General features: G+C 70.7%; 440 protein-coding genes, 2 tRNA genes, 3 pseudogenes and 1 riboswitch (1 of these 446 cut by a window edge). Of the genes and pseudogenes, 270 read left to right on the plus strand and 175 right to left on the minus strand.

Going from position 1 to position 449,440, the window contains the following annotated elements:
* The 3 genes from AB0K12_RS00005 to AB0K12_RS00015 all read left to right on the plus strand — a co-directional run.
* Positions 1–937, plus strand: a 937-nt coding sequence (locus AB0K12_RS00005) for an ATP-binding cassette domain-containing protein (RefSeq protein WP_364554446.1), incomplete at its 5' end; no start/stop codon positions are given.
* Positions 930–2,708, plus strand: coding sequence for an ABC transporter ATP-binding protein (locus AB0K12_RS00010; protein WP_364554448.1), 1,779 nt, complete (start codon positions 930–932; stop codon positions 2,706–2,708). The genes AB0K12_RS00005 and AB0K12_RS00010, both read left to right, overlap by 8 nt.
* A 7-nt stretch (positions 2,709–2,715) precedes the next feature.
* A complete protein-coding gene (locus tag AB0K12_RS00015; RefSeq protein ID WP_364554450.1) occupies positions 2,716–3,093 on the plus strand; it encodes a VOC family protein in 378 nt (125 codons plus the stop codon).
* A 20-nt stretch (positions 3,094–3,113) separates the two neighbouring features.
* Here AB0K12_RS00015 and AB0K12_RS00020 read toward each other — a convergent pair whose 3' ends face one another.
* Positions 3,114–4,052, minus strand: coding sequence for an AraC family transcriptional regulator (locus tag AB0K12_RS00020; protein ID WP_364554453.1), 939 nt, complete (start codon positions 4,050–4,052; stop codon positions 3,114–3,116).
* 90 nt (positions 4,053–4,142) lie between these two features.
* Between AB0K12_RS00020 and AB0K12_RS00025 the strand changes: the two genes are divergently transcribed.
* From AB0K12_RS00025 to AB0K12_RS00035, 3 genes are all read left to right on the plus strand, one after another.
* Entirely contained in the window at positions 4,143–5,789 is a 1,647-nt protein-coding gene (locus AB0K12_RS00025) for a zinc-binding dehydrogenase (protein ID WP_364554455.1), read from the plus strand.
* 14 nt (positions 5,790–5,803) lie between these two features.
* Positions 5,804–6,130 carry a hypothetical protein gene (locus AB0K12_RS00030; protein WP_364554457.1) on the plus strand — a complete coding sequence of 109 codons (327 nt, stop codon included), beginning with the start codon at positions 5,804–5,806 and terminating at the stop codon, positions 6,128–6,130.
* 352 nt (positions 6,131–6,482) lie between these two features.
* Positions 6,483–6,824 (plus strand): DUF5713 family protein, encoded by a 342-nt coding sequence (locus AB0K12_RS00035; RefSeq protein ID WP_364555721.1) that lies wholly within the window; start codon positions 6,483–6,485, stop codon positions 6,822–6,824.
* Positions 6,825–6,873: 49 nt separating this feature from the next.
* Here AB0K12_RS00035 and AB0K12_RS00040 read toward each other — a convergent pair whose 3' ends face one another.
* From AB0K12_RS00040 to AB0K12_RS00055, 4 genes are all read right to left on the minus strand, one after another.
* Positions 6,874–7,395: a hypothetical protein gene (locus AB0K12_RS00040; protein ID WP_364554459.1), complete on the minus strand. Its 522-nt coding sequence runs from the start codon at positions 7,393–7,395 to the stop codon at positions 6,874–6,876.
* Positions 7,396–7,440: 45 nt separating this feature from the next.
* A complete protein-coding gene (locus AB0K12_RS00045; RefSeq protein ID WP_364554461.1) occupies positions 7,441–8,106 on the minus strand; it encodes an HAD-IB family phosphatase in 666 nt (221 codons plus the stop codon).
* The gene (locus tag AB0K12_RS00050; protein WP_364554463.1) at positions 8,099–8,710 is read right to left on the minus strand and encodes a TetR/AcrR family transcriptional regulator; all 612 of its coding nucleotides are present in this window, start codon (positions 8,708–8,710) and stop codon (positions 8,099–8,101) included. Before AB0K12_RS00050 ends, AB0K12_RS00045 begins: the two co-directional genes overlap by 8 nt.
* Before the next feature lie 199 nt (positions 8,711–8,909).
* Positions 8,910–9,437 carry a hypothetical protein gene (locus AB0K12_RS00055; protein ID WP_364554465.1) on the minus strand — a complete coding sequence of 176 codons (528 nt, stop codon included), beginning with the start codon at positions 9,435–9,437 and terminating at the stop codon, positions 8,910–8,912.
* Positions 9,438–9,572: 135 nt separating this feature from the next.
* Between AB0K12_RS00055 and AB0K12_RS00060 the strand changes: the two genes are divergently transcribed.
* Positions 9,573–10,028: a GNAT family N-acetyltransferase gene (locus AB0K12_RS00060; RefSeq protein WP_364554467.1), complete on the plus strand. Its 456-nt coding sequence runs from the start codon at positions 9,573–9,575 to the stop codon at positions 10,026–10,028.
* Between the two features lie 6 nt (positions 10,029–10,034).
* Here AB0K12_RS00060 and AB0K12_RS00065 read toward each other — a convergent pair whose 3' ends face one another.
* Both AB0K12_RS00065 and AB0K12_RS00070 read right to left on the minus strand, forming a co-directional pair.
* Positions 10,035–10,844, minus strand: coding sequence for an alpha/beta hydrolase (locus AB0K12_RS00065; protein WP_364554468.1), 810 nt, complete (start codon positions 10,842–10,844; stop codon positions 10,035–10,037).
* The gene (locus AB0K12_RS00070; protein ID WP_364554469.1) at positions 10,841–11,278 is read right to left on the minus strand and encodes a MarR family transcriptional regulator; all 438 of its coding nucleotides are present in this window, start codon (positions 11,276–11,278) and stop codon (positions 10,841–10,843) included. The genes AB0K12_RS00065 and AB0K12_RS00070 overlap by 4 nt, the downstream gene beginning before the upstream one ends.
* Before the next feature lie 55 nt (positions 11,279–11,333).
* Between AB0K12_RS00070 and AB0K12_RS00075 the strand changes: the two genes are divergently transcribed.
* Positions 11,334–11,957, plus strand: a complete 624-nt coding sequence (locus tag AB0K12_RS00075) for a DJ-1/PfpI family protein (RefSeq protein ID WP_364554471.1) — start codon at positions 11,334–11,336, stop codon at positions 11,955–11,957.
* Between the two features lie 29 nt (positions 11,958–11,986).
* Here the strand turns inward: AB0K12_RS00075 and AB0K12_RS00080 are convergent, their stop codons facing one another.
* Positions 11,987–12,283: a hypothetical protein gene (locus AB0K12_RS00080; RefSeq protein ID WP_364554473.1), complete on the minus strand. Its 297-nt coding sequence runs from the start codon at positions 12,281–12,283 to the stop codon at positions 11,987–11,989.
* Positions 12,284–12,336: 53 nt separating this feature from the next.
* Here AB0K12_RS00080 and AB0K12_RS00085 point away from each other — a divergent pair, with 53 nt between their 5' ends.
* Positions 12,337–12,936: a shikimate kinase gene (locus tag AB0K12_RS00085; protein WP_364554475.1), complete on the plus strand. Its 600-nt coding sequence runs from the start codon at positions 12,337–12,339 to the stop codon at positions 12,934–12,936.
* Here the strand turns inward: AB0K12_RS00085 and AB0K12_RS00090 are convergent.
* Positions 12,899–13,399 carry an FBP domain-containing protein gene (locus tag AB0K12_RS00090; protein ID WP_364554477.1) on the minus strand — a complete coding sequence of 167 codons (501 nt, stop codon included), beginning with the start codon at positions 13,397–13,399 and terminating at the stop codon, positions 12,899–12,901. The two genes, AB0K12_RS00085 and AB0K12_RS00090, sit on opposite strands and share 38 nt — an antisense overlap.
* Positions 13,400–13,475: 76 nt before the next feature.
* Between AB0K12_RS00090 and AB0K12_RS00095 the strand changes: the two genes are divergently transcribed.
* A complete protein-coding gene (locus AB0K12_RS00095; RefSeq protein WP_364554479.1) occupies positions 13,476–14,051 on the plus strand; it encodes a WHG domain-containing protein in 576 nt (191 codons plus the stop codon).
* Here AB0K12_RS00095 and AB0K12_RS00100 read toward each other — a convergent pair.
* The gene (locus tag AB0K12_RS00100) at positions 14,037–14,636 is read right to left on the minus strand and encodes a hypothetical protein (RefSeq protein WP_364554481.1); all 600 of its coding nucleotides are present in this window, start codon (positions 14,634–14,636) and stop codon (positions 14,037–14,039) included. The genes AB0K12_RS00095 and AB0K12_RS00100 overlap by 15 nt on opposite strands.
* A complete protein-coding gene (locus tag AB0K12_RS00105; protein ID WP_364554483.1) occupies positions 14,633–15,364 on the minus strand; it encodes a Clp protease N-terminal domain-containing protein in 732 nt (243 codons plus the stop codon). The genes AB0K12_RS00100 and AB0K12_RS00105 overlap by 4 nt, the downstream gene beginning before the upstream one ends.
* A gap of 258 nt (positions 15,365–15,622) precedes the next feature.
* Here AB0K12_RS00105 and AB0K12_RS00110 point away from each other — a divergent pair, with 258 nt between their 5' ends.
* Complete coding sequence (locus AB0K12_RS00110; RefSeq protein ID WP_364554485.1) at positions 15,623–16,285, plus strand: hypothetical protein; 663 nt, start codon at positions 15,623–15,625, stop codon at positions 16,283–16,285.
* A 65-nt stretch (positions 16,286–16,350) separates the two neighbouring features.
* Here AB0K12_RS00110 and AB0K12_RS00115 read toward each other — a convergent pair whose 3' ends face one another.
* Complete coding sequence (locus AB0K12_RS00115; RefSeq protein ID WP_364554487.1) at positions 16,351–18,354, minus strand: GxGYxYP domain-containing protein; 2,004 nt, start codon at positions 18,352–18,354, stop codon at positions 16,351–16,353.
* 236 nt (positions 18,355–18,590) lie between these two features.
* Between AB0K12_RS00115 and AB0K12_RS00120 the strand changes: the two genes are divergently transcribed.
* Together AB0K12_RS00120 and AB0K12_RS00125 are read left to right on the plus strand one after the other, a co-directional pair.
* The gene (locus AB0K12_RS00120) at positions 18,591–18,968 is read left to right on the plus strand and encodes a hypothetical protein (protein ID WP_364554489.1); all 378 of its coding nucleotides are present in this window, start codon (positions 18,591–18,593) and stop codon (positions 18,966–18,968) included.
* A gap of 3 nt (positions 18,969–18,971) precedes the next feature.
* On the plus strand, positions 18,972–21,086 hold the full coding sequence (locus AB0K12_RS00125) for a carbon starvation CstA family protein (RefSeq protein WP_364554491.1): 2,115 nt from the start codon (positions 18,972–18,974) through the stop codon (positions 21,084–21,086).
* Between the two features lie 6 nt (positions 21,087–21,092).
* Here the strand turns inward: AB0K12_RS00125 and AB0K12_RS00130 are convergent, their stop codons facing one another.
* Both AB0K12_RS00130 and thiD read right to left on the minus strand, forming a co-directional pair.
* A complete protein-coding gene (locus tag AB0K12_RS00130) occupies positions 21,093–21,767 on the minus strand; it encodes a TenA family protein (RefSeq protein WP_364554492.1) in 675 nt (224 codons plus the stop codon).
* 28 nt (positions 21,768–21,795) lie between these two features.
* A complete protein-coding gene (gene thiD, locus AB0K12_RS00135) occupies positions 21,796–22,605 on the minus strand; it encodes a bifunctional hydroxymethylpyrimidine kinase/phosphomethylpyrimidine kinase (RefSeq protein WP_364554494.1) in 810 nt (269 codons plus the stop codon).
* Positions 22,593–22,688: riboswitch (TPP riboswitch) on the minus strand. Its footprint overlaps the gene before it by 13 nt.
* A 57-nt stretch (positions 22,689–22,745) precedes the next feature.
* Here thiD and AB0K12_RS00140 point away from each other — a divergent pair.
* The gene (locus AB0K12_RS00140) at positions 22,746–23,690 is read left to right on the plus strand and encodes an ATP-dependent DNA ligase (RefSeq protein ID WP_364554496.1); all 945 of its coding nucleotides are present in this window, start codon (positions 22,746–22,748) and stop codon (positions 23,688–23,690) included.
* A 113-nt stretch (positions 23,691–23,803) separates the two neighbouring features.
* Positions 23,804–24,853: a M20/M25/M40 family metallo-hydrolase gene (locus AB0K12_RS00145; protein WP_364554498.1), complete on the plus strand. Its 1,050-nt coding sequence runs from the start codon at positions 23,804–23,806 to the stop codon at positions 24,851–24,853.
* Between the two features lie 41 nt (positions 24,854–24,894).
* Here the strand turns inward: AB0K12_RS00145 and AB0K12_RS00150 are convergent, their stop codons facing one another.
* Positions 24,895–26,421 (minus strand): M28 family peptidase, encoded by a 1,527-nt coding sequence (locus AB0K12_RS00150; protein ID WP_364554499.1) that lies wholly within the window; start codon positions 26,419–26,421, stop codon positions 24,895–24,897.
* An 81-nt stretch (positions 26,422–26,502) separates the two neighbouring features.
* A complete protein-coding gene (locus AB0K12_RS00155) occupies positions 26,503–27,117 on the minus strand; it encodes a hypothetical protein (protein ID WP_364554500.1) in 615 nt (204 codons plus the stop codon).
* A 206-nt stretch (positions 27,118–27,323) separates the two neighbouring features.
* Between AB0K12_RS00155 and AB0K12_RS00160 the strand changes: the two genes are divergently transcribed.
* Together AB0K12_RS00160 and AB0K12_RS00165 are read left to right on the plus strand one after the other, a co-directional pair.
* Positions 27,324–27,866 carry a hypothetical protein gene (locus tag AB0K12_RS00160; RefSeq protein WP_364554501.1) on the plus strand — a complete coding sequence of 181 codons (543 nt, stop codon included), beginning with the start codon at positions 27,324–27,326 and terminating at the stop codon, positions 27,864–27,866.
* A 186-nt stretch (positions 27,867–28,052) separates the two neighbouring features.
* Positions 28,053–28,205 carry a hypothetical protein gene (locus tag AB0K12_RS00165; RefSeq protein WP_364554503.1) on the plus strand — a complete coding sequence of 51 codons (153 nt, stop codon included), beginning with the start codon at positions 28,053–28,055 and terminating at the stop codon, positions 28,203–28,205.
* Between the two features lie 67 nt (positions 28,206–28,272).
* On the opposite strand, the gene AB0K12_RS00170 is transcribed toward AB0K12_RS00165, so the two are convergent.
* The 4 genes from AB0K12_RS00170 to AB0K12_RS00185 all read right to left on the minus strand — a co-directional run bounded on the left by AB0K12_RS00170 (position 28,273) and on the right by AB0K12_RS00185 (position 30,122).
* A complete protein-coding gene (locus tag AB0K12_RS00170) occupies positions 28,273–28,398 on the minus strand; it encodes a hypothetical protein (protein WP_355417068.1) in 126 nt (41 codons plus the stop codon).
* 65 nt (positions 28,399–28,463) lie between these two features.
* Entirely contained in the window at positions 28,464–29,525 is a 1,062-nt protein-coding gene (locus AB0K12_RS00175; protein WP_364554505.1) for a ThiF family adenylyltransferase, read from the minus strand.
* A gap of 24 nt (positions 29,526–29,549) precedes the next feature.
* Entirely contained in the window at positions 29,550–29,678 is a 129-nt protein-coding gene (locus AB0K12_RS00180) for a hypothetical protein (RefSeq protein WP_364554507.1), read from the minus strand.
* A gap of 243 nt (positions 29,679–29,921) precedes the next feature.
* Positions 29,922–30,122: a hypothetical protein gene (locus tag AB0K12_RS00185; protein WP_364554509.1), complete on the minus strand. Its 201-nt coding sequence runs from the start codon at positions 30,120–30,122 to the stop codon at positions 29,922–29,924.
* Positions 30,123–30,464: 342 nt separating this feature from the next.
* On the opposite strand from AB0K12_RS00185, the gene AB0K12_RS00190 reads away from it, so the two are divergent.
* Together AB0K12_RS00190 and AB0K12_RS00195 are read left to right on the plus strand one after the other, a co-directional pair.
* A complete protein-coding gene (locus AB0K12_RS00190) occupies positions 30,465–30,962 on the plus strand; it encodes a sigma-70 family RNA polymerase sigma factor (protein ID WP_355417230.1) in 498 nt (165 codons plus the stop codon).
* A gap of 34 nt (positions 30,963–30,996) precedes the next feature.
* Entirely contained in the window at positions 30,997–31,692 is a 696-nt protein-coding gene (locus AB0K12_RS00195) for a zf-HC2 domain-containing protein (RefSeq protein WP_364554511.1), read from the plus strand.
* 12 nt (positions 31,693–31,704) lie between these two features.
* Here the strand turns inward: AB0K12_RS00195 and AB0K12_RS00200 are convergent, their stop codons facing one another.
* The 5 genes from AB0K12_RS00200 to AB0K12_RS00220 form a co-directional block, all read right to left on the minus strand.
* Positions 31,705–34,014: a hypothetical protein gene (locus AB0K12_RS00200; protein ID WP_364554512.1), complete on the minus strand. Its 2,310-nt coding sequence runs from the start codon at positions 34,012–34,014 to the stop codon at positions 31,705–31,707.
* Positions 34,011–35,711: an ABC transporter permease subunit gene (locus AB0K12_RS00205; RefSeq protein ID WP_364554514.1), complete on the minus strand. Its 1,701-nt coding sequence runs from the start codon at positions 35,709–35,711 to the stop codon at positions 34,011–34,013. Before AB0K12_RS00205 ends, AB0K12_RS00200 begins: the two co-directional genes overlap by 4 nt.
* A 49-nt stretch (positions 35,712–35,760) precedes the next feature.
* A complete protein-coding gene (locus AB0K12_RS00210) occupies positions 35,761–36,996 on the minus strand; it encodes a hypothetical protein (RefSeq protein WP_364554516.1) in 1,236 nt (411 codons plus the stop codon).
* Complete coding sequence (locus AB0K12_RS00215; protein ID WP_364554518.1) at positions 36,980–37,609, minus strand: ATP-binding cassette domain-containing protein; 630 nt, start codon at positions 37,607–37,609, stop codon at positions 36,980–36,982. Before AB0K12_RS00215 ends, AB0K12_RS00210 begins: the two co-directional genes overlap by 17 nt.
* A 62-nt stretch (positions 37,610–37,671) precedes the next feature.
* Positions 37,672–38,295, minus strand: a complete 624-nt coding sequence (locus AB0K12_RS00220) for an alpha/beta hydrolase (RefSeq protein WP_364554520.1) — start codon at positions 38,293–38,295, stop codon at positions 37,672–37,674.
* A gap of 98 nt (positions 38,296–38,393) precedes the next feature.
* Here AB0K12_RS00220 and AB0K12_RS00225 point away from each other — a divergent pair, with 98 nt between their 5' ends.
* The gene (locus AB0K12_RS00225; RefSeq protein ID WP_364554522.1) at positions 38,394–39,620 is read left to right on the plus strand and encodes an aromatic acid exporter family protein; all 1,227 of its coding nucleotides are present in this window, start codon (positions 38,394–38,396) and stop codon (positions 39,618–39,620) included.
* 84 nt (positions 39,621–39,704) lie between these two features.
* Positions 39,705–40,382, plus strand: coding sequence for a hypothetical protein (locus AB0K12_RS00230; RefSeq protein WP_364554524.1), 678 nt, complete (start codon positions 39,705–39,707; stop codon positions 40,380–40,382).
* On the opposite strand, the gene AB0K12_RS00235 is transcribed toward AB0K12_RS00230, so the two are convergent.
* From AB0K12_RS00235 to AB0K12_RS00245, 3 genes are all read right to left on the minus strand, one after another.
* The gene (locus tag AB0K12_RS00235) at positions 40,360–40,728 is read right to left on the minus strand and encodes a hypothetical protein (RefSeq protein WP_364554526.1); all 369 of its coding nucleotides are present in this window, start codon (positions 40,726–40,728) and stop codon (positions 40,360–40,362) included. The two genes, AB0K12_RS00230 and AB0K12_RS00235, sit on opposite strands and share 23 nt — an antisense overlap.
* A 105-nt stretch (positions 40,729–40,833) precedes the next feature.
* On the minus strand, positions 40,834–44,286 hold the full coding sequence (locus tag AB0K12_RS00240) for a tetratricopeptide repeat protein (RefSeq protein WP_364554528.1): 3,453 nt from the start codon (positions 44,284–44,286) through the stop codon (positions 40,834–40,836).
* Positions 44,287–44,402: 116 nt separating this feature from the next.
* A complete protein-coding gene (locus AB0K12_RS00245) occupies positions 44,403–45,110 on the minus strand; it encodes a response regulator transcription factor (RefSeq protein ID WP_345395235.1) in 708 nt (235 codons plus the stop codon).
* A 176-nt stretch (positions 45,111–45,286) separates the two neighbouring features.
* Here AB0K12_RS00245 and AB0K12_RS00250 point away from each other — a divergent pair, with 176 nt between their 5' ends.
* The 9 genes from AB0K12_RS00250 to AB0K12_RS00290 all read left to right on the plus strand — a co-directional run bounded on the left by AB0K12_RS00250 (position 45,287) and on the right by AB0K12_RS00290 (position 50,037).
* A complete protein-coding gene (locus AB0K12_RS00250) occupies positions 45,287–45,538 on the plus strand; it encodes a MoaD/ThiS family protein (RefSeq protein ID WP_364554531.1) in 252 nt (83 codons plus the stop codon).
* Between the two features lie 84 nt (positions 45,539–45,622).
* Entirely contained in the window at positions 45,623–46,288 is a 666-nt protein-coding gene (locus tag AB0K12_RS00255; protein WP_364554533.1) for a DUF2993 domain-containing protein, read from the plus strand.
* Between the two features lie 37 nt (positions 46,289–46,325).
* The gene (locus tag AB0K12_RS00260; RefSeq protein WP_355417109.1) at positions 46,326–46,838 is read left to right on the plus strand and encodes a sigma-70 family RNA polymerase sigma factor; all 513 of its coding nucleotides are present in this window, start codon (positions 46,326–46,328) and stop codon (positions 46,836–46,838) included.
* Positions 46,838–47,752, plus strand: a complete 915-nt coding sequence (locus AB0K12_RS00265; RefSeq protein ID WP_364554535.1) for a zf-HC2 domain-containing protein — start codon at positions 46,838–46,840, stop codon at positions 47,750–47,752. Before AB0K12_RS00260 ends, AB0K12_RS00265 begins: the two co-directional genes overlap by 1 nt.
* Positions 47,753–47,996: 244 nt before the next feature.
* A complete protein-coding gene (locus tag AB0K12_RS00270; RefSeq protein WP_364554536.1) occupies positions 47,997–48,299 on the plus strand; it encodes a thioredoxin family protein in 303 nt (100 codons plus the stop codon).
* A 79-nt stretch (positions 48,300–48,378) separates the two neighbouring features.
* Positions 48,379–48,462 carry a putative leader peptide gene (locus AB0K12_RS00275; protein WP_350668905.1) on the plus strand — a complete coding sequence of 28 codons (84 nt, stop codon included), beginning with the start codon at positions 48,379–48,381 and terminating at the stop codon, positions 48,460–48,462.
* A gap of 59 nt (positions 48,463–48,521) precedes the next feature.
* Positions 48,522–48,902 (plus strand): DUF4395 family protein, encoded by a 381-nt coding sequence (locus tag AB0K12_RS00280; RefSeq protein WP_364554537.1) that lies wholly within the window; start codon positions 48,522–48,524, stop codon positions 48,900–48,902.
* Positions 48,899–49,738: a sulfurtransferase gene (locus AB0K12_RS00285; protein ID WP_364554539.1), complete on the plus strand. Its 840-nt coding sequence runs from the start codon at positions 48,899–48,901 to the stop codon at positions 49,736–49,738. The genes AB0K12_RS00280 and AB0K12_RS00285 overlap by 4 nt, the downstream gene beginning before the upstream one ends.
* Entirely contained in the window at positions 49,738–50,037 is a 300-nt protein-coding gene (locus AB0K12_RS00290; protein ID WP_355417121.1) for a DUF1416 domain-containing protein, read from the plus strand. Before AB0K12_RS00285 ends, AB0K12_RS00290 begins: the two co-directional genes overlap by 1 nt.
* 52 nt (positions 50,038–50,089) lie before the next feature.
* Here AB0K12_RS00290 and AB0K12_RS00295 read toward each other — a convergent pair whose 3' ends face one another.
* A complete protein-coding gene (locus AB0K12_RS00295; RefSeq protein WP_364554540.1) occupies positions 50,090–50,641 on the minus strand; it encodes an XRE family transcriptional regulator in 552 nt (183 codons plus the stop codon).
* Between the two features lie 160 nt (positions 50,642–50,801).
* Here AB0K12_RS00295 and AB0K12_RS00300 point away from each other — a divergent pair, with 160 nt between their 5' ends.
* Entirely contained in the window at positions 50,802–52,103 is a 1,302-nt protein-coding gene (locus tag AB0K12_RS00300) for a hypothetical protein (RefSeq protein WP_364554541.1), read from the plus strand.
* A 9-nt stretch (positions 52,104–52,112) separates the two neighbouring features.
* Here AB0K12_RS00300 and AB0K12_RS00305 read toward each other — a convergent pair whose 3' ends face one another.
* The 3 genes from AB0K12_RS00305 to AB0K12_RS00315 all read right to left on the minus strand — a co-directional run bounded on the left by AB0K12_RS00305 (position 52,113) and on the right by AB0K12_RS00315 (position 55,025).
* Positions 52,113–52,820: a hypothetical protein gene (locus AB0K12_RS00305; RefSeq protein ID WP_364554542.1), complete on the minus strand. Its 708-nt coding sequence runs from the start codon at positions 52,818–52,820 to the stop codon at positions 52,113–52,115.
* An 895-nt stretch (positions 52,821–53,715) separates the two neighbouring features.
* Complete coding sequence (locus AB0K12_RS00310; protein ID WP_364554544.1) at positions 53,716–54,363, minus strand: hypothetical protein; 648 nt, start codon at positions 54,361–54,363, stop codon at positions 53,716–53,718.
* Positions 54,360–55,025, minus strand: coding sequence for a hypothetical protein (locus AB0K12_RS00315; RefSeq protein ID WP_364554546.1), 666 nt, complete (start codon positions 55,023–55,025; stop codon positions 54,360–54,362). The genes AB0K12_RS00310 and AB0K12_RS00315 overlap by 4 nt, the downstream gene beginning before the upstream one ends.
* A gap of 170 nt (positions 55,026–55,195) precedes the next feature.
* On the opposite strand from AB0K12_RS00315, the gene AB0K12_RS00320 reads away from it, so the two are divergent.
* From AB0K12_RS00320 to AB0K12_RS00340, 5 genes are all read left to right on the plus strand, one after another.
* Positions 55,196–57,142, plus strand: a complete 1,947-nt coding sequence (locus AB0K12_RS00320; protein ID WP_364554547.1) for a hypothetical protein — start codon at positions 55,196–55,198, stop codon at positions 57,140–57,142.
* A gap of 212 nt (positions 57,143–57,354) precedes the next feature.
* Entirely contained in the window at positions 57,355–60,219 is a 2,865-nt protein-coding gene (locus tag AB0K12_RS00325; protein WP_364554548.1) for an ATP-binding protein, read from the plus strand.
* Between the two features lie 118 nt (positions 60,220–60,337).
* Positions 60,338–61,567 carry a MurT ligase domain-containing protein gene (locus tag AB0K12_RS00330; protein ID WP_364554550.1) on the plus strand — a complete coding sequence of 410 codons (1,230 nt, stop codon included), beginning with the start codon at positions 60,338–60,340 and terminating at the stop codon, positions 61,565–61,567.
* Positions 61,557–62,276 (plus strand): glutamine amidotransferase, encoded by a 720-nt coding sequence (locus AB0K12_RS00335; RefSeq protein WP_364554551.1) that lies wholly within the window; start codon positions 61,557–61,559, stop codon positions 62,274–62,276. Before AB0K12_RS00330 ends, AB0K12_RS00335 begins: the two co-directional genes overlap by 11 nt.
* A 375-nt stretch (positions 62,277–62,651) precedes the next feature.
* Complete coding sequence (locus tag AB0K12_RS00340; protein WP_364554552.1) at positions 62,652–63,443, plus strand: metalloregulator ArsR/SmtB family transcription factor; 792 nt, start codon at positions 62,652–62,654, stop codon at positions 63,441–63,443.
* Positions 63,444–63,631: 188 nt separating this feature from the next.
* Here AB0K12_RS00340 and AB0K12_RS00345 read toward each other — a convergent pair.
* Together AB0K12_RS00345 and AB0K12_RS00350 are read right to left on the minus strand one after the other, a co-directional pair.
* Positions 63,632–63,940: pseudogene (locus tag AB0K12_RS00345) on the minus strand (helix-turn-helix domain-containing protein); the annotation flags it as partial.
* 159 nt (positions 63,941–64,099) lie between these two features.
* Entirely contained in the window at positions 64,100–64,462 is a 363-nt protein-coding gene (locus tag AB0K12_RS00350) for a DsrE family protein (RefSeq protein WP_364554554.1), read from the minus strand.
* Between the two features lie 63 nt (positions 64,463–64,525).
* On the opposite strand from AB0K12_RS00350, the gene AB0K12_RS00355 reads away from it, so the two are divergent.
* From AB0K12_RS00355 to AB0K12_RS00370, 4 genes are all read left to right on the plus strand, one after another.
* Complete coding sequence (locus AB0K12_RS00355; protein WP_345395271.1) at positions 64,526–65,014, plus strand: FABP family protein; 489 nt, start codon at positions 64,526–64,528, stop codon at positions 65,012–65,014.
* Entirely contained in the window at positions 65,014–65,310 is a 297-nt protein-coding gene (locus AB0K12_RS00360) for a DUF2470 domain-containing protein (protein ID WP_364554556.1), read from the plus strand. The genes AB0K12_RS00355 and AB0K12_RS00360 overlap by 1 nt, the downstream gene beginning before the upstream one ends.
* Before the next feature lie 305 nt (positions 65,311–65,615).
* Positions 65,616–66,029 carry a Fur family transcriptional regulator gene (locus tag AB0K12_RS00365; protein ID WP_345395277.1) on the plus strand — a complete coding sequence of 138 codons (414 nt, stop codon included), beginning with the start codon at positions 65,616–65,618 and terminating at the stop codon, positions 66,027–66,029.
* Positions 66,030–66,071: 42 nt separating this feature from the next.
* Complete coding sequence (locus AB0K12_RS00370; protein WP_364554559.1) at positions 66,072–67,010, plus strand: glycine cleavage T C-terminal barrel domain-containing protein; 939 nt, start codon at positions 66,072–66,074, stop codon at positions 67,008–67,010.
* Here the strand turns inward: AB0K12_RS00370 and dtd are convergent.
* Positions 67,007–67,432 (minus strand): D-aminoacyl-tRNA deacylase, encoded by a 426-nt coding sequence (gene dtd, locus AB0K12_RS00375; RefSeq protein WP_364554561.1) that lies wholly within the window; start codon positions 67,430–67,432, stop codon positions 67,007–67,009. The genes AB0K12_RS00370 and dtd overlap by 4 nt on opposite strands.
* A 62-nt stretch (positions 67,433–67,494) precedes the next feature.
* On the opposite strand from dtd, the gene AB0K12_RS00380 reads away from it, so the two are divergent.
* Positions 67,495–68,403 carry an asparaginase gene (locus AB0K12_RS00380; RefSeq protein WP_364554563.1) on the plus strand — a complete coding sequence of 303 codons (909 nt, stop codon included), beginning with the start codon at positions 67,495–67,497 and terminating at the stop codon, positions 68,401–68,403.
* On the opposite strand, the gene AB0K12_RS00385 is transcribed toward AB0K12_RS00380, so the two are convergent.
* Both AB0K12_RS00385 and AB0K12_RS00390 read right to left on the minus strand, forming a co-directional pair.
* Positions 68,400–70,019 (minus strand): DUF2207 domain-containing protein, encoded by a 1,620-nt coding sequence (locus AB0K12_RS00385; protein WP_364554565.1) that lies wholly within the window; start codon positions 70,017–70,019, stop codon positions 68,400–68,402. The two genes, AB0K12_RS00380 and AB0K12_RS00385, sit on opposite strands and share 4 nt — an antisense overlap.
* A 27-nt stretch (positions 70,020–70,046) precedes the next feature.
* Positions 70,047–71,123 (minus strand): FAD-dependent monooxygenase, encoded by a 1,077-nt coding sequence (locus tag AB0K12_RS00390; protein WP_364554567.1) that lies wholly within the window; start codon positions 71,121–71,123, stop codon positions 70,047–70,049.
* Positions 71,124–71,233: 110 nt separating this feature from the next.
* On the opposite strand from AB0K12_RS00390, the gene AB0K12_RS00395 reads away from it, so the two are divergent.
* Positions 71,234–72,145 (plus strand): GntR family transcriptional regulator, encoded by a 912-nt coding sequence (locus tag AB0K12_RS00395; protein WP_364554569.1) that lies wholly within the window; start codon positions 71,234–71,236, stop codon positions 72,143–72,145.
* Here AB0K12_RS00395 and AB0K12_RS00400 read toward each other — a convergent pair.
* Positions 72,142–72,876: an alanyl-tRNA editing protein gene (locus AB0K12_RS00400; protein WP_364554571.1), complete on the minus strand. Its 735-nt coding sequence runs from the start codon at positions 72,874–72,876 to the stop codon at positions 72,142–72,144. The genes AB0K12_RS00395 and AB0K12_RS00400 overlap by 4 nt on opposite strands.
* Positions 72,877–72,904: 28 nt before the next feature.
* Between AB0K12_RS00400 and AB0K12_RS00405 the strand changes: the two genes are divergently transcribed.
* Positions 72,905–73,567, plus strand: a complete 663-nt coding sequence (locus AB0K12_RS00405; protein WP_364554573.1) for an SGNH/GDSL hydrolase family protein — start codon at positions 72,905–72,907, stop codon at positions 73,565–73,567.
* On the opposite strand, the gene AB0K12_RS00410 is transcribed toward AB0K12_RS00405, so the two are convergent.
* The 5 genes from AB0K12_RS00410 to AB0K12_RS00430 form a co-directional block, all read right to left on the minus strand.
* The gene (locus AB0K12_RS00410; protein WP_364554575.1) at positions 73,552–73,917 is read right to left on the minus strand and encodes a DUF2516 family protein; all 366 of its coding nucleotides are present in this window, start codon (positions 73,915–73,917) and stop codon (positions 73,552–73,554) included. The genes AB0K12_RS00405 and AB0K12_RS00410 overlap by 16 nt on opposite strands.
* Positions 73,918–74,039: 122 nt before the next feature.
* Positions 74,040–74,477 (minus strand): hypothetical protein, encoded by a 438-nt coding sequence (locus AB0K12_RS00415; RefSeq protein ID WP_364554577.1) that lies wholly within the window; start codon positions 74,475–74,477, stop codon positions 74,040–74,042.
* 3 nt (positions 74,478–74,480) lie between these two features.
* Positions 74,481–74,972 (minus strand): helix-turn-helix transcriptional regulator, encoded by a 492-nt coding sequence (locus AB0K12_RS00420; protein WP_345395298.1) that lies wholly within the window; start codon positions 74,970–74,972, stop codon positions 74,481–74,483.
* 61 nt (positions 74,973–75,033) lie between these two features.
* On the minus strand, positions 75,034–75,939 hold the full coding sequence (locus tag AB0K12_RS00425) for a M56 family metallopeptidase (protein ID WP_364378013.1): 906 nt from the start codon (positions 75,937–75,939) through the stop codon (positions 75,034–75,036).
* Positions 75,936–76,292 (minus strand): BlaI/MecI/CopY family transcriptional regulator, encoded by a 357-nt coding sequence (locus AB0K12_RS00430; protein WP_345395304.1) that lies wholly within the window; start codon positions 76,290–76,292, stop codon positions 75,936–75,938. Before AB0K12_RS00430 ends, AB0K12_RS00425 begins: the two co-directional genes overlap by 4 nt.
* 107 nt (positions 76,293–76,399) lie before the next feature.
* Between AB0K12_RS00430 and AB0K12_RS00435 the strand changes: the two genes are divergently transcribed.
* Genes AB0K12_RS00435 through AB0K12_RS00445 form a run of 3 tightly spaced genes read left to right on the plus strand, consistent with a single transcriptional unit; the run spans position 76,400 to position 78,578 of the window.
* Entirely contained in the window at positions 76,400–77,050 is a 651-nt protein-coding gene (locus tag AB0K12_RS00435; protein ID WP_364554580.1) for a hypothetical protein, read from the plus strand.
* Complete coding sequence (locus AB0K12_RS00440; RefSeq protein WP_364554581.1) at positions 77,043–78,056, plus strand: methyltransferase; 1,014 nt, start codon at positions 77,043–77,045, stop codon at positions 78,054–78,056. The genes AB0K12_RS00435 and AB0K12_RS00440 overlap by 8 nt, the downstream gene beginning before the upstream one ends.
* A gap of 18 nt (positions 78,057–78,074) precedes the next feature.
* Positions 78,075–78,578, plus strand: a complete 504-nt coding sequence (locus tag AB0K12_RS00445) for an O-acetyl-ADP-ribose deacetylase (protein WP_364554583.1) — start codon at positions 78,075–78,077, stop codon at positions 78,576–78,578.
* On the opposite strand, the gene AB0K12_RS00450 is transcribed toward AB0K12_RS00445, so the two are convergent.
* From AB0K12_RS00450 to AB0K12_RS00460, 3 genes are all read right to left on the minus strand, one after another.
* Complete coding sequence (locus tag AB0K12_RS00450; protein ID WP_364554585.1) at positions 78,575–81,319, minus strand: AbfB domain-containing protein; 2,745 nt, start codon at positions 81,317–81,319, stop codon at positions 78,575–78,577. The genes AB0K12_RS00445 and AB0K12_RS00450 overlap by 4 nt on opposite strands.
* A gap of 209 nt (positions 81,320–81,528) precedes the next feature.
* Entirely contained in the window at positions 81,529–82,320 is a 792-nt protein-coding gene (locus tag AB0K12_RS00455) for a class I SAM-dependent methyltransferase (RefSeq protein WP_364554587.1), read from the minus strand.
* Positions 82,313–83,056 (minus strand): SDR family NAD(P)-dependent oxidoreductase, encoded by a 744-nt coding sequence (locus tag AB0K12_RS00460; protein WP_364554589.1) that lies wholly within the window; start codon positions 83,054–83,056, stop codon positions 82,313–82,315. Before AB0K12_RS00460 ends, AB0K12_RS00455 begins: the two co-directional genes overlap by 8 nt.
* A gap of 114 nt (positions 83,057–83,170) precedes the next feature.
* Here AB0K12_RS00460 and mshA point away from each other — a divergent pair, with 114 nt between their 5' ends.
* The 3 genes from mshA to AB0K12_RS00475 are packed head-to-tail and all read left to right on the plus strand — an operon-like array spanning position 83,171 to position 85,746.
* Positions 83,171–84,451, plus strand: a complete 1,281-nt coding sequence (gene mshA, locus AB0K12_RS00465; RefSeq protein WP_364554591.1) for a D-inositol-3-phosphate glycosyltransferase — start codon at positions 83,171–83,173, stop codon at positions 84,449–84,451.
* 36 nt (positions 84,452–84,487) lie between these two features.
* Positions 84,488–84,967 (plus strand): YbjN domain-containing protein, encoded by a 480-nt coding sequence (locus AB0K12_RS00470; protein ID WP_364554593.1) that lies wholly within the window; start codon positions 84,488–84,490, stop codon positions 84,965–84,967.
* 35 nt (positions 84,968–85,002) lie between these two features.
* A complete protein-coding gene (locus AB0K12_RS00475; RefSeq protein WP_364554595.1) occupies positions 85,003–85,746 on the plus strand; it encodes a phosphoglyceromutase in 744 nt (247 codons plus the stop codon).
* A gap of 46 nt (positions 85,747–85,792) precedes the next feature.
* Here the strand turns inward: AB0K12_RS00475 and phoU are convergent, their stop codons facing one another.
* On the minus strand, positions 85,793–86,437 hold the full coding sequence (gene phoU / locus AB0K12_RS00480; RefSeq protein ID WP_345395325.1) for a phosphate signaling complex protein PhoU: 645 nt from the start codon (positions 86,435–86,437) through the stop codon (positions 85,793–85,795).
* A gap of 133 nt (positions 86,438–86,570) precedes the next feature.
* Between phoU and AB0K12_RS00485 the strand changes: the two genes are divergently transcribed.
* Positions 86,571–87,740, plus strand: coding sequence for an ATP-binding protein (locus AB0K12_RS00485; RefSeq protein WP_364555723.1), 1,170 nt, complete (start codon positions 86,571–86,573; stop codon positions 87,738–87,740).
* 64 nt (positions 87,741–87,804) lie between these two features.
* On the plus strand, positions 87,805–88,497 hold the full coding sequence (locus AB0K12_RS00490; RefSeq protein WP_364554597.1) for a response regulator transcription factor: 693 nt from the start codon (positions 87,805–87,807) through the stop codon (positions 88,495–88,497).
* Between the two features lie 56 nt (positions 88,498–88,553).
* On the opposite strand, the gene AB0K12_RS00495 is transcribed toward AB0K12_RS00490, so the two are convergent.
* Positions 88,554–89,144 (minus strand): copper chaperone PCu(A)C, encoded by a 591-nt coding sequence (locus AB0K12_RS00495; RefSeq protein WP_355430441.1) that lies wholly within the window; start codon positions 89,142–89,144, stop codon positions 88,554–88,556.
* Positions 89,145–89,395: 251 nt separating this feature from the next.
* Here AB0K12_RS00495 and AB0K12_RS00500 point away from each other — a divergent pair, with 251 nt between their 5' ends.
* The 4 genes from AB0K12_RS00500 (at position 89,396) to AB0K12_RS00515 (ending at position 91,352) form a co-directional block, all read left to right on the plus strand.
* On the plus strand, positions 89,396–89,878 hold the full coding sequence (locus AB0K12_RS00500) for a CarD family transcriptional regulator (protein ID WP_020544658.1): 483 nt from the start codon (positions 89,396–89,398) through the stop codon (positions 89,876–89,878).
* A 17-nt stretch (positions 89,879–89,895) separates the two neighbouring features.
* Complete coding sequence (ispF, locus tag AB0K12_RS00505; protein ID WP_345395331.1) at positions 89,896–90,363, plus strand: 2-C-methyl-D-erythritol 2,4-cyclodiphosphate synthase; 468 nt, start codon at positions 89,896–89,898, stop codon at positions 90,361–90,363.
* A 328-nt stretch (positions 90,364–90,691) separates the two neighbouring features.
* On the plus strand, positions 90,692–90,979 hold the full coding sequence (locus tag AB0K12_RS00510) for a GlsB/YeaQ/YmgE family stress response membrane protein (RefSeq protein ID WP_364378030.1): 288 nt from the start codon (positions 90,692–90,694) through the stop codon (positions 90,977–90,979).
* Between the two features lie 97 nt (positions 90,980–91,076).
* Positions 91,077–91,352: a GlsB/YeaQ/YmgE family stress response membrane protein gene (locus tag AB0K12_RS00515; protein WP_364554599.1), complete on the plus strand. Its 276-nt coding sequence runs from the start codon at positions 91,077–91,079 to the stop codon at positions 91,350–91,352.
* A gap of 81 nt (positions 91,353–91,433) precedes the next feature.
* On the opposite strand, the gene AB0K12_RS00520 is transcribed toward AB0K12_RS00515, so the two are convergent.
* Positions 91,434–92,591, minus strand: a complete 1,158-nt coding sequence (locus AB0K12_RS00520) for a DUF2637 domain-containing protein (RefSeq protein WP_364554601.1) — start codon at positions 92,589–92,591, stop codon at positions 91,434–91,436.
* Between the two features lie 54 nt (positions 92,592–92,645).
* Here AB0K12_RS00520 and AB0K12_RS00525 point away from each other — a divergent pair, with 54 nt between their 5' ends.
* Positions 92,646–93,032 (plus strand): PPOX class F420-dependent oxidoreductase, encoded by a 387-nt coding sequence (locus AB0K12_RS00525; protein ID WP_345395346.1) that lies wholly within the window; start codon positions 92,646–92,648, stop codon positions 93,030–93,032.
* A 43-nt stretch (positions 93,033–93,075) separates the two neighbouring features.
* Entirely contained in the window at positions 93,076–94,467 is a 1,392-nt protein-coding gene (gene cysS, locus AB0K12_RS00530) for a cysteine--tRNA ligase (protein ID WP_355430453.1), read from the plus strand.
* On the opposite strand, the gene AB0K12_RS00535 is transcribed toward cysS, so the two are convergent.
* Complete coding sequence (locus AB0K12_RS00535; protein ID WP_364554602.1) at positions 94,468–95,448, minus strand: MerR family transcriptional regulator; 981 nt, start codon at positions 95,446–95,448, stop codon at positions 94,468–94,470.
* A 91-nt stretch (positions 95,449–95,539) separates the two neighbouring features.
* Here AB0K12_RS00535 and rlmB point away from each other — a divergent pair, with 91 nt between their 5' ends.
* The 5 genes from rlmB to AB0K12_RS00560 all read left to right on the plus strand — a co-directional run bounded on the left by rlmB (position 95,540) and on the right by AB0K12_RS00560 (position 99,048).
* Positions 95,540–96,505: a 23S rRNA (guanosine(2251)-2'-O)-methyltransferase RlmB gene (gene rlmB, locus AB0K12_RS00540; protein ID WP_364554604.1), complete on the plus strand. Its 966-nt coding sequence runs from the start codon at positions 95,540–95,542 to the stop codon at positions 96,503–96,505.
* Positions 96,506–96,525: 20 nt separating this feature from the next.
* Positions 96,526–96,598 (plus strand) — tRNA-Thr (locus AB0K12_RS00545).
* 102 nt (positions 96,599–96,700) lie between these two features.
* Positions 96,701–96,964 (plus strand): DUF2283 domain-containing protein, encoded by a 264-nt coding sequence (locus tag AB0K12_RS00550; RefSeq protein ID WP_364554605.1) that lies wholly within the window; start codon positions 96,701–96,703, stop codon positions 96,962–96,964.
* A gap of 348 nt (positions 96,965–97,312) precedes the next feature.
* The gene (locus AB0K12_RS00555; RefSeq protein WP_364554607.1) at positions 97,313–98,776 is read left to right on the plus strand and encodes a hypothetical protein; all 1,464 of its coding nucleotides are present in this window, start codon (positions 97,313–97,315) and stop codon (positions 98,774–98,776) included.
* Positions 98,773–99,048, plus strand: a complete 276-nt coding sequence (locus AB0K12_RS00560) for a CPCC family cysteine-rich protein (protein WP_364554609.1) — start codon at positions 98,773–98,775, stop codon at positions 99,046–99,048. Before AB0K12_RS00555 ends, AB0K12_RS00560 begins: the two co-directional genes overlap by 4 nt.
* A 232-nt stretch (positions 99,049–99,280) precedes the next feature.
* Here AB0K12_RS00560 and AB0K12_RS00565 read toward each other — a convergent pair whose 3' ends face one another.
* Together AB0K12_RS00565 and AB0K12_RS00570 are read right to left on the minus strand one after the other, a co-directional pair.
* Entirely contained in the window at positions 99,281–100,186 is a 906-nt protein-coding gene (locus AB0K12_RS00565; RefSeq protein ID WP_364554611.1) for a site-specific integrase, read from the minus strand.
* A gap of 119 nt (positions 100,187–100,305) precedes the next feature.
* The gene (locus tag AB0K12_RS00570) at positions 100,306–101,070 is read right to left on the minus strand and encodes a methyltransferase domain-containing protein (RefSeq protein WP_364554613.1); all 765 of its coding nucleotides are present in this window, start codon (positions 101,068–101,070) and stop codon (positions 100,306–100,308) included.
* Positions 101,071–101,818: 748 nt separating this feature from the next.
* Between AB0K12_RS00570 and AB0K12_RS00575 the strand changes: the two genes are divergently transcribed.
* On the plus strand, positions 101,819–102,127 hold the full coding sequence (locus AB0K12_RS00575) for a hypothetical protein (RefSeq protein WP_364554614.1): 309 nt from the start codon (positions 101,819–101,821) through the stop codon (positions 102,125–102,127).
* A 304-nt stretch (positions 102,128–102,431) separates the two neighbouring features.
* On the opposite strand, the gene AB0K12_RS00580 is transcribed toward AB0K12_RS00575, so the two are convergent.
* On the minus strand, positions 102,432–102,860 hold the full coding sequence (locus AB0K12_RS00580) for a DUF6463 family protein (RefSeq protein WP_364554615.1): 429 nt from the start codon (positions 102,858–102,860) through the stop codon (positions 102,432–102,434).
* A gap of 524 nt (positions 102,861–103,384) precedes the next feature.
* On the opposite strand from AB0K12_RS00580, the gene AB0K12_RS00585 reads away from it, so the two are divergent.
* The 4 genes from AB0K12_RS00585 to AB0K12_RS00600 all read left to right on the plus strand — a co-directional run bounded on the left by AB0K12_RS00585 (position 103,385) and on the right by AB0K12_RS00600 (position 115,990).
* Complete coding sequence (locus AB0K12_RS00585; RefSeq protein WP_364555725.1) at positions 103,385–104,572, plus strand: sensor histidine kinase; 1,188 nt, start codon at positions 103,385–103,387, stop codon at positions 104,570–104,572.
* Complete coding sequence (locus tag AB0K12_RS00590; protein ID WP_364554617.1) at positions 104,569–105,264, plus strand: response regulator transcription factor; 696 nt, start codon at positions 104,569–104,571, stop codon at positions 105,262–105,264. The genes AB0K12_RS00585 and AB0K12_RS00590 overlap by 4 nt, the downstream gene beginning before the upstream one ends.
* Positions 105,265–105,457: 193 nt before the next feature.
* Entirely contained in the window at positions 105,458–109,564 is a 4,107-nt protein-coding gene (locus AB0K12_RS00595; RefSeq protein WP_364554618.1) for a LamG-like jellyroll fold domain-containing protein, read from the plus strand.
* Between the two features lie 81 nt (positions 109,565–109,645).
* Positions 109,646–115,990, plus strand: a complete 6,345-nt coding sequence (locus AB0K12_RS00600; protein ID WP_364554619.1) for an RHS repeat-associated core domain-containing protein — start codon at positions 109,646–109,648, stop codon at positions 115,988–115,990.
* Between the two features lie 46 nt (positions 115,991–116,036).
* Here AB0K12_RS00600 and AB0K12_RS00605 read toward each other — a convergent pair whose 3' ends face one another.
* The 4 genes from AB0K12_RS00605 to AB0K12_RS00620 all read right to left on the minus strand — a co-directional run bounded on the left by AB0K12_RS00605 (position 116,037) and on the right by AB0K12_RS00620 (position 118,882).
* Positions 116,037–116,192: a hypothetical protein gene (locus tag AB0K12_RS00605; RefSeq protein WP_364554621.1), complete on the minus strand. Its 156-nt coding sequence runs from the start codon at positions 116,190–116,192 to the stop codon at positions 116,037–116,039.
* 126 nt (positions 116,193–116,318) lie between these two features.
* Entirely contained in the window at positions 116,319–116,894 is a 576-nt protein-coding gene (locus AB0K12_RS00610; RefSeq protein WP_364554623.1) for a histidine phosphatase family protein, read from the minus strand.
* A 375-nt stretch (positions 116,895–117,269) separates the two neighbouring features.
* Complete coding sequence (locus tag AB0K12_RS00615; RefSeq protein WP_364554624.1) at positions 117,270–118,100, minus strand: aminoglycoside phosphotransferase family protein; 831 nt, start codon at positions 118,098–118,100, stop codon at positions 117,270–117,272.
* A 179-nt stretch (positions 118,101–118,279) separates the two neighbouring features.
* The gene (locus AB0K12_RS00620; protein ID WP_364554626.1) at positions 118,280–118,882 is read right to left on the minus strand and encodes a hypothetical protein; all 603 of its coding nucleotides are present in this window, start codon (positions 118,880–118,882) and stop codon (positions 118,280–118,282) included.
* A 139-nt stretch (positions 118,883–119,021) separates the two neighbouring features.
* Here AB0K12_RS00620 and AB0K12_RS00625 point away from each other — a divergent pair, with 139 nt between their 5' ends.
* Positions 119,022–119,987, plus strand: coding sequence for a class I SAM-dependent methyltransferase (locus AB0K12_RS00625; protein ID WP_364554627.1), 966 nt, complete (start codon positions 119,022–119,024; stop codon positions 119,985–119,987).
* An 8-nt stretch (positions 119,988–119,995) separates the two neighbouring features.
* On the opposite strand, the gene AB0K12_RS00630 is transcribed toward AB0K12_RS00625, so the two are convergent.
* Both AB0K12_RS00630 and AB0K12_RS00635 read right to left on the minus strand, forming a co-directional pair.
* Entirely contained in the window at positions 119,996–120,241 is a 246-nt protein-coding gene (locus AB0K12_RS00630; protein WP_364554629.1) for a hypothetical protein, read from the minus strand.
* A gap of 43 nt (positions 120,242–120,284) precedes the next feature.
* Entirely contained in the window at positions 120,285–121,040 is a 756-nt protein-coding gene (locus AB0K12_RS00635) for a class I SAM-dependent methyltransferase (RefSeq protein ID WP_364554631.1), read from the minus strand.
* 115 nt (positions 121,041–121,155) lie between these two features.
* Here AB0K12_RS00635 and AB0K12_RS00640 point away from each other — a divergent pair, with 115 nt between their 5' ends.
* On the plus strand, positions 121,156–121,680 hold the full coding sequence (locus AB0K12_RS00640) for a CGNR zinc finger domain-containing protein (RefSeq protein ID WP_364555726.1): 525 nt from the start codon (positions 121,156–121,158) through the stop codon (positions 121,678–121,680).
* A 92-nt stretch (positions 121,681–121,772) separates the two neighbouring features.
* Here AB0K12_RS00640 and AB0K12_RS00645 read toward each other — a convergent pair whose 3' ends face one another.
* Positions 121,773–121,922 (minus strand): hypothetical protein, encoded by a 150-nt coding sequence (locus AB0K12_RS00645; RefSeq protein WP_364554633.1) that lies wholly within the window; start codon positions 121,920–121,922, stop codon positions 121,773–121,775.
* Between the two features lie 45 nt (positions 121,923–121,967).
* On the opposite strand from AB0K12_RS00645, the gene AB0K12_RS00650 reads away from it, so the two are divergent.
* Both AB0K12_RS00650 and AB0K12_RS00655 read left to right on the plus strand, forming a co-directional pair.
* Positions 121,968–122,273 carry a hypothetical protein gene (locus tag AB0K12_RS00650; protein ID WP_364555728.1) on the plus strand — a complete coding sequence of 102 codons (306 nt, stop codon included), beginning with the start codon at positions 121,968–121,970 and terminating at the stop codon, positions 122,271–122,273.
* The gene (locus AB0K12_RS00655; RefSeq protein ID WP_364554635.1) at positions 122,249–122,665 is read left to right on the plus strand and encodes a PIN domain-containing protein; all 417 of its coding nucleotides are present in this window, start codon (positions 122,249–122,251) and stop codon (positions 122,663–122,665) included. Before AB0K12_RS00650 ends, AB0K12_RS00655 begins: the two co-directional genes overlap by 25 nt.
* Before the next feature lie 119 nt (positions 122,666–122,784).
* On the opposite strand, the gene AB0K12_RS00660 is transcribed toward AB0K12_RS00655, so the two are convergent.
* The gene (locus tag AB0K12_RS00660; RefSeq protein WP_364554637.1) at positions 122,785–123,729 is read right to left on the minus strand and encodes a D-2-hydroxyacid dehydrogenase family protein; all 945 of its coding nucleotides are present in this window, start codon (positions 123,727–123,729) and stop codon (positions 122,785–122,787) included.
* Between the two features lie 311 nt (positions 123,730–124,040).
* A complete protein-coding gene (locus tag AB0K12_RS00665; protein ID WP_345395476.1) occupies positions 124,041–124,400 on the minus strand; it encodes a hypothetical protein in 360 nt (119 codons plus the stop codon).
* 326 nt (positions 124,401–124,726) lie between these two features.
* On the opposite strand from AB0K12_RS00665, the gene AB0K12_RS00670 reads away from it, so the two are divergent.
* The 8 genes from AB0K12_RS00670 to AB0K12_RS00705 all read left to right on the plus strand — a co-directional run bounded on the left by AB0K12_RS00670 (position 124,727) and on the right by AB0K12_RS00705 (position 132,018).
* The gene (locus AB0K12_RS00670) at positions 124,727–126,541 is read left to right on the plus strand and encodes a glycosyltransferase family 2 protein (RefSeq protein ID WP_364554640.1); all 1,815 of its coding nucleotides are present in this window, start codon (positions 124,727–124,729) and stop codon (positions 126,539–126,541) included.
* 75 nt (positions 126,542–126,616) lie between these two features.
* Positions 126,617–127,636, plus strand: coding sequence for an energy-coupling factor ABC transporter permease (locus AB0K12_RS00675; protein ID WP_364554642.1), 1,020 nt, complete (start codon positions 126,617–126,619; stop codon positions 127,634–127,636).
* Between the two features lie 3 nt (positions 127,637–127,639).
* Positions 127,640–128,395 carry a cobalt ECF transporter T component CbiQ gene (cbiQ, locus tag AB0K12_RS00680; RefSeq protein WP_364554644.1) on the plus strand — a complete coding sequence of 252 codons (756 nt, stop codon included), beginning with the start codon at positions 127,640–127,642 and terminating at the stop codon, positions 128,393–128,395.
* Positions 128,392–129,126: an ABC transporter ATP-binding protein gene (locus tag AB0K12_RS00685; protein WP_364554646.1), complete on the plus strand. Its 735-nt coding sequence runs from the start codon at positions 128,392–128,394 to the stop codon at positions 129,124–129,126. The genes cbiQ and AB0K12_RS00685 overlap by 4 nt, the downstream gene beginning before the upstream one ends.
* A 211-nt stretch (positions 129,127–129,337) precedes the next feature.
* A complete protein-coding gene (locus AB0K12_RS00690) occupies positions 129,338–129,676 on the plus strand; it encodes an STAS domain-containing protein (protein ID WP_043624827.1) in 339 nt (112 codons plus the stop codon).
* Positions 129,677–129,723: 47 nt separating this feature from the next.
* Positions 129,724–130,497: an SDR family NAD(P)-dependent oxidoreductase gene (locus AB0K12_RS00695; RefSeq protein WP_364554649.1), complete on the plus strand. Its 774-nt coding sequence runs from the start codon at positions 129,724–129,726 to the stop codon at positions 130,495–130,497.
* 6 nt (positions 130,498–130,503) lie between these two features.
* Complete coding sequence (locus AB0K12_RS00700) at positions 130,504–131,268, plus strand: crotonase/enoyl-CoA hydratase family protein (RefSeq protein ID WP_364554651.1); 765 nt, start codon at positions 130,504–130,506, stop codon at positions 131,266–131,268.
* Between the two features lie 108 nt (positions 131,269–131,376).
* Positions 131,377–132,018 carry a rhomboid family intramembrane serine protease gene (locus AB0K12_RS00705; protein ID WP_364554652.1) on the plus strand — a complete coding sequence of 214 codons (642 nt, stop codon included), beginning with the start codon at positions 131,377–131,379 and terminating at the stop codon, positions 132,016–132,018.
* On the opposite strand, the gene AB0K12_RS00710 is transcribed toward AB0K12_RS00705, so the two are convergent.
* From AB0K12_RS00710 to AB0K12_RS00720, 3 genes are all read right to left on the minus strand, one after another.
* Complete coding sequence (locus AB0K12_RS00710) at positions 132,015–132,596, minus strand: TIGR00645 family protein (protein ID WP_364554654.1); 582 nt, start codon at positions 132,594–132,596, stop codon at positions 132,015–132,017. The two genes, AB0K12_RS00705 and AB0K12_RS00710, sit on opposite strands and share 4 nt — an antisense overlap.
* Positions 132,597–132,678: 82 nt before the next feature.
* Positions 132,679–133,788 carry a phosphoserine transaminase gene (serC, locus tag AB0K12_RS00715; RefSeq protein WP_364554656.1) on the minus strand — a complete coding sequence of 370 codons (1,110 nt, stop codon included), beginning with the start codon at positions 133,786–133,788 and terminating at the stop codon, positions 132,679–132,681.
* Between the two features lie 150 nt (positions 133,789–133,938).
* On the minus strand, positions 133,939–135,045 hold the full coding sequence (locus tag AB0K12_RS00720) for a citrate synthase 2 (RefSeq protein ID WP_364554658.1): 1,107 nt from the start codon (positions 135,043–135,045) through the stop codon (positions 133,939–133,941).
* 272 nt (positions 135,046–135,317) lie between these two features.
* On the opposite strand from AB0K12_RS00720, the gene pdxH reads away from it, so the two are divergent.
* Together pdxH and AB0K12_RS00730 are read left to right on the plus strand one after the other, a co-directional pair.
* Positions 135,318–135,995 carry a pyridoxamine 5'-phosphate oxidase gene (gene pdxH, locus AB0K12_RS00725; protein ID WP_364554660.1) on the plus strand — a complete coding sequence of 226 codons (678 nt, stop codon included), beginning with the start codon at positions 135,318–135,320 and terminating at the stop codon, positions 135,993–135,995.
* 10 nt (positions 135,996–136,005) lie between these two features.
* A complete protein-coding gene (locus AB0K12_RS00730) occupies positions 136,006–137,241 on the plus strand; it encodes an MFS transporter (protein WP_364554662.1) in 1,236 nt (411 codons plus the stop codon).
* A gap of 71 nt (positions 137,242–137,312) precedes the next feature.
* Here the strand turns inward: AB0K12_RS00730 and AB0K12_RS00735 are convergent, their stop codons facing one another.
* Positions 137,313–137,930, minus strand: a complete 618-nt coding sequence (locus tag AB0K12_RS00735; protein WP_364554664.1) for a UdgX family uracil-DNA binding protein — start codon at positions 137,928–137,930, stop codon at positions 137,313–137,315.
* 100 nt (positions 137,931–138,030) lie between these two features.
* Here AB0K12_RS00735 and AB0K12_RS00740 point away from each other — a divergent pair, with 100 nt between their 5' ends.
* From AB0K12_RS00740 to AB0K12_RS00750, 3 genes are all read left to right on the plus strand, one after another.
* Positions 138,031–138,735: a metal-dependent transcriptional regulator gene (locus tag AB0K12_RS00740; RefSeq protein ID WP_364378185.1), complete on the plus strand. Its 705-nt coding sequence runs from the start codon at positions 138,031–138,033 to the stop codon at positions 138,733–138,735.
* Between the two features lie 123 nt (positions 138,736–138,858).
* Positions 138,859–141,078, plus strand: coding sequence for a SpoIIE family protein phosphatase (locus tag AB0K12_RS00745; protein ID WP_364554665.1), 2,220 nt, complete (start codon positions 138,859–138,861; stop codon positions 141,076–141,078).
* Between the two features lie 16 nt (positions 141,079–141,094).
* On the plus strand, positions 141,095–141,862 hold the full coding sequence (locus AB0K12_RS00750; RefSeq protein WP_364554667.1) for an alpha/beta fold hydrolase: 768 nt from the start codon (positions 141,095–141,097) through the stop codon (positions 141,860–141,862).
* On the opposite strand, the gene atpB is transcribed toward AB0K12_RS00750, so the two are convergent.
* From atpB to AB0K12_RS00765, 3 genes are read right to left on the minus strand one after another with little or no spacing between them, the layout of a single operon-like run.
* Entirely contained in the window at positions 141,859–142,668 is an 810-nt protein-coding gene (atpB, locus tag AB0K12_RS00755) for a F0F1 ATP synthase subunit A (protein WP_364554668.1), read from the minus strand. The genes AB0K12_RS00750 and atpB overlap by 4 nt on opposite strands.
* Positions 142,669–142,712: 44 nt before the next feature.
* On the minus strand, positions 142,713–142,874 hold the full coding sequence (locus AB0K12_RS00760; RefSeq protein ID WP_364378193.1) for a hypothetical protein: 162 nt from the start codon (positions 142,872–142,874) through the stop codon (positions 142,713–142,715).
* Between the two features lie 44 nt (positions 142,875–142,918).
* Positions 142,919–144,064: an acyl-CoA dehydrogenase family protein gene (locus AB0K12_RS00765; RefSeq protein ID WP_364554670.1), complete on the minus strand. Its 1,146-nt coding sequence runs from the start codon at positions 144,062–144,064 to the stop codon at positions 142,919–142,921.
* Positions 144,065–144,284: 220 nt separating this feature from the next.
* Here AB0K12_RS00765 and AB0K12_RS00770 point away from each other — a divergent pair, with 220 nt between their 5' ends.
* The 6 genes from AB0K12_RS00770 (at position 144,285) to AB0K12_RS00795 (ending at position 150,500) form a co-directional block, all read left to right on the plus strand.
* Positions 144,285–145,616: a hypothetical protein gene (locus AB0K12_RS00770; protein WP_364554672.1), complete on the plus strand. Its 1,332-nt coding sequence runs from the start codon at positions 144,285–144,287 to the stop codon at positions 145,614–145,616.
* A 3-nt stretch (positions 145,617–145,619) separates the two neighbouring features.
* Positions 145,620–146,396 carry a class F sortase gene (locus tag AB0K12_RS00775; protein WP_364554674.1) on the plus strand — a complete coding sequence of 259 codons (777 nt, stop codon included), beginning with the start codon at positions 145,620–145,622 and terminating at the stop codon, positions 146,394–146,396.
* Positions 146,397–146,538: 142 nt separating this feature from the next.
* Positions 146,539–147,834 (plus strand): hypothetical protein, encoded by a 1,296-nt coding sequence (locus AB0K12_RS00780; protein WP_364554675.1) that lies wholly within the window; start codon positions 146,539–146,541, stop codon positions 147,832–147,834.
* Positions 147,835–147,840: 6 nt separating this feature from the next.
* Positions 147,841–148,608, plus strand: coding sequence for a class F sortase (locus AB0K12_RS00785; protein ID WP_355429651.1), 768 nt, complete (start codon positions 147,841–147,843; stop codon positions 148,606–148,608).
* A gap of 23 nt (positions 148,609–148,631) precedes the next feature.
* Complete coding sequence (locus AB0K12_RS00790; RefSeq protein WP_364554677.1) at positions 148,632–149,297, plus strand: hypothetical protein; 666 nt, start codon at positions 148,632–148,634, stop codon at positions 149,295–149,297.
* Positions 149,298–149,354: 57 nt separating this feature from the next.
* On the plus strand, positions 149,355–150,500 hold the full coding sequence (locus tag AB0K12_RS00795; protein WP_355429656.1) for an acetyl-CoA C-acetyltransferase: 1,146 nt from the start codon (positions 149,355–149,357) through the stop codon (positions 150,498–150,500).
* Positions 150,501–150,888: 388 nt separating this feature from the next.
* Here the strand turns inward: AB0K12_RS00795 and AB0K12_RS00800 are convergent, their stop codons facing one another.
* Positions 150,889–151,254, minus strand: coding sequence for a MerR family transcriptional regulator (locus AB0K12_RS00800; RefSeq protein WP_364554679.1), 366 nt, complete (start codon positions 151,252–151,254; stop codon positions 150,889–150,891).
* Positions 151,255–151,312: 58 nt separating this feature from the next.
* On the opposite strand from AB0K12_RS00800, the gene AB0K12_RS00805 reads away from it, so the two are divergent.
* Positions 151,313–152,470 (plus strand): MFS transporter, encoded by a 1,158-nt coding sequence (locus tag AB0K12_RS00805; protein ID WP_364554681.1) that lies wholly within the window; start codon positions 151,313–151,315, stop codon positions 152,468–152,470.
* A gap of 70 nt (positions 152,471–152,540) precedes the next feature.
* Here the strand turns inward: AB0K12_RS00805 and AB0K12_RS00810 are convergent, their stop codons facing one another.
* The 6 genes from AB0K12_RS00810 to AB0K12_RS00835 are packed head-to-tail and all read right to left on the minus strand — an operon-like array spanning position 152,541 to position 155,802.
* Complete coding sequence (locus tag AB0K12_RS00810) at positions 152,541–153,215, minus strand: hypothetical protein (protein WP_364554683.1); 675 nt, start codon at positions 153,213–153,215, stop codon at positions 152,541–152,543.
* A gap of 6 nt (positions 153,216–153,221) precedes the next feature.
* Entirely contained in the window at positions 153,222–154,166 is a 945-nt protein-coding gene (locus AB0K12_RS00815; RefSeq protein WP_364554684.1) for a hypothetical protein, read from the minus strand.
* Complete coding sequence (locus AB0K12_RS00820) at positions 154,157–154,462, minus strand: hypothetical protein (protein ID WP_364554685.1); 306 nt, start codon at positions 154,460–154,462, stop codon at positions 154,157–154,159. Before AB0K12_RS00820 ends, AB0K12_RS00815 begins: the two co-directional genes overlap by 10 nt.
* A gap of 36 nt (positions 154,463–154,498) precedes the next feature.
* Positions 154,499–154,882: a YbaB/EbfC family nucleoid-associated protein gene (locus AB0K12_RS00825; RefSeq protein ID WP_364554686.1), complete on the minus strand. Its 384-nt coding sequence runs from the start codon at positions 154,880–154,882 to the stop codon at positions 154,499–154,501.
* Positions 154,882–155,283 carry a YbaB/EbfC family nucleoid-associated protein gene (locus tag AB0K12_RS00830; protein ID WP_364554688.1) on the minus strand — a complete coding sequence of 134 codons (402 nt, stop codon included), beginning with the start codon at positions 155,281–155,283 and terminating at the stop codon, positions 154,882–154,884. The genes AB0K12_RS00825 and AB0K12_RS00830 overlap by 1 nt, the downstream gene beginning before the upstream one ends.
* Positions 155,284–155,340: 57 nt before the next feature.
* The gene (locus tag AB0K12_RS00835) at positions 155,341–155,802 is read right to left on the minus strand and encodes an Lrp/AsnC family transcriptional regulator (protein ID WP_345395563.1); all 462 of its coding nucleotides are present in this window, start codon (positions 155,800–155,802) and stop codon (positions 155,341–155,343) included.
* Positions 155,803–155,894: 92 nt separating this feature from the next.
* On the opposite strand from AB0K12_RS00835, the gene AB0K12_RS00840 reads away from it, so the two are divergent.
* The 5 genes from AB0K12_RS00840 (at position 155,895) to AB0K12_RS00860 (ending at position 162,357) form a co-directional block, all read left to right on the plus strand.
* A complete protein-coding gene (locus AB0K12_RS00840) occupies positions 155,895–157,109 on the plus strand; it encodes an amino acid permease (RefSeq protein ID WP_364554691.1) in 1,215 nt (404 codons plus the stop codon).
* Positions 157,110–157,177: 68 nt separating this feature from the next.
* Positions 157,178–159,049, plus strand: a complete 1,872-nt coding sequence (locus AB0K12_RS00845) for an acyl-CoA dehydrogenase family protein (protein ID WP_364554693.1) — start codon at positions 157,178–157,180, stop codon at positions 159,047–159,049.
* 204 nt (positions 159,050–159,253) lie between these two features.
* Positions 159,254–160,528, plus strand: a complete 1,275-nt coding sequence (locus AB0K12_RS00850; RefSeq protein ID WP_364554694.1) for an extracellular solute-binding protein — start codon at positions 159,254–159,256, stop codon at positions 160,526–160,528.
* A gap of 60 nt (positions 160,529–160,588) precedes the next feature.
* Entirely contained in the window at positions 160,589–161,473 is an 885-nt protein-coding gene (locus AB0K12_RS00855) for a sugar ABC transporter permease (protein ID WP_364554696.1), read from the plus strand.
* Positions 161,452–162,357: a carbohydrate ABC transporter permease gene (locus AB0K12_RS00860; RefSeq protein WP_364554698.1), complete on the plus strand. Its 906-nt coding sequence runs from the start codon at positions 161,452–161,454 to the stop codon at positions 162,355–162,357. The genes AB0K12_RS00855 and AB0K12_RS00860 overlap by 22 nt, the downstream gene beginning before the upstream one ends.
* A 48-nt stretch (positions 162,358–162,405) precedes the next feature.
* Here AB0K12_RS00860 and AB0K12_RS00865 read toward each other — a convergent pair whose 3' ends face one another.
* Positions 162,406–163,125, minus strand: a complete 720-nt coding sequence (locus AB0K12_RS00865) for a methyltransferase domain-containing protein (protein WP_364554700.1) — start codon at positions 163,123–163,125, stop codon at positions 162,406–162,408.
* Positions 163,126–163,273: 148 nt separating this feature from the next.
* On the opposite strand from AB0K12_RS00865, the gene AB0K12_RS00870 reads away from it, so the two are divergent.
* A complete protein-coding gene (locus AB0K12_RS00870; RefSeq protein WP_364554701.1) occupies positions 163,274–163,813 on the plus strand; it encodes an RNA polymerase sigma factor in 540 nt (179 codons plus the stop codon).
* Positions 163,800–164,612, plus strand: coding sequence for a hypothetical protein (locus tag AB0K12_RS00875; protein ID WP_364554703.1), 813 nt, complete (start codon positions 163,800–163,802; stop codon positions 164,610–164,612). Before AB0K12_RS00870 ends, AB0K12_RS00875 begins: the two co-directional genes overlap by 14 nt.
* Here the strand turns inward: AB0K12_RS00875 and AB0K12_RS00880 are convergent.
* Complete coding sequence (locus AB0K12_RS00880; RefSeq protein WP_364554705.1) at positions 164,601–165,623, minus strand: adenosine deaminase; 1,023 nt, start codon at positions 165,621–165,623, stop codon at positions 164,601–164,603. The genes AB0K12_RS00875 and AB0K12_RS00880 overlap by 12 nt on opposite strands.
* A gap of 174 nt (positions 165,624–165,797) precedes the next feature.
* On the opposite strand from AB0K12_RS00880, the gene AB0K12_RS00885 reads away from it, so the two are divergent.
* The gene (locus tag AB0K12_RS00885) at positions 165,798–166,421 is read left to right on the plus strand and encodes a hypothetical protein (RefSeq protein ID WP_364554707.1); all 624 of its coding nucleotides are present in this window, start codon (positions 165,798–165,800) and stop codon (positions 166,419–166,421) included.
* 40 nt (positions 166,422–166,461) lie between these two features.
* Entirely contained in the window at positions 166,462–166,977 is a 516-nt protein-coding gene (locus AB0K12_RS00890; RefSeq protein WP_364554709.1) for a hypothetical protein, read from the plus strand.
* A 12-nt stretch (positions 166,978–166,989) separates the two neighbouring features.
* On the opposite strand, the gene AB0K12_RS00895 is transcribed toward AB0K12_RS00890, so the two are convergent.
* The gene (locus tag AB0K12_RS00895; protein ID WP_364554711.1) at positions 166,990–168,198 is read right to left on the minus strand and encodes a pyridoxal phosphate-dependent aminotransferase; all 1,209 of its coding nucleotides are present in this window, start codon (positions 168,196–168,198) and stop codon (positions 166,990–166,992) included.
* Between the two features lie 168 nt (positions 168,199–168,366).
* On the opposite strand from AB0K12_RS00895, the gene AB0K12_RS00900 reads away from it, so the two are divergent.
* The 8 genes from AB0K12_RS00900 to rplL all read left to right on the plus strand — a co-directional run bounded on the left by AB0K12_RS00900 (position 168,367) and on the right by rplL (position 173,755).
* A tRNA-Trp gene (locus AB0K12_RS00900) sits at positions 168,367–168,439 on the plus strand.
* A 77-nt stretch (positions 168,440–168,516) separates the two neighbouring features.
* Positions 168,517–168,762, plus strand: a complete 246-nt coding sequence (gene secE, locus AB0K12_RS00905; protein WP_187415017.1) for a preprotein translocase subunit SecE — start codon at positions 168,517–168,519, stop codon at positions 168,760–168,762.
* 68 nt (positions 168,763–168,830) lie between these two features.
* Positions 168,831–169,595, plus strand: coding sequence for a transcription termination/antitermination protein NusG (nusG, locus tag AB0K12_RS00910; RefSeq protein WP_355429710.1), 765 nt, complete (start codon positions 168,831–168,833; stop codon positions 169,593–169,595).
* A gap of 118 nt (positions 169,596–169,713) precedes the next feature.
* Complete coding sequence (gene rplK, locus AB0K12_RS00915) at positions 169,714–170,145, plus strand: 50S ribosomal protein L11 (RefSeq protein WP_355429713.1); 432 nt, start codon at positions 169,714–169,716, stop codon at positions 170,143–170,145.
* A gap of 68 nt (positions 170,146–170,213) precedes the next feature.
* Positions 170,214–170,933: a 50S ribosomal protein L1 gene (gene rplA, locus AB0K12_RS00920; protein ID WP_355429716.1), complete on the plus strand. Its 720-nt coding sequence runs from the start codon at positions 170,214–170,216 to the stop codon at positions 170,931–170,933.
* Positions 170,934–171,701: 768 nt separating this feature from the next.
* Positions 171,702–172,526: an LppX_LprAFG lipoprotein gene (locus AB0K12_RS00925; RefSeq protein ID WP_364554714.1), complete on the plus strand. Its 825-nt coding sequence runs from the start codon at positions 171,702–171,704 to the stop codon at positions 172,524–172,526.
* A 236-nt stretch (positions 172,527–172,762) separates the two neighbouring features.
* Positions 172,763–173,287, plus strand: a complete 525-nt coding sequence (rplJ, locus tag AB0K12_RS00930) for a 50S ribosomal protein L10 (RefSeq protein ID WP_345395607.1) — start codon at positions 172,763–172,765, stop codon at positions 173,285–173,287.
* Between the two features lie 72 nt (positions 173,288–173,359).
* On the plus strand, positions 173,360–173,755 hold the full coding sequence (gene rplL, locus AB0K12_RS00935) for a 50S ribosomal protein L7/L12 (RefSeq protein WP_355429723.1): 396 nt from the start codon (positions 173,360–173,362) through the stop codon (positions 173,753–173,755).
* Between the two features lie 91 nt (positions 173,756–173,846).
* On the opposite strand, the gene AB0K12_RS00940 is transcribed toward rplL, so the two are convergent.
* Positions 173,847–174,236 (minus strand): nuclear transport factor 2 family protein, encoded by a 390-nt coding sequence (locus tag AB0K12_RS00940; protein ID WP_364554716.1) that lies wholly within the window; start codon positions 174,234–174,236, stop codon positions 173,847–173,849.
* Between the two features lie 88 nt (positions 174,237–174,324).
* On the opposite strand from AB0K12_RS00940, the gene AB0K12_RS00945 reads away from it, so the two are divergent.
* The 25 genes from AB0K12_RS00945 (at position 174,325) to AB0K12_RS01065 (ending at position 197,287) form a co-directional block, all read left to right on the plus strand.
* Entirely contained in the window at positions 174,325–174,927 is a 603-nt protein-coding gene (locus AB0K12_RS00945; RefSeq protein WP_364554718.1) for a TetR family transcriptional regulator, read from the plus strand.
* 116 nt (positions 174,928–175,043) lie between these two features.
* Positions 175,044–176,045, plus strand: a complete 1,002-nt coding sequence (locus AB0K12_RS00950; protein ID WP_364554719.1) for an ABC transporter ATP-binding protein — start codon at positions 175,044–175,046, stop codon at positions 176,043–176,045.
* Positions 176,046–176,391: 346 nt separating this feature from the next.
* On the plus strand, positions 176,392–176,892 hold the full coding sequence (locus AB0K12_RS00955) for a hypothetical protein (RefSeq protein ID WP_364554721.1): 501 nt from the start codon (positions 176,392–176,394) through the stop codon (positions 176,890–176,892).
* Positions 176,889–177,386 carry a hypothetical protein gene (locus tag AB0K12_RS00960; protein ID WP_364554723.1) on the plus strand — a complete coding sequence of 166 codons (498 nt, stop codon included), beginning with the start codon at positions 176,889–176,891 and terminating at the stop codon, positions 177,384–177,386. Before AB0K12_RS00955 ends, AB0K12_RS00960 begins: the two co-directional genes overlap by 4 nt.
* 445 nt (positions 177,387–177,831) lie before the next feature.
* Positions 177,832–181,299, plus strand: coding sequence for a DNA-directed RNA polymerase subunit beta (rpoB, locus tag AB0K12_RS00965; RefSeq protein WP_364554725.1), 3,468 nt, complete (start codon positions 177,832–177,834; stop codon positions 181,297–181,299).
* A 16-nt stretch (positions 181,300–181,315) separates the two neighbouring features.
* The gene (locus tag AB0K12_RS00970) at positions 181,316–185,191 is read left to right on the plus strand and encodes a DNA-directed RNA polymerase subunit beta' (protein WP_355425627.1); all 3,876 of its coding nucleotides are present in this window, start codon (positions 181,316–181,318) and stop codon (positions 185,189–185,191) included.
* A gap of 509 nt (positions 185,192–185,700) precedes the next feature.
* Positions 185,701–186,075 (plus strand): 30S ribosomal protein S12, encoded by a 375-nt coding sequence (gene rpsL, locus AB0K12_RS00975; protein ID WP_020542315.1) that lies wholly within the window; start codon positions 185,701–185,703, stop codon positions 186,073–186,075.
* Between the two features lie 2 nt (positions 186,076–186,077).
* Positions 186,078–186,548, plus strand: coding sequence for a 30S ribosomal protein S7 (gene rpsG, locus AB0K12_RS00980; protein WP_020542314.1), 471 nt, complete (start codon positions 186,078–186,080; stop codon positions 186,546–186,548).
* A 33-nt stretch (positions 186,549–186,581) separates the two neighbouring features.
* Positions 186,582–188,681 (plus strand): elongation factor G, encoded by a 2,100-nt coding sequence (gene fusA / locus AB0K12_RS00985; RefSeq protein WP_355425624.1) that lies wholly within the window; start codon positions 186,582–186,584, stop codon positions 188,679–188,681.
* Positions 188,682–188,834: 153 nt separating this feature from the next.
* On the plus strand, positions 188,835–190,028 hold the full coding sequence (gene tuf, locus AB0K12_RS00990) for an elongation factor Tu (protein ID WP_355425621.1): 1,194 nt from the start codon (positions 188,835–188,837) through the stop codon (positions 190,026–190,028).
* Positions 190,029–190,332: 304 nt separating this feature from the next.
* Entirely contained in the window at positions 190,333–190,641 is a 309-nt protein-coding gene (rpsJ, locus tag AB0K12_RS00995) for a 30S ribosomal protein S10 (protein WP_012887830.1), read from the plus strand.
* Between the two features lie 14 nt (positions 190,642–190,655).
* Complete coding sequence (gene rplC / locus AB0K12_RS01000) at positions 190,656–191,309, plus strand: 50S ribosomal protein L3 (RefSeq protein ID WP_345395635.1); 654 nt, start codon at positions 190,656–190,658, stop codon at positions 191,307–191,309.
* A complete protein-coding gene (gene rplD, locus AB0K12_RS01005; protein ID WP_364554729.1) occupies positions 191,306–191,953 on the plus strand; it encodes a 50S ribosomal protein L4 in 648 nt (215 codons plus the stop codon). Before rplC ends, rplD begins: the two co-directional genes overlap by 4 nt.
* Positions 191,953–192,255 (plus strand): 50S ribosomal protein L23, encoded by a 303-nt coding sequence (gene rplW / locus AB0K12_RS01010; protein ID WP_080043238.1) that lies wholly within the window; start codon positions 191,953–191,955, stop codon positions 192,253–192,255. Before rplD ends, rplW begins: the two co-directional genes overlap by 1 nt.
* Positions 192,256–192,361: 106 nt before the next feature.
* Positions 192,362–193,198, plus strand: a complete 837-nt coding sequence (gene rplB, locus AB0K12_RS01015) for a 50S ribosomal protein L2 (protein ID WP_080043237.1) — start codon at positions 192,362–192,364, stop codon at positions 193,196–193,198.
* An 11-nt stretch (positions 193,199–193,209) separates the two neighbouring features.
* Positions 193,210–193,488, plus strand: a complete 279-nt coding sequence (gene rpsS / locus AB0K12_RS01020; RefSeq protein ID WP_080043236.1) for a 30S ribosomal protein S19 — start codon at positions 193,210–193,212, stop codon at positions 193,486–193,488.
* A 24-nt stretch (positions 193,489–193,512) separates the two neighbouring features.
* A complete protein-coding gene (rplV, locus tag AB0K12_RS01025; RefSeq protein WP_103960883.1) occupies positions 193,513–193,866 on the plus strand; it encodes a 50S ribosomal protein L22 in 354 nt (117 codons plus the stop codon).
* On the plus strand, positions 193,866–194,708 hold the full coding sequence (gene rpsC / locus AB0K12_RS01030) for a 30S ribosomal protein S3 (RefSeq protein WP_355425609.1): 843 nt from the start codon (positions 193,866–193,868) through the stop codon (positions 194,706–194,708). Before rplV ends, rpsC begins: the two co-directional genes overlap by 1 nt.
* A 2-nt stretch (positions 194,709–194,710) precedes the next feature.
* Entirely contained in the window at positions 194,711–195,130 is a 420-nt protein-coding gene (rplP, locus tag AB0K12_RS01035; protein WP_055506387.1) for a 50S ribosomal protein L16, read from the plus strand.
* Entirely contained in the window at positions 195,130–195,366 is a 237-nt protein-coding gene (rpmC, locus tag AB0K12_RS01040; protein WP_364554733.1) for a 50S ribosomal protein L29, read from the plus strand. Before rplP ends, rpmC begins: the two co-directional genes overlap by 1 nt.
* A complete protein-coding gene (gene rpsQ, locus AB0K12_RS01045) occupies positions 195,359–195,658 on the plus strand; it encodes a 30S ribosomal protein S17 (RefSeq protein ID WP_345395660.1) in 300 nt (99 codons plus the stop codon). The genes rpmC and rpsQ overlap by 8 nt, the downstream gene beginning before the upstream one ends.
* Before the next feature lie 192 nt (positions 195,659–195,850).
* Entirely contained in the window at positions 195,851–196,222 is a 372-nt protein-coding gene (gene rplN, locus AB0K12_RS01050) for a 50S ribosomal protein L14 (protein WP_026214151.1), read from the plus strand.
* Positions 196,223–196,230: 8 nt separating this feature from the next.
* Positions 196,231–196,524, plus strand: coding sequence for a 50S ribosomal protein L24 (rplX, locus tag AB0K12_RS01055; protein WP_345409517.1), 294 nt, complete (start codon positions 196,231–196,233; stop codon positions 196,522–196,524).
* On the plus strand, positions 196,524–197,099 hold the full coding sequence (gene rplE / locus AB0K12_RS01060) for a 50S ribosomal protein L5 (RefSeq protein WP_355425600.1): 576 nt from the start codon (positions 196,524–196,526) through the stop codon (positions 197,097–197,099). Before rplX ends, rplE begins: the two co-directional genes overlap by 1 nt.
* A gap of 2 nt (positions 197,100–197,101) precedes the next feature.
* Positions 197,102–197,287, plus strand: coding sequence for a type Z 30S ribosomal protein S14 (locus AB0K12_RS01065; RefSeq protein ID WP_020542298.1), 186 nt, complete (start codon positions 197,102–197,104; stop codon positions 197,285–197,287).
* A gap of 45 nt (positions 197,288–197,332) precedes the next feature.
* On the opposite strand, the gene AB0K12_RS01070 is transcribed toward AB0K12_RS01065, so the two are convergent.
* Positions 197,333–197,482 (minus strand): hypothetical protein, encoded by a 150-nt coding sequence (locus tag AB0K12_RS01070; protein ID WP_345395668.1) that lies wholly within the window; start codon positions 197,480–197,482, stop codon positions 197,333–197,335.
* Between AB0K12_RS01070 and rpsH the strand changes: the two genes are divergently transcribed.
* The 19 genes from rpsH (at position 197,481) to truA (ending at position 209,275) form a co-directional block, all read left to right on the plus strand.
* The gene (gene rpsH / locus AB0K12_RS01075) at positions 197,481–197,879 is read left to right on the plus strand and encodes a 30S ribosomal protein S8 (protein WP_020542297.1); all 399 of its coding nucleotides are present in this window, start codon (positions 197,481–197,483) and stop codon (positions 197,877–197,879) included. The genes AB0K12_RS01070 and rpsH overlap by 2 nt on opposite strands.
* A gap of 16 nt (positions 197,880–197,895) precedes the next feature.
* On the plus strand, positions 197,896–198,438 hold the full coding sequence (gene rplF, locus AB0K12_RS01080; RefSeq protein WP_345395672.1) for a 50S ribosomal protein L6: 543 nt from the start codon (positions 197,896–197,898) through the stop codon (positions 198,436–198,438).
* Between the two features lie 2 nt (positions 198,439–198,440).
* Positions 198,441–198,824, plus strand: a complete 384-nt coding sequence (gene rplR, locus AB0K12_RS01085; RefSeq protein WP_345395675.1) for a 50S ribosomal protein L18 — start codon at positions 198,441–198,443, stop codon at positions 198,822–198,824.
* A 52-nt stretch (positions 198,825–198,876) separates the two neighbouring features.
* A complete protein-coding gene (rpsE, locus tag AB0K12_RS01090) occupies positions 198,877–199,506 on the plus strand; it encodes a 30S ribosomal protein S5 (protein WP_345395678.1) in 630 nt (209 codons plus the stop codon).
* Between the two features lie 2 nt (positions 199,507–199,508).
* On the plus strand, positions 199,509–199,691 hold the full coding sequence (rpmD, locus tag AB0K12_RS01095; RefSeq protein ID WP_080043226.1) for a 50S ribosomal protein L30: 183 nt from the start codon (positions 199,509–199,511) through the stop codon (positions 199,689–199,691).
* A 2-nt stretch (positions 199,692–199,693) separates the two neighbouring features.
* A complete protein-coding gene (gene rplO, locus AB0K12_RS01100; protein ID WP_345395681.1) occupies positions 199,694–200,149 on the plus strand; it encodes a 50S ribosomal protein L15 in 456 nt (151 codons plus the stop codon).
* Positions 200,150–200,320: 171 nt separating this feature from the next.
* Positions 200,321–201,625 (plus strand): preprotein translocase subunit SecY, encoded by a 1,305-nt coding sequence (gene secY, locus AB0K12_RS01105; protein WP_364554739.1) that lies wholly within the window; start codon positions 200,321–200,323, stop codon positions 201,623–201,625.
* Positions 201,625–202,275 (plus strand): adenylate kinase, encoded by a 651-nt coding sequence (locus tag AB0K12_RS01110; RefSeq protein WP_355425584.1) that lies wholly within the window; start codon positions 201,625–201,627, stop codon positions 202,273–202,275. Before secY ends, AB0K12_RS01110 begins: the two co-directional genes overlap by 1 nt.
* Before the next feature lie 112 nt (positions 202,276–202,387).
* Positions 202,388–203,197 (plus strand): type I methionyl aminopeptidase, encoded by an 810-nt coding sequence (gene map, locus AB0K12_RS01115; protein WP_364554741.1) that lies wholly within the window; start codon positions 202,388–202,390, stop codon positions 203,195–203,197.
* Positions 203,198–203,215: 18 nt separating this feature from the next.
* A complete protein-coding gene (locus AB0K12_RS01120) occupies positions 203,216–203,647 on the plus strand; it encodes a DUF1707 domain-containing protein (protein WP_364554743.1) in 432 nt (143 codons plus the stop codon).
* Positions 203,648–203,748: 101 nt separating this feature from the next.
* Positions 203,749–204,156: a hypothetical protein gene (locus tag AB0K12_RS01125; protein ID WP_364554745.1), complete on the plus strand. Its 408-nt coding sequence runs from the start codon at positions 203,749–203,751 to the stop codon at positions 204,154–204,156.
* Between the two features lie 279 nt (positions 204,157–204,435).
* Positions 204,436–204,657 (plus strand): translation initiation factor IF-1, encoded by a 222-nt coding sequence (gene infA, locus AB0K12_RS01130; RefSeq protein WP_012887858.1) that lies wholly within the window; start codon positions 204,436–204,438, stop codon positions 204,655–204,657.
* Between the two features lie 23 nt (positions 204,658–204,680).
* Positions 204,681–204,794, plus strand: a complete 114-nt coding sequence (rpmJ, locus tag AB0K12_RS01135; RefSeq protein WP_003956441.1) for a 50S ribosomal protein L36 — start codon at positions 204,681–204,683, stop codon at positions 204,792–204,794.
* A 211-nt stretch (positions 204,795–205,005) separates the two neighbouring features.
* A complete protein-coding gene (gene rpsM / locus AB0K12_RS01140) occupies positions 205,006–205,386 on the plus strand; it encodes a 30S ribosomal protein S13 (RefSeq protein ID WP_043623489.1) in 381 nt (126 codons plus the stop codon).
* A gap of 117 nt (positions 205,387–205,503) precedes the next feature.
* On the plus strand, positions 205,504–205,908 hold the full coding sequence (gene rpsK / locus AB0K12_RS01145; protein WP_020542285.1) for a 30S ribosomal protein S11: 405 nt from the start codon (positions 205,504–205,506) through the stop codon (positions 205,906–205,908).
* Positions 205,909–205,931: 23 nt separating this feature from the next.
* Positions 205,932–206,558 carry a 30S ribosomal protein S4 gene (gene rpsD, locus AB0K12_RS01150; protein ID WP_080043218.1) on the plus strand — a complete coding sequence of 209 codons (627 nt, stop codon included), beginning with the start codon at positions 205,932–205,934 and terminating at the stop codon, positions 206,556–206,558.
* 97 nt (positions 206,559–206,655) lie between these two features.
* A complete protein-coding gene (locus AB0K12_RS01155) occupies positions 206,656–207,672 on the plus strand; it encodes a DNA-directed RNA polymerase subunit alpha (RefSeq protein WP_043623495.1) in 1,017 nt (338 codons plus the stop codon).
* Between the two features lie 93 nt (positions 207,673–207,765).
* Positions 207,766–208,326, plus strand: a complete 561-nt coding sequence (gene rplQ / locus AB0K12_RS01160; protein WP_364554749.1) for a 50S ribosomal protein L17 — start codon at positions 207,766–207,768, stop codon at positions 208,324–208,326.
* 88 nt (positions 208,327–208,414) lie between these two features.
* Positions 208,415–209,275 (plus strand): tRNA pseudouridine(38-40) synthase TruA, encoded by an 861-nt coding sequence (gene truA, locus AB0K12_RS01165; RefSeq protein WP_364554751.1) that lies wholly within the window; start codon positions 208,415–208,417, stop codon positions 209,273–209,275.
* Positions 209,276–209,447: 172 nt separating this feature from the next.
* Here truA and AB0K12_RS01170 read toward each other — a convergent pair whose 3' ends face one another.
* Positions 209,448–210,362: a hypothetical protein gene (locus tag AB0K12_RS01170; protein WP_364554753.1), complete on the minus strand. Its 915-nt coding sequence runs from the start codon at positions 210,360–210,362 to the stop codon at positions 209,448–209,450.
* Between the two features lie 1,581 nt (positions 210,363–211,943).
* Between AB0K12_RS01170 and AB0K12_RS01175 the strand changes: the two genes are divergently transcribed.
* Entirely contained in the window at positions 211,944–212,444 is a 501-nt protein-coding gene (locus AB0K12_RS01175) for a hypothetical protein (RefSeq protein WP_364554755.1), read from the plus strand.
* A 748-nt stretch (positions 212,445–213,192) separates the two neighbouring features.
* On the opposite strand, the gene AB0K12_RS01180 is transcribed toward AB0K12_RS01175, so the two are convergent.
* Both AB0K12_RS01180 and AB0K12_RS01185 read right to left on the minus strand, forming a co-directional pair.
* The gene (locus AB0K12_RS01180) at positions 213,193–214,872 is read right to left on the minus strand and encodes a hypothetical protein (RefSeq protein ID WP_364554756.1); all 1,680 of its coding nucleotides are present in this window, start codon (positions 214,870–214,872) and stop codon (positions 213,193–213,195) included.
* A 24-nt stretch (positions 214,873–214,896) separates the two neighbouring features.
* Positions 214,897–215,661, minus strand: coding sequence for a CAP domain-containing protein (locus tag AB0K12_RS01185; RefSeq protein ID WP_364554758.1), 765 nt, complete (start codon positions 215,659–215,661; stop codon positions 214,897–214,899).
* 306 nt (positions 215,662–215,967) lie between these two features.
* On the opposite strand from AB0K12_RS01185, the gene rplM reads away from it, so the two are divergent.
* From rplM to glmM, 3 genes are read left to right on the plus strand one after another with little or no spacing between them, the layout of a single operon-like run.
* Positions 215,968–216,411, plus strand: coding sequence for a 50S ribosomal protein L13 (gene rplM / locus AB0K12_RS01190; RefSeq protein WP_345395704.1), 444 nt, complete (start codon positions 215,968–215,970; stop codon positions 216,409–216,411).
* A 26-nt stretch (positions 216,412–216,437) separates the two neighbouring features.
* Positions 216,438–216,962 (plus strand): 30S ribosomal protein S9, encoded by a 525-nt coding sequence (rpsI, locus tag AB0K12_RS01195; protein ID WP_355425554.1) that lies wholly within the window; start codon positions 216,438–216,440, stop codon positions 216,960–216,962.
* A 1-nt stretch (position 216,963) separates the two neighbouring features.
* Positions 216,964–218,310, plus strand: coding sequence for a phosphoglucosamine mutase (glmM, locus tag AB0K12_RS01200; RefSeq protein ID WP_355425551.1), 1,347 nt, complete (start codon positions 216,964–216,966; stop codon positions 218,308–218,310).
* Positions 218,311–218,398: 88 nt separating this feature from the next.
* On the opposite strand, the gene AB0K12_RS01205 is transcribed toward glmM, so the two are convergent.
* From AB0K12_RS01205 to coaA, 6 genes are all read right to left on the minus strand, one after another.
* Complete coding sequence (locus AB0K12_RS01205; RefSeq protein WP_364554761.1) at positions 218,399–219,115, minus strand: ABC transporter permease subunit; 717 nt, start codon at positions 219,113–219,115, stop codon at positions 218,399–218,401.
* On the minus strand, positions 219,115–220,029 hold the full coding sequence (locus AB0K12_RS01210; RefSeq protein ID WP_345395716.1) for an ABC transporter ATP-binding protein: 915 nt from the start codon (positions 220,027–220,029) through the stop codon (positions 219,115–219,117). Before AB0K12_RS01210 ends, AB0K12_RS01205 begins: the two co-directional genes overlap by 1 nt.
* A complete protein-coding gene (locus AB0K12_RS01215) occupies positions 220,026–220,886 on the minus strand; it encodes an ABC transporter permease (protein ID WP_364554763.1) in 861 nt (286 codons plus the stop codon). Before AB0K12_RS01215 ends, AB0K12_RS01210 begins: the two co-directional genes overlap by 4 nt.
* A complete protein-coding gene (locus AB0K12_RS01220) occupies positions 220,879–221,787 on the minus strand; it encodes an ABC transporter ATP-binding protein (protein WP_364364593.1) in 909 nt (302 codons plus the stop codon). The genes AB0K12_RS01215 and AB0K12_RS01220 overlap by 8 nt, the downstream gene beginning before the upstream one ends.
* 40 nt (positions 221,788–221,827) lie before the next feature.
* Complete coding sequence (locus AB0K12_RS01225) at positions 221,828–222,754, minus strand: DUF389 domain-containing protein (RefSeq protein WP_364554764.1); 927 nt, start codon at positions 222,752–222,754, stop codon at positions 221,828–221,830.
* 163 nt (positions 222,755–222,917) lie between these two features.
* Entirely contained in the window at positions 222,918–223,820 is a 903-nt protein-coding gene (coaA, locus tag AB0K12_RS01230; RefSeq protein ID WP_364555731.1) for a type I pantothenate kinase, read from the minus strand.
* 176 nt (positions 223,821–223,996) lie between these two features.
* Between coaA and AB0K12_RS01235 the strand changes: the two genes are divergently transcribed.
* The 12 genes from AB0K12_RS01235 to tsaD all read left to right on the plus strand — a co-directional run bounded on the left by AB0K12_RS01235 (position 223,997) and on the right by tsaD (position 234,524).
* Positions 223,997–225,403 (plus strand): alkaline phosphatase PhoX, encoded by a 1,407-nt coding sequence (locus AB0K12_RS01235; protein ID WP_364554766.1) that lies wholly within the window; start codon positions 223,997–223,999, stop codon positions 225,401–225,403.
* An 18-nt stretch (positions 225,404–225,421) separates the two neighbouring features.
* The gene (locus AB0K12_RS01240; RefSeq protein WP_364554768.1) at positions 225,422–225,772 is read left to right on the plus strand and encodes a holo-ACP synthase; all 351 of its coding nucleotides are present in this window, start codon (positions 225,422–225,424) and stop codon (positions 225,770–225,772) included.
* A gap of 9 nt (positions 225,773–225,781) precedes the next feature.
* Positions 225,782–227,233, plus strand: coding sequence for an NAD(P)H-hydrate dehydratase (locus tag AB0K12_RS01245; RefSeq protein WP_364554769.1), 1,452 nt, complete (start codon positions 225,782–225,784; stop codon positions 227,231–227,233).
* Between the two features lie 68 nt (positions 227,234–227,301).
* Entirely contained in the window at positions 227,302–228,423 is a 1,122-nt protein-coding gene (alr, locus tag AB0K12_RS01250; RefSeq protein WP_364555733.1) for an alanine racemase, read from the plus strand.
* A gap of 45 nt (positions 228,424–228,468) precedes the next feature.
* On the plus strand, positions 228,469–229,545 hold the full coding sequence (locus tag AB0K12_RS01255) for an alpha/beta hydrolase (RefSeq protein WP_364554771.1): 1,077 nt from the start codon (positions 228,469–228,471) through the stop codon (positions 229,543–229,545).
* On the plus strand, positions 229,546–230,028 hold the full coding sequence (gene tsaE / locus AB0K12_RS01260) for a tRNA (adenosine(37)-N6)-threonylcarbamoyltransferase complex ATPase subunit type 1 TsaE (protein WP_364554773.1): 483 nt from the start codon (positions 229,546–229,548) through the stop codon (positions 230,026–230,028).
* Positions 230,029–230,238: 210 nt separating this feature from the next.
* Positions 230,239–230,880: a hypothetical protein gene (locus tag AB0K12_RS01265; protein WP_364554774.1), complete on the plus strand. Its 642-nt coding sequence runs from the start codon at positions 230,239–230,241 to the stop codon at positions 230,878–230,880.
* A gap of 4 nt (positions 230,881–230,884) precedes the next feature.
* Complete coding sequence (locus AB0K12_RS01270) at positions 230,885–231,427, plus strand: class F sortase (protein ID WP_364554776.1); 543 nt, start codon at positions 230,885–230,887, stop codon at positions 231,425–231,427.
* A gap of 4 nt (positions 231,428–231,431) precedes the next feature.
* Positions 231,432–232,382: a hypothetical protein gene (locus tag AB0K12_RS01275; RefSeq protein WP_364554777.1), complete on the plus strand. Its 951-nt coding sequence runs from the start codon at positions 231,432–231,434 to the stop codon at positions 232,380–232,382.
* 27 nt (positions 232,383–232,409) lie between these two features.
* Positions 232,410–233,057: a tRNA (adenosine(37)-N6)-threonylcarbamoyltransferase complex dimerization subunit type 1 TsaB gene (tsaB, locus tag AB0K12_RS01280; protein WP_364554779.1), complete on the plus strand. Its 648-nt coding sequence runs from the start codon at positions 232,410–232,412 to the stop codon at positions 233,055–233,057.
* Between the two features lie 11 nt (positions 233,058–233,068).
* Complete coding sequence (gene rimI / locus AB0K12_RS01285) at positions 233,069–233,500, plus strand: ribosomal protein S18-alanine N-acetyltransferase (RefSeq protein WP_364555735.1); 432 nt, start codon at positions 233,069–233,071, stop codon at positions 233,498–233,500.
* Positions 233,493–234,524 (plus strand): tRNA (adenosine(37)-N6)-threonylcarbamoyltransferase complex transferase subunit TsaD, encoded by a 1,032-nt coding sequence (tsaD, locus tag AB0K12_RS01290; RefSeq protein WP_364554781.1) that lies wholly within the window; start codon positions 233,493–233,495, stop codon positions 234,522–234,524. The genes rimI and tsaD overlap by 8 nt, the downstream gene beginning before the upstream one ends.
* A gap of 295 nt (positions 234,525–234,819) precedes the next feature.
* Here the strand turns inward: tsaD and AB0K12_RS01295 are convergent, their stop codons facing one another.
* Positions 234,820–236,661, minus strand: a complete 1,842-nt coding sequence (locus AB0K12_RS01295) for a hypothetical protein (protein WP_364554783.1) — start codon at positions 236,659–236,661, stop codon at positions 234,820–234,822.
* 194 nt (positions 236,662–236,855) lie between these two features.
* Positions 236,856–238,115 (minus strand): methyltransferase domain-containing protein, encoded by a 1,260-nt coding sequence (locus AB0K12_RS01300; protein WP_364554785.1) that lies wholly within the window; start codon positions 238,113–238,115, stop codon positions 236,856–236,858.
* 382 nt (positions 238,116–238,497) lie between these two features.
* On the opposite strand from AB0K12_RS01300, the gene groES reads away from it, so the two are divergent.
* The 4 genes from groES to AB0K12_RS01320 all read left to right on the plus strand — a co-directional run bounded on the left by groES (position 238,498) and on the right by AB0K12_RS01320 (position 242,284).
* Entirely contained in the window at positions 238,498–238,812 is a 315-nt protein-coding gene (gene groES / locus AB0K12_RS01305) for a co-chaperone GroES (RefSeq protein WP_219545199.1), read from the plus strand.
* Between the two features lie 73 nt (positions 238,813–238,885).
* On the plus strand, positions 238,886–240,505 hold the full coding sequence (gene groL / locus AB0K12_RS01310) for a chaperonin GroEL (RefSeq protein WP_364554787.1): 1,620 nt from the start codon (positions 238,886–238,888) through the stop codon (positions 240,503–240,505).
* A gap of 241 nt (positions 240,506–240,746) precedes the next feature.
* Entirely contained in the window at positions 240,747–241,346 is a 600-nt protein-coding gene (locus AB0K12_RS01315) for a hypothetical protein (RefSeq protein ID WP_364554789.1), read from the plus strand.
* Positions 241,347–241,648: 302 nt separating this feature from the next.
* Positions 241,649–242,284, plus strand: coding sequence for a sigma-70 family RNA polymerase sigma factor (locus AB0K12_RS01320; RefSeq protein ID WP_132334441.1), 636 nt, complete (start codon positions 241,649–241,651; stop codon positions 242,282–242,284).
* 109 nt (positions 242,285–242,393) lie between these two features.
* Here AB0K12_RS01320 and AB0K12_RS01325 read toward each other — a convergent pair whose 3' ends face one another.
* Together AB0K12_RS01325 and AB0K12_RS01330 are read right to left on the minus strand one after the other, a co-directional pair.
* Positions 242,394–242,771 carry a DUF5319 domain-containing protein gene (locus AB0K12_RS01325; RefSeq protein ID WP_355425493.1) on the minus strand — a complete coding sequence of 126 codons (378 nt, stop codon included), beginning with the start codon at positions 242,769–242,771 and terminating at the stop codon, positions 242,394–242,396.
* Positions 242,772–242,810: 39 nt separating this feature from the next.
* The gene (locus AB0K12_RS01330) at positions 242,811–243,806 is read right to left on the minus strand and encodes a LuxR C-terminal-related transcriptional regulator (RefSeq protein ID WP_364554791.1); all 996 of its coding nucleotides are present in this window, start codon (positions 243,804–243,806) and stop codon (positions 242,811–242,813) included.
* Between the two features lie 524 nt (positions 243,807–244,330).
* Between AB0K12_RS01330 and guaB the strand changes: the two genes are divergently transcribed.
* Genes guaB through AB0K12_RS01345 form a run of 3 tightly spaced genes read left to right on the plus strand, consistent with a single transcriptional unit; the run spans position 244,331 to position 247,230 of the window.
* A complete protein-coding gene (guaB, locus tag AB0K12_RS01335; protein WP_364554793.1) occupies positions 244,331–245,812 on the plus strand; it encodes an IMP dehydrogenase in 1,482 nt (493 codons plus the stop codon).
* A gap of 4 nt (positions 245,813–245,816) precedes the next feature.
* Complete coding sequence (locus AB0K12_RS01340) at positions 245,817–246,938, plus strand: GuaB3 family IMP dehydrogenase-related protein (protein ID WP_364554795.1); 1,122 nt, start codon at positions 245,817–245,819, stop codon at positions 246,936–246,938.
* A gap of 46 nt (positions 246,939–246,984) precedes the next feature.
* Positions 246,985–247,230: a hypothetical protein gene (locus AB0K12_RS01345; protein WP_364554797.1), complete on the plus strand. Its 246-nt coding sequence runs from the start codon at positions 246,985–246,987 to the stop codon at positions 247,228–247,230.
* 55 nt (positions 247,231–247,285) lie between these two features.
* Here the strand turns inward: AB0K12_RS01345 and AB0K12_RS01350 are convergent, their stop codons facing one another.
* Genes AB0K12_RS01350 through AB0K12_RS01365 form a run of 4 tightly spaced genes read right to left on the minus strand, consistent with a single transcriptional unit; the run spans position 247,286 to position 251,032 of the window.
* Entirely contained in the window at positions 247,286–248,113 is an 828-nt protein-coding gene (locus AB0K12_RS01350; protein ID WP_364554799.1) for a class II fructose-bisphosphate aldolase, read from the minus strand.
* Between the two features lie 11 nt (positions 248,114–248,124).
* Positions 248,125–249,030 (minus strand): 1-phosphofructokinase family hexose kinase, encoded by a 906-nt coding sequence (locus AB0K12_RS01355; protein ID WP_364554801.1) that lies wholly within the window; start codon positions 249,028–249,030, stop codon positions 248,125–248,127.
* On the minus strand, positions 249,027–250,163 hold the full coding sequence (gene nagA / locus AB0K12_RS01360) for an N-acetylglucosamine-6-phosphate deacetylase (RefSeq protein WP_364554803.1): 1,137 nt from the start codon (positions 250,161–250,163) through the stop codon (positions 249,027–249,029). Before nagA ends, AB0K12_RS01355 begins: the two co-directional genes overlap by 4 nt.
* Positions 250,160–251,032 (minus strand): sugar isomerase, encoded by an 873-nt coding sequence (locus AB0K12_RS01365; RefSeq protein ID WP_364554804.1) that lies wholly within the window; start codon positions 251,030–251,032, stop codon positions 250,160–250,162. Before AB0K12_RS01365 ends, nagA begins: the two co-directional genes overlap by 4 nt.
* Before the next feature lie 129 nt (positions 251,033–251,161).
* On the opposite strand from AB0K12_RS01365, the gene AB0K12_RS01370 reads away from it, so the two are divergent.
* Positions 251,162–251,932, plus strand: coding sequence for a DeoR/GlpR family DNA-binding transcription regulator (locus AB0K12_RS01370; protein WP_364554806.1), 771 nt, complete (start codon positions 251,162–251,164; stop codon positions 251,930–251,932).
* 86 nt (positions 251,933–252,018) lie between these two features.
* The gene (locus AB0K12_RS01375) at positions 252,019–253,755 is read left to right on the plus strand and encodes a glycerol-3-phosphate dehydrogenase/oxidase (protein WP_364554808.1); all 1,737 of its coding nucleotides are present in this window, start codon (positions 252,019–252,021) and stop codon (positions 253,753–253,755) included.
* 58 nt (positions 253,756–253,813) lie between these two features.
* Here the strand turns inward: AB0K12_RS01375 and AB0K12_RS01380 are convergent, their stop codons facing one another.
* The 3 genes from AB0K12_RS01380 to AB0K12_RS01390 all read right to left on the minus strand — a co-directional run bounded on the left by AB0K12_RS01380 (position 253,814) and on the right by AB0K12_RS01390 (position 259,393).
* Positions 253,814–255,070, minus strand: coding sequence for a S8 family serine peptidase (locus tag AB0K12_RS01380; RefSeq protein ID WP_364554809.1), 1,257 nt, complete (start codon positions 255,068–255,070; stop codon positions 253,814–253,816).
* A 158-nt stretch (positions 255,071–255,228) separates the two neighbouring features.
* Positions 255,229–257,199 carry a beta-propeller domain-containing protein gene (locus AB0K12_RS01385; protein ID WP_364554811.1) on the minus strand — a complete coding sequence of 657 codons (1,971 nt, stop codon included), beginning with the start codon at positions 257,197–257,199 and terminating at the stop codon, positions 255,229–255,231.
* Between the two features lie 31 nt (positions 257,200–257,230).
* Complete coding sequence (locus AB0K12_RS01390; protein ID WP_364554812.1) at positions 257,231–259,393, minus strand: protein kinase; 2,163 nt, start codon at positions 259,391–259,393, stop codon at positions 257,231–257,233.
* Positions 259,394–259,511: 118 nt separating this feature from the next.
* Here AB0K12_RS01390 and AB0K12_RS01395 point away from each other — a divergent pair, with 118 nt between their 5' ends.
* A complete protein-coding gene (locus tag AB0K12_RS01395; RefSeq protein ID WP_364554814.1) occupies positions 259,512–260,495 on the plus strand; it encodes a pyridoxal-phosphate dependent enzyme in 984 nt (327 codons plus the stop codon).
* Between the two features lie 70 nt (positions 260,496–260,565).
* Here the strand turns inward: AB0K12_RS01395 and AB0K12_RS01400 are convergent, their stop codons facing one another.
* On the minus strand, positions 260,566–261,309 hold the full coding sequence (locus tag AB0K12_RS01400) for an N-acetyltransferase (protein WP_364554815.1): 744 nt from the start codon (positions 261,307–261,309) through the stop codon (positions 260,566–260,568).
* A gap of 87 nt (positions 261,310–261,396) precedes the next feature.
* On the opposite strand from AB0K12_RS01400, the gene AB0K12_RS01405 reads away from it, so the two are divergent.
* Complete coding sequence (locus AB0K12_RS01405; RefSeq protein WP_364554817.1) at positions 261,397–262,890, plus strand: DUF885 family protein; 1,494 nt, start codon at positions 261,397–261,399, stop codon at positions 262,888–262,890.
* 56 nt (positions 262,891–262,946) lie between these two features.
* Positions 262,947–263,768 (plus strand): SDR family NAD(P)-dependent oxidoreductase, encoded by an 822-nt coding sequence (locus AB0K12_RS01410; RefSeq protein ID WP_364554818.1) that lies wholly within the window; start codon positions 262,947–262,949, stop codon positions 263,766–263,768.
* On the opposite strand, the gene AB0K12_RS01415 is transcribed toward AB0K12_RS01410, so the two are convergent.
* Positions 263,759–264,700 carry a hypothetical protein gene (locus AB0K12_RS01415; RefSeq protein WP_364554819.1) on the minus strand — a complete coding sequence of 314 codons (942 nt, stop codon included), beginning with the start codon at positions 264,698–264,700 and terminating at the stop codon, positions 263,759–263,761. The genes AB0K12_RS01410 and AB0K12_RS01415 overlap by 10 nt on opposite strands.
* 100 nt (positions 264,701–264,800) lie before the next feature.
* Here AB0K12_RS01415 and guaA point away from each other — a divergent pair, with 100 nt between their 5' ends.
* Positions 264,801–266,348, plus strand: coding sequence for a glutamine-hydrolyzing GMP synthase (guaA, locus tag AB0K12_RS01420; RefSeq protein ID WP_364554821.1), 1,548 nt, complete (start codon positions 264,801–264,803; stop codon positions 266,346–266,348).
* Positions 266,349–266,507: 159 nt separating this feature from the next.
* Here the strand turns inward: guaA and AB0K12_RS01425 are convergent, their stop codons facing one another.
* Entirely contained in the window at positions 266,508–267,929 is a 1,422-nt protein-coding gene (locus tag AB0K12_RS01425) for an MFS transporter (RefSeq protein ID WP_364554823.1), read from the minus strand.
* Positions 267,930–268,008: 79 nt separating this feature from the next.
* On the opposite strand from AB0K12_RS01425, the gene AB0K12_RS01430 reads away from it, so the two are divergent.
* From AB0K12_RS01430 to AB0K12_RS01445, 4 genes are all read left to right on the plus strand, one after another.
* The gene (locus AB0K12_RS01430; RefSeq protein ID WP_364554825.1) at positions 268,009–268,443 is read left to right on the plus strand and encodes a helix-turn-helix domain-containing protein; all 435 of its coding nucleotides are present in this window, start codon (positions 268,009–268,011) and stop codon (positions 268,441–268,443) included.
* Between the two features lie 186 nt (positions 268,444–268,629).
* Entirely contained in the window at positions 268,630–269,817 is a 1,188-nt protein-coding gene (locus AB0K12_RS01435; protein ID WP_364554827.1) for a SpoIIE family protein phosphatase, read from the plus strand.
* Positions 269,817–271,367, plus strand: coding sequence for a CHASE3 domain-containing protein (locus AB0K12_RS01440; protein ID WP_364554829.1), 1,551 nt, complete (start codon positions 269,817–269,819; stop codon positions 271,365–271,367). Before AB0K12_RS01435 ends, AB0K12_RS01440 begins: the two co-directional genes overlap by 1 nt.
* Positions 271,364–271,831 carry a response regulator gene (locus AB0K12_RS01445; RefSeq protein WP_364554831.1) on the plus strand — a complete coding sequence of 156 codons (468 nt, stop codon included), beginning with the start codon at positions 271,364–271,366 and terminating at the stop codon, positions 271,829–271,831. The genes AB0K12_RS01440 and AB0K12_RS01445 overlap by 4 nt, the downstream gene beginning before the upstream one ends.
* Here AB0K12_RS01445 and AB0K12_RS01450 read toward each other — a convergent pair.
* The 10 genes from AB0K12_RS01450 to AB0K12_RS01495 form a co-directional block, all read right to left on the minus strand.
* Positions 271,773–273,224: a hypothetical protein gene (locus tag AB0K12_RS01450; protein ID WP_364554833.1), complete on the minus strand. Its 1,452-nt coding sequence runs from the start codon at positions 273,222–273,224 to the stop codon at positions 271,773–271,775. The genes AB0K12_RS01445 and AB0K12_RS01450 overlap by 59 nt on opposite strands.
* Positions 273,225–273,251: 27 nt before the next feature.
* On the minus strand, positions 273,252–273,926 hold the full coding sequence (locus tag AB0K12_RS01455) for a polysaccharide deacetylase family protein (protein ID WP_364554835.1): 675 nt from the start codon (positions 273,924–273,926) through the stop codon (positions 273,252–273,254).
* Between the two features lie 69 nt (positions 273,927–273,995).
* A complete protein-coding gene (locus AB0K12_RS01460; RefSeq protein ID WP_364554836.1) occupies positions 273,996–274,703 on the minus strand; it encodes a class I SAM-dependent methyltransferase in 708 nt (235 codons plus the stop codon).
* Between the two features lie 3 nt (positions 274,704–274,706).
* A complete protein-coding gene (locus AB0K12_RS01465) occupies positions 274,707–275,912 on the minus strand; it encodes a glycosyltransferase (protein ID WP_364554838.1) in 1,206 nt (401 codons plus the stop codon).
* 107 nt (positions 275,913–276,019) lie between these two features.
* A complete protein-coding gene (locus tag AB0K12_RS01470) occupies positions 276,020–278,113 on the minus strand; it encodes a hypothetical protein (RefSeq protein ID WP_364554839.1) in 2,094 nt (697 codons plus the stop codon).
* Positions 278,110–279,474 carry an acyl-CoA reductase gene (locus AB0K12_RS01475; RefSeq protein ID WP_364554841.1) on the minus strand — a complete coding sequence of 455 codons (1,365 nt, stop codon included), beginning with the start codon at positions 279,472–279,474 and terminating at the stop codon, positions 278,110–278,112. Before AB0K12_RS01475 ends, AB0K12_RS01470 begins: the two co-directional genes overlap by 4 nt.
* A complete protein-coding gene (locus AB0K12_RS01480) occupies positions 279,474–280,550 on the minus strand; it encodes an acyl-protein synthetase (protein WP_364554843.1) in 1,077 nt (358 codons plus the stop codon). The genes AB0K12_RS01475 and AB0K12_RS01480 overlap by 1 nt, the downstream gene beginning before the upstream one ends.
* A 118-nt stretch (positions 280,551–280,668) precedes the next feature.
* Complete coding sequence (locus AB0K12_RS01485) at positions 280,669–282,006, minus strand: AMP-binding protein (protein ID WP_364554845.1); 1,338 nt, start codon at positions 282,004–282,006, stop codon at positions 280,669–280,671.
* Positions 282,006–282,773 (minus strand): glucose 1-dehydrogenase, encoded by a 768-nt coding sequence (locus AB0K12_RS01490; RefSeq protein ID WP_364554847.1) that lies wholly within the window; start codon positions 282,771–282,773, stop codon positions 282,006–282,008. The genes AB0K12_RS01485 and AB0K12_RS01490 overlap by 1 nt, the downstream gene beginning before the upstream one ends.
* 58 nt (positions 282,774–282,831) lie before the next feature.
* Positions 282,832–283,080, minus strand: coding sequence for an acyl carrier protein (locus AB0K12_RS01495; protein WP_345395873.1), 249 nt, complete (start codon positions 283,078–283,080; stop codon positions 282,832–282,834).
* A gap of 161 nt (positions 283,081–283,241) precedes the next feature.
* Here AB0K12_RS01495 and AB0K12_RS01500 point away from each other — a divergent pair, with 161 nt between their 5' ends.
* From AB0K12_RS01500 to AB0K12_RS01510, 3 genes are read left to right on the plus strand one after another with little or no spacing between them, the layout of a single operon-like run.
* A complete protein-coding gene (locus tag AB0K12_RS01500) occupies positions 283,242–284,144 on the plus strand; it encodes a hypothetical protein (RefSeq protein ID WP_364554849.1) in 903 nt (300 codons plus the stop codon).
* A complete protein-coding gene (locus AB0K12_RS01505) occupies positions 284,141–285,757 on the plus strand; it encodes a hypothetical protein (protein WP_364554851.1) in 1,617 nt (538 codons plus the stop codon). The genes AB0K12_RS01500 and AB0K12_RS01505 overlap by 4 nt, the downstream gene beginning before the upstream one ends.
* 19 nt (positions 285,758–285,776) lie before the next feature.
* On the plus strand, positions 285,777–287,663 hold the full coding sequence (locus tag AB0K12_RS01510) for a glycosyltransferase family 2 protein (protein WP_364554853.1): 1,887 nt from the start codon (positions 285,777–285,779) through the stop codon (positions 287,661–287,663).
* Between the two features lie 4 nt (positions 287,664–287,667).
* On the opposite strand, the gene AB0K12_RS01515 is transcribed toward AB0K12_RS01510, so the two are convergent.
* Positions 287,668–288,792 carry an aminotransferase class V-fold PLP-dependent enzyme gene (locus AB0K12_RS01515; protein ID WP_364554855.1) on the minus strand — a complete coding sequence of 375 codons (1,125 nt, stop codon included), beginning with the start codon at positions 288,790–288,792 and terminating at the stop codon, positions 287,668–287,670.
* Entirely contained in the window at positions 288,792–289,769 is a 978-nt protein-coding gene (gene pseB, locus AB0K12_RS01520) for a UDP-N-acetylglucosamine 4,6-dehydratase (inverting) (RefSeq protein ID WP_364554857.1), read from the minus strand. Before pseB ends, AB0K12_RS01515 begins: the two co-directional genes overlap by 1 nt.
* A 113-nt stretch (positions 289,770–289,882) precedes the next feature.
* Here pseB and AB0K12_RS01525 point away from each other — a divergent pair, with 113 nt between their 5' ends.
* Both AB0K12_RS01525 and AB0K12_RS01530 read left to right on the plus strand, forming a co-directional pair.
* Positions 289,883–290,602, plus strand: coding sequence for an NTP transferase domain-containing protein (locus AB0K12_RS01525; protein WP_364554859.1), 720 nt, complete (start codon positions 289,883–289,885; stop codon positions 290,600–290,602).
* 18 nt (positions 290,603–290,620) lie between these two features.
* Entirely contained in the window at positions 290,621–291,646 is a 1,026-nt protein-coding gene (locus AB0K12_RS01530; RefSeq protein ID WP_364554861.1) for a hypothetical protein, read from the plus strand.
* On the opposite strand, the gene pseI is transcribed toward AB0K12_RS01530, so the two are convergent.
* Together pseI and AB0K12_RS01540 are read right to left on the minus strand one after the other, a co-directional pair.
* Complete coding sequence (pseI, locus tag AB0K12_RS01535) at positions 291,639–292,682, minus strand: pseudaminic acid synthase (protein WP_364554862.1); 1,044 nt, start codon at positions 292,680–292,682, stop codon at positions 291,639–291,641. The two genes, AB0K12_RS01530 and pseI, sit on opposite strands and share 8 nt — an antisense overlap.
* Complete coding sequence (locus AB0K12_RS01540; protein ID WP_364554864.1) at positions 292,679–293,170, minus strand: GNAT family N-acetyltransferase; 492 nt, start codon at positions 293,168–293,170, stop codon at positions 292,679–292,681. The genes pseI and AB0K12_RS01540 overlap by 4 nt, the downstream gene beginning before the upstream one ends.
* Positions 293,171–293,327: 157 nt before the next feature.
* Between AB0K12_RS01540 and AB0K12_RS01545 the strand changes: the two genes are divergently transcribed.
* Genes AB0K12_RS01545 through AB0K12_RS01555 form a run of 3 tightly spaced genes read left to right on the plus strand, consistent with a single transcriptional unit; the run spans position 293,328 to position 296,759 of the window.
* Positions 293,328–294,770, plus strand: a complete 1,443-nt coding sequence (locus tag AB0K12_RS01545) for a glycosyltransferase family 2 protein (protein ID WP_364554865.1) — start codon at positions 293,328–293,330, stop codon at positions 294,768–294,770.
* A 48-nt stretch (positions 294,771–294,818) separates the two neighbouring features.
* Positions 294,819–295,700: a CDP-alcohol phosphatidyltransferase family protein gene (locus AB0K12_RS01550; RefSeq protein ID WP_364554867.1), complete on the plus strand. Its 882-nt coding sequence runs from the start codon at positions 294,819–294,821 to the stop codon at positions 295,698–295,700.
* Positions 295,701–295,721: 21 nt separating this feature from the next.
* On the plus strand, positions 295,722–296,759 hold the full coding sequence (locus tag AB0K12_RS01555) for a sulfotransferase (protein ID WP_364554869.1): 1,038 nt from the start codon (positions 295,722–295,724) through the stop codon (positions 296,757–296,759).
* Positions 296,760–296,824: 65 nt separating this feature from the next.
* Here AB0K12_RS01555 and AB0K12_RS01560 read toward each other — a convergent pair whose 3' ends face one another.
* The 8 genes from AB0K12_RS01560 to AB0K12_RS01595 form a co-directional block, all read right to left on the minus strand.
* The gene (locus AB0K12_RS01560; protein WP_364554871.1) at positions 296,825–297,883 is read right to left on the minus strand and encodes a glycosyltransferase; all 1,059 of its coding nucleotides are present in this window, start codon (positions 297,881–297,883) and stop codon (positions 296,825–296,827) included.
* Positions 297,880–300,522, minus strand: a complete 2,643-nt coding sequence (locus tag AB0K12_RS01565; protein WP_364554873.1) for a CDP-glycerol glycerophosphotransferase family protein — start codon at positions 300,520–300,522, stop codon at positions 297,880–297,882. Before AB0K12_RS01565 ends, AB0K12_RS01560 begins: the two co-directional genes overlap by 4 nt.
* A gap of 89 nt (positions 300,523–300,611) precedes the next feature.
* Positions 300,612–301,337 (minus strand): SRPBCC family protein, encoded by a 726-nt coding sequence (locus tag AB0K12_RS01570; protein ID WP_364554875.1) that lies wholly within the window; start codon positions 301,335–301,337, stop codon positions 300,612–300,614.
* An 80-nt stretch (positions 301,338–301,417) separates the two neighbouring features.
* Positions 301,418–302,272, minus strand: coding sequence for a xanthine dehydrogenase family protein subunit M (locus AB0K12_RS01575; RefSeq protein ID WP_345395924.1), 855 nt, complete (start codon positions 302,270–302,272; stop codon positions 301,418–301,420).
* Positions 302,269–304,617, minus strand: a complete 2,349-nt coding sequence (locus AB0K12_RS01580) for a xanthine dehydrogenase family protein molybdopterin-binding subunit (protein ID WP_364554878.1) — start codon at positions 304,615–304,617, stop codon at positions 302,269–302,271. Before AB0K12_RS01580 ends, AB0K12_RS01575 begins: the two co-directional genes overlap by 4 nt.
* Positions 304,614–305,096 (minus strand): (2Fe-2S)-binding protein, encoded by a 483-nt coding sequence (locus tag AB0K12_RS01585; protein ID WP_364554880.1) that lies wholly within the window; start codon positions 305,094–305,096, stop codon positions 304,614–304,616. The genes AB0K12_RS01580 and AB0K12_RS01585 overlap by 4 nt, the downstream gene beginning before the upstream one ends.
* Before the next feature lie 71 nt (positions 305,097–305,167).
* Complete coding sequence (locus AB0K12_RS01590) at positions 305,168–305,374, minus strand: hypothetical protein (protein ID WP_355410955.1); 207 nt, start codon at positions 305,372–305,374, stop codon at positions 305,168–305,170.
* Positions 305,364–307,283, minus strand: coding sequence for a PspC domain-containing protein (locus tag AB0K12_RS01595; RefSeq protein WP_364554882.1), 1,920 nt, complete (start codon positions 307,281–307,283; stop codon positions 305,364–305,366). The genes AB0K12_RS01590 and AB0K12_RS01595 overlap by 11 nt, the downstream gene beginning before the upstream one ends.
* Positions 307,284–307,360: 77 nt before the next feature.
* On the opposite strand from AB0K12_RS01595, the gene AB0K12_RS01600 reads away from it, so the two are divergent.
* The 3 genes from AB0K12_RS01600 (at position 307,361) to AB0K12_RS01610 (ending at position 310,333) form a co-directional block, all read left to right on the plus strand.
* Positions 307,361–308,569, plus strand: a complete 1,209-nt coding sequence (locus AB0K12_RS01600) for a PspC domain-containing protein (protein WP_364554884.1) — start codon at positions 307,361–307,363, stop codon at positions 308,567–308,569.
* Positions 308,566–309,198 (plus strand): response regulator transcription factor, encoded by a 633-nt coding sequence (locus AB0K12_RS01605; RefSeq protein WP_364554886.1) that lies wholly within the window; start codon positions 308,566–308,568, stop codon positions 309,196–309,198. The genes AB0K12_RS01600 and AB0K12_RS01605 overlap by 4 nt, the downstream gene beginning before the upstream one ends.
* 151 nt (positions 309,199–309,349) lie before the next feature.
* Complete coding sequence (locus tag AB0K12_RS01610) at positions 309,350–310,333, plus strand: L,D-transpeptidase (RefSeq protein WP_364554888.1); 984 nt, start codon at positions 309,350–309,352, stop codon at positions 310,331–310,333.
* 68 nt (positions 310,334–310,401) lie between these two features.
* On the opposite strand, the gene pcrA is transcribed toward AB0K12_RS01610, so the two are convergent.
* Entirely contained in the window at positions 310,402–312,630 is a 2,229-nt protein-coding gene (gene pcrA, locus AB0K12_RS01615) for a DNA helicase PcrA (protein WP_364555736.1), read from the minus strand.
* A gap of 125 nt (positions 312,631–312,755) precedes the next feature.
* Here pcrA and AB0K12_RS01620 point away from each other — a divergent pair, with 125 nt between their 5' ends.
* Complete coding sequence (locus tag AB0K12_RS01620) at positions 312,756–313,475, plus strand: PIG-L deacetylase family protein (RefSeq protein ID WP_364554890.1); 720 nt, start codon at positions 312,756–312,758, stop codon at positions 313,473–313,475.
* Between the two features lie 55 nt (positions 313,476–313,530).
* Positions 313,531–314,235 carry a CPBP family intramembrane glutamic endopeptidase gene (locus AB0K12_RS01625; protein WP_364554892.1) on the plus strand — a complete coding sequence of 235 codons (705 nt, stop codon included), beginning with the start codon at positions 313,531–313,533 and terminating at the stop codon, positions 314,233–314,235.
* Between the two features lie 261 nt (positions 314,236–314,496).
* On the opposite strand, the gene AB0K12_RS01630 is transcribed toward AB0K12_RS01625, so the two are convergent.
* From AB0K12_RS01630 to AB0K12_RS01640, 3 genes are all read right to left on the minus strand, one after another.
* On the minus strand, positions 314,497–314,742 hold the full coding sequence (locus AB0K12_RS01630; RefSeq protein ID WP_364554894.1) for a WhiB family transcriptional regulator: 246 nt from the start codon (positions 314,740–314,742) through the stop codon (positions 314,497–314,499).
* A gap of 81 nt (positions 314,743–314,823) precedes the next feature.
* A complete protein-coding gene (locus AB0K12_RS01635; protein ID WP_364554895.1) occupies positions 314,824–315,486 on the minus strand; it encodes a neutral zinc metallopeptidase in 663 nt (220 codons plus the stop codon).
* Between the two features lie 14 nt (positions 315,487–315,500).
* Positions 315,501–316,964, minus strand: a complete 1,464-nt coding sequence (locus tag AB0K12_RS01640) for a glutamate--cysteine ligase (protein ID WP_364554897.1) — start codon at positions 316,962–316,964, stop codon at positions 315,501–315,503.
* 142 nt (positions 316,965–317,106) lie between these two features.
* Here AB0K12_RS01640 and galE (AB0K12_RS01645) point away from each other — a divergent pair, with 142 nt between their 5' ends.
* The gene (gene galE, locus AB0K12_RS01645) at positions 317,107–318,084 is read left to right on the plus strand and encodes a UDP-glucose 4-epimerase GalE (protein WP_364554899.1); all 978 of its coding nucleotides are present in this window, start codon (positions 317,107–317,109) and stop codon (positions 318,082–318,084) included.
* An 82-nt stretch (positions 318,085–318,166) separates the two neighbouring features.
* Here galE (AB0K12_RS01645) and AB0K12_RS01650 read toward each other — a convergent pair whose 3' ends face one another.
* Both AB0K12_RS01650 and AB0K12_RS01655 read right to left on the minus strand, forming a co-directional pair.
* Positions 318,167–319,033 (minus strand): hypothetical protein, encoded by an 867-nt coding sequence (locus AB0K12_RS01650; RefSeq protein WP_364554901.1) that lies wholly within the window; start codon positions 319,031–319,033, stop codon positions 318,167–318,169.
* Between the two features lie 80 nt (positions 319,034–319,113).
* Positions 319,114–319,917, minus strand: a complete 804-nt coding sequence (locus AB0K12_RS01655; protein ID WP_364554903.1) for a hypothetical protein — start codon at positions 319,915–319,917, stop codon at positions 319,114–319,116.
* Between the two features lie 357 nt (positions 319,918–320,274).
* Here AB0K12_RS01655 and sucC point away from each other — a divergent pair, with 357 nt between their 5' ends.
* From sucC to AB0K12_RS01670, 3 genes are all read left to right on the plus strand, one after another.
* The gene (gene sucC / locus AB0K12_RS01660) at positions 320,275–321,456 is read left to right on the plus strand and encodes an ADP-forming succinate--CoA ligase subunit beta (RefSeq protein WP_364554905.1); all 1,182 of its coding nucleotides are present in this window, start codon (positions 320,275–320,277) and stop codon (positions 321,454–321,456) included.
* A gap of 3 nt (positions 321,457–321,459) precedes the next feature.
* The gene (gene sucD, locus AB0K12_RS01665) at positions 321,460–322,335 is read left to right on the plus strand and encodes a succinate--CoA ligase subunit alpha (protein WP_345395968.1); all 876 of its coding nucleotides are present in this window, start codon (positions 321,460–321,462) and stop codon (positions 322,333–322,335) included.
* A 175-nt stretch (positions 322,336–322,510) separates the two neighbouring features.
* On the plus strand, positions 322,511–324,127 hold the full coding sequence (locus AB0K12_RS01670; protein WP_364554907.1) for a DUF6350 family protein: 1,617 nt from the start codon (positions 322,511–322,513) through the stop codon (positions 324,125–324,127).
* Position 324,128: 1 nt separating this feature from the next.
* Here AB0K12_RS01670 and AB0K12_RS01675 read toward each other — a convergent pair whose 3' ends face one another.
* A complete protein-coding gene (locus AB0K12_RS01675) occupies positions 324,129–324,479 on the minus strand; it encodes a hypothetical protein (RefSeq protein ID WP_364554909.1) in 351 nt (116 codons plus the stop codon).
* A gap of 143 nt (positions 324,480–324,622) precedes the next feature.
* Here AB0K12_RS01675 and purN point away from each other — a divergent pair, with 143 nt between their 5' ends.
* From purN to AB0K12_RS01690, 3 genes are all read left to right on the plus strand, one after another.
* Positions 324,623–325,252: a phosphoribosylglycinamide formyltransferase gene (gene purN, locus AB0K12_RS01680; RefSeq protein WP_364554911.1), complete on the plus strand. Its 630-nt coding sequence runs from the start codon at positions 324,623–324,625 to the stop codon at positions 325,250–325,252.
* On the plus strand, positions 325,249–326,790 hold the full coding sequence (gene purH, locus AB0K12_RS01685) for a bifunctional phosphoribosylaminoimidazolecarboxamide formyltransferase/IMP cyclohydrolase (protein ID WP_364554913.1): 1,542 nt from the start codon (positions 325,249–325,251) through the stop codon (positions 326,788–326,790). The genes purN and purH overlap by 4 nt, the downstream gene beginning before the upstream one ends.
* 277 nt (positions 326,791–327,067) lie before the next feature.
* Positions 327,068–327,247 carry a hypothetical protein gene (locus tag AB0K12_RS01690; RefSeq protein ID WP_345395977.1) on the plus strand — a complete coding sequence of 60 codons (180 nt, stop codon included), beginning with the start codon at positions 327,068–327,070 and terminating at the stop codon, positions 327,245–327,247.
* A gap of 329 nt (positions 327,248–327,576) precedes the next feature.
* Here AB0K12_RS01690 and AB0K12_RS01695 read toward each other — a convergent pair whose 3' ends face one another.
* From AB0K12_RS01695 to AB0K12_RS01710, 4 genes are all read right to left on the minus strand, one after another.
* Positions 327,577–327,720 (minus strand): hypothetical protein, encoded by a 144-nt coding sequence (locus AB0K12_RS01695; protein WP_364554916.1) that lies wholly within the window; start codon positions 327,718–327,720, stop codon positions 327,577–327,579.
* A 104-nt stretch (positions 327,721–327,824) separates the two neighbouring features.
* Positions 327,825–329,033: an ROK family protein gene (locus tag AB0K12_RS01700; protein ID WP_364554918.1), complete on the minus strand. Its 1,209-nt coding sequence runs from the start codon at positions 329,031–329,033 to the stop codon at positions 327,825–327,827.
* Positions 329,033–329,728, minus strand: coding sequence for a hypothetical protein (locus AB0K12_RS01705; protein ID WP_364554920.1), 696 nt, complete (start codon positions 329,726–329,728; stop codon positions 329,033–329,035). Before AB0K12_RS01705 ends, AB0K12_RS01700 begins: the two co-directional genes overlap by 1 nt.
* Before the next feature lie 530 nt (positions 329,729–330,258).
* On the minus strand, positions 330,259–334,659 hold the full coding sequence (locus AB0K12_RS01710) for an NEW3 domain-containing protein (RefSeq protein ID WP_364554921.1): 4,401 nt from the start codon (positions 334,657–334,659) through the stop codon (positions 330,259–330,261).
* Positions 334,660–335,138: 479 nt separating this feature from the next.
* Here AB0K12_RS01710 and AB0K12_RS01715 point away from each other — a divergent pair, with 479 nt between their 5' ends.
* Complete coding sequence (locus AB0K12_RS01715) at positions 335,139–335,990, plus strand: bifunctional methylenetetrahydrofolate dehydrogenase/methenyltetrahydrofolate cyclohydrolase (protein ID WP_364554923.1); 852 nt, start codon at positions 335,139–335,141, stop codon at positions 335,988–335,990.
* A gap of 194 nt (positions 335,991–336,184) precedes the next feature.
* Here AB0K12_RS01715 and AB0K12_RS01720 read toward each other — a convergent pair whose 3' ends face one another.
* Positions 336,185–337,216 carry a helix-turn-helix domain-containing protein gene (locus tag AB0K12_RS01720; RefSeq protein ID WP_364554925.1) on the minus strand — a complete coding sequence of 344 codons (1,032 nt, stop codon included), beginning with the start codon at positions 337,214–337,216 and terminating at the stop codon, positions 336,185–336,187.
* A 118-nt stretch (positions 337,217–337,334) separates the two neighbouring features.
* Here AB0K12_RS01720 and AB0K12_RS01725 point away from each other — a divergent pair, with 118 nt between their 5' ends.
* Entirely contained in the window at positions 337,335–338,201 is an 867-nt protein-coding gene (locus AB0K12_RS01725; protein WP_364554927.1) for an NAD(P)-binding domain-containing protein, read from the plus strand.
* 6 nt (positions 338,202–338,207) lie between these two features.
* Here the strand turns inward: AB0K12_RS01725 and AB0K12_RS01730 are convergent, their stop codons facing one another.
* Positions 338,208–338,642 (minus strand): GNAT family N-acetyltransferase, encoded by a 435-nt coding sequence (locus tag AB0K12_RS01730; RefSeq protein WP_364554929.1) that lies wholly within the window; start codon positions 338,640–338,642, stop codon positions 338,208–338,210.
* Positions 338,643–338,760: 118 nt separating this feature from the next.
* On the opposite strand from AB0K12_RS01730, the pseudogene AB0K12_RS01735 reads away from it, so the two are divergent.
* From AB0K12_RS01735 to AB0K12_RS01745, 3 genes and pseudogenes are all read left to right on the plus strand, one after another.
* Positions 338,761–338,871 (plus strand): annotated as a pseudogene (locus tag AB0K12_RS01735) (ABC transporter ATP-binding protein); the annotation flags it as partial.
* A complete protein-coding gene (locus AB0K12_RS01740; RefSeq protein ID WP_364554931.1) occupies positions 338,868–340,454 on the plus strand; it encodes a thiamine pyrophosphate-dependent enzyme in 1,587 nt (528 codons plus the stop codon). The pseudogene AB0K12_RS01735 and the gene AB0K12_RS01740, both read left to right, overlap by 4 nt.
* An 11-nt stretch (positions 340,455–340,465) precedes the next feature.
* Positions 340,466–341,926, plus strand: a complete 1,461-nt coding sequence (locus tag AB0K12_RS01745; protein ID WP_364554933.1) for an aldehyde dehydrogenase family protein — start codon at positions 340,466–340,468, stop codon at positions 341,924–341,926.
* On the opposite strand, the gene AB0K12_RS01750 is transcribed toward AB0K12_RS01745, so the two are convergent.
* Together AB0K12_RS01750 and AB0K12_RS01755 are read right to left on the minus strand one after the other, a co-directional pair.
* Positions 341,923–342,783 (minus strand): MurR/RpiR family transcriptional regulator, encoded by an 861-nt coding sequence (locus AB0K12_RS01750; RefSeq protein WP_364554935.1) that lies wholly within the window; start codon positions 342,781–342,783, stop codon positions 341,923–341,925. The genes AB0K12_RS01745 and AB0K12_RS01750 overlap by 4 nt on opposite strands.
* Positions 342,780–344,210, minus strand: a complete 1,431-nt coding sequence (locus AB0K12_RS01755) for a glycoside hydrolase family 3 N-terminal domain-containing protein (protein ID WP_364554937.1) — start codon at positions 344,208–344,210, stop codon at positions 342,780–342,782. Before AB0K12_RS01755 ends, AB0K12_RS01750 begins: the two co-directional genes overlap by 4 nt.
* 86 nt (positions 344,211–344,296) lie before the next feature.
* Between AB0K12_RS01755 and AB0K12_RS01760 the strand changes: the two genes are divergently transcribed.
* Positions 344,297–345,826 (plus strand): family 10 glycosylhydrolase, encoded by a 1,530-nt coding sequence (locus tag AB0K12_RS01760; protein WP_364554939.1) that lies wholly within the window; start codon positions 344,297–344,299, stop codon positions 345,824–345,826.
* A gap of 162 nt (positions 345,827–345,988) precedes the next feature.
* Here the strand turns inward: AB0K12_RS01760 and AB0K12_RS01765 are convergent, their stop codons facing one another.
* Complete coding sequence (locus tag AB0K12_RS01765) at positions 345,989–346,636, minus strand: FHA domain-containing protein (RefSeq protein WP_345396031.1); 648 nt, start codon at positions 346,634–346,636, stop codon at positions 345,989–345,991.
* Positions 346,637–346,817: 181 nt separating this feature from the next.
* Here AB0K12_RS01765 and AB0K12_RS01770 point away from each other — a divergent pair, with 181 nt between their 5' ends.
* From AB0K12_RS01770 to AB0K12_RS01800, 7 genes are all read left to right on the plus strand, one after another.
* On the plus strand, positions 346,818–347,939 hold the full coding sequence (locus AB0K12_RS01770) for a citrate/2-methylcitrate synthase (RefSeq protein ID WP_364554942.1): 1,122 nt from the start codon (positions 346,818–346,820) through the stop codon (positions 347,937–347,939).
* The gene (locus AB0K12_RS01775) at positions 347,936–348,235 is read left to right on the plus strand and encodes a DUF3017 domain-containing protein (protein ID WP_364364851.1); all 300 of its coding nucleotides are present in this window, start codon (positions 347,936–347,938) and stop codon (positions 348,233–348,235) included. Before AB0K12_RS01770 ends, AB0K12_RS01775 begins: the two co-directional genes overlap by 4 nt.
* A gap of 53 nt (positions 348,236–348,288) precedes the next feature.
* Complete coding sequence (locus AB0K12_RS01780; protein WP_364554944.1) at positions 348,289–349,506, plus strand: NADP-dependent isocitrate dehydrogenase; 1,218 nt, start codon at positions 348,289–348,291, stop codon at positions 349,504–349,506.
* A gap of 107 nt (positions 349,507–349,613) precedes the next feature.
* On the plus strand, positions 349,614–351,077 hold the full coding sequence (locus tag AB0K12_RS01785; protein ID WP_364554945.1) for a tetratricopeptide repeat protein: 1,464 nt from the start codon (positions 349,614–349,616) through the stop codon (positions 351,075–351,077).
* A gap of 173 nt (positions 351,078–351,250) precedes the next feature.
* On the plus strand, positions 351,251–352,279 hold the full coding sequence (locus AB0K12_RS01790; protein WP_364554947.1) for a polysaccharide deacetylase family protein: 1,029 nt from the start codon (positions 351,251–351,253) through the stop codon (positions 352,277–352,279).
* Between the two features lie 161 nt (positions 352,280–352,440).
* Positions 352,441–354,567 carry a transporter substrate-binding domain-containing protein gene (locus AB0K12_RS01795; RefSeq protein ID WP_364554949.1) on the plus strand — a complete coding sequence of 709 codons (2,127 nt, stop codon included), beginning with the start codon at positions 352,441–352,443 and terminating at the stop codon, positions 354,565–354,567.
* A 58-nt stretch (positions 354,568–354,625) separates the two neighbouring features.
* Entirely contained in the window at positions 354,626–355,624 is a 999-nt protein-coding gene (locus tag AB0K12_RS01800) for a malate dehydrogenase (RefSeq protein ID WP_364554951.1), read from the plus strand.
* A 67-nt stretch (positions 355,625–355,691) separates the two neighbouring features.
* Here AB0K12_RS01800 and AB0K12_RS01805 read toward each other — a convergent pair whose 3' ends face one another.
* A complete protein-coding gene (locus tag AB0K12_RS01805) occupies positions 355,692–355,844 on the minus strand; it encodes a hypothetical protein (RefSeq protein ID WP_364554953.1) in 153 nt (50 codons plus the stop codon).
* 37 nt (positions 355,845–355,881) lie between these two features.
* Positions 355,882–356,829 (minus strand): UDP-glucose 4-epimerase GalE, encoded by a 948-nt coding sequence (galE, locus tag AB0K12_RS01810; RefSeq protein WP_364554955.1) that lies wholly within the window; start codon positions 356,827–356,829, stop codon positions 355,882–355,884.
* A gap of 86 nt (positions 356,830–356,915) precedes the next feature.
* Between galE (AB0K12_RS01810) and AB0K12_RS01815 the strand changes: the two genes are divergently transcribed.
* Together AB0K12_RS01815 and trpS are read left to right on the plus strand one after the other, a co-directional pair.
* Positions 356,916–358,229 carry a hemolysin family protein gene (locus tag AB0K12_RS01815; protein WP_364554957.1) on the plus strand — a complete coding sequence of 438 codons (1,314 nt, stop codon included), beginning with the start codon at positions 356,916–356,918 and terminating at the stop codon, positions 358,227–358,229.
* 14 nt (positions 358,230–358,243) lie between these two features.
* Positions 358,244–359,242, plus strand: coding sequence for a tryptophan--tRNA ligase (gene trpS, locus AB0K12_RS01820; RefSeq protein ID WP_364554959.1), 999 nt, complete (start codon positions 358,244–358,246; stop codon positions 359,240–359,242).
* A 15-nt stretch (positions 359,243–359,257) separates the two neighbouring features.
* Here trpS and AB0K12_RS01825 read toward each other — a convergent pair whose 3' ends face one another.
* Both AB0K12_RS01825 and AB0K12_RS01830 read right to left on the minus strand, forming a co-directional pair.
* Positions 359,258–359,470, minus strand: a complete 213-nt coding sequence (locus AB0K12_RS01825; protein ID WP_364554961.1) for a hypothetical protein — start codon at positions 359,468–359,470, stop codon at positions 359,258–359,260.
* A gap of 89 nt (positions 359,471–359,559) precedes the next feature.
* Entirely contained in the window at positions 359,560–360,750 is a 1,191-nt protein-coding gene (locus AB0K12_RS01830; protein WP_364554963.1) for a helix-turn-helix transcriptional regulator, read from the minus strand.
* A gap of 403 nt (positions 360,751–361,153) precedes the next feature.
* Here AB0K12_RS01830 and AB0K12_RS01835 point away from each other — a divergent pair, with 403 nt between their 5' ends.
* On the plus strand, positions 361,154–362,122 hold the full coding sequence (locus tag AB0K12_RS01835) for a YihY/virulence factor BrkB family protein (protein ID WP_364554965.1): 969 nt from the start codon (positions 361,154–361,156) through the stop codon (positions 362,120–362,122).
* On the opposite strand, the gene AB0K12_RS01840 is transcribed toward AB0K12_RS01835, so the two are convergent.
* Positions 362,111–363,250: a D-alanyl-D-alanine carboxypeptidase gene (locus tag AB0K12_RS01840; RefSeq protein ID WP_364554967.1), complete on the minus strand. Its 1,140-nt coding sequence runs from the start codon at positions 363,248–363,250 to the stop codon at positions 362,111–362,113. The two genes, AB0K12_RS01835 and AB0K12_RS01840, sit on opposite strands and share 12 nt — an antisense overlap.
* Before the next feature lie 128 nt (positions 363,251–363,378).
* Between AB0K12_RS01840 and AB0K12_RS01845 the strand changes: the two genes are divergently transcribed.
* Positions 363,379–363,579, plus strand: coding sequence for a hypothetical protein (locus AB0K12_RS01845; protein ID WP_364554969.1), 201 nt, complete (start codon positions 363,379–363,381; stop codon positions 363,577–363,579).
* Here the strand turns inward: AB0K12_RS01845 and AB0K12_RS01850 are convergent.
* Positions 363,551–364,903 carry a peptide ligase PGM1-related protein gene (locus AB0K12_RS01850; protein WP_364554971.1) on the minus strand — a complete coding sequence of 451 codons (1,353 nt, stop codon included), beginning with the start codon at positions 364,901–364,903 and terminating at the stop codon, positions 363,551–363,553. The two genes, AB0K12_RS01845 and AB0K12_RS01850, sit on opposite strands and share 29 nt — an antisense overlap.
* A gap of 544 nt (positions 364,904–365,447) precedes the next feature.
* On the opposite strand from AB0K12_RS01850, the gene AB0K12_RS01855 reads away from it, so the two are divergent.
* Positions 365,448–366,671 (plus strand): M20 family metallopeptidase, encoded by a 1,224-nt coding sequence (locus tag AB0K12_RS01855; protein ID WP_364554973.1) that lies wholly within the window; start codon positions 365,448–365,450, stop codon positions 366,669–366,671.
* A gap of 584 nt (positions 366,672–367,255) precedes the next feature.
* Here the strand turns inward: AB0K12_RS01855 and AB0K12_RS01860 are convergent.
* Positions 367,256–369,145, minus strand: a complete 1,890-nt coding sequence (locus AB0K12_RS01860; protein WP_364554975.1) for a Xaa-Pro dipeptidyl-peptidase — start codon at positions 369,143–369,145, stop codon at positions 367,256–367,258.
* Between the two features lie 298 nt (positions 369,146–369,443).
* On the opposite strand from AB0K12_RS01860, the gene AB0K12_RS01865 reads away from it, so the two are divergent.
* From AB0K12_RS01865 to AB0K12_RS01890, 6 genes are all read left to right on the plus strand, one after another.
* Positions 369,444–370,508 carry a BMP family ABC transporter substrate-binding protein gene (locus AB0K12_RS01865; RefSeq protein ID WP_364554977.1) on the plus strand — a complete coding sequence of 355 codons (1,065 nt, stop codon included), beginning with the start codon at positions 369,444–369,446 and terminating at the stop codon, positions 370,506–370,508.
* Between the two features lie 87 nt (positions 370,509–370,595).
* Entirely contained in the window at positions 370,596–372,203 is a 1,608-nt protein-coding gene (locus tag AB0K12_RS01870; protein WP_364554979.1) for an ABC transporter ATP-binding protein, read from the plus strand.
* The gene (locus AB0K12_RS01875) at positions 372,203–373,345 is read left to right on the plus strand and encodes an ABC transporter permease (protein WP_364554981.1); all 1,143 of its coding nucleotides are present in this window, start codon (positions 372,203–372,205) and stop codon (positions 373,343–373,345) included. Before AB0K12_RS01870 ends, AB0K12_RS01875 begins: the two co-directional genes overlap by 1 nt.
* Positions 373,342–374,622 carry an ABC transporter permease gene (locus AB0K12_RS01880; RefSeq protein WP_364554982.1) on the plus strand — a complete coding sequence of 427 codons (1,281 nt, stop codon included), beginning with the start codon at positions 373,342–373,344 and terminating at the stop codon, positions 374,620–374,622. Before AB0K12_RS01875 ends, AB0K12_RS01880 begins: the two co-directional genes overlap by 4 nt.
* The gene (locus tag AB0K12_RS01885; protein WP_355411064.1) at positions 374,619–375,014 is read left to right on the plus strand and encodes a cytidine deaminase; all 396 of its coding nucleotides are present in this window, start codon (positions 374,619–374,621) and stop codon (positions 375,012–375,014) included. The genes AB0K12_RS01880 and AB0K12_RS01885 overlap by 4 nt, the downstream gene beginning before the upstream one ends.
* A complete protein-coding gene (locus AB0K12_RS01890; protein ID WP_364554983.1) occupies positions 375,014–376,291 on the plus strand; it encodes a thymidine phosphorylase in 1,278 nt (425 codons plus the stop codon). The genes AB0K12_RS01885 and AB0K12_RS01890 overlap by 1 nt, the downstream gene beginning before the upstream one ends.
* 89 nt (positions 376,292–376,380) lie before the next feature.
* On the opposite strand, the gene AB0K12_RS01895 is transcribed toward AB0K12_RS01890, so the two are convergent.
* From AB0K12_RS01895 to AB0K12_RS01905, 3 genes are all read right to left on the minus strand, one after another.
* A complete protein-coding gene (locus AB0K12_RS01895) occupies positions 376,381–378,867 on the minus strand; it encodes an FtsX-like permease family protein (RefSeq protein WP_364554984.1) in 2,487 nt (828 codons plus the stop codon).
* Positions 378,864–379,556, minus strand: coding sequence for an ABC transporter ATP-binding protein (locus tag AB0K12_RS01900; RefSeq protein WP_364554985.1), 693 nt, complete (start codon positions 379,554–379,556; stop codon positions 378,864–378,866). The genes AB0K12_RS01895 and AB0K12_RS01900 overlap by 4 nt, the downstream gene beginning before the upstream one ends.
* A 136-nt stretch (positions 379,557–379,692) precedes the next feature.
* Positions 379,693–380,079 carry a MarR family transcriptional regulator gene (locus tag AB0K12_RS01905; protein WP_364554986.1) on the minus strand — a complete coding sequence of 129 codons (387 nt, stop codon included), beginning with the start codon at positions 380,077–380,079 and terminating at the stop codon, positions 379,693–379,695.
* Between the two features lie 135 nt (positions 380,080–380,214).
* Here AB0K12_RS01905 and AB0K12_RS01910 point away from each other — a divergent pair, with 135 nt between their 5' ends.
* The 9 genes from AB0K12_RS01910 (at position 380,215) to AB0K12_RS01950 (ending at position 391,629) form a co-directional block, all read left to right on the plus strand.
* A complete protein-coding gene (locus AB0K12_RS01910) occupies positions 380,215–381,573 on the plus strand; it encodes an MFS transporter (protein WP_364554987.1) in 1,359 nt (452 codons plus the stop codon).
* Positions 381,574–381,710: 137 nt separating this feature from the next.
* A complete protein-coding gene (locus tag AB0K12_RS01915; protein WP_364554988.1) occupies positions 381,711–382,088 on the plus strand; it encodes a YbaB/EbfC family nucleoid-associated protein in 378 nt (125 codons plus the stop codon).
* Positions 382,085–382,387, plus strand: coding sequence for a type VII secretion target (locus tag AB0K12_RS01920; protein ID WP_364554989.1), 303 nt, complete (start codon positions 382,085–382,087; stop codon positions 382,385–382,387). The genes AB0K12_RS01915 and AB0K12_RS01920 overlap by 4 nt, the downstream gene beginning before the upstream one ends.
* 6 nt (positions 382,388–382,393) lie before the next feature.
* On the plus strand, positions 382,394–388,387 hold the full coding sequence (locus AB0K12_RS01925) for a hypothetical protein (RefSeq protein ID WP_364554990.1): 5,994 nt from the start codon (positions 382,394–382,396) through the stop codon (positions 388,385–388,387).
* A 36-nt stretch (positions 388,388–388,423) separates the two neighbouring features.
* Positions 388,424–388,981 carry a hypothetical protein gene (locus AB0K12_RS01930; protein ID WP_364554991.1) on the plus strand — a complete coding sequence of 186 codons (558 nt, stop codon included), beginning with the start codon at positions 388,424–388,426 and terminating at the stop codon, positions 388,979–388,981.
* Between the two features lie 5 nt (positions 388,982–388,986).
* The gene (locus AB0K12_RS01935; protein WP_364554992.1) at positions 388,987–389,337 is read left to right on the plus strand and encodes a cupin; all 351 of its coding nucleotides are present in this window, start codon (positions 388,987–388,989) and stop codon (positions 389,335–389,337) included.
* A 72-nt stretch (positions 389,338–389,409) separates the two neighbouring features.
* Positions 389,410–390,483 carry an adenosine deaminase gene (locus AB0K12_RS01940; protein ID WP_364554993.1) on the plus strand — a complete coding sequence of 358 codons (1,074 nt, stop codon included), beginning with the start codon at positions 389,410–389,412 and terminating at the stop codon, positions 390,481–390,483.
* A complete protein-coding gene (locus AB0K12_RS01945; protein ID WP_364554994.1) occupies positions 390,480–391,088 on the plus strand; it encodes a PH domain-containing protein in 609 nt (202 codons plus the stop codon). The genes AB0K12_RS01940 and AB0K12_RS01945 overlap by 4 nt, the downstream gene beginning before the upstream one ends.
* Before the next feature lie 55 nt (positions 391,089–391,143).
* Positions 391,144–391,629, plus strand: a complete 486-nt coding sequence (locus AB0K12_RS01950; RefSeq protein ID WP_364554995.1) for a GyrI-like domain-containing protein — start codon at positions 391,144–391,146, stop codon at positions 391,627–391,629.
* A 12-nt stretch (positions 391,630–391,641) separates the two neighbouring features.
* Here AB0K12_RS01950 and AB0K12_RS01955 read toward each other — a convergent pair whose 3' ends face one another.
* Genes AB0K12_RS01955 through AB0K12_RS01975 form a run of 5 tightly spaced genes read right to left on the minus strand, consistent with a single transcriptional unit; the run spans position 391,642 to position 397,151 of the window.
* Positions 391,642–392,367 (minus strand): hypothetical protein, encoded by a 726-nt coding sequence (locus AB0K12_RS01955; RefSeq protein ID WP_364554996.1) that lies wholly within the window; start codon positions 392,365–392,367, stop codon positions 391,642–391,644.
* On the minus strand, positions 392,364–393,986 hold the full coding sequence (locus tag AB0K12_RS01960; protein WP_364554997.1) for a phospho-sugar mutase: 1,623 nt from the start codon (positions 393,984–393,986) through the stop codon (positions 392,364–392,366). Before AB0K12_RS01960 ends, AB0K12_RS01955 begins: the two co-directional genes overlap by 4 nt.
* A 41-nt stretch (positions 393,987–394,027) precedes the next feature.
* Positions 394,028–394,843 (minus strand): purine-nucleoside phosphorylase, encoded by an 816-nt coding sequence (locus tag AB0K12_RS01965; protein WP_364554998.1) that lies wholly within the window; start codon positions 394,841–394,843, stop codon positions 394,028–394,030.
* Positions 394,844–394,845: 2 nt separating this feature from the next.
* Positions 394,846–396,150: a M20/M25/M40 family metallo-hydrolase gene (locus AB0K12_RS01970; RefSeq protein WP_364554999.1), complete on the minus strand. Its 1,305-nt coding sequence runs from the start codon at positions 396,148–396,150 to the stop codon at positions 394,846–394,848.
* On the minus strand, positions 396,147–397,151 hold the full coding sequence (locus AB0K12_RS01975; protein ID WP_364555000.1) for an Lrp/AsnC family transcriptional regulator: 1,005 nt from the start codon (positions 397,149–397,151) through the stop codon (positions 396,147–396,149). The genes AB0K12_RS01970 and AB0K12_RS01975 overlap by 4 nt, the downstream gene beginning before the upstream one ends.
* 110 nt (positions 397,152–397,261) lie before the next feature.
* Here AB0K12_RS01975 and AB0K12_RS01980 point away from each other — a divergent pair, with 110 nt between their 5' ends.
* Positions 397,262–398,566 carry an MFS transporter gene (locus AB0K12_RS01980; protein WP_364364948.1) on the plus strand — a complete coding sequence of 435 codons (1,305 nt, stop codon included), beginning with the start codon at positions 397,262–397,264 and terminating at the stop codon, positions 398,564–398,566.
* On the opposite strand, the gene AB0K12_RS01985 is transcribed toward AB0K12_RS01980, so the two are convergent.
* Positions 398,563–399,015 carry a gamma-glutamylcyclotransferase gene (locus tag AB0K12_RS01985; protein WP_345396149.1) on the minus strand — a complete coding sequence of 151 codons (453 nt, stop codon included), beginning with the start codon at positions 399,013–399,015 and terminating at the stop codon, positions 398,563–398,565. The two genes, AB0K12_RS01980 and AB0K12_RS01985, sit on opposite strands and share 4 nt — an antisense overlap.
* 73 nt (positions 399,016–399,088) lie before the next feature.
* Between AB0K12_RS01985 and AB0K12_RS01990 the strand changes: the two genes are divergently transcribed.
* The 10 genes from AB0K12_RS01990 (at position 399,089) to AB0K12_RS02035 (ending at position 413,754) form a co-directional block, all read left to right on the plus strand.
* Entirely contained in the window at positions 399,089–400,477 is a 1,389-nt protein-coding gene (locus AB0K12_RS01990) for an NAD(P)H-quinone dehydrogenase (protein WP_364555001.1), read from the plus strand.
* A gap of 152 nt (positions 400,478–400,629) precedes the next feature.
* Entirely contained in the window at positions 400,630–402,915 is a 2,286-nt protein-coding gene (locus AB0K12_RS01995) for a TIM-barrel domain-containing protein (protein ID WP_364555002.1), read from the plus strand.
* Positions 402,916–402,932: 17 nt separating this feature from the next.
* Entirely contained in the window at positions 402,933–404,246 is a 1,314-nt protein-coding gene (locus AB0K12_RS02000) for an extracellular solute-binding protein (protein WP_364555003.1), read from the plus strand.
* Positions 404,247–405,128, plus strand: coding sequence for a sugar ABC transporter permease (locus tag AB0K12_RS02005; protein WP_364555004.1), 882 nt, complete (start codon positions 404,247–404,249; stop codon positions 405,126–405,128). It abuts the gene before it with no gap.
* On the plus strand, positions 405,125–405,946 hold the full coding sequence (locus AB0K12_RS02010) for a carbohydrate ABC transporter permease (protein ID WP_364555005.1): 822 nt from the start codon (positions 405,125–405,127) through the stop codon (positions 405,944–405,946). The genes AB0K12_RS02005 and AB0K12_RS02010 overlap by 4 nt, the downstream gene beginning before the upstream one ends.
* A 13-nt stretch (positions 405,947–405,959) precedes the next feature.
* Complete coding sequence (locus AB0K12_RS02015; RefSeq protein WP_364555006.1) at positions 405,960–408,842, plus strand: glycoside hydrolase family 3 C-terminal domain-containing protein; 2,883 nt, start codon at positions 405,960–405,962, stop codon at positions 408,840–408,842.
* Positions 408,843–408,887: 45 nt separating this feature from the next.
* Positions 408,888–409,655, plus strand: coding sequence for a hypothetical protein (locus AB0K12_RS02020; RefSeq protein ID WP_364555007.1), 768 nt, complete (start codon positions 408,888–408,890; stop codon positions 409,653–409,655).
* Positions 409,656–409,725: 70 nt separating this feature from the next.
* Positions 409,726–410,214: a hypothetical protein gene (locus AB0K12_RS02025; protein ID WP_364555008.1), complete on the plus strand. Its 489-nt coding sequence runs from the start codon at positions 409,726–409,728 to the stop codon at positions 410,212–410,214.
* 171 nt (positions 410,215–410,385) lie between these two features.
* On the plus strand, positions 410,386–413,028 hold the full coding sequence (locus AB0K12_RS02030) for a cellulose binding domain-containing protein (RefSeq protein WP_364555009.1): 2,643 nt from the start codon (positions 410,386–410,388) through the stop codon (positions 413,026–413,028).
* A 276-nt stretch (positions 413,029–413,304) separates the two neighbouring features.
* Positions 413,305–413,754 carry a hypothetical protein gene (locus AB0K12_RS02035; RefSeq protein ID WP_364555010.1) on the plus strand — a complete coding sequence of 150 codons (450 nt, stop codon included), beginning with the start codon at positions 413,305–413,307 and terminating at the stop codon, positions 413,752–413,754.
* A gap of 1 nt (position 413,755) precedes the next feature.
* Here AB0K12_RS02035 and AB0K12_RS02040 read toward each other — a convergent pair whose 3' ends face one another.
* The gene (locus tag AB0K12_RS02040) at positions 413,756–414,193 is read right to left on the minus strand and encodes a MarR family transcriptional regulator (RefSeq protein ID WP_364555011.1); all 438 of its coding nucleotides are present in this window, start codon (positions 414,191–414,193) and stop codon (positions 413,756–413,758) included.
* Positions 414,194–414,297: 104 nt separating this feature from the next.
* On the opposite strand from AB0K12_RS02040, the gene AB0K12_RS02045 reads away from it, so the two are divergent.
* Positions 414,298–414,477: a hypothetical protein gene (locus tag AB0K12_RS02045; RefSeq protein WP_345396182.1), complete on the plus strand. Its 180-nt coding sequence runs from the start codon at positions 414,298–414,300 to the stop codon at positions 414,475–414,477.
* Between the two features lie 9 nt (positions 414,478–414,486).
* On the opposite strand, the gene AB0K12_RS02050 is transcribed toward AB0K12_RS02045, so the two are convergent.
* Genes AB0K12_RS02050 through AB0K12_RS02060 form a run of 3 tightly spaced genes read right to left on the minus strand, consistent with a single transcriptional unit; the run spans position 414,487 to position 418,054 of the window.
* The gene (locus tag AB0K12_RS02050) at positions 414,487–415,410 is read right to left on the minus strand and encodes a carbohydrate ABC transporter permease (RefSeq protein ID WP_364364975.1); all 924 of its coding nucleotides are present in this window, start codon (positions 415,408–415,410) and stop codon (positions 414,487–414,489) included.
* A complete protein-coding gene (locus AB0K12_RS02055) occupies positions 415,407–416,414 on the minus strand; it encodes an ABC transporter permease subunit (RefSeq protein WP_364555012.1) in 1,008 nt (335 codons plus the stop codon). Before AB0K12_RS02055 ends, AB0K12_RS02050 begins: the two co-directional genes overlap by 4 nt.
* The gene (locus tag AB0K12_RS02060) at positions 416,411–418,054 is read right to left on the minus strand and encodes an extracellular solute-binding protein (protein ID WP_364555013.1); all 1,644 of its coding nucleotides are present in this window, start codon (positions 418,052–418,054) and stop codon (positions 416,411–416,413) included. The genes AB0K12_RS02055 and AB0K12_RS02060 overlap by 4 nt, the downstream gene beginning before the upstream one ends.
* 276 nt (positions 418,055–418,330) lie before the next feature.
* Here AB0K12_RS02060 and AB0K12_RS02065 point away from each other — a divergent pair, with 276 nt between their 5' ends.
* From AB0K12_RS02065 to AB0K12_RS02115, 11 genes and pseudogenes are all read left to right on the plus strand, one after another.
* A complete protein-coding gene (locus AB0K12_RS02065) occupies positions 418,331–419,536 on the plus strand; it encodes an ROK family transcriptional regulator (RefSeq protein ID WP_364555014.1) in 1,206 nt (401 codons plus the stop codon).
* A 98-nt stretch (positions 419,537–419,634) separates the two neighbouring features.
* Complete coding sequence (locus AB0K12_RS02070; RefSeq protein ID WP_364555015.1) at positions 419,635–422,424, plus strand: glycoside hydrolase family 3 C-terminal domain-containing protein; 2,790 nt, start codon at positions 419,635–419,637, stop codon at positions 422,422–422,424.
* Positions 422,421–423,425, plus strand: a complete 1,005-nt coding sequence (locus AB0K12_RS02075) for a LacI family DNA-binding transcriptional regulator (RefSeq protein WP_364555016.1) — start codon at positions 422,421–422,423, stop codon at positions 423,423–423,425. Before AB0K12_RS02070 ends, AB0K12_RS02075 begins: the two co-directional genes overlap by 4 nt.
* A gap of 144 nt (positions 423,426–423,569) precedes the next feature.
* Positions 423,570–423,776, plus strand: a pseudogene (gvpJ, locus tag AB0K12_RS02080) (gas vesicle protein GvpJ); the annotation flags it as partial.
* Positions 423,777–424,015: 239 nt separating this feature from the next.
* On the plus strand, positions 424,016–424,810 hold the full coding sequence (locus AB0K12_RS02085) for a GvpL/GvpF family gas vesicle protein (RefSeq protein WP_364555017.1): 795 nt from the start codon (positions 424,016–424,018) through the stop codon (positions 424,808–424,810).
* A gap of 14 nt (positions 424,811–424,824) precedes the next feature.
* Complete coding sequence (locus AB0K12_RS02090; RefSeq protein WP_364555018.1) at positions 424,825–425,049, plus strand: gas vesicle protein GvpG; 225 nt, start codon at positions 424,825–424,827, stop codon at positions 425,047–425,049.
* 7 nt (positions 425,050–425,056) lie between these two features.
* Complete coding sequence (gene gvpO / locus AB0K12_RS02095) at positions 425,057–425,377, plus strand: gas vesicle protein GvpO (RefSeq protein WP_364555019.1); 321 nt, start codon at positions 425,057–425,059, stop codon at positions 425,375–425,377.
* Positions 425,377–425,703, plus strand: coding sequence for a gas vesicle protein GvpJ (gene gvpJ / locus AB0K12_RS02100; protein WP_345396206.1), 327 nt, complete (start codon positions 425,377–425,379; stop codon positions 425,701–425,703). The genes gvpO and gvpJ (AB0K12_RS02100) overlap by 1 nt, the downstream gene beginning before the upstream one ends.
* The gene (locus tag AB0K12_RS02105; protein WP_364555020.1) at positions 425,696–426,556 is read left to right on the plus strand and encodes a GvpL/GvpF family gas vesicle protein; all 861 of its coding nucleotides are present in this window, start codon (positions 425,696–425,698) and stop codon (positions 426,554–426,556) included. The genes gvpJ (AB0K12_RS02100) and AB0K12_RS02105 overlap by 8 nt, the downstream gene beginning before the upstream one ends.
* Positions 426,553–426,756, plus strand: coding sequence for a gas vesicle protein (locus AB0K12_RS02110; RefSeq protein WP_364555021.1), 204 nt, complete (start codon positions 426,553–426,555; stop codon positions 426,754–426,756). Before AB0K12_RS02105 ends, AB0K12_RS02110 begins: the two co-directional genes overlap by 4 nt.
* Before the next feature lies 1 nt (position 426,757).
* Positions 426,758–427,048: a gas vesicle protein K gene (locus AB0K12_RS02115; protein WP_364555022.1), complete on the plus strand. Its 291-nt coding sequence runs from the start codon at positions 426,758–426,760 to the stop codon at positions 427,046–427,048.
* A gap of 6 nt (positions 427,049–427,054) precedes the next feature.
* Here the strand turns inward: AB0K12_RS02115 and AB0K12_RS02120 are convergent, their stop codons facing one another.
* On the minus strand, positions 427,055–427,426 hold the full coding sequence (locus AB0K12_RS02120; protein ID WP_364555023.1) for a hypothetical protein: 372 nt from the start codon (positions 427,424–427,426) through the stop codon (positions 427,055–427,057).
* A gap of 649 nt (positions 427,427–428,075) precedes the next feature.
* Here AB0K12_RS02120 and AB0K12_RS02125 point away from each other — a divergent pair.
* From AB0K12_RS02125 to AB0K12_RS02135, 3 genes are all read left to right on the plus strand, one after another.
* Entirely contained in the window at positions 428,076–428,312 is a 237-nt protein-coding gene (locus AB0K12_RS02125; protein WP_364555024.1) for a hypothetical protein, read from the plus strand.
* A gap of 183 nt (positions 428,313–428,495) precedes the next feature.
* Positions 428,496–429,086: a sigma-70 family RNA polymerase sigma factor gene (locus AB0K12_RS02130; RefSeq protein ID WP_364555025.1), complete on the plus strand. Its 591-nt coding sequence runs from the start codon at positions 428,496–428,498 to the stop codon at positions 429,084–429,086.
* Positions 429,083–429,469, plus strand: a complete 387-nt coding sequence (locus tag AB0K12_RS02135; RefSeq protein WP_364555026.1) for a hypothetical protein — start codon at positions 429,083–429,085, stop codon at positions 429,467–429,469. Before AB0K12_RS02130 ends, AB0K12_RS02135 begins: the two co-directional genes overlap by 4 nt.
* 61 nt (positions 429,470–429,530) lie before the next feature.
* Here AB0K12_RS02135 and AB0K12_RS02140 read toward each other — a convergent pair whose 3' ends face one another.
* The 7 genes from AB0K12_RS02140 to AB0K12_RS02170 form a co-directional block, all read right to left on the minus strand.
* Positions 429,531–430,100, minus strand: coding sequence for a putative glycolipid-binding domain-containing protein (locus AB0K12_RS02140; RefSeq protein ID WP_364555027.1), 570 nt, complete (start codon positions 430,098–430,100; stop codon positions 429,531–429,533).
* Between the two features lie 43 nt (positions 430,101–430,143).
* Positions 430,144–430,635 carry an NUDIX domain-containing protein gene (locus AB0K12_RS02145; RefSeq protein WP_364555028.1) on the minus strand — a complete coding sequence of 164 codons (492 nt, stop codon included), beginning with the start codon at positions 430,633–430,635 and terminating at the stop codon, positions 430,144–430,146.
* Positions 430,632–431,162 (minus strand): GNAT family protein, encoded by a 531-nt coding sequence (locus AB0K12_RS02150; protein ID WP_364555029.1) that lies wholly within the window; start codon positions 431,160–431,162, stop codon positions 430,632–430,634. The genes AB0K12_RS02145 and AB0K12_RS02150 overlap by 4 nt, the downstream gene beginning before the upstream one ends.
* Entirely contained in the window at positions 431,159–431,764 is a 606-nt protein-coding gene (locus tag AB0K12_RS02155) for a histidine phosphatase family protein (protein ID WP_364555030.1), read from the minus strand. The genes AB0K12_RS02150 and AB0K12_RS02155 overlap by 4 nt, the downstream gene beginning before the upstream one ends.
* Positions 431,761–432,516, minus strand: coding sequence for a hypothetical protein (locus AB0K12_RS02160; protein ID WP_364555031.1), 756 nt, complete (start codon positions 432,514–432,516; stop codon positions 431,761–431,763). The genes AB0K12_RS02155 and AB0K12_RS02160 overlap by 4 nt, the downstream gene beginning before the upstream one ends.
* Positions 432,513–433,013 (minus strand): SigE family RNA polymerase sigma factor, encoded by a 501-nt coding sequence (locus tag AB0K12_RS02165; RefSeq protein WP_364555032.1) that lies wholly within the window; start codon positions 433,011–433,013, stop codon positions 432,513–432,515. The genes AB0K12_RS02160 and AB0K12_RS02165 overlap by 4 nt, the downstream gene beginning before the upstream one ends.
* 79 nt (positions 433,014–433,092) lie before the next feature.
* On the minus strand, positions 433,093–433,614 hold the full coding sequence (locus AB0K12_RS02170) for an AAA family ATPase (protein ID WP_364555033.1): 522 nt from the start codon (positions 433,612–433,614) through the stop codon (positions 433,093–433,095).
* Between the two features lie 80 nt (positions 433,615–433,694).
* Between AB0K12_RS02170 and AB0K12_RS02175 the strand changes: the two genes are divergently transcribed.
* Entirely contained in the window at positions 433,695–434,105 is a 411-nt protein-coding gene (locus AB0K12_RS02175; RefSeq protein WP_364555034.1) for a VOC family protein, read from the plus strand.
* Between the two features lie 128 nt (positions 434,106–434,233).
* Here the strand turns inward: AB0K12_RS02175 and AB0K12_RS02180 are convergent, their stop codons facing one another.
* Complete coding sequence (locus tag AB0K12_RS02180) at positions 434,234–435,610, minus strand: hypothetical protein (RefSeq protein WP_364555035.1); 1,377 nt, start codon at positions 435,608–435,610, stop codon at positions 434,234–434,236.
* Between the two features lie 167 nt (positions 435,611–435,777).
* A complete protein-coding gene (locus AB0K12_RS02185) occupies positions 435,778–437,550 on the minus strand; it encodes a biotin carboxylase N-terminal domain-containing protein (RefSeq protein ID WP_364555036.1) in 1,773 nt (590 codons plus the stop codon).
* Positions 437,551–437,819: 269 nt separating this feature from the next.
* Here AB0K12_RS02185 and AB0K12_RS02190 point away from each other — a divergent pair, with 269 nt between their 5' ends.
* The 3 genes from AB0K12_RS02190 (at position 437,820) to AB0K12_RS02200 (ending at position 442,138) form a co-directional block, all read left to right on the plus strand.
* Complete coding sequence (locus tag AB0K12_RS02190) at positions 437,820–438,092, plus strand: WXG100 family type VII secretion target (RefSeq protein ID WP_345396257.1); 273 nt, start codon at positions 437,820–437,822, stop codon at positions 438,090–438,092.
* 184 nt (positions 438,093–438,276) lie between these two features.
* Positions 438,277–439,434 (plus strand): S8 family serine peptidase, encoded by a 1,158-nt coding sequence (locus tag AB0K12_RS02195; protein WP_364555037.1) that lies wholly within the window; start codon positions 438,277–438,279, stop codon positions 439,432–439,434.
* A 136-nt stretch (positions 439,435–439,570) separates the two neighbouring features.
* Entirely contained in the window at positions 439,571–442,138 is a 2,568-nt protein-coding gene (locus AB0K12_RS02200; protein ID WP_364555038.1) for a protein kinase, read from the plus strand.
* Positions 442,139–442,194: 56 nt separating this feature from the next.
* Here the strand turns inward: AB0K12_RS02200 and AB0K12_RS02205 are convergent, their stop codons facing one another.
* From AB0K12_RS02205 to eccCa, 3 genes are read right to left on the minus strand one after another with little or no spacing between them, the layout of a single operon-like run.
* Positions 442,195–443,295 carry a WXG100 family type VII secretion target gene (locus AB0K12_RS02205; RefSeq protein WP_364555039.1) on the minus strand — a complete coding sequence of 367 codons (1,101 nt, stop codon included), beginning with the start codon at positions 443,293–443,295 and terminating at the stop codon, positions 442,195–442,197.
* Complete coding sequence (locus AB0K12_RS02210; RefSeq protein ID WP_364555040.1) at positions 443,292–443,624, minus strand: hypothetical protein; 333 nt, start codon at positions 443,622–443,624, stop codon at positions 443,292–443,294. Before AB0K12_RS02210 ends, AB0K12_RS02205 begins: the two co-directional genes overlap by 4 nt.
* A complete protein-coding gene (gene eccCa, locus AB0K12_RS02215) occupies positions 443,611–447,606 on the minus strand; it encodes a type VII secretion protein EccCa (protein ID WP_364555041.1) in 3,996 nt (1,331 codons plus the stop codon). Before eccCa ends, AB0K12_RS02210 begins: the two co-directional genes overlap by 14 nt.
* A 102-nt stretch (positions 447,607–447,708) precedes the next feature.
* Here eccCa and eccD point away from each other — a divergent pair, with 102 nt between their 5' ends.
* Entirely contained in the window at positions 447,709–449,178 is a 1,470-nt protein-coding gene (gene eccD, locus AB0K12_RS02220; RefSeq protein ID WP_364555042.1) for a type VII secretion integral membrane protein EccD, read from the plus strand.
* Between the two features lie 28 nt (positions 449,179–449,206).
* On the plus strand, positions 449,207–449,440 hold the 5' portion of the coding sequence (locus AB0K12_RS02225) for a YbaB/EbfC family nucleoid-associated protein (protein ID WP_364555043.1). The gene runs 210 nt beyond the window's last position; the window shows 234 of its 444 coding nt (coding positions 1–234); its start codon is at positions 449,207–449,209; its stop codon lies off the right edge, out of view.

Below are 449,440 nucleotides of genomic sequence, written 5' to 3' on the forward strand. Positions count from 1 at the left end.
ACGACCCAGCCTTGGCATCCGCCACCGAGGCCGCCTAAGATCCACCCACGGCACCTACCTCGTCGAGCTATTTACACCGCTCCGGGGACGCGACCCCACAGAGGCTCTCCGGACGGAGGCCGGTCCCACGGCCGCCGACATCCCGGCAGGTGACGAACTGCCCGCCATCGAGCTTCATGACGTGTGGTTCCGGTATCCGGGCGCGGAAGAGGATGTGCTGAAGGGGCTAAACCTGCGGATTCGGTCCGGGGAACGACTCGCGCTGGTCGGCGTCAACGGGGCCGGCAAGTCGACGCTGGTCAAACTCATAGCGGGAATCCTGCGGCCCACCGCTGGAAAGGTCATCGTCAATGGCGTCGATCTGGCGGCCAGGAGCGACGAAGAGCTCGCCGGTTGGCAGCGGAGGCTGGCTCCCGTTCCCCAGGATTTCCTCCGCCTGCCCAGCACGGCGATCGACAACGTGGTTCTCGCTTCGCCCCACGATGAGCGGCTCGTCGCCGAGACGGCCGCGCAAAGCGGCGCTGACCGGACCGTCGCCCGCCTTTCTCACGGGTGGAACACGACGTTGCACAAGTCCTTCGACGAGGGCGTCGACCTGTCGGGTGGGGAATGGCAGCGGATGGCACTGGCACGCGCTCTTTACGCCCTGCGATCAGGGGCGTCCTTCCTGATTCTGGACGAGCCGGCCGCTGCCCTGGACGTGCGGGCGGAGGCGGATCTGGTGGAGCGCTATCTCCAGCTGACGTCCTCGGCGACGTCCCTTGTCATCTCGCATCGCTTTTCGGTGGTACGGCCGGCGGATCGCATCTGCCTTCTCCAGGACGGCAGCATCATCGAGACCGGCACGCACGAGGACCTCATGGCTTTGGGAGGCCGGTACAGCGCCATGTTCAACCAGCAGGCGGACCGTTACGTCGAAGGGGCCGCGGATGCGTGAAGTGCTCGGCTCCGTGCCGGCGCTCATCCGGCTCACCCTGCGCGCTGTGCCGTTGCCGGCGACGATCGAGTTCGTGTCGGTCATCGGTATGGCCGTCGCGGCTCCGCTGCTGGCGTATGGGCTCGGCCTCACCGCCGGCGGTCTGACCACTGGAGGCGATTGGCGGGCTGGACTGATCTGGCTGGGCGGTGGCCTCGCCGGCACCATCGTGGCCCGCATCGCCTCCAGCGCGGTCCAGGCCACCATGGAAGACCGGCTCGAAGGGCACCTCGACCGCGAACTCCTCGATCTCACCAGCGGCATTCCCGGCATCGCCCATCATGAACGACCCGACATCGCCGATCGGCTGGCCCACATCCGCGAGGAGTCCAGGGAGTTGAAGTACGGCGCCACGGTGCTGGGCTCCTCTTTCGCCGTTCTCGCCGGGTCAGCGACGATCATGGTGTTACTGGTGACGATCCATCCGGTGCTGATCGCCTTGGTGATCGTGGCCGGCGTGCGGATCTGGACAGCCGGCCGTACCGGCCGCGACCTGCAACGGATCCAACGCGAGACCGTCGCACCCCATCGCAAGATCCGGTTACTGACCGACCTGGCGGCATCCCCCCGGCATGGTCTGGAGATCCGTGCCTACGGCTTGCGCGTCCGGCTCCTGGACGAGTTCGAGCGCCTGCATCGAGACCGGGATGTCCCCCGATGGGCGGCTTTCCACCGTGCCATCTGGCGGGACCTCGTGATGACGATGCTCTTCACCATCGGCTATGGCTGCGCCATCGCCTTCGTTCTGTGGCAGACGCGCATGGGTGCCCTGCACGCGGGCGACGTGGCCATGGTGGTGCTGCTGATCCCGCAACTCGACCGGACCGCCTCCGGGCTTGCGACGTCGACGCGCCAGATGGCGCGCATGCTGGACACCGTCGCCGGCTTGCGATGGCTGCGTCGTTACGCCGAGGAGCACTCATGGTCGTCGGGACGGACGCCGGCACCTACCCGTCTGCGTGACGGCATCAGGCTCCGCAGCGTGAGTTTCGGCTATCCGGGATCGTCCGGACAGGCTGTCAGCGATCTGAACCTGTTCCTGCCGGCGGGAAGCACGGTTGCGATCATCGGTGACAACGGCGCCGGGAAATCGACCCTCGCCAAACTGCTTCTGCGTCTGTACGACCCCACCCACGGCGTCATCGAGATCGACGGAATCGATCTGCACGAGCTCGACCCGCGATCCTGGCATGAGCGAACTTCGGCGGGCTTTCAGGACTTCGTGAAGTACGAGTTCACGGCCCAGGAGACCATCGGAATCGGTGATCTCGCCCGGATGAACGACCCCGAATCCCTCCGGGCAGCGGCACGCCGAGGAGGCGCCACCGACGTTCTGGCGGAACTCCCGGCAGGTTCGGCCACGCAGCTCGGACGCCGTTTCGCCGGCGGCGTCGATCTGTCGGGCGGCCAGTGGCAACGGCTCGCCCTCGCACGCGCGTTCATGCGGCCGCGGCCCCTCCTCCTCGTACTGGACGAGCCGACGGCTGCTCTGGACCCGGAGGCGGAGCACGCTCTCTTCGAACGCTTCGCCGCCGCCTCCTCGCGCACGACCCGCCGCAACGGCGGGATCACCGTCCTGGTTTCCCATCGCATCTCCACCGTGCGAATGGCTGATCTGATCGTGGTGATGGAAGCCGGTCGCGTCATCGAAGTCGGCACTCACGACGAACTCCTCGCTTCTGGCGGCCTGTACCACGAACTTTTCAACCTGCAGGCCAAGGCGTACATGTAGAGGTGGCATGATCAACAGACCACGGATGGCGTTGGCGGCGACGGTGCTCGGTGCGCCTGATGCTCGTGCGCTGGCCGCTTTCTACCAGCGGTTGCTCGGCTGGGTCGTACGGGAAGAGGAACCTGACTGGGTGGTTCTTCGTGCGCCTGATGGAAGGGCGGGGTTGTCGTTCCAGACCGAGGCGGCTCATGTGCGGCCGACGTGGCCGGCCGGGCCCGGGGATCAGCAGATGATGATGCACCTGGACATCGAGGTGGACGATCTGGAGACCGCAGGAGCCCATGCCGTCGAGGCGGGGGCGACGCTTGCGGGCTACCAGCCCCAAGACGATGTGCGGGTCTATCTCGATCCCGCGGGGCATCCGTTCTGCTTGTTCACGCGGTAGAACGGGCGCAGCCGATCACCTCAAGGACGTGGTGCTGGGCAGCCGTGTCGGCGGTATCTGCCGGGGGCCATGGCGTACTGGCGTTTGAAGGCGTTGGCGAAGGCGAACTCCGAGCCGTAGCCGATCGCGCCGGCGATCTCGCTCAGCGCGGCGTCGGAGTCGCGCAGCATGCGCGCGGCCGTGCCCAGCCGCCACCAGGTCAGGTACGCCAGCGGTGGCTGCCCGACGTACTGGGTGAATCGGCGGGAGAACGCCGCGCGGGACAGCCCCGCGCGGCGGCCGAGCGACTCGACCGTCCACGGGTGGGCGGGGTCGCGGTGGATGGCGTCGAGGGCGGCGCTGATGGCCGGGTCGGCCAGCGCGGCGGTCCAGCCGCCGGCCTCGCAGTGCTCCATCGAGACGTCGAACCAGGCGCGCAGGATGTACAGCAGGAGCATGTCGAGCAGCGCCGACACCACCAGGTCGGCGCCCGGTCGCGGGCCGCCGATCTCTTTCCCGAGCAGCTCGACGGCGGCGCGCAGCTCGGTGTCGTGCCCCAGCTCGGCAGGCAGGTGGATCATCGCGGGCAGCTCTCTGAGCAGCGGATGCGCCTGGCTGGAGTTGAGCCGGTAGCCGCCGCAGAGCGTCACGGTGACGGGCCTGGCGCTCTCCAGGGAGGCCGAGGCGAACAGTTCGGCGGGGGTGTCGGGGTCGCAGTACGGCTCCGCGATGGGGCTGGTGGGGGAGTCGGCGAGCGCGTAGCCGTGTCCGTGCGGGAAGAACAGCACGTCGCCCGTTCCGGCCGCGATCGGCTCACCTTCCGGCGGGATCGCCCAGCACGAGCCCTGCAGCACCACGTGGAAACCCGCCGAGCCGGGTGCGGAAGGAAACCGCTGCCCCCAGCGCGCCGGCCACTCGACCCGCGCCGAGCGCGGCACGCCCGCGCGCATGGAGGCGACCACGTCGCTGAGCACATCCATGCAACGGAGTCTAAGGGGGAAGACGATCGCGTATGAATCGCGCACGAACAAGCATTGGGCGGCTCTCCTAACGCTTCTATGGTGGACGCCATGAGGAAAGTCCTGGTCAGCGGGGCGACCGGCACCATCGGCCGCTCGCTGGTGAAGCAAGTCGAGGACGCGGGCGCCGACGTCCGTACGATCACGAGGGAGCTGACCGACCCGGTCGCGCTGGAGGCGGCTCTCGACGGTGTCGACGCGATGTTCTTACTGTGGCCGTTCGCCACGGCCGAGGGCGCCCGCGAGCTGCTGGAGCTGGTCGGGGCGCGGCGGGTGGTCTATCTGTCCTCCGCCGCCGCGCGTCCGTCCGAGATCGGGATCGAGCGGCTGATCGCCGAGAACGCCCGGGAATGGACGGTCTTGCGGCCGCACGCGTTCGCGGCCAACACCCTGCGGTGGGCCGAGCAGGTCCGCGCGGGCGTCGTGCGGCAGCCGTACGGCGATGCGATCTTCTCCCCCATCCACGAGCGGGACGTCGCAGCCGTCGCCGTGCGTGCGCTGCTCGGCGAAGGGCACCACGGAGCGGTCTACACGCTGACCGGACCCCGGCCGATGACCCAGCGGGAACAGGCACGGGCGATCGGCGCGGCGATCGGCCGGCCGGTCCGCTGGGAGGAGGAGCCCCCGGAGGAGGCCAGGACCCGGCTGGTCGGGCTGGGGTGGCCCGAGCAGGCCGTGGACGAAATGCTGCGCGCTCTGGCCGAGCCAGGCCCGGCCACCGGGACCGTGGAGGAGGTCACCGGAGCGCCCGCGAGCACGTTCGAGACGTGGGCGAGCGAGCACGCCGCCGACTTCCTCGGCCGCATGCGGGCCGCCCGCATCCACGAGTACGGCGACGCCTCGGTGATCTCGCTGGACGAGGTGCCGGTGCCGAAGCCAGGGCCGGGCGAGGTGCTCATCAGGGTGGCCGCGACGTCGTTCAACCCGTCGGAGGTCGGGCTGCGGATGGGGCTGCTGCGGGAGGTGTTCGGCGGCACGCCGCCGCATACGCTCGGCTGGGACGTCGCGGGCACCGTGGTCACCGGGGCGGGTGACTTCGCTCCCGGCGATCGGGTGATCGGGCTCATCGACGGGGCGGCGGCCGGTTACGCGGTCGCGAAGGCGAGCCTGCTGACCAGGGCGCCGGAACGGATCCCGCTGGCGGACGCGGCCGCCGTGCCGGTGGCCGGGCTCACCGCCTGGCAGGCGGTCTTCGAGCACGCCCGCATCGGCCGTGGCAGCCGGGTGCTGATCAACGGGGCCGGCGGGGGCGTGGGGATGTTCGCCGTTCAGCTGGCCAAGCATGCGGGCGCGTACGTGGTGGCGACCGCGAGCCCGCGCAGCGCGGCGGCCGTACGGGGGCTGGGCGCCGATGAGATCGTGGACTACACCGCCGCTCCCTTGCCGGGCGGCAACGACGTGCTGATCAACCTGGTTCCCGACGTGCCCGCGTCGGTGACGCGGTTGGCCAGGGCATTCGTCTCCATCACTCAGCCGATCGCGCATCCGCACGCCGTCCAGTTCGTCGCCCGCAACGACGTGGGTCAGCTGTCGGAGCTCGTGGCGCTGATCGACTCGGGCGCCGTTCGCGTCGAGGCGGACGTTCGCCCGCTGGAAGCCCTGGCTGACCTGCACCGGGACGCCGAGCGTGGCCGGGTGCGCGGGAAGGTCGTCGTGACGATCGACCAAACCCCGGTCTCCGGCGAGAACGGGAATTAGGAGAGGTAGGCAGCATGTCCAACGAGTTGGACGGAGAGGTGTCCTTGGCCGAGCACTGTTGTGAGCCGATGGCCCGTCAGACGACTCGGGAATGCGATCAGCATGCGTCGGACTGTCCGGACATCCTCGTCGAGTTCGATGAGCGGTTCGTCGAGTACGGCTTGCGGGTCCATGATGGGGGCAGTTCCTCTGTCCTCATCTCTTTCTGTCCCTGGTGTGGAACGCGCCTGCCCGAATCCCAGCGGGATCGGTGGTTCGATGCGCTGGAGGCGCTGGGGGTCGATCCGGGGGATGACGAGATACCGGCTGAATTCCAGGATGGGCGCTGGCTGCGGTCCTGAACCTCCTGCGGGTAATAGTCGTGGTGCCGCTGTTGCCGGCGTCCGAGGTAGCCCAAGCCTGCGAAAGCGACGCCGATGAAAAGGGCGATGCCGAGGCAAACGAGCGAGAGGCGCACAGGTGAGCCGCTCGCCCGGGATCGCGCACGACGGCCACCACCTGTGCTCGGGCGCGTACGGCCTGGATGGCGAGACGGCCGAGCGCACCGGAAGCGGCTGAAATCGCAATCACAGAAATGCTCCTCCTCAGGAGGATCGCACGAGTGAACTCCCGCCGGGTGACGCTGCGCCCCTCATTTGTCGGTGGCATGGTGCAGCATCGGCACTCCGGACCACGGTGAGACAGGAGATCAGGGTGCCGCCCACCAACCCGCAGACAGCCGGCCACGCCTTTTTCAAGGGCATGTACGAGGACGGCTACTACCCCGACCACGTCGTCGACAAGGGCAGACAGATCCTGCTGCGGCTGTGTGAGCGCATCGAGGACGAGCGGCCGGCGGATTTGGCGGCGCTGTACGTCCTCACCCACGCGGCGACGGAGGAGTTCAACGAACTGGAGGCCGAGTTCGACGCCGCCGGCAGCGAGATCGAGACCGTGGCCCGCGAAGTGATCGCCGAGGACTTCTGGTTCGTGGCGTCGGCCTACGGGTTCGAAGACGCGGACGCGGAGGAGCTGATCGCGACCCGCGAGTGGTGACGTATCAGCCGGGGGTCTTCGGGATGATCCGCGCTATGCGAACTAGAGCTTAAGAATCTCGTTGGGAGTCAAGCCAGTATTGGAAGGATGAGCTCGTTGATTTGAGCACGGTGGGGGCGCGTGGCGGTTCGGGCCAGACCTGCAGGAAGTAGTGGTCGCCTACCTCCATCGCGACTTCTTCGTCCATGCCTCTCATGTGGTAGCGCACACGATATGTGTGAGGGCCGGCGGGTAAGGGAGGAAGAGGATGCGTGTTCGCGCCTCCCCATTCCAGCAGGGAAAGCCGACCGGTCGGGGACTCATAGCTGATCTCGACGATGTCTTCGTATCCGTCGAATTCGGTGCCCGGATCTCGGTCGGCGACGGCCACCGTGAAGTCCACCGGGCCCCACTGCGGTCCCACAGCGAGTGAGGCAATGCCCTTCTCCACGCGGATGACTCCCACAGGGGGATTCGGTGTGTCCTCGAAAGAGCCGGCGACGTATCCCTCGTCCGCGAGATAGACCTGGCTGTAATCCACCTCCACGACCAGCTGCTTGACGTGGATGACAGGGGTCTCGTCTGTGGTCATGGGCTGGAAGCATAGACTCCGCCCCCGACGATCACCGTGGACGGCCTAATCGAGTGGCAGTACGGCGGGGTCCGTGCCCAGGGCCGCCCGGACTCGTTGCCGCGTACGGGGTGAGGGGCCCACGAGGACGGGGTGCTTCGCGGCGCGGAGGAGGGGCAGGTCAACGGCGCTGTCGCTGTACGCATAGTCGATCGGCGGGACGACACCCGCTTGTTCCAGACGGCGGACTTTGTCGGCGCCGAGGCAGCCTTCCGCGACCCGGTGCGCGCGCCGGGAATGTTCGAGGCGGGCGGCGATCACCTCGACCCCCGCCAGGCCGAGGGCCCTGCACACGGCGCCGGCCAGCGGGTCGGCGCAGCCCGTGACGATGATGACGCGGTCGCCGGCGCGCTGGTGGGAGCGGAGGCGGTCGAGGGTGATGGCGATGCGGCGCGGCTCGGCGGCGTGCGCGAGCGCGAACTCCTCCGCCAGCGCTTCGAAACGATGAGGTGGTACGCCGATCGTGGCCAGCCAGAGGAACCCGGCCACTGCTCGGCGGCGCGTCCGCGAGATCAGGAACAGCGGGATCAGGATGACCGCCGACACCAAGGAGACGACCGCACGGATCGGCCGGCGCAGGAGGAGAAGCCGGAGGAAGCGGGCGAAGGAGTCACCTCGTACGAGGGTGCCGTCGAGGTCGAAGACGGCCACCCGCTGGTACGGATCAGGCATCGCCGACACCTCCGACGGCGGGCAGGTCGAAGGCCCGAAGGAGGACCTCTAGGACGGCATCGGGGGTCGCGGCGCCGGTCGCCGTGGGGAGAGCGTTCCAGATCCACAGCTGGGCGAAGCCGTGCAACGCGCTCCACAGGGCGCCCGCCAACCGGCGGCTGTCCGTACGGTGCTGCCAGCCGGTGGACTGGTGGGCTCGTACCAGCTCCACCAGGGTGTCGAAGACCTCCAGGCTGACGCGCGCCAGCTCCGGTTCCCGCGGGTCGACCAGGTCGTGGCGGAACATCAGCGCGAACATCCCCGGCTCGTCGAAGGCGAACGCCACGTAGGCATGGCAGGCGGCCTGCAGCCGTTGCCCGCTGTCGTACGTGGGAGGCAGCCCGGCGAGGACGCGCCGGCCCCTTGCGGCGAGATCGCGGAACCCTTGAGCGGCGACGGCCGACAGCAGGGCTTCCCTTCCGGCGAAGTGGCGGAGCGGAGCGCCATGTGAGACCCCGGCGCTGCGGGCGATCGCGCGCAGGGTGACGTTCTCGGGGCCGCTCTCGGCTACCATGGCGGTCGCGCACGACACCAGACGGTCTTTCAGGCCCGCTTCTGCTTTCATGTAGACAGTGTCTACAGCCGAATGGCCGTCGGTGTCCATGTGATTAGCTCAGTCGTAGGCATGACGGATGGCGGCCGAGACGTCGGCCGGCGGTCCGCGGCCGGCGACCAGGGCTCTCCCTCGTACCAGTCCTCTTCAGCACATGGGTGGCGAGTCCCAATGGAGCCGTAGATGTCAGTGCCCACGGTCGCGACCTCGTTCAGCCAGGCAAGCCGCTCGTGAGGCTTTGGCGTGCGTACTGCTGATCGGGCTCTCCGAAGTCCATGCTGTTCTCATCAAGAGCGTTGTAGATGGTCACTCGGCCCTGCGGAAAAACGAATCCGACAGCCACCGTCCCGTACGCCAGGTCTTCCTCCATCCACGTCAGCAGCTCCACGGCCTGCAGGCTCTGCCCCTGCAGCCGCGCCAATTCAGCCGGTACGCCTTCTCGCCAGGCCAACCGAAATCCCTGGCCGGCCCAATCCAGCGGCTGAGCCGGATCGACCACGTTCCACGTAAGGGAGATGTCATGGAACTTGTGGTGGACGATCTCGACCTGCTCTCCCTCGAAATCCAGAAGGATCAGGCCATCGGAGAACCAGCTGTCCTCGTCGAGATCCCACACCAGGAGAGCGCGCGTCAGCTTCCGGCCTTCGAGCATGGCCAGTCTCGCGCCATGCGCGGCGGCCACGGCCGGGCCGCCGCTCAGCCATGTGGGGCGATATCCACTGATGCCGAAGTCGAACATCTGGCGATTATGCATCGTCAGGCTTGATGCCTCCCCGCGGCAACACAGCTCCGGCAGGCGCCGCAGTGGGGCGATAGCATCGCGTTTGTGGGGGATTGGGCGCTTCGGGCTGCTGTGGTGGGCGATGTTGAGGCTGTGGCTGAGTTGCGGGCCTTGGTGCTCAGGGAGGACCTTGAGCGGCTCGGGCGGTACGACGAGCGTCGGGTGCGGCAGCGGCTGCGGGATGGGTTCGTGCCGGCGCACACGTGGGTGATCGAGGTGGGTGGTGACTTCGCCGGGTGTGTGGCGCTGCGGGTGGCGGAGGATTGCTACTGGCTGGAGCACTTCTATCTGGCGCCGGAGTTGCAGGGCAGGGGCATCGGCACTGCTGTGCTGCGGAGGCTGCTGGAGCGGTGTGATCGGGAAGGGGTCGTGGTCCGGCTGAACGTGCTGCAGGGCAGTTCGGCGCGGCGGTTGTACGACCGGCACGGGTTCACGCGAGAGGCCGAGGATGAGGTGGACGTCTTCATGGTGCGCCACCCCGACCTCATGGTGCGCCACCCCAACCTCATGGTGCGCCACCCCAACCTCATGGAGCGCCACCCCAACTGAGACAGGTCAAAGGAGGAAGGCTCGGGCGTGGTCGGCCACGAGCGGGGCTGTCTTTCCTTCCGGGCCGAAGTGGTTGAGGCCGGGCAGGATTTCGAGGGTGGCGTCGATCAGGGTGTCGCGGAGGGCGGCGTACTCGGCCCGGCCGGGGGTGCGGCTGCCGCACAGGACCAGGACCGCGGCCTTCACGGCCGCGAAGCCGGCGAGCTCGCCCTGCTGGGCGGCGATCTGCTCGTGTTCGGCCACGTTGGCCGCCAGGAGGGGACGCATCCGCTGCCAGCTCGGCCCGCGGAAGCCGATGCGCAGCGCGAAGCGCAGATACCAGTACGGCAGCTTCGCCATGAAGGCCGGCGCACCCCCCGACCCTCGGATGAAGTGCACGAACGCGCCATAAGGATCGTCCGCGGCCAGCCGTTCCCGGTAAGGGGACATCCAGGCGGTCGGGACGGGGGCGACGGGCACTCCGGGCTCGTACGCCACGATGCGCTCGAAGACCGGAGAGGTCCGGGCGGTCTCCAGGATGACGAGGCCGCCGTAGCTGTGGCCGAACGCCAGCCGGGCGCCGGTCTCCGCCTGGACGGCGAGCAGGTCGTCCACTTCACGTGCCAAGGCGTACCCGGGTCCTAAAGGGCCGCTGGCGCCGCGGCCTCGCCGCTCCATCAGGTGCACGGTGAAGGAGCGGGACAGGGCGGTGGCAAGCGGCAGGTAGTCCTCCGAGGTGCGCAGGCTGCCGCCGAGCACGATGAGGCCGGGGCCGGCGCCGGACGTCCGGTAGCAGATCGGGGTGCCGTCGGCGGAGGAGACGGTGCTCTGGCTCATGGGGTTCGCTCCCGTTCTACGCGGTCGAGGGTGGCGAGCAGTTGCGCGGTGTGCCGGGCGTACTCGGCGTACGGCACCCCGCTGTGGGCGACGAGGGCGGCCATGTGTTCCTCGAAGCCCTGCTGGATCGACGCCACGAGCCGCCGTCCTTTGTCCGTGAGGCTCAGGTGGCGGCGGTGGCCGCCGCCCGGGTCGGGCCGGACGTCGAGCAGCCCGTCGGCGGCGAGGACGGACGTCATGCGGCTCACCGACGGCTCGGTGACCCCGAGGGCGTCGGCCAGGGCGCGTTGCGTCGAGGCGCCGAGCTCCCCCACCAGGGTGAGGGCCAGGAAGCGGTTGTAGGAGATGTCGTGCTCGGCCCGCAGGAGCCGGTCGGCGGCGCGGTCCAGGCGGGCGGTGAGGACGTGCAGGGTGAAGCTGAGATTCCTGTTCACAACTTAACATGCTAACTTAGGAAAGCAAGCATTCGCCTCTGCCGAGGGAGTCGCCGTGCGCATCGCCATTCCGTTGTTCGATCGGTTCACGGCGCTCGACGCCGTCGGCCCGTACGAGGTGCTGAAGTTCCTGCCGGACGCCGAGATCGTCTTCGTGGCCGAGCAGGCGGGCCCCGTCCGCGACGTCCCCAAGTGGCTGGCCCTCACCGCCGACGCCGCCTTCGACGACATCGACGCCTGCGACGTGCTGCTGGTCCCGGGAGGGCCGGGGGCCAGGGCGCTGCTGGACGATCGCCCGCTGCTCGACTGGATCCGGCGGATGCACGAGACGAGCGCATGGACGACGTCCGTGTGCACCGGGTCCCTGCTGCTGGGTGCGGCGGGGCTGCTCAAGGGGCTGTCGGCGACCACGCACTGGGGCGCCGTGGACGTGCTGGAGTCGTTCGGCGCGACCTACACGCCGGAGCGGGTGGTCTTCCAGGGCGAGGTCGTGACCGCGGCGGGGGTGTCGTCGGGCATCGACATGGCGCTCGCGCTCGTGGCGCGGCTCAAGGACCGGACGACGGCGGAGGCGATCCAGCTCGCCATCGAGTACGACCCCCAGCCGCCCTTCGACGCCGGCTCACCCGCCAAGGCTCCCCAGGCCGCCAAAGACCTGCTCAAGAGGAAGTTCGCCTAGAGCGGCCGGCACCGGGACGCCGTTGGCGGTCAGCGCCCTGCACAGGAGGGCGGCGTCGCAGCCGTGGGCCGCCAGGTGGCCGAGGATGGGCTCGTACCGGTCGGGGCGGTCTCGGGGAGCCAGGCGGCCGGGTAGGGGAAGGGGGAGAGTGCGGCGGCGAAGGTGTCGACGTCGGCGCGCCGGGCCACCAGGACGTCGATGTCGCCGGCGGGCAACTGCACGCCTTTGAGGAGGGCGGCGCTCGTGCCGCCGACGCGGTAGGGCGGGACGGTGGGCAGCGCGGTGAGGATCGTCTCCATGGTGGAGGTCACGTCCGTGAGTCGCATGGCGGGCACGCTACCGAGGCGCGCCCCCTCACCGTCAGCGGGAAAATGGGGGGATGCGCGCGTGGATGGTGCTCATCGGGCCGGCCGCCGCCGGGAAGAGCACGCTGGGAGAGGCGGTGGCCGCCGCCACCGGGCGGTGGTTCGTGGACGTCGACGCGCTCGGCGCCGGCTACTACGCCGAGGTGGGCTGGAGCATGGACCGGCTGCGCGAGCGCATCCGCGCCGTGGGCAGGGTCGCGGCCGAGCGCGAGTGGGAGCCGGCGCGGGCGCACGCGGTCGAGCGCGTCGTGGCCGGGCATCCTGACGCGGTCATCGCGTTCGGCGCGGGGCACAGCCAGTACACGCGGCCCGACCTGCGCGAGCGGGTAAGGGAGGCGTTGCGGCCGGTGGAGCACGTGGTGTTGGTGCTGCCGTCCCCTGACCCCGAGCAGTCCGTACGGGTGTTGCGGGAGCGGAGCATCGCCACCAAGGGGACGGACTGGATCACCGGCGACGGCCACGACTTCCTGCGCGAGTGGGTCCACGACGCCGGCACCCGCGAGCTGGCCACGACCGTCCTGCACACCGAGGGGGAGTCGCCCGCCGAGAGCGCCGGTCGGCTGCTGGACGAGGTGATCAGGCCGTCACCTTGTCCAGGAACGCCTCCAGGTTGACCCGCACGCGGGCGATCTTGTCCTCCACCGTCAGCGACTCGTCCATGAGCGCGCCGTCGCCGGGCGCCTTCTTCCTGCCCCTGGTGTAGAGGGAGCAGGCGAGGTCGGCGCAGACGTACTGGCCGACGGTGTTGCCCTGGCGGCCGGCCTCGCCGGTGCGGCGGGCGGTCATCAGCGCGACGCCGCCGTTGGTGTGCGTGGTGAGGCAGAGCGAGCACATGCTGCGGGAGGTGAACGCGCGTGCCGCGCCGGACGTCACGCGCAGCGCCACGCCGGTGAGCGCGCCGCCGTGGTCGGCGACGAGGTACGCCCGCTCGGGGGCGCCCGGGTCGCGCCAGCCGAGGAAGTCGAGGTCGTCCCACGGGAGGTCCGCGAGATCCTTGGGGGTGCCGAGCCGCTTGGCCTCACCCTTGGAGCAGTTGATGAAAGATGTACGGATGTCGTGGTCGGTGATGGGACGCATGAGCGGCGACGCTAGTCCTTCTTAAAGGTCGTAAGCAACTGATTAAATAGCGTAGCAAGAGGATGAAAGGCAGCGCATGGCACGTGCGGGAGTGACCGCGGAACGCCTCACCCAGGCGGCGGCGGAGCTGGCCGACGAGATCGGCTTCCAGAACGTCACCGTCTCTGCGCTCGCGCGCGCGTTCGGCGTGAAGCCGGCGGCCCTGTACTCACACGTCAAGGACCTCCAGGACCTTCGGGTCAGGGTGGCCAAGCTGGCCCTGGCCGAGCTCGCCGACCGGGCCGCCGCCGCCCTCGCCGGCCGGTCGGGCAAGGACGCGCTGGTGGCGTTCGCCAACGCGTACCGGGACTATGCGAAGGAACATCCGGGCCGGTACGCCGCCGCGCAGCTGGAGATGGACTACGAGACCGCCGCCGACAGCGCGGCCCCGCGCCACTCCGCGATGACGCGGGCGATCCTGCGCGGCTACGACCTGCCGGACCCCGCCCAGACCGACGCCGTACGCATGCTGGGCGCCACCTTCCACGGATACGTGAGCCTGGAGATGGTCGGCGGGTTCCGGCACACCCCGCGCTCGGTCGAGGAGTCCTGGAACCGCACCCTGGACGCGCTCGACGCCGTCCTGCGCAACTGGCCCTCAGCCGGGGGGTAGCTCGCCGACGGCGGCGACCGTGTGGGCGCCGCCGTACGTGCAGCGCCAGACGACGGCCTCGTCGAGGAGCGCGACCCATAGGCCGCGGTCGTGTTCGGGACAGACGGGCCAGGCCCGCCAGATCATCTCCATGATGACCTCCTGGGCGGCGTCGGCGACGGCGAGCAGCGCCCAGACCCTGTCGCTGCCGGTCGAGGGGGCCATGCTGTTGCCCTGATAGGCGCCGCGGAACTCCACGCGCGCGTACCCGTGCGGATCCCAGTCGGGGACGTTGAGCCGCAGCGTGCCGGTGACGCCGGTGGCGCGGGCGTCGCGCTCCACGACGGCGAGCGCCTCTTCCAGGGTGCGCCACCAGCCGGGTTCGAGCTCGAACGGCGACGTGAACGATGTCTCCCGGAGGACCGCCTCGGCTACCCGGTGAAGGTCGGCAGGGTCGGACTCCAGGAACTCCCTGGTGGCGGGGGTGCTGATGCCGTGGTCGTCCAGCACGATCACGAGGTCGAGGAGCACGTCGTAAGCGAGGTAGCCGCTGCGCAGCCCCTCCTGGACGCGGCGGCTCGCCGCGGTGATCGCGTCTTCGGTCACGTGGGGTTGCGGAGCTCGCCCACCGTACGGCGGATGTGCTGCTCGGCCGGCTCCTTGGTGACGCCGAGGCGGGCGAGCACGCCCACCACCGGGGCGTCGTCGAGGGACAGGACGCCGAGCAGGAGGTGCTCGGTGCCGATCCAGTCGTGGCCGAGGCGCAGCGATTCGCGGGCGGCGAGCTCGAGCGCCTTCCTGCTCTGGGCCGCGAACGGCAGGAACTGCTCCTCGCTCCCCGGGCCCGTGCCGAGCGCCGCCGCCAGCGCGTTCCGCACCGTCTCGACGGGCGCGCCGAGCGCGGCCATCGTGACGGCGCCAAGGGCGTCGGGCTGGTGCAGCTGGCCCAGCACCAGGTGGGCCGGCTCGATCTGCGCGTGCCTGGACGCGCGGGCCTCTTCCTGGGACTTGACCACGACGATGCGGGCGCGATCGGTGTAGCGGGTGAACGTCTGCAGGTCGTCGGTCATGGGCTTGGAGCTGCTGCCTTCCTTGGGGACGAATCGCTTCTGGGCGGCCTGTTTGGTGACGCCCATGCTATGCCCGATCTCCGTCCACGATGCTCCGGAACGCCGGGCCTGGTCGACGAAGTGGCCTATGAGGTGGTCGGCGACTTCGCCGATGTGCTCGGCGAGCGTGACGGCGTCGGCCAGCTCGCCCAGGGGGTCGCCGTCGGGGTGGCGGCTTCTGATCGCGGTGATGAGGTCGTCCAGGCGGACGGGGCTGGTGCTCATGCGTCAACCATAGGTTGACGCTGAGGTAGCGTCAACCTATGGTTGACGGCGATCTGTTCGACCTTCCAGCGGCCAGGTCGGGCACGCCGACCGTCTCGCCCTCGCTGACCTCGCCGGTCGGCCCGGTCGGGACGGACCCGCACGGCGCACGCGGTGCCGAAGCCGGCCGGGGTGACGGGGACGTGCCGCAGGGGTGTGGGGGCGCTCATGCGGCTCAACCTACGGAGGGGTGCGCGGGGGTCGTGAAAGGGTGGAGGGATGGGAGCTGACGAGCTGGCGCACGTACGGTGGATCGCGGGTGGGACGGGGGCCGGCAAGAGCACGGTGACCCGGATTCTGGCCGAGCGGTACGAGCTGCCCGTCTACGACGGTGATCGTGCCGAGGCGCGGTACGCCAGGCGGTGCACGCCGGAGCGGCAGCCGTACATGTGCGCTCTGGTGCGGACACCCAAGGAGGAGCGGTTCGCCGGGCGCGCGCCGGAAGAGGTGTTCCGCGCGATGCCGAGCCTGCACGGCGAGACGTTCGGGTTCGTGGTCGAGGAGCTGCTGGCGCTCCCCGCCGATCGGCCGGTGCTGGTGGACGACTTCCGGCCGCTGCCCCGCGAGCTCGCGCCGCTGCTGGAGCGCCCTGAGCAGGCGGTGTTCCTGCTGCCCGAGCCGGGGTTCCGGCGCAGGAACCTGGCGGCCCGCTACGCCGACCCCGCCGCGGCCCGCGCCACCTACGGCGACGTGGACCCGGCCGCGGCGCTGGCCGTGCGGGTGGCGCGGGACGAGCTGTGGGACGCCGAAGTACGCCGCCAGGCCCGCGAGACCGGCCTGCCCGTCGTGGACGTGGACGGCTCGCGGACCCCGGACGACCTGGCCGCGGACCTCGCCGCCGCCTTCGGCCTCACCCCGCTCCCGGCACCCAAGGGCGGCTGACCCGGCCGGCCCGGCCGGCCCTTCCCGCCCGTGAAGGGGGCGGCCGGCCCGGCCGGCGCGCCGTTCTACTTCTTGGTCAGGTGGCGGTTGAGGAGGTCGAAGAAGGCGTCGCCGCGGACGATCTCGAAGGGGTCTCCCAGCAGCTCGCCCAGCTCGGCGATGTCGGACGGCGTCCAGTTCCATGCGTTCACGGCCCCGGCGATGAACAGCGGCGTGGAGCCGTCCCAGCCCTCGATGTGCCTGAGCAGCCCGTCGCGGTATTCCTGCGCCTTGCCCTGCGGGTAGAGGTTGCCGATGACCGGCAGTCCGCCCACGTGGGTCTGCAGGTCGCCGGTCTCCCACGACTGGATGATGCCGCGGATCGGGGTGTTCCTGCGGTAGGAGGCGGCGATCCGCTCGTCGAAGGCGACCCAGCCGTCGTCGTCGGCGTTGCGGTGGTTGTAGGCGTAGACGAGGTCCATGCCGGTGCGCCGCAGGAACCGCCCGGTGAGCTCGGTGTAGGCGGCCAGGTCGGCCTCGGGCCAGGAGCCCGGGTAGGTGTAACCGGCGCCGGACGGCCCGGCGATGAGCAGGTCGTTCTCGGTGGCGGTGCGCTGGTAGTGGGCGAGCAGCGCGGGCCCGATGTCGGCGAGCAGCGGGCTGACCGTCCAGTTGGTGGGGACGCGGCCGCGCGCGGGGTCGTCCCAGAGCTGCCGCATGCGCCGCTGGCAGTACTGGATGTTGTCGCCCTCGCCGACGGTGAGCGTGAGGTAGACGCGGTTGCGCAGGGTGGCGCGGGGACGCGGGCGTACGCGGCCGGAGACCTTGGCGGCGACGCCGGCGTGCACGGTGCCGTTCATGTAGTAGTCGGCGGGCACGACCTCCACGGCGTGCTGGGAGGCGCGGTCCACGCCGCCCCACTCGCCGGCCACGTCGTTGGAGAACCAGCCGGCGTACGGGGTCGTCGGCTTGACCTTGCTGAGGATCTCGTCGAGCAGCTTGCCGGTCTCGCCGGACGGCGGCAGCCAGAAGACCATGGCCCGGCTGGCCACGGTGTAGTCGCGGAAGTAGGGGAACGGCTCGACCCGGGTGGGCGCGGTGGTGGTGGCGGTGACCAGGTACTGGTTCCACAGGTCCACCTCGACGAGCAGCTCGCGGGTGCCGGCCGGCGGGGTGAAGCGGTAGATGAAGTAGCCGCCGCCGTCGGCGAAGCGGTTGGACTCGGCGCCGACGGCCGAGTTGACGCCGTCGAAGAGGTACGGCGCTTCGGCGTCGGTGCCGGGCGTGAAGGCGGCGATCTGGGCGCCGTCAGCCTTGACGGCCAAGGAGCCGACGGAGGCGCCCCAGCCGTCGTCGCCGAGCGAGTCCTGGAAGCGCAGGAAGACGCCCTCCTCGCCGGACAGTTCCTGGCTGAGGTCGAAGGTGCGCACCTCGCGGTTGGAGGTGTCCCTGATGCGCTCGGTCTCCCTGGCGATCTCGCGCCACTGGACGTTCTCGACGGACACGGTCCTGGTCGGCGGCAGGCCGCTGAGCAGGGTGTGGGTGCAGCGGGGCCAGAGGGTGTCGAGCTGCCAGCGGTAGGTGGCGAGCACGTCGCCGGGGTCGAAGCGGCCGCGCAGGTCCGTGATGACCTTGAGGCGGTGCTCCTCGGCCTGCTCGGCGGTGGCGGCGACGGCGTTCTCCAGGCCGGCCAGGGTGGTGGCGACGTTCACCGAGTCGGGGACGTCGGGGTCGTGCAGGATCGCGCCGCGCACCTCGCCGCGGTAGCGGGCGACGAGGTCGAGCGGGCGGTCGTGGCGGGTGACGGCGGCTCCGGTGCTGGACAGCCAGCGCTCGTCGTAGCCCTCCTCGTTGTAGTTGAAGTACAGGCGGGGACGGCGGCGGTTGACGACTCCCTGGAGGGTGGTCAGGAGGAGCTGGTCGTCGCCGTGCAGGGTGGCGATGTCGGCGTAGTCGAGCCGGGTGGGGCGGCCGAAGCCGGGCAATAAGGGGGCGGAGGCAGCGGCGGGGGCGGCGGGCAGGCTCAGACCCAGCGCGCCGGCCGCGAGGACCGTGCCGTTCGCCAGGAGGAATTCACGTCGGGAGACCATGGCGTTCACTGCTCCTCGTCGGGGGGAGACCAGGAATGACAGCGTTGTCATCGCTTCGCTAGCGAACGTACCTAGGTGACGGATTGTTGTCCATGGTGTAAATGAGACGAAATTTCCGGATAATGCGCGCCGATCGCTCACGTGATCGTTTCGTGAGGCACTGAAGCGTTTCAACGGAGCACCCGCCGGGTACGGCCGACGTTACCTTTGAGCTGCCTGTTCACCAGGAGCCACGGATGTCCCGTGTCACGCTCACCCCCGCCGCCCGTGACGCCCTGCGCGGCGACGAAGTGGTCTTCTTCGACTGGCACGTCACCGGCCTGTGCTGCGCGGACGCGGGCGAGTTCTCGGTCAGGCCGCTGCGGCGCTCGCGGCTGCCGCGCCGGGCGCGCGGGCTCGGCCCGACCGGCCTCGTGTACGCCCACCCGACGGCCTGGGTGCACCTCGCCGAGCTGCCCGTCACCATCGACTGCCGCCCGCTGTGGCGCTGGCGGCGCTTCACCACCGACCTGCTGCCGGACGCCGGGCTGCGCTGCTGCCTGGGCCGTCCCGCACAAAACCCGGCTCACGACCCTGCTCATGATCCTGTCCGTCGCCAGACACATGGGAGGTAACCGGTGAAGCTGCGTTCCATCATCATCTGGACGGCGGTGGCCCTCGTCGGGGCCGTCGGTTGGGCGGTGCTCGCCCTGTCCAGAGGCGAGAACGTCAACGCGGTCTGGCTGCTGTGCGCCGCGCTCGGCTCGTACGCGATCGCCTACCGCTTCTACGCCCGCTTCATCGTCCGCAAGGTGCTGCGGGCCGACGACCGCAGGGCCACCCCCGCCGAGCGGCTCGACAACGGCATCGACTACCACCCGACCGACCGGCGCATCCTGTTCGGCCACCACTTCGCCGCCATCGCGGGGGCGGGGCCGCTGGTCGGTCCCGTGCTGGCCGCGCAGATGGGTTACCTGCCCGGCACGATCTGGATCATCGCGGGGGTGATCTTCGCCGGGGCCGTGCAGGACATGGTGGTGCTGTTCTTCTCCATGCGGCGCAACGGCAGGAGCCTCGGGCAGATGGCCCGCGAGGAGATCGGCCCGGTGGGCGGCGCGGCGGCGCTGATCGCGGTCTTCGCCATCATGATCATCCTGCTCGCGGTGCTGGCGCTGGTCGTGGTGAACGCGCTCGCCCAGTCGCCCTGGGGGGTCTTCTCGATCGCGATGACCATCCCGATCGCCCTGTTCATGGGCTTCTACCTGCGGGTGATGAGGCCGGGCCGGGTCGTCGAGACGACGGTCATCGGGGTCGTGCTGCTGATCCTCGCCATCATGGCGGGCGGCTGGGTGCAGGAGTCGAGCTGGGCGCCGTTCTTCACGCTCAGCCCGTCGGCGCTGGCGCTGTGGCTCATCGCGTACGGGTTCGTCGCCGCCGTGCTGCCCGTCTGGATGCTGCTCGCGCCGCGCGACTACCTGTCGACTTTCATGAAGATCGGCACGATCGTGCTGATCGCGGTCGGCATCGCGGTCACCATGCCGCCGCTGCGGACGACGGCGTTCACCGACTTCGCCTTCAACGGCGAGGGGCCGGTCTTCGCCGGGTCGTTGTTCCCGTTCGTGTTCATCATCATCGCCTGCGGCGCGCTGTCCGGCTTCCACGCGCTGATCTCGTCCGGCACGACGCCGAAGATGATCCAGAAGGAGACGCAGGTCAGGATGATCGGCTACGGCTCCATGCTCATGGAGTCGTTCGTGGCGGTCATGGCGATCACCGCGGCCTGCGTGCTGAGCCCCGGCCTCTACTTCGCGATGAACTCACCGGCCGGCGTCGTCGGCGCGACCGTGCAGAGCGCCGCAGAAGCCGTCACCAACATGGGCTTCGTCATCACCCCCGAGCAGTTGCAGGCCGCGGCGGCGGCCGTGCAGGAGGAGACGCTGATCGCGCGGACGGGCGGCGCGCCCACCCTGGCCGTGGGCATCTCGCAGATCTTCTCCGGCTTCCTCGGCGGCGCGGGACTCCAGGCGTTCTGGTACCACTTCGCGATCATGTTCGAGGCGCTGTTCATCCTCACCACCGTGGACGCGGGCACGCGGGTGGGCCGCTTCATGCTCCAGGACACGATCGGCAACCTGTGGAAGCCGATCTCCCGGGTGAGCTGGTGGCCCGGGCTCGTCGCGACCAGCGCCGTCGTGGTGGCGGCCTGGGGCTACTTCCTCTACCAGGGCGTCAACGACCCGCTCGGCGGCATCAACCAGCTCTTCCCGCTGTTCGGCATCGCGAACCAGCTGCTCGCCGCCGTCGCGCTCACCGTGGCCACCACGCTGCTCATCAAGAGCGGGCGGCTCAAGTGGGCGTGGGTGACGGGCGTCCCGCTGGCCTGGGACGTCGCCGTCACCCTCACCGCGAGCTGGCAGAAGGTGTTCTCCTCCGACCCGACACTCGGCTTCTTCGCCCAGCGCGACCGCTACCAGGCCGCGCTTGACCAGGGCGAGCTGCTCGCGCCCGCCAGGACGGAGGACGCGATGCGGCAGATCGTCATCAACTCGACCGTGGACGGCGTGCTGGCCGCGCTCTTCGCGGTGCTGATCATCGTGGTCATCCTCGACGCGGCGCGCATCTGGCTCAAGGCGATCCGGCTGCGCGAGCCGCTGCCCGACACGGAGGCGCCGTTCCAGGAGTCCACGATCGTGGCGCCGTCGGGGCTCATCGCCACCCGCGAGGAGAAGGAGCTGATGACGAAGTCGCCCTGAGCGGCGTCAGGGGGCCAGCCAGCTCGCCGTCGGCCAGCCCTCGCGCCGCCACGCGCTGTCCCAGAACATCCACTCGTACGCCGCCGCCCGCCCGTACGCCTGCGCCATCGCCTCGCGGGTGTCAGGGAGGGAGGCGACGGCGAGCCGGTCGGTGATGGCCTTGGCCCGCTCGACGGACGCGGCGAACTCGGGATCGGAGTAGGTGGAGATCCACTTCGCGTACGGATGCGCCGGGTCGTCGCCGGCCTTGGCGAGCAGTGCGGTGCCGACGTCCTGGTAGATCCAGAAGCACGGCAGCACCGCCGCCGCGATCACCGGGTAGGGCGCCGACAGGGCCGTGGCCTGCAGGAACGACGAGTACGCCAGGCACGTCGGCGAGGTCACGATGCCCTTGACGGCCGCGCCCAGCTCCTCGATGTAGCCGGAGTGCAGCTCGCGCTCGGCGACCAGCGCGGTGTGCGCGCTCATGGCCCAGAACGCCGCCTCGTCGGAGTCGTCGGCGCGGACGGAGGCCGCCGCCAGCGCCTTCGAGAACGCCTCCAGGTAGCGGGCGTCCTGCACCATGTAGAAGGCGAACGTCTCACGGTCGAGCGAGCCGTCGCCGAGTGCCGTCACGAAGGGGTGCTCGTGGATGGCGCGCATCAGCTCGGACGTGCGCTGCCAGATGTCATCGCAGAACATCGCGTCTCTTTCGCGAGAGGGGGGCCGGTTACCAGGCGTTGTGGAAGTGGTGGACGGGGCCGTGGCCGTGGCCGACCCCCAGCGAGTCGGCGGCGCGCAGCGCCTGCGTCAGGTAGTCCTTCGCGGCGCGCACCGCACCGGGCCAGTTGTCGTGGCGGGGCCGCAGCGCCGCGATCGCCGAGGACAGCGTGCAGCCCGTGCCATGGGTGTTGTGCGTCGGCACCCGCGGCGCGGCCAGCTCGATCGTGCCCTCGGGCGTGGCCAGCACGTCGACGCAGGTGTCGCCGTCGAGGTGGCCGCCCTTGAGCAGCACCTGCCGGGCGCCGAGCGCGCGCAGCCTGGCCGCCTGCGCGTGCATCTCGGGCAGCCCGCTCGCCTGCGGCTCGCCGAGCAGGTCGGCCGCCTCGGGCAGGTTGGGGGTGATGAGGTCGGCGCGCGGCAGCAGCGTGCGGCGCAGCTCGCTCACCGCGTCGGCGGGCAGCAGCCGGTCGCCGCTCTTGGCGACCATGACGGGGTCGAGCACGACGTAAGGCGGCCGGTACGTGTCGAGCGCCGCCGCCACCGCCTTGATCAGGTCGGCGTCGCCCAGCATGCCGATCTTCACGGCGTCGGCGGGCACGTCGGTGAGCAGGGTGTCGAGCTGCTGGGCCACGAACGCGGCGGGCACCTCGTGGATGCCGGTCACGCCCGTCGTGGTCTGCGCCACCAGCGCGGTGACGACCGTCATGCCGTACGCGCCGAGCGCGGAGAAGGTCTTGAGGTCGCCCTGGATGCCGGCCCCGCCACTCGGATCGGTGCCCGCGATGGTCAGGACTTTGGGAACGGCGTTCGCTGACATGACGTCCCTTCGCTAGTGCGAACTAGATCAGGTTCGACGGGTGTGATCTCAGCCCGGCTTTCCGGGCACCCCGCGTCAACGGCTCACTCTAACAGGCCGGGTTGTTGACCACACGTTCGAGTGTGGGCATCGTAGGGCGGGTGGCCGCTGACGAGACGCGCGACGGGGTCTCCCTGACCAATCTCGACCAGCCCCTCTTCGACGGCGCCGACGCCACGAAGCGGGACCTGGTCGACTACCTCGACGCGGTCGCGGGCCGGATGGTGCCCGTGCTGCGCGACCGGCCGCTCTCGGTCATCCGGGTCCGCCCCGGGCAGGAGCCGTTCATGCAGAAGAACCTGCCCAGATACGCTCCCGACTGGGTGCGGTCGGTGACCGTGTGGGCTGACTCCTCGCGGCGGCAGGTCACGTACGCGCTGTGCGACGACCGCAGGACGCTGCTCTGGTTCGCCAACCAGCGGGCCGTCGAATACCACCCGGCGCTCTACGCCGGTGAGCACCCCACGCACATGGTGCTCGACCTCGACCCGCCCGAGCACGACTCCTTCGCGCCGGCCGTCCGGGGCGCGCACCTCGTCAGGCAGGCGCTGGCCGACTGCGGGCTGGCCGGGGCCGTCAAGACCAGCGGGGCCAAGGGGGTGCACGTCTTCGTGCCCGTCGTGCCCGGCACCGCGATGGACGACCTGGCCGCCGCCACCCGGGCGCTGGCCGCCCGCGCCGAGCGGCTGGACCCGGCGCTGGCCACCACCGCGTTCATCAGGGAGGACCGCGAGGGCAAGGTGTTCCTCGACTCCACGCGGGCGGGTGGCGCGACGGTGGCGGCCGCCTACAGCCCGCGGATCCGGCCCGGCGTGCCCGTCTCGTTCCCCGTGGCGTGGGACGAGCTCGACGGCGTCCGGCCTGGCGAGTTCACCATCCGCACCGCTGTCGAGCGGCTGGGTGAGTCCGATCCGTGGGCCGAGCACATGCCGGAGCCGCAGGCGCTGCCCGCCGACCTCGTCGAGGAGGGGCACACGATCCCGGTGGCGCGCGTGCAGGCGATGCACGAGGGCAAGCGCCGCGCCCGCGCCCGCCGCGCCGAATAGCCGCCTGCGGCGCCGGGCTGCCTGCCCACGGCTGGCGGCGGATAAGTCCGGGGGAGGACTTCCACACCTTCCAGCCCTCGCCGCCCGGTGACGTCACCGCGCAGGTGCAGGGCGTGGACCTGACCCTGCCGCCGACCCCCGCGCCCACCTCGACCAGCGGTTGCGAGGAGGCGGACTTCGCCGGGTTCGTGGCCGGAAACATCGCGCTCATCCAGCGCGGCACCTGCCCGTTCGCCCAGAAGGTACGCAACGCGGGCTTCGCGGGCGCGTCCGCGGTCATCGTCTTCAACGAGGGCCAGCCGGGACGTACCGACTCGACCCCGCTCGACCTCGGTGAGTGGCGGGCCGGCATCCCCATGCTCTACACCGACTTCGCGGTCGGCGCCGAGCTGGCCGCGAACCCCGGCACCACGGCCAGGGTCAAGGTGGACGCCACGCTCGTGCTCGGCAAGAACGACAACGTGATCGCCGAGTCCCGCTTCGGCGACCCGCGCAACGTCGTCATGGTCGGCGCGCACCTCGACAGCGTGCCGGAGGGCCCCGGCATCAACGACAACGGCTCAGGCACCGCCGCCGTCCTCGAGGTGGCAGAGGAGATGGCGCTCTACCCGGTCAAGCACAAGGTGCGCTTCGCGTTCTGGGCCGCTGAGGAGATCGGGCTGCTCGGGTCCGACCAGTACGTCGAGTCGCTGCCGGAGGCGCAGCGGGACCGGATCAGGGTGTACCTGAACTTCGACATGGTGGCCTCGCCGAACCACGCGTACAAGCTGTACGACGGCGACGACTCCGACGGCGTCGGCTCGCCCGCGGGCCCGGCCGGATCGGCGTTGATCGAGCGGCAGCTCGCCGACTTCTTCAAGAGCCGCACGCTGCCCACCGTCGGCACCGACTTCGACGGACGCTCCGACTACGGGCCGTTCATCGCGGTCGGCATCCCGGCCGGCGGCATCTTCACCGGCGCGGAGGGCGTCAAGACGCCGGAGGAGGCGGCGAAGTTCGGCGGCACGGCGGGCGCGCCGTACGACCCGTGCTATCACCAGGGGTGCGACACCCTCGCGAACGTCAACGCGAAGGTGTTCGACGTGAACGCCGACGCCATTGCGGACTCGACGGCCCGCTTCGCCTTCGACCTGCGCGGCATCCCGCCACGCACCGCCCCGTAGCCCGCTTCGCCGGGGCGAGAGCACTCTCGCCCCGGTCGCGGTCAGCGGGTGATGGTGACGTCGTCCACGCCGGCCTCCACGAGGGAGGCGCCTGAGGCGTCGGCGGCGTCGATGAGGATGCGGACGGTCTGGCCCGCGTAGGCGTTCAGGCTCGCCGTCGCGGTGGTCCAGGCGCCGTTGCGGTTGGTGGCGGCGCCGGGCTGGTTGAGCACGGTCGTCGTGGTGCCGCAGACGACGCGGACGCGCAGGTAGTCGGCGCTGGAGGCGTTCGAGCCGTGCGCCAAGTAGTACGAGAAGGACAGGTTGAGGGGACCTGCCGAGGGGAGCGTGATCGGCGGTGACTGGATCGAGGTGACGCCGCCGTCGATGTCGTGGTCGCCCGCCGACGAGCCGGCCAGGCGGCCGGTCACCAGGTCGTTCGTGCCGCTGACCGTGGTGCCGAGTTGCTTGGCGCCGTTTGAGGTGGTGGCCTGCGGGGCGCCCCGCTCCCAGAGCCCGGTGGCGGCGGTGTCGGTGCCGTTCGGGTTCGCCGTCCAGCCCGTGGCCGTCTCGAACGTGTCCTGCCAGACCACGACCGGCGGTGCGGCGGTGGCGACGGTCCACACGGCGTAGGCGATGGCGTCGGCGTTCCTGTTCAGCGCGGTGTCGTTGATGTTGGCCGTGGTGTCGCAGGAGCGGTGGTAGCAGACGTCGAACGCCTGCCCCGCGGTGCCGCCCCACAGCGCGGCCTGCGCGCTGGTCTTGACGCCCTCGGCCCCGGTGAACGTGCCACCGGCCGGGATGCCCGCCGCGATGAACGGCCCGTAGTCGGAGCGGCCGTCGAAGTCGGTGCCGCGGGTCTGGACGCCGATGGAGGTGAAGTAGTCCTGGAGGGTGTGCTCCAGGGCCGCGGACCCGGCGGGGCCCGGCCCGGCGCCCGTCCCGTCCGAGTTGTCGCCGTCGTAGACGAAATATCCGGCGTTGGGGGAGCCGACCATGTCGAAGTTCAGGTACCCCTTGATCCGCGCGCGTTCTGCGGCCGGCAGGGTGTTCACGTAGAACCGCGACCCGCGCAGCCCCAGCTCCTCCGCGCCCCACCAGGCGAAGCGCAGGTGCTTGGCCGGCTGCAGCGCCTGGCGGGAGACTTCGAGCGCGGTCTCCAGGACGGCCGCGCTGCCCGAGCCGTTGTCGTTGATGCCGGGCCCCGCGGTGACGCTGTCGAGGTGCGCGCCCACCATGAGCACGTCGTCCGGGTCGCCGCCCGGCCAGTCGGCGATGACGTTGTAGCCGGTCGCGCCGTTGTAGGTGAACGACTGCAGGGTGGTGGTGTAGCCGGCCGCGTCGAGCTGCGACCTGACGTAGCCGGCCGAGGCGAGGTAGCCGGGCCTGCCGTGCGCCCGGTTGCCGCCGTTGGCGGTGGCGATGGACTGGAGCTGCGACAGGTGGGCCTTGACGTTGGTGAGGGAGATGTCCGGCGGCGCGGCGGCCCGCGCCGGCCCGGCCGGCATCACCGTGATGAGGGACAGTGCCGCGATCGCCGCGATGAGGGGTGATCTCGTTTTCCAGGACGTACGCCTAGATAAGAGCAAGGCGGCGCCTCCATCCGAGGTCGAGGGTGGAAGATCCCGAGATGGTGCTGAATGGACGGTAACGCCGCGAAGGTGGTTCGCCTAGCTGTTCGTACGAGTGGTGATGCCGGGTTTGAGCGCCGCCACCGCCGCCTCGGGGTCCTGGGCGAAGAACCTGACCGAGGTCACCTCGGCGCGGCGGCCCAGCGGGCGGACCACGGTGACCGGCTCGGCCAGCTCGACCGTCACGTTCGTCTGCGAGGAGACCGCCACGGTCAGCCGCCCGCCCTCGACCGTGATCATGCCGCCCTGGTGGTACGCCCGCCCGGTCCGTACGCCCGCCACCAGCTCACGGGGCACCCGCAGATCGAGGTAGACGCCGTACCTGACGCGCAGCTCGTCGGCGGTGACGACGTGCGGCCTGGTGGCGCAGCCGGCGGCCAGCATGAGGACGTACAGCAGGCCGTACAGGTCGGCGATCAGCACCCCGTACCGCAGCCAGGCGGGCACGCCGAGCGCGGCCAGCAGCAGGTCCACGACCACGGTCTCGACCGCCATCGCGAAGCTCATCAGGCCCAGCATGAACGCCTGCTCCTGGCCGTACGCGAGCGCCGCCGCCCCGTCCGGCACCCCGTGCCGCCGCCGCACGATCCAGGCCGCGATGGCGGCCAAGCCCTTGACCTCGAACCCCACGATCCGCAGCACCGCTCTGACCATGTGCTTCCTTCCTCCGGCGGTTTCCCGCTCATGGCACACGTTGACGTCGCGTCAAGGTCAAGCCCGCCAGACTCGCTCGGCATGGGTTGAACCCGTCGCGGGGTGCCGGCGTACAACCTGTCGGACCTGCGGCACCCGCCGATGACCTGCCGGAACGCGATCACCGGCGGTGCCGCCCACGCTGACCGGCCACCACGGGGACGGCGATGGAATTTCACGGATGGAGCGACGGCCTGGCTCTTCGGCCGCGCGATTACCTCGGCATGGGCGAGTCTCTGACCGCCGTGCTCAAGACGGCGGGCCCGCTCACGGGCGAGCGGCTCTATCTGTTCGCCCTCGGCACCGCCACCACGATGGCGCGCCTGCACCTGGGCAGCATCGCGGGGCTGCGGCTCAGCCCGGCGAACGTGCTGATCTCACCCCAGGGGCAGGCGTTCTTCGCGCCGGGGCCCAGGGACAGCCTGTTCCCCGGGCACGACGTCGGCGACTGGGCGGACGTCGTGGTGTTCGCGGCGACGGGGCGGCTGCCGGACGACGGCGCCGACCTCGACCGGCTGCCGCCCGCCTTGCGCGCGGTGATCGACGAGTGCCGCCGCCCGGATCCGGGTGCCCGCCCGCCGGCCGTGGACCTGGTCCGCATCCTGCTCGGGCATCCAGGGCGGCGCCGTGGCGGCTCGGTGCACGAGCTGCTGCTGGCGGCCGAGCGGCGGACGATGCCGTACGAGCGGGGAGCGGGTCCGGCGTCCTGAGCCTCCGCCGCCTGAGCCGTTGTGGCGGCGGGCGGGTGCTCGGCGGCTCCGCGCTCGCGCACCGGGTGCGGGCGAGGAGGACGCCGCGTCGTTCGCGGGCGTCGGCGCCTTCAGCGCGAACCGCCAGGAGGCCGCGACGCCTTCGACGTCCGGCGCGCCGGGCGTACCGGCGACCTGGCCCGGCTGGTGGACGCCAAGGTCGAATTCCAGCAGGACTACGATCAGTGGAACAACGGCGCCCGCCAGGTCATGCGGGGCCTGGAGGGCATGAGCCAGTTCCTCAAGACCGCCATCGTCGAGCACCGCCAACTCCACGCGTCACTGAGCGGCGGCGCATAGGACGGTCCCGAGTTTCGAAGAAGAAAATCGTCCTTGCCCAATTACCGGCGGTCACCCCGAAATTCGCTCAGTTGGAGTTGCCGTGGCTGGGGTGGAGCACGCCCGGGGTCTCGGCCTTGGTCAGGCGGCGGATGGTGATCGTGGTGGGGGCCTTCCGCTCCTGCTGATTCTGCGGGGCAGGGGGGTTGCTCATGGCACTCCTTACCGGGCAAGTCAGGAAAACAGTGGGGTGACGGTATGATTCCCTTCGCATCCCCCTTAATAACAGAAATTACACCCGCTGCGGGTGGGATATCGCGCAAAAACATGCGTATCCGGGTCGAGCAATGACAGGCCGTGGAAATAGCCCGGCGGGGTGACCGACAGGCCGGTCAGCAGTTGCACCACGTCGTACGCCACGAGCTGGCCCGACAGCCCGGCCGACATGCCGGTGACGCCGGGCCAGGCGTAGCCGTCGCCGGGCTGCGGCGGGATGCCGGCCCGTACGCACGCGAAACACGGACCGCCAGGCCCGAAGACGCCCACGCTGACCAGCGGCCCGTTGTAGCCGCCCGTCACCCACGGGATGCCCGCCCGCGCGCAGGCCCGGTTGGCCCACGTCCTGATACCGTCCGGCTCGCCGGGCCGGTCGGCGCAGAGGGCCAGCACGTCGAAGCCGTCGATCAGGCGGGCCAGCGCGTCGGGGCCGTCCACCGTGAGCGGTTCGCCGGTGACCGAGATGTCGGAGTTGACCCGGCGCAGCCGCTCCACCGCCGCCTCCGCCTTCGGGCGGCCGACGTCCGGCTCGGTGTAGAGGACCTGCCGGTTGAGGTTCGACAGCTCGACGACGTCGGGGTCCACCAGGTGCAGCCGGCCCACGCCTGAGGCGGCCAGCGACCAGGCGGCGTGGGTGCCCGTACCGCCGAGGCCGATCACCAGCACGCGCGCGGACCTGAGCCTGACCTGCGGCTCCCAGCCGTGGTCGCGCGGGGTGAGGTCCACCCAGCGGAAGTAGTCGCGGCTGCGGCTGTAGCGCTCCTTCTCCCGTTCGCTCAGCTCGTCGCAGGGGCCCGGCGCGGTCTCCTCCACGTGGCCCGAGGCCAGCAGCGCGGCCACCAGCTCGTCGGCCTCCTCCTGGGTGAGCATGGCGAAGCCGGCGCGCAGCTCGGCGGCGATCTCGGCGGGCGCGCGGGTGCCGTCCATGAGCGTCAGGGCCGACCAGGCGCGGCCGTCGGCGTCGTGGATCTCCGTGGCCAGGCCGAACATCGCCCCGCCGAGCCGGATGGTCCCGTCGCCGAGCCGCTGCGGGGCGTGCTCGGGCTTGACGCGGGGAAAGCGCATGCCCCGATCGTGGTCAGCGGCCGGCTACAGGGTCAAGGTCGCGAGCCGCACGAGGTCGAGGCGGCGGGACGCGGCCAGGTAGGCGCGGCCGGGCGGGACGAACTCCGGCCACGGCTCCCCGCCGGACGCGATCGTGGCCGGCTCGTCGGCCACCCCCACGCGCAGCGCGAGCCCGTCGGGGAGTCGGCGTTGCGCGGCCCAGCCCGGGGCCCTCGTGGGTGGCGGCGAACGTCAGGTCCACCTCGTCGGGGGCGGCCACGTGGCGCAGCCACTGCTCGCGTACGACGTGCTGCCTGACGATCTCCGTCGTCGCGCGTCTGCGCTGGTCGAACTCGCGCTCTTTCTTTCTGCGCTGCCGCCCTTCCACCCACTGCGTGGCGAAGAAGGTGACCGGGGTCAGAATTCCGAAGACAGGAAATACGGGCTCTGTACCAGGATGGCCATCGCCACCGAAATCGGCAGCGGCAACAGCGACGAAAGCAGCGCCACCGCCATATTGCGCTGCGGCACCCCGTCGGGCCGCAGCACGACAGGGCCGCTCGCGCCCTGCTCGTCCAGCAGCGTGCCGTTGTGGCTGCCCGGCGTCAGCCAGGCCACCCGGCCGGCGTCGGGGCCGGCGAAGACGCGGATCGCGCCCGCCGCCGCGAGGGCCGCCAGGGTTGCGTACGCTCGGGCTGGCCCACGCTGATCGTGAAGCCCGGCACGAGCGGGGTGCCTGCCGCCGGATCGCGGATGATCATCATCCCCTCTCCAGGGGACTGAAGCACGATTTGGCGGAATAATCTAGTTATGCGGCGAGGTTCGCAAAATGCCCCACCCGCGCGGCGCGCCGTCGCTAGAGTGATATTTCCCAATATCAGCGTACCGAGTGCGGTATTTCATGATATCCGCAGCACGAGGAGCCCGCTCGTGGTGAATCACCGCGTAACGGACGAGGCCATGGTCCGAGCCCTCTATCGCGAATACGGCGCCCCCCTGCTGGCCTTCGCCATCAGGCTGACGGGCGGCGATCGCCGCTGGGCCGAGGACGTCGTCCAGGAGACGCTCGTACGAGCCTGGCGCAACCTCCACGACCTGCGCACGGAATCGGGCTCGCTGATGCCCTGGCTCGCGACCGTCGCGCGGCGCGTCGTCATCGACGACCGGCGCCGCAACAGCGCCCGCCCCCTCGACACCGTCGAAGACCTTTCCGACCGCGCCCAGCCCGTGGCCGCCGAGGACGAACAGCTGCTGCGCGAGATCGTCGTGACCGACGCGATGATGTCGCTCTCCCCGGCGCACCGGCAGGTGCTCACCGAGACGTTCCTCCTGGATCGCACACTCCAGGAGGCGGCGGAGACGATCGGCGTGCCCGTCGGCACGGTGAAGTCCCGCGTGTACTACGCCATGCGCGCCTTACGGGTCGCGCTGGAGGAAAGGGGGGTGACGCTGCCGTGACCAAGGTGCGTCACGATGACAGGGGGGTGGCGCCATGACCGAGGTACATCACGAGGATGTGGCCGCGTACGCGCTGGGCCTGCTCGACGGGGATGAGCGGGCGGCCTTCGAGCGCCATCTGCACGGGTGCAGGACGTGTTCCGCCGAGGTGGGGTCGTTCGCCGCCATGGGAGAGCTGATCAAGGGGGTGCATCCGGACGACCTGCTGCCGCAGCCGCCGGATCCGCAGGTCGAATCGCTCCTCGTCCGCCGCGCCGCCACCGAGCGGCGCCGCCGCAGCCTGCACCGCGCGTTCATGACCGCGGCGGCCTGCGTGCTCGTCGCGGCCGGCGCCTATCTCGGTGTCAGCGCCACGACCGCAGGTCCCAATCCCGACAGTATCCACAGCCCGGCCCGCGCCCTGCTCATGACCGGCCGCACCTACTCGGTGACGGACCCGGCCACCGGCGTGACCGGGCTCGTCGGCGTGGAGGACAAGGGCTGGGGCACGCACGTCGCGCTGGAGCTCAAGGGGGTCAAGGGCCCGCTGCAGTGCCGGCTCATGGCGGTCGGCGACGACGGCCGCTCCGAGGTGGTGGCGAGCTGGGGCGTGCCGGACAAGGGGTACGGCGTGCCGGGCTCACCCGACCCGCTCCTCCTGCACGGCGGCACCAGCCTCCCGCAGGACGAGCTCAACCACTTCACCATCCAGACCTTCGACGGCAGAACCCTCGCCACGGTGGCGGTCTGAGAAGCGGGCGGGTCAGGGGGCTTGCAGGCGTTTGCGTAGCTCCTCGACCTGGTGTGGCTCGGCGATGCCGTCCCATGGGTGAAGGGCCCTCAAGCCCTTCTTGCGGTGGTCGGCGGCCCGGTCCGGGCGGAGCCTGCTCAGGTGCAGGTGGGCGAGCGCGGTGCTGATGCCGGCGGCGGGCAGGCGGGAGGTGGCCTGGTCGAGCAGGCCCGCCACCGTGCCGGGCTCGTGCGCCGGGTCCTCCAGCAGGATCCCGGCCCGGTGCACGAGGCAGCGCCCGCGGCCGAACTCGTCGGCGGTCCCGGCGTAGAGGCGTTCGGCCTCGTCCAGGTGCAGGCCGACGTCGTGGCTCTGGCCCAGGTAGTGGTGGGCGAGCGCGAGGAGCTCGCGCGCGTGCGCCTCCGTCGCCTGGTCGCCGGCCTTCCGCGCCAGGTCGAGCGCCTCGAACAGCACCACCCGGGCGTTGGTGTGCAGGCCGCGGGCCTTGCCGGCGGCGCCCTCGTGGTCGTGCGCCTGGGCCTTGCGCATGAGCAGCGCGGCCACGTTCGCCAGCCTGACGGCCTGCCCGGCCACGTGCCCGCCGGTCAGCGCCTGCCCGTACCTGACCAGCGCGGACTCCACGGCCTCGTACTCGTCGCCGGCCGACAGCAGGATGGCCGCGTGCGCCAGGTGCAGGTCGGCGGGCCACGACTCGACCCTGACGCGCACCGCCGCCGCCCGGTCGAAGTGCCTGCGCGCCTCGCGCGGGTCGCCCGTGGTGAGCAGGATCGCGCACTGCCGCAGCTCGGCCGTGGCCTGCACCTGCTCGTCCCCGAGCGACTCGGCGGCCCGCGCCAGCTCGGCCGCCGCCCGCAGCCGGTCCTCGTGCCGTTGTTCGAGCCGGAACCAGGTCTCCAGCGCGTCGCCGATCTCGGCCAGCGCCCGGCCGGTACGCGGCGCGGGCTCCTCGCGGGCGAGCACCTGCAGCAGCACCCGGTCCTCCATCGCGAACCAGGTCCGCGCCTCCTCGGCGGGCAGCCGCCCGGCGTATCCGGTGGCCTGCTCGGCGAAGTGCTCGACCAGCCGCCGCCAGGCCGCCACCTCCCTCGGCGGGCGCGCCGCCGTGCCGGTGCCGGGGTCCGCCGCGCCGCTGCCGCGAAAGGTCCCCGACACCCGGACCCGCGTCATCCGTACGTTCTCCACCAGCCCCAGCTTGGCCAGCTCCGTGATCGCGTCGGCCGCGGACGGCACGCCGAGCAGCGCGGCGGCGGCCTGGTGGTCGACCTCGGCGATCGGCAGCCCGGCCAGCAGCACGAACAGTCGCTTGGCGGTCGGCCGCAGCTGCCTGACGCTGCGTTCGAGCACGAAGTCGAGGGTGTCGGGGATGGACAGGTTGCGCAGGTCGTCCACCAGGGACTGGAGGGAGACGCCGGGGTTGCCGGCCAGCCAGCGGCCGACCCTGACCAGTTCGAGCGGGCTGCCCAGGCAGGCGTCGGCGAGCAGCTCCAGCGCCTTCGGCTCGCGGGTGACCCGGTCGTCGCCGATGTGCCGGGCCAGCAGCTCCTGCCGCGCGTCGGGGGCGAGCGGGCCGAGCCGGACGAGCTCGATGTGCTGCGGCGGCTGGTCGGCGAGCGTGCCCGCGATCACGATGTGCGCGCCGGGCACCCGGGTCGGCAGCCACTCGACCTGGCTCCACGAGCTGACGTTGTCCAGCAGCAGCACCTGGCCGGTGCCGTTGAGCGCCTCGATGACCTCCTCGGTGGCGTCCTCCGGCTCCTGGATGCCGCCGGGCGGGCGGTTGAGCGTGCGCAGCACCCGCTGGGCCACGCTCAGCGGCGTCTCGGGGCGGTCCCGGTCGGCGCCGCGCAGGTCGGCGTAGCGCTGCTTGCGCGCCTCGCCCGCCAGCTCCCACACCGCCTGGACGGCGACCGTGGACGTGCCCATGCCGATGGCGCCGTGCACGACGACGACGCCGCGTTCGAGCGCCTCCGCCTTGATCCGCCGCAGCTCGTCCTCGCGGCCGATCAGTTCGTCGATCCGGTCGGGGAACGGCATCGTGGCCGGCACCGGCCGCGGCGGGCGGGCGCGGTGACGCCGGATCCGGTACGTGACCAGCCCGGCCACCACCGGCACCACCACCACGAACACCGCGAGCAGCCCGACCACCGCCCAGATCGGCAGCAGCTCGACGAGCTTCTTGGCCAGCTCCTCCTGGAGGATCAGGATCGCGCCGCCCACCGTCAGCGCCCCGCCGACCCCCAGCTCCGCCCAGTGCGCCGCGGCCAGCCGGTAGAGCCGCGACAGCCGGAAGCCGAGCCGCTCCCTGCGCGAGATGTCCGTCACCGGCGCACCCCCCGCGTCAGCCCCCGGTACAGCAGCCGCGCGGTCACGGCCAGCACCAGCACGGGCACCGCCGTCGCGAGCACCGCCTGGGCCGCGAGCGGGCTCGCCGCGCTCATGAAGTGGCGGGCCTGCTCCAGCAGGATCAGCGGCAGGTGGTCGCCGGACGGCCAGTTGAGCAGCAGCCCGACGATCGCATCGTTCCAGACCAGGACGAACGTCAGCACTCCTGCCAGCACCACCGCGGGCCGCGCCTCGCGTACGAAGTGGACCAGCTCCCACCGGTCGCGCGCGAGCATGGGCGCGGGCACCCGGACGAACGCGTTGTGCAGCACCAGCACCGCCAGCGGCAGCACCAGCGCCGCGTGCACGATGGTCAGCGCGGGTGCCGTGCCGATCGGGCTCAGCGTCTGCTGCAACGGCACCGCGAACGCCTGCGGCGGCAGCACCGCCAGGGCCACCGAGACCAGCAGGACAGGCCGCCAGGTGCGGCGCGGCAGCAGGTGCTCGTGGGCCAGCACGTACGCGGCCGGCACCGCGGCCAGCAGCACCACGCACACGACCGTCACCGCCCGCAGGAACGTGGTGCCGAGGGCCCCGGTGAACGCGCTGTCGGACAGCGCCTCCGCGTACGAGCCGAGCGTCCACGGCTCGCCGTTCCACCACCCGCTCCGCGCGGCGGCGACCGGGTCGCGCAGCGAGGTGATGAGCAGTGCCGCGAACGGCAGCAGCCACAGCACCGACACCGCGCCGCCGAGCGGCCAGAGCCGCCGGCCACTCGTGGCGGGCGGCCGCGCGGACGGCGTGGAGCCGGCCCAGGTGACCCGCCCGCGCAGGCCGAGCAGGGCGGGCGCGGCCAGCCCCGCCACCAGCAGGGACATCAGGACGGCCAGCGCGGCGGCCCTGGAGTATCCCAGGTCGTCGTTGTGCCGCCACCAGTACAGCCCGCCGCCCTCGACCAGCGCCTGCATCGACCCAGGCACGCCCATGAGCACCAGGTCGAACACGCGGGCCGCCGCCACCAGCGCGAACAGGTACGCCAGCGCGGCCGGCCCCGCCAGCGCGGGCAGGACGACGGACCACAGCCGGCGCCCGCGGCCCGCGCCGAACGCCCTGGCCACGCGCAGCAGGTGCGCGGGCAGCCTGGCGAGTGCCTCGTGGAAGACCAGGAAGGCGACGCCCGCGTACTGCCAGACGAAGGCCAGGCCGAGCACCAGCCAGATCCAGCCGGGGCCGAGGAAGGCGGTGTCGCGGCCGAGCACGGCGGCGGCCATGCCGCGCTCGCTGCTGGTGTCGAACAGCAGCCGGAAGATCGCCCCCGTCGTCAGCGGCGACACCACGGCGGGCAGCACCAGGATGACCCGCATGACCAGGCCGAGCGCGGGGCCCGCATTCCTGACCAGCCAGGCCAGGCCCAGCCCCACCGCGCACACCACGACGACCAGCACCCACCAGATGAGCGTGTTGCCGATCGCCTGCCACGCCTGCGGGTCGGTCAGCACCTCCGACCACGCGCCGGGCCGCGAGAAGCTGATCAGCACGGTCCCGAGCAGCGGCGCCAGGATCACGCCCGCCGACAGCACCACCGCGAGCAGCAGATAGAGCGCCGCCCGCCACCGGCTGATCCCCCGCGCACTGACCGGCCCCCCGGCATCGTGGTGCGGCGCCACCTCGAACAGGAACGCGTCACGCCCGCTCACGGCCCGCTCACCCCGGGCAGGAGGGCGTGACGTCCGCTCGTTCGCCCGCTCATCGGCCGGTGCCCTTCGCGAGGCTGGTGACGATCTTCTCGCGGGCGGCCTGGGCGGCGCCGGCGGGGGCGGTGGTGCCGGCGGCGACGTCGCCGAACAGCTCCGTGAGGACGCGCCACAGGCCGCGGCCGTCGCCGCCCTCCAGACGGCCGATCAGGCGGTCGGACAGGTCGTAGCGGCGGCCCTCGCGCCCGCGCAGCGCCAGCGCGGGCTCGCGCAGCAGCGGGTGAGAGGGCTCGCGGTCGAGGGTGAGGAAGCCGCCCTCGTCCACCCAGTCGGTCAGCGCGTCGTGCTCGTCGCTCCCGCGCGGCCTGGTCAGCCACTCCACGAAGTCGAGGGCGTCCTGCCCGCCGCCCCGCATCGCCACCGCCACGTCGCCGCCGGCCACCAGGGGCGGGGGCCCGCCCGCGTGGCCGGGGAAGGAGAAGTGGCGGGCGACGTCCTTGCCGGCGTAGCGCTCGATGACGGGCAGCGCGAAGTCGGGCGCGGCCACCACGTCGGCGCCGCGATAGCGGAAGACGTCGAGTATCGAGTCGTGGAACTGCAGGGTCAGCGCCCGCCTGCCCTGGTCGGGGGTGAACGCCTCGCGCCAGATCAGCGCCAGCACCGTGAGCGCCTCGGCCACCTCGTTCCTGGCCCACCACTCCGGGTCGCCGCGCGTGGCCGCGGCGAAGAGGCCGTCGTAGACCTCGGGCGCGTAGGCGAGCAGCACGTTCTCGAACCAGTCGCTGAGCACCCACCCGTCGGCCGCGCCGATGGCCACCGTGCCGGGGCGGGGCATCCATGAGGTCAGGTTCGGGGGCGCGTGCCGCTCGTCCTTGCGGTGCCAGACGAGCGACTTGTTGGCGAGCTTGAACCAGGTGCCGAGCTCGGGCCCGCCCTCGTACGGCGTCACGAGCCCCCGCCAGAACGCGTCCTGCACGTGCCCGCCCACCCTGGGCTGGATGCGCGGGCTCACCAGCGGGTCGAACAGCAGCCCCAGCCTGGGGATGACGGCCACGTCGGGGATGACGTTCTCGGCGGGGCCGCGCAGCAGCGCGCTGATGTTGTCGCCCGCCGAGTAGACGCTGACCGGCCGCCGGGAGCCGGCCGCGTACGCGTCCACCACCCGCAGGAAGCGCTGTAACTCCGCGCCGCTCCACACCACGGCGACCCGCAGCGGCGGCTGACCCGCGCAGGCCGTGGCGGCCAGTGCGGGCGCCCCCAGCAGGAACGCCCTACGGCTGATCGGCATCGGTGATCTCCCAGACGCGCGCGGACGAGGCGAGGCTGGTCACCCTGGTGCCGTCGTCGGTGACGATGAGCACGGCCAGCTTGGTGTGCAGCGCCCGGCTCACCGCCGCGTGGCACGGCTCGCAGCCCGTACGGTCCTCGACCACCACCACCTTCGGCGGCATCGGCCGGCACATGACCCGCGCGAGCGCGACGGTCAGCCGCTCGTCGTGGGCCAGCTCGTGCGGTTTGGCGCGCATGAAGCCCTGGATGTCCATCCACCCCGACATGTATGCGACCTGCCCGTGCGACACCAGGGCCAGGTCCTTGCGGGCGGCCAGTTCGAGGTTGCGTTTGACGGTCAGGTGCGGCAGCAGCCCGCCGCCCGCGGGCACCAGCCCGATCGCGCGGTCCGCGGTGGACAGCGCGGTGATGTCGCGGTCGTCCAGGCGGAGCCGGCCTTCGTGCGGCGCCTCCAGGCCGAGCAGGACGTCGGCGAACGCCTCGCCCGCCGCCGGGCCGCCGGCCACCACGACCGCGGCCTGCTCGGCGTCGAGGGTGAGCGGGCCGGGTGACAGCCGCTGCCGGACGCCGTGCGTGAGCCAGGTGAGACCGTCGATCTCCAGCAAGGGCACGTGTGCAACCATCCGTCACGTCGGGATGTCGTCCGCCACCTGACGTTCGCACAAACGACGATCTACTTCAACGTGGCCGGGCGACTCCCACGCGTGTTCATGAAGTGGGTGACGAACCAGCCGCGGGCATGCTCCGCCACGGCGTCCAGCGCGCCCGGCTCCTCGAACAGGTGCGTGGCCCCCGGCACCACGGTGATCCTGGTCTCGGCGCGCAGCCGCCGCGCGGCCTCCTCGTTCAGCTCCATCACCACCGGGTCCCTGCCGCCCACGATGAGCAGGGTGGGGGCGCGTACCGCGGCGAGCCGGTCGCCGGCCAGGTCGGGCCGCCCGCCGCGCGAGACGATCGCGGCGACCGGATTGTCCGGCTCGGCCGCCGCCCACAGCGCCGCCGCCGCTCCCGTGCTCGCGCCGAAGTAGCCGACCGGCAGCCCGGCCGCGCCGGGGTGCTCGCGCACCTGCGCCGTACGCTCCAGCAGCCGCCCGGCCAGCAGCTCGATGTCGAACACGTTCGCCCGGTCGGCCTCCTCCTGCGGCGTCAGCAGGTCGAACAGCAGCGTGCCGAGACCCGCCTCGTTGAGCGCCCCGGCCACGTACCGGTTGCGCGGGCTGAACCGGCTGCTGCCGCTGCCGTGCACGAACACCACCACGCCCAGCGCGCCGTCAGGAACGACCAGATCTCCCGGCATGTCCACCCACTCCCCTCACCGCAGCCTGCCGCTACCCGGTCACGCCCGGCTCTATCCGCCTCTGAGCTGGGCAGTGGCCTGGGAAGGGGGACGGGGACATGAAGACGGAACCGGGGCGCAGGTCCGAGTCGGCCGGTGACCCGCTCGAACGCATCTTCGCGGGCGGGTCGTCGGCGCTGACGCTCGTCCGCACCATGGGCATCGGCCGCTGGCTGCGCATGGAACGCGAGGCGCTGGCCCAGACGGTCAAGGTGACGGCGGCGTGCGCGCTGGCCTGGTGGCTGGCCGCGTACGTGCTCAAGGTCGACCTGCCCGTGCTCGCGCCCATCGGGGTGCTGCTGACCGTGTCGGCGACCGCGTACAGCACGGTCGTGCGCGGCGCCCAGCAGATCCTGGCGGTGATCGTGGGCGTGGCGGCGGCCACCGCCTTCATCTGGCTCATCGGCCCGAACGTGGCCACGCTCGCCGTCCTCGTCGTGGCCGGGCTGGTGCTGACCAGGCTGCTCAACCTGCCGGCCCAGAACGTGCAGATCCCCATCACGGCGCTGCTGGTGTTCGCGCTCGGCAGCACGTACGGCTTCGCCCGCCTCGCCGACGTGCTGCTCGGCGCCGCCATCGGCATCGCGGCGAACCTGCTCGTGCTGCCGCCCCGCTTCGTCGACCACGCGGGCAAGGAGCTGTGCGGCCTGTCGGGGGAGCTGTCGAACCTGGCCGAGGACATGGCCGAGGGGCTGCGCGGGGAGTGGGACCACGAGCAGGCGGCCGAGTGGCTGGACCGGGCGCGTACGTTGTCGCAGCGACTTGAGGACACCGAGGAGGCCGCCGAGCAGGCCGCCGAGTCCGTACGCCTGTCGCTGCGCCGCCGCCGCTACGACCGCCGCCTGCGCCAGGTCGCCGAGGCGGCCACCTGCCTCGACCACGCCTGCCACCAGCTCAGGGGAGTCGCCAGGGGATTGGTGGACCTGGTCGCGGGGGTGCGCGGGCTGCCCGGCGAGCGGGGCGCCGACCTGCCGGAACCGCTCGCCGACGAGCTGTCGGCGCTGTCGCGCGTCTTCCGCCACTTCGGGCTGCTCCAGGTGAGCCCGGGCAGCCGCGAGGACATGGAGGACCTGCGCGCCGCGCTCGACGACGGCGAGCGCCAGCACCGGCGCATGGCGGGCACCTTCCACCGCACGAGCCACCCTGAGCTGCGCTTCCTCCAGGGCGCGCTGCTGGACGACTGCGCCAGGATCCGCCACGAGTTCGACCCCGACGACGGCCCCCACCGCGCCGCCTTCCCGAAACCCGACCGCCCGGCGCATCCCGCCGCGACCACCTCCGACTGACCCCCCAGAAACCGGCCGCGCGGCCTCCGGCCGATTCCCGCGATCACTCCGCCGACCTCGGAGAAGGTTTGGCATACTGCTCGGATGTCCGATTTCTCCGAGTTCCGCGAGCAGGGGCGGGCGGCCCTGCTGGCGGGTGAGGCCACCCACGACGTGCCCATGGTGGAGGGCGGCACCCGCTGGGGCGCGGCGGTGGTGCTGCGGCCGGCCGGGGAGGTCGTCGGGCGGCTGACGGACCTGGCGGCCACCGTGCACGCCCCCGGTCACTGGGTGCACGGCGGCCCGGCCCTGCACGTCACGCTCAGGTCGCTGGAGCCGTACCGGAGCGTGATCCCCGAGGACGACCCGCTGCGCCGCGCGTACGCCGCGGCGCTGGCCGAGGCCGCGGACGGCCTGCCGCCCGCCTGGGTCTACCTGGCGGGCGTCGCCCCGCACAGAGGCGGCGTCCTGGTGGGGGCGCATCCCGTGGACGAGACGCTGGAGACGCTGCGCAAGCGCTTCGCCAGGGGCCTGGAGTCGAGGGGCGTGCGCGACCTGGAGTACGGCAGGGTCCGCGACCGCTGGTACGTCAGCCTCGTCCACTTCGCCGGCCCCCTGACGGACGCCGAGGAGATCGTGGCCTGGTGCGACGCCCACGCGGACACCGACTTCGGCCTGGCCGAGCTGCCGGTGGCGGAGCTCGTCCAGTTCGTCCACACCGGCGCGGCGATCAGGGTGGACGAACTGGACCGCGTCCCGCTCAGCTCATCACCAGCGCGGTGAGGAACTGCAGCAGGTGCCAGGCCACGTACGCGCTGAGCGAGCAGAACGCCCACTCCTTGCCCAGCCCGATCCGCGCGACCCAGCGCAGTTCCTCGGTCGGCTCGCGGCGCACCCGCAGGCTCCTGCTGACGAAGAACGCCGAGACGAGCCACGCGGCCCCCGACACCAGGACGAGCGCGGCCGAGAGCGCGAGCAGCACCGGCGAGGGGTTCCCGCCCTGCACGTCGGAGAGCTGGCGGGCCCAGGCCGCGAGCAGCCCGCCGAGCACGGCGAGTGTGATCCGCCGGTCCTTGCGCGCCTGTCGCTTGAGCCATTGAAGGTCTTGCCGCAGATGGTTCTTGAGCATCCGGATCACCTCCGCTTGTGAATCGGCCGGTGAGTCCAGGAAACGGGAACCCGCGCGAAAGATCTGCGACCTCAGAACCGAGATTTCACGACTTTTATCGGTGTTTCACGAGAAAAGCCGGAGCTCCTCCGCGGCTCGCCGCGACTCCACCAGATCGCCCACCTCTTCGAGCGTCCGCACGGCCTCCCGCAGATGCGCGACCGCCGCCTCCTGCCGCCCCAGCCGGGCCGAGACGAGGCCGAGCGCCCGCGAGGCGCAGCCGAGGTCGCGCCGCGTCCCGCACTCCTGGTGCACGTCCCTGGCCTGCCGGGCGTACGGCAGCGCCTCCTCTGCCCTGTCGAGGTCGAGCAGGATCATGGCGAGCGTGGTCAGCGCCGCCGCCCAGCGGTCGCGCGTACCGCTCTCGTGCTGCAGCTCGACCGTCTCCCTCGCCGGCTCCAGCGCCGCCGCCGGCCGCCCGGCCGCGTGCAGCGCCTGCGCCACCGACAGCAGCGCGCTCGCCCGGTTGTCGCGCAGCTCCTCCCTGATCGCCAGCGCCGCCTTGGCCGCGCGCAGCGCGGGCCGGTGCTGCCCCAGCGACAGGTACGTGTACGCGAGCGTCTCCTGCACGTCCGCCTCGGCCCGCCTGATGCCCTTGCCCTGCACGATGTCCAGGGCCTCCAGCGCGTACGTGAACGCCACCTGCGGCCTGCCCTGCCGCCGCCGCACCCGCGCCAGCCGGTTGAGCATGCGCGCCTCGACCGGCTCGTCGTTGATCACCCGGCTGATGGCCAGGGCCTGGTTGAGATAGTCGTCGGCGCGCCGGTAGTCGGCCAGCCGCCAGTAGACCAGCCCGATGTCGCCGAGCGTCTCCGCCCTGCCCTGCTCGTGGTGCAGCTCGACCTGGACGGCCAGGGCCTGCTCGTAGCAGGACAGCGCCTCGTCGTAGCGGGAGCCGTTGCGGGCGATGCGGCCGAGCGCGCACAGGGCCCGGCCGCAGCCGTACTGGTCGCCGGTCGCCGTGTAGCCGGCGAGGGCACGCTCCGCGTCGCGCCGCGCGTCGTGCGGCAGCCGCAGCAGGTCGTAGATCTCGGCCAGGCAGAGCAGCGTCTCCGCCTCGGCGTGCTCGTCGCCCAGCTCGTGGCAGATCGACAGCGCCTCCAGGCCCTCCGACAGCGCGGCGTTCGGCTCGCCCAGGTTGCGCTGCACGGTCGCCAGGATGATCAGGCTCTGGGCGGTGCCGCGCCGGTCGCCGAGCTGCTCGCGTACGTCGAGTGCCTGGCCGGCGTACCGCAAGGCCGGCTCGTGGCGCTCCTGCGACAGGTGCAGCCGGGAGAGCGTGTGCAGGCAGCTCGCGACGCCCGCCTGGTCGCCGATCTCCTCGTACAGGGCGAGCGCCTCGGAGGCGTGGCGCAGCGCCTGCTCGCTGTTGCCGGCGATGCCGTGCACCTCGGCCAGGTCGTTGAGCGCCCGCGCCTGGCCCTCGCGGTCGCCCAGCGAGACGTGGTCGGCCAGCGCCTCCCCGATGAACCTGGCCGCCAGCGTGGACGGCCCGATGTCGCGGTGGATCGAGCCCAGGTTGCCGCGCATGAGCGCGATGGCCCTGCGGTTGCTCACCTGCATGGCCGAGGCCAGCCCGCCCTGCTGCACCTCCAGGTCGTTCTCGTAGTAGCGCAGCCGCCTGAACGGCTCGAACACCGCCGCCGCCAGCCGCCACGCCATGCCGTGCGCGCCGCTCTCCCCGGCCATCCGCACGGCCGAGACCAGTGAGCGCCGCTCCGCCTCGAACCACTCGCCGGGCGTCGCCGGGTCCGCGGCCACCGCCAGGTAGTGGTCGAGCAGCCGCGCCCTGGCCTCGCGCACCCCGGCCTCCGCGTGCCTGCCCAGCTCCCTGGCCAGCCGCTTGACCAGGTCGTGCACCCGGTAGCGCGACCCCGGCAGCGGCTCGACCAGGTACGCCCTGTGCAGTCCCGCGAGTGCGGCCACCGCGTCCTCGACCGGCGCGCCGAGCGCCGCCGCCAGCACCTCGGGCGTGAAGTCCCGTCCTGGCAGCAGCCCCACGTGACGGAACGCCCGCCGCTGCACCGGGCTCAGCGACTCGTACGCGAGGTCGAGCGCCGACCTGAACGCCTCCTCAGGGTCGCCCACCAGCAGCCGATCGGGCTTGCGCAGCTCCTCCACCCGCCCCTGCACGCTGAGTCCGGGGTCCTCGGCGAGCTTGGCGGCCGAGATCCGCAGCGCGAACGGATGGTACGAGCACACCCGCGCCAGCTCGGCCAGCGCGTCCCTGTCGGCCGACCTGGGCGAGTCCTTGCCCAGCACCGCGATGAGCAGCGCCACCGCGTTGCCCGGGTCGAGCACGCCCAGGTCCATGAGGTCGGCGTGCCCGGTGGCGCGCAGCGGGCCCATCCGCGTCCTGCTGGTCACCAGCGCCACGCAGTCCTTGCCGCCGGGCAGCAGCGCGCGTACCTGGGTGGCGTCGGCGGCGTTGTCGAGGACGAGCAGCAGCCGCCGCCCGGCGATCCTGCTGCGGTAGAGCAGCATCAGCTCGGCCTCGTCCGAGGCCGGCATGTGCTCGCCGACCCCGAGCGAGCGCAGGATCTGCCCGAGCGCCTCCGCCACCGTCATCGGCGGCTGGCTGGGCGACTGCCCGCGCAGGTCGATGACGATCTGCCCGTCGGGGAACCGGTCGGCGTGCTGGTGCGCCCAGCGGGTGACCAGCGCGGTCTTGCCGACGCCCGGCAGGCCCTGCACGACCATGGTGTTGGTGCGCCGCGGCCGGTCGAGCCAGTCGGTCAGCAGGTCGAGGCTCTGCTGCCGGCCGGTGAAGTCGGAGACGTCGGCGGGCAGCTGGCGCGGCTTGGGCATCTCGCGTACGGGCACCGCGCTGTTCGGAGTGGGCCCGCCCGGCCGGGTCAGGAACGGCGTCACCCGCCCCTTCCACGGCGCCGACAGGTGCTCCCAGCTCCCCGCGGCGGCCCGCAGCGCGACCGGGTCGGCGATGCGCAGCCGCCGGTAGCCCGGCCTGACCAGCCAGCCCCGCTGCGTCCACTGGGTGAGCTGGCGCTGCACCACGTCGGGCGAGCTGCCCACCAGGTCGGCCAGCGTCTCCATGGACAGCGGCGGCGCCGACTCAGAGGCCAGCCCGTAGCGCTCGTCGAGATGCAGCAGCCAGACGGCCAGCCGGGCCGCGACCGGTGCGCGGGCCAGCGCCTCGTGCCTGCGGGCGGCGAGGTTGCGCGCGAACAGCTCCTGCACCAGCGCGGTCGCCACGGCCGGCGCCGCCGCGGCCTGCTCGCGCAGCCGCCGCAGGTCGATGGGCCAGGCGCGGACCTCGGTGAGCGCGTCGACCTTGACGCGGTCGGCCGGGCTCCAGAAGGCCAGCTCGCCGACGATGTCGCCGTCGCCCCGCAGGTCGTGGACGGCCTCGCGGTCGCCGGCCGGGGTGTACTCGCGGGCGTAGCCGTAGTCGATGAGATAAACGCTGTGGGCCGGCCGCAACGGCGAGCAGATCGTCTCGTTACGGTGAAAGACGTGCGGGCGGGCGCCCTCGTCGACCAGCGCTTCGAACAGACCCACCGTGCACACCACCCCTTGGTGGGACGGCGGTGTCCCTGACATGACAGGCATCAACGGCCTGTGCGACGACCTGTCACATCAGTTGACGACAGCGGGCTGCCGCTGTCAATCGGGGATCAGACGCTCGCGGTGTCGGCCTTGTCGGTGTCGGCGCGGTCGGGGACGAAGCGGTAGCCGACGTTGCGGACCGTTCCGATCAGCGACTCGTACTCGGTGCCGAGCTTGGCGCGCAGCCGCCGGACGTGCACGTCGACCGTCCTGGTGCCGCCGAAGTAGTCGTAGCCCCAGACCTCCTGCAGCAGCTGGGCCCTGGTGAAGACCCTGCCGGGGTGCTGGGCGAGGTATTTCAGCAGCTCGAACTCCTTGAACGTGAGGTCGAGCACGCGCCCGCGCAGCCGCGCGGTGTAGGTGGCCTCGTCGATCGACAGGTCACCGCTGCGGATCTCGTCGGGCACCTCCTCGGCCGCCGCCTGCGAGATGCGGCCGGTGGCCATGCGCAGCCGCGCCTCCACCTCGGCCGGGCCCGCGCTGTCGAGCAGGACGTCGTCGACGCCCCACTCGGCGGTCATGGCGGCGAGCCCGCCCTCGGTGACGATGACGAGGAGCGGGCAGTCGATGCCGGTGGTCCTGATGAGCCGGCACAGGCTCTTGGCCTGCACGAGCTCCTTGCGCGCGTCGACGAGGACCGCGTCGGCGGGCGGGGTGTCGATGAGCGCGGACGCCTCCGCGGGCGAGACCCGGACCGAGTGGAGCAGCAACCCCAGCGCAGGCAGCACCTCGGAGGACGGCTCGAGGGCGTTGGTCAGCAGCAGCAGGTTGCTCATTACGGCCTCCTCAAACACGCAAGGACCCGGGGGCTACGTCGCCCGAGTCCATGTGAGTGAGGATATCCCACGAGTTAGTCGCGTCCATTGCGCGTCCAGCAGGTGAACAGCGCGTCTCCTGAAACAAGCTTGTTAAGGAGAACGCACAATAGAGCTGAAACGATTGTGAGGCAGGCATGGCCACGGGAAAGATACGTTATTGGGCGGCGGCGAAGGATGCCGCCGGAGTCGCGGAAGAGTCGTTCGACGCGGTTACTCTTGGTGAACTCATGACCAAAATCACACGCGATCGTGACGAACTGGCCAGGGTGGTCCTGCGCTGCTCGTTCCTGGTGGACGGCTCACCTGTGGGAAAGCGCGCGCACGATCAGGTGATGCTCCCCGACGGCTCGGTCGTCGAGGTGCTGCCGCCCTTCGCCGGCGGCTGATCCGCTGGTGAGCAACCGCTTTCCGGGGGAATGAGTCATGGCGGATCGATAGGCTCTTGACCCCCGCCCAAGACAGGGAGCCCCATGCGCAAGCTGATCGTTTCGCTGATCGTGCTCGTCATTCTCCTTGTCGCCGCCGACCGGGTCGCCGTCGCGGGCGTCGAGCGCGATCTCGCCAATCGCATCGCCGCCTCCGCCGACCTGTCCGGCACCCCGACCGTCACCATTACGGGCATCCCCTTTCTGACCCAGGCCATCTCCGGCCACTATCCGGAGGTGCGGTTCGACCTCGGCACGTTCACCTACGGCGGCGTGCCCGTGCGCAACCTGCACGGCGCCGCCTACGACGTGACCGCGCCGCTCGACGGCATCCTGCAGAACCGCCCCGACGTCAGGGCCCGCCGCGTCACCGTCGCCGGCACCCTCAGCAGGGCCACCATCGACAAATACGCGCCCCAGGGGGTCAAGATCGGCGGCAACGGCGACAGGCTCACCGCGTCGGGCGAGGTGACGGTGGGCGCCCAGAAGGTGAAGTTCGACGCCGAGATGCGGGTCGAGCTCATCGACGGCGGCATCAGGGTCCAGGCAGAGAAGATCGAGGGCGTGCCCGACCAGGTCGCCAGGCTGGTCTCCTACACCATCCCGTTCAAGGGCAAGCTGCCCTTCGACGTGAAGGTGACCGGGGTCAGGAGCGTGCCGGGCGGGCTCGAGTTCTCGGCAGAAGCGTCTGACGTGCCGATCCGTGGATGAGCGTGAACCGTCGCGTCGCCGCGTACGTGATGAGGACGTGACAGCAGCGGACACCGCCGACGAGGAACTCGTGAGGACCCTCTTCGACGAGCACGCTGGGCCACTCTACGGTTACGTGCTTCGCATGACCGGCGACTCGGGCCGGGCCGAGGACGTCGTCCAGGAGACCCTCTTGCGGGCCTGGCGGCATCCCGAGGCCATGTCCGGGCGGCCGATCCGCGCGTGGTTGTTCACGGTGGCCCGTAATCTCGTCGTGGACCAGCATCGCGCCAGGAAGGCCAGGCCGCCGGAGACCGGCGACGAGGCGCTGGCGGTCCTGCCGGCCGACGACGAGCTCGAGCGCGCGGTCGAGTCGTGGGCGGTGGCCGAGGCGCTCGCCGCGCTGCGGCCCGAGCACCGCGACGTGCTGCTGGAGGTCTACTACCGGGGGCGATCGGTGAAGGAGGCGTCGGCGACGCTGGGCATACCGCCGGGAACGGTCAAGTCCCGTACGTACTACGCGTTGCGCGCCCTGAAGCTGGCGCTCGAAGAACGGGGGCTGGCGCCGTGATGACGTGTGAGGAGGTCCGGATCGCGCTCGGCGCGCACGCCCTGGGCGCACTCGACCCGGAAGAAGCACTGGAGATCGACCACCACCTGGCCACCTGCGAGGCGTGCGGCGCCGAGCTGGAGGAGCTGGCCGGCCTCACGTCGTTCCTCGGGAAGGTGTCCGAGCGCGACGTCGAGGTGGTGACCAGCCCGCCGCGGCAGGTGCTCGACCGGCTGCTCAACGACCGCGCCAGACGGTCGCGGCGCGGCCGGATCCTGACCGCGGTCGCGGCGTGCGCGGCGGTGCTGGTGGTGGGCGGCACGGTCTGGACGTCCATCCAGGTCACGTCGAGCCACGAGGCGACGACCGCCCAGGCGCCCGCGGTCGCGCGGTCCCAGGAGTCGGGTCCGCGGGTCATGTCCGACCAGGGCGCGTCGGAGGAGAGCGCCGGCGACCGTCCCATGGTCGAGCCGCGCCGCTCCGACCAGTCCGACGCCGCCGAGCAGGCCCCCACCGGCCAGCCCTACGGCACGGCCGCCACCCCGAGCCCCAGCCGAGCTCGGAAAACGCCGGCCCCGTCCGACGCGGAACCACGCGCTTCTTCCGCGCCCCGCAAGGCTCAGGAAGGACGCGAGTTCACCGGCACGAACCGCGCGGACGGCTACCGCGCCACAGTCCAGGCCCTCCCTGCCGAAACCGGCACCGAGCTGGGCGTCCGCGTCACGGGCATCCCCGTCGGCACCACCTGCGGCCTCGTCGTGGTCGCCGCCGACGGCCGCCGCGAGACCACGGAGACCTGGCAGATCGCCCCCGACACCTACCGCGAGAGAACGGTCTTCTCCCGCCGCACCTCACTGGCGCTGCCGGAGATCACCCACTTCGAGGTGGTGGACGAGTCAGGCAAGCCCCTGATCGAGATCCCCGTCCACAAGTGACCTGACGGATCTCGGCCCGCTCACCGCGAGGCCCTGCGGCTGGGCGAGTCTCCCGGCGGGGCTTGCCCCGCCGGCGCTCCTCTCCCTGCTCCCGCCACCGACGGTGGGAAGGAAACGTGGGCGCGGGAGGTTGCACGGGGGGATGGAGCGGAGGGCGTCGGCCGCGGCGCTCGGCTTGTTGATCGGGGTGAGTCACCTGCGTCGGGACGATCGCGCACATGAGGCCGCCCCCGAGCGTCTTTCCGTGGAGGAGCTCGGGGAAGGGCTGGGGGAGCGGGCGACGCTCGTGCAGTTCTCGACGGCGTTCTGTCAGCCGTGCCGGGCGACCCGCAGGATTCTGGCGGATGTGAGCGCGCTGGTGCCGGGGGTGCGGCACGTCGAGGTGGACGCCGAGTCGCGGCTGGAGCTCGTCCGCAGGCTGGGGATCACCGGCACGCCGACCGTGCTGGTGCTCGATCCGGCGGGGACGGTGGTGAAAAGGGCTTCTGGGCTGCCCAGAAAGACCGAGGTGCTGGCGGCGCTGGCGCTGGCCGTACCGGAAGGGTGAGAGGCGATGCGTCTCACATGTCGTCTCACCAACCGGACGAGATGTGACAGATGACGAGACGCCGAGTAGTGTCTTGTTCATGAACCCATCGACAGAGCTGCTGACGAAGCGGCGCGCGGTTGATTTCTGCCGCGTCGCCACCGCGCTCTGTCGCGCTGCCTGAGGACGATCTCGCGCGGATTCGCCATCCGCCTCAAATCGACCCTTCAGGAGCATCCCGCGATGCGTGCCGATCCCAGAATGCTGCGCTTCGGCGCGGCCGTCACCACCCAGATCCTCGCCTCCGCCCTGATCTCCGAGAGCCTCCGGCTGCTCGCCGTCAGGGGGCTGAGTCGCGCACTGGGTGCGTTCCGTCGCTCACCGCACACGATGCTCCGCCCGGCGCCCGGCGCCGGGAAGGACCCCGGACTCTTCCGGCCGGTCCTCGCGGTCGTGGGGCCGGCCGAATTCGCCGCCGTAATCACGCCGCAGGCCCTTTCGGCCTCGGTCGCGGCCACCCTCGCCGCCTTCCTCATCGCAGCCTGCGGATTCTGCCTTGGCTGCGCGATGTACCTGCTCATTCGCCGACTACTGCCCGCCGCCAACATGGAGGTATCCCAATGAGCCGCTCCGCCGCCCTGGTGGACGCCGACTGGGTCGAGGCCAACCTCGACACGCCCGGAGTCGTCCTCGTCGAGGTCGACGAGGACGTCAGCGCCTACGACAAGGGCCACATCCGTGGCGCCGTGAAGGTCGACTGGCGTCAGGACCTGCAGGACCCGGTGCGACGCGACTTCGTCGACAAGACCGGTTTCGAGGCCCTGCTGTCCGACCGCGGCATTTCCAACGACGACACCGTCGTGCTCTACGGCGGCAACAACAACTGGTTCGCCGCCTACGCCTACTGGTACTTCAAGCTCTACGGCCACGCGAACGTCAAGCTGCTCGACGGCGGCCGCAAGAAGTGGGAGCTCGACTCCCGCGAGCTGGTGCGCGACGTGCCGCAGCGGCCCAAGACGCAGTACGTCGCCAAGGACCAGGACACCGCGATCCGCGCCTTCCGCGACGACGTGGTGTCGGCGATCGGCAAGCTCAACCTGGTCGACGTGCGCTCGCCCGACGAGTTCACCGGCAAGCTGCTGGCCCCCGCCCACCTGCCGCAGGAGCAGGCGCAGCGCGGCGGCCACGTGCCGACGGCCCGCAACATCCCGTGGTCCAAGGCGGCCAACGACGACGGCACCTTCAAGTCCGACGACGACCTGCGCACCCTCTACCAGGAGGCCGGGGTCGACTTCGGCAAGGACACCATCGCCTACTGCCGCATCGGCGAGCGGTCGGCGCACACCTGGTTCGTGCTCCACGAGATCCTGGAGCAGTCCAACGTGAAGAACTACGACGGTTCGTGGACCGAATACGGCTCGCTCGTGGGCGTGCCGATCGAGCTGGGGGAGGCCCGCTGATGAGTGCACAAGGGTGCGGGGCGCCGGAGCAGACCGTGGCGCTGCCCGCCGGCATCGATCTGTCCAACCAGGCCGTCATCCAGGGCGTCGTGACCGGCGCCGGCACCGCCTACGCGCGGCTGCTCGACCACTCCGGTGAGTTCACCGGCGAGGTCGTGGTCTCCGACGACGGCGTCTTCCGGTTCTTCGCCGCCCCCGGCGACTGGACCGTCCGCATCATCGCGGGCGGCGGCGTCACCCGTGACGTCCAGGTCCAGGCCAAGCTGGGTGAGGTCGCCCAGCTCGCGGTGGCCGTCTGACACATGACGAAGGGCCCGTGTCCGGCTGACGGACGCGGGCCCTTCGCATGCCTCACGGCGGTTGGGTGGGGTAACGCATGAGGAGCGTGGCGCGTACGACGTCGGGACCGTGCGCGCGGTAGCCGTGCGGCACGTCGGACCGCCACGAGATGTGGTCGCCCGGGCCGGCCGTGAGCGGCGCGTCGACGGGGCCGGCGCTCAGGGTGCCGGTGAAGACCGTGACGTGCTCGCTCACCCCCTCGTGATGGGCGGGTGAGGTCTGGGTGAGGCCGGGCGGGACGCGTACGCGGTAGAGCTCGTACGTGACCCGGTCGTCCTCGAAGACCTCGAGCAGCTCGGCCTCGATGGCCGTGCCCCGCATGACCTGCGGCTCCGGCGGCGCGTCGAGGATGGCCCCGATGGGCACGCCCAGCTGCGCGGTGATCGCCCACAGGGTCTCGAGCGTGGGGTTGCGGGTGCCGGTCTCCACGCCCGACAGCGTGGCCTTGCCGATGCCCGCCCGCTTGGCCAGCTCGGAGAGCGAGACGCCGCGCGCCTGTCGCAGCCGCCGCAATCGATCGCCCACCACGCGGGGATCGGTGTCGATCGCGGGTTGCGGTTTCATACCGCAATGGTGCCGTACGGGAGGCGGGTCGTGACCCCGTTCGCCGGGGGGAAACCTTCGTCACCACCGGGGGAAGGCGCCGCTCACCTGGCTCTTGATCGCGCAGCGTCTTCAAGGGTTGCGGCTGCGTCACATGGGACAGAACGCTACGATTCCACAGATGTCCGGTTCGACAGGTGTGACGGCGCCGCCGCAACCAGGGCCCACACCGGCTCAGCAGATGCCGTCGCCGTACTCACTGCCCCTGCACGCCCTCCGCCTGGCGGGCAAGTGCGCCGCGCCGCTGATCCTCTGGTACGCCGCGGGCGAGCTCGTCCGCTTCGTGCTGCTCTATGCCGCCTCCGAGGTCGCGTACGGGGACTACCGGCAGGTCCGCCTCGTCGCCGTCATGACCCTGCTGACGCTCATCGTGCTCGCCGCGATGACCGTCACCGCCGGCATGCTGCACAGCCTGCGCGGCGCGCTGTGGGAGGTGCGCGCACGAGCCGGGGACGGCGTCAGGGAGGAGAAGTTCTTCCGCACCCTCGACCGGATCGCGCCCGCGTTCGCCGTGCTCTATCTGGCCTGGGGCTTCCAGAAGGAGGACGCCAGGGACGTCTTCCAGATGGACATCTTCCACCACCTCTACGATCAGCAGGAGGCGTCCTTCTTCGGTGAGCAGAGCGACGTCGGCCGCGGCCTGGTCGACCTGGACTGGCGGGTGTCGCTCGGCGCCATGGCCGTCGCCTTCGGGCTCAAGTGGCTGTTCTCCAAGTTCGTCGAGCAGAACAAGGGGAGATTCTTCGGCTTCCTCGCCGCCTTCTCCGAGTTCGCCTTCGTCTTCTACGGCCTGAACGCCACCGTCGCCTTCAGCGACGCCCGCTCGGAGTGGGTGCAGCACCGCAAGGCCATCGCCGGCACCGAGGAACTGCTCACCCAGGCCAAGGAGAACGTACCGCTCTGGGACACCGTCACCGGCTGGTGGGGCGAGGTGTGGCCGCTGTTCCTCGACGGCGTGGCCGTGCCGCTCGCCTGGCTCACCGTGGCCATGCTGGTCTTCGGCGCGTTCTCCGACGAGGCCCGCACCCTGCTCAGGGGCACCCGCCTTGAGCGCGGCATCGACCGGCTGGAGAGCAGCCACGACCTCACGCAGAAGTCGTTCGACCAGCTCACCGGCGGGTTCAAGGACCGCTGGGTGCCGCTCGCCAACTCGCTGCGGATGATCTTCAACGGCGGGATGCCGCTGTTCGGCATGATGTGCCTGTGCTACGCCGCCCTCGAGATCGGCGGCCAGTACGCGCAGCGCGGCATCATGATGCTCATCGGCGCCCGGGACGAGTGGGTCGGCGTCTACCAGGCGGTGCCCGTGTCGTTCGTCCGGGACATGGTGGTGACCGTGCTCACCATGGCGCTGCTGGCGGCCACGTACGATCTCGCGGCCACCCGCGCCCGCCTGGCCGGCCGCCCGCTCGAGGACGGGTGACCGGCCGGCTCAGCGGCGCCTGAAGCGCAGCACCTCCACGTCCGGCACCAGCTTCTCCGCGCCCTCGCGGGTGAACAGCTCATCCGTCGGGGTGTCGGAACGGTAGTTGCTGGGCCGGAACGACAGCTCCACCTCGTTCGCCACCGGCGTCGGCACGATCGCCAGCCCCTGGATCTTGTACTCCCTGCCCACCACGAGCCGGTCCGTCGGCCGGTCGCCCACCGCCTCGATGGGCGCCGTCCAGATCCGTCCCGCGCGGTCCTGCACCTGGACGTCGGTGGGCTCCGCCACCATCGTGGCGCTGCCCTTGTCGACGACCTTCCTGGAGATGTCCACCCTGAGCCAGGTCACCTCGGGGCCGTGCGTGCTGTCCGGGGGCGCGTCGGTGCGGGACAGGGCGGCCTTCCACTCGACGCCGTTCACCTTGCCCGCCTGGCCCGCCGCGACGACGATCTCCTTCGTCTCCTTCTCGGTGGTCTTCTCGTAGAAGACGTGGCCGTCGTAGGTCTGTGCGGCGGTCGTCAGCAGGCACGCCAGCACGGCCGCCGCGGCCACCAGCGCCGTACGCCGCTTCGACCTGCCCCCGGCCTGGGCCCCGGTGCTTTCCGCAGGCCCCTGGCCGGTCGTTTCGGGGCCGGGGAACGGCTCGGCGCCTGGGGCGCCCTGCGCGAAGGACTGCCCCTCTCCGGCCGCGAGCCCCGGCGCTCCCGCCGCCATGGGCGGGGCGATGGGCGGTTGAGCCGGGGCGCCCGGCCGGTACTGCGGCGGTGGACCGGCTGTCCTGACGGCGGGAATGGGCTGCGTCGCACCGCCGACCGGCTCCCGGGGAGCGGGCGGCCACACCTGCTGATCACTGGTGGCCCGCCGCCCCCGCACATCGCCGGCCTGCGGCCCGGCCCCCGGCCCAAACCGCCGCCCACGCCCGGGCCCCTGACCGGGCCCTCGCTGGTCGCCGGGCCCCTGGCCGGGCCCGAACGCAGGACCACCCGCCGGTGCCTGGGCATGCCTGGGCGCTTCGGCCGGAGCGCCGCCCCAGCCCTGCTCTGGGGCGGAGGAGGGGCCGCTGGGTTGTGGGGCGCGGGGGGCTTGTGCGGGCGCTTGTGCGGGGTCGTAGGCGCCTCTGGGAGCCCGGCCGGCGGGTTCGGCCGGGTGGCCGTGGGGCGCCGAGGGGTCAGGGGCGGCGTGGCGGCGGCGGGGCTGGGGTGCGGGCGCGTTCCCGGGGGCCCAGTCGTGTTCGGACGGGGACCAGTCGTAGGCGGACGGGGCGCCCTGACCGGAAGCGCGGCCGGACACACGGCCGGGGAGGCCGCCGCGCATGCCGGGACCCGGCGGAAGGCCCTTGCCAGGGGCCTGCTCATGGGCGGACCGCGGCGGGGCATCGGACTCGGGCCCGATGCCGGGCCCAGCGCCAGGTCCCATGCCAGGTCCCATGCCAGGTCCCATGCCAGGTCCCATGCCAGGTCCCATGCCAGGTCGGGTGCCAGGCCCAGTGCCGAGCCCGGCGTCGGGCCCGGCGGTGGGCCCAGCGTCGGGGCTTGCGGCGGGTTCTGTGTCGGGGCCGGGCTTGGGGTCTCTGCGGGGCGAGAACCAGTCGTTCGTGCTCATCCTGAGATCACTTCTTAACGATCGAGTAGACGTCCTGCGGCGAGTCGGCGAGCTTGCGCGCCGCCGCCTCGTCCAGGCCGAGATCGATCTCGACCTCAGGCCGGTACGGCTCCTGAGCCCCCGCCTGGGGCGGCAGCTTGAACACCACGCGCGCCCCCGGCAGCGCACCGGCAGGGACCTCGAAGAAGAACGGCCCGCTGACCCAGATGTCCGGCTGCACCCACACGTTGGCCAGCGTCTTCTGCCTGTCCACCCGGTCGGTGGCGGCGAACCGCACACCGTCGGGGGTGAGCAGGTCGGGCTGCCCCAGGTGGTACGGCTTCATGCTGGACTTGGCCGACGCCCGGACGATGAGGAAGACGTTCCCCGTCTCGATGGTCTCGGTGTCGGAGAGCTGGATCTTCCTGGCGGTGGTGAACGAGTCGAGCCGTACGGAGAACCGCTGGGCGTCCACGACCTCGCCCTTGCCGCCCGTGTAGCTGAGCGGGTCGTTGACGGTTCCCCCGAGCGCCTTGGTCTGCAGCCCGACGGCGGCGAGCAGCATCACGAGCCCGGCGGCGACGCCGGCGACCCCGGAGCCGCGGCCACGACGCCGGCCGCCCCGCCTGGACCGGCGGCCGGGGACGGCCTCCGAGCGCTGATCCGTGAGGGTCATGCCGTGCCGCCCTTCTTCACCGGCAGGGTCACGCGGGCCTTGACGACGGGCCGCAGGGACCGCTCGCCGGCCTCCTCGGTGACCATGGTCCACTCGAGCCGAGCGTTGTTGAAGCTTTCGCGCTCCTCGAAGGAGGCCACGTCGAGGGTGACCTTGTCGGGCACCTGCTCGCCGTCCTGCAGGCGGTACCTGACGACGACTTCGCTGGTCACGCCGGGGTGCAGCTGCCGGGTCTCGCCGCCCTTGCTGAGCGCGAACACGGACGGCCCCCACTCCTCCTTGAACGCCGGCGTGATCTTCACGAGCGACCCGGCGAAGGTCGTGGACGTGAACGCCTGCTCGAGCTTGGCGGGCGGCGAGCCCACCGGGAGGGTCTCGTCGCCCTTGTTGGTGACGGCGAAGACGAGCTCAAGGAAGCGCTTGTCCTCGTCCCACGTGTTCTGGGCCCGCTCGACCCTGAAGCGTGACTCGACGAACTTGGTGTCGTACAGGCCCTGGTCGAGCACGGCGCCCGGGCTCAGCGGCTCGACCTCCTCGGGAGCCTCGCCGAGGCCGCCCAGCAGGGCGGTGATGCCGATGACGGTCAGAGCCGTCAGGGCGATGGCGGGCACCACTACCGGGCGTCTGGGCTTGTCAGTGCGGTCGCCGGAGGGTTCCGTCATGGGTAAGGATGGTAATAGCTCCCGTTCGTCTCATCTGCCGCAATGCTCCCATCGGACTGGTCAAATTGCCGAGAACCCTGCCGCTACGGTGGTTCTAGCTCATACGCTGTCACGGAGCGGGAATGGGCTGAGCCCTACACCTAATGACATATCGGCGGCCGGAGGGTCACGTGGCGGACGTGCATCCCGAGCATGCCCAGCTCCAGGCGGACCGCATCTACCTGGGCTGGCAGTACATCCTGCTCCATCCCGATCCGGGGCCGCCGCCCAAACGCCCCTCGCCGGGCGAGGAGGCGGCCGCGCAGGAGCCGCCTGACCCCGCCGCGTCCGAGCTGCTGCGCCGCGAGCGGCAGCTGGAGGACATGCTCAACCGGCCGGTACGCCACGTCCGCCTGTTCATGCTCGTCCTCACCGTGCTCATCCTGGGCGCCGCGCTGTCCGGCTACCTCGCCTGGCCCTTCGCCCTGCTCGGGCTGGTCGCTGCCGGCGGTGTGGCGGGCATCTGCAGCTACGCGCTGCTGCAGGGCGACCGCGCGGTCAGGTACCGGGTCCTCGAACAGCAGGCCAAGGACGAACGGCGACGTCAGGAACGTGACAAGGAGCTGTTCCGCGCGCAGGAGGAGCACGCCCAGCGCTACCGCGAGTGGCAGGAGTCGAAGGAGCGCCACGACAGGCAGCTGACCTGGTACGCCGTCTCGGTGCCCGACGAGATCGACCGCATCGACGTCGCCGGCGGCACCTTACCCGGCTGGTCGGCGCTGGTGACGCTGATCGGCGCGACCCGGCTCTACAGCGGCGGCCACCTCACGGTGCTCGACCTGTCGGAGGGCGCGATCGCCAAGGACCTGATCGAGCTGGCCCGCAAGGGCGGCGACGACCCGCTGGTGTGGGTGCTGCCGGTGGACCTGCCGCGGCTCGACCTCGGAGCCACGCTCAAGCCCGAGGCGTTCGCCGACGTCCTCGCCCATGTGGTGAGCGTCAGCGAGGAGCACCGCACCACCCGCGACCTCAGCTTCGACAACGCGATCCTGGAGCGGGTGCTTGAGGTGCTCGGCGAGAACGCCACCATCAGCCAGGTCACCGCCGCGCTGCGGGCCCTGGCGCAGGTGGGCGACCCGCGCGACGACCTGAGGTTCGGGCTGATCACCGCCACCCAGCTCGAACGCATCGGCACGCTGTTCGGGCGCGGGGTCAGCGACCGGGTGGTGATCGAGCGGGCCTGGGCGCTGGAGTCGCAGCTGCGCAAGCTGGAGTCGCTCGGCACGCAGGCCGTGCGCCTGCCGCCGGCCCGGCTGCGGGTGGTGAGCATGGACCGGCAGGCGGGCGTGTTCGGCAACCGGGTGCTCGGCACGTACGTCGCGACGGCCCTGACTCACATCCTGCGCCAGTCGCCCGCCTCCGACCGGCCCTGGTACCACACGATCATCGTGGCGGGCGCGGACAAGCTCAGGGGCGACGTGCTCGACCGGCTCATGGACGCCTGCGAGACCTCGCGTACGGGACTCGTCCTCACCTACCGGTCGCTCACCCCCACGGTCAGGGAGCGGCTCGGCAGGGGCCACGCGGCGGTGGCGTTCATGCGGCTCGGCAACGCCGAGGACGCCCGGGTGGCCAGCGAGCACGTCGGCACCGAGCACCGGCTCGAGCTGGCCCAGCTCACCGAGGCGATCAGTGACTCGCTGCCGGGGCTCGACGGCGGCTACACCTCCACGATCGCCCAGGTCGACGACGAGCACGAGGACCGCGACGAGCACGCGCCCGACCTCGCGGGCGACATCACCGAGTCCACCGAGTGGGGGCGCACCGCCGACAAGATCTCCGAGAAGGAGCGGGTGCTGCAGCGCTCGCGCGAGTTCCTCGTCGAGCCGCACCAGCTCCAGCAACTCCCCACCACGTCCGTGATCGTCACGGACGCCACCGCGGAGGGACGCCGGGTCCGCCTGGCCGACGCGAACCCGGCCATCCTCACCTTCCCCAAGACGACGCTCGGCGAGCTGGAGGAGGTCCGGGAGGCGGTGCTGGCGCTCGACCCCAGGGCCGGCGACGGCGACGGAGAGCCGCCGCCGAACCTCGGGCCACCACCGCCGCGCCTGGACTGGCGCAAGGGCAGGCAATGACATGGTCAATGTCAAGGTGACGAGCTGACGGTTGGCGGAATTTAACTACGAACCGTCTGTGGGGGATTGAAATGCAGCCGAGCGTCGCGTTGAGCGGGCCCTGGTATCGAATTCAGTCGATCGCAGCACCCTCGCGAAGCTCGTCGGCGGAATGGGATTTCGTCACCGTGCTTCCCGCGGTGTTGTCGGCGGCGCAGCGTGACCGGCCTTTCGTGATCGGGTGGTTGTCGCGCGGATCGGGGGCGCCGCTTGAGCTGATCACGAACGCGGGGCCGCTGTCGCCGCCGCGCCAGCCGCGCAGGTCCACCGACCTGCCCGACCATCCGAGCGGGCCGCAGCCGCTGCTGTTCCCAGGGGGAGCGCGCGGGATGCGGCTGGACGAGGAGTACCTGGCCGACCTGGCCGACCTGGTGTGGACGCCGTGTCCCGGACGCCAGGCGCCGCCGCTGGGCAGCAGGGGGCGCGAGTTCGACCCCGACGAGCTCAGGCGGCCCACGTTGTTCGAGTCGACGCTGGTCACGCTCATGTCGCGGCCGTTCGCCTGGCTGGTGGTCGCCGAGCCGACCGACCTGCTGGACGCCGAGGTGGCGCACCTGCGCACCCAGCTCAACGTGCTGCGCCAGTACGGCGATGCCTCCGAGCGTTCCCGCTTCGACGCGGAGCGGGCCGAGCGGCGCATGCAGGAGCTGGACGCCTTCCGCGAGGCGGGCCTGTGGAACGTGCGCGTGCTGGCCGGTGGCGCCACCGCCGAGGAGCTGCGGCAGATCGCTCCCGTGCTCGTGGGGTCGGTCGAGATGAGCCATCATCCGTACCGGCTGCGCAGCTCGCACGGGGCCGCGTACGCGCTGCCCGAGGCGCTCGCCATCACCATGCAGGACCCGGCCGACGGTGCCGCGGCCCCCTTCGCCGCGACGGCGGGCGCGCTGGCCGCGCTGGCCGGGCTGCCCCGGCGCGAGGTGCCGGGCGTGCGGGTGCTGGAGTCGGGCTTCTTCGACGTGACGTCCGAGTCGGACGGCGTCGTGGACGGCGGCGACCTGCTGCTCGGCGAGATCCTCGACGGGCAGGACAGGGGCGTCGGCTCGTTCCGTGTGCCGCTCGCCACGCTCAACCGGCACGCGTTCGTCACCGGCGCGACCGGCTCGGGCAAGTCGCAGACCGTACGCCACCTGCTGGAGCAGCTCAGCCGCGCCCGCATCCCGTGGCTCGCGATCGAGCCCGCCAAGTCCGAGTACGCCGCCATGGCGGGCCGCGTCCCCGACCCGGTCACCGTGATCAACCCGTCGGCCCCCGACGGCGTGCCGTTCAGCGTCAACCCGCTCGAACCCGAGCCCGGCTACCCCGTCCAGGCCCACATCGACATGGTCAGGGCGCTGTTCATGGCCGCGTTCGACGCCGAGGAGCCGTTCCCGCAGATCATGTCGCTGGCCCTGCAGCGCGTCTACGAGGCCACCGGCTGGGACGTCGTCACCGGCGGCGCCGTGCCGGGCTCCGACGTCCCGCCCAGCGTCCCCACCCTCGAACAGCTCCAGCAGCACGCCATGGACGTCATCAAGGAGATCGGCTACGGCCGCGAGGTGCAGGCCGACGTCGAGGGCTTCATCTCGCTGCGGCTGCGCTCCCTGCGCGTCGGCTCCGCCGGGCGCTTCTTCGAGGGCGGCCACCCCGCCGACATCGGCGGCCTGCTCGAACGCGACGTCGTGCTCGCCATCGAGGACGTCGCCAACGACGAGGACAAGGCGTTCCTCATGGGCACGCTGATCATCCGCATCGTCGAGCACCTGCGCATGCGCGCCCGCCGCGAGCGCTCGACCGGGCTGCGGCACGTCATCGTCATCGAGGAGGCGCACCGGCTGCTGCGCGACCGCGGCCACGGCCGGGCCTCCACCCACGCCGTCGAGCTGCTGGCCGGGCTGCTCGCCGAGATCAGGGCGTACGGCGAGGGCATCGTGGTGGCCGAGCAGATCCCCACCAAGCTCGTCACCGACGTGGTCAAGAACACCGCGCTGAAGGTCGTGCACCGGCTGCCCGCCGAGGACGACCGCCGGCTCGTCGGCGCGGCCATGAACCTCAGCGACGAGCAGTCGCGCCACGTCGTCTCCCTGCAGCCCGGCTCGGCGGCGGTGTTCGCCGACGGCATGGACCGGCCGCTGCGGGTGCGGGTGCCGCTCGGCGAGTCGCGGGAGAAGGTGCTGCCCGGGCCGCCGCCGCCCATCAGGGGGCGCAGGTCGGCCGCGTGCGGGGCGCAGTGCCGTACCGGGCAGGCGTGCACGCTGGTCGAGCTGCGCGAGGCCGACGTGCTCGCCGGGGCGCAGGAGTGGGCCTGGCTGCGGATCTGGTGCGACACGGTCGTGCTGGCCTTCGTCAGCAACCGGCCGCTGCCCGGCGTGCCGCGCGCGCTGTCGGCCGCCTGGGGCGAGCTGCCCGCCCGGCGCAGGGAGTGCCTGCTCGCCACCCTCATCGAGCGCTGCGTGCAGCGGCGCGCCTGGTCGCTGCGTACGTGGTTCGACCCTTCGCTGCTCACCGAGAAGGCCGCGGAGGCCGCGGGCCGGCTGCTCGGCGGGCTCGACAGCGGCGGCGAGCGGCCGGGCGCTTCGTGGGTCATCCCGCAGGTGCGCTGGCTGCACGAGGTGGAGCGGCTCTTCCCGTACGGCCACCCCGCCCCGAACCTGCGCAGCCCCGCGCCGCCCATGGAGTACGCCCTGTTCCGCCCGTCCGCGGGCACCGGCGACCTCGGCCACACCGAGCTGCTCGGCCACCGGGCCAAGGCGCTGCGCCACCACCCGCTGTCCATGGAGGTGGACCACAACAGGGAGCTGGCCTGGCGGGTGATACTGGGCGACGACGAGCACGAGAGCGTCCAGCGCGACATCCTGACCGTGGCCATCGGGGTCGAGGCGGCGGCCAGGATCCGGCACGTCGGGCAGACCATGGGGGCGGGCTGGCTGGAGGGCGTGCTGTCGTGGCCGCGCCGGTTCGTGCTGCCGTTCGAGCAGGGCGGCGCCCCCGAGATCACCTTCGCAGAACCGGCAGGCCCCCCGGCGAACGCCACCCCCGCCTACAGCGCCCCCTCCCCGTGACACGTTCGCGGCACAGCGGAGATCGGGTGGGGTGAACCTTCGCTTGGGCGGTCAAACCGGGCGGGGTTTTCGCGCGCCCCTCCGAACCAGGCGCTAACCCGGACTAGGATCCATGCACATGACCCAGCTTCCTCTGCGGGCCCAGCTCGCCAGCGCCCTGGGACGCAGTGCCGCCACGCTGTCCAGGATGACAGGGCGCGGTGACGGATCGGTGATCGGCGGGCGGGTCGGTCTGCTCCTTGAGCCCGACCTCCTCCGCAAGCTGGCCCGTGACCGCAAGCTGGCTCTGGTCAGTGCGACCAACGGCAAGACCACCACGACCCGGCTGATCACCTCGGCCCTGCTGGAGCTCGGCGAGGTCGCCACCAACGCGTTCGGCGCCAACATGCCGGCCGGCCACGTCTCGGCGCTCTCCCAGCACAAGCGCGCCCCCTACGGCGTGCTGGAGGTCGACGAGAAATACCTGCCCGAGGTCCTCGACACGACGGGTGCGGGCGTCGTCTGCCTGATGAACCTCAGCCGCGACCAGATGGACCGCGCGGCCGAGATCTGGCTGCTGGCCCAGAAGTGGCGCAGGGCGCTGTCCGGCAAGCCCACCCACGTCATCGCCAACTGCGACGACCCGCTCGTCACCTGGGGCGCCTCCACGGCCGCGAAGGTCACCTGGGTGGCCGGCGGCCAGCGCTGGAAAGAGGACTCGTGGTGCTGCCCCGAGTGCGGCGGCCCGCTCGACCGCAAAGACGCCGACTGGGCGTGCCGCGAGTGCACGTTCCACCGTCCTGAGCCGCAGTGGGTGGTCGACGACGACGCGGCGATCGACCCGCGCGGCCAGCGGTGGCTGCTCGACATCCAGCTTCCCGGCCAGGCCAACCGCTCCAACGCGGTGATGGCGCTGGCCGTGGCCGAGGCGTTCGGGATGCCGGTCGAGCAGGCGCTGCCCCGGCTGCGCGAGGTCACCTCCGTCGCGGGCCGCTACACCACGGTCGAGCGCGACGGCCGGCACGCCAGGCTGCTGCTGGCGAAGAACCCGGCGGGCTGGCTCGAGGCGTTCGACGTCGCCGACCCGCAGCTGCCGATCATCCTGTCGGTCAACGCGCAGGGCCCCGACGGCCGCGACACCTCGTGGCTGTGGGACGTCGACTACCGCATCCTGCGCGGGCGCCCGGTGTTCGTCACCGGCCAGCGCCGGCTCGACCTGGCGTTGCGGCTCGACGTGGCGGAGGTGCCGTTCACGCTGTGCGAGTCGTTCAACGAGGCCCTGGCCATGCAGCCGCCCGGCCGGGTCGACGTGATCGCCAACTACACCGCCTTCCAGCAGATCCGATCGGAGTTCGGCCGTGCCGTCTGACAGCGCCCTTCGCATCGTCTGGATCTATCCCGACCTGCTGAGCACCTACGGCGACCAGGGCAACGTGCTGGTCCTGGAGCAGCGGGCGCAGCGGCGGGGCATCGAGACGGAGACGATCCACGTACGCTCGGCCGACCCGGTGCCCGAGACCGGCGACATCTACCTCATCGGCGGCGGCGAGGACCGCCCGCAGATCCTGGCCGCGGGGCGCCTGCGTAAAGACGGCGGCCTGCACCGCGCCGTCGCGCGAGGGGCGTCGCTGCTCGCGGTGTGCGCCGGCTACCAGATCATGGGCAGCACGTTCGGCGGCGAGGAGGGGCAGCCGGTCGACGGCATCGGCCTGCTCGACATCTCCAGCGCGCGCGGTCCCGCGCGCGCGGTGGGCGAGCTGGTGGCCGAGGTGGACGCCGCGCTCGACATCCCCACGCTGACCGGCTTCGAGAACCACATGGGCGTCACCCGCCTGGGCCCCGGCGTCAAGCCGCTGTCGAAGACGATCGTCGGCATCGGCAACGGCGACGGCTTCGAGGGCTGCTACGCCGGCCACGTCGTCGGCACCTACCTCCACGGCCCCGCCCTGGCCCGCAACCCCGGCCTGGCCGACCTGCTGCTGTCGTGGCGCGTGGGCGACCTCGCCCCCCTCGACGACACCCGCTACGAGGCCCTCCGCCAAGAACGCCTCACCACGGTCCTCCAGCAGCAACACTGACCCAGCAGCACACACGCAGACCCGCCCGCGATCCTGCGGCGTGCGGTCCTGCGGTCTGCGGTCCCGTGGCGTGCGAGCCTGCGGTCTGCGGTCCCGTGGCGTGCGGTCCCGCGGCGTGCGAGCCTGCGGTCTGCGGTCCCGTGGCGTGCGGTCCCGCGGCGTGCGAGCTTGCGATCTGCGGTCCCGCGGCCTGCGGTGCGCCGCTGAGGGTTATGCTCGCACTGCCTCGCATCCCTCCCTTCCCCTTATCTCTTCCGGCCCGGCTCCCGCTTGCGGGAGCCGGGCCGTTGGTTGTTCTCTTGTTGACAGGCAGCCATCTGGCTGCCTATTTTGGCGATAGGCAGCCAAACGGCTGCATGTCAGGATGGCGAAACGATGGACGACGTGTTCAGGGCGCTGGCCGACCCCAGCCGCCGCCGCCTGCTCGACAGCCTCAACGCCCGCGACGGGCAGACGCTGCGCGAGCTGTGCGCGGGGCTCGACATGGCCAGGCAGTCGGTCAGCAAGCACCTCGCCGTGCTGGAGGAGGCCAATCTGGTCACCACCGTGCGGCGCGGGCGGGAGAAGCTGCACTTCCTCAACGCCGTACCGATCAACGCCATCGCCGAACGCTGGATCAACCGGTACGACCGCCACCGGGCAGGCGCCCTGGCGGACCTCAAGACGGCCTTGGAGGAACGTCCCATGGATCAGGACGTCGTCTACACGACCTACATCCGCACCACCCCCGAGCGCCTCTGGCAGGCGCTCACCGACCCCGCCTGGACCCGGCGCTACTGGGGGGTCGAGCTGGAGTCCGACTGGCGGGAGGGGTCGGCGGTCACCTGGACGTACAAGGGCGTCACGATGGCCGACCCCGAGCAGGTCGTGGTGGCCTCGGAGCCGCACCGGCGGCTGGCGTACACGTGGCACTCGATCACGCCCGAGTTCGCCGAGCTCGTCGGCCTCAGCCCGGAAGGGCGGGAGGAGATGGCCAAGGAGGCGCGCTCGACCGTGTCGTTCGAGATCGAGCAGGCCGGCGAGCTGGTCAAGCTGACCGTCGTGCACGGCGGGTTCGAGCCGGGCAGCTCGATCAGGGAAGGCGTCGGCCAGGGCTGGCCGGAGATCGTCTCCAGCCTCAAGACCCTGCTGGAGACCGGCGAGCCCCTGCCGTCAAGCGATCATTGACGCGCTATCCGGCCTGAAGGCCGGGGATTCAGCCCGTGCCGCGTGTGCGGCACCTCTGTGGCTTCCTGTTTCACCGGGTCCCGCCCTCCGCTAGGCGGCGGGTCTTACGGTCCCTCCGCAGGCGTTCAGCCTCTCCGCCCGTCCGGCGGCGGGCCTGCTGCGCCTTGCGCAGCCGGCGTTCGGCGCGGCGCCGCGTCCTTGACCACCGTCACGCTGGAGGGCTCGGACGGCAGGCGGCGCGACCAGCGCACCGTGACGTCGCCGATCTTCGGCAGGCGCAGTTTCCCGCCCGCCGTGACCTGGAAGCGGGCGTTGCGGGTGAAGCGGATCGCCTGCCGGTTGTCCTTGCGGGACCGGAACCGGGGCGGGGCGAGCTTCGGCCCTTTCCGCTTGCCGGACACCGACGCGAAGAAGTTCCGGTAGGCGGTGTTCAGGTCGGCCAGCGCGGTCTGCTGGCCCGGGGTCGGGTAGAGGCGGACGTTGTACCGGAGCTGCACGCTCCGATCATGTCCAGCCTGGCACTACAATGGTGTCATGATCAGGATTGCGCTCCGGCTTCCCGATGACGTGCACGCCCAGGTGGCCGCCCGCGCCGAGACCGAGCGGCGACCCCCGGCCTGAAGGCCGGAGCACTGCGGGCATCATCGGTAGCCGAGTCAGTAGACGAGCGCCTGCACGCCCTCGGCGGTGACCTCCTCGACGAACGCCGGCGCGCCCGCGATGCGGATGCCGTCGATGAGGTCGTCGACGGTGATGTTCCTGCGGGCGGCGCACTGCGTGCAGAGCGTCACCCGCCCGGCCGCGAGCAGGGCGTCGAGCAGGTCGGTGAGCGGCGCGGCGTGCGGCAGGCTGAACTCCTCGGCCCGGCCGGGCAGCGCGAACCACGACGACTCGCCGGTCAGCCACAGGGAGACGGGTACGCCGCTCGCGAGCGCGGCGACCGCGACCGTGAACGCCTGGTTGCAGCGCTCGGGAGCGTCGGCCCCTGCGGTCACCTTGATCACCAGTGATCGTGCCATGTCCGCCACCCTAACGCCCCGCAGCTCCACCGCCACCGGTCGCCGCCACTAGTCTTGGACACCATGGAAGAACCTGAGCTGCACCCCGGCCTGGAGCCGATCGCGTTCCTGCTGGGGCGGTGGGAAGGCGCCGGCGTGGGCGGCTACCCGACGATCGAGAGCTTCAACTTCGGCCAGGAGATCGAGTTCGGCCACAACGGCAAGCCGTTCCTGACCTACGTGAGCCGCACCTGGCTGCTCGACGACGCGGGCAACCGCGTCAGGCCGCTCGCCACGGAGTCCGGCTACTGGCGTTCGCTGCCCGAGCGGCAGATCGAGGTCGTGCTCTCCCACCCGACGGGCATCGTCGAGATCTACATCGGCGAGGTCGTCTTCCACAAGATCGAGCTGCGCACCGACGTCGTCGCCCGCACCGCCTCGGCGAAGGAGTACACCGCGGGCCACCGCCTCTATGGCCTGGTCAACGGCAACCTCATGTGGGCCTACGAGATGGCCGCCGTGGGCCACCCGCTCACCGACCACATGTCGGCTGAGCTGAAGAAGGTCGCCTGATGAGCACGCCGTTCACCCCTGACGTGGTCGAGGCGATCAAGCGGCACATGAACGACGACCACGCCGAGGACGGCCTGCTCATCGTGCGCGCGCTGGGCGGCAGGCCCGATGCGGGCACCGCGGTCACGAGCGACGTCGACGCCGAGGCGATCACGTTCACGATCGACGGCGGCGAGCGGGTGCGGGTGCCGTGGGGCGAGACGCTGACCGAGCGCGCCCAGGTGCGCAAGGCCGTCGTGCGGCTCTACCGCGAGGCGTGCGAGAAGCTGGGAGTGCCCGCCCGCGGGGAGCACTGAGGCTCCGGCCGGGGGCGGGCATGAAGAAGGGCCCCGGACAACACTCCGCCGCGCTGTGCGGGGCGGGCCGGATGGACCAATGGCCGGGATCAGACGTCCCGCCCTCCGGCTGTCAGGGGCCCCGGTGGTTGCCTCGTATTCGCTGACGTCACGAGACAACAGTCCGCGAGGTCAGCGGACAACCACCTCGCTAGCCCGACTATGACTAACCATTATTCGGACCACCTCCTTTCCGCGTACCAACGAAGCTATGCGGTCCGCCGCGAAACGGGCAAGTGAATATCGTCGCGGCATAGACTCGGTGCATGACGGAGACGCAGTGGCACGAAGAACTCCGCGCCAAGGGCTACCGGGTCACCCCGCAGCGTCAGCTCGTCCTCGAGGCCATCAAGGAGCTCGAGCACGCCACGCCGGAGGAGATCTGCGTCAAGGTGCGCGAGACGGCGCGCGGCGTGAACATCTCGACCGTCTACCGCACGCTGGAGCTGCTGGAGGAGCTGGGCCTGGTCACCCACACCCACCTCGGCCACGGCGCCCCCACCTACCACCTGGCCGCCGAGGCCGACCACGTGCACCTGGTGTGCAGGGGCTGCGACCAGGTGTTCGAGGTGCGTCCCGAGCTGGCCGAGGGCCTGGTGAAGGGGCTCGACCAGGAGATGGGCTTCGTGGCCGACGTCCATCATCTGACCGTGTTCGGCCGCTGCCGCGACTGCCGCTGACCCGGCGAAAAAGCGACCGGCCGGGCGGATAGCCTGGAAGGCATGCGTAGCCCTCTGCTCGATCTCCCCGGCGCAGTCGCCGCCGACGCGCCGGACTCCGACGTAGCCGCCCACTACGGTGACCTGTTCGCCGAGCAGCGCGCGCTGGCGAAGGGAGAGGCGGTCGTCGACCGCAGCAACCGCGAGGTCGTCCGCATCTCCGGCGCCGACCGGCTGAAATGGCTCAACGACCTGACCTCGCAAAAGCTCGACACGCTGCGCCCCGGTGAGTGGACGCAGACGCTCGACCTCGACCTGCAGGGCCGCGTGCAGCACCACCTGACGCTGGTCGACGACGGCGAGACCATGCTCGCCCACGTCGAGCCCGGCACCGGGCAGAGCCTGATCGACTACCTCGACCGCATGCGGTTCATGCTGCGGGTCGAGGTGTCGCGGGCCGACGACCTCGCGGTGCTCTCCACGGCGTCCGAGGACTTCCTGGTGCCGCGGTCCGAGCTGGCCGAGCATCTCGGGCGGCCGCTGGCGGGGCTGTGGGCGTACGAGGCGCTGCGCATCGAGGCGCACCGGCCGCGGCTCGGGTTCGAGACCGACCACAAGACGATCCCCCACGAGGTGGGCTGGATCGGCGCGGCCGTGCACCTCAGCAAGGGCTGCTACCGCGGCCAGGAGACGGTGGCGCGGGTGCACAACCTCGGCCACCCGCCGCGCCGCCTGGTCTTCCTCCACCTCGACGGCAGCGTCGACACGCTGCCCCCGCACGGCGCCCCGGTGATCTTCGAGAGCCAGGAGGTCGGCGTGGTGGGCTCGGCGGCCCGCCACCACGAGCTGGGCCCCATCGCCCTCGCGGTGGTCAAGCGCACGGTGCCGGTCGACGCGCCGCTGCTGGCCGGCGGGGTGGCGGCGGCCCAGGAGGTCGTCGTGCCGCCGGACGCGGGGCGTAACGTCAGCATCGACCCGTCGCTGCGCCGCCGCATCCGCTAAAACTCGAGGACGACCGTGATGGGGCCGTCGTTGACCAGGGACACCTGCATGTCGGCCCCGAACACCCCCGTCTCCACGTGCGCGCCGAGCGCCCGCAGCTCCTCGACCACGGCGTCCACCAGCGGCTCGGCCACCGGGCCTGGGGCCGCGGCCTGCCAGGTGGGGCGGCGGCCCTTGCGGGCGTCGCCGTACAACGTGAACTGGCTGATCACCAGCAGCGGCGCCGACACGTCGGAGCAGGACTTCTCGCCGTGCAGGATCCGCAGCCCCCACAGCTTGGCGGCGAGCTTGGCGGCCTCGGCGCGCGTGTCGGTGTGCGTGACCCCCACCAGGACCAGCAGGCCGGGCTCCGCGATGGCCCCCACCGTGCGCCCCTCGACCTCGACCGAGGCCGACCTGACTCTCTGTACGACTGCTCGCATGGGATCCCATTCTGGACCAGGTCAAACCCCTCCATACACTCGTGTCGAAAGGGGTTAAGAACATGTCGATGGTTGTGGAAGTCGTCCGGTCCGGGTTCGTGGAGTCCACTCACCTGGCCCGCATGCTGACCGTGGACGCCGCGGGGCGCCCGGTCGAGACCAGGGGAGCGGTGCACGTGCCGGCCTCGCCACGGTCGTCGATGAAGCCGCTCCAGGCGCTCGGGATGCTCCGGGCCGGCCTGGACCTGGAGGACGAGCTGCTGGCGCTGGCCTGCGCCTCCCACTCGGGCGAGCCCTTCCACGTGGAGGGCGTCAGGAAGATCCTGGCGGGCGCCGGGCTGGACGAGTCGGCCCTGCTGTGCCCCGAGGACTACCCGTTCGACCGCGCGGTGACCGAGCGCGGGCGCGTCTACATGAACTGCTCAGGCAAGCACGCCGCCATGCTGGCCACCTGCGCGCTCAACGACTGGCCGCTGACGACGTACCTGGAGCCGGCGCATCCGTTGCAGCGCGCGATCAGGGAGACGGTGGAGGAGCTGACCGGCGAGCGGGTCGCCGCCTCGGGCGTGGACGGGTGCGGGGCGCCGCTGTTCTTCATCTCGATGCTCGGGGTGACGAAGGCGTTCCGCGCGTTCCCGATGTCGTCGCCCGACTCCTGCGAGCGCAAGATCTTCGACGCGATGCGCGCCTACCCGGAGTGGACGTCGGGCACCGACCGGCCCGAGGCGAAGCTGATGCGCGCGCTGCCCGGCCTGATGCTGAAGGCCGGGGCCGAGGCGTTCGACGCGTTCGCCTTCGAGGACGGCAGGGCCGGCACGGTCAAGGTCGAGGACGGCTCGCCGCGCGCCCGCGTCGCGGTCACCGTGGCGGCGCTGCGCTCGCTCGGCCTCGACGCGCCCGAGCTGGCCGAACTGGGCGCCCCCGCCGTGCTCGGCGGCGGCCGCCCGGTCGGCGAGCTGCGGGTGCGCTAGAGGCTGCGGAACTGGCGGGTGGCGGAGATGGCCCCCGAGGTCGTCGTGGTGAACGTGCGCATCGACCCGGCGAACTTGGACAGGTCCCACTCCGCCGGCCCGTGGTACCAGTAGAGGTTGTCGGCCCGCTGCCCGTTGCCGGTGACGGAGGCCACCACCCGCGACCAGTGCTCGACCCCGTCGAAGATCACGGCGTACGGCAGGTAGCGGGAGAACAGCTCCACCCGGTGCTGCTCGGGCACGTCGCCCAGCTCGCCGGAGAACAGATATTGGCGAAAGCGCATCGTCTGGGCGAGCGCGGCCGAGCCCTTGGCGGTCTTCGCGGGCATGTACTGCCCGCCGGCCGCCAGCGCGCCGCCCGCGATGACGACGGCCAGGCCGAGCAGCCCGTACGTGGTGAACCAGGCCAGCGCGACGGTGGCCAGCAGCCCCACCCCGATGAGCACCACGCCGAGCGTCGTCCAGCGGGTGCGCTCGGTGTCGGGCCTGCGGGCGAACCAGCCCTGCTTGACCACGTCGGCGTAGAGCGCGTCGCGCACCTCGCCGAGGTGGCTGGCGAACGAGCCGGACAGCTGCGACAGCAGCACGTGGTCGCTGCCCTCGAAGACAGCGTCGTAGAGCGCCCGCTCGTAGGGCAGGAGCGCGTCCACGGGCGCGCTGGGCAGCTTGACGAGCATCCAGTCGGGCGCGTCGTACGTCTGCCGCGGCTGCTCGTCGATGCGCAGGTAGCCGCGGACGGCGAGGTCGACGATGGTCGCGGTGACGTCGATGACGTCGGCCTGCTCGTCCACCAGGGTGCCGATCTGGCCGGGCCGCACGCCGTCGGGCGGGGTGAAGTGGCCGTTCTGCACCGCCGCCATGGGGCCGCCCTCGTGGCTCGCGGCCCTGGCGTCGCGCCCGCGCGTCCAGTAGAGCAGCCCGATGCCGCCGAGCAGCAGCACCAGCAGTCCGGTCAGGGCGCCGCCGGTGATGGCGTCGAGGGTGAAGGCGGCCGACAGGGAGAAGCGCCGGTCGAGGATGGGCTCGGCGCCCGTGACGCCCTCGGGGTAGCCGACGACGACGGTCAGCGTCTCGCCCGACGCGAGGTCGTCCTGCTCGAAGTCGGCCTGGGTGGCCTCGTGGTTCATCGAGGCCGAGGTGCAGCCGACGGCGGAGGTCAGCTCACCGGCGAAGCACGACAGGCTCTGGATCTGGCCCGGGCCTTTGACGTGCACGGTCGCCTTGGTGACGGGCTGGTTCCAGCCGCCGACCGCGAACCAGCGCAGCTCGTCGACGTCGCCAGAGGGGGTCACCGCGCCTTTGACGTCGTACTCGACGGTCTGGCCCGTCACGGTGAGCACGTCGCCGGACAGGGTGCCGCCCTTGACGTTCGCGATCTGGTAGAGGCGGTCGCTGGTGTCGTCGTAGCGGGTCCTGGTGAGGAACGTCCGCTTGAGCTCTCCCGACGCCCCGCCGATCTTCTCGACGACGTGCAGGCTGCCGTCCTTGCCGAGGGTCATCGTCACCTCGTCCGTGATCCCGGCCTGCGCCGCTGCGGCCGGGGCCGCGGCTGAGGCTGCGGTCAACGTCAGAGCGGTGGCCGCGAGGGCGGTCAACGTGAGTCTGAAACCCGTCATGGCGGGACATCGTAGCGGTTTGTACCGTCAGTCCAGCGTGATGGCGTTGGCCGCTCGCTGCACGCTCTCCGGGGAGGCGGGCCCGCCCGGGTTCTCCAGGGCGAGCGCCTGGTTCGCCGCGACGAAGGGCCGCAGGCGCCGCTCGTACCGCTCCCCGGCGCCCAGCGGGTCCGCGATCAGCTCCTCGGCCAGCACGTACGCCCCCACCATCGCCAGGCTCGTGCCCTGCCCCGACAGCGGCGAGGCGCAGTAGCCGGCGTCGCCGACCAGCGCCACCCGCCCGGTGCTCCAGCGGTCCATCCTGACCTGGGCGATGGCGTCGAAGTAGAAGTCGTCGGCCTTCCACATGGCTTCGAGGAGCCTCGGCGCCTCCCACACGTGGGCGCAGCGCTCCTGCACCAGCCGCTTCTGACCCTCGACGTCGCGGTGGTCGTACGGGAAGGGCTCGGCGGCGAAGCCCAGGTTGACCAGCATCCGCGCCGGGTCGCGGTCGCTGAACACCACGCCTCCTGCCTCGCCCTCGGTGAACCAGGTCTGCCAGTGGTCGAGGCCGAGGAAGTTGTCGGCGGTGAAGATGGAGATGTACTGGCCGAGGTGGTGCACGTACCGCGACTCGGGGCCGAAGGCCAGCGCGCGCACCTTCGAGTGCAGGCCGTCGGCGCCGATGACGACGTCGTAGCGGTCGTGGCCGCCGCTCTCGTACGTCATCTCGCCGTCCTCGGTCAGGGTGGCGATCGAGTCGCCGTAGACGCGGCGGGCCGGGCTCGCGGCGGTGAGCACGGCGATCAGGTCGCCGCGCATGATCTCGACGTCAGGGCTGTCGAAGCGGCCGCCGCTGACCGTCTGCTCGGTGTCGCGCATCAGCTCGGTGCCGTTGCTGTCGACCATGGACATGCCGCGCATGGTCGTGCGCAGGCCCCTGATCCTGTCCAGCACCCCCATCCGCTCGGCGACGGTGAGCGCCGCACCCCTGACGTCGATGGCCTGCCCGCCCTCGCGCGGGCCCGGCGCCCGCTCGACCACGGTCACGTCCGCCCCTGCGCGCCCGAGGAAGTGCGCCAGCACGGCACCGCCCACACCCGCACCGGAAACCAGGACTCTCATGGTGTTGCTCCTCGCTGTTGACGTTGTACGCACATGTGAATGTACGCAGTACATACAGCAGGTCGCAAGGTATAGTGGGGACAATCTGTACTAGTACAGGAGGGAAGCCGATGGCCGACGCGGTCCCGCCCCACGCCCGCATCGCCGCCGACATCAAGCGGCGCATAGCGGAAGGCAGGCTCCGTCCAGGCGAGCGCGTGCCCTCGACCAGGCAACTCGCCAGAGACTGGAACGTCGCCCTGGCCACCGCCGCCAAGGCGCTCACGTTGCTGGCCAGAGAGGGCGTCGTGGTCGCCGAGCCCAGGGTGGGCACCGTCGTGGCCGAGAGCCGCACCCCCAAGCTCAGGCCGGCGTCGCACGAGCACGACCTGACCCGCGAGCGCATCGTGCGCGCGGCCGTCGAGATCGCCGACGAGGACGGGCTGGAGGAGCTGACCATGCGGGGCCTCGCCACCCGCCTGGGCGTCGCCACCATGTCCCTCTACCGCCATGTGGGCGGCAAGGACGACCTGGTCATGCTCATGGTGGGCGCGGTGATCGGCGACTTCCCGCTGCCGAAGGAGGCGCCCGAGGGCTGGCGGGCGGCGATGGAGATCTCCGCCAGGACGCAGTGGGCCGTCTACCGCGCCCACCCCTGGGTGGCCGGCACGACCTCGCTGACCAGGCCGATGCCCTCACCGGCGCTGCTGGAGCACACCGAGTGGGCGATGCGCGCGCTCGCCGGCACCAGCCTCGACCCGGTGACCAAGATGCACGTGCACACCCTGCTCTTCAGCTACGTGCAGGGCATGGCGGCCAACCTGGAGCTCGAACGGCGGGCCCGCGCCCACACCGGCATGACCGCCGACGAGTGGATGGACGCGCAGTTTCCTGCCCTGCTCGGTCTCACCGCCTCGGGCCGCCATCCCGCCTTCGCCCGGCTCATCGAGGAGCTGGGCGACGACTTCGACCTCGACCTCGACCTGCTCTTCGAGTTCGGCCTGACGCCGCTGCTCGACGGCCTGGAGAAGGTGATCGGCTAGTCGGCGACGCGGATGCGCAGGCGGCGGAAGCCGCGCCCCTTGCTCTCGACCTTGGCCACCTCGATGCGGCCGATCTGCTTGGTCGAGGCCACGTGGGTGCCGCCGTCGGCCTGGGTGTCGAGGCCGACGATGTCGACGATGCGGACGTCCTGCACGCTCTCGGGCACGAGGTTGGTGGCCGTGCGGACGATGTCGGGGATGGCGAACGCCTCGGCCCTGGGCAGCACCCGCACGTCGATGCGCCGGTCGGCGGCGATCTCGGCGTTGCAGGCGTGCTCCACGGCCTCCTTGAAGCCGGGCGGCACCTCGGGCAGGTTGAAGTCCATGCGGGCGCTCAGCGGGTCCATGTTGCCGCCGGTGACCAGGCAGCCGTAGTCCCTGAACACCACGCCGCACAGCACGTGCAGGCCGGAGTGCGTACGCATGAGCGCAGAGCGCCGCTCGTCGGCCACCGCGCCCCTGACGACCGTGCCCGCCGGCGGGATCGGATCGTCCTCCGCCGGAATCAGGTAGAGATCGTCGCCTTTGCGCACTCCGACGATGCGGGTTTCGACGCCCTGCCAGATCAGAACGCCGTGATCCGCCGGCTGGCCGCCCCCACCTGGATAGAATGCCGACCTGCTCAGCACGATGCCCTCGGGTGTGGCGTCCAGGACGACGGCCTCGAAGTCACGCAGACTCTGGTCGGACAACTCCAGTCGTTGCGTGCGTCCGTGGAGATCGGTGCTCATATCGGCAGCCTAGTGCCCTGGGGTGGTCATGCGGAGCCTGACACGAAGCACCGCGGTCCTCGTGCTGCTGGCCCTGCCGGCCTGCGGCGACGTCGCCGACCCGCCGCTCGGGGCGCGGCTGCCCGCGCCCGTGCTGATGTTCGTGGGCGACAGCTTCGCCGTGGGCTCAGGGCCGGTGCCGCGCTGGGAGAGCTACGCCTCCCAGACCGCCAGGCTCATGGGCTGGCAGCCGATCATCGCGGGCGCGAGCGGCACCGGCTTCTGCAACGCGGGGCGGGCGGGCCGCACGTTCCAGCGCTCGTACGAGCTGGAGCTGGCCTGGCGGCCCGCCCCCGACCTGCTCGTCATCTCCGGCGGCCACAACGACCGCCGCTGGAGCCCCGACCACGTACGCCGCGCCGCCACCGCCCTGCTCGCCCAGGTGCGCGCCCACTGGCCCGAGACCAGGACGGTCATGGTGGGCCCCATCTGGCTGGAGGACCCGCCGCGCCGCGCGTACGGCGTGCGCGACGCCCTCGCCCAGGCCGCCGCGGCGGGGAAGGTGCCCTTCCTCGACCCCATGCTCAGGACGTGGCCGCGCGAGGCGGTGCTGCCCGACGGCATCCACCCGACGCGCGCCGGCCACGAACGGCTGGCCGCCTGGCTGGCCGGCGAGCTCAAGGCTCACCAGAGGGCTTACCAGGGGCCGTAGGGGCCGCTGTTGCCCCGGCCGCCCATGCCCTTGACGGCCGGCTTCACGTCGACGATGTAGACGGTGGCCGCGATGACCGCCGCTATGGAGAAGATGCCGAGCCCGATGCCGAGGAACCCGCTGCCGCCGACCATCATGAACGCCTGGAAGTAGCTCAGCGCGCCGGCGGCGGAGAACAGCGTGGCCAGGGCGAGGATCAGCAGCCACAGGTTCTTCTGCAGCTTGCCCGCCGCGACGAAGGCGTTGGCCGGCACCCGCAGCGCGTGCACCAGCGCGTAGACAGACATGCCGAGGATGGCCACGGCGAGCACCAGGAAGAGGAGGTTGAAGACCCCGTAGATCATGTTCATGTAGTCGTCTCCGCCCAACGCCGCGATCCAAACGGCTTCAGCCTAATAGGCACCCCCGGCCCGCGGGCACCCCGGAAAGGAAAGGCCCGCCTCCTCGCCGGGAGACGGGCCGCGGGCATGGGTCAGGCCTTGGCGGCCTTGCCCGTGCCGGACGCGCGGGTCGTGCGCGGCCTCTTGGCCGGCTCGACCGGCTCGGCGACGGGCGGCTCGGCGGCCACCGACACCTCCTCCAGCTCAAGGGCGGCCTCGCCGGTGGTCTTGCTGACGACGCGGCGGCCACGGGTGGCGAACTCGTCGTAGACCTCGGTGGCCTTGTGGGTGAGCGTGTCGGCGTAGGTGCGGGCCTTCTCGGGCAGCTCCCTGGCGATGCCCTCGGCCTTGTCGGCGTACTCGCGGGCCTTGACCGGCAGGTCCTTGGCCAGGTCGTAGCGGCGGGACTGGAGCTTCTGCAGCTGCTCGGGCAGCTCGCGCAGCTTCTCCACGGCGAAGTCGCCGACGCCGGCCACGGCGTAGAACGGCTTGGACTCGGTGAGCTTCTTGACCTCGGTGGCGAGCGTCATGGGTTAACCTTCCTTGGTTTCCTGGGTGACGTTGCCGTTGCGTGAGGTCGCCGCATAGGGCTCAAGAGCGGCGAGAAACTCCTCGGGCAGCGGCTCGTCGTCCGAATCGGCGTCGCGCCGGGGGCGGGCATTCTGGGAGGTCTGCTCGTCCTCGGCGGGATGCTCCTTGCGGAACGACTCATAGATGTCGATCAGCACCTGGCGCTGGCGTTCGCTGAGATGCGAGTCGGCTCTGATCGCGGTGAGCACGTCGCTCGGCGGCTCACGGTCCTCGATGAGGCCCGCCTGCACATAGAGCGCCTGCGAGGAGATGCGCAGACCTTTGGCGATCTGGTTGAGAATCTCCGCGCTCGGCTTGCGCAGGCCGCGCTCGATCTGGCTCAGGTAGGGGTTGGACACCCCTGCCGCCGCGGCGAGCTGGCGCAGCGAGATCTTCGCCTGCTGCCGCTGATCGCGGATGTATTCACCGATCGAGCCGACTTTGGGTAGTGCCATGCCTCATAGTCTGCCTCGCCCTGCTTGCAATTGCAAACAGAGTGGTTAACACCTGCAAGCGCTAGAGCTGGAAGAACCAGAGCAGCGGAGCGCTCGTGACCAACGTCACAGACAGGGCGATGTAGCTGGAGCGGACCGTCATGGTCAGCTCGGGCAGTGGCTTGACCAGGCGATCGACCCTGGCCATGACGTTGTGGACGTGGACGCCGAGCATGCCGTGGGGCGTCGGCATCGCCCCTGACGCGCCGAAGCGCAGCAGCGCCGTCGCCAGCCGGCGCGGCGAGCAGTAGCGGCGGGCGCGGTCGTCGGCGGCCATCTCGATCAGCAGCTCGACCTGGGCCTGCGCGTCGGCCACCACCTTCGACCAGGGCAGCGCCCTGCGCAGCGCGGCGAACGGCAGCAGCACGAGATCGTGGCGCTCGCGGACGTGGGCCGCCTCGTGAGCGAGCACGGCGGCCAGCTCGTCCTCCGACAGCAGCTTGAGCGCGCCCTCGCTGACCACGACCTGCGAACGCAGCCCCGGCACGCAGTAGGCGGCGGCGCTGGGATGGTCGAGCACCCGCACGCCCGGCACGCCAGGGTCGTCGTGGGAGATCAGCGCGAGCAGCACGCGGTGCCTGCGGCGGGCCCGCAGCGCCTGCACACCCGCGGTGAGCAGCACCGCGACCAGCACCGCGAGTGCGGTGAGCCCGGCGATCAGCGCCAGCACGTGGAGCGGGTCCCACGCCTGCGCGGGCGTCTCCCCGCGCGCGAACGCGAGGAGCCCGGGAATGACGCCGGTGCCATAGGGCTGGACGGCGAAGGCGAGCATGGCGCCCGTGGTGGCGAGGCCCCAGGACACGCCCAGTGACTGCCAGACGATGATGGCCAGCCTGGGGGCGCGGGAGGTCCACCGGGCCGTGGTGAAACGCCAGGAGCCGACCGCGCACGCCAACGCGAGCGCTGCCAGCACCGCTGCCGTGATCACTCGTCCTCCAGCTCCGTAAGGGCTCTGCGCAGGATCTCCGCCTCCGTGCCCGACACGGCTTGGGCGAAGCGGGTCAGGGCGGCCGATCGGTCGCCCGTCAGGTCCAACGCCTCCAGCATAAGCTCGGCGATGTATGCGTCGCGGCTTTCGGCCGGCTGATATCTCCACGCGCGGCCGTCGCGGGTGCGCTCAAGAAAGCCCTTGCGGGTGAGGCGGTCGAGAACGGTCATGACCGTCGTGGGTGCGAGATCGCGGTCGGCGATGAGTTTGCCGACCTCGCGGGCGGTCAGCGCCGTGCTCTCCGCCCAGAGGATGTCCATGATGCTGCGCTCAAGCTCGCCAAGACCCTTCACGTCTTTCAGAGTAGCTCTACAACGTGTCGAGCTGGCATCCGGGGCGCAGGACTCCCTAACGTTGCTACGGTGTCACCTTCCGTAGCCGACAAAGGAGTGCGCCGAGCGTGGATCTGGAAGACGAGCGGCGGCTCGACCAGCTGATCCGGCGGCTGGAGACGTGGGCGGTCTTCGCCCGCGAGCCGGGCGTCACCGCCTCCGTCCAGGCCGCCCTCCAGCGGCACTGCCGGATCGACCACGCCGCCATCCTCATGTTCCCCAGCGGGCTCGACGACCTGCGCGCGTCCCTGCGGATGCGCGGCTTCGAGATCCTGCGCACCTGCCCCAGCACGGTCGTGCGCGGGCGGCTGGCCGAGCGCTACGACCTCGACCTGCCCGTCCTCATCGCCTACGCCGTGCGCGCCACCCGCGGCCCCGCCCTGGAGGTGTTCGTGCCCGAGCACGGCCCCGGCATCGGGCGGGTCGCGGCCCGCGAGCGCGAGCGCAACGAGGAGACGCACCTCGCGCTCGAAGTCATCAGGCCCGACGAGATCGTGGTGCGCGGCCTCGGCAGGCTGCTCACCTCGGTGCTCGGGTTCGCCCCCGACGGCGGCGGGTTCAACCCGTACGAGGACGAGAGCAGGGGAGGCCGCACGGTGCTGTACTTCGGCCGGCCGGTCGCCTGGCCCCGGCGCGTCGAGCTGGCCTGCGCCGGCCACTATCCCCACGTCCTGCGCTCCCACCTCGACCGCACGCCCGCCCTGGTGGCCGATGGCTGACGACGGCGCGCACCGCGAGGTGCTGTCCAAGCTGACCGGCGCCTGGCTCACCCAGGCGGTGGCCGCCATGGCCGAGCTGGGGCTGGCCGACCGGCTCGACGAGCGTCCGCTGACCTGCGGCGAGCTGGCCCGCGCGTGCGGCGCGCACGCGGGCGCGCTGTTTCGGCTGCTGCGCCTGCTGGAAAGCCACGACCTGGTCGAGCAGGGCACGGGCGGCGCCTACGCGCTCACGCCCACCGGCGCGCTGCTGTCCAGCCGCCACCCCGACTCGCTGGCCGACCTCGCCCTGTTCTACGCGGGCCCGTTCTACGCCTCCTGGGGCGCGCTGCCGTACGCGGTCAGGACCGGCAGGCAGGGCTTCGAGCACGTCTACGGCAAGCCGTTCTTCGACTACACGGCCGAGCATCCGGAGATGGGGACGGGCTTCGACCGGGCCATGGCCTGCGGGTCGTCGTTCTTCACCCAGCTGCCGCAGGTCTACGACTTCACCCGGCACCGCCACGTGGTCGACGTCGGCGGTGGCCGCGGCGCGCTGCTCGCGGCCGTGCTGGCGCAGGCCGAGGGGGTGCGCGGCACGCTGTTCGACGGCCCTGGAGCCGTCGAGCGGGGCCGCGCGGCGCTCACCGAGGCGGGCCTGGCCGATCGGTGCGACTTCGCGGCGGGCGACTTCTTCGAGCAGGTGCCGCCCGGCGGCGACGTCTACCTGCTCTCGCGGATCCTGCACGACTGGGACGACGAGCCCTGCGCGCGGGTGCTGGCCAACTGCCGGGCGGCGATGCCCGCGGGCGGGCGGCTGCTCGTGCTGGAGCGGCTCGTCCCCGAGCGGCCGCACGACGCGCCGGGCGCGCTCGCCATCGCGTGGGACGTGCACATGCTGGTCAACAACGGCGCGGGCCGTGAGCGCACCTACCTGGAGTACGAGCGGCTGCTGGCCGGCGCCGGGTTCGCGCTGGAGGACGTACGCGGGCTGCCCCTCGACGTCAACGTGCTCGTCGCCCGCGCCTGACCTGGCAGGCTGGGCGCCATGGAAGTGACGCTCGTCCAAGGCGACATCACCGAGCAGCGGGTGGACGCGATCGTCAACGCCGCCAACTCCTCCCTCATGGGCGGCGGCGGCGTGGACGGCGCCATCCACCGGCGTGGCGGCCCCGAGATCCTCCAGGAGTGCAGGAAGCTCAGGGCCGGCCACTACGGCAAGGGCCTGCCGACCGGCATGGCCGTGGCGACCACGGCCGGCCGGCTGCCCGCGCGCTGGGTCATCCACACCGTCGGGCCCGTCCACTCACGCTCCGACGACCGCTCCGAGCTGCTCGCCTCCTGCCACGTGGAGTCGCTGCGGGTGGCCGACGAGCTGGGCGCCGCCACGGTGGCCTTCCCCGCGATCTCGACCGGAATCTACGGCTGGCCGGTCGACGACGCCGCCCGCATCGCGCTCGACGCCGTGCGCGGGGCCCGGACGTCGGTGCGCGAGGTGCGGTTCGTGCTGTTCGACGCGGTCGCGTACGCGGCCTTCGAGACGCTGCTCTAGGGCGCCCACGGGGGCGCGACCGCCCACGTGACGTCCTCGTCGTAGTGCGCGGGGTTGTCGAAGGCGTGCGGCCCGCCCGGCACCGCGATGTGCACGGCCTCGGCGAAGTGCCTGACCGCGTGCCCCGCGATGTTGTACGACGCCAGCGTCACCCCCTGTGAGCCCGCCCGCGGCGGCTGCGCGCAGAAGGTGGCGTCCTGGTCGAACAGCGCCGTGCCGTCGCGCGCGTCCTTGCGCACCCTGAAGTCGGCGTGCCGCAGGTAGTGGCCGGCGAAGGCGCGCGACTCGAAGGAGTAGCAGCTGCCGTCGGCCAGGCCCCGCCGGACGTGGAAGGTGGCGTCCTCCTTGAGCAGCTGCGCGCTTGACGCGGTCACCACGTCGGTGCGGGCGAGCCCGTCCCGGTGGCGCAGGTAGCGGTCGGTGAAGCCGGGCGTGGTCACCCGCAGGCTCAGCGCCGACCCCACGGTCAGGTCGGCGCCGCTGCGCCACCACGGCGTGGCCGGCAGCCAGGTGACGTCGGCGGCGAAGCTCGCGGGGGTGTCCCACGTGTTGGGGCCGCCGCTGCGCGCCACGTAGACGGCGTCGGCGTAGTGGCGCAGGAAGTGTCCTGGCAGGTTGAGAGACTCCAGCGCGACGCCGGTGCCCGCCTGGGCGTCGCGGGCGCAGAACGTCGCGTCCCTGTCGAACAGGGCCGAGCCGTCGCGGGCGTCCTTGCGCACCCGGTAGGCCGCGTGGCGCAGGTAGTGGCCGGGGAAGTTGCGCGACTCGAAGGAGAAGCAGGCGGCGTCGGCCAGGCCGGGACGGACCCGCCAGGTGGCGTCCAGCTTGAGCCCGTCGGCGCTCGCCGCGCCGACCACGTCGGTGCGGGCCAGGCCGTCCTGGTGGCGCAGGAAGCGGTCGGTGTGTCCCGCGGTGGTGACGCGCAGGGAGACCAGGCCGTCCGCCGTCAGGCCCGTGGCGGACTGGATGACAGCCCGGTTGACGGCTTGTACGCGGGCCGCGTCCACCTTGAGCACCCGCCTGTCGTACGTCCACAGGCCGTTGACCTCGTTCTCCACGTCCGTGGGCTGGGTGTAGATCGACGCGGACAGGCCGTTGTTCACGATGAGCGGCTTGAGCTGCTCGTTGATGGCCACGTAGCGGTCGGTCAGTGCCGCGGAGCTCGTTGTCATCTCGTAGGCGAACCCGGTGCCCGGCCACTGGTGACCGGGGCTGATCAGGCCGAGGCCGCCGAACTCGCCGAGCACGGCCACCCTGCTCGCGCTCGGCCGCTGCGGGGTGCCGGGGCCGACGTAGATGTGGTCGTCCACGACGTCGCCGTTGCCGCCGTCGAAGCCGCAGCAGTTGGAGCCCGAGTTGTTGTTCACCAGGCGGCTCGGGTCCCAGCCCTTGACCAGGTCGGCGATGCGGGCGGGGTCGTACTCGCCCCAGCCCTCGTTGAACGGCACCCACTGCACGATCGAGGTGAACCCGCGCAAATGGTCGATCATCCGGCGCAGCTCGCTCTCGAAGTTCGACCGGTCGGCGGCCGAGGGGGTGGCGCCGGTGCGCATCGACGGCATGTCCTGCCAGACCAGCAGGCCGAGGCGGTCGGCCCAGTAGTACCAGCGGGCCGGCTCGACCTTGACGTGCTTGCGCACGGTGTTGAAGCCGAGCGCCTTCTGCTGCTCCAGGTCGAAGCGGAGGGCGGCGTCGGTGGGGGCGGTGGAGCTGCCGTCGGGCCAGTAGCCCTGGTCGAGGGTGCCGAGCTGGTAGACGAACTTGCCGTTGAGCGTGGGGCGCAGGACGCCGCCGACCATGGCTTTGCCCACCGACCTCATGCCGAAATATCCGGACACGGTGTCGCCGCCGCCGGTGCCCGTCAGCGTGACTCTGAGGTCGTACAGGAAGGGGTCGTCAGGCGTCCACAGCCGCGCGTCCGGCACCGGGATCCGCAGGTGCGCGCCCGGCGCGCCCGTCGCCGTGCCGACCACCGTCCCGCCCGTCATGACCTCCGCCCTGACCTGCTGCCCCGAGACGCCGGTCGCGTGCACCACGAGGTCGAGTTGCCCGGCGGGCACGTCGGGGGTGGTGTCCAGGCGGGTGATGCTCGCCGCGTCGACCGGCTCCATCCACACCGTCTGCCAGATGCCCGAGTGCGCGGTGTAGAAGATGCCGCCGGGGGAGCGGCGCTGCTTGCCGATGGGGGCGCCGGCGGCGTCCACGGGCGCGTGCACGCCGACGATCAGCTCGTTCGCGCCGCCGCGCAGGGCCTGGGTGATGTCGAAGGAGAACGGGTCGTAGCCGCCGGTGTGGGTGCCGACCGGCACGCCGTTCACCCAGACGCGGGTCTCCCAGCTCACCGCGCCGAAGTTGAGCCGCACCCGGCGGCCCGACCAGCCGCTGGGGACGGTGAAGGTCCTGCGGTACCACATGCGGTCCTCGTGCCGCTGCACGCGCGACAGGCCCGACTCGATCGGGTACGGCACCAGCACCTCCCCGAGCAGGTTCTGGCCCACGGGCGGCGTGGTGAGCGATCCGGTGCCGGCGAACTGCCACAGGCCGTTGAGGTTCTGCCACTCGGGACGTACGAGCTGGGGCCGCGGATACTCCGGCAACACGTTGCCCGGCGTCACCTCGGCGGTCCAGGGGGTGGTGAGCGGGGGCGCGGCCAGCGCCTCCTGCACGGGTAAGGCGACGACTGCTCCCGAGAGGACCAGCACCGCCATGAGGCGGGCGGCCCAGCCGGAGAATCTGCTCATCTCGGCTCCTTGACGCGAGGACCGGTGCTGACTCCCCCCGACAGGTTGCGATCGAACCTGAACGACTTCGACCGCACCGTGACCATATAACGGAGATCGTGTGCGCGAAATAGACCGTTTCCAGCGAAAATCGACCGGCGTGCGCGGGCCCAGGAGCGGGGACGGGCGCTTCCGGGCGTCCCGGCGGGGATCGACCGCTTTCGAGTGCTCTAGCGGGGATCGACCGCCGACCACGGCAGCGTCAGCTCGCCGAGCCGCCACCGGGCGACGCCCCCGAGCGGCGGGTGCGCAGGCACGGGCCAGGCGCGCGACAGCTCCCCGATGGCCGCCAGCCACCGCTGCCGCCTCCCGTGCGCCCCGTACGGCGCGCTGACCGCCCATGCCCGGTCGAAGTCGCTCAGAAAGGCGTGGATCCGCTCACCCGGCACGTTCCGGTGGATGAGCGTCTTGGGCAGCCGGTCGGCGAGGTCGGACGGCCGCCCGAAGGCGTCGAACCGGGCGGAGAAGGTGATGGTCTCCGGCCCCGCAGCGGACAGCCCCACCCAGACCGCCCGCCGCCCGTTCTCCGACGAGGTGCCCTCCACCACCACGCCGCCGGGAGCGAGGCCCGCCCGCAGCACCTCCCAGTAGTGCCACGCCTCGTCCTCGCCGTACTGGCGCAGCACGTTGAAGGCGCGCACGAGGGCCGGCGGGCGAGGCGCCGGCAGCTCGAAGCCGCCCAGCCGGAAGCTCAGCCCCTCCCGCTCGTACGGCCTGGCCAGCGCCACCCGTGCGGGATCGATCTCAAGCCCCACCACCTCGACACCCGGCGCGACACCGCGCAACCGGGTGAACAGCTCAAGCGTCGTGGTGTGCGAGGCGCCGTAGCCGAGATCCACCACCAGGGGCGGCTCGGCGGCGCGCAGCAGCCGGCCGTGCACGGCGGCGATCCAGCGGTCGCCGCGCCGCAGCCGGTTGTGGCCCGTCGTGCCCCTGGTGATGGTCCCGACCGGTTTAGCCACTGACGCGGTGCACCTTGTGCTGCGCCGCCTGGGCGCGCGGCCTGATGACCAGGCGGTCGATGTTGACGTGGGCCGGGCGGGTGACGCACCAGGCGATGGCGTCGGCGACGTCGTCGGAGGTCAGCGGGTCGGGCACGCCCTGGTAGACGCGGGCCGCGGCCGACTCGTCGCCCCTGAACCTGGTGACCGCGAAGCCCTCGGTCTTGACCATGCCGGGCGCGATCTCGACGATCCGCACCGGCTGCCCGACCAGCTCCAGGCGCAGGGTCTCGGCCATCGAGCGCTGGGCGTGCTTGGCCGCGACGTAACCGCCGCCGCCCTCGTACGCGACGTGTCCCGCCGTCGAGGTGAGCATGACCAGCACGCCGTCGCCCGACTCGACGAGTTTGGGGATCAGCGCCTGGGACATGCGAAGGGAGCCGAGCACGTTCACGTCGTACATCCGCTGCCAGTCGTCCACCCGGCCCTCGGCCACCGGCTCGATGCCGTGCGCGCCGCCCGCGTTGTTGACCAGCACGTCGCACCGCTCCAGGCCGGCCACCAGCGCGTCGACAGAGTCCTGTGAGGTCACATCGAGCGTCACCGGCCTGATGGAGGGCGCCTCGGCGGCCAGCTTGTCCAGCCGGTCGCGGCGTCGCGCGCCCGCCACCACGTCGTAACCCTCGGCGGCGAGCCGCCGCGCGGTCGCCTCGCCGATCCCGCTGCTCGCACCGGTCACCACAGCCGTTTTCCGCATGGTCCCCATCCTGCCAGGAGCCCCGGGGGACGACTTTGTACCCCCACAAATGACCAGTTGTCGGGAATGTCAGAAATGTTGGGACAGTTGTACTCGGTCTGGAGGTGGTGTCGAGTGAGGCGACGACGGGTCAGCCGGGTCGCGACCATCAGCATGCACACGTCGCCGCTGGACCAGCCCGGCACGGGCGACGCCGGTGGCATGAACGTGTACATCGTCGAATGCGCCAAGCGACTGGCCCGGCTCGGCGTGGAGGTGGAGATCTTCACCCGCGCCACCGCCCGCGACCTGCCACCCGTGGCGGAACTCGCCCCCGGCGTCCTCGTCAGGCACCTCACGGCGGGCCCGTACGAGGAGATGGACCGCGCCGAGCTGCCCGGCCAGCTCTGCGCCTTCCTGTCCGAGGTGCTGCGCACCGAGGCCATGTACGACCCAGGCCGCTACGACGTCATCCACTCCCACTACTGGCTGTCCGGCCAGGTCGGCTGGCTGGCCAAGGAGCGCTGGGGCGTCCCGCTCGTCCACACCATGCACACCATGGCCAAGGTCAAGAACCTCCTGCTCGCCCGCGGCGACAAGCCGGAGCCGGTCGCCCGCGTGGTCGGCGAGCAGCAGGTCGTGGACGTCGCCGACCGCCTGGTCGCCAACACCGCCGACGAGGCCGGCGAGCTGATCGACCTGTACGGCGCCGACCCCGCCCGCGTCGCCGTCGTGAACCCCGGCGTCAACCTCAACGTCTTCACCCCCGACTCCCAGGGCGCCGCCAGGCACCGGCTCGGCCTGCCGCAGGACGCCCACGTGCTGCTGTTCGTCGGCCGCATCCAGCCGCTCAAGGCCCCCGACGTGCTGCTGCGCGCCGCCTCCAGGATGCTCATCGACGAGCCCGCGCTGCGCGAGCGCCTGGTGATCGCCTGCGTCGGCGGCCCGTCGGGCAACGGCCTGGCCAGGCCCTCGTTCCTCACCGAGCTCGCCACCGAGCTGGGCATCGCCGACGTCGTCCGCCTCGTGCCGCCGGCGCCCCAGGAGGAGCTGGCCGACTGGTACCGGGCCGCCACGGTCACCGTCGTGCCGTCGTACAGCGAGTCGTTCGGCCTGGTCGCCCTCGAGTCGCAGGCGTGCGGCACCCCGGTGGCCGCCGCGGCCGTCGGCGGGCTGCGCACGGCCGTCCGCGACGGCGTCTCCGGCCTGCTCGTGGACGGCCACGACCCCGCGGACTGGGCCATCGCGCTGCGCCGCCTGCTCTCCGCGCCGCACAGGCGCGAGCGGCTGTCGGCCGGCGCGCGTGAGCACGCCGCCGCCTTCGGCTGGCAGGCCACGGCCGCCCGCCTCATGGAGGTCTACGCCGGCGCCATCGCCCATCTGCACCAGGTGCCGGTCGCGCTGCCGGGGAACTGACCGTACTTTGTTCTGCCGCCTCTTAAGGTGAAGGGCATGCGCGAAGTCGTCGAAGCAGCACTCAAAGCCGCGGACGTCACCTACGACGAGCCCCGCCCAGGAGCGTTCCTGGCCAGGCTCCCCGGCCAGCACAAGCTCGCCACCATGACCTGGCTCATCGTCGGCGAGCGGGTGCTGCACGTCGAGGCGTTCTTCTGCCGGCAGCCCGACGAGAACCACGCCGAGTTCTACCGCTGGCTGCTCGGCAAGAACGGCTCCATGTACGGCGTGCACTTCTCCCTCGACCCCGTCGGCGACGTCTATCTGGTCGGCAGGGTCCCGCTGGCCGCCGTCACGGAGGAGGAGGTGGACCGGCTGCTCGGGTGCGTGCTGACGTACTCGGACGACTGGTTCGACCGCGCCCTTGAGCTCGGCTTCGCCTCCTCGATCAGGCGCGAGTGGGAGTGGCGGGCCAAGCGCGGCGAGTCCCTGGCCAACCTCCAGGCGTTCGCCCGCTTCGCCGACCCCGACCGGTAGAACCACAGGACCGGTGGAACCATAGGATTGGCCGCATGGCGACTTTGGTGCTGCTTAGGCATGGCGAGAGTGACTGGAACGCGAAGGGCCTGTTCACCGGCTGGGTGGACGTCAGCCTGTCCGCCAAGGGCGAGGACGAGGCCCGCCGCGGCGGCAAGCTCCTCCAGGAGGCCGGGCTGCGCCCGGACGTCGTCCACACCAGCCTTCTGACCAGGGCCATCCAGACGGCCCAGCTCGCGCTGGCGGAGGCCGACCTGCTCTGGCTGCCGGTCAAGCGCAGCTGGCGGCTCAACGAGCGCCACTACGGCGCCCTCCAGGGCAAGAACAAGGCCCAGACCCGCGAGGAGTTCGGCGACGAGCAGTTCATGCTGTGGCGCCGCTCCTACGACGTGCCCCCGCCCCCCATCGCGGACGACGACGAATACTCCCAGGCCGGCGACCCCCGCTACGCCCTGCTGCCACCCGAGCTGATGCCCCGCACGGAGTGCCTGAAGGACGTCGTGGACCGCATGCTGCCCTACTGGTACGACGAGATCGTCCCCGACCTCGCGGCCGGCCGCACGGTGCTGGTCGCCGCCCACGGCAACTCGCTGCGCGCGCTGGTCAAGCACCTCGACGGCATCGGCGACGACGAGATCGCCGGGCTCAACATCCCGACCGGCATCCCGCTGCTCTACGAGCTCGACGCCGACTACCGCCCGGCCGTGCGCGGCGGCCGCTACCTCGACCCCGACGCCGCGAAGGCCGCCATCGAGGCCGTCGCCAACCAGGGCCGCTGACAAAAAAAGGGGGGTGCGAGAGCACCCCCCTTTTCCGTCGTGCGCGTCAGCCGGTCCGCGACCCGGTGACCAGGTAGACGACGGCCTGCGCCACCCGCACCGCGTGGTCGGCGTACCGCTCGTAATAGCGCCCCACCAGCGTGATGTCGATCGCCGGCTCCACCCCGTGCGCCCAGTCCTTGGCCAGGATCTTCGAGAACAGGCGGCGGTGCAGCCGGTCCATCGCGTCGTCGTCCTGTTCGAGCTCCAGGGCCGAGTCCACGTCGCGCGACGCCACGCAGCTGCCGGCCTTGGTGACGAGGTTCTCGGCGATCTGCCCCATTTCCAGAAATGTCGGGCGCAGCCCCGGCGGAATGGCCGAGTCGGGATGCCGCAGCCGCGCCACCTTGGCCACGTGGACGGCGAGGTCGCCCATGCGTTCGAGGTCGGTGCCCATGCGCAGCGCGGTGATGACCATGCGAAGGTCCACCGCGACCGGCTGCTGCCTGGCCATCAGCTCGAAGATCGACGCCTCGAGGTCCGCGAAGGTGGCGTTCACCTCCTGGTCGCGGGAGATCACGCTCTCGGCGAGCTGCAGGTCGGCGTCAAGGAGGGCCGTGGTGGCACGGGAGATGGCCGAGCGGGTCAGCCGGGTCATCTCCACCAGCTTGTCGGTCAGCGAATCGAGTTCTTCGTGGTACGCGTCGCGCATGCCGTCACCGTACGGCGGGGCCGATGAACGAACTCCGACCGCCAGATGAACTTTCCGGGAAAGAGGCGTTCATCCCCTGATGAGGGGGTCTGTCCCTGCGGAAACGCCACCTACCATCGGAGGCATGAGTGAGATGGCCATGAGCTTCGCGGCCCTGGCCGGGTTCGTGGTGGGCGCGCTGGCGGTCCTCTTCTACCGCAACCAGATCGAGGCCCCCAGCCGCACCGCCGACGACGGCGTCGAGACCGGCGCGGCGCTGCCCCAGGGCGTCGCGTCCGTGCTGGCCGTGCTGCCCTCGTCCGCCGTTGTCCTCGACGCGCACGACCGGGTGCTGCGGGCCAGTTCGGCCGCACGCGCGTTCGGGCTGGTCAAGGGCGACCGGCTGATGGCCGCCGAGCTGCTCGCCCTGGCCCGCCAAGTGCGCCGCGACGGTGAGATCCGCGAGAGCGAGATCGACGTGGCAGGGCACAAGTTCGGCCAGGAGACCACCAGCTTCGCCGTGCGCGTGGCGCCGCTCGGCTCCTACGGCCAGGTGCTCGTGCTGGCCGAGGACCAGACCGAGCGGCGCAGGGTCGAGGCCGTGCGCCGCGACTTCGTCGCCAACGTCAGTCACGAGCTGAAGACCCCGGTCGGCGCGCTCAGCCTGCTGGCCGAGACCATCCAGGACGCCGCCGACGACCCCGAGGCGGTCAGCCGCTTCGCCGGGCGCATGCAGCACGAGGCCGCCCGGCTCAATTACCTCATCCAGGACCTGATCACGCTCAGCCGGATCCAGGGCGCCGAGCCCATCCCCACGCCGGGCCAGGTCTCCATCGACGAGGCCGTCAACGACGCCATCGACCACTGCAACACCAGGGCCGTCGCCAAGGACATCACGCTGGTCTCCGGCGGCACCGAGGGCCTGCGCATCTGGGGCGACGCCGAGCTGCTCGTCACCGCCCTGCGCAACCTCATCGACAACGCCATCGTCTACAGCCCCGAGCACACGCGGGTCGTGGTCAGCGTGCGCCCGGCCGGCGACTCCGTCGAGATCAGCGTCAGCGACCAGGGCATCGGCATCCCCGAGGAGGCGCTGGAGCGCATCTTCGAACGGTTCTTCCGCGTCGACGCCGCCCGCTCGCGCGTCACCGGCGGCACCGGGCTCGGCCTCGCCATCGTCAAACACGTCGCCGCGGCCCACGCCGGCGAGGTGTCCGTCTGGAGCAAGGAAGGGTCCGGCTCCACCTTCACCCTGCGCCTGCCCGCCTTCGGCGGCACGGCGCTGGCAGTACCACCCTCGATCCCCATGGAGGCAGCCTCGTGACCGCACGAAGCGAAACCACCGTCGGACGCGCCGGCCGCGTCATGAGGCCCGCAGGAGCACGCGCATGACCCGTGTCCTCGTCGTGGAGGACGAGGAGTCGTTCTCCGACGCCCTGTCCTACATGCTGCGCAAGGAGGGCTTCGAGGTGTCGGTCGCGGCGACCGGCCCCGAGGCGCTCGACACCTTCGACCGCAACGGCGCCGACCTGGTGCTGCTCGACCTGATGCTGCCCGGGCTGCCCGGCACCGAGGTCTGCCGTTCACTGCGGCAGCGCTCGAAGGTCCCCGTCATCATGCTGACCGCCAAGGACAGCGAGATCGACAAGGTCGTGGGCCTGGAGCTGGGCGCCGACGACTACGTCACCAAGCCGTTCTCCTCGCGCGAGCTGGTCGCCCGCATCCGCGCCGTGCTGCGCCGCCAGGGCGACGTCACCGAGGAGCTGGAGAGCGCCGTGCTGGCCGTCGGGCCCGTGCGCATGGACGTCGACCGCCACGTCGTCGCCGTCCGCGGCGAGCCCGTGCAGCTGCCGCTGAAGGAGTTCGAGCTGCTGGAGGTGCTGCTGCGCAACGCCGGCCGGGTGCTCACCAGGGGCCAGCTCATCGACCGCGTCTGGGGCGCCGACTACGTGGGCGACACCAAGACGCTCGACGTGCACGTCAAGCGGCTGCGGGCGAAGATCGAGTCCGACCCGTCCAACCCGCGCTGCATCCTCACCGTGCGCGGCCTCGGCTACAAGTTCGACGCCGTGGAGCAATGAAGGACCCCGGTACCCGCACGATCGGTACCGGGGTCTTCTCATGCGCTCTGGAGGCTCTAGTGCGCCTCCTCCTCCGCCTCTCCCGTCGGCGACGGCGTGGGCGTCGGGGTGGCCGCGGGGGTCGCGCCCGGAGCCGGGGGGTACGACGCGTATTCGCGGCTGCGCGTGACCACAGGGACGTTCATGGACACGACCCCGGCGTTGGCGAACTGGAGGTCCAGCTTGATGCTCTCGCCGCCCCTGAGGCTCTTGGGGATCGCCTCGAGGATCAGCTGAGGGGACGGCTTGCCGGTGTTGACGAGCTGGTTGCTCGGAAGCTGAATGGGGGCGGTGATCTTGACCGTGCCCATCTCGCCGGCGTTGACGGCCTGGAGAGTGTCGGGGGTGCCCGAGGTGTTGAGGATGTTCAGGTAGATCGGGGCGGAGCCGCGCCAGGCGAGCTGGGCTCCCGAGTCAGGGCCGAGGATGAACGCCTGAGGGATGTGAATGCCGCTCTTAGCGCCGTACTGACCGTTCTCGATCAACACCTGGGCCTCGTTCGGCGCGTACGGCATGTTGGTGGTGGCGTCGAATCCTGCCCCGCAGCCCGCGAGCACGGGGGCTGCCAAGAACGCGGCGGCTACGACAATCCAGCGACGGCTGGTCACGGGCGGGTTCTCCTTGGTTCTGCGCAGGTGTCGCGCGTGCGTGATGTGCAGCGCCCACCATATCCACCCCAATGCAAGGTCATATCCGCACCCCCGCAGGTCATTCGCTATGTCCGGAAATGCGATTCATAGAGTTGAGCGGTTGTCAACCCCCAATATGCGGCTTTGACCTGCAGTTATGAGGATTTCACTGTTCCGGGAGGCTGTGGATGCGTGGTACCCTGGAGTACAGCGGAAGGGGTACTTGTCACATGACTTTCCAGGTCGGCGACACTGTCGTCTACCCCCACCATGGGGCTGCTCGGATCGAAGCAATCACGACGCGATCCATCAAGGGTGAGGAAAAGACCTACCTGGTGCTCAAGGTCGACAAGGGCGACCTTACCGTCCAGGTGCCAGCTGAAAACGCAGAACTCGTCGGTGTGCGCGATGTTGTCGGCCAGGAAGGCCTGGAGCGGGTTTTCGACGTCCTTCGCATGCCGCACACGGAAGAGCCGACCAACTGGTCTCGTCGCTACAAGGCCAACCTCGAGAAGCTCGCGTCCGGCGATGTGAACAAGGTTGCCGAGGTGGTTCGGGACCTGTGGCGGAGAGACCGCGAGCGTGGCCTGTCCGCCGGCGAGAAGCGCATGCTCGCCAAGGCGCGCCAGATCCTGGTCAGTGAGCTGGCCCTGGCCGAGAAGACCAATGAGGACAAGGCAGAGGCCCTTCTCGACGAGGTTCTCAACTCCTGAACACGAATCTTCCACGGGTGGGCGTCGGAGTCGACGTCCACCCGTTCGCATCACCGGGCTCAGGACGCGAGCTCAATCTCGCCGGTCTGCACTGGCCGGGTGAGCTCGGCGTCGAGGGCCACTCCGACGGCGACGTCGCCGCCCACGCGGCCTGCGACGCGCTGCTGTCCGCGGCCGGTCTCGGCGACCTCGGCAAGCTGTTCGGCACCGCCGACCCGCGCTGGGCGGGCGCCTCTGGCACGGTGCTCCTCGAAGAGACCGCTCGCCAGGTGCGGGCGGCCGGCTTCGAGATCGGCAACGTGGCCGTCCAGGTGATCGGTAACCGGCCGAAGCTCGCGCCCCGGCGCCTGGAGGCCGAGAAGGCGCTCAGCGCCGCTCTGGGGGCGCCTGTGAGCGTCTCCGCCACCACGACCGACGGCCTGGGGTTGACGGGGCGTGGCGAGGGTGTGGCGGCCGTGGCGACCGCTCTGGTGATCGCGCTCTGATCGGACTTCGCGATCGTCGGTTCTCGCGCTCGCGACGCTCTCTCGTCGCGGCCGTGAGGCTGTTTCGCGGTCGTGAAGCTCTTGCGGGGGCGTGAGGCTCTTGCGGGGGCGTGAGGCCGTCCGCGTGAACCGATCCCGTGTCCGGCGCGTCCTCTTTGTGGGATACGTGAGGGTGTCCTGGCGGGTCGTCGCCAGCCCGCCGAAAATGCGGAGGCGGCGGTTCGTCACTGGCGCGGTACGGGCCGCCGCCTTCCCTCATGGGTAATTCGCCAGTTCAGGGGGTATGTGTCCCGCCAAGACATGTGAACGTCTTCGGGGGGAGCTCCACATGATCGGCGCGATCGTTAGCGCAGTAGTCATCGGCGCCATCGTCGGTGCGCTGGCCAGACTGCTGGTGCCGGGCAGGCAGAACATGTCCATCGGCCTGACCCTCATCGTCGGCATCGTGGCCGCCCTGATCGGCACCCTGATCGCCCAGGCGTTCGGCTGGGCCGACACCAGAGGCATCGACTGGATCGAACACATCCTGCAACTCGTCCTGGCCGTGGCAGGTGTGCTCCTCGTGACCCGGATGGGCATGGGACGCCGCGGCCGAGGCGGCCGAACAACCACCTGACCTGCACTTTTGCAAAGCCGACGCATAATCGCCGTAGATCGGGTAGCGACCATCCCGTGAGGGTGAACCGCTCAGCCTCACGGGGAGGTTTCATGTCATGACCATCGAATCCATCCTTGGCGCCATCGTGATCGGCGCCGTGATCGGCGCAATCGGTCGTCTGCTGCTTCCCGGCAGGCAGGCCATCGGGTGGATCCTCACCATCGTCGTCGGCATCGTCGCCGCCCTCCTGGGCACGCTGCTCGCGCAGGTGCTCGGCGTGGAGACCACGCCGGGCATCGACTGGATCGAGCTGGTGATGCAGGTGGTGCTCGCGATCGTCGGTGTGGGCCTGGTGGCCGGACTGCGCCGCGGCAGCGGCAGAAGCGTCTGATCCACGCCGTACGCAACTGGCGGGATAGAAGGGCCCGCCCGGGAACACGTTCCCGGGCGGGCCCTCTTTCGTGCTTCTTCGTCAGTCCTCGGGCGGGCGGGGGGTGCTGCGGAGGCGTTCGGCCGGGGCCGGGGAGTCGTCGACGATCACCCGGTGCGGGGCGGTGTCCTCCATCTCCTCACGCGTCTCCTTGCCGCGCCGCTCCTGCTCATCGGCCAGCTCGGGGCCGTGGTGCGGGTCGGGGGCGTCGTCGTCGAAGACGGGGTGGGGCTGGGTGTCGGCGTCCTTGTCGGTGGACTCGGACGAGGGGCGCGGGTGGACGAGCACGTCGGCCGGCTTGACCCGGTCACCCCAGCGGACGGGGCGGGTCAGCGGCTCCTCATCGGGCTCGCTCGCCGCCTCCTCCCGCACGTCTTCCTGTACGTCGTTCGGCGGCTCTTGGCGCAGCCCTTCGCGCGGCTCTTCCCGCGGCTCTTCTTGGGCCTTTTCCTGGGTCTCTTCTTGGGCTGCGGCCTCGGGCTCTGGTCGGGTGCGTAGGGGGCGGGTCACGGGCTCGGGCTCGGGTGCGGGGCGGCTCAGGGGCTTGCCGGCCGGCTGGGGCTCCGGGTCTTCCTCGTTCTGGACCGGCCACTCGGTCACGCGGCCCGACACCGGGGGCGTCTCAGGGGCGGCGGTGGGGCCCACGACCGGCGTGGGCTCGGACAGGGGCTCGGGCAGGGGCGCGGGCGTCTCCGTCGCGAGCGGGGGCGGCTCATCGGCGCGCGACCCCTGGAACGGCACCAGGTCCTGCTCCTCGTCCTCGCGGTACGCCGGCGCGCGGTGCGCCTGCACGTGCTTGACCAGCAGTAACCACAGCCACAGCGCCAGGGCCAGCATCACCCAGGGCGCGAGCGCCACGCCGATGGCCGTCTGCCTGACGTCGAAGGTGACGCGCACCGCCGTGGCCACGTTCGCCGCCGCGGCTGCCGCGATCAGCAGGACCAGCACGAACGCCGCCTGCACGCGTACGAACATCTTGGCCGAGCGCAGCAGCAGGACGCCGACCAGCGCGACCACCAGCAGCGCGTCGAACGCCGCCGGGTAGAGGAAGGCGAGATCCTGCCTGGCCTCGCCGGTGACGGCCAGCGCGCGCAGGTCGTCGAAGGAGAGCGCGCACGCGGCCCCGGTCAGGGCGGCGACGGCGAGCCCGGCCAGGGCGAGGCCCAGGCGGCGGAGCAAAGAGGGGGGAGTCACGTCCATGGCGTCTTCGAGACTACAGAAGAATGGGGATCACGATCGATCAAGGGAGGCCGCATGACCAAGTTGTCGGAAGATGTCCGCAAACTTTTGGACGCGCCGAATTATGCGACGGTGACCAGTCTCAACGCCGACGGCGGGCCGCAGTCGTCCGTGGTGTGGGTGCGTACGGACGGCGACGACGTGCTCTTCTCCACCGTGAAAGGCCGCGTCAAGCCGCGCAACTTCGAGCGCGATCCGCGCGCGAGCCTGCTGGTCATCGATCCCGACAACCCCTACAGGTACGTCGAGGTGCGCGGCCGGGTCACGATGACGCCCGACCCGGAGGGCGCGCTGATCCAGGAGCTGTCGCAGAAGTACCAAGGACGCCCATGGGAGGACAAGCCGGGCACCGAACGGCTCATCGTCCGCATCTCGCCCGACAGGGTGCACCTGCGGGGCTGATTTATCGGCCTGACGACGCCGCCGAGGCGTTAGCCTTTCTTTCGTGAGCCTGCACATCTACGACACCAGCACGCGCGCCATCCGTGAATTCGTTCCGGTCGAAGCCGGCCGGGCGTCGATTTACCTGTGTGGGGCCACCGTGCAGGCTCCTCCGCATATCGGGCACATCCGCTCGGGCGTCAATTTCGACGTGCTCAGGCGCTGGATGGCGCGTTCCGGATACGAGGTGACGTTCTGCCGCAACGTCACCGACATCGACGACAAGATCATCAGGGTGTCCGCCGAGGAGAGCGTGCCCTGGTTCGTCGTGGCCGAGCGCAACCAGCGTGCCTTCGCCTGGGCCTACGACACGCTCGGGTGCCTGCCGCCGACCGTCGAGCCGCGCGCCACCGGCCACGTGCCGGAGATGATCACGCTGATGGAGCGGCTCATCGAGCGCGGCCACGCCTACGCCTCCGGTGGCGACGTCTACTTCGACGTACGCTCCTACGAGGAGCGCTACGGCTCGCTGTCCAACCAGAAGCTCGAGAACATGCGGCCCGCGGCCGACACCGACGACGAGTCGTGCAAGCGCGACCCGCGCGACTTCGCGCTGTGGAAGGGCGCCAAGCCCGGCGAGCCCACCTGGCCCACCCCGTGGGGCCCCGGCCGGCCCGGCTGGCACCTCGAGTGCTCCGCCATGGCGACGAAATACCTGGGCCCGGCGTTCGACATCCACGGCGGCGGCATCGACCTGATCTTCCCGCACCACGAGAACGAGATCGCCCAGTCCCAGGCCGCCGGCGACGGGTTCGCCCGCTACTGGATGCACAACGGCATGCTGAAGATCGGCGCCGAGAAGATGAGCAAGTCGCTCGGCAACTCGCTGCTGATCCCCGACATGGTGCAGAAGGTGCGTCCCGTCGAGCTGCGCTACTACCTCGCGGCGCCCCACTACCGCTCCTCGATCGACTACTCCGAGGAGGCGCTGCTCGAGGCGGCGGCGGCCTACCAGCGGATCGAGGGGTTCGTGACGCGGGCCGCCGAGGTGATCCACGACGTCGACGCCCACGCGCCGCTGCCGCAGGCGTTCGCCGACGCGCTCGACGACGACCTCGGCACGCCGCAGGCGCTCGCCGTCGTGCACGAGGTGGTGCGCGAGGGCAACGTGGCGCTGGCCCGCGGCGACAAGGAGGCCGTGGCGCGGCTGCTCGCCGAGACCCAGAACATGCTCGACGTGCTCGGCCTCGACCCGCGCTCGCCGCAGTGGCGCGGCACGGGCTCCGACCTGTCGCCCGTCGTCGACGCGCTCGTCGCGGTGGCGCTGGAGCAGCGCAAGGCGGCGCGCGAGCGTAAGGACTACGCGGCCGCCGACGCGATCCGCGACCAGCTCTCGGCCGCGGGCATCACCGTCGAGGACACCCCGCACGGGCCCCGGTGGGAGCTGAGCCGCTGATCAGGCCGCGGTCTCGTCCAGAGCGGCCGCGATCCACCTGAACAGCGCGGGGTCCCGCTCATCCGGGGCCGGCGGGGCCCCGTTGATCCGGGTCACGAGCGCGATGTACCTGCCGTGGGTGGCGTCGTACGCGGCGTCCTCGGGGACCTCCTGCGCCACGAGGAAGGCTCTGGCCAGCCGCTGCCTGGACTCGGTGGTGGAGCGTCCGCCGGTCAGTCCTGCGGTGGCGTCTGCGAGGCGTACCACCAGCTCCTTGGCGCGAGGAGCCTGCGGCGGCAGGCCCGAGCGGTACGCCGTCACCAGCTCCTCGCCGATCTTCGCCCCCTCCCCGTGGATGAAGTCCCACGTCGGCGGGGACGCCAGGTCGCGGCCGGGGAACGTACCGTAGACCTCCTGGAGATAGGCGCGGACCGCGGCCCTGAACTCCTCGCCCTGCACCAGGTCGGCCAGCTCGATCCAGGCTTCGAGCTGCTCGGCGGACGGGTCGTCCGGCAGGCGCGGGCGCAGCGTGCGCAGCCGGTCCACGAAGCCGGGCGGCACGTCGAGTGACGCGCCGACCTCGGTCCAGAAGTCGTCGATGAGGCGCTCGCGTTCGTCGTCCGGCATCGAGACGAGGCGGTGCATCAGGGCCGCCTGGGTGGCCGTGCCGCGCTGCCTGACGAGCGTGCGCAGCACCGCCCGCCTGGCCCGCAGGTCGCGCTCCTGCTGCTCGACCAGCTCCAGGTGGGCGGTGAGAAGGTCGTGCAGCGACGTCTCGCCGTCGAGCAACTGGCGGATGTCGACCAGGCCCGCGTCCAGCTCCCTGAGCGTGCGGATCAGCTCCAGGCGGGCGATGGCGCGGACGTCGTACAGGCGGTAGCCCGCCTCGGTCAGCTGGGCGGGGATGACGATGCCTGCGTCGGAGTAGTACCGGATGGCGCTGACGCTCAGGCCGGTGCGGCGCGCGACGTCCCCGATGGGGTAGAGCTCGTTGTCGTTCATGTCAGCCACTATGAAGTCTCAAGCGGATCGAGACTCAAGCCCCTTTTTGCGCCGTCCTGAGGAGGGCGGCGGCCCGAGTACCCTTGAACGCATGGCAGCAGGCGGTAGGGCATCAGGCAGGCCCGCGAAGAAGAAGGGCCCGGCCAAGGGCACCGGTGGGCAGCGCCGCCGTTCGCTCGAAGGCAAGGGCGCGACGCCGCCTGCCGAGATGCGGCACTGGTACAAGGAGAAGGCGCGTGCCGAGCGCATCGCGCGGGAGGAACGCGGGGGCGGTCGCCGTCCCGGTGCGGCTCGCCCGCAGCGGCGCTCAGAAGACTCGCCCGAATACATCGGCGGGCGCAACCCGGTCCTGGAGGCGCTGCAGGCCGGGGTGCCGTGCAACGCGCTCTACGTGGCGCAGCGCATCGACAACGACGACCGCGTACGCGACTCCATCAAGATCGCGGCCGAGCGCGGCATCGCCCTGCTCGAGGCCACCCGCGACAAGCTCGACCGCCTCACCGAGGGCGGTGTGCACCAGGGCATCGTGCTGCAGATCCCGGCCTACGACTACGCGCACCCGTCCGAGCTGGTCGAGATCGCCCACGAGGCCGCCGAGGCGCCGCTGATCGTCGCCCTCGACTCCGTCACCGACCCGCGTAACCTCGGCGCCATCGCCCGCTCCGCCACCGCCTTCGGCGCCCACGGCCTGCTCGTGCCGTCCCGCCGCTCGGCCGGCGTCACGGGCGGCGCCTGGAAGACGTCCGCGGGCACCCTGGCCACCCTGCGCGTCGCCCGCGCCGCCAACCTGACCGCCGCGCTACGCGAATACCGCGACGCCGGCCTCTTCGTCGTCGGCCTCGACGGCACGGGCTCGACCGAACTCGCCGACGTCGACCTGCTCGGCGAGCCCCTGGTCATCGTCGTCGGCTCGGAGGGCAAGGGGCTGTCCCGGCTGGTTCGCGAGCAGTGCGACGTCCTCACCCGCATCCCGATGCGCGCCGCCGCCGAGTCGCTGAACGCCGGGGTGGCGGCGGGGGTGGCGCTGTACGAAGTCGCTCGTCACAGGCGTCCCTAGCGTCTACACTGGTAGGCCGTGCCGACGTAGCTCAATCGGCAGAGCATCTGTCTTGTAAACAGAAGGTCAGGGGTTCGATTCCCCTCGTCGGCTCTGTTGGAGACAGCCCCTGAACAGCAATGATCTGTTCAGGGGCTTCTCGTTTGTCAGGACAATCTTGAGATCTTGCTAACACCCTTGCTAACAGGAGAGTCCATGGCACTGGAAGAGCATCCCGGCACGTGGACCCACGATCCTGAGGCGAAGGCCTCCTACGTCTACCTGCGGGGTTCGATCGCACCCGGTGGCGTCGCGAGAACGGTCACGGCGGACAGCCCCATGGTGAACTTCGACCTGGACGAGAACGGTCGGGTGATCGGCATCGAGATCCTCGCCGCGTGGCCTGGCGTAGAGGGCACCCTTCCCGATGATCAAGGGGTGACTCTAGACCAAGATCCGGCGAATACGAAAGCTCTCTAGTGCAACAGCACGCAGTACAGGCCGTGGCGATCGCGGACTTGGGTTCCTTTCCTACAGACTGGGCGATCGCTGGCCAGGCCCTCCTTCGCCCGTCCTTGCCACTCAGCTCGTGGCTGGTGACAGCAGCGCTGACAGCAACGTCCCCGCACACCGACGCGTCCGCGGCACTAGCTACACACGTCTGACCACGGGATCGATGTCCCGAGCAGGGCGATTGCTCCGCCTGGAAAGCGGAAGATCGGCACTTCGGCCCTGTCACAGGGAGGCGTGGGCGTGGATCGTCATGGTGATCATGGGCATCAGCTCGCCCGGTAATGGAGTCCCGGGGCCTGATGCATGATGATCTGTGTGGAGAAGGCCAGGAACGCGACGACAGCCGGCGCGTTAGTTGCGTTGCTGGACTGTTCGCTTGTTCAGATGGCGGAGGCTGCCGCGGACGCCAGAACATACGATCGCAAGACCATTTACACGGTTTCCGACGTATGGGACAACAACACCTTCCCCTTGTTCCGCGCACTGGCCGCCCGTACACGGTGGGGCCGTGACCGGCGGGCACGTGCCGCCCTGGAGTGGATGGCCGCTTTCAGCGCGAGGCGGCGGACGTGGATGGTGGAGCAGTCGGCGATCGCCGGGTACCCGTTGGACGCGTTGCTGCCACCGCCGAGGGAGACCGACTGCGACCACCGCGATTACCGGGGAGTCGTGAGGGCGCCTACGGAGCCGCTGACGACGGAGGTCGCCGCCGGGATAGGTGTCGACTACGACCTGGCCACCGCCGAGGTTCGCTCCCTGTTGCTGGAACGGGTCGGCACCCGGTTGACGGGCGTTCTCGTTGTGGCGGCCCGGCGCCGGTACACCTCTGAACGTCCGGCTGACGAGGTCGCCGAGTTACGGCTGTGGCTTGGCGAGGTCACCGAGACACACTTCGATGCCCATGACTCGTGCGGGATCACCATTGGTTTCGAGACGGGACAGGTGGCGATCAGCGTGGGGCAACGCGGAATCCTGCGTGGGGCGGGTGCCACCGCCCAGCCCGACGACCGAAGCTGGCACTTGTCCACAGCGGGCCGGGTATTCGATGCGCGAACCCCGGCGGGTCCACGGCCATCCCTTGAGATGCCTCCGCCGCGATGGCAGGAACCGTTGGATGATGGCCCATTAGTCGCCGCGACGATCCTGCGCGATGCGATATGGACGATCCGTATGATTCGCTACGCAGGCCACGCCGGTGAGATCTTGGTTTGGCCTTTATGCATGGCGTTTGCCGGCGCGGGGGAGTCCGTTCTTACCGCGAGCACGTACATGCGGGCGAGTCGGCGGGAGGAGGCATTCCGTCGGCTGGTCGAGGACTGGGTACGGAAAGGAGGGCCTAACCTGGCTCCCTGGTTCGCGGTACACCTGCGCGCTCTTGTCGGCAAGGTCAGCGGCACGACCCGAGAGTGGGTCACATCGGTGGTACCGCAGCCGGAACGGGACTCCAAGGTGGAGGGAGGGACAGCCTCCGACCTGCCCGCGGAGGCCGAGTTGCGGTTGGTAAAATACGTGGCAGCGCACACTCGGTATGAACGTCCCAATGTCGGCTCTGCCCTGGTGCAGTTGGCTGTGCCGCCTCATCCCCAAGCCGGGCAGGAAGAACCCTGGAACTTGTGTGGATGGGAGTTCACGAGCCCTTATCATTTCCAGTTGGGTGGCACCGTCTTCCACGGTGCCACTAACCCAGAGCTGATAGGAGCCCCGGGCGTGGTCCCCTCCCTCAGCCTGAACAGCGGCGACCTCACTGTGTCCGCCGACGAGGTTAGAAAGTGTTCATGAACGTCCTTCGCCGGAAAGGCGACGAGTCTTATGCCTGTCCGTGCTGCGGCTTCCTCACGCTTGAGGAGCGAGGCATGTGCGAGATCTGCCCTGTGTGCTACTGGAAGGATGACGGGCAAGACGACCATGACGCTGATGAGGTCCGTGGCGGTCCCAACTACGAGTTGAGTCTCGCTCAGGGACGGCGCAACTTCGCTGCGTTCGGTGCGAGCCGCAGGCAGAACATCGACAAGGTGCGTGATCCACTTTCAAATGAGCGCCCGATCAAGTGATCTTGCTAACGCGGATGCTAACGACAGGTCCGGACGGACTGGGACGACGATGGAGTGAGGGGCCCTGTAGAGCCCGGCTGACCAGGCTCGGAGAAGGACCGTGGACGGTTCCGGACGATCGCGAAGTTCCTTGTAAACAGAAGGTCAGGGGTTCGATTCCCCTCGTCGGCTCTGCTAGCGAAAGGCCCCTGAACAGGCGTTACGCCGTCAGGGGCCTTTCGCTTTATGACCTTCAGCCGGTGTCTTCGGTGTCTTCGGGAGCCACCTTGGGAGCCACCGGGGGCTGTTTCCCCAGGAGAGCGCTGGAGATGGCTTCGGTCGCCGCACGCCGGTCACCCTCCAGAAGGTGGCCGTAGATGTCCTTCGTGATCGCGATGCTGGCGTGGCCGAGGACTTCGGACACGACGTGGAGGGGAGTGCCCTGCGCGAGCATGAGCGACGCTCCCGAGTGGCGCAGCTCGTGCGGGTGCCAGTGACCGAGTCCCGCCCTCTTTGCGAGGCGGGAGAACAGGTGGGAGAACGTGTCCGGGTCGGATGGATTGCCGAAAGCCGTCGGGAACATCAGACCGTGCTCCAGCCAGGCATCGCCCGCCTTGAGACGCTCCTTGTTGTGAGCGGCCTTGTGACGCTTGATCGCTTCGACCAGTTCGGGCGTCAGGCAGAGCACACGGCGTGAGCGCTTGGTCTTGAGCTCACTGATCACGATGCGGGTCTTGGTAGTGGCCCTAGGGTCGCGGTTCTTCAGCCGCTTGACGGAGTGGGTGACGCGCAGAGTGCGGGCCTCCGGGTCGAAGGCGTCCCACATGAGCCCCAGCGCCTCACCCCGCCGCAAGCCGAAGACGAGGGCCAGGAGGACGAGGACACCCATGCGGTGATCCATGACAGCCTGGAGAAGCCTCTTGCCCTCCTCCGCTGTGAGCGTTCGGCCCTCTTCAAGCGGCGGCGCGGCGCGCCGCTGTACCCACGGCCCTCCGCCCGTCCGCCGTCCGGGCGTGCGGCCTGGGACCAACCGAACGCTCCGACCGGGGTTGCCGCGCCGCCACACAGATGCAGCCCAACGATCGCCACTGCATGGCTGGCCGCCATACGTGTCTGGGGGCGATCGAAGATCCGGGGTTCGTTCCTCACCTCGGCTCACCGAGCATCGTGGCTGACCTACCGGCGAGAGATCGCATCACCGGTACAGCCGCCACGCGACCATGACACGGGCGCCCGCGTCCCGCTCCAATGACGCCAGAGCCGGGGGCAGGGGCGGAGTCAACCGCGGTTGGTCCGGGCCAGCGTGGCCAGATACCCGCGGAAAACCACGGTCATCTCCCCACTCCTGAAAACCTCCGCAAGCGTGCGGTGACACCAGTCGCGCGCGTGCTCAGCGCTATCGTCACCGCGCCTGATGGCACTGTCTACGTTGGCCTCGCCCAGCACATAGCGGAGGTAGTCATCGAGTGTCATCGGTATCGGAATCTCGACGTCGGTGTAATCGAGCAGGCGCAACCCCGTCCCTTCCAGGCGCAGTTCCTGTACGACCAGCGGTCGCCATCCAGATGATGATGGAAACCGCTGCTGGAACGACTTGAACCACGTCGCCAGTGCGTCGCCTGTCAGGGAGTACCGGCCTTGCGAGAAGTCGTACAGGAGGAAGATTCCGTCTGGCGTTAGAACCCGGGCTACCTCGGCAAGGGCCGACGAAAGCTGATCGGTGTAGTTCAGCGAACCAGCGGCGGCGACCAGGTCAAACGACGCTGCGGCGAACGGCAGTCCCTCCGCTGTGCCGATGACGAATCGAGCGGATGGCGCGACGGATCGTCGGTGCATGAGCATCGCTGGGACCGGCTCCAGACCGATCACATACTCGGCCAATGGTGCGAGCGCGGCAGTAGAAACGCCAGCACCGCATCCGATATCAAGCGCTCGCCCGGCCGGACGCTCCAGGAGAACCGACTTGAGAATCTGCTGATGCACCGGAGGGCGGTCGAAAGCGTAGCTTGCCGCCAGCCGTTCGCTGTCATAGATGCTTGTCATGGCTCCTCCGAGCTCGGCATCGGCTAGACAAACGATCATGCCGCATGCTCATTTAGCGTGCATCTCTGCGTACTGCTTGGTGACCCCTGCACCCCGTAGCTCGGGTGCTGGGCATCAAGCACGCGACCCTGCGCATCGGGGCACGTCGAGGCGCGAGCGTGCGGGCCATCAGCGGGCCATCAAGGGCGGTGAACAGGGGGTAATCACGGTCACTATCGGGATGCCTCGCGCGCAGGTGGCAGCCGTTTCGCCTGAAGATCAGGCCGATTCGCAAACAGGAAGTCAGGAGTTCGAATCTCCTAGGCTCCACCGCACTTCGAAGGTCACTTCCTATGATCGGGAAGTGGCCTTTTCGATCTTGTGCAGCATGCAGAATACAGCTACGGCGACAACATGCCTCGCCGTCAGGCGTTCGGCTCCCCTGAAAGCGAGTCGACGAAAGCCTCAGCCTCTGACTGGCTCATGTCCTCGGTGCTTCGCGCAAGAAAGACAGCCTGCTTCCGGTGGCCGGCCTCGATCAGCTGAGGTCCAGGCCGACGTAGATGCGCGATACCTTGCGTGGTCTCATCCATCGGCTGATTCCGAGCCCGAGGATCACCAGCAGCAGGACAAGGAGAATCGACTCCAACGCGTCTAAGCCAAACATGCGGTGATCGTATTGAGAGGGACCGACAGATCCAGGTTCCTCCCGGCATGTTGAAGGCCGGGTCATGGGCTGATCGTCGGACTGCGCTGTGAGACCATCCGGGTGGGCGCCGTACGGGCGGTGCTCGTGAGAGCCGAGGAGTCCGGCGTGTTGCTCGCGATGATCCTCTGGTACTCGATACCAGTCGTTGTCGTTGGTGTATCGCTCTTTGTGCGGTCCCGTAGCCTGCGGCGCAAGGTCGTCTACTTGTCGCTTGCTCTCTTCGTCTGGGTCCTTGCGCTCGTGGTCGCCTGGGTGATGGATCGAGAGGGGTGGGGGGTCTGGCTCTTCTTCTTCCTCCCCGCAGCGCTGGTTACGGGGGTTCGGTTGATCGTCGCAGGGATGTTGGCGCGGACGCCGACGGGTCGGTAGGAGCCAGCAGCAGTGCAATTTGGGAGCCACCCAGACGGACGATCTCGAACGTCGGTGAACGGAGACGAACGACGAGTCTGCCGTCGGACGAGGTAGCGAACGCCCACGGACAATAGCGAAGATCGTTTGGGGACCTTGTGAACAGAAGGTCGGGGTTTGATTGCCCTCGTCGGCTCTGCATGAAGAGGCCCCTGGACTGGTGATTCCGGTTCAGGGGCTTGGTGTTTGTCGTGACATTGGCGAGGCCACCGCTTGGGCGAAGGTGTCGGCGGCTGTGGTGGTCTGCTCGACCGGCGAGGTCTGCTCAGGACGAAGTGCGGCGGTGTCGTCCGGCGGTGATGTTCGCCGCGATGAGGAGCCCGGCGGGGACGGCGGTGAGGAGGAAACCGCTCGGTCCGATCAGGGTGACGGCCAGCGCTCCCCAGGCGAGGATCACCCAGCCGACATACCCGGGGAGGTGTTGTCCTTGCCGTCCCGCCCGTGCCACCAGTAGTCCGAGGAGCACCAGCGTCACGACGAATCCGCCGGGCAGGGCCCAGAACGTCGCCACCGAGTCGCTGTCCGCGGCGCGGTTCCGGAGGTCCCCGGCGAGCCAGCTGGACAAGGGAACGAGGGGGGCGAACACGGCGGTGTGCGCCACAGCGATGAAGATCATGGTTCGGCCGGCCCAGACGGTGAGCCGACTCGGGGGCGCGGACAGTGCAGATGGGCCGACTGCGGGTGTGTTGCTCATGGTTGCCAGCTTCTCTGGCCATGGTCCGTTGTGATTCCCCCTGTGGGGCGATGCCGCTCCCTCGCTCCGGGGAAGGGCACAGGGTCACTGAAGGCGGGCTCAGTGCCTGGACGCCATGGGTGATGGTTCGACGGTTCGCGGCAGACGTCGGACCGGATGACGACCGTCCACTGTGGCAGAGCGGATGCACCGGTTCTTGCCGTCGGGTGTCGCATTCAGGCGCGCGTACCCTGGCGAAGATCCTTTCAGCGCTGAGATCGACGCGAGGTGGCCTGTTCCGTGGATCTTGCGATTCTTGCGGGCGAGCGTTTGGACGGACTGATGGTGTGGACGGTGCCGAGGTGATGGGAGCGGAGTGCGTGTTCGGGTCGGGGAGTGTGGTCGCGGAGAGTTGGGGCGGCGACCTGCGGCTGACACCCTGACGGTGCCACTTGTGCCCTTGCGGCTCGCTCGCGGACAGGTCAAGTTCAACCCCTGGTTCGATGACGGAGCGGGCGGCGGGTTTTATGCTCCGAGCGGTGATCATGTTGTGGCACGGCCAGACGCAGGGGCGGCGCAGGATCGACACGCGGGTGATCGACACCGCTCTCGCCGTGCTGCTCGCTGTGGCTTGCTACGCGTCGGCGACGCAGTTCTCGGCGCCCGGCTGGCCCCCGTTCGATGCCCTGGCGCTCCTGCTCATCGGCCTCGGCAACCTCCCGCTGGTATGGCGCAGCCGCGCTCCGGTGGTCGTGCTGGTCGTCACGTGGTTCATCTGGTCGGTCTACCTTCTTCTCGGCTACCCGCCCATGGCCACGTGGGCGTCGCTGGTGGCGCTGTACACGGTGGCCGCGCGCAGGCCGGTGAAGGTGTCGGCGCTCTGCCTTGCGGCCGTTGCGCTCCTGGTGCTGGTCGGAGGGCTGCTGCTGGTGACGGCTGTGGCGGCCTTGGGCCAGGTCCTGGCGGTGGTGGTCATGTGGGCGTTCGGCGTCGACAGGTACCAGCTCTCGGTGCTGAGCGCGCAATTACGGTACGAGCAGGAGGACCGGGCTCAGCGGGCCGTGACCGAGGAACGGGTGCGCATCGCCCGCGAGCTGCATGACATCGTCGCCCACCACATGTCCGTGGTGTCGGTCCAGGCGGGTTTGGCCAGATATGTGTTCACCTCCGACCCGGCGGTGGCGCGTACGGCCCTGGACACCATCGCCACCAGCAGCTTCGAGGCCCAGGAGGAGATGCGCAGGCTCCTGATCGTGCTGCGCACCAACGGCGAGGACCCCGCCTACGCCCCCGCACCGGGCCTGGCAGACCTGAACGAGCTGGCCGAGCGGGTCAGGGCCGCCGGAGTGCCGGTCGAGGTCAGCGTCAAGGGCGTGCCGAGGCCCGTAGGGCCGGGCGCCGACCAGTGCGTCTACCGCGTCGTCCAGGAGTCGCTCACCAACGTGATCAAACATGCGGGTCCTGCGAAGGTCGTCATCGTGCTCACGTACACCGCCGCCAGGCTCGTCGTGCGCGTCATCGACGACGGCGTCGGTCCCTCCGCTCGGAAGCGGGAGAACACCGCGGCGCACGGCTTGCTGGGAATGCGGGAACGAGCGAGGCTGTATGGCGGAGCGGTGATCACGGGGCCGCGCCCTCAGGGCGGCTTCGAAGTCGTGCTCACCCTGCCTCTGCCGTCCGCGGGCGCGCAGGCCGGAAGCGAGGAGCGGGTGGAAGGGGCAGAGCCGGAATGACCAGCGTGCTCGTCGTCGACGACCAGATCCTCATCCGCGCGGGTCTGGCCGCGCTGCTGCGGGCCGCGCCGGGCATCGAGGTGGCAGGAGAGGCGGAGGACGGCGACGAAGCGGTGACGCTGGCGGCCGACACCGGCCCGGACATCGTGCTGATGGACATTCGCATGCCGCGCCTGGACGGCATCGAGGCCACGCGCCGCATCATCGCCCAGGCTCCCCAGCGACCACCGAAAGTGGTCATGCTCACCACCTTCGACCTCGACGAGTACGTCTTCGCGGCGCTGTCGATCGGAGCCTGCGGCTTCCTGCTGAAGAACTGCCCGCCCGAGCGCCTGCTGGCCGCCATCGACATGGTGGCCGCGGGGGACATGTTGTTCGCGCCGAGCGTCACCCGCCGCCTGATCGAGGCGTACACGCAGCCGGGCGGAACGGCCTGCCCGCCGTCCGACGCGCCTGAGCTCAGCATGCTCACCGGCCGCGAGCTGCAGGTGCTGCGGCTGGTGGGCACGGGCCTGGCCAACGCCGACATCGCCGCGCAGCTGGTCGTCAGCGAGGCGACGGTCAAGACCCATCTCAACCGGGCGATGGCCAAGCTCGGCCTGGCCAGCCGGGCCCAGGCGGTGGTCATGGCGTACGAGACAGGCCTGGTCATGGCCCGCGGCCACCGGACCCTGAAGGAGCTGGAGGCCTAGCGCCGCGGTCCTGGCCGTACCGCGAAGGTTTACGAGCGAGACTTCGCTACCGCCGTCGTTGTAGTCAAGAATCAAACCGCCGCCGAATGTTCTCCCGATCTTCCGTCACCTAGTTTCTGATCATCGGACAGGTCTGGGGAGCGGGGTCGCAATGGTCGTGGTGCTCGGTGGCAGGGGGCGATTAGGGCGCGCGGTGGCACAGGGTACGGCGGTGCTCGCCGTGCTGGCCTGCGTGGTCGCCGGCGAGGCCGAGGCGGCGGCCGCGGCCACCGGCCCACTACCGGGTAGCACGACGTCCCAGGTCGCCGCGCCCGCTGATGGCGCGGTGACCGAGACCGAGGCATCCGAGCAGGCCCGCTCGTCGGGCCGCCCGGTGGAGGTGCTGTCGCAGCGGGGCGAGCACCACACGGTCAGGGTCCTGCCCAACGGCCGGTTCGAGGTGACCGAACACCTGCGGCCGGTGCGTACGCGCCGCGACGGGCAGTGGGCCGACATCGACACCTCGCTGCGCCGTGAGGGCTCCGGCCTCGTCCCGGCCGCGACGGCCGTCGGGCTGCGGTTGTCGGGCGGCGGGCAGGAACCGCTGGTACGGATGTCGCGCGCGGGCCGCGAGCTGTCCCTGTCGTGGCCGGGCACGCTGCCCGAACCCGTCATCGACGGCGACACCGCCGTCTACCAGGGCGTTCTCGGCACCGACGTCGATCTCCGCGTACGTGCGCTGCCCGACGGCTTCTCCCACACCCTCGTGATCAGGACCGCGGCGGCGGCCAGGGATCCGCGGCTGGCCCAGCTGGCGTTCACCCTGGGGACCGATCGGCTGTCCGTGGACAGGGACGCCGCCGGTGTGCTGCGGGCCAGGGACGGCACGACCGGCGAGGCGGTGTTCGAGGCCCCGTCCCCGGTCATGTGGGACTCCTCGCGGCCCGCCGCCCGGGGGCTGACAGCGCAGGCGCAGACGCAGGACTTGAGCAAGGGGCCGGGGGAGGGTTCGCGGACCGCCAAGGTGCGGGTCGGCCTGGGCGGGCGGCAGCTCGCGCTCACTCCGGACCAGGAGCTGCTGACCTCGCCGAACACCACGTTCCCCGTCTACATCGATCCGGTGTGGCAGACCAGCGCCGCCTACTACTGGGGAATGGTGTCCTCGGGCTATCCGGATGAGAACTATCCGAAGTTCAACGGCAACGCCACGGAGGGTGTGGGCCGCTGCGAGGTCGCCAAGGACGGCCGGTGCGTCAAGAACCAGACCAAGCGGATCTTCTACCGGATGAAGCTGCCCTCCATCAAGGGCAAGTACATCGAGTCGGCCGAGTTCGTGGCCTACGAGACCGCGGCTTACGACTGCCACAACGCCACGTCGGTGCAGCTGTGGCGGGCCAGCGCGCTGACCTCCGGGGCGACGTGGAACAACACGAAGAACGACTGGCTGGAGCATCTGACCTCGCGCGACGTCGCCTACTGCTCGCGGGCGCCGGTCGAGTTCGGCGGGTCCAAGCTGCGTGCCCACGTGCAGAGCGCGGTGAACAAGGGGTACTCGACCATCACCTTCGGGCTCAGGGCCTACAGCGAGAGTTCGATGTCCTGGTGGAAGCGCTTCGCCGATGACGCCTACCTGCGCATCCAGTACAACGGGCCGCCGCATCAGCCCAACAACGGATCGATGTTCGCCAGCCCCGGCACCAAGTGCGTGGACAGGGGAGAGGCGCAGTGGGTCAACGATCTGTCCACCGTGTACGCCTACCTGAGTGACCCGGACACCGAGGACTCCAAGAAGGTACAGGGCCAGTTCACCCTGCACTGGGCCGACAAGGCCGACGGCTCGGACTGGGGCGCCAAGTGGACCGCGCCGCTGACGCCGGCGCTGACCTCGGGCAGCAGGCACCAGATCAAGCTGCCGTCCACCATCCCCCAGAAGAAGCTCATCGGATGGGGCGTACGCGCCTGGGACGGCGTGCAATGGGGCCCGTGGAGCTACGACGGCGCGCAGACCGGCTGCTACTTCTACTACGACCCCTCGGTGCCGGCCGCGCCTGTGGTGTCCTCCGCCGAATACCCGGGTGACCAGAGCTGGCACGGCGGTGTCGGCGACCAGGGCACCTTCACGATCAGCGATCCGGCCAAGGCCGCGGCCCGCTACGAGCTGAAGCTCAATGGCGCCCTCCTCACCACCGTCACCACGACCAACGGCGCGGCCCGCCAGGTCGCCGTGGCACCGAGCCGCTCGGGACCCAATCTGCTGACCGTGCAGGCGTTCACGCAGGCCGCCCAGAACAGCGCGCCGACGACGTACGAGTTCTGGGCCCGCGCGGGCGCGGACGCGGCGGCCAGGTTCACGCTGGACGAGGCAGCCGGCGCGACCAGCGTGACCGGACAGAGCGCCGGCACGCCCGCGTACGTCCGCGGCGGTGCCACGCTGGGCGGCGCGGGCCAGGCGGGAACGGCGCTCACCCTCGACGGGACCAGCGGCCACGCCGAGACGAACCTGCCGGTGTTGCGCACCGGGGAGAGTTTCACCGTCTCCGCCTGGGTCAGGCCGACCGCTTACGGCATGGTCAACGCACTCGCTCAGGACGGGGCGCACCAGAGCGGCTTCCAGCTCGGCATCGACCCGTCCGGGATGCCGGAGTTCAAGATGCCCAGCACCGACACCGCCGGGGACGGCGGCGGCGTGTGGCACTCGGCCAAGGCGGGCACCGCCCTGCCGCTGGGCTCGTGGTCGCATGTCACCGGCGTCTACGACCAGCCCTCCGCCCAGCTGCGCCTGTACGTGGGCGGGCAGCTCGCGGGGACGGCGAGCGGCGTGAGCGCCTGGCAGGCCGCGGGCGCGCTGCAGATCGGGCGCAGCAAGTACAACGACGCCCAGGTCAACCAGTGGGCGGGCGGCATCGACGAGGTCAGGCTGTTCCAGCGGGCGCTGACGGACCAGGAGGCCGGGCAGCTCGCGGCGGGCGCCGCGCCGGCGGGCGAGGTCGCGTACTGGCCGATGGACGAGCAAACGGGAGCCGGCCGCGTGTACAGCGCCGCCTCGCCCGTCCAGGCCGCGCTGTCGGGCGGCGGCATGCTCGGCCAGGACGGCCAGGACGGTACGGCGCTGCGCCTGGACGGCGTCACCGGCCACGCCGCCACGGCCGGTCCCGTCGTGGACACCACCCAGAGCTTCGCGGTGTCGGCGTGGGTCCGGCTGGAGACCGGCCGGCTCGACCAGCACTATTCGGTCGTCTCCCAGGACGGCGTGCGCAAGAGCGGGTTCTACCTCAAGTACGAGGGCGGCATCAAGAAGTGGGTGTTCGGCAAGGCCAAGACCGACACCGATGAGAGCGGCTGGTACCAGGCGGTCTCCAACGTCACCCCGGCCGTGAACGCCTGGACCCACCTGGTCGGCGTCTACGACGCGGTCACTCGCAGGTTGCGGATCTATGTCAACGGCGAGCAGGGCACCGACAGCGGCCCGCTGGACCTGGTCTGGCACGCCGGCGGACCCTTGCAGATCGGCCGCAGCAAGTGGCTGGGCGCCTACGTGGACCAGTGGCCTGGCCTGATCGACGACGTGCGCGTCTACGACCGGTCGCTTGGCGCGGTCGAGGCCGAGGAGCTCGTCACCCAGCACCCGGTGGTGAAGGGACGCTGGAAGCTCAACTCGGGAGGCGCGGGCGAACCGGCCGGCGCCCAGAACCTCACCCTGGCCGGCGGCGCCGTCATCGACCCCGGCTCGGGCTTCCGGTACGTCTCCAGCGCCGGGCTGCTGCTCAACGGCACCACGGCCTACGCCGAGACGGCCGCGCCGCCCGTACGGACCGATGACAGCTTCACCGTGGCGGGCTGGGTGCGCAACATGGGTCGCCCGCAGACCGCGAGGACCGTCTTCTCGCAGGCAGGGGCGAACGCCAACGCCTTCGCCCTGCGCTACGTCCCCGACCCGGCCGACCCCGAGGCCGGGGGCTGGCAGATCCAGATGCGCAACGCCGACTCCACCGCGGCCTCCGCGCTGCGCCAGGCCGGACATTCGGCCTTCAGCGAGTGGGACTGGGACCACGTCGCGCTCGTCTACGACGCGCTGCGCGACCGGATGAGCCTGTACGTCAACGGTCAGCTGGAGGAGACCTCGCTCGGCGTCTCCCAGGAGGACCAGGTGTTCGGGTTCGCCGCCGCCAACGGCGGGTTGCAGGTGGGCCGCAGCAGGTTCGGCGGCGAGTTCTGGCCCGACGCCATCGACGACGTGTGGGCCTACCAGGGCGCGCTCACCCAGGAGCAGGTCCAGATGCTGGCCACCGGCGGCGAGCTGGACACCGCCTCGGGACCCTGATCCCTCATCGGCCGCCCGCGCCCCGTGCGAGGGGGCCGGGCCGTACCCCTTGTCGTGTCCTGGCCCCCCGTGGAGGTCGTGATGATGGTGAGACTGAAGCGCGCGGCACTGCGCGGGACCGTGCTGGGCACGGCGGTGGCGTGCCTGGCAGGGATGGTGCCCGGCGTCCCGGCTCTGGCGGAGCCTGAACCGGTCAACACGGAAAGACCGAGGACCGCTCGTACCGAACGGCCGGTCAAGGGCAAGCGGCTGGCGGCGCTGCCGCGCCCTGCCGACCCTGCCGTACGTCCCGGGCCGGCGCCGCGGGCGGACTGGCCGTCGGCCGGCACCGCCGAGGTCGGCGTGCCTGAGGCGGGCCGGGCAGTGCGCGCGGGCGACCTGCCGGTATGGATCCTCCCGGCGGGCGGAGCGAGCGCGCCGCGCGCGGCGGACAAGGTGCGCGTGTCGGTGCTCGACCGGCCCGCCGCGGTCAGGGCGGGGCTCGACGGCCTCGTGCTCAGCGTGAACCCGGCTGATGCCGCTCCCCGGCGGATCGGTCGGGAGCCCGGCAGAGTCGGGGTGCGGATCGACTACTCCTCCTTCGCGCAGTCGTACGGCGGCGCGTACGGCAGCAGGCTGCGTCTTGTGCGCCTGCCGGGATGTGTGCTGACGACCCCGGACGCCCCGGGATGTCGCACGCCCACGCCCTTACCAGCCGCCAACGACGGCGCGGCCCGCACCCTGACCGCCGAGGTCGACGCCTCGGCCGGCACCGTGCTCATGGCCGCCGCCGGGGAGTCGGGCTCGCAGGGCGACTACAAGGCCAGCTCGCTGACGCCGTCGGCCACCTGGGAGGCCGGGGGCAACGCGGGGGAGTTCACCTGGACGTACCCGATGCGGGTGCCGCCGGTGCCGGGCGACCTGAAGCCGGAGGTGGCGCTGTCGTACTCCTCGGGCAGCGTGGACGGGCGGACCGGCAACACCAACGGCCAGCCGTCCTGGGTGGGCCAGGGCTTCGAGCTGTCGCCCGGCTTCATCGAGCGCCGGTCGAAGTCGTGTGAGGACGACGGCGCGCCCAAGGACTCCTGGGGCAACTACCCGGGCGACCAGTGCTGGGGATACGACAACGCCACCGTCTCCTGGAACGGCAAGGCCGGCGAGCTCATCAAGGCCGCGGACGGGGCCTGGCGGCTCAAGAACGACGACGGGACGAAGTTCGAGAAGCTCACCGGCGCGACCAACGGCGACAACGACGGTGAGTACTGGCGGGTCACCGGCACCGACGGCGTGCAGTACTTCTTCGGCCGCAACCGGCTGCCCGGTTGGAGCGACGGCCGGCCGGAGACCGCCTCGGCCTGGACGGTGCCGGTGTTCGGCGACGACGAAGACGAACCCTGCCACAAATCCTCCTTCGCCGACTCCTGGTGCCAGCAGGCCTACCGCTGGAACCTCGACTACGTCGTGGACCGCGACGGCAACGCCATCACCTACACCTACGCCAAGGAGACCAACCACTACGGGCGCAACCTCAAGGCCGCCGACGAGACTCCCTACACCCGCGGCGGGTACCTCACGACCATCTCGTACGGGCTGCGCTCCGACGCCCTGTTCGCCGCCGCGCCGGCCAGGGTGGTCTTCGACACCGCCGAACGCTGCCTGCCCGACGCCTCCTTCGACTGCGCCCCCTCCAAGATCGGCGACCACCCGCAGCGCTGGTGGGACGTGCCGTGGGACCTCCACTGCGACTCCGGCCAGGAGTGCAAGGACGACCACGGGGCGGTGGCGCCCACGTTCTGGTCGCGTAAGCGGCTGGCGAAGGTCACCACTCAGGTGATCAAAGGTGACGGCTCGGATCATCGCGACGTGGAGTCCTGGTCCCTGGAGCACGGGTGGGGCCTGGCGGACGTGGAGCGGGACCTGCTGCTGTCCTCGATCCAGCACGCCGGGCACGCCGCGTCGGACGGGGCGGGCCCGGTGACGCTGCCCAAAGTGACCTTCCAGCACGTGCAGCTGCCCAACCGGCTGGACAAGTCGGGCGACGACATCCTCGCCTACGTCCGCTACCGCGTGGGCGCGATCTATGACGAGTCCGGCGGTCAGATCGACGTGCGCTACAGCGATGCGGACTGCACGCTCGACGCGTTGCCGACGCCGCAGACCAACACCAAGCGTTGCTTCCCGGTCATCTGGCAACCGCCGGGCCGGGAGGACCCCATCACCGACTGGTTCCACAAGTACGTCGTCACCAGCGTGACCCAGGTGGACCGTACCGGGCTGGCTCCGAACATGGCCACCAGGTATGAGTACCTGGGCGGGGCGGCCTGGCACTTCGACGACGACGACGGGCTCACCAAGGACAAGCACAAGACCTGGTCCCAATGGCGCGGCTACGGCCAGGTCAGGACCCTCACCGGCGACTTCGCCGCCCCCGCCGCCCAGGCCGACGCGTTCTACCTGCGCGGCATGGACGGCGACCGGCTCAACAAGTCGGGCGGCGAGAAGTCGGTGAAGGTCTCCGACGGCGAGGGCGGCACGTACACCGACCACGAGGCGCTGGCCGGGTTCGAGCTGCGCACGGTCCAGTACACCGGCCCAGGAGGGCAGGTCCACTCCAAGTCCGTCAAGACGCCGTGGCGGATGCAGACCGCCTCACGGACCCGCTCCTGGGGCACGGTCACGGCCAACATCGTCAACACCGACGTCACGCGTACCTGGACGGCCAAGGACGGCGGCGGCTGGATCGAGACCAGAACCGACACCGACTACGCCGGGTCCGGCCCCGGCGCCGGCCGCAGCACGGCCGTCAGCGACCTCGGCGACGTCACCACCGACGCCGACGACAAGTGCACCCGCACCAGCTACGCCGACAACGCCGCCGCCCACATGGTGACCTTCCCCTCCCGTGTCGAGACCGTCGCCGTGGCCTGCACCGCCACCCCTGACCGGTCCCGCCAGGTCATCTCCGACACGCGCACCTACTACGACGGCGGCGCCTACGGGGCCGCCCCGAGCCGGGGCAACGTGACCAAGACCGAGTCGCTGGCCTCCCACGACGGCACGACGGCCACGTACGTCACCGACAAGCAGACGACCTACGACTCCTACGGCCGTACCACGGTGGTCAAGGACGCGCTCGGGCAGGCCGCCACCACCGCGTACACCGACACGCGCGGCCTGACGACCAAGGTCGCCAAGACACCTCCCACGGTGCCGGGCACCACCCCGCTGACCACCACCGAGGAGCTGGATCCCGCCTGGGGCCAGCCGACCGCCACGATCGACGATGCCAACAGGCTGCGCACCGACCTCGTCTACGACGGGCTGGGACGGCTCAGCAAGGTCTGGCAGCCCAACCGCTCCAAGGCCTCCGGCCAGAAGCCCAACTTCGCCTTCGGCTACCGCATGGAGGACAAGAAGATCGTCGCCATCACCACGACCGAACTGAGCGCCACGGGCGCGGAACGCGTCGCGGAGATCGAGCTGCTGGACGGCTGGCTGCGCTCCCGGCAGACGCAGGTGCCCGGCCAGGACGGGCGGGTGATCACCGACACCTTCTACGACGAGCGCGGCCAGGTGATCAAAAGCTACTCACCGTACCCGGCCTCGGGAGCGCCCGAGCCCGAGCTGTTCGGCATCCTGACCCCCGGCAACGTCGAGGCGCAGACCCGGACCGAGTACGACGGGCTCGGCCGCAAGACCGCCGAGATCCTGATGGTGGGCAACGGCTCCCAGCCGGAACAGGAGAAATGGCGGACCGTCACCAGCTATGGCGGCGGCAACCGCGTCTCGGTCACCCCGCCGGCGGGCGGTATCCCCACGACCGAGATCACCGACGCCCGTGGCAAGGTCGTGGAGCGCCGCCAGTATCACGGCCCCGCGCCGACCGGCGCCTACGACGTCACCCGCTACACCTACACGCCCGCGGGGGAGCAGGCGAGCGTGACCGGGCCGGACGGAGCCGTCTGGACCACCACGTACGACCAGCGCGGCCGCAAGATCAATACCGTCGATCCGGACAAGGGTACGACCACCTTCACCTACGACGACCTCGACAGGGAGACCTCGGTCACCGACGCGCGCGGCAAGAAGGTCTTCACCTCCTACGACGTGCAGGGCCGCAAGACCGTCACCCGCGAAGGCTCGCCGACCGGCCCCGCGCTCACCTCCTTCACCTACGACACCGCTCCTTTCGGCAAGGGCAAGCTCGCCACCTCCACCCGGCACACCTCCGCCGGTGACTACACCACCGAGATCCGCCACTACGACCAGCTCGGACGCGCCGACACCACCGCCGTCGTCGTCCCGGCCGCCGAGGGGGCGCTGGCGGGGACGTACGTCTTCACCACCTCCTTCGGCCTGGACGAGACCATCACCGGCCGGAGCCTGCCCGCCGCAGGGGGCCTGCCCGCCGAATCCCTCGTGACCACCTACGACGCCTACCTGCGACCCACCCGCCTGACCAGCAACCTGGGCACGTACGTGGCCGCCACCGACTACACCCCCACCGGCAAGCCGCTGCTGTTCGAGCTCGGCGTCACCGGCAAGCGCGTCTGGCAGACCTTCACCTACGAGTGGGGCACCCAGCGCCTGCTCACCGCTCGTACCCTGCGCGAGAACCAGAACGGCGCCGACCGCGACGCCACCTACCGCTACGACGACGCCGGCCAGGTCACGGCGATCGCCGACGCCTCCAGGCACGGCACGGACAACCAGTGCTTCGCCTACGACCACCTGCAGCGCCTGACCGAGGCTTGGACCGAGGGCGACGTCTCCTGCGAGGCCGCGCCCGCCACCGCCGTGCTCGGCGGCCCGGCCCCTTACTGGCAGTCCTTCACCTACGACGCGGCCAGCAACCGAGCCTCGGAGACCCGGCACGGGATCGGCGGCGCGGCGGACACCGTCCGCACCTACACCTACGCGTCGCCGGGCCGGGGCCACCACCTCGACCGCGTGACGCAGACCGGAGGCGCCGGCGCTCGCACCGACACCTACACCTACGACGCGACCGGCAACACCCTCACCCGCTCGGTCGGCGGCACCACCCAGACCCTCGACTGGGACGCCACGGGTGCGCTCACCGGGATCGCCGAAGGCGGCAAGAGCACCGGCTTCGTCTACGACGCCGAAGGCAACCGCCTGCTGCGCAAGGACCCGGGCGGCACCACCCTCTACCTGCCCGACACCGAGCTGCGGCTGAACACCGGCGCCACCGCCCCCGTCGCCACCCGCTACTACCAGCACGGAGACGAGACCGTCGCCATGCGTACCGCCGCGGGCGTCTCTTACCTTACGGTCGACCATCAGGACACCGCCCAGCTCGCCGTGGACGCCGCGACCCAGCAGACCACCGTGCGCCGCTTCACCCCGTTCGGCGGCGAGCGTGGTGACGCGGCGTCCTGGCCTGGGGAGAAGGGCTTCGTCGGCGGCACCAAGGACCCCACGGGGCTCACCCACCTCGGCGCCCGCCTGTACGACCCGGACACCGGCCGGTTCATCTCCGTCGACCCGATCTTCAACGCCGACCATCCGCAGAGCTGGAACGGCTACGTCTACGCCAACAACACCCCCATCACCCAGAGCGACCCCTCCGGCCTCGACGGGCCACTGCGGGGCAACACCCAGTGCTACTACTCCGGCAAGAACTGCGGCGGCGGAGGCTCCTCGCTGTGCAAGGCGCTGCCGTTCCTCTGCCAGATACTCAACCCGCCGCGGCCGAAGATCCCCAAGAAGGTGCGCAACGCGCTCGGCCCGATCGGCTGCGGGATCCTCTACTCCTGCTCCGGCGGCAGGAGCGGGGGAGGCGGCGGGTACCGTCCCGCGCCCCGGGCCAGGATGGTGCCCCTGCTGCGCCCGGTCCAGCCGTACGAGACCCCGTCCGGCTACGGCTCGATCTTCGTGGGCAACGTCTCCCCCCAGCGGTTCACCTACTGGGGATGGGGCGCCCTCGGCTTCGGATTCGCCGGTGCCATCCTCGACGGCGGCAAGCGGATCCCGATGCTGAACAACCTCGATGAACTGGCCGAACTCCGGAGGATGCAGTTCGCGGCCGAACTCGGCGCGATCAAGAACGGCGGTAATCACCGCTACTGGTCCGCCTACTACAAAGCATCCATGCGGATGTCCATGAAGGAGGCCGCGGCCAAGAGCGCGCGCCTGGCCAAGCTCAGCGCGCGAGCCAACATCGCGGGAGCGGTGGTAGCGGGAGTCGACAACGGTATCTCGCAATGGAAGGAGGACGCGGGCATGGGCACCGGGATGCGCGTGGCCCGTACCGCCATCCGGGGAGGCTTCACAGCCGGCGGCGCGCTGGCGGGCGGGGCCCTCGGCAGCGCGGTGTGCGGTCCCGCCTGCGGCGCCGTCGGCGGGTACCTCGGAGCGGCGGCGGGCGGGTCGGCAGGTGCGTTCGTCGCCCGCCAGCTCCCGAAAATCAGGAAATGGTTCGGCTGACCGCCCATGTCACGCCGATGTGTGCGGCCCGGGTTCGATGCGCGCCCTAAGAGGCGCTGCGGATGATCCGGGCCGCGGTGACGCCGCCGTCCTGGAGACCTCGGTCGGCGAGCGGTTCGCCGTACTCGCCGTTCTCGATCAGTGCGTTGAGGGCTTTCGTGATCGCGTCGCTTGGTGCGGGTTCGGTGCTGTTGACGGCCATGACGAGGGGGACGCGCCCATCGAGAGGCTCATGCCGCAGAGGTCGGCTTTGGAGCGGATGCGCTGAGCGCTGGTTCTGCTCGCTGCGCTGGTTATGAGGAGTCCAGCATCCATGGAGTAGGGCGCGCTAATGGGCTGCTCTCGGGTCAGCGGGGCCTTTCCAGGCGGTGGGCAGTTCGTACGTCCAGCCGGGTCGCCATGCGAAGGGGCGATCCACCACGTCGGCCAGGGGTACGCCGGTCAAAAGGTGTTGGAGGGCCCAGCGGTTGGCTGAATGGGCGATCACCAGCACCTTTTTGCCGTCCCAGTTCTCGGCCAGGTCGATGAGGAATTCTTTCGTCAGTTCGACCACGTCCTGGTAGCTCTGGCCGCCGGGCCACGGGTGCTCGATGTGCCGGGCGCGGTTTCCCTCCAATCGGCTTACCGGCATGCCGTCGAGTTCGCCGTAATGGCATTCGCGCAGGCGGGGGTCCTGGAGGAGAGGGACGCCCGAGTCCTCGAAGGCGATCTGCGCGGTCTGTACGGCGCGGCGCAGGTCGGAGCTGAAGACCACGTCGAGGCCGTCGTGGCGGCGCCGTTCGCCCAGCTCGGCGGCCAGAGCCTTGCCGCGCTCCGACAGCTCGCCGGGCAGCCAGCCGCTCGCGATGCCCGCCTCGTTGTGGGTGCTGATCGAGTGCGTCTCGTAGATGAGGACGACTGCCATCGATGCTCCTCGGACGTCGGGGTGATTTTCAGACGAGCGGGCGGTCCAGCCGCAGTCTCTCACTTCAGGGCTAAGCGGATGAGAGTATCCACTTGCGGGGTTGGCGTGAGGCGTACTCGAAGGCTGAACGGCCAGAAAGAGCAATCATGGATCTCGAACTGGCGGCAGCGCGCCCCCGGAGGTGCTCGAAGATCCCTTCGGCGGCTCGGCGGAGGTATGGGCGAGCGGGGTCGCGTCGTCGGGAGTCCGGGTGAACGTCGTCACTCCCTCCGGCACGCGTACGCCGCTGCTCACCGGCGCGGACGGGTTCGGCGCCGATCTGGCGGCGTTTGCCCGGTGCGGTCGGCGCCAACTGGCTGGTGGACGGGGGCGCGCTCAAGACCCCGTGAGCAGGTCCGCCCGGAGCTCGTCGAACCATTCCGCGCCCAGCCGCCGCCCGTCCGGAAGCTGGTCGTCGCGGTCCCAGCGCCACGTGATGATCATCGCCAGGACCAGGAGGCGGCACTGGCGCAGCACCTCCCGATCGGCCCCCGGGTAATGCCCATGGACGTCCACGGGGGCGTGGGCGAGGTCGAACTCCACGGGACCCCGGCAGCACGTCTCGAAGTCGATGAAGACCAGGCCGTTCTTCGTGGTGAGCACGTTGCCGGGATGCGGTTCGCCGTGCAGGAGCTGGTCGGGGCCGCCGCGTTCGAGGATCGTGCGGGTCGTGCTCGCCAGCGTCCGGATCAGGAGCTCGCGGTCGGCGTCGGGGAGTTCGGGGGTGAGGTCGCGGTCGGTGAGGAGGCGGCGGGCCTGCTCGGCCCGGTCGGTGAAGTGCTGGGCCGGTACGTCGAGCGCGCGCAGGCCTGCGTGCAGCCGGTGGAGTGCCTCGGCGTAGTCGGCCGGCGGGGGCTCCTCGGCGACCGGCTCGTAGTAGGTCCACAACGTGACCACGTAGCCGTCGTGCTCGTAGGCGCGCGGCTCCACCCTGGGGTCGAGCGCGGCCACGGGGGAGCCGGTCAGCCGCCGGGCGAGCTCGACTTCGAGGTCGGCCACCTGCTGGGTGGCGGGGGCCACGCGGGCCAGCACGTCGCAGGGCAGCAGGCGCAGGATGACCTTGTTCGAGTTCTGCAGGATGATCGCGTCGTCGTCGGCGGCCAGGCCGAGCGATGAGGCGATCGCTCTGGCCGCGGCGGTCGCCCGCCGTACCTCTGCTTCCTGCATCCGCGCCTTCTTTCTTCCGTACGGGCTGAGCACCGTACCAGCGGCGTGGATATCCGCTCGCGTGATTTTTCGGCCATGGAACAAGCGTTCGCATGCTTAGTCGGAACTCCGCCCTGGCGGCCGTCCTCACCCTTGCCATGGCGGGTTGCGGGACGCTGCCCCCGCGCGAGACCCCGCAGCTAGCGGACGTAGGCGATGGGGCCGCCGGCGTTCGACGGGAGGCGGGTGCCGAGGAGAAGGTCGGCGAGGGTCTGGTCCTCCAGTGGGCCTGTCCTGATCATGTTCGTCGGTTCGTCCAGGTCGGTGAGGTAGCCGGCGAGTCTTGCGTCGAAGCGGTGGCGGATGCGGGTGCCGAAGATGCGTCGGCTCTCCCAATCGTCGAGGCCCGTCAGTACGGCGACGACGAAGCCGCCGAGGGTGATCGGGAGGATGCCGGCTCGCGAGATGTTCTTCGGGTCGCCCGTCCACCAGCCGCGCAGGGCCTCTAGCAGGTGCTCGGGTGCCAGGTCGGCGTGGAAGCCGATGTAGGGGCGGTCCTGGTCCTTGACCGGTTGTGCCACGCCGACGCGCAGGACGGGCATCGTGTCCTCGTCCTTCGGCAGGACCTCGTGGAGCGGGGCGGTGGGGCGGGTGCTCAGGCGTTCGGCCACGTGCCGCGGGATGAGGCGGGTGCGGCCGTGTCGGCGGGATGGGGGGAGGAGGCCGGCGGCGGTGATCTTCTTCAGGGCGTCATAGGAGAGGCCGTAGTGGTCGGCGGCTTCGGTCAGGGTGATGAGGGACATGTCGGGCTTTCGGGGTTGCTGCTTGAGGGACGTGCGCAGTTGATCAAAAGCCGGTGAAGGTTGTCCAGGGTGGCGGTTCGGGGGGCAGACTGGGGCGCGTACGAGAAAGTTGTGAAAAATCCGGCGAAGAGGAGCTGTCATGCCCCTGTCCACGGCTCGTATCACCACCTCAGACCCCGACCGTCACCTCGCCCAGATCGTCGAGCGGCTCAAGCCGGACGCTCAGGTGACCGGGCCGGGGCGGGCGAAGGTGACGCTGGCCGGGGGCGGTTGTTCGGTGCTGGCGGCGGGGGATGAGGTGCTGGTGATCGCGGCTGCGGCGGACGCCGGCGGGTTGGCGAGCGTTCAGGAGGAGGTCGGGCGGCAGTTTCTCGCGGCGCGAGACGTGCAGGCGGGTGACGTACAGACGGGAGATGGCGAGCGGGTGGTGTGGGCGGAGGCCGTCTCCGGGGAGCAGGTCGAGTTGGTTTCGCCCATCGTTGAGGATTATCTGCTTGCCCACTGCACCCCGGCCGACGAGGTGCTGCGTGAGCTGGCGGCCACCACGCGGGAGGTGACCGGGCGGTCGGCGGGGATGCAGGTGTCGGCCGATGAGGGTGCGCTGCTGGGCATGCTGGCCCGGATGGTGGGGGCGCGGCGGGCGATCGAGGTCGGAGTGTTCACGGGGTACTCGTCGCTGTGCATCGCCCGCGCGCTCCCGGCCGACGGGAAGCTGATCGCCTGTGACGTGAGCACCGAGTGGACGGACATCGCCAGGCCGTTCTGGGAGCGGGCGGGCGTGGCCGATCGCATCGAGCTCAGGATCGGGCCCGCCGTGGACACGTTGCGCGCGCTGCCCGACGAGCCCGCCTTCGACTTCGCCTTCGTGGACGCCGACAAACCCGGCTACCCGGCCTACTACGAGGAGATCGTCCCGAGGCTGCGGCCCGGCGGGCTGCTGGTGCTGGACAACGTGTTCCTCGGCGGCCGGGTGCTGGATCCGGCGTTCCAGGGGGCGGCGCAGGTGGCGATGCGCCAGGTCAACGACGCGATCGCCCGGGACGAGCGGCTCGACTCCGTGATGTTGCCGGTGCGGGACGGCGTCACCCTGGCCCGCAAACGCTGACCCGCCGGCTACAGGTCGCCCAGCTCGCCGAGCGGGGTGGTCCAGTAGCGGGTGTCGTCGGCCGGTACGCCGTCTCCGACCGCGATGTGCAGGATGTCGTTGAACGTCCGGAACGCCGCGTCGTCACCCGGCTTCATCTCGCACCGATGGATGCGGTGATACCAGTATTTCTGCTCCGCCTCGATCCGCGGGAGCAACTCGGCGCGGGTGAGCGCGCGGGCCTCCTCTATCGTGAGCCGCTTGAAGCTCGGCATGAACTCATTGTGACGTGAGCCGCCCGCGACGTGAAGGGAATCGCTAGCCCCGTACGGCACACAGCAGCCGGTTGTCGCCCCGCTGCCACAACGTGCCGACCTCGCTGAACCCGGCCTCGCGCAGCGCCCCCACATGCTGCGACAGCAGGCGGGACTCCGAGCCGTGATGGTCGGCGCCGGCGGTGGTGCGCTCGCGGTTGAGCTCGGCGAGGTCGGGGTCGGCGGCGACGGCGTCCCACCAGCTGCGCCAGTCCTCGGGACGGTCGGCGCCGAACGTGCGCTCGGTCTCGAGGTCGTGCACCGCGTGCTCAAGGCGGGAGAGCGCGGGCGTGGCGTCGTCGGTGTCGAGGTGGTCGCCGTTGAGCAGCAGCCCGCCGGGCCGCAGGACGGTGGCCAGCTCCGCGTAGACGCCCTTGAGGTCGGGTTCGGAGATCCAGTGCAGCGCGGTGGTGCTGACCGCCGCGTCGGCGGGGCCGTCGAGGCCGAGCAGGCCGGTCCACCCGCTCGTACGCAGATCCGCGGAAACGAACGTGAGCTGCGGGTACGCGGCCCGCCCCAGCCCGATGAGCAGCGGGTCGGCGTCCACGGAGATCACCCTGGCCTGGGGCAGCCGTTCGAGCAGCCGGACGGACAGGGAGCCGGGGCCGCAGCCGAGGTCGATGACCACGGGGTCGGGCCGGCCGAGCGCCTGCACGGCGTCGATCAGCGCGGTGAAGCGCTCCTCGCGGTCGGGCAGGTAGCCCTCCTGCTGGCGATCCCAGCGCGCGAGCCAACGGAGTGCGGCATCGTGAGTCAGCACGAACGTTCTCCCTGTAACTGTCGTTTAAGCTTTGGACAGTCACAACGTACGGCATGAAAGTGTAACCGGTCAATTGGATTACAACAGTCACACAGATGCGGTGGTCAGGGTGGCGATGGCCCTAGTCAACGCGCTGACTCCCGGTGAGCAGCGCGGCCGGGCCCTTCCTGCGCCTGCCGACATGGGCGCCGCCGCCACCGCTGCCCTGCGTACCGTCTATCCCTCCTACCGCGAGGTCACCCCGGCGGAGGGCGCCGAGCTGGCCGAGGTCGCGCGACGCCTGCGCACCGTCTTCACCGCCGTCGCGGACGGCGACCTCGACCGCGCGGCCGAGCAGGTGAACGTGCTGCTCGCCGAGACCGACGCCAGGCCCCGCCTCGAACGGCACGACGGCGAGCCCTGGCACCTGCACTTTCACGGTCCGGGCGGCACCATGGCCGGCGACTGGGCGGCCGGCTGCGCGACGGGCCTCGCGGTCGTGCTGGGCAGCGAGTTCAGCGACCGGCTCGGCGTCTGTACGGCCCCGCACTGCGACCGCGTCTACGTGGACGTCTCCCGCAACGGCACCCGCCGCTTCTGCTCGACCGCCTGCCAGAATCGGGTGAAAACGGCCGCCTTCCGAGCCCGTACGAGAGGCTGACATGCGAGTTCGCCCAGCCACCGCAGAAGACGCCGTCAGGGACGCGGTCATCGGTGGGCTCGCGGTCCGTGAGCTGCGGTATCGGTGCGCGTTCAGGTGAGGTGCCTGATGGGGGCGCCGTCCAGGAAGGCGTCGATGTCCTCGACCGCCTCCCTGAAGTAGGTGCCGTAGTCGGGCTCGGTCGCATCGCTCGCTTGCTGACGTGCGACCTTGCGAGCAGTGGCGATCCGTTGGCGAGCCACCTCGGCCTGTTTTGCTACTTCGAGTAGTAAACTGAGCGCGTGAGCATGCCAGAGCGAGACTTTCCCCCGGGAGACGGCCCGGCCGCCAAGGTCAGTGTGTCCCTGAGGGCGGGCAACATCCGCGCTGTCCGAGAGCGAGTCGGCGCGCGCGGGTTCTCCGCCTACGTAGATGCCGCTGTGGAGCGTCAGATCGAGCGGGATCTCCTGGAGGAGGCCCTGCAGGCGAACGAGGCCGCTGCTGGGCCGATCCCGCAATCCTTGCGTGATGAGGCGGCGGAGTTGTTCCGGCGCGTGAAGTCGGCGCCCGAACTGCAGGAGGAGGACGGATGGCGCGCGCACGAAGCCGGTTGAGCGCCGGCACCGTCGTTCTCGATGGCGAAGGGCTCGTGAAGTGGTGCGAGGCCGACCAGCGGGTGACGGCGTTCGTACAGGAGGCGCAGGACAACGATTTTCGGGTTGTGGTCAGCGCCATGACACCGATCGAGGCGCAAGATGTTCGGGTCAAAAGCGAGCGTCTCAGGTGGTATCTGTCCCGGTTGAAGATCGAGCCGGTGACCGAGGATATCTCCGGGCGAGCGATCGAGCTTCTCCGGGATGCCCGTTTGCACGGTCACAAGTACGCCATCGACGCTGTGGTAGCGGCCACCGCGATGCGTTCGCTGCGCCCTGCCGTCGTCCTGACCTCCGACGAGGACGACATGAGAAAATTGTGCGGTAAAGCAGTGCAGGTGGTCGCTGTCTAGACTGCTCCAGGGCCGGGCGGTCCGGTTCTACGAGCGGATGGGCTGGCGGCGGGACGGCGCCGTCAAGGACGCGGTCATCGGCGGGCTCGCGGTCCGTGAGCTGCGGTATCGGTGCGCGTTCAGGTGAGGTGCCTGATGGGGGCGCCGTCCAGGAAGGCGTCGATGTCCTCGACCGCCTCCCTGAAGTAGGTGCCGTAGTTGAGCTCCGTCACATAGCCCAGGTGCGGGGTCGCCAGGACGTTCGGCAGCGTACGGAACTCGTGCCCCTCCGGCAGCGGCTCCACGTCGTACACGTCGAGCCCGGCCCCGGCGATGCGCCCTTCGCGCAGGGCGGCGGCCAGCGCGTCCTGGTCGACGATCGCCGCCCGCGAGGTGTTGATGAGGTAGGCGGTCGGCTTCATCAGGTCCAGCTCGCGCGCCCCGAGCAGCCCCCTGGTGCGGTCGGAGAGCACGAGGTGGAGGGAGACGACGTCGGAGGAGGCCAGCAGCGCGTCGAGGTCGGGGGCCAGGCGGGCGCCGCACTCGGCGGCGCGTTCCTTGGTCAGGTTGCGGCTCCAGGCCACGACGTCCATGCCGAACGCCCGCCCGACGGCGGCCACCCGCGACCCGATGCGGCCGAGCCCGAGCAGCCCGAGCGTGCGGCCGTGCAGGTCGGCGCCGACGGTCTGCTGCCAGGGGCCGCCGGTGCGCAGGGCGGTGGCCTCGGGCAGCAGGTGGCGGGCGAGGCCGAGGATCAGCGCCCAGGTCAGCTCGACGGTGGGGGTGGAGCTCGCACCGGTGCCGCAGACGGTGACGCCGTTGTCGCGGGCGGCGGCGAGGTCGATGGAGGCGTTGCGCATGCCGGTGGTGACGAGCAGGCGCAGGTTGGGCAGCCGGGCGAACACTTCAGCGGTGAACGGCGTGCGCTCGCGCATCGCGACGATGATCTCGCAGTCGTGGACGGCGGTGACGAGGTCGTCGAGGCCGGCGAAGTGGTCGCGGTAGCTCCTGGCCGACACCCGTGACCAGTCGGCCAGCCCGAGTGCGACGTCCTGGTAGTCGTCGAGTACGGCGCAGCGCAGCATGACCAGAAATGCTACGCCCCCTGCTCCAGCTCCCCGGGGGGCGGCCCCGGGGAGCTGGAGCCCGTTCTAGTCGGCGGCCAGCCGCTCCGCCTCTTCGTGCAGCGCCAGGATCAGGAGCAGCTCAAGCTGGAGCCGCTGCAAGTCGGGCGCCGCGAGACCGTCCAAGGCGTGCATTTCGGGCCTCCTTGACTATGAGACGCCCCAAACGCCACAACGGTTCACCCCGATTCATCGATTTCTCGCTGGTTTCTCCCGCCCGCTTGTGAAACATGAGTGGGTGGCGGTGGCGAGCGGGTGCCTGCGCGTAAATCTCAGGCCACGCCCGACAATCCAGACATGCGGTCGCGTTCGACCTGGACGCGCAGGATGTCCTGGCGTTCCTCGTTGATTCTGCGGCAGAGCACCAGGTATGCCTTCAGCACCTGGCGGTATCGGGCGTGCGCCTGTTCGAGCTGGTCCTCCAGGAGGAGGGCGCGCTCGGTGTCGCCGTGCTGCCGGGCTTCGGCCACCAGGGCGCGTGCCTCGTCCACGATCTCCTCCGCGCGCACCCGCGTACGCCGCAGCAGGACGGCGCATTCGTAGAGTTCCGTCAGCCGTGCCGAGGAAACGATGAACTCCGCCGTGTGGACGGCCGAGCCGTTCGCGGTGTCGCCGCGCAGATCCGATCCCATTACCCGCCACCTCCGAGTCAAGGTTGCCTAACTGTAGACGCGCGACGCCCGGTCGCGGATCACCTGCGGCCTGCGGTGGTGGCGGAATGCACCCGGCGGGGAGGGATTCTTCTCCCGGGAGGGAAATCCACACCCCTGAAACTCATTCGGTGCTGCATGAATGAACTATTTGGCCAGTGTGCGCGGGCTTATTGGCCGAATGCCGTGATTCTCCGTTCTTAGCAAAAGCAGGGATGGAGAACACGCGATCGGCCCGCGCGGACGCCCGCACTCGTCACATACTGAAGCGGGATGACGACGCGACGTGAACTCTTGGAGTGGTGGCGATGCCGGGGACAGGCAGCGATGACGACGCCCTCGACGTCAGCGTCGTCATCCCCGTGCACAACTGCCGGCCCTACCTCGACCGCTGCCTGACCTCCGCGCTCGTCCAGCGGGTGAAGAAGGAGATCGTGGTGGTGGACGACGGCTCCACCGACGGCAGCGGCGAGCTGCTCGACCTCTACGCCTCCTACCATCCCGGCGTCGTCAAGGTGATCCACATCGAGGGCAGCGGCGGCGCGGGCCGCCCGCGCAACGTCGGCATCGAGCACGCCGCCGGCCGTTACGTCTTCTTCTGCGACGCCGACGACTACCTCGGCCCCGAGGCGCTGGAACGCATGGTGTCGGTGGCCGACGCCAACGGCTCCGACATCGTGCTCGGCCGCATCGTCGGCCACGGGAGGCGGGCGCCGGTGTCGATGTTCCAGCAGAACGCCGACCGGGTCAGCCTCGGCGACAGCCCGGTCTACAACAGCCTGAGCTGCTTCAAGCTGTTCAGGAGAGAGCTGCTCGAACGCCACCGCATCAGGTTCGGCGAGGGCATGCTCGTGGGGGAGGACATCCTCTTCAGCGTGCACGCCTACTGCCACGCGGGGCCGATCTCCATCGTGGCCGACTACGACTGCTACCACCTGGTCTCGCGGCCCGACGGCAGCAGCATCATGCAGCAGTCGGGCAGCAGGGACCCGCTCGCCTGGCTGGCGATGATCAAAGAGCCGATCCGGCTCATGGCCAGGCACGTCGAGCCGGGCCCGCTGCGCGACCACCTGCTGCGCCGGCACTTCAGGCTCGACGTGTTCACCCAGCTCGGGACCGTGTTCCTGGAGAGCGACGACGTCCGGCGCAAGGAGATCGCCCGCGAGGTCGCCGCGCTGTGCGACGAGTGGTACACCCCGGGCGTGCACGAGCGGCTCAACACCATTGACCGGCAGCGCGCCGACGCGCTCGGCGACATCGACCGCCTCGTACGCCTGGCCCGCATCGAGAGCGCCACCGTGCGCCGCAGGCTGACCGGGCTGCGCTGGGAGGGCGACCGCCTGGTGGTGACCGGCGCGGCCAGGCTGGACGGCATCACCAGGGACGACGGCCTGACCGTGGTGCTGCGCGCCCGCCACGACCCCGGCACCGAGCTGGTGCTGCCGGTCGAGCGCAAGGGCGGCGAGTTCACCGTGCGGCTCGACGTGGGCGCGCTCGGCTCCGGCGTCTGGGACCTGCGGGTGGCGGTCGAGATCGAGGGCGTGATCCGGCTGGGCAGGCTCGGCGCCGACCGCGTGAGCGACCTCGGCAGGCCCCGGCCCAGGCTGGTCGGCGGCGTCGTGGTGCTGCCCTACTTCACCAGGGACAACGGCAACCTGAGCATCGACGTGGGCGGGCACGTGGTGGCGGTGCCCGGCGCGGCCACGCTCATCAGGACGCGCTGGGCGCTCGGCCACCGGCTGCTGATCGACGGCGAGGTCACGGTGGCGGGCACCGCCCCGCAGGCGGCGGCCATCAGGCGGATCGTGTGGCGGGAGCGGCGCAGCGGGTGCGAGCGGGCCGAGCGGGTGGTGCCGCTGCCCGGTGGCGGGTTCGCGGCCCGTCCCGCGGTGGGGCGGCTGGCGCCGGGGACCTGGGACGCGTACCTGGAGCTCGATCTGGGTGGGCCGCCCGCGCGGTTCAGGATCGAGACGGGCGCCACCGCCGTGGCGGCTCCGCGGCGGTGGTGGGGCGCGGCGCTGATGCGGAGTGTGCGGCCGTACGCGACGTCGGGCAAGGGGCGGCTGAGCGCGGTCGTCAAGCGTCTGACTGCGGAAACTCTCGTGAAAAGAATCCTGCGCTAATTGCCATCTATATGCAGGTGCAAGACGATGTCCTAAAGTAGGACCGTTTGTCCGACCTGCTCAATGGAGGCAGCCGTGCACGTACCCGATGGCTTCTTCAACGCGGTGACGTCCGTGTCCGCCGGCGTCGTGGCCGCCGCCGGTGTCGCGGTGTGCCTGCGTGGCGCGCGGCGCGAGCTCGACGACCGGACCGCGCCCATGGCCGGGCTGGTCGCGGCGTTCATCTTCGCCGTGCAGATGCTCAACTTCCCGGTCGCCGCGGGCACCAGCGGTCACCTGATGGGCGGCGCGCTGGCGGCGATACTCGTGGGGCCGTACACAGGGGTGTTGTGCATGGCCGTGGTGCTGCTGGTGCAGGGGGTGTTCTTCGCCGACGGCGGGCTGACGGCGCTCGGCGTCAACGTCACCATCATGGGCCTGGTCACCGTGCTCGTCGGCTGGGGCGTCTTCCGGCTGGTGGCGGGGCTGACCAGGGGCAAGGTGGTGGTGGCGGCGTTCCTGGGCGCGCTGGTCTCGGTGCCGGCCGCGGCGCTCGTGTTCACGCTGCTGTTCGCGATCGGCGGGACCGCGCCGATCGAGGTCGGCGCGGTCGCCGCCGCGATGGGCGGCGTGCACGTGCTGATCGGCGTCGGCGAGGCGGTGATCACGGCCCTGACCGTCGGCGCCGTGCTGGCCGTCCGGCCCGACCTCGTGTACGGCGCCCGCGGCCTGGCCAAGCCGCTGGTCCTGCGCGGCGCCGAGGGCGAGACCACGGTGGACGAGAGCACGGTGGGCGAGCCGCAGCCGGTGGCCGCCGGGCTCAAGCCGTTCCTGCTCGGCGGCGTGGGCGTGACGCTGGTGCTGGCCGGGGTGGTCTCGTTCGTCGCCTCGGGTGACCCCGACGGGCTTGAGGCGGTGGCCGAGAACAAGGGCTTCGGCGACCAGGCCGCCGACCACCTGTTCGGGACGTGGGCGCTGGCCGACTACGGTGATGTCGGCGGGATCCCCGTCGGCGTGGCCGGGATCATCGGCGTGGGCCTGGTGCTGCTGATCGCCGGCGCCGTCGGCTACGCGGCGCGCGGCCGCGGCAAGTCCTCCGACCAGATCAAGGTGTGAGACGTGAGCGCGGGGCACCACCACCAGCTCTACCTGCCGGGCGACTCGGTCGTGCACCGGCTGCCGCCGCAGTGCAAGCTGCTGGCGGTCTTCGCCTTCGCCCTCGTGGTGGTGGCCACCCCGCGCGAGCACTTCTGGGCCTTCGCCGCGTACGCCGTGCTGCTGGCCGGGGTCGCGGCGGCGGCCGGGGTGCCGGCGCCGTACGTGTTGCGGCGGATGGCGATCGAGGTGCCCTTCGTGCTGTTCGCCTTCCTCATCCCGGTGATCGGGCTGGGGGAGCGCACCACGGTGCTGGGGGTCTCGCTGAGCGTGCCCGGCCTGTGGGCGGCCTGGAACATCCTGGCCAAGGCCACGCTCGGGGTGGTCGCGTCGATCCTGCTGGCGGCCACGACGGAGCCACGGACGATTCTCCTGGGGGCGCAGCGGCTGCGGCTGCCCGGCCTGCTGGTGCAGATCGCCATGTTCATGCTCAGATACCTCGACGTGATCATGGACGAGATGCGGCGGATGCGGGTGGCCAGGGAGTCGCGGGGGTTCGAGGCACGGAACTTCCGGCAGATCCCGGTGCTCGCGCGGACGGCCGGCGCGCTGTTCATCCGCTCGTACGAGCGGGGCGAGCGGGTGCATCTGGCCATGCTGAGCAGGGGCTATGCGGGCAGTATGCCGATAATTCAAGACATGACGGCATCCGTACGCCAATGGGGCATCGCGCTGGCCCTGCCCGCCACCGCCCTCGCAGTGTTGGGACTCACCTGGTGAACTCTCTCGAAGTCCGGCAGCTCGCCTACGCCTACCCCGACGGCACGCAGGCGCTGTTCGGCGTGGACCTGACGATCGCCCGCGGCGAGCGGGTGGCCCTGCTCGGCCCCAACGGCGCCGGCAAGACCACGCTCGTCATGCACCTCAACGGCATACTCACCGCCGGGCACGGCACGGTCACCGTGGCCGGCACCCCGGTGCGCAAGGACACGCTCAAGGAGGTCAGGCAGCGCGTCGGCCTGGTCTTCCAGGACCCCGACGACCAGCTCTTCATGCCGACCGTACGCGACGACGTGGCCTTCGGCCCGGCCAACGCGGGTCTGCGCGGCGAGGAGCTGGACCGGGTGGTCAAGGACGCGCTGGAGCGGGTCGGCATGCTGGAGTTCGCCGACCGGCCGCCGCACCACCTGTCGTTCGGCCAGCGCCGCAGGGTGGCGGTGGCCACGGTGCTGGCGATGGCGCCGGAGATCCTGGTGCTCGACGAGCCCTCCTCCAACCTCGACCCGGCCGCGCGCAGGGAGCTGGCGGAGATCCTGCGCTCCCTCGACGTGACGGTGCTCATGGTCACCCACGACCTGCCGTACGCGCTGGAGCTGTGCGAGCGCTCGCTCATCCTCTCGGGCGGCGTGATCGCCGCCGACGGGCCCACGCGCAAGCTGCTCGCCGACACGGACCTGCTGGCCGGACACCGCTTGGAGCTTCCGTACGGGTTCGCGATCCCCGCCGTCTGAGCTCCAGGCCGGAGCGCCGGTTGGAGCGCCGGTTGGAGCGCCGGTTGGAGCAACCGTCCCTAGATGGGTAAAAACCCTGGGCATGGTTCTTGACGGGGCGTTTGGTACGCGTTTCTGCCCGCCTTGTCCCCCCGTATCCGACTTTTCGTGGTTTGTGCATGCCCGCTATCCGGGGATGTCGAAGTACAGTGGCTCATCGAGGAGGGGCCCAATGAAGCTGCGGCTTGCGCGACACGCCCTGGGTGACGCCGTGGTGGTGGCCGTCGAGGGAGAGCTTGACCTGTTCACCGCACCGTTCCTGCGTGACGAGGTGCGCGACGCCATCAAACAGGACGGCGCGCGGCTCGTGCTCGATCTGCAGCAGCTGTCGTTCATGGACTCCAGCGGCCTGTCCGTGCTCATCGAGGCCTGGCGGCTGGCCACGGGCGAGGGCGGCGGAGTGTCCCTGGCCGCGCCCCAGGCGCCGGTGGCCCGCATCCTGCGCACCACCGGCCTCGACCGCCGCATCAAGGTCTATTCCGACGTCGACACGGCCGTGGGCGAGATTTAGCCGCCCCCGAGTAGAACTTCATTCGGTCTGCGGTTAAGGTCCACGTTATGGACGTGAACGGATCTGCAGCAATCATCTCCGGCGGCGCCAGCGGCCTCGGTGAGGCCACCGCCCGCGAGCTGGCCCGCGCCGGCGCCACCGTGGTCGTCGCCGACCTCAACGAGGAGCGCGGCAAGGCCGTCGCCGACGAGATCGGCGGGGTCTTCGCCAGGACGGACGTCTCCGACGACGAGCAGGTGCAGGCGGCCGTCGACGCCGCCGTGGCCACCGGCAAGCCGCTGCGCGTGGTCGTCAACAGCGCCGGCATCGGCTGGGCCGAGCGCACGGTCAACCGCGACGGCAACCCGCACAACCCGGCCTCCTACCGCAAGGTCATCGAGGTCAACCTGATCGGCACGTTCAACCTCATGCGCATCGGCGCCGCGGCGATCGCCAAGACCGAGCCCGCCGACGCCGACGGGCAGCGCGGCGTGGTGATCAACACCGCGTCGGTGGCGGCGCTCGAAGGCCAGACCGGGCAGCTCGCGTACTCGGCCTCCAAGGGCGGCATCGTGGGCATGACCGTCCCGGCCGCGCGCGACCTCGCCGCCATCGGCGTACGGGTGAACACGATCTGCCCCGGCATCATCGACACCCCGATCTACGGCTTCTCGCCCAACGCCGACGAGTTCAAGGCCAAGCTGGTCGCGCCGGTCGTCTTCCCCAAGCGCATGGGCCGCGCCGACGAGTTCGCGCACCTGGTCAGGTCGCTCATCGAGAACGACTACATGAACGCCGAGGTCATCCGCTTCGACGGCGGCATCCGCTTCCAGCCCAAGTGAGGTCTCGTGTCTGACGAAGTGCTCGTCGAAGAGTCCGGCAATGTGGCCATTCTCACCATCAACCGCCCCAAGTCGCGGAACGCGATCAACGGGGCGGTGGCGCGGGGCATGGCCGAGGCGCTGGACGCGCTGGACGCACGTCCCGACATCTCCGCGTACGTCCTGACAGGGGCCAGCGGCACATTCTCCGCCGGCATGGACCTCAAGGGCTTCCTGACCGGCGACATGCCCGTGGTCGAGGGCCGCGGGTTCGGCGGCATCACGGAGGCGCCGCCGAAGAAGCCGCTGGTGGCCGCCGTCGAAGGCTACGCACTGGCGGGCGGGTTCGAGCTGGCGCTGTCGTGTGACGTCATCGTGGCCTCGTCGGAGGCGAAGTTCGGGCTGCCCGAGCCCAAGCGGGGGCTCGTGGCGGGCGCGGGCGGCATCATGCGGCTGCCGCGGCGCATCCCGTACCACGTGGCCATGGAGATCGCGCTGACCGGCGACCACTACCCGGCGGCCCGCCTGTACGAGCTGGGCCTGGTCAACCGCATCACCGAGCCGGGCGCCGCGCTCGAAGGCGCGCTTGAGCTGGCCAAGAAGATCGCCGCGAACGCCCCGCTCGCGCTCATGGCGACCAAGAAGGTCGTCATCGAGTCGCAGGACTGGCCGCTGGACGAGATGTTCAAGAAGCAAGCCGCGATCGTCAACCCGGTCTTCGGGTCGAAGGACGCGATGGAGGGCGCGGCGGCCTTCGCCGAGAAGCGCGCGCCCCAGTGGAAGGGCGAATGACCCCGGCCCCTCCCGCTTTCCCACGAAACGGGAGGGGCTCGCCTTAGCGCAGACATAGCTCCGCCTGGTTACGGTAAAGAGAGAGGAGACGACTCACCGGGAGAGCGCATGAGCGACTATTCGGGTTCCGCTTTCGAATCCGCCAAGCGCGGCGCCGGAGCCCTGCTGTCCGGCGCCCTGAGCGCGCTCATCGTCATGGTGGCGATGCTCGCCGTGATGTGGCTGGTCGAGGGCGTCGACTTCTTCCTCGGCGGCAGCCTCGACCTTGAGTACGGCATCGTCGGCTGGGAGCCTGAAGGGCTGGTCGGCATCATCTTCGCGCCGTTCCTGCACGTCGGGTTCGGCCATCTGATCGCCAACTCGCTGCCGCTGCTCGTGCTGGGCTTCCTGGCGGGGCTGCGCGACATCCGCAAGTTCCTCTGGGCCACCGTGCTGATCATCTTCATCGGCGGCATCGGCACGTGGCTCACCAGCCCTGACGTCTACACCGTCGGGGCCAGCGGCCTGGTGTTCGGCTACTTCGGCTTCATCCTGGCCCGCGGCCTGTTCGACCGCAGGCTGCTGGACATCGTGATCGCCATCGGCGTCGGCGTGGCCTACTGGGGGATCCTCGCGGGCGTGCTGCCCAACCAGCCGGGCATCTCCTGGCAGGGGCACCTGTTCGGGCTCATCGGCGGCGTGGTGGCCGGCTGGGTGCTGCGGCGAAAGCGTGAGCTGCCGCCCGCCACGACGTACCCGTACCTGAGCTAGAGGTGCGAGGCCGTGTGCTCGGCGGGTGAGGACGACAGCAGGCGGTCGATGTAGGCGAGGCCGACGGCCGAGACCACGAACGCCAGGTGGATGATCGTCTGCCACATGATCTTGTCGTTGGGCATCTCACCGGCCCTGATGAACGTCTGCAGCAGATGCACCGACGAGATGCCGATGATGGCGGTGGCCAGCTTGACCTTCAGCACGTTCGCGTTGACGTGGGAGAGCCACTCCGGCTCGTCGGGGTGACCGTTGAGGTTGATGCGCGAGACGAACGTCTCGTAGCCGCCGATGATCACCATGATGAGCAGGTTCGAGATCATCACGACGTCGATCAGCGCCAGCACGGTGAGCATGACGACGGCCTCAGGGGAGGTGCCGTCGGCGGGCGGTGCGGCGTGCAGGAAGACGCCGTCGATGAGATGCCACAGCTCCAGCGCGAACTGCCAGACGTAGACGGCCTGGGCCACGATGAGACCGACATAGAGGGGGACCTGAAGCCAGCGGCTGGCGAACATGAGGTAGCCGAGGCTCTTCGGCCGTGCGGGTCCCGGGCCGAAGGTGGGGGTGGCGGGCAAGGACGTTCCTCATCGTGAGTCGGGCATGAGAAGGCCAGCACCGGGTCGCCGGTGCTGGCCGATGGGTCGGTGCCGGGTGCCGCTAGAGGCGCTCGACCACGTAGTCGACGCAGGTCGTGAGCGCCTCGATGTCGGCCGGGTCGATGGCCGGGAACATCGCGATGCGCAGCTGGTTGCGGCCCAGCTTGCGGTAGGGCTCGGTGTCGACGATGCCGTTGGCGCGCAGCACCTTGGCCACCGCCGCGGCGTCGACGTCGTCGCTGAAGTCGATGGTGCCGACCACCTGCGAGCGGAACTCCGGCGCGGCGAACGGCGTGGCGAAGGACGCCTTCTCGGCCCAGGTGTAGAGGCGCGAGGCGGAGTCGGCGGTGCGGGCGGTGGTCCAGGCCAGGCCGCCGTTGCCGTTCATCCAGTCGAGCTGGTCGGCCAGCAGGAACAGCGTGGCGACCGCCGGCGTGTTGTAGGTCTGGTCCTTCGCGGAGTTGTCGATCGCGACCGGCAGGCTGAAGAACTCGGGCACGTAGCGGCCGCTCGCGGCGATCTCCTCGACCCTGGCCAGGGCGCGCGGCGACATGATCGCGATCCACAGGCCGCCGTCGGAGGCGAAGCTCTTCTGGGGCGCGAAGTAGTAGACGTCGGTCTCGGTGAGGTCGACGGGCAGGCCGCCGGCGCCGGAGGTGGCGTCGACCAGCACCAGCGCGTCGTCGCCGCCGACCCGCTTGATCGGCATGGCCACGCCGGTCGAGGTCTCGTTGTGGGTGAGCGCGTAGGCGTCGACGCCGTCCTCGGCGACCGCCTCGGGGTGGGTGCCGACCTCCGCCTTGATCACGCTCGGCTCGCCCAGCCAGGGCGCCTTCTTGGTGACCGCGGCGAACTTCGAGGAGAACTCGCCGAACGACAGGTGCTGGGACTTGTCGCGGATGAGCCCGAAGGCCGCGATGTCCCAGAACGCGGTGGTGCCGCCGTTGCCCAGCACGACCTGGTAGCCCTCCGGCAGGGAGAACAGGTCGGCGAGGCCCGAGCGCACGCGGCCGACCAGGTTCTTGACCGGCTTCTGGCGGTGGGAGGTGCCCATGAGGCTCGCGCCGGAGGCGGCGAGCGCGGCCAGTTGCTCCGTGCGAACCTTCGAGGGCCCGCAGCCGAAGCGGCCGTCGGCGGGCTTGATGTCAGCGGGAATCACGATGTCAGCCACGTAACGGAGCCTACCGACCTGCGTGGACTGGCTCGTACCGGGTCCGGATTCTGAGACCGCTCGGCGCGTCGCCGGGTCCGGGGAAACCAGAACGGCTACCGCAGGGCCGTGAGGGCCGCGCGGTAGCCGTGGCGGGGGTTCGTACGTGTGTCAGTACTTGCCGGCGACCTCGCCGGCGCCCGGGACCTCGTTCAGGGGGCGAGAGGCCGGGCCGGTGTAGTTGGCGCTGGGGCGGACCAGCCTGCCCGTGCGCTTCTGCTCCAGGATGTGCGCGGCCCAGCCGGCCGTGCGGGCGCAGGTGAACATCGAGGTGAACATGTGGGACGGCACCTCGGCGAAGTCGAGGACCACGGCGGCCCAGTACTCCACGTTGGTGGCCAGCACCCGGTCGGGCTTGCGGGCGTGCAGCTCCTCCAGCGCGGCCTGCTCAAGGGCGGCGGCGACCTCGTAGCGAGGCGCGTCGAGCTCCTTGGCGGTGCGCCGCAGGACGCGGGCACGCGGGTCCTCCGCGCGGTAGACGCGGTGGCCGAAGCCCATGAGACGGTTGCCCTTGTCGAGCTCGCTCTGGACGTACTTCTTGGCGTCGCCGAGCTGCTCGACGCCCTCGATCATGTGCAGGACGCGAGCCGGTGCGCCGCCGTGCAGCGGGCCCGACATGGCGCCCACCGCGCCGGACAGCGCGGCCGCCACGTCGGCCCCGGTGGAGGCGATGACGCGGGCGGTGAACGTCGAGGCGTTCATGCCGTGCTCGGCGGCGGAGGTCCAGTAGGCGTCGATGGCCTTGACGTGCTTGGGGTCGGGCTCACCGCGCCAGCGGATCATGAAGCGTTCGACGATGGTCTTGGCCTCGTCGACCCGGCTCTGCGGCACCATCGGCAGGCCGAGGCCGCGCGCGGACTGCGCGACGAAGGACAGGGCCATCACCGAGGCGCGCGCGAGCTGGTCGCGGGCCTCCTCGTCGCTGATGTCGAGCAGCGGCTTGAAGCCGTAGGCCGGAGCCAGCATGGCCAGCGCGCTCTGCACGTCGACGCGGATGTCTCCGGAGTGGACAGGGATGGGGTAGGGCTCCGCCGGGGGCAGGCCCGGCTGGAACGCGTTGTCGACCAGCAGGCCCCATACGTGCCCGAACGGGACACGGCCGACCAGCTCTTCGATGTCGACGCCCCGGTATCGAAGGGCGCCCCCTTCTTTGTCCGGTTCCGCGATCTCGGTCTCGAAAGCTACGACGCCTTCGAGCCCGGGTTTGAAGTCGGACATTCTCGGCCGCCTCCCTTTCTTGCCATGTTTCGGCAACGCGATGCTGTGCCTTGTCGCGGCCGCCACAGGGGTCTCACAGTCGTTCTCCCCTCGTGCGGGTCCGCTATGTTGATGTCGAGATACCGGCGGGTCAATTTAACCCCCTCCCAGGTCATGGTCGGTCTCGGGACCCGCCGTTCGGGCAAACCCGCTGGTCGAAGGCTGGACCGGACTTTGGGGCCGGACACTGGGGGCGACCCGCTGGCATGCGGCCCCACCATGTGATCCGCCGCATGAGCGCGCAAGAATACCGTCTCGTGGATGCCACCCCGCGCCCGCCCATGCTGGCGGGGCTTCGCCGTACCTACGAGGGCGAGCCGCTGCTCGAGTCGGACCTCGCGGCCGACCCGGTCGATCAGTTCACCACCTGGTTCCAGGAGGCGCTCGACGCCGGCCTGCCCGAACCCAACGCGATGGTCCTCGCCACCGCCTCCGCGGGCGGCCGGCCGAGCGCCAGGACGGTCCTGCTCAAGGGCTACGACGAACGCGGATTCGTCTTCTACACCAACTACGAGTCCCGCAAGGGCCGCGACCTGGGGGAGAACCCGCGCGCGTCCCTGCTGTTCCCCTGGCACCCCGTACGCCGCCAGGTCCGCGTCGAGGGCACCGTGACGCGGCTGCCGCACGAGGAGTCGGCCGAATACTTCTCCTCCCGCCCGTACGGCTCGCGCATCGGCGCGTGGGCCTCCCGGCAGTCGGCCGTGGTGCGGTCGAGGGAGGAGCTGGACGCCCGCTACGCGGAGCTGGCGGCGCGCTGGCCGGAGGATCCGCCGGTGCCCGACTTCTGGGGCGGTTTCCGTGTCCACCCGATCGAGGTGGAGTTCTGGCAGGGACAGCTCGACCGGATGCACGACAGGCTGCGGTACCGGCGGACCCGACCCGGGTGGGTAATAGAACGACTTGCCCCTTAATGTCTTCCGCGTGGCAATCGGGGACCTGCTCAAACGTCATTTCGTCGACACCCGTCCGCTGGGCGTCCCCGCCTACCGGCGGATCTGGACCGGCCAGGCGGTCTCGCACGTCGGTGTCGGCGTCACCGTCGTCGCAGTGGGCCAGCAGGTCTACGAGCTGACCCACTCCTCGTTCTACGTGGGCCTGCTCGGCATGGCCAACCTGATCCCGCTGGTCGTCTTCGGCCTGTGGGGCGGCGCCGTCGCTGACGCCGTCGACCGGCGCAAGCTGCTCATCGCCGGGTCGTTCGTGGCCTGGGCCGCCACGCTGTTCATCCTCGTCCAGGCCATGCTCGGCCTCGACAACGTCTGGCTGATCTTCCTCGCCGTCGCGTTCAACTCCACCGGCTTCGCGATCACCGGGCCCACCAGGGGCGCGATCATCCCGCGCATCCTGGACGCCGAGCTGGTGCCCGCCGCGAACGCGCTCAACTCGCTCGTCTACAGCATGGGCGCGGTCGTCGGGCCGATGATCGGGGCCGTCGCGATGACCAGCGGCGGGTTCGCGTCGGCGTACGCGCTGGACGCCGTGCTCTTCACCGCCAACCTGTACGCGGCGCTCAGGCTGCCCGCGCTGCCGCCGCTGGGCGAGGTGACCCGACCCGGGCTCCGGTCGGTGATCGACGGGCTCAGCTTCATCGCCAAGAGCCCGGTGCTGCTGATGTCGTTCGTCGTGGACATCATCGCGATGGTCCTCGCCATGCCCAGGGCGCTGTTCCCCGAGCTGACCGCGGAGCGCTTCGGCGGCTCCGAGCTGGCGCTCGGCTGGATGACCTCGGCCATGGGCATCGGCTCCGTGGCCGGCGCGCTGTTCTCCGGCTGGGTCGGGAGGGTCAAGCGGCAGGGGGTGGCGCTGTCGATCATCATCGCCGTCTGGGGGCTCGCGGTGGCGGGCGCCGGGCTCGTGCACGACCTGTGGCTGGTGGTGCTGCTCATGGCCGTCGGCGGCGTCGCCGACGTCATCTCCTCGGTCTGGCGGCAGTCGATCCTGCAGCTGTACGCGCCCGACGAGATGCGGGGGCGGCTGCAGGGCGTCTTCATGGTCGTCGTGGCCGGCGGCCCGCGCCTGGGCGAGCTGCGGGCCGGCGCCACCGCGACCGCGTTCGGGCTGACCGGCGCCTGGGTGGGCGGCGGCCTCGCCTGCGCGGTCACCGTCCTGATCGTCGGCCTGTCGGTCTCCGGCTTCCGTAATTACCGCGCCCGCTGAGATCACCGCACCGCCTGCGCGACCGTGAGAGCGTCGTCAGGGGGCTCCCAGGGCCGATCGGGGGCCCGGAGTCAGGCGGCGTGCGCGGCGGCCTTCAGATCCGCCAGGAAGTCCGCGTACGCCGCGTCGCGATCGGGCGCCCGCAGCACCGCCGACGGATGCACCGTGGCGACCGCCACCGCCTCACCGAGCGGCACCGCCTCGCCCCGGTGCCGGGTCACCCGGAACGAGGGCCCGAGCAGCGCCCTGGCCGCCGTCGCCCCCAGCACGACCACCACCTCGGGCCGCACCGCGGCCAGCTCGGCGTCCAGCCACGGATGACAGGCGTCGATCTCGGCCGCCGTCGGCTTCTGATGGATGCGCCGCTTGCCTCTGGGCGTGAACGAGAAGTGCTTGACCGCGTTCGTCAGATATACCTCGTCCCGCGCGATCCCGGCCTCCTCCAGCCCCCGGTCCAGGACGCGGCCGGCGGGCCCCACGAAGGGGTGTCCGCGCCGGTCCTCCTGATCGCCGGGCTGCTCGCCGACCAGCATGAATCTCGCCCGTTCAGGCCCCTCCCCGAACACCGTCTGCGTGGCGTCGCGATAGAGGTCGCAGCCCTCACAACCGGCCGCCGCCGTACGCAGGGAGGCGAGGTCGAGCCGGTCGGGAACGAACGAGGCCGCCCCGTTGTTGCCGTCCTTAACCATCGTCGGTCGTTCTCCCCATAGGGTTCCTGTGACTCCTGTGCCCGAGGTTGACGGGCTCAGTCCCCGCCACGACCGGCGTACCATGCAGTTGGGAGGAGCCTTGACCGCACACGGCCTGATCGATACCACGGAGATGTATCTCCGCACGATTTACGAGCTCGAAGAAGAGGGCATCGTCCCCCTTCGGGCCCGCATCGCGGAGCGTCTCCAGCAGAGCGGCCCCACCGTCAGCCAGACCGTCGCCCGCATGGAGCGCGACGGCCTGGTCCGCGTCGAAGGTGACCGTCACCTGTCGATGACCGACCTGGGCCGCACGCTCGCCACCCGCGTCATGCGCAAGCACCGGCTCGCCGAGTGCCTGCTCACCCAGGTCATCGGCCTGCCCTGGGAAGAGGTGCACATCGAGGCGTGCCGGTGGGAGCACGTCATGTCGGAGTCCGTGGAGTCGCGGCTGGTGACGCTGCTCGACAACCCGACCGTCTGCCCCCACGGCAACCCGATCCCGGGCCTCGCCGAGCTGGGCGCGCGCGAGCCCGTCGAGAGCGGCGCCGACCTGCTCACGACGATGTGCGAGCTGGCCGGCACACGCGACACTCCGGTCGTCGTGCGCCGAATCAGCGAACAAGTGCAAAGCGATCCCGCTGTGATGCTTAAACTCAAGCAAGTTGGGATACAACCCGGACGCGAGGTGACGCTCGCGGCGAGCGACGACGGTGTACGGGTGACAGGTGACGGTGACGCGAACGAGACTCCTGCGGAACTCCCCCGCGATATCGCCGCGCACGTTTTTGTCTCCAAGCGCTGACGCGCGCGCGGCTACTTGGTTGAATCCCTCTAGGGAGGCCCTCCACTCTCCCCTGGCCAAGACTGTTGCAGGAGCGCCCGTGGTCCGTCTTGCAGACACGCCACCCCGAGGAGTGGTCTCCGGATGAAGCGTTGGGGGGATCTGTCACAAGAAGCGGCCGATCACCTGGCTGCCGGGTCGGTGCTCGACCAGGCCGAGATGGCGGTGGTCGTCACCGACCGTTTCAGCAATCTCCTCTATTGGAACCCGTTCGCCGAGAAGCTGTTCGGCGGGCCGGCCAAGTCGTCGCGTGATTCGTCCGGCCTGTCCCTCGGGATCATGGAGAAGGACCACCCGCTCGCCATCGAGCTGGCCAAGCACGTGCTCAAGGGCGGCGTGTGGGAGGGCACGTTCGACGTCCGGCGCGGCGACGGCACGATCGTCTACGTCCGGGCGCAGGCGGTGCCGCTGCGCCACCCCTCGGGGTCGGTGACCGGCATCGTCATGACCGCCAGAGAGGCGCTGCGCAGCAACGAGCGGGAGAAGGACCGCTTCGGGCTGCTCGAGCGCATCGGCGAGCGGCTCGCGGGCTCCCTCTACGTCGAGGAGACGCTCAAGCGGGTCGCCGAGATGCTCGTGCCGCAGTTCGCCGACCACTGCTTCATCGAGCTGATGGAGGGTGACCGGCTCGTCCGCCGGGTCTCTCAGCACGTACAGGGGTGGGCGCCCCCGTCGGGAACATGGAAGCCGGTGGGCGCGGAGATCCGCTACCCCTCCGGCCACTACGCCGACACCGCGCTCCGCCGCCAGGAGACGATCCTGGTCGAAGACTTCGCCGGCAGCCGCTACCCGGCCCCCCACGAGGGCAGCGCCCGGCTGTGCGGCGAGATCGGCATGACCTCCGCCATCGTGGCGCCGCTGCTGGTGCGGGGCGAGACGCTGGGCCTGATGTACCTCGGCCTGTCCAACCTCACCGACCGCCGCAGCCCCCACTACGACGCCTTCGACCGTGACTTCGTGGGCGCCATCGCCACCAGGGTCGCGCTCGCCATCGACAACGCGCTGCTGTTCGAAGAGGAGCGCCACACGGCGGAGTCGTTCCAGAAATACCTGCTGCCGCGCGCGCTGCCGCAGCTCGACGGCCTGCAGATCGCCGTGCGCTACTACCCGGCCGCCCCGCTCGCCTCCCACGGCCAGGGCATCCAGACCCAGGTCGGCGGCGACTGGTACGACGTCATCCCGCTGTCCGCGGGCCGCGTCGGCATCGTGATCGGCGACGTCGAGGGCAGGGGCGCCAAGGCGGCGGCCATCATGGGGCAGCTCAGGGCCGCGCTGCGGGCCTTCGCGCAAGACGACAAGTCGCCGGCCGACATCCTCGCCAGGCTCGACGAGTGGACCCGCATCATCGCCACCCCCGAGCAGGACGACAAGGGCGGCGAGGTCAGCATCCCGCCGATCGTCACCTGCCAATACCTGGTCTACGACGCCTGGTCGCGCCAGCTGTCGTTCGCCAACGCCGGGCACGCGCCGCCGCTGCTGCTGGTCGACGGCGAGTGCCGTGAGCTGGAGATCGAGGAGGTCGGGCAGCCCCTCGGCGTACGCGCCAAGGGCCTGCACGCCGACCTCGTCTACAAGGAGGAGACGGTCTCCCTCCCGCCCGGCGCCGCGCTGCTGCTCTACACCGACGGCCTGGTCGATCGCCGTCCCGGCCGCGACGGCAGCATGCCGAGCGAGGAGGAGACGCTCGGCACGCTGTGCGCGGAGCTGACCAAGGTGTCCGGCGCCGAGGTCGAGCGCATCGCCGACGCCGCCACGGTCGCGGTGCCCGGCGAGATCGACGACGACATGGCGATCCTCGTGGTCCGCTCCAGCGACGTCGACCTCGACGTCGAGGCCCGCACCTTCCCGGCCCAGCCGATCATGGTGGGCGAGGCGCGGCGGATGGCCGCCGAGGCGTTCGCCGACTGGAACGTCCCCGAGGAGCGGGCCGAGCTGGCCTGCCTGCTGGTCTCCGAGGTCGTCACCAACGTGGTGCTGCACGCCGCCGCCGCGGGGGTGCAGCGCAGGGAGCTGGTCGTCGAGGGGCCGCCGCTGCCGTTCGAGGAGTCCTGGGACATGCCGGGCCTCGAAGAGGAGGCCGTCGGCGACAAGGAGTTCACGCTGCGGCTGCGCAGGGGCGAGGAGTCGGTCTGGGTCGAGGTGTTCGACCAGGACCTGCGGCTGCCCCGCATCCGCAGCGCGGGGGAGAACGACGAGGGCGGGCGCGGCCTTTACCTGGTCGACCAGCTCGCCAGGCGTTGGGGATCGCGTCCCACCAGGGAAGGCAAAGCCGTCTGGTTCGAGATTCCCACGCGCGGCAGGTGAGTGTTCTACTGGCGCCATGGACCTGGCCTTCGAACGACGGGGTTCCGGCGAGCCGCTGATCCTCATCCACGGCATCGGTCACCATTGGCAGGCATGGCTGCCGGTGCTCGACCGGCTGGCCGCCGCCCGTACGGTGATCGCGCTCGATCTGCCCGGGTTCGGGGCCTCGCCCGGCCTGCCCGACGGCATCCCCTACACCGCCGAGTCGCTGGCGGACGCGGTGGAGTCGTTCTGCGCGCTGCTCGGCGTGCGCGAGCCGCACGTCGCGGGCAACTCGCTGGGCGGCTACATCGCCCTTGAGCTGGCCTCGCGCGGCGTCGTCCGGACGGCCACCGCGCTGTCTCCCGCCGGGTTCTGGTCCCGCCGCGAGCTGCTCTACTGCCAGGCGGTGCTGCGGGGGCTGCGGGCCATGGCCCGGTCGCTGCCGCCCGAGCAGCTCGCGAAGACCGCCGAGAACCCCCGTCTCCGTACGATCTCCGCCGGCGTCCTGGTCGCCCGCCCCTCCAGGCTCGACCCCGCCGCCCTGATCGCCGCCACCGAGGCGCTGGCCGGCTCGACCGGGTTCGACGAGACGCTGGAGTCGTTCGGCGGGCTGATGCCGCCCGCGCCGCCCAAGACGCCCGTCACGATCGCGTGGGGCGAGCACGACCGGCTGCTGCTGCGCCGCCAGGCCGTACGCGCGGCGCGCTGGTCGGGCCAGCGGGTCAAGCTGCTCAAGGGCTGCGGCCACGTGCCCATGAGCGACGACCCCGAGCTGGTGGCCAGGGTCATCGTGCAGCGTTAGTGCGCGGGGTCCATCGCGTTGCCGATGTACATCGCGGCGAGCATGGCGAACAAGTACGCCTGCAGGAACTGGATGAAGATCTCCAGCGCGGTCATCACGATCGTCATCAGCACCGCGGCGACGCCGATGGGCGCGCCCAGCAAGGTCGGCTGCTCGAACAGGAACCAGAAGCCGACCGCCGAGAAGAACGCCAGCACCATGTGGCCGGCGAACATGTTCGCGAACAGCCGCACGGCGTGGGTGAAGAACGAGGTGACGAAGATGTAGACGAGCTCGAGCGGGGCATAGAGGACGATCGCCAGGAAGCGCGGCAGGCCGGGCGGGAACAACGAGTTCTTGAAGAAGCCGACGAAGCCCTGGTGCTTGAAGCCCATGTAGAGCTTGATCACGTAGGCGATGATCGCCAGCACCGCCGGGAAGGCGATGTGGGAGGTCACCGAGAAGTGCACGCCCGGCACGACGCCCATGACGTTCCAGACCAGGATGAGTGCGAACATGCTCAGCAGCAGCGGCATCCAGCGGTCGGAGTCCTTGCCGAGGAACGGGCGGGCGATCTGCTCGCGGACGAAGGAGTAGGCGTACTCGCCGGCGTTCTGCAGGCCCCTGGGGACGAGCTGCGGCCGGGCGAAGGCGCCCCAGGCCAGCGCGCACACCACCAGGGCGCTCAGCACGGCGAGCAGGACCGGTTTCGTGAGCCAGAAGGGCGCGCCCGCCCATAAGGGCGGGAACTCGAACACATCGGGGCCGGGGGCGTGGAACTCGGGGGCGAGCGACATCGGCTGCTCCTCGGTCAGGACGATACCCACTAAGGTTTTACCATTCGTCTCGGCCGGGCCCCCGAGGGGTTCCCTCAGACCTTCGTCTGGCCCCAGAGCAGCAGCATGACCAGGACGAACACGATCATCACCCCGGCGTAGCCGACCGGGCCGAGCCTGATCGCCCGGCGCACGCGGTTGAGGCCCCAGGCGAACAGCAACGCCAGGAAGATCAGGAGGATCAGGCCGCTGTCCATAGTGCCCAGTATGCGGCGGAATCTCGTTTGTCGCGCTTAACGCGTCAGAATCCGAAGGATCTGCCGATGATCTCCTTCATGATCTCGGTGGTGCCGCCGTAGATCGTCTGGACGCGGCTGTCCAGCCACGCCTTCGCGACCGGGTACTCCGTCATGTAGCCGTAGCCGCCGTGCAGCTGCAGGCAGCGGTCGATGACCTTGGTCTGCAGCTCGGTGGTCCACCACTTGGCCTTGGCGGCGTCCACGGCGGTGAGCCGGCCGGCGTTCAGCGCGACGATGCACTTGTCCACGTAGTGGCGGGCGACCTCCGTCTCGGTGGCCAGCTCGGCGAGGACGAAGCGGGTGTTCTGGAACGAGCCGATGCTGCGGCCGAACGCCTGGCGGGTCTTGCAGTACTCGATCGTCTCCTCCAGCACCGCCTCCGCCGCGGCCACCGCCGCCACCGCGATCGACAGGCGCTCCTGCGGCAGGTTGCCCATGAGCTGGAAGAAGCCCTCACCGTCCTTAGGGCCGAGGCGGTTCGCGACGGGCACTCGTACGTTGTCGAAGAACAGCTCGGCCGTGTCCTGTGCCTTCATGCCGACCTTGTCCAGGTTCCTGCCGCGCCCGAAGCCCTCCATGCCCCGCTCCACCACGACCAGCGTGATGCCGCGCGCGCCCGCCTCCGGGTCGGTCTTGGCCACCACGACGACGAGGTCGGCGTTGATGCCGTTCGTGATGAACGTCTTCTGCCCGTTGAGCACGTAGTGGTCGCCGTCGCGGGCGGCCGTGGTCCTGATGCCCTGCAGGTCGCTGCCGGCGCCCGGCTCGCTCATGGCGATCGCGGTGATCAGCTCGCCGCTGACGAAGCCGGGCAGCCAGCGCTGCTTCTGCTCGTCGTTGGTCAGATCGACGACGTACGGGGCCATGACGTCGTTGTGCAGCGAGAAGCCGAGGCCGCTCGCGCCATGCCGCATGATCTCCTCGACGATGACCGCGTTGAAGCGGAAGTCCCTGACGCCCGCGCCGCCGTGCTCCTCCGGCACCGAGAAGCCGAACATGCCCAGCTCTCCGGCCTTCTTCCAGACCTCGCGCGGGACGATGCCGTCCTTCTCCCACTGGGCGTGGTGCGGCACGACCTCGCGGGCCATGAACTCGCGCACGGTCTCGCGGAAGAGCAGGTGCTCCTCACCGAAGAGATCTCGCTCCATCGAACGCCTCCAGGGGCAGAATTGCATTCTGTTACCGCCACGTATACCCGGTTTCGCTGGGCTGGTGGAGGGGCTGGACACGGGTTCATCACAAGTGCCGGGAGAAGCGGGAATCCGTATGTGTTGCGGGTGTTTCCCACCTTAAGATCTACCCTCGGTCTATTTGTGGGTGATCGGAGTCTCCGTGAGTCGGTGGCGCAAGGTATTGATCGCCGGATCGGTGAGCTTAGCGGCAACGGCCGCATTCGTCGCGACGTCGTCGATTCCCGGCCAGGCCGCGTCCTCGCTGGTGATGAAGTACCGCTGTACGGGCGGCGTCGCCGGCGCCGGCGTCGACCTCGAAGCGCGTATGACGCCGCAGGTCGAGTCGGGCACCATGAACGTGCGCTGGGACATGAAGTACACGAGCGTGCAGCGGTTCGGCTCGCCCGGCTTCTTCCCCGAGGGGTCGTCGCTCGACCTTGAGGGCACCGTGGACATCAGCGGCGCCTGGACCGGCCAGCTCCGGCCGAGGGGCGGGCAGCCGCAGGGCGAGCTGGTGCCCGGCGACTACCTCGATCTGCCCGAAGGACTCTCCGACAGCGCCTCGATCACCCGCACCGGAACCATCCGCTTCAAGCCCGGCAAACTGATGGTCCGTTTCACGCCCGCCGAGGGCGAGGTCAAGGTCAACAACAACGAGCCGGAGATCGAGTACAGCGGAACCTGGGAGCGCCTTCACCCTGCTCCCACTTATGACGACTTCCTCAGCGACATCGAGAAGACGACGCAGAAAGACGCCGTCGCGAAGCTGGACTTCGTCGGGACGAAGGTGGCCTACATCGGTCGCCGCGAGCAGAATCTGAGCCCGATCAGGGTGCTCATCGACGGTCAGCAGGTCTCGGGCGGGCTGGTGGAGCCAGGCAAGGACCGCAGCGGCAAGGACATGACCGGCACCGTCGCCCAAGAGGTGCTCTGGACCTCGTCGCAGCTCGAATACGGTCCGCACACCGTCGAGGTCATCAATACCGAGGACGCAACGGCCTACTTCGATGCCTTCCAGGTGTTCACCGGTGACATCCCCGAGCCGCCGAAGCACGAGCAGGCCGAGTGCGAGCTCCAGCACGACCCCGGTGCCATCGACGTCGACATCTCCGGCCCCACCGAGGACCCCACGGATGAACCGACCGACGAGCCCACCGAAGACCCGACTGACCCGGGGGAGGACCCCGGTGAGGACCCGGGTGAGGATCCCGACAACCCGAACAACCCCAATGACCCTGGTCCGGGCGGCAACGACGTCGGGACGATCGGGGGCGAGAACGTGATCGTGGTGCCCCAGGCGTCGAGCAGCACCACGACCAGCCCCAAGCCCACAGGACCGACCGCCACCAAGTACTACCGGGCCCAGGTCGCCAAGACCCCCAGCGGCGGCGTCGAGACCGGGGTGGCGCCGGACGAGGACCGGCCGCCGTACGGGCTGATGGCCACCGGAATGGTCGTGGCGATGGGAAGCGCAGGCGGCGGGTTGCTGATGCGACGGCGGCGGGCCGCGCACGCGGGAGGTGCGTAAGCGATGACCGAGCAGAAGACCCCGATGCAGCGGGCCCTGCCCGGCCTGCTCATCGCCGGCTCGCTCGGCGGTGTCGGCCTGGTGATGGTGAGCCTGCTGTCGCTGGCGCCGCCCGTGGACGACGGCTCCGAGCCGCGCGCGGTGGCGCAGGCGGAGCCGACGACGGTGGAGATGGCGAACGCGGGCGCGTTCGTGCTCCCGCCGACCGTCGGCCCCGGCGGCAAGAACGTGCCCCTGACCCCGGCCCGCCTGGACGCGCCGCCCCCGCTGGCGGCCGTGCCGGTCGTGCCGGCGATCCCGAAGCCCAAGGTCACGACCGCAAAGGCGCGGCCGACCCGCATCAAGATCCCCAAGATCAAGGTGAACGCCCCCATCGGCGCGGTCACGGTCAGCAAGAAGGGCGTCCTCGGCACGCCGCCGCTCAGCAAGCCCAACAGGACCGGCTGGTACAAGCACTCACCGGTCCCCGGCGAGACGGGCCCCGCGATCATCAACGGCCACGTCACCACCCGCAGCGGCCCCGCCGTCTTCGACCGCCTCCGGGAACTGGCCAAGGGCGACCACATCTACGTCTACCGGTCGGACGGGAAGGTCACCCGCTTCACGGTCAGCGGGATCGAACAGGCCAGCAAGAACGCGTTCCCGACCAAGCGCGTGTACGGCAACACCAGCAACGCCCAGCTCAGGCTCATCACCTGCGGTGGGGTCTACAACAAGACCACCCACCACTACACGGACAACATCGTCGTGTACGCGACGCTGTCCAAGAAGAAGGGCTGAGTGTGGGAAAGTTGGGGTGGATTTGCCGGTTTACGGGAAGTTGACAGAGACAGTTCGTAGGATCTCTACCTGACCGTGACCATCGGCTGGAATTCTGGCACAGCTGTTGACACCGCTGTGAAACGGAGAAGGACCCGTGCTTATGTCCCAGGTGGGGCGCCGCCTCGCCCAGAAGACGTCCGCATTGGGGCTCGCGGGCACGCTCGCGCTCTTCGTTTGCTCCATCTTCATCATCGCAACGCCGGGCACGGCCTCGGCTGCAGTGGACGAGGACTTCACCTACTCCTGCCCGGGATCGTTGCTGAACCCAAGCAATGAGTCCATCACCGTCAAGCTCAGTGCTCCTAACACTGTGACAGCTGGAGCCACTTTCGACCTGACGGTGAATATTCCGGCACTGACGCTGGAGACCGCTCCGCAGGCAGCGACCACTGTGCAGGTGAATGCTCCACTGACACCGACCGGCGCCACGGTGCAGGATCCCGGGGTGAAGCCCGGCGCGAGCGTCACCGCCAACAACACTGCTGTGCCAGCCAAGAGCGTGATCTACAAGGTCAACGTTCCGGCCACCCCGACGACGGGCACCGTGACGATCAAGCCTGGCACGATCACGTTGAGCCTTGCCTCCCCCACCAGCGCCACAGCGACGTGCACAACGACATCCACCGCGAGCCTGTCCGTTCCGATCGGCACCGGCGGTGGGGGCAACACGGACACTGACGTCGTCGAGTACAGCTGTGATGTGCCCAGCACCTCGACCGACACCAGCTATGAGGCCATCAAGCCCGAGATCAAGGTCGTTCTGACGCCGCCCACCTCCGCCTCCGCCAACGCGGACGCCTCCGTCACCTGGGCCGGCACCATCCAGACGACCGGTGACCAGCTGAAGCTGCCGACGGGCTTCCCCACGACGGGCGCGAAGATGTTCGCGACGATCAAGGGGAGCGGCGCGGGCGTGCCGGCGACGGCGACCGGTGAGGCCGCGATCACGGCCCCGACCGCGGGCAGCCCTCTCACGACCCTCCCCAGCGTGACGATCAAGATCAAGCCCACCACCACGGGCGAGGTCACGCTGACGGCCGGCGACCTCGCGTTCGGCACCTCGGCCACGGCCCCGGCGCTCAAGTGCACCGCCCCGACGACGGGACTCAAGCAGTTCAAGTTCACCGTCGGCAACGCCACGACGAGCCCGAGCCCCACGACGACGACCCCTCGTCCGACCACGACGCACACCGCGACGGTGACGGTCACGCCGAGCACCACGCGTTCGTCCAGCACCCCCACCAAGAAGTCCCAGACCCCCAAGGCAGGGGCGGACACCGGTGCGGGTGGTATGGCGGGGCCTGACGGCCGGCTGTTCATTCTGACGGGCACGGCGCTGGTGGCGGCGGCCGCTGTGGGCGGGCTGGTCATGCGCCGGCGTTCGATCAGGAGCTGATCCGCGGTGTCCGGCTACTACCCGTACGGCGGCGCCCCCCAGGCTCCCGTGCCCCCGCCCGAGCACAAGGGGAGCACGGCGCTGCGGACGGTGCTCATCGTGGCGGCCATCGCCGGGGTGGCGACGGTCGTGGCGGGCCTGCTGATCGTGCTGCGCTCCCCGGCCGAGTACGGCCTGCAGAGCAGCAGCCGCGACAGCCTGGGCCTGCAGGCGCAGCCGAAGAACACCGGCCAGCCCGAGCAGGCGTACTTCCAGGCCCCGGCGAACGTCCCGCCACCGCTGCCGCAGATCAAGGCGGCGCCTCCGATGCTGCCCTCGACGCCGGTGCAGATCATCATCAAGCGGCTCGGGGTGAAGGCGCCGATCAAGTCGGTGGGCCTGCGCAGGGACGGCACGATCGAGGTCCCGCCGCCGAACAACAGGAACCTGGCGGGCTGGTACCGCAACATGTCCACGCCGGGCGAGGCGGGCCCCGCGGTGCTGCTGGGACACGTGGACACGCGTACGGGCCCGGCGGTGTTCGCCCGGCTCAAGGAGATCAAGAACGGCGATACGATCGAGGTCAAGCGCCAGGACAAGACGACCGCGGTGTTCACGGTCGGTGGGGTGGAGCAGGCGAGCAAGAAGACGTTCCCGACCCAGCGCGTCTACGGCGCTCGGGACGACGCGCAGCTCCACCTGATCACCTGCAGTGGCACCTACGATCGCACGACCGGGCACTACACCGACAACCTCATCGTCTATGCGACGATGACTGGCTCCTATCGAAGCTGAGCGCGGAGGCGGGCATGGGCTGGATGGCGAAGCGGAGACTGCGAACTGGCCCGACGGCGGCCGTTCCCGCGAAACCGGCTCAGGCTGAGCTGCTGCGGCTGGTCCAGCTGGCCGACCCGGGGGCGCGGCTCGACGGTGACGACGTCGTGGGGGCCGACGTGCGGGTGTGCGCGCCGGTCGAGGCGGAGCCCGAGCTGACCGGCGGGGTGCTGGAGAAGGTGTGGGCGGTCCGGGTGGCCGCGGAGGGGCCGCTGCCGCTCGACTTCTTCGACCGCTTCCTCGCCGAGGGCCTGGCGTTCCGGCTGGGCGGGCTCGCGGTGTGCCGGGGCGTGGTGAGCGATCCGGCCGACGACGACGAGGGCGGCCCCGCGGTGATCCTTCCGGTACGCCCGTCGCCCGAGGAGCTGGCGCCCCTGCTCGCGCCCGAGGAGGAGGGCCCGGCGTTCACGGCGGGCGACATCAGGGCGGTGCTGGTGCCCCAGACGGGCCAGCCTCCGGCGGTGCAGGAGCTGCTGCCGTTCGCCACCGAGCTGACGGCGATCGAGCTGCGCGGCGCCGAGCCGGTCAAGCTGGGCGCGCTGGCGCTTGAGCTGTCCGAGGCGCTCAACGGCATCGCGGTCGACCGGTGGCGGTTCAGGATCGACGCGGCGGAGGACCTCGTGGCGCCGGAGCGACCTGCGGCCGAATGACGTTCTGTTGTACGCTGCCCCTAGTAACCGAATAATGCTCGGTTCCCAGGAGGCACTGTGGCAGAGGCGTACATCGTCGGGGCGGTTCGCACCCCGGTCGGCAAGAAGAAGGGTGGCCTGTCCACCGTCCACCCCACTGACCTGGCCGCGCACACCCTCAAGGCGCTGATCGACCGCACCGGAGTCGACCCCGAGGCGGTCGAGGACGTCATCATGGGGTGCGTCATGCAGTTCGGCCCCCAGAGCATGGACATCGCGCGAAATGCCTGGTTGTCGGCGGGGCTGCCCGAGACCACCGCCGGCGTCACCATCGACCGGCAGTGCGGCTCCTCGCAGCAGTCCATCCACTTCGCCGCGCAGGGCGTGCTGTCCGGCACGCAGGACCTCGTGGTGGCGGCCGGCGTCGAGTCGATGAGCATCGTCCCCATGGGCTCCTCGATCAAGGCGGCGCTCGATGCGGGCATGCCGTTCCCGTTCGGCGACAAGTGGGTCGAGCGTTACGGCAAGCAGGAGATCTCGCAGTTCCGCGGCGCCGAGCTGATGTGCGAGAAGTGGGGGTTCAGCCGCGAGGTGCTGGAGCAGTACGCGTTCGAGTCGCACCAGCGGGCGGCCAAGGCCATCGCCAACGGCTACTTCAAGGACCAGATCGAGCCCGTCAACGGCGTCGAGGACGACGAGGGCCCGAGGCCCGACACGACGCTGGAGAAGATGGCCGCGCTGAAGACGCTGAAGGAGGGCGGCCAGATCACCGCGGCCACCTCCTCGCAGATCTCTGACGGCTCCGGCGCCGTGCTCATCGCCTCCGAGCAGGCCGTACGCGACCACGGCCTGACCCCGAGGGCCCGCATCCACCAGCTCGCGCTCATGGGCGACGACCCGGTCTACATGCTGACCGCGCCGATCCCCGCCACGCGGCGGGCGCTGAAGAAGGCCGGCATGTCGATGGGCGACATCGACGTGGTGGAGATCAACGAGGCGTTCGCCCCGGTGCCGCTGGCCTGGATGAAGGAGCTGGACGCCGACCCCGACCGGGTCAACCCCAACGGCGGCGCCATCGCGCTCGGTCACCCGCTGGGCGGCACGGGCGCGATCCTGATGACCAAGCTGCTGCACGAGCTCGAGCGCACGGGCGGCCGTTACGGCCTGCAGACGATGTGCGAGGGCGGTGGCCAGGCCAACGTCACCATCATCGAACGGCTCTAGAAAAGGGCGCGAGCGCCGCCTCTGGGCGTAACGAGGGAGGCGGCGCCCGCCTAACTACCCATCCCGGTAGTTGTCTTCATCGCCCCTTGGGCGGGAGGCGGCGCGGCGGCATGATCGGCCGCTGCGGCATCTTGGGCATCGGCCGCACCACGGGCAGGTGCGGGCGGTGGTTTCTGTTGGCACGAGCACGCATGAAAGGCTCCTTTACGTAATTCGGCAACGCGGCTCGACGATGCATGGAGCCGACGGGCGAACATGACTGCCGCGTCACTGGGTGGACGGTGGGACAGGTCGCTCTATCGCGAATTACAGGTAAAGGCGCATGTCCATGAGGCTACGGGCGTGCCGGAAGCGCGTGCAACCGATTTATCCGGCACATGCCATCCGGTCAGACCGCCGACTTCCGTAGCCCGGCGGAGATGACGAGGTCGAGGGCCTCGCGCGACTCGCGCAGCGCCTCCATCGCGCGGTCGATCCTGTCGCGCTCCGCCCGCAACTGACCGAGCACGTCGGGGCAGGTGGGCGCCAGACGCTCGCCGTCGGTCTCCAGGCAGGGCAGCACGGCGGCGATCGCGGACGTGCCCAGCCCGGCGGCCAGCAGGCTGCGGATGCGGCGGACGGTGTCGACGTGGGTCTCGGTGTACTCGCGGTAGCCGCTCGCCGAGCGCTCGGGCCGCAGCAGGCCCTGCTCCTCGTAGTAGCGCAGCAGCCGCTCGTGCACGCCGGTGCGCTTGACCAGCTCGCCGATCCGCATGTGACCTCCCTCACCACGCCTTGACTCTCACATACATGTGAGACTTTAGCGTGCCCGCATGAAGAGGAGCCTGTTGGTGCCGGCCGTGCTCATGGTGAGCGTGTTCGTGGTCGGCACGTCGGAATATCTGATCGCCGGGCTGCTGCCGCAGGTGGCCGCCGACCTGGACGTCTCGGTGTCCACCGCCGGGCAGGCGGTGACGGCGTACGCGCTGGGCGTCGTGGTCGGCGGGCCGCTGGTGACGATCGCGACCGTGCGGTTGCCGCGCAAGGCGCTGGCGGTGGGGTTGCTTGTGTCGTTCGCGGCGGGGAACGCCGTCTGCGCGGTGGCGGGGTCGTACGAGGTGCTCATCGCCGGACGGGTGGTCGCCTCGCTCAGCCACGCGGCCTTCCTGACCCTGGCGCTGATGGTGGCGACCCGGGTGGTCGCGCCGCATCGCGTCGGTACGGCCATCGCCGCTGTCGGGTCCGGGTTCTCCGTGGCCACGCTGCTCGGGGTGCCGCTCGGCGTGCTGCTGGGGGAGGACGCGGGCTGGCGGACGCCGTTCGCGGTGCTGGTGATCCTGGCCCTCGCCGCCGCCGGGGCGCTGGCCGCCGTCCTGCCCCGGCAGGAGGCGCCGGCCACACGCGTACGGGACGAGATCGCCACCGTGCTGGGCCGGCGCGTGCTGATCGTGATCGCAACCACGGCGGTCGGGCTGGCCGCCACCTCGACCGTTTTCACCTACCTGGTGCCGGCCTTGAGCGGCATCACCGGCTTCGGCCCCACCGCGATCTCGGCGCTGCTGCTCCTCCACGGCGCCGGTGGCCTGGTCGGCGGGCTGGCGGCCGGGCGGCTGGCGGACCGCTCGCCGGCCGTCACCGTGCGCGGTATGTTCGCCGGCCTGGCCGTGATGCTGGCCGTCTTCCCCTTCGCGGTGCCGTGGGCGGGGACCGCCGTCGTCGCGGTGCTGGTGCTGGGCGTGCTGACCTCGGCCACCACGCCCGCGCTGCAGAGCCTGGTGCTCCGGCACGCCGGCCGGGCGCCCACGCTGGCGGTGTCGGTGAACGTGTGCGCCTTCAACATCGGCATCGCCGCCGGCTCGGCGCTGGGCGGCGGGCTCGTGGCGGTGGACGGCCTGCGCTGGCTCGGCCTGGCCGCCGCCGCCCTGAGCCTCGCCGCCCTCGCCATCAGCTACGCCGCCGTCCCCCGCGAACCCGCACCCGCGCCCGCGTGAACGCCTGGTTCGCGGTCTACCCCCGCTCGCCTGGTTCGGGGTCCGGCCCCGCCCGGCCGGGCGGGACCGGCTAGTTCTCGAAGCGGCCGAGTTGCCACTGGGCGAACGAGCTGACCTCCTCGTCGCGTGTCCTGGCGGCGTGGCGCAGCAGCGCCGGGTCCTTCTCGGCCATGCGCGTGGCGGTCGCCGCGGCGAACAGCCGGGCCATCGGGTCGTCGCTGTCCAGCCCGGCCACCACCTCGCCCGGGTCCGGCTCCCCGGTGTCGGCGGCGACCAGCGCCGCCGTGTGCCGCCCCAGCTCGGGGTCGGCGAGCTGGGAGAGCCCGAGCATGAGCTGCTCGGTCGGGGCCATCGCCAGGAAGTGCAGCACCTTCCACCGGATGGCGGTGTCGGGGTCGCGGCTCAGGGTGATGGCCTGGGCGAGGACGGCCGCGTCCTCCTGCTCCTCCGCGGCGAGCAGCACGAACTCGACGGCGAAGAAGCGCACCTGACGCCGCGGATGGGCGAGCAGCGCAGGCGCCTCGTCGAGCAGGGACGCGGCCCGCTCGCCCAGCTCCGACAGCAGCCAGGACCCGGTCTGCACGGCGTCGTCGTCACCGCTGTGCAGCAGGGCGCGCAGGTTGTCGACCGGGTAGCCGTCGAACAGCTCGTTGAGCAGGTCGTTGGTCAGCCGCCCCCTGACCTCGTCGTCGGCGGGCCGGGCGAGGATGCGCGCCATCAGGTCGTCGCCCGTCTGTGTGTGCATCTCGAGCTACTTCCCCTCGTTGGCCTTGCGTTCGAGCTCTTCCAGGAGTTTCTGCTCGTCCCTCAGCCGCGCCTGGTGCCCGGCGTCCTTGCCGAGCCTGGCCTCGTTCATCTTCCGTGTCAGGATGCTGTCCTTGACCTGCTTCGCCGCCGCGGCAGCCTGCTCCGGCGACATCTTGCCCACGTCGTTGCTCGATGGCAACCTGCCGTGCATGCGCTGCGCGTTGTTGTCGAAGCTGGCCGAAGAGTTCCGGCTCCAGCCGCCGCCCCCTCCATCGCTCTTCTTCTTCCTGCGGATCTGCAGGATGCCCGGGTTGCGGTCGAAGCTCTTGGGATCGACGGGCACCCGGCCGCCGGGCAGCCGGCCCGCGCCGGCGAGCGCCGGGCTGCCGGGCGGGCCCGGTGTGCGGAGGCGGTTCAGGATGTCGCGTAGCGGAGCGGTGGCCCGCCTGGTCAGCGCCGGTGCCATGTGGCGGCCGGTGCCCTCGGCGGCCTCGCGGAGGACCTTGGTGCCTGCCCGCCTGATCGCGAGCAGGGTCGCGGTCGTGGTGAGCCCGGCCGCGGGCCCGCCGGCCAGCAGGGAGTAGAGCAGCCGTACGGTGCCGACGGCCGCCACCGTGCCGACCGCGACCTTGGTGCCGGTCACGACGTACCCCAGGCCGTCGAGTGCCGCGGGCGCGATCCGCGTCGCGGCCGTGGCCTGCGCGAGGTGCCCGTTGGCGTTGTCGCTGGCGTTCCACGCGCTCTGCAGCGCGACGGAGGAGCCGCCCTTGTGGAGCGCGGCGGCCCCGCGTACGGTGGCGTCCGCGTCGGCGCCCTCCTGGGCGGTGTACGCCTGCACGATGCGGGCCGCGTTCGCGTCGGCGTGGATCTCGTCCTCGTTGACGTTGGGGAACCAGAGACCGGCCAGCTCCAACGTCGCGTCGAGTTGCGGTGGGAGTGTTATCGCCATGCCGCCGGATCCTGCATCGCGCTGGCCTGCTCACCTTCCGTGACGTTCTGCGGGACGAGGCGCATGCCCGCGCTCACCCCGCCGATGTGGCCGCCGATGCCGGGCACGGCGTCGAGCATGGCCTGGCGGCACTCGATCCACGCCATCTCGATCTCGGCGAAGAGACCGTCGTCTCCCCATCTGCCCCCACGCTCGCGCAGCCGTTCGATCGCCGCCGCGTAGTCGTCCCCATGTGTCTGCAGGCGCCTGGCCTGCTCTGTGTACGCCTCCTTGGCGATATCTACCCCGTATTGCATGATGGGGACTTTAATCGCCATATGTGGCTCGTGTGATTACTTTTCGAGCAGGCCCCCGATCCGCCGCCGCAGCTCGCTCATGTCGATGGAGATCCCGGGCACGGCCTGCTGGAGGTGCTCGCGCAGCAGCTCATCAGCCTGCACCCGGGCATGGTCCTGTGCGGCCCCCACGGCGGCGAGTACCGCCTCGCGCAGCCCGTCGAGCCCCTCGCGCAGCGCCTGCGGCCCCAGCGTGATCTCCCTCACCCGGCCTTCCGCGTCCACGACGGCGCCGACGCCCTTCGCCTGACCGGTGCCGGCCACCTCCGCCAGCAGCCGGTCCACGTCGGCGAGCGCGGCCTCGGCCTGGAACGCCTGCTCGGTGGCGCGCTCGACGTCCTGCGGCCGGATGTTGCCGGGGTCGATGCGGTAGCCGGACATCACCGGTCTCCCGCGAGCAGGTCGCGCATCACCGCGTCCACGCGCCGCCGGACGAAGGTCTCGTCCAGCGGCTCGGGCAGGGCCTCGACGTAGGGGGCGACCTCGTCCACGATCTCCTGCGAACGCCGTGCGGCGTCGTCCTGCGCGGCCTGGACCGCCTTGGTCAGCTCGCGGGCGATGACCGCGGACGGCAGGCGGAGCAGGCGCGGGTTGAGGTCGATGCCGCTCAGCGTGCCCCCCGCGCCGGCCGTCACCTTGATGAACCCGTCGGCGGCCACGCCGGTGCCCGCGACCTGTCCGATGAGCTGTTTCGCGGTGCGCAGGTGGCTTATCGCGTCCTCCGTCTGCCGCATGATCTGGTCGAAATAGAGCCTGTCCTGGTCAGGAGACGGCAATGACACCCGGAGACCCCCTTCACCGGTGATTCGGAAAGAGTTCAGGATCCTACTCCGCCGCGTTCACGGCGCGGGCAGTGGTTCGGGCACCACCTTCTGCACCTGCTGGAACACCACCGACGTACGGAAGCCGACGATCTCCTTGCGCTTGCTGAGCCGGTCGAGCAGGAACGCGTGCAGGTGGTCGAGGTCCTGCACCGCCACGTGCAGCAGGAAGTCGTCGCCCCCTGCCAGCACGAACACGCTCAGCACCTCCGGCATCTCGGCCGCCGAGGTCTGGAAGGCGTTGATCACCGCCCGGCTGAGCGGCCGCACCTGGACCGAGACCATGGCCTGCACGCCGCGGTTGAGCGCGGCGGGGTCGATGTCGGCGTGGTAGCCGCGGATCACGCCTCGGCGGGTCAGCGAGCGGACGCGTTCGAGACAGGTGGAGGGCGCGATGCCGAGCTGCCTGGCCAGTTCGCGGTTCGACTGCCGCGCATCCGTTTGGAGCAGCCGTACGATCGCCGAATCAAGTTCGTCCATGACTTCATACTGCCAGCCATTCCGGCCGAACGTTCGGAGGGGCGTGCTCACAGCCGAATGGGTGAACTAGTTTCCGCCATATGAGTGGACGAATGGGAGCCGTACAAGGCACGGCGCTGCTCGTGGGCGCGGTGCTGGGGCCCGGCATGCTGGTGCTGCCGCACCTCGCCGCGGCGGCGGCGGGGCCCGCCTCCATGCTGGCCTGGGCGGGCATGCTCGCGCTGAGCGTGCCCGTCGCGCTGACGTTCGCCGCGCTCGGCGCCCGCTACCCCGGAGGCGGCGGAGTGGCCGCGGTGGTCGGGCTGGCGTTCGGCAGGTCCGCCTCGGCCGTGGCCGGCTGGTGGTTCTACGGCGCCGTGCCGATCGGCACCGTCGCGGGCGCCCTGGTCGGCGGCCAGTACGTCGAAGCCTGCCTGGGCGTGGACGCGACCCTCGCCGCCTGCCTGATCCTGGCCGCCGCGTTCGCCGCCAACGCCGCCGGCCTGCGCACCTCGGGCGGGCTGCAGATCTGCATGGTCGTCCTGCTCGTCGCGGTGCTGGTCACGGCCGTGGTGAGCGCCGCACCGCACGCCGACGCGGCCAACTTCACCCCCTTCGCCCCGTACGGCGCCGCCGGCGTGGCGGGCGCGGCCGGGGTGCTGATGTTCGCGTTCGTCGGCTGGGAGGCCGCGAGCCACCTGTCGGCCGAGTTCGCGGGCGGCGGGCGGGGCCTGCTCAGGGCCACGGTCGTGACGCTCGTGGTGATCGGCCTGCTGTACGCGGGCGTCTCCGTCACCTCGGTCGCCGTGCTCGGCGCCGACATGCCGGGCGTGCCGCTGACCGCCATGCTGGAGAGCGGACTCGGCCCCGCGTCGAGGCCGGTCACCGGCGTGCTGGCGGTGCTGCTGTCGTTCGGGGCGGTCAACACCTACATCGCGGGGGCGGCCAGGCTGGGCGCGGCGCTGGCGGCGGACGGGGCGCTGCCGGTCTGGTTCGCCAAGGGAGGGGCGCCGGGCGAGACGCCGTACCGGAGCCTTGGGCTGGTGCTCGCGCTGAGCGTGCCCGTGCTGGTCTGGGCGGTGGATCTCGACCTGCTCATGCGCGCGACCTCTGCGTGCCTGGCGGCGGTCACGGCGGCGGGAGTGGCGGCGGCGGTGCGCATGCTGCCGCGCGGCCGGCTCAGGACCACGGCCGTGGTGGGCACGGGGATGTCGCTGGCCGGGCTGGCCCTCTGCGGCGCGTACTTGCTGGTGCCCGCCGTGCTGGCGGTGCTCGCGCTCGCCGTACGGCGGGTGAAGGCTCCCGATTCCCTCAAAATCGGGCTATAACGGCGACAGGGCGCCGTCTCGGCGGGCAGTACCCATGAGCACAAGACGGCGCGACGTCCGGAGGTGCCATGACCGAGCACGCTGAGTACAGGGAGTCCCGGGAGGTCGGCGAGCAGGCACGGGAGAAGGAGTGGAGGCACCCCAGCTTCGCCAGGCAGCTCTTCCTCGGCGACTACCGGCTGGACCTGGTGCACCCGGCCCCGACGCCGCCCGACGAGGCGGCCAAGCGGGGCGAGGACTTCGTCAGGGCGCTGCGCCGCTTCCTCGACGCGCACGTCGACCCGGTGCTCATCGAGCGCACCGCGCAGGTGCCCGACGACGTGGTCAAGGGCCTCGCGCGGCTTGGCGCGTTCGGCATGACGATCAAGGAGGAGTACGGCGGGCTCGGCCTGCCGTACCTGTACTACTGCCGCGCCCTCATGCTCGTCGGCTCCTACTGCCCCGCGCTGGCCACGCTGCTGTCGGCGCACCAGTCGATCGGCGTGCCGCAGCCGCTCAAGCTGTTCGGCACCGAGGAGCAGAAGCGCGAGTTCCTGCCGAGGTGCGCGGCGGGCGAGATCTCCGCGTTCCTGCTGACCGAGCCCGACGTCGGCTCCGACCCGGCCCGCCTGGCCACCACCGCCGTCCGCGACGGCGACGAGTACGTGCTGGACGGCGTCAAGCTGTGGACGACCAACGGCGTCATCGCCGACCTGCTAGTGGTCATGGCCAGGACCGGCAAGAAGATCAGCGCGTTCGTCGTCGAGGCCGGCACGCCGGGCATCACGGTCAAGCGACGCAACGAGTTCATGGGCCTGCGCGGCATCGAGAACGGCGTCACCGTCTTCTCCCAGGTCAGAGTGCCCGCCAGGAATCGCGTCGGCAAGGAGGGCGAAGGGCTCAAGATCGCGCTCACCACGCTCAACACCGGCCGCCTGTCCCTGCCGGCCACCTGCGCGGGCAACGCCAAATGGGCCGTGAAGATCGCCCGCGAGTGGGGCACCGCGCGTGTGCAGTGGGGTCGCGAGGTCGGGCGGCACGAGGCCGTCGCCACCAAGGTCGCCTTCATCGCGGCGACCGCGTACGCGCTGGAGGCCGTCTGCGAGCTGACCGGCCGGCTGGCCGACGACCGGCGCAACGACATCAGGATCGAGGCGGCGCTGGCCAAGCTGTACGCCTCGGAGCTGTCGTACCGGGTGCTCGACGAGCTGGTCCAGATGCGCGGCGGGCGCGGCTACGAGACGGCCGCGTCGCTGGCCGCGCGGGGCGAGCGCGGCGTGCCCGCCGAGCAGATGCTGCGCGACTCCCGCATCAACCGCATCTTCGAGGGCTCGTCCGAGATCATGCGCCTGGCGATCACCCGCGAGGCCGTGGACGCCCACCTGACCGCCGCCGGCGAGCTGGTCAACCCGGACGCGAGCCGCCAGGAACGCGCCCAGGCGCTGCGCAGGGCCGGCCGCTTCTACGCCACCTGGCTGCCCACGCTGGTCGCGGGGACGGGCAACCTGCCCACCTCGTACGCCGCCTTCGGCCCGCTCGCGGGCCACCTCCGCTTCGTGGAGCGGGCCGGCAGGAAGCTGGCCAGGTCCACCTTCTACGGCATGTCCCGGTGGCAGGGCGGCCTGGAGCACAAGCAGTCGTTCCTGGGCCGGATCGTCGACATCGGCGCCGAGCTGTACGCCATGACCGCCGCCTGCCTCAAGGCCGAGGAGGATTCACGCGACCTGGGGCGGCGGCCGTACGAGCTGGCCGACACCTTCTGCCACCAGGCCAGGCGCCGGGTGGACGCGTTGTTCGCCAGGCTCTGGGACAACAGCGACACCCGGGACGTCCGCCTGGCCGGATACGTGCTCGACGGCCGCTACACGTTCCTGGAGGAAGGCATCCTCGACCCGTCGATCGAGGGCCCGTGGATCGGCACACCGGAGGGTGGGGACAGCGTGTGGAGGAAGATCCTCTGACATCCGGTCTAGACCGGATGTGACCGCCCCTTTCGTGAGGTGTTGCAAAAACGAGACGGACCGGTATAGACCGGCCGCTTAGCTCAGGCTTACGCTGACGCAAACGCGGGCAAGCCGGAACTCGCGTGTCACATCCCCCTGGGCTGGGTCGGCCGAACTGGTACGGACCAGCTCGACCCGTCCGACGAGAAGGCGGTATCTCCAGTGAACATCAAGCTTGTGGGCGGCGCCGCTCTCGGCCTTGCCACGATGCTGGTCCTGTCCAGTTGCGGCGGCGGTGACGCAGGCGGCGGAGGCGGCGACACCCAGGCGAGCGACGGCCAGGTCACGCTGAAGATGGTCGCCGCCGACTACGGCGACGGCCCCGGCAAGCCGAACTCGGGTGAGAACTTCTGGAAGGGCGTCGTGGACGAGTTCCAGGCGGCCAACCCGAACATCAAGGTCGACGTCCAGGTCATCAACTGGAACGACATCGACAAGCAGGTCGCCACCATGGTGCAGAACGGCCAGGTGCCCGACATCCTGCAGACCGGCGACTACTCGGGCTTCGTCAAGGACGGCCTGCTCTACAAGGTGGACGAGGTCCTGTCGCCGAACGTCTCCGGCGACATGCTGCAGAAGTTCGCCGACTTCGGCAAGGTCGACGGCACCGCGTACGGCATCCCGTTCGTCTCCTCGGCCCGCGCCCTGTTCTACAACAAGGACCTGTTCGAGAAGGCGAACATCGCCGAGCCGCCGAAGACCTGGGACGAGCTCAAGGCCGCCGCCGAGAAGCTCAAGGCGGCCGGCGTGACGCAGCCGTTCGGCCTGCCGCTCGGCCAGGAGGAGGCCCAGGCCGAGTCGTTCCTGTGGATGCTGGGCAACGGCGGCAGCTACAAGGACGCCTCCGGCAAGTGGGCGATCAACTCCCCGCAGAACGTCGAGACCTTCACCTACCTCAAGGGCCTGGTCGACGCCGGCCTGACCACCCCCAACCCCGGCACCAAGGACCGCAAGACGGTCTGGGAGGACTTCGGCGCCGGCAAGGTCGGCATGGTCAACGGCGGCCCCATGTCCATCCCGATCTTCGACGCGGCCGGACTGAAGAACTACGGCGTCGTGCCCATCCCCGGCAAGACCGGCCCGCTCGACACCACGCTCGGCGTCATGGACTGGATCATGGCGTTCAACAAGAACGGCCACGCCGCCGAGATCAAGAAGTTCTTCGACTTCTTCTACACCGGCAACGCCGCCCAGAAGATCTCCGACACCTACAAGCTGCTGCCCGTCACCAACGGCGGCATCCAGAAGCTGTCGGGCGACGAGAAGCTCAAGCCGTTCCTCGACGCGCTGCCCAACGCCAGCTTCTACCCCTTCCAGGACCCCAAGTGGGCCGAGGTGAACCCCGCCATCAAGCAGACCATCGGCGGCGCCGTCAAGGACGACCCCGCCAAGGTCCTCGGCGAGCTCCAGAAGACCGCTGAAGCGGCGGCTGGCTGATCCAGCAGGACCCGGGTACGGCCGGCGATCGCCGGCCGTACCGTCCTGGAAAGGTGTCTGATGAGAAGGTTGCGCGCCCTCGAACCCCTCGCCTGGGTCGGGCCCGCCATCGTGCTGATCGCCCTGGTCGTGCTCTGGCCCGTGATCGAGATGATCAGGTCGTCGTTCCTCGAGATCAGCCGCCTGGGCGTGGTGCGCGGCGGCAACGGGTTCGCGAACTACGACAAGCTCTTCGCCGAGAAGGACTTCGCGGACATCATGCTCCGCAGCGTGATCTGGGTGGTCGCGGTCGTCGCGCTCACCGTGCTGGTCTCGCTCGCCCTGGCCCAGCTGTTCAACCAGCGCTTCCCGCTGCGCAAGGTCGCCCGCTGGGCGCTCATCGCGCCGTGGGCCGCCTCGGTGCTGATGACCGCGATCATCTTCAAGTGGATGCTCGACCCCGAGGTCGGCGTCATCAACCAGATCCGGCTGAAACTCGGGTTGATCGACGCGATGGGCGGGGCCGCGGCCGACCAGCTCGGTGACGCCTCGACCGCCATGCCGTGGCTCATCTTCGTCGCGGTGTTCGTGTCGGTGCCGTTCACGACGTACGCGCTGCTCGCCGGACTCGCGACGATCCCGGCCGACGTGTACGAGGCCGCCAAGATGGACGGAGCCGGACGGCTGCGGACGTACTGGTCGATCACGCTGCCGCTGCTGCGCCCCGCGCTCACCGTGGCCGCGCTGATCAACGTCATGAACGTCTTCAACAGCTTCCCGATCATCTGGGCCATGACCCACGGGCAGCCCGGCTACTCCACGGCCACTTCGACGATCTTCATGTACATCCTCAAGGGCTCCGACATCGGCGAGTCCGCCGCCATGTCCGTGGTCAACTTCGGCATGGTCATCGTGCTCACCGTGATCTTCCTGAAGGTGTCGCGATGGAACAAGGAGGTGGCGTGATGGCCGTCAAGACCATGCCCGCGCCGGTCGAGCAGCGTCCCCAGGCCCGCACGGGCCGCGGCGCGAGCGCCATGCCGCGGCTCAAGACCGTCCTCATCGCCGCCGCCGCGTACGTCATCGCCCTCCTCTTCCTGTTCCCGTACGTGGTCATGCTGCTGACCTCGCTGCGCTCCCAGGAGTCGCTGCGCGACGTGACGTTCTGGCCCGAGGAATGGGTGTGGAGCAACCTCGCCGACTTCTGGGGCAGCGGCCTGGCCGGCAACCTGTGGGTGACGATCAAGGTGGCGGCCGGCTCGACGCTGCTCGTGCTGCTGGTCGCGCTGCCCGCCGCGTACTACTCGGCCCGCCACCGCTTCCGCGGCCGGACCGCGTTCCTGATCCTCGTGCTGATCACCCAGATGTTCCAGCCCACCGCCATGGTGGTCGGCATCTACCGAGAGTTCTTCCAGTTCGGGCTGGTGGACTCGATCTGGGCGCTGATCCTCGTCAACGGCGGGTTCAACCTCGCCTTCGCGGTGTGGATCCTGAACGCGTACTTCTCCTCGATCCCGCGCGAGCTGGAGGAGGCCGCCTTCATCGACGGCAACGGCCGCTTCGGCGCGCTGTTCAGGATCACGCTGCCGCTGGCCATGCCCGGCGTCATCACCGCGCTGATCTTCACGTTCATCGCCGCGTGGAACGAGTTCGTGGTCGCGCTCACCCTGACCACGACCCCCGAGAACCAGCCGCTTCCCGTGGCGCTCAACTCGTTCATCGGGCAGTACCAGGTGGACTGGCAGAACCTGTTCGCCGGCTCGGTGATCGCCACCATCCCGGTGATCATCCTGTTCGCCCTGATCGAGCGGAAGGTGGTCGGCGGCCTGACCGCCGGCTCCATCAAGTAAGCCCGTCAGGCCGCCCCAGGGCACCCCAGGGGGCGGCCTGACATGTTCTCAGCTCTTCGGTACGGGCACCCGCGCGACGCAGAACACCGTCTGGCCGAACGGCGGCCGGACGAACCGCTCGATCAGCCGCGTCAGCGGCACCACCGTGCGGTCGTAGATCTTCACCAGCCGCGGGTCGGGATAGCCGACGCCGCCCCGCCGCACCGCCGCCCACCAGGCGATGCCGCCCAGGAAGTTGATCGGCTTGAGCACCTCGACGTCGAGCCCCGCCTTCGCGACCGTGGCGCCGAGCGTCTTCGGGGTGTAACGCTGCACGTGACCGACCTTGCGGTCGAAGTCGCCGTAGAGCTGCGGGTAGCCGGGCACCCAGATGATGATGCGGCCGCCGGGCAGCGTGACGCGCGCCAGCGAGCGCAGCGCCTCGGCGTCCTCCTCGATGTGCTCCAGGACGTTCATCATGACGACCGTGTCGACCTTGTCCTCAAGCGGGATGTCGGTCGGCAGGCCGAACTGCAGGACGCTGATGTCGTCGCGGTCGACGAACCGCTTCTCCAGCTGCTCGACGCAATAGGGGTCGAAGTCGCTGACCACGAGCCGGTCGAGGCGCGGCAGGAACTGCTCGGCGAAGTGCCCCAGGCCCGAGCCGATCTCCAGCATCGAACGCCCGACGTGCGGGGCGACCATGTCGAACTCGTACTGCCGGTAGTTTCTGGCCTCGTCCCCACCCAGGTGGTTCTCCAGGGCCTCGTCACCGGCCGCCGGTTGCACTACACGGTCATACCCAGAAGACATAATCCCGTTCCTTCGAGGGGCACATGGATTGCCAGAGTCTAATGCCCACGCCGGTCACCAGGATGACACGATCAGCGAAACTCCCTTCCCAGACGGCTGATGATGCGGTGGAATCCGAGTCGGCATGGACGACGACGAGGCGATCGCCCGTTCGCTCAAGGGAGACCTGGCCGCCTATGAGGTGCTGGTCGCCCGCTACAGCACGCTCGCCCACCGCACCGCCGCCATGCTCGGCGCCGGTGACGAGGCGGAGGACGTCGTGCAGGAGGCGTTCGTCAAGGCCTTCCGCCACCTCGCCTCGTTCCGCCGCGACGCGCCGTTCAAGCCCTGGCTGCTGCGCATCGTCGCCAACGAGACCCACAACCTGACCCGCTCGCGCGGCCGTAGGACCGACCTGGCGCTCCGGCTGTCCGCCACCGCCGCCACCCGCGCGCCCGACGACCCCGAGGGCGCCGCCGTCGCCACCGACCGCCGCTCCCGGCTGCTCGCCGCCGTCCGCGCCCTGCCCGAACGGGAACGCCAGGCCGTCGTCTGCCGGTACTTCTTACAGCTGAGCGAGGCCGAGACCGCGCAGGTGCTCGACTGGCCCGTCGGCACCGTCAAGTCCAGCACCCATCGGGGGCTGGCCCAGCTGAGGGAGGAGGTGGGCGATGAGCTCGCGTGAGCCTGACAAGGACTACGAGGAGTACGAGGCGATCGAGGCGGAACTGCGGGCGCTCGGCGACCTCCTCGACACCCCTGCCCCGCCTCCGGCCGACGTCGCCGCCGCCGTCCGCACCCGCCTCACGCCGGCACCCGCACCGGACACGCCCCCCGGCACATCCGAGGCGGGCGGCACTCGGGAGGCGGAGGAAAGGCCCGACCCGCCGCATGTGCCGCAGCGGCGGCGCAGGCGGGTGGCGCGGTGGAAGGTCGCGACCGCCGCGGTCGTCGCCGTCGCCGCGCTCGTCGCGGCCACCCCTCAAGGCCGGGCCGCGGTGGTGCGGATCCTCAGGTTCGCCGGGATCGAGCTGCGCGTCGGCGACTCCACGCCGCCGCCCGTCACCACCACGGCGCCCCTGCCGGGCGAGCGCTCGGTCGCGCCCACCGAAGTGCCGCGCACGGCCAGGACCCCGGCCGCGCTCGGCCCTCCGCAGCGCACCACGGTCTCCGACGGCGGGCGGGTCGTGTCGATGTTCTGGCCGGACGGCATCAGGCTCGACCAGTTCGACGGCACCCTGGACCCGTACCTGTTCAAGCAGCTCGGCCCGCCCTACCCCGACTTCACCGAGGTCGGCGGCCGTACGGCGTGGTGGATCAAGGGCGACCACCCGCTCGGTTACATCAGGCGCCAGGACGGCACCGAGGTGCCCCTGCGCCAGGCCGGGCCCACCCTGATCTGGCAGCACGGCACGCTCAACCTCAGGCTCGAAGGGCTGAAGAGCAAGGAGGAGGCGGTCAGGGTCGCGGAATCACTCGGGTGAGCCGGCCAGCCAGTCGTCCACGCCCTTGAGCAGCTCCTTGCGTACGGACTCGGGGGCGGATGAGGACCGTACGGACTGGCGGGCCAGCTCGGCCACCTCCGCGTCGGAGAACCCGTAGACCTCCCTGGCCAGCTCGTACTGGCGCAGCAGCCGCGTGCCGAACAGCAGCGGGTCGTCGGCGCCCAGCGCGATCGGCACCCCCGCGTCGAACAACCGGCGCAGCGGCACGTCGGCCGGCTGCTCGGCGACCCCCAGGCCCACGTTCGAGGTGGGGCAGATCTCGCAGCAGATCTGCCGGTCGGCCAGCCGCTGCATCAGCCAGTCGTCCTCAGCCGCGCGCACGCCGTGGCCCACCCGGTCGGCGCCCAGGTCGTCCACGCACTGCGCGACGCTGCGCGGCCCCATCAGCTCGCCGCCGTGCGGCACCGACAGCAGCCCGCCCCGCTTGGCGATGCGGAACGCCCGCTCGAACTCCCGCGCCTGCCCGCGCCGCTCGTCGTTGGACAGGCCGAAGCCGACGACGTTCCTGTCCGCGTATTGGGTGGCCAGGCGGGCCAGCGTGTTGGCGTCGAGCGGGTGGCGGGTGCGGTTGGCCGCCACGACCACCGCCATGCCGATGCCCGCGTGCGCCGACGCCTGCTCCACCGCGTCCAGCATCAGCTCGAGCGTGGCCGTCAGGCCGCCGAAGCGCTGCGCGTAACCCGACGGGTCCACCTGGATCTCCAGCCACCGCGACCCGGCCGCCACCTCGTCCTCGGCGGTCTCGCGCAGCAGGCGGTAGACGTACGCGGGCTTGGTCAGCACGGATCTGGCGATGTCGTAGAGCCGCTGGAACCTGAACCAGCCCCGCTCGTCGGTGGCCCGCAGCTTGGGCGGCCAGTCCTGCTCCAGCGCGTCGGGCAGATGCAGCCCTTGCTCCCTGGCCAGCTCGATCAGCGTGGAATGCCGCATCGAACCGGTGAAATGCAGGTGAAGATGGGCCTTGGGAAGCGCGTGCAGAGGCCGTGGCATTGACATATCTTGCCACCGGTGCGGGTGTGGGGGAGGAAAGAGGCCCGGTCAGGGGTCCGACGGGGGGCGCGGTTGGGGACTCGATCGAAAGCCGGGGCGGAAGCGCGGCTGTTGGGGGTTCGATCAAGGGCTCAGGTGGGAGCGCGGCCGGAAGCTCGGCTGCGGGCTCGGCCGGTGGATCGACGTGGCACCGCCCTCGACGGACGGGGGCTCGGCGCGCCGCCGTCGTGGCACGGCCTGGGGCCGGGCGGCCGGGGGACGCTCGCCGTGGTCTCCTTCACGGCGACCGCCCTGATCATCTACGCGATCTTCTCCTCGGGCTTCGGCCGCCTCCCGCGCGCCGCGATCCGCGCTCCCGAGCCCCTGCCCGCCCCCGCCCCGGCGCCGGTCCAGCCGCCCGCCGCGGGCTCGGTCGCGGTGCCGGGGCCGGCGGAGACGGTCGCGGTCGTCGCCGACGGGTTCTGGCTCACGTACCTGCCGGGCGGCCTCGTACGCACCGGCGGCGACGGCACCGGCGCGAGGTTCGCGTCCGCGGCCGGCGGATTCGTCGAAGCCCAGGTGACACGCGGTACGGTGGCAGCGGACTTGGCCCGCTTCCTGAGCCGGATCAAGGTGCGTGACGCCCGCGCCACCACCGTGCGCGGCAGGCCCGCCGTGGCCGGCAGGCATCCGGCGGGCGGCCGGCTGATCGCCTGGCTCGAACGCCCCGGCACGGCGATGTCGATCCGGGTCAGCGACTCGCTCGGCGGCGAGCTCCTCGCTCTTGCCGCCTCCGTCAGGGCTCCTGTAGGAGACTAGGAGCCTTTTCCCCGGTAACCACTCACGTCAAGGGGGGTCGATGCGGCGGCCGGCGGCGGTGCTCCTCATGTTCGCGCTCACGGCGTGCGGCGGCGGCACGACGCACCCGGTGGCCACCCCGCCGGCCTCCCCGCCGGCCACCTCGCCCGCGCCCGAGCCGCTCGTCACCCACGCGGACGGCACCGTGCTCTCCTGTGACGGCCCCGGCGTGCGGCTGCCGTCCGCGCTGTCCGGGCTCAGCCCGGCGGGCTCGTTCACCCGCCTGGAGTCGCTGCGCCGCCCGCTGAAGGTGCGCGGCCGCGTCTGGAGCGACAACGACGAACGCCTCTACGTCGGCGTGGTCTGCGGCCCGCGCACGGCCGAGCAGTTCGTCACGCTCGTCGGCAAGGCCACGCTCACCCTGTACGGCGGCAAGCCCGCGCTGCGCTGGACCACGCGTACGGGCGTGCGCTGCTTCATGTGGCTGGAGAGGCCGGGCACCGCCGTCTACATCGGCGCCACGCCCGGCCTCGGCAGCGAGATCAAGCCGATCGCCGCCGACATCACGGCCGGCTGACCCGCGGGTGGCTCAGCGGGCCTCGGACAGCAGCTTGGCCAGCCGGCTGACGCCCTCGACGAGGTCGGAGTCGCCCAGCGCGTACGACAGCCGGAAGTAGCCCGGCGTGCCGAACGCCTCACCCGGCACCACCGCCACCTCGGCCTCCTCCAGGATCAGCTCGGCCAGGTCGCTCGACGACCGCGGCCGCCGCCCGCGCAGCTCCTTGCCGATCAACTCCTTGACCGAGGGATATGCGTAGAACGCACCCTTAGGTTCCGGGCACAACACGCCCGGGATCTCGTTCAGCATCCTGACCATGGTCTGCCGCCGCCGGTCGAAGGCCGCCCGCATCTCCGCCACCGTCGACAGATCACCGGAAACCGCCGCGAGCGCCGCCATCTGCGCCACGTTGGAGACGTTCGAGGTCGCGTGGGACTGCAGATTGGTGGCCGCCTTCACCACGTCGGACGGCCCGATCAGCCAGCCGACCCGCCAGCCCGTCATCGCGTACGTCTTGGCCACGCCGTTGAGGATCACGACCCGGTCGCCCAGCTCGGGGACGGCCGTGGCGATGCTGGTGGACTCGGCGTCGCCGTACACGAGGTGCTCGTAGATCTCGTCCGTGACCACCCACAGCCCGTGCTCGGCCGCCCAGCGCCCGATCGCGACCGTCTGCTCGCGCGAGTAGACCGCGCCCGTCGGGTTGGACGGCGAGACGAACAGCAGCACCTTCGTCCGCTCGGTGCGCGCCGACTCCAGCTGCTCGACGCTCGCGAGGTAACCGGTCGACTCGTCGGTCACGACGTCGACCTGCACGCCGCCCGCCAGCTTGATCGCCTCGGGGTAGGTCGTCCAGTAAGGAGCGACGACCAGCACCTCGTCGCCCGGGTCGAGCAGCGTCGCGAACGCCTCGTACACCGCCTGCTTGCCGCCGTTGGTCACCAGCACCTGCGCCGGCTCGACGGCGTAGCCGGAGTCGCGGCGGGTCTTCTCGGCGATCGCCTTCTTCAGCTCGGGCAGGCCGCCGGCCGGCGTGTACTTGTGGAAGCGCGGCTCGCGGGCCGCCCGCACGGCGGCCTCGACGATGTAATCGGGCGTCGGGAAGTCGGGCTCGCCCGCGCCGAAACCGATGACGGGACGCCCGGCCGCCTTCATCGCCTTCGCCTTGGCGTCTACGGCGAGCGTGGCGGACTCGGAAATCGCGGAAATTCTCGCGGAGATGCGGGGTCGCGTGGACATGCGTCCATGCTCCCACGCGGTGCCCACGCGGGCGTGACCTGGGCGATCAGGTTTTGGTTCGACGTGACGGGCAATGACCCGTATGCTTTCGCCTGGTCCTTCCGCCGCATGTCGGCGAGCGGTTCGGTCCAGGCAGTGAGTCGATCAGGGTAGTCTGGTCTACGACATAGGGCACTGGCGCAATTGGTAGCGCACCGGTCTCCAAAACCGGCGGTTGGGGGTTCGAGTCCCTCGTGCCCTGCGAGTGCGGTCCGCGCAATAATTGGCGTGTAAGCGCGCCGCAAAACTGCGTTGGATACGACTGATCAGGTGAGGACTGTGGCGATCGACACGCGCGGCGAGACCGCAGACAAGCCTAGTGGCGAGAAGAAGACACGCACTTCTCCTGCCCTCTTCTATCGGCAGGTCGTCAACGAGCTTCGTAAGGTCATCTGGCCGACACGCAAGGATCTCATCACCTATACCACGGTCGTTCTGATATTCGTTCTGATCATGGTCGCGATCGTGTACGGGCTCGACAGTGCCCTGGGATGGGCGGTCCTCCGCGTCTTCGGCGGATCCTGACCGAAGACTTCGAGGGGTGATCGCCTGACGGAGTCGCCATTCGATACCACGAAAGAGGAAGAGTCACCGTGTCCGAGTCTTCAGTTCCGGCGGACGAGTCCCGCGACGAGTGGGGCGACGAGCTGGAAGAGGCCACCGAGGAGTCCGCTGCGGCGGCTTCCGAGGAGGCCGAGGTCGAGGAGAGCGACGAGGCGGGCGAAGAAGAGGCCGCCGCCGTCGAGGACGGTTCGGTTCTTCCCGACGTCGACCCCGTCGAGGAGTTCAAGGACTCGCTGCGCGGCCTGCCCGGCGAGTGGTACGTCATCCACTCCTACGCCGGTTACGAGAACCGGGTGAAGTCCAACATCGAGAGCCGCAACGTGTCGCTCAACATGGAGGACTACATCTACCAGGTCGAGGTGCCCACGCACACCGTCCAGGAGTTCAAGAGCGGCAAGAAGGTCCCGGTCAAGGAGCGCGTGCTGCCCGGCTACGTCCTGGTGCGCATGGAGCTGACCGACGAGTCCTGGGCCGCCGTGCGCAACACCCCGGGCGTCACCGGCTTCGTCGGCCTGTCCAACAAGCCGAGCCCGCTCAGCCTCGACGAGGTCGCCAAGCTGCTGGCGCCCGAGCCGACAGAAGAGACCAAGAAGGCCACCACCAAGGCCGCCGCGGGTCCCACGGTCGAGTTCGAGATCGGCGAGTCCGTCACCGTCATGGACGGCCCGTTCGCCACGCTGCCCGCCTCGGTGAGCGAGATCAGCCCCGAGTCGCAGAAGCTCAAGGTGCTCGTGTCGATCTTCGGTCGCGAGACTCCGGTGGAGCTCTCGTTCAACCAGGTCTCGAAGATCTGAGACGATCACATACACTTAGACGTTCGGCCGGCCGCCTCTCGCGAAGGGCGGCCGCCGACATGTCAGGGGCGCAACCGCGGCTCTGACCGCATCGCAATCAGGACCCGGAGAAGGACACATGCCTCCGAAGAAGAAAATCGCCGCACTGGTGAAGGTCCAGCTCCCCGCTGGCCAGGCCACCCCGGCGCCGCCGGTGGGTACCGCCCTCGGTCCCCACGGCGTCAACATCATGGACTTCGTCAAGCAGTACAACGCTGCCACGGAGTCGCAGCGGGGCAACATCATCCCCGTTGAGATCACCATCTTCGAGGACCGCAGCTTCAGCTTCATCACGAAGACGCCGCCGGCCCCCGAGCTGATCAAGAAGGCGCTCGGCCTCGACAAGGGCAGCGCCGTCCCGCACCGCGACAAGGTGGGCAAGCTCAGCCGCGAGCAGCTGCGCAGCATCGCCGAGACGAAGATGCCCGACCTCAACGCCAACGACATCGAGGCGGCCGAGAAGATCATCGCCGGCACCGCCCGGTCGATGGGCATCACGATCGCCGAGTAAGACCTTCCCGCAAGAAGTCGTGGGAGGGCCGTCCTGACCGTCGGCCCGGACACCACTAGGAGTACAGAATGCAGCGCAGCAAGGCGCACAAGGACGCGGCAGCCAAAATCGACCGCGACAAGCTCTACACGCCCGTCGAGGCCGCGAAGCTGGCCAAGGAGACGTCGACCACCAAGTTCGACGCCACCGTCGAGGTCGCTCTCCGGCTGGGCGTCGACCCTCGCAAGGCCGACCAGATCGTGCGCGGCACGGTCAACCTCCCGCACGGCACCGGTAAGACCGCCCGGGTCCTGGTCTTCGCGACCGGTGACCGTGCCGAGGCGGCCCGCGAGGCGGGTGCCGACATCGTCGGCGCCGACGAACTGATCGACGAGATCTCCAAGGGCAACCGGCTCAACGAGTTCGACGCCGTGGTGGCCACGCCCGACCTCATGGGCAAGGTCGGCCGCCTCGGCCGCGTTCTCGGCCCGCGCGGTCTCATGCCCAACCCCAAGACCGGCACCGTGACGCCCGACGTCGCCAAGGCCGTGACGGAGATCAAGGGCGGCAAGATCGAGTTCCGCACCGACCGGCAGGCCAACCTGCACTTCATCATCGGCAAGACGTCGTTCGGCGAGCGCCAGCTCATCGAGAACTACGCCGCCGCTCTCGACGAGGTGCTGCGTCTCAAGCCGTCGGCGGCTAAGGGCCGTTACCTGAAGAAGGTCACCTTCTCCACCACGATGGGCCCGGGCGTCCCGGTCGACCCCAACCTCACCCGCGGCCTCACGGCCGACCTGGAGAGCTGACCCTCAACGCTTCACAGCGACGCCCCCGCCCGAGCTCGTCTCGGGCGGGGGCGCCGTCGTTTCCACGCCAGCGCCTCCAGCACGGAGACGCTGCGGTTCTCGCGCCAGCGCCTCCAGCACGGAGACGCTTCGATATCACCCCCGCGTTTCCTGCACGGGGTCGCTGTGATTCTCCAGCTGAGCCGGCCTGAGCCGGCCTGAGCCGGCCAGCTGAGCCTCCGCGCTCCTGCCCGCGCCTCTGAGCCTCCGCGCTCCTGCCCGCGCCTCCACCCGATCTTTTCCGCGGGGCGCCGCCTCTCTCCCCCAAGCCTCTAGCGCAGGGCCGTTGGGCCTCGTGCTTCTGAGGTGGCCGCATCCGAGCTTTCGGTGGGAGCGCCGTGTTCGCGCTCGTCCTCTCGCGCAGGGGGCGCTGAGCTCTCGTGCCTCTTCCAGGACCCGCACCCGAGCTCTCGGGCGGGGCGCCGTCATCACCCACCCCAGGCCCCTTGTGGGGGCGCTGACGTTCTCCTGCCCGCCCCGGCCTGTTGAGCAGGGTTCTGGCAGTCCTCACCCGAGCCACCTCATGCCTGCGCTGCGCTGCGCTTCCGCGTCGCTCGGCGAGCGTCGGCGGCGTGCTTGGGGTTTTTCTGTGGGGAAGGAAGTCAGATGAGCTGGGGGTTTTCATGGTGTGTGGGAAGTGTGCAGGGCGTGTGAGGGATAACCCTGGGTTTTCCCCTATTTGTTGGGGGAAGCCGCCACAGCAGGAAAAGTAAACGTAGGGTCAAAGACATGCTGAAGCGCACGATAAGTATGACCGCGGCCGGAGCCGCACTAGTCGTGGCCGCGGTCGCCGGTTGTGGATCGAACGCCCAGCCCATCCAGGTCAACCTGGCCGCCTCCGAGGTGCTCACCCAGGCCGCGCAGAAGACCGCAGAGGTCACGAGCTACACGGTCGACGCCGTGGTGAACCTGACGCATCCCCAGGAGGGCAGCGGCAAGGTGCAGGGCCGCATGCTCTACCAGAGCAAGCCGCAGCTCGCGGCCGACCTCACCCTGGACACGGTGGACATGGGGCAGCGCAGCGTGCCGGGCGGTGTCCGCGCCGTGCTGCAGGGCGACACCGTCTACGTCAAGGTCGAGGCGCTCAAGGAGCTCCTGGGCGCGACCAAGCCGTGGATCAAGGTCTCGCTCAAGGACGCCGGCGGCGGCTCTGGCGAGGTGAACGAGGTGCTCACCCAGGTGCAGCAGTTCGACCTCGGCAACATGACCAAGCTGATCACGGCCTCGCAGGACGTCAAGGCCGCCGGCAACGAGACCGTCAACGGCGAGGACACCACCCACTACAGCGGCACCTTCCCGGTGGAGGCCGCCGTGCAGCAGCTGCCGGCCGACAAGCAGGAGCAGGCCCGTGACGGCCTGGCCGAGCTGAAGGACATCAAGTTCGACATCTGGGTGGCGGCCGACGGCCTGCCCCGCAAGATCGCCCTGAACGGCTCCAAGGACGGCGCCACGCTCGACGCCACCCTGTTCTTCAAGGGCTTCAACGAGCCGGTCAGCATCCAGGCCCCGCCCGCCGACCAGGTCGGTGAGCTGCCGAAGGGCACCACCAACTGAGAACGATTTGGAAACTCGGCGGCCAGCACGTACGCTGGTCGTTGCCGAAGACCGCCGGTCGTCGTCAGGTGCTCTAAATCTGGCGACCGAAGGATCCACGTCATGTGGACGGCCCGCGCAGGTGTGATGCGAGTTTCCCACATGGTCATTCCGTGTGCGTGAGCCCCGTGCGCCCTGCGCCCGGGGCTGTTCTCATGTCGGGGGCCTTCGCCGGTGGCACATCTGGAAGGAGGCCCATGGCGAGGGCGGATAAGGCGACAGCGGTTGCCGAGCTCAAGAGCGAGTTCGAAGGCAGCGCCGCCGCCGTTCTGACCGAGTACCGCGGTCTCACCGTCGCTCAGCTCAAGGAGCTGCGCACTGCTCTCGGTGAGAATGCGAAGTTCGCCGTGGCGAAGAACACCCTGACCAAGATCGCGGCCAACGAGGCCGGCGTCGCGGGCCTCGACAGCCTGCTCACCGGTCCGACCGCGATCGCGTTCGTCAACGGCGACGTTGTCGAGGCGGCCAAGGGTCTGCGTGACTTCGCCAAGGCCAATCCCCTCCTGGTGATCAAGGGTGGCGTCCTCGAGGGCAAGGCACTCGACGCCGCCGAGATCACCAAGCTTGCCGACCTCGAGTCCCGCGAGGTTCTCCTCGCGAAGCTTGCCGGTGCCATGAAGGCCAAGCAGAGCGCCGCGGCCGCGATGTTCGCCGCTCTGCCCACGCAGATGGCCCAGCTGGCCGAGGCCCTGCGCGCCAAGCGCGACGAGGCGGGCGAGTAGCACGGGGGTTGCCGCAGCACACCGCGGTCCCGTTCCCAGTTTTCTAGCAAGTCCTAACGTAAGGAAACCATCATGGCGAAGCTCAGCACCGACGAGCTGCTCGACGCTTTCAAGGAGATGACCCTCCTCGAGCTGTCCGAGTTCGTGAAGGTCTTCGAGGAGACCTTCGACGTCAAGGCCGCCGCCCCGGTCGCGGTCGCCGCCGCCCCGGCTGCCGGCGCTGCCGGTGGCGAGGCCCCCGCGGCCGAGGAGCAGGACGAGTTCGACGTCATCCTCGAGGCTGCCGGCGACAAGAAGATCCAGGTCATCAAGGAGATCCGCGCCCTGACGTCCCTGGGCCTCAAGGAGGCCAAGGACCTGGTCGACGGCGCTCCGAAGCCGGTCTTCGACGGCAAGGTCAACAAGGAGCAGGCGGAGAAGGCCAAGGCTGCCCTCGAGGGCGCCGGCGCCACCGTGACCGTGAAGTAACTTTCCCTTCGCTTCACGCACAGCTCAACGAGAAGAGGCGGACACACCCTGGTGCCGGGTGTGCCGCCTCTTTTCGCGTTTCCGGAGCCGGTCAGGCCGCTTCGTGGATCCGGGCGATGGCGCTGGTGTCCATGTAGTCCCTGGTGTGGACGATGCCGCCGTCCCCGACGCGCAGGACGAGGAGGCTCGGGACGGTCAGGTGGCGGCCGGCGACCGTGCCGTGGACGGTCTGCTCCACGACGACCACCTGCGGGTCCTCGGTGCGATGCACGGCGACCCGGCATACCTCGTCGATCTCGAACGGCGTGGCGTCCCACATCGCGTGGTAGCCCCGACGGACCTCCTCCCTGCCCTGGAACGGCGGCGCCGCGCCGAAGGGGAACTCGTGCAGGCCGTCCTCGGCGTACAGGTCGGCCAGCTCGTCGGGGGACTTGTGCAGCATGGCCGCGTGGTAGGCGGTGACGATCTCTTCGACGGACATGGGGCGATCACCCATTCGCTCAACGGTCGTTGACTCAACGAGCGTAGAGCGAAGATGGAGGTTCGGTCAACGCATGTAGAGTCGGGGCGTGGGTGAGGAGACGGCGCTTCCGCGCGCCGAGCGGCGGCGCAGGACCGAGGCGCGGATTCTCGACGCCGCGCGGTCCCTTTTCGCCGACATGGGGTACGAACGCGCCACCATCAGGGCCGTGGCCAAGGCGGCGGAGGTGGATCCCGCGTTGGTGATGCAGTACTTCGGCAGTAAGCAGGAGCTGTTCCAGCGGGCCGTGGAGGTGACGTCGGCCCCAGGTGGCGGGCAGGCTGGAGGGCCGGATCCTGGCGACGCTCAGGCGGCCGTCGAGGAGGTCGTGGAGCGGCTGCTGGGCTCGTTGCCCATGAAGCTGGGGGAGCTGTCGCAGAGCCGGCTGGCGATGCTGCGTTCGATGCTCACCCATCCCGAGGCCGCGGTCTCGGCGCGCCGGGCGCTGGGGGAGCAGATCGACCGGGTCGCGGAGGCCCTCCCGGGCGAGGACGCGCGGCTGCGTGCGGCGCTGATGACGCTGGTCCTGCTGGGCGTCACGGTCGGCCACCAGCTCCTGGAGCTGGACGAGCTGCGCGACGTGCCCGAGGAGGAGATCGCCCGGCTGCTGCGCCCGAGCCTGCGCGCGCTCACCGGGCAGGACCCGCGATAACCGCCCGGTAACAAGCTGCTGGAACAGGTTCTCGTCAGGCGGCCCGCCGTTACCGTGAAGGCGGTGGCGCGGGCGCGTCACGTCCCGAGCACATCCTGCGACCGGAAGGTGACCAGGTGGGCGTCGAAGTCGTGGTGGACGGGCTGACGAAGTCGTTCGGACGGCAGGTCATCTGGGAGGACGTCTCGCTCACGCTGCCCGCGGGCGAGATCTCCGTCCTGCTCGGCCCTTCCGGCACCGGCAAGTCGGTCTTCCTCAAGACGCTGGTCGGCCTGCTGCGCCCCGACCGCGGCCACATCTGGATCGACGGCCACGACCTGGCCACCTGTAAAGAGAACACGCTCTACGAGCTGCGCCGGCTCTTCGGCGTGCTCTTCCAGGACGGCGCCCTGTTCGGCTCGCTCAACCTCTACGACAACATCGCCTTCCCGCTGCGCGAGCACACGCGGAAGAGCGAGACGCAGATCCGCCAGATCGTCATGGAGAAGATCGACCTCGTCGGCCTGCTGGGCGCCGAGTCGAAGCTGCCGGGGGAGATCTCCGGCGGCATGCGCAAGCGGGCGGGCCTGGCCAGGGCGCTGGTGCTGGAGCCGGAGATCATCCTGTTCGACGAGCCGGACTCGGGGCTCGACCCCGTCCGTACGGCGTTTCTCAACCAGCTCATCGTGGACATCAACGCCGACATCGAGGCGACGTTCCTGATCGTCACGCACGACATCAACACCGCCCGTACGGTGCCCGACGACATCGGGCTGCTGTTCCGGCGGGAGCTGGTGATGTTCGGGCCGCGGGAGATGCTGCTGTCCAGCGACGAGCCGGTGGTGCGGCAGTTCATGAACGCCAGGAGGCACGGGCCCATCGGCATGTCCGAGGAGAAGGACGTCTCCGAGCTGGAGGCCGAGGCGCGGATGGGGCACGATCCCGGTGTCCTGCCGCCGATCCCGCCGCAGCTCATGCCGTCCGGCGGGCGCATCCGCCGTACGCAGCGGCCGCCCGGCGAGTGGCTGGCGGCCAACGGGGTGACCCCGCCCGAGGGGTCGTTCGTGGACGATCAGGGCCGTAACTGGCTCCGGGAGTACCGCCGCCTGCTCCAGGCGCACCTCCACGACGTCACCTGACCGCCGGCACGCCAAGCGGCGCAGGCGCACCTCTGCGGCATCACCCGACCGCCGGCGCACCGAGCGGCGCAGGCGACCCTGCACGGCGTCACCTGGCCTCCAGGTTCCCTCGCGGTCTTCGCCACCCCTCCCGGCCCTCGATGCGCTTCCAGGGCGCTCTCAGGGCCCTCTGGAGGCATTTGCGGGGCTTAGTCATGAATGGTGGGGCAAGTGCGCTCTGTGCCCGTTTCCTGCCTGAGAGCGGGCCTCCCTGCCGTCCCAGACCGCCTCTGTCGATTAGGGGGCTTAGGCGGCGGGTGTCGCGTTATGATCCGGCAGCGGCCGGCCGGGAGGGGAGTGAGCACAGGTGGCAGGACTCGGTGCTCGGCCCGCCCGCATCCTCCTGGCGGCGCTCAGCGGGGTCCTGGCGGTCCTGGTGGGCACGGGCGTGTGGATCGCCGCCCAGGCGCGCGACGAGCAGGGCAGGGCGGGCGACAGGCGGGCGGCGCTGGCGGCGGCGGGCGAGCACGCGAAGAACCTGATGTCGCTCGACCACAAGAGCGTCGACACCGATGTACGCCGCATACTCGACACCTCGACGGGGGCGGCGAAGCAGGAGTACGAGGCCAACCTCGGCAAGCTGAGGAACACCACGCTCGAGAACAAGGTCGTCCAGCACGGCGTGCTCCGCGCGACCGGCCTGGTCTCGACGACCGCCACCACGGCGCGGGTGCTGGTCGTCGCGGATGTGGAGATCCGCTGGGAGGGGTCGCGCAGCGCGCCTCAGGAGCGCTATTACCGCTGGCAGATGGACCTGACCAAGAGCGGCGGGCAGTGGCTGGTGTCGAAGGTGGTGCAGGTGCCGTGAGGATCTTCGCGATCGTGCTGCTGAGCCTGCTCGTGGCGGTGGGCTCGGTGCTCGTGCCGACCATGTGGTTCAACCTGCGCGACCTGCGCGAGGCCGAGGCGGCGGCCAGGGCGGCGGTGGCCGAGGCCAAGAGGCTCGCGCCCGATCTGCTCTCGTACGACTACCGCACGATCGAGGAGGACCTGGCGCGGGCCGGCACGTTCACGACGGGGGAGCTGACCGAGCACTACAAGGAGCTGACCAGGACTCTCGTGTCGCGGGCGAAGGAGCAGAAGATCGTCCAGAGCGTGGCAGTGGCGGCGGCCGGGGTCGAGCGCGCCAAGCCCGACAAGGTAGAGGTTCTGCTGTTCGTGAACACTGGTACGGTCAAGGAGGTCCCCGGTAAAGAAGGACTCCAGCAAGAGTTCACCCAGAACCGGGCAAGGTTCGTCATGGTCCGGCAAGATTCGCGCTGGCTGGTGGCGGGCCTGTCCACGCTGCTGGGCACCGCGTGAGGCCCTGGAGATCACGGGCGCGCCGCTACCTTCAATTGTTACCAAAATTCAGGTTTGGTGCAGCCTTCTGCAGGGGTACCTAGGTCATCGCAACACCGGTTGTCGGCATGGGTTCGCACCCCGGTGTGACGGAGCGTTAACCGCCCCCGTTCGCGGGTATCGTCTTGGGCCTGGCGGTAGGCGATCAGTCACACAGGGGAGAAAACCCAGCGTCCGGGCCCTGAGTCGGCTAAAAGTCGGGCTTGTGGGCTTGACGTATCCGCCTGAACGGGCGATGCTGCGACCAACGTGGAGCATGCAGCGAGGGCGAAGTGGACAGGCGTGTGCCGTTCGGCTACACTGCCCCTTTGCGCTGCCCTTTGACGACCCGCGATGCTTGCTCACGTTGCGAGGTTGTCTGGCGTGCGTGTAGTCAGTCCGCCGCGAGCCCTCGGAAGGACATCTGTTGGCAGCCTCGCGCAACGCCTCCGCCGTACCCGCTGGTCCCCGTCGCGTCTCTTTTGCGCGCATCCAGGAGCCTCTCGAAGTTCCTGACCTTCTCGCTCTGCAGACCGAGTCTTTCGACTGGCTGCTCGGAAACGAGAAGTGGAAGGCCCGGGTAGAGGCGGCTCGCCAGGCCGGGCGCAGGGACGTCCCGACCCAGTCGGGTCTCGAAGAGATCTTCGAAGAGATCAGTCCTATCGAGGACTTCTCGGGGACCATGTCCTTGTCGTTCCGGGATCACCGGTTCGAGCCGCCGAAGTACTCCGTAGATGAGTGCAAAGAGAAGGACATGACCTTCTCCGCCCCGATGTTCGTGACGGCGGAGTTCATCAATAACACCACCGGTGAGATCAAGAGCCAGACGGTGTTCATGGGCGACTTCCCGCTCATGACGCCCAAGGGCACCTTCATCATCAACGGCACCGAACGAGTCGTGGTCTCGCAGCTGGTCCGCTCGCCCGGCGTCTACTTCGAACGCAGTGTCGACAAGACATCCGACAAGGACCTCTACGGCTGCAAGGTCATCCCGTCGCGGGGTGCCTGGCTCGAGTTCGAGATCGACAAGCGCGACAGCGTCGGTGTGCGCATCGACCGTAAGCGCAAGCAGGCCGTCACCGTGCTTCTCAAGGCACTGGGATGGACCAACGAACAGATTCTCGAGCGCTTCGGCCAGTACGAGTCGATGCGGGCCACCCTGGAGAAGGACCACACGGCCGGCCAGGACGACGCCCTGCTCGACATCTACCGCAAGCTGCGGCCCGGTGAGCCGCCGACCAAGGAGTCGGCGCAGACCCTGCTGGAGAACCTCTACTTCAACCCCAAGCGCTACGACCTCGCGAAGGTCGGCCGCTACAAGATCAACAAGAAGCTGGGCGTCGACGCCGACATCACGCTGGGCACGCTGACCGAGGACGACATCGTCGCCACGATCGAGTACATCGTGCGCCTGCACGCCGGCGAGGAGTCCATGCCGGGCGCCAACGGCGAGGTCATCGTCGAGGTCGACGACATCGACCACTTCGGCAACCGTCGTCTGCGCAGCGTCGGCGAGCTCATCCAGAACCAGGTCCGCCTGGGCCTGGCCCGCATGGAGCGCGTCGTCCGCGAGCGCATGACCACGCAGGACGTCGAGGCGATCACGCCGCAGACCCTGATCAACATCCGCCCCGTGGTGGCCTCGATCAAGGAGTTCTTCGGCACCTCGCAGCTGTCGCAGTTCATGGACCAGACCAACCCGCTGGCCGGCCTGACGCACAAGCGGCGTCTGTCCGCGCTGGGTCCCGGTGGTCTGTCGCGTGAGCGGGCCGGGTTCGAGGTCCGTGACGTGCACCCGTCCCACTACGGCCGGATGTGCCCGATCGAGACCCCTGAAGGCCCCAACATCGGCCTGATCGGCTCGCTTGCCTCCTACGGCCGGATCAACGCCTTCGGCTTCGTCGAGACGCCTTACCGCAAGGTCGTCGACGGCAAGGTGACCGACCAGATCGACTACCTCACCGCCGACGAGGAAGACCGCTACGTCAAGGCGCAGGCCAACACGGCGCTCAACCCCGACGGCTCGTTCGCCGAGGCCCGCGTCCTGGTCCGCACCAAGGGTGGTGAGACCGAGCTCGCGCGTGCCGAGGAGGTCGACTACATCGACGTGTCGCCGCGCCAGATGGTGTCGGTGGCCACCGCGATGATCCCGTTCCTCGAGCACGACGACGCCAACCGCGCGCTCATGGGCTCCAACATGCAGCGCCAGTCGGTGCCGCTGCTCAAGAGCGAGGCGCCGCTGGTCGGCACCGGCATGGAATACCGTGCCGCGACCGACGCCGGCGACGTCATCAGCGCGGAGAAGGCCGGTGTGGTCGAGGAGGTCTCGGCCGACTACATCACGGTCATGAACGACGACGGCACGCGGACGACGTACCGCGTGGCGAAGTTCAAGCGCTCCAACCAGGGCACCAGCTTCAACCAGAAGCCCATCGTCGCCGAGGGCGACAGGGTCGAGGTCAACCAGGTCATCGCCGATGGTCCCTGCACCGACAACGGCGAGATGGCGCTGGGCAAGAACCTCCTGGTGGCGTTCATGCCGTGGGAGGGCCACAACTACGAGGACGCGATCATCCTGTCCCAGCGCCTGGTGCAGGACGACGTGCTCTCCTCGATCCACATCGAGGAGCACGAGGTCGACGCCCGCGACACCAAGCTGGGCCCCGAGGAGATCACCCGCGACATTCCGAACGTGTCCGAGGAGGTGCTCGCCGACCTCGACGAGCGCGGCATCATCCGCATCGGCGCCGAGGTCGTCCCCGGTGACATCCTGGTCGGCAAGGTCACGCCCAAGGGTGAGACCGAGCTGACTCCGGAGGAGCGGCTGCTGCGCGCGATCTTCGGTGAGAAGGCCCGCGAAGTGCGCGACACCTCGCTGAAGGTGCCGCACGGCGAGCAGGGCAAGGTCATCGCGGTGCGCGTGTTCTCCCGCGAGGAGGGCGACGAGCTGCCTCCGGGTGTCAACGAGCTGGTCCGCGTCTACGTGGCCCAGAAGCGGAAGATCACCGACGGCGACAAGCTGGCCGGCCGGCACGGCAACAAGGGCGTCATCTCCAAGATCCTGCCCGTGGAGGACATGCCGTTCCTCGAGGACGGCACGCCGGTCGACATCATCCTCAACCCGCTGGGCGTGCCCGGCCGGATGAACGTCGGCCAGGTCCTGGAGACCCACCTCGGGTGGATCGCCGCCCGCGGCTGGGACATCTCCGGTGTCCAAGAGGCGTGGGCCGAGCGGCTGCGCGAGAAGGGCTTCGACAAGGTGGCCCCGCGCACCAACATGGCGACGCCGGTCTTCGACGGCGCCCACGAGGAGGAGATCGTCGGCCTGCTCGACAGCACCATCCCCAACCGCGACGGTGACCGGATGGTGCAGGCGACCGGTAAGGCGCAGCTGTTCGACGGGCGTTCCGGCGAGCCGTTCCCCTACCCGATCGCGGTGGGCTACATCTACATCCTGAAGCTGCTCCACCTGGTGGACGACAAGATCCACGCGCGGTCCACCGGCCCCTACTCGATGATCACGCAGCAGCCGCTGGGCGGTAAGGCCCAGTTCGGCGGCCAGCGGTTCGGCGAGATGGAGGTGTGGGCCCTGGAGGCCTACGGCGCCGCGTACGCGCTGCAGGAGCTGCTGACCATCAAGTCCGACGACGTTCTCGGCCGGGTGAAGGTCTACGAGGCCATCGTCAAGGGCGAGAACATCCCCGAGCCGGGCATCCCCGAGTCGTTCAAGGTGCTCATCAAGGAGATGCAGTCGCTGTGCCTCAACGTCGAGGTGCTCTCCAGCGACGGCATGTCCATCGAGATGCGCGACACCGACGAGGACGTCTTCCGCGCAGCGGAGGAGCTCGGTATCGATCTGTCCCGGCGTGAGCCGAGCAGCGTGGAAGAAGTCTGAGGGGGAGATCGCACAAATGCTGGACGTCAACTTCTTCGACGAGCTTCGGATCGGGCTGGCGACGGCCGACGACATCCGTCAGTGGTCGCACGGCGAGGTCAAGAAGCCGGAGACGATCAACTACCGCACCCTCAAGCCGGAGAAGGACGGGCTCTTCTGCGAGAAGATCTTCGGTCCGACCCGCGACTGGGAGTGCTACTGCGGCAAGTACAAGCGAGTCCGGTTCAAGGGCATCATCTGTGAGCGCTGTGGCGTCGAGGTGACGCGCGCCAAGGTGCGCCGTGAGCGGATGGGCCACATCGAGCTGGCCGCGCCGGTCACGCACATCTGGTACTTCAAGGGCGTCCCGTCGCGCCTCGGCTACCTGCTCGACCTCGCCCCGAAGGACCTGGAGAAGGTCATCTACTTCGCGGCGTACATGATCACGCATGTCGACACCGAGCTGCGTGAGCGTGACCTGCCCTCGCTGGAGGCGAAGATCTCCGTCGAGCGGCAGCACATCGAGCAGCGCCGTGACGCCGACATCGAGGCCAGGCAGAAGAAGCTCGAGTCCGACCTGGCCGAGCTCGAGGCCGCCGGCGCCAAGGGCGACCAGCGCCGCAAGGTGCGTGAGGGCGCCGAGCGCGAGATGCGTCAGCTGCGCGACCGCGCGCAGCGCGAGCTCGACCGCCTCGACGAGGTCTGGAGCCGCTTCAAGAACCTCAAGGTCCAGGACCTCGAGGGCGACGAGCTGCTCTACCGCGAGATGCGTGACCGCTTCGGCCGCTACTTCAAGGGCGGCATGGGCGCGCAGGCGATCCAGGACCGCCTGATCAGCTTCGACCTCGACGCCGAGGCCGAGAACCTGCGCGAGACCATCCGCAGCGGCAAGGGCCAGAAGAAGGCCCGGGCGCTCAAGCGGCTCAAGGTCGTGTCGGCGTTCCTCAACACGACCAACTCGCCGCGCGGCATGGTGCTCGACTGCATCCCGGTCATCCCGCCGGACCTGCGCCCGATGGTGCAGCTCGACGGTGGCCGGTTCGCGACCTCCGACCTCAACGACCTCTACCGCCGGGTCATCAACCGGAACAACCGCCTCAAGCGTCTGCTCGACCTCGGTGCGCCCGAGATCATCGTGAACAACGAGAAGCGGATGCTGCAGGAGGCCGTCGACGCGCTGTTCGACAACGGCCGTCGCGGTCGCCCGGTCACCGGTCCCGGCAACAGGCCGCTGAAGTCCCTCAGCGACATGCTGAAGGGTAAGCAGGGTCGCTTCCGCCAGAACCTTCTGGGCAAGCGCGTCGACTACTCCGGCCGTTCGGTCATCGTCGTCGGCCCGCAGCTCAAGCTGCACCAGTGCGGCCTGCCCAAGCAGATGGCGCTGGAGCTGTTCAAGCCGTTCGTGATGAAGAGGCTGGTCGATCTCAACCACGCCCAGAACATCAAGTCGGCCAAGCGGATGGTCGAGCGCGCCCGCCCCGTGGTGTGGGACGTGCTCGAAGAGGTCATCACCGAGCACCCGGTCCTGCTCAACCGCGCGCCGACGCTCCACCGCCTGGGCATCCAGGCGTTCGAGCCGCAGCTCGTGGAGGGCAAGGCCATCCAGATCCACCCGCTCGTCTGCACCGCGTTCAACGCGGACTTCGACGGCGACCAGATGGCGGTGCACCTGCCGCTGTCGGCTGAGGCACAGGCCGAGGCACGCATCCTGATGCTCTCGACCAACAACATCCTCAAGCCGGCCGACGGCAAGCCCGTCACCATGCCGACCCAGGACATGGTGATCGGCCTCTACTGGCTGACCACCATGAAGGAGGGCGCCAAGGGTGAGGGCCGCGTGTTCGGCTCGATCGCCGAGGCGCAGATGGCCTTCGACCGCCGCGAGCTGGAGATCCAGGCGAAGATCCAGATCCGGCTCAAGGACGTCCTGCCGCCGCGTGACTGGGTGGCCCCCGAGGGCTGGGAGCAGGGTGACCCCATCCGGCTCGAGACCACGTTCGGGCGGTGCCTGTTCAACCAGACGCTGCCGGACAGCTACCCCTTCGTCGACTTCCAGGTCGGCAAGAAGCAGCTGTCGACGATCGTGAACGAGCTGGCGGAGACCTACCCGAAGATCGAGGTCGCCAACTCGCTCGACGCGCTCAAGGACGCCGGTTTCCGCTGGGCGACCCGCTCCGGTGTCACGATCTCGATCGAGGACGTCGTCGCGCCCCCGAACAAGACCGACATCATGGAGAACTACGAGCGCCGGGCCGACAAGGTCCAGCGCGAGTACGAGCGTGGTCTGATCACCGACGAGGAGCGCCGTCAGGAGCTCATCGAGATCTGGACCCACGCCACGGCCGACGTCGAGACCGACATGGTCAACGCCTTCCCGGCGACCAACCCGGTCTGGATGATGGTCAACTCCGGCGCCCGTGGTAACAAGATGCAGGTCCGGCAGATCGCCGGCATCCGCGGTCTGGTGTCCAACACCAAGGGTGAGACGATCCCGCGGCCGATCAAGGCCTCGTTCCGCGAGGGCCTGTCGGTGCTGGAGTACTTCATCTCCACCCACGGTCAGCGGAAGGGTCTGGCCGACACCGCCCTGCGTACCGCCGACTCGGGTTACCTGACCCGTCGTCTGGTCGACGTCGCCCAGGACGTCATCGTGCGCGAGATCGACTGCGGCACCGACCGCGCGGTCCCGCTCCACGTGGCCGACCGCGACGCCTCGGGCAACCTGGTGAAGGCGGAGAACGCCGAGTCCAACGTGCACGGCCGCATCCTGGCCGAGGACGTCGAGGTCGACGGCAAGGTCATCGTCCCGGCGGGCGTCGACATCAACGACATCCACGTGACGAAGCTGGTGGAGGCGGGCGTCGAGACCGTCCGCACCCGCAGCGCGCTCGTCTGCGAGGCCAAGATCGGTGTCTGCGCGACCTGCTACGGCCGCTCGCTGGCCACCGGCAAGCTCGTGGACGTCGGCGAGGCCGTCGGCATCATCGCCGCCCAGTCGATCGGTGAGCCCGGCACGCAGCTGACGATGCGGACCTTCCACACCGGTGGTGTGGCGGGCGCCGACATCACGCACGGTCTGCCGCGTGTCACAGAGCTGTTCGAGGCGCGCATCCCCAAGGGTGTCGCCCCGATCTCCGAGGCCGAGGGCCGGGTCAGGATCGACGAGACCGACAAGACCAGGAAGATCGTGATCACCCCTGACGACGGGTCGGAGGAGATCGCCTACCCGGTCTCGATGCGTTCGCGCCTGCTCGTGCAGGAGGGGCAGCGCGTCACGGTCGGCCAGCAGCTGGTGGCCGGTGCGGTCAACCCCAACGAGGTGCTGCGCATCCTCGGCCCGCGGGCCGTGCAGCTGCACCTGGTGGCGGAGGTCCAGCAGGTCTACCGCTCGCAGGGTGTGTCGATCCATGACAAGCACATCGAGATCATCGTGCGGCAGATGCTCAAGCGCGTGAACGTGCTGGAGTCCGGTGACACCGACCTGCTGCCCGGCGAGCTCGTGGAGCGTCCGCGCTTCGAGCAGATGAACCGCGAGACGGTGGCGGAGGGCGGCTCGCCGGCCGCCGGCCGTCCGGTGCTGATGGGCATCACGAAGGCGTCGCTGGCCACCGAGTCGTGGCTGTCGGCGGCCTCCTTCCAGGAGACGACCAGGGTGCTGACGGACGCGGCGATCCACGCCAAGTCCGACTCGCTGCTGGGCCTGAAGGAGAACGTCATCATCGGTAAGCTCATCCCGGCCGGTACGGGCATGCCCCAATACCGCAACATCCGGGTCGAGCCGACCGAGGAGGCCAAGGCGGCGATGTACACCGTCGGTGGCTACGACGGCTCCGCGGCCGACTACACCTTCGGCACCGGCAGCGGCGAGGCCGTGCCGCTGGAGGAGTACGACTTCGGCCAGTACAACCGGTAAGACGGCTCAGGGCGGCGCGCCCGGGTCCCTCGGCGAGGGACCCGGGCGCGTCCCTTTTCCGGCCCGCTCACAGGCGCGTACGTAGTCATCCGGCGTGGAGTGGGACAAAACACGGTTACGGTCAGGTGGCGGTTCGCTGACTTGGGGACGGGACACCCCGGGGGCCTATATCATTGGTCCGGAGCTGTGGATGGGCTGGATGAGATAGGCCCAGGCGACCCGGAGTGGCAAGGCTTGCCCGCATTGCCGCGCCGTTTTGACGTGTCGCCAGGGCCTGGGTAGTCTTGAGCATCGTGCCCGTCTTCTAACGGGCTCTCGACCGTGCGCTCATTGCGGGCGCGGGACGGCTTCCTGGCTCGTAATCCTCGCGGACGTGTCTGTGCGAATAGCGCGACACGCCCGAGCGCGGGGGCACCGAGACAAGAAAAACCAGCAGGTCATGACACCGGCAGTACCTGCGACGCAAGACCTATGACGTAACACCGGCCAAGGCACGAAACGGAGTGGCAGTGCCCACTATTCAGCAGTTGGTCCGCAAGGGCCGGCAGGACAAGGTCTCCAAGACCAAGACTCCTGCCCTCAAGGGGAGTCCGCAGCGGCGCGGCGTGTGCCAGCGCGTCTACACCACCACCCCGAAGAAGCCCAACTCGGCACTGCGCAAGGTGGCCCGCGTTCGGCTCACGAACGGCATCGAGGTCACGGCTTACATCCCCGGTGTGGGCCACAACCTGCAGGAGCACTCCATCGTGCTCGTGCGTGGCGGTCGTGTGAAGGACCTGCCTGGTGTTCGCTACAAGATCATCCGCGGTTCGCTCGACACCCAGGGTGTCCGCAACCGCAAGCAGGCCCGTAGCCGCTACGGCGCGAAGAAGGAGAAGAGCTAACAATGCCGCGTAAGGGTTCTCCTGGCCGTCGTCAGCTGATGGCTGACCCGGTTTACAGCTCGCCGCTGGTGACCGCCCTGATCAACAAGGTGCTTCTGGACGGCAAGCGCTCCATCGCGCAGTCGATCGTCTACGGCGCCCTTGAGGGCTGCAGGGAGAAGACGGGCAACGACCCGGTCGTCACCCTGAAGCGCGCGCTTGACAACGTCAAGCCGACCCTCGAGGTCCGCAGCCGTCGCGTCGGTGGCGCGACCTACCAGGTGCCGGTCGAGGTGCGCGCCGCGCGCAGCACCACCCTGGCCCTGCGCTGGCTGGTGCAGTACTCCCGCGCCCGCCGCGAGAAGACCATGACCGAGCGCCTCATGAACGAGCTCCTCGACGCCAGCAACGGCCTCGGGGCGAGCGTGAAGAAGCGCGAGGACACCCACAAGATGGCCGAGTCCAACAAGGCCTTCGCCCACTACCGCTGGTAGTGGATCCGACGAGACGACGAGGACGCGAGAGAAGTGGCCACCACGACCGCTCTTGACCTGGCCAAGGTCCGCAACATCGGGATCATGGCCCATATCGACGCGGGCAAGACCACCACGACCGAGCGCATCCTGTTCTACACCGGTATCAACTACAAGATCGGTGAGGTCCACGAGGGCGCTGCCACGATGGACTGGATGGAGCAGGAGCAGGAGCGCGGCATCACCATCACGTCTGCCGCGACGACGTGCGAGTGGCTCGGTCACACCATCAACATCATCGACACTCCCGGCCACGTCGACTTCACCATCGAGGTGGAGCGTTCGCTCCGCGTCCTCGACGGGGCCGTCGCCGTCTTCGACGGTGTCGCGGGTGTCGAGCCCCAGTCGGAGACGGTGTGGCGGCAGGCTGACCGCTACAACGTCCCGCGCATCTGCTTCGTGAACAAGATGGACCGGGTCGGCGCGGAGTTCCACCGCTGCGTCGACATGATGATCAGCCGTCTCGGCGCCACGCCGGCCGTCATCCAGCTTCCGCTGGGTGTCGAGGCCGACTTCAAGGGCGTCATCGACCTGATCAAGATGAAGGGTCTCGTCTGGAGCGCCGAGGCGGCCAAGGGCGAGATGTACGACACCGTCGACATCCCGGCCGACCACGCCGACGCCGCCCGCGAGTGGCGTGACCGGCTCATCGAGACCGTCGCCGAGAACGACGACGAGCTGATGGAGCTCTACCTCGAGGGCACCGAGCCCACCGAGGAGCAGCTGGTCGCGGCCATCCGCCGGGCGACCCTGTCGAGCGCCATCAACCCGGTCCTGTGCGGCACCGCGTTCAAGAACAAGGGCGTGCAGCCCCTGCTCGACGCGATCGTCGCCTACCTCCCCGCCCCGACCGACATCCCGTCCTTCAAGGGTCACGCGGTCGGCAACGAGGAGAAGGTCATCGAGCGGCACGCCGACCCCACCGAGCCCTTCTCGGCGCTGGCGTTCAAGATCGCGAGTGACCCGCACCTGGGCAAGATCACCTACATCCGCATCTACTCGGGCACGCTCGAGGCCGGTTCACAGGTCGTCAACTCTGTGAAGGGCAAGAAGGAGCGGATCGGCAAGATCTACCAGATGCACGCGAACAAGCGTGAGGAGCGCCCGTCGGCGATCGCCGGCCAGATCGTCGCGGTCATGGGTCTCAAGGACACCACGACCGGCGACACCCTGTCCGACCCGTCGAACCAGGTCGTGCTCGAGTCGATGACGTTCCCGGCTCCGGTCATCAACGTCGCCATCGAGCCCAAGACCAAGGGCGACCAGGAGAAGCTGTCCACCGCCATCCAGCGGCTGGCCGAGGAGGACCCGTCCTTCCAGGTCCGCCGTGACGAGGAGACCGGTCAGACGGTCATCTGGGGCATGGGCGAGCTTCACCTCGAGATCCTCGTCGACCGGATGCGTCGCGAGTTCAAGGTCGAGGCCAACGTGGGCCGCCCGCAGGTGGCCTACCGCGAGACCATCCGCCGCAAGGTGGAGAAGATCGACTACACCCACAAGAAGCAGACCGGTGGTTCCGGTCAGTTCGCGCGGGTGATCATCGACCTCGAGCCGCTGGGCGAAGGCAACGACGGCTACGAGTTCGAGAACAAGGTCACCGGTGGCCGCGTCCCGAGGGAGTACATCCCGTCGGTCGACGCCGGCGCCCAGGAGGCCGCCGAGTTCGGCGTGCTGGCCGGTTACCCGATGGTGGGCGTGAAGGTGACGCTGACCGACGGTGCGGCCCACGACGTTGACTCCTCGGAAATGGCGTTCAAGATCGCCGGCTCGATGGCCTTCAAGGAGGCCGCGCGCAAGGCGGACGCCGTGCTCCTCGAGCCGATGATGGCCGTCGAGGTGACCACCCCCGAGGACTACATGGGTGATGTCATCGGTGACCTCAACGGTCGCCGCGGGCAGATCCAGTCGATGGACGAGCGGGCCGGCGCCCGTGTCGTCCAGGCGCTCGTGCCGCTGTCTGAGATGTTCGGCTACGTGGGTGACCTGCGTAGCAAGACGCAGGGGCGCGCGAGCTACAGCATGCTGTTCGACTCCTACGCGGAGGTGCCTCCGGGCATCGCCAAGGAGATCGTCGCGAAGGCCCGGGGCGAGTAGTTTCCGGTCCGGCCGCGCGAGCGGACGGACCGGGCTCACGTCCTGGTCCCTGGTGCGGTGGCCACAGCGGCCGCCGCACCGCCAAGGGGTTCGGAATCTCCCGGGCCCGAGTGTGTAGACGAAAGTCAGTCAGATTCTCTAAGGAGAGAACCAGTGGGCAAGGCCAAGTTCGAGCGGAACAAGCCGCACATGAACATCGGCACCATTGGGCACATCGACCACGGCAAGACCACGCTGACCGCGGCGATCACCAAGGTGCTCCACGACCGTTACCCTGACCTCAACGCCGCCACGCCGTTCGACAAGATCGACAAGGCGCCGGAGGAGAAGGCCCGCGGCATCACGATCTCCATCGCGCACGTCGAGTACCAGACCGAGAAGCGCCACTACGCGCACGTCGACTGCCCTGGTCACGCCGACTACGTGAAGAACATGATCACCGGTGCCGCTCAGATGGACGGCGCCATCCTCGTGGTCGCCGCCACCGACGGCCCGATGCCGCAGACGAAGGAGCACGTCCTCCTGGCCCGCCAGGTCGGCGTCCCCTACATCGTCGTGGCCCTCAACAAGGCCGACATGGTCGACGACGAGGAGATCCTGGAGCTCGTCGAGCTCGAGGTCCGTGAGCTCCTGTCCGCTCAGGAGTTCCCCGGCGACGACCTGCCCGTCGTCCGCGTCTCCGCCCTCAAGGCTCTCGAGGGTGACGAGAAGTGGGCCGACAGCATCATCGAGCTCATGAACGCCGTGGACGAGAACGTCCCCGAGCCGCCGCGTGAGACGGACAAGCCGTTCCTCATGCCGGTCGAGGACGTCTTCTCGATCACCGGTCGCGGTACGGTCGTCACCGGCCGTATCGAGCGCGGTGTCGTCAAGGTCAACGAGCAGGTCGACATCATCGGCATCAAGCCGGAGAAGACCACGACCACCGTCACCAGCATCGAGATGTTCAACAAGATGCTCGACGAGGGTCACGCGGGTGACAACGCCGCCCTGCTGCTCCGCGGCATCAAGCGCGACGAGGTCGAGCGCGGCCAGTGCATCATCAAGCCGGGCACGACCACCCCGCACACCGAGTTCACCGGCCAGGTCTACATCCTGTCCAAGGACGAGGGCGGCCGCCACACGCCGTTCTTCAACAACTACCGCCCGCAGTTCTACTTCCGTACGACGGACGTGACCGGTGTGGTGAACCTCCCCGAGGGCACCGAGATGGTCATGCCGGGCGACAACACCGAGATGCGCGTTGAGCTGATCCAGCCCATCGCCATGGAGGAAGGCCTCAAGTTCGCGATCCGTGAGGGTGGCCGCACCGTCGGCGCCGGTCGGGTCACGAAGATCATCAAGTAGCCAGACCGTCGGGGCGGCGGTCGGCCCCGGGCTCCGGGACCGACCGCCGTACCACGTCACAGCCGGAATCCGCCCGCGAAGGCGGGCGGGGGCCGGCGGCGAAAGGCCCCATGCAAGGCGCCGTGATCCAGCAGTGGCTTCGGCCGGCGAGCATCACGTGACCGAAGTCACTGCCGGATCACGGAAGAAAAGGCAGATCGACTACGTCTGCCTCGTGGGGTTACGCAGGCTTCGACCTGCACGAACAGCGGCAACAGGCCGCACGATACTTTTTCAGACGACAGCGAAGGACACCGAGGCCACTATGGCGGGACAGAAGATCCGCATCCGGCTTAAGGCCTATGACCACGAGGTCATCGACAGCTCGGCCAAGAAGATCGTCGAGACGGTGACGCGGACTGGCGCGAAGGTCGCGGGCCCGGTGCCGCTGCCGACCGAGAAGAACGTGTACTGCGTCATCCGCTCGCCGCACAAGTACAAGGACAGCCGCGAGCACTTCGAGATGCGCACGCACAAGCGGCTGATTGACATCATCGACCCGACCCCCAAGACGGTCGACTCGCTCATGCGGCTCGACCTCCCCGCGGGTGTCGACATTTCGATCAAGCTCTGAGGGAACGCACTGACATGGCTAAGACGATCAAGGGCGTCCTGGGCAAGAAGCTCGGCATGACCCAGGTCTTCGACGCGGACAACCGGATGGTGCCGGTGACCGTGGTCGAGGCCGGTCCGTGCGTGGTGACCCGCGTCCGCACTCCTGAGAAGGACGGCTACTCCGCCGTACAGCTCGGCTTCGGGCAGGTCGACCCCCGGAAGGTCAACAAGCCGCTCGGCGACTACCTGCGTAAGCACGACATCACCCCGCGCCGTTACTTCGCGGAGATCCGCACCGACGACGCGAGCGACTACACCCTGGGCCAGGAGCTGCTGGCCGACACTTTCGAGGCCGGCCAGTTCGTCGACGTGACGGGCAAGAGCAAGGGCAAGGGCTTCGCCGGTGTCATGAAGCGGCACGGCTTCGGTGGTCTGGGCGCGTCGCACGGTACGCAGCGCAAGCACCGCTCGCCGGGTTCCATCGGTGGCTGCGCCACCCCGGGCCGCGTTTTCAAGGGTCTGCGCATGGCCGGTCGGATGGGTAACGTCCGCACCACCGTGCAGAGCCTGAAGGTTCATTCCGTCGACGCCGAGAACGGTCTCATCCTGATCAAGGGTGCGATCCCCGGCGCCAACGGCAGCCTGGTCCTCGTCCGCACCGCTGCCAAGAAGGGGGCATCCAAGTGAGCACCACTATCGACGTCCTCGACGCCAGCGGCGCGAAGACCGGCACCGTCGACCTGCCCGAAGACGTCTTCGGCGCGAAGGTCAACGTACCTCTGATCCACCAGGTGGTCGTGGCCCAGCTCGCCGCTCGCCGGCAGGGCACCCACAAGGCCAAGACCCGTGGTGAGGTCTCCGGCGGCGGCAAGAAGCCGTACCGCCAGAAGGGCACCGGCCGCGCCCGTCAGGGCTCGACCCGTGCGCCGCAGTTCGCCGGCGGTGGCACCGTCCACGGCCCCGTGCCGCGCGACTACTCGCAGCGCACGCCCAAGAAGATGAAGGCCGCCGCCCTGCGCGGCGCCCTGTCCGACCGGGCCGGCGGCGGTCGCGTCCACGTGGTGAGCTCGCTGGTCTCGGGTGAGACGCCCAAGACCAAGGCCGCCCTGGAGGCTCTGCGCAAGATCACCCAGGCTCCGCGCGTCCTCGTCGTGGTCGACGCGGACGACGAGCTGAGCTGGCTGAGCCTGCGCAACGCTCCGGAGGTCCACCTGCTGGACGCCGGGCAGCTCAACACCTACGACGTGCTCGTGGCCGACGACGTGGTCTTCACCCAGGAGGCGTACGACCAGGTCGTGGCGCGGCTGAGTGGCGGGAAGGAAGACGCCTGATGGAGAAGATCGCCGACCCGCGCGACATCATCATCAAGCCGGTGGTCTCTGAGAAGAGCTACGGCCTGATCGATGAGAACAACAAGTACACGTTCCTGGTGAAGAAGACCGCGAACAAGACCCAGGTCAAGATCGCCGTTGAGCAGATCTTCGGGGTCAAGGTCACCAGCGTGAACACCATCAACCGGCAGGGCAAGCGCAAGCGGACCCGTACCGGCTACGGCAAGCGTCCCGACACCAAGCGCGCGATCGTGAGCCTGGTAGAGGGCGATCGGATCGACATCTTCGGTCAGATCGGCTAGCAGCCATAGGAATGAGCGCGGGCCGCAGGGTCACGCGCGGGGTGAGACCGTCGCACTCCGGTGCGGCGGGCTCACCCATGTAACCGACGAAGGATGAACGAAAAAGATGGGCATCCGTAAGTACAAGCCGACGACCCCAGGTCGCCGCGGGTCGAGTGTCTCGGACTTCTCCGAGATCACCCGCAGCACGCCTGAGAAGTCGCTGCTTGCGCCCCTTCACAGCAAGGGCGGCCGCAACGTACACGGCCGAGTCACCGCTCGCCACCAGGGCGGCGGTCACAAGCGCGCCTACCGGATCATCGACTTCCGTAGGCATGACAAGGACGGCATCCCGGCCAAGGTCGCTCACATCGAGTACGACCCCAACCGCACCGCCAACATCGCTCTGCTGCACTACGCCGACGGCGAGAAGCGCTACATCATCGCGCCGACCGGCCTGAAGCAGGGCGACCGAATCGAGAACGGCCCCGCTGCCGACATCAAGCCGGGCAACTGCCTGCCGCTGCGTAACATCCCGACGGGTACCTTCATCCACGCGGTGGAGCTCCGTCCGGGCGGCGGCGCCAAGCTCGGCCGCTCCGCGGGCGCTCAGATCCAGCTGCTCGCCAAGGAAGGCCAGTACGCCACCCTGCGTATGCCGTCCGGTGAAATGCGCATGGTCGACGTGCGCTGCCGGGCGACCGTCGGCCAGGTCGGCAACGCCGAGCAGGCCAACATCAACTGGGGCAAGGCCGGCCGTATGCGGTGGAAGGGCAAGCGCCCGACCGTTCGCGGTGTCGCGATGAACCCCGTCGATCACCCGCACGGTGGTGGTGAGGGCAAGACCTCCGGTGGTCGCCACCCGGTGAACCCGAAGGGCAAGCCCGAGGGCCGCACCCGCCAGGCCAACAAGGCCAGCGACCGGCTGATCATCCGTCGTCGGAGCAAGAGGAAGAAGCGGTAGGAGCAGCCGAGATGCCACGTAGCCTTAAGAAGGGTCCCTTCGTGGACGAACACCTTCAGAAGAAGGTGGACGCCCAGAACGAGAAGGGCACCAAGAACGTCATCAAGACGTGGTCGCGGCGCTCCATGATCGTTCCCGACATGCTCGGGCACACGATCGCCGTGCACGACGGCCGCAAGCACGTCCCGGTGTTCGTCACCGAGTCCATGATCGGCCACAAGCTCGGAGAGTTCGCCCCGACGCGGACGTTCCGCAGCCACGTCAAGGAAGACCGCCGCAGCCGGCGGTAAGCGTCCCGGAAGTAGGAGAAAGCGATGGAAGCCAGGGCTCAGGCGCGGTTCGTCCGTGTCACGCCCCTCAAGGCCCGCCGCGTGGTGGACCTTATTCGCGGGCTGCCCGCTTCGGAGGCGCAGGCCGTGCTGCAGTTCGCTCCCCAGTCGGCGAGCGAGCCGATCTACAAGGTGCTCAGCAGCGCCATGGCGAACGCTGAGCACAACTTCGATCTCGACCCCAGCACGCTCGTCGTGAGCCGCGCGTGGGTCGACGAGGGCCCGACGCTGAAGCGGTTCCGCCCGCGTGCACAGGGTCGTGCCTATCGGATCAACAAGCGGACGAGCCACATCACTGTGATCGTGGAGTCCCGCGAGCCGAAGGGAAGGACCCGATAGTGGGCCAGAAGGTTAACCCGCACGGGTTCCGCCTCGGCATCACGACCGACTTCAAGAGCCGGTGGTACGCCGACAAGCTGTACAAGTCGTACGTCGCTGAGGACGTCGCGATCCGCCGCATGCTGCAGAAGGGCATGGAGCGGGCCGGCATCTCCAAGGTCGAGATCGAGCGCACCACGGACCGCGTGCAGGTGGACATCCACACCGCGCGTCCCGGCATCGTGATCGGCCGCCGTGGCGCCGAGGCCGACCGCATCCGCGGCGACCTGGAGAAGCTGACCAAGAAGCAGGTCCAGCTCAACATCCTCGAGGTCAAGAACCCGGAGATCGACGCGCAGCTCGTCGCGCAGGGCGTCGCCGAGCAGCTGTCCAGCCGTGTCTCGTTCCGCCGCGCCATGCGCAAGGCGATGCAGTCGGCCATGAAGTCCGGCGCCAAGGGCATCCGTGTCCAGTGCTCCGGTCGTCTGGGCGGCGCCGAGATGTCGAGGTCGGAGTTCTACCGCGAGGGCCGCGTGCCGCTGCACACGCTCCGCGCGGACATCGACTACGGCTTCTACGAGGCCCGTACGACCTTCGGCCGCATCGGCGTGAAGGTCTGGATCTACAAGGGCGAGGCTCCGACCAGCCGCGCCGAGCGCGAGGCGGCCGCCGCCGGCGCTCGTGCCGGCCAGCGTCGTGACCGCGACGACCGGCGTGGCGGCGGCGACCGTCCGCGTCGTGGTGGCGGTGACCGCCCCCGTCGTGGTGGCGGCCGCGGCGACCGCGCCCCCCGTAACGAGGCGGCCGCGCAGGCCGCCCCTGAGACCGGCCCGGCTGCTCAGCCGGGTGCTGAAGGGAGCTGACCATGCTGATCCCGCGCAGGGTCAAGCACCGCAAGCAGCACCGGCCTGACCGCAGCGGAGCCGCCAAGGGCGGCACCAGGGTCGTGTTCGGCGAGTTCGGCATCCAGGCGATTGAGCACTCCTACGTGACCAACCGCCAGATCGAGTCCGCCCGTATCGCCATGACCCGTCACATCCGCCGTGGCGGCAAGGTGTGGATCAACATCTACCCCGACCGTCCCCTGACGAAGAAGCCGGCCGAGACCCGGATGGGTTCCGGTAAGGGTTCTCCGGAGTGGTGGATCGCCAACGTCAAGCCCGGACGCGTGATGTTCGAGCTGTCCGGCGTGGCGGAGCCGATCGCGCGCGAGGCGCTTCAGCGTGCGATCCACAAGCTGCCGATGAAGTGCAAGATCGTTAAGCGTGAAGTGGGTGAGGCGTGATGGCTAAGGGCCTGACCGCCGGCGAGCTGCGGCTCGAGGACGAGGACACCCTCGTCCAGAAGCTGAAGGAGGCGAAGGAGGAGCTGTTCAACCTCCGCTTCCAGGCGGCGACCGGTCAGTTGGAGAGCCACGGGCGGCTGCGGGCCGTCCGCCGCGAGATCGCCCGTATCTACACCGTGATGCGCGAGCGTGAGCTCGGCATCGTCACGGTCGAGAAGGAGTCGAGCGATGGCTGAGACCGAGACCACTGAGACCACCGAGAGCGCGGAGAAGGACCAGCGGCACTTCCGCAAGGTCCGCGAGGGCCTCGTCGTCAGCGACAAGATGGACAAGACCGTCGTCGTCGCCGTCGAGGACCGCGTCAAGCACCGCCTCTACGGCAAGGTCATCCGCAGGACGACCAAGTACAAGGCGCACGACGAGTCCAACGCCTGCGGCGTCGGCGACCGCGTGCTGCTGATGGAGACCCGCCCCCTCTCCGCCACCAAGCGGTGGAGGGTTGTGGAGATCCTCGAGAAGGCCAAGTAAGGCTCTCTCCGCTATACCGCGCCTCGTGGGGGCTCTCAGAGCCCCCATGACGGCGTCCAAGGACGCGAGGCCTACGGGGCCTCGCGTCGCCTGCGGTGCGGCGCCCTAGGGGCGCTGTGGCCGTGGGAACAAGACAATGACAGGTTCCGCCAGGCTCAGCGATGAGAACCGGCGCGACTAACAGGAGTAGACGTGATCCAGCAGGAGTCGCGGCTCAAGGTCGCCGACAACACGGGTGCCAAGGAGATTCTCTGCATCCGCGTTCTCGGCGGCTCGGGCCGACGCTACGCCGGTATCGGCGACGTCATCGTCGCCACAGTCAAGGACGCGCTGCCCGGCAGCACGGGCGTCAAGAAGGGCGATGTGGTCAAGGCCGTCATCGTCCGCACGGTCAAGGAGCGCCGCCGGCCCGACGGCTCCTACATCCGCTTCGACGAGAACGCCGCCGTCATCATCAAGGACAGCGGTGACCCTCGCGGCACTCGTATCTTCGGCCCGGTCGGCCGCGAGCTGCGCGACAAGAAGTTCATGCGCATCATCTCGCTCGCTCCGGAGGTGCTGTAATGCCGAAGCTGACGGTGAAGAAGGGTGACCTGGTCCAGGTCATCGCGGGCAAGGACAAGGGTGCCAAGGGTCGCGTGATCGCCGCTCTTCCGCGCGAGGACCGCGTGGTGGTCGAGGGCGTCAACCTGATCAAGAAGCACACCAAGGAGACCCACCAGGGCCCGCGCGGCGCCAAGCAGGGCGGCGTGCAGACCATGGAGGCTCCGATCCACGTGTCGAACGTGAAGAAGCTGAAGGACGAGAAGCCCGCCGACAAGAAGGCCGACGAGAAGAAGGCCGACGAGACGGGTGAGGACAGCTGATGACTGCCACGACCACCGAGACCGAGCGCCCCACGCCGCGACTCAAGACGAAGTACCGCGAGGAGATCGCGAACCAGCTTCGTGAGCAGTTCGGCATCCAGAACGTCATGGAGATCCCGGCGCTCACCAAGATCAAGGTCAACATGGGTGTCGGCGAGGCCGCTCGCGACTCCAAGCTGATCGAGGGCGCCGTCCGCGACCTCACCGCGATCACCGGCCAGAAGCCGGCGGTCGTGCGGGCCCGCAAGTCGATCGCGCAGTTCAAGCTGCGTGAGGGCATGCCGATCGGCGCGCACGTCACGCTGCGCGGCGACCGCATGTGGGAGTTCCTCGACCGCCTGCTGGCGCTGGCCCTGCCTCGCATCAGGGACTTCCGTGGCCTGTCGCCGAAGCAGTTCGACGGCAACGGCAACTACACGTTCGGCCTGACCGAGCAGGTCATGTTCCACGAGGTCGACCAGGACAAGGTGGACCGGCCGCGGGGCATGGACATCACGATCGTGACCACCGCGAAGAACGACGACCAGGGCCGGGCGCTGCTGAAGCTCCTCGGCTTCCCCTTCAAGGAGGCCTGATCATGGCGAAGAAGTCGCTGATCGCCAAGGCGGGGCGCAAGCAGAAGTTCGAGGTCCGGGCGTACACGCGGTGCTCGCGCTGCGGCCGGCCGCGCGCCGTCTACCGCAAGTTCGGGCTCTGCCGCGTGTGCTTCCGCGAGATGGCGCACCGTGGCGAGCTGCCCGGCATCACCAAGTCGAGCTGGTAGGTAACCTGAGGGGCGGCCTCGTGCCGCCCGTTCAGGCATTCATATTCAGTAGAAGAGACAGGGCGTCCCGTAAGGGGCGTCCGTGACCACGCCGTAGGTCCACCGGCAGAGCAGGGTGAGGTAGCCGAAAGGCGGACTCAGCCAGTCGAACTGCTTGGCCGACTGGAAACCGCGGCGAGGAAGGCCACTGGCCATGACGATGACCGACCCGATCGCAGACATGCTCACGCGTCTGCGCAACGCGAATTCGGCGTATCACGACAGCGTGTCGATGCCGTACTCGAAGATCAAGGCGCACATCGCCGAGATCCTCCAGCAGGAGGGTTACATCCAGGCTTGGACCGTCGAGGACGCCAAGGTTGGAAAGAACCTCGTGGTGGAGCTCAAGTTCGGGCCCACCCGTGAGCGGTCGCTCGCGGGCCTGCGCCGGGTTTCCAAGCCCGGTCTGCGGGTTTATGCGAAGAAGGACAACCTGCCTCGAGTCCTGGGCGGACTGGGCGTCGCGATCATCTCGACGTCCCACGGCCTCATGACCGACAAGCAGGCCGGCAAGCGTGGTGTGGGCGGGGAAGTCCTCGCCTACGTCTGGTAGAGGGGAGGAACACAGCATGTCGCGAATCGGACGGCTGCCCATCCCTGTGCCGAATGGCGTTGACATCACGATCGACGGCCAGGACGTCCAGGTCAAGGGCCCCAAGGGCACGCTCACTCACAAGGTCGCGGAGCCCATCAAGGTGGTCCGCGACGACGACGGCGCCATCGCCGTCTCCCGGCCCAACGACGAGAACAAGGTCCGTGCGCTGCACGGCCTGTCCAGGACGCTGATCGCCAACATGGTGCAGGGCGTCACTCAGGGCTACTCCAAGAGCCTTGAGATCGTCGGCGTCGGTTACCGCGTCCAGGCCAAGGGCCCGACGCAGCTGGAGTTCTCACTGGGCTTCAGCCACCCGGTCATCGTCGACGCCCCCGAGGGCGTCACCTTCCGCGTCGAGAAGCCGACCCTGTTCCACGTGGACGGCATCGACAAGCAGAAGGTCGGCGAGGTCGCGGCCAACATCCGCAAGTTGCGCAAGCCTGACCCGTACAAGGGCAAGGGCGTGCGCTACCAGGGCGAACAGATCCGCCGCAAGGTCGGAAAGGCTGGTAAGTAGGCATGGCTCCGAAGACTGCGTTCAGCAAGCACACGGCTGCCCGCACCGTCTCGCGGGCCCGCCGTCACCGCCGCGTCCGCAAGAACGTCGTCGGTACGGCCGAGCGTCCGCGCCTGGTCGTCAACCGTTCGACCCGTCACATGTTCGTCCAGATCGTGGACGACTCCGTCGGTCACACGCTGGTGAGCGCCTCCACCATGGACGCCTCGCTGCGCTCGCTCGAGGCCGACAAGACCGAGAAGGCCAAGAAGGTCGGCGAGCTCCTCGCTCAGCGGGCCAAGGAAGCCGGGATCACCCAGGTCGTCTTCGACCGCGGTGGCAACCGGTATGCGGGCCGGATCGCCGCGCTGGCGGACAGCGCGCGCGAGGGCGGGCTCGAATTCTGATGAGGGCCCGAGGAACGCAAATGATGACCGCAATTGAGATGAGGAACCACTGATGGCTGCAGCTCCGCGTCGCGGTGGCGGCACCGGTGGCGAGCGGCGGGACCGTCGTGACGATCGCCGCGGTGGCGCCGCCGACAAGGGCGTCTCGTACATCGAGCGCGTAGTGAAGATCAACCGAGTGGCCAAGGTCGTGAAGGGTGGTCGTCGCTTCAGCTTCACCGCCCTCGTCGTCGTCGGTGACGGCAACGGCCTGGTCGGCGTCGGCTACGGCAAGGCCAAGGAAGTGCCCGCGGCCATCGCCAAGGGCGTCGAAGAGGCCAAGAAGCACTTCTTCAAGGTGCCCCGCATCCAGGGCACCATCCCGCACACCGTGCAGGGCGAGGAGGCGGCCGGTGTCGTCTTCCTGCGTCCGGCCTCGGCCGGTACCGGCGTCATCGCCGGCGGCCCGGTGCGCGCGGTGCTGGAGTGCGCCGGCATCCACGACGTGCTGTCCAAGTCGCTCGGCTCGGACAACCCGATCAACATCGTGCACGCCACCGTGGCGGCTCTGAAGGGCCTCTCGCGCCCCGAGGAGATCGCCGCCCGCCGTGGCCTGCCGATCGAGGACGTCGCTCCTGCCTCCATGCTCAAGGCTCGCGCCGAGGGCCTGGCCGAGGCGGCGGCGGCGAAGGCGGTGAGCTAGTCATGGCACGCCTGAAGATCACTCAGGTTCGCTCGAAGATCGGTGGCAAGCAGAACCAGCGCGACTCGCTGCGTTCGCTTGGCCTGAAGCGAATCGGCGACGTCGTCGTCAAGGAGGACCGGCCCGAGATTCGCGGCATGGTCTCCGTGGTGACGCACCTCGTCGAGGTGGAAGAGGTCGACTAGTCATGACTGACAAGGCTCCGCTGAAGATTCACGACCTGCGTCCCGCCCCCGGCGCCAACAAGGCCAAGATCCGCAAGGGTCGTGGCGAGGCGTCGAAGGGCAAGACGGCCGGTCGCGGCACCAAGGGCAGCCACGCCCGCACCACGGTGCCCCTCGGCTTCGAGGGTGGCCAGGTGCCGCTGCAGAGGCGTCTGCCGAAGCTCAAGGGCTTCTCCAACGCCCTGTTCAAGACGACGTACCAGGTCGTCAACCTCGACAGGCTCGGCGAGCTGTTCCCCGAGGGTGGCGAGGTCACCGTCGAGGCGCTGGTCGCCAAGGGTGCTGTCCGCAAGAACCAGCTCGTGAAGGTGCTCGGCACCGGCGAGATCTCCGTCGCGGTGAACGTGCAGGCACACGCCTTCTCGTCCGCCGCCAAGGAGAAGATCACCGCTGCCGGTGGTTCCGTTACCGAGCTGTAAAGACGCTATGACGAGGCGTGGGGGCTTTGACAATGGGCTCCCACGCCCGTAGTGCGTTAGAGTTCGCGAGACGGCAGGCTTCTGTCCGGCTCGTTTGACAATGAGACTTCAGATGGCAGATCCCCGCACCATCGCTTACTCACACCGCCGTAAAGGCGCGCAGGAGGGACCGTGCTGACCGCGTTTACCCGGGCGTTCCGGACACCGGACCTGCGCAAGAAGTTGCTCTTCACGCTGGGCATCATCGCGCTTTTCCGTCTCGGCTCGGTTCTTCCGACTCCGGGAGTCCACGTCCAGAACCTCGCCGCCTGTTTCGATCAGGCTCGTAGTGGCGAAACCGGCAATATTTACGGGATGGTGCAGCTGTTCAGCGGCGGTGCGCTGCTGAAGCTGTCGGTGTTCGCACTGGGCATCATGCCGTACATCACCGCGAGCATCATCCTGCAGCTGCTCGTCGTCGTGATCCCGCGCCTCGAGGCGCTGAAGAAGGAAGGCCAGGCCGGCCAGACCAAGATCACGCAGTATACGCGTTATCTGACGATCGGCCTCGCGGTCCTTCAGTCGACGGCCTTCATCGCGCTCGCGCGTACCGGCCAGCTCTTCCCGAACTGCCAGCAGGACGTGCTGCTCGACCCCGACAACATCTTCGGCATCGTGACGATGGTGATCATCATGACCGCCGGTACGTCGGTCATCATGTGGCTCGGTGAGCTCATCACCGACCGGGGCGTCGGCAACGGCATGTCCATCCTGATCTTCACCCAGGTCGTCGCGGTCTTCCCGTCCGAGCTGGCCAACATCTTCCAGGCGAACAAGTTCACCTTCGCGGTCGTCATGGTCGTCGGTATCTTCATGATCGCCGCGGTGGTCTTCGTCGAGCAGGCGCAGCGCCGCATCCCGGTCCAGTACGCCAAGCGCATGGTCGGCCGCAGGATGTACGGCGGCACCTCGACCTACATCCCGCTGAAGGTCAACCAGGCCGGCATCATCCCGGTCATCTTCGCCTCCTCGCTGCTCTACCTTCCGCAGCTGCTCACCTCCCTCTTCTCCACCAGCGAGAACGCGGTGATCACCTGGATCTCGCAGAACCTCGCCACCGGCGACACGCCGATCTACATGGCGACCTTCTTCCTGCTGATCATCTTCTTCACCTACTTCTACGTGTCGATTACCTTCAACCCCCCTGAAGTCGCCGACAACATGAAGAAGTACGGTGGGTTCATTCCGGGCATCCGCCCCGGCCGGCCGACGGCTGAATACCTGAACTTCGTGCTCACCCGTCTGACCGCGCCAGGCGCGCTCTATCTGGGTCTGATCTCCATGGTCCCGATCGTCGCGCTGGCCGTGGCCGGTGCGAGCCAGAACTTCCCGTTCGGAGGGACGAGCATTCTGATCATGGTTGGTGTCGGCCTGGACACGGTCAAGCAGATCGAGAGCCAGCTGCAGCAGCGTAACTACGAAGGTTTCCTGCGGTAGTGCGTCTCGTTCTGGTCGGGCCCCCCGGAGCGGGTAAGGGGACGCAGGCCCAGTACATCGCATCGAACCTGTCCATCCCGAAGATCTCGACAGGTGACATCTTCCGTGCCAACGTCTCGGGCGGCACGGACCTCGGCAAGCTGGCCAAGACGTACATGGACCGCGGCGACCTGGTGCCCGACGAGGTCACCATCGCCATGGTCCGTGACCGTCTGTCCGAAGACGACGCGCAGGACGGGTTCCTGCTCGACGGCTTCCCGAGGAACGTCGCGCAGGCGGAGATCCTGCGCGACATGCTCAAGGACTGGGGCCAGGAGCTCGACCTCGTGCTGGAGCTCGTCGTCGACGACGACGAAGTGGTGCGGCGGCTCGCCGGCCGGCGCACCTGCAGCCAGTGCGGGCGCATCTGGCACGTCGAGTTCGACGACAAGAAGGACGACAAGTGTGACGCGTGCGGGGGCGCGCTCTTCCAGCGTGACGACGACAAGGAGGAGACCGTCAGGCACCGCCTGGAGGTCTACCAGGAGCAGACGGCGCCGCTGGTCTCCTACTACGCCGATGAGGGCATCCTGGTGGGCGTGGACGCCACAGGGCCGGTCGAAGAGGTCACTCAGCGGGCCATGGACGCGATCCGGCCTTTCATGGGCTGAGCGCCGAGTACGACTGATTCGCGGAGGTGGCACGGGTTCCCGTGCCACCTCGCGGCTATTGTGGGGGAATTGGGCCCCCATCGTGGCCCGTTGAGACCCAGGGGGGCAGAAGATGTTCAAGCGGAACAGGCACGGCATCCAGATCAAGTCGCCGGAGCAGCTGGAGAAGATGCGGGCGGCGGGTCTCGTGGTCGGGCGTACGCTCGACCTGCTCAAGCGCTCGGTGCAGCCGGGCATGACGCCGCTCGACCTCGACGTCATCGCCGAGAAGGCGATCAGGGACGAGGGCGCGATCCCGTCGTTCAAGGGCTACCAGGGCTTCCCCGCGACGATCTGCGCGTCGGTGAACAACGAGGTCGTCCACGGCATCCCGACGAACGCCCGTAAGCTGCGCGAGGGCGACATCATCTCGATCGACTGCGGCGCCATCCTCGAGGGCTGGCACGGCGACTCGGCCGTCACCGTGCCGATCGGCGAGGTGGAGCCCGAGCTGACCGAGCTGATGCGGGTGACCGAGGAGGCCATGTGGCGCGGCATCGCCGCGCTCAAGCCGGGCCGCCACCTGTCCGACATCGGGCACGAGGTCGAGCGGTACGTGAAGTCGCAGGGCCGCTACGGCATCCCTCCTGAGTACGGCGGCCACGGCATCGGCACCGAGATGCACATGGACCCGTGGATCGCCAACCACGGCAAGCCGGGCCGCGGGCCGGCGCTGGAGGAGGGCATGTGCCTGGCCATCGAGCCCATGGTCAACCTCGGCACCGAGCGGACGCGCGTACTGGCCGACGACTGGACCGTCGTCACGATCGACGGCAAGCACTCCGCACACTTCGAGCACAGCGTGGCCGTGACACATAATGGACCTTGGGTGCTCACCGCTCTAGATGGGGGCAAAGAGCGCCTCGCTCAACTGCAGATCTAGCTCCCCGGGAGTGGTGGGATGGCGAACAGCCCCGAGATGCGTGCCTCCGACGCCGACCGTGACCGCGTCGCCGCCATCCTCCGCGAGCACACCGCGCAGGGCCGCATCACGATGGACGAGTTCAACGAGCGGCTGGAGCAGCTCTACACGACCAAGACTTACGGCGAGCTGGCCAGGCTCACCTCCGACCTGCCCGACGTCGATCTGCGCCACCTGCCGGTCAAGGCCGGCTCGTCGGCGCCCGACAAGAAGGGCATGCACAGCGGCATGGCGGCGGCCTGGAGCGCCTGGGCCGCGGCCAGCGGCATCAACTGGGTCATCTGGCTGATCGTGAGCATCACCGCGGGTGACCTGATCTATCCATGGCCCCTGTGGGTGATGGGTCCGTGGGGTGTCATCTTGCTGGTGAGCACGGTCTTCGGCGGTAACAACCAGCCGAAGGAGTCCTAGGCTTTGTGCACTAGTGCACTGTGTGCATTCGTGCGCAGTGCGTAAAGGCGGCGATTCCTAGCGTGAGTGGTGTCGGGAACACCATCCACTCGGAGGAATCGATGCGCAAGATCCTTGCGGCCACCGCTCTCGCCGGCTCCATGGCCATCGCCGGCCTCGCCGTCGCCCCCGCGGCCCAGGCCGCCCCGGTGACCGCCGACGCCGCCCAGGCGAGCTCGGCGGGCAACTGGGGCAAGTACTACAGCAGCAACCACAACGCCTACGCCTACGGCAAGACCTTCAAGAAGGGCGGGAAGGTCTACACCCACTGGTACGGCAAGGAGTCCACCTCGAAGTTCGGCTACGTCTGGTTCCGTTACTACTCCGGCGGCAAGTGGCACACGTTCTACCGTCCGTGGAACGGCAAGCACCACGGCAGCTGGTCGGGCAAGGGGATCAAGCGGATCTACACGTACACCTGCTGGGGCGGCAAGTCGAAGTACTGCGGTTCGGTGCACCGCATCTACTAGGTCCGTCCAGCCTGGCCCGTCGGGGGAGCTGCCCTGGCGGGCCTCGTGTTGTGGGCGTCGCGGCTTGCGGGGTGGGGTAGACTCCTACGTGGTTGTGTCAGGACACCTGGCACGCGTTTCGCGTTTTGGGCCCAGGTGTCGTACACTCCTTAGTCGGCTCACTATGACTTATCACGCGTCGGCGGTCTTTGCCGACCGTCGCTCTCTTCGAAGCGTGAAGGTCGCGGCTGCGTAGTGAACCGGAGCCTCAGACGACCGATCAGTGAAACGCGAGGAATTTTGGCCAAGAAAGACGGCGCCATCGAGATCGAGGGCACTGTGGTCGAATCGCTCCCGAACGCCATGTTCCGGGTGCAGCTCGACAACGGCCACAAAGTCCTTGCCCATATCAGCGGACGGATGCGGATGCACTACATCCGGATTCTTCCCGACGACCGGGTAGTCGTTGAACTGAGCCCCTACGACCTGAGTCGCGGGCGGATCGTCTACCGATACAAGTAAGACGTCTGAGGAATCAAAGGACAATGAAGGTAAAGCCGAGCGTCAAGAAGATCTGCGACAAGTGCAAGGTGATTCGCCGACACGGTCGCGTCATGGTGATCTGCGACAACCTGCGCCACAAGCAGCGTCAGGGTTAGTCGCCGCAAGGCTTCTCCGAGTCCGCCCCGCAAGGGAGCGGGCTCGACGCATGAGAAGCCTCGAGTCAGTTAGCGCGTCTCACGCCTGAGCAGGCGGCATCGCCGAACCGCTCAGGAGACCCCCGGTCGGAGGCCGGGGCCCTCACCCCGGGCATTGGGGAGGGGTAGTGCGGCGCAAGACCTCCGCCACAAAGAAGGAGAATGCCCGACCATGGCTCGCCTGGTTGGCGTCGACCTCCCCCGCGACAAGCGGCTGGAGATCGCTCTCACCTACATTTACGGAATCGGCCGCACCCGCGCCCAGGAGATCCTGCAGGCCACCGGTGTCAGCGGCGACCTGCGTGTGCACCAGCTCAGCGACACCGAGCTCGTCCCGATGCGTGACTACATCGAGGCGAACTTCAAGATCGAGGGTGACCTGCGCCGCGAGGTCCAGGCCGACATCCGCCGCAAGATCGAGATCGGTTGCTACCAGGGCATCCGGCACCGCAAGGGCCTGCCCGTGCACGGTCAGCGCACGCAGACCAACGCGCGCACCCGTAAGGGCAAGAAGAAGACCGTCGCCGGCAAGAAGAAGCCCGGTAAGAAGTAGTCCCGCACGGGATGTCGCCACCCGTCCGGCCCCGGTCGCGCATGCGACCGGCGGGTGCCGGGCCGGCGACCATCACACACAGCCGCGGACCGAAGACCTCAGGAGTAATGGCAAACAATGCCTCCTAAGAGCCGCCAGGGTGCGCCGAAGAAGGTGCGCCGCAAGGAGAAGAAGAACGTCGCTCACGGGCACGCCCACATCAAGAGCACGTTCAACAACACGATCGTCTCGATCACTGACCCCAACGGGAACGTGATCTCCTGGGCCAGCGCCGGCCACGTGGGTTTCAAGGGCTCCCGTAAGTCCACCCCGTTCGCCGCCCAGATGGCCGCCGAGAACGCCGCCCGCCGCGCCATGGAGCACGGCATGCGCAAGGTCGACGTCTTCGTCAAGGGTCCCGGCTCCGGCCGCGAGACCGCGATCCGCTCGCTGCAGGCCACCGGCCTCGAGGTGGGCTCGATCCAGGACGTCACCCCGGTTCCGCACAACGGTTGCCGGCCGCCGAAGCGCCGCCGCGTCTGACTTAGCCCAGGAGATACGAAGAAATGGCTCGTTACACGGGCGCCGACTGCAAGCTCTGCCGCCGCGAGAAGACCAAGCTCTTCCTCAAGGGCAGCAAGTGCGAGTCCGCCAAGTGCCCCATCGAGATCCGTCCTTACCCGCCGGGTGAGCACGGTCGCGGACGTCCCAAGGAGTCCGAGTACCAGCTTCAGCTTCGCGAGAAGCAGAAGACCCGCCGCATCTACGGCGTCCTCGAGAAGCAGTTCCACAACTACTACGAGGAGGCCGCGGGCCGCACGGGCAAGTCGGGTGAGGTGCTGCTCCAGATCCTGGAGAGCCGGCTCGACAACGTCGTCTACCGCGCCGGGTTCGCCCAGTCGCGTGACGCCGCCCGCCAGCAGGTCCGTCACGGACACTTCCTGGTCAACGGGAAGAAGGTGGACATCCCGTCCTACCGCGTCCGCGAGCACGACATCATCGAGGTCCGCGAGACCAAGCGCAACCTGATGCCGTACGAGGTGGCTCGCGCCACCGCCGGCGAGCGCACGGTTCCCGCGTGGCTCGGCGTCGTGCCCGACAAGCTGCGCGTCCTGGTCCACCAGCTTCCGGTGCGCCAGCAGATCGACACGCAGGTTCAAGAGCAGCTCATCGTCGAGTACTACTCGAAGTGAGCCTCGGCCGGGGTACGCATCGCCGTACCCCGGCTACGCTGTTCATCGGAGTGGCGTCATATAGCGGGCGTCACACGAAAAAAGGGGAGACCCGCACATGCTGATCGCTCAGCGTCCGACTCTTCTCGAAGAGTCGATCGACGAGACCCGGTCCCGGTTCGTCATCGAGCCGCTGGAGCCCGGCTTCGGCTACACCATCGGCAACTCGCTGCGCCGCACGCTGCTGTCGTCCATCCCGGGCGCGGCCGTGACGAGCATCCGCATCGAGGGCGTGCTGCACGAGTTCTCGACCGTCCCCGGGGTCAAGGAAGACGTCACCGACATCATCCTCAACCTCAAGGAACTGGTCGTCTCCTCCGAGCACGACGAGCCGGTCGTGATGTACCTGCGCAAGCAGGGCCCGGGTGAGGTCACCGCCGCCGACATCGCGCCGCCCGCCGGTGTCGAGGTGCACAACCCCGAGCTGCGCATCGCGACGCTCAACGGCAAGGCCAAGCTGGAGATGGAGCTGACCGTCGAGCGCGGTCGCGGCTACGTCTCCGCCGCCCAGAACAAGCAGCCGGGCCAGGAGATCGGTCGCATCCCGATCGACTCCATCTACTCCCCGGTGCTCAAGGTCACCTACAAGGTCGAGGCGACCCGAGTCGAGCAGCGTACCGACTTCGACCGTCTCATCCTCGACGTCGAGACCAAGCCCGCGATGAAGCCCCGCGACGCGGTGGCCTCCGCCGGTAAGACCCTCGTCGAGCTCTTCGGCCTGGCCCGCGAGCTCAACGTCGAGGCCGAGGGCATCGACATCGGCCCGTCGCCGACCGACGCCGCTCTGGCCGCCGACCTGGCGCTGCCGATCGAGGAGCTCAACCTCACGGTTCGCTCCTACAACTGCCTCAAGCGCGAGGGCATCCACACCGTGGGTGAGCTCGTCGCCCGCAGCGAGCAGGACCTGCTCGACATCCGCAACTTCGGAGCCAAGTCGATCGAAGAGGTCAAGCAGAAGCTGCACGAGATGTCGCTGGCGCTCAAGGACTCCCCGCCCGGGTTCGACCCGAGCGCGGTGGCCGGCGGCGGCTACGACGACGACGACAGCGCGTACGTCGAGACCGAGCAGTACTGATTCCCAGCTAGCGCGGGCCCCCGTCCGGGGGCCTGGCGGCCCGACCCCGGTACCTGGCACGGCCGGGGCGGGTGAACCTCAAGGAGAAATGACATGCCCAAGCCCACCAAGGGTGCACGTCTTGGCGGCAGCCCGGCGCACGAGCGGCTGATCCTGGCCAACCTGGCCACGGACCTGTTCCGCCACGGCAAGATCCGCACGACGGTCGCCAAGGCCAAGCGCCTGCGCCCGCTGGCGGAGCGCCTGATCACCAAGGCGAAGAAGGGCGACATCCACAACCGGCGTCAGGTCCTGACCGTCGTTCGGGACAAGGGCGTCGTGCACCAGCTGTTCACCGAGATCGCGCCGACGTTCGCCGAGCGTCCCGGTGGCTACACCCGCATCACCAAGATCGGTGCGCGTAAGGGCGACAACGCCCCGATGGCGGTCATCGAGCTGGTGACCGAGCCGCTGAACGGCGTCACCACCCGCCGTACCGAGGCTCCCGCCGCCGCTCCGGCTGAGGCTCCCGCCGAGGAGACCGCTGCCGAGGCTCCGGCCGCTGAGGCTTCGGCTTCGGAGGCTCCGGCTTCTGAGGCTCCCGCCGAGGCCGCTGACGCCAAGGCTGAGGAGTCCGCTCCCGCCGAGGGCGAGGCGAAGAAGGACGAGGCCTGATCTTTCAGGCTGGACGGGCCCGATCCCCTTTGCGGGGGTTCGGGCCCGTTTTTTGAGTTCGGGCCCTTTTTCGGATAGGGGGATCATCGTGGTACGGCTTCGCCTCGATCTCGCGTACGACGGGACCGACTTCTCCGGATGGGCTCGGCAGCCGGGGCTGCGTACCGTCCAGGGGGAGATCGAGCTGGCGCTCACGCGGATCCTGCGGCTTTCCTCGCCGGCCATGCTGACCGTTGCCGGGCGTACCGACGCGGGGGTGCATGCGCGGGGGCAGGTCGCGCATGTGGACGTGCCTGAGGCGGCGCTGGGGGAGCTGGACGGGCGCCGGGGGCCGCTGGGCGTCGATGAGCGGCTCTCTGCGCTCGTGCGGCGGCTGGGTGGAGTCCTGGAGCCCGATGTACGGATTTATCGGGTCTCGGTGGCTCCTGAGGGCTTTGACGCGCGGTTCTCGGCTTTGTTCCGGCGGTATGCGTACCGGGTGGGGGATGGGCCCGGAGGCGTCGACCCCTTGCAGCGGCGTGCGGTCGTCTGGCACAACCGGCCGCTCGACCTCGGCGCGCTCAACGCCGCCGCCGCCCTGCTGCTCGGTGAGCACGACTTCGCGGCCTTCTGCAAGAAGCGCGAAGGCGCCACCACCATCCGGGAACTGCAGCGGCTCGACTGGGTGCGCGAGGACTCCGGCGTGCTGGTCGCCACTGTGGTGGCTGATGCCTTCTGTCACTCGATGGTGCGGGCGCTGGTGGGGTCGTTGCTGGCTGTCGGGGAGGGGCGGCGTTCCGTCGAGTGGCCCGCTGAGGTGCTCACCCGGGGGGTGCGGGACTCCGGGGTGCATGTCGCGCCCGCTCATGGGCTGTGCCTTGAGGAGGTCGGGTATCCGGCCGATGAGGAGCTCGCCGGTCGGGCGGCGGCTACGCGGCGGGTCCGTACCGTGGGGGCGGACGCCGGCTGAGCGTTCTTTCGGCCTGCGTTCTTCGGCCTGCGCTCTTGGGCTGTGCTGCGGGAGTGCGAGGACGCGCCGGTCCGGGGCGTGAGGTGGCGCGTGCGGTGACCCTGGTGTGCGGGTGGCCGGGTCGGGGCGTACGGGGGGCTGGTGCCTCTTCGTACGCCCCGATTTGCGGTTGTCAGTCGTTGGTGGCGCGGCGTTCCAGGACCTCTGAGGTCAGGTCGCGGAACTCGGCGCTCACCTTCGGGAGCGTCTTCTCGTCCGCCTTCGGGGTGTGGCCGTCGGCGTGGGTGGCGTAGCTGAAGACGATGTAGCGGCCCCAGACCAAGCCGGCCGCGTAGCCGCCGGCGATGTGCACCCGCTCGCCGCCCGACTTCTCAGGGCCGGGCAGGGGGCGGAACCAGACGTTGTTCGGCAGGTCCTTCGCCTGGTCGGCCGCGGCGGCGGCGTCCTTGTCAGGCAGGACGGCGATGCCCGTGGTGACCGCGTAGCGGCGCTTGCTGTCGACGTATGTGGCCCTCAGCACCCGGCTGCACTTCCGCTCCTTCAGCGCGTCGGCGAACGCGCCCGTCGCGGCCTTGGCGCACGTCGTTTCCATGCCGGCCTTGACCCGTGTGAACGTCGTGCCCGCCGCGCTCACCTTCTTCTTCGGGAACGCCTCCGAGAGGGCCAGCTTCTGCGGGTCGGTCTGCTCCGAGTCGAGGACGGACGTCGCCGCCGGGGTCTCGGGTGGCGGGGTGGCGGCGTCGGCCGTCGCCGACGGTGGCGGCACCGACGCTCGCGTGGCGGCCGTCGTCGGGGGCGGTGAGGTCACCGTCTGGTACGCGAAGAAGCCGCCCGTCGCGATGCCGGCCAGAGCCAGCGCGCCCAGGGTCACCAGCAGGGCCCGCTTGCTCTTGGGCGGTGGCGGGGGTGGTGGTGGCGTCTGGAACGGGGGTTGCTTGAAGGCGCCCGGCGGGAAGGCCGGAGCGCCCGGCCTCGTCTGGGCGGGGACGTTGAAGGCCGATGTGGGCTTCTGGCCCCAGGTGTCTCTGGAGAACGGGAGCTCGGGCAGTTTGTCACCGGTCGCGGGCGTGGGGGGCCAGACGGGCACGTCGCCTGGCTCCGGGGGGCGGGCGGGGTCATGGGGTTGATTCGGTGAGGTGGCCGTCGCAGCGGCCTCGACCTCGCCACCGGGGCCGACCGAGCCTGCCTGGTCGGTCGAACCTGCGTGGCCGGTTGGGTCCGTCGGGCCGGTTGAGCTTGCCGGGGCGGTCGGACCCGCCTGGCTGGGCGAGCCTGCCGGGGCGGTCGGGTCTGTTTCGGCAGCCGAGCTCACCGGGGTGGCCCCTGCAGCCTTTCCTGCGGTCTGTGGCGTGGTGGGGTGTGGGGTGTCTGGGTTCTCCTGGTTCGCGGGCTGCTGCTTGTTGTCTGGGCCGGTGGTCGAGTCCGTTTGCGGGGCTCGGTCCGGGTGCGGATCCGTGTGCGGTGCCGAGCCCGCATGCGGGAGTGTGCCCGGGCGCGGGTGAGCAGCGGTGGGCTGCTCCGGGGTGTCGGCGGACTGCTGTGCGCCGCCCTCAGCCCGCTCTGTGCCGGCCTTAGCCGGCTTTGAGCCGTTGCCGACGGGGCCTGAGGAGCCCTGGGTCGGATGGGCGGCCGTTGGCGAAGAATCGTCGCCTTCGTGGGTGGCTGCCGTGTCCGAGTGGGTTGCGTCCCCGTGAGTTGCGTTTCCGTGGGTTGCGTCGGGGTGTGGCAGGGCTGGACGAGTGGCGTTGGCGTCGGTGTAGTTCGCGTCCGGGAGGTTGGCGTCCGGGAGGTTGGTGTCCGGGAGGTTGGCGTCCGGAAGGTTGCCGTCCGTGTGGCCGGTGTCCGCGAGGTCGGCGTTCGCGTGGCCGGCGTCCGTGTGATCGGCGTTCCCGGGGACGGTGCCTCGGGGCGCGGGATCCGCTTGGGCGCTGGCCGCCGGTTGCGGGGTGTGCTGTCGGGTGATGTCCGGGTCGGTGTCGGTGTTGGCCGGGCGGGTGGGTGCCTCGTTTGAGGAAAGGGAGCGAGGCGTGCTGGGCGCGGGTGTGTCGCCCGGCTGGGCCTGCTCCTTGGGCTCTTGGCCGGCCGGGTCGGAGTAGTGCCCCGCCGGAAGGTTGAGGCCCTCCGGGTCCGTGGTGATCGCGTCCAGGTTGGTGCCGTCGGCTGGGTAGGCGGTGTCGCCGGCGCTTACCTGGTTCAGGATGAACGGGGTCGGGTTCGGGTTGAAGGGGGGCGGGAGGAAAGGCTCGTCCGGGTCGGGGACCGCCTCCAGTTCGCCTGTGGCGGCCGGCCATGGGGGCATGGCGTGGGCGTCCGACACCGGGGCGGGCCAGGTCGGCATGCCCGCTGCCGCTGCGGTGAACGCCGGCGGGGGCTCCCACGGTGGTGTCGTCGATCGCGGGCCCTCCGCAGGCCAAGCGCCCTGGCCGGGCTGCTGCTGGGTGTTCGGGGGCATGGGGTGGTCTGGGAGCGGGCCGCCGTGGTGCTGGGGCGGGTGCGGGGCTCCCTGATGCGGGCCGTCGAAGTGCAGGCCCGGGTGAGGCTGGTTGGGGCCGGTCTGGTTGGGCCCGGCCTGGTTTGGCCCGGTCTGGTTTGGCCCGGTCTGGTTGGGGTGGGGCTGCTGTGGCCAGGCGTCACCGGCCTCCGGGCCGCCGAACGGCGGGGAGGCTGGGTGGGGTGGCGCTGGTGGCTGCTCGGGGTGTGGTGCGGCGAGCGGCTGGTGGGGGTGGGGCGCGGCGAACGGCGGCTGGCCCGGGTGCGGGGGGCCCGCCGGTGGGTGCGGCTGCGACACGCCGAACGGCGCCCCCGGCGGCTGCTGGCCGAACGCGTGCGGGCCGCCCTGAGGCGCGCCGAAGTGCGGGTGACCGTGGTCAGGGGCCGGAGGGCGGCCGCTCGGTGGCTGGGCCCCTGGCGGCTGGGCACCGGGCCCGCCCTGGCCGATTGGCGTGGCGCCGGGCCCGCCCTGACCGTACGGCTGGGGGCCGCCGCCCTGTGCGAACGCACGGTTGTCGGCCTGGGGCGCGCCGAAAGGTGGGGTGGCGGGGTCGCCCTGAGGGTGGCCGAAGGCGTGCTGGTCGGCTTGAGGTGCGCCGAAGGGCGTGGTGGGGGCGCCCTGTGCGAACGCGTTAGGGGCGCCCTGTGCCGGGGCGAAAGGTGGCCGGCCGTGCGGTGACCCGAAAGGCGGTTGGCCCTCGGGCGGACCGAAAGGCGGCTGGCCTTGCGGTGGTCCGGAGGGTGACTGGCCTTGCGGTTGGGGGGTGCTCTGCGGGCCGGTGAAGGGGGGTTGGCCGAAGCGGGGTGGGGTGGAGGGGGCGTTGGGCGTGGGTCCGAAGGGAGGCTGTGGGGCGGGCTGGGAGAGGGCCGGGTCGGAGAGCCAGTCGTAGGAAGCAGCGTCGTTGGCGGGGACTTCCCATGGCTGGGCGTCCGGCGGGAGGGCCGCGGGCGTGTCGTCGGTGTCCTGGGCGGCGGGTGCCGGTTGGTCCCCAGAGGGTGTAGGCGCTGTTGGGGTCGCCTGGTCCTTCCCCATCGAAGGGGGTTCCGGTGCCTGAAGGCGTGGCTCGGTGGCTGGAGAGCCGTCGGGCAGGGGAGGGTGGGGGCCGCCGGGGTAGTTGCCGGCGGCCGGGGCACCGGGGGAGCCCGGAGGGTAGGGGGAGGTGCCCGATGGGTGTGGGTGGGCCGACGTCCGCTCGCCGGAGGGAGTGGACGCCGGTGGAACGTCTCGCCCGTTGGTCTGGCCGAAGCTCGGCGGTGGTGTCGCTGGGGCGGCCGAACCGTCGGCCTCCCTCTGATCGTGCTCAGACCCGGGTTCCTGGCCACGCATAGCTTGGAGCCTAGCGAGCAGAGCGAGATCGTTAGGCCGGTATGGGCGTTCCCACGAGCATCACGAGCCCCTTTGCAGCGGGTTCGCCCCAAAAGACCATTCAGCTGAGCGCGTTGCCGGTCAGAACCCGGTTGTCCAGGGCCACGTACACGGTGGCCTTGGTGATGTCGACGATGGCCTGAGAGATCCGCTTCGAGCCCTTCGAGTCGGGCTTCGTGCCGTCCTTGTTCTGGAACCACACGAGGATCGCGTAGTGGCCGTACGTCGAGATCTTGGCGCCGCCTGCGCCGGAGCCGAGCTGCTTGGTGACCTCGTCCTTGCCGGCCAGGGGCTTGACGTAGTTGCTCGTGCTGCCGGCCTTGGCGACCTTGGCCGCCTGCTTCTCGGAGCTGAGGTTGGCCACGCCGACCGTGCCGATCACCACGCCGGCCTTGTCGCGGAAGCTCGCGCGGACGAACTGGGTGCACTTGGCCGACTTGAGCGCCTTCTGCAAGGAGTCGCCGAGAGCGCCGTCCGTGCACTTCTTGTCCTTGCTGGTGATCGTCATCTCGTAACCGCGCTTCGAGACGGTGAACTTCCGCTTCTTGCCGAACAGCTCCTTGACCGAGATCGGGTCAGGGTCGGTCTTGCGGCTGGCGGCGAAGCCGTACTTGCCGGGCGGGACCGAGGGCAGCGGCGCCGAGGTCTGGCGGGCCGCGGCGGTCTCGGCGGTGACCGGGTCGTCGGCGTTGTACATCAGGGCCAGGCCGCCGCCGAGCAGACCGAGCACCACCAGGCCGCCGACGCCGGCGAGCAGCGGGCCGCGGGAGCGGCTGCCCTCGTCGTACGGGCTCCAGCCGATGCGGCTCTGGGGAGCCCTGTTCGTGAAGTCGTCCTCGGGCTTGCCCTTGCCGGTGTCGCCGCCGGTCTCGGGGTCTGCCGCGGCGCCGCGGTCTTTACGGCCTCGACGGGACTTTCCAGCGGCGGCGGACTTGTCGCCCCTGCCCTTCTTGCCGTCCTTGCCCCTGCCGTCCTTGTCATCCTTGCCGTCGGCGCCCTCCAGCGGGGTGGGCGCTCCGAAGGCGGAGGTGGCAGCGCTCGCGGAGGGGTCGCCCCCAGGGCCGCCACCGGGACCGCCATCAGGGCCGCCGGGACCGTTCGGTGGGGCGGCTCGCCGGCCGGGAACGGCGTGCGCCCCGCTCGGGCCACCGAACGGGTCCGTGCCGAAGCCGCCCTGCGGCGGACCGACAGGCCCGCCGCCGAAACCCCCACCGGGGCCACCAGGACCACCAGGACCGGGGCCACCAGGACCAGCAGGGCCAGCAGGGCCGCCGCCGTGACGGCCGCGACCGCCGGGAGCACCGCCCGGAGCGCCGCCGGGCCCACCGGCAGGGCCGTCAGGACCGCCGAAACCAGCAGGGTTGCCAGGGCCGGCAGGGCCACCGGGACCACCGGGGCCGGCAGGACCGCCAGGCCCAGAAGGACCGCCGGGCCCGCCGTGGCGGCCGGAGCCGCTCATGAACAGGCTGCCGGGCGCGTCAGAACCGCCGCCCGGGTTGTTGGGGAAGGGCTCGTCGACCGGCCTGCCCCTGCGGGGCCGGCCGGCTTCGGAGCCGCCGTCGGCTGCGAAAAAGCTGCCCGGGGCCCCGTCGGCGGGCCCGCCACCTGCGGGGCCGTTGCTCGTGAACAGGCTGCCCGCCGTCGCGTCCGCCGGTGAGCCCTCGCCCCTGGGAGTGCCTCCCATGCCGTAGGGGGCGCTGCCGGTGCCGTGCTCACGTTCCCCACTGCCGTTGGAAACCATGCGGCGACATTACCGTGATGTTCGTCATTGGGTTCCGAAGTCTTGGGTCCACCATGGACCTCCTGGCCCCGCGGCGACGCCGACGCCGATGGCCTTCAGGCGGCAGTCGAGGATGTTCCTGCGGTGGTCAGGGCTGCCCATCCAGCCGCTCACCGCCTCCCGGGCGGTGCTGTATCCGGCGCCGATGTTCTCCGCGGCGCCCCAGCGGTATCCGGCGCGCTCCATGCGGTCCCAGGGGGAGGAGCCGTCGGGGGAGTTATGGGCGAGCTCACCCGCGCGGGCCATCTCCAGCGAGTGCGTACGAGCCGACCTGGTCAGCCCCGCGTCGACCCTGAGCGGCCCGCATCCGCGCTTGGCCCTGGCGGAGTTCGTCAGCGTGACGACCTCGGACGCCATGCCCGCCAGCACCCGTACGTCCTCGCGCCCGTCCTCGAACGCCGCCGACGGGTTGTCATGGGAGTTGAACCCGGGGATCTGCCCGTCGGGGGTGCGGCGCGGCGCGTGCGTGGCGGTGGGCTCGCCCACTTCCTTCTTGATGGTGATCCCCCGAGGGATGCTCTCGACCTGCGGCTGCGCCTTCTTCTGCACGGTCGGCGCCGGGTTGGCGGTGGCCGCGGCGGGCGGCGCGGTCTCGCTCAGGTAGATGTGGCGGGCCGGCTCTTCCTCGCTGCTCAGCCGGCCGATCAGCACGCCCGTGAACAGGACCGAGAGCAGGCAGGTCAGCAGGCCCAGACGGCTCCGGCGCCGGGGGCCGCGCTGGGTGAGCCGGGTGCGAGAGATCTGCCACATACCGCCGCTAACGATAGGGATGTCGGGTCCTGGGAAAGAAGGGGTCCCAGGGAAACGAAACTAAACCGTTCTGAGGTCAGGTAGAATCGCACAGGGTTACCGGTCTTTTGACCTGCACGCCTCAGGGCGGGTAGCTTAGGTTCGTTGTGTGCATAGGTCCTGCGAGACCGATGCGCGGCGCGTCCGGCGTCATCTCCCGTGATGTGGAGACGGAAGGTCCGGGCCGTCGTGTGCCCGCACCGACCGACCAATGTAGCTGTCGCATCCGACAGCGCCGAAGACGCGAGCATAAAGAAGGCTACGACCGTGCGCACGTACTCACCGAAGCCCGCCGACGTCCAGCGTCAGTGGTACGTCATCGACGCGACCGATGTCGTGCTGGGCCGGCTGGCCAGCCACGTCGCGACCCTGCTCCGCGGCAAGCACAAGCCGATCTTCGCCAACCACGTCGACACCGGTGACTTCGTCATCGTCATCAACGCGGACAAGATCGCGCTGAGCGGCAACAAGCTTGAGCAGAAGAAGGCGTACCGCCACTCGGGCTACCCGGGCGGTCTGCGTTCCGTCACGTACGGCGAGCTCATGGAGAAGCGGCCGGAGAAGGCCGTCGAGAAGGCCGTCAAGGGCATGCTGCCGAAGAACTCCCTCGGTCGGAAGATGGCCAAGAAGCTGAAGGTCTACGCGGGTTCCGAGCACCCGCACCAGGCCCAGCAGCCGGTGCCGTTCCAGATCACCCAGATCGCCCAGTAGTAGTTCGAAAGAGTTAGAGGAGAACCGTGGCTGAGCCCACCGGTGTCGAGACGGTCGTAGAGACGGCCGAGCTGGAGGACTTCTCCGGCGAGGACTTCCCGTCCGAGTACACCACCGAGTCCGCCGCCAGCGCTGACGCTCCCGTGCGCAAGCCCGTCACCACGGGCAACTCGTACGGCACCGGCCGCCGTAAGGAGGCGATCGCCCGCGTGCGCATCGTCCCCGGCACCGGTAAGTGGACGATCAACGGTCGTTCGCTGGACGTCTACTTCCCGAACAAGGTCCACCAGCAGATCGTCAACGAGCCCTTCGTGGTGCTCGGCGCCGAGGAGGCGTTCGACGTCATCGCGCGCATCGACGGCGGCGGCGTGACCGGCCAGGCCGGCGCGCTGCGCATGGGCCTGTCCCGCGCGCTGGCGATCCTCGACGTCGACGTCAACCGCCCGCCGCTGAAGAAGGCCGGCTTCCTCACCCGTGACGCCCGCGCCACGGAGCGGAAGAAGTACGGCCTCAAGAAGGCCCGTAAGGCTCCGCAGTACAGCAAGCGCTGAGTTGGCGCGCCTCTTCGGCACCGACGGGGTACGTGGGGTCGCGGGCCGCGACCTCACGGCCGAGCTCGCCATGGATCTGTCCGTGGCGGCGGCCCATGTCCTCGGCGATGCAGGCGCGTTCGCCGCTACCGGACGCCGTCCGGTGGCGGTCGTAGGCCGGGACCCGCGTGCCTCAGGAGAGTTCCTCGAGGCCGCAGTGGTCGCCGGCCTCGCGGCGTCTGGAGTGGACGTGCTGCGCCTCGGCGTGCTGCCCACCCCTGCCGTCGCCCACCTCACCGCGGCGCTCGGCGCCGACCTCGGGGTCATGCTGTCGGCCTCGCACAACCCGGCGCCCGACAACGGCATCAAGTTCCTGGCGCGCGGCGGCTTCAAGCTGTCCGACGCGGTCGAGGACGAGATCGAGCGGCGGCTCGGCGAGGAGTGGAGCTTCCCCGTCGGGTCCGGCGTGGGGCGCGTGCGCGATGCGTACGGCGAGGCGGACCGCTACATCTCCCACGTGCTGACCACGATGAACGCCGGCCTCGACGGCCTGCACGTCGTGGTCGACTGCGCTCACGGGGCGGCCCACATGGTGGCTCCCGAGGCGCTGGTGCGCGCGGGGGCGAGGGTCGAGGCCATCGGCGCGCGGCCCGACGGCCTCAACATCAACGACGGTCACGGCTCGACCCACCTCGACAAGCTCTGCCAGGTGGTCGTCTCGCGCGGGGCCGACCTCGGCGTGGCCTACGACGGCGACGCCGACCGCTGCCTGGCGGTCGACCACACCGGCGCGATCGTCGACGGTGACCACATCATGGCCGTGCTGGCCGCCGCGCTGCACGGCGACGGCCTGCTGGCCAAGGACACCGTGGTCGCGACCGTCATGTCCAACCTGGGCTTCAAGCTCGCGATGCGCGAGGCGGGCATCACCGTGGTCGAGACCGCGGTGGGCGACCGTTACGTGCTTGAGCGGATGAAGGCCGACGGCTACAACCTGGGCGGTGAGCAGTCGGGCCACGTCATCATGCTCGACCACGCCACCACCGGCGACGGCCTGCTCACCTCGCTCCAGCTGCTGGGCGTGGTGGCCAAGTCGGGGGTGCCGCTCAAGGAGCTGGCCTCGATCATGACGTCGCTGCCGCAGATCCTGATCAACGTCAAGGACGTCGACAAGGGCAAGGCCGCGGCTCCCGAGCTGCTCGCCGCCGTCGCCACGGCGGAGGCGGAGCTGGGTGAGACCGGGCGCGTGCTGATCAGGCCGAGCGGCACCGAGCCGATGATCCGGGTGATGGTCGAGGCGGCCAGCGAGGAGCATGCCACGATGGTGGCGAACCGCCTGGCCGACGTGGTCCGCAAGGTCTGCGTCTGAGACACGGCGTCTGAGACAGGGCGTCTGAGACACGGGATCGAAGGAAGGCCCGCGGGGATCTCTCCGCGGGCCTTCTTCGTTCGTACGGTCACTCGTCCCCGGTGAGTGAGAAGGCGCGCAGGCGCTGGCCGGCCCAGAGGACGGCGGCGACGGTGACGACGAGCAGGGCGGGGATGGCGAAGCCGAGCGTGACGTCCGCCTTGAGGAAGGGCGAGTCGCTGAGCTGGTCGGCGATCGACTGGCCCCAGTGCTGGATGGAGAACTTGCGGGCCCCCGGCACGAGGTTGCCGACCAGGCTCTCCCAGACCAGGGCGTAGACGATGCCGATCGTCACCGCGTGCCGGGTGACGATGCCGAGCAGCAGGAACAGCGCGGCGTAGGCGATGCCGGCGGCCAGGGTGCCGAGGGCGAAGCCGGCGGCGACGCCGTCCTCACCGCGTACGAGCAGCCAGCCCGACACGTACGTCGGCACCGCCGCGAACACCGCCAGCAGCGACGCGGCCACCAGGAACTTGGTCATGACGATGGTCGGGCGCGAGATCGGCTTCGACATCAGGTGGATGATGGTGCCGTCGTCGATCTCGGGGGCGATGACGCCGGTGCCGGCGATGAGGCCGAGCAGCGGCAGCATGGTGCCGATGGCGAAGTTCTGCAGCAGCAGGACGGCCGAGCGCTGGTCGGCGGCACCGAAGACCTTGAACAGCACGGCGAGGCCGACCAGGGCCAGCGGGAGCAGCAGGAGCAGGATGATCCGCCGGCGCCCCAGCAGGGCCCGGTAGGTGATGCCCGCGACGACTGTGTTCATCAGGAGCTCCTGTTGATGAGGTAGGAGAAGACGCTCTCCAGGTCCTCGTCCGCGGGGGAGACCTGGTGCAGGCTGACGCCCTCGGCGCGGGCGACCTGGGGCAGGAGACGGGCGAAGCGGCGGAACTCGGTGGCCTGGACCTCCAGGCCGTCGGGGCGCAGCGTGATGCCGCCGGTGGAGTCGTCGCGTACGAGGGCGGCGGCCAGCTTCCTGTCGTCGCTCGACCGGATCCTGAACAGGTGGGGCCGGTCGGTCATCAGCCGCCTGATCTCGCGGAAGTTGCCCGACGCGGCGTGCCGGCCGGCCACCAGCACCTCGATGTGCTGGGCGACCCGCTCGACCTCCTCCAGGATGTGGGAGCTGAACAGGATGGTCTTGCCCGCCGTGCCCATGGCGCGGATCAGGTCCATGAGGTGCAGCCGCTGGCGCGGGTCCATGCCGTTGAACGGCTCGTCGAGCAGCAGCACGGGCGGGTCGTGGACGAGCGCGGCGGCGACCTTGACGCGCTGGCGCATGCCCTTGGAGTACGTCTCGACCCGCCGGTCCTTGGGCTCCTCCATCTCGACGGTGGCCAGGGCCTTGCGTGCGGCCTCGTCGGGGTCGGGCAGGCCGTGCAGGCGGGCGGCGGACAGCACGAACTGCCAGCCGGTCAGGAAGCCGTAGACGCCCTCGCGCTCGGGGACCAGGCCGATGCTGCGGTAGATGTGGTGGTTCTTCCAGACGCGGGTGCCGTCCAGGGTGACCGTGCCGCCCGACGGGGCGAGGAAGCCGGCCATCATGTGCAGGAGCGTCGACTTGCCCGCCCCGTTGGGGCCGAGCAGGCCGGTGACGCCAGGCCCGATCGTCATGGTGACGTCGTTGACCGCGACGACGTTGCCGTACCAGCGGGAGACCTGCGAAAGCTCGATCTTCATCGCGCGGCCGCCCTCCTGTAGCGCAGGGCCAGCGCGGCGAGGCCGGCGGCGAGCAGCACCAGCAGCACCGCGATCGACACGGCGCCGCTCGGGTAGACGCCGTCCTCGATCGCGTGGGACGGCGTGCCGAACACCGCGTGCTGGACGGAGTCGACCAGCCAGAACGGGTTCACCAGCCAGGCGTAGGAGGCCGCGGCCTCGTTGCCGGAGGAGTAGAGGGTGCCGTAGATGATGGGGACCGCGGCCGACGACAGCAGGTAGACCGTGATCACCGAGGCCACGCCGAGGCCGCGCCTGGGCGTGAACGAGGCCAGCGCGAGCCCGAAGACCGACAGCAGCAGCGCGAGCACCAGCGCCATCAGCACGGAGCTGAGGTATTCGCCGGTGGCGGGCGGGCCGGGCATGTCGATGAGCAGCTCGCCCGCGTAGACCACCGTGATCGGGGCCGCGACGAGCGCGAACACCGCGATGGTCATCGCGGCGACCTTCGCGCCGACGTACTCGGCGATCGAGACGGGACGCGACAGGTAGAGCGGCAGGACGCGGTAGCGCAGGTCGGGCGCGACCACCGTGGGAGCCTGGGCGGCCAGGAAGATCGCCACGACGGCCTGCATGACGACCGCGAAGCCGCTGTAGTCGATGCCGCGCTGCTGGGCGAGGGCCATCAGGGCGATGTTCACGATGGCCGGGAAGAACATGATGGCGACCAGCGAGTACGGGACGATCTTGCTGCGCGCGGGCCGGCCGAGCCCGAAGACGCCGCGCAGGCTGTGGACCGTCAGTGCCCTGGTCGAGTAGCCGCGGCCGAGTCTGGGGCCGTCGTAATGACGATAGCCGATGTCGTAGATCTCAGACATGTGCCACCTCATCCCTGAAGACGTCCTCGATGCGGTGGCGTCCCTGCTCCAGGCGGATCAGGCACAGGCCCAGCTCGGCGGTGGCGTCGCGGATGGCGTCGTACGTCTGCTCGCCCGCCACCTTGACGACCAGCTGCCGCCCTTGGAGCGAGACCGTCTGCCCGTCGCCGGACAGCTTGGCGGCCAGGTCGTCGAGCCCCTCGTCCACCTCGACCGTCAGGGTCTGGGTGGCCTGCGTGAACTCGCCGATGGCCGAGGAGCGCAGCAGCCGTCCCGCGTCGATGACGATGACGTGGTCGCAGATGCGCTCGAGCTCGCCGAGCAGGTGCGAGGTGACCAGCACGCTGATGCCGAACTCGGTGCCGATGCGCCGGATCAGCGTCAGCATCTCGTCGCGCCCGCGCGGGTCGAGCCCGTTGGTCGGCTCGTCGAGGAAGATCAGTTTGGGGTCGTGGACGAGCGCCTGTGCCAGCTTCACCCGCTGTTTCATGCCGGTGGAGTAGGTGCCGACGGCACGGTAGCGCTCTTCCGCGAGCCCCACGTGGCGCAGCACGTCGGCGGCGCGTTCGCGGGCCGCGGTGCGCGGCAGCCCGGACATGCGGGCGAGGTGGACGACTAATTCGGTCGCGGATACGTCGGGGGGCAGGCATTCGTGCTCGGGCATGTAGCCGACGAGCCGGCGGATCTCGGCGCCCTGCGTGGTGACGTCGAGATCGAGCACGCGCGCGGTGCCCTCGGACGGCGGCAGCAGGCCGAGCAGGATCTTGATCATCGTCGACTTGCCGGCGCCGTTCGCCCCGACCAGACCGGTGACCCCCGGCCCCACGGTGACCGAGAGCCGGTCGACCGCGGTGACGGTGGGGAAGCGCTTGGTCAGCCCCTCGGTGGCGAGGATGTGCATGAGCCGGACACTACCCGTCCGCCCGATGCCGCCGCCTCGGTCATAGGGATGAACGCCGTCCTACTTGAGGCCAGAATCTGCGCTGGACCAGGAGGGTGAGCGTGCCCGCCACGCTCATCCCCAGGAGGTTCAGCGCGAGCTGGGAGATGGAGCCGCCGACCTCCCGCAGCTCCTGGACGGCCAGCGAGACCGCCACGTAACCGGCGGCGGGGACCGTGGTGACCGAGATGAACACCCCGATCAGGGCCGTCGACTTGCCCGCCGTGATCGACAGCACCCCGGCCGCGCCGGCCAGCAGGGCCACGATGAACGACCAGCGGTCGGGCTTGACGATGAACTGCACCTCCTCGTGCCCGCCGATGTCGCCGGGGCCGAACCAGCCCAGCCAGTACGCCACGAGCGCGCACGCGTACGCGATCGCGATCGCCGCCAAGAACCCGACGACCAGCGTCCGCAGCGCGGTCACGATCAGCCGCCCGTCGCCGCGCAGCAGCCCGAAGCAGACGGCGGCGACCGCGCCGAACTCGGGACCGAGCACCATCGCGCCGACGATGAGGATGAGGGAGTTCGTCAGCACGCCGATGCCGACCAGCAGCGTGGCGATGGTGAGGAACACCAGGTACGACCAGGTGACCCGGGAGTCGGCCGAGACCCGCTGGGCCAGCTGGGCCCAGACCACGGCGTCGTCGGGCTCGCCCGGCGCCTCCTCGACGGCGGCGTCGGCGGCCTCCGACAGCGAGAGGTCGACCTGCTCGGCCGCGATGGAGCCCTCGGTCCGCAGCCAGGCGAGCCGGCCGAGCACCTCGTTGGCCGACTCTCTGGCCGCGTCGCAGAGCACCACGTCGCCGCGCGGCTCGCGGGCGGCGCCCGGCAGGACGACGATGTTGGTGACGCCTGGGCAGCTCTCCAACACCGTCGTCGCCTCTTCGGTGCGCGCGGCGGGGACGATCAGTCGTAGGTGCAGCACTCGGACATTCTCGTCGATCGGATGTTGACGGGGTGTTGACGCCGGTACGCGAACGTTCCTCGCATGATCTGGTGTCATGATCACGACGAGGAGTGCTGGTTCGCCGGCGTCGACGATCTGGGGTGTGCGGGCAGGTTCGGGCGTTACGTGTACGAGGAGGCGTTCAGGTCTGGCGAAGACGCACCCGTCGTACGGAGTGGTCTGCGCCCTTCTTGAGCACGAGGTCGGCGCGGCCCCTGGTGGGGGCGATGTTCTCGACGAGGTTGCGCTCGTTGATGTCGCGCCAGACGTTCTCCGCGAACGCCGTGGCCTCCTCGTAGGAGAGCTCGGCGATGTGGCGGAAGTAGGACTTGGGGTCTTCGAAGGCGGTGCGGCGCAGCTTGTGGAAGCGTTCGACGTACCAGGTGCGGATGTCCTCGACCTTGGCGTCCACGTAGATGGAGAAGTCGAAGTAGTCGTTGACGGCGAGGGACGTGGGCGGGGCCGGTTGGAGGACGTTGAGCCCCTCGATGATCAGGATGTCGGGATTTCTCACGGTCTGGGCGGCGCCGGGGACGATGTCGTACTCCAGGTGGCTGTAGACCGGCGCCTTCACCTCCGCCGCGCCCGCCTTGACCTCCGCCACGAACCTGACCAGCGCCCGCCGGTCATAGCTCTCGGGGAAGCCCTTGCGATGCATGATCTTCTTGGCCTCCAGCACCGCGTTGGGGTAGAGGAAGCTGTCGGTGGTGATCAGCTCCACGTGCGGGTGCTCGGGCCAGCGCGCGAGGAGGGTGTGCAGCAGCCGGGCCGTGGTCGACTTGCCGACCGCGACGCTGCCCGCGATGCCCAGGATGTACGGGACGCGCTGCTCCTCGTGCCCCAGGAACGCGCTCAGCACGCTGCTGCGCTGCTTGGACCCGGTGAAGTGGAGGTTGAGCAGCCGGGTCAGGGGGAGGTAGATGTCGGTGACTTCGGTCAGGTCGATGGGGTCGTCGACCCCGCGCAGCTCTTCCAGCTCGTCTGCGGTGAGAGTCAAGGGCGTGTTCTTGCGGAGCTCACTCCACTGCTCCCTGCTCAGTTCCACGTAGCCGTTGTTCACCTAGGCAGCGTAGCGATGCCCGACAAAACGGATCATGGGAGGGGCGCGTCCCCGGATGTCCACAGCCTGTGGATGAAGACGTGGGATTACCGAGACTCAGTTCGGGGAAAGGGGAGGAGTTCGGCTGCCGCGAGCGGGTACTGTGCCTGACGGAGGTTGCCATGGACCGTCGCCGCTTCATCTCCACCGTGGCCGCCGGCATCGCCGGGCCCTTCGCGGGCGTCGCGTGCGTGAGCCATCAAGGCCAGGCCAAGCCGGTGCCCGGCTACGGGCCGCTGCGTCCCGTACGCGACCTGCGTGACGGCGAGGTGCGCCTGCACCTGCCCGACGGCTTCCGCTACCGCTCGTTCAGCGTGGCCGGCGACACGTTCGGCGACGGCTCGACCGTCCCCGGCCGCCACGACGGCATGGCCGCCTTCGCAGGGCCCAAGGGCAGCACGATCCTCATCCGCAACCACGAGGTCAACGGCCCGGTCGGCGCGTTCGGCGACAAGAAGCGGGCCTACGACCCGATGGCCGGCGGCGGCACCTCCACGCTGCGCGTCACCCGCCACGGCGAGGTGATCGAGAGCGCGCCCTCGCTCTCCGGCACCATGATGAACTGCTCGGGCGGCCCCATGGCCTGGCGCGCCTGGGTGACCTGCGAGGAGACCGTCAACGGCCCCGACGTCGGCGACGACTTCTCCGGCGGCGACAACTCCAAGCTCACCCGCAGGCACGGCTACATCTTCGAGGTGCCGGTCGGCCGCGCCGCGAGCGCCAGGCCGATCCGCGCGGCCGGCCGCTTCGCCCACGAGTCCGTCGCCTTCGACCCCTCCTCCGGCGCCCTCTATCTCACCGAGGACAACTTCGGCTTCCCCTCCGGCTTCTACCGCTACCTGCCGCCCAAGCATCCGGTGCTGGCCGGGCGGCTGCTCGACGGCGGCCGGCTGCAGATGCTCGCCGTCAAGGGCGCCAAGCGCAAGGACCTGTCGGTGGGACAGAAGCGCGGCGTCACGTACGAGACCACGTGGGTCGACATCGACGACCCCGACCCCGACTTCCGCGGCAGGCCGTCCAACGACGAGGCCGTCCAGGCCGTGGGGAAGCAGGGCAGGGAGGCGGGCGCGGCGATCTTCTCCCGGCTGGAGGGCGCCGTGCAGCACCAGGGCACGGTCTACTTCGTCTCCACCCAGGGCGGGGCCACCGCGCCCGGCGACGAGGCGCCCGACGGCTTCGGCAAGGGGCGCGGCCAGGTGTGGGGCTACGAGACCTGGAGCGGCAGGCTCAAGCTCGTCTACGAGTCGCCCCGAGCCTCGGTGCTCGACCTGCCCGACAACGTCACCGTCAGCCGCCGGGGCACACTTGTGCTCTGCGAGGACGGCGACGGCGCCAACTACCTGCGCGGGCTCAGCAAGGCGGGGGAGATCTTCGACTTCTGCCGCCTGGAGCCCATCGAGGGCGACCCGGGCGCCGAGTTCGCCGGCTCCACGTTCGGGCCCGGCGGCCACACCCTCTACGTCAACGTGCAGGCAAGGCAGGGCATGTCCCTGGCCATCTGGGGGCCGTGGGAGCGCGGCCCGTTCTGAAGCCCATACGCTGGGACGATGATCCTGGGTATCGGCGTCGACGTCGTCGACATCGCCCGCTTCGAGGCGGCGCTGCAGCGCACGCCGCAGCTCAAGGACCGGCTGTTCACCGAGGTCGAGCAGCCGCTGCCGGTCCACTCGCTGGCCGCCAGGTTCGCCGCCAAGGAGGCCGTCGCCAAGGCGCTCGGCGCGCCCAAGGGGCTCGGCCATCGGGAGGCCGAGGTGCGCTGCGACGAGCTGGGCAAACCCGAGCTGCGGGTCTACGGCAAGGTGGCCGAGGTCGCGTACGGGCTGGGCGTCAAGCGCTGGCACCTTTCACTCAGCCACGACGCGGGGGTGGCCGTGGCCTACGTGATCGCGGAGGGATAGCGTCAGATCATGAAGACCGCCTACACAGCCGACCAGATCAGGCAGGCCGAGCAGGCGCTCATGGCCCGGCTGCCCGACGGCACGCTGATGCAGCGGGCCGCGGCCGGGCTGGCCGCCGTCTGCGCCGACCTTCTGGGCCGCGTCTACGGCAGCCGCGTGGTGCTGCTCACCGGCAGCGGCGACAACGGCGGCGACGCGCTCTACGCGGGACAGCGGCTGGCCAGGCGCGGCGCCAGGGTGGGCGTCGTGGCGGCCGGGTCGAAGACGCACGAGGCGGGGCTGCGGGCGCTGCTCGACGCCGGTGGACGGGTCGCCGATCGGTCCGCCATCGACGAGGCCGATCTGATCATCGACGGGCTGGTCGGCATCGGGGCGTCGGGGGCGCTGCGCGAGCCGTACGCGGAGCTGGCCCAGCAGGCCGCGGCCGCGCGCGGGCAGGTCGTGGCGGTCGACGTGCCGAGCGGGGTCGACGCCTCCACCGGGCGGGTCGAGGGCGCCGCGGTCCGGGCGCGGGTGACCGTGACCATGGGGGCGTACAAGACGGGGCTGCTGGTCGATCCCGGCGCCGCGCACACCGGGCGGGTCGAGCTGGTGGACATCGGGCTCGGGCCCTACCTGCCCGACCCCGACGTGGCCGCGCTCACCGACGCGGACCTCGACGTGCTGCTGCCGCGGCCGGGCAACGAGTCGGACAAATACCGCAGAGGCGTGCTGGGCGTCGCGGCGGGCGGTGACCTGTTCACCGGCGCGGCCGTGCTCGCCGTCGGCGGCGCGCTGCGGGGCGGCGCCGGCATGGTCAGGTACGCCGGCCGCCCCGCCCCCGTCGCCCAGGTCCGCTCCCACTGGCCGGAGTCCGTGGTGACGGAGCTCGACGAGCCCTCCATCGCCCGCGTGGGGCGGGTGCAGGCGTGGGTGCTCGGCCCGGGGCTCGGCACCGACGACTGGGCGCACGAGCTGGCCGCCGAGGTGCTCGCCTCCGACGTGCCCGTGCTGGTCGACGCCGACGCGCTGACGCTGGTCGCCAGGGACCGCTCGCTGCTGTGGCGCAACGCGCCCGTCCTCATCACGCCGCACGCCGGCGAGCTGGCCAGGCTGCTGCGCGCCGACCGCGACGCGATCGAGGCGGCCCGCCTCGCATACGCCCGCAGGGCGGCGGCGGAGCTGGGCGTCACGGTGCTGCTCAAGGGCTCGACCACGGTGGTGGCCGAGGACGCCCGCCCGGTGCGGGTCAACCCCACCGGCACGTCGTGGCTGGCCACCGGCGGCACCGGCGACGTGCTGGCCGGCCTCGCGGGCGCGCTGCTCGCCCAGGGCCTGAGCTGCTACGACGCCGCGTCCTGCGGCGCCTACCTGCACGGCGTGGCCGGGCGGCTGGCCGCCGAGGGCGCGCCGCTGGCCGCGGGCGACGTGGCGACCGCGCTCCCCCGGGCCATCCGGGCCGTGACCAGCGCCATTTCGTGAGGTCCAGGCTGGGCGAAGCGTGCCCGGCCACGAGCCCGAGCTGCCAGACTGGAGAGATGGACCACCCGATGACCACCCCCGCCGAGGCACGGGTCGACCTGGGCGCCATTCGCCACAACGTGGCCCTGCTGAAAGAGCGGGCCGGTGGCGCGGAGCTGATGGGCGCGGTCAAGGCCGACGCCTACGGCCACGGCCTGCTGCCCACGTCCGAGGCCGTGCTGGGGGCGGGGGCGAGCCGGCTCGGCACGGCGTTCCTCCAGGAGGCGCTCGACCTGCGCGCCGGAGGGGTGAGCGCGCCGATCCTGGCCTGGCTGATCACCCCCGGCGAGCCGATCGCCGAGGCGCTGGCCGCCGACGTCGAGCTGTCGGCCTCGCATCCCGGCCTGCTCGACGAGATCGCCGCCGCCGCCCGCGCCACGGGCCGCGCCGCGCAGCTCCACCTCGAAGCCGACACCGGCATGAGCAGGGGCGGGGCGCCGCAGGCCGCCTGGCCCGACCTGCTGGCCAAGGCGCTTGAGCTCAAGGCCGAGGGCGCCATCGAGATCGTCGGCATCTGGTCCCACTTCGCCTGCGCCGACATCCCCGGGCATCCGTCGGTCGCGCGGCAGCTGGAGACGTACGAGACGGCTCTGAAGCTGGCCGAGCAGGTCGGCGCTGCGGGCTCAGAGGTGATCAGGCACATCTCCAACTCCGCCGCCGTCGTCACGCTGCCCGAGGCCCGCTTCGACATGGTCAGGACCGGCATCGCGATGTACGGCCTGAGCCCCGTCCCCGAGCTGGGCGACTTCGGCCTGCGGCCCGCCATGACGCTGGTGGCCAGGGTCGGCCTGGTCAAGCGGGTCGTCGAGGGCTCGGGCGTGTCCTACGGCCACCTCTACACCACTCCGTGCGAGACCACGCTCGCCCTGGTCCCGCTCGGCTACGCCGACGGCGTGCTGCGCCACGCGACCGGGCGGGCCGAGGTGCTGGCGGGCGGGCGCCGCCGGCTCGTCGCGGGCCGGGTGTGCATGGACCAGTTCATGATCGACATGGGTGACGACCCGATCTCCGCGGGCGACGAGGTCGTGCTGTTCGGCCCCGGTGACGGGGGCGAGCCGACCGCTCAGGAGTGGGCCGATACCCTCGGCACGATCACACATGAGATCGTGACGAGGATCGGAGCGCGGGTGCCCAGGATCCACCACCAGTGACGAAGGGCACATCGCGGCGGCCATGAGTGGAGAAGGATCGGGCACATGACGACGACGGCAAGACGGCGCCGGGTAGGGATCGCCGGCGCGCTCGTCGGCGCGGCCTCAGCAGGCGTCGCGGCGGCGGCGCTGGCCAAGCGGTACGCGGTCGGCCGCATCAGGCTGCGCCCCGACACCGAGGCCAGCGAGCCGTTCGGCGAGCTGCGCGGCACCGAGCACACGCTCATCACCTCCGACGGCAAGGCGCTGCACGTCGAGATCGACGGCCCCGAGCGGAAGAACCCGGCGGCCGACGAAGAGCCGCCGCTGACCGTCGTCTTCTGCCACGGCTACTGCCTCAGCATGGAGTCGTGGCACTACCAGCGCAAAGACCTGCGTGACAACTACCGCGTGGTCCTGTGGGACCAGCGCTCCCACGGCCGCTCCCAGCGCGCGGGCGCCGAGGACAGCACGATCGACCGGCTCGGCGACGACCTCGCCGAGGTCATCGCCGCTCACGTGCCCGGCCCCTGCGTGCTGGTCGGCCACTCCATGGGCGGCATGACGATCATGGCGCTGGCCGACCGGCACCCCCACCTGTTCGGCGACAAGATCCGCGCGGTGGCCCTCATCGCGACCTCGGCGGGCAAGCTGGCCGAGCTGACGCTGGGCCTGCCCGCGATGCTGTCGAAGGTCATCCACAAGGTCGCCCCCACCACGGTGTCGATGCTGGGCAAGCGCGGCTCGCTCATCGACAGGACTCGCAACGCGGGCAGCGACATCGCCTTCCTCATCACCCGTTACGTCGGCTTCGGCGACTCGAAGAACGTCAGCCCGACCGTCGTCGACTTCGCCGAGTCGATGATCAGGGCCACCCCGACCGAGGTGGTCGCCGACTTCTACCCCGCGCTGATGAACCACGACAAGCTCTCCGCGCTGCACGTGCTCGACCCGGTGCCCACCGCGATCCTGGTGGGCGACCGCGACTGGCTGACCCCGCCCGACCACAGCAAGGCCATCGCCGCCGCCCTGCCCAAGGCGCAGCTGACCGAGGTGCCCGACACCTCGCACCTGATCCAGCTCGAGCGGCCGGGCGTCGTCAACGACGCGCTGCGCGACCTGCTGAAGAGAGTGGAGCTGTAAGTGCGCGTCGCGACCACCGAGGAGATGCGGGCCTTCGGCGCCCGCCTGGCCGCCCGGCTGCGCGCCGGCGACCTGGTCGTGCTGTCGGGCCCGCTCGGCGCCGGCAAGACCACGCTCGTGCAGGGCCTCGCCGAGGGGCTCAAAGTACGCGGCCCCATCACCTCGCCGACGTTCGTGATCGCCAGGGTGCATCCGTCGCTGCGGCAGGGGCCGCCGCTGGTGCACGTCGACGCCTACCGGCTGGGTGGTGACCTGGAAGTCGACGACCTCGACCTCGACGCCTCGCTGGAGGAGTCCGTCACGGTCGTCGAGTGGGGCGAGGGGCTGGTCGAGGGGCTGGCCGACGACCGGCTGGAGATCCACATCGACCGCGAGGCCGGCGACGAGGCCCGCCTCGTCACGCTGCGCGGCGTGGGCGCCCGCTGGGCCGGGCTCGGGCCCGACTTCGGGGCCGACACGCCGTCTGAACCGCCACAAGACTAAAACGCAGGTCGATATCCGGTAAGGCTGGCACCCTTGACGTACCGGGCCGGCTATCTGAAACATGATCGTTGGTCAGTGATTCGCCCAGATTTTCTGGGTATCAGGAGGGGCGACATCCATCGTTCTGGTGGATGCTGGGTAGCAAGACGGCAAAGTGGGGTGCGGCCGGTGCTCAGGGTCAGACGAGTCGCGTATGCGGGAGCCATCGCCATGGTCGGTCTGACCGGCTGCTCGGCCTCGGCCGACACCGATCCGACACCCACACCCACCCCAACCGCCAGCGGCAGCCCCACAGGCACCACCACGGCCACCACGACCGCCAGCCCGCGCGTGACCACCACAAGGCAGAACATCAACGTCCAGGTCAACCCCGACCGGGTCACCGCGGGCGAGACGTCTCGGGTGTGGGTGCTGGCCAACTGTCCGGTGCCGACCGGCGGCCCCGCCCACACCGGCACGGCCACGTCCAAGGCGTTCATCAACGGTGTCACGCTCAGCCCCGTGCCGGCGTCCACGACGTCCCCCACCGCGACTCCGGCCTCTCCCTCGCCATGGGTGCGCGGCGAGGCGCAGGTCTCGGGAACGATCCGGCGCGGCAACTACCGGGTCGACGTCAAGTGCGACGGCACCAACGACATGGGCCGCGCCACGCTGCGCGTCGTCGCGGCCGAGCCCGACCCCACCGAGACCACCACCCTGCCCACCAGGGCGCCACGGGCGGGCGGCGGCGGCACGTACGCGCAGGACGTCTCCGAGGAGTCGTCGATCCCGCTCGGCCCCGCGGGCGTGCTCATCGCCCTGGCGCTGGCCGGTGGCATCGGTTACGCGATCAAGCGGCGCACCAGGGCATAAGGTCATGGCCCGTCCAGGACGGGTGGTGCTCGCAGGGGCCGTGACCGGCCTGCTGCTGGTCGCGTTCGGCAAGAGCATGGAGACCGGCACCACCACCCCCGCGCAAGCCTCCGTCGTGCCCAAGCTGATCGACATCCCGTCGATCGACGTCGAGGCGCCGCTGATGAAGCTCAAGCTGCTGAAGAACGGCGAGGTCGAGCTGCCGCCGTACGAGAAGCCGAAGGTGGCCGGCTGGTACACCGGCAGCTCCGTGCCCGGCGAGAAGGGCGCCTCGGTGATCATCGGACACGTCGACACCAAGACGGCCCCCGCCGTGTTCTACAAGCTCAGGGAGTTACGCAAGGGCGAGACCGTGAAGGTCGAGCGCAGTGACGGCAAGGTCGTGCGCTACAAGGTGGACGCGATCGAACAGGTGCACAAGGACAGCTTCCCGGCGAAAAAGGTGTATCTGGAAGACGGCCTCAAACTGGTAACGTGCGGTGGCAAGTTCGACTACGCCAAGGGCGAATACGTCGACAACATCATCGTCTACGCATCCCAGGTCTGAGCTGATGACCGACACCGACACCGACACCGACACCGGGACCAACCCGCCCGCCACCGGTGCCCGCGTACCCTGGTCCGACGTGCCCGCGGCGGTGCGCGCCGCGATCGAGGACTTCCTGGGTGACGCCGTGGCCGAGGCCGTCACGCAGCCGGGCGGCTTCTCCCCGGCCGCCGCCGTCCGCCTGCGCACGCGCGGCGGCAGGCGCGCCTTCGTCAAGGCCGTCGGCCCCGAGCCCAACGCCGACGCCGTCCGCATCTACCGCTCCGAGCTGGTGAACGCCGCCGCGCTGCCCGCGTCCGTGCCCGCGCCCCGGCTGCTCACCGGGTTCGAGCGCGACGGCTGGGTCGTGCTCGTCTTCGAGGACGTCGAAGGCCGCCACCCCGCGCTGCCCTGGCGGCGCGACGAGCTGGACCGGGTGCTGGCCGCCGTCGAGGAGATGTCCGCCGCGCTCACCCCGTCGCCCATCGACGCGCCCCCGATCGAGGAGGTGTTCGGTAAGCAGTTCCACGGCTGGCGCAACCTCATGAGCGAGGACACCACCGGGCTCGACCCCTGGGTGGTGCGGCACCTCGGCGCGCTGGCCGAGCTGGAGTCCGGCTGGGCCGCCGCGGCCGCCGGCGACACCCTCGCCCACGCCGACCTGCGGGCCGACAACATCCTGCTCACCGACGAGCGCGTCTACGTCGTGGACTGGCCGTGGGCCGCGCGGGCCGTGACCTGGTTCGACAGGGTCGCGATGCTGCCGTCGATCGGCATGCAGGGCGGGCCCGCGCCGCACGAGCTGGCCGAACTGCCCGGCGACGACGTCACCCGGGTCGTGGCCGCCCTGACCGGCTATTTCGTCCGCATGTCCAGGCAGCCGGACCCGCCTGGACTGCCCACGCTCAGAGCGTTCCAGCGGGCGCAGGGCGTGGTGGCACTCGAATGGCTGAAGCGGCGTACCGGCTGGGTGTGACCCCGCCTGCGGGTAGGCTAAACAGTCGTGCTGGTCCTGGCCTTTGACACCGCGACGCCCGCCGTCACCGCGGCTCTCCACGACGGCGAGCAAGTGCTCGCCGAACACACCACCATCGACGCCCGCCGCCACGGTGAGCTGCTCGCGCCCGCCATCGAGCTGGTGCTCGGCGAGGCGCGGGTGACGCTGCGCGAGGTCACGGCCGTCGTGGCGGGCAGCGGGCCCGGCCCCTACACCGGTCTGCGGGTGGGGCTGATGACCGCGCAGGGCCTCGCGACCACCCTGGGCGTGCCGGCGTACGGCGTCTGCTCGCTCGACGCCGTCGCCTACGCCGGCGGGCGCACCGAGCCCTTCATCGCCGCCACCGACGCGCGGCGCAAAGAGGTGTTCTGGGCCCGCTACTCCGATCTGCGCACCCGCGTCGACGGTCCCTTCGTCGACCGGCCCGCCGACGTCCCCACCGAGGGGCTGCCGGTGGTCGGCGCGGGCGCCCAGCTCTACCCCGACCTGCTTGGCGACGGTGCGGGAGCGCCCCCCTACCCCTACGCGGGCGCGCTCGCCGCCCTGGCCGCCGAGCGGCTGGCCAAGGGGGTGGCGCTCGACCCGCCGCGTCCGATCTACCTGCGCAGGCCCGACGCGGTCGTGCCGGGCGCCCCCAAGAAGGTGACGGCGTGAGACTCAGGCCGATGACCGAGGCCGACCTGCCGGCGGTCATGGAGATCGAGCGGGTCACGTTCCCGCTCGACGCGTGGAGCGAGGGCATGATGCGCGGCGAGCTGGCCGAGATGCCGCGCACCCGCCACTACGTCGTCGCGCTGGTCGACGACGAGATCGTCGCCTACGCCGGGCTCGCCGCCGCGGCCGACCAGGCCGACGTGCAGACCATCGCGGTCCTGGAGAAGCACCAGCGCAACGGCATCGGCAGCGCCATGCTGACCGAGCTGCTCGCCGAGGCGCGCCGCAGGGGCGCGCGGGAGATCTTCCTTGAGGTACGCGCCGACAACCCGCGCGCCCAGAGCGTCTACCGGCGCTTCGGGTTCGAGGAGATCGGCACCCGCCGCCGCTACTACGACGACGGCACCGACGCGATCATGATGAGGAAACGGCTGGATGACTGACGCACCCCTGGTCCTGGGCATCGAGACGTCCTGCGACGAGACCGGCATCGGCATCGTCAGGGGCCACACACTGCTCGCCAACACCGTCGCCTCCAGCATGGACGAGCACGCCAGGTTCGGCGGGGTCGTGCCCGAGGTGGCCTCGCGCGCCCACCTGGAGGCCATGACGCCGACCGTGGAGGCCGCGCTGGCCCAGGCCGGGCTGACGTTCTCCGACATCGACGCCATCGCCGTCACCGCCGGGCCTGGGCTGGCCGGTGCGCTGCTCGTGGGGGTCGCCGCCGCCAAGTCCTACGCGCTCGGCCTCGGCGTGCCCCTCTACGGCGTCAACCACCTCGCCGCCCACGTCGCCGTCGACCAGCTCGAGCACGGGCCGCTGCCCAAGCCCTGCATCGCGCTGCTCGTCTCCGGCGGGCACTCCTCGCTGCTGCTGGTCCCCGACGTCGCCGAAGACGTCATCTCGCTCGGCTCCACCGTCGACGACGCCGCCGGTGAGGCGTTCGACAAGGTGGCGCGGGTGCTGGGGCTGCCGTTCCCCGGCGGGCCCCACATCGACAAGGCCGCCCGCGACGGCTCCGGGGCCGCCATCACGTTCCCGCGCGGCAAGATCGACGACGGCACGCTCGACTTCTCCTTCTCCGGGCTCAAGACGGCCGTGGCGCGGTGGGTCGAGGCCCGGGAGGCGTCGGGGCAGTCCGTGCACGTGCCCGACGTGGCCGCGTCCTTCCAGGAGGCGGTGGTCGACGTGCTCACCCGCAAGGCGCTGCAGGCCTGCCGCAAGTACGACGTCCACGACCTGCTCATCGGCGGCGGCGTCGCCGCCAACTCCCGCCTGCGCGCCCTGGCCCAGGAACGCTGCGACGCGGCCGGCGTCCGCCTGCGCGTGCCCCGCCCTGGTCTGTGCACCGACAATGGCGCCATGGTCGCCGCCCTGGGCTCTGACCTGGTGGCCGCCGGCGTCGCCCCGTCCTCCCTCCAGATCCCCGCCGACTCCTCCCTCCCGATCACCACCGTCCACGTCTGAGGACTGAAGGGGCTTCCCGGACGCGCTCCTGCCCCGCCGTCGTGTGCGGGAGGGGGTGAGGGGCTCAGGGAGCATCGTGGACGCGTCTGTGATGCCCGCCGGCCTCGCTCCCGCCGCCCTGGGGCGGGGGCGTCGGTCGAGAAGGGGCGTGGTCCCTCTGGGAGCCGCTGAGCCCCGCAGGTGCGTGCCGTTGTGCGCGGGCCTTGGCCGGTGCGGGCTGCGTTCGGGTGTGGGGGCGTCTCGGGGATGAGGGACCGCCCGCCCCCATTGTGGGGGGCGGGCGGGAGCGGTCTGCTCAGTCCTTGGGGCGGGTGGGGCGGAGGAGGGCTTCGGCCAGGGCGAGCATGGTTTCCTCCAGCGCGCTCAGGCGCTTTGTCAGCTCGTCCGTTGCCGGCTGGACGACCTCTGTCACCACGCCTGAGACGGCGCCGGTCATCTCCTCGCTGTCGGGGCGGGAGCGGACCAGTTCGCTGAGGGCTTCCGTGGCGGCGGCGAGGCGTTCTGACTGTTCGCCCGCGTGGGTCTGGAGGAGTTCGCCTACCTGTTGGGTCATCCGGTCAGTCAGGTCGGGGAGGTCGCCTACGCGGCGGTTGACCGCTTCGATGCGGTCGTCGACCGACTCCAGGTGTTCTGTGGCCTGCTCGGCCCGGGTGGCGAGGCCGTTCAGGTGGGTGTTGAGGCCGTTGAAGCGGCTGTCGAGGCCGCCGAAGTGGTCGTCGAGCGAGTCGAAGCGGCTGCTGATGTGCTCCTCGGCCTCGACCAGGCGTTCGTCGATGGCGTCGACCTGGCTGTCGAGGCGGTTGAAGCGGCCCTCGTTGCGGGTCGCGATCTCCGCGGCGCGCTGGTCGGTCGCCTGCAGGCGTTCGTCGAGCGAGGCGAAGCGGGTGTCCATGCGGACGTCGAGGGCGTCGAAGCGGTCGTCGTGCCGCCCGAGGTGGCCGTCGAGCGTGCCGAGGCGCTTGTCGACGGCGCCGAGCTGGCCGTCCATGGACGACAGCCGCTTGTCGACGCCGCCGATGCGCCCGTCGAGGCCGTCGAGCCTGGTGTCGATGTCGGCCAGGCACTCGTCGGCCGACTCCAGCCGGCTGTCGAACCCGGTGAGCCGGGAGTCGAGGCCGGTGAGCCGGCCTTCGGCGCGTTCGAGGCGGGCGTCCACGGCGCTGAGCCGGGACGTGAGGCGCTGCTCGCTCTCGCCGAGCTGCACGGCGAGGTGCTGGTCGGTCTCGTCGAGGCGGACGGTCAGGCGCTGCTCGACGCCGGCCAGGCGGGCGCCGGCCTGCTCGTCGGCCTCCTTGAGCCGGGCCACGAGCCGCTCGTCGGCCTCCAGCAGGGCCGTGGCGAGCCGCTGGTCGGTCTCGTCGAGCCGGGTGCTCAGCCGCTGGTCGGTCTCGCCGAGTTTGGCGGTCAGCCGCTGGTCGGTCTCGTCCAGCCGAGTGGTGAAGCGCTGGTCGGTCTCGTCCAGGCGGGTCGTCAGGCGCTGGTCGGTGTCGTCGAGGCGGGTGGTGAGGCTCTCGGACAGGTCGGAGACCGCGACCTCGACCCGGTCGGTGCGGGACGTCAGCTCCGCCATCGACCGGTCGAGCCGGGTGAAGCGCCCGGCCGCGGCCTCCATGCTGGCGTTGAGCCCCGCCAGGGTGGCGGCGAAGTCGGCCATGCCCTTGGTGATGCCGTCGGTGGTGTCGAGCACCGACTGCAGCCGGCTGAGCGCCTCGTCGACGCTCTCGCCCACGGTGCCGAGGTCGGCCCACACGCTCGGCAGGTCGGTGATGGGGGAGACCCTGGCGTCCACCCCGCTCACCCTGTCGCCCACGGCGTCCACGTGGTCGCGTACGGCCTCGACGTGCTGCGCGAGGCCCTCCGCCCACATCGGCGGCTTGGCGGAGATCTCGTCGAGCCGCCCGCTCACCGCCTCGATGGACCCGCTCAGCCCGCCCAGCTCGCGCTCGCGGACCTCCCGCAGCAGCCACTCCATGCCCTCCAGGCGCTGGCGGATCTCGTCGAGCACCGCGCCCTGGGTGCGCTGCTCGTAGACGTGGTCCTGGGCGGCACGGGCGAGCAGGTCCCGCATCCTCTTGGGGACGACGTCGGCGTTGTACGCGCCCGATTGGAGAAGGGTGGTGTGGTTGGAATGGTCCACCGAAAGCTCCTTCGCTCGCCGACGGACTGCCGCGCAGTGGTCGGGTAGGTCCGGTTCAATATCTGAAGAGCGAGAACGCGGTTAACCGCAATAGGGGGAGAACTCCCGCCCGCCCACCTTAGCCTTTCGATCAAGGTCCGTCAGGGCTGAAGTGAAAGATCGAGGAAAGCGATTCGATGGCCGAATTTGGCGATTCAGGCAGGTGAGGAGGGCTTGCAGAGGATTACCGAGGGTTTGTCGAGAATCCTGGTCAGGGCGATGACCATGGTGTTCTCCCCGCTGAGCCGCAAATCGGCACGGAGGCGCTCGATGTCGACGGCGGACCCGCGCTTCTTGATGGTGACATTGCCGATTTGTCGGGCGCGGAGGGCGGTGCGGAGTTTCTTCAGAGAAAAGGGGATGATGTCTTCTATTTCGTATCTGGCGGCCCATGGGGTGTCCGCCGGGGCGTCGGACGTCACGTACGCGATCATCGGGTCCATCAGCCGCCCGCCGACCAGCCCGGCCACCTCGCCGACCAGGTGCGCGCGGATGGCGGCGCCGTCGGGCTCGTAGAGGTAGCGCCCTGGCGGGCCCACCTCGGCCGTGACGCCGGCAGCGGTCAGCGTGTGCCCGCCGGGCAGCAGGGCCGCGCGCCTGCCCGCGGTCACGCCGGCGCCCGTCCACAGCGTGGCCTCCTTGACCTCCCCCTTGTACGACACCCACTCGGCCAGCGCGCCCTCGGGGATGAACTCGTACGGGATGCCCGGCGCCACCTTGAGGCACGCGAGCCGGGCGCGTGAGATCAGGTCGAGCACCACCGGCCAGGGCGGCGAGTACGCCATCGGGTCGAACGTCCTGCCCCTGCCCGTGCGCCGCGCCGGGTCGGCGAACAGCGCGTCGTACTCCTCGGGCCGCACCTCGGCCGCGTCGCCCACGTGGACCGTCACCCGCTCGCCCAGCCCGAACGCCTCCGCGTTCGCCCGCGCCACGGCCACCGTCAGCGGGTCGGTGTCGAACGCCGTCACCGCGCAGCCTGCGCGGGCCAGCGCGAGCAGGTCGCCCCCGATGCCGCAGCAGGCGTCCACGACGCGGGCGCCGGAGGGCGGCAGGGCAGGCGGCAGGGCGGGCGCCTGGGTGGGCGTCTGGGTGGGCGTCTGGGTGGGCAGCAGGGAGGGCAGCAGGGCTGCGCGGTGGGCGGCGACCTCGGCGCGGGTGGCCTGTTCGAGCCCGTGCGGTGTGAAGAACATCCGGTCGGCGTCCGCGCCGAACTTGGCCCTGGCCCGCTGCCGCAGCCCCGCCTGGGTGAGCGCGGCGGAGGTGAGCGCCGCGTCGTACGTCTTGCGCAGGGTCGTGGCGGCGGCCACGGGATCGGCGCCCGCCAGCTCACCCGCCTCGGCGAGCGCCCGCAGGCCGCGCGGGGTCAGCAGCTCGGTGAAGGCGTCGAGGTCCACGTCACCCGACGTTAGCGCCACGCCCGCCGTCCTCGGGACGGGGAGACGCGCCTCCGGGGAGTCCCAAGGCGGGGAGATCCGCACGGGGTGGTGCGGGTAGGAGGTGCGCAGGTGGGTAGGGCCGGGGCGGGTCGGCGTCGTGGTCCGAGCGGGCGGGAGCGGCGTGGCCGGTGGGGCGAACATTCGTGCACGTGGGAGACTGACCAGGTCAACGGCCTGTTTCGAGCTCTGATCGCTCTCAGCAGACGCGTTCGTGTTGACTGTCAAGCCCCTCTTGCATATGTTTCCTGTTGGCACTCTCCCCTTGAGAGTGCCAACGTGCGACGAGGCAGGTCTGACACCCGCGACGGCAGGCCCAGCTGGTCGCCTCTTCTAGATCATTCAAATCTGAAGGGGAGGTCCGATCGTGACGACCGCCACCAAGGTTCCCGTTAAGCCGCTCGGCGACCGCATCGTGGTTCAGCCGCTTGAGGCCGAGCAGACCACCGCTTCCGGCCTGGTCATCCCGGACACCGCCAAGGAGAAGCCGCAGGAGGGCAAGGTCCTCGCGGTGGGCCCGGGCAACTGGGACGAGGACGGCGAGAAGCGGATTCCGCTCGACGTCTCCGAGGGCGACATCGTCCTCTACAGCAAGTACGGCGGCACCGAGGTCAAGTACGGCGGCGAGGAGTACCTCGTGCTCTCCGCCCGCGACGTTCTCGCGATCATCGAGAAGTAGGCCGGATGTGTCGAGCCCCGGGCGCTCTTGAGGGCGGCCGGGGCTTTCGACGCTAGGAGAGGACTTTCAGACAATGGCGAAGATCCTGGAGTTCGACGAGGACGCCCGCCGCGCGCTCGAGCGCGGCGTGAACGCCCTCGCGGACGCCGTGAAGGTAACCCTCGGCCCGCGTGGCCGTAACGTCGTCATCGACAAGAAGTTCGGTGCGCCGACGATCACGAACGACGGTGTGACCATCGCTCGTGAGATCGAGCTGGAGGAGCGCTACGAGAACCTCGGCGCCCAGCTCGCCAAGGAAGTGGCGACCAAGACCAACGACATCGCGGGCGACGGCACCACCACCGCGACCGTCCTGGCCCAGGCCATGGTCCGCGAGGGCCTGCGCAACGTCGCCGCCGGCGCCTCGCCGCTGTCGCTCAAGCGCGGCATCGACAAGGCCGCCAAGGAGGTCAGCGACCGCCTGCTGTCGACCGCCCGCGAGGTGGCCGACAAGAAGGAGATCGCCAACGTCGCCACGATCTCCGCGCAGGACGCGCAGATCGGTGACCTGATCGCCGAGGCGTTCGACAAGGTGGGCAAGGACGGTGTGCTCACCGTCGAAGAGTCCAACGCCATGGGCATGGAGCTCGAGTTCACCGAGGGCATGCAGTTCGACAAGGGCTACCTGTCGGCCTACATGGTCACCGACCCCGAGCGCATGGAGTCCGTCCTCGAGGACGCCTACATCCTGCTCACCCAGGGCAAGATCTCCTCCATCGCGGACTTCCTGCCGCTGCTGGAGAAGATCGCCCAGACGAAGAAGCCGCTGCTCGTGGTCGCCGAGGACGTCGAGGGCGAGGCCCTGGCCGTCCTGGTCACCAACAAGATCCGCGGCACCTTCACCTCGGTGGCCGTCAAGGCCCCCGGCTTCGGCGACCGCCGCAAGGCGATGCTGCAGGACATGGCCATCCTCACCGGCGGCCAGGTCGTCAGCGAGGAGGTCGGCCTCAAGCTGGAGCACGTCGGCCTCGAGGTGCTCGGCACCGCCCGCCGCGTCGTCGTCACCAAGGACGCCACGACCATCGTCGACGGCGCCGGTGACGCGCAGGCCATCGAGGACCGCGTCAAGGAGATCAAGATTGCCATCGAGCAGTCCGACTCCGACTGGGACCGCGAGAAGCTGCAGGAGCGGCTGGCCAAGCTGGCCGGCGGTGTGTGCGTGCTGCGCGTCGGCGCCGCCACCGAGGTCGAGCTGAAGGAGAAGAAGCACCGTCTCGAGGACGCGATCTCCGCGACGCGCGCCGCGATCGAGGAGGGCATCGTCTCCGGCGGTGGCTCCGCGCTGATCCACGTCTCGAAGGACCTCGACGACCTCGGTCTGTCGGGCGACGAGGCGACCGGTGTCGGCATCGTGCGCCGCTCGCTGGTCGAGCCGGCCCGCTGGATCGCCGAGAACGCCGGCCTCGAGGGCTACGTCGTGACGCACAAGGTCGCCGAGTTGGAGGCCGGCCACGGCCTCAACGCCGCGACCGGCGAATACGGCGACCTCATCGGCCAGGGCGTCATCGACCCGGTCAAGGTCACCCGCTCGGCCGTCCAGAACGCCGCTTCGATCGCGGGCATGCTGCTCACGACCGAGGCGCTCGTGGTGGACAAGCCCGAGGAGGAGGCGCCGGCCGCCGGCGCGGGTCACGGTCACGGCCACGGCCACTGACCGACCCTTCCTTCCGCTGACCGTACGGCCCGCACCCCCTCAGGGTGCGGGCCGTACGGCTTTCCTGGGTCTGTACGGTTTCGCGGTGCCCAGGTGGTGGGGCAGGGGAGGGGTACCCATGTTCGGCGGTGCCCGGGGTCGTCGTGGGGAGGCGCGCGCGTTCGGCGGTGCCCGGGGGCGTCGTGAAGCGGGGGCGGGCACGTACGCTGGGCGGCGGTCGGTGTGAGGAGGTGGCCGGGGCGTGCGGTACCGGCGGGCGGTGGAGCGGTTGGGGATGCTCGCGCGGGCGTGCGAGCAGACGCGGCGGGTGCGGGCGGACGAGCCGTTCCTGCGGGCGGCGTACGTGTTCGGCGACCTGCTCGGTGGGGCCGACGAGATCGAGCGCCTGGAGGTGGCGTTCGTGCTGAACCTGCCGCCCGAGGAGGTGGCGTGGGGCACGCAGCCGCCGGGGACGGCCTGGCTGGTCGACTTCCTCGATCTGGACAAGGGCGGGGTCGCCTACGTCTGGCGTTCCCATCGGGACCCGGTGGCCAACCATCACATCAGTGAGCCGGTGCGGTTCTGGTCGCTGGACGGCGTCGAGGAGGACGTGCTGGCGGCGCTGGCGGAGCGGCGCTTCGGCGAGGCGCGGGCGGCGTCGGCGGGCGGGGCCACCGGCAAGGGGGTGGCCGACGTCGAGGCGGAGCTGCGGACGGCGCTGGAGCACCTCAGGGCGGTGCACGGGGCGTACTGGGACCGGCGGTGGCGGCGCGAGCACCGGAGCCTGGGCCGCTATCCCGAGCATCACCTGTGGGAGGCCGTGCGGGGCTATCTGGAGCTGCTGGACGCGCGCGGCGACTGAGCGAGCGCGCGGCGCGGCGTGACCTCGGCCGAGCGCGCCACGCTTGGGGGCCGGTTCTGGGCGGGCGGCTTATCGGGCGATGGGGGAAATTGGGGGGAAAGGTGGATTGTTGGTCGTAAACCGGGAGTGGGCGATAAGCGTCGGTGGTCTGACAAATGTCGTGCATTCCGGGTTATCAGGTGAAATATTATGTCAGTATTAAGGCTTAGTGTGGTCACCTGATTACTGCTCGTTATCGTCGCTTCAATGTGACCAATCCGTAGCCGTTCGCCATGACGACAGGCCGGATCAGTGCGGGCATCATGCCTATCGTGAGCGAGGGAAGCGTCGCCGACGCCAAAATTGGGGTAAGGCTCGCGTCGAGACTTCCGGCACGGACGGATGACTCCGACCTTAGGGAACTGACGAGCCTCGCCGTACAGGGGGATCGCAGTGCGATCGAATCCCTGCTCGGCGAGTTGCGTCCGATGGTGGTGCGGTATTGCCGCGCCCGGCTGGGCAGGGTTTCAGGGCAATATCACATTGCCGATGACGTCGCCCAGGAGGTGTGCATCGCGGTGTTGTCCGCGCTGCCGCGATACCGCGACATGGGGCGGCCGTTCGCGTCGTTCGTGTTCGGCATCGCCTCGCACAAGGTGGCCGATGCGCTACGCAGCTCGGTACGGTCGGCCGTGCCGACACAGGACCTGCCCGACGGCCCCGACGACGGCCCGGGGCCCGAGGAGACCGTGGTCCGCTACATCGAGGTCGAGCACGCCAGGCGGCTGCTGGCCAGGCTGCCCGAGAACCAGCGGGAGTTGCTGCTGCTGCGGGTGGTGTCGGGGCTCTCGGCGGAGGAGACCGGTAATGTACTCGGTATGTCACCGGGTGCAGTGCGCGTCGCCCAGCATCGGGCGCTGGCCAGGCTGCGGCAGATGGCCGAGCTGGAGTCCGCTTGACGCCAGAGGACGAGACCGACGCGCTGCTCGACGCGCTCGGTCGTGGAGAGATGCCCGATCCGGGCGATCCCGCGGTGCGGCTGCTGGCCGTCCTGCGGGATGACGTGACTCAGCGGCGCTCCTCGGTGTCGATGACACCGTCGACGTAGCCTCTGGCGTAGTCCCAGCTGACGTAGTCGGCGGGGTCAGGATGGAAGGCCGGCTCGTGCACCTGCGGCTGGCCTTTCTCGATCATCTGCTTGAGGTTGCCGCGCAGCAGATCCCAGTCGAAGAAGTGCTGCTCGCCACACTCCGGGCAGTCGAGTACGAGCCCCAGCACCCCCTGCGGTTCGAGCAGGGAACGGAAGACCTCGACGTCGGCGAGGTCGGTGATGGCCTCGTCGCGCTCGGCGGCCGTGAGCGGCTCGGCATCGTCGAGCGCGCCCATCGCTGAGGAAGGGTCGTTAGGGTCGTCCGCGAACGGATCGCGGGGGACGTCTTCCAGCACCTTCCCACCATATGACCGATGCGGCCCGCGCGGTGAGTATTACCTCAGCCATCCGCGCCTGGCGGCCTCCACACCTGCGTGGAAGCGGGATTGCGCGCCCAACTCGGTCATGGCGTCGGCCCATCGGGCGCGCACGGTCCGTACGGACACGCCGAGCCGGCGGGCGATGGAGTCGTCGCACAGGCCCTGCGCGGCCAGGCGCAGCACCTGGCGCACGCCGTCGGCTCTGGGCGCCCACGGCAGGAGCTGCGCGCGGGCCCACAGCTCCGCGAACAGGGTGCTCAGCACGCCGACGATGACGGGGGTGCGCACGAGGTAGAAGTTGTAGGCGTGGTCGGGCAGGTTGCCGCCCCAGCAGGCGGGCAGGCCGGCCGTCTCGGACCCGGCGGTCATGAACCAGCTCGGCACCCGGTCGAGCGTGCGGACCTCGCCGCCGGCCTCGATGACGTTGGTGAGCTGGTCGCGTACGCCGGGGTCGGTCAGCGTGGAGACCGGGACGATGGCGCGTACGGTCAGCAGGTTTCGTTTTTGCGCATCAATCCAGGGATTCGCGAATTTACGCGCAAAATCAGTCATAGTGCGTTCGTCGGGAATCGCGGTCAGCAAAGGCATCGGCGGCGACGGTGACTGCACCGCGATGCCGACGACGCTTTCGTAGAGGATGTCGGCGCCGCTCGCCATCTCCACCGTGAATGGGCCGCTGCGATAGTCGCGCCCGGCGTCGTAGTCGCGGATCAGGCCGCGGATGGAGCCGAGCGCCGAGTCGATTCTGCGGCTCTCCTCGGCGAGCCGGTCGAGGCGCTGCGCGATCACCCGGCCGAGCGCGGCGGCGGGATGCCTGGCCAGGTATTGGCCCGACCGCTCGTCGATGACGCCCAGCTTGACCAGGTCGTCGAGCTGGCGGCCTACTTTGTCGATCGGGCCGTCCATCGCCTGCGCCAGATCGGAACGGGTCGCCCTGTGCAGGCGCAGCACCGCGGTGTAAAGCGCGGTCTGGGCCGAGTCGAGACCCAGCGTCTCGAAGGGATCGGACACGGTGTGGGGCTCGTCGCGCATTCTGGGCGGCTCCGGCGGGGGGACACGGGCGTGCCGCGAGGATAACTCCGCGATCGGCGCCTGTCCCGCCTTTTCGCCGAGTTGTTCCGGTGGATGTGCAGCTTCGTGCAGTTGCACGTTTACCCATTGCGATACGCCGCTCCGTAACGCACGCTTTACCCAGCGTCGGCATTCAGAGATGGGCGCGGCGGCGCCGGCCATCAGGACGCGGAGGGGGGTTCGGTGGTGCGGAGCGCCACCTCGCCCGGATGCCGATGGCCCGGGGACGGGACGGATCACCGACCGTCCCGTCCCCGGGCACTTCCGATGCCGGGAGTACGAACGGCTGTGGGGGCCTTCGTCCTCCCGGCATCGATGCGTTCCCACCGGATCCCCACCGGATCCCCACCGGATCCCCACCGATTCCGCGCCGAATCGCGCGGGCCGCCTCCCTGCATCGATGCGTTTGGAGGCAGGCCCTAGACTTGAGGCATTCAGCGCGCGAGGCAGGAGGGGGCCGCGGCATGTCCAAGTTCACCGAGATGGGTTTGACCTTCGATGACGTGCTGCTGGTGCCCGGCTATTCAGATCTCCAACCAGGCGAGGCCGACACCCGATCACGCCTGTCACGGGGCATCACGCTGTCGATCCCGCTGGTCTCCGCGGCCATGGACACCGTGACCGAGGCCCGCATGGCGGTCGCCATGGCCCGTCAGGGCGGCATCGGCATCCTCCACCGCAACCTGGCGGTCGAGGAGCAGGCCCAGCAGGTCGATCTCGTCAAGCGGTCCGAGGCCGGCATGGTCACCAACCCGGTGACCTGCAGCCCCGACGACACGCTCGCCGACGTCGAGCGGCTGTGCGCCACCTACCGCATCTCCGGCGTGCCGGTGACCGACGTGGCGGGCAAGCTCGTCGGCATCGTGACCAACCGCGACATGCGCTTCGAGACCGACCAGACGCGCCCCGTGCGCGAGGTCATGACGAAGATGCCGCTGGTCACCGCGCCGGTCGGGGTCTCCCGCGACGAGGCGTTCACGCTGCTGCGGCACAACAAGATCGAGAAGCTGCCGCTCGTCGACGCCGACGGCCGGCTGCGCGGCCTGATCACCGTCAAAGACTTCACCAAGAGCGAGCAATACCCGCTGTCCACCAAGGACGCCGACGGCCGTCTGCTGGTCGGCGCGGCGGTGGGCGTCGGCGGCGACGCGGAGGAGCGGGCCAAGGCGCTCATCGACGCCGGCGTCGACGTGATCGTCGTCGACGTCGCGCACGGCCACTCCAAGGGCCTCGCCGACATGATCGCCAAGGTCAAGGCCAACAGCAGCGTCGAGGTCATCGGCGGCAACATCGCCACCAGGGCGGGCGCCCAGATGCTGGTCGAGGCGGGCGCCGACGCCGTCAAGGTCGGCGTGGGCCCCGGCTCCATCTGCACCACCCGGGTCGTGGCCGGGGTCGGCGCGCCGCAGGTCACCGCCATTTACGAGGCGTCGAAGGCGTGCGCGCCCGCCGGGGTGCCGGTCATCGGCGACGGCGGCCTCCAATACTCCGGCGACATCGTCAAGGCCATCGCCGCGGGCGCCGACACGGTCATGCTGGGCTCGCTGCTCGCCGGCTGCGAGGAGTCGCCCGGTGAGCTGATCTTCATCAACGGCAAGCAGTTCAAGTCCTACCGGGGCATGGGGTCGCTCGGCGCCGTACGCAACCGCGAGCGCGGCGGCACCTCCTACAGCAAGGACCGCTACGCGCAGGCCGAGTCCGGCGGCGAGGACAAGTACATCCCCGAGGGCATCGAGGGCCAGGTCCCCTACCGCGGCCCGGTCGCGGCGGTCGCCCACCAGCTCGTCGGCGGGCTGCGCCAGGGCATGTGGTACGCCGGCTGCCGCACGATCGAGCAGATGCACACCGACTGCGAGCTCATGCCGATCACGGCGGCGGGGCTCAAGGAGAGCCACCCCCACGACATCCAGATGACCGTGGAAGCTCCGAACTATCACAGAAGGTAAGTTCATGACTCAGCAGGTGGAGATCGGCCGGGGCAAGACCGGGCGGAGGGCGTACTCGCTCGACGAGATCGGCCTGGTGCCCTCGCGGCGCACCCGCGACCCGGAGGAGGTGTCGATCGCCTGGCAGATCGACGCCTACCGGTTCGAGCTGCCCGTGGTCGTCGCTCCCATGGACAGCGTGGTCTCGCCGGCCACCGCCATCGAGATCGGCCGGCTCGGCGGCCTCGCCCCGCTCGACCTCGAAGGGCTGTGGACCCGCTACGAGGACCCGCTGCCGCTGCTGGAGGAGTGCGCCGCCCTCGACCAGGAGGCGGCCACCAGGCGGCTGCAGGAGATCTACGCCGCGCCGATCCAGGAAGAGCTGATCGGCCGCAGGATCGAGGAGATCCGCGCGTCCGGGGTGACCACGGCCGTCCGCCTGTCGCCGCAGCGCACGGTCCAGTACCACAAGGCCGTGATCGACGCGGGCGTCGACATCTTCGTCATCCGCGGCACCACCGTCTCCGCCGAGCACGTCTCAGGGCGGGCCGAGCCGCTCAACCTCAAGCAGTTCATCTACGAGCTCGACGTCCCGGTCATCGTGGGCGGCTGCGCCACCCACACCGCCGCGCTCCACCTGATGCGCACCGGCGCGGCCGGCGTGCTGGTCGGCTTCGGCGGCGGCGCCTCCCACACCACCCGCAACGTGCTCGGCGTCGCGGTGCCGATGGCGACCGCGATCTCCGACGTGGCGGCGGCCCGGCGCGACTACATGGACGAGTCCGGCGGCCGCTACGTGCACGTCATCGCCGACGGCGGCATGGGCACCTCGGGCGACATCGCCAAGGCCATCGCCTGCGGGGCCGACGCGGTCATGGTCGGCTCGCCGCTGGCCCGCGCCGCGGAGGCGCCGGGGCACGGCTTCCACTGGGGCTCCGAGGCGCACCACCCCGACCTGCCGCGCGGGCGCCGGGTCGAGTTCGGGACGGTGGGCACGCTGGAGCAGATCCTGCACGGGCCGTCCAGCGTGGCCGACGGGTCGATGAACCTCATGGGCGCGCTCAAGCGCACCATGGCCTCCACCGGCTATTCCGACATCAAGGAGTTCCAGCGGGTCGAGGTCGTCGTGGCGCCGATCCAGCGCTGATCCGCCTTAAGACGCACGCGCGGGGCCACCGCTAGAGTCCCTGTCCATGGACGAATCGCTCGAAGACCGGATCAAACGGCTCGAACAGCAGGTGGCCTCGCTCCAGCGTTATCTGGGCATCCAGCTCGACGACTCCGGCGGGCTGCGGCTGCCGCCGGAGTTCCACGAGGCGTTGCGCAACGGCAAGCTGGTCAAGGCCATCGCGATCTACCGCAAGGAGACCGGGGCCTCGCTGGTGCACGCCAAGAAGGCCGTGGAGAACATGCAGCGCCGCCTGTCGGTCGAGCCCTGACCCCCGGATGGCCGATCTCACCGACACCCACGCCCTGTCGTACGAGGGTGGGTCCTCAGCCGCCTGTGAGCACGCCGAGCAGGTGGGAGACCTCGCGGGCGACCGCGTCGCGGCCCGCATTGAGGTATTTGCGGGAGTCCACCACGCGCTCGTCGTGGGCCAGGTAGTCGCGGACGGCCCCGGTGAACGCCTTGTTCAGGTGGGTCGCGATGTTGATCTTCTTCATGCCCCGCTGTACGGCCTCGCGCAGCACGTCGTCCGGCACTCCGGAAGAGCCGTGCAGCACCAGCGGCACCGGTACGGCGGCCCGCAGCTCGGCGATCAGCTCCAGGTCGAGCACCGCGTCCTTGGTCGTCATGGCGTGGGAGGTGCCGACGGCCACGGCCAGCGCGTCCACGCCGGTCCGCGTCACGTAGTCGACGGCCTCGTGCGGCTTGGTGCGCGCCCCGGGCGCGTGCACGCCGTCCTTGCCCCCGACCTCGCCCAGCTCGGCCTCCACCCACACGCCGCGCTCGTGGCACCAGGCGGCGACGTCGGCGGTGCTCGCGACGTTCTCCTCGTCGGGCAGCGCGGAGGCGTCGTACATGACCGAGCCGAGGCCCAGCCCGACGGCCTCCTCGACGAGCGCGCGGTCGGTGGCGTGGTCGAGGTGCACGGCGACCGGCACCTCGGCGCGCCGGGCGACGGCGAGCGCGGCCAGCGCGATGGGCTCCAGCGCGCCGTGGTAGCGCACGCAGTTCTCGCTGATCTGCAGCACGACGGGCAGGCTGAGCGCCTCGGCGCCGGCGACGATGGCGGTGGCGTGCTCCAGCTGGATCACGTTGAACGCGCCCACCCCTGCGGGTGACCGACGGACGATGTCGCCGATGGGGGTGAGGGGCATGGCGGGCTCCTTCAGCTGATGGTGATGCGGGGGTGGATGTCGGCGTACACGCCGGGGTCGATGTCGCCGGCGACGGGCGTGGCGACGGCGGCGGCGCCCAGGGCGGCGGCGCGGCGCAGGCGCTCCGGCCACGGCTCGCGCTCGACCAGGCCCAGCGCCAGCCCGGCGACGAGCGAGTCACCGGCCCCCGTGGGGTTGCCGCGCACGGCGTACGGCATGCGCGCGCGGAACGTTCCCTCGCCGGTGACGGCGAGCAGCCCGTCGGCGCCCATGGACACGACCACCGCCTCCGCGCCCTGCCCGCGCAGGGCCTGAGCACCCTCGGCCGGATCGCCCGGCACGGCTCTGGCCAGCTCTTCCGCGTTGGGCTTGACGATGGAAGGCCGCCCTTTGGGCGCGTGGCGCAGCGGCTCGCCGTCGGCGTCCACGATGGCGGGCACGCCCAGGGAGGCGGCGATCGCGGCGAGCGTGGCGTAGGCGTCGGCGGGGACGCCGCGCGGCAGGCTGCCGGACAGCACGACCGCCTCGGCCTCCGCCAGCAGCGACTCGAAGCGGTGGGTGAACCCGGTCAGCTCGGCGGCGCTCACCTCGGGCCCTGGCTCGTTGAACAGCGCCGTACGGCCCGCGTCCGGGTCGGTGACGGCGAGGGTCGTCCGCGATTCGGCGGCCACGGGGTGGAGGTCGTGGGGGAGACCGGCGGCCCGCAGATCGTCGGCGATGGCCTGGCCGGTGGCGCCCCCGGCCAGGCCGGTGACCAGCACGTCGCGGCCGAGTGCGCGCAGCACCCTGGCGACGTTCACGCCCTTGCCCCCGGCCCGCCGGTGCACGGCGGCGACGCGGTTGACGCCGTCCCAGTCGGCGCGCGGCACCCGGTAGGTGGTGTCGAGGGCGAGGTTGAGGGTCACCGTGACGATCATGAAGGCTCCGTGATCCAGACGCCGTCCTTCAGCACGCCGTCCACTTGCAGGGAGTCGGAGAGCACGACCAGGTCGGCGGCCTTGCCGACGGCGATCGAGCCGATGCGGTCGGCGAGGCCGAGCACGCGGGCGGGGGTCAGTGAGGTCACCTGGACGGCGTCCGGCAGCGACAGGCCCAGCTCCTGGACCGCGCGGCGGAAGGCGACGTCCATGGTGAGCGTCGAGCCGGCGATGGAGCCGCCCTCGGCCAGCCTGGCCACGCCGTCGCGGACATGCACCTTCATGGGGCCGAGCACGTAGTCGCCGTCGCCGAGCCCGGTGGCGGACATGGCGTCGGTGATGAGCATCGTGCGGCCAGGCCCGGCGACCTCGTACGCCAGCCGCAGCATGGCCGCGTGGACGTGCACCCCGTCGTTGATCAGCTCGACCGTCACCCGCTCGTCGTCGAGCAGCGCCGCGATCGGGCCGGGCGCGCGGTGGCCGAGCGGCGGCATCGCGTTGTAGAGGTGGGTGGCCACGGTGGCGCCCGCCTCGATGCCGGCGATGGTCTGCTCGTAGTCGGCGTCGCTGTGGCCGATGGCGGCGATGACGCCCTCGGCGGCGGCCATCCTGATCGTGTCGAGCGCGCCGGGCAGCTCGGCCGCGATCGTCACCATGCGGGCGTGCCCGCGCGCGGCCTTGACCAGCCCGGCGAACTCCTGCGGCGACGGCTCGCGCAGCAAGGTCGGGTCGTGCGCGCCGCAGCGGGCCTTGGCGATGTAGGGGCCCTCGAAGTGCACGCCGGCCAGCAGGCCCTCCTCGCACAGCTCCGCCAGCGCGGCGGCCGCCCTGCTCACGCCGTCGAGCGTGTCGGTGACCAGGCTGCCCACCATCGTGGTGGTGCCGTGGCGCCGGTGCAGCGCCACGGCGTCACGTGCCTTGTCCTGCTCGCCGGTGGGGAAGGAGCCGCCCGCGCCCCCGTGGTTGTGCACGTCCACGAACCCGGGGACCACGTGACGTCCGCCCAGCCGCAGGCCGGGCCCGGGGGCGGCGCCGTGGCCGATGTGCGTGACGCGGCCGTCTTCGATGGTCAGCCACCCCTCGTGAACTCCCTCGGGCGTCACGATCCTGGCGTCGGCAAGAGTAAGGCTCATGAAGAAAGGATCACAGATCGCGTGAGGTGCATGGGCTCGTCGGGGTTGAGCCCGCGGGCGAAGGCCCGCGCCACCGCGACCCGCTGGGCGCGGATCAGCTCGGCCATCGGGTCGAGCCCGCTCTCCACGAACGTGCCGCCGGTCGCCTCCACCTGGGCGCGCAGGCCCTCGGGCGCGGTGCCGAGCATCCACGTCACGCGGCCCGGCCCGGCGATGCTGATCGGGCCGTGGCGGTATTCCATCGCCGGGTACGCCTCCGTCCACGACCTGGACGCCTCGCGCATCTTCAGCGCCGCCTCCTGGGCGAGCCCGACCGACCAGCCGGCGCCGAGGAAGCTGAACTGCTCGGCGGCGACCAGCGCGTCGGGCAGCGGCTCGGCGACCGCCCGCTCGGCGTCGGCGATCGCCTGGGTGAGGTCCTCGCCGAGGCTCGCGCGGAGCATGGCGAGCTGGGTCGTGGCGAACCTGGTCTGCACGACGGACCGCTCGTCGGCGTAGTCGAGCACGATCAGGTCCTGCGCGGCGTCCCTGATCGGCGTCTCGGGGTCGGCCGTGATGGCGGTGGTCCTGGTCTCGGTCCTGCCGAGCAGGTCGAGCACCTCGGTCGTGGTGCCGGAGCGGGTCAGCGCGAGCACGCGGTCGTAGCCGCGGCCCTCGGGGAACTCGGAGGCGGCGAACGCGTCGGTCTCGCCGTGCCCGGCACGCTCGCGCAGCACCGCGTACGCCATCGCGATGAACCACGACGTACCGCAGCCGACGACGGCGACCCGCTCACCTCGCGCGGGGAGCGCGCCGGCGGGGACGTTCGCGACGGCGCGCTGCCAGCACGACGGCTGGGACGCGATCTCGGCTTCGGTGTGGGTGGTCACCACTTACCTCCCATGATTGATTGTTTCTGCGGTTTTTATACCAGAACAGAGCATAAATGAACATCGGTAGCTCTGGGGCCCCAGGTTGTGCCACGCTTGCTCCTGACCTCATCCCCTAGGGAGGCCGCCGTGTCCCGCTACGACCGCTGGAACGCCATCCTGGAGCTGCTCGCGCAGGAAGGCAGGCTGTCGGTGGAAGAGGCAGCGCAGGCTCTCGACGTCTCCACCGCCACCATCAGGCGGGACTTCGACCAGCTCGCCCAGCAGCAGATGCTCATGCGCACGCGCGGCGGCGCGGTCTCCCAGAGCGTCAGCTACGACCTGCCGCTGCGCTACAAGACCGCGCGGCACGCCGACGAGAAGCACCGCATCGCCGCGGCGGCGGCCGAGCTGGTCTCGCCGGGCGCCGTGGTCGGGCTCAACGGCGGCACCACCACCTCCGAGCTGGCCCGCACGCTGGCCACCATGGGCACGCTGGAGAGCGGCTTCACCATCGTCACCAACGCGCTCAACATCGCCTCCGAGCTGACCGTGCGCAGGCACGTCAAGATCGTGGTGACCGGCGGGGTGGCCAGGCCGCAGTCCTACGAGCTGATCGGCCCGCTGGCCTCGGGCGTGCTCGAACAGGTCACGCTCGACGTCGCCTTCCTCGGCGTGGACGCGCTCGACGTCGAACTGGGCGCCTCCGCCCACCACGAGGGCGAGGCCAGCGTCAACCACCTGCTGATCAGCAGGGCCGCCCAGGTCGTGGTGGTGGCCGACTCCTCCAAGGTCGGCAGGCGGGCGTTCTCCCGCATCTGCCCGATCGGCCAGATCGACACGCTCGTCACCGACGCCAGGCTCAGCGACGAGCTGGCCCGCCGGCTCACCGAGGCCGGGGTCAAGGTCGTCCGCGCCTGAGAGCGCGCCCCCGCAGAAGGCGTTACAGGTCGGACGCTGCGCGGGTAGGTATGAGTAACAGCGACAAAGCCGTTTCAGGGGGAGATATGGCGTCGGGAAAGTGCGCGGCCCGGCTCGGGCCCGCGGAGCGGGCCGAGGCGCTGGAGCGCATGACGGCTCAGGAACTCGACGTGGTCGTGGTCGGCGGCGGCGTCGTGGGTGCCGGCATCGCGCTCGACGCGGTGACGAGGGGCCTCGACGTGGCCCTCGTGGAGGCGCGCGACTTCGCCTCCGGCACCTCGTCACGCTCGTCCAAGCTCATCCACGGCGGCCTGCGCTACCTGGAGCAGCTCAACTTCGACCTGGTACGCGAGGCGCTCCAGGAGCGCGCCCTGCTGCTCCAGCGCATCGCGCCCCACCTGGTCAGGCCCGTGCCGTTCCTGTTCCCGCTGACCCACTACGGCTGGGAACGCCCGTACGTGGGCGCCGGCGTCACGCTCTACGACACGCTCGGCTTCGCGACCGGCCTGACCCGCGGTGTGCCGGGACACCGCCACCTGTCCAGGTCGCGGGCGCTGCGCCTGGCCCCCGCGCTGAAGAAGAGCGCCTTCACCGGCGCCGTCCAATACTGGGACGCCCAGGTGGACGACGCCCGCTTCGTCATGATGACGCTGCGCACCGCGGCCACCTACGGCGCGCACGTCGCGCAGCGGGCCCAGGTCGTCCGGTTCCTGCGGGAGGGCGAGCGGGTCACCGGCGTGCGGGTGCGCGACCTGGAGAGCGGCGACGAGTTCGACGTCCGCGCCAGGCAGGTGGTCAACGCGACCGGCGTGTGGACCGACGACATCCAGGAGCTGGTGGGCGGCCGCGGCCAGATCCACGTGCGCGCCTCCAAGGGCATCCACCTGGTCGTTCCGCGCGACCGCATCCACTCGCTGACCGGCATCATCCTGCGTACGGAGAAGTCGGTGCTGTTCGTCATCCCGTGGGGCCGCCACTGGATCATCGGCACCACCGACACCGACTGGACGCTCGACAAGAGCCACCCGGCCGCCTCCCGCGCCGACATCGACTACCTGCTCGACCACGTCAACGCGATCCTGTCGGTGCCGCTGACCCGCGACGACGTCGAGGGCGTCTACGCGGGGCTGCGGCCGCTGCTGTCGGGCGAGTCCGACGAGACCTCGAAGCTGTCCAGGGAGCACGTGGTGGCCCATCCCGTGCCCGGGCTGGTGATGGTGGCGGGCGGCAAGTACACGACGTACCGGGTGATGGCGTGCGACGCGGTTGACGCGGTGGCGCACGGGCTCGACCAGCGGGTGCCGCGCTCGTGCACCGACCGCATCCCGCTGGTCGGCGCCGAGGGCTACCAGGCGCTGTGGAACGCCCGCCACCGCCTCGCCCAGGAGTCGGGGCTGCACGTGGCGCGGATCGAGCACCTGCTGCACCGCTACGGCTCGCTCATCGACGAGGTGCTTGAGCTGATCAAGGAGGACCCGTCGCTGGCCAGGCCGCTGGACGGGGCCGACGACTACCTGCGGGCCGAGATCGTCTACGCCGCCACCGCCGAGGGCGCCAGGCATCTGAACGACGTGCTGACCCGGCGTACCCGCATCTCCATCGAGACCTTCCACCGCGGGGTGGGGGTGGCGCGGGAGGCCGCCGAGCTGATGGCCGGGCCGCTCGACTGGGACGGCGAGCAGGTCAAGCGGGAGGTCGAGTACTACACCAAGCGGGTGGAGGCCGAGCGGCGCTCCCAGGAGCAGGACTCCGACCAGGAGGCCGACGCGATCAGGCTGGGGGCGCCGGAGATCGTCCCCGTGGTGGTGCCGGAAGGCGCCTAGCCATAGGGAAGGGCGGCCCGCGGCGCTGCGGATCTCCGCGGACCGCCCGTGTCAGAGGTCAGGCGGGGTTGTAGACGCTCGCGTCATGGACGTCGAGCAGGGGCTCCTTGACGCCGTCGCCGGAGTCGTCGGTCCAGTTGGAGTTGCCGGTCGAGATCAGCGTGCTGCGCACGGCCAGCGAGCCGGCCCGCGTCGTCGGCTTGGCCGCACCCGAGGTGAGCAGGGCCGCCGCGCCCGCGACGTGCGGGCTGGCCATCGAGGTGCCGCTGATCGTGCTGTAGCCGCCGCTGCGGTAGGTCGAGTAGATGCAGGTGCCGGGCGCGGTGATCTCCACCGTGGCGCCGTAGTTGGAGTAGAACGCGGACGTGTCGTCCTGGTCGGTCTCGCTGCGGCAGGACAGCCTGTTGCCGCCGGCGCCGCCCGCCAGGCCGTCGTTGTCGGTCAGCGCGGAGACGGTGACCACGTCGGGGTGGTTGGCGGGGAAGAACGAGGACGTGTTGGCGTGGCTGTTGCCCGCGGCCACCACGACGACGATGCCGGCGTTGACCGCGTTGGTGATGGCCGTGCTGATCGCGCTGCTTGAGCAGCCGCTGCAGCCCAGGCTCAGGTTGATGACCTCGATGGTGGCGCGCCGTGCCACCACCCAGTCGATGCCGGCCGCGATGCCCGCGAGCGAGCCGGAGCCGGCCGCGTTGAGCACCTTGACGCCGTGGATGCGCGCGCCGGGCGCGACGCCCACCGGGCCGATGGCGTTGTCGATCGCGCCGACGGTGCCGGCGACGTGCGAGCCGTGGCCGTTGTCGTCGGTGCCGGAGTTGTTGGTGCAGAAGCCGATCACGCAGTTGGCCCTGGCGACGACGTTCAGGTCGGGGTGGTTCTGGTCGACGCCGCTGTCCACCACGGCGACGTCCACGTCCACGCGCTCGTCGTCGGTGCCGTCGATGTCGAGGTTGGGGTTGCCGGGGCCGAAGATCCGGTTGACGCCGGTGGGCGTGGTCTGGGCGAAGTGGGTGACCACGGCGTCGGGCTCCACGCTGAGCACGCTGGGGTCGCTCTTGAGCTTCTCGGCGGCGGCGGCGCTCAGGCGGGCGGTGTAGCCCTTGAAGGCGTGCTGGTAGACGCCGACGAGCTCGCCGCCGAGGTGCGCGACCTGGGTCTCGGCCGCGCTGTGCGTGCCGCGCAGTGACGGGTTGAGCTGGACGATGTACGTGCCCTCGGGGGCTGCTTGCTGGGCGGATGCGGACACGGGCAGTGGCACCGCGAGTAACGCGAGCGCGCTGACGAGCAATGCGAGCAGGGGGGTGCGTGGTCGCATGGCAGCGTGGGCCCTTTCTCGTGACGCGGACCGGCGGCGGCTTGTGACGGTCTACCGCCTGATCCGACAGGACGGTGTCATTAAAGTTTTCATCATTTGTCGGGATAAGTCCATAAAAAAAGGTGCCGGTTCGTTACGAACCGGCACCTTCTGGTTGCTCAACGAAGCGGGATCCACGCTTGTGAGGCGAGCGACTCCATGTCGTTGACCTGGACGCCCTCGTGCGACACCGTCCAGATGGCGTCACCGATGACCACCGAGCGCTCGATGCCCGGCTGGTATGGGTACTCGCCTTCCTTGACCGGATGCTCGATCATGCCGAGCCGCCGCACCTCCTTGTCGTCGATCTTCAGCACCAGCGCGCCCGACTTCTCCGCCTGGACCAGCGGCACCACCGCGAGTCCCGTCTTCGGCCAGTACAGGAACGCGTGCGGGTCCCACTCCGCGCCCGAGCCCGAGTCGCGCTGGAAGAACTGCGACAGCCGGCGCGGCGCGGCCGGGTCGCTCACGTCGAACAGCGACACCTGCGTCCCCAGCGTCCTGCCCTTCTCGCTGGCCTCCTGGCCGATCCCGATCAGCCGGCCGTCCGCACCCGGGTGCAGGTACGCCGAGTAGCCGGTGATCTTCAGCTCGCCCGTCACCTTGGGCTGCGCCGGGTCGCGCAGGTCGAGCGTGTAGAGCGGGTCCACCTGGCGGAACGTCACGCAGTAACCGATCGGGCCGATGAAGCGCACCGAGTAGATGCGCTCGCCCTTGCCGAGGCCGCCGACCTCGCCCACCTTCTCCAAGGTGGTGGCCTTGAGCACGTAGACGGTGCTGGAGCTGTCGGCGCCGTCGGCCGCGGTGAGCGTGGTGGCCAGGCGCAGGTGGCCGTCGTGCTCCGACAGCGCGTACTGGTTGAGCAGGCGGCCCGGCACCTTGCCCGAGGCCACGTACGAGGGGGCGCCCGGCTTGGTGATGTCGAAGCGGTGCACCTCCGTCTCCTCGGGCGGCGGCGTGCGCGTCGGATACGGCACGTCGACGGCCGGCTCGCTCGGGGTCGGCTCGTCGGCGGGGGCCGCGCCCGACGGGCGGGGCGCCGGGGTGGGCGGGGGCTCGACAGGGAGCGGGCGCACGACGGGGAACCACCAGCGGGGGTTGCTGGCGACGTACAGGCTCTGGCCGGTGCCGTAGACGATGTCGCCGTCGGCGGCCAGGCTGATCGGGTCGGTCCCCGCCGCCGTGACGCCGCCGGCCAGGTCGATCGTGTGCACGGTCAGCATCGAGGTACCGGTGTAGTCGGCGGGGTGGCTGACCCGCTCGCACGCCACCCGGCTCTTCGTGACCTTCCCCGCCGCGTCGGTGATCTCGATGGTCGGCAGCCAGCTCTCCGCCGGCGCCCGCTTGACCGCGGCCCGGTTCGCCGCGATCAGCTCCGCCTGCTTGGCATCCGGGCGCGGCTCGGGGAAGGTGATCTCGGGCTCGCTGCGGGTGACCAGCCGGACCGTGTCGCCCACCAGCCGGGCGTCCACGTACGAGCCCTGCGGCTTGATCGTGCTCAGCACCTTGGGCTCGCCCGCGAGGTCCACCAGCACGTACCGGGTGTCACCCACAGGGCCGGCGATCCGCTTGTACATGATGTCGCCGCCGCGCATCAGCACCAGCGCCCGGTCACCCGAGACCAGCAGGTCCGCGGGGACGCCGGGGCCGCCCTCGCCCTCGGTCAGCCTGAGCGAGGCGGTGATCTTCCTGGTCGCCGTGTCGATGACGCGCAGGGTGCCGTTCGCGACCGTGATGAGCCGGTCGCCGTCGGTCTTGACCAGGTCGGGCTCGTCCACGCCGGCCTCGTGCACGTTCGTGGTCGAGTGCTCGGGCGTCTGCGTCGTCCGTGCCTTCGCCTCGCTGCGTACGCTGTCCTCCATGGCCATCGGCATCGCGTGGCCGAAGCCGTACGGGCCGACGTTCTCGGCGGCGTGCTCGCGCAGGCCGGTCAGCAGGTCGTCGCACCCGTCGTAGGCCACCAGGCGCACCGCGCCGAGACTCGTCCTCCTGGGCGCCGGGTCCTCGCCCCCGCCCGTCGAAGCGGTGCAGGCGGTCGTGACCGCGGCCAGCGCGGCGGCGGTCACGGCCGTACGGATCAGCGTGTTCATGTCCCCATCACGGCCGGGCGGGCCGGATGGTTCACGAACCGTGCGCCGGGTTCCTGGTGAAGACCGGATCGAGGTCGAGGCTGTCGGGCACCTCCATGAGCTTGCGCACGAGCTTGCCCTTGAAGTCCACCACCTGCACCTCGTCGTTGGCGCCGTTGTCGTTCTCCCAGCAGAACAGGTGCTCCTCGTCGTAGAAGCCGAGCACCTCGTCGCAGTCGGAGTAGAACGTGCGCAGCCGCTCGCCCGTCCCGGCGTCCCACACGCAGTGGTCGTTGTACGTCCCGTCCGGGCAGTTGGTGACGAACGCGTCGCCCGAGGGCGAGAAGAGGTCCTGGGTGGTGTCGGCGGCGAGCGTGCCGATGTTCGCCTGCGAGCGCACGGCCTTGCCCTGGGCGTCGAAGAAGCGCAGGCTCAGGTCGTCCTCGTCGCCGTAGACGTTGACCGTGCCCGTCTCGTCGCCGTCGAAGCCCCACGAACTGCCCCTGACGTCGGGGTCGCTGACGTCCACCTGCTTGACGCGCTTCGTGACCACGTCCACCAGCATGAAGCCCGGGTACGTCCAGGTGTCGCCGCGCTTGTGCCCGATGCTGAGCAGGATCGTCTCGCCGTCCTTCGACCAGTTCCTGATGATGCCGGTCTGCGGCTTCTTGACGGTCTTGATCGTGGTGCGCTCGCCGGTCTCGCGGTCGGCGATGACGATGAAGTCATGGTCGTCGGGGGCGTAGCGCTTGCCCCTGGAGGCCAGGTAGCGGCCGTCGGGGGAGACCAGCGACTCCATGTTGCCCGCGTACTTCGTGAACGGGCCGCGCAGCGAGTCCCTGGCGTAGTCGGTCCACGTCTCCTTCTTCTCGTCGTAGATCTCGTACGAGGTCAGCACGATGGCGTCGGACGGGTTCTCGTACAGGGAGATCGCGCCGCCGGGCAGCGTCCGCTTCGTACCCCTGGCCGGGACGTCCGTCCGGCCCGCCGAGGTCGTCTCCTGCCGGGGGCGGCCGCGCTCCGCCGGCGGGGTCGTCGTCTTCCTGCCCTCCTCCCGCGGGGTGGTGGACGGGCTCGCCACCGACGCCTTGTCCGCCTGGATCGCCACGAAGACGCCGGCGAGGACCAGCAGCGCGATCGCCACGGCGACGCCCGCGACCAGCGGCGCCCGCCTGCCGCTCCTCGGCTGGGCCGCCGGGTGGGTGTGCGGCGCGTAGGTGGGCGGCGCGTAGGCGTGCGCGGGGACGGGCCCCTGGGAGTGCGGGCCCGCGGAGGGCGGGCCGGCGTGCGAGGGCGGGCCTACGTGTGAAGGTGGGCCGGCGTGTGAGGGCGGGCCGGGGAAGGCGGCCGGGGGCGGTGGCACCGCCGCCTCCGCCGCGCCCTGCGCGAGCATGCCGGAGCCGGGCGCCGAGTGCTGCAGCAGCCGCATCATCACCTGCTCGGCCGTGGGCCGCTGCGCCGGGTCCTTGGCCAGGCAGGCGGCCACGACCTCGCGCAGCGTGCCGTCCAGCACGCCGAGGTCGGGCTGCTGGCTGAGCACCCGGTTGATCACCGCGGGCATCGTGTCGCTGCCGAACGGCGCCCGCCCCGACGCCGCGTAGATCATCGTCCCGGCCCACGAGAACATGTCGGCGGCAGGCCCCACCGTGTGCCCCATGATCTGCTCGGGCGGCATGTACGACGGCGTCCCCACCACCGAGTTGCTGATCGTCGAGGTGGCGTTCAGCGCCCGCGCGATGCCGAAGTCGATCACCCGCGGCCCGTCCGCGCCGATGATCACGTTGGCCGGCTTGAAGTCGCGGTGCACGATGCCGGCCTGGTGGATCGCGGCCAGCGCGGTCGCGGTGCCGATGGCCAGCCGGTGCAGCACCGTGCCCGTACGCGGGCCCTGCTCCTGCACCACCCGCTGCAAGGAGGGGCCCTCGATGAACTCGCTGACGATGTAAGGACGGTCCTGCTCGATGCCCGTGCCCAGCACCGCTGCCGTGCAGAACGGCGCCACGTGCCTGGCCACCTCGACCTCGCGCAGGAACCGCCCCACGCTCACCTCGTCGCCCGACAGGTCGGGCCGCAGCCACTTGACCGCCGCCTTGCCGCCGTCGGCGTTCTCGCCCAGGTAGACGACGCCCTGGCCGCCCTCGCCGAGCCGGCCGAGCAGGCGCAGGCCCCCCAGCGAGCGCGGATCTGCCGGGCGGAGCGGAGCGAAGAATGCCATGTCAGGATTCTGGCCCTATGCCGCCCGTACGGGGAAACTTCGCAGTTCCAGTGATCGAGTCGGTACGTTCCTGGCGAAACTCCGGACCCCGTACGGGCATGCCTGAAAGGCTGGGCACGTGAGCTGGAACGCACGAGCCCTCGATGTGCTGGCCGCCGGGGAGCCCACCCCGCTGATCGAGTTCCCGGTGCGCGTGCCGGGCATCACGCTGTTACTCAAGGACGAGTCGCGTCAGCCCACCGGCAGCCTGCGGCACCGGCACGCCAGGGCGCTGTTCCGCCGGGCCGTGCTCGACGGGCTGGTCGCCGAGGGCACCACCGTGGTCGAGGCGACCGGCGGCAACGCGGCGGTGGCGCAGGCGTGGTTCGCGCGGCGGCTCGGGCTGCCGTACATCGTGGTCATGCCGGGCAAGGCGGGGCCCGAGCGGGCGCGGCCGGTGGAGGAGCTGGGCGGCGAGTGCCGGTTCGTGACGCCGCCGCTCGCCATCTACGACGCGGCGCGCGAGATCGAGGGGCACTTCCTCGACCAGTTCGGCCGGGCGGCCGAGCACGACCTGGCCGGTGAGCTGTTCTCCCAGGTGAGCCCCGACTGGGTGGTCACCGGCGCGAGCACCGGCGCCACCTCGGCGACGCTCGGCGGCTGGATCAAGGAGCACGGCCTGGCCTGCCGGGTCGCGGTGGCCGATCCGGAGAACTCCGCGTACTTTCCCGGCTGGACGCTCGACGTGCATGACTACGCGACCGGCATGCCGTCGCGCATCGAGGGCATCGGGCGGCCGCGGATGGAGCCGGGGTTCCGTCCCGAGCTGGTCGATCTGGTCGTGCCCGTGCCCGACGCGGCGAGTGTGGCGGCGGCCCGGCACATCAGGGAGGTCACCGGGCTGCCCGTGGGGCCCTCGTCCGGCACCGCGCTCTGGGCCGCGCTTGAGCTGATCGAGCGCATGGTCGTCCGGAGTGAGCGCGGCACGATCGTCTCGCTGATCGGCGACGCCTCCGAGCGCCACCTGGCGACCTGCCACGACGACGCCTGGGCCGCGGAACGCGGCCTCGACGTCGCCCGCCACGCCGAGCGGCTCCGCCTGGTCAGCCCGGGGAGCGGCTGAGAGGACCGGTCGGGCCTGCCCGATGGCCGGCCTGCCCGATGGCCGGGCCGCCCTGCCGAGGGTCGGGTGGTCAGGTCAGGGGGTGGGTGACCCAGACGTTCGGCTCCACGTAGACGGCGTGGTCGTGGTCCACGTCGCAGTGCACCGGCGTGAGCGCCCCCGGCACCTCCACCGGGCCTGGACGGTCGAACGGCAGGCCGGTCCAGGCCCGCCACTCCGCCAGCGTGCCGGGCACCACCATCGACCGGGGCGCCACCTTGACGATCTCGGCGCCGGCCCGCACGTGCACCCGCAGCCACGGGTCGTGGGGCAGGCCGTCGGGGCGCTTCCTGAAGGCGTACTCGGCCATGGGGGTGTGGGGTTCGAGGTGCTTGAGGTTCGGGCGTACGGGGGCGACGAGCGTGCGGAAGCCGAGCCGGGCGGCGTGCTCGCGCATGGCGGCCACCAGCAGCCCCGACAGCCCGTTGCCCTGGAGGTCGCGGCGCACGGTGATCTCCAGCGCGGAGACGGCGTCGGGCTCCTGGCCGCGCTCGCGGGCCAGCCAGCCGGCCCTGATGACGCCGTCCCAGCCGTCGTCTGGCAGCCCGTCGCCGCCGGCCACGTACGGCACCATGCACGCCCGCGCCACCGCCCGCCCTGGCTCGGCGTCGTCGTCGGCCACGAGCACGTGGTTCTTGTGACGAGTGGTGACGAAGGGGTAGTAGAGGTCGGCGATCGGGTCGCGCAGGACGAACTCCTGCCAGGTGTGCTCCATCTCCCACAAGGTCGCGGCGAATTCCGGACGTTCTGCGAGTGTGGTGATGCGGAGAGCCATGTGATCATCTTGCCCTGCGTACATCCGAAAATCGCCCGAAATATCGACACTTAAGCCCGCTGCCTGCGGTGCGCTAGCGTCGGCGGCATGACAGAACTTGACGCCAGGCTACGAGCCATCACCGACCTGATCGTGGCCGAGGCTCGCGAGGGCGGCGGCAGGCACGAGTACGACGGCCGGATCCAGGACCTGTCGCCCGACGGCGTACGGTCCGGGCTGGCGCGGCTCGGCGAGGGACCCGCGCCCGCGGACGCGCACGACGCCAGGCACCTACAGGTGTTCGAGGAGTCTCTGCGCACCCAGCTCGGCGAGCTGGAACTGCACCGCAAGAACCCCCTGATCCACCTGTCCAACCTCGATCTCGCCTGCTACGACCGCGACTACGCGCCGGAGGAGGAGCGCGCGGCGGCCAAGTCGGCCCACCTCGCGCTCTGGCCCGAGGCCGTCGACCAGGCGCTGGCCTCGCTCGACCAGGTCCCCGCCCCCGTCGCGACCTCCCTGCTCGGCGCGGTCAAGGGCCTGGCCGCCGGGGTCACCGACGAGGCCGCGCTGGCCGCGCACGCCAGGCTCGTCGCGCACGTCGAGCGGGCCGCGCGCGAGGGTGACCCCGACGCGGCGCTCGGCGGCGACGCGCTCGCCCGCCTGATGGGCACCGCCGAGGGCCTGCCGGTGGACCTCGGCAGGCTGGCCGAACGCGCCGACGCGGAGCGCGACCGGCTGCTCGACCGCCTCACCGAGTCGTGCGCCAAGCTGGGGGAGGCCGGCAGGCCGCCGCTCGACGTCGTACGCGAGCTGGTCAAGGACCACCCCGACGCCGACGGCGTCATCGAGGCGGCCAGGATCGGCACCGAGAAGGCCATCGCGTTCACCCGCGAGAAGGACCTCGTGCCCTACCACGACGGCGAGTGCCTGGTCGGGCTGGCGCCCGAGTCGCGCCGCTGGGCGATGGCCATGATGGCGTGGAACTCGCCCGGCGAGCCCGAGGGCCCGTCCTGGTACTACATCACCCCGCCCGAGCCCGACTGGCCGCGCCAGGAGCAGGAGGAGTGGCTGGAGGTCTTCAGCGCCACCACGCTGCCCGCCATCAACGTGCACGAGGTGGCCCCTGGCCACTTCTCGCACGCCAGGGCGCTGCGCAGGGCCCCGTCCGAGGTGCGCAGGCTGCTGCAGTCGATGGCGTTCATCGAGGGCTGGGCCCACTACGCCGAGGAGCTGTGTGTCGAGGAGGGGTTCGGCGACGGCGACCCGCGCTTCGAGATCGGCGTCTGGGTGGAGGCGCTCATCCGCGTCACCCGCCTGGCCTGCGCGATCGGCGTGCACACCGGGCAGATGACGGTCGAGGACGGCGCCCGCCGCTTCGAGTCCGACACCCACCTCGCCGGTCCCGCCGCGCTGTCGGAGGCGCGCAGGGCCTCCTTCGACCCGACCTACGGCCGCTACACCTGGGGCAAGCTGCTCATCCTCGACCTGCGCGAACGGGCGCGCGAGGAGTGGGGCGCCGGCTTCACCCTGCAGCGCTTCCACAAGGCCCTGTTCGACCTGGGCTCGCCGCCCCTGGGCCTGATGGACGCGGTGCTGTAGCGTCGCACGGACTGATCGGGGAACGACCTATGGCGTGTCCCTAGGGAGGTCTGTTCGTGCGCGAGCTCTCCGGCAAGGTCGCGGTGGTGACGGGTGCGGCGAGCGGGATCGGCAGGGCGCTGGCCCTCCGGTTCGCGGCCGAGGGAATGACACTGATGCTCGCCGACGTCGAGCACGGCGGGCTGGCGGAGACGGCCGCGCTGTGCGGGGACGCGACGGTGCTCACGCAGATCACCGACGTCTCCGACGCCTCGTCCGTACGCCACCTGGCCGACCGCTGCTTCGGTGAGCTGCGGGCCGTGCACGTGCTCTGCAACAACGCGGGCGTCTTCCAGGGCGGCCACATGTGGACCAGGGACGAGGAGGACCTGTCCTGGCTGCTCGGCGTCAACCTGTGGGGCGTGCTGCACGGCATCCGCGCGTTCGTGCCGCGCATGATCCAGCAGGACACCGAGGGCCACGTCGTCAACACCGTCTCCGTGGCGGGACTGCTGGTGAGGCCGGGGACCGGCGGGTACGCGGTGTCGAAGCACGCCGCGCTGGCCGCGTCCCTGGCGCTCGCCCAGGACCTGGCCGCGACGGGGTCGAAGCTGCGCGTCAGCGCGCTGTGCCCCGGCGCGGTCAGGACCCGCATCGCCGACTCCGACCGGCTGCGCCCGCCCAGCCTCGCCGTCACGCCGGGCGCGGACGAGGCGGCCGTCAAGGAGCGGGTCGGCAAGGCGGCCGAGCGCGGCATCGAGCCGTCGGAGGTGGCCGACCTGGTGGTCAGGGGCATCCGCGAGGAGCGGTTCCTGTTGCTGACCGACCCCTCGTACGCGGCCGCGCTGCGCCTGCAGACCGAGACGCTGCTGACCGGGACCCTGCCCGGCTACCACTGACGGTCGTGGGCGAGGACCCGGACGACGGTGCCGCCCGGCGGCTTGACCAGCAGGCGTACGGTGTCGCCCGGCAGCACGTCGCGATAGAGGCCCTGCTTGACCCGGAACGCGGCGGCCCGCTCCGAGCGGCCGTCGTGCAGCGCGATGTAGTAGTCGCGCCGCACGCCCTCCTCCTGCGGGATCACCTTCACCCAGCGTTTGACGACGTGACCCGTCACCTCCTGGCGGCCCGAGCCGCGCGGCAGCTCGGCGGGCGCGATCTCGACGCCCTGCCAGCCGCTGCCGGTGAAGATCCACTCCTGGTCGGGGTTCGCGGGCAGCGGGCCGGGCCCGGCCACCTCCCTGCCGCGCGGGGTCAGCAGGAAACCCCTGCCGCCCGACAGCAGCGAGACTCCCGCCACCAGCGAGACCATCGTCGCGATGATCGCGGGCCAGGAGAACAGGGCCACCGACACGGTCGCGTACCAGGGGACGACCAGGGCGGCCGTCAGCAGCACGGGGACGAGCACCGTGCGCCAGCGCCTGCGGGCCAGGCCGAGGTCGATGGCGTGCCGGCGGACGAGCTTGACGAACCCGCCCTCCAGGTCGGAGCTCTCGGGCATGAGGGCGATCACGGGCGCCGCGGGCCGGTCCGCCATGCGGGCGCGCACGCGTTCGAGCACCCAGGTCTCGTACGGGCGCAGCGGCTCGCGTACGGGCGGATCGAGCGTCAGCCGGTCGCCCTCGATCGTCATCCAGCCGCGTCCGGCCAGCTCGAACAGCACGGTGTAGAACACGTCCTGGGCGCGCATGCCGCGTAAGAGCTCGGCGACGGGAGCGGGCACCGGGTGCTCGGGCGCCTCCGTGTCCCTGTCGCGGCCGGACACCTTGAAGGCGGCGGCCAGCGTGGCGGCCCACAGGGCCCACGCGGTCGCCGGCCAGACAAGATCCATCGTTCTGTGTTTAGCACGTCCCACCCGGCCAGGCCAGGTGTCCTGGCCAAGGCCGATAGACTGGTCTCACCGCACTTCGCCTTTTCAGGGGGTTCTCACGGTGTCTGAATTCGACACGGTCCTGGTGGTCGACTTCGGCGCTCAATACGCGCAGCTGATCGCCAGGCGGGTGCGTGAGTGCCATGTCTACTCCGAGATCGTCCCGTCGACCATGCCGGTCGAGGAGATGATGGCGAAAAAGCCCAAGGCGATCATCCTGTCCGGCGGTCCTTCGTCGGTCTACGCCGAGGGTGCGCCGCCGGTGCCCCACGGGCTGTTCGACACGGGCGTGCCCACGTTCGGCATCTGCTACGGCTTCCAGGCCATGGCGCAGGCGCTGGGCGGCGAGGTGGCCCGCACGGGCGTCGCCGAATACGGCGGCACCCCGCTCGAGGTGCTCGACGAGGGCGTCATCTTCGCCGGCCTGCCCACGTCGCAGACCGTGTGGATGTCCCACGGCGACAGCGTGGCCGCGGCCCCCGAGGGCTTCGCGGTGACCGCCTCCACCAGCGAGACGCCGGTCGCCGCGTTCGAGAGCGTCGAGCGCGGCCTCTACGGCGTGCAGTTCCATCCCGAGGTGCTCCACTCCGAGCACGGCCAGGCGGTGCTCAAGCACTTCCTCGAGGCCGCCGGGTGCCGGCCCTCGTGGACGATGCTCAACATCGTCGAAGACTCCATCGAGGCCGTGCGCCGCCAGGTCGGCGACGGCCGGGCCATCTGCGCGCTGTCCGGCGGGGTCGACTCGGCGGTGGCCGCCGCGATCGTCCAGCGCGCCATCGGCGACCGGCTGACCTGCGTCTTCGTCGACCACGGGCTGCTGCGCAAGGGCGAGGCCGAGCAGGTCGAGCGCGACTTCGTCGCCGCCACCGGGGTCAAGCTGCGGGTGGTCGACGCCGCCGACCGGTTCCTCAAGGCGCTCGAAGGGGTCAGCGACCCAGAGGAGAAGCGCAAGATCATCGGACGGGAGTTCATCCGCGTCTTCGAGGACGAGCAGCGCGCCATCATGGCCGACGGGCCGGTCGACTTCCTCGTCCAGGGCACCCTCTACCCCGACGTCGTCGAGTCGGGCGGCGGCACCGGCACCGCCAACATCAAGTCGCACCACAACGTCGGCGGCTTGCCTGAAGACCTGCAGTTCACGCTGGTCGAGCCGCTGCGGGCGCTGTTCAAGGACGAGGTGCGCAGGGCCGGCGAAGAGCTGGGCCTGCCGGCCGCCATGGTGTGGCGGCAGCCGTTCCCCGGTCCAGGGCTCGCCATCCGCATCGTCGGCGAGGTGACCGGCGAGCGGCTCGACATCCTGCGCGAGGCCGACGCCATCGCCCGCGAGGAGCTGTCGCGGGCCGGGCTCGACCGGCAGATCTGGCAGTGCCCGGTGGTGCTGCTCGCCGACGTGCGGTCGGTGGGCGTGCAGGGCGACGGCCGCACCTACGGCCACCCCGTGGTCCTGCGGCCGGTCACCTCCGAGGACGCGATGACCGCCGACTGGGCGCGGGTCCCCTATGACGTGCTGTCGCGCATCTCCACCCGCATCACCAACGAGGTGCGTGAGGTCAACCGCGTGGTGCTCGACGTGACGAGCAAGCCCCCTGGCACCATCGAGTGGGAGTAGCCCCCACCCCGCTGACCGGCTGAAAGCCACCGCAGCCCCGGCCCATGACGGGCCGGGGCTGCGAGCTTTTCTACGGCCCTGGGGAAGCTGGGCGGTCCCAGGGCTGCGAGCTTTCCTACGGCCCTGGGGAAGCCGGGCGGTCCCAGGGCCGTCCGGGGTTCAGGCCACCGGGGCTTCGGCGGGGGCCGCGGGCTGGGTGGTGACCTGGCGGGTGCGCCTGGGGAGCAGGGTCAGGGCGGCGATCAGGCCGAGCAGGGCCAGGCCCGCCGAGCCGATGAACGCCGCGTGATAGCCCGACACCAGGGCCTGCCGGGTGCCGGTGCCGCCGGTGACGGCGGTCGCGACGGTGGCCAGGGCGGCGATGCCGACCGAGATGCCCACCTGCGTCGTCGTGTTGAACAGCCCCGACACCATGCCCGCCTCGTCGGCCGCCGCCTGCGACGTGGCCGCCACGGTGACGGCGCCGATGAGCAGGCCGAAGCCGAACCCGGTGAGCAGCTCGGGGGCCAGCAGCGTCCCGATGAAGTCGTCCCGCACGTCGATGCGCAGGTAGAGCAGCGCGCCGACGGTGATGAGGACGAGGCCGGCGACGGCGGTGGTGCGCACGCCGTACCGGGTGAGGACGCGCCCGCCGAGGAACGACGCGGTCAGCGCGATCGTGATCGAGATGGCGACCAGCGACATGGCCGAGCGGGTGGCGCTGTGGCCGAGCACGTCCTGCGTGTAGAGGGTGAGCAGGAAGAAGATCGGCTGCATGCCGGCGGCCACCACGAACATGATGAGGTTGCCCGCCCGCAGCGTACGGCGGCCGAAGACGTCGAGGGGCACCAGCGGGTTGGCCGAGCGCCGCTCGACGACGAGGAAGGCGCCGAGGAGCGCGATGGACAGCGCACCGAGCGCGAGGGTCCTGGCCGACGTCCAGCCGGCCTGCGGCGCGTCCGTCAGGGTGTAGATGAGCAGGCCGAGCCCGGCCGTCGAGGTGAACGCGCCGGCCAGGTCGAAGCCGCGCTCGCGTCCCGCGGCGCGTACGGCGGGCAGCATGACGAGCGCCAGCGCCCCGACGACCAGCCCGATGGGCGTGTTGACGAGGAACACCGACCGCCAGCCGAACCAGTCGGTGAGCAACCCGCCGAGCACCGCCCCCGCGGAGGCGCCCATGCCGCCGACCGCACCCCAGAGGCCCATGGCCTTGTTCAGCGCCGGGTCGTCCTTGAAGATCACCATCACCAGCGACATGCCCGCCGGCGCGACCAGCGCCCCCGCCAGCCCTTGCAGGGCGCGTACGGCGATGAGCACGGCGCCCGACGATGCCACACCGCCGATCAGCGACACCAGCCCGAACATGACCATCCCGGCGATGAACATCCGCCGCCGACCGGCGTAATCCGCCAGCCGCCCGCCGAGCAGCAGCAGTCCGCCGAACACCAGCGAGTACGCCGTCGTGGTCCACGACAGGTCCGTCGCCGTCATGCCCAGCTCGCGCCCCATGGGCGGCAGCGCGATGCCCACGATCGTGGTGTCGAGGATGAGCACGAACTGGGTGGCGGCCAGCAACGAGAACGCGGCCCACTTGCCTTTCATGACCAACTCCCTTAGGGAACTTTTTGTAACAGCCGCCATGATGTGTGACCATCGAGGTCAACCGGAAGAAGGCACTTTCATGTCTCAGAGGAACACCGCTGTACCAGAGCAGCTCAAGACGTTGGAGGACGCCGATCTCCTTCTGGAGAGCGGCGAGTGCCCGGTCCCGCCGCGCGAGATCCTCGACCGCATCGCGGGCAAGTGGGCGATCCTCATCGTGGTGGCGACCGCGCGGCGGCCGAGGCGCTTCACGGAGCTGGAGCGCGAGATCGAGGGCATCAGCCGGCGCATGCTCACCCTGACCCTGCGCAACCTGGAGCGCGACGGCCTGCTGGAGCGAACGATCTACCCGACGGTGCCGCCCAAGGTGGAATACCAGGCCACGGAGATGGCATTGGAGCTGTACGAGGCGATGCTGACGATCACCAACTGGTCGCGTAGGCACAGCGCCTGCGTGGCGGCGTCGCGGCAGCGCTACGACGAGCGCCAGGCCGCGGAAGCCGATGACATATGACGGCTCTCGTGTGCATAGAGAGGAAAATGAGGGGAAGAGAGGCTTCCCCTGGGCCGGTTCCCTGCGATCGCTGACGGGCGCCGGCGGGGGGTCGGTGTGTGCCCGGTGTCGTCAAGCGATCCGAGCGCGGCCGGCGACAGGCCGGTGGCGGTTCGGGAGCGGTTCAGAAAGGGTGGCAAGGCCTTCATGGCCCACGGGAGCGAAGACGGCAGCGACGCCGCCGGGCAGCCGCTGGTGCTGCTCGTGGAGGACGATCCGCAGGACGCGCTGATCGTCGAGGAGTTGCTTGAGGACAGCGGCCTCTTGGTCCGCCTGGAATGGGCCCGCTCGGTCGACGAGGCCCGCCGCGCCCTGGCCGGGCTGCGCCCGCAGTGCGTGCTGCTCGACCTCGGCCTGCCGGACGCCCACGAGTTCTCCGCGCTGTCGGCGGTGATCGAGGAGGCGGGCGACGCGGCCGTGGTGGTGCTCACGGGCCTCGCGGAAGAGCAGGCGGGCCTCGCAGCGCTGACCGCGGGAGCCCAGGACTACCTGGTCAAGGGCCGGGTGGAGGCCGAGTGGCTGGGCCGCACGCTGCGCTACGCGATGCAGCGCAAGCAGGCCGAGCAGGCCGCCGTCGCGCTCAACGCCGAGCGCATGCGCGCCAAGGAGAACGAGCGGCTTGAGCGCGGCCTGCTGCCGACGCCGCTGCTGCAGAGCATGCCGATCGAGGTGGCCGCGCGCTACCGGCCGAGCAGGGGGTCGGCCACGCTGGGCGGCGACTTCTACGACGTCGTCGAGGACGACGAGAAGGTCGTGCACGCGCTGATCGGCGACGTGTGCGGCCACGGCCCCGACGAGGCTGCGCTGGGCGTCTGCCTGCGCATCGCCTGGCGTGCGCTGGTGCTCAGCGGCGTCACAGGGCCGACGCTGCTGCGCCGGCTCGAACGCGTCCTGGAGGCCGAGCGGCCCAGCTCCGAGATCTTCGTCACGCTGTCCACGCTGGAGCTCGACCACGACCGCCGTACGGTCAGGATCTGGCGGGCCGGGCACCCCGGCCTGCTCGTGCACGACGGCGAGACGGTGACGCTCGCCGAGCCAGGCCGCGGCCTCGCGCTCGGCTTCCCGGTGCAGACCGACTGGCACCAGGACGTGCTGGAGCTGCCCGCGGGCGGCGGTCTCACGCTCTACACCGACGGCCTGTTCGAGCGGCGCCTGCCCGGCGAGCCGGCCCGCTGGCTGGGCGAGGAGGGGCTGCTCGACCTGGCCGCCCGGCACGCCCGCCTCGACGGCGAAGGCTTCCTCGACGCGCTGATCGCCGACGTCGAGGCCGCCACCGCGCCCGACGCGCCGGCCGACGACCTCGCCGTGGTCCACCTGCGCTGGACGGAGCGGTGATGGCAGGACGCTGGCACCGGCTGACGGTGCACGGCTGGTTCGTGGTGGTCATCTCGGTCATCGCGACCCTGCTTCTGGTCTGCGCGGTGGTCGGTGTCGTCACGCTCGACCGTACGAGCAGGCTCTCGCAGCAGCTCACCACCCGCATCTCGCCCGCCCTGGTCGAGGCGGCCAACATGCAGAAGGCGCTGATCGACCAGGAGACCGGCGTCAGGGGCTACCTGCTGACCGGCCGCGCGGAGTTCCTCAGCCCGTACAGCGAGGGCGTGCGCGCCGAGCAGGTCAGCCGCGATCGGGTGGCGGCGCTGCTGGCCGACCGCGCGGACCTGCGGGCCGACCTCACCGCCATCAGCGACAGGGCCGCCGCCTGGCGCCGCGACTACGCCGAACCCATGACGGCGCATCGGCAGCGCGCCGAGGCGGTGCCCGACGACACGGTGGAGGCGGGCAAGCAGGCGTTCGACGGCATCAGGGCGATGCTCGACAGCCAGAGCGCCCACCTGACGCGGGCCCGCGACCAGGCCAAGGCTCAGCTGGCGGGAGCCGAGCGGGTGCGCAACTTCGCCTTCCTCGGCATGCTCGTGGTGTTCACCCTGGCGGCCGCCGCGGTGGCCGTGCTGCTGCGGCGCGCGGTCGGGCGGCCGCTCGACGAGCTGCGGGCCGCCTCGCGGCGCGTCGCGGCCGGTGACTTCGGGCTGGGCATCCCGGCCAGGGGGCCCGCCGACATCCGCGAGGTGGCCAACGACGTCGAGCAGATGCGCGTACGCATCGTCAACGCGCTCAACGAGTCCGGCCAGCAGCACGCGCTGCTGCGCGAGCAGGCCGAGGAGCTGCGCCGCTCGAACGCCGAGCTGGAGCAGTTCGCCTACGTCGCCTCGCACGACCTGCAGGAGCCGCTGCGCAAGGTCGCCACGTTCTGCCAGCTGCTGGAGAAGCGCTTCGGCGACGTGCTGGACGAGCGCGGCAGGCAGTACGTGCACTTCGCCGTCGACGGCGCCACCCGCATGCAGGTCCTCATCAACGACCTGCTGCGGTTCTCCCGCGTCGGCCGGGTCTATGACGAGCGCGAGCCCGTGGACCTGGAGAAGGCGCTGGACAAGGTGATCGACGACCTGTCGGCGCCCATCGAGGAGTCGGGCGCCACGTTCGAGCGTCCCGACCCGCTGCCCACGGTCGTCGGCGACGCCACGATGCTGCGCCTGCTCTGGCAGAACCTCATCAGCAACGCCATCAAGTTCCGCGACCCCGCCCACCCGCCGCTGGTCCGCATCGGCTGCGAGCGCGGCGAGGAGGGGGAGTGGGAGTTCTCGGTCGCCGACAACGGCATCGGCGTCGGGCCGGAGTTCGCCGATAAGATCTTCATCATCTTCCAGCGGCTGCACAGCCGCGAGACCTACACCGGCACCGGCATCGGCCTGGCGATGTGCAAGAAGATCGTCGAGACGCACGGCGGCCGCATCTGGCTCGACACCGATTACACCGGGGGAGCCCGCATCCGCTTCACTCTGCCGGCCAACGAAGACACCGAACACGAAGGAATCGACTCATGACCACCGGGCAGCCCATCGAAGTACTCCTCGTCGAGGACGACCCCGGTGACGAGCTCATCACCCGCGAGGCGTTCGAGGACAACAAGATCCGCAACAACCTCCACGTCGTCAGGGACGGCCTGGAGGCGCTCGACTTCGTCTACCGGCGCGGCGAGTACGTCGGCGCGCCTCGCCCCGACCTCGTCCTGCTCGACCTCAACCTGCCCAAGTACGACGGCCGCCAGGTGCTCGAACAGATCAAGGGCGACCCCGAGCTGCGCTCGATCCCGGTCGTCGTGCTGACCACGTCCTCCGCCGAGGAGGACATCCTGCGCAGCTACCAGCTCTTCGCCAACGCGTACGTGAGCAAGCCCGTCGATCTCGACCGGTTCATGGCCATCATCCGGCAGATCGACGAGTTCTTCGTCACGGTCGTCCGGCTGCCCGGTCGCGCGGCCGCGTACGGCGGGGAGGACCGTCACTGACCGGCCGCCGCCGCGGCACCAGGCTGCCGAGCAGCAGCGGCACCAGCAGCGCCCCGATGAGGATGGGCGCGGCCATGTAGCGGAAGTCCTGCGCCGAGATGTTGGCGAGGACCGCGAGCTGCTGCCCGGCGACCACGGCGGCCACGCCGAGCACCAGTCGATTGCGCCGCGCCATGGCGGCCAGCGCCACCGCGACGTACGCCAGGTACGCCCACGACGCCCCGCGCCACAGGATCCGGTCCCACTCCGGGGTGAGCGAGCCGGCCAGCCATGGCGCCGCCACCTGGTACAGCTCCAGCGACAGCGGGCGCAGCGAGAACACCCCGCGCCCTGGGAAGTCGGTCACCTTGCCGGGGCCGACGTAGGTGTCGGCGTTCGGCCGCAGCGACAGCCGGTACGTGGTGCCGCCGGTCGCCGTCTCGTCGCCGACCGGCCGCCAGGCGATCGCGCCCCGGCACAGCCTGGCCTGCACCACCAGTCCTGGCTCGGTGACGAGCAGCCGCCGCCACAGCGCCAGCAGGTCGCCCGAGCGCGCGTCGGCCTGCTGCCAGTCGAAGTCGCGCCGCCAGATCAGCGGGTTGATCGTGGAGCAGGTGCCGCCCGCCCACCAGCGGCGCAGCGGCGCGACCGTGGTCATCAGGCCGATGTCGGCGGGGGTGAACAGGTCGGGGCGCTCCCGGTAGAGGACCGCGATGTCGCCGTAGGCGGTGTGGTAGACGTACGTCGGCGACGGGGCCACGATGCCGGCCTGCGGGAAGACCAGGGCCGAGAGCGCCAGCGGCAGCGCGGCGGCGACGGCTCCGGTCAGCAGCAGCCGAATACGCCTGAGGATCACGACCAGCGCGAGCACGGTGACGCCCGCGACCAGGAAGCCGTTCGCGCGGAAGAGCCCGAGCAGCGCGAACAGCACGCCGAGCCCGAGCAGCGCGGGCACGCCGACGGCGCGCCCGGCCGCGATCCGCGCGCAGCACGCCGCGATCGCCACCGCGCAGATCGTGAACGGCACGTCCTTCCACAACGTCACCGTGAACGCGCCGACCGGCGGCGCGAGCGGCATCAGCACGGCCACCGCGGTCGTCGGCAGCCGCGGCGCGCCCAGCCGCTTCAGCGACTGGGCCAGCCACGTCAGCGCTCCCGCCATGGCCGTCGTCTGCGCGAACGACACGGCGCCCAGGTCGCCGGTCCCGGTGAAACTCAGCCACAGCAGCGCGTCGTAGAGCACCGAGTGGTCGGCCACCCAGGGCCCGGCCATCGTGTGGCTGAGATAGAGCACCGAGTCGCGGCTGAACAGGCCGGGATAGAACGCCGCCCACCAGCATCCGAGCACGGCCTGGACGGCCAGGAAGGTCGCGAGCGCGACCCAGGGCCGGCCGGGCCGGGTGTCACTCCCCATGGTTCCCGTCCCGAGTTGCGGGAGCGATTACTTGAAGTAGCTCTCCCCGGCCGCCGGGCCACCCTTGCCGCGCAGCAGCGTGGGCACGGTGACGAGATGGTAGCCGCGCTTCTTGAGCTCCTTGAGTATCTGCGGCATGACCTGCACGGTCTGCGGCACCACGTCGTGCATGAGGATGACGCCGTCGCGCTTGGCCAGCCTGAGCACGGCCGCCTTGATCTTCTTGGCGTCGCGCAGGCTCCAGTCGAGCGTGGTGCCCGTCCAGAGGATCTGCGACAGCTCGTTCTGGTACGCGACCCCGAGCACCCGCTCGTCGCTCTGCCCGTACGGCGGGCGGAACATGGTGGGCCGCTGCCCGGTGGCCTTCTCGATGGCCTCCTGGGCGAGCTTCAGTTCCTCGTCGATCTCGTTGTCGGAGTGCGCGGGGAGCGCGGCGTGGGAGTAGGTGTGGTTGCCGATCGCGTGCCCCTTGGAGACGATCTGCTTGGCGATCTTGGGGTGCGCCTCGACCCGTTTGCCCACCAGGAAGAACGTGGCCTTCGCGCGCGCCTTCGACAGCGTCTTGAGCAGGGCGGGGGTGTGGGTGCCCGGCCCGTCGTCGAACGTCAGCGCCAGGCACTTGACCCGGGAGCAGTCGGTGGCGGGCGCCTGGGCGGGCGCGGAGGTTAAGGCCAGAGAGGCTGCGATAAGGGCATGAATCACCACATGCGCAAGCCTAGAGCCAACTTCGATCGCGGATGTGGCGGCAATGTCTCGTTCTGAGAACCGATCTCAGCGCCGCAGGCGGGCGCGCAGGAACAGGGTGACGCCCCGCAATGAGGTGACCGGCAGCCACCGCTCGGCCCTGACGACCGCCGACAGCCCGGCGTTCACCAGCACGGGCATCCTGCGCAGGTCGCTGCCCGCCGAGCGGCGCCGGTGCAGGGCCACCAGGGGGCGCAGCAGCACGTTCCAGCTCCACACCCGCTCGACGGTCAGCCCGGCCTTCTCGACGACGACGGTGAGCGTGTCGCGGTCGTAGCGGCGTACGTGGCCGACGGCCTCGTCATGCGCCGACCACAGCGCCATGTCGCACGGCACCGCGATCAGCGCGTGCCCGCCCGGCGCCAGCACCCGCGCGATCTCGGCGGCGACCAGGTCGTCCTCGCGAACGTGCTCCAGCACGTCGAACGCGGTCACCAGGTCCATGCTGCCGGACAGGAACGGCAGGGCCCGCGCGTCCGCGCGTACCGCGTCGAGCCCGCGCTCCCTGGCCGACTCGACCGCCTCGGGGCACATGTCGGTCGCCGTCGCGGCCCAGCCCGCGTCGGCGAGCACCCGGGTGTTCCCGCCGCCCGCCGCGCCGACGTCGAGCGCCCGTCCCGGCCGGCCCAGGCGGGCCAGGCGGCGGAGCTGCGCGCGCAGGATGGCCCGCCGCTCGCGGTACCACCAGTGCGTGTCCTCCACCGCGACCAGCCGGCGGACCTCGTCGCTCTCCACGGGTCAGTTCCTCGTACGGGCCAGGACCAGCCGGTCCAGGGCGGCGAACCTGAGCAGCGTGAGCAGGCAGTACGTCGTGACGATCGCGCTCACCTCGGCCGCGAGCCCCGCCCACGGCGGCACGGTCAGCACGGCCAGCGTGGTCAGCACGTACGTCGCCAGGACGAGCGCCGGCGCCCGCAGCCGCATGGCGGCCCGCAGCCCAGGGGCCCAGCGCCGGTTGGCCACCAGCGTGCACAGCCCGGTCAGGACGAGCGCGCCCAGGTTGGCGGGCACCGGCGGCCAGAGCCCACGCAGCGGCAGGTAGAGCAGCGCGTACAGGACGGCGGAGACGGTGCCGATGGCGGCGAACGAGGTGATGGCCGCGCTCGTCACCATGCTCGGTGAGAGCACCGGGTCGGGGTGGGCGGGCGCCGGCTCGCGCCTCGCCACCTCCACGTCGGCGCCGCCGCGCGCCATCGTCCGCGCGACCCTGGCCAGCCCCTTGAGGTCGTCGACGGCGGTCCTGACCACCTGGACGCGGGAGTCGGCGTCCTCGATCCAGTCCACCGGCACCTCGTGCACCCGCAGCCCGTTGTGCTCGGCGAGCAGCAGCAGCTCGGTGTCGAAGAACCACGAGTCGTCCTCGACCCTGGCGAGCAGCGGCCTGGCCACGTCGGCCCTGACCGCCTTGAACCCGCACTGGGCGTCGCTGAAGCGGGCGCCGAAGCCGTACCTGAGCAGGGCGTTGTACCCGCGCGAGACGATCTCCCTGCGCAGCGAGCGCCGCGTGCGCGAGCCGTGCGCCAGGCGGGTGCCGATCGCGATCTCGGAATGGCCGCTCGCCACCGCGGCGAGCAGCGGGAACAGCGCGTCGAGATCGGTGGACAGGTCCACGTCCATGTACGCCACGATGTCGGCGGGACTGGCCTGCCAGGCCGCCCGCAGGGCCGCGCCGCGCCCCCTGACCTGGATCCGCCGGGCGTGCACCTCGGCGAACTCCCCGGCCAGCGCCCCCGCCACCCGCCACGTCGCGTCGGTGCTGCCGTTGTCCACGATCGTGACGCGCCACGGCAGCGGGAAGCCGTCGAGGCGGTGGAGCAGCGTGCGTACGCAGCCGGGCAGGGCGCGCTCCTCGTTGAGCACGGGGATGACGATGTCCACGCTCGCCAGGCTCGGTGCCGGGTCGAGCAGGAGAGGGCTCGGCTCCAGGGCGGCACGGGTGTCCACTTCACTCCCCCGATCGTGCTCGTGGCCATGGTCAACACGATGGTGGTGGGGAGGCCGGGCGTGCCGGACGGGTTTCTCCGCGGCATTCCGCCGCGCGGTGGAAGCCTTTACCTTCCTGAGCTCAGCTCGTAGACGGAGGTGGTCGCGTTGCGGAAGCGCAGGCGGGCGTACGCGTCCAGCTCGGGCCTGATGCCCGTGTAGAGCCAGCGCACGCCGTATCTTGTGGCGAGCCGCTGGACGTTCTGCGCCGTCGGGGTCGTGAACGCGGCGTCGTTGGCGGCCAGCCTGTCCTGATCGGCGTACGGGACCTCCAGGTAGGACCGGGTGCCGGCCCTGGCCAGCGTGCTCTCCGCGTACGCCCAGCCCTCGACCAGCACCCGCCGCTCGGTGAACGCCGAGACGTAGAAGTGCCTGCTGTCGCAGACCTTCCACCTCGGGTGGTGGCAGTGCAGGTCGGTGGCCACCACGTCGCCGGGTGACGAGTGGTCGCGCAGCCACCGCCCGGCCGCCAGGGAGCCCTTGGGGATCAGCCGGTGCCGGCGCTCCTCCGGGGTGACGTGGGCGGCGATCACGCGTACGGAGGTGGGCAGCGCGTACCCGGCGAGCAGCGCCACCACGGCCAGCACGTGCCCGCGCCGCCACACCGCGAGCGCCGCGACGGCGAGCACGGCGTACGGCGCCACCACCCGCGCCGGCGGCCCGGCATCGATGCCGGGCGTCGCCACCAGCAGCGCGCCACCCGCGCCCAGCCCCGCCAGGCAGGCCGCCCGCGCCCACGACACGGGAGGCGCCGCCAGCACCCCGCAGACCGCCGCGATCGACAGGTAGGGCCGCGCCGCCTCCAGGAAGTAGAGCTGCGACTGCGCCGGATGCCCGAGCAGCACCGCCGCCCCGATCCCGGCCGCCCCGACGCCCAGCATCAGCAGCAGCGGCGGCTCCAGCGCCCGCCGCCCCAGCCCGGCCACCCCGCCCCACACGCAAACCAGGCAGAACAGGTGCACCCCGGTCAGCAGTGCCAGCGTCGGGATGGTGCCCTGCCCCCAGAGCGCGCGCATGGTGGCGAACGGATCGACCCGCGTGCCCTGCCCGCCGCCGTACAGAACGACGTGTGCCACCACCAGGAACCCCAGCGTCAGCCCCGCCGCGACCAGCCACCGCCGCTCCGCCCGCCGCCGCACGGCCACGACTGCGATCAGCCCGGCCAGCAACAGCGGCAGGTACGTCGCCTTCGCCCCGCCCAGCACCGCCAGCAGCACCGCGAGCGCCGCCCACCGCACCCGCCGCCGCACGAGCGACGTCATCACGGCCGCGAACAGCAGTGCCCCGAACGTCTGCGTCGGGCTGGCCCACACCGTGAACATCGACCGCGAGCTGAACACCACTCCCTCGACCAGCTCTGGGCTGAACAGGAAGTACGTCACCCCGGCCGCCGCCGCCCCGGCACCCCAGCTCCCGCCCAGCCGCCGCCCCAGCACCGCCACCAGCACCACCGTGGCCGCCGCCATGGGCAGCGTGCCCAGCCGGTAGACCAGCGTCAGCGGCTCGATGCCGGTGACCCAGCTCGTGGCGGCCAGCTCCGCGTAGACGAACCAGTGGTAGGACAGCGGCTCGCCCAGCACCACCGGCAGCGCGGGCGGCACGTGATGCCGCAGCTCGCCGACCAGCGCCAGGTGATAGGGCAGATCCCCGTACGCCGCCCCGACCGGCACCCCGTAGAGATGCACCGCACTCCACACGATGAGGAACGCCACGATCCCGGCCAGCACCCACGCGCACCACGGCGGCACCCGCTCGCGCAGCCCAGGCCCGCGCCAATGCCGCCGCAGCCTGGGCACGCCCACGAACGCCGCCACCACCGCGACCGGCACGACCAGCACCAGCAGCGGCTGCCCCACGGCCCTGGCGGGCAGGTAGGCCAGCACCTCGACCGCGTACCCGAACGCCAGGCCCGCCGCCAGATCCTCCGCCATCGACCGGCCGCCGCCCGTCAGCGCCCGCCACAACAACGTGCCAGGCAGCACCAGGCCCACGCCGACATACCCGGCGAACACCACCAGATCACGCCAGGACACCCCACACCACAGGAACACGGCGACGGCGAGCGCGCCCACCAGCGCCGCCGGCGCCCACCCCGAGCCGAGCCTGCGCCCCCTCGACATCGTCAGGCGCACCAGCGTGCTCGCGGGCGGCGCCAGCGTCATGCGACGACGGTCACCAGTCGCGTGAACTCGGCCGGCAGGTCGACGCCGTCCCACACCCGGTGGAAGCTCAGCGCGCCGCCCACCGGCACCATGCGATCGACGCCGCGCCCGGCCAGGCCCCTGGCCAGTTCCTCCAGCTCGCCCCTGCCGAACCCGAAGTGGGTCATCGTCTGGTCGCGCCGCTCGACCAGGGCCACCAGCTCCGCCAGCGACTCCAGCCTGGCGTGCGCGAACGTGCCCGCGCCCAGCCAGCGCCGCGGAGCCGCAGCCGCGGCCGCCAGGCGTACGCAGGCCAGCGCGTTGCCGTGGAACTCCACGCTCTCCGCCACCCCGTCGGCCGCCAGCCCGTAGGTGGACACCCGCTTCTCCACCGCCATCGCCGCATCGACCCCCCACCCGCGCACGGTCACCACCCGCGACACGTGCCCGGTGAAGTCGGCCCGCGCGGCCTCGCAGTCGTCCTCCGCGCCCACCCAGAACACCGTGCGCGGTGACGAGCAGGCGGCCTGGTCGAACCAGTAGGTGTCGTTGACGAAGCCCTCCGCGATCGACACCCGTGCCGCCCTCGGCGCGCACAACCAGGCCGCCGCCCGCACCACCGCGAACGACGAGCGGTCGGGGAAGGTCAGGTCGCGGGCGTGCGGGGCCAGGGGGTGGCGGCGGATCTCGCGTACGGAGTGGTCGCCGCCCCACACCACCCGCAGGTCGCAGGCGGCCGCCAGCGCGGCCGTGACCTCGTCGGAGCGGTGGTAGGAGACGATCCGCTGCGTCGCCGCGATCACCGGGTCGGCGGTGGCCAGGGTCTCGTGCAGCGCCTCCAGGATCACCTGGGCCACCGCGCCCGAGCGGGGCGACAGGCGGACGACGTTGCGGTTGCCCATCAGGGCCGACAGGGCCCAGGAGTAGACGAAGACGGTGTCGACGTTCGCGGGCGGGAGGTGGAAGATCAGGCCGCGCGGGACGCGTACGTGCTCGCCCGCCAGCTCCGCCACCGTACGGGCCAGCTCGGCCGGGCGCAGGAAGAAGCCCAGCGAGCCCAGCTCGGGGTGACGGCGCGCGAGCGCCGGCCGCAGCAGCCGCTTGCCGAACGCCGCCAGAAACTCCTTGACCCGCTCATCACCCACCTGCAGCCGGCTCTCGCTCAGCTGCTTCAACAACTCCTCGACCGGCACCGCCGCCCCCGCAGGGAACAGCACCTCGACCTCGGACCCGCCTTCGGCGGCGCGGTCCTGCTGAGCGCGCGGGTCCTGCGGGGAGCGGGCGTTGTGCGGAGCGCGGGCGTCCTCGGAGGGGTGGCGGTTCTGCGGTGTAAGGGTGCTCTGTGGCGTGCGGGCGTCCTGCGGAGGGTGGGCGTCGGACATCAGCCTCGCCCCATGGTGTCGCTGCAGCCGCGCGCCTCGGCTCGCGGCAGCCTGCCGAGCACCTCGAACCGCTTGCCGGGCCAGGCCCCGTCATCGACGCCGCGCACCACGCCGAGGTCCTCGGTCAGCAGCACGTGACCTGGATAGGACGTGGGAAGCGTGCTGACCACCTCGACCAGCCCGGGGACGCCGGTCGGCGCCTCCTGCCAGGTCTCGGGGTCGCGGATCACGACGTCGGCGAAGTCGGGGCAGTAGAGCCCGTCGCCTTCGGGTCCTTCCAAGAAGACCGTCCCGATCTGCTCGACCATGCCGTAGAAGTTGTGCACTCTGCTCAGCCCGCACTCAGCCGCCAGCCGCCGCCGGAACTCGGCGTTGTCGACCGCCTGCTCGGCCAGCCGCTTCCAGCCGCCGGAGTGGATCAGCACCCCTTGCGACAGGTCCGCGCCCAGGCCCAGCAGGTGCAGCCAGACCATGAACGTGAACCCGAAGACCAGGAACGGCTCGCCGCCGTGCCGGGCCAGGAAGTCGTGGACCGCCCGCGCGTCCACCTCGCCCCGATCGTCGAGCACGAAGGTGTGGTCGCGGCCGAAGTTCATCATCCCGAGCACGCCCGCGCCGCGAGCGCTCAGCATCGGGTCGCGGACCACCGACCGCATGTCGACCACCAGCATCGGCAGCCGCCGCTCGCCCAGCACCTGCCGCATGGTGGCGGCCAGCATGCGGGTCTGCGCCGCCGCGGCCGCCCTGTCGAGGTGGATGCGGCTCGGCGCCTGCCCGGTGGTGCCGCTGGAGGTCAGCACCCTGAACACCTCATGGGCAGGAACGCTGCGCAGCTCGTGGGTCTTGAACAGGCGTACCGGCAGCCACGGCAGGTCGGCCAGCCGGGCGTAGGGCGGCGTCGCGCCGATGGCGTCGAGGATGCGGCGATAGGGCGGGCACGCCAGGCGGTGGCGCTCGGTCAACGCGGCCAGCTCGGGCAGCAACACGGCCTCCCGCCGCGCCGCGCCCAGCGTGAACACCGACTGCCCCGGCCCCGCCAGGGCCGGCCCCGCCACCCCGATCTGCGGACGGATCATGCGATCGACTCCAACGCTCGGTTGCCGGTCACGCCCGTCGCCAGGGCCTGTCCTGCCACCCCGATCAGGTCAGCGACTCCGGCCTCGCCCGCCGTCAGGGCCTGTCCTGCCATCCCCGTCATGTCATGGACTCCAGCGCTCGGTAGTCGATCTTGCCCGTCGGGAGCAGGGGCAGGCGGTCGATGCGGCGGATCTCGAAGCCGCTCCAGTGCAGCCGCAGTTGTGCGGCGAGCTGCCGGGCCAGCAGCGCCATGGCGGGTTTGTCGAGGGTTTCCGTCCAGATCGTCACGCGGTCGTCGCCGCTGGTGGCGGCCACCGGGCCGGAGCCGCGCAGCAGGCGTTCGACGTCGTCGAGGTTGACGCGGGTGCCGAAGACCTTGGCGATGCGTTTGGTGCGGCCCGTGACGTACAGGAAGCCCTCGTCGTCGAGTCGGCCCAGGTCGCCGGTGCGCAGCACGCCGCCCAGGTCGTCGCCCCTCGCCAGGTCGGCGGCCGTCTCGGCGTAGCCCATCATCACGTTGGGCCCGTGGTAGACGACCTCGCCGCCGTCGACCTCCAGCCGCCCGCCTGGCACGGCCACGCCCACGGACCCCGGCTTGTCGTCGAGCCGGTCGGGCGGCAGCACCGCGATGCGGGCGGTGGCCTCGGTCTGGCCGTACATGACGTAGAAGCGCTCCGCCTGCGCGGCGAACTCCTTGACCAGCTCAGGCGCCAGCCGCCCGCCCGCCTGGGTGAGCGTGGTGAGCGCGGGGTAGTCGGCATGGTCGAAGCGCAGCCTGCGCAGCATCGTGTACTGGTAGGGGACCGCGGCGAGCGACGTACAGGAATGGGCCTTCAGATCGGCCCAGAACGACCGCTCCAGCAACCCCGCCTCGGTCAGCACCACCGTGCCCCCCGCGACGAGGTGACTGTTGAGCACCGACAGCCCGTAGCTGTAGTGCAACGGCAGACTGGTCGGCGCGATGTCGTGCGGTCCGAGACTCAGGGCGACGGCGATCGCCCGAGCATTGGCCAGCACCGCCGCCCGCGAGATCCGGACCAGCTTGGGATTGCCCGTGGAGCCGGAGGTGGCCAGCAACAACCCGAGGTCGGGATGCGGATCAGGCGCGGTGCGCCGCCGCCCCAGCTCACCGCCCGCCTGCGTGAACCCGATGAGCGCGCTCGGCTCGAACCGCTCGACCAGCTCGCCCAGCGCGGCGGCCGGCAACTCAGGATCAAGCAACGCGATGGGCCGCCGAGCCTCCAACGCCCCCAGGTAACAGAAGACGGACGCCAACGTGTTCCGCGTCCCGCAGAACACCGGCCCGGGCGGCAGCTCCTCGAACCGTCCGGCCGCCCGCCGGATGGACCGCGCCAGGTCTTCCCCGGCGACACCGTCCGGATCGCCGGCAGCGATGAGCCGAGCCTGCGGATGCGGGAACACGCCGGTGGCGTGCGGCTGCGAGTCTCCTGACATCACTGGACCAGACCGCCGTCCACGCCGAGGACCTGGCCGGTGATGAACGCGGCCTCAGGGGAGAGGAGGAAGGCCACGGCCCGGGCGACGTCGTCGGGCTCGCCGAGGCGGCCGAGCGGGGTCGCCGCGATCGTGGCGAGGCGCTCGTCGTCGCCGAGGGTGGCGAGCATGTCGGTACGGATGTAGCCCGGCGCCACCGCGTTGACCCTGATGCCGTGGGGGCCCAGCTCTTTGGCCGCGGCGAGGGTGAGGCCGAGCACCGCCGCCTTCGTGGCGGAGTAGACCGTCTGCCCGGCGCCGCCCGCCCTGCCCATGATCGACGAGACCAGCACCACGGCCGGCTCGCTGCCCCTGCGCAGCAGCCTGAGCGCGGCCTGCAGGGTGTGGGTGGCGCCGACGGCGTTGACCTCGAAGAGGCGGCCGATCGTGTCGCGGCTCGTCAGCCCGAGCAGCCCGGCCGCGTGCACACCGGCGTTGACCACGAGCGCGTCGAGCCGGCCGTGCCGCTGGTAGATGCGCCGCATCATCGTGTTGACCCGCGCCGGGTCGGCGACGTCGCCGTGCACGGAGTCGGTGGCGCCACCGGTCTCGGCGGCCACCTCGGCCGCCGCCTTCGCGGCCCGCTCCTCGTCATGGCCGTGCATGACCACGGCGTGACCGGACGCGGCCAGCCGCACCGCCACCGCCCGCCCGATCCCTCGCGTCGACCCGGTGACCAGCACCACCCGCCGCTCCACGAACGCCTCGCCCTCGGTCACAGACCCCACCCGGGCCTCCTCGCACGACCCGAGCTCAAGGTGCGGCGGGTGCGAACCGGGGCGGGGGTCAGACGGCGGCGGCGCCGATGCCATGCTTCTCCAGCAGCTCGGCCGCCTTGGCGAACGAGCTCATGTCGATCATCTCGTCGGTGTCGATCATGATGGAGAACTCGTCCTCCATCGCCGCGATGAGCGCCATGTGCGCGAGGGAGTCCCACTGCGGGATGGCGCGGTATTCGAGGTCGTCGACGCCGGCGTCGGGCGGAAGGTTGAGCGCCATGCGGAACACGGCCCGCAGGCGGTCGAGATGACTCATGATCACTCACTCTCTGTCCTCAAGCCATGACGAAGTGTAGCCGTATCGCGAAGCCGATGAAAAACCAAGCCCCCGACCTGAGTAATGGAAGCGTATAACGATGCGTGACCCGTCGGGGGTGCTGGGAATGTCGGGAAGGACACGCCAGCCGTACGGGGGGAATGATGGACGAATCCAATCACTGGTACGGGCACTCCCGCATTCTCGGCAGGTACTGCGGCCTGCCGGACGAGGCGCCAAAGCGCATTCAAGGTTTCCTCCAGCACGGATGGAACTATCTGCACGGATTTCCCCCGAACGACCACTGGTGCAGCCCCGGTTACCCTCGTTTCATCTGGTCGGACGTCCTGCGCCGCCGGGGCTGGTCCATGGGCAGGAGGGGGCACTATCTCATCGGCGCGCCGTGGATCTACCTCCTTTACCAGGAGCCCGGCCTCGGCGTGCGGGAGGATCGCGAGGGTACGATCTGGTATCCCTTTCATGGCTGGGAAAAACATTCCGTCAGCGGGGATCACGCCCGGCTCGCCGATGAAATCCGAGATGTCGAGATTGGCCCGGTAACGGTCTGTCTTTATTGGTTGGAATTCGCAAATCCGGACATTCGGCGGGCATACGAATCGAGGGGGTTCCGGGTCATCTGTCACGGCGAGCGCGGCTCCCGCTGGGAGGCGAAGGGCCGCGACTTCCTGCGCAAGCAGCTCGTCGAGTTGCGGCGCCACCGCAGGGTGGCCTCCAACCGGCTCGGCAGCGCGCTGTTCTACGGCGCGTCGGTGGGGTGCGAGGTGGCCGTCTACGGCGACCCGATGCAGTTCGAGGACGAACGGCCCGAATACGGCGGCACCGCCCGCCGCATGCGCCTGTGGCCCGAGCTGCACGGCACGCACGTCGATCGCGAGCTGGCGGCCGAGGTGGCGCGGCGCGAGCTGGGCTTCGAGTATCAGGCGACACCGGAGGAGCTACGGCGGATGTTCGGATGGAAGCGCCCCCCGGCGGCGGCCCCACGCAGGCGCCTCGCCCCGTCCGCCGCCGGCCACGCCAAGGTGAGTGCAGGAGTGCGGGGATGAGTGTGAACGAGGCGCCGGCGAACGTGCGGCTGATCGGCGGCGAGATGCTGCTCTGGTCCGACATGTCCGGCATCGGGGGCGTCACCGAGTGGCGTGGCGCGGCGCTGGAGCTGATCAGGCGGCTGGTCCCGGAGGATGGCAGGGTGCTGCTGGTGGGCCCGCATCCGCAGCCGCTGGTGGACGACGTGGTCGCCAGGTCGGGCGAGGTGGCGGCGCTGCTGCGCTCGTTCCCCGACGCCCGCGACCTGGGGGAGCGGCACCCGGGGCTGGAGGTGTTCTGCGGCCGGCTTGAGGTGCTGGACGCCGAGGAGCCGTACGACCTGGTGCTGGCGCTCGACGGCCTGCTGCGCACCCACTCGGCGGAGGCCCCGGCCTCGGCCTGGAGCGAGTCGCTGGCCGCGCTGGCCGAGCTGACCAGGCCGGGCGGCCGGCTGGTCCTCGGCGTACGCAACGACCTCGGCATCGACCGGTTCATCGAGGCGCGGCCGGCCGACCGCGAGTGCGGCGACGACCAGTGGGCCCCGCACGGCTTCGACCCCAGCTACCCGGGCGGCCCCGCGGCGCTAGACCTCGGCCTGGAGTCGGCCGGGCTGAGCCTGCAGCGCTGCTACGCCGCCTACCCCGACCGCCAGGCGCCGCGCTCGCTGCTGTCGCGTGAGTCGCTGGCGTTCGAGCTGCCAGAGGCGCTGACGTTCCCGCTGAGCGCCCGCGAGAGCGAGCGCATGCTGGTGGCCGACCCGCTCAGCCTGACCAGGCTGGTGTTCAGGCACGGGCTGGGCGAGGAGCTCGCGCCGCTGTGGCTGGCCGTCGCGACCCGCCCGCCCCGGGCGTCCGACCCTGTGCATCCGGTGGAGCTGCCGCTCGGCCTCATCGAGGAGGGCCAGGCCCTGTACGAGCTGACCGCCGGCGGCACCCGTCGCCTGCCGGGCGGCGAGGAGCACCCGGTGCCCGCGGGCCGCGTCGTGGAGGAGATCCTCGTCGAGGCGTGCGCCCGCGAGGACGTCAAGACCGTACGCGAGCTGCTGTCGGAGCTGGCCTGCTGGCTGGAGGCCGGCGGCGACGCGTCGGCCGCGACCGACAGCCTGGTCTACGACGGCGAGCGGTTCGCCGCGGTCAACCCGCCCGCGGCCCCCGCCACGCCGCCCGAGCCGCGCGTGGTGCTGTGCCGGATCCTGTGGCGGTTCGCGGTCAGGCTGCTGGCGGCCGGTCACCATCACCCGTGGCCGTGGCCGCTGGAGGCCGACCAGCTCGCGCTGACCCTGTGCGGCATGGCCGAGCGGCCCTGCGACCAGGGCGACCTCGACCTGGCCCGCAAGCTGGACGCCGAGCTGGGCCAGCCGGCCGAGCTGGGCGAGCACGCGCCGACGTACCGGGATCTGCTGGGCGCCCGCGACCGGCTGGCCGATCAGCTCACCGCGGCCCTGGCCAGGATCGCCCGCCTTGAGACCAAGCTCTCCTACCGCGAACGCGAGCTCGTGCGGGCCAAGGCCAAGCTGCGCAGGACGCAGCGCAAGGCCACCGCCTACCGCAGAACGCTCGGCTACCGTCTCTCCCGCCGACTGGCCCGCCCCCGCAAGGTCGCCCGCCGCGTCATACGCCTGCTGTCCGGCTGACCCACCATGAGGAGCTCCTGTGTCGGTTCTTTCGGTGATCGTCCCGTTCCACAACGTCGAGAAGTACATCGGACCCTGCCTTGACTCCATAACCGCGCAGACGCTGGACGACCTGGAGGTGATCTGCGTCGACGACGGCAGCGACGACGAGGGCGCCGCGGCCGTCGCGGCGAGGATGGCGGACGACCCGCGCATCACCCTGCTCAGCCAGGACAACCACGGGGTGGGCCACGCCCGCAACGTGGGCGTGGCCCACGCCACCGGCACCTACCTCGCCTTCGTGGACGGCGACGACACCGTGCCGCGCGACGCGTTCAAGCGCATGGTGTCCTCGCTGGAGACGACCGGCTCCGACCTGGCCTGCGGCAACGTCATGCGGCTCTACCGCAACCTGCTCATCCCTTCGTGGGCGCACCGGCAGGCGTTCGCGAGGCCGGCCAGGCGTACCCACATCACCCGCCACCCGCTGCTGGTCCGCGACCGCATGTTGTGGAACAAGGTCTACCGCCGCTCGTTCTGGGACCGCCTCGGGCTGCGCTTCCCCGAGCGCATGTACGAGGACCAGCCCGTCGCCATGGCCGCCCACGTCGGTGCGCGGTCGGTGGACGTGCTGGCCAGGGTCGTCTACCACTGGCGGCAGCGCGACGAGCAGGGCGCCTCGATCACCCAGCGCTGCCTGGAGCCGGCGAACCTGCGCGACCGCCTGCTGTCGGTGACGCAGACGGCCGGGCTGCTGGCCCGCGGCGCCCCTGGGCTGAAGGCCGACTTCGACCGCGACACGCTGGACATCGACATGACGGTCGCCGTCGAGGCGATGGCGGCGATGGGGGAGGCGGCCGACCCCGACCTGGTGGACCTCGCCGTCCGCTACCTCGACGGCGTGTCGCAGGAGGCGTGGCTGAGCATCCCGTTCGAGCACCGCCTGATGGTGCACCTGCTGCACATGCGCAGGCTGGATGAGCTGTCGCGGGTCTTCGCCGAGGCGAAGCAGGGCCGGTTGCAGCCGAAGGTCGGCTCGTCGGGGTGGTGGCGCAAGCGCTGGCACGGCCGCCACCCCTCGATGCCGGGCCACCTGTCGGACGTCTCCCGCGAGCTGGGCCTGCGGGCCAGGCTGGTCAGCCTCGACTGGCACGACGACGTGCTGCACGGGGCGGGCCGGGTGGCGGTCGGGACCTTCGACATCGGCGACCTGCGGCGGGTGCGGGTGCGTACGTGGCTGCGCGAGCGCGGCACCGGCGAGACCGTGGTGCTGTCGGAGAACGCGAGCTTCCCCCTCTGGGAGGAGGTCGAGCAGGAGGACGGCGGCCGGCTGCCGGAGCACGCGTTCCCGTTCAGGTTCGCCTTCGACCCCGAGACGCTGTCGCGGGCGCAGCTCGCCCGGCACGGCCAGTGGGACCTGCACGTACGGGTGCGCGGCGGCGGGCTGCGGCTGGAGTGCAGGGTGGCGGGGCCGCGCTGGCTGCCGCCGCTGATCCCGGCGCCGCGCCGCAGGTCGGGGGTGTGGCTGGTGCCGGTACGCAGCGCGAAGGGCGCCTGGGGCATCCGGGTGCGCACGGCCCAGGCGATCATCGGCGAGTGCCGGGTGGAGGGCGGCGACCTGGTGCTGGCCGGCCGCATCTCCGACCTCGGGGACGGCGAGCCGGTGCTGCGGCTGCTGCGCAGGAGCGACGGCGAGGAGATGTACTTCCCGGTGGAGCTGGCCGGCCAGAACTTCCACGCACGGGTGCCGCTGGCCGGCATCGACGCGTGCGTGGGCCACGAGTCGTGGTGGGAGGTGCTGATCGATCAGGGCCGCGCGCTGCGCCCGCTCGTACGCTCGCGGCAGCGCACGGTCACGACCGTGGCCGAGCGCCGCTTCCTCATCGACCGCGGCGAGGACGGCTGCCTGCTGCTGGCCGAACGCTGAAGGCTCAGCGCAGGATCCCGGCCAGCGTCTCGGCGACGTGGTCCTGCTGGGCGTCGGTCAGGCCGGGCCACAGCGGCAGCGACAGCTCCTCGAAGTAGTAGGCCTCGGCCTGGGGGCACAGGCCGCGCCGGTAGCCGATGTCCTCGAACACCGGATGCCAGTAGGCCGGCATGTAGTTGACCTGCACGCCGATGCCGGCCGCGCGCATGCGGTCGTAGACCTCGCGCCGCCGCCCGTCGCCGATCCTGACGGGATAGAGATGCCAGCTCGGGCGTACGTAGGCGCGCTGCGCGGGCAGCGTCAGCCCGGGCACGTCGCGCAGCAGCGTGTGGTAGCGGGCGACCAGCTCGGCGCGCCGCTCGCGGAAGCGTCCGAGCCTGCGCAGCTGGCTGATGCCGAGCGCGCAGAGCACGTCGGGCAGCCGGTAGTTGAGCCCGAACGTGTGCACCTCCTGGTGCCAGCCGCCCTCGCCGGGCGTGCGCTGCTCGGCCGGGTCCCTGACCAGGCCGTGGTTCCTGAAGCGGGCCGCGCGCCGCAGCATCGCGGGGTCGGGCGCCGCGATGGCGCCGCCCTCGGCCGTGGTCACGGTCTTGGTGGGGAAGAACGAGAACGTCGTCAGGTCGGCCAGCGCCCCCACCGGCCGGTCCTTGTACGTCGCCCCGATCGCGTGCGCGGCGTCGGCCATCAGCGTGGCCCCGGCCCGCTTCGCCACCTTGCGCAGCTCGTCGTAGTCGGCGGGATGGCCCGCGTAGTCGACCGCGGTGATCGCCCGCGTCCGCGTCGTGACGTGCGCGGCGGCGGCGCCTGGGTCGAGGTTGCCGGTGTCGGGCTGCACGTCGGCGAAGACCACTCGCGCGCCGAGCAGCGCCGCCGTGGCGGCCGTGGCCACGAACGTCAGCGGCGAGGTGATCACCTCGTCTCCCGGGCGCACCCCGGCCGCGGCGTAGGCGACGTGGAGCGCGGCGGTGCCCGACGTGACCGACACGCAGGGCACGCCGCCCGTCCACTCGGCCAGCTCCGCCTCGAACGCGCCGACCGCCGGCCCGGTGGTCAGCCAGTCGCCGCGCAGCACCTCCGCGACGGCCTCGACGTCGGACTCGTCGATGGACTGGCGTCCGTAGGGCAGCATCAGCCGGTCACCATCGCCCGCAGGTCGTCGACCGACAGCCACTGGTCGTTGGTGTCGGAGCGGTAGGAGAACCCCTCGGGCAGCGTCTCGCCGGTCTCGGGCGGCCGGTAGCCCCAGGTGGCGATCGTCGGCTGGACGACGTAGCGGTCGGCCAGGCGCAGCGCCCTGCGGCTGTCGTCAGGGCCGATCATCTCCTCGTGCAGCTTCTCGCCGGGACGCACGCCGATCTCGTAGACCGCGCTCTGCGGGGCCAGCGCCTCGGCCAGGTCGGTGATGCGCATGCTCGGGATGCGCGGCACGTAGAGCTCGCCGCCCTGCATCAGGTCGAACGAGTCGACCACGAACCTGACGGCCTGCTCCAGCGTGATCCAGAACCGCGTCATGCGCTTGTCGGTGATCGGCAGGCTGCCGCCCTGCTCGGCCAGGCGCTGGAACAGCGGGACCACCGAGCCCCTGCTGCCCACCACGTTGCCGTAGCGGACGACGGAGAAGCGGGTCTCGTGGGCGGCGGCGTAGTGGTTGGCCGAGACGAACAGCTTGTCGGCCACCAGCTTCGTGGCGCCGTAGAGGTTGATCGGGCTGCTGGCCTTGTCGGTGGAGAGCGCGACGACCTTGCGCACGCCGCAGTCGATGGCGGCCTCCACGACGTTCTGGGAGCCCGCGACGTTGGTGCGGACGTATTCGAACGGGTTGTACTCGGCGGTGTCGACCTGCTTGAGCGCGGCGGCGTGGACGACGTGGTCGACGCCGTGCATGGCGCGGGTGAGGCGATCGCGGTCGCGTACGTCGCCGATGAACCAGCGCAGGCGCTCGTCGTCGCCGAACAGCTGCTTGCTCTCGTACTGCTTGAGCTCGTCGCGGGAGAAGACCACCAGGCGGCGCACCCCCAGCGAGTCGAGCGCGTGGCGGATGAACGCCTTGCCGAAGGACCCCGTGCCTCCGGTGATCAGTATCGATGATCCGCTGAGAATGCTCACGTGGCCCCCTGAGTCGCGCCTGGCGGCGCTGTAGTCGTCGTGGCAGCCGGTAGCATAGCGCGATCGCACAACGACGCAGAGTCACACGGGGGATTGGGGCTTCGGTGCGGATTGTGGGGATCATTCAGGCCAGGATGGGATCGTCGCGGCTGCCCGGCAAGGTGCTGCGCGAGCTGGGCGGGCGGTCGGTGCTCGGCTGGGTCGTACGCGCGGCGCGCGACGCCGGGGCGCTCGACGACCTGCTCGTCGCCACCACCACCGAGCCGGCCGACGACGCGGTGCTCCGCGAGTGCGACCGGCTCGGCGTGGCCTGTCACCGGGGGCCGGTCGATGATGTGCTGACCAGGTTCGTCCAGGCTCTGGCCGGGCGGCGGTACGACGCGGTCATGCGGTTCACCGCCGACTGCCCGCTGCTCGACCCGGCCGTGATCAGGGAGGCGGCGCTGGTGTTCCGTGCCGTGCCGGGGCTCGACTACCTCAGCACCGGCCTGTCCCGTACGCTGCCGCGCGGGCTCGACGTCGAGATCGCCGGACGGGCCGCGCTGGCCAGGGCCGACCAGGAGGCCACCGGCTTCCACCGCACCCACGTCACCTCCTACCTCTACGAGCATCCCGGCGACTCCCGGCTGCTCGGCCTGGCCTACCGCCCGGCGGCCGACGACCTGCGGGTGACGCTCGACACCGAGGACGACTGGCGGCTGATCGCGGCCGTCGTCGCCGCCCTGGGCGACCGGTGCCTGCCGGTCAGGACGCTCGTCTCCTGGTTGCGTGAGCATCCCGAGGTGACCGGCCTCAACGCCCACGTCCGCCAGAAGGCGCTGCAGGACGCGTGACGCGTGGGTGGGGTGCGGGTGGGGATCCGGTGCGACGCCGGGTCGCGGAGCGGGGTCGGGCACCTGGTGCGGTGCGTGGCGCTGGCCGAGGAACTGGTCGGGCGTGGGGTCGAGGTGGTCTTCCTGGGCGAGGTCCGTGACTCGCCGTGGGGGCGGGCCCAGCTCGACGGCCGCGGGCTGCCGATGGTTGCGGCGCCGGACGAGCCCGAGAAGCTGGCGGCGCTGGCGCGCGGGCTGGGCTTGGACGCCGTGGTGCTGGACTCGTACGAGCTGGCGCCGGCCACCGGGTCGGTGCTCAGGGCGGCGGGGGTGCCGGTGCTGGCCATCGTGGACGGCGACCCGCTGGGTCAGGAGGCCGACCTCTACCTCGACCAGAACCTCGGCGCGGAACACCGCCCCTTCGCCCTGCCCTTCACCCTGCCCGTCGCCCTGCCCGTCGCCCTGCCCGGCCGCCGCCTCGCCGGGGCCGGCTACGTGCTCCTCCGCGACAGCGTCCGCCGCCGCACCCGAGCACCTCGCACGGACGGCTCGGCAGACGCGGACGGTCCGCCCAGCGAGGCCGACCCGCCGCGCGTGCTGTGCTTCTTCGGCGGCACCGACAGCGCGGGGGTGGCGCGGCGCTGGGCGGACGCGCTCAACGCCACCGGGCTGCCCTTCCTCGGCACGGTCGTCAGCCCGGTGCCGTTCGACGCGGGGCCGATCGCGGTGATCCCGCCCACCGACCGGCTGCCCGAGCTGATGGCGGCGGCCGACCTGGTGGTGACGGCGGCCGGCTCGGCGGTCTGGGAGCTGCTGCACCTCGGCGTGCCGATGGCGCTGACCTGGGTGGCCGCCAACCAGCTCATCGGCTACGAGGAGCTGGTACGCCGCCGCGCCGCGGCGGGCCTCGGCCCCACCCCCGGCCCCGAGGCGGTCGCCGTGCTGGCGAAGCTGCTCGCCGACCCCGCCGCCCGCGAGGAGCACGGCAGGCGGGGCCGCGGGCTGGTGGACGGCAAGGGGCGGGAGCGGGTGGCCGATGCGCTGCTCGCTCTCGCCGTCAGATGAGGTCCCAGGTCAGGGGAGTGCCCAGCCGCGCGTCGCGGACGAAACGGCGCCCCATGACCAGGGCGGCGGCATCGGGGTGCAGGCCCCCGGCCGGGCGGATCGAGCGGACGTTGTCGGGCGTGACCGGGTCGCCGGCGCGCACGTCACGTACGACGTGAAGCGAGCGGCGAAAGCGCAGGCCCTCGCGCTCCGACGGGCGCGGCCCGATCACGGTGTCGCCCAACGACTCCCAGGCCCGCCTGCTCTCCGTCACCAGCGCCGCCAGCTCGGCGGGCTCCAGCGAGAAGGCGGCGTCCACGCCGCCGTCGGCCCGCGACAGCGTCACGTGCTTCTCGATCACGCAGGCCCCCAGCGCGACCGCCGCCAGCGCGGCCCCGATGCCGGGTGTGTGGTCGGACAGCCCCACCACCTCACCGGTCAGCGCCGACAGCAGCGGCAGCGAGCGCAGGTTGCTCTCGCCGGGCGGCGCGGGATAGGTGGCCGTGCAGGACAGCACGACGAGCTGCGCGCACCCGGCGCCCCTGGCCGCCGTCACGGCGGCGTCGATCTCGGCGGCGGTGGCCATGCCGGTCGAGATGATCAGCGGCTTGCCGGTGCCGGCCGCGAGCCGGATGAGCGGCAGGTCCACGATCTCCGACGATGCGATCTTGTACGCCGGCACCCCCAGCTTCTCCAGCACCTCGACCGCCGTGGGGTCGAACGGCGCCGAGAAGGCGACGAGCCCCCGCTCCCGGGCCCGCTTGAAGATCGGGTCGTGCCACTGCCACGGCGTGTGGGCCCGCTCGAAGAGCCGGTAGAGCGTCTCGCCGCCCCACAGCTCGTGCTCGTCGCCCACCCGGAACGCCGGAGCGTCGCAGTCGACGGTCAGCGTGTCGGGCGTGTACGTCTGCAGCTTCAGCGCGTGCGCCCCCGCGTCGGCGACGGCGTCCACGATGGCCAGCGCCCGCTCCAGGCTGCCGTTGTGGTTGCCGGACAGCTCGGCGACGACGAACGGCGGATGCCCTGGGCCGATCGGCCGCCCCCCGATGGAGATCATGCGTGGTCCTTCCTGAGTTCGATGGTCACGACGTCGCGCAGGACGCCGTCGACGTCCCGCCGGTAGGAGCCCGTCTCGGCGAAGCCGAAGCGCCGGTGCAGCCGCAGCACCGGTTCGTTGCCCGCGAGCACCTCGCCGCGCAGCAGGCTCAGCCCGAGCGGCCCGAAGGCGTGCTCGATGGCCGCCCGCTCCAGGCCGACCCAGGCGGGCAGCAGCTCGCCGTGCCGCTCCAGGCCGTCGAGGTCGAGGTAGTAGCCCCAGTACGCGGCGCCGCCCGCGATGCCGGTGTAGGTGACGACCCCGGCCGGGGCCCCGGCGTGCTGGTAGACCATCACCCGCCTGGTGCCGTCGACCCGGGTGGCCCGCCACCAGCGGGTGTGCTCGTCCGGCGTGATCTCGTGCGTGGTGAAGCTGGTGGCGCGGACGCGAGGGTGGTTGCGCCAGTGGCGCATGGCCGGCAGATCGTCCTCGTGCGCGTCTCTCAACACGGCGTCCCCCTACCGTAAGTGCTCGATCCTTTGCACAACGTAGCGGATTACGCGCTCGGTAAAGAGCTCATCAGGGAGGGCCATCGGGCACGTAGTGAGGTCGGCCGTCACGGCATGCTGCCCTCGAACGCACACCGAGTGCAAGGAGCAATTCGGCATGATCCCCCTGCTCAGCGTGGTCGTCCCCGTTCATGACGTGGAGCCGTACCTGACCGAGTGCCTGAAGTCGCTGGCGGCGCAGACGCTGGAGGACATCGAGGTGATCGTCGTGGACGACGGGTCCACCGACGGCGGCCGGCGGGTCGCCGAGGACTTCGCCGCGCGCGACGGCCGGTTCGTGCTGGTGAGCCAGCGCAACCTGGGTCCCGGGCCGGCGCGGAACGCGGGTGTCGGCCGGGCGCGGGGCACGTACCTGGCCTTCGCCGACGGTGACGACATCGTGCCGCCGGAAGCGTACGAGCGGCTGGTCGGCGCGCTCGCCGAGACCGGCTCCGACCTCGCGACCGGCGCCGTGCGGCGGCTGGTGGACGGCGGGCTGGAGGAGTCGACGCTGCACGAGAAGGTGTTCAGGCGCCCGCACCTGTGCACCCACATCACCGACAGGCCGGTGCTGGTCAGGGACCGCACGGTGTGGAACAAGGTGTACCGGCGCGACTTCTGGGAGCGCTGCGGCCTGCGCTTCCCCGCCGGCATCTACGAGGACGTCCCGGTCGCCATGCAGGCCCATGTGCTCGCGACCAGCGTGGACATGGTCGGCGACGTGGTCTACCACTGGCGCAAGCGCGAGGAGGGCGGCACCTCGATCACCCAGCGCCGCTCGGAGCTGCCGAACCTCCAGGAGCGGTTGTCGGCCATCCGCTCGGTGCGCACGTTCTTCGACGACCGCGCGCCCGAGTTGCTCGACGGCTTCGACGCGCTCGTGCTGGAGAAGGACACGATCTTCCTGTTCCAGGCGCTGGAGCGGTGCACGGAGGACCCGGGGCCGCTGCTGGAGCTGGGCCGGGCCTGGCTGGCCGAGCTGGGGCCGCACGTGCTGGCCGGCGCGCCTTCGCTGCGCCGCCTGGAGCTGCACCTGCTGCGGCGCGGGCTCATCAGGGAGCTGCGCACCGTACGGGAGTTCCGCCGCGGCCGCGAGGAGGTCGCCCGCGTGGTGCCGCGCGGCTGGCGGACGACCGGCTGGTACGGCGACTACCCCTTCTTCCGCGACCGCCGCCTGCGCATCCCGGACGAGGTGTTCGACGCCCGCGACGAGCTCAAGCTGGTCGCCAAGGTCGAGGAGTGCACCTGGACGGGGACGGACTACCGGCTGCGCGCGTACGTGGGCATCCACCGGGTGGAGCGCAAGGTGCCCAAGGTGAGCCTGTGGCTCAGCGACGGCCGCCGCAGGGTCCCGCTGGAGGTGCGGCGCAAGGGCAGGTACGGCGTCCTCGCGGTCGTGGACCCGGCCCGGCTCGACGGCGATCGCCCCTGGAAACTGGGGGTGCGGGCCGAGCTGCGCGGCCTGGTGTTCAAGGGCTGGTGCCGCGACGGAGAGGCGGGCGGCACGTGGCGGTGGTCAGTGCCGGGATGGTCAAGAACCGTTATGGACATCCCCCAGTAGTTCCAGACAGTAATCGCTCCGGCGCGTCGCGTGGTCATGCTGGGATCCATGAGGACCTATTCGCTGGATGACGTCTACGAGACACGCAAGCGGAGAGACTCCTGGTGGACCGTCTATTTCGTGGATCCGGTCGCCTGCCGGGTCGCCCTTCCCGTCGCCAATCACACCCGGCTCACGCCCAATGCGCTCACCGTGCTCTCGCTGGTCCTCGGCACGGTGTCGGCCGCCTGTTTCGCGGCGAACCACCTCATAGCGGGCGCGGGCTTCTTCTATCTGAGCTTCATGATCGACTGCGTGGACGGCAAAATCGCCCGGCTGAAGGGCACGGGCACGCCGTTCGGGCTCTGGCTCGACTACGTGGGGGATCGGATCAGGGTCGTCCTGTGCGCCGGGGGGCTGGCGTACGGGCAGTACGCGCTGACGGGCGACGTGCACTACGTCGTGCTCGGCGCGGCGGTGGCGGTCCTGGACCTGTTCAGGTACGTCAACGCGCCGCAGATGAAGCGCGTACGCGAGGCCATCAGAGAGGAACGGCAGGAGGCGGAGCCGGACCCGCTGGGCCACGACCCGATCGACGCCGACCCGCTCGGCGCCGACCCGGTGGGCCCGGAGCCGTTCTTCGCCGAGCGGCCGGAGGGCGAGCCGCGGGGGCGCGCTCAGCGGCGGATCTTCGCCCGGTTCTTCCGCAGGCTCAACAGGTTCCTGGCCCGTCATCGTGTGCGCTCGCACCTCGTGAGCGGCATCGAGTTCCATGCGGCGGTGTTCGTGGTCGCGCCCATCGCGGGGGCGTGGGCGCTGATCCCGCTCGCCGCGTCGTCTGGGGCGCTGCTGCTCGCCAACGAGGTCTTCCTTGTGTACCGGATGTGGCTCTTCACGCGCAGGCACGGCGTGGGCTCGCCTCAGGAGAGCCGAGAGCACGTTCTCGTCTAAGTTTTCGGGGGTTAGTACGACATGAACGACCGGCCAGTCTTCGTCATCGGATGCCCGCGGTCCGGCACCACGATGCTCCAGCTCATGCTCCACTCGCACCCACGCCTCGCGGTGCCACCGGAGACGCGCTTCCTCGTTCCCGCTTATTACCGCCGCCGCAAGTGGGGCGACCTCCGGGTCGCCCAGCGCCGCCGCGCCCTGGCGCAGTGGATCGCTACCGACCGCAGCACCAAGTTCCGCGAGCTGAAGATCGACAAGGACGAGTTCGTCCGGCAGGCCGTCGAGGGCCCCGGCTCGCTGGGCTCGGTGCTCGGCACCGCCTTCAAGATGTACGCCGACCGCTTCGACAAGGCCCGCTGGGGCGACAAGCGGCCGAGCTACGTCAAGCAGGTGGACATGCTGCTGCGGCTCTTCCCCGACGCCCAGTTCATCCACCTCATCAGGGACGGCCGCGACTGCGTGGCCTCGCTGAAGGAGATGCCCTGGTACACCCTGGACTCCTTCCACGCCGTCTCCACCTGGGCAGAGGCCATCGACGCGGGCGGCAGGCTGCGTCGTACGCTGCCCGACGACACCTACTACGAGCTGCGCTACGAGGACCTCACCGACGACCCGATGACCGAGCTGAAGAAGCTCTGCCACTTCCTCGACGAGGACTTCTCGCCGGCGATGATCTCGCCGCGCGAGGCGGCCAGCGTGGCGGTGCCGCAGCACAAGGTCTGGCACAGCAACACCCACCGCGAGGTCACCCGCAGCCGGGTCGGCAGCTGGGCGAACCGGCTGGAGGACTGGGAGGTGGCGCTGTGCGAGCACATGCTCGGCGACCGCCTGGAGTCGATGGGCTACGAGCTGAGCGGGGCGCCCAAGCCGTCCAAGGAGCACATCACCACGGCCCAGAAGACGATGCAGAAGCGCAGGGCCAGCAGGATGCGCAAGCACATGCGCGACCGGTTCAACCGGCTGCGCGAGCCCAGCCCGGTCGCCGCGCTGCTCACCTCGCGCCAGCGGTCGCTGGCCGGCGTGCCGCAGCAGCGTAGGGAGCTGACCGAGCCGGTCTGAGCCCTTGGGCCAGCGCTCTCGGGTCGGCGCTCTCGGGTCGGCGCTCTCGGGTCTGAGTTCTCGGGTCAGCGCTCGATGTGGGCGAAGACCCGTTCCCAGCCGTCCAGCACGTGGTCGAGGCGGAACGCCTCGGCCCGTGCGCGGGCGTCGGCGCCCAGCCGGCGCCGCTCCTCCTCGTCGGCCACCAGCCGCGCCAGCTCCGCCGCGAACGCCGCCACGTCCCCAGGCGGCACCAGCACAGGGCCGGCCGAGCGCACGCCGCCCGACACGTCGAACGCCACCGCGGGCACCCCGTGCGCCGCCGACTCCAGCAGGACGATCGGCAGCCCCTCGTGCTCGCTGGTCAGCCCCAGGATCGAGGCGTCCAGGTATTCGCCGGGCATGCGCTCAGCCGGCACCACCCCTCGGAACACCACGCGGTCCCCGACCCCCTCCCGCTCGGCGTGCGCGCGCAGCCGTTCCAGCTCGCCGCCGTCGCCGATGAGGTGCAGCTCCCACGGCGGCGGCGCCTGCGATTTCGCGAACGCGCTGATCAGCCGGTCGAACCGCTTGACCCCCTCCAGCCGGCCCACCCCCAGCACCCTGGGCGTGTCCAGCCGGGACATCTCCTCAGGCCAGCGGGCCAGCGGGTTCGGCAGCGCGCCCGCGTTGGGCAGCAGCGCGTGCTCGGAGAAGCGCCGCGCGTCGTCGTCGCTGAGGAAGAGCGCCTGGTCGAGCGGCGGGTAGTGGCGGCGGATCGAGGCCAGGTGCCAGCAGCCGCGGGCGTGGCCGTACGAGCCGTGATACTGGCCGATCGGCCGGAAACCGGGCGGCAGCAGGCCCGACACGCGGGCCACCACGGACGGCGAGGTCAGCACCGCGTAGCCGGGCGGGATCTCGCGCAGCAACCCCTTCAGCCGCCGGTCGGCCAGCCTGCGGGCGATCGGCCCGTCGGCCGGCCGCGGGCTGATCAGGTGGCGGTGGTAGCGGGGCTCGTCCACGTAGCGGAACGGGCGCCCGGTGCGGTGCAGGCCGATCACGTGCACCTCGTGGCCGCGCTCGGCGAGCCCCTGGGCCAGGGTGTGGGTGACCTGCTGGATCCCGCCGAGCGTGTCGGCGTCCAGGCAGGTGAACACGACGCTCACCGGGCCTCCTCGAAGAAGTCGGCGACGATCCTGGCCGCCGCGTCACCCCGCTCGTCGGCGCACCACATGCGGCGGAAGGCGGCGTAGCGCTCGGCGTACGACTCGTGCACGGCGGGCAGCCTGCGCAGCACCCCGGCCAGGTCCTCGGTGGTCGTCACGCACGGCCCTGGCGCGATGGACGGCAGGTCGTGGTAGACGCCGCGCTCGGACAGGCGGTAGTCGTCCCAGTCGTCGATGTAGAACACCATCGGCTTGCCGGTCAGCGCGTAGTCGCACATGACGGAGGAGTAGTCCGTCAGCAGCGCGTCGGAGGCCAGCATGAGGTCGTTGATCTCGGGATAGGAGCTCGCGGGGCGGATGAAGTGCCGCAGGTGCTCGGGCGGCCGGTAACGCTCGACCGGATGCGTACGCAGCAGCACCACCCATTCGTCGGCCAGCTCCTCGGCCAGCAGCTCCAGGTCCACCCGTACCGAGCGGCCGCTGCCCTTGGCCTGGTCGCGGTAGGTGGGGGCGTACAGCAGGACGCGGCGGCCCGGCGGCACCTCCAGCCGGCGCAGCACCTCCAGAGCGCCGCCGTCCTGCGTGGAGCCCCTGACGAGGGCGTCGCAGCGAGGCGTGCCGCAGCGGTACACCTTGCCCGCGTAGCCGTTCGACGGCAGGAACACGCGGGAGAACTCCGCGCTCGGCGACACCAGCGCGTCCCACCGCGCCACCGCGGCCCGCCACCTGGCGCGCGGCCCGTCGAAGTCGCCGCGCAGGTCGGGCGCGTCGAAGCCGATCGACTTGATGCCCTGGCCGTGCCAGGTCTGCAGGTAGCGGGTGCCGCGCGGCTTGGGGTAGTCGAGCGGGAAGCCGTGGCTGTCCACCCAGATCCCGGCCCGCGCCATCGTGTAGACGTAGCGCCAGCTGCCCCTGCGTACGAGCTTGGCGTCCGAGGGGAAGTTGCCGCGCCCCTTGGCGACCGACCAGACCGCGTCGATGGGCAGCCGCCGCCTGCGCACCTCCTCGTAGATGGCGCGCGGGCTGCCGCTGTAGCCCTTGCCGACGTCCGACTCGAACAGCGCCAGGTTCCTGCGCGGCGGCAGCACCCTCACCAGCAGCTTGTACGCCAGCAGCTTGTTGCGCGGCGTGCTGATCCGCTTGAGCACCTGCCGCTTGACCCGCCGCAGCACCGCCCGGGTGACCGAGTCGGGCCGCACGCACAGGTAGGCCGCGTACCCTTCGACGCCGAGCGTGCACCCCGGCAGCTCGATCGGCTCGGTGCGCGGGTCGGCGATGAGCCGGTCGGTCGTGGTGAGCCCGTCGGACAGCCGGGTGAACCCGATGCGCGGCTCGCACCGGCCGGTGGGCGTGAACTCGACGTGCGTGACGTACGCGCCCTGCGCCGACGGCTGCGGGTCGATCGGCACGCGGACCCGGCCGAGCTGCAGGAACGCCATCCACTCGGGCGGCAGCGCGCCGAACGGGTCGTAGCTGCGCACGGTCATCCGCACCCGCCGCCCGTCGGAGGACAGATCGACCACCTCGTGCCGCAGCCGGGAGGCGGTGAAGGGCAGCTCGGCCAGCCGCAGCCGGGTGATGTCCATGCCGGGCGACGGCGTGCCGCCCCAGTAGGTCCTGCCGCCGAGCTGAACCGCCGTCCTGGGCGCGGCGCGCGGTCCGGTGAGCGAGCCGGCCGCCACTCGCAGGTCCTCGACGCGGTCGTCCATGATGAGCTGCGCGCAGACCCGGTCCAGCGGGTCCAGCCGGTCGAACACCTCGCCGGAGATCTCCTCCAGGTACGGCCGCACCACCGAGGCGAACTCCTTGACCCACACCAGGTCCCTGGCCGGCAGCGGGTTGAGGTAGACCCGCAGGTCCTGGCGCAGGAACCGGTACTGCCGGTGCGGCACCAGGTCGGCGGCCCCGTGCTCGCGCAGGATGTCGTCGCTCAGCCGGGCCGCGATGACCCGCTGGCGCACGTTCTCCAGGTCCCCGATGCTGAGCGAGATGGAGTCGTTCGCGGTCGAGCGGTGCCAGTGGTAGACGACCCAGGGCACGACGGCGAACCTGCGGGTCACCGCGTAGAGCTCGGTGGCGAAGACGTGGTCCTCGTAGTGGATGTCCTCGGGGAAGCGCAGCATGTTCTCGCGCAGCAGCCGCACGTCGTAGAGCTTGTTGGTGCTGAAGCTGTCGAGGAACAGCTCGGGCTCCCGCCTGATGCCCTCGACCACGCGCCGCCGGGCGAACAACGACGGGTAGTAGGGGCGCAGCCGGCCGTTCGACTCGTGCAGCCGGGAGATCTGGCCCGCGACGAACTCGGCCCCCGTCCGCTCGATCTCGGCGAGCAGGCTCTTGCACGCGTGCCGCGGCAGCTCGTCGTCGCTGTCGAGGAACATCACGTACGGGGAGCGCGCGGCGTCGATGCCGTCGTTGCGCGGGGCGCCGCAGCCGCCGCTGTTGGCCTGTCTGCGCAGGTAGCGGACCCGGGGGTCGCTCGCGGCCAGGCGCCTGGCGACCTCGGGCGTGCCGTCGGTGCTCGCGTCGTCGGCGATGATCACTTCGAGGTCGCGCAGTGACTGGCCGAGCACCGAACGTACGGCTCTGGGCAGGCGGGCCGCGTCGTTGTAGGTGATCACGACCACGGTGCAGTCCGGCATCGCGCATCCCCCCGTGAGACATCCCGGCGGGAATGGGCTTCCCCCGCCCAGGAGGAAGTGACCGGACTTGATGGACTATTTGCCCAAAATCAGCGCGTCAGGCGACGAATCACCCAAATGATGACAAGGAGTGCGGCGAGTCCGCCCACGATCGGCGCCACCCGCTTCAGCAGCGGCTGCCCGGCGATCTCCAGCAGGTCGAGCGCCTCCTCGTCAGGCGTACGCGACGAGCGCAGCGAGCCCACCTGCCGCTCCTGCACGGTCTCGGGCCCCGGCACCGCGCTCAGATGCCGCTCCTCCTGCTGCTCCTGCTCGGCGGGCGTCACCGTGGGCCCGACAGTGGGCCCGACCGTGGGTCCGACAGTGGGCTCCGACAGCAGCGTCGCCAGGTTGTCGGCGAACTTCTCGATGAGCTTGCCCCCGACCTCCGCCATCACGCCCCGCCCGAACTGCGCGGGCCGGCCCGTGACGTTGAACGAGGTCTCGACGGTGACCAGCGTGGAGTCGTCGCGCGGCTGCATGCGGGCCTTGACCGTGGCCGAGGCCGTGCCCGAGCCCCTGGCCTCCTTGCCCGACGCTCGGATGGTGAGCGAGTAGGAGTCTTTGTCCACGTCCTCGAACGTGGCGGAACCGCGGTAGGTGACCGTGATGGGCCCGACTTTGACCTTCATCCTGCCGGTGAACTCGTCACCGTCGAAGACGTCCAAGGTCGCCCCTGGCAGGCACGGCGCGACCCGCTCGACGTCGAGCAGCACGGCCCAGGCCTGCTCGATCGGGACGGGAACAGTGAACTCGTGCTCGAACCGCATCGCCATCGATCCGCTCCTTCCGCCGATGCCTGTGACACTACGTCGCGAGGGGGACGCCCCGGAAGAGGGACGCCCCCGTCACGTCGTCAGGGCGCTCCGGCCGCGGCGCGGACCGCGCGATAGGTCAGCACCCTGGCCAGATGCCGCCGGTAGTCAGGCTGGGCGTGCAGGTCCGACGGGGGCGAGGTGCCGTCCGCCGCCTCGTCGCACGCCTGGCGTACTTGGTCGCCCAGCTCCACGCCGGTCAGGGCGGCCTCCGTCGCGCCGGCCCGCAGCGGGGTCGCGCCCATGTTCGTCAGGCCGATCCTGGCCTCGGCGATCGAGCCGTTCGAGCGCTTGACCGCGGCCGCCACGCCGACGATCGCCCACGCCTGCGCGGTGCGGTGGAACTTCTCGTAGTGGAAGCCCCAGCCCTCGCCCAGCTTCGGGATCTTCACGCCGGCCAGGATCTCGCCCTGCGCCAGCGCCGGCTCCCAGTAGTCCACGAAGAACTCCGAGGCCGGGATCTCCCGCTCGCCCTGCGCCGAGACCGCCACGAACACGCCGTCCAGCGCCAGCACCACGGCCGGCAGGTCACCCGCCGGGTCCGCGTGCGCCAGCGAGCCACCGAAGGTGCCCCGGTGCCTGATCGCCGGATCCGCCACGTGCGCCGTCGCCAGCGCCACCAGCGGGCAGCCCGCCGTCACCACCGGGGAGCGCATGACCTCGTCGTGCGTGGTCAGCGCGCCGATGAAGACGTGGTCGCCCCGGTCGTGCACGCCCTTGAGCTCCTCCAGCCGGCCGACGTCCACCAGCGCGGACGGGTACGCCAGCCGCAGCCGCAGCAGCGGCAGCAGCGACTGCCCGCCCGCGAGGACCTTGGCGTCCTCGTCGCCGGCCAGCACCTCGCACGCCTCGGCGACCGAGCCGGGACGCACGTACTCGAACTGCGCGGGGATCATGGCCGCTCTCCTTCCTGCGCCCGCTCCTGGAGGGCCCTCCAGACCCGCTCAGGCGTGCACGGCATGCGCACGTCGTCGATCCCGTACGGCCGCAGCGCGTCCACCACCGCGTTCACCACGGCCGGGGTCGAGGCGATCGTGCCCGCCTCGCCCACGCCCTTCGCGCCCAGCGGGTTGCTGGTCGCCGGCGACTCGGTCCTGTCGAGCGTGACGTCCGGCAGGTCGGCCGCCGACGGCAGCAGGTAGTCGGCCATGGTCGTGGTCAGCAGGTTGCCCTCGGCGTCGTACACGGCCTCCTCGAACAGCGCCTGCGCGATGCCCTGCGCGATGCCGCCGTGCAGCTGGCCCTCCACGATCAGCGGGTTGATCACCTTGCCGATGTCGTCCACCGCCACGTACGAGCGGATCTTCGTCCGGCCCGTCTCGGTGTCCACCTCCACCGCGCACAGGTGGGTGCCGTGCGGGAAGGAGTAGGTCTCCGGGTCGAACGTGGCCACGGAGTCCAGCCGCGCCTCCACCCCGTCGGGCAGGTTGTGCGCGGTGAACGCGGCGAAGGCCAGCTCCTGGATCGTCTTGCCCGAGTCGGTGCCGCGCACCTTGAACGTCCCCGCCTCGAACTCCAGGTCGTCGGGCGAGCACTCCAGCAGGTGCGCCGCCAGCACGCGCGCCTTGTCCTTGACCTTCTCGCACGCCTTCAGCACCGCGATCCCGCCGACGACCAGCGAGCGCGAGCCGTAGGTGTCCATGCCCTTGTGCGCGATCGCCGTGTCGCCGTGCAGCACCGTGATGTCCTCGAACGGCACGCCCAGCGCGTCGGCCACGATCTGGCTCCACGACGTCACGTGGCCCTGCCCGTGCGGCGAGCTGCCGGTGACGACCTCGACCTTGCCGGTGGGCAGCATGCGCACCTCGCCGTGCTCCCAGCCGCCCGCCCCGAAGCGGCCCTCGCCGAGCAGCCGCGACGGCGCCAGCCCGCACATCTCCGTGTACGTGCTCACCCCGATCCCGAGCTGCACCGGGTCGCCCCTGTCACGCCGGTCGGCCTGTTCGGCGCGCAGCTTGTCGTAGCCGAACAACGACAGCGCCCGCTCGGTCGCCGCCTCGTAGTTGCCCGAGTCGTACGTCAGCCCCGAGATCGTGGTGTACGGGAACTCCTCGTGCCTGATCCAGTTGCGCCTGCGCACCTCCAGCGGGTCCATGTGCAGCTCGGCGGCCAGCTCGTCCATCATCCGCTCGATGCCGAACGTGGCCTCGGGCCGGCCCGCGCCCCGATAGGCGTCCGTGGGCATCTTCGTGGTGAACACGCCCGTACAGCCGAACTCGTACGCGTCCATCTTGTAGATCGCGTTGAACATCGACGCGCCGAGCAGCGGGATGCCCGGCGTCAGCAGCAGCAGGTACGCGCCCATGTCGGCGATCAGCTCCACCCGCAGGCCGCGGATGCGCCCGTCGGCGTCGGCCGCGAGTCGGAGGTGCTGGATCTGGTCGCGGCCGTGATGCACGGTCAGGTTGCCCTCGGAACGCGACTCCGTCCACTTGACCGGCCTGCCGATCCGCCGCGCCAGCAGCAGGCAGAGCACCTCCTCGGCGGTGACCTGCAGCTTCGAGCCGAATCCGCCGCCCACGTCGGGCGCGACCACCCGGATCTTGTGCTCGGGGATGCCGGTCGTCACCGCCAGCATGACCCGCAGCACGTGCGGGATCTGCGAGGACGTCCACAGCGTGTACGACTCGCCGTCGGTGTCGGCCAGCACCGCCCGCGGCTCCATCGCGCTCGGGATGAGCCGCTGCTGGGTGAACGTCCGCTCGACCACGACCGGCGCGTCCCTGAACGCCGCCTCGATGTCACCCGAGGTGATCTGCATGCTGTACGCCTTGTTGCCCGCCTCGTGCACCTTCGGGCTGTCCGGCGCCAGCGCCTCGTTCATGTCGAGCACCGCGGGCAGCGGCTCGTAATCGACCTCGATCGCGTCCAGCGCGTCCGCCGCCCGGTACCGGTCGGTCGCGATCACGCAGGCCACCGCCTCGCCGACGTACCTGACCTCCGTCACCGCCATCGGCGGATGGTCGGGGATGACGACGTCCTCGGTCACCGGCCACGCGCACGGCAGGCTGCCCTGCTCCGCCGCCAGATCCTGGCCGCTGAAGGCCGCCACCACCCCCGGCAGGTCGCGTGCCCCTGAGACGTCGACCCGCGTGATGCGCGCGTGCGCCATCGGGCTGCGCAGGAACATCACGTGCAGCATCCCGGGCCTGGAGAGGTTGTCCGTCCACTGCGTGCGCCCCGTCAGCAGCCTGGTGTCCTCTTTCCGCCTGCGCGGCCGGCCGACCTCCTGGACGGTCATGACGTGCTCACCGCCTGCCCCATCTCCTGGGCGCCCCTGCGGACGGCCCGCACGATGTTGCAGTATCCGGTGCAGCGGCAGAGGTTGCCCTCCAGCCCCTGCCTGATCGTCTCCTCCGACGGCTCAGGGTCGTCCCTGAGCAGGTCGATCGCGGCCATGACCATGCCGGGCGTGCAGTAGCCGCACTGCAGGGCGTGCTCTTCGTGGAAGGCCCGCTGCATCGGATGCATCGCGCCGTTCGTGCCGAGACCCTCGATCGTGACGACGTCGCAGCCGTCGGCCTGCACGGCCAGCACCGAACAGCTCTTGACGCTCTTGCCGTCGAGCATGACCGTGCACGCGCCGCAGTTGCTCGTGTCGCACCCTATGGGGGTGCCGGTCTTGCCCAGCCGCTCTCGTAGCAGGTGAACGAGGAGAAGCCGCGGCTCGACGTCCTCCTCGTACTTGACCCCGTCGACAGTGACGGTGATTCGGGGCATACGTCCTCCCTCAGGAGCAGGGGGAAAAGCGGACACTCCGAACCTACGCCGGTGTTTTTCCCGGTCAAGGGTTACTTACCGCGAAACACCCTGGCGATGATCGCCACCAGCCCCGCGAAGGCCAGCCCCAGCACCAGCACGCCCACCAGGACCAGCGGATCCGTGATCGCGCGGGTCACCGTCAAGATTCCCAAAACGATGAACAGGACACCGCTCAGCAGAGCCATCCAGTCGGTTCTGTGCAGCCGGCGCGGCCGCTCCTCGAGATCACGCCGCATGACGCACCGTCATGTCACCCAGGCCGCCCTTGAGGTTGAGCACGATCGTCGACAGTTTGCCCTCCGGCTTGACCTCGGGCTCCAGCACGCGGTTGATCCGCAGGTCCACGCCGCCGCGCAGAGACTGGCCGATCATGATGTCGCCCACCTTGTTCGTCGCGTGCACCTCGACCCTGACCGTCGGTGGCACGATCACCTCCAGCTCGCCCGCCTGCACCGCCGCGCTGAACGTCACCTTCGTCCCCGGTGGCAGCACCAGCTCCGACAGGTCAAGCCGGCCGTCGCCCAGGCCCACGTCGTACAGTCTGCCCGCCTCCGCCACGCTCGTCGGCACCCAATCCGACGGGCCGATGCTCTTCGGCAAGCCGCCCAGCATCAACCCCATCCCTATGAGCAGCGCGATCGTCGTGCCCCCCGCGACCAGGCCGGCGCCACGGCCCCACCAGGCGGCCACGAGCAGGCCCGCGCCGAACGTGATGAGCATGGCGCCGCCGATGATGGTGGGGCTCACTCCGGCGGCCGAACTGGCTTGGACGGCCACGACGATCCCTCCAACGATGATGGCCAGCAGGACAGTGATCGCGCCGATGTACGACTTCGGCTGCGGCCGGCGCTGCGGCCGCCGCGGATGCATCGGCATCGGGGGGCGGCCGTAGAACGCCGGGTCGTACGGCGAGTACCCGGCCCGTCTGGCCGGATCCAGCGGCCGGTACGGGCCGTGCGGCGCGAACGGCTCGCCTTGGCTGTGGTCGATCGCGGTCGGCGGGTCAGGACGGTAGTCGCGGGGCCGCTTCGGCACGGGATGCTCGGCCGTCACCGCCTCCGGCGAAACGGGCCCTTCGAACTGCTCCCGCCACCGCAGCCGCTCCTCCCAATCCCTGGCTCCTGCCGTTCCCGCGTCCGGGGTGGCGGCCGGGTGCTGGGCGGGGGGTGGCTCGCTCTGGGGCGGGAGAGGTGCGCCCGGCTGTCCCTGGCGGTGGCGCCTGGCCTGGTAGGCGGCATCGCGCACGCCTTCCGCCGCCTGACGCAACCCTTCGACGTTCCTGTCCGGCGTGTGGCCGACCCGCCGGGTCGCCTCGTTGTCGGCCTCCGCGACCGCCTCCGCGACCGCCTCCTCGACGGGCACCCCTTCCTGACGCAGAGCCGCCTCGCGCTCCTGCGGCGCGCCCGTCCCGCTCGGCGCTTCCGCCTCATCGGGCACTCCTGCCCCTTGAGCCGCTGCGGCCGCCTGCGTCTCATCCGGCTCCGCGCGGCTCACGAGTGCGCCCTTTTCGGGCGACGTGCTCTCCGGCGGGAGGCCGGCGGGGGTGCCGGTGCGGGCCGAGGGCGGGGAGGGGCGGCGGACCGCAGAGGTCGGGGGTGCGGCGTCGGTGGCGGGACCGGCCGGAGCCGAGTCGAAGGCCGCCGATTCGGGTGAGCGGCGGCGGCTCAGGCGTTCGGGCATCGAGCGGGCCAGGCCCACCAGATCGACCCCGTTCGTGTGGGCCGCCAGCAGGGACACCGCCAGGAACACGCCCACCACGAGCGAGCCGGTGTCCAGCCACACGGTGGCCACGTTGATCGCCAGGCCGAACGCCAGCACCGCCGTCAGCAGCGCCAGCACGGTCTCGGCGTCGAAGTCGCGCCGCGTCCACTGCTCGATGATGCCGGGCCGCCCGTTCGGCTCCTTCATCAGCAGGAACGCCGCGAGATAGAGGAAGAGCCCGATGCCGGACCCGAGCAGCAGCACCGCGAAGGCGACGCGGAACACCACCGGGTCGATGCCGGTGTGCCGCCCGAGCCCCGCGCACACTCCCATGAGGAAGCGTCCCTCGCCGCTGCGTCGCAGCTGGGAGGGGGGAGCAGCCGGTTGCCTTGGCGGTGCCTCTGTCATGCGTACCATCGTGACCCACGCGTGCGACGCCCGCATCCGGGAGACCCCTGACAGGACCCGGGGGTTGTTCCCTGATGCCCATTTGGCCCGGGACGTGTGACCATGGCCATGTTATGGCTGACCAGAAGACACTCGCCGAGCAGAGCGGCGACAAGCCCTTTCGCCGGATGCTGCGCCCCATGGAGGGACGCCTGCTCGGTGGTGTCGCCCAGGGGCTGGCGACCCAGCTGAAGCTCGACCCGGTCGTGATCAGGCTGATGTTCGTGCTGCTCACCGCCGTGGGCTGGGCGGGCGCGCCGGCGTACGCGGTGCTGTGGATGGTGACGCCGCGCGAGCCGTACGAGGGGCAGGTGCCGCCGCGCGACTGGAGCCAGCTGGCCGCGTTCACCGCGATCGGGGTGGCGGTGCTGGCGTTCGGCTTGCTGACGGGGGCCTCGCAGGGCGGCATCGGTCTGCTGCCGTTCGCGGTGGGCGGGATCGGCGCGCTGATCCTGTGGCAGCAGGCCGACCCGGAGCGGCGCCGGAGCTGGATGAGCGGCGCGGCGCTGAGCATCAGGAAGAACCGCGTCCGTACGTTGCTCGGCATCGCGCTGGTGGTGATCGGCGCGGTCGGCTTCCTGTACTCGCAGGGCGAGCTGGCCCAGGCCAGGCCGGGGCTGATGTTCACCATCGTGGTCGTGGGCGGCCTGGCGGTGATCGCCGCCCCCTGGCTGGCGGGCCTGTGGAAGGAGCTCCAGCTGGAGCGCCGCGAGCGCATCAGGCAGGAGGAGCGCGCCGAGGTGGCGGCCATGGTGCACGACTCGGTGCTGCACACGCTGACGCTCATCCAGCGGGTGGCGCACGACCCGCGCGAGGTGTCGCGGCTGGCCCGCTCGCAGGAGCGCGAGCTGCGCAACTGGCTCTACCAGCCGGCGCAGGACGCCGACGCGACGGTGGCGGCGGCCGTGCGCAGGATCGCCGCCGAGGAGGAGGACGCGCACGGCGTGCCCATCGAGGTGGTCTGCGTGAGCGACATCGACCTCGACGCGGCGGGCAAGCTCGCGGCCATGCTCAAGGCGTCCCGCCAGGCGATGGTCAACGCGGCGAAATACTCTGAGAGTCCGTCCATTTCGGTGTACGCGGAGGTCGAGGGTGAAGAAGTCACGATTTTCGTGAAGGATCGGGGCAAGGGGTTCGACCTCGACGCGATCCCGCTCGACCGGATGGGCATCAGGGAGTCCATCATCGGCAGAATGGAGCGGCACGGCGGCACGGCCCGCGTACGCACCGCGCCGGGTGAGGGCACGGAAGTGATGTTGACGATGAAGGTGGAGAAGGCATGACGCGCGTACTGATCGTCGATGACCATCGGTTGTTCCGATCGGGCGTGCGCGCCGAGCTGGGCGACTCGATCGAGGTGGTCGGCGAGGCCGAGGACGTCGAGACGGCGGTCAAGGCGATCGCCGCGCATCAGCCCGACGTGGTCCTGCTCGACGTCCACATGCCGGGCGGCGGCGGCCAGGAGGTGCTGCGGCGGGTGCTGGGCACGGGGTCGCAGGTGCGGTTCCTGGCGCTGTCGGTGTCCGACGCGGCCGAGGACGTCATCGGGGTGATCAGGGGCGGGGCCCGCGGCTACGTCACCAAGAACATCAGCGGCAAGGAGCTGACCGACGCCATCAACCGGGTGGCCGAGGGCGACGCGGTGTTCTCGCCGCGGCTCGCGGGGTTCGTGCTGGACGCGTTCGCCTCCTCCGAGGCGCCGTCCATCGACCCCGAGCTCGACTCGCTCACCCAGCGCGAGCGCGAGGTGCTGCGGCTGATCGCGCGCGGCTACGCGTACAAGGAGATCGCGAAGGAGCTGTTCATCTCGGTCAAGACCGTGGAGACGCACGTGTCGTCCGTGCTGCGCAAGCTCCAGCTGTCGAACCGGCACGAGCTGTCGCGCTGGGCGACCGCCCGCAGGCTCGTCTGAGCCCTTCCTGGGGAACGCCGCTCCTGACCAGCGGTTTGTTCAAATTTGGATCGTTACAGGATAGTAATCACTATTTCGCACACGAATCGACCGTCCCGGTTGTCACACAAGGAGGTAGTCGAAAGCACTTAGTCCAGGAGTAACCCCTTTGATGCGCGTCACCCGGATGCTTCCGGCACTGGTCGCGCTCGCCGCCGCGTCGGCCTGCGCGGCACAGAGCGCCCCCGTACCCCGAGCCCAGACCCCCGTCGTCGTCGCCCAGGCGGCCGTCACGACCGCCCCGACCCCGACGCCGAGCCCCACCACCACCGGTACGGCTCGCAAGAAGGTCACGCTGGGCATCGCCGACATCACCCCGATGGGGGAGAAGACCGAGAAGGTCGGCGTCGGATTCCCGATCATCGTCACCTTCGACCGCGACGTGAAGAACAAGGCCGAAGTCGAGGCGCTGCTCGAGGTGAAGCCCGAGAAGCCGGTCGACGGGGCCTGGCGCTGGGTGTCGAAGCGCAAGGTGATCTACCGGACGAAGACGTACTGGCAGCCGTACCAGAAGGTGCTCTTCACCGCGCGGCTGTCGGAGCTGCCCGGCAACACCGGCGCCAAGAACGTCTCGCGCAGGTTCGCGGTCGGCGCGAAGAACATCTCCGTCGTGAACACCCGCAAGCACGTCATGAAGGTGTACCGCAACGGCAAGCTGGCCAAGAAGATCCCGATCAGCGCGGGCAAGGGCGGCCTCGTCCGCAACGGCGTGGACGTCTACCTCACCACCAGCGGAACCCACCTCACCATGGGCAAGAAGGCCGTGGAGACCATGACGTCGTCCTGGATGGGCGTCACGGACCCCAAGGACCCGCGCTACTACAAGGAGGAGATCCCGTGGGCGGTGCGGATCTCCGACAGCGGTGAGTACGTCCACCAGAGCGCCGGCTACTACCACTTCCTCGGCCGCTCCAACCAGAGCCACGGCTGCGTGCGGGCCACCCCGGCGGGCGCCAAGTGGTTCTACACGATCGCCCAGCGCGGCGACGTCGTGAAGATCACCGGCACCAAGCGCAAGCTCCAGTGGAACAACGGCTGGAGCTACTGGCAGCTCAACTGGACCCAGTGGAAGAAGGGCAGCGCCCTGAAGAGCTGACGGACTCGACCCGCTTCGACGACACGGCAGGGCCGCACCCCCGCACCGGGGGAGCGGCCCTGCGCCGTCTAGAGCTTCTCCAGCGGCGCGTACGACAGCAGCAGCGTCTTCTCCCCGCCACTGCCGAAGTCGATCTTCACCTTGGTCTTCTCCGCGACCCCGTCGACGGACACGACGGTGCCGAGCCCGAAGCTGTCGTGCGAGACCCGGTCACCGGGCGCCAGCGACGGCACCGTCCGCCCGCCACCGCCGCTCTTCGCCGGGGCGGGGCGGGCGGCGGGCTCGCGCCGCGTGGCCGCGCTCCAGGCCGACTTCTCCGGGTCGGTACGCCAGTCGATGAGCTTGCCCGGCACCTCGTTCACGAACCGCGACGCGGGGTTGAACGACGGCGCGCCCCACGAGCTGCGCACGGCCGCCCTGGTGAGGTAGAGCCGCTGCTGGGCCCTGGTGATGCCGACGTAGGCCAGCCGCCGCTCCTCCTCCAGCTCCTTCGGCTCGCCCAGCGACCGCACGTGGGGGAACACGCCGTCCTCCATCGCCGTCAGGAACACGACGGGGAACTCCAGCCCCTTGGCGGTGTGCAGGGTCATCAGCGTCACCACACCCTGCCCGCCGTCGGAGTCGGGGATCTGGTCGGCGTCGGCCACCAGCGACACCTGCTCAAGGAACTCGACCAGCGTGCCCTCCGGGTTGGCCTCCTCGAACTCCGAGGCCACCGAGACCAGCTCGTTGAGGTTTTCCAGGCGGGACTCGTCCTGCGGGTCCTCCGACGCCTCAAGCTCGGCGCGGTAGCCGGTGGCGACCAGCACCTCCTCGGCCAGCGCCGACGGCGGCACCCCCTCGGCCTTGCCGATCAGCTCCTCGAGCATCGCGACGAACTCGCGTACGGCGTTGAGCGAGCGCGTCGCCATGCCGTGGGCCTCGTCGGCGCGGCGCAGCGCGTCCCAGAACGAGATGCGCTCGCGCGACGACAGCGCCTCGATCATCGCCTCGGCCCGCTCGCCGATGCCGCGCTTGGGCACGTTGAGGATGCGCCGCAGCGACACCACGTCGTTGGGGTTGGCCAGCACCCGCAGGTAGGCCAGCAGGTCCTTGACCTCCTTGCGCTCGTAGAAGCGCACGCCCCCGACCACCTTGTAGGGCAGCCCGGTGCGGATGAAGATCTCCTCGAACACCCGGGAGGCCGCGTTGGTGCGGTAGAACACCGCCACCTCACCCGGCTTGACCCCCTCCTCGTCGCTGAGCCGATCGACCTCCTGGGCCACGAACATGGCCTCGTCGTGCTCGTTGTCGGCGACGTAGCCCACGATCTTGGGGCCGTCGCCCTGGTCGGACCAGAGGTTTTTCGGCTTGCGCGACTCGTTGCGGGAGATGACCGCGTTGGCGGCGGTCAGAATGTTTTGAGTCGAGCGGTAGTTCTGCTCCAGCAGGATCGTGCGGGCGTCGGGATAGTCGCGCTCGAACTCCAGGATGTTGCGGATCGTCGCGCCGCGGAAGGCGTAGATCGACTGGTCGGCGTCGCCCACCACGCACAGCTCCGACATGTCGGACCCCGAGCGCACCAGCTCGCCGTCGTCGGTGCGCAGCTCGGGATGCCCCACCAGCTCCCTGATCAGGATGTATTGGGCGTGGTTGGTGTCCTGGTATTCGTCGACCAGCACGTGCCTGAACCGCATCCGGTAGTGCTCGGCGACGTCGGGGAAGAGCTGGAACAACGTCACCGTGTTCATGATGATGTCGTCGAAGTCCATCGCGCCGGCCTCGGTCAGCTTGAGCTGATAGGCCTTGTACGCTTGCGCGAGGGTCTTCTCCAGATGCGAGCCCGCCCGGTCGATCGCGCTCTCGTAGTCGACCAGCTCGTTCTTGAAGTTGCTCACCTGCGCGGAGAACGAGCGCGGCGGATAGCGCTTGGGGTCGAGGTCCATCTCCCTGCACACCATGGCCATCAGCCGCTGGGAGTCGGCCTGGTCGTAGATGGAGAAACTGGACGGGAACCCCAGCCGCTTGGCCTCACGCCGCAGGATCCGCATGCAGGCGCTGTGGAACGTCATCACCCACATCGCCCGCGAGCGCGGCCCGACCAGCTTGTCGATGCGCTCCTTCATCTCCTTGGCGGCCTTGTTGGTGAAGGTGATGGCGAGGATCTCGCCGGGATGCACCTCGCGCTCGGCCAGCAGGTAGGCGATGCGGTGCGTGAGCACCCGCGTCTTCCCCGAGCCCGCCCCGGCCACGATGAGCAGGGGACTGCCATGATGGATCACGGCCTCGCGCTGCTGCGGATTGAGGCCATCGAGCAAGGGGTGGTCAACAGAGACTTGGGTCGGCACCCACCCAGGGTAAGACGCTCCACCGACAAAAGGCGCCCGGAATGCCGACGAGAGGGTGCCGGTTGACCCCCACAGAAGGTCAGGAAAGAGGGATCATGCTGCCTGAGAGCGAGATCAACCGCGTGCTCGTGGTGAGCGCCCACCCCGACGACGCCGACTTCGGCTCCGCCGGGACCATCGCGCTGTTCGCCGACCGGGGGGTGGAGGTCACCTACCTGCTGGTCACCGACGGCGACGCGGGCGGCAACGAGCGCACGCTCGACAACTCCGGCATGGCCGAGCTCCGCCGCACCGAGCAGCTCGCCGCCGCCAAGGCCGTGGGCGTCAGCGACGTACGCTTCCTCGGCTACTCCGACGGCCAGGTGACCCCCACGCTTGAGCTGCGGCGCGACATCGCCCGGGTGATCCGCCAGGTCAGACCCGACCTCGTCATCACCCACCACCCCGACCGCAACTACCAGTTCATCGCCCCCAGCCACCCCGACCACCGCGCGGTGGGCGGCGCCGCCCTCGACGCCGTCTACCCCGACGCCCGCAACCCCTACGCGTTCCCCGAGCTGCTCAAGGACGAGGGCTTGGAGGCGTGGACCGTCCGCGAGGTGTGGCTCAACGGCGGCCCCACCCCCAACCACTGGGTGGACATCACCGCCTCGATGGACCGCAAGCTCGCCGCGCTGCAGTCGCACGTGAGCCAGGTCGCCCACGTGGAAGGCTTCGCCGACTTCGTCAAGAGCCGCTTCGGCGCGTGGGCCGAACAGGCCGGCTTCGGCGAGGGCCACTACGCCGAAGGCTTCCAGGTGGTCCCCACCGCCTGACCCCCAGGAGAGAGTGTGCGGGCGTTTTCCGTGAGGTGGGACGTAGCCTGCAAGGATGCTGCTCCGCTCGATCGCCGTGCTGGCCGCCGCCAACGTGCTCAACAACAAGGTCGTCCCCCGCCTGGGACCGCTGACGTCCACCCTCGCCACCGGCGCGCTCGTCGCGATGGCCCGTAGGTCCGGGCTGACGTGGGAGGAGATCGGGTTCGAGTACGGGCGCCGGGGAGCGGTCGCGGGGGGTGTGCTGGCGGCGGCGGTGGCCGCGGTCTACACCGTGGGGGTGGCGTCGCCGCGTACGAGGCCGCTCTTCCACGACGAGCGGGCGCTGTCGTTGTCGCGCGCCCGGGTCTTCGAGGAGGCGCTGCTTCAGGTCCCCCTGGGGACGGTGCTGCTGGAGGAGGTCGGGTTCAGGGGGGCGCTGTACGGCATGCTGCGCAAGAGCCACGGCACGGTCGCCGCCACGGCCGTCTCCTCCGGGTTGTTCGGGCTGTGGCACATCCTGCCGTCGATCGACATGGCGCGGGCCAACCCGGCGCTGGGCGCGTTGACGGCCGGAGAGTCGCCCGGGCGGCTCGACGTGGCCCGGGTGGTCGTGGGCAGCGTCGTGTCGACGGCGGCGGCCGGAGTGCTGTTCTGCGAGCTGCGCCGGCGCCGGGGCCTGCTCGCCCCCGCCATGCTCCACCTCGCCACCAACTCCCTCGGCTACCTCTTCGCCCGCCTCGCCGCCCCCCGAGAGCCCGCCCCGCCCAAGCCCCTGTAACCGACCTGACCGCAAAAGCGCGGTGCGGGCAGGAGGGGGGTGACCGCCCGCACCGCTCGTGAGATCAGCCGGCCTCGCGCGGCGAAGGCGACACCGCCGCTACGTCGGCCGCGACCTGCTCGCCGGCAAGAAGGCCCTGATCACGGGCGGCGACTCGGGCATCGGCCGGGTTTGTCTCGCGCTGTGTCGATCGCTTGTCGGGTCTTGGACGACCGGTCGGTGGTTTCCGCGGCACCTGTCGAGGCGCCGCGGGTGGGGTGGTCAGGAGGCGGTCGGGCGGGTGAGGCGGGTGCGGCGGCGTTCTTCCGGGGTGAGGCCACCCCAGATGCCTTCGGACTCGCCGGCGTCCAGCGCGTACGCGCGGCACTCCTCCACGACCTGGCAGCCGGCGCAGATCGCCTTCGCACGGGCCTCCTGCGGCGGGGTGGGGGCCAGGGGGAAGAAGAGGTCAGGGTCGCTGGTGCGGCATGCCCCCCTGCGCAGCCAGCCGATCTCCTCCAGTGGCATGGACCAAAGGTAGGCCGAGGACAAGATCGGTGGCATCATCCTCTGGGTTGAACCCTGGCGTACGACCAGGCGATTACGTCGTCAGCAGGCGGTGACGCCGTTCTGGTAGCCGGCGGCGAAGGACCTCTGGCGTTGTTCGGCCGTTCCGTGGGCCGAGGGGTCGAGCCAGTCGTCCGTGGGGTCGCCGGCCGCCGCCAGGCTGTAGAGCAGTTCCTCCTCGTCGCCCTCCTCGGCGGCCAGGGCGCCGGACGCGACCATGCCGCTCAGGGCGGCGCCCGCGTAGCAGTCGGCCTGAAGCTCCATCTGGATGTTCAGCTGGTAGCCGGTGCGGAGCTGCGCCTGTACGGCATGCCCGAACTCATGCGGGATGATGACATAGACGGATCCGTCGCCCATCTCACTCCACAAGGACTCCATCCAGTCCTGGTCGAACGCGATGAAATGCCCCAGCGGGCAGTAGAAGGCGTTGTTCGGGACGGCGGGCTGGTCGCCGCAGCTCGGCCCGAAACGTCCCGAATAGGGGATGAAATCGTTGATAGGCTGATAAGTCCGGCCGGACTCCTGGAACTGCAGCCGCCAGAACTCCTCCGTCAGCGTCCGCGCGGTCCGTACGTCCCCCTCGAACGTGTCGTCCCCCGCCCTGTCCATCGACTCCCGCCGCACCACCCCACAGCCCGTCGAGACGACGACCAGGACCAGCGTCAGGACGGCGGCCACGAACCGGGCCGAGCGGGACGAAGACACACCTCCAGCATGCGTCACGCGTCCCACGTGTGCACGGGTTCGTTGGTGTGCATGCGTTCGATGTACTCCAAGGTCATGGCCCGCAGCGCCGCATGCCGGTCGCCGCCGTGCGCGCGTACCCGGTCCACCTGCCAGCTCGCCCCCGTACGCCCCGTCAGGCACCGTCCCTCGATGACGGACAGCAGCCGATCGGCGGAAGCCCCGTCCACGCCCCACTTCGCCAGCCCTTCACGCGCCAGAGGCAGCAGCCGCCGCAGGATCAGCTCGGCGGCCGGCACCTCGCCCACTCCCGGCCAGTACAGCCGCGCGTCGAGCCCGTGCCGCGCGGCGGCGGCCAGGTTGTCCGCCGCCGCCTGGAACGACATCCGGCTCCAGATCGGACGCTCGTCGTACGGCAGCACCTGCATCAACCCGTAGTAGAACGCCGCGTTGGCCGCGATGTCCACGACGGACGGCCCCGCCGGCAGCACCCGGTTCTCCACGCGGAGGTGCGGCACCCCGTCGACGACCGCGTACACGGGCCGGTTCCAGCGGTAGATGGTGCCGTTGTGCAGGGTCAGCTCGTGCAGCTCGGGGATGCGGCCCCGGTCGAGCTCGGCGCGCGGGTTCTCGTCCGCGCAGAGGGGCAGCAGGGCGGGGAAATAGCTGACGTTCTCCTCGAACAGGTCGAAGACGCTGGTGATCCACCGTTCGCCGAACCACACCCGAGGCCGTACGCCCTGCGTCTTCAGCTCCGCCGGCCGGGTGTCGGTGGCCTGCTCGAACAGCGCCATCCTGGTCTCCCTGTGCAGCTCCTTGCCGAACAGGTACGGCGAATTGGCCGCCACCGCCACCTGCGGCCCGGCGATGGCCTGGGCGGCGTTCCAGTGCGCGGCGAACATGTCGGGGCTGACCTGGAGGTGCAGCTGCACGCTGGTGCAGGCCGCCTCGGGGGCGAGGCTGTCGGCGTGCGTGTCGAGCCGTTCGACGCCCTCGATGCACAGGTGCAGGTCCTCGCCCCTGGCGGCGAAGATCTGCTCGTTGAGCAGGCGGTAGCGGGGGTTCGCCGACAGCGTGCCCTCGCCGATGTCCTGCTCGCGCAGCGTGGGCAGGATGCCGATGAGGACGAGGTGGGCGCCCTCCGAACGCGCGCGTGACTCGGCGTGGTTCAGCCTGGCGCGTACGTCGTTCTCCAGCCGCAGGGCGCCGTCCCCGCTCAGCTCCTGGGGCTCGACGTTGATCTCGACGTTGAACTGGCCCAGCTCGGTCGCCCAGTCCGGCTGGGCGATGGCGGCGAGCACCTGGGCGTTGCGCATGAGGGCCTCGCCCCGCGCGTCCACGATGTTGAGCTCGATCTCCAGCCCGGCGAGCGGGTGCTCGAACGCGAAACGGGACTCGCGCAGCATCCGGGCGAACACGTCGAGGCAGCGGTGCACCTTCTCCCGGTATTGCCGGCGATCGTCCCTGCTGAACACGACGACCGGCACGTCCCTGCCCATATCTCGAAATGTCGCACGCCGAGGCCGACTAGGCCATACCGGGAAGGCAAAGGAACCCCCGTTGTCCACAGGCTCGTTCGAGTTGTCCACAGGTTGACTCAAGGTCCGCGGCGGGGCCCGCGGGGCTGGCTAGGGTGCAGGCATGCGCGTACTGGTCACCGGTGGAGCCGGTTACATCGGGAGCACGATCGCCTCCGCGTGCCTCGACGCGGGGATCGATCCCGTGATCCTCGACAGCCTCGTCACGGGGCGGCGGGAGTTCGCCGAGGGGCGGGTGTTCTACGAAGGCGACATCGGTGACGGGCCGCTCATCGACAAGATCTTCACCGAATGTCCCGACATCTCGGCCGTCATCCACTGTGCCGCGCTCATCGTCGTCCCCGACTCCGTGGCCGACCCGATCGGCTACTACCGTGCCAACGTCGCCAAGAGCCTCGACTTCGTCGAGCACCTGCTCCGCAACGGGTGCACGCGCATGATCTTCAGCTCGTCGGCGTCGATCTACCAGGCGGGCCACGACCACACGGTGACCGAGGAGTCGCCGCTGGCCCCGCAGAGCCCGTACGCGCGGACGAAGGCGGTGTGCGAGGGCATGTTCGCCGACATCGCGGCCGGCCGGCCCATCAAGATCCTGTCGCTGCGCTACTTCAACCCCGTCGGTGCCGACCCCCTCATGCGGACGGGCCTGCAGCTCCGCCGCCCCAGTCACGCGCTGGGCAAGATGATCGAGGCGTACGAAGAGGGCGTCCCCTTCCAGATCACCGGCACCGGCTACCCCACGGCCGACGGCACCGGCATCCGCGACTACATCCACGTCTGGGACCTGGCCGAGGCCCACGTGGCGGCCCTGCGGCGGTTCGACTCGCTGGAGGCCGACGTGATCAACCTCGGCACCGGCTCAGGCACCACCGTCCGCGAGCTGGTGGAGGCGTTCAACCGGGTGGCCGACCGCCCGATCGAGACCGTCGAGGCCCCCGCCCGTCCAGGCGACGTGGCCGGCGCCTACACCCGCAGCGACCGCGCCCGCGAGCTGCTCGGCTGGCAGACCCGCTTCTCACTGGAGGACGGCATCAGACACTCACTCGAATGGGCCAGCCTCCGCCCCACCCGCCTCCCCTGACCCCGAAAGGGGCGGCGGGTGGGGCGAGGCGGGGCCGAAGCACCGGCCCGGCTCAGACCGGGCCGGTGCCGCAACGCGCGGGTCAGCCGGCGAGGCTGCCGATCGGGAGTTCGAGGCTGGAGATGTCGTCCTCGCCGTTCTCGAACGTCGTGGTCACCTGGTCGGCGGGCGGAGCCTTCACCGTGACCTTGCCGCCCCAGCCGGTGTAGCGGGTGTCCACGCTGATGCTGCCCGTCTTGCCGAGGCCGGGCACCGACATCGGGTACGTCGTCACGAGCCGCGTCGGACGGCCCGCCTTGTCGACCGTGAGCTTCCAGCTGATCGACGCCTTCATCGCCGTGGCGGAGGGCTTGTCCATCCAGCTGGAGCGCAGCCAGGGGGAGACCTTCCACAGGTCGGCCAACCTGGCCTTGCCCGCGTAACCGCTGCCGGTCGCCTTGGAGCGCTTGAGCAGGGTCGCGAGGGTGACGGGCTCGGCCACGTTGATGGGCTGGCCGTAGGTGCCGGTGAAACCGCCGGTCAGGCCCTTCGGCATCTTGTACCAGGGCTTGTCCTCGGGCAGCAGCGCCGACCAGATGTTGCCCGACAGGTAGGAGGTGGTGCCGACGCGGATCGTGCGCTCGGGCACGGTCAGCGCCTTCAGCAGCGTGCCCATCTCGCCGTCGCCCACGTCTTCCAGGTCGCTGGCCTTGATGTTGATCTTGCCGGTGATGTCCGAGGCGGCGACGCCCGACTTGCCGAACTGCAGGGCGCCGGTACGCCGGACGAACACCTGACGGAGGCGACCTTCGCTCAGCGTGGTCCGTTCGGTGAACTTCACCCCCTTGCCGGGGACGAGCTGCTTCTTGACGGCCGCCACCGGGTTCTTGGGGGCGGCGGCCAGCGCCGGGGTGGCGCTCACGAGAGCAGCGGTCGTGGCTAACGCCACGCCGGTCAGGATTCGCTTCATGCGGATTCCTTAGGTGTTGAGGAGGAGTTGCTGATGTGCGCCGGGGCCTGAAGGGAGAGGCCCCGGCGCGGGTGTGGCGGCTACTCGACCGCGCTGAGCGAGTTCAGCGACCCGTCGGGAATGCTCTGCGGCACGTCGCTCTCAGTGCTCAGCTCGCTGACGTCGACCACCTCGTCCGCCGGCGGGGCCTTGATCGTGACCTTGCTGCCCCAGCCGGTGTAACGGGTGTTCACGGTGGACGTGGTCTTCCCGAGGATGCCGAAGTCCAGCTTGTACTCGCTGCGGACCCGGGTGACCAGACCCTTGGAGTTGACGTCGAGCACGTACGAGATCGCGACCTTGCCCAGCCGATTGTCGACCTTCTCCCCGTAAAGCCGGCCGAGCCGGCCGAAGGTGACGGTCCCCCGGTACGAGCCGCCCTTGAAGCTCTTGGCCCCCGTCACGAGCGCCTTGAGCACCTTGGGCCGGAAGATGTCCAGCGGCTGGCTGCCGGCCCGCCCACCGGTCTGGTTCGGGTAGCGCACCCACTTCTTGCCGTCGGGAAGTTCATCGCTGAACAGCCCGCCCTTCGCGTACGTGTAATTGCCGACCGTGACCATCCGCGGCGGCGCGCCGAGGGAAGGCCCCGCGCCTTTCACTCCGGTACGCAGGTCCATGGCCACGATTCCGGACTTGCCGAATCCGATGGCGCCGTTCGTGGTGATGCTCACGGCCCCCGTAGAACCCGCGGCCGTGCGGGCGGACTCGGAGATCCGCACGCCGTGCCCGGTGACGTACTGCTTCTTCAGCGCTTTCACCGGGTCTGCGGGCGCGGCCTGCGCGGGCGCGGCGGTCACGAATGCGGCCGACGACGCCAGCGCCAGCCCCGCGACAATTCGCTTCATAGGGTTTCCTTCGGCATTAGGCAAGAACGAGGAGCAAGCCTGACATTTGAAGATCACGAACATATATCGAGCGAAGGGTCTTATGTCGGCTAAACCGTGCAATTTGTGTGCAGAGTCCGTCCTGAAGAAGTGAGATCACCGTCACATAGCGGAAGAACCGCGACCCGATGACCTGGGCAGGTCAAGCTTCGGGCTAGGCTTCACTGGCGGAAACGCCCGGCACGACCCCTGAGCGTAGGAGCTCGCCGTGACAGAGCAGAGCGAGGAACGAAGCCCGCGCACGGCGAAGCGCACGCGACCATCAGCACAGATGCCCGGGCCGTCGAACATCAGTCGGATAAGCAAGGACGGACCCTCGTGGACCTGTTCGAACATCAGGCGAAGGAGCTCTTCGCTGACTACGGCATCCCGGTGCCACGCGGCATCGTCGCCCACAACGTGGAGGAGGTGCGGTCGGCGGCTCAGGAGCTGACCGGCCGCGTTGTCGTCAAGGCCCAGGTCAAGACCGGCGGCCGGGGCAAGGCCGGCGGTGTGAAGGTGGCCGACGACGCCGCCGACGCCGTGGCCAAGGCCGAGGCCATCCTCGGCATGGACATCAAGGGCCACACGGTCCACAAGGTGCTGGTCGAAGAGGCCAGCGCGATCGCCGAGGAATACTACTTCTCCTTCCTGCTCGACCGGGCGAACCGTACCTTCCTCGCCATCTGCTCGGCCTCGGGCGGCATGGACATCGAAGAGGTCGCCCACACCGCGCCCGAGAAGGTCGCCAAGGTTCCCGTCTCGGCCCTGACCGGTGTCGACCGCGCCAAGGCCCGCGAGATCGCGGCGGCCGGCGGCCTGCCCGAGAAGGCGCTCGACGGCGCCGCCGAGCTCATCGAGAAGCTCTGGTGCTGCTTCGTCGACGAGGACGCCTCGCTCGTCGAGGTCAACCCGATGATCCTGTCGGCCGACGGCCAGGTGAAGGCGCTCGACGGCAAGGTCACGCTCGACGACAACGCCGGCTTCCGCCAGCCCGACCACGAGGCGCTGGCCGACAAGGCCGCCGAGGACCCGCTCGAGGCCAAGGCCAAGGAGAAGGACCTCAACTACGTCAAGCTCGACGGCGACGTCGGCATCATCGGCAACGGCGCCGGCCTGGTCATGTCCACGCTCGACGTGGTGGCCTACGCCGGTGAGGCGTTCCCCGGCAAGCCGTCGCCCGCGAACTTCCTCGACATCGGCGGTGGCGCGTCCGCCGAGGTCATGGCGGCCGGCCTGGAGATCATCCTGTCCGACCCCAGCGTCAAGTCGATCTTCGTGAACGTCTTCGGCGGCATCACCGCCTGCGACGCCGTCGCCAACGGCATCGTCTCGGCGTTCAAGCTGCTGGAGAGCCGCGGTGAGGCCGTGACCCACCCGCTGGTGGTCCGCCTCGACGGCAACAACGCCCAGCTCGGGCGGCAGATCCTGGCCGACGCCGCGCTCCCGCGCGTCGAGCTGGTTGACACGATGGACGAGGCGGCCAAGCGCGCCGCCGAGCTCGCTGCGGTAGGTGCGTGACCCATGGCCATCTGGTTGACGGAGAACAGCAAGATCATCGTTCAGGGCATGACCGGTGGTGAGGGCACCAAGCACACCCGCCGCATGCTCGCCTCCGGTGCTCGCGTCGTGGGCGGTGTCAACGCCCGCAAGGCCGGCACCACGCACGAGGGCCTGCCCGTGTTCGGCACGGTGAAGGAGGCGATCGAGCAGACCGGCGCCGACGTGTCGGTGGTGTTCGTGCCGCCGAAGTTCACCAAGGACGCGGTCAAGGAGGCCATCGACGCCGAGATCCCGCTCTGCGTGGTGATCACCGAGGGCGTGCCGGTGCACGACTCGACCGAGTTCTGGGCGTACGCGGTGGCCAAGGGCAACAAGACCCGCATCATCGGCCCCAACTGCCCCGGCATCGCCTCGCCCGGCGCCTCCAACGCCGGCATCATCCCCGCCGACATCACCACCGCCGGCCGCATCGGCCTGGTCTCGAAGTCCGGCACGCTCACCTACCAGCTCATGTACGAGCTGCGCGACTTCGGCTTCTCCACGGCCGTCGGCATCGGCGGTGACCCGGTCATCGGCACCACCCACATCGACGCGCTGCAGGCGTTCCAGGACGACCCCGGCACCGACGCGATCGTGATGATCGGCGAGATCGGCGGCGACGCCGAAGAGCGGGCCGCCGCCTACATCGAGCAGCACGTCACCAAGCCCGTCGTCGCCTACGTCGCGGGCTTCACCGCCCCCGAGGGCAAGACGATGGGCCACGCGGGCGCCATCGTGTCCGGCTCGGCCGGCACCGCCCAGGCCAAGAAGGAGGCCCTGGAGAAGGTCGGCGTCCGCGTCGGCAAGACCCCCTCCGAGACCGCCCGCCTCATGCGCGAGATCATGCAGGCGCGCTGATCGTTTCCCGAAGGGCTCCGCGTGGTATGCCGCCATGCGGAGCCCTTCGCGCGTCCGAAAGCCCCTACGCCCTCGGCGAAGAAGCGACAGAACGCGGCGATACCCGGCGCGTCAACCAAGCTTCGGTCGGGAAAGCTTGAGAAAATCGCCTACTGTGACGGCGATCCTCGACCAGTTGCGTACTGCCCCCCGGTCGGTGCTCGGCAAGCTCCCCGGAGCCCCGAGCGACGACGACGAGACGCGGCGGCCGCTGCCGGTGTCGGGAATGCTGGCCGCCGCCTGCACGCTCGGTGTCGGCCTCGCCGTGCTCACCACGCTCACCCTCGTCGGCTGGATCGCCGCGCCGCGCGGCACGCTGGGCGCCGGGCTGCCGGGCGTCTTCCGTACGGCGGCGCAGCTCTGGCTGGCCGCCCACCACGCCGGGTTCGCCATCCCCGGCGGCCGGGTCGGGCTGCTGCCGCTCGGCCTCATGATCCTGCCCGCCATGCTGCTCTACCGCGCGGGCCGCTGGATGGCCCGCGACGCCGACCTGCGGCTGCGGCTGCCCGCCCGGCTGCCCAAGAACAGCCCGAAGGAGCAGGCGGGCGCCAGGCGGCGGGCCCAGCTCGTCCTCGTCGTGCAGGCCGGGGTGTCGCTGGCGGCCCCCTACGCGCTGCTGGCCGGGCTGATCGCGCTGGTCGCCGGCAACCAGATCACCCAGCCGTTCATCGGTGAGGCGCTGCTCAGCCACTTCCTGCTGGCCTTCCTCGCCGGCTCGCTGGCCACGGCGCGCATGATCGGGCCCTGGCGGGTCATGCTGCGGCTGCTCCCCGAGCGCGTGCGCGCCCTGACCGTCGGCACGGCGGTCGCCACCGCGGTGCTGGTGGTGGCCGGGCTCGCGCTGGTGCTGCTCGCGGTCGTGCTCAACTTCGGGCAGGTCAGGCAGCTGTCGGAGGTGCTGTCGCCGGGGTTCGTGGGCGGGGTGCTGCTCATCCTGCTCCAGCTGCTCTACCTGCTCAACGCCGTCGTCTGGGCGTTCTCCTACATCGCCGGGCCCGGCTTCGCGATCGGCGCCGACACGCTGGTCGCGCCCACGGGCGTGCAACTCGGCACCGTGCCCAGCCTGCCGATCCTGGGCGCGCTGCCCGAGAGCGGGCCGGTGCCGGCGTGGATGATGGCGGTGATCGCGCTGCCGTTCGCGGCGGGCGCGGTGGCGGGCGTGATGGTGGCCCGCATCTCGCCCTCGCCGTCGTACGAAGCCGCTCCGCTGTGGGGGTTCCTGTCCGGCATCACCAGCGGGCTGGTCGCCGGGGTGCTCGCGGCGCTGTCGGGCGGGCCGATCGGCGGCGGGCGGCTGGCCACGGTCGGGCCGTCGCCCTGGGAGGTGGCGCTGTCGGTGGCGCTCGAGGTCGGCGTGGCGGCCGGCATCTCCGCGGGCGTCACCAACCTGCTGCTGCTCAACAAGAAGGCCAGGGCGCCGCTCGACAAGGCCGCCGCCCCCGTGCGTAAAGCCGGAGCGGCGCTGGCCAAGGCGGCGAGCAAGGTCGGGCTCGCCGAGAGCGACCCGCGCCCGCTGCCCGGCCACTGGCTCGACGCCACCGAGGCCGACACCCAGGAGATCCCCGTCATCAGGGACGACTGGCAGGACGAGCACGCGTCGGCGGAGGCCGAGACGCTGGCCCAGGCCCGGCCCCGGCTCGCCGAGCCCGAACCGGCCGCGGCCCGCCCGCCTCGCAAGGACATCGTGGACGAGTCAGACGACCGGGGCGGCCACGTGATCTACGTCGACCCTTACGCCTGGGATCGCGACTAGGTCAGGGCTGCATGGTGCCGAGCATCTGCAGGACGTCGGCGGGAAGCTTGCGCTGCGCCGCCTCCTTGAACTCGGCGAAGCACTCACCCTGCGAGGCCACCGTGCCGGCGCCCTTCATGCACTCCGTGTAGGCGGAGTATTCGTCCGCGAGATAGAGCTGCATGGCCGTGGCCCCCGCCGACAGCGCGAGCGCGAGCGAGGAGACGGTGATGCCGCCCACCGCCACGCCCGTGGGCCTGCCCTCGCTCTTGAGCAGCGGCAGCGCCCGGACCCCTGCCATCAGCGCGAACAACGCCATGACCAGGCCCGCGAGGGGCAACATGAACGTCATGGCCAGCGCTGCGATGGACAACCAGATCGCTCGGCGGCCCGCGGAATCCGCGGGCTGCTGACCTGCCGGTGCCTTCACCGGTGTCGACACCTGACCTCCTCTGCGTCGCCGGACGATGAACAGATACCCTGTGACCCCCACCCTGTTTCCTCATTGGAGTGTGCGTGTCTAAGGCTGGGCGGCTCGTCGTCCTCGTCTCCGGCTCTGGAACCAACCTACAGGCCCTGCTGGACGCTTCCGCCGATCCGTCGTACGGCGCTCGCGTGGTCGCGGTGGGCGCGGACAGGGAGGGCATAGAAGGGCTGGTCAGGGCCGAACGAGCACAGGTCCCGACATTTGTCGAAAAATTGGGTGATTACGCAACTCGGGCGGAATGGGATGCCGCGATCGCGGCCCGCATCGCCGCGTACGAACCCGACCTCGTCGTGTCCGCGGGATTCATGAAAATTCTGGGCACCCCCACCCTCGACGCCTTCCCCGTGCTCAACACCCACCCGGCGCTGCTGCCGTCGTTCCCCGGCGCCCACGGCGTACGCGACGCGCTCGCCCACGGCGTCAAGATCACCGGCTGCACGGTGATGCTCGCCGACGAGGGCGTCGACACGGGGCCCATCGTGGCGCAGGCGGCGGTGCCCGTGCTCCCCGGCGACGACGAGGAGGTCCTGCACGAGCGCATCAAGCAGGCCGAGCGGCGCCTGCTCGTCGAAACCGTCGGCCGGATGGCCCGCGAGGGCTGGACGGTCAGCGGACGTATGGTCCGCATCGGCAACCACACAGGAGGGGAAACCACGTGACTCGCATCGCCATCCGGCGCGCGTTGATCGCTGTATACGACAAGTCCGGGCTCGAAGAGCTGGCCAGAGCCCTCGACGGTGCCGGGGTGGAGATCGTCTCGACCGGTGGCACCGCCGCCGCGATCTCCTCCTTCGGGATCCCGGTGACGAAGGTGGAGCAGCTCACCGGGTTCCCCGAGTGCCTCGACGGGCGGGTCAAGACGCTGCACCCGCGCGTACACGCCGGGCTGCTGGCCGACGTCACCAAGCCGCACCACGTCGCCCAGCTCGACGAGCTCGAGATCGACCCCTTCCAGCTCGTGGTCGTCAACCTCTATCCGTTCCAGCAGACGGTGGCCTCCGGCGCGTCCGACGCCGAGTGCGTCGAGCAGATCGACATCGGCGGGCCCGCCATGATCCGCGGTGCCGCCAAGAACCACAACACCTGCGCCGTCGTCGTCGACCCCGGCTTCTACGGCGACGTGCTCAACGCCCTGTCCGAGGGCGGCTTCACCCTCACCGAGCGCCGCCGGCTCGCCGGCATCGCCTACGCCCACACCGCCTCCTACGACGTGGCCGTGGCCAGCTGGTTCGGCGGCACGTACGTGGGCGAGGGCGAGTTCCCGCAGTTCACCGGCACCGCGTACGAGCGCAAGGCCACCCTCCGCTACGGCGAGAACCCGCACCAGCGCGCCGCCCTTTACACCGCAGGCGAGGGCGGGCTGGCCAACGCCGAGCAGCTGCACGGCAAGGAGATGTCCTACAACAACTACCTCGACGCCGACGCCGCCTGGCGCGCCGCGTGGGACTTCTCCGACCCCTGCGTTGCGATCATCAAGCACCAGAACCCGTGCGGCATCGCCGTCGGCGCCGACGTGGCCGAGGCCCACCGCAAGGCCCACGCGTGCGACCCGGTCTCCGCGTACGGAGGCGTCATCGCGGTCAACCGGCCCGTCACCGAAGAGCTGGCCCGGCAGATCTTCGACGTGTTCACCGAGGTCGTCATCGCGCCCGACTTCGACGCCGAGGCGCTTGATGTGCTGCGCGGCAAGAAGAGCCTGCGCCTGCTGCGCTGCCCTTCAGGGCCGGCCGACCCGACCGAGTTCCGCCGGATCGACGGCGGCCTGCTCGTCCAGACCACCGACCGCGTCGACGCGCCCGGCGACTCCGCCGCCCAGTGGGAGCTCAAGACCGGCGCCCCCGCCTCGCCCGAGGTGCTGGCCGACCTCGAGTTCGCCTGGCGGGCCTGCCGCTCGGTGAAGTCGAACGCCATCCTCCTCGCCAGCGACGGCGCCACCGTGGGCGTCGGGATGGGCCAGGTCAACCGCGTCGACTCCTGCCGCCTCGCCGTCACGCGGGCCGGCGAACGCGTCGCCGGCTCGGTCGCCGCCTCCGACGCCTTCTTCCCGTTCCCCGACGGGCTGGAGGTGCTGGCGGAGGCCGGCGTACGGGCGATCGTGGAGCCCGGCGGCTCGGTCCGCGACGCGGAGGTCATCGAGGCTGCCGAAAAAGCCGGCATCACCCTCTACTTCACCGGCACCCGCCACTTCTTCCACTGATCAGCCCCAAACAGATGGCCCGCTTCCGTCATCCGGAAGCGGGCCATCCCCACGTCATGGCCTGGCTCGCCGGCATCACGGGGCTCAGGGGCTCACGGGGTTCGCGGGGCTCACGGGGCTCACGGGGCTCGCGGAGGGCCGTGGGAGGTGCCATCGGGTGCGACATCAAGACCAATCTGATGGATCTTGTCGCTTTTATCCCTTTCTGTAGCGAGCAGTCGCCAAGGAACGTTAGCCTGAACTCCTCCTCCCCACTCCCGTCCCTCGGAGTTCTTCCATGGCGCTCGACGCATTCCTGCAGGCCTTCGTCGCCTTGAACGGCTTCTCCTCCAGCCCCATCGTCCTCGTGGTGCTCGCCCTCATCGGCGCCTACCTCGGCGGCCGCATCGTGGAGGTCATCCCCTTCACCCGCCGCATCATCGAACGCCGAGAAGCCCAACTCGCCGAACGCGAGTAACCACCCTCTGGCGAGACCCAGGCTCACAACAGCGCAGATCGCGCCACCAGTCCACCCACCGCAGCCACCCCCCACAGCGCCTTCTGGAACAACAACCGGGGCAGTCCGGACGCCCGCTCCGCACATTCACGCGCCGCATCCCCACGACGCGTTCCTGGGCGACGGCTCGGGCATCTCGGACACCGCTCGGCACACCAACTCAGCTTCCAGGGCCGGATCTACACCACCCGACGGGATGTGACCCTTCACGGCGCTTTCCGGAGTGAGGGCTTGAGCGTGCGGCCCGCCGCTTCGCGCACCCACATGTCGTTCCCACGGCACATGCCCAGCTACTGCCCGGGCACGTCGTTAACCGCTTCCCGCGCCGACCTGGCGCGTCCCCGTCCCCACGGCACGTGCCGTAACAACTGCTCGGTCATGCCGCGCACGTCGGTCATGCCGCGCACGTCGGTCATGCCGCGCACGTCGGTCATGCCGCGCACCGCTTTGCGAGTCGACGCACCGCGCCCCCACGGAACCACCCGGGAGGGCGCACCCCTCTGGGCGACCCGCAGCGGTGAGGAGTGCGGGCTGCTGGTCAGGTTGTTGACTTGAGGGCTTGCCAGGCCAGGTTCGCGGCGCCGGCGAGGCCCGCTCGGACTCCGAGCGTGCTCTGCTTCACTTGGACCGCCCGGACGAACGCCAGCCCGGCCACGTCGTCAAGTGCTCGCTCCAGCGGGTCGAACAGGACGCTGCCCGCCGCCGACACGCCTCCACCGATCACCACGGTCGTGACCTCGGCGGCGGCCGCTGTGGACGCGATCATGCCCGCCAGTGCCCTGGCGCCTCGCTCGAACGCCTGCACCGCGATCTCGTCCCCGGCGGCGGCATCCCGCGCCAACGCCCGTGCGTCCGCCCGTTGTCCCTCGCCCTGAGCCCTGCCCTCCTCGTTGTGAGTGTGCTCCTCGTCCCCAGGACTCCCGTTCACCCGGCCGTCCCCGAAGGGTCCGCTACCGTCCCCGAGAGGTCCGTCCTCTACAGGCCCGTTGCCTCGACCTCCCCCAAGAGGGCCGTTCTCTCGGTTGTCCGCGAAGGGTGCGACCCCCTGGCTTCCCTCAGTGCTCCCGTTCCCTTGCTTGTCCCGAGCGGTCCCTGCCCCTGGGTTCGCGTCGTGAACGTGGACGAGGGACTTTTCTGGGACGGCGGTCGCCGAGGCGTCGGGGGAGGGGGACCAGCCGTTGTCCAAAGCCCAGCGGGTCATGTTCGGGCCGCTCGCGTAGCGTTCCACGCAGCCTCGGCCGCCGCACTCGCAGCGTTCGCCGTACGGGTCGATGCTCATGTGCCCGACATGTCCGGCGTTGCCCGTGGGGCCGAGGAGCGGGGCGCCGTCGATGACCAGGCCGCCGCCGATGCCGGTCGACACCACGATGCCGAGTAGCGACGAGCAGCCGCGTCCGGCGCCCAGCCAGTGTTCCCCCAGCGCGAAGCACTGCGCGTCACCCGCGAGCAGCGTCGGCAGCCCGGTCAGCTTATGAACCTCGTCCCGCAACGGGAACCCGCGCCAGCTCGGCATGTTGACGGGGCTCACGGTGCCGGTGGCCAGGTCGAGCGGGCCGGCGCAGCCGATGCCGACCGCCTGGGGCGCCGGGCCGCCTGCCGTCACCTCCGCGATGAGGGCGGCGAGTGCGGACATGACCTCCGTACGCGGGGTCGGCCGGGTCGCTGAACGCAGGATGCAACCCTCCTCGTCCACCAGCGCGGCGGCGAGTTTGGTCCCTCCGATGTCAATGGCAAGTACGCAGTTCATCAGTGTTTGTGGTGGTTGTCGGGCTGGCGGGGGTCGCCAGGATGCTCCAGGCCGGGAACGAGGGTGACCTTCCTGGCCCGCATGTCGTCCACCCAGCGCGCGAACGCCTTACGCCGAGCGGCGGCCAGAAGGTCGTTGTCGTGACCGGTCGGCCCGGAGGTGGGGTGAGGCAGTGTCTGCACATTTCCTTCCGGTTCGTCGGACTGTGGTTCGTCGGACTGCGGTGCGGTGGCGGCTGTGGGGGACGGTGACGTGGGGGCGGTCGTCCCAGGTGGCGGCGTGATGGTGGTCGTCTGGCCAGGTGGGGTGGTGACGGTCGTCTGGTGTGGTGGGGAGGGGGTGGGCGTTTCGGGTGGGGTGGCGGTTGCCATGTGCCAGCCGAGGGCGTCCCTGATCGGGCCGACCAGGGTGTTGTACGGATGGCATTGGAGGGCTTGGGCGATGGCGGTGGGCAGGGAGTCGAGCGTGATGAAGCCGAGAGGTTCGAGGTCGGAGGGTGTCGCTGCCTGTGCGTCCGAGAGGGTGTCGAACAGGCGGTGGCGTACGTGGTGGCGGGGCGGTTGATCGGGGGTCGGTGGGCGGCGCCATTCCTCCGGGACGGTCACCGTGGCCGTGACGTGCTCGAACACGGCCCGCACCCAAGGGCTGGCGTTGTAGGCGGCGGCGTTGATCGAACCGAGTTCGACCGCGGCCACCCGATCGAGCGTAAGGGCTGCCGTCACGGCCGCTTTCGCCGGGGCGTCCGAGGCAGCGTGTTCTTTGGGCGACGGGGGAGTCGGGGTCGCCTGCGGTCCTACGGACAGGGTCGGGGTCGCCTGCGGTCCTGTGGACAGAGTCGGGGCCGCCTGCGGTCCTGTGGAGAGGGTCGGGGTCGTCTGTGGTCCTACGGACAGGCCGATCTCGGTGGCGGTGGACTCGCAGAGGGCTTCGGTGAGGATGACCTGGGTGAGCCAGCGAGCGAGCTGACGGTCTTCCGAGGAGCCGGGCACGGGAAGGGCCGAGCTGAGCGGGCCGTCCCGGAGTGCGGCGAGGCGAGCGTCAAGGCGCGCACGAGGGACCGGACGGCCGTCGATCCACCCGATCACCGCCGTCTCCGGTCCGCCTCCGGCCACTCCACCGACCTCCGTCGCCGGGTGGCCTCCGGCCGAGTCGCCGGCCACCGTTGTGGGGCTGCCTCCGGGCGGAAAGGCTGAGCTGTTGGGCTTGGTTGGGGGGTTCGCCGGTCTCATCGGGTCACCTCCAGGCGTACTGCGGGGGTGTACTGGCAGCGGCCGAACCACATGACCTTGGCCAGGGCCCACGCGTGGCCGGTCGGGTGGTCGTGGGGGACCTGCACCGGGAACGACACCTCGGCGGTTGTCCCTGCGGCCACCGTGAAGCCCTTGATGACCTCCGGGAGCAGGGACCAGGTGCCCCAAGGCGAGGCCAGCTGGGCTTCGCCGCGGATCTCGTCGGCGGTGGTGTTGGTGAGGCGCAGGGTGAGCTGGGCTCGGTCGCCGGGGCTCAGGGTCAGGGAGTCCTCGACGGTGGTGATCGACAGGCCGGTGGGGCGGGCCGTGTCGGCGGTGGTGCCGCGGGTCGCCTTGGCGAGCTCGGGTGGGGTGCCGGGGACGGGCAGCTCGGGGGCGGGGCCGATGGCGACCGTGGTGATGTCTTCGACGAGTTGCCCGCCGGTGTGGGTGCGGGCGGAGATGAAGTGCAGGCCGGGCTCGGGGTCGGCGGTGGGCGTCACCGTCACGGGGAAGCGGAGGTGTCCGCCGGGGGTGAGGCGGAACGGGCGGGCGGACGGGGTGGCCGTCCAGCCCTCGGGAACGCGGATCTCGGCGACGCCCTCGTGGGCGGTGTCCGTGAGGTGGGAGGCCAGGACCACCTCCACCTCGAACGGTCCCTCCGGCGACTCCACGAGACCGGGCGTGACCGCGATGGAGACCGGGAGGTAGCCCAGGGGCGCCGGGCCCTTGTTGTGCAGCCAGTAGCGGCTGTAGACGGGCTGGGCCTGCTCGGTCGTGCGCGCGAGCTCCGCCGCCGTGGATGGGAGCGGGGCCGTGGATGGGAGCGGGGCCGAGGACGGGAGCGGGGCCGAGGTGAGGTAGGTGGCGACCTCGAAGCCACCGAGGTCGATGCTCGCAGGCGCAGGCGCAGGCGCAGGCGCAGGCGCAGGCGCAGGCGCAGGCGCAGGCGAGGGGGTGGGGGTGGGGGTGGGGCCTGCGGGCTCATCGATGGCCGCGGGCGTGCTGGCTGCGGCGTCGGAGGATGCGAGGGAGCCGGGTGCTGGCGGGGTCTGCTCGCTGGGGGCGGCGGGGGTGGCGTTCTCGGTCGTGCGGGTCAGCGCGTTGGAGGTGGGTGTCGGGGGGTGTTCGAGGAGGTTGGCGGGGGTGAGGGTGTGCAGGTCGAGGACAGGTGAGGTCAGCTCGGCCCGGGTGCCCAGGCCGGTGGATTCGATCAGGCGGATCGTTACGGCGGAGGTTTCCGAGGACCCTTCCGTGCGGCCGTGGGCGTGGGGGTTGCCGGTGGATTTGAGGGTGCTCAGGAGGACGTCGCGCTCGGGGGACACCGTAAGCAGGGAGTGGACAGATGGGAGGGAGCCCGTCTGCGGGGTGTCGAGGTGGCGGGTGTGGAGGGGGGTGATGTGTTCCTGGGCGGCTGCGGGCAGGCGCAGGGCGCGCCAGTCGCCGGGGCCCGAGACCAGGGAGTAGGAGAACTCGTGCGTCCAGTGCTGGAGCTGGAAGCCGGAGCCATCGGGGGTGGTGCGGCGGGGCGGGTCGAGCCAGATGCCGGAGGGCCAGCCGGTGCAGGACCGCATGAGCGACAGGTGCAGCGCGCCGGACGGGTCGACCGCGAACCCGGGCAGCCCGTACGCCAGCAGCGCCACCGTACGGTCCTCAAGGCGCTCGCCGCCCAGCGGGCACACGGCCTCGATGGTCGCGTCGGCCAGGTCGGCCACCAGGTCGGCGATGGAGCCGGTGACGATGAGGGCCGGGAGCGCCCGCAGGTCGCGCAGGTCGGCGCTCGGCTGCCAGGTCTCGGGCAGCGGGCGCTCGGCGGGGATCCAGACGCGGGTGGCCCCCTCGCTCAGCGCCTTCGCGTAGGACTCGTCGGCCCTGGCGAGCAGGTCGGCGGCCACCGGGTTGGTGTCGGGGCCGCCCAGCACGAGGCGTACGTCGGGCAGGTTGGAGTCGACGTCGAGCCAGCCGTAGCGGGTGCCGTCGGCGGACGAGGTGGTGGCGGTGACGCCGGCCCTGGCCAGGGCCACGACCAGGTCGCGGGCCTGCGGAGCGTCGTCGAGGGCGGGCACCACGACCTCGGCCACGCCGAGCGCGCGTGCGCCCGCCGCGCCCAGATCGACCTTCGCGGTGGCGGAGAGGCCGAACCAGGTGTTGGCCGGGTTGTCGAGCGTCCACGGGTGGTGGGCCGTGTCGACGTCGGGCAGCGCGAAACCGCGCCCCACCACGGCCCCCGAGACGTCGGACACCGGCAGCGCCCCCTCCACCCGGGCCGGGAACCGCACCCGCAGCAGCCGGTCGGCGCCCGTGTGGTCGAGGACGCGGGTGGTGAAGTCGATGCGGTCGGAGCCGGCCGGGAGGGTGACGACCTGCTCGTACGTGATCTCACCGACCTGCCCGGTCACGATCAGCCGCCGCCCCACCGGGCTGACCTCGGCGCGCACACCGGTCGCGGCGGCCGACGACGAGCCCACGACGTGGCCGGTCGGGATGAGGTGCCAGGGCCCCTCGCCCATGTCGGGATGCTGCGGATATTCGTCGTAGAGGCGCAGCTCGTTGCCGGGGCCGGTGAGGACCTCTTGGCCGGTGGTGCGGTCGACGATGGAGACGAGGGTGCCGCCCTTGTCAGGGTCTGCGGTGATCTGCCAGCGGTCGTTGTCGATGGTGACGCCGGACGCCGGTTGCCACGTCTCGGGGGTGCCGGGCACCACGTGGTACGTGCGCCAGCCCACCGACGGCACGTCGCGGGCCAGGAACGTGAGCGTGCCGCCCTCCGCCACGGCGGGCACCGGGACCCCGGAAGGGTCGGCCAGCACGTGACCCTCGGGCAGGGCGGCCGAGGCCAGGCCGTCACGCGCGAACGGCAGCGTGTTGGCGACGAGCACCCCCGGCGCGTCGGTCGTGACCTGGGCGGACAGGGCCGACAGGGCGTTGTCGCGGGCTTCGGCGGCCAGGTCGTACGCCTCGCGCCAGCCGGTCAGCAGGTCGATGTAGACCTGGTCGGACTCGGAGCCGGTGATGGCGTCGTGGTGGGCGCCGTAGGCGAGCTGCCGCCACACCTTGTCGAGCGCCGTGTGCGGGTAGCCGCCCAGCCCCAGCGCATGGGCGAACGTCGCCAGCCGCTCCGCGTCGAGCGCCGCCACCTCGGCCGCGCGCTGGGCCTGCTTGGTGTCGATGTAGGAGACGTCTTTCCCGGTGTAGATCGGGTTCATGTCGCGCGTCTGGGGGCTGTAGGACGACAGCCCGGCGCGTACGGCGTCGAGGAAGTCACGCGGGACGGCGCACACGAACCTGGGCCACACGTAGCGGGCCGCCCACGTGCGGTGGATGTCGGTCACCCACTTGTTGGGCGGGGTGTAGTCGGTGCCGACCGGAAGCAGGATGTTCTTCGTCGCGGCCACCGGCTTGAGCGAGCGGTAGAGGTCGTAGACCGCCTGGCAGGCGTCCTCAAGGGACGGCGACGAGTCCATCCACCAGCCGGCGGAGTAATGAGCCGGCATGTAGTGGGTCAGCACGCCCTGCCCCGACGGCGCGATCCACTCGAACTCGCTCGGGAACTGCATCAGCGCCGCGTCGTTCTTGGCCTCTTTGAAGTTCTTGCTGATGGGGCCCCACTGGTGGAACGGGCCGCGCGCCCACGCGCTGGCCGTCAACCCGGCCGCCGCGAGGTAGCCGGGGAACTGCGGGTCGTGGCCGAACACGTCGAGCTGCCACGCCGTGCGCGGGTCGCCGCCGAGGATGTCGCGCTGGTAGCCGATGCCGTAGACGAGGTTGCGGATCGTGGTCTCGGCGCCGGTGAGGTTGGTGTTGGGTTCGTTGTACGTGCCGCCGACCAGCTCCACCCGGCCCTCGGCCATGAGGGTTTTGAGATCGGCCCGGCGCTCGGGATGGGTGTCGAAGAACGGCTTGAGGTAGTCGACCTCGGCCAGCACGAACCGGTAGTCGGGGTCGCGCAGCGCCAGCTCGATGTGGGCCTCGACCAGGGCGAACGCGTTGCCCTCCCAGAGCGGCCTGGTGGTGGCGTCGGCCGACAGCAGCTCCCACGGGCTGGTGTAGGCGGCCTGCGTGTTCCACCACACGGGGTCGTAGTGGAAGTGGGACACCATGAACATCGTCCAGCCCGGCTCCTCGGCCGTGATCTCGACCTCCAGCTCCTCGCCGTCGAGGGTGAGCAGGCAGGGGACGGTCGTGCCCGGTTGGGCCGACACCTCCAGCGGGACCTCGTGCACTCCCGCTTCCGGTGGGATCGTGACATTCCCGGCCAGCCGGACGCCCGCGCCGCGCAGCTCCAGCGACGACTCGCGCTCGCCTGCCGCCACGGTGACGCGCAGGACTTGGTGCGGCTCTTCCTGGGAGCCGACGAACAGGTCGGTGGACTCGGCGGACAAGAGGCGGTACGGCAAGGGGGACCTCCGGACGCGTGGTGCTGGCGCCGAAAACACTAAGCCTTCGCCGAATCGATGACAACGATGTCAGCCTCCGGCTGTGGATAACCCGCCTCGGCCGCTCGTGGCCTGTGGATAAGTCACCGGAATCGACGGCAACCGGTACACCACGAACGGACCGCGTCCCGCCGGCGCGGGCCGCGTGGGCGGCCGTCCCCTGGGAGCCGGCCGCCACCACTTCGTGCTTCGTGGCGCGGGACGGCGGTGGGCGCGGGTGGTGGCGGAACCGGGCTTGCGGCGTCTGTGATGTGAGTGGCCGTCCTCTGGGACTCGGCTGCCACCACTTCGTGGCGCTGCACGGTGGCGCGGGGTGGTTGGCGCCGGAACCGGGGCCCGGCATCTGGTGGTGTGGGGTGGTCGGGCTGTGGGGCTTGGCGTCCGTGGCCAGGGGTGTGGGGTGGTGCGGGGGAGGTCAGGGGACATGACAGGATTGCGGCATGAGCGCTGTGAAACTCGATGGCAAGGCCACCGCCGCAAAGATCAAGGCAGATCTCACCAAGCGGGTGGCCGCGCTCAAAGAACGCGGGATCACGCCCGGCCTGGGCACCGTTCTCGTGGGGGACGACCCCGGCAGCCAGATCTACGTCGCCGGTAAGCACCGCGACTGCGCGGAGGTGGGCATCGCCTCCATCCGCGTCGATCTGCCGGCCACCGCGTCCCAGACCGACGTCGAGGCGGCCATCGACGAGCTCAACGCCTCACCGGCGTGCACCGGCTACATCGTGCAGCTCCCCCTGCCCAAGCACCTCGACACGATGGCGCTGCTCGAGCGCATCGACCCGGCCAAGGACGCCGACGGGCTGCACCCGGTCAACCTCGGGCGGCTCGTGCACATGGTGGACGCGCCGCTGCCCTGCACGCCCCACGGCATCGTGCTGCTGCTGCGCGAGTACGGCGTGCCGATCAAGGGGGCCGAGGTCGCCGTGGTCGGTCGCGGCATCACGGTGGGGCGCTCGCTCGGGCTGCTGCTGACCCGGCGCAGCGAGAACGCCACGGTGACCCTCTGCCACACCGGCACCCAGGATCTGGCCGCCCACGTGCGGAGGGCCGACATCGTCGTGGCGGCGGCCGGCGTGCCCGAGCTGATCACGCGCGACATGGTCAAGCCGGGGGCCGCCGTGCTCGACGTCGGGGTCTCACGGGTGGCGGGCAAGATCGCCGGGGACGTGGCTCCGGACGTCGAAGAGGTCGCCGGCTACCTCACGCCCAACCCGGGCGGCGTCGGCCCGATGACCCGCGCCCTGCTCCTCGCCAACGTCGTCGAGGCCGCCGAACGCCGGCTCGCCTGACCCCGGCACCCCGGGCCCGGCTCGCTCTGGGCCCGCAACCCATGAGGTCACGGGCCCCATGGACCCTCAAGGAGCCGGCGCCCATGGGCCCGTGGACCCTGAAGGACCGGAGCCCATGAGGTCCGCGAGCCCTCATGGACCCGGAGCCCATGGGGCACCTGAGTTCTCAAGGAACCTGCGGCGGCGTCCGCGCTCTAAGACGGTGACCGGACTGGGTGGCGCGGAGACCGTTGCGGGCGGCCCAGGTCCGTGGAAGGGCAGGGAAACGCGCGGCGATACTCGGTGGGCGTCACCCCGAGGTGTGCCGCGAAATGATGGCGGAGGTTGTTCGCGCCGCCGAGCCCGCTGCGTTCGCTGATCTGCTCGATGGACAGATCGGTGGTCTCCAGGAGCTGCTGAGCGCGGGCGAGCCGCTGGTGGAGCAGCCACTTCATCGGGCTGGTGCCGGTCGCCGCCCGCAGGTTGCGGTGGAAGCTGCGTACGCTCATCCCCGCGCGGGCGGCCAGGTCCTCGACGGTGAGCGGGGCGTCGAGGTGCTCCAGCGCCCAGTGCAGGACGGGGGCGATCCCGTCGTCGGTCACATCGACGGCGCGCTCCACGAACTGAGCCTGTCCGCCCGGCCGGTGGGCGGGCACCACGAGGCGGCGGGCGAGCTGGTTGGCCACCCGCGCGCCGAGGTCGCGGCGGACGATGTGCAGGCACAGGTCGAGCCCGCCGCTGAGCCCGGCGCTGGTGAGCACGTCGCCGTCGTCGACGTACAGGACCGAGTCGTCCACCCGCACCTGCGGGTACCGCTCGGCCAGCTCGCGGGTGTGCTCCCAATGGGCGGTGGCGGGACGGCCGTCGAGGAGGCCCGCGGCGGCGAGCGCGAACACGCCGTTGCAGAGCGAGACCATCCGCGCGCCCGCGGCGCCCGCGCGGCGGAGGGCGTCGAGCAGTTGCGGGGGCAGGTCGCGGTCGCCCCGCATGTACGCCTCCGGCACGACCGGGACGATCACGGTGCCCGCCCGCTCCAGCTCCTCCAGCCCGTACGGCGCGTTGCAGGTGAACCCCGGCACCGAGGAGGCCGTCCCGGGGCGCATCCCGATCACCCGCAGGTCGTACCACGGGTCCGCGAGGTCGCTGTGGTCCACGCCGAAGACCGCCGTGGCGATGCCCAGCTCGTACATGTCCCACATGGAGATGGCGTCGTCGATCACGACGAGCGCCACGGTGCCGGCATTCACGACGCCCACCCTATGGCAGGAATTTGGTGAATATCGGCACTCCTGCCAATGTCGGCCGCCAGCTCGCGTTGTCATCATGGTGGCTCGTCACCATCGAAACGGACAGAAAGCGACAGACATGGCAGAAACACCGGTCACCGTCATCGGCATGGGCATGATGGGCCGGGCGCTGGCCGCCGCCTTCCTGAAGGCGGGCCACCCCACGACCGTCTGGAACCGCACGCCGGGCAGGGCGCAGGCCCTGGTCGAGGCGGGCGCGAGCGAGGCTCCGACGGTGGGCGCCGCCGTCGCCGCCGCCCCGCTCGTCGTCGTCTGCGTACGAGACTACGACGCCGTACGCGACCTGCTCGCCCCGGCGGAAACGGGGCTGTCCGGCCGCGCCCTGGTGAACCTCACGTCGGGCGCGTCCGACGAGGCCCGCGCGATGGCCGGCTGGGCGGCAGAACGCGGGGCCGAGTACCTGGACGGGGCGATCATGATGACCCCGCCCGGCATCGGCGCGCCGGAGACGGTCATCCTGTACGGAGGTCCGTCCGGCGCGTACGAGGCGTACGAGCAGACCCTGCGGGTGCTGGGCGGCGGTACCACGCTCATCAGCACCGACGTCGGCCTCCCGTCGTTGTACGACGTCGCGCTGCTCGGGATCATGTGGTCGACGTTCAACGGCTTCATGCACGGCGCGGCGCTCCTGGGCACCGAGAAGATCGCGGCCACCGACTTCCTGCCGATGGCCACGGACTGGCTGAAGGGGGTGGCGTCGTTCCTGACGGCCTACGCCCACCAGATCGACGCGAACTCCTTCGCCGCCGACGACGCCACCCTGGAGACCCAGGTCCCGCCGGTCCGGCACCTCATCCACGAGAGCCGGAAGCGCGGCATCGACGCCACCATGGCGGAGTACACCGGCGAGTTGCTCGCCGAGGCGATCGACCGCGGGCACGCCCTCGACAGCTACGCCCGCATCATCGACCACTTCCGGAGGTGAACGCCGTCAGGGGCTCGTGTAGTGGTGGAGGAGGGCGGGTTCGCCGGCGGCGTTGAGCCACCGGCCGCGGGTGGTGCCGGTGTGGCGCCAGCCCGTCCGTTCGTACAGGGCGATGGCGGCGGCGCCCTCTGACGAGACCTCCAGCTTGAGCGGGCCCGGGGTGGCGGCGCGGACGGTGTCGAGGAGGCGGGCGGCCAGGCCGCGGCCGCGCGCGGCCGGGGTGACGAACAGGCGGACGATCTCCGAGTCCCGGGTGAGGCCGACGTGCCCGAGTACGGCGCCGTCCTCGACCGCGACCCAGGCCGACGTCAGGTCGGAGGGGGTGAGCCAGCCGCCGGGGTCGCTCGGCCAGTCGACGGGGTAGCGGTCGGCGGCCTGGACGTGGGCGAGCGCCTCCACGCAGGCGTCCAGGTCGGCGGGCAGACGAAGACGGATGTGCATGCGGGCCAGGGTACGGCCGCACGCCGGGCTCCCGTTCGCACGGTCAGGGTAGGCGAGTGCCGCGCCCGCTGCGTGGCCGGGCTGCTGCCTCTTCCCCTGGATGGCCGTGTGCCAGAACGTCGACCTGCCGCCCGAACGCGACCAGCTCACCACCCGGTCGCTGCCGCGTTTCCGCGAGCTGCGCGGGCACATCTACCGGCAGATCCAGCGGGCGAGGGGAGAACGATGACCACCGTCAAGGACGCCGTCTTCGACGTGCTGCGCCACCACGGGCTGACCACGCTGTTCTGCAATCCGGGCTCCACCGAGGTGGCGCTGCTCACGGGGCTGCCCGACGACCTGCGCTTCGTGCTGGCCCTGCACGAGGGTTCGGTCGTCGGCATGGCCACCGGCTGGGCGATCGGGCGCGACGCGCCCGCGCTCGCCGTGCTGCACACCACCGCCGGGCTGGGCAACGCCGTCGGCGCCATCGCGACCGCGCGCGAGAACCGGGCGCCGCTCGTCGTGCTCGTCGGGCAGCAGGACCGCCGGCACCTGGCGCTTGAGCCGTTCCTGACCGGGCGGCTCGCGGGGCTGGCGGGCGACTATCCGGTACGGGTCGACCAGCCCGTACGCGCCCAGGACGTGCCAGGAGCGGTCGCCAGGGCCGTGCACGAGGCGCGTACCCACCGGGGGCCCGCGCTGGTCGTGGTGCCGATGGACGACTGGGACGCGCCCTTCGAAGGGGAGATCCTGGCGGCGCCGGCCAGGCTCGTGCGGCCCGCGTCGGTGGCGGACGCCGAGCTGGCCCCGCTGGTGGAGCTGCTGGCCGGGGCCGAGAGGCCGGCGATCGTGGCGGGCGCGGGCGTGCGCGACGGGTGGGACGCGCTCGTGGCGCTGGCCGAGCGGCTGGGGTGCGCGGTGCACCAGGAGTCGTTCGGCGGCCGGGCCGGGTTTCCCCAGGACCATCCCCAGTACGCCGGCGTGCTGCCCGCCGACCGGGCCAGGCTGCGGGAGCGGCTGGCGGCGTACGACGTGGTGCTGGCCGTGGGGGCGCCGGTGTTCCGCCAGTATCCGTACGTGCCGGGGCCGCTGGTCCCGCCGGGCACCGCCGTCGCGCTAGTCACCGACGACCCGGCCGAGGCCCACCGCAGCCCGGCCGACCTGGCCGTCCTGGCCGCGCCGGAAGCCGTCTGCGCCCGCCTGACCGCCCTGCTCCCGCAGCGGCCACGCGCCACGAGCAACAAGCCCGCAGCACAGGAGCACACCACGAACGGCCCGCTCCGGCCCGCCGACGTGCTGCGCGAGCTGGCGCTGCGGCTGCCCGCCGACGCCGCGCTCATCGAGGAGACCCCCTCGGCCCGCCCCGACCTGCACCGCCTCGTCCCCGCCAGGACCTCGCTCGGCTTCCTGTCGGCCGCGATGGGCGGGCTCGGGTTCGCGCTGCCCGCCGCCGTGGGGCTGAAGATGGCGCTGCCCGACCGGCCGGTGGTGGCCGTGGTCGGCGACGGCTCCGCGCTCTACGGCCTGCACGCCCTGTGGAGCGCCGCCCACTACCGGGTGGGCGCCCTGTTCGTGGTGCTGGCCAACGGCAGGTACGCGGTCATGGACCGGCTCGCCGAGCAGCACGGCGGCGGCAAGGCGCCGTGGCCGGCGTTCGGCGAGATCGACATGGGCGCGCTGGCCAGGTCGCTCGGCTGCCCGGCCGTCACGATCGGCTCGCATGCCGAGCTGATCGCGGCACTCGATGACATCATGCCCGTACTGCCCGGCCGCGACAGCCCCCTGCTGCTCGACGTCGCCGTGGCGGTCGATCCGCGGTTCCAGCCCTGAGGAGGCACACCATGACGTTCTTAGACCCGAAGACGTGGACGGGGTCGATCTTCGACGGGAGCTGGACGGCAGCGCGGGCCGGTGAGGCGCCCGTCATCGAGCCCGCGACGGGCAACGAGCTGGGCAGGGCGGGCACGGCCGGCGCCGAGGACGTGGCTGCCGCCGCCGTACGCGCCAGGCGGGAGCAGCGGGCCTGGGCGGCGACCTCGTACGAGGAGCGGGCCGCCCTGCTGCGCCGCGCGGGCAGGCTGTTCGAGGAGCACGCCCAGGAGATCCAGGACTGGATCGTCAGGGAGTCCGGCGGAGTGCCGGGCAAGGCCGGGTTCGAGACGCACGTGGCCGCCCAGGAGTGCTACGAGGCGGCGGCGCTGGCCAGCCAGCCGGTCGGCGAGATGCTGCCCACGGCGCGCAAGCGGCTCAGCTTCGCCCGCCGGGTGCCGGTCGGCGTGGTGGGCGTGATCGCGCCGTTCAACTTCCCGCTCATCCTCGGCATCAGGTCGGTCGCCCCTGCCCTGGCGCTGGGCAACGCGGTGGTGTTCAAGCCGGACCAGCGCACCGCCGTCTGCGGCGGCTACGCCGTCGCCCGCGTCTTCGAGGAGGCGGGGCTGCCCCCTGGGCTGCTGCACGTGCTGCCCGGCGGGCCGGAGGCCGGGCAGGCGCTGGTCGCCGACCCGAACATCCCTGTCATCTCCTTCACCGGCTCGACCGCGGCGGGACGCAAGGTCGGCGAGGCGGCGGCCCGCGCGCTCAAGCGGGTGCACCTGGAGCTGGGCGGCAACTCGGCGCTGGTGATCTTCGACGACGCCGACCTCGACGCGGCGGCCTCGGCGGGCGCGTGGGCGTCGTTCTTCCACCAGGGCCAGATCTGCATGACCTCGGGACGCCACCTCGTGCACGAGTCGGTGGCCGCCGAGTACGTCGAGCGCCTGGCCGCCAAGGCCGACGGGCTGCCGGTCGGCGATCCGGCCACCGGTCAGGTCGCGCTCGGCCCGCTCATCGACGCCGGGCAGCGCGACCGCGTGCACCGCCTGGTCACCGAGAGCGTGACGGCCGGGGCCAGGCTGGCGGCGGGCGGCTCGTACGAGGGGCTGTTCTACCGGCCGACGGTGCTGGCCGAGGTCCCGGTGCGGGCACCCGCGTACGCGGAGGAGGTGTTCGGCCCGGTGGCGCCGGTCACCACGTTCTCCACCCTGGAGGAGGCGGCGGCGCTGGCGGCCGACTCCGAGTACGGCCTGTCGCTCGGCATCCTCACCAGGGACGTCATGAAGGGCCTGGCGCTGGCCGAGCAGGTGCCGACCGGCATCGTGCACATCAACGACCAGACCGTGGACGACGAGGCGGTGGCGCCGTTCGGCGGCGTGGGCGCCTCGGGCACCGGCAGCCGCTTCGGCGGCACGGGCGCCAACGTCGACGCCTTCACCGAGACGCAGTGGGTCACGGTGCAGGGCGACATCGCCGGTTACCCGTTCTAGCGGTTGCGGTAGCGGTCGGTGGCCTCGCGGGTGGCGCGGATGGCGGCTTCGGCGCTTTCGTAGCGCCGCTGCGCCAGCCCGACGAAGATGCAGTCCACGATGAGGAGCTGGCTGATCCTGCTGGCCAGCGCGCCCGGGCGGAACGCCGTCTCGCGGCCCGCGGAGACCAGCGTGTGATCGGCCAGCTCCGCCAGCGACGAGCGCGGGTTGTCGGTGATGGCCACCAGCAGGGCGCCCGCCTCTGCGGCGGTGCGGGCCGGCACCAGCACGTCGGGTGTCTCGCCGCTGCAGCTCACGGCCACCACGACGTCGCCGTCGCGGAGCAGGGCCGCGCTGGTCAGTGCGAGGTGGGCGTCGCTGAACGGGTGGCTGGACAGGCCGATGCGCAGCAGTTTCTGCGACATGTCGGTCGCGACCAGGCCCGAGGCGGCGACGCCGTACACGTCGATCCTGCGTGCCTCGGAGATGGCCTTGACGACCTCGCCGAGCCGGTCGGGGTCGAGCTGGGCGGCGGTGTCGGCGAGCGCCTCCGACTCGGCCCGCGCGACCTTGGCGATGACGTCCGTCAGCGGGTCGTCGGGCGCGAGGTCGCCGGGCACGAGCCGCTCGGGCTCCTTGGCGACGGCGGCGGCGAGCGCGAAGCGCATCTGCGAGTACCCGGCGAAGCCGAGGGCCCGCGCGGTGCGCACGATCGTCGCCTCGCTCGTTCCCGACACGGCGCTGAACTCGGTGATCGTGCTGCGCACCACGAGGCCGGGGTCGTCCACGATGAGGCGGGCGATCGACTGCGCGGCGGGGGTGAGCGAGGGCAGGACGGCGCGTACGGCCGCCACCGGGTTCGCCTGCTCGACGCTCATCGGGTCATCCACTCGGCCGCGGCCTGGGCCGACACGCGGGAGATGCCGTGCGTGTGGACGTGCGTGCCGCCTTCCGGCGCGGCGGGCACGCCGGTGTCCACCACGAACGCGTCGGGGCGGGCGGCCAGGGCCCGCGCGACCGTCTCGCGCACCTGCGGATGTCTGGCCGCGTCGTGCACCACGAGCACCACGGGACGATCGCCGAGCGCGGGCAGCTCGCCGCCCTGCTCCAGCCGCACCCGTGCGGTGCCCGGCAGCAGGGCGGTCAGCGCGGTGGCGACGCCGGTCGGCGTGTCGGCGTCGATGGCCTTGTTGAGCCGGGTGTTGACCTCGACGACCAGCGGGGCGCTCGTCAGCCTGCCGTCGCCGGTCGTGGTGAGCGCGCGGCGGGCGGCGTCCAGGCCGACGCCCTCGTCCACGTCGCCGTGGGCCTTGGCGCGCAGCTCGGACTGGGCGGCGTACCAGGTGGACAGGGCCTTCACGCGGGCGGCGGCCTCGGCCAGCCGCTCCTCGGCCAGCCGGCCCTCGCGGACCGCCGCGACGATCGCCTCCGCGATCTCGCGCAGGCCGTTCTCGTCGCTCAGGCCGACGCAGATGGCGTCCACGCCGGCGTCGAGCGCGCGTACGGCGATCTCGCCGGGCGGGGCCATGGCGGCCACCGCCCGCATCTCGATGGCGTCGGTGACCAGCATCCCGTCGAAACCGAGCTCGCCCCTCAGGAGCTCGGTCATCACGGTACGGCTGAGCGTCGCGGGCACCGCGGGATCGAGTGCGGGCACGAGCAGGTGGCCCGACATGATCGAGCGCACCCCCGACTCGATCGCGGCGCGGAACGGCGGCAGGTCGCGCTCCAGGAGCAGCTCCCTGGTGGCGTGCACGGTGGGCAGCGCCAGGTGGGAGTCGGTGACCGTGTCGCCGTGCCCGGGGAAGTGCTTGGCGCAGGCGGCCACCCCGGCGCCCTGCACGCCTTCGACGTACGCGGCGGTGTGACGGGAGACCAGCTCGGCGGCGGCCCCGAACGAGCGCACGCCGATCACGGGGTTGGCCGGGTCGGCGTTCACGTCGGCGGAGGGCGCGTAGTCGAGAGTGATGTCCAGCTCGGCGAGCATCCTGCCGATCTGGCGGCCCACCCGCTCGGTGAGCCGCACGTCGTCCACCACGCCCAGCGCCCTGTTGCCGGGGAAGGAGCTGCCGTCCGCCACTTCGAGCCGGGTGACCGTGCCGCCCTCCTCGTCGATGGCGACGACGACGTCCGGGTTCTCGGCCCGCAACTCGCGGACGAGGTCGGCGCCGACGGCGTTGCGGGCGAACAGCACCACGCCGCCCAGACCCTCGCCCAGCGCGCGGCGCAGCCAGTCGGGAGCAGAGGTCCCCTCGAACCCCGGATGCAGCACCGTCATCGCCAGTCTGTACAGGTCACCGCTCATCGGCATTTTCCTTCACGGTTGTTGATCTGAAGGTAATTTTCTGTCATCGTCGCCTTCGATACAACCACTTCCGAGAGGCACCCCCCATGCCCAGCAGAAGGACTCTCCTCAAGGGTCTCGCTCTCGCCGCCGCCGCATCGGCCGTTCCCCTCCCGGCCTTCGCCCAGCCCGGGTACGTGCCCCCGCTGCGCCAGATGCGCGGCATGTGGATCGCGTCGGTGGTCAACATCAACTGGCCGTCGAAGCCGGGACTGACCGCCGAGCAGCAGAAGGCGGAATACCTCGCCTGGCTCGACGTGGCCGTGCAGCGCAAGCTCAACTCGGTGTTCGTGCAGATCAGGCCCACGGCCGACGCGTTCTGGCCGTCGCCCTACGAGCCGTGGTCGCAGTACCTCACCGGCACCCAGGGCCAGGACCCCGGCTACGACCCGCTCAAGTTCGCCGTCGAGGAGACGCACAAGCGCGGCCTGGCCTTCCACGCCTGGTTCAACCCCTACCGCGTCTCGATGCAGGCCGACCCGGCCCAGCTGCACCCCGACCACCCCGGGCGCAAGCACCCCGACTGGATCGTGCCGTTCGGCGGCAAGCTCTACTACAACCCCGGCATGCCCGAGGTCAGGAAGTTCTGCCAGGACGCCATGATGGACGCGGTCACCCGCTACGACATCGACGGACTGCACTTCGACGACTACTTCTACCCGACCAACACCACCGGCTTCGACGACGCCGAAGAGTTCGCCGAGTACGGCGCCGGCTTCCCCGACCTCGCCGCCTGGCGCCGCAACAACGTGGACCTCATGGTCCAGGAGATGCAGCAGCGCGTGCTCAGGGCCAAGCCGGAGATCGCGTGGGGCATCAGCCCGTCCGGCATCTGGCGCAACAAGGGCACCGACCCGCTCGGCTCCGACACCAACGGCGGCCAGTCGTACGACAACCTGCACGCCGACACCCGCGGCTGGGTCAAGAAGGGCTGGCTCGACTACATCGCGCCGCAGCTCTACTGGTACATCGGGCAGCCGCCGGCCGATTACTCCAAGCTCGTGCCGTGGTGGTCCGACGTGGCCGCGGGCACCAAGACGCTGCTGTGGATCGGGCAGGCGGCGTACAAGGCGGGCGACCCGGCGCAGGCGGCCGAGTGGCAGGCGCCGGACGAGCTGTCCAGGCACCTGACGCTCAACCGCGACCACCCCGAGATCGGCGGCGACATCTGGTACAACGCCAACGACGTCAAGGTGGACAGGCTCGCCTCCATCACGACCGCGGTCAACGACCACTACCAGCGGCCCGCGCTCGCGCCGGTGCTGCCCCGGCTCGCGGGCGGCAGGGCGCCGTCGCGGCCGGTGGTGGCGTACGCGCTGCGCCGCCACGGCGGGGTCGAGGTGCGGGCGGTGGCCACCGGGAAGGACGAGCCCTTCCAGTGGGCCGTCTTCCGCTTCGACCGGCCCGCGAACTCCCGCGCCTTCGACGACGCCCGCAACCTGGTCGCCGTCGTGCCGGGCGACCGGCAGCTGCGCTGGGTGGACGCCGAAGGCAAGCGCGGCCACCACTACTACGTCGTCGCGGTGGACCGGGCGAACAGGACCAGCAAGCCCAGCAACGGGTTCAGGGTGATCTGAGAGCGTGCTGCGCCCGGCTGCGTCGCCGGTCAGACCGGCGACGAGCCGCGGCGCCGCCCTGAGCAGGGCGTACGCCGTTGCCCGCGCCCCCCGGAGGGGGTGATGTCCAGGTTCCGACGCTGCCGGAACCCCTCGCCGTGGCCCCGGTCGCGAACCTTGAGACTACGAAGCCCTGCGCCCGGCCGCCGAAGCCTGCTCGGGTGCGGCTCCCGACGACCTCTGCGGTGGCACCACAGGGGTCGGGCGGACCAGCCCGAGCGCGACGACCTCGTTGGCCAGCCGTGTGCGCCGGTTGGTGCCCTCGGGAATCCTGAACTTCTGGTAGAGCCGCAGCAGATGCTGCTTGACCGCGGCCTCGGTCACGACCAGGTCGTCGGCGATCTCGCGTGCCGTCGCCGGAGCGACGAACGCCTCATCGGACAGCGCCGGCCGGCAGAGCGAGGTCAGCACATCGACCTCGCGCCTGGTCAGCTCGGGTGCCGCCGCCCTGCGCAGCTCGACCTCGGGGGTGAAGTCCTCACGGGGGACTCCACCGATCCGGCCGCGTGCCGCGCCGAAGGAGACGACGTCGCCGTCGTCAAGGACCCTCCGGGCGATCGGCCTGCCGTTCACCCGCGTGCCGTTCCTGGACAGTCCCAGGTCGACGACATACAGGTAGGGTCCTCGTCTGACGAACTCGGCATGGAGTCGAGACACGCTGGGGTCGGTGAGCCGGATGTCTACACCCCGGCCCCTTCCGACCGTCGTGATCTCGGGGCGCAACGGGACCACCTCGCCAGTGTCCTCGATGCGTATGAACGGCCCCTCCACGGCAGTTCCTCCCCAGGTAGCCCGCCGTAACTATTACTACAGCTCCGGCTTACCCAACCGAGGGGATGCGGAATCGCCTTTGCCGAAAGGAGAATCCGTCGTGAAATTGGTCTGGACCTGTGCCGTCGGTTTTGCCTGCTCACGGGTAGACTTCGGGCGGAGATAAGCGGAGGAAACACTCATGGCGGACAAGCCCACGAAAGGTCTGGCCGATGTCGTCGCCGCGTCCACAGCGCTGAGCGACATCGACGGAAAGGCCGGTCGCCTCTTCTACCGTGGATACGACATCCACGACCTGGCCGGCCGCGCGACGTTCGAGGAGACCGCACACCTGCTCCAACGTGGCAAGCTGCCCACCCGCTCCCAGCTCGACGCCTACGGCGACGAGCTGGCACGGGGCCGCGAGCTGGGCGCCCTGGTGTCCGCGAACATCGCCGAAATCGCCGAGAAACAGAAACCCATGGAGGCGCTGCGCACGCTGGTCTCGCTGGCGGGCGCCGACGACGCCGACAAGGACTCCATCGACCCCGAGGCCAACCTGCGCAAGGCCGCCCGCCTGGTGGCCCAGCAACCGCTGCTCGTCGCCCGCTACCACGCCGCGCGCACCGGCTCGGAGGCGCCCGAGCCCGACCCGTCGCTGAGCATCGCCGCCAACTTCCTGCTCCAGGTCACCGGCCGCACTCCCGGCCAGCGCGAGGTCGAGATCTTCGACGAGTGCCTGGTGCTGCACGCCGACCACACCATGAACGCCTCCACCTTCGCCGCCCGCGTGTGCGCCGCGACGCTGTCGGACATGCACTCCGCCATCGTCGCCGCCATCGGCACCCTCAAGGGCCCGCTGCACGGCGGGGCGAACGAGCAGGTCATGAAGACGCTGGAGTCGCTGTCGCCGGGCGGCGTCGCCCAGGCCGTACGCGACAAGCTCGCCGCCGGCGAGAAGATCATGGGCTTCGGCCACCGCGTCTACAAGACCGAGGACCCCCGCGCCACGCACCTGCGCCGCATGTCCGCCGAACTCGGCGAGGCGAGCGGCGACGACACGTATTACCGGATGTCGAAGGAGATGGAGGAGGTCGTCTTCGAGACCAAGGGCCTCTATCCCAACGTCGATTTCTACGCCGCTTCCGTTTACCACTACCTTGGCATTCCGACAGACCTGTTCACGCCGGTCTTCTCCGTCAGCCGCATGTCAGGCTGGACGGCTCACGTGATCGAGCAGCACGCCGACAACCGGCTGATCCGCCCCGACAGTGAGTACATCGGTGAGACCGACCAGAAGTGGAAGCCGATAGAAGAGCGTTGAGCAACGGGACCGAACGCGAGACCTGGGGGCCGTACCCGCTGATCCTGGTGGGTGCGGCCGCCGGTGTGCTCGCCATGTTCATCGCCGACCCGCGCTGGGGCGGGTTCGTGCTGGGGGCCGTCATCATGATCGCGGCCGCGCTGCGTTTCGCCGGTTACGGCGGTCAGCTCGCACTCAGGAGCAAGAAGATCGACGTCATCACGCTGTCCGTGTTCGGATTCGTGCTGGTGCTGACCTCGCTCCTTCTCGGCAACAACGAGCTGAAAGCGATCATCCTGTCCCTTTTCGCCCCGTGACCTGACGGTCCGATAGCCTCAACGCATCCATTCATTGAAGGGGAACCATTCGCATGCCCAAGATCAAGGTGGAGGGCCCCGTCGTCGAGCTTGACGGCGACGAGATGACCCGGATCATCTGGCAGTTCATCAAGGACCAGCTGATCCTTCCCTACCTCGACGTCGACCTGAAGTACTACGACCTCGGCATCGAGCACCGCGACGCCACGGACGACCAGGTCACCATCGACGCCGCGAACGCCATCAAGAAGTACGGCGTCGGTGTGAAGTGCGCCACCATCACCCCGGACGAGGCGCGTGTCGAGGAGTTCGGCCTCAAGAAGATGTGGAAGTCCCCCAACGGGACCATCCGCAACATCCTCGGCGGCGTGATCTTCCGCGAGCCGATCATCATGTCCAACGTGCCGCGCCTGGTGCCCGGCTGGACCAAGCCCATCGTGGTCGGCCGTCACGCCTTCGGCGACCAGTACCGCGCGACCGACCTGAAGATCCCCGGTGAGGGCACGCTGACCCTGACGTACACGCCGAAGGACGGCTCCGAGCCGATCGAGCTCGACGTGTACGACTTCCCCGGCAGCGGCGTCGCCATGGCGATGTACAACCTCGACGAGTCGATCCGCGACTTCGCCCGCGCCTCCATGCGCTACGGCCTGGCCCGCAACTACCCGGTCTACCTCTCCACGAAGAACACCATCCTCAAGGCCTACGACGGCCGCTTCAAGGACATCTTCGCCGAGGTCTACGAGAGCGAGTTCAAGGCCGACTTCGAGAAGGCCGGCCTCACCTACGAGCACCGCCTCATCGACGACATGGTCGCCGCGGCGCTCAAGTGGGAGGGCGGCTACGTCTGGGCCGCGAAGAACTACGACGGCGACGTCCAGTCCGACACCGTCGCGCAGGGCTTCGGCTCCCTCGGCCTGATGACCTCGGTCCTGATGACCCCCGACGGCAAGACCGTCGAGGCCGAGGCCGCCCACGGCACCGTGACCCGCCACTACCGCCAGCACCAGCAGGGCAAGCCCACCTCCACCAACCCGATCGCCTCGATCTTCGCGTGGACGCGTGGCCTGGCTCACCGCGGCAAGCTCGACGGCACCCCCGCCGTCACCGACTTCGCCGACAAGCTGGAGCAGGTCTGCATCGAGACCGTCGAGAGCGGCCAGATGACCAAGGACCTCGCGCTCCTGGTCGGCGGCGACGCCGAGTGGCTCACCACGCAGGACTTCCTCGCGGCGCTCGACGAGAACCTCAAGAAGAAGATGTCCGCCTAGCCGAAAACGGCCTCTACCTGCGACTACGCGGCATGGTGGGGGCCGTTTCGCATGCCTGGGCCGTCTTCGCCGTCGCGTGTCAGTAGTGATCTGTAGGCTCCTGCGCCATGTCAACATCACCTACGTCGCTCGACATGGCCTTCGCCCTGCTGCGGGAGGGCCGGCTGGTCGACGCCGAGCAAGTCATGGTGCGAGAACTTCAGGACATCACGCAGAAGTACGGCTCCGGCAGCCCCGAGTGGGCGTCGGTACAGTGCGATTTAGGTAACGTCCTGCTCAATGCGGACCAGCCGGACAGAGCGGTTGAATGTTACCGCGCCGCCTGTTCCGGTCCGGTGCCCCGCGATCCCGACGCGCACAGGGACCGCCTGACGTACCGGATGAACCTCGGCATGGTGCTCGCCAGGACCGGGCGGCTGGACGAGGCCGAGGCGGAACTGCGTGCCAACGTGCGAGAGCGGCTCGACTTCTACGGTCGCGAGCACGCCGGTTACGCGTTCGGTCTGGAGCCGCTGGCCGAGGTGCTGCTCAGGCGCGGCGACCTGCGCCCGGCCCGCGAGACCGTGGAGGAGACGATCCAGAACTTCTGGCGCAACGGTCACGAGCGGATCGCCACCGCGCTGGCGCTGCGGGCCAGGATCGTGACGGCCGCCGGTGGCGGTGAACCTGCCTTCGTCGGGCTGGAGCAGTTGCCGGACGAAATCGTCGAAGCGGTGGCGCTCGCCGTGCTCAACACGGTCGGCGAGCGCCCGGAGACGGACGGCGCCGTGTTGTCCCTGCTGGCCGAGGCCATGGAGGCCCGCCTGGGCCCGGACCACCAGGTGACGCTCAACACGCTCTCCCAACTGGCCAACTCCGATCGGAGCGGCCATGGCGAGGGCCGCGTCATGGCGATCAGGAAAGTGCTCGCCTCCTACCACCGGCAGGGCAGGGCGGAGGAAGCACTCATGGCCGAGCTCGGCCTGGCGATGGCGCAGAGCGACACCGGTGACCTCGAAGGCGCCCTCCGCACCTATGCCGAGGCCCTTGACAGGGCGCAGGGCCTCGACAGGGCCGACCTGGTCGCCCAGGTCTTACGGAACTGGGGACTGGCGCTGGCGGAGGCGGAGCAGCCGGCCGAGGGGGAGCAGCGCCTGCGCGAGGCGCTGTCCGCCGCCGAGTACAGCGGCAACCAGGAGCTTCTCGGGCGCGTACGTATCGCGCTCGGCCTGTTCCTCCAGCACCAGGAGCGGCTGGCCGAAGCCCGTCACGTCGTGGAGGCCGGGCTGGGCACGCTCGACGTGGCGCACCCCGATGCCCTCGTGGGGCGCAGCCACCTGGGCGCCATCATGGAGGGCCGCTCGTGCGGCTGTGGCGACCTGCCTGGGGTGGTCGCCGAGGCGTTCCGGGAGTTCGTCCACAGCAGACTGCCGCAGGATCTGCTCGCCGACCTCGGTGTGAGCCTCAAGGACGGCGACTTCGCGGTGAGCGTCGAACTGCGTCGCCAGCCCACTGAGGACGAGCTCGACCAGCTCAACCGCGTGGTCCAGACCGCCACCGCCGAGTTCCGCCGCCGCGTCTCCGCGAGGTGACATGCAGGAAGGGCCACGGCGGCTGCGTACGGCCTCTGCCTCCCTGGCAGGGGCCGTTCGTTTTGTCGGGGAGGCGCGTTTTCCCAGCTCTTGACCCCGGGGGCGGCGTGGCGTAGTTGATCACGTGGGTAAGAGCCAGCTCAGAACAGTCGTACGCGTTTCGGGGGGTAAGGATGCGACTGCGAAATCTGAGTGGGCTGGGGGCGCTCATCGCCGCCGCTCTCCTCACGGGCTGCGACTCTCAGCCCGAGACCGCCAAGCTGACCAACAACAAGGTCGACGCGGCGGCCAAGGCCAAGGCGGACAGGGCAGCCAAGGTGAAGCGGGCCGCCGCGGTGAAGGCCAACGAGCTGGGGCAGATCCCGGTGCTGATGTTCCACCGCATCGTGCCCAAGCCGCAGACCACCGACGACCGGTCGCCCCAGCAGTTCAGGGCCGATCTGGAACGGCTGGTGAAAGAGGGCTACGTGCCCGTCTCGGCCGGCGAACTGGCGACCGGCAAGATCGACATCCCGGCGGGCAAGCACCCCGTGGTGCTGACGTTCGACGACTCGTCGCCCTCTCAGCTCACGCTGAACGCGATGGGCGTGCCGCAGAAGGACACCGCGGTGGCGATCCTGAAGGAGGTGGCCGCCGCGCACCCGGGCTGGAAGCCGAAGGCCACCTTCTACGTGACGCGCGACATGTTCGGCAAGACCGTGCGCGAGGAGCAGGCCCAGGCGCTGCTGTGGCTCAAGGACAACGGCTTCGAGCTCGGCAACCACACCCGCGACCACTTCAACCTGCGGGGCCGCTCGCAGAAGGAGGTCGAGGAGCAGATCGGCTCGATCGGCAAGGAGATCGAGGCCCTGTCGTACGTCAAGCCCGTCACCATCGCCCTGCCGTACGGCAACCAGCCGAGCAAGAAGAACTGGGCGCTGCGCGGCAAGGCGTACAAGCACGCGGGCGCGTTCCTGGCCGGCTACACCCCGGCACCGGCGCCGTTCAGCAAGGCGTTCGACCCGGCCGGCATCCCGAGGATCAAGGTCATGGAGAAGAAGGGCGACTGCGCCCAGTTCTGCTCCGAGGCGTGGCTCGACTGGCTGAAGAAGAACCCGGACATGCGCTACACCTCCGACGGTGACCCGCGTACGGTGGCGTATCCCAAGTTCAAGGCGCCCTCGCTGCGCAAGGCGTTCGCGACCTGGAGCCTGCCCTACTGATCGGCCCCACCCGCGACCCACGTCGACCCCGGCGCCGGAGATCGGCGCCGGGGCGGGAAAGAGGCGAACCCGTGACGTACCTAAGCCTCAACCGATCCCTGAGAAGTTGCTGAGCGTCGTAAAGTTTGCGTCGATGGGTTCAGTACACGTGGGGATGACGAATGCCGCAGATCTCGCCGCTGGTCGCCGGCGATCCCACCGAGCTGGGGTCCTTCCGGCTGTCAGGACGGATCGGGGAGGGCGGGCAGGGCATCGTCTATCTGGGGGTCAACAACCAGGGTGAGCGGGCCGCGATCAAGCTGTTGCACGTCAAGTTCAGCGGCGACACGATCGCGCGCTCGCGCTTCGCGCGGGAGCTGAAGGCGGCGCAGCGGGTGGCGTCGTTCTGCACGGCGCGGGTCATCGAGGCCGACCTCGACGGTGACACGCCGTACATCGCGAGCGAGTACATCGACGGCCGGCCGCTACGCGAGATCGTCGAGACAGACGGGCCGCTCACCGGCACCGTGCTCGACCGGCTGGCCATCGGCACCGCCACCGCGCTCACCGCGATCCACCACGCCTCGATCGTCCACCGCGACTTCAAGCCCGACAACGTGCTGATCGCCGCAGACGGGCCGCGCGTGGTCGACTTCGGCATCGCCCGCATCATCGACTCCACCGGTACGATCACCAGCCGCGCCATCGGCACGCCCGCCTACATGGCGCCCGAGCAGATCGCCGGCGACGACATCGGGCCCTACACCGACGTGTTCTCCTGGGGCGCGACCATCGCGTTCGCCGCCACGGGGCAGGTCGCCTTCGAGGGCAAGTCGATCGCGGTCGTGCTCAACCGCATCCTCAACCACGAGGTCGACGTCACCATGATGGCCGAGCCGCTGCGCGGCGTGGTGAGCTCGGCGCTGGCGAAGAACCCGGCCGACCGGCCGTCCGCCGACCAGATCCTGCTGCGGCTGCTCGGCCAGTCGTCCACGGCGGGCGCTTCGACGGCGGTGCTGACCAAGGGCGTGCAGGTGGCGAGCGACGACACCACGCCGTTCCTGCGGGTGTCGGCGGGCTCGATCACCGACCGTCCCGGCGTGACGGGCGCCTCCCCGGCCCAGCCCGCCCCGACCGGCCCCCAGCCCGCGCAGAGTCACCAGCCCGCGCAGAGCCCCCAGACCGGCCCCCACACCGGCCCCCAGGCCGGCGGCTCTCCGACCGGTCCCCAGACCGGCTCCCACACGGGCTCGCAGGCCGTCCCAGGTCCGCACACCGGTGCCCAGGGCCCGCACCTGCCGGCTCCCCACACGGCTCCCCACGCCGGGGCCTCCGCGCTCCAGAACGCGCCGACCGGCCCCGGACAGCACCCTGGCGGCGTGGCGCCGCCGGAGGGGGGTGCGGCGCCGCACGCGCCGACCGGGCCCGCCGCGCCCGCACGGCGCGGGCGGGCCAGGCTGTGGATCGCGGTGGCCACCGCGCTCGTGCTGCTCGCCGCCGCCGCGCTGGCGCTGTTAGCGAACGGCTGGCGCCCGCTCGCCTTCTTCGAGCAGGTCGATCCGCAGAGGGAGGACTCCGGCGGTGCGGCCACGTCGGTCGTGGACAAGGTGGCCCAGACCGGGAAGATCGTGATCGGGGTCAAGGGCGACCTGCCGGGCATCGGGCTGCAGAACGGCGGCTCCTTCGAGGGCTTCGACGTCGACGTCGCCAAGCGCATCGCGGCCGAGCTGGGCGCCAGGGAGACGACGTTCGTCAGGGTCGGGCGGGACGACCGGGCGTCCGCGCTGGCCGAGGGCCGGGTCGACCTGGTCGTGGCGACGTACTCGATCGACAAGAGCGACACCCAGTTCGCCGGGCCCTACTACCTGGCCCATCAGGACGTCCTGGTGCGCGCCGGCGACATCGGCGACATCGACGAGCTCAAGGGCAAGCGGGTGTGCGCGCTCAACAGCCCGTCGGTCGGCGCCGTCCAGGACCGCGTGCCGGTCAAGCCGGTCGCGGCCAGCGACTACGCCGCCTGCATGGACCTGCTGCGCACCGGCAAGGTGAGCGCGGTGCCCGGCGAGGACCTGATCCTCGCCGGGTTCGCGGCCCGCGAGAACCTGCGCTTCAAGATCCTGGGCGCCAAGCTCAGCAACGAGCGCTACGCGGTCGGCATCAAGGACGGCGACGTCAAGACATGCAAGGCCGTGTCCGGCGTGATCGCCGACATGTACGCCAAAGGCGTCATGGAGCAGCTCCTGACCAGCTATTTCGGCAAGGTCGACTTCAAGGAGGAGCTCAAGGTGCCCGCGATGGAAACCTGCTGATGACGAGCGGGTAACATCCCGAACGTCAATGATTCACGCTGCGAGTTAGGGGAAGGCCATGGCGTCGTCAGCCACTGAGCCCGTCAAGGTGCCCGTCAAGGTGACCGTCACCGGAGCCGCCGGCCAGATCGGCTACGCGTTGCTGTTCCGCATCGCGTCGGGGCAGCTGCTCGGCGCCGACACGCCGGTGAAGCTGAGCCTGCTGGAGATCCCGGCGGCGGTGAAGGCGGCCGAGGGCACCGCGATGGAGCTGGACGACTGCGCGTTCCCGCTGCTGTCCGGCATCGAGATCACCGACGACCCCAACGTGGCCTTCGACGGCGCCAACGTCGCGCTGCTGGTCGGCGCCATGCCCCGGAAGGCCGGCATGGAGCGCGGCGACCTGCTGGGCGCCAACGGCGGCATCTTCGGCCCGCAGGGCAAGGCCATCAACGACCACGCGGCCGACGACATCAAGGTCCTGGTCGTGGGCAACCCGGCCAACACCAACGCGCTCATCGCCCAGCAGAACGCTCCCGACGTCCCGGCCGAGCGCTTCACCGCGATGACCCGCCTCGACCACAACCGCGCGCTGTCGCAGCTCGCGGCCAAGCTCCAGGTGCCGGTCACCGAGATCAAGCACATGACGATCTGGGGCAACCACTCCGCGACGCAATACCCCGACCTGTTCCACGCGGAGGTGGGCGGCAAGGTCGCGGCCGAGCAGGTCGACGGCGACTGGCTGCGCGAGACGTTCATCCCGACCGTGGCCAAGCGCGGCGCGGCCATCATCGAGGCACGCGGCGCGTCCTCGGCCGCCTCGGCCGCCAACGCCGCGATCGACCACGTCTACGACTGGGTCAACGGCACCGAGTGGACCTCCGCCGCCGTGGTCTCCGACGGCTCCTACGGCGTGCCCGAGGGCCTCATCTCGTCCTTCCCGGTGCGTGCGGCCGGTGGCAGGTTCGAGATCATCCAGGGCCTCGAGATCGACCCGTTCTCCCGCGAGCGCATCGACGCCAGCGTGCGGGAGCTGGCGGAGGAGCGCCAGGCGGTCAAGGACCTCGGCCTCATTTGACGCACTACCGCACACGCGCGCCTTCCGCTTGGGGAGGGCGCGCGTTCGCGTCTCGGGGGTCAGCCGGTCACGGAGTGGCCGCCTCGTCGCTCGGCGCGGGTTCCACGGCCGGTACGGGGCCGGGCGTGGCGAAGACCACACCGGCGGCGGTCAGGAGGCCGCCCGTCACGACGAGGGCGACGAAGAGCAGCTTCGTGACCCTTGGTGAAAAGCTCCTCACATTTGCGTATCACAGCACAGATCGCACACGCGTAGGGTCATTTCCGGGAAAGCGCTCCCCAGGCGTCGGCGACGATGTCGCGCAGCGCCGGCCGCTCGGCCTTCCATCCCAGCTCACGCTGGATCTTCGCGGACGACGCCACCAGCACGGCGGGGTCGCCGGGCCGCCGCTCACCGACCACCGCGGGGATCTCGTGCCCGGTGACCTCGCGGCAGACCGAGATCACCTCCTGCACGGAGAAGCCGGCGCCGCTGCCCAGGTTGTAGATCTCGTGCCTGCCCGGCGTGATCGACTCCAGCGCGAGCAGGTGGGCCCTGGCCAGGTCGGCGACGTGGATGTAGTCGCGCACGCAGGTGCCGTCGGGCGTGGGGTAGTCGGTGCCGAACACGCTGACCGACTCGCGCTCGCCGGTCGCGACCTTGAGCACGTTGGGGATGAGGTGGGTCTCGACCGCGTGCCGCTCGCGGTAGCGGCCGTAGGCGCCGGCCACGTTGAAGTAGCGCAGGCTCACCGCGCCGAGGCGGCGCTGTCCCGCGTACGCGGTGAGCGCGCTGTCCACCGCCAGCTTGGTCGCGCCGTAGGGATTGGTCGGGCGCGTGGGATCGCTCTCTTCGATGGGCGAGCGCTCGGGCTCCCCGTACGTCGCCGCCGTCGAGGAGAACACGATCCGGCCCACGCCGTGCTCCCGCATGGCGTCGAGCAGCGCCAGCGTGCCGCCCAGGTTGTTGGCCCAATAGCGCGCAGGCTGCTGCACCGACTCGCCGACCAGCGACTTGGCGGCGAAGTGCAGCACCGCGTCCACGCCGTCGAGCGCCTGCCCGGCCTCGGCGATGTCGGCGCGCACGAACCGCGCGCCCTCGGGCACCGCGTCCTCGTGACCGGTGGACAGGTCGTCGAGCACGGTCACCTCGTGTCCCGCCTCGACGAGCTGGGCGGCGACGACACTGCCGACGTATCCGGCCCCTCCGGTGACCAGCAGTCTCATGTGCACTCCTGTGGAGATATGTTTGATTTTGTAAGGCTTGCCGTTCAGCATACGCGGGAAACCCGACGAGTACGCTGCCAACCACCATGTTTGACACCGTCGCGGCCAACATCGCCCTGGTCCTGCTGTTCATTCTGATCGGGGGCTTCTTCGCCGCCGCCGAGATAGCCATGGTCTCCCTGCGCGACAGCCAGGTGCGCAAGCTCTCCCAGCAGGGCAAGCGCGGCGAGCGGGTGGCCAAGCTGGCCCAGGACCCCAACAGGTTCCTGTCGGCCGTGCAGATCGGGGTGACCGTGGCCACCATGCTGTCGGCCGCGTTCGGCGCCGACCGGCTGGCCGCCCAGTTCGAGCCCGTGCTGGTGAGCCGGCAGGTGCCCGAGGCCGTCGCGCCCGTGCTCGCGCTGGTGCTGGTGACGCTGGCGATCTCGTACGTGTCGCTGGTGCTCGGCGAGCTGGCGCCCAAGCGGCTGGCGCTGCAGCGCGCCGAGGGCCTGTCGCTCGTCGTGGCCCCGTTCCTCGACCGCATCGCCGCCCTGTCGCGCCCGGTCATCTGGATGCTGTCGAAGTCGACCGATCTCGTGGTCCGGCTGCTCGGCGGCAACCCGGCGGCCGACAGGGAGGAGGTCACCACCGAGGAGCTGCGCGACATGGTGGTGGGACACACCGACCTGACCGCCGACGAGCGCAAGCTCATCGCCGAGGTGTTCGCCGCCGGGAAACGGCAGCTCAGGGAGGTGATGCTGCCGCGTACCGAGGTCGAGTTCATGGACGCCGACACGCCGCTGACCGAGGCCGCCAGGCTGGCCGCCACGCTGCCGCACTCGCGCTTCCCCGTCTACCGGGAGTCGTACGACGAGGTGGTGGGTTTCGTCCACGTGCGCGACCTGCTGGACCCGGAGCTGATCGGGCGGACCGAGCCGATCAGCGCGGTGGTGCCGATCAGGACGGCCAAGTTCGTGCCCGCCTCCAAGCGCCTGCTCACCACGCTCAACGAGATGCGCGACGAGGGCCAGCACCTGGCGATCGTGGTGGACGAGTACGGCGGCACGGCCGGCATCGTCACCATGGAGGACCTGGTGGAGGAGCTGATCGGTGACATCAGGGACGAGTACGACATCGAGGAGGACGTCGTCGTCCTGCCCGCCGGCGAGATCGAGATCGACGGCCTGACGAACCTCAACGACTTCGCCACCGAGACCGGCATCAGGCTGCCCGACGGCCCGTACGAGACGCTGGCCGGCTTCGTCATGGCCATGCTGGGCCACGTGCCCGCGGTGGGCGAGCGGGTGGAGTTCAGCGGCTTCGAGCTGACCGTGACCGAGCTGGACGGCCGCAGGATCGCCCGGGTCAGGGTGAAACGCCGACCGGCCGTCGAGTCGGCACCCGAGCAGGATTCCTGACACAATTGCCTGCTATGGCCAGACCTCGTGTTCTCTCCGGCATCCAGCCCACAGCGGACTCTTTCCACCTGGGCAACTACCTGGGTGCGCTCCGTCAGTGGGTCACGTTGCAGGAGACCCACGACGCGTTCTACTGCGTGGTCGATCTCCACGCGATCACGGTGCCGACCGAGCCCGCCGCGCTGCGCCGCCGCAGCCGCGTGGCCGCGGCCCAGCTCTTCGCCGCCGGGCTCGACCCCGAGCGGTCGACGGTCTTCGTGCAGTCGCACGTGCGCGAGCACACCGAGCTGGCGTGGATCCTCATCTGCCTCACCGGCATGGGCGAGGCGGCCAGGATGACGCAGTTCAAGGACAAGTCGGCCAAGTTCGGCGAGAGCGCGGCCAGCGTGGGCCTGTTCACCTACCCGATCCTGCAGGCCGCCGACATCCTGCTCTACCAGGCCGACCGCGTTCCCGTGGGCGCCGACCAGAAGCAGCACCTCGAGCTGACCCGCGACCTCGCGCAGCGCTTCAACCACCGCTTCGGCGACACGTTCACGCTGCCCGAGCCGTTCATCCCGAAGGAGGTCGAGAAGATCACCGACCTCCAGGACCCGACGTCGAAGATGTCGAAGTCCTCCTCCAGCCCCGCGGGCATCCTCGACGTGCTGGAGCAGCCGGGGCCGCTGCGCAAGAAGGTCATGCGCGCCGTCACCGACACGGGCTCCGAGGTGCTGTTCGACGAGGAGAACAAGCCGGGCATCTCCAACCTGCTGCGCATCCAGTCCGCGCTGACCGGCACGCCCATCCCCGAGCTGGTGGCCCGCTACGAGGGCCAGGGCTACGGCACGTTCAAGAAGGACGTCGCCGAGGCGGTGGTCGAGACGTTCACGCCGATCAGGGAGCGCACGGAGAAGCTGCTCGCCGACGAGAAGGAGCTCGACCGGCTGCTCGCGATCGGCGGCGAGCGCGCGTCGGCGGTGGCCAAGCAGACGATGGAGCAGGTGCGCGACCGCGTGGGCTTCCTGCTCTGACCGCGGCGGGCGCGCCTAGACGCACGGGCACTCCGGGTCGTGGCGGACGGCCCGGTGCACGCGCAGGATCGCGCGCAGGGCGGCCAGGCTGGGCCGGCGCAGGCGAGTCTCGTCGCGGGTGGCGGTCCAGCCCGAGCGGTCGCGTTCGAACGACCATCCGGGGAACTCCCGCGTGGCCTCCTGGAGCAGGTGTTCCATGACGAAATCGGCACTCGGCGCTGTGGTCATGGACGCAGCGTGGCACTCCAGCGCCTGACGGTGACGAACTCGGGCGAAGGATCTCCCCGTTCGCACTGACCGAACTCGGAGTTCGGGGCTCAGACCGTGATGTGGTGGCGCTCGGCGAGGTGGCGTACCTCGGGGGCCCACGACGGGCGGGCCCGCCGCGCCAGCGACCTGACCATCTCGCGCAGCAGCAGCTTGTGGTCGAGCTCCTCGGGGCTCTCCCGCTCGATGCGCAGCAGGTGGAGCAGGCTCGCGGCGTCGTCGCCGAGGTCCTCGCAGGCGCGGGCGACCTGGGCGAGATGGGTGGTGCGGCGCTCGATGGACGGGGTGCGGCGCAGGTCGATGTCGTCGGCGATGCGCAGCACGGCCTCGGGGCGGCCGATGTCGTTCTCGATGCTGGCCATGTGGATGGCGACGTTCGTGGGGCCGAAGAAGGCCAGGTCGTAGCCGCTGGAGGTGTCGTCGACCCGCTCGGCCAGCCGGGCGGCGGTGCCGCGCAGGCGCTCCTTGGCGGTGTCGTCGTCGCCCCCGCGGGCCTCGCCGATGGCGGCGAGCAGGTGGAGCGCGCCGAGCGCCTTGATGTGCCGCTCGTCGCCCTCGGCGACGTGGGGTTCGAGGAGATCGAGGCCGCGCCGGGCGACGTCGTACGCGATCTCGTGCATGTCGTCGGAGAGCATCGACTGCCCGAGGCTCCAGTAGGCCCACGCCGTCATCAGCGGGTCCTCCGACTCCTCGGCGAAGCGCATCGCCCGGTCGGCGGCCAGGTGCGCGAGGTCCACCCTGCGCAGGTGCTTGAGCACACCCCTGGCCAGCAGGTACGCGTCGGTCGCCACGCCGCAGGCCCGTGGCGTGCGCTCCAGGGCGAGGCTCTCGGCGTCGGTGATGATCGACGGCAGCGCGGCCATGAGGATGGAGTAGCGGCGCGTCGAGGCGAACCAGGCGTTGCGGGCGGCGGCCACCCGCTCGGCCAGCTGGTCGGCGTCGGGCGGCTCGATGTCGGGCGCCTGCGAGCGGCTGGTGAACAGAGCCCGCTCGATGTCGCCGATCTGCGGCCTGCTGGGCTCGTGCGAGTCGCGCGGGGTCTCGCCGAGCAGGACCGCGGTGCGGACGCCGAGCACTTTGGCGATCTCCCTGAGCAGGGGGAGCGAGGGGGTGCGCTTGCCGTGCTCGATCAGCTCGATGTGCCTGGGGGTGCAGCCGGACTGCGTGGCCAGCGCGGTGGTGCTCATGCCTCTTCGCTCGCGCTGGAGCCTGACCATGTGCCCGGTGCTGATTTCGGCCATGGGCGGGACGCCTCCTGGGTCGGTCGGAACATCCCAAAGGCTAGGGCTCCCGCTGTCCGTCCGTCCCGGTTTCCGCCCTGCTCAGAGGCCCTATCCGGGGGTGTGGAACGCGTGAAACGCTCGCGTTTTTCGGTCGGCGGAGGCGGCGCCCGCCGAGGGGCGCGAGGACCTCGCGGAGGGCGTCGGCCGCCTGCCTGACGGACTCGTCGGGCACCCCTGGTCTTCGGGCCCGGCGACATGGTCACGCTGACGCGGACACCGTCCTCGGCGCCGGGCGTGCCGTCAAGCGTGCTGGGCAGTTGCTCCATCAGGAGGTGGCGACGGTCGTCGCCACCCTGGCCGACAGCGCCCGCGCGGTGGTCGCAGCCTGATCACCGCCCCGGGCCCGTGGTGAGAGGGTGAGATGGCGAGTCTGGCGGAGCGCGTGGCGGCGGTGAAGGCGCGGGGGCGTGGCAGGCTGAACGACTGGCGGGTGCGCCGGCCCGCGCTCGACCACCTCATCAGGGCGGTGCAGCGCTACCAGCTCCAGTCGGGCGACCGGCTGGCGGGCGCGGTCACCTACTTCGCGTTCCTGTCGTTCTTCCCGCTGGTGGCGCTCTCGTACGCGGTGCTCGGCTTCGTGGTGGCGACCAGCGAGACCACCAAATACGCGCTCACCAAGGCCATCGAGGAACGCCTGCCCGGCATCTCCGACCAGCTCGACCTGACCGCCATCGCCACGGCCAAGGAGACCGCCGGCATCATCGGCCTGCTCGGCCTGCTCTACGCCGGTCTCGGCGCGCTCGACGCGCTGCGCGGCGCCCTGCGCGAGATGTACATGACCACCGTGCCGCCGCTCGGCTTCCTCGTCGGCAAGCTGCGCGACCTGGTCTCGCTGCTGCTGATCGGGGTGACCGCGATCTCGTCGGTGCTGGTCGCCGGGTTCGCCACCACGGCGACGAACAACGTCATGCACTTCCTGTTCGGCCAGGAGTCGGTGCTCGCCAACCTCGGCTTCCGCGCGGCGGGCGTGGGCGCCGGGGTGGGGGCCGACTGGCTGCTGTTCGTGATCCTGCTGGGCTGGGTGGCGCGGACCGGCCAGCCGTTCCGCGTGATCGCCAAGGGCGCGCTGCTGGGCGCGATCGGGTTCGGGGTGCTCAAGCAGATCGCGACGCTGCTGCTGGCCACCACGCTCGGCAACTCCGCCCTGTACGGTGTCTTCGCCGTCATCGTGGGCCTGCTGGTGTGGATGAACTTCTCGGCCAGGCTCGTGCTGTTCGTGGCCGCGTGGACGGCCACCGCGGGGTTCGGCCCGCCGCCCGCTCCGTCCCCGATCCCCGCCGTCGAGCAGGCTCAGGAGGAGGCGGAGCGGGCGCCGGCGTCAGAGACCTGAGCGGCCGCGCCTGCGGCGGATGCCGAACCCCAGCCAGATCAGCCCGAACAGCAGCCCGCCGCCGATCACGATCGAGCCGACCATCTTGGTGGAGTCGGTCTGCTTGGACGCGGCGGTGTCGAGCAGCGGCGGCTGCGCGGCCGGAGTGACCGACGCCCCGCCGGACGGAGCCGTCGTGGGAGCGGCTGTGGCGGCCGTGTGCGGGCCCGCGAGCGCGGTGGCGGGCAGCGGGTCCACCAGGCGTCCTACGGGGGCCGCCTTGCCGCGTACGGAGAAGCCCCAGTCGAGCAGCTCGGACACCTCGTCCCAGAAGAAGCCCTCGTGCCGCATGATGCTCACCACGATCGTGTGGCCGCCCCTGGTGGCCGCGCCGACGAAGCTGGCGCGCGCCTTCGACGTCCAGCCGTTCTTGATGCCGATCATGCCGTCGTAGCGCCAGAGCAGCTTGTTGTGGTTGCTGATCTCGTAGTGGCCCTTGGGCGCAGGGAACTTCGCGGTCTTGGTGCTGATGTAGCGGCGGAAGTCGGGGTTGGCCAGGCCGGCGCGGGCGATGAGCGCCAGGTCGTACGCCGAGCTGCTCTGCCCCTTCTCGTCGAGGCCGCTCGGCGTCTTGGCCACCGTGTCGAACGCCTGCAGCCGCTTGGCCTCGGCGTTCATGTCGGCCATGGTCCTGGCCACGCCGCCGTTCGTCTCGGCCAGCGCCATCGCGGCGTCGTTGCCGGACGACATCATCAGCGCCCTGAACAGGTCCTCGATCTTGTACGACACCTTCGGCGACAGGCCGACCGCGCTGCCCTCCTGGTTGCACGCGTTCCTGCTGGGCTTGATCTTGCGGTTCTTGTCCAGCTTGGGGATCAGCGTGAGCGCGGTGAGCGTCTTCAGCGTGCTGGCCGGCAGGTAGCGCCCGTGGGCGTCCTTGGCCGCGAGCACCTGGCCCGTGTCGGCGTCCGCGATGACGTACGAAGTAGCCTTGCTCTTGGGCGGCTTCTTGACGCCTGCGGGGGCGACCAGGCCGCGGCTGCCCAGCGCCTCGCCGCCGACCGGCGTCGTCGGTTCGGCGTGCGCGGTCCCGCCGGTGAGCGCGACCGAGGCGATGAGTGCCGTGACCGGCACGAGTTTCGTCCACATGGCGGTCTCAGCGTAGCTCCGTGATAGTGCACATGTGGCGACACATCCCCCGAAGATCCACGTTCGATGCTAGAGAGGCACATGTGTCACGAAAGATCGCCGGATTCCTCATCATCCTAGGCGCATTCATGATCTTCGAGTGGGTGAACCTCGGGTTTAACTTGGCCGACGGCCACCCCACCGCGTTCTACGTGGTGCACGGCGTGCTGATCGCGGTGAACATCGTGCTCGGGGTCGTCCTGGGGGTGATCGGCTGGCGCGCGTTGCGCGGCGGGGGCAGCGGTGGGGGCAGCGGTGGGATCAAGGGCCGCACAGGAGGCGGCGGGTGAGCGCGTGCAGTTCGTCGGCCTCCTCGCGGGAGTCGCCGATCGTGGTGAAGCCCAGCTTGCCGTGCTCGGGGATGGCCCCGAGCAGGTGGAACACGTTGCCGGTACGCCGCTCGGCGTCGAAGCCGACGCCCAGCCGGTCCGCCGTGCGCATCACCTCGCCGGGCGTGCGCCCGCGCAGGCAGGCCGAGGCGCAGTTGTCGGTCGCGGTGTAGTACTTCGGCCGGTCGCCTGACATGAGGTGGCCGGTGGCCTGGTCGTACGTGGCGCCGGTCGTCAGGACAGCGGCGCCGTACGGGTGCGTGGTGCCGCCGATGCGCAGGTTGATCTCGCACAGCAGCGCCGCGTACCCGGCGTCGGCCTTGAGCGCGAAGAAGTCCATCCCGAACAGGCCCACCACGCCGCGCTCCGCGAGCACCTGCGCGATGCGGCCCGCCGACGCGCCCACCTCGGCGCGGTACTCCGGCGCGGCCGGGAACGTGCAGCCCTGGTAGACGTGGCCGTTCGGGCCGCCGAGCACCTGGTCGTGGGTGGCCAGCACCCTGGCGTGCCCGCCGGGCGTGATGCCGGCCAGCGCGCTCGGGTAGTACAGCGGCCGGTGCTCGATGAACTCCTCGACCACCGCACCCCGTTCCCTGATCTTCGCGGTGAAGCTGCCCCAGTCCTCGCCGTCGGCGGAGAAGCTGATCAGCGACCGGTCGGACCTGGTGACGATGGCGTTGCCGAGCCCCGAGTAGCCGTCGTTGAGCTTGACGATCACCCGGTCGCCCGGCAGGGCCTCGATGGCCTCCTCGATCTGGAGCGCCGTGCGCACGTCGCCGAAGCTCCGGGCCATCGGGACGCCCGCCTCATGTCCCACCTCTCTGGCCCCGCTCTTGGAGCCGTAATAGGAAAGGGACGTGGCGGGTCCGTAGAGGGGCACGCTGAGTAGCGACGCCAGCTCCTCCTCAAGCTCGCTCAGCACGAAGGGCACCAGCCAAGCGTCCCCGTCGATCGCCGCGCGCAGTTGCTCGATCACGTCGGGACGGTCGAGCACACCCCTGGTCAACGGCTGGGACCAGGGGTCGTCGAGGCTGATCAGCGTCAGACGCTTGGTGGCGTCATCCGGATCGGGCAGGAAGCCGAAGTAGTAGTCGACGATCTCGGGGTCGACCGGCGCGGAGGAGAGGTAGACCACTTTGACCCCGGGCTCCCGGAGCGTCAGGAGCAGGAACAGCAGGCGCTCCTCGTAGGACCTGGCCCCCGTGATCCGGCGGAGCTCGTCCTGCGGAAGGGAGAGCGAGGGCACGACCACCAGGGTCCCCTCGCCCGGCTCGAAGATGCTCAACCCAGCATACTTCTCCCCGAACGGGATATTAGTGATCATATAGCGAGTGAAACACGCAATCCCCCCGAAAACAGCAACCGCTGAAGTGTGATGACCATGACGGAAGGTGACAGGAATCGGAATCGCTGACCACGTTTGAACTGGCAGCATCGGGTCACGATCTACTGATCCCTTGTGACTATTTAGGGATCACCAGCGCCCGTACGGAACGTGACCACCTGCGATTTCGGACGTGCCGCGGGCCAACATTTGGGGTATCTGTCGGCGTGCAGGCGCGAGAGGGCGATAAAGTCGAAGCATCGCCATCAGGCACACGGCCGACCGCCGTGCTCCTTGGCTGCGGCGGCACTCGCGATCGATGGAATGCGAAGCCCGTGCTTGACGATCCGCGCACCGAATCCGGCGGGCCGATCTTTGGTTTCCGCCGCACACCGGCCGCTCAACCAGGTGGCCGCGGCGGCGATGGAGAGGTTTTTTGGAGCGCATGAGCCGTGCAGCCCGGCAGTTCGCTGGGAGCGCATGGCATCGGACGGGACGGTGACATATGCGGGGACGTGAGCTTCGAGGCGAACTCGACGCGTTCCTGGCGGAGACCGAGCAGGATCTCGTGGCATTCCGCCGCGACCTCCACATGCACCCTGAGCTGGCCTTCGCCGAATATCGCACGACACAGCGCATCGCCGAGCGGCTCACCGCCGCCGGCCTCAGCCCCTCGGTGCTGCCCAAGGGCACCGGGCTGATCTGCGACGTCGGCAGCGGCGACGGCCCGACCATCGCCCTGCGCGCCGACATCGACGCGCTGCCGCTGCAGGACGAGAAGGACGTGCCCTACCGCTCGACCGTGGCGGGCGCCTGCCACGCCTGCGGCCACGACGTGCACACCACGGTCCTGCTCGGCACCTCGCTCTTCCTGGCCCAGCAGGCCGCCGCCGGGTCGCTGCCCGGCCGCGTACGCCTGATCTTCCAGCCCGCCGAGGAGCTGCCCGGCGGCGCGCTCGAGGTCATGGCCCACGGCGGCATCAGCGGCGTCGACCGCATCTTCGGCCTCCACTGCGACCCGCGCGTCGACGTCGGCCAGTTCGGCCTCAGGACCGGCCCCATCACCTCCGCCTGCGACAAGATCGCCGTGCGGGTGTCCGGGCCCGGCGGCCACACCGCCCGCCCCCACCTGACCGCCGACCTCGTCTTCGCCCTGGCCAAGATCCTCACCGAGCTGCCCGCCGCGCTGTCGCGCCGCGTCGACCCGCGCTCGTCCCTCAGCCTCGTCTGGGGCAAGGTGATGGCCGGCACCGCGGCCAACGCCATCCCCGACGACGGGGTCGCCGAGGGCACCGTGCGCTGCCTCGACGAGGACGCCTGGCACGCCGCGCCCGACCTCATCAAGTCGCTGCTCGAATCCGTCGCCGGAGCCTACGGCGTCGAGGCCACCCTCGACTACACCCGCGGGGTGCCGCCCGTCGTCAACGACGAGCTCAGCGTCGAGATGCTTTCCGCCGCCGCCGAGCAGGCCCTCGGGGCCGGTGCCGTCGTCCCCACCCAGCAGTCGCTCGGGGGCGAGGACTTCGGCTGGTACCTCGAGTCGATCCCGGGCGCCTTCGCCCGGCTCGGCACGCGGTCGCCTGACGGGGTGACGTACGACATCCACCAGGGGACGTTCGACGTGGACGAGAAGGCGATCGCCATGGGGGTGCGGGTGATGGCCACCACAGCCCTGACCTCCCTGTGGGAGGTCGGCCCCCTCGACTCGATCACCAACGCCATGGCCTGACCACCCCTGTCCGGAAAGGACCCCGCCGCACTTCGGCCGGGGTCCTTTCGGGTGTAAGGAGAGGGACCCCCGCCGCACTTCGGCCGGGGTCCTTTGGGTTGGGGGGGTGGGGGTTCCGCCGTACTTCGGCCGGGGTCCTTTGGGTTGGGGGGGTGGGGGTTCCGCCGTACTTCGGCCGGGGTCCTTTGGGTTGGGGGGTGGGGGTTCCGCCGTACTTCGGCTGCGGTCCTTTGGTGTAGGGGTGGGATTCCGCCGCACTTTCGCCGGGTCCCTTGGAGACACACCACCCTCCACCCCCCTTGGAGGCCCTCGCCGAAGTGCGGCGGGGGCCTGCGGGTGCTCCGACTGGGGTTCCTCCGCGGGGCTCCGCGCCCCGTCCCACCCCCTTGAGGACCCCTGCCGAAGTGCGGCGGAGGTCCTGCCCGTCTTCGGCAGGCGTCTGTTTGGGGCTTCGCACCCCACCCCCTTAAGGCCCCCGCCGAAGTGCGGCGGAGGTCCTGTCCCTCTTCGGCAGGGGTCTCTTTGGGGCTTGGCACCCCACCCCCCCTTTAGGCCCCCGCCGAAGCGGCGGGGGTTTTCCCCTCCTACGGGAGGCGGCCCAGGGTTATGGGGAGGTTGAGCTTGGAGTGGGAGGGGGCGATGGTGATCTTGGTGCCCGCCGGGTAGCGGAGGGTGTAGTCGTAGTCGGTCGAGATGACGACCAGGCCCAGGCGGTGGCCCTTCTTGAAGGTGTAGTCCGTGGGCTGGAAGTCCCAGGTGAAGTCGTAGTCCTTGCCTGGGCGGAGCGCGTCGGTGCGGTCGGGGCGGTGGCGGTTGCGGGCGTCCAGCCAGCCTCTTGTGACGATCTTGTACGGGGTCACGGAGGTGCCAAGGGTGCGGAGGACCGTGCAGCCGGTGTCGCCGGGGACGCCCTGGCCGTAGCAGTAGTTCTCGCCGGTTGAGAGCAGGCTGCCGTTCGGGCGGGTGTCGGTGCCGTAGTCGACCAGTAACGCGGTCAGGTATGGCGAGGCGCCGTCCTTGAAGGAGGCGCGGACCTTCACCGTCGGGGTGCCGGAGATGCGGACGTCCGTGGGGAGGGCGGGCGTGGTGTAGGCGAGGCGGTTCGGGTCGGGGCCGGTGGCCTCGACCAGTTGCTCGGCCGTTCTCGTCTTCTGGTCGACGAAGGTCTCCTTGGCCGCGCGCGGGCGGGGGAGCAAGCCGAGAGAGGAGCCGGGGCCGGGGTGCAGGGGGACGGTCACGGTGCCGGGCAGCGGCCAGGAGCGGTGCTGTTCCCACTGGCCGGCGGCCGCCTCGACGTCGGCCTGCGGCTCGCGCATGATGCCGGAGTCGATGCCGTGCAGCCAGTAGTCGAACCAGCCGTGCAGCTGGCGCAGCCATTCGACGGTACGCAGGCTGAACGGGTTCATGTGGGTGCCCTGGTGCAGCCAGATCTTGCGCGGCACCTTCTGCTTGGCCAGCGCGTACCACCACTGGGCGAACTGCTTGGTCTTGACGTTCCAGTCGTTGAGCCCGTGCACGACGAACACGCTGGCCTTGACCTTGCGCACGTCGTTCATGTAGTTGCGGACGTCCCAGAAGGCGCTGTAGTCGCCGGTGATCCGGTCCTGCTCGGCGGCGATGTCGTCGATGACGGCGCCGCAGGCTTCCTGGCCGTTCTCCCTGGTCAGGACGTATTTGGCGAGCACGTCGAGGTCCTCGCCCTGGAAGCCGCCGGGGGCGAGGACGCCGCCGTTGGCGCGGTAGTAGTCGTACCAGCTGGAGATGGCGGCGATCGGCACGATCGTCTTGAGGCCCTCGACGCCGGTGGCGGCGACGGCGTTGGGCAGCGTGCCGTTGTACGAGACGCCGATCATGCCGACCTTGCCGGTGGACCAGGTGGCGTGGACGGGGTTGCCGGCGGCGTCGAAGCCCTTGGCGCGCCCGTTGAGCCAGTCGATGGCGGCCTTCGGCCCGGCCGTCTCGTTGCGGTCGCCGGAGGTGGGGCAGCCGGTGGCGCGGGCGCTGCCGACGTTCTCGACCAGGGCGATGGCGTAGCCGCGGGGCAGGAAGTAGTTGTCGTAGTAGCCGTCGAACGGCCCGGCGTCCTGGCGGGCGCTGAGCGCGGTGAGCGCGGGCAGCGGGTTGCCGTGCTCGTCCACGTCCACGGGGTGGTTGGCGACGTCGTTGCCGGGGGCGTAGTACGGGCTCGCCTCCATGATGACCGGGACCTTGAGCCCCTGGTCGGTCTCCTTGGGCCGCAGGATGTCCACGGCCACCCTGTCCGGTTGGCCGTCGTTGTCGCTGTCGGTGCCCTTGACCTCGACGAACACCGTCTGCTGGATGGCGTCCGCCCGGGAGAAGACGGGCTGGGTCGCGTTGTTCTCGATGGTGATCGCGGGGGTGTCGGCCGAGGCGGGTGTCGTGCCGGTCAGGGTGGCCACGAGTAACGCGGCCAGCGGCACGGCGAGCCTCCTAGGGATCTTCCGAGAATGCATGCGGGCTCCGATGAGAGTTTTCGACCTTCGCTGGGAATCTCCGTCACGATGAGCGCTGGGGCAAGGGGTGTCCATGGGGCGAAGTTGGGGAAATCTTTCCGGATGTCGTACGGTGTGCCTGCTTCGTGCCGGATTCAGGTCCCAGGTCACGGACGCGAGTGATGTCGATAACGGAGCGGTTGCGACCCTGTGCGCCGGTTTGGTTGTCCCTGGTCAAGCAACTATCTTCCGTGCAGGTGCCGTTCGTTTCTTCGCGCCTGCGATGAGATTCGGCGGCGGGGAAATGGAAGGAGTCGCCTTGCTCGGCAAGCGATTCAACAGGCTGATGCTCGGCTCGGTCGCCGGCGTCATGCTCATGGCAGCGGCCGCCTGTGGTGGCGGTGGGGGAACCACGGCCAGCGAAGAGCCGACAGGGGACACGAGTTCCGCGGCGGGCACCGGCTCGCTGAAGGTCGGCCTCGCGTTCGACGTCGGCGGGCGTGGTGACAAGTCCTTCAACGACGCGGCTTACACCGGCCTTGAGAGGGCGAAGACGGAGCTGGGCGCGGAGATCAAGGAGCTGAGCCCCTCCGCCGACGGATCCAACCGCGGTGACCTGCTGCGTCAGCTCGCGGACGCCGGCTACAACCCGATCATCGGGGTCGGCTTCGCCTACGCCGAGGACGTCAAGAAGACCGCCGAGGAATACCCCGACCTGCAGTTCGCGGTCGTCGACTCCGCCTCCAACGCGCCCAACGTGACCGGCCTGCTGTTCGCCGAGGAGCAGGGCTCGTACCTGGCGGGCGTCGCCGCGGCGACCAAGTCGGAGAGCGGCCACGTCGGCTTCGTCGGCGGCGTCGAGTCCGACCTGATCAAGAAGTTCGAGGCGGGCTTCGTGGCCGGCGTGAAGTCGGTCAAGTCGGACGCCAAGATCGACGTCACCTACCTCACCCCTGACGGCGACTTCAGCGGCTTCAAGGCCCCCGACAAGGGCAAGGTCGCGGCCGAGAAGATGTACCAGGACGGCGCCGACATCGTCTACCACGCCTCCGGCGACTCCGGCCTCGGCGTGTTCCAGGCGGCCGCCGCGGCCGGCAAGAAGGCCATCGGCGTCGACTCCGACCAGCGGCAGACGGTCAAGGAGACCGACCTGCAGTCGGTGATCATGACCTCGATGCTCAAGCGCGTCGACGTCGGCGTGTTCGAGTTCATCAAGGCCTTCCAGGGCGGCGCCAAGGGCGGCACGAACGTGACGTACGACCTCAAGGTCGACGGTGTCGGCCTGTCCACCACGGGCGGCGAGATCGACGACATCAAGGACAAGCTCGACGCTGCCAAGAAGGACATCGTCGACGGCAAAATCACGGTTCCTGCCAAGCCGTAATCGGGATGCGAGTGACAAGTGAGGGCCCGGAGTCCGTAAACTTCGGGCCTTCTGTCTATGTCGCCCACCCGCTCTAGGAGAGGCGAAATGAGTGCTGACACCCTGGCCACGGCGCGACCCGCCGTAGAGCTGGAGGGCATCACCAAGCGTTTCCCCGGTGTCGTCGCGAACCACGACATCCGCATCACCGTCCAGCCCGGCACGGTGCACGCCATCGTGGGGGAGAACGGCGCGGGCAAGTCCACCCTGATGAAGATCCTCTACGGCATGCAGAAGCCGGACGAGGGCACGATCAAGGTCAACGGCACGGAGGTCAGCTTCCGTACGCCGAGCGACGCCATCGACGTCGGGATCGGCATGGTGCACCAGCACTTCATGCTCGCCGACAACTTCACGGTGCTGGAGAACATCGTCCTCGGCGCCGAGCCGAAGAGGGCCGGCCGGCTCGACACCGCCTCGGCGCGCAGGCGCATCACCGAGCTGGCCGCCACCCACGGCCTGCGGGTCGACCCCGACAAGCTGGTGGAGGACCTCGGCGTCGGCGACCGCCAGCGCGTCGAGATCCTCAAAGTGCTCTACCGCGGAGCCCGCATCCTCATCCTCGACGAGCCGACCGCCGTGCTCGTGCCGCAGGAGGTGGACGAGCTCTTCCAGAACCTGCGCGAGCTCAAGGCCGAGGGCCTGACGGTCATCTTCATCTCCCACAAGCTCGACGAGGTGCTCGGCATCGCCGACGCGATCACCGTCATCCGCCGCGGCACCACCGTGGCCAGCGTCGATCCCCGCGAGGTGACCGCGCGCCAGCTTGCCGAGCTGATGGTGGGCAGCGAGCTGCCCACGCCGGAGACCCGCGAGTCCACCGTGACCGACACGGTCGCGCTGCAGGTCTCCCACCTCACCGTGGAGGCCGACGGGCACCACCCCGCCCCCAAGGGCGTCGCCGTCGCCGAGTACGCCGCCAGGCTGCGCGACGAGGGCAAGCGGCTGCTGCTCGACGACGTGTCGTTCCAGGTGCGCAAGGGCGAGATCCTGGGCATCGCCGGCGTCGAGGGCAACGGCCAGTCGGAGCTGATCGAGGCCATCATGGGCATCAGGGCCGCGCACGGCCTGGTCGAGCTCGACGGCCGCGACATCAGCTCCTGGTCCACGCTGCGCCGCCGCGAGGCCGGCATCGGCTACATCCCCGAGGACCGCCACCGCCAGGGCCTGCTCCTGGAGGCGTCCCTGTGGGAGAACCGGGTGCTCGGCCACCAGACCAGGAAGCCCGCGCGCAAGGGCATCTGGGTGGACAGGAAGGCGTCCAAGGCCGACACCCAGCGCATCATCGACGCGTACGACGTGCGTACACCCGGCGTGGACACGATGGCTCTGGCCCTGTCCGGCGGCAACCAGCAGAAGCTGATCGTGGGCCGCGAGATGAGCGGCGACCCCGTCTTCCTCATCGCCGCGCACCCCACACGCGGCGTGGACGTCGGCGCGCAGGCCGCGATCTGGGACCACCTGCGCGACGCCCGCGCGGCCGGCCTCGCCGTGCTGCTCATCTCCGCCGACCTCGACGAGCTGATCGGCCTGTCCGACACGCTCCAGGTCATCTACCGGGGCCGGCTCGTCGCCGGGCTCGACCCCCGCGAGATCACGCCCGAACAGCTGGGCGGTTACATGACCGGCGCCATCGCCGGAAACGAGGAGACGTGATGCCCGCCGGGCTCAACCGGGCACTGCTCACCGTCGCCGGCGCCGCCATCGCCGTCGTGCTGGCGATCGCCGTCTGCAGCGTGGCCATCGTGATCGCGGGCGGCAGCCCGCTGGACGCGCTGGTCGCCTTCTTCGACTTCGGCAACAGCGCGCGGGCGGAGTCCAACTCCGTCGCGACCTTCCTCAACCGGGCCGTGCCGCTGTTCATCGCCGGTCTCGCGGTCGCCGTCGGCTTCCGCATGAACCTCTTCAACATCGGCGTCGAGGGTCAGTACCGCATCGCCGCGATCTGCGCGGCGTTCGTGGGCTCCACCTTCACGGCGCCCGCCCCCATCCAGATCGCGGTCATCATCCTCGTGGCGGCCGCGGTCGGCGGCCTGTACGCGCTCATCCCCGCCGTCATGAAGGTGACCAGGGGCGTGAACGAGGTCATCTCCACGATCATGCTCAACTACATCGCGATCGCGCTGTCGGCGTACCTGCTGCGCGAGCCGTTCGCGGGCGAGCGGGCGGCGGGCCAGCTCAACACGACCACGCCGCCGCTGCCGGAGTCCGGCATGTTCCCCGACCTGAACTTCGTCTTCGAGTGGTTCGGCATGCTGCCGCCCACCCGCAACGGCGGCCTGTGGGGCTTCCTGCTCGTGGCCGTCGTGCTGGGCGTGGTGATCTGGGTCGTGCTGGAGCGCACGAGGTTCGGCTTCAACGTCAAGGCCAGCGGGCTCAACGGCCCGGCCGCCCAGGCCTCCGGCGTCAACCCCAAGAAGATGATCATCGCTGCCATGGTGCTGTCGGGCGGCATCGCCGGGCTCATCGGCCTGCCGGAGATCCTCGGCGACCGGGGCGCCTACACCAACAACTTCACCGCCGGCCTGGGCTTCCTCGGCATCGCGGTGGCGCTGCTCGGCAGGAACAAGCCCGTCGGCATCGCGTTCGCCGCGCTGCTGTTCGCCTTCCTCGACCGGGCGCAGGGCGCGCTGCAGTTCGCCGACATCCCCGCCTCCGTCGTCACCATCATCCAGGGCGCGATCGTGCTGCTCGTCGTCGTGGCCAACGAGGTGACCAACCGCATCGCGCTGAGAATCGAAGAACGGCGAGCGGCCCAGCAGCTCGGCAGGAACACTCCCGTTGAGGTGGCAGCATGACCAGGGTCCGCAAATACCACCTCGCGCTGATCGGCGTCGCCGCGCTCATCGTGGTGGTGTCGCTGGTCCGCGTGCTGACCGGCTTCGACGACCTCACCTCGTCCGGCACCGTCGCCGCCGCGCTCATCCTCGCCGTGCCGATCGCGCTGGCCGGTCTCGGCGGCCTGTGGGCCGAGCGGGCCGGCGTGGTCAACATCGGCCTCGAAGGCATGATGGTGCTCGGGACGTGGTTCGCCGGCTGGGCCGGATACCAGTGGGGCCCCCTGGCCGCGCTGGCCGCCGGGCTGCTCGGCGGCGCGCTCGGCGGGCTCCTGCACGCCATCGCGACCGTGACGTTCGGCGTCGACCACATCATCAGCGGCGTCGCCATCAACCTGCTCGGTCCCGGCATCACCCGCTTCCTGTCGGAGGTGCTCTACAAGGAGGGCACGCCCGCCGCCGAGGCGGGCGCGGGCATCACCAGCTCGCCCGCGGTCAGCGGGGACACGCTCACGATCAGCCTGCCGCTGCTGTCCTCGGGGCCCGACCTGCTCGGCAAGCTGGAGAGCACCCACTGGTTCCTGGTGGCCGACCTCGCGGGCGTGCTGCGCGGGCTCACCCACCAGATGAACCTGCTGGTGGTCCTGGCCGTGCTGCTGCTGCCGCTGACGTTCTTCGTGCTCTGGCACACCGCCTTCGGCCTGCGGCTGCGCTCGGCCGGTGAGAACCCGTGGGCGGCCGAGTCGCTGGGCGTCAACGTCTATCGGATCAAGTACGTCGCCGTGGTGCTCTCCGGCGCCTTCGCCGGGCTCGGCGGCGTGTTCCTGGTCTTCGTCTCCGACAAGTACGTCGAGGGCCAGACCCAGGGCCGCGGCTTCATCGGCCTCGCCGCCATGATCTTCGGCAACTGGCGTCCCGGCGGCCTGGCCGCGGGCTCCGCCCTGTTCGGCTACGCCAACGGCCTGCAACTGCGCAGCGCCCAGACCGTCACCACGTTCTTCCTGTTCGGCGCGGTGCTGCTGCTGGCCTACCTCGCCCTGCAGATCCGCCGCCTGACCGCGCCCGACCGGCCCGCCGAGCTGGCCGCGCCGGGCGTCAGGCAGTATGTGGTGATGGCAGGGGCCGTCGTGGGCGCGGCCGCGCTGTTCTGGCTCTGGCTGGTCATCGACGAGCTGCCGAACGACTTCGTCTTCATCACGCCACACGTGCTCACGCTGCTCGTGCTCCTGATCGCCTCCCAGCGGCTGCGGATGCCCAAGGCGGACGGCGTGAGCTATCGCCGGGGGGAACAACATTGAGCATCGACTGGGACGGCCTGCGCGACGAGGCCGCCGAAGCCATGCGGCACGCGTACGCGCCGTACTCGAAATTCCCCGTGGGGGCGGCGGCGCTGGTCGACGACGGCCGGATCGTCACCGGCTGCAACGTCGAGAACGCCTCCTACGGCGTGGGCCTGTGCGCCGAGTGCGGCCTGGTCTCGGCGCTGCAGCGCTCGGGCGGCGGCCGGCTGGTCGCCTTCACCTGCGTGGACGGCCACGGTGAGCTGCTGATGCCGTGCGGGCGCTGCCGCCAGCTGCTCTACGAGTTCGGCGGCGAGGACCTGCTCGTCGAGACCGAGGACGGGCCCAAGCGCATGGCCGAGATCCTGCCGTACGCGTTCGGCCCGCAGGACCTCAGCAGGAGCTCCTGATGGACGCCATCGAGGTCATCAGGGCCAAGCGGGACCGGCACGAGCTGACCACGGCGCAGATCGACTGGGTCATCGACGCGTACACGCGCGGCGAGGTGGCCGACGAGCAGATGTCGGCCCTGGCCATGGCGATCCTGCTGAACGGCATGGACCGCCGCGAGATCGCCGACTGGACCCTGGCCATGATCCGCTCGGGCGAGCGCATGGACTGGTCGGCGCTCGACCGGCCCACCGCCGACAAGCACTCGACCGGCGGGGTCGGCGACAAGATCACGCTGCCGCTGGCGCCGCTGGTGGCGGCCTGCGGGGCGTACGTGCCGCAGCTGTCGGGGCGCGGGCTCGGCCACACCGGCGGCACGCTCGACAAGCTGGAGTCGATCCCCGGCTGGCGGGCCTCCCTGTCCAACGCCGAGATGCTGGACGTCCTGCGCGCCGCCGGCGCCGTCGTCTGCGCGGCCGGCTCCGGCCTCGCCCCCGCCGACAAGAAGCTGTACGCCCTGCGCGACGTCACCGGCACCGTCGAGTCGATCCCGCTCATCGCCTCGTCGATCATGTCGAAGAAGATCGCCGAGGGCACCGGGTCGCTCGTCCTCGACGTCAAGGTCGGCTCGGGGGCGTTCATGAAGAGCGTCCCCGACGCCAGGGAACTGGCCGAGACCATGGTCGCGCTCGGCACCGACGCGGGCGTGCGCACGGTCGCCCTGCTGACCGCCATGGACCGGCCGCTCGGCCGGGCCGTGGGCAACGCGCTGGAGGTCGCCGAGTCGGTCGAGGTGCTGTCGGGCGGCGGGCCCGCCGACGTGGTCGAGCTCACCGTACGGCTGGCCCGCGAGATGCTGGAGGCCGCCGGGATCACCGGGGCCAAGGATCCGGCCAAAGCGCTGGAGGACGGCTCCGCCATGGACGTGTGGCGGCGGATGATCTCCGCCCAGGGCGGCGACCCCGACGCGCTGCTGCCGCGGGCGGCCGAGACCATGACGGTCGAGGCGCCCGGCTCCGGCGTGCTGACCAGGCTCGACGCGTACGCGGTGGGCCTGGCCGCCTGGCGGCTGGGCGCGGGAAGGGCGCGCAAGGAGGACCCGGTGTCGTTCGGCGCGGGCGTCGTCCTGCACGCCAAGCCGGGCGACCTGGTACGCCAGGGTCAGCCCCTCATGACCCTGCACGCCGACGAGACCTGGCGCTTCGAGCGCGCTCTTGCCGCGCTGGAGGGCGCGTACGAGGTGGGCGAGGTGGCCGGGCAGCAGTTGCCGCTCGTCATCGACCGCATCACCCCCTGAAGACCGACGACCAAGGGGCGCCCGCGGGTGCCCCTTGGTCACCCCACGACGGTCACCCCACGACCCACCGGCGCCCGGTGGGTCGTGCGTCACGAATGCCGGGGCGCGAGGGACAGCCTGGTCCTGGTGAGCAGCGCCACCAGGGTCGCGAGCAGGGGCAGCCCCACCACGACGGCGGCCAGGAACGGCCACGGCAGGGCGAGCGTGGCCGGGTCGCCGGAACCCCGCGACGTCATCGGCCGGCTGAGCGCCACGCCCGTCACCCCTCCCGCCGCCAGCCCGATCAGCGCGCCGAGACCGGCGATGTAGAGCGCCTGCCAGGCCACGACCATCCGCAACGTCCTCGGCGGGGCGCCGATCGCCATCATCGTCGAGCGCTCGGGCCGCATGTCGGCGGCGGCCAGGCCGGTGGCGGCCAGCGTGCCGCCGACGACCAGCACCAGGGCGCCCACGAGCCAGCCGCCCAGACCGGTGCTCGGCAGATGCCGGTAGCCGTCCTCCATGGCCACCGTCACGCGGGAGGTCACCTTGCGCAGGTCGCCGGCCAGCGGGTCCGGCGGCCGGTGCATGGCGTAGAGCTGGCGTTCCAGGGTCGTGAAACCGGCCTGTTCGACCAGGCCGCGCGGCAGCAGCGCCCCGCCCTGGTGCCCGTCGGCGGGGGCGGCCACCACCGCGGGCACCTCGAAGGTGCGCGGCGGGCCCGACGTCGAGCCGGCCCGCAGCCGCAGCTTGCCGTCGCGCACCGCGGCCGGGTCGAACACCACCGCCTTGCCACTGGCCAGCGCCGCGGCCGCCCGCGGGTCGTGGCGTCCTTGAAGGAGCGTCAGCAGGGGCTGGTCGCCGACGGCCACCGTACGGCGGATGCGCGTGCCGTTCCAGCGCACCGCATAGCGCAGGGCGTAGCGGCGGCCCTGGGTGTCCTGCACCTGGTAGCCCGAGGCGAGCGGCACTCCTGGAAGCCCCCGTACCGCCTCGGCGCGCAGCTTGGTCCAGGTCTTGTCGCTCATCACGCCGCCCCAGACGGCCAGCGTGCCGGTCGGGCGCGCCGAGGTGTAGGCGCGTTGCTGGTCGACGTACTCGCTCTGCGCGCTGATGCCGACGGCGACGACCGTGGCCGTGACCGCCGTGACGGCCGCCACCGCGCTCGCCGTCCTGGACCGGTGGCGCACCGCGTCGCGGACGGCCACCCGCAGCGACAGCGGCAAGCGGCCGGCCACGTGCCCGGTCAGGCCGATCAGCCAGGGCGTCAGCACCACCAGGCCGATCATGATCAGCAGCGCGGCGGTCCACACCGTCGCCGGGTCCTGCTGGCGCCGGGCCAGTACGGTCGCCACCAGCCCGGCCAGCACCAGCACGCCCCCGGCCAGCGGCCAGCCGCGCCGGATGGCCACGGCGGGCGGGCGGCCGGCCAGCACGCTCACGGTGTCCTGCCGGGCCGCCTGCACGGCGGGCACCAGTGCCGCCACGATCCCGGAGACCAGGCCCAGCACGGCGACGCCGAGCACCGTGAGCCACGGCACGTCCAGCGGGCCGGCCTGCCCGCCCCAACGCGCCCCGATCTCGGCGGCCAGCCCTCCCGCGCCGACGCCCAGCGCCGTCGCCACCAGCGTGGCCGTGCCGCCGAGCACCAGGCCGTCGGCCAGCACGATCAGCCGCAGGTGCCCGGCGGAGCCGCCCTGCGCCGCGATCTCGGCCAGCTCCCGCCGCCGTCGCCGCAGCCCGACCGCGAAGGCGGGGCCGGCCAGCAGCACGGTCTCCAGCACCAGCATGATCACCATGGCGCCGAGCGCGACCGTCTGCGGCAGGCCGCGCACCGCCGTCCTGCCGGGCACGTTCACGAGCATGTCGCGGGAGGTGACGTACATGCCGGCGGTGTTCAGCGCGGCCACGTCCGTCCAGGTGACCGGGCCGGGGGTGTCGACGAGCCAGGCGGCGCCGTACTCGTTCCGGTAGTGGATCGTCTCCGACGGCACCAGCGGGAGGTCGGGGCCGACGACCTGCCGCAGCGTCGGCCGGTACGCGTGCTCGACGACGCCCACCACCTTCAGCGGTGTCGCGCCGGCAGGCCGGAGGAGGTCGCCGGGCCGCAGGCCGGTGGCGGGGGTCACCGCGACCTCGCCCGGCCCGGCGGGCAGCCGGCCCTCGGCCGGTGTCAGCATGCCCTTGGTGAGGGGGTCACGCAGGTCGGTCTCCAGCGCGTCCATCCTCCCGGTGCCCAGCTCGATCTCGCCGGCGTTGCAGGGGATCACGCGGGTGCCCGGCGCGAGCAGCGCCGCCACCTTGGCGGCGCTGCGCTCGGGGATGGTCGGCTTGTCGCCGTTCCATTGACGGGCCGCGCCGCGCGGGGTCTGGCGGATCGTCATGCCTTCCGGCTGCTGCACGAGGCGGGCGTCGGCCGTGCCCAGCTCGGTCTCCACCATCTCGGGCCCCAAGACGTTCACGGTCGCGAAGAACGTGGCGACCCCCGTGATCACCAGGACGGGCAGGGCGATCATCACCATGATGAGCGCGCTTCGGCCCTTGGCCCGCCACGCGCTGCGGCGGGAGATGCGCAGCGCGGCGCGCATCGCGCTCATCGGGCGCTCTCCAGCGGCACGTCCGTGGGCTCGGCGAGCGCTCCGTCGCGCAGGAACACCACCCGATCGGCCCAGCCGGCGTATCGCGGCTCGTGGGTGACGAGCAGCACTGCGGCCCCCGCGTCGCAGCGCGCCCGTAACGTGCGCAGGATCTCGTCTCCGGTACGCGTGTCGAGCGCGCCGGTCGGTTCGTCGGCCAGCAGTAGTCGCCGCTCACCGATCAGCGCGCGGGCGATCGCGACCTGCTGGCGCTGGCCGCCGGACAGCTCCTCGGGGAAGCGGTCGGCCAGATCAGCCCCGTCGACCTCCGCCAGGGCGGCCATGGCCTCCTCGCGGGCCCGGCCCGAGCGCGCGCCGTCGAGCTCGCGGGGCAGCATCACGTTCTCCGCCGCCGTGAGCGACGGGATCAGGTTGAGGTCCTGGAAGACGTAGCCGACGCTGCGCCGCCGCAGCGCCGCCAGGTCGCGTACGGTGGCGAGGTCCTGCCCGTCGAGGTGCACCGTCCCCGACGTGGGCCGGTCGAGGCCGCCCGCGAGGTTGAGCAGGGTCGACTTGCCCGACCCCGACGGGCCCATGACCGCGACCAGTTCCCCCAGCCCCACCTCGAGGCTCACGCCTTTCAGCGCGTGCACGGCCGCCGCCCCTTCACCGTGCACCCTGGCCACATCGGCCAGTCGTACGAACGTCATTGCTCCTCCATCGACCGACATGCGTACTAAGTATGCATACTCGGTATGTATCACTCAAGCGGAATGCACGGGTCTGAGGGAAGGCATGACGAATCCCCGCCTTCGCGCGGAAGGCGGGGAGTGCGGGGCGCGGAGGTCAGCTCGTGAGGACGGGGGCTTCGCGGAAGATCTCGGCGAGGACGGCGCGATGGGTGGGCACGGCCTCGGCGTGGCGGGCGCGGCCCTGGTCGGTGATGCAGACGTAGACCCCGCGCCGGTCGTCGCGGCAGACGTCGCGCGAGACGAGCGCGGCCTTCTCCAGGCGGCCCACCACCCGCGACAGCGCGCTCTGGCTCAGGTGGACCTCGTCGCACAGCTCCTGGATGCGCAGCTTGCGGTCGTGATGGACGATCCGGTCGAGCACCTCGAACTCGCTGGGTCCCAGCCCGTGCCGCGCGCCCAGCTCGCGCTCCAGCGCGCACATCGCCTTGGCGTGCTTGGCCAGGACGTAGTGCCAGGTCTCGACCACGTCGTCCGCGTCCATGTCGCGGAGGTTACCACCAGCCCAACTCTCATGCAACGGCATTAAATGCACTTGCATTAGATGCGAGTGCATGTATTGTTCTGGCTCATGACTTCTCCTTCTTCGCGCTGGGCCGCCTTGGCCGTGCTCTGCGCAGTGATCTTTCTTGACGCCCTTGACGTCTCGATGGTGGGTGTCGCGCTGCCCGCCATCCAGCACGACCTGGGGTTGACCACGTCTTCGCTGCAGTGGGTGGTCAGCGGCTACGTGCTCGGCTACGGCGGGCTGCTGCTGCTCGGCGGCAGGACCGCCGACCTGCTCGGGCGGCGCAGGGTGTTCCTGGTCGCTTTGGGCGTCTTCGCCGTGGCGTCGTTGCTGGGCGGTGTGGTGGACGACGGCGGGTTGCTGATCGCCGCGCGGTTCGTGAAGGGCGTGGCTGCCGCGTTCACCGCCCCGGCCGCCTTGTCGATCATCACGACCACGTTTCCCGAGGGCCCGCAGCGCAACAAGGCGCTGAGCTTCTTCACCGCCTCGGGCGCGAGCGGCTACTCGCTCGGCCTGGTGCTGTCGGGGTTGCTGACCGAGATCGGCTGGCGGTGGACGTTGCTGATGCCGGTGCCCGTCGCCGTCATCGCGCTGATCGCCGCGCTGAAGGTGCTGCCGCGCGGCCGCGAGGAGCGAGCCGAGGGCGGCCACGACCTTGTCGGCGCCGTGACGATCACCGGGTCCATGTTGCTGCTGGTCTTCACGGTCGTGCAGGCTCCCGAGGCCGGATGGGCGTCCGTGCGGACGATCGGCTCGCTCGCCGGGGTCGCCGCGCTGCTCGGGCTGTTCGTGTTCACCGAGCTGAAGGTGCGCCACCCGCTGGTGCGGCTGGGCATCCTGCGCTCCGGGCACATCGTGCGGGCCAACCTCGGGCTGGTCATCCTCATGGGCTCGTACGTGGCCTTCCAGTTCGTGGCCATGCAGTACTTCCAGAACCTGCTGGGCTGGTCGGCGCTCGGCACCGCGATGGCGTTCCTGCCCGCCGGCGTGCTGGTCGCGCTCACCTCGACCAAGATGGGCGACTTCGCCGACAGGTTCGGCACCGGCAAGCTCATCGTGATCGGCGCGGCGGCGCTGGCCGGCGGCTACGCGATCTTCCTCGGCATCGACCGCACCCCCAGTCTGGGCGGCATGGTGATCCCCGGCATGGTCCTGCTGGGCATCGCGTTCGCGCTGTCGTTCCCCGCGCTCAACATCCAGGCCACCAACGGCGTGGACGACGACGAGCAGGGCCTCGCCTCCGGCCTGCTGAACACCTCGGGTCAGGTGGGCGGCGCGATCGTGCTGGCCGTGGTGACCGCCGTGCTCACCTCGGGCGGCGGCGAGACGCTCTCGATCGGCTCGCTGCGCGCGGCGATCGTGGTGTCGCTGGTGCTGGCGCTGGTTGGTCTGGCGATCTCGGCGACGGGGCTGCGGGCGCGCAAGGCGGTCCCCGCGGCGGAGCCGGTGCGGACCTACGAAACGGTGTAATCTTCTCAGATCGTCCAGCTGAGCTTGCTTTGCGTCAAACAGGTTAATTCTCCGCTAACAGCGCCCGAGCGTGACGTCGTGTCTGTTCCTGCTCATATTACGATCCCTGTGATCATTCACAGGGGGAGAGTGCTTCGGTGGCCGACGCGTTCGAGGCGACGATCGAGGAGATGGCGCGGGAGATCGACCGGCAGGTCGCCCGGCTGCGGGAGACGTACGCGGAGTACAACGCCGTGGAGCGTACATCGCGCTCGAAGGACGGGATGGTCAGCGTCACCGTCGGCCCCAACGGGCGGCTGCGCGGCATCGAGCTGAACCCGCGCGTCTACCGCAGCCTGTCGCCGTCCGAGCTGGCCGAGGCCATCATGCGGCAGGCCGAGGCGGCGGCGGGCGAGGTCGCCGAGCGGAGCAGGACGCTCATGGAGCCGCTCATGCCGGACTCCGAGCTCCTTGACGGGGTCTTCGGACAGGGGCTCGACGCGTTCCTCCCCGGCCCGCAGGAGGGTTCCCGGTGAGCGACGGATTCACCGTACGGGCGGCGGCGCTGCGCCGGCACAGCGGCGTCTACCAGGAGCTGAAGAGCAACGCCGAGGAGGCGAGGACCGCCCTGCGCGCCGCCTTCGACCTGGACAGGAAGACGCTCGGCGACGACATGTACGGCGCCGAGCTGGCCAAGAAGCTGCCCGGCATGGAGCAGGCCATCGAGGACGCCTTCAAGGACTACCTGGACGACCTCGACGGCCTCACCACCGGCCTGCACGTCTCCAGCCGCAACTACGAGGCCGCCGACCGGCCGCCCGCGCGCCGCGACTGAACGACCATGGGCTTCGACGGGTTCCTCACGCCCGACTGGGCCAAGCCGTACGTGGGCTGGGCCGTGGGCATGGACTGGCCGGAAGGCGACGAGAGCGGCTGCTTCCGGATGGCCGACGCGTGCATCACGGCCGCGTACCGGATCGTCGAGGGCACCGACGCCCACCTGCCGGGCAGCGCCCGCCTCATCGGCGCCGACTGGGACGGCGACGCGCACCTCGCCTTCGTCGGCCATGTCAGGAAGACGGCCGACGAGAAGGTGGCGAATCTCGTCGAGCGGCTGGTCGACACCGCCGTCGCGCTCAACGGCGTGGGCGTGCAGATCCAGTACGCCAAGTACATGATCGAGGCCACCGTGTGGCTGCTGATCGCGACCCTGGTGCTGCTGCTGCACCTCGCCGTCACCAACCCCGCGGCCCTGGGCCTGATCCCGCCGCGCGTGCAGATCGCGCGGCTGACCGTCGCGCAGATCGCCCGGCGGACACTGCGCAACATCGCCGTCTTCGCCGGGATCATGGGCGGGATGGACGCGGGCATCCAGGCGCTGCAGCTGACCAACCGCAGGGACGAGTTCGACGTCAAGCAGCTCGCGATCTCGGCGGCGAGCGGCGGCGCGATGGGCGGCATGATGGGGCTGATGTCGGGCGCGCTGTCCCGGCTGGCCACGCCCGCCCTGCGGGCCGGGCTGACCCGGGCGGAGATGTCCACGTTCGAGAAGCTGCTCGCCGCGGCCAACTCCTCCCTGTACGGTCAGGCCGCCCAGTACGCCGTCACCGGCGGCCTCACCACGGCCGGCACCCTGCTGGCGCAGGGGCACTTCAGCTGGGACCTGCTGGCCAAGGGCATCACGTCCAGCGCACTCGGCGCGGACGGCCAGCACCTGGTCAGAGGCTTGCCCGCCGACACCCCACCGGCGACCTCAGGCGGCCCTCCCCCCACCCCCGGCCCCGGCACCGGCGGCCCGCGCCCAGGCTCCGGCCCGGGCGACCCTGGCTCCGGCGCGGGCGACCCGGGCTCCGGTGCGGGGGAGCCGGCCTCCGGCACCCCGGACCCACGCTCCGGCACCGGCGTCCCCGACCCCGGCTCCGCAGCGGGCGGCGGTGAGCCCCGTTCCGGTGGGGCAGCGCATCAGGCCGGGCAGGTCCCCACGACCACGCTCGCGTCCAGCCCGGACCCGCAGCCCGCCCACCAGCAGCCCGCTCACCAGCAGCCCGGTTCGCAGCAGCAGGGGACCAACGCGACCCCTCCGGCGCACGCCCCGGAGGGGGCCGCCTCGGCGGCGCGTTCAGAGGGCGGTGCCTCGGGGGCGCGGCCTGACGGGGCCGTCCAGGCGGCGCGGCCGGAAGGGGTGGCGCGGCCTGATGCGAATGAGGCGGGGCGGGGGCCGGTGCGGCCGCCGCGTACCACCGAGATCGGGGCGCTCGGGGAGACGGCCGTGCATGACGTCAAGGTGCCGCAGGACGCCAAGGCGGCGGCGCGGGCGCTGGCCGACGGGATCGAGGGCGCGACGAAGCGGGAGCGGGCGGCCGTCCGCGACTGGCTGGAGCAGGTGCTCGCCGACGGTGACCGCGACGCCTGGACCGAGCGCCTGGCGAAGGGCGTGGCCCTGGACGTCGGGGACAAGGCGATCTACGTCAAGCTGCGCCCCGAGGGGTTCACGCACGTGGAGCACCCGGACCTGGCGCCGGAGAAGCCGGTCGCGTTCGGCGGCGACGGCGTGGAGGGCAAGTCGGTACGCGCCACGTCAAGGGAGGTGAGCGGCGGCCTCGTCCGCAACCTGACCGAGTCGCCTGACGCGGCCGAGGAGTCGACGGCGCTGCCGCGTACCGGACTGCTCGACACCTCCAGGACCACGCACACCAGCAGCATCGAGCTGATGAGCGGCCACAAGGTCATCTCTCCGAAACACGACTACTTCCTCGCCGACGTCGCCGTGGACGTCTACCGCGACGGCACGAAGCTCGCGACCGCCGGCAAGATCCAGGACCTGGCGGTGACCCTGCCCTTCCCCGAGCAGTTCACCAGGGAGGGCCCGCCGCGCCCGTCCGACCACCCGCCGGCCCGCCCGCGCCACGAGGTGCCGCAGGGGGCGGCGGGCCGGTTCCGCGACCACGGCATCACGGTCAGCGGCCTCGACCTGACGCCGCTCGTGCTGGAGGTGCAGCGCCGCGCGCTCGCCGAGGGCGTGCCCGCCCGCGAGGTCGTCAAGATCATCGACCACCTCACCTCGACCATCCTGCACGAGCAGGGCATCAAGAACCGCAGCCAGGCGCTGCTGTCGAGCGGGGCGGTCACGGAGGCGGTCAGGTTCAAGACGTCGGCGCTGCGGTCGGCGGAGGAGTCGATCAGGATCACCGGCGAGGTGACCAGGATCGAGCGGGTGGACGGCGACGGGCGGCCTCCTGTCGAGGGCATGCTCCGTGACGACCTCGGGCGGCGCAACGCGGAGGGCGTGGCGTACCGGCAGGGCAGGGACCTCAACCTGCACGTGGGCGGCAGGCTGGGCGTGCGCGCCGGCCACTGGGCCGAGGCGATCGGGCGCGGCATCGTCGGCTTCGGCTTCGGCTCCGACCACGTCGCGACGGCGAACCGGGCCCACGGCAACCACACCGTGGTCACCAGCCGGGCCGACCTCACCATGTACGACGCCCACCTGCGCCTGAAGGTCGAGACGGAGACGATGGGCACGTTCACCGTGGACGTGCCGGCCGAGCTGGCCCTGCCGACGCGCGACGCGCCCGGCCTCGAACGGGACGTCTTCGGCCACGACCTGCGGCCGCCCGGCGAGTTCAACAGGATCCAGCAGGAGCTGGCCGGCCTGCACCGCGAGATGGAGCGCGTACGCCAGGAGTTCGCATCAGACAGGACGGGCTACGACCCGCACCCGCTGGAGCCCAGGACGCTCGCCGCCGGTCGCGGGCCAGGACTCGGCACCGGCATCAGGGTGCACGCGGACACGCGGCTGTTCGCCGAGCTGCGCCAGGCCGTCGAGGGGGCGCTGCCGGACCTGCCGCAGAACATCAGGCGGCAGATCGTCCGCGACCTGGAGCTCAGGTACGGGGGCGCCGCCCTGGAGGCGGACCTGACGTACGCGCTGCACGGCATCAGGTACGAGACCACGATCGCCGGCCACACGGTAGAGGTCGTGGCGCAAGGCGTGCTCGGCCCCCGGCACGAGGTCGGCGCGACGGCCGTGACGATCAACGAGCGCAGGATCACCTCCTGGAACGGCACCAGCCAGCGCGAGGTCTCGCACGGCGTGCGCGGCGAGGTGGCCGCCGTGGCGCGGGTGGACGTGGGCAGGGCGCTCAGGACCGGCGTGCCCGAGGGCGTGCTGAAGGTGGACGCCCCCAACATCGCGGGCATCGCGAGCGGCTCCAAGGCCGAGACGGTCGCGGTCGGCGCGGGGCACACGCGATACGACCGCACGGAGGCGGGCGGCGGGTTCACCTTCACCAGGGACCTGTCGTTCGACGTCCAGCTAAGGGTCTCGAAGGACGGCGCGGTGGTGGCCGACACGTCGTGGCGGGTGGACGGCAGCCGGGCGGAGATCGTCGTCCCCGAGCCGCACCTGCAGGAGACGCCGCTGCTGGCCGGTGACGTCACGGCCGTGGGCCGCATGGAGCGGCTCGACGGGCCGCCCCGCGACGTGTGGGCGCACGACGACCGGCTGCACGCGATCGTCCGCCTGGGCGCGATGCCGGATCTGGCGCGGGCGGTGGCCGAGGTGCACGCCGCCTGGGCGGACCGGCCGGCTCCCGCAGGCCGCCTGGACGTGCCGGTGACGATCGAGAACGTCGTGGACGTCATCACCCTGGAGACCATGATCACGTCGCATCCCGGCGGGCTGCGGCACGTGGTGGCCGAGCACGGCGGCCGGCGCTACGAGCTGCACGTGCAGGCCGACGTGGCGGGAATGACGTACGTGAAGTCGGAGACCGGGGTCGAGCACGAGGCGTACGCGAACAGCAACTCGCGCGTCGTCGAGGGGGAGCGGGGCGCGCGCAGCGTCGGCGGGCACGCGCGGGCCGGCGTGCGGGTCACGCTCGGCGGCTCACCCGAGGGCGGCCACCCGGTGACGGGGACCGAGCACAAGGTGCTGGCCCGGGTGGGCGGGCACGCCGCCGCCAAGCGGATGTCGCTGGAGAGCTCGTACCGGGGCGGTGGGGACATCAGCCGGGTCACGTACGGGGACGGCGGCGCCTCGCACTGGTACCGGGGCGACCTGGTGCTGACCGTGACGCCCAGCAGGACTGCCGGGACGGTCGTCGAGCACGGGGAGCCCGTTCACCTGCGCGTGTCCGACATCATGGACGTCGTGCTGCCCGATGAGGTGGCCCGCCGCCACGACCTGGACGTCCCAGAACCTCCCGCCCCGGAGCAGGCCCCCGGGCAGCCCGCGGACGTCGCTCGTACCTATGTGGCGCCCGAGGCGGCGATGAGCACCGCTTCCGTGCACCACCTCGACGCGCGCGGCGTCCTGCCCGCGATCGTCGAGACGTTGCGCGGCGAGGGGCTGCTCTTCCCCGGCCAGGAGCTGACCGCCCACCCGGTGGCCGAGCAGCTGCGCGGCCACTTCGGTCAGGAGGCGCTCGGGACGAAGCTGGGCGAGCTGCGCGGGAACGGCGTGACGTCCTGGCTGTTCGTCACTGACGAGGCGGGCCGGGTCACCGAGCGCGTGGGGATCAGGGTCACGGCCAGGCTGGGCGACGGTGTGCACGTCGGCGAGCGGCCCGACACGGGGCTCATGCTGCGCAGCGAGCGGCTCGGCGGCGACCTGAACCTCCAGGAGAAGGGGTCGGACCGCGGCAAGGAGGTGCTCGCCCGCTACATCAGGACCTCGGACGGCGACATCGCCGGCGGCGAGGCCGGGGTCACCACCTCCCGCGACGGTCACGCCGTGGACGCCCGCGGCACCAACGTCAAGGACATCAACCGCTTCCAGACGCGGGAGGCGCCGCAGGAGTTCCGGCATCCGGTCACGTACGACATCACGCTCGAACGCTCCAAGGTCAGCCCCGTCATGGAGCCGGTGCAGGGCGCGGCCCGCGGCATGCTGCTCAAGGCGGGCGAGCTGACCGGCCACGACGGCGCGGTACGGCTCTTCGACCGGCACGTCGGCCTCACCACGACGTCCGGCGCGGTGGCGCACGGCGAGGTCGGCCTGCTGGTGGCGGGCCACCTGACCACGGAGGTCCCGCACGGCACGCCGGTCGCGGCGCACACGGAGGTCGTCGCCGCCCGGCCGCGCTGGGCGGAGCAGGGCGGGCCTGGCCCGCTGACCGCCATGCTCGGCGACGCGATGCCCAAGGGGGACGTCAGCCAGGTCGCCTTCCCCGCCGCCAGGCTGGTCGAGGAGTGGGCGCCGCTGGCCACGGTGCCGCCCAGGCTGCGCGGCGAGGCGCCGGCGGTGGCCGACCGGCCCGGCGGGTTCGAGCTGTCCCGCCAGGACGGCATCGCGCTGACCGAGGCCACCAAGGAACGGACCATGCGGGCACACCTCGGGTCCCTGCTGGGGCACACGTACGAGCTGCCCGGCGTCGGTACGGTCGGCATCGAGGTCACCGGCGTCCGCGAGGTCGCCGAGGCGCGGGTCAAGCAGCGCGTCTACGCGCAGACCCTGGACACGTCAGGGCACGGCCAGGGCGAGGGCCGTGGCCTGGCCGCCCGCGCCGGCGTCTCCGGCAACCTGCGCAACCCGTCGGACGGGGGCGCGGAGTCCGGCGGCGGGCACGAAGGACCGCCGACGGTCGGGTACGGCGGCGTCGGCGGCGCCTCCAAGACCAGGGAGGAGGCCGGGTCGCGCAACGGCGACGTGCTCGAACGCAACTACCTGGAGCAGGAGCACGTCAACACCTACCTGGAGTGCGACATCCAAGTCGTGGTCCGGGGCAAGGGGACGCCGCTCGTGCTCGACGTGGACCGTGGGCTCTACCTGCGGCTCACGCCGGAGGGGCTGGCCGCGCTGGAGGAGGCGCATCGGGGAGTCGTCGGGAGATGAGCGCTTGCAGGCTCGTACGCTGGGCAAATACCGGGCATGCGCCCGTCGAGTGTCCGCCTGCTGCTCCCACTCGTCCTGCTGAGCGTGCTCACCGCGTGCGGCACCGCGCAGCAGGCCACGCTGCCGCAGAGCCCGTCCTCCTCCGGGCCGGCCGCGCAGCCGGGCCCGACGCGTACGGCCGAGGTGGAGGTCGATCGGGGCGGCATGGAGCCGGCGGTCGTGACGAACGTGCGGTATGCGGCTCACGACACCTATGACCGGCTCGTGGTCGATCTGCGCGGCGGCATACCCGGATATGACGTGAAATGGGTGGACGGGTTCGTCCAGGACGGCTCGGGCAAGCCCATCGACGTACGCGGCGGCGCGTACCTGCAGCTCACGCTCTTCCCCGCGCACGCCCACGACGACGAGGGCGAGCCCACCTGGGGCGGCGGCCCCGTGTACGCCGCCGGGCTCGGCAACCTCACCAAGGTCGTCAGGACCGGCGACTTCGAGGGCCGCGTCGGGATCGGGCTGGCGCTCGACCGGCGGGCCGGGTTCCGGGTCACCGAGCAGGGGTCGCCGGATCGGCTCGTGCTCGACGTGGCACACTGACCGTCGTGGTGAGAAAGATCGAGGGGGCCTCGCGCATCCCCGTACCCGGTGGCAAAGTGATCGACGAGCACGTGGGCCGCGTCAACAGCGGCGACGAGGCGGTGTCCATCGCCCACATGACCGCGCCGCCCGGGTGGGAGGAGCCCGCGCAGACGCCGGCCTTCACCGAGTACACCGTGGTCCTGCGCGGCACCGTGCTGGTCGAGCACGCCGAGGGCACCACGCGGGTCGACGCCGGGCAGTCGGTGGTGACCTCGCCGGGCGAGAAGGTCCGCTACAGCGTCGGCCCCGAGGGCGCCGAGTACATCGCGGTGTGCCTGCCCGCCTTCGCCCCCGAGGCCGCCGGACGCGAGTGACGGCGGGCCGCGCGCCGGGATCGGGCCCGGTGGGGGCGAGTGAAAGCCGGGCCGTCCTCATATCATGGGCGGATGAGCCCCACGCTTGACGAGATCCGGCGGGCTCCCAAGGTGTTGCTGCACGATCACCTCGACGGCGGGCTCCGCGCCGAGACGATCGTCGAGCTGGCCCGGGAGACCGACTACGGCCGGCTGCCCACCCACGACCCCGACGACCTGCGCCAGTGGTTCGAGGAGGCGGCCGACTCCGGCTCGCTCGAACGCTACCTCGAGACCTTCGACCACACGGTCGCCGTCATGCAGACCCGCGAGTCGCTCGCCAGGGTCGCCCAGGAGTGCGCGGAAGACCTGGCCGCCGACGGCGTGGTCTACGCCGAGGTGCGCTTCGCCCCCGAACAGCACACCACCCGGGGCCTGAGTCTCGACCAGGTGGTGGAGGCCGTGCTCGACGGGTTCGAGCGCGGCTCCCAGGGGCGCGGCATCCGCGTCGGCACGCTGCTGACCGCCATGCGCCACCAGGCGCGCTCCCGCGAGATCGCCGAGCTCGCGGTGCGCTACCGCGACGGCGGCGTGGTGGGCTTCGACATCGCGGGCGCCGAGGCCGGCTACCCGCCCACCCGCCACCTCGACGCGTTCGAATACCTGCAGCGGGAGAACGCCCACTTCACCATCCACGCCGGCGAGGCGTTCGGGCTGCCGTCGATCTGGCAGGCCATCCAGTGGTGCGGCGCCGACCGGCTCGGCCACGGCGTGCGCATCATCGACGACATCTCGGTCTCCGACGACGGCACGGCCAAGCTGGGGCGGCTGGCGGCGTACGTCCGCGACAAGCGCATCCCGCTGGAGATGTGCCCCACCTCCAACCTGCAGACCGGCGCCGCCGCGTCGATCGCCGACCACCCCATCGGGCTGCTGCGGCGCCTGCACTTCCGCGTCACGGTCAACACCGACAACCGGCTGATGAGCTCCACCACCGTGTCGGACGAGTTCCGCAAGCTGGTCGAGGCGTTCGGCTACGGCTGGGACGACCTGCAGTGGTTCACGGTCAACGCGATGAAGTCGGCGTTCCTGCCGTTCGACGAGCGGCTGGCGCTCATCAACGGCGTGATCAAGCCCGGGTTCGCACAGCTCAAGTGGCAGCCGTGAAGCAGACCTACCGCTCCAAGACCGCCTACGTCCTGGCGTGGATCTGGCTGGTGTTCGTCGCGCTCAACGTCGTCGACCTGGTCGTCCGCTTCAGCGGCAAGGGGTCGCTGGTGGCGCTGGCCGTGCTCGCCGTGCTGACCGCGCTGGTCTACGCGGTCGCGCTGCGGCCCGCCACCGTGCTCACCGAGGAGGGGCTGGTGGGGCGCAACCCGTTCCGCACCACGTTCCTGCCGTGGGCCTCCATCGAGGACGTCGGCGTCTCCCACTCGATCAACGTGCGCTACGACGACGACCAGGTGCTGCGGCTGTGGACCCCGATGAGCAGCGCGCGCGAACGGGCCAAGGCGCAGCGGCGCGGCACCCCCGCCCAGCAGCGCGGGCGCTTCGCCACCGAGCCGACCCTGTCGAAGGGCGAGCAGGCGGCGGCCGAGGCGTTCGCGGGCAAGACCCACGCCGACTGGGTGGGCGACCAGATCCGCGACCGCGCCGAGTCCGCCAAGCGCCGCTCCAAGGAGGCCGGGCCCGCGCGGGTGACGTGGTCGTACGACTCGATCGCGGCGCTGGTCGTCGCGCTCGCTCTGGTGGTCGCCGCGGTCGTCGCGTAGCGTGCGATGAGTTTCGCGGGCCTCATCGGTCTGACGGTGGAGAAGGAGGTTCAGCATGCCTGAGATCGTGGAACTCCCCGACCGTCCGTACGTCGGGGTGCGCGGCGCCATCACCATGAACACCATCCCGGTCATCGCGGACCGGATCGGCGAGATCGCCGGCTGGCTGCTGGGACGCGGTGCCGCCATCGCCGGGGCGCCGTTCCTGCGTTACGAGAGCTTCGACACGGAAGGCGACGGGCTGGTGATGCAGGCCGGGGTGCCGGTCGCGGGGCCGGTGGAGGCCGAGGGCGACTACTTCGCCGGGGTCCTGCCCGCCGGCCGCTACGCCACCCTCACCCACCGCGGCCACTTCGACGGCCTCATCGAGGCCACCCGTGTCCTGCTGGCGTGGGGCGAGGAGCAGGGCCTGAAGTGGGACATGACCGAGGGCGACGGCGCCGAGCACTGGGGCTGCCGCCTGGAGGTCTACAACACCGACCCCCGCGTCGAGAACGACCCCGCCAACTTCCTCACCGACCTTCAAATCCGCCTGTCCTAACCCCCGAGGCGGTCAGTGCCCCCGCAGGAACGCGAGGTCCGCGCCCCACGAGTCGTAGATCTCGCCGTGTCCGGCCGCCCTGGCATGGGGTTCGAGGGCGTTGAGCAGCGTTCGTACGGCGCCGTCGGCCTCAAGGGTCAGGGCGGCGGCGAGCAGGGGCAGCAGCGCGTCGGCCGCCCACAGCGGCGCGCCCAGCGGGTGCCGCCGCAGCTCCCACTCCACGTACTTGTTGTACGGCCGCACCCGCCCGTGCAGCGCGAACACGTACGAGAGGTAGGCGGGGACCGTCTCGGCGCCGTCCAGCAGCGTGCCCATGACGTTGCCGTCGCGGGCGTTCTTCAGGCACCGGTAGGCGCTGTTGAGGAACGCCCCGAGCGCCTCGTACGCCACGACGCCCGCCTCCTCAGCGGCGAGCGTGCCCTTGGCGGCGACCAGCGAGGCGATGAGCCCGTCTGGCGTGTCCTTGAGCACCTGGGAGTACGCGAAGGCGTAGCGGTTCCACTCGGTGCCCGACCCGGGCAGCGCGTGCGCACGGAACTCGTCGAGCGTCATGACCACCACGTCCAGCAGCGCGTCCCGCCGGGGCGCGAGGGAGGCCCCAGGGGCGACGACCGCGTAGAGGTCGTGGTCGGAGTGCGAGGTGGCGGTGTCCTCGCGGGCGTGCGAGCCGCTCAGCACCAGCCCGAGCACCTCCTGGTCCGGCAGAACCCGGTCCAGGAAGCGCTCGAACTCCGTCACCCCAGCCCCAGCCGCGCGGCGAGGTCGGACTCGACGGCCTCAAGCCGCCGCGCGGCAGCCGCGCGCGCCTCGCCGGGCGTCGTGGTGACCGGCACGACCACCTCCAGGTAGCACTTGAGCTTGGGCTCGGTGCCGGACGGCCGGACGACCACGCGGGCGTCGTCCGCCAGCCGGTAGCGCAGCCCGTCGGTCGGCGGCAGGCCGCCGTCGCCGCGCGCGAGGTCGTCGGTGGCGGTCACCTCAAGGCCGCCGAGGCCGGCGGGCGGCTCGGCCCGCAGCCGGGACATGGCGTCGGCGATGAGCGACAGGTCGGCGACCCGGAAGGAGAGCTGGGTGGTGGCGTGCAGGCCGTAGCGGCGGGCCTGGTCGTCGAGCAGGTCGAGCAGCGTACGCCCGTCGCGCTTGGCGGCGGCGGCGATGCCCGCCACGGTCAGCGCGGCGCCGATGCCGTCCTTGTCCCAGACCGGCAGCCCCGCGTCGGACCCGACGCTGTAACCGATGGCCTCCTCGTAGCCGAACACCAGCCCCGGCCCGGCCTTGATGATCCATTTGAAGCCGGTCAGCGTCTCGCCGTACCGCACGCCGTGGGCCTGGGCGATCTTGGCGAGCAGGGTGGAGGAGACGATGGTGGTGGCGACCATGCGGTCGCCGGTGGTGTGCGTGATGACGTGCTCGGCCAGCAGGCCGCCGACCTCGTCGCCGGTCAGCATCCGTACGCCGCCGCCCGGCAGCGGCACCCCCACCGCGCACCGGTCGGCGTCGGGGTCGTTGGCCAGCACCAGATCCGCGCCGATCTTGCCGGCCAGCGCGGCGGCGAGGTCCATCGCGCCCGGTTCCTCCGGGTTGGGGAAGGCGACGGTGGGGAAGTCGGGGTCGGGGTTGCGCTGCTCCTCGACCGCCATCGGGCTCTCGAACCCGGCGGCGAGGAACGCGCCGGTCAGCGTGGCCGCGCCGACGCCGTGCAGCGGCGTGTACGCCACCCGCAGCTCGCGCGCGTCACCGAGGGGCAGCGCGGTGACGGCCTCGATGTAGTCGTCGACGATGTCCTCGCCCAGCTCCGTCAGCGTGCCAGGACTGCCGAGCGGCAGCTCGTCCACCCGGCCGACGGCGTCGATGGCGGCCGAGATGCCGGCGTCGACGGGCGGCACGATCTGGGACCCGTCGCCCCAGTAGACCTTGTAGCCGTTGTCGCGCGGCGGGTTGTGGCTGGCCGTGACCGTCACCCCGGCGTCGGCGCCCAGGTGGCGGACGGCGAAGGCGAGCACCGGCGTCGGCAGCGGGCACGGCAGCAGGGTGGCGTGCAGCCCGGCGCCGGTCAGCACGGCGGCGGTGTCGCGCGCGAACACGTCGGACTTGTGCCGCGCGTCGTAGCCGATGACGACGTGCCGGCCGGGACCGAGCACGGCTGCGAGGCCCGCGGCGGCGCGCATCACGGTGACCCGGTTCATCCTGTTGGGACCCGCGCCCAGCTCGCCGCGCAGGCCCGCGGTGCCGAACTCCAGCCGCGCCCCGAACCGCTCGCGCAGCGCGTCCAGGTCGTCCCGCTCGATCAGCCCGGCCAGCTCGGCCCTGGTGTCGGGGTCGGGGTCCTGCGCCAGCCAGGCGCGGGCCTCGTCCACGAGGCTCCCAGCCGGGCTCCCAGCCGGGCTCCCAGCCGGGCTCACAGCCGGTCCACCACCTTGGCGAGCAGCACGCCCATGCGGGCGGCCGTCGCCCGGCCCACCTGGAGGACCTCCTCGTGGTCGAGCGGCTCGCCGGACAGCCCGGCCCCCGGGTTGGTGACCAGGGAGATGCCGAGCACCTCGACGTTCGCCTCGCGGGCGGCGATGGCCTCCAGGACGGTGGACATGCCCACCATGTCGCCGCCGAGCGTGCGCAGCATGCGGATCTCGGCCGGGGTCTCGTACGTCGGGCCCCTGAAGGCGACGTAGACGCCCTCGGCCAGGGTCGGGTCCACCTCGCGCACCAGCGCGCGCAGCCGCCTCGAGTAGACCTCGGTGAGGTCGATGAACGTGGTGCCGGTGATCGGGTTGGCACCGGTCAGGTTGATGTGGTCGCTGATCAGGACCGGGTCGCCGACGTTCTGCGTCTCTGGCCGCAGGCCGCCGGCCGCGTTGGTGAGCACCAGCGTGCGTACGCCGGCCGCCGCCGCCGTGCGTACGCCGTGGACGACCGCGTCGACCCCGAGCCCCTCGTACAGGTGGGTGCGACCGAGGAAGATCAGCGCGTGCCGGCCGGACGGGGTGCGCACGACGCGGATCTTGCCGCCGTGCCCGGCGACGGCGGGGGCGCGGAAGCCGGGCAGATCGGTGAAGGGGATCTCGCTCACCGTCTCGCCGAGCGCGTCGGCGGCGGGCACCCACCCCGACCCCATGACGAGCGCCACGTCGAGCGGCACGTCGAGCTTGTCGAGGCCCGCGGCGCTGCGCAGCGCCGCGGCGGCCTCACTGGCCAGGGTGTATGCGTCTTTGGTCACCTTCAGTAGTTTAGGAGCAGCCTGTCCAGTACCCGCACGCCGAACTGGAGGGCGTCCACCGGCACCCGCTCGTCCACGCCGTGGAACATCGAGGCGAAGTCCATGTCGGCGGGCAGCCGCAGCGGCACGAACCCGAACCCGCGCACGCCGAGGTCGGCGAAGAAGGTCTTGTTGTCGGTGCCGCCCGACATGCAGTACGGGATCGCCCGCGCCGCCGGGTCCTCGGCCTTCAGCGCCGCGATCATCGACTCGACCAGCGCCCCGTCGAACGAGGTCTCCAGCGCGATGTCGTGGTGCACGAACTCGCGGCGCACCTTCGGCCCGAGCAGCCCGTCGACGGTCTTGAAGAACTCCTCCTCGTGCCCCGGCAGGAACCGCCCGTCCACCACGGCCGTGGCCTGGCCGGGGATGACGTTCGACTTGTAGCCGGCGCCGAGCTGGGTCGGGTTGGTGGTGTTGCGCAGCGTCGCGCCGACGAAGCGCACCAGCGGCCCGATCTTGTCGAGGATGGGCTGCGGGTCGTCCTCGTCGAACGGGATGCCGAAGGCGTCGGCCACCTCGGTCAGGAAGCGGCGCACGGTCTCGGTGTAGGTCAGCGGCCAGTCGTGGGCGCCGATCCTGGCCACCGCCTTGGCGACCTCGGTGACGGCGTTGTCGTCGTTCAGCATGGAGCCGTGGCCGGCGGTGCCGTCGGCGATCAGCTTCATCCAGGCCAGGCCCTTCTGGGCGGTCTCGATGAGGTAGAGCCGCAGCGACGGGTCCACCTCGAGCGAGTAGCCGCCGACCTCGCTGATCGACTCGGTGACGCCCTCGAACAGCTCGGGGTGGTGCGCGGTGAGATATTTGGCGCCGTACACGCCGCCGGCCTCCTCGTCGGCCACCCAGGCGAAGACGATGTCGCGGCGCGGCCTGACGCCCTCGCGCTTGAAGCGGCGCAGCACGGCCAGCATCATCGCGTCCATGTCCTTCATGTCCACGGCGCCGCGGCCCCAGATGTAGCCGTCGCGCACCTCGCCCGCGAACGGGTCGACCGACCAGTCGGCGGCGTTGGCCGGCACGACGTCGAGGTGGCCGTGCACGAGCAGGGCGGGCAGCGAGGAGTCGGTGCCCTCGACGCGGGTGATCACGTTGCCGCGGCCGGGCTCGCTCTCGATGTACGTCGGCTCGATGCCGACCTCGGCCAGCCTGGCCATGACGACCTCGGCGGCGGCGCGTTCACCGGGGCCGCTGCCGTCGCCGTAGTTGCTGCTGTCGGCGCGGATCAGCTCCACGCACAGGTCGGCGACTTCCCTCTCAGCAGGGGTCATGGTGTGTTCTCCCAACGGTGGTCGAGCGTGAGCAGTCCGGACTTGTGGAGGTGACCGCGCTTGTAGGCGCGGGTGATCAGGGTGAGGTCGACGTCGGTGATCTCGTCGTACCGGCCGACGACGCCGGTCATGAAACGGTAGAGCGCCGCCTCGTGCGCCGCCACGACCTGCACGATGAGGGAATGCGTGCCCGTGGTCGCGGCGCAGTAACGGACGTCGGGGTGCGCGGCCAGTTGCCGGCCGACCCGGTCGAGGCCGTGGGGGCGGGCCTTGAGCCAGAGCATGGCCTCGACCTCCAGGCCGAGCAGCGCGGGCTCGACCTCGGCGCGCGGCAGCAGCAGCCGCCGCTCGATGAGCGAGGTGACCCGCCTGCGGGCGGTCGGCACGGAGATGTCGAGGCGCTCGGCGACCGCGGTGAACGCGATGCGCCCGTCGCCGGCGAGCAGCTCGGCGATCTCCTGCTCCAGCGGTGTCAGGCCCTCCTCGTCGGGCGGCGGCTCCGGCTCCGACTCGGGGAGCGGGCCCGGCCGCAGCTCGGCGACCTCGCGCTCGGTGAGGAAGGGGGCGTGCCACTCGGCGACGGTCCTGAACGTGTGCAGCACCACCTGGGTCTGCGTCTGCAGCACGCCGTCGATGCCGGTGACCTGGGAGGACAGGATGTGGTGCAGGTCCTCCCTGGTGGGGGCGACCAGCTCGCAGCCGATGTCGGCGGCTCCGGTGAGCGCGTAGACCGAGCGGGTGTCGGCCCGGCCGGCCAGCGCCTTGGCCACCTCGGGCACGGTGCCGGGACGCACCTGGACGTGCAGGTGCACGGGACGGCCGTGGCCGGTGCGCAGGTCGTCGTAGATGGCGGTGACGCGGACGACGCCGTCGGCGATCAGCCGCTGCAGCCGCCGCGCGACCGTGCGCTCGTGCTCGCCCACGGCCCGGCCGAGCTCGCCCCACGACGCTCGGGGGCTGACTTGCAGGGCGGCGACGAGGCGCCGGTCGAGAACATCCACCTAGGGCCGTTTCTATGTCTGGTTTGTAAATGTTTGCCGAGATATTTGACTGTTTCGGTCGTCCGAATGCACAGTAAGCCATCTCTGCAGTTGTCAGCAAAGGAGCCCACGTGGCGACCTCCCCGGTGGCGCAATCACCACTCGGCATCCCCAAGAGCCGTGTCCGCCAGCTCACGGCGGCCAGCATCGGCAACGTCGTCGAGTGGTACGACTGGTACGCCTACAGCTTCCTCGCTCCCATCTTCTCCGCCCAGATCTTCGCCGAGAGCTCGGGCAACAGCCTGGTGCCGCTGCTCAGCTCGTTCGCCGTCTTCGCCGTGGGCTTCTTCATGCGCCCGCTCGGCGGCCTGGTGGTCGGCGCGTTCGCCGACCGCTACGGACGTAAGGCCGCGATGACGTTCACCATCATGCTGATGGGCGTCGGCTCACTGATCGTCGGCCTGACCCCCACGTACGAGTCGGTCGGCCTGCTCGCGCCCGTCATCCTGACCCTGGCCAGGCTCATCCAGGGCCTGTCGGTCGGCGGCGAGTTCGCCGCCGCCACCACGTTCCTCGTCGAGTCGGCCCCGCACGGCCGCCGCGGCCTCTACTCGAGCTTCCAGTACGTCAGCACCACCATCGGCCAGCTGCTGGCCTCCGGCCTGGCCGCCCTCCTCGCGACCCTCCTGATCGAGGCCGACATGGACTCCTACGGGTGGCGGATCCCGTTCTTCGTGGGCGCCCTGCTCAGCCTCGTGGGCCTGTGGATCCGCAGGGGCGCCGACGAGACCTCCGCCGTCGCCGGCGAGATCCAGAGCGGCAAGGCCGAGCGGCCCAAGATGTTCGAGTTCCTCAGGAACTACCCGAGGTCCGCGGCCACCATCGTGGGCATCACGATCGCCGGCACCGTCGCGTACTACACGTGGACCACGTTCCTGCCGACGTACGCGCAGATCACCGTCGACTTCGACGTGGCGGACTCGCTGCAGATCGGCACGATCTCGCTGGTCTTCTTCATGATCCTGCAGCCGCTGCTCGGCATGCTGTCCGACAGGATCGGGCGCAAGCCCATGCTGATCACGTTCGGCATCGGGTTCGTCGTGCTGCCGGTGCCGATGCTCGGGCTGCTCACCGACGCCTATGCGAGCCTGCTGGTCGTCCAGCTCATCGGCATGGTCTTCCTCGGCTGCTTCACCTCGATCTCGGCGGCGGTCAACGCCGAGCTCTTCCCCACCCGGGTGCGGGCGGCGGGCGCCGGCTTCCCGTATTCGCTGACCGTGGCGATCTTCGGTGGCACCGCGCCGCTGATCGGGACGGCGCTGAAGGACGCGGGCAACCCGGGGCTCTTCCCCTGGTATATGTCGGCGCTGGCGCTGATCTCGACCCTGGTCTACCTCTTCGTGCTCAGGGAGACCAAGGACAAGCCGCTCAGCTAACCGCCGTAGGAGGTGCAGGGGCGCTCTCGCAGCTCTTTGACGTAGTCGTCGGGGGCGCCCGCCCGCTCGGCGGCCTCGGCCAGGCTGCCGAGGTAGCGGGCCGACGGCAGGCCGCCCTCGTAGCCGTCGAGCACGTAGAACCAGGCCACGACCTCGCCGTCGAGCGTCTGCACGCGCAGCCGCACCTTGTGGTAGGCCCCGCGTACGGCGCCCTCCCACTGGTCGAGCGAGGTCTCCTCCCACTCGGGCACGTCGTAGAGCACCACGAAGACGTGCTCGTCGGGATCTTCGACGATGGTGGCGACCGCGCCCTCCCAGGCGAGGTCCATGCCGCCGAACGTCAGGCGCCAGCCCGGCAGCCATCCGACGCCCCTGATGGGGGAGTGCGGGGCACGCATGGCCATCTGCTCAGGGTCCATGTTGCTGCCGTAGGCGGCGTAGACAGGCACAGCTGACAAGAGTAGCGCTTGAGACCGCGCCCCGTTTCGACCTCGGGCCGGGGCATGCGGGACAATGGGTGACGTGACGAGGATCGTGATCATCGGCGGCGGACCAGGCGGCTACGAGGCGGCGCTGGTGGCCGCTCAGCTAGGCGCGCAAGTCACGATGGTCGAGCAGGACGGCCCCGGCGGCGCGTGCGTGCTGACCGACTGCGTGCCGTCCAAGACCCTGATCGCGACCTCCGTGCGTAAGCAGGCGCTGCTCGACGCCCCCTCCTTGGGCGTGTCGTTCTCCGGCGGGCCCGACGGCGACGCCGGCACGGTGGGCGTCGATCTGCCGCTGGTCAACAAGCGGGTCAAGGAGCTGGCGCAGGCGCAGTCGGCCGACATCGCGACGCGGGTGGAGGCCGAGGGCGTCGAGATCATCAGGGCACGGGGCCGGCTGGTCGATCCGCAGGTGGTGCGGGCCGGCGACCGGACGATCAGGGCCGACGTGGTGCTGGTGGCCACCGGGGCGACGCCCCGGGTGCTGCCCGGCGCCGAGCCCGACGGCGAGCGCATCCTCAACTGGCGTCAGCTCTACGACCTGGAGGAGCTGCCCGAGCACCTCATCGTCATCGGGTCCGGGGTGACCGGCGCCGAGTTCGCCGGGGCCTACCGGTCGCTGGGGTCGGAGGTCACGCTGGTCTCCAGCCGCGACCGCATGATGCCCAACGAGGACGCCGACGGCGCCGAGGTGCTCGAAGAGGTCTACCGGCGGCGCGGCATGAACGTCATGGGCCGTTCGCGGGCCGCCTCCGTCAAGCGCACCGCCGACGGCGTGGTGGTGACGCTGGAGGACGGCCGCACCGCCGAGGGCTCCCACGCGCTGATGACGGTCGGCATGGTGCCCAACACCTCCGGCATCGGCCTGGAGGAGGCCGGGGTGCAGCTCGACAGGGGCGGCTTCATCAAGGTCGACAAGGTCTCGCGCACGTCCGCGCCCGGCGTCTACGCGGCCGGCGACTGCACCGGCGTGCTGATGCTCGCCTCCGTCGCCGCCATGCAGGGGCGCATCGCGGTGTGGCACGCGCTGGGCGAGGCCGTGCAGCCGCTGCGGCTGGCCACGGTGGCCTCCAACATCTTCACCGATCCCGAGATCGCCGCGGTCGGCGTGGCGCAGCGGGCCATCGAGGCGGGCGAGATCGAGGCGAACGTGGTCAAGCTGCCGCTCGCCACCAACGCCCGCGCCAAGATGCAGGGCTTCAACGACGGGTTCGTGAAGGTGTTCTGCCGGCCCCACACCGGCATCGTGCTGGGCGGCGTCGTGGTGGCGCCGCGGGCCTCCGAGCTGATCCTGGCGGTGTCGGTGGCGGTGCAGCAGCGGCTGACCGTCGACCAGCTCGCCCACACGTTCGCGGTCTACCCGTCGCTGTCGGGCTCGATCACCGAGGCCGCCCGCCGCTTGATGCAGCCGGGCGTGTCCATCTAGCCGTCCCGCGCTCCACCGGGGCGCTCGCACAGGCCGAGGCAACCGCCTCGGCCTTCTTCTTTGCGCCTTCCTACGGGCTTGCACCGTTGACGTTTGTTGGTATGGACAGCAAACTAATTCACGAGTTTGGCGCCCGCGTTGAAGGAGCTTCCATGCCCTATCGCCCTCCCTTGGTCGCGCACGAGTACTTCGTCGCGGACCCGCCCGAGTTGCCGGTCCGCGAGCGGGGTGAGGGCGGCCTGTCGGCGCTCGCCTCGGCGGAGCTGCTCGCGGCCGACGGTGCGGAGGTGCTGCTCAAGGCGGTGACCACGGCCCAGGAGACGCTGGTCGTGCAGGTCGGCGTGGCGGGCGAGGGCGTGATCAGGGTCAGGCTGTCGGAGGACGCGACCGCGCGCCCCCGCTCGGAGGGGGCGATCGCGCTGGTGACGCCCGGCACGTACGCCGAAGCGCGAGCAGTGACCGAGCCGGCCGAGCCGATCGTGATCGACGCGGGACCGCTGCGCGCCGAGATCGGCCTGTCGCCCTGGCACCTGCGCTTCACCGATGCCTCCGGCGCCACGCTGGTCGAGCAGGACCGCGGCCATACCGACATCAGCGGCCGGCTGCGCACGCTGCCGTTCGGCCGCTCCCGCGCCGCGGGCACCCCGGTGGCCTACCACGAGAGCTTCGCCGCCGCGCCGGACGAGGCGTTCAGCGGGTTCGGCGAGTCGTTCACCCGGCTGGACAAGCGCGGCCAGCGGCCGGTGATGTGGAACTTCGACGCCTTCGGCGCCGAGTCGCAGCGGGCGTACAAGAACGTGCCGCTCTACCTGTCGAGCCGCGGCTACGGCGTGCTGGTGGACAGCGGCGCGCCGGTGGAGTTCGACGTGTGCCAGTCCACGCACAGCGTCGTGCAGATCGTGGTGCCCGACGACGTGCTCGACTACTACGTGATCGCCGGACCGACGCCGCCCGAGGTGCTGGAGCGTTACGACCGGCTGACCTGCCGGCCGTCGCTGCCGCCGAAGTGGGCGTTCGGCACGTGGATCTCGTCGGGGTTCTGCGTGGACAGCCAGGAGCGGGTGCTGGCCAGGGCGCGCACGATCAGGGAGCGCGGCATCCCGTGCGACGTGCTGCACCTGGACACGTACTGGCAGACCGACGGGCACTGGTCGGACCTGCGGTGGGACGCGAAGAACTTCCCCGACCCCGAGCGCATGCTGGCCGAGCTGGACGCGATGGGGTTCAAGGTCTGCCTGTGGATGAACCCGTACGTCTCGCATCTCAGCCCGATCTTCCGCGAGGCCGCCGAAGCCGGATATTTCCTGAAGAATCAGGCGGGGCTCGTCTACGTCGCCGACTGCTGGCACGGCTCCTTCCCCGCCTGCGGCATCGTCGACTTCACCAACCCGGCCGCCGTCGCCTGGTTCACGGACCTGCTGCGCCCGCTGCTGCGCCAGGGCGTGGCCGCGTTCAAGACCGACTTCGCCGAGGGCGTGCCCGCCGACGCGGTCGCCTTCAACGGCATGTCGGGCACCGACCTGCACAACGTCTACACGCTGCTGTTCAACGACGTCGTGGCCGAGGTCACCCGCGAGGTCAACGGGCACGACCTGGTGTGGGCGCGCTCGTCGTACCTGGGCGGGCAGCGCCACAGCGCCCAGTGGGGCGGCGACACCTACACCAGCTACGCCGCCATGGGCAGCACGATCAGGGGCGGCCTCGCGCACGGCCTGTCGGGGGTGCCGTTCTGGAGCCACGACGCCGGCGGCTTCACCGGCCGTCCGACCGACGACCTGTACGTCCGCTGGACCCAGTTCGGCGCGCTGTCGCCGCTGCTGCGCCTGCACGGCACGACCACCCGCGAGCCGTGGGAGTTCCCCGCCGTCGAGGCGGAGGCGGTGGCCGCGCTCAGGCTGCGCTACCGGCTCATGCCCTACCTCTACTCGGCGGCCGTCGAGGCCGCGCGTACGGGGGCGCCGATGATGCGGGCGCTGTGCGTCGACCACCCTGATGACCCGGTGGCCTGGCAGGCCGACCTGGAATACCTGCTCGGCCGCGACCTGCTCGTGGCCCCCATGACCGCGCCGGACGGCGTCAGGCAGGTCTACCTGCCGCACGGCCGGTGGGTGGACTACTGGACGGGCGAGGTGCTGGAGGGCGCCCGTTACGTCCGGATCGGCAGGCCGCTCGACCAGATCCCGCTCTTCGTCCGCTACGGCGCGCTCATCCCGGTCCAGGAGGAAGGGGACACGGTGGACGTGCCGCCCGAGATCACGCTCGTCGCCTTCGGGGGCGGCGACGGCACGGTCCACATCCACGACGCCGACGGCCTGACGGTCGCGGTCGCCACCAGGGACGGCGACGAGCTGCGCGTCGCCGTCACCGGCCCGAAGCGCGTCACCGGGGTGGACATCGTCCCGGTGGCCGGAGCTCCCGCGCGGGCCGTCATCTCGTAACACCCCCTGGAGGGATCATGGTCAGATCACGAGGCGCGGCGGTGCTGGCCGCCGCCGTGCTCGCCCTGTCGGCACTGTCGGCCTGCGGCTCGGGCGGCTCGGAGAGCCCCGCCCCGAGCGGCACGGAGCCGCGCGTGCTCAAGCTCTGGCACTACGAGAGCGCCGAGAGCGCGATGGGCAAGGCGTGGGCCGAGGCGATCAAGAAGTTCGAGGCGTCGCATCCGAACGTGAAGGTCGAGTTCGAGGAGAAGGGCTTCGAGCAGATCCAGAAGACGGCGAGCATGGTGCTCAACTCGGATGAGGCGCCCGACCTCATGGAGTACAACAAGGGCAACGCCACGTCGGGGCTGCTGTCGAAGCAGGGCCTGCTGACCGACCTCAGCGAGGAGGCCACCAAGCGCGGCTGGGACAAGCTGCTGCCCGGCGGCTTGCAGACCACCGCCAAGTACGACGACCGCGGCGTGATGGGCTCCGGCAAGTGGTACGGCGTGCCCAACTACGGCGAGTTCGTGATGGTCTATTACAACAAGGACCTCTTCGCCAAGCACAAGGTCGAGGTGCCGACCACGTACGAGGAGTTCACCGCCGCGCTGGACACCTTCGTCAAGGCCGGGGTGACCCCGCTCGCGAACGCCGGCGCCGAGTACCCGGCGCAGCAGATCCTCTACCAGCTCGCGCTGACCAAGGCGCAGAAGCCGTGGATGGAGGCGTTCCAGCTCTACAAGGGCAAGGTCGACTTCCACGGACCCGAGTTCACCTACGGCGCGCAGACCTTCGCCGACTGGGTGAAGAAGGGCTACATCGCGAAGAACTCGGCCGGACTCAAGGCCGAGGACATGGGTGTGGCCTTCATGAAGGGCGAGTTCCCCATGGTGATCAGCGGCAGCTGGTGGTACGGCCGCTTCGCCTCGGAGATCAAGGACTTCGAGTGGGGCCACTTCCTGTTCCCCGGCGCCGCCATGTCGCCGGGGTCGAGCGGCAACCTCTGGGTCGTGCCGGAGAACTCCGAGAACAAGGACCTCGCGTACGACTTCATCGACATCACGATGAGCAAGGACATCCAGAACCTGCTCGGCAACTCCGGCGGCGTCCCCGTGGCGGCCGACCCCGGTGCGATCACCGACGAGAAGAGCAAGGAGCTCATCGAGACCTTCAACAAGCTGACCGCCGCCGACGGCCTGGCCTTCTACCCCGACTGGCCCGCGCCCGGCTACTACGACGTGCTGGTGGCCGGCGTCCAGAACCTCATCAACGGCAGCAAGACCCCTGCCCAGGTGCTGGACGAGATCGCCGGGCCGTACGAGGACAACCTCGCCGACCTGGGCAACTAGATGAGCGTTCGCACGGGCGCGAGCTCCGGCAGGCGGGGCTACTGGCTCTATCTGGTGCCCAGCCTGCTGCTGTTCCTCGCCGTCATCGTCGTGCCGTTCGTGATGAACGTCGGGGCGAGCTTCACCCGCTGGTCGGGGGTGGGCACGCCGCGCTGGATCGGGCTCGACAACTACACGCGGCTGCTGGCCGACGAGCGGTTCTGGGAGTCGTTCCAGCACAACGTGGGGCTGATCGTGGCGATGGCGATCGTGCCGACCGCGATCGGGCTGGTGCTGGCGGCGGCCCTGTTCGACTACATCGGCAGGAGGTTCGGCACCCGCACGGCCTCGGCGCTGCGCGCGATGTACTACCTGCCGCAGGTGCTGCCGGTGGCGGTGGCGGGCGTGGTGTGGGGCTGGATGCTGCACCCCTCGTACGGCGCCGTCAACCAGATGCTCGGCCTCGACCTCGACTGGCTCGGCGACCCCGACCTGGCGCTGGCCACGGTCATGGGGGTCATGGTGTGGTTCCAGCTCGGCTATCCGGTCGTCATCTTCATGGCCGGGCTGCAGCGGGTGGACCCGTCGTACTACGAGGCGGCCGAGATCGACGGGGCCTCGTGGTGGCGGAAGTTCTGGCACATCACGATCCCGCAGATCCGGCCGGAGATCTTCGTGGTGCTGCTGACGTGCACGATCGCGGCGCTGAAGGTGTTCGGGCCGATCTTCGTGCTGACCAGGGGCGGGCCCGGCAACGCGACGATGGTGCCGTCGTACTTCTCGTACCTGAACTTCTTCCAGAAGAGCAACGTCGGCTACGGCTCGGCGATCGCCACCGTGCTGGCGCTCATCATCATCGTGGTGACGTTCCTGTTCCTGCGGGTGCAGGAGCGTGAGTCATGAGGGGCCCCGGGCGGTGGGCGGTGCTGTTCGCGCTCGTCGTGCTGGCCGTGGTGATGATCTTCCCGTTCGTCATCGTGGCGATGAACGCGATCAAGTCGCCGGCCGAGTACAGCTCGCAGGGGCCGCTGAGCCTGCCCGACGGGCTCTACCTCCAGGGCATCGTGGACTTCTGGAACCGGGCGGAGTTCGGCACCAAGCTCTGGAACAGCTTCCTGATCAGCGCGTCCGTGGCGGTGCTCGCGGTCGTGCTGTCGGTGCTCAACGCGTACGCGCTGGGCATCGGCCGGGTGAAGGGCCGGCTGTGGATCCTCGTGCTCTTCCTGGTGGCCAACACGCTGCCGCAGGAGTCGCTGGCCTACCCGCTGTACTACCTGGCCAAGGCCGCCGGCCTGTACGACACCCAGCTCGCGGTGATCATCGTGATGACCGTGATCCAGGCGGCGTTCGGCACGTACCTGCTGAGCGCGGTGCTGGGCCAGTTCCCGAAGGAGATCCTGGAGGCGGCGGCGATCGACGGCGCGGGGCGGCTGCGGGTGCTGCTGAGGATCGTGGTGCCGATCAGCCGGCCGACGATCAACGTCCTGCTGATCTTCTTCTTCATCTGGACCTGGAACGAGTTCTTCCTGCCGCTCATCTTCCTGATCTCCAACGACACCCAGACCGTGCCGGTGGCGCTCGGGATCCTGCAAGGGGAGCGGTACATGGACGCCACCATGTCCAGCGCGTCGGCGCTGCTCGGCGTGCTGCCGGCGGTCGCCTTCTTCCTGATCTTCCAGCGCACGCTGACCCGAGGTGTGACGGTCGGCGCCATCAAGTGATGGAGACACCAAGATGCGAAGAGTCCCGTTATTAGCCACCCTCACCCTGGCCGCGTCCCTGCTCGCCGCGCCCGCCCAGGCGTCGCAGAACCACCCCTTCCAGGATCCGGCACTCCCGCTCGGCCAGCGGGTCTCCGACCTGCTCGGCCGGCTCACGCTGGACGAGAAGCTCAGCCTGCTGCACCAGTCGCAGCCCGCGATCCCCCGGCTCGGCATCGGCTACCACAAGAACGGCACCGAGGCTCTGCACGGCGTCGCCTGGTCCAACCACCTCGACGACAACTGGAACCAGAAGTTCGCGAGCGGCACGGTGTTCCCGCAGGCCGTGGGCCTGGCCAGCACCTGGGACCCGGAGCTGGTCAAGCGGGTCGGCTCGGCCGTGGGCGACGAGGCGCGCGGCTACAACGCCACCGACCCCGTCCTGTGGGGGCTGCAGGTGTGGGCGCCCGTGGTCGACCTGCTGCGCGACCCCAGGGCCGGCCGCAACGAGGAGGGCTACTCCGAGGACCCGCTGCTCACCGGGGCCATGTCCACCGCGTACGGCAAGGGCCTCCAGGGCGACGACCCCTTCTACCTCAAGACCGCGCCCGTGCTGAAGCACTACCTGGCCTACAACAACGAGACCGACCGCAGCCTCACCTCCTCCAACCTGACGCCCAAGCTCAAACACGAGTACTACGAGCCGGCGTTCAAGGCGGCGATCTCGGCCGACGCGGCGACCGGGGTGATGGCGTCGTACAACCTGGTCAACGGGCGGCCCAACCACGTCAACCCCGACCTGGACACCGTCGTCAGGTCGTGGACCGGCAAGACCCTCTACAACGTCAGCGACGCCTGGGGTCCGCACGCGCTCACCGACCTGGAGCACTACTACGAGGGCAAGCCCGAGGCGTTCGCGGCCGTGCTCAAGGCAGGGCTCGACAGCTTCACCATCGACGGCAGCGACATCGGGCCGCTGGTCACCAACCTCAAGGCGGCGCTCGACCAGGGTCGCATCACCGAGGCGGACGTGGACAAGGCCGTCGGGCGGGTGCTGTCGATCAGGACCAGGCTCGGGCACTTCGACCCGGACGGCGGGCCGTACAAGAAGATCGGCGCCGAGGTGATCAACAGCGCCGCCAACCAGAAGCTGAACCGCGAGACCGCGGCGAAGGCGGCGGTGCTGCTGAAGAACTCCGGCGTGCTGCCGCTGGGCAGGCCGAAGTCGGCGGCCGTGGTCGGGCCGCTGGCCGGGAAGCTGTACCGGGACTGGTACTCGGGGCAACTGCCGTACCAGGTGACGCCGCTCGACGGGATCAAGGAGCGGGTGCCCGGCGTGACGACCGGCGAAGGGCTGGAGCGCATCGCGCTCAAGCACGTGGAGAGCGGCAAATACCTCACCGCCACCGGCACCGGGCCCGACGACAACGCCGCACTCACCGACACCGCGCCCACCGCGGCCTCCCAGTGGGACCTGACCGACTGGACCGGCGGCGTCTCCACGCTGCGCAACGCCGGCAACGGCCGGCTGCTCGGCGGCGACTGGCGCTCGCTCGACACCGACGACGCCGAGCCCGACGGCTGGTACGTCTCCCAGCAGTTCGCCATGGAGAAGCAGCCCGGCGGCGCCTACCTCATCAGGTACGCCGGCTACGAGACGGTCGAGAGCTGGTTCGCGCTGCCCGACGCGTACGTGGGCGTCACCCCTGAGGGCACGCTCGGCCTGGTGCCCAAGGCGCAGGCCGCCGCGTTCGCCAAGGAGGTCGTCTCCGACGGCATCGCCGAGGCCGCGGCGCAGGCGAAGAAGGCGCAGGTCGCGGTCGTGGTGGTGGGCAGCCACCCGTTCGTGGCGGGCCGCGAGTTCCACGACCGCGACACGCTGAAGCTGGGCGAGGGCCAGCGGCGGCTGATCGACGCCGTGCGCAAGGCCAACCCGCGCACCGTGGTCGTGCTGGAGACCAGCTACCCGGTCATCGTGGACGCGCCGACGCTGCTGTGGACCACGCACGCGGGCGCCGAGACCGGGCACGCCATCGCCGACGTGCTGTTCGGCGACGTCAACCCGGGCGGGCGGCTGCCCCAGACCTGGCCGGCCGGCGACGACCTGCCGGACCTGCTGGACTACGACCTGGTCAAGACCGGCATGACGTACCTCTACAACAAGGACAAGCCGCTCTACGCCTTCGGCCACGGCCTCAGCTACACCACGTTCGGCTACCAGGGCCTGCGCGTGCGGGGCGACACGGTGAGCGTGAAGGTGACCAACACCGGCAAGGTGACCGGCGACGAGGTCGTGCAGCTCTACACCCACCAGCGCGGCTCGCGCTTCGCGCAGCCGGTCAAGCAGCTGCGCGGCTTCCAGCGGGTGACGCTGAGGCCGGGGGAGAGCCGTACGGTGAGCTTCCCGTTGAAGAAGGCGGACCTGGCCGTCTGGGACCACACTCGGGGCAGGTGGACGGTCGAGAAGGCCACCCACGACGTGCTCGTCGGCTCCGCCTCCGACCGCATCCGGCAGTCCACGACCCTGCGCGTCTCCGGCGAGACGGTGCCCGTGCGCGACCTCACCAAGCCGACCAGGGCCATGGACTTCGACGACTACGCGGGCGTCGCCTTCGCCGACGAGAGCAAGGTGAGCGGCGAGGTCGTCGAGGGCTCGGCCGGCGACTGGCTGGCCTTCACCCGCGCGGCGTGGGGCTCTCGGCTCACGGCGTCGGTGGCCTCGACGGGCGGCGGCTCGTTCGAGGTGCGGCGCGGCTCGCCGACCGGCGCGCTGCTCGCGACCGTGCAGGTGCCCGCCACCGGTGGGACCTACCGGTACGCGGACGTGACCGCGACGGCGAAGGCGGGCTCAGGCGACCTGTACGTGGTGTTCAAGGGCGACCTGCGGATCAAGGACTTCGCGTTCACCAGGTCGTGATCAAGGTTCGGCAGACTCTGCGATCTCCCAAAGGAAGGTAACTCCATGCGGAAGATCGCAGTAGCCGCCGTGGCGGCCATGACCGTGTCCATGGCCGCCACCCCTGCCTTGACGACCCCCGCCCTGGCCGCCCCGGCAGACCCGGTCAAGGCACTCCAGAAGACGCTCAAGCCGGGCAAGGGCGTCACGTTCCGCGACGCCACGTCCCTGGTGAACGACTCCGGGACCACGACGTTTTTACGGCGCACCGGTAAGTGGCAGTTCGGCAAGAGGGGCATCGCGGCCTCCGACATCACCGCCCAGGTCAAGAAGTACTCGGGCGGCGTCTTCAACCGCCTGTACGCCGTGGACGGCGGCCGTACGATCTGGGTCGGCGGGAAGAGCTGGACCACGCACAAGGTCGACGTGTTCAGCCCCGGGGACGGCACGTTCGCCAAGGAGCCGCTGGGCTCGACCGGCTCCTACACGGGCAGCTACGGGCAGCTCGTGAACCCGGCGGAGCCGGCCACGCTGAAGGTCCTGCTCAAGGGCAAGAAGAAGGGCCGCACGTACTCCGGCAAGATCGGTTACGCCACGCTGCGGAAGGTGTCGCCGTGGTTTCGGGCGAGCATGCCCTTCGGCGGCGGGGCGGGGGACGCCGTGCTGACGTACGCGCTCACGCTTGGCCCCGACAGCCTGCCGCGCAAGCTCGTCACCTCGCGCCAGGCCGTCGACAACGTGCCCACGGACGGCCGGTTCCAGATGGTGACCACCTACACCGGGTGGGGGTCGAGGGTGAGCGTCGCGCCGCCGGCGAAGAGCCGGATCCGTTAACGACTTGCACACCGCTGGATAGTGGTGTTATCTAATTTGCAGGTAGTACTGCTATCCAATGGGGGCTCTCGTGACATTGATCGTTCTGCTGGTCGCCACGCTGGCGTTCAGGGGGCTCGGCGCGCTCGGCGTGGGCCGGTTCGGCACGTGGCGGGTGAGCGCGGCGCACGGGCTGGCCGTGATGCTGGTCATGACGGCGAGCGCGCACTTCGTCCCGGCCGGGGTGACCTTCATGCCCAACTACGGGGACATGGTGGCCATGGTGCCGCCGTTCGTGCCGTTCCCCGGGTTCGTGGTGTATCTGACCGGGGTGCTGGAGCTGGCCGGGGCGGCCGGGCTGGTGCTCGCCCGCTTCAGGCGGCCCGCGGGCATCTGCCTGGCGCTGCTGTTCGTCGGGCTGCTGCCGGCCAACATCTACGCCGCCATCGCCGGCACCTCGATCGCCTCGCCGCTGGTCGAGCGGATCCCCGAACAGCTCGTCTACATCGCGATCGCGTTGTGGGCGGCGCTCGGCGCGCGCTCGGAACGGCCTGTGAGCAGTGTTCCTGTCGCTGGTTAATTCGTCGTCCATCCAAACTATTGACCGTCGGTGCGCGGGTGTGTGAGCCTTCTTGAAAAGCTCATGCGCGAAGGCGCGGCGACGGTCAGGGTCTCGCATTCTGCTCGTGCATGGCGGTCATCGACGCCTTTGGGGCGCCCTCCGCGGGCGCCAGGAAAGGAAGAGCCGCGCATGCCAAAAAGGCTCTTGGTCATGCTCACGGCCGCCGCCGTCCTGCTCGTGGCGGCCGTGGTGCGGATGTCACCGGTCTCGGCCGTCGCCTCCGATCCGTACGCGTTCAAGAACGTGCGCATCGACGGCGGCGGCTTCGTCCCCGGCATCGTCTTCAACCCGACGGAGCGCAACCTCATCTACGCCCGCACCGACATCGGCGGCGCGTACCGATGGAACCAGTCCACCAAGTCCTGGACCCCGCTGCTCGACTGGGTCGGCTGGGACAAGTGGGGCTACAACGGCGTGATCAGCCTGGCCACCGACCCGGTCCAGACCAACCGCGTGTACGCCGCCGTCGGCATGTACACCAACAGCTGGGATCCCAACAACGGCGCCATCCTGCGCTCCACCGACAAGGGCGACACCTGGCAGGTCACGCCGCTGCCGTTCAAGCTGGGCGGCAACATGCCGGGCCGCGGCATGGGTGAGGCGCTGTCGGTCGACCCCAACGACAACCGCGTCCTGTACTTCGGCGCGCCCAACGGCAACGGCCTGTGGCGCAGCACCGACCACGGCGCCACCTGGTCGAAAGTGACGAGCTTCCCCAACGCCGGCGACTACGCCCAGGACCCGAACGACCCCAACGGCTACCTCAGCCACCGGCCCGGCGTCGTCTGGGTGACCTTCGACAAGCGCTCGTCCGCCTCGGGCAGCGCCACCAGGACCATCTACGTCGGCGTCGCCGACAAGGAGAACACCGTCTACCGCACCACCGACGGCGGCGCCACCTGGTCGCGCCTGGCCGGGCAGCCGACCGGCTACATCGCCCACAAGGGCGTGCTCGACACGGTCAACGGCTACCTCTACATCGCCACCAGCGACACCGGCGGGCCGTACGACGGGGGCAAGGGCGACGTGTGGCGCTACGCCACCGCCACCGGCGCCTGGACCCAGATCAGCCCCGTGCCGTCGTCCAGCTCCGACGACTACTTCGGCTACAGCGGCCTGACCATCGACCGGCAGAACCCAGAGACGATCATGGTCGCGACGCAGATCTCCTGGTGGCCCGACGTCATCTTCTTCCGCTCCACCGACTCCGGCGCCACCTGGACGCGCGTCTGGGACTGGACCTCCTACCCCGACCGCTCGTTCCGCTACACCATGAACATCTCCGAGAACCCCTGGCTGACCTTCGGCACCAACCCGCAGCTGCCCGAGGTCGCGCCCAAGCTCGGCTGGATGACCGAGTCGCTGGAGATCGACCCGTTCGACTCCAACCGGATGATGTACGGCACCGGCGCCACCATCTACGGCACCGAGAACCTCACCCAGTGGGACTCCGGCGGCAAGTTCACGATCAGGCCCATGGCCAGGGGCCTGGAGGAGACCGCCGTCCTCGACCTGATCAGCCCGCCCAGCGGCGCGCCCCTGATCAGCGGCCTCGGCGACATCGCCGGCTTCCGGCACACCGACCTGGACGCCGTCCCGTCGATGATGTTCACCCAGCCGACCTTCACCTCCACCACCAGCCTCGACTACGCCGAGAAGGCACCGTCGATCATGGTCAGGGCGGGGAACTTCACCGACGCCGACCGCCCGAACGACAGCCACGTCGCCTTCTCCACCGACGGCGGCGCCAACTGGTTCCAGGGCACCGAGCCGGGCGGCGTCAACGAGGGCGGCACGGTCGCCGCGGCGGCCGACGGCTCCCGCTTCGTCTGGGCGCCCAAGGGCGTTACGCCCGTCTATTCCGTCGGGTACGGCAACTCCTGGCAGACCGCGTCCGGCCTGCCCACCGACGCGGTCGTGGAGTCCGACCGGGTCAACCCGATGACGTTCTACGGCCTCAGCGGCGGCCGTCTCTACCGCAGCACCAACGGCGGCGCCACGTTCACCGCCACCGCCGCCACCGGGCTGCCCACGACCGGCAAGTTCAAGGCCGTGCCCGGCGTCGAGGGCGACCTGTGGGTGGCCGGCGAGGGCGGCATCTGGCACTCCACCAACGGCGGGGCCTCCTTCACCAAGCTGTCCGGCATCACGAACGCGGTCAACGTCGGCTTCGGCAAGGCCGCGCCCGGGGCCACCTATCAGGCGGTCTTCGCCGTCGCCACCATTGACGGCGTCACCGGCCTGTACCGCTCGGACGACGGCGGGTCGAGCTGGCTGCGCATCAACGACGACGAGCACCAGTGGGGCAACATGGGTGAGGCGCTGACCGGCGACCCGCGCGTGTACGGCCGGGTCTACCTGGGCACGAACGGCCGCGGCATCATCTACGGCGACCGCACCGGCCCTCCGATCACCGTCACTCCTACGGTCTCGGTCACTCCTACGGTCTCGGTCACCCCCACGGTCAGCCCGGAAACGGGCTGCACCGCCACCTACGGGCCCGGCAACTCCTGGCCCGGCGGCTTCCAGGCGAACGTCACGATCAAGAACACCGGCACCAGCGCCATCTCAGGCTGGAAGGTCACCTGGACCTGGCCGGGCAGCCAGCAGATCACCAATCTGTGGGGCGGCACCCCCACCCAGTCAGGCACGTCCGTCACGGTGACGAACGCGGGCTACAACGGCAACGTCGGCCCGGGCGCAACCACGTCCTTCGGCTTCAACGCCACAGGCACCACCACCCAACCCACGTTGACCTGCACCTCGGCATAGGGAGTGCCCCCCTGCCAGGCTGAGGTCCTTCGGGAAAGAGGAGGGCGGGGCCCGCTCGCCGGACCCTGCCCTCCTGCCCGGTCGAGGTCCCTTGGGGAGAGGGGGTGGGGTCCGGTCGCCGGGTCCTGATCTCCTGCTCGGTTGAGGGTTTTGGGGCTGCTCGGAGCGGAGCTGCCCTCCTTAAGCGCCCCTCCTGGAGGGGCTGGTCCTCCTGCCTGGCTGGGGTGTTTTCGGGCAGGAGGGCCTTCTTCGTGGCAGGTGGGTAGTCGAAGGTGCATGCAGACACTCGTCAAAGGGCTCATCGCCGGGGCGGCTGGGACCAGTGCGCTCAATCTCGTCACCTACCTCGATATGGCGGTCAGGGCGCGGGCGGCCAGTAGTACACCGGCCGAGACCGTGGGGAAGCTGGCCGAGATGGGCGGGGTGGGGCTCGGGGAGAAGGAGCAGGCGGAGAACAGGAAGGAGGCGCTCGGGGCGTTGGTGGGGTATGCCACCGGGGCCGGGGCGGCGGTCTGCTACGGGGTGCTCGCGTCCAGGCGGCGGGTTCCGTGGCCGGTCGGGGTGCTGGCGTTGACGGCGCTGGCCATGGTGGGGTCGGACGGGCCCATGACGGCGCTCGGGATCACGGATCCGCGTGAGTGGTCCGCGTCCTCCTGGGCGTCCGACGTCGTGCCGCACCTCGCGTACGGCGTGACGGCGTACACCGCGTACGAGCTGATGAAGTGAGTCAGGGGCGGGCGGCTTCGATCACGCGGCTCAGCACCGCGTGCAGGTCCTGGAGCTCGGACAGGCTCATCCCCAGACGGTCGACGATCGCGGGCGGGATCTTCTCGGCCTCGGCCCGCAGCCGCCGCCCCTCGGGAGTCAGGGTGACGACGAGGGAGCGCTCGTCCCTGGCGTTGCGCTCGCGGTTGACGTAACCGAGCGACTGGAGCCGCTTGAGCAGCGGCGACAGCGTCCCGGCGTCGAGCTGGAGCAGCTCGCCCAGCTCCTTGACCGACAGCGGCTCGTGCTGCCACAGCGCCAGCATGGCGAGATATTGCGGGTGGGTCAGGCCCATGGGCTGCAGCAGCGGCCGGTAGAGGGCGATGACGCTGCGGGAGGCGATGCTGAGGGCGAAGCACACCTGACGGTCCAGTGCGAGGAGATCTGTCGGCTCTGTCACAGGCTCCATGCGGTGGGACCTCCGGGGGCGTCTGATAAATTACTTTGTGTACCAACTAATAGCCCACTAAGAATACCCCTCCGCCCCTGAAGGGACGTCGCCCCGTGTTCCACCGCAAGCCGATCGAGGAGCGCATCGCCGAGCGCCAGGCCAAGCTGCGCCCCTTGGAGGAGGGCAAACACTTCGAGCACGGCCCGGCGAAGTTCGTGTTCGTGTCATTGATCACGATCGTGGTGCTCGTGCACTTCGGCGGCCTGGCCCTGGTCATGCACTTCTACTCCTGACCCGCGGGCTCAGCCCTTGACCGCGCCCACGATCACCCCCTTGGTGAAGTGGCGCTGCACCAGGGGATAGAGGACGAGCGCGGGGATGACCGCGATGACCACGATGGCCATCTTGATGGCCAGGGTGGGCGGCGCGTCCCCCGTCACCCCTGCGGTGGCGGCCGGCAGCGGGTTCGAGTCGACCACGTACTGCCGCAGGATGAGCGCGAGCGGCCACTTGCGGGTGTCGTCGATGTAGAGCATCGCGTTGAACCACGCGTTCCAGTAGCCGACCGCGTAGAACATCGCCACCACCGCCGTGACCGCCTTCGACATGGGCAGCACGATCCTGAACAGGATGCGGAACTCGCCGGCCCCGTCGATGCGGGCGCTGTCCAGGATCTCCTTCGGGATGTTCATGAAGAACGAGCGCAGCACCACCACGTTGAACGCCGACACGGCCGTCGGCAGGATCAGCGACCAGTAGCTGTCCTTCAGCCCCAGCCCGCTGACCATCAGATAGACCGGGATGATGCCCGGGAAGAAGACGAACATCAGCAGCACGCTGAACAGCAGCGGCCGGTGCAGGAACGAGCCGGGCCGCGACAGCGAGTACGCCCCCAGCACGCTCACCCCTGCGCTGATCAGCGTCCCGGCGACGGTGACGCCGGTGCTGACGAGGATCGCCCGGCTGACCACCGTGTCGGAGAAGATCTGCCGGTACGCCTCGAACGTGATGCCGTCCGGCACCAGCACCAGCCCTCCGGCCGCGGTCACCGTGGCCGACGAGCTGAGGCTGGTGAGCACGATCGTGTAGAGCGGGCCGAGCACGGCCACCAGGATCAGCGTCACCAGCGTGCCCTTGCCGAGCTGCCCGACCGGTGACGGGCGTTCCTCCCAGGGGGCCAGCCGGGCCGGCCGGCCCCTGCCGCGTGTGAACGTCGAAGCCGTCATGATCGCGAGTACACCCCTCGTTCCCCCATGGCGTGCGCGACCCGGTTGGCCGCCAGGATCAGCAGCAGCCCCACCAGGCCCTTGAACAGCCCGGCCGCCGCCCCGTACCCGAGGTCCCCGGTACGCAGGCCCGACCAGTACACGAACGTGTCGAACACCTCGGACGCCTCGCTGCCGACCGCGCTGCGCTGCAGCATGAACTGCTCGAATCCGACGTTCAGCGCGTCGCCCAGGCGCAGGATCAGCAGCAGCACGATCACCGGGCGCAGGCCGGGCAGCGTGATGTGCCACATACGGCGCCAGCGGCGGGCGCCGTCCACGGCGGCCGCCTCGTACAGGTTGGGGTCGATGGTGCTGAGCGCGGCCAGGAAGATGATCGCGCCCCAGCCGGCGTCCTTCCAGATCGTCTGCGAGGTGATGAGCAGGATGAACGTGTCGGAGTTCGTCATCCAGTCCACCGCCTCGCGGCCGTTCTCCCGCAGGATCTGCGCGAGCAGGCCCGCGCCGCCGAACATCTGCTGGAAGATGGCGACGACCAGCACCCAGGAGAAGAAGAACGGCATGTAGACCACGCCCTGCACGAACGCCCGCAGCCGGGCGGAGACGATGCTGTTGAGCAGCAGCGCCAGCATGATCGGCACCGGGAAGTAGAAGACGAGCTGGAACGCCGTGATCGACAGGGTGTTGGTGATCGCGCGCAGGAACTGCGGGTCCTCGAAGAGCAGCGCGAAGTTGGTGAAGCCGATGACGGGGCTGCCGAGGATGCCGTCGGTGTACGGGTTGTAGTCCTGGAAGGCGATGACGTTGCCGAGCGCCGGGATCCACCAGAAGGCGACCACGACGAGCAGCATCGGCAGGTTCATCACCAGCAACGGCCAGTCCCTGCGCAGCTTGGCCCGCCACGACAGCCCGCTCGCGGCGTGGGCGGCGGGCGCGCGGCGACCGGGCGCCCGGCGGCGCGGCGGCCGCTCGACCGTCGCTGTGCCCGTCCGTGGCGTCGTCACAGCCGCCCGTTCTCGCGCGCGACCTTCATGTAGAACTCGCGTGCCTCGTTGCCGCCCTGCTCCTGCCAGTCCTTGAGGATCTTCGGCCACTCGGAGATCGGCCGCTTGCCGCGGAAGATCTCCTGCATCTTGTCCTCGGTGGGCGTGACCAGCCCGGCCATCTTCGACGGCCGCTCCACGCGGATGCCCACGAACGGGTCGTTCTCCAGGATCGCGGCCGCCTTGGTCTGCCAGTCCCACAGGGACTGCACGAGCCCGTCGTACTGGCTCATCGCGTTGGCGTTGGGCCGGCCGGACAGGAACAGGTAGGTCGGCGCGACCTCCTTGCGGCCGAGCGCGGTCTGCTTGACCTTGCCGTCCTCGACCGTGTAGTGCTTGCCCTCGACGCCGTTGTAGCACAGCTCGTACTCCTGGGTGCCGAACGGCCCTGAGGCCCAGTTCGACAGCGCGAGCAGCTCGCGGGTGCGGGCGTCGCCGAGCCCCTTCTTGATGAAGATGAACATGCTGGCGGGCTCGTTGCGCCACATGACGAGCCGGCCGCCGGGCTTGGCCGGGTAAGGGTCGACGATCTGCATGTCGAAGTCGGGGTTGTCGCCCTGGAAGCGGCCGAGCGCCTCGTGCCAGGCGCCGAGCCCGTCGCGGTAGACGACGATCTCGCCGCTGCCGAAGATGGCCTTGTTGTCGGCGTCCTTGTTGGCCACGATGTCGGGGTGCACGTGGCCGGCCTCGAAGAGCTTGGCGACGAACTCGATGTGGGCGGCCCACTCCTCGGTCTCGTACTTGTACTCCAGCGTGCCGTCGCTCTTCTTGCGCCACTCGCGCGGCACGCCGAAGGCCCGCTGGATCTCCTGCTCCATGCCGCCGCCGAACGCCCAGCGCTTGCCCTTGGCGTCGGTGATCGCCGCGCCGAGCGTGAGCAGGTCGTCGGCGCTCTTGGGGTGTTCGAGGCCGAGCTTCTTCATGATGTCCTGGCGGACGAAGGTGGCGAACGGGTACGGGTCGTTCTGCCACGGGATGCCCTGGAGCACGCCGCCGAAGACACCGTACTGCCAGGCCGCGGTGTCGTAGTTGGCCAGCAGCGGGAACTCCTTGGCCTTGTCACCGGCCAGGTAGGGGCCCAGGTCGGCGAAGAGTCTGTTGGCCGCCTCGGTGAAGCGGCCGATCTTGATCAGCTCCCACTCCGGGACCATCACCATCTCCGGCACGTCGCCGCTGGCCAGGACGGTGCTGAGCTTCTGCCCGTAGGTGTTGCCGTCGGAGATGTTGAAGCGGACGACGCCGCCGAGCCGCTTGTTGACCTCCTCGTAGTAGGAGTTGCTGCCGAGCCCCGGCGGCACCGTGCCCCACAGCGGCGTCATCGCGGTCACCTCCTTTCCGCTGGTCAGCGGCGGGGTGGTGACGGCCTGCACCATCTGGGCCGGCCGGGCCAGGAAGCCCGCCTGCACGAACTCGGAGGCGGGCAGGTCGGGCTTCAGCCCGGGGATCTCGAACGGCACCCGCGTCGGCACCAGGCTCTTGAGCTTGTCGGCGGCCACGGCCGTGCCCTGGGGCGCCTGTCTCTTCTCGGCGCAGCCCGCCACCAGGACGCTTGCGCCGACCAGGCCGAGGAACGCGCGGCGGGTCGGGTCGGGTGTCGGCATGAGGGGGTCCCTCCTCGGGATGGGATGGGCCGCGTGGGGCGCGGAACGCCGCTGCCCGCGGTGGACCGCGGACCGCGCCCCACCTACAATTAGTTGGTATTTCGACCAAACAAATTAGTAGAGTGTGACTGCAGCCACAAGGGATCGCGACGGTCACAGGTTGGTGCCGATGAGCAACCCGCATGACGGACCGCCGCAGCGGCGGGTCTCCGGTTGGTGGAGAAAGCCGGCGATGCGGCATGCTGGAATCACTTCTTGGCGGGAACGGGGCTGATATTGATCACTTCTACGACCGGCCCTCAGCCGGCCGACTTCGCCGACGTACGAGCCACCAACCTCGCGGTCGTGCTGCGCTTCGTCCGCGAGCACGCGCCGTGCTCGCGCGCCGACATCGCGGCCTCCACGGGGCTGAACAAGGCGACCGTCTCCAGCCTGGTCGCCGACCTCATCGACCGCCGGCTCGTGCGCGAGACCGGGCTGACCGAGAACCGCGTCGGCCGGCCGGCCACGATGCTCGTCCTCGACGGCTCGCCGTACGCGGCCATCGGGGTCGAGATCGGCGTCGACACCGTGTCGGCCGTGGCCACCGACCTCGCGGGCGGACGGCTGCTGACCTGGCGGCGGGCGTTCTCGGGCGGCGACTCGGTCAGTCAGAGCGTGGCGGGTGTCGGCGCGATCGTCCGGCGGGTGGTCAACCGCATGGCCAAGGAGGAGCGCCAGGTGCTCGGCCTCGCCGTGGCCGTGCCCGGCCTGGTCGACGTGCAGGGCACCGTACGCCTCGCGCCCAACCTCGGCTGGCACGACGCCGACCTCGGCGGCGACCTGGCCAAGGCGCTGCGCGACCCCGGCTTCCCCATCCAGGTCGACAACGACGCCAACCTCGCGGCCCTCGCCGAGCAGCGCTTCGGCCCCTACGCGGGCGCGGCCGACCTGGTCTACCTCAGCGGCGGCGTCGGCGTGGGCGCCGGCATCATCCTCGACGGCCGGCTGCGCAGGGGCGGGCTCGGCTACAGCGGCGAGATCGGCCACGTGCAGCTCGACCCGGAAGGACCCGCCTGCCACTGCGGCCGGCGCGGCTGCCTGGAGGCGGTGGCCGGCATCGGCGCGGTGCTGCGCAAAGACCTGTCGCCGGCCGAGACACAGGCCGAGATCGAGGAGGTCGTCCGCCAGGCGCGCTCCGGCGATCCCGGCACGCTGGCCCGGCTCACCTCGGTCGGCACGGGCCTCGGCCAGGGCGTGGCGATCCTGACCAACCTGCTCGACCCCGCGGTGGTGATCCTCGGCGGCTACTACGTCCCGCTGGCGCCGTGGGTGCTGCCCGCCGTCCACGACGAGCTGGGCAGGCGGGTGGTCGCTCCGGGGGCGCCCGAGGTCGTGGCCTCGACGCTGGGGCACGACGCGGCGGCGCTCGGGGGCGCGGCGCGGGTGCTCGACTCGATCGATTCGGGAAGATTGCCGGGAGGATTGGCGCGAATCCCTTGACCTTGGTCACATGGGCGTGCACCCTTCAGTCAATCCACTGAAATTTCCGCGTAACTTCCCCAGGCCGGTCGTCGAAGCGCTTCGACACTCTCAGAGGGATGATCATGCAAGAACCCCCCTTCCGCGACCCAGCGGCCCCCCTTCACGACCGGATCGGCGACGTGCTGCGCAGGCTCACCATCGAGGAGAAGCTGGGCCTGCTGCACCAGTACCAGGCGCCGGTGGAGCGGCTGGGGATCGGCCCCTTCCGTACGGGCACCGAGGCGCTGCACGGCCTGGCCTGGCTCGGCCCCGCCACCGTCTTCCCGCAGGCCATCGGGCTCGCCTCGACCTGGGACCCTGACCTGCTGCACCGGGTGGGCGCGGCGGCCGGCGACGAGGTGGTGGCCTGCCACCACAAGGACCCGGCGGGGGCGGGGCTCAACGTGTGGGCGCCGGTGGTCAACCCGCTGCGCGACCCGCGGTGGGGGCGGAACGAGGAGGGCTACTCCGAGGATCCGTGGCTGACCTCGGTCCTCGCCACGGCGTACGCGCGCGGGCTCGGTGGGAGCGCTCCCGACGACGATGGGCCGCCCGCCGTGCTCAAGACCGCGCCCACGCTCAAGCACTTCCTCGCCTACAACAACGAGACCGACCGCTGCGCCACCTCCAGCAACCTGCCGCCCAGGGTGCTGCACGAGTACGAGCTGCCCGCCTTCAAGCAGCCCATCGAGTCGGGCGCCGCGGTGGCCGTCATGCCGTCGTACAACCTGGTCAACGGGCGGCCCGCGCACCTCAGCCCGCTCATCGGGCAGGTGCTGCGCGCCTGGGCCCCCGGCGACCTGCTGGTGGTCAGCGACGCGTACGCGCCGGGCAACCTCACCGGACTGCAGGGCTACCACGACACGCTGCCCGAGGCGTACGCCCACGCGGTCAAGGCCGGTCTCGACAGCTTCACCCAGGACGACGACCGCGCGCAGGCCACGCTCGGCCACCTGCGTGCCGCGCTCGACCAGGGGCTGCTCACCGAGCAGGACATCGACCAGGCCGCCGGCCACGCCCTCGCCATCAGGTTCCGGCTGGGGGAGTTCGACCCGGCGACGCCGTACGACGACGTCACCGACTCCGTCGTCAACTGCCCCGAGCACCGGGCGCTGGCCAGGGAGGCGGCGCGGCGCTCGTTCGTGCTGCTGGAGAACGACGGGCTGCTGCCGCTGCGCGACGTCCGCAAGGTCGCGGTGCTCGGGCAGCTCGGCGACACGCTGATGGAGGACTGGTACAGCGGCACGCTGCCGTACGCCGTCACCGCCCGCGCCGGGCTGGCCGAGCGGTGCGAGACCGTGTTCTGCGAGGCGGTGGACCGGGTGACGCTGACCGCCGAGTCCGGCCCGGTCGCCGCCGACCCGGCCGGCGGGCCGCTCAGCGTGGGAGCGCCGGAGGCGGGGCTGTTCGACGTCTTCGACTGGGGCGGCGGCGCGTACGCGCTGCGCTCCGTGACCACCGGCCGGTTCGTCTCGGTGGACGGCACCACCCTGGTCAACGACCAGCCGGGGCCGAACGGGTGGGAGGTGCGCCAGACGTTCCGCATGGAGGAGCGACCGCGCGGCACGCTCGCCCTGCGCCACATCTCGACCGGCTGCTACGTCGGCGCCGCCGACGACGGCGTGCTGCGCCTCGTGGACGACGCCGACCAGGCCGTCTGGCTGGCCATGGACGTCGTCAGGAGCGGCACCGCCGAGGCCGCCAGGCTGGCCGCGGAGGCCGATGTGGCGATCGTGGTGGCCGGCGACCATCCGCTGGTCAACGGCAGGGAGACCGAGGACAGGCTGACGCTGGCGCTGGCCCCCGCGCAGGACGCCGTCGTACGCGCCGCGCGCGAGGCCAACCCGCGCACCGTCCTCGTGCTCACCAGCGGCTACCCGCTGACCTGGACCACCGGTGACCTGCCCGCCGTGCTCTGGTCGGCCCACGGCGGCCAGGAGTACGGCCACGCGCTGGCCGAGGTGCTGTTCGGCGACGCCGACCCCGAGGGCCGCCTGACCCAGACGTGGTACCGCTCCGAGCACGAGCTGCCCGACCTGCTCGACTACGACATCATCGCCTCCGACGCCACCTACCAGTACTTCCGCGGCGTCCCCCTGCACCCCTTCGGCCACGGGCTGAGCTACACCACGTTCGGCTACACGGGGCTGCGCGTCCGCCTCGACGGCGACGTGGTGCACGCCGAGGTGACGGTCACCAACACCGGGCCGCGGCCCGGTGTCGAGGTCGTGCAGTTCTACACCCACCAGCAGCGCTCCCGGGTCAAGCAGCCGCTGCGCCGGTTGCGCGGGTTCGAGAAGGTGCGGCTGGGGCCGGGCGAGAGCCGTACGGTCGAGCTGCGGCTGCCGGTCTCCGATCTCGCGTTCTGGGACGTCACCAGGGGCAGGTTCGTCGTCGAGCGTGCGCCGCACCGGCTCATGGCCGGCCGCAGCGCCACCGACCTGCGGCTGAGCGCGGGCTTCGAGGTCGAGGGCGAGGTCGTGCCGCCACAGCGCGGGCCGCTGCGCGCCGCCTGCCACGACGAGTACGACGCGATCACGTTCGTGGACGCGGGCCGATCGGACGGCGACGCCGTGCGCTCCGACGCCGAGGGCGCCTGGATCCTGTTCCGCGAGGTCGACCTGACCGGCGTCACCACGTGCGTGGCCAGGGCGGGCAGCACCGAGGGCGGCGTGATCACCGTCCGGCTCGGCGACCCGCTGCACGGCCCGGCGCCGGCCGGCTTCCCCGTGCCCAGGACCGGCCGGTACGACCATCAGGCCATTCCGGTCTCCCTCGAAGGCGTGGACGGGGTGCACGATCTGTACGTGGTGTTCGAGAACGAGGGCGTGACGCTGACGGTGATCGAGTTCGGAGCCGGGGCTTGAGCGGGCGCACGGTCACCATCGCGGAGGTGGCCAAGCACGCCGGCGTGGCCGTGAGCACGGTGTCGTACGTGCTGAGCGGCAAGCGTACGATCTCGGCCGACACCCGGCGGCGGGTGCTCGACAGCGTCCGCGCCCTGGGCTACCACCCCAACGCCGGCGCCCGCGCGCTGGCCAGCAAGCGCTCCAACGTGATCGCGCTCGTGCTGCCGCTGCGCGCCGGCATGCACGTGCCCGTCCTGATGCGCTTCGCCAGCGCGGTCGTGACGGCGGCCCGCCGCTTCGACCACGACGTGCTGCTGCTGACGGCCGACGAGGGCACCGCGGGCATCCGCAGGGTGGCCGCCAGCGCGCTCGTGGACGCGCTCGTCCTGATGGACGTCGAGCTGGACGACCTGCGGGTGCCGCTGCTGCGCGAGCTGCCCGAGCCGAGCGTCCTCATCGGCTTCCCGGCCGAGCCCGCCGGGCTGACCTGCGTCGACCTCGACTTCCGCGCCGCCGGCGCGCGCTGCGTGGAGCACCTGGCCGAGCGCGGGCACGAGGAGATCGCGCTGCTCGGCGCGCCCTCGGTCGTCTACGACCGCGGCACCGGCTTCGCCACCCGCACCCGCGAGGGCTTCGTCGAGGCATTGGGCACGCACGGCATCGAGGGCGTCGCGCTGCCCTGCGAGGAGACGTTCGACGAGGTGTACGAGACCGTCCGCGACCTGCTGCTCGACCACCCCGGCCTGTCCGGGCTCGTCGTGCACAACGAGTCGGCGGTGGGCCACGTGCTGGCCGCGCTGCGCCAGCTCGGCCGCCGGGTGCCCGACGACGTGGCGGTGGTGGCGATCTGCCCCGACGACGTCGCCGAGCGGGCCAGCCCGCCGCTGACCTCCGTGCTGATCCCGGCCGAGGAGGTGGGCAGGGAGGCGGTCAGGCTGGTGATGGACAAGCTGGAGGGCCGCGTGGTGCCCGACTCGACGCTGCTGCCGCCCCAGCTGGCCGTACGCGCGAGCAGCTGAGGTAAACACCCTCGCGCCTCAATATTCGCGGTGAGTCATCACTCGTAAGCGAGGCGTATCCCAAATCTGTCCGGTTTTCGATCGTATGTGGTTCCGTGTCGGTTTCACCGGGCAGGCCGGGTGAGGCGGAGGGAGAACCACACTATGACTACGTCAGTGCAGCCGGCGTCGGCCGGGCAGGGCGGCGGGCGGGGCCCCACCGGCCTCGCCGACGTCATCGACACGATCCTCGACCGGGGGCTCGTGATCGACGCCTACGTCCGGGTGTCCCTCGTCGGCATCGAGATCCTGACCATCGACGCGCGCGTCGTCGTGGCCAGCGTCGACACCTACCTGCGCTTCGCCGAGGCCGCTAACCGGCTGGACATGTCCCAGAGCGAGCAGAGCCTGCCCGAGGCCATCGGCCTGGCCAAGGGCGGCGGCTCCGGCCAGGACGCCTCCAAGGAGGTCATCCAGGGCATGGTCGAAGGCGACGAGCAGCGCGAGCTGAGCGGGTCGGACGAGGAGGCCGGGCAGGCCGACGAGAAGAAGGAACCCCGGAGCGCCCCCACCAGGAAGATGCGGCTCAAGTGAGAGGAAGAGCAAGCGCCATGGGACGCTCGACCAACGTCTCCGGGTCCGGCCAGGCCACCCAGGAGATCCAGAACCTCGCCACGTACGTCTACGGCATCGTCCCGGCGGAGACCGAGGTGAGCCGCGACCAGAAGGGGCTGGGAGAGCCTCCTGGCGAGGTGCGGCTCGTCAAGCACGGCGAGATCGCGGCCGTCGTCAGCGGCGTGAACGTGGACAAGCCGCTCGGCCGTCCCGACGACCTGCTGGCCCACGAGGAACTGCTGGACAGCGTGGCCGCCAAGGGGCCCGTGCTGCCGTTCCGGTTCGGGGCGGTGCTGTCCGACACGGGCGCCGTCGTGGACGAGCTGCTCGCACCCCACCACGACGACTTCGTGGCCGCCCTCGACGAGCTGGCCGGCAGCGCCCAGTACGTCGTCAAGGGCCGCTACGCCGAAGGGCCCGTCCTGACGGAGATCCTCGCCGAGAGCCCGGAGGCCGCCGGCCTGCGCGACGCCATCCGCGGCACCTCCGAGGACGCCACCCGCAACGAGCGCATCAGGCTCGGCGAGATCATCACCGCCTCCGTCGAGGCCAAGCGGGACATGGACACCCGCCTGCTGCTCGACGGCCTGTCCGGCTACTACCTGCAGGCCTCGCTCAGGGAGCCGTCCCACGAATGGGACGCCGCCCACATCGCCCTGCTCGTCAAGTCCGACCAGCAGAAGGAGCTGGATCGGGCGCTGAAGGAGTTCGGCGAGCGCTGGGAGGGCCGCGTGGAGCTGCGGCTCATCGGGCCGATGGCGCCGTACGACTTCGTCATCGCGCAGGGCTGAAGGGGGTACGGCCCGTGGGTCTGATCTCGCTGATCTTCACCTGGCCGCTCGCGCCGGTGCGCGGGCTGGTCAGGCTCGCGGAGATGATCCAGGACCAGGCGGAGCGCGAGCTGCGCAACCCCGCCGCCGTACGCCGGCGGCTTGAGGCGATTGAGGCGGCCAGACAGGCCGGCGAGATCTCGGAGGAAGAGGAACGCCGGGCCATCGAAGAGGTCCTGCGGCTGGCGATGGGGAGGTGAGCCGGAGGTGAGCGCCAAGGGGTCGGACACCGAGGAGCTGGACGGCGAGGAGGAGCTTGTCGAGGTGCTGGACGCCGCATCGGCGGGCGAGGCGGGCATGCGGCACATCGCCGAGCTGACCAAGAAGGAACCGGAGGGCGTCACCTCGGTCGTCCCGGCAGACGACGGCTGGCTGGTGGACGTCGAGCTCGTCGAGGACCGCCGCATCCCGTCCTCGGGCGACATGCTCGCCCTCTATCGGGTGGAGATGGATATGGAGGGCACCTTGCTGTCATATCGGAGGATCCGGCGCTACCGGCGGTCGAACGCCGACTTCGGGGAGGCGTGATGACCTCCGGTCCCGTCGTCCGCCCCACGTACGGGTCGGGCCCCGCCAACCGCGAACCCGCCAACCTCGGCGACATCCTCGAACGCGTCCTCGACCGGGGCATCGTCATCGCCGGCGACATCCGGGTCAACCTGCTGGACATCGAACTCCTCACGATCAAGCTGAGGCTGCTGATCGCCTCCGTCGACACCGCCAGGGAGCTGGGCATCGACTGGTGGGCGCACGACCCCTGGCTGTCCGGACGCGACCGCGAGCTGGTCGAGGAGAACCGCCGCCTGCGCCGCCGCCTGGCCGTCGCCGAGGGGCGGGAGGAAGTCGGTGGCTGAGGGGACGTACCTGTACGCGGTCGCCCGCGAACCCCTCTCGACCCCGGCCGGCGTGGCGGGCGCGCCCGTCCGGACGATCGAACACGGCGGTCTGGTGGCGTACGTGAGCTCGGTCCCGCTCGACACCTTCGGCGAGGAGCCGCTGCGCCGCAGCCTTGAGGACCTCGACTGGCTGGCCGAGACCGCCCGCGCCCACCACCGCGTCGTGGACGCGGTCGCCGCCGCCACCACCACCGCCCCGGTCCGTCTCGTCACGGTCTACGCCGGCGACGACCAGGTCCAGGACCTCCTGACCCGCCGCGGAACAGCCTTCCACCGCGTCCTGTCGCACGTCACAGGCCGCAACGAATGGGGCGTCAAGGTTTACACCACCCTCTCCGACCCCGGGCAGGAGACGGCACCTGAAGCCGCCGGAACCCGCTCATCCCGGCGTGCCGCCGAAGGGGCCGGCCCCGACACGGGGTCACCCGCCCACCCATCCCCGCCGGTGGCGGCGAGCGGAAGGCATGGCCGCGACGACGGGACGTACGGGCGGCCGGGGCGGGCGTACCTGGAGCGACGAAGGGCGAGCCTGCGCGGCCGGGAGCAGCTCCGCAAGCAGGCGCTGCGCCGCGCCGACCACATCCACCGCACGCTGTCGGCCCTGGCCGCCGACGGCTGCCGCCACCGCCCCCAGGACCCGCGCCTGTCAGGCCGCCACGACTGGATGCTGCTGAACGGCGCGTACCTGGTGGACGAGGCCCGCGCCACGGAGTTCGCCGAGCTGGCGGGCACCCTCGGCGGCGACGGCGTCGAGATCCGCCTGACCGGCCCGTGGGCGCCGTACTCGTTCACGGTCATGGAGACGACATGACCACGCCCCTGCGGGACGTGGTGGCCACCGACGACCTGCCGCCCGAACGGATCGCCCTGGTGGACCTGCTGGACCGGCTGCTGGCGGGCGGCGTCGTGCTGACCGGCGACCTGGTCCTGTCGATCGCCGACATCGACATCGTCCGCATCTCCCTGAACGCCCTGATCGCCTCGGTCGACGAGCTCGAAGGGAGGACCTGACGTGACCGCGGACAAGCCCCGCTGGCGCATCGCCGCCGACTCGGAGACGGTCGAGCGCGACCTGTCCCGCCTCGTCCTGACCCTCATCGAGCTGATCCGCCAGCTCGTGGAACGCCAGTGCGTTCGCCGCATGGAGGAGGGCAACCTGACGGACGAGCAGATCGAGACCTTGGGTGTCACCCTGATGCGCCTGGAAGAGGCCATGGGCGACCTCTGCGACCGCTTCGACCTCACCCCGGAGGACCTCAACCTCGACCTCGGCCCCCTGGGTACCCTCCTCCCGTCGAGCTGACGACGATCACGAGGTGGGCCGACCCCGGCGCCGGGTCTCGCGGGCGATCCTGTCCAGCTCCTTCTCCTCGGTGCGCCACTGCTCGATGACCGGGAGGCACCAGTAGTTGCGTCGCTGATGGCGCAGCGTCGGGTGCGGGAACGGATGGTGCTTGGGGCCGCCGCGCGCGGTCCATGACCTGATGGTGCTGGCGGCCGTCCCGAGGTAGCGGGCGGTGCCCTGGGTGTCCAGGAAACCCTGGCCGGGCCTGAGGTCGGGCAGCACAGGGAGCGCTTCGGGGCGGGCGTCGGAAGGCTCCCGGCGTACGGGGAGGCAGGCGTTGTAGAGCAGCGTCGCCAGACGGAGCGCGCCGGCGTGGTCGAGGTCGAGGCGCGCCACCGGAGGTGAGGCGCCGCCAGGGGCGTTCTGGGATGACTTGGTGGAAATATCGGTTATGCGGATATTCCAGCGCCAGCCGGTGGTTTTTGCGTAATGTCCGAGCGCGTCGTGGAGCAGTGCCGTGGGCGAATGCGGAGCTGGGGGATGAATCACAGCATCAACGCTGTGATTTCGCGGCCTTATCGTGCAACCACTTTCACGAAAACGGCAGATCACGGACGGGTATTGATCGTGAACGCGCTGTCCTGTGCCCTCGTGTGCCGTACGCGTGCCTGCTCCGATTTGGCCTCCCGTGCGCGGCGGGGCACCATTACGGCACAGGAGGCATCAGCGGCCTCTTCCTGCCACTCGTTTGCAGCGGCGGGGGGCGGCATAACCCTCTGGCCTCGGCGAGTAAACGCTGGCAGCGCATTTCGCAACTTACTGGTACGAACGGTCGAGGAGCCTGAAGGCTACAAGCTGATGGCGCTTCGGCCACAAAGGGTACCGGTGCCGCGCGATCCGCTGCGGTGTCCGGCTCGTGTCCCCGCGAGGAGCGCGCCGTCTCCCAGAGGACAGCCCTGCGAGATCGGGTCGCGCGTATCCCGATGGGCGTACGCAGTGACATCGAAAAGCTACACAGTGTTATGAAGGTATTGAAAGGGACCTGATGCCGCATCAGGAGAACGTGTCTTCGGAGCCGCCGCCGGCCGTCAAGGGCGACGGCGTGGCCAAGCCACTGGTCGACCTGCGCTCGGCCGTGGTCATGCTGTTCGCCGCCCTCATCGGCCTGGCCGCCGGTGTGCTGGCCTTCCTGGCCGCCGCGCCGCCTCCGCAGGCGGTTCTGGTGGGCGGCGGCGCCTTCGGCGGCGCCGTCCTCTTCTTCAACCGCGTCATCGGCCGGTAGGGGGCGCGATGGCGACGCGGAAGCTCTCGCGACGGCGCCGAGTGTCTAAACGCTTCCGCCCGCGATTCACAACCATTGGATGCGCAGGTACGCGTCCGGGGCGTGAACGGGCGTCATGGAGTTTCTCCTGTCGAGTTCCCCGTGGCGACCGGTTGTTCGCCCGGGCCGTTTAAGGATCTGCGCATGGCGAGTGGAAATCCCGCTCCCCTCCCGTCTGCTCATAGGCGTGAGGTCGAACAGTTCTATCGCGACACCGTCGCGAGGACCAGGAGCATGGTTTACAAACGTCTGGGAGGCGATGCCCAGGACATCGACGACGTGACCACGACGGTCTACCTCAAGATCATCGATCGGTGGTCGACCATCCGCACCCTCCAGCCGGAGAAGAAGCGGCTCAAGTGGCTTTCCACGACGACCGCCCTGGTCGTGCTGGAGGAGATAAGGAAGCGGAGCAACGACCGCTGCAAGACGTTCCCGGAGCGAACCTGGGAACAACTTACGGCCGTCCTGTCGGCGCCAGAACCGGCGGACAACGCCATCGAGATGAAAGATCTCTACAGGGAGGTATGGAATGCCGTGGCCGTGCTTTTAGCGGGCAACGAGCAAAAAGTGATCGCGTACGATCTCATCGGTCTGTCCACCCGTGAGACGGCCCGCGAACTGCGGATCACTCCGGAGACGGTCCGGGTGCACCGGCGCAACGCGCTCAGGAAGCTCACGGGAACGCCGGAGATCGCACACGTCCGGGAGGTCTTAGAGAAAGGAGGCTCATGATTCCGGCCTTAAGGGAAAAATCGCGGGACGCGCTGACATCATTCGTCGGCATTCTCGGCGCCGGCCGTCCCAGCCGGCGACGATGGACGAGCCTGATCCGCCGCCTGCGACGCTTCGAGGCGGAGACCGAGTGCCCGGCCCCTGACGTGGAAGCCGGACTCGAGCGCCTGCGCGCGGAGGCGCAAGCTCGCGGTCTGTTCGATCACGATCAGGACAGCAGCGGCGACGAGGCGCGCCCGGCTCATACCTGGGCGAGTACACCGCCTGCGCTGGCGGTGGCACCGCTGATCTGCATGCTCATGTGCGTCAGCCTGCTCTGGCGGCGACCCCGTCTTGGCGGCGGGGCCGCCGCGGAGCGGCTGACAGGTTCTGACCGAGTCTGATCAGGACTCCCGCAACGGCGGCGGGCGATGGGGGCACCTGCCGCCCTTGTGGGGCCGGCGGTCAGAGCGCGCGGGTGGCGAGGCCGGGGTAGTCGAGGACGAGGGCCGAAGGGTCGTAGTGGAGGCGGCAGGCGACCTCGAATGCCGGTGCCGCGTAGTCGTAGGTGTCGTCGCCCGCGCGGGTGTAGTGCTGGTCGAGGCGTTCCGCGGACAGGTCCAGGGCGCGGACGTACGCGGCCGGGGCCGGGGCGCCTGAGCCCGTCGCCAGGCGGAGGCGGTGCACAGGGAACGTGTTGGTCATCGCCGAGGACTCCAGGTCGACGTCGAGACAGCCGTCCAGGTCGGGGGCGGGGGAGCCGTCCACCTGCCAGCGGCCCCTGCCGTCGGACTCCAGGAACGTGCGGCGGGTGCCGGTCACCGTGCGGCTGGTGACCCTGGCCAGGCGGGTGGCCCACGAGGTGTCGACCTCGATCGTGTAGTCAACCGCCCACGTACGGCCGTCCTCGACGGCGGTCGTACAGCCCTCGATGCGATGCCCGCCCTCATGCGGGCGGAAGTACGCGACCTCGAAGCCGGTACGGGCGGTCACGTGCCGCCAGGCGGCGGTCTCGGGCAGCGGCGCGAAGGTCACGCACCGATCCTGCCACGCCGCCCCTTCACGTGATCAACCCCCATCACCCTGAGAGCAGGTGCCAGGGCAGGACGATCGGCGTGGCCGGGCGGTCGCCGGCGGCGAGGCGTTCGACCAGGGGCGCGAGCCCCGACGGGACGACGGGCTCGTCGGCGCGGGCCAGCTCGGCCGCCGTCCACCACTGGAACCGGTCGGTCGAGGCGCGCTCGTCGTCGTCCATGCCGGAGTCGTCCACCTGGAGCCCGTCCACGCGCAGCAGGAAGTAGTGGTCGCGGGCGCGGTGCCGGCGGCCGCCCACCGTCCAGCCGCCCTCGCTGGTCGCCACCACCGGCCCGAGCGCCTCCGGCGGCACCACGTGGCCGAGCTCCTCGCGCAGCTCGCGGGCGGCGGCCTCGCTCGGGCTCTCGCCGGGGTCGATGCCGCCGCCGGGCGTGAACCACGCGTACGAGGGCTCGTCCACCTGCAGCAGCAGCCCGCGGTACAGCAGGATCCTGTCCGCCCCGTCGAGCAGCAGGACGCGGGCCGTCTCCCTCACGTCATCTCCACGGTGATGGCCCACCGCTCGTGGTCGCGCCAGGCGCCGTCGATGTACTGGAAGTTCGGCGAGAACCCCTCGCGCTGGAACCCCACCCTCTTGATCAGGTTGATGGACGGCTGGTTGTGCGGCTGGATGTTGGCCTCCAGCCGGTGCAGCCCCATGTCCCCGAACGCGTGCCCCACCAGCAGCCGCAGCCCCTCGGTCAGGTAGCCGCGCCCGGTGGTCGAGGCGAACGCGGAGTAGCCGATGGTGCCGCACTGGTGGGTGCCGCGGACGATGTTGTTGACGTTGACCCGGCCGACGATCGCGCCGGTGTCGCGCCGGCAGATCAAGAACCCCTCGTGCATGGGCTCGTCGAACCTGGCCAGGTACGCCTCGAAGGCGGCGTACGTGAGGATGGGCGGCCCCGGCATCCACCGGGCGAGCAGGTCGGCGCTCTCCCGGTGCAGGGCCGTGAGCTCCTCGAAGTCCTGGAGGCACAGGTAACGCAGGGCCACCCGGTCACCCTCCGCAAGATAGATCACATCAGACATTCTGCAGGCCAGCTCCCGCAGCGCCAGGCGGTTCCGTCCCATTCGACGGCGAACGGCTCCGCGTGCGGCAGCGGCGCCCCCCACACGCGCCCGCCCAGCCCGCACAGCACGGCGAGCCCGGCGGTCAGGCTGGCGACGTGGCCGACCACCGCGACGGTGCCGCCGTCGTGCCGGGCCGCGATGCCGGTCAGCGCGGTCGCGACGCGGCCGGTGACGGCGTGGCCGTCCTCGCCGTCGGCCACCGCCTCGTCCAGGTCGCCGTCCACGACCCAGGCCCGCAGCACCTCGGCCGTACGCGCCCGCACCCCGGCGTCCTGCGAGCCCTCCGCACGGCCGAGACCCACCTCCGCCAGCTCGGGAAGCAGGGTCGTGGTGAGACCGAGCGTCCCTGCGACGATCTCGGCGGTGGTGGCGGCGCGGACAGCGCTGCTCGCGTACACGTGGGTGATCCCCGCACCGCGCAGCCGGCGGCCCGCCGCGGCCGCCTGGTCGCGGCCGCGCGGGGTCAGCTCGGCGTGCGGCAGGGCGCCGGACGCGCGGGTGACGACGTTCTCCGACTCGGCGTGCCGCAGGCACCACAGGCGGACGCTCACTCGCCCTCCTTCGCGCGGTCGTAGATGGCGACGGCCCAGCGGCCGGGGCGCTCGCCGACCTCGGCCGACAGCCGCTCGAGCACCTCGGGGAGCATCAGCGGGGAGTCTGCGCGCAGCCGCGCGCAGACGTCCTCGCTCATGTCCGGCCGGCACGCCTTGACCTCGCCGGCCACGCGCTCGATGGGGGCGTCCGCGGGGAAGACCCAGATCTGCATCTTCTGCGGGCGTTCGAGCCAGCCTTCGGGGGCCGACAGCTTGTCGTGATGCCCGCCCGATCCCTTGCCGCACCTGCCGGCGCCGCCGCCCATCTCCCCGCCCTTGAGTGAGCTCCTGGTGACGACCCACGCCCGCGGGTCGTCGCAGACCACCATGTGCGCGGTGTCCTTGCTGGTCGGGGAGAAGGTCACCGTCCGGGGGACGCCCATGGTCTCGTACCGCTCGGAGTGGAGGAGGGGCAGGGTGAAGTCCTTGTCGCCCAGCTTCACGCGGAACGTCTCCGGCAGCGGGAGCTCCGGCTGGAGACTGACCGTGTCCGTGGGCTGGCGCGCGACAGGAGCCGGTGAAGGGGCCGGCGGGAGGCCGTACATGAGGGCGACCGCCGCGACCGCGAGCGCCGCGCCCGCCGACGCCGCCCGCCTGCCGCGCCGGACCCGCCTGCCGCGCCGCACGATCGCCGCCAGATCCGGGGACGGCGCCGCGCTGCGGCTCCGCTCGTCCAGCAGCCGCTCCAGCTCGCTCTCCGTGTGCTTCATCGCCGCGCCCCTTCCACGTGCACGCTTCGTACGTCAGGATCGATCCGGAGCTTGTTGAGCGCCCGGTTGAGCTGGCTCTTCACCGCCCCCGGCGAGCAGCCGACGATGCCGGCGATCTGGGTCAGCGTGTGCCCCTCGAAGTAGTGCAGGACGACCACCGCCCGCTGGCGCGGCGACAGCGCGCCGATCGCGCTCCACAAAGCCGCCTGGTCGTCCGCCTCCGCGGCGCGATCGCGCGGGTCCGCCGTCTCCGGCAGGCTCTCCGCAGGCACCTCACCACGCCAGCGCCGCCGCCACCAGGAGGCGTGCGTGTTGACGATGATGCGGTAGACGTACGGGTCGGGGTCGCCCTCGACCCGCCGCCACGCCAGCCAGGCCCGAGCCAGCGCGGTCTGTACGAGGTCCTCCGCCGCGCCCCAGTCCCGGCACAGGAGGTAGGCCATCCGGCACAGGCGTGCGTGCCGATGTGCCACGTACTCCGCGAACCCGTCATCCATGCAGCGTCTCCATCTCGTCGCCTTCGCTGATGAATACCGGCAGGGAGGCCCGTACGGTTGACAGCGATTCCGAGATGTCTCAGCCGTGCCCGAGCACGCGCAGCAGTTCGCCCGCCGACTCCTCGGGGCCGTGGCCCGCGGTGTCGATCGTCACGTGGGCGCGGGCCCACGGTTCGTACGCGCGCTCCACGATCTCCCGCCAGCTCGGCGGGCGCAGGCCCGGGATGTCGAGCCGACGCGACTCCGCCCGCCGCCGGTGCTCGTCCTGGTCGGAGCAGACCACCTCCACCTCCGTGACCGGCACCCCGGCCCGTACGCCCACCTCGCGCCACGCGTCCCTGGTGACGGCCAGCGGGTTCACCGACTCGGCCACCACCGTGAGGCCCTGCCGCAGGTGGTCCTCGGCGAGCGCGTACGCGACGGCGTACCCGGCGGGGCCGATCGGGTGCTCGGCGAGGCCCGAGCGGACGATCGCCTGCTCGATGGTGTCGACCCGCAGATGCACCGCACGCAGCCGCCCGGCGAGCAGCCGCGACAGCGTGGTCTTGCCGGTGGCGGGCAGGCCGCCCATGACGACGAGCGCCACGTCAGGAGAGTTCATGGAGATGCCTTCCTCGGTGATCGTCAACCGGTCAGGTTTCGAGAAGCCCGGCCGGGGTGATGCGGCCTAGCGTGACGGTCATGACTCTCGCACTTCAGTACTGCCACATCACGGTCGACGACATGAACGAGGCGGTCGCCTTCTATCGCGACGGGCTCGGCTTCGAGGTACGCAGCGACGTCGGGGGCGGGCAGCAGCAGTGGGTGACCCTGGGCGACCCGGTGCACGGCGGGCCCGAGATCGTGCTCTCCAGCGCGTACGCGGGGCGCTCGGAGGCCGAAGGTGACGCGCTGCGCGAACTGCTCGTCAAGGGCCTGCTGCCGATGATCGTCTTCAGCAGTGACGACATCGACGCCGACTTCGAACGCGTCCGTGCCACCGGCGCCGAGGTCCTCCAGGAACCCATCGACCGTCCCTACGGCGTCCGCGACGCCGCCTTCCGCGACCCCGCGGGCAACACCGTCCGCCTCCACCAGCCCCTGAAGGGGTGACCCGCGCCCCCGCCGAGGAGGGCCACCGAGAACGCGAACCGGCGGCCGGGTCGCCGGTTCGCGGGAAGCACGAAGCCCCGGCCAGGGAAACCTGGTCCGGGGCTTCGGTTGTGGTCAGGGACCGATGGTCACCAGTCGCCGCCGCCGAAGTCGCCGCCGCCGAAGTCGCCTCCGCCGCCGAAGTCACCCCAGCCGCCGCCACCGGCGTCGCCACCGCCGCCGAAGTCTCCGCCGCCGCCCGCGTCGGAGTAGCCCTCGGCGTAGCCGGCGCCGTAGCCGCCCATGCCCCAGCCGCCGCTGAGCATGCTGCCCATCATGGTGCCGATGAACATGCCGGTCATGATGTCGCCGAAGCCGCCGTAGTAGCCGGAGGCGTAGGGCTGGTAGGCGGGACCCGCGTCGTAGTAGGGCCGCCGCTGGCCGTCGACCATGACCTCCCGCATCTGGGGGTCGAAGCCGCGCTCGATCGCCTCGGCGTCCATCTTGCAGGCGGGCACGTCGCGGACGGCGCCACCGGGCGGAGCCCAGCGGACGTCGCGGACGGACGGGCCGTGCTGCGGGTTGAAGAAGCAGGGAGCGCGCCGCTCGGGGATCGGCTCGTTGCCGACTTTGGCCTTGACCACGGCGAGCGCGTAGCGGCCGTCTTCGAGGGTCTGGGTGACCTCGCGGATCTGGTCGGCGCGCTGCACGGCGGCGAGCTGCGTCTTGGCCTTCTCGTAGGAGTCGAGGGCGGTCTGCCACTCCTCGATGTGCTTGCCGCCCTCGCCGGCCAGGGTGACGTCGGTGTCGACGGCGGTGATCTCCTCGCCGAGCTTGGTGACGTCCTCCTCGACGGTCTGCTTGACCGCGGCGAGGTCCTTGGCCTCCTGGATGGCCCGCTTCTTCTTCTTGTTGCTGGAGTAGAGGAAGTAGCCGCCACCGCCGACCAGGACCAGCGCGCCGAGGGCGATCAGCGCTCCGGTGCCGCCGGCGCCCGGGTTGGCCTGGCTGCCGGAGTCGAGCGCGGAACGGTCGCCCTTGGCGGCCATGTCGACGCGGTTGGTGAAGTCCTTCATGCCGGCCACGATGTCGCCCGAGTTGGCGTTGACCGCGCGGGTGGCCAGGTTGCCTGCCAGGCCCTTGCTCAGAGCGTTGGATCCGGCGAAAAGGGTCTGGCCGTCGATGACGGCGATGGTCGCACTAGGACGGCCCGCCTCGCTCAGCGCGGAGCTGAGCTGGCTCATGTAGGGCGCAATGGTGGACTGGTCAATCGTGCCGTCGGGCAGCGCCACAGCGTAGATCTTGGTGTCCGCGCCCTTGAGCGCGTCGTTGATCTCGCTCTCCTGACCGGACGACAAGGCAGAGCCGGCCACCACATAGAGCGGCGCCTTCTTCCAGTTGGACACGACCGTGTCGGCATCCGGTGGCGCCGCCGCGTTGGCGGCAGGGGACAGCGCAAGAACGACGATAAGACCGGCGATCAGAGCCGCGAACGCGGCCCCTGCTCGGCGCAGCGAGTGGGTCATGGGCAGCAAGCCTCCTTCGCCCTTGAGGACGAATGGGCGGTCGGCAAAGTTCCTCAAGAGGCACGCTACCCGTCCGGGGCCGCGCAGGAGCACTCCGTGGCGCAACAGCCTGGCACCGGTTGGGTCCCGGTCGGGTCGATCTCCGGCCAAGCCCCCATCAGGGACCGTCAGGAGTCCTTGATCTCGCAGATCGTCGCGCCGGAGGTGACGGTCTGCCCGACCGCCGCCGTCAGCCCGGTGACGGTGCCCGCCTTGTGAGCCGTCAGCGGCTGCTCCATCTTCATGGCTTCGAGCACCACCACGGTGTCGCCCTCGTTCACGGTGTCGCCGTCGCCGGCCACGACCTTGACGATCGTGCCCTGCATGGGGCTGACCAGCGCGTCGCCGCCGGCCGCCGCCTTCTTCGAGCCGCCGCCCGCGCGCCTCGGCGCCTTGCCGCGAGCGGCCTGCGCGGGGGCCGCGTCGCCCAGCCCGGCGCCCAGCCCGGCGCCCAGCCCGGCGGGCAGCACGACCTCCAGCCGCTTGCCGCCGACCTCGACCGTGACCGTCTCCCTGGCGGCCTCCTCGCCGGCCGCGACGTCCCCGTCGTACGGCGCCACCGGGTTGTCCCACTCCGTCTCGATCCACCGCGTGTGCACCGAGAACGGCTCCGACACGAACGCGGGATCCGTCACCACGGCCCGGTGGAACGGCAGCACGGTCGGCATGCCGGTGATCTCGAACTCCGCCAGCGCCCTGCGGGACCGTTCGAGCGCCTCCTGACGGGTGCGGCCGGTGACGATCAGCTTGGCCACCAGCGAGTCGAACGTCCCCGGCACCGTCATGCCCGCCTCGTAGCCGGAGTCGAGCCGCACCCCCGGCCCCGACGGCGCGCGCAGCGTGGTCAGCGTGCCGGGGGCGGGCAGGAAGTTGCGGCCGGCGTCCTCGGCGTTGATGCGGAACTCGATCGAGTGGCCGCGCAGCGCGGGGTCGCCGTAGCCGAGCGGCTCTCCCTCGGCGATGCGGAACATCTCGCGTACGAGGTCGATGCCCGCGACCTCCTCGCTGACCGGGTGCTCGACCTGGAGCCTGGTGTTGACCTCCAGGAAGGAGATCGTGCCGTCCTGGCCGACGAGGAACTCGCAGGTGCCGGCCCCGACGTAGCCCGCCTCCTTCAGGATGGCCTTGGAACTGGCGTAGAGGACCTCGACCTGCTCGGCGGTGAGGAACGGCGCGGGCGCCTCCTCCACCAGCTTCTGGTGGCGGCGCTGCAGCGAGCAGTCGCGGGTGCTGACCACGACGACGTCGCCGTGGGCGTCGGCCAGGCACTGCGTCTCGACGTGGCGGGGCCGGTCGAGGTAGCGCTCGACGAAGCACTCGCCCCGCCCGAACGCGGCCACGGCCTCGCGGACGGCCGACTCGTACAGCTCGGCGACCTCTTCGAGCCGGCGGGCGACCTTGATGCCGCGCCCGCCGCCGCCGTACGCGGCCTTGATGGCGATCGGCAGCCCGTGCTCCTCGGCGAACGCCACCACCTCGGCGGCCCCGCTCACCGGGTCTTTGGTGCCCGCGACCAGAGGCGCGCCGACCTTCTGCGCGATGTGCCTGGCCTGCACCTTGTCGCCGAGCGCGGCGATCGCGGCGGGCGGCGGGCCGATCCAGACGAGCCCCGCGTCGATGACGGCCTGGGCGAAGGCGGCGTTCTCGGAGAGGAAGCCGTAGCCGGGGTGGACGGCGTCGGCGCCGCTGCGGCGGGCGATGCCGAGGAGCTTGTCCACGTCGAGGTAGGTCTCTGCCGGGGTCTGCCCGTGCAGCGCGTACGCCTCGTCGGCGACCTTGGCGTGGAGGGCGTCGAGGTCCTGGTCGGCGTAGACGGCCACGCTGGTGATGCCGGCGTCCTCGCACGCGCGGGCCACTCGCACGGCGATCTCGCCGCGGTTGGCGATCAGAACCTTCCGCACCGGCCTTCGTCCTTCCTGCTAGGTTCGGCGGCTCCACGTGCCTGCCGTCGTCCGCGTCGAGCAGCTGCCCCGGGACGCGCCCGGCTCCCGGTCGGCCGGGAAAGAGAACCCTATCGCCGCTGGTCGTCCCGGCATGTCGGAGGCGCGGGCGGCCTCCCTTTCGATCCGAACAATCCTCGGGTAGACCATAGCCGCTCGGCATATCTCCGGCGACGGGCGGTGGCCCTTCCTTAGGGTGAGGGCGCTTTCACAGGTTCCAGGAGGTATGCATGAGCCAGAGCATGCTCGGCGGCGACCCCGCGGAAATGCAGCAGATGTCCAGCCAGTTCACGCAGCAGTCGGAGGCGGTCCGTACGACGATGACCGCGCTCGACCGCGAGGCCGCGAAGGTCGGCACGGCGTGGACGGGTCCTGGGGCGCAGCGCTTCCAGCAGGCGTGGCAGAACTACCGCACGGCATTCCAGCGGATGACCGAGGAGCTTCAGGAGGCTTCGCGGGTCATCGGGACCTACCGGCAGAACATCGAGTCCGCCACGAAATGATCAACGGAAGGGGCCCTGGCGAAGCGGCCGGGGCTTCTTGCCGTTGACCCGCCGCTTACCGTTGACCCCCCGCTTACCGTTGACCCGCCGCGAGAATCCTCAGATGCATCGCGGGGATCCAGGTGCGTGTGGCGTCGGCCGAACGTAACTTTGCGGCGAATCGGGCGGGCTACCCTTTTTCTCCATGATTGGTCGCGTCCTCCTGGCCAGCGTGCTCGCCTTGCAGGCTCCCCTCGCCCCAGCCGTCCAAGGGGCCGCCGCAGGGGCCGCCCCCGATTGCAATCCGCCCAGGGGCCAGCTGGAGGTCGGTGAGCCGTGGGCGCAGAAGCGGCTCGACCCCAAGAGCGTCTGGTCGCTGTCGACCGGTGCGGGCGTTCCCGTCGCGGTCATCGACACCGGTGTCGACCTCACTCATCCGCAGCTCCGCCTGGGCGGCAAGGCCGACCTCGTCGGCTCCGGCTACCGCGACTGCGTCGGCCACGGCACCGCCGTCGCGGGCATCATCGGTGCCCAATACGTCAAGGGCGTGCTCTTCCACGGCGTTGCGCCGGGGGCGCGGGTGCTGTCGTACAAGTTCACCGACACCGAGCAGAACGGTGACACGACGCTGCTCATCAAGGCCATCAAGGCCGCCGCCGACCAGGGCGCCAAGGTCATCAACGTGTCGAGCAAGACGCTCGACCACCCCGCGCTCGAAACGGCCGTACGGTACGCGCTCGCCAAGGACGCGGTCATCGTCGCCGCCGCCGGCAACATCTCCCGCCAGGACGGCACCCCATCGCCCGCCTACCCGGCCAGCTACGACGGCGTGCTCGCGGTGGGCGCGGCAGGGCCGGAAGGCACGCTGGCCGAGTTCTCCAACACCAAGACGCCCGTGTCGGTGATCGGGCCGGGCCAGGACATCACCTCGACCTGGCCGGGCGGCGCCTACGCCAAGGGGCTCGACGGCACCAGCTACGCGGCGCCGTACGTGGCGGGCGTCGCCGCGCTCGTCAGGGCCCGTTATCCCAGTCTCGACCAGGCGCAGGTACGCCGGCGCATCATCGCCACCGCCGACGGCGCCACCGGCGCGGGCAAGGGGGCGGGCATGGTGAACCCGATGCTGGCGGTGAGCGCGATCCTGCCGTTCGAGCCGGCCAACGCGCCCGTGGTCGCGCCGCCACCGCCGACCCCGCTGCCGCGCAGCGCCGTGACCAAGGCCCCGCCCGTGGACGAGAAGGCCATCGATCTGGCCGTGCTCGTCGCGGCCTGCGCGATCGGGCTGGCGCTGCTGGTGGTGGCGATGCGTGTGGTGATCCCGATGGGCCGGCGGAGGGGCTGGCGTCCCGGGCGGCCGACCTGATCTGTACGGCGTCGTAACTACGGGCGCAAGGAAACGGCACAACGATTTGTTGACGGCCGTCCGAAACGCCTGATGCTGATGTGACAGATCTGGTTGAATGTGATCAATTCATGCTTTGCTGGTGAAAGGTTTGGGCATGCACCCTTTGCGCCCTGGGGATCCAGAGCGGATCGGCGCTTTCAGCATTGTCGGGCTGCTGGGAGAGGGGCCGAGAGGGGCAGTCTTCCTCGGGCGCGAGTCCGAGGACGCGCCCAAGGTGGCCATCAAGCTGCTCCCCGCCGAGCCGGAGTCCGAGCGTGAGCCCGATCGGTACCTGGGGGCCAAGCGGGTCTCCAGCTCGTACGTCGCCCGCGTCCTCGACGCCGGCCACCACGACGACCGGCCGTACGTCGTGCGCGAGTACGTCGAAGGCAAGAGCCTGGCCGAAACCGTCGCCGGCGGCGAGCCGCTGACCGGGGACGCGCTCGAACGCGTGGCCGTCGGCGTGCTGACCGCGCTGTCCGCCGTGCACCTCGCCGGGCTGGCCCACCGCTCGCTCACCCCGCACAACGTGATCCTCGGGCCCGACGGCCCGCGCGTCACCGACGCCGCCATCGGCGACCCGGTCGGCGACGCCGCCTACCAGGCGCCCGAGCAGCTGGAGGGCCGCCCGTACGGCCCCTACGCCGATGTCTTCGCCTGGGCCGCCACCATCGTGTACGCCGGCACCGGCCGCCCGCCGTTCGCCGACCGTGAAGCCGCCCTGAGCGGCGACCCCGACGTCGGCATCACGGCCGAGCCACTCCGCCGCGTCCTGCTGTCGGCCCTGACCAGGGAAGTCGGCTCCCGCCCGACGACCTACAGCGCCTTGATGCAGGTCCTCGGCGACGCCCCGAAAACCCCGGACACCCCTGCGGCGAAGCCCGAAGCGGCCGTGGCGGCCGCCGCCCCGGCCCCGAGCGCCCCGGACGCGGACGAGCCGCAGCCGGCCGCGAAGGACTCGACGCCGGACGCTCCCGAGGCGGAGGCGCCGAAGCCGGCGGCTGAGGACGAGCCGAAGCCCGTTGAGCCTGTCGCGGACGAAGCCGAGCCCGGTGCGCCTGTTGCGGGTGGACCCCAGTCCGGTGGGCCTGCGGCTGAGGGGCCTGAGGCGCCTGCGGCTGAGGGGCCTGAGGCGCCTGCGGCGCGGCCCGCGCCTGAACGGCCGCCGCTGGAAGGTGTGACGATCGCGCGGCTGCCGATGCCGGCTGGGCCGCCGCAAGGGCCGCCGATGCAGGGGCCGCCTCAGGGCCCGCCGCAAGGACCGCCGATGCAGGGGCCGCCGATGCAGGGGCCGCCGATCGGTTCTCATGTGCCGCCGCAGGGGCCTCCTCCGTCGGTGCCCGCTCAGGGGGGTCCCCTTCAGGGGATGCCTCAGGGGGGCGTGCCGATGCAGGGGCCGCCCCAAGGGCCGCCGCACGGGCCGCTTTCCGGGCCGAATCTGCCCCCGCAGGGTCCGCCTTCGGGGCCGCACGTGCCGCCGCCGCACGTTCCTGGGCCGCCGCTTCAGGGGATGCCCGTGCCGGGGCCTGGCATGCACGGCCATGGGATGCAGGGGCGTGGCATGCAGGGGCCTGGGGCGAATGTGCCCGTACCGCATCAGCAGGGTGGGCCTGAGTCGCAGGGGCGGCCCGTCACGCCGGAGAGCACCATGTGGGGGCCGCCTGAGGCGGACCCGCCGCAGCCGCCCGCGCAGATCAGGATCGAACGGTCGTCGTCGCCCGCGCCCCGCAGGGGGCTGCCGCTGGCGTTGATCGCCGCCGTCGCCACGGTCGCGCTCGTCGCCGCCGTGGGCCTGTGGGGTGCCAACCGCTACGTACGCCTCCAGCAGGTCGAGCCCGCTTCGGTGGCGCAGGAGAACACCGACGGCATCCCCACGCCCAGCGGCACCGCCACGGGTCCGGCGCCGCAGGGCACCGACCCGGCGAACCCGCAGGCGACCGCCGAGGCCACCGTCCCGTGGGCGGCCAGCAACGACCCCAACGACGTGGGGCCGCTGGTGCTGCCCACCGAGTGGTCGTCGGCGACGCCCGACGTGCCCGAGCTGACCTCGGCGCCCACCACCCCGTCGGCGCTGCCGACGACGCCGGTCGTGGTGCCGACGCAGCCGCCGGCGACCGTGACGAAGCAGGCGCAGCCCACCAAGAAGCAGCAGAAGACGCAGGCGCCGAAGCCGAAGGCGACCGTCACCAAGACGGTGCAGCCGACGCCGAAGCCGACCAAGACCACCCCCAAGGCGCCGGTCAAGACGCCGACGAAGCGGCCCGACCCGACGCCTACCCAGGAGCCGGAGCCGCGGCCGACGAAGACGACGGCCAAGCCCCAGCCGACGAAGACCACGGCCAAGCCGGCCGCGCCGGTCAAGAACCCGTACACGGCCACGCAGGTGTGCGGCTCCGGGTTCTCGGTGCAGCGGTCCGCCTCATTCTCGGGCGGGGTGACGTACCAGCTGTGGAACAACAGCACCGGCCAGAACTGCGCCGTCACCATCAAGACGGCGGACGTCGGCAAGAGCACCCCGACCGGCGTCACCCTTGAGGCGCAGGGCGGCGGCAGCCAGTCCGACAACGGCAGCTTCGAGTACTACGCCGGCCCGGTGAAGGTGAGCGCCAAGGGCAAGTGCGTGCGCATCTCCGGCTACGTCGGCTCGGGCAGCACGAGCACCGGCTATGCCAACTGCGGCTGAGCCACCCACCTGACAGCGACGCCCCCGGAGCCCCTGCGGCCCCGGGGGCGTCCGCGTCAGTAGCCGACGTAGCCGGTGTCCTGCCTGTTGCCGACGAGGCCGGGCACGTTCGAGACGGAGCCGTAGCGGGCGATCGCGTACCGGACGCCGGCGATGATGTTGTCCACCGGGTTGTAGATGTCGCGGTGCCCGTCCATGGCGTAGGCGTTGAACGTGGGGTCGATCGTCTGCATGAGGCCCTTGGACGGGGTGCCCTTGGCCGCGTTGGAGTCCCAGGTGTTGATGGCGTGGGGATTCTCGCCGGACTCGTGCCGGATGATCTGCCAGATGTCGTGGACGTTCATCTTGGAGGCGGGCACGCCGGCGGCGGCGAGGATGTCCACGGCCTCCTTGATCCACGCCATGACCCGCTCGGACGGCGCCGCACCGCCGCCGGTCGGCGGCGGGCCGCTGGGGCCGTAACCGCCGAAGCCGCCGGAAGACGCGCCGGCGCCGAGCTGCGAGCCGCGCCCGCCCTGCACGGAGGTGCCCTCCGTCTGGTAGTCGGGGTCGGGCACCCAGTCGAGCTTGCGCCCCTTCTCGGGGGTGAAGGTCTGGGTGGTCACGTCCGGGATGGCGTGGAAGGTCAGCCGGCGGTTCTTCAGGTGCTCGTCGATGTTCTTCTTGGCCTTGGAGACGGCCGTCTCGGCGGCGTCCACCCACGGCTTGGCGTCCTTCTTGGCCTGCTCGACCAGCGCGACGAGGCCGGGCCGCACGTCCGCCTCGGTGGCGTCGGGGTGCTCGTCCATGTACCGGGTGCGGTAGTTCGCGGCGCTCGTGGCGAGGTCGCGGCAGATCGAGGAGATCTCGGTGTGCGACTCGCGCAGCGCGGACGCCGCGGACTTGAGCGCGGCGGCGCAGTCGTTCAGCGCCGTCTTGAGGCTCTCGGCGGCGGTGCCGTACTTGCGCATGTAGTCGTCGAAGCTCTTGGCCGAGCGGCCGTTCCAGGCGGCGTCCACGTTCCTGACCGCCGACGACAGCGCCCCGGCGAACTCCTCGATGTCGCCCGACGACGCCGTCCACTGCTCGGCGATCTTGTCGATGCCCCCGGGCTTGCCGGTCACCTTGCGCAGCATCTCGTCGAGCGCGGCGCCGCCCGGCAGGTGCGCGACGCTCACGACGTGGCCCGGTGGGCCGCGCGGATGTTCTCCTCGACGTCGCTCAGGCCGCGCTCGGTGCCCGCGAGCTTCTTGCGCGCCTCGTCCATCTCGCCGATGAGCGCCGACCAGACGCTGTTCGCGGCCGACGCGAGTCCCGCCGAGCCGGGCAGGTGGCCGAAGGTGTCGGCGCTGACCGGGGTGCGGTTGTTGTGCACCTCCCCGTCCGCGTCGTACGTCAGCTCGCCGGGATTGCGCTCGGTCAGCGTCTCCTGGTACTGGCCCGCCGCCTTCTTGATGGCGGTGCGGCACCGGTCGAGCGCGGAGAGATGGATGTCAAGGTCGGCCACGGTCGGCCCCCCTTTCTGCGTCCAGGAACGCCGTCTGCATCAGGCGCGAGCCGTAGCGGCGGTCCACCAGGTGCCCGCGGCCGGGCGGGAGCGGCTGCGGGCGTACGTTGCCGAACAGGTAACCCTCGTCCTTGCTGCCCGACATGAGCAGGGCGGGCGTCGCCATGTCCTTCAGCCGCTGGATGACCGGGTCGAACATGGCCCGGCTGGCGCCGCCCATCTGGCGCGACAGCACCAGGTGCAGGCCGATGTCGCGGGCCTGCGGCAGCAGGTCGACCAGCGGGTGCAGCGGGTTGGCCGAGGTGGCGACGAGGTCGTAGTCGTCCACGATGACGTACAGGTCGGAGCCCTGCCACCAGCTCCTGTCGCGCAGCTGCTCGGGCGTCAGGTCGGCCGGGGGCAGGCGGCTGAGCAGCGCCTCCTTGGCGTCGTTGATGAGGCTGGCGGCGGCGGCGCTGGAGGCGGCGTAGCCGATGCGGTGCGGGGTGACGGCCGAGTCGAGCAGCGAGCGCCGGTAGTCGATCACGATCAGCATCGCCTCGCTGGGCTCCTTCCTGCTGACCAGGCCCTCGGAGATGAGCCGCAGCAGGTTGGACTTGCCGCTCTCGTTCTCGCCGAACACCACGAAGTGCGGGTCGGAGTCGAAGTCGAGCGCCATGGGCGACAGCGACGCCTCGTCGATGCCGATCGGGATGCGGTCGGGGTCCTCGGGCAGCGCGGAGACCGGCAGGACGGCGGGCAGCAGCCGTACGGGCGGCGCGACGGGGCCCTGCCACGACTCGCGTACGGCCTGCACCAGCGCCCTGACCCCGGCGGCCAGGTCGGAGGAGTTCTGGACCCCGTCGATCCTGGGCAGCGCCGACAGGAAGTGGAAGCCGTCCTTGGTCAGGCCGCGGCCCGGCGTGCTCTCGGGCACCGCCATCGCCTGCTTCCTGCTGACCTCCGACTCGTAGGAGTCGCCCAGCTTCAGCTCGATCTTGGTGCCGAACAGGTCGCGGATGCTGGGCCGGAACTCCGACCACTTGTTGGTCGCGGCCACCAGGTGGATGCCGTAGCCGAGGCCGCGGCCCGCGATGTCGGTGATGGTCGGCTCCAGCGAGTCGAACTCCTGCCTCAGCGTCAGCCAGCCGTCCACGACCAGGAACACGTCGCCCCAGCCGTCGCCCTCGATCGTGCCCTCCTGGAGCATGCGGCGGTAGGCGGCCATCGACTCGATGCCCTGCTCACCGAACTCGCGCTCGCGCCGCTCCAGGATGCCGGCGATCTCGGCGACCGTACGCCGGACCCGCTCGCCGTCGAGCCGGGTGGCCACGCTGCCGACGTGCGGCAGGCCCTCCAGCGAGGCGAGCGCGCCACCACCGAAGTCGAGGCAGTAGAACTGCACCTCGCGCGGGGTGTGCATGAGCGCCATGCCGGTCACCAGCGTGCGGATCACGGTGCTCTTGCCGCTCTGCGTGCCGCCGGCCACGCCGACGTGTCCGGCCGCGCCGGAGATGTCCAGCCAGTACGGGTCGCGCCGCTGCTCGAACGGCTTGTCCACGATGCCGGCGACGGCGTGCAGCTTGCCGCGCCCCTGCCAGCCGGTCGTGGACAGGCCGTGCTCGGGGGTGACGGACAGCGGCGGCAGCAGGTGGGCCAGCGTGGGCGGCTCGGACAGCGGCGGCAGCCAGATGCGGTGCGCGGCGGGGCCGTGCCCGGCCAGGCGGGAGACGACGACGTCGAGCAGGCTGCGCTGACCGGCGGCGGCCGGCTCCGACTCCTCCTCTTCCTCGGGCTCCTCCGGCTCGGGGATCTCGGGCAGCGGCAGATAGGCGGGGCCGTACTCGACGACCTCGCGGATCGGGGCCTGGCCGTCGGTGGCGCCCGACGCGGCGGGGTCGGACTGGTGGGCGCCCGACACGTACGCGGCCTTGAACCTGGTCATGCCGGTCGTGTCGAACTTCAGGTAGCCGTTGCCCGGCGCGGACGGCAGCTCGTACGCGTCCGCCACGCCCAGCACGACCCGGCTCTCCATGGCCGAGAACGTGCGCAGGCCGATCCGGTACGACAAGTGCGTGTCCAGGCCGCGCAGCCGCCCCTCCTCAAGCCGCTGCGAGGCCAGCAGCAGGTGCACGCCGAGCGAGCGGCCCAGCCGGCCGATCATCACGAACAGGTCGATGAACTCGGGCTTGGCCGCCAGCAGCTCGCTGAACTCGTCCAGCACGATGAACAGCGTCGGCATCGGCCGCAGGTCGGCGCCCTGCTCGCGGGCCCGCTCGTAGTCGCGCAGCGAGGCGTAGTTGCCGGCCGCGCGCAGCAGCTCCTGGCGCCGCACCATCTCGCCGTGCAGCGCGTCGTGCATGCGGTCGACCAGCGGCAGCTCGTCCTCGAGGTTGGTGATGACGGCCGAGACGTGGGAGAGCGTCTCCAGGCCGAGGAACGTCGCGCCGCCCTTGAAGTCGACGAGCACGAAGTTGAGTATCTCGGAGGAGTGCGTGATCGCCAGGCCGAGCACGAGCGTGCGCAGCAGCTCCGACTTGCCGGAGCCGGTGGCGCCGATGACCAGCCCGTGCGGGCCCATGCCGCCCTGCGCCGACTCCTTGATGTCCAGCTCGACCACGCGGCCGTCGGCGCCGAGCCCGATCGGCACCCGCAGCCGGTTGCGCCCCGCCCTCGGCTGCCAGGTGACGGTGGGCTGCAGCAGCGCGGGGTCGCCCACGCCGAGCAGGTCGGTGAGCGTCATGCTGCTGCCCAGCACGTCCTGGGCGTCGCCGTCGGAGCCGGCCGAGGCCCGCAGCGGCGCGAGCTGCCTGGCCAGCCCCTCGGCCCTGGCGTAGTCGAGCCGGTCGGGGTCGCCCAGCCGGGTGGACGAGCGCTTGCCCGCGTGGTCGATCTTCACCATGTGGAAGCCGTCGGGCTGGATGTCCAGCCGCAGCGTGGCGGCCTCCTCGACGGGTCCCGTCGCCTCCGACAGGTCGATGACGGTGACGCCCTGGATGGCGTCCGTGCCGAGCTGCGAGTCGTGCGGCACGTGCCCGCCGTCCACGATCACCACGTGGTACGGCAGCGCGTCGGCCGCCGTGTTCGGCCGGAACCTGGCCCGCTCCTTCAGCTCGTCGCCCACGAGCTGGTCGAGGTGGATCATGTTCTCGGCCATGAGCCGCACCTTGCCCGCCGCGTCCACCTCGTCGGGGTGCAGCGCGTGCGGCAGCCACTTCACCCAGTCCCAGTGCGGCATCCACTCGCCGCTCGCGCACACCAGCACCCGCATGTCGTCGGGGGAGTGGAAGGTGACGAGCTGCGCGATCATGGCCCTGACCAGCGAGCGCATCGCCCGCTGGTCGCCGGTGAGCCGGATCCTGGCGAACGAGTTGAGCGCCACCGCGACCGGCAGCCCGGCCACCGTGGAGTGCGCCCTGACGAAGCGGCGCAGCGCGCCCGCGGTCAGCGCGTCGAGGTCCTCGACGGGCTTGGTGTCGGGCGGGACGAGCTGCACGGCCAGCTTCTGCACGCCGGTGCCGAGCCGTACGGTGCCGAAGTCGTCGTCGCGCGGCCTGCGCTCCCACAGGCGCGGGCCCATCGCCACCCACCACAGCGTGTCGGGGGCCGGGCCGCTCCACTCCAGGGCCTCGCGCTGCTGGATGGCGGCCTTGCGGACGCGCTTGCGGATCTGGCCCAGGTAGCGGAAGTAGTCGCGGCGCAGGCCGTTGAGCCGGTTCTTGCGCTCGCCCGCGTTGCGGCCGAGCTGGCCGACCGTCATGCCCAGCATGGAGATCGCGAACAGGCCGCTGGCCACGTACATGATGGGGTTGGAGTTGCCGCCCGCGGTGAACATCAGGCCCATGGCGGCGCCGCCGGCCAGCATGGGCACGTACATCAGGATTCCGGTGAATCCGGCCGGCTGCACCTCTGGGATCTCTGGCGGCGACTCCAGCAGGATCTCTCCGCGCGGTGGCTGAGGACTCGGGCGGCGTTCCGGCCGCCGTACGACAACGATGCTCACTGGGCGGACAACCCTCCTGTCACCTGAGACACTTTCTTACCAGACACACCGTCCCTATATGTTCGCCATGTCGGATTTAGCCAGCCAGTCATTGGAGTGGTCGTGACCTCCCTCGCCCACCAGCCGATGCAGCCGATGCAGCCCATACCGCCCGCGCCCCCTGCCGGGCAGGGCGGGCAGCCGCGGCCGCACATGCCGCTGGCGCCGTTGTGCCACGTCACGATCGTCGCGCCGCGCCGCAGGGTGGACCTGGCGCTGCCGGCCGACGTACCGCTGCCGCACGTCCTGCCCGGCCTGCTGCGCGCGGTCGGCGAGGCGGGCGGCGACGCGGCGGGCGCGCCGGGATGGGTGCTGCAGCGGCTCGGCGGGGCGCCGTTCGACCTCGGGCAGACGCTGACCGCCCTGGGCGTGCTGGACGGCGAGATCCTCTACCTGCGCCCGCGCGAGGCCCAGCTGCCGCCCGCGCTCTACGACGACGTGGCCGACGTGGTCGCCACCGGCGTCTCGGAGAGCACCGGCAAGTGGGAGGGCCGCCACACCAGGACGCTCGGCGCGGGGGCCGCCTCCGTGCTGCTCGTGCTCGGCGTGCCGGCGCTGGCCCTGTCGGGCAGCGAGCCGCTCGGCGTGACCGTGGTGGCGGGCATGCTCGCGCTGCTGCTGATCGGCGTCAGCGCGGCCCTGTCCAGGGCCGTGGGCGACTCCTCGGCCGGCGCCCTGATCGGTTACGCGGCGCTCCCGTACGCCTTCCTCGCGGGCCTCTACGGCCTCATGAGCGGCTCCACGCTGGCCGGGGTCGGCGCACCCCACCTGCTGGCCGCCCTGACCTGTACGGCGCTGGTGGCCACGATCGGCGGCACGGTCGTCGCCGACGGCGTGGCGGGCTTCCTCGGCACCGCCATCGCGACCGTGGCGGGCGCGATCGCGGCCGGCATGGTGATGGTGTTCGGCGTGCCCGCCGCGGGCACCGCCGCGATGACCGTGACCGTGCTCATCGCGCTCAGCCCGCTCATCCCGACGCTGTCGTTCAAGATCGCCAGGGTGCCGCTGCCCGCGCTGCCCACCAACGCCGAGGAGCTGCGCGCCGACAACCAGCGCATCGACAGCGACGGCATCCTCGCCCGCACCGCCCAGGCCAGCAGGTACGCCACCGGCATGGTGGCCGGCATCGCCATGACCGCGATCGGCGCGCTGGCCTTCCTGGTCGCCGAGCCCGGCTGGATGTCCGGCTCGATGGCCGCCGTCCTCTGCCTGGTGCTGCTGCTGCGCGCCCGCGTCTTCGGCGGGCTCGGGCAGCGGCTCTGGCTGCTGTGCTCGGGGCTCGGCGGGCTCGGCACGATGGCCGTCATGCTCAGCACGGGCTCGGGCACCGTGGCGGCGGCCGCCGTGGTGATGGCGCTGCTGTGGCTGTCGATGCTGGTCGTCGGGCTGGGGCTGTGGCTGCCCTCCGGGCGGCTGTCGCCGTTCTGGGGCCGGGCGGGCGAGATCGTGGACGTCATCCTGCTCGTCGCGCTGTTCCCGCTCGCGCTGGGCGTGCTCGACGTCTACGTCTGGATCCGCGGCCTGTCCGGCTGAGCACCGTACTGAGAGAGTTGGAGAGAGCATGATGGATCGTGACTTCGACTTCAGCGGCGTCGACGTCGACGAGCTGCTGAAGAAGAACGAGGCCCAGATGGCCCGCATCGCCGAGCTGGGGCCCGCGATGGAGGAGATCGTCGGCACAGGCCAGGACGAGGACGGCCTGGTGACGGTGGAGTTCGTCGCCGCGGGGCTGAAGGACGTGATCCTGCATCCCAAGGCCATGCGCCTGTCCTCGGGCGAGCTGGCCGCGCGCATC

The sequence above is a fragment of the Nonomuraea sp. NPDC049419 genome (assembly GCF_040676995.1).
Lineage (GTDB): Bacteria > Actinomycetota > Actinomycetes > Streptosporangiales > Streptosporangiaceae > Nonomuraea > Nonomuraea salmonea.

Excerpts from the sequence above, each read along its gene's own strand:
- AB0K12_RS00010 (WP_364554448.1), top strand. The coding sequence starts at position 930 with ATGCGTGAAGTGCTCGGCTCCGTGCCGGCGCTCATCCGGCTCACCCTG.
- AB0K12_RS00015 (WP_364554450.1), top strand. The coding sequence starts at position 2,716 with ATGATCAACAGACCACGGATGGCGTTGGCGGCGACGGTGCTCGGTGCG.
- AB0K12_RS00020 (WP_364554453.1), bottom strand. The coding sequence starts at position 4,052 with ATGGATGTGCTCAGCGACGTGGTCGCCTCCATGCGCGCGGGCGTGCCG.
- AB0K12_RS00025 (WP_364554455.1), top strand. The coding sequence starts at position 4,143 with ATGAGGAAAGTCCTGGTCAGCGGGGCGACCGGCACCATCGGCCGCTCG.
- AB0K12_RS00030 (WP_364554457.1), top strand. The coding sequence starts at position 5,804 with ATGTCCAACGAGTTGGACGGAGAGGTGTCCTTGGCCGAGCACTGTTGT.
- AB0K12_RS00040 (WP_364554459.1), bottom strand. The coding sequence starts at position 7,395 with ATGACCACAGACGAGACCCCTGTCATCCACGTCAAGCAGCTGGTCGTG.
- AB0K12_RS00045 (WP_364554461.1), bottom strand. The coding sequence starts at position 8,106 with ATGCCTGATCCGTACCAGCGGGTGGCCGTCTTCGACCTCGACGGCACC.
- AB0K12_RS00050 (WP_364554463.1), bottom strand. The coding sequence starts at position 8,710 with ATGAAAGCAGAAGCGGGCCTGAAAGACCGTCTGGTGTCGTGCGCGACC.
- AB0K12_RS00055 (WP_364554465.1), bottom strand. The coding sequence starts at position 9,437 with ATGTTCGACTTCGGCATCAGTGGATATCGCCCCACATGGCTGAGCGGC.
- AB0K12_RS00065 (WP_364554468.1), bottom strand. The coding sequence starts at position 10,844 with ATGAGCCAGAGCACCGTCTCCTCCGCCGACGGCACCCCGATCTGCTAC.
- AB0K12_RS00080 (WP_364554473.1), bottom strand. The coding sequence starts at position 12,283 with ATGCGACTCACGGACGTGACCTCCACCATGGAGACGATCCTCACCGCG.
- AB0K12_RS00085 (WP_364554475.1), top strand. The coding sequence starts at position 12,337 with ATGCGCGCGTGGATGGTGCTCATCGGGCCGGCCGCCGCCGGGAAGAGC.
- AB0K12_RS00090 (WP_364554477.1), bottom strand. The coding sequence starts at position 13,399 with ATGCGTCCCATCACCGACCACGACATCCGTACATCTTTCATCAACTGC.
- AB0K12_RS00095 (WP_364554479.1), top strand. The coding sequence starts at position 13,476 with ATGGCACGTGCGGGAGTGACCGCGGAACGCCTCACCCAGGCGGCGGCG.
- AB0K12_RS00105 (WP_364554483.1), bottom strand. The coding sequence starts at position 15,364 with ATGAGCACCAGCCCCGTCCGCCTGGACGACCTCATCACCGCGATCAGA.
- AB0K12_RS00110 (WP_364554485.1), top strand. The coding sequence starts at position 15,623 with ATGGGAGCTGACGAGCTGGCGCACGTACGGTGGATCGCGGGTGGGACG.
- AB0K12_RS00115 (WP_364554487.1), bottom strand. The coding sequence starts at position 18,354 with ATGGTCTCCCGACGTGAATTCCTCCTGGCGAACGGCACGGTCCTCGCG.
- AB0K12_RS00120 (WP_364554489.1), top strand. The coding sequence starts at position 18,591 with ATGTCCCGTGTCACGCTCACCCCCGCCGCCCGTGACGCCCTGCGCGGC.
- AB0K12_RS00130 (WP_364554492.1), bottom strand. The coding sequence starts at position 21,767 with ATGTTCTGCGATGACATCTGGCAGCGCACGTCCGAGCTGATGCGCGCC.
- thiD (WP_364554494.1), bottom strand. The coding sequence starts at position 22,605 with ATGTCAGCGAACGCCGTTCCCAAAGTCCTGACCATCGCGGGCACCGAT.
- AB0K12_RS00155 (WP_364554500.1), bottom strand. The coding sequence starts at position 27,117 with ATGGTCAGAGCGGTGCTGCGGATCGTGGGGTTCGAGGTCAAGGGCTTG.
- AB0K12_RS00160 (WP_364554501.1), top strand. The coding sequence starts at position 27,324 with ATGGAATTTCACGGATGGAGCGACGGCCTGGCTCTTCGGCCGCGCGAT.
- AB0K12_RS00170 (WP_355417068.1), bottom strand. The coding sequence starts at position 28,398 with ATGAGCAACCCCCCTGCCCCGCAGAATCAGCAGGAGCGGAAGGCCCCC.
- AB0K12_RS00175 (WP_364554505.1), bottom strand. The coding sequence starts at position 29,525 with ATGCGCTTTCCCCGCGTCAAGCCCGAGCACGCCCCGCAGCGGCTCGGC.
- AB0K12_RS00190 (WP_355417230.1), top strand. The coding sequence starts at position 30,465 with ATGGTCCGAGCCCTCTATCGCGAATACGGCGCCCCCCTGCTGGCCTTC.
- AB0K12_RS00195 (WP_364554511.1), top strand. The coding sequence starts at position 30,997 with ATGACCGAGGTACATCACGAGGATGTGGCCGCGTACGCGCTGGGCCTG.
- AB0K12_RS00210 (WP_364554516.1), bottom strand. The coding sequence starts at position 36,996 with ATGCCGATCAGCCGTAGGGCGTTCCTGCTGGGGGCGCCCGCACTGGCC.
- AB0K12_RS00220 (WP_364554520.1), bottom strand. The coding sequence starts at position 38,295 with ATGCCGGGAGATCTGGTCGTTCCTGACGGCGCGCTGGGCGTGGTGGTG.
- AB0K12_RS00225 (WP_364554522.1), top strand. The coding sequence starts at position 38,394 with ATGAAGACGGAACCGGGGCGCAGGTCCGAGTCGGCCGGTGACCCGCTC.
- AB0K12_RS00230 (WP_364554524.1), top strand. The coding sequence starts at position 39,705 with ATGTCCGATTTCTCCGAGTTCCGCGAGCAGGGGCGGGCGGCCCTGCTG.
- AB0K12_RS00235 (WP_364554526.1), bottom strand. The coding sequence starts at position 40,728 with ATGCTCAAGAACCATCTGCGGCAAGACCTTCAATGGCTCAAGCGACAG.
- AB0K12_RS00245 (WP_345395235.1), bottom strand. The coding sequence starts at position 45,110 with ATGAGCAACCTGCTGCTGCTGACCAACGCCCTCGAGCCGTCCTCCGAG.
- AB0K12_RS00250 (WP_364554531.1), top strand. The coding sequence starts at position 45,287 with ATGGCCACGGGAAAGATACGTTATTGGGCGGCGGCGAAGGATGCCGCC.
- AB0K12_RS00255 (WP_364554533.1), top strand. The coding sequence starts at position 45,623 with ATGCGCAAGCTGATCGTTTCGCTGATCGTGCTCGTCATTCTCCTTGTC.
- AB0K12_RS00265 (WP_364554535.1), top strand. The coding sequence starts at position 46,838 with ATGACGTGTGAGGAGGTCCGGATCGCGCTCGGCGCGCACGCCCTGGGC.
- AB0K12_RS00275 (WP_350668905.1), top strand. The coding sequence starts at position 48,379 with ATGAACCCATCGACAGAGCTGCTGACGAAGCGGCGCGCGGTTGATTTC.
- AB0K12_RS00280 (WP_364554537.1), top strand. The coding sequence starts at position 48,522 with ATGCGTGCCGATCCCAGAATGCTGCGCTTCGGCGCGGCCGTCACCACC.
- AB0K12_RS00285 (WP_364554539.1), top strand. The coding sequence starts at position 48,899 with ATGAGCCGCTCCGCCGCCCTGGTGGACGCCGACTGGGTCGAGGCCAAC.
- AB0K12_RS00290 (WP_355417121.1), top strand. The coding sequence starts at position 49,738 with ATGAGTGCACAAGGGTGCGGGGCGCCGGAGCAGACCGTGGCGCTGCCC.
- AB0K12_RS00295 (WP_364554540.1), bottom strand. The coding sequence starts at position 50,641 with ATGAAACCGCAACCCGCGATCGACACCGATCCCCGCGTGGTGGGCGAT.
- AB0K12_RS00300 (WP_364554541.1), top strand. The coding sequence starts at position 50,802 with ATGTCCGGTTCGACAGGTGTGACGGCGCCGCCGCAACCAGGGCCCACA.
- AB0K12_RS00305 (WP_364554542.1), bottom strand. The coding sequence starts at position 52,820 with ATGGCGGCGGGAGCGCCGGGGCTCGCGGCCGGAGAGGGGCAGTCCTTC.
- AB0K12_RS00310 (WP_364554544.1), bottom strand. The coding sequence starts at position 54,363 with ATGACCCTCACGGATCAGCGCTCGGAGGCCGTCCCCGGCCGCCGGTCC.
- AB0K12_RS00315 (WP_364554546.1), bottom strand. The coding sequence starts at position 55,025 with ATGACGGAACCCTCCGGCGACCGCACTGACAAGCCCAGACGCCCGGTA.
- AB0K12_RS00330 (WP_364554550.1), top strand. The coding sequence starts at position 60,338 with ATGACCCAGCTTCCTCTGCGGGCCCAGCTCGCCAGCGCCCTGGGACGC.
- AB0K12_RS00340 (WP_364554552.1), top strand. The coding sequence starts at position 62,652 with ATGGACGACGTGTTCAGGGCGCTGGCCGACCCCAGCCGCCGCCGCCTG.
- AB0K12_RS00350 (WP_364554554.1), bottom strand. The coding sequence starts at position 64,462 with ATGGCACGATCACTGGTGATCAAGGTGACCGCAGGGGCCGACGCTCCC.
- AB0K12_RS00355 (WP_345395271.1), top strand. The coding sequence starts at position 64,526 with ATGGAAGAACCTGAGCTGCACCCCGGCCTGGAGCCGATCGCGTTCCTG.
- AB0K12_RS00360 (WP_364554556.1), top strand. The coding sequence starts at position 65,014 with ATGAGCACGCCGTTCACCCCTGACGTGGTCGAGGCGATCAAGCGGCAC.
- AB0K12_RS00365 (WP_345395277.1), top strand. The coding sequence starts at position 65,616 with ATGACGGAGACGCAGTGGCACGAAGAACTCCGCGCCAAGGGCTACCGG.
- AB0K12_RS00370 (WP_364554559.1), top strand. The coding sequence starts at position 66,072 with ATGCGTAGCCCTCTGCTCGATCTCCCCGGCGCAGTCGCCGCCGACGCG.
- dtd (WP_364554561.1), bottom strand. The coding sequence starts at position 67,432 with ATGCGAGCAGTCGTACAGAGAGTCAGGTCGGCCTCGGTCGAGGTCGAG.
- AB0K12_RS00380 (WP_364554563.1), top strand. The coding sequence starts at position 67,495 with ATGTCGATGGTTGTGGAAGTCGTCCGGTCCGGGTTCGTGGAGTCCACT.
- AB0K12_RS00385 (WP_364554565.1), bottom strand. The coding sequence starts at position 70,019 with ATGACGGGTTTCAGACTCACGTTGACCGCCCTCGCGGCCACCGCTCTG.
- AB0K12_RS00390 (WP_364554567.1), bottom strand. The coding sequence starts at position 71,123 with ATGAGAGTCCTGGTTTCCGGTGCGGGTGTGGGCGGTGCCGTGCTGGCG.
- AB0K12_RS00395 (WP_364554569.1), top strand. The coding sequence starts at position 71,234 with ATGGCCGACGCGGTCCCGCCCCACGCCCGCATCGCCGCCGACATCAAG.
- AB0K12_RS00400 (WP_364554571.1), bottom strand. The coding sequence starts at position 72,876 with ATGAGCACCGATCTCCACGGACGCACGCAACGACTGGAGTTGTCCGAC.
- AB0K12_RS00405 (WP_364554573.1), top strand. The coding sequence starts at position 72,905 with ATGCGGAGCCTGACACGAAGCACCGCGGTCCTCGTGCTGCTGGCCCTG.
- AB0K12_RS00410 (WP_364554575.1), bottom strand. The coding sequence starts at position 73,917 with ATGAACATGATCTACGGGGTCTTCAACCTCCTCTTCCTGGTGCTCGCC.
- AB0K12_RS00415 (WP_364554577.1), bottom strand. The coding sequence starts at position 74,477 with ATGACGCTCGCCACCGAGGTCAAGAAGCTCACCGAGTCCAAGCCGTTC.
- AB0K12_RS00420 (WP_345395298.1), bottom strand. The coding sequence starts at position 74,972 with ATGGCACTACCCAAAGTCGGCTCGATCGGTGAATACATCCGCGATCAG.
- AB0K12_RS00440 (WP_364554581.1), top strand. The coding sequence starts at position 77,043 with ATGGCTGACGACGGCGCGCACCGCGAGGTGCTGTCCAAGCTGACCGGC.
- AB0K12_RS00445 (WP_364554583.1), top strand. The coding sequence starts at position 78,075 with ATGGAAGTGACGCTCGTCCAAGGCGACATCACCGAGCAGCGGGTGGAC.
- AB0K12_RS00450 (WP_364554585.1), bottom strand. The coding sequence starts at position 81,319 with ATGAGCAGATTCTCCGGCTGGGCCGCCCGCCTCATGGCGGTGCTGGTC.
- AB0K12_RS00460 (WP_364554589.1), bottom strand. The coding sequence starts at position 83,056 with ATGCGGAAAACGGCTGTGGTGACCGGTGCGAGCAGCGGGATCGGCGAG.
- AB0K12_RS00470 (WP_364554593.1), top strand. The coding sequence starts at position 84,488 with ATGCGCGAAGTCGTCGAAGCAGCACTCAAAGCCGCGGACGTCACCTAC.
- AB0K12_RS00475 (WP_364554595.1), top strand. The coding sequence starts at position 85,003 with ATGGCGACTTTGGTGCTGCTTAGGCATGGCGAGAGTGACTGGAACGCG.
- phoU (WP_345395325.1), bottom strand. The coding sequence starts at position 86,437 with ATGCGCGACGCGTACCACGAAGAACTCGATTCGCTGACCGACAAGCTG.
- AB0K12_RS00485 (WP_364555723.1), top strand. The coding sequence starts at position 86,571 with ATGGCCATGAGCTTCGCGGCCCTGGCCGGGTTCGTGGTGGGCGCGCTG.
- AB0K12_RS00490 (WP_364554597.1), top strand. The coding sequence starts at position 87,805 with ATGACCCGTGTCCTCGTCGTGGAGGACGAGGAGTCGTTCTCCGACGCC.
- AB0K12_RS00500 (WP_020544658.1), top strand. The coding sequence starts at position 89,396 with ATGACTTTCCAGGTCGGCGACACTGTCGTCTACCCCCACCATGGGGCT.
- AB0K12_RS00510 (WP_364378030.1), top strand. The coding sequence starts at position 90,692 with ATGATCGGCGCGATCGTTAGCGCAGTAGTCATCGGCGCCATCGTCGGT.
- AB0K12_RS00515 (WP_364554599.1), top strand. The coding sequence starts at position 91,077 with ATGACCATCGAATCCATCCTTGGCGCCATCGTGATCGGCGCCGTGATC.
- AB0K12_RS00520 (WP_364554601.1), bottom strand. The coding sequence starts at position 92,591 with ATGGACGTGACTCCCCCCTCTTTGCTCCGCCGCCTGGGCCTCGCCCTG.
- AB0K12_RS00525 (WP_345395346.1), top strand. The coding sequence starts at position 92,646 with ATGACCAAGTTGTCGGAAGATGTCCGCAAACTTTTGGACGCGCCGAAT.
- AB0K12_RS00535 (WP_364554602.1), bottom strand. The coding sequence starts at position 95,448 with ATGAACGACAACGAGCTCTACCCCATCGGGGACGTCGCGCGCCGCACC.
- rlmB (WP_364554604.1), top strand. The coding sequence starts at position 95,540 with ATGGCAGCAGGCGGTAGGGCATCAGGCAGGCCCGCGAAGAAGAAGGGC.
- AB0K12_RS00550 (WP_364554605.1), top strand. The coding sequence starts at position 96,701 with ATGGCACTGGAAGAGCATCCCGGCACGTGGACCCACGATCCTGAGGCG.
- AB0K12_RS00560 (WP_364554609.1), top strand. The coding sequence starts at position 98,773 with ATGAACGTCCTTCGCCGGAAAGGCGACGAGTCTTATGCCTGTCCGTGC.
- AB0K12_RS00570 (WP_364554613.1), bottom strand. The coding sequence starts at position 101,070 with ATGACAAGCATCTATGACAGCGAACGGCTGGCGGCAAGCTACGCTTTC.
- AB0K12_RS00580 (WP_364554615.1), bottom strand. The coding sequence starts at position 102,860 with ATGAGCAACACACCCGCAGTCGGCCCATCTGCACTGTCCGCGCCCCCG.
- AB0K12_RS00585 (WP_364555725.1), top strand. The coding sequence starts at position 103,385 with ATGTTGTGGCACGGCCAGACGCAGGGGCGGCGCAGGATCGACACGCGG.
- AB0K12_RS00590 (WP_364554617.1), top strand. The coding sequence starts at position 104,569 with ATGACCAGCGTGCTCGTCGTCGACGACCAGATCCTCATCCGCGCGGGT.
- AB0K12_RS00600 (WP_364554619.1), top strand. The coding sequence starts at position 109,646 with ATGATGGTGAGACTGAAGCGCGCGGCACTGCGCGGGACCGTGCTGGGC.
- AB0K12_RS00605 (WP_364554621.1), bottom strand. The coding sequence starts at position 116,192 with ATGGCCGTCAACAGCACCGAACCCGCACCAAGCGACGCGATCACGAAA.
- AB0K12_RS00610 (WP_364554623.1), bottom strand. The coding sequence starts at position 116,894 with ATGGCAGTCGTCCTCATCTACGAGACGCACTCGATCAGCACCCACAAC.
- AB0K12_RS00615 (WP_364554624.1), bottom strand. The coding sequence starts at position 118,100 with ATGCAGGAAGCAGAGGTACGGCGGGCGACCGCCGCGGCCAGAGCGATC.
- AB0K12_RS00620 (WP_364554626.1), bottom strand. The coding sequence starts at position 118,882 with ATGTCCCTCATCACCCTGACCGAAGCCGCCGACCACTACGGCCTCTCC.
- AB0K12_RS00625 (WP_364554627.1), top strand. The coding sequence starts at position 119,022 with ATGCCCCTGTCCACGGCTCGTATCACCACCTCAGACCCCGACCGTCAC.
- AB0K12_RS00630 (WP_364554629.1), bottom strand. The coding sequence starts at position 120,241 with ATGCCGAGCTTCAAGCGGCTCACGATAGAGGAGGCCCGCGCGCTCACC.
- AB0K12_RS00640 (WP_364555726.1), top strand. The coding sequence starts at position 121,156 with ATGGCCCTAGTCAACGCGCTGACTCCCGGTGAGCAGCGCGGCCGGGCC.
- AB0K12_RS00650 (WP_364555728.1), top strand. The coding sequence starts at position 121,968 with ATGCCAGAGCGAGACTTTCCCCCGGGAGACGGCCCGGCCGCCAAGGTC.
- AB0K12_RS00655 (WP_364554635.1), top strand. The coding sequence starts at position 122,249 with ATGGCGCGCGCACGAAGCCGGTTGAGCGCCGGCACCGTCGTTCTCGAT.
- AB0K12_RS00660 (WP_364554637.1), bottom strand. The coding sequence starts at position 123,729 with ATGCTGCGCTGCGCCGTACTCGACGACTACCAGGACGTCGCACTCGGG.
- AB0K12_RS00665 (WP_345395476.1), bottom strand. The coding sequence starts at position 124,400 with ATGGGATCGGATCTGCGCGGCGACACCGCGAACGGCTCGGCCGTCCAC.
- AB0K12_RS00670 (WP_364554640.1), top strand. The coding sequence starts at position 124,727 with ATGCCGGGGACAGGCAGCGATGACGACGCCCTCGACGTCAGCGTCGTC.
- AB0K12_RS00690 (WP_043624827.1), top strand. The coding sequence starts at position 129,338 with ATGAAGCTGCGGCTTGCGCGACACGCCCTGGGTGACGCCGTGGTGGTG.
- AB0K12_RS00695 (WP_364554649.1), top strand. The coding sequence starts at position 129,724 with ATGGACGTGAACGGATCTGCAGCAATCATCTCCGGCGGCGCCAGCGGC.
- AB0K12_RS00705 (WP_364554652.1), top strand. The coding sequence starts at position 131,377 with ATGAGCGACTATTCGGGTTCCGCTTTCGAATCCGCCAAGCGCGGCGCC.
- AB0K12_RS00720 (WP_364554658.1), bottom strand. The coding sequence starts at position 135,045 with ATGTCCGACTTCAAACCCGGGCTCGAAGGCGTCGTAGCTTTCGAGACC.
- pdxH (WP_364554660.1), top strand. The coding sequence starts at position 135,318 with ATGAGCGCGCAAGAATACCGTCTCGTGGATGCCACCCCGCGCCCGCCC.
- AB0K12_RS00735 (WP_364554664.1), bottom strand. The coding sequence starts at position 137,930 with ATGGTTAAGGACGGCAACAACGGGGCGGCCTCGTTCGTTCCCGACCGG.
- AB0K12_RS00745 (WP_364554665.1), top strand. The coding sequence starts at position 138,859 with ATGAAGCGTTGGGGGGATCTGTCACAAGAAGCGGCCGATCACCTGGCT.
- AB0K12_RS00750 (WP_364554667.1), top strand. The coding sequence starts at position 141,095 with ATGGACCTGGCCTTCGAACGACGGGGTTCCGGCGAGCCGCTGATCCTC.
- AB0K12_RS00760 (WP_364378193.1), bottom strand. The coding sequence starts at position 142,874 with ATGGACAGCGGCCTGATCCTCCTGATCTTCCTGGCGTTGCTGTTCGCC.
- AB0K12_RS00765 (WP_364554670.1), bottom strand. The coding sequence starts at position 144,064 with ATGGAGCGAGATCTCTTCGGTGAGGAGCACCTGCTCTTCCGCGAGACC.
- AB0K12_RS00775 (WP_364554674.1), top strand. The coding sequence starts at position 145,620 with ATGACCGAGCAGAAGACCCCGATGCAGCGGGCCCTGCCCGGCCTGCTC.
- AB0K12_RS00780 (WP_364554675.1), top strand. The coding sequence starts at position 146,539 with ATGTCCCAGGTGGGGCGCCGCCTCGCCCAGAAGACGTCCGCATTGGGG.
- AB0K12_RS00790 (WP_364554677.1), top strand. The coding sequence starts at position 148,632 with ATGGCGAAGCGGAGACTGCGAACTGGCCCGACGGCGGCCGTTCCCGCG.
- AB0K12_RS00800 (WP_364554679.1), bottom strand. The coding sequence starts at position 151,254 with ATGCGGATCGGCGAGCTGGTCAAGCGCACCGGCGTGCACGAGCGGCTG.
- AB0K12_RS00805 (WP_364554681.1), top strand. The coding sequence starts at position 151,313 with ATGAAGAGGAGCCTGTTGGTGCCGGCCGTGCTCATGGTGAGCGTGTTC.
- AB0K12_RS00810 (WP_364554683.1), bottom strand. The coding sequence starts at position 153,215 with ATGCACACACAGACGGGCGACGACCTGATGGCGCGCATCCTCGCCCGG.
- AB0K12_RS00815 (WP_364554684.1), bottom strand. The coding sequence starts at position 154,166 with ATGGCGATAACACTCCCACCGCAACTCGACGCGACGTTGGAGCTGGCC.
- AB0K12_RS00820 (WP_364554685.1), bottom strand. The coding sequence starts at position 154,462 with ATGCAATACGGGGTAGATATCGCCAAGGAGGCGTACACAGAGCAGGCC.
- AB0K12_RS00825 (WP_364554686.1), bottom strand. The coding sequence starts at position 154,882 with ATGTCCGGCTACCGCATCGACCCCGGCAACATCCGGCCGCAGGACGTC.
- AB0K12_RS00835 (WP_345395563.1), bottom strand. The coding sequence starts at position 155,802 with ATGGACGAACTTGATTCGGCGATCGTACGGCTGCTCCAAACGGATGCG.
- AB0K12_RS00840 (WP_364554691.1), top strand. The coding sequence starts at position 155,895 with ATGGGAGCCGTACAAGGCACGGCGCTGCTCGTGGGCGCGGTGCTGGGG.
- AB0K12_RS00845 (WP_364554693.1), top strand. The coding sequence starts at position 157,178 with ATGACCGAGCACGCTGAGTACAGGGAGTCCCGGGAGGTCGGCGAGCAG.
- AB0K12_RS00855 (WP_364554696.1), top strand. The coding sequence starts at position 160,589 with ATGAGAAGGTTGCGCGCCCTCGAACCCCTCGCCTGGGTCGGGCCCGCC.
- AB0K12_RS00860 (WP_364554698.1), top strand. The coding sequence starts at position 161,452 with ATGGAACAAGGAGGTGGCGTGATGGCCGTCAAGACCATGCCCGCGCCG.
- AB0K12_RS00870 (WP_364554701.1), top strand. The coding sequence starts at position 163,274 with ATGGACGACGACGAGGCGATCGCCCGTTCGCTCAAGGGAGACCTGGCC.
- AB0K12_RS00875 (WP_364554703.1), top strand. The coding sequence starts at position 163,800 with ATGAGCTCGCGTGAGCCTGACAAGGACTACGAGGAGTACGAGGCGATC.
- AB0K12_RS00880 (WP_364554705.1), bottom strand. The coding sequence starts at position 165,623 with ATGCCACGGCCTCTGCACGCGCTTCCCAAGGCCCATCTTCACCTGCAT.
- AB0K12_RS00890 (WP_364554709.1), top strand. The coding sequence starts at position 166,462 with ATGCGGCGGCCGGCGGCGGTGCTCCTCATGTTCGCGCTCACGGCGTGC.
- AB0K12_RS00895 (WP_364554711.1), bottom strand. The coding sequence starts at position 168,198 with ATGTCCACGCGACCCCGCATCTCCGCGAGAATTTCCGCGATTTCCGAG.
- rplK (WP_355429713.1), top strand. The coding sequence starts at position 169,714 with ATGCCTCCGAAGAAGAAAATCGCCGCACTGGTGAAGGTCCAGCTCCCC.
- rplA (WP_355429716.1), top strand. The coding sequence starts at position 170,214 with ATGCAGCGCAGCAAGGCGCACAAGGACGCGGCAGCCAAAATCGACCGC.
- AB0K12_RS00925 (WP_364554714.1), top strand. The coding sequence starts at position 171,702 with ATGCTGAAGCGCACGATAAGTATGACCGCGGCCGGAGCCGCACTAGTC.
- rplJ (WP_345395607.1), top strand. The coding sequence starts at position 172,763 with ATGGCGAGGGCGGATAAGGCGACAGCGGTTGCCGAGCTCAAGAGCGAG.
- rplL (WP_355429723.1), top strand. The coding sequence starts at position 173,360 with ATGGCGAAGCTCAGCACCGACGAGCTGCTCGACGCTTTCAAGGAGATG.
- AB0K12_RS00940 (WP_364554716.1), bottom strand. The coding sequence starts at position 174,236 with ATGTCCGTCGAAGAGATCGTCACCGCCTACCACGCGGCCATGCTGCAC.
- AB0K12_RS00970 (WP_355425627.1), top strand. The coding sequence starts at position 181,316 with ATGCTGGACGTCAACTTCTTCGACGAGCTTCGGATCGGGCTGGCGACG.
- rpsG (WP_020542314.1), top strand. The coding sequence starts at position 186,078 with ATGCCGCGTAAGGGTTCTCCTGGCCGTCGTCAGCTGATGGCTGACCCG.
- rpsJ (WP_012887830.1), top strand. The coding sequence starts at position 190,333 with ATGGCGGGACAGAAGATCCGCATCCGGCTTAAGGCCTATGACCACGAG.
- rplC (WP_345395635.1), top strand. The coding sequence starts at position 190,656 with ATGGCTAAGACGATCAAGGGCGTCCTGGGCAAGAAGCTCGGCATGACC.
- rplW (WP_080043238.1), top strand. The coding sequence starts at position 191,953 with ATGGAGAAGATCGCCGACCCGCGCGACATCATCATCAAGCCGGTGGTC.
- rplB (WP_080043237.1), top strand. The coding sequence starts at position 192,362 with ATGGGCATCCGTAAGTACAAGCCGACGACCCCAGGTCGCCGCGGGTCG.
- rpsS (WP_080043236.1), top strand. The coding sequence starts at position 193,210 with ATGCCACGTAGCCTTAAGAAGGGTCCCTTCGTGGACGAACACCTTCAG.
- rplV (WP_103960883.1), top strand. The coding sequence starts at position 193,513 with ATGGAAGCCAGGGCTCAGGCGCGGTTCGTCCGTGTCACGCCCCTCAAG.
- rplP (WP_055506387.1), top strand. The coding sequence starts at position 194,711 with ATGCTGATCCCGCGCAGGGTCAAGCACCGCAAGCAGCACCGGCCTGAC.
- rpmC (WP_364554733.1), top strand. The coding sequence starts at position 195,130 with ATGGCTAAGGGCCTGACCGCCGGCGAGCTGCGGCTCGAGGACGAGGAC.
- rpsQ (WP_345395660.1), top strand. The coding sequence starts at position 195,359 with ATGGCTGAGACCGAGACCACTGAGACCACCGAGAGCGCGGAGAAGGAC.
- rplE (WP_355425600.1), top strand. The coding sequence starts at position 196,524 with ATGACTGCCACGACCACCGAGACCGAGCGCCCCACGCCGCGACTCAAG.
- AB0K12_RS01065 (WP_020542298.1), top strand. The coding sequence starts at position 197,102 with ATGGCGAAGAAGTCGCTGATCGCCAAGGCGGGGCGCAAGCAGAAGTTC.
- rpsH (WP_020542297.1), top strand. The coding sequence starts at position 197,481 with ATGACGATGACCGACCCGATCGCAGACATGCTCACGCGTCTGCGCAAC.
- AB0K12_RS01070 (WP_345395668.1), bottom strand. The coding sequence starts at position 197,482 with ATGGCCAGTGGCCTTCCTCGCCGCGGTTTCCAGTCGGCCAAGCAGTTC.
- rplF (WP_345395672.1), top strand. The coding sequence starts at position 197,896 with ATGTCGCGAATCGGACGGCTGCCCATCCCTGTGCCGAATGGCGTTGAC.
- rplR (WP_345395675.1), top strand. The coding sequence starts at position 198,441 with ATGGCTCCGAAGACTGCGTTCAGCAAGCACACGGCTGCCCGCACCGTC.
- rpsE (WP_345395678.1), top strand. The coding sequence starts at position 198,877 with ATGGCTGCAGCTCCGCGTCGCGGTGGCGGCACCGGTGGCGAGCGGCGG.
- rpmD (WP_080043226.1), top strand. The coding sequence starts at position 199,509 with ATGGCACGCCTGAAGATCACTCAGGTTCGCTCGAAGATCGGTGGCAAG.
- rplO (WP_345395681.1), top strand. The coding sequence starts at position 199,694 with ATGACTGACAAGGCTCCGCTGAAGATTCACGACCTGCGTCCCGCCCCC.
- map (WP_364554741.1), top strand. The coding sequence starts at position 202,388 with ATGTTCAAGCGGAACAGGCACGGCATCCAGATCAAGTCGCCGGAGCAG.
- AB0K12_RS01120 (WP_364554743.1), top strand. The coding sequence starts at position 203,216 with ATGGCGAACAGCCCCGAGATGCGTGCCTCCGACGCCGACCGTGACCGC.
- AB0K12_RS01125 (WP_364554745.1), top strand. The coding sequence starts at position 203,749 with ATGCGCAAGATCCTTGCGGCCACCGCTCTCGCCGGCTCCATGGCCATC.
- rpmJ (WP_003956441.1), top strand. The coding sequence starts at position 204,681 with ATGAAGGTAAAGCCGAGCGTCAAGAAGATCTGCGACAAGTGCAAGGTG.
- rpsM (WP_043623489.1), top strand. The coding sequence starts at position 205,006 with ATGGCTCGCCTGGTTGGCGTCGACCTCCCCCGCGACAAGCGGCTGGAG.
- rpsK (WP_020542285.1), top strand. The coding sequence starts at position 205,504 with ATGCCTCCTAAGAGCCGCCAGGGTGCGCCGAAGAAGGTGCGCCGCAAG.
- rpsD (WP_080043218.1), top strand. The coding sequence starts at position 205,932 with ATGGCTCGTTACACGGGCGCCGACTGCAAGCTCTGCCGCCGCGAGAAG.
- AB0K12_RS01155 (WP_043623495.1), top strand. The coding sequence starts at position 206,656 with ATGCTGATCGCTCAGCGTCCGACTCTTCTCGAAGAGTCGATCGACGAG.
- rplQ (WP_364554749.1), top strand. The coding sequence starts at position 207,766 with ATGCCCAAGCCCACCAAGGGTGCACGTCTTGGCGGCAGCCCGGCGCAC.
- AB0K12_RS01180 (WP_364554756.1), bottom strand. The coding sequence starts at position 214,872 with ATGGTTTCCAACGGCAGTGGGGAACGTGAGCACGGCACCGGCAGCGCC.
- AB0K12_RS01185 (WP_364554758.1), bottom strand. The coding sequence starts at position 215,661 with ATGTGGCAGATCTCTCGCACCCGGCTCACCCAGCGCGGCCCCCGGCGC.
- AB0K12_RS01205 (WP_364554761.1), bottom strand. The coding sequence starts at position 219,115 with ATGAACACAGTCGTCGCGGGCATCACCTACCGGGCCCTGCTGGGGCGC.
- AB0K12_RS01210 (WP_345395716.1), bottom strand. The coding sequence starts at position 220,029 with ATGAAGATCGAGCTTTCGCAGGTCTCCCGCTGGTACGGCAACGTCGTC.
- AB0K12_RS01215 (WP_364554763.1), bottom strand. The coding sequence starts at position 220,886 with ATGTCTGAGATCTACGACATCGGCTATCGTCATTACGACGGCCCCAGA.
- AB0K12_RS01220 (WP_364364593.1), bottom strand. The coding sequence starts at position 221,787 with ATGCACATCCTCGCCACCGAGGGGCTGACCAAGCGCTTCCCCACCGTC.
- AB0K12_RS01235 (WP_364554766.1), top strand. The coding sequence starts at position 223,997 with ATGGACCGTCGCCGCTTCATCTCCACCGTGGCCGCCGGCATCGCCGGG.
- AB0K12_RS01240 (WP_364554768.1), top strand. The coding sequence starts at position 225,422 with ATGATCCTGGGTATCGGCGTCGACGTCGTCGACATCGCCCGCTTCGAG.
- AB0K12_RS01245 (WP_364554769.1), top strand. The coding sequence starts at position 225,782 with ATGAAGACCGCCTACACAGCCGACCAGATCAGGCAGGCCGAGCAGGCG.
- alr (WP_364555733.1), top strand. The coding sequence starts at position 227,302 with ATGACCACCCCCGCCGAGGCACGGGTCGACCTGGGCGCCATTCGCCAC.
- AB0K12_RS01255 (WP_364554771.1), top strand. The coding sequence starts at position 228,469 with ATGACGACGACGGCAAGACGGCGCCGGGTAGGGATCGCCGGCGCGCTC.
- AB0K12_RS01265 (WP_364554774.1), top strand. The coding sequence starts at position 230,239 with ATGGTCGGTCTGACCGGCTGCTCGGCCTCGGCCGACACCGATCCGACA.
- AB0K12_RS01270 (WP_364554776.1), top strand. The coding sequence starts at position 230,885 with ATGGCCCGTCCAGGACGGGTGGTGCTCGCAGGGGCCGTGACCGGCCTG.
- AB0K12_RS01275 (WP_364554777.1), top strand. The coding sequence starts at position 231,432 with ATGACCGACACCGACACCGACACCGACACCGGGACCAACCCGCCCGCC.
- rimI (WP_364555735.1), top strand. The coding sequence starts at position 233,069 with ATGACCGAGGCCGACCTGCCGGCGGTCATGGAGATCGAGCGGGTCACG.
- tsaD (WP_364554781.1), top strand. The coding sequence starts at position 233,493 with ATGACTGACGCACCCCTGGTCCTGGGCATCGAGACGTCCTGCGACGAG.
- groL (WP_364554787.1), top strand. The coding sequence starts at position 238,886 with ATGGCGAAGATCCTGGAGTTCGACGAGGACGCCCGCCGCGCGCTCGAG.
- AB0K12_RS01320 (WP_132334441.1), top strand. The coding sequence starts at position 241,649 with ATGCCTATCGTGAGCGAGGGAAGCGTCGCCGACGCCAAAATTGGGGTA.
- guaB (WP_364554793.1), top strand. The coding sequence starts at position 244,331 with ATGTCCAAGTTCACCGAGATGGGTTTGACCTTCGATGACGTGCTGCTG.
- AB0K12_RS01340 (WP_364554795.1), top strand. The coding sequence starts at position 245,817 with ATGACTCAGCAGGTGGAGATCGGCCGGGGCAAGACCGGGCGGAGGGCG.
- AB0K12_RS01345 (WP_364554797.1), top strand. The coding sequence starts at position 246,985 with ATGGACGAATCGCTCGAAGACCGGATCAAACGGCTCGAACAGCAGGTG.
- AB0K12_RS01350 (WP_364554799.1), bottom strand. The coding sequence starts at position 248,113 with ATGCCCCTCACCCCCATCGGCGACATCGTCCGTCGGTCACCCGCAGGG.
- AB0K12_RS01355 (WP_364554801.1), bottom strand. The coding sequence starts at position 249,030 with ATGATCGTCACGGTGACCCTCAACCTCGCCCTCGACACCACCTACCGG.
- nagA (WP_364554803.1), bottom strand. The coding sequence starts at position 250,163 with ATGAGCCTTACTCTTGCCGACGCCAGGATCGTGACGCCCGAGGGAGTT.
- AB0K12_RS01375 (WP_364554808.1), top strand. The coding sequence starts at position 252,019 with ATGGCGTCGGGAAAGTGCGCGGCCCGGCTCGGGCCCGCGGAGCGGGCC.
- AB0K12_RS01380 (WP_364554809.1), bottom strand. The coding sequence starts at position 255,070 with ATGCGACCACGCACCCCCCTGCTCGCATTGCTCGTCAGCGCGCTCGCG.
- AB0K12_RS01385 (WP_364554811.1), bottom strand. The coding sequence starts at position 257,199 with ATGAACACGCTGATCCGTACGGCCGTGACCGCCGCCGCGCTGGCCGCG.
- AB0K12_RS01390 (WP_364554812.1), bottom strand. The coding sequence starts at position 259,393 with ATGGCATTCTTCGCTCCGCTCCGCCCGGCAGATCCGCGCTCGCTGGGG.
- AB0K12_RS01400 (WP_364554815.1), bottom strand. The coding sequence starts at position 261,309 with ATGGCTCTCCGCATCACCACACTCGCAGAACGTCCGGAATTCGCCGCG.
- AB0K12_RS01405 (WP_364554817.1), top strand. The coding sequence starts at position 261,397 with ATGACAGAACTTGACGCCAGGCTACGAGCCATCACCGACCTGATCGTG.
- AB0K12_RS01415 (WP_364554819.1), bottom strand. The coding sequence starts at position 264,700 with ATGGATCTTGTCTGGCCGGCGACCGCGTGGGCCCTGTGGGCCGCCACG.
- AB0K12_RS01425 (WP_364554823.1), bottom strand. The coding sequence starts at position 267,929 with ATGAAAGGCAAGTGGGCCGCGTTCTCGTTGCTGGCCGCCACCCAGTTC.
- AB0K12_RS01430 (WP_364554825.1), top strand. The coding sequence starts at position 268,009 with ATGTCTCAGAGGAACACCGCTGTACCAGAGCAGCTCAAGACGTTGGAG.
- AB0K12_RS01435 (WP_364554827.1), top strand. The coding sequence starts at position 268,630 with ATGGCCCACGGGAGCGAAGACGGCAGCGACGCCGCCGGGCAGCCGCTG.
- AB0K12_RS01440 (WP_364554829.1), top strand. The coding sequence starts at position 269,817 with ATGGCAGGACGCTGGCACCGGCTGACGGTGCACGGCTGGTTCGTGGTG.
- AB0K12_RS01445 (WP_364554831.1), top strand. The coding sequence starts at position 271,364 with ATGACCACCGGGCAGCCCATCGAAGTACTCCTCGTCGAGGACGACCCC.
- AB0K12_RS01450 (WP_364554833.1), bottom strand. The coding sequence starts at position 273,224 with ATGGGGAGTGACACCCGGCCCGGCCGGCCCTGGGTCGCGCTCGCGACC.
- AB0K12_RS01470 (WP_364554839.1), bottom strand. The coding sequence starts at position 278,113 with ATGACGCTGGCGCCGCCCGCGAGCACGCTGGTGCGCCTGACGATGTCG.
- AB0K12_RS01475 (WP_364554841.1), bottom strand. The coding sequence starts at position 279,474 with ATGTCCGACGCCCACCCTCCGCAGGACGCCCGCACGCCACAGAGCACC.
- AB0K12_RS01480 (WP_364554843.1), bottom strand. The coding sequence starts at position 280,550 with ATGATCCGTCCGCAGATCGGGGTGGCGGGGCCGGCCCTGGCGGGGCCG.
- AB0K12_RS01485 (WP_364554845.1), bottom strand. The coding sequence starts at position 282,006 with ATGTCAGGAGACTCGCAGCCGCACGCCACCGGCGTGTTCCCGCATCCG.
- AB0K12_RS01495 (WP_345395873.1), bottom strand. The coding sequence starts at position 283,080 with ATGAGTCATCTCGACCGCCTGCGGGCCGTGTTCCGCATGGCGCTCAAC.
- AB0K12_RS01500 (WP_364554849.1), top strand. The coding sequence starts at position 283,242 with ATGATGGACGAATCCAATCACTGGTACGGGCACTCCCGCATTCTCGGC.
- AB0K12_RS01505 (WP_364554851.1), top strand. The coding sequence starts at position 284,141 with ATGAGTGTGAACGAGGCGCCGGCGAACGTGCGGCTGATCGGCGGCGAG.
- AB0K12_RS01515 (WP_364554855.1), bottom strand. The coding sequence starts at position 288,792 with ATGCTGCCCTACGGACGCCAGTCCATCGACGAGTCCGACGTCGAGGCC.
- pseI (WP_364554862.1), bottom strand. The coding sequence starts at position 292,682 with ATGATCTCCATCGGGGGGCGGCCGATCGGCCCAGGGCATCCGCCGTTC.
- AB0K12_RS01545 (WP_364554865.1), top strand. The coding sequence starts at position 293,328 with ATGATCCCCCTGCTCAGCGTGGTCGTCCCCGTTCATGACGTGGAGCCG.
- AB0K12_RS01550 (WP_364554867.1), top strand. The coding sequence starts at position 294,819 with ATGAGGACCTATTCGCTGGATGACGTCTACGAGACACGCAAGCGGAGA.
- AB0K12_RS01555 (WP_364554869.1), top strand. The coding sequence starts at position 295,722 with ATGAACGACCGGCCAGTCTTCGTCATCGGATGCCCGCGGTCCGGCACC.
- AB0K12_RS01565 (WP_364554873.1), bottom strand. The coding sequence starts at position 300,522 with ATGCCGGACTGCACCGTGGTCGTGATCACCTACAACGACGCGGCCCGC.
- AB0K12_RS01570 (WP_364554875.1), bottom strand. The coding sequence starts at position 301,337 with ATGGCGATGCGGTTCGAGCACGAGTTCACTGTTCCCGTCCCGATCGAG.
- AB0K12_RS01575 (WP_345395924.1), bottom strand. The coding sequence starts at position 302,272 with ATGATCCCCGCGCAGTTCGAGTACGTGCGTCCCGGCTCGGTCGCCGAG.
- AB0K12_RS01580 (WP_364554878.1), bottom strand. The coding sequence starts at position 304,617 with ATGACCGTCCAGGAGGTCGGCCGGCCGCGCAGGCGGAAAGAGGACACC.
- AB0K12_RS01585 (WP_364554880.1), bottom strand. The coding sequence starts at position 305,096 with ATGCCCCGAATCACCGTCACTGTCGACGGGGTCAAGTACGAGGAGGAC.
- AB0K12_RS01590 (WP_355410955.1), bottom strand. The coding sequence starts at position 305,374 with ATGCGGCGTGATCTCGAGGAGCGGCCGCGCCGGCTGCACAGAACCGAC.
- AB0K12_RS01595 (WP_364554882.1), bottom strand. The coding sequence starts at position 307,283 with ATGCGGGCGTCGCACGCGTGGGTCACGATGGTACGCATGACAGAGGCA.
- AB0K12_RS01600 (WP_364554884.1), top strand. The coding sequence starts at position 307,361 with ATGGCTGACCAGAAGACACTCGCCGAGCAGAGCGGCGACAAGCCCTTT.
- AB0K12_RS01605 (WP_364554886.1), top strand. The coding sequence starts at position 308,566 with ATGACGCGCGTACTGATCGTCGATGACCATCGGTTGTTCCGATCGGGC.
- AB0K12_RS01610 (WP_364554888.1), top strand. The coding sequence starts at position 309,350 with ATGCGCGTCACCCGGATGCTTCCGGCACTGGTCGCGCTCGCCGCCGCG.
- AB0K12_RS01620 (WP_364554890.1), top strand. The coding sequence starts at position 312,756 with ATGCTGCCTGAGAGCGAGATCAACCGCGTGCTCGTGGTGAGCGCCCAC.
- AB0K12_RS01625 (WP_364554892.1), top strand. The coding sequence starts at position 313,531 with ATGCTGCTCCGCTCGATCGCCGTGCTGGCCGCCGCCAACGTGCTCAAC.
- AB0K12_RS01630 (WP_364554894.1), bottom strand. The coding sequence starts at position 314,742 with ATGCCACTGGAGGAGATCGGCTGGCTGCGCAGGGGGGCATGCCGCACC.
- AB0K12_RS01640 (WP_364554897.1), bottom strand. The coding sequence starts at position 316,964 with ATGGGCAGGGACGTGCCGGTCGTCGTGTTCAGCAGGGACGATCGCCGG.
- galE (WP_364554899.1), top strand. The coding sequence starts at position 317,107 with ATGCGCGTACTGGTCACCGGTGGAGCCGGTTACATCGGGAGCACGATC.
- AB0K12_RS01650 (WP_364554901.1), bottom strand. The coding sequence starts at position 319,033 with ATGAAGCGAATCCTGACCGGCGTGGCGTTAGCCACGACCGCTGCTCTC.
- AB0K12_RS01655 (WP_364554903.1), bottom strand. The coding sequence starts at position 319,917 with ATGAAGCGAATTGTCGCGGGGCTGGCGCTGGCGTCGTCGGCCGCATTC.
- sucD (WP_345395968.1), top strand. The coding sequence starts at position 321,460 with ATGGCCATCTGGTTGACGGAGAACAGCAAGATCATCGTTCAGGGCATG.
- AB0K12_RS01690 (WP_345395977.1), top strand. The coding sequence starts at position 327,068 with ATGGCGCTCGACGCATTCCTGCAGGCCTTCGTCGCCTTGAACGGCTTC.
- AB0K12_RS01695 (WP_364554916.1), bottom strand. The coding sequence starts at position 327,720 with ATGACCGACGTGCGCGGCATGACCGACGTGCGCGGCATGACCGACGTG.
- AB0K12_RS01700 (WP_364554918.1), bottom strand. The coding sequence starts at position 329,033 with ATGAACTGCGTACTTGCCATTGACATCGGAGGGACCAAACTCGCCGCC.
- AB0K12_RS01715 (WP_364554923.1), top strand. The coding sequence starts at position 335,139 with ATGAGCGCTGTGAAACTCGATGGCAAGGCCACCGCCGCAAAGATCAAG.
- AB0K12_RS01725 (WP_364554927.1), top strand. The coding sequence starts at position 337,335 with ATGGCAGAAACACCGGTCACCGTCATCGGCATGGGCATGATGGGCCGG.
- AB0K12_RS01730 (WP_364554929.1), bottom strand. The coding sequence starts at position 338,642 with ATGCACATCCGTCTTCGTCTGCCCGCCGACCTGGACGCCTGCGTGGAG.
- AB0K12_RS01740 (WP_364554931.1), top strand. The coding sequence starts at position 338,868 with ATGACCACCGTCAAGGACGCCGTCTTCGACGTGCTGCGCCACCACGGG.
- AB0K12_RS01745 (WP_364554933.1), top strand. The coding sequence starts at position 340,466 with ATGACGTTCTTAGACCCGAAGACGTGGACGGGGTCGATCTTCGACGGG.
- AB0K12_RS01750 (WP_364554935.1), bottom strand. The coding sequence starts at position 342,783 with ATGAGCGTCGAGCAGGCGAACCCGGTGGCGGCCGTACGCGCCGTCCTG.
- AB0K12_RS01755 (WP_364554937.1), bottom strand. The coding sequence starts at position 344,210 with ATGAGCGGTGACCTGTACAGACTGGCGATGACGGTGCTGCATCCGGGG.
- AB0K12_RS01760 (WP_364554939.1), top strand. The coding sequence starts at position 344,297 with ATGCCCAGCAGAAGGACTCTCCTCAAGGGTCTCGCTCTCGCCGCCGCC.
- AB0K12_RS01770 (WP_364554942.1), top strand. The coding sequence starts at position 346,818 with ATGGCGGACAAGCCCACGAAAGGTCTGGCCGATGTCGTCGCCGCGTCC.
- AB0K12_RS01780 (WP_364554944.1), top strand. The coding sequence starts at position 348,289 with ATGCCCAAGATCAAGGTGGAGGGCCCCGTCGTCGAGCTTGACGGCGAC.
- AB0K12_RS01785 (WP_364554945.1), top strand. The coding sequence starts at position 349,614 with ATGTCAACATCACCTACGTCGCTCGACATGGCCTTCGCCCTGCTGCGG.
- AB0K12_RS01790 (WP_364554947.1), top strand. The coding sequence starts at position 351,251 with ATGCGACTGCGAAATCTGAGTGGGCTGGGGGCGCTCATCGCCGCCGCT.
- AB0K12_RS01795 (WP_364554949.1), top strand. The coding sequence starts at position 352,441 with ATGCCGCAGATCTCGCCGCTGGTCGCCGGCGATCCCACCGAGCTGGGG.
- AB0K12_RS01800 (WP_364554951.1), top strand. The coding sequence starts at position 354,626 with ATGGCGTCGTCAGCCACTGAGCCCGTCAAGGTGCCCGTCAAGGTGACC.
- galE (WP_364554955.1), bottom strand. The coding sequence starts at position 356,829 with ATGAGACTGCTGGTCACCGGAGGGGCCGGATACGTCGGCAGTGTCGTC.
- AB0K12_RS01815 (WP_364554957.1), top strand. The coding sequence starts at position 356,916 with ATGTTTGACACCGTCGCGGCCAACATCGCCCTGGTCCTGCTGTTCATT.
- trpS (WP_364554959.1), top strand. The coding sequence starts at position 358,244 with ATGGCCAGACCTCGTGTTCTCTCCGGCATCCAGCCCACAGCGGACTCT.
- AB0K12_RS01825 (WP_364554961.1), bottom strand. The coding sequence starts at position 359,470 with ATGACCACAGCGCCGAGTGCCGATTTCGTCATGGAACACCTGCTCCAG.
- AB0K12_RS01830 (WP_364554963.1), bottom strand. The coding sequence starts at position 360,750 with ATGGCCGAAATCAGCACCGGGCACATGGTCAGGCTCCAGCGCGAGCGA.
- AB0K12_RS01835 (WP_364554965.1), top strand. The coding sequence starts at position 361,154 with ATGGCGAGTCTGGCGGAGCGCGTGGCGGCGGTGAAGGCGCGGGGGCGT.
- AB0K12_RS01840 (WP_364554967.1), bottom strand. The coding sequence starts at position 363,250 with ATGTGGACGAAACTCGTGCCGGTCACGGCACTCATCGCCTCGGTCGCG.
- AB0K12_RS01845 (WP_364554969.1), top strand. The coding sequence starts at position 363,379 with ATGATCTTCGAGTGGGTGAACCTCGGGTTTAACTTGGCCGACGGCCAC.
- AB0K12_RS01855 (WP_364554973.1), top strand. The coding sequence starts at position 365,448 with ATGCGGGGACGTGAGCTTCGAGGCGAACTCGACGCGTTCCTGGCGGAG.
- AB0K12_RS01860 (WP_364554975.1), bottom strand. The coding sequence starts at position 369,145 with ATGCATTCTCGGAAGATCCCTAGGAGGCTCGCCGTGCCGCTGGCCGCG.
- AB0K12_RS01870 (WP_364554979.1), top strand. The coding sequence starts at position 370,596 with ATGAGTGCTGACACCCTGGCCACGGCGCGACCCGCCGTAGAGCTGGAG.
- AB0K12_RS01875 (WP_364554981.1), top strand. The coding sequence starts at position 372,203 with ATGCCCGCCGGGCTCAACCGGGCACTGCTCACCGTCGCCGGCGCCGCC.
- AB0K12_RS01880 (WP_364554982.1), top strand. The coding sequence starts at position 373,342 with ATGACCAGGGTCCGCAAATACCACCTCGCGCTGATCGGCGTCGCCGCG.
- AB0K12_RS01890 (WP_364554983.1), top strand. The coding sequence starts at position 375,014 with ATGGACGCCATCGAGGTCATCAGGGCCAAGCGGGACCGGCACGAGCTG.
- AB0K12_RS01895 (WP_364554984.1), bottom strand. The coding sequence starts at position 378,867 with ATGAGCGCGATGCGCGCCGCGCTGCGCATCTCCCGCCGCAGCGCGTGG.
- AB0K12_RS01900 (WP_364554985.1), bottom strand. The coding sequence starts at position 379,556 with ATGACGTTCGTACGACTGGCCGATGTGGCCAGGGTGCACGGTGAAGGG.
- AB0K12_RS01905 (WP_364554986.1), bottom strand. The coding sequence starts at position 380,079 with ATGGACGCGGACGACGTGGTCGAGACCTGGCACTACGTCCTGGCCAAG.
- AB0K12_RS01925 (WP_364554990.1), top strand. The coding sequence starts at position 382,394 with ATGGGCTTCGACGGGTTCCTCACGCCCGACTGGGCCAAGCCGTACGTG.
- AB0K12_RS01930 (WP_364554991.1), top strand. The coding sequence starts at position 388,424 with ATGCGCCCGTCGAGTGTCCGCCTGCTGCTCCCACTCGTCCTGCTGAGC.
- AB0K12_RS01940 (WP_364554993.1), top strand. The coding sequence starts at position 389,410 with ATGAGCCCCACGCTTGACGAGATCCGGCGGGCTCCCAAGGTGTTGCTG.
- AB0K12_RS01950 (WP_364554995.1), top strand. The coding sequence starts at position 391,144 with ATGCCTGAGATCGTGGAACTCCCCGACCGTCCGTACGTCGGGGTGCGC.
- AB0K12_RS01970 (WP_364554999.1), bottom strand. The coding sequence starts at position 396,150 with ATGACCCCTGCTGAGAGGGAAGTCGCCGACCTGTGCGTGGAGCTGATC.
- AB0K12_RS01995 (WP_364555002.1), top strand. The coding sequence starts at position 400,630 with ATGCCCTATCGCCCTCCCTTGGTCGCGCACGAGTACTTCGTCGCGGAC.
- AB0K12_RS02000 (WP_364555003.1), top strand. The coding sequence starts at position 402,933 with ATGGTCAGATCACGAGGCGCGGCGGTGCTGGCCGCCGCCGTGCTCGCC.
- AB0K12_RS02005 (WP_364555004.1), top strand. The coding sequence starts at position 404,247 with ATGAGCGTTCGCACGGGCGCGAGCTCCGGCAGGCGGGGCTACTGGCTC.
- AB0K12_RS02010 (WP_364555005.1), top strand. The coding sequence starts at position 405,125 with ATGAGGGGCCCCGGGCGGTGGGCGGTGCTGTTCGCGCTCGTCGTGCTG.
- AB0K12_RS02015 (WP_364555006.1), top strand. The coding sequence starts at position 405,960 with ATGCGAAGAGTCCCGTTATTAGCCACCCTCACCCTGGCCGCGTCCCTG.
- AB0K12_RS02020 (WP_364555007.1), top strand. The coding sequence starts at position 408,888 with ATGCGGAAGATCGCAGTAGCCGCCGTGGCGGCCATGACCGTGTCCATG.
- AB0K12_RS02030 (WP_364555009.1), top strand. The coding sequence starts at position 410,386 with ATGCCAAAAAGGCTCTTGGTCATGCTCACGGCCGCCGCCGTCCTGCTC.
- AB0K12_RS02035 (WP_364555010.1), top strand. The coding sequence starts at position 413,305 with ATGCAGACACTCGTCAAAGGGCTCATCGCCGGGGCGGCTGGGACCAGT.
- AB0K12_RS02050 (WP_364364975.1), bottom strand. The coding sequence starts at position 415,410 with ATGACGGCTTCGACGTTCACACGCGGCAGGGGCCGGCCGGCCCGGCTG.
- AB0K12_RS02060 (WP_364555013.1), bottom strand. The coding sequence starts at position 418,054 with ATGCCGACACCCGACCCGACCCGCCGCGCGTTCCTCGGCCTGGTCGGC.
- AB0K12_RS02070 (WP_364555015.1), top strand. The coding sequence starts at position 419,635 with ATGATCATGCAAGAACCCCCCTTCCGCGACCCAGCGGCCCCCCTTCAC.
- AB0K12_RS02085 (WP_364555017.1), top strand. The coding sequence starts at position 424,016 with ATGGGACGCTCGACCAACGTCTCCGGGTCCGGCCAGGCCACCCAGGAG.
- gvpJ (WP_345396206.1), top strand. The coding sequence starts at position 425,377 with ATGACCTCCGGTCCCGTCGTCCGCCCCACGTACGGGTCGGGCCCCGCC.
- AB0K12_RS02110 (WP_364555021.1), top strand. The coding sequence starts at position 426,553 with ATGACCACGCCCCTGCGGGACGTGGTGGCCACCGACGACCTGCCGCCC.
- AB0K12_RS02125 (WP_364555024.1), top strand. The coding sequence starts at position 428,076 with ATGCCGCATCAGGAGAACGTGTCTTCGGAGCCGCCGCCGGCCGTCAAG.
- AB0K12_RS02130 (WP_364555025.1), top strand. The coding sequence starts at position 428,496 with ATGGCGAGTGGAAATCCCGCTCCCCTCCCGTCTGCTCATAGGCGTGAG.
- AB0K12_RS02135 (WP_364555026.1), top strand. The coding sequence starts at position 429,083 with ATGATTCCGGCCTTAAGGGAAAAATCGCGGGACGCGCTGACATCATTC.
- AB0K12_RS02160 (WP_364555031.1), bottom strand. The coding sequence starts at position 432,516 with ATGAAGCACACGGAGAGCGAGCTGGAGCGGCTGCTGGACGAGCGGAGC.
- AB0K12_RS02165 (WP_364555032.1), bottom strand. The coding sequence starts at position 433,013 with ATGGATGACGGGTTCGCGGAGTACGTGGCACATCGGCACGCACGCCTG.
- AB0K12_RS02170 (WP_364555033.1), bottom strand. The coding sequence starts at position 433,614 with ATGAACTCTCCTGACGTGGCGCTCGTCGTCATGGGCGGCCTGCCCGCC.
- AB0K12_RS02175 (WP_364555034.1), top strand. The coding sequence starts at position 433,695 with ATGACTCTCGCACTTCAGTACTGCCACATCACGGTCGACGACATGAAC.
- AB0K12_RS02180 (WP_364555035.1), bottom strand. The coding sequence starts at position 435,610 with ATGACCCACTCGCTGCGCCGAGCAGGGGCCGCGTTCGCGGCTCTGATC.
- AB0K12_RS02190 (WP_345396257.1), top strand. The coding sequence starts at position 437,820 with ATGAGCCAGAGCATGCTCGGCGGCGACCCCGCGGAAATGCAGCAGATG.
- AB0K12_RS02195 (WP_364555037.1), top strand. The coding sequence starts at position 438,277 with ATGATTGGTCGCGTCCTCCTGGCCAGCGTGCTCGCCTTGCAGGCTCCC.
- AB0K12_RS02200 (WP_364555038.1), top strand. The coding sequence starts at position 439,571 with ATGCACCCTTTGCGCCCTGGGGATCCAGAGCGGATCGGCGCTTTCAGC.